Consider the following 406,633-nt stretch of genomic DNA (forward strand, 5'->3'; position numbering starts at 1 on the left):
CGTCGAAGTTCTGCAGGACCTCGTTGGTGGCGATCAACTGGGCGACCCGCCGCCGCTCCGACGGGTCGATGCTGCCGTCGGCGGCGGCGACGAGCGCGCACATCGCCATGGCGGCGTCACGGAAGGCACCGCTCTTGAGGTCGTTCTTCTTCGCCACGAGCTGCGTCTGCATGGTGGCGGCGGATTCCTTGATGCGGTCCCACAGGGGCATGAACGCTCCAGGTCTCGGCGGAGCCCGGACCGCATCCCGGACCGGGCTCCCGCGTTTTCTACAGCGCTGTAGAAACGAGGGGTGCCGCCCGAAGGTTCCCCGCGCCGCGGTCTCAGCCGGGCGCACCGGCCACGGCGTCCGGCATCTCCCGGGCCGGGTTGCCGCCCCAGCGGGCCCGCTCCGGCACCTCCTCGCCCTTCATCAGGAAGGAGTCGGCCGCGAGGACCGCTTCGTCGCCCATCGTCACGCCGTAGTGGACGAGAGCGCCGACGCCGACGGTGCAGCGGTTTCCCAGCGTGGTGCGGTCCGACTTGAAGGTGCCGTCCTCCTGCGAGTGGCACTGGATGCGGGTGCCCTCGTTGAGGACGCACTCGTCGCCGATGCTGACGAGGGACCGTTCCGGCACGTAGCAGCCGTCGTCGAAGACCCGGCTGCCGATCCTCACGCCGAGCAGTCGCCAGACCACGGTCTTGAAGGGCGTGCCGTTGAACACCGCGATCGCCTCGGTCGGGTTGGTGATCTTCCAGTAGCGCTCGTGCCGCCAGAAGGGGCGTTCGTAGATCGAGCAGTACAGCGGCCGCAGGCCGTGCGGGCCCGCGGTGGCGCGTTCGGTCAGCACCATGTCGGCGACGGCGAACAGCACGGTGAGGACGTTGGCGAGCACGATCACCGCCGGCCCGAACGTGCCGTAGAGGTCCGCCGCGGCCGACACGACCAGGGCGACCGAGAAGAAGAACAGCCACCGCGACCCCAGGTGCAGGGCCATGGTGGCGGCGTTGTGCCGGTTCTTGGCCGCCAGGCGGCGCCGGAAGGTCGCGCGGTCCTCGACGAGGTGGTCGAACCTGCTGTCCCGCAGGACGGACCGGGGGATCTCGAAGCTGGGCGAGCCGAGGAGGCCGACGCCCTCGCGGACCTCCCCGTCGAGCGGGACCATCACCTTGGTGGCCAGGAGGCAGTTGTCGCCGGTCCTGCCCCCGGCGGGGAAGGCGATGTAGTTGCCGAGGAAGTTGCGGGGGCCGATCGTCACCTCGGAGGTCCGGAAGGACGTGCCGGTGTAGTCGGTGTTGATGACCGACAGCCCGTCGGCGATCATCGTGCCCCGGCCCACGTTGGTCAGGCAGGGGGTGTCCTGCCGCACCGTGAGGCCGAAGTTGGAGCCGGTCTGCTCGACGTCGCCCAGGTCGTACCCGAGGCGGCTCAGGAACGGGACGATCGCCGAGCTGTCACCGAACAGGACCTTGTGGAAGCGCCGGTTGGTGAGGAAGCCGACGGCGCGGTGCACCCCGTAGCGGAAGCCGAACAGGGGGTAGTCGCGGTCCGGCCGGACGACGAGGTTCAGCACGCGCGGGACCGTCACGGAGAGCAGGGCTCCCAGGACGACGGCGCCGAAGAAGAAGACCGCGGACGCGGCCAGCGCGTCGGCGTAGAACGTCCAGCTCGTCAGCGCCGTGGGTCCGGGCTGCAGCAGCGAGCGGAACTGCGGGACCGCGGCGACCAGCAGGACGCCGCCGCCGACGGCCAGGGGCACGTACACGATCAGGGCCGTCAGCACCTGCGTCGCCGCGTAGGCGGCCCTGCGGAGGGTGCCGCACCGGGCGGGGCCGGCCGCGCGGCGGTAGTCGACCGCGGTCGGCTGCGCCGGGGACCCGTGCCAGTGCTCCCCGTCGGGCACGGACTGGCCGGCGTGCAGCGAGGAGGAGTGGCCGAGCTGGGTGCCGTCGCCCATGGAGGTCCCGATGTCGAGCACCGTCGCCTCGCCGATCAGCACGTCCCTGCCGAGTGTGACCGGCCCGGTCCTGATCACCCCGGACTGCGCCCGGTAGCAGTTGAGGTAGGCGTCCTTGCGGATCACCGTGCCGTCGCCGACGGTGAGCAGGTCGGCGCAGACCGGTACGTGACGGGTGAGGACCGTGACGCCCCGGCCGATCCTGGCACCGAGCGCCCGCAGATAGAGGGAGTAGACCGGGGACCCGGCGAACAGCGCCAGCGGATTGGCCCGGATCAGCGTCTTGGCGCACCAGAAGCGGACGTACGCCAGGCTCCACAGGCGGATCTCCCGTGGGCGCCACCGGCCGACCAGCACCCACTTGCCCAGGACGGGCAGCACGCACACCCCGAGGAAGACGGCGGCCCCGAACACGACCGCCCGCAGATAGGTGCCGAGCAGCCCCGAGCCGCCCGCGATCCACTCCACGCCGCCCGCGAGGACGAGGGCCGCCGCGAAGGAGTAGGCGAGGAAGAACAGCAGTTGCAGCGTCGCGCACAGCGCGTAGCGCGGCGTACCCCTCGGGCCACCCGGCGCGCCCGGTCCGTACGGAGCCTCCGCCGGGGACGCGGCAGCCGGGGCGGCAGCCGGAGGCGGGGCGTCCGCGAGGGCCGCCGCCAGGCTCCTGACGGTCGGGTGGCGGTAGACGTCCTTGATCGAGACGGGAGGCACGTCCTGGCGCTTCCTGAGCCGGGCGCAGAAGCGCGCCATCACCATCGAGTCCGCGCCGAGGTCGGTGAAGAAGTTGCTGTCGAGCGGGACCCGCTCGGTCTGCACGACCGGGGCCAGTACCTCGGCCAGGATCCGTTCCCGGCCGGTGGCCGCGGACCGGCCGGGGCCGGGAACGGGATCGGGGCCGGGGTCAGGGTCGGGGTCGGGGTCGGGTGTCAGGACGTCGACCGGGATGTCCGCCATGGCGGCTCCATGAAGGGTGCGGACCACGTGCGAGCGAGCCGGGCGCCGAGGCGGCACGGCCTCGGCCGACGTCCGAGCGCGCGATCCGGAAACGGTGGGTGGGTCCTTTGTCCGGTATCGGAGAATGTGTGTGTCGTACTCGCAGTCTCGGCCCCGGGCGTGGCGGATGCCAGTCGGCCGGTCGGTCACCTTGGGCAACTCCCCGTCGACGTAACGTGATACCGCCCGGTGAGGGGGTGTTGTGCGCAGCCTCGGCGGGTCAGTGAGCGGGGGCGCCGAACCAGCGCGGGAGTGCGGCGCGCAGCTCGCGCCGGTCCGCTCCGGCCCAGGCCACGTGGCCGTCGGGGCGGAGCAGCACCGCGGGGACGTCGAGTTCCCCGCTGACGTCGACGACATGGTCGACCCGGCCCTCCCAGCCCGCCACCGAGAACGCCCCGCCCTGGTCGAGGAGCAGGCCGCGGCCGCCGTGCATCAGCCCGTACAGCCGCCCCCGCGTCAGCCCGACGTCACGCAGCCGCCGGCCGAGCAGTTCGTGGCCCGTGCCGAAGTCGTAGCGGATCCCGATCCCGGTGATCTTCTCGATCAGGTGCCGGTTCACCTCCTCGAAGCCGGCCAGTTCCGACAGGAGTCGGCGCACCGCCCGCGGACCCGGCTCGGTGGACAGCAGATGCATCTGCGCGCGGGTGTTGTCCAGCACGTCGGCGGCCACCGGGTGCCGCTCGGCGTGGTAGCTGTCGAGCAGCCCCTTAGGCGCCCAGCCGTTCACCTCGGCGGCGAGCTTCCAGCCGAGGTTGAACGCGTCCTGGATGCCCAGGTTGAGACCCTGCCCGCCGGTCGGCGGGTGGATGTGCGCCGCGTCACCGGCGAGCAGCACCCGGTCCACCCGGTACCGCTCGGCCTGCCGGGTGGCATCACCGAAGCGGGAGAGCCAGCGCGGCGAGTGCACGCCGAAGTCGGTGCCCGCGACCGCCCGCAGCCGCTCCCTGAACTCCTCCTGGGTCGGCGCCGCGCGGTCTTCGGCCACCCCGTCGGCCGGAACGACGAGGCAGTGCCGCCCGCCGGGTTCGGGGATGACGCCGAACCGCTCCTGCGTCCTGCGGACCTCGGCCACCACGGCGGCCACCGCCTCCGGCGGCGCGGCCACCTCCATCTCGCCCAGCAGCGTCTCGACGGTGGAGGGCTCGCCGGGGAAGCCGACGCCGAGCAGCCTGCGCACGGTGCTGCGTCCGCCGTCGCAGCCGACGAGGTAGTGCGAGCGCAAGCGCGTCCCGTCGGCCAGTTCGGCGGTCACCCCGTCGTCGTCCTGGCTCAGCGCGGTCAGTTCGCAGCCGCGCCGGATCTCGACGCCGAGTCCGGTGACGTGCTCGGTCAGCAGGCGCTCGGTGTCGGTCTGCCGGATGGCCAGGACGTACGAATGGGCGGTGTCCAGCCCTTCCGGCCACCGCGTGGCGAGGCCGGCGAAGAACCCGCCGGACGTGACCTTCCTGCCGACCGCGAGGAACCGGTCCAGCAGACCGCGCTGGTCCATCACCTCGATGCTGCGCACGTGCAGGCCGCGCGAGCGGGTCTGCACGCTCGGCTCCGCCTCCTTCTCCAGCACGAGCGCCCGTACACCCTGCAGCCGCAGCTCGCCGGCCAGCATCAGTCCGGTCGGCCCGCCGCCGACGACGATGACGTCGATCATCAACACACCCATCCCCGTGACTTCCGGCTCAAGGCGGTGATTCTGCGGCACGACGGGGGCCTTGCCGCAAGGCCCCCCGTGCGCTATAGCTTGGAAGCGGCAAGGAGCGGGCGCTCCTTGCCTTTTGTCGTCGGCGGCCTTTCGTCATCGTGCCGTCGAAGCAACGGCCGGGATCAACGCCTAGTCGTCCGCGGAGTCGTGCTTCTCGCTGCCGGGTTCGAAGTAGACGTCGAGGATCGCGTCGAACTCATCGCTCCAGGACCGCAGTTGGCGTCGGCTGGGCGCGTCGGCCCACGTCTCGAACCAGCGGCGCTCGGACAGGTAGACCGTGACGCCGAAGCGACGCCCCCACTTGGGGACGTCGATCTCGACCGCACGGATCTCCTTCCAACGGAACTCGGCCTCGGTGTCGTCCAGCCGGAAGGCGAGGCCGTGCCGGTCCGCCCGGATCGACCCCCTGCGGTCCGCCGCCTCGAACACCCGGCCCTCGCCGGAGCCTTCGGTGGCTTCGTCGTCGTCGACTTCGTCGTCATCGGTGTCGGTGTCGGTGTCGGTGTCGGTAGCGGTGGCGGACTCCTCCGCGGCCGTGGCGGGCGACGGCACGGTGCCGGTCGGCGCGTCTGCCGGGGCGTCGGACGCACCGCCGGTCCCGGAGGCCGCGGCCTCGGTTCTGTCGTCGCCATCGGGTTCCGGCACGAGGATGCCGGGGACGTATGCCGGATCCATGCCGGCGGCCTGTACGAGCGGGATGTTCGGACCTCTGGTCTGCTCCACGGCGGGCAGTATGGCTGATCCGCCTGCGCGGGTGACACTCGCCCCGGTGTTCGGGTTCGGCCGAGATGATGTCCGGGATCACTGCCGACCGTTGGCTGGCCGTGCGCGACAGCGCGGGTACCGGCCCGATTCGGTGCCCGCGAGGTGAACGGTGCCCCTGGCGTCGAGCACGCGGTGGGCGCGCGCGGAACCCTGTGCGGGAAGTCGGCGCGGTACACCACTCGCTGCGAGGCCGCTCCCTCGGAGCCATGCGCACAGGAACGCCTGCAACTGTTGAGGCTGCGAGGGGCGGGGCGACGGTGGCTACACCTGTGCGGGCAAACGGTGATGAGGCCTCGCGTACCCTAGCTGGGCCCTGACCTGCAGTGACTGCTACGCGGCGGGGGCTGGTGTCATCGGCGCGGCATGCACGTCTCATGCTGCAGGCAAGATCCATACCTTCTTGATCGGCCTCGCGGCCTCACTCGAACCGCGAGGTGTCTCCCGCGCCCCGCCGTACGATCTCTGCCACGCCGCCGGAGAAGTCGACCACCGTCGTCGGCTCGGTGCCGCAGTCCCCGGAGTCGACCACGGCATCCACCACGTGATCGAGCCGATCCTTGATCTCCCAGCCCTGAGTCATCGGCTCCTCCTCGTCAGGCAGCAGCAGTGTGCTGGACAGCAGCGGCTCGCCCATTTCGGCCAGCAGCGCCTGGGTGACCACATGGTCCGGGATGCGCACACCCACGGTCTTCTTCTTCGGGTGCAGCAGCTTGCGCGGCACCTCACGGGTGGCCGGGAGGATGAAGGTGTAGCTGCCGGGCGTGGACGCCTTCACGGCCCGGAACACGTCATTGTCCACCTGCACGAACTGGCCCAGCTGCGCGAAGTCCCGGCACATCAGCGTGAAGTGGTGCCGGTCGTCGAGGTGGCGGATCGAACGGATCCGGTCCATGCCGTCCCTGCTGCCCAGCCGGCAGCCCAGCGCGTAACAGGAGTCGGTGGGGTATGCGATGAGTCCTCCCGACCGCACCGCGTCGGCGACCTGGGCGATGCTGCGCGGCTGGGGGTTCTCGGGGTGCACGTCGAAGTACTTCGCCATCTGCCGAGCTTATGCCGTACCCGGGTGCCGCACTCGCGGGGCCGCGCCCTGTCGTCGCAACTACCGCTTCGGGCACGGACAAGACCTGCCACCCACGTTGTCGTCAATCTTCGGTGAGACCGGTGCATCTTCGCTGGGACAGACGACAGCTCCGCAGGTCGAAGGGCCTTGCTCTGCGACTGTTGCCGATATATCGTTGAGGTATCGCGACCGTACGACGATGGAAGGAGCGTCATCATGCGTTCCCATGGACACGGACACTTCGGACCCGGCCATCACGGCCGCGGCGACCATGAGCAGGAGGGGCGGCGCGCGGCGTTCGGCCCGTTCGGACCGCCGTTCGGCGGGGGGCCCTGGGGGCCCGGGCCGTGGCACGGCGGGCGGGGCGGCAGGGGAGGCCCGCGGGGTCGGGCGAGGCGCGGCGATGTGCGCGCCTCCATCCTGGCGCTGCTCGCCGACCGGCCCATGCACGGCTACGAGATGATCCAGGAGATCGCCGAGCGCAGCGGCGGCGCGTGGAAGCCGAGCCCCGGCTCGGTCTACCCGACACTGCAACTGCTCGAGGACGAGGGCCTGATCACCAGCGCGTCGGAAGGCGGCAAGAAGCTCTTCACGCTCACCGAGGCCGGACGCACCGAGGCCGAGGCGGGCGCCGACGCCCCCTGGGAGGAGGCCGGGCGCGGCATCGACTGGGAGGCCATGAACGAGATCCGCAAGGCGGGCGCCGGCCTGGTCGACGCCTTCCGGCAGGTCTGGGCGACCGGTACGCCCGAGCAGCGCGACAAGGCCCTGACCGTGGTCAACGAGGCCCGCAAGAAGCTCTACCTGATCCTCGCCGACGAGGACTGACCCCTTTGTACGTCGGTGGCCCGGGACGCACGTCGTGGTGCCGTGGGCGGGTGGGCGGCCGGGGTTCAGGCTCCGGAGCGGGGGCGTTTCCGGTGGCGGGGGTCTCGTTGCCGTCCGCGGGTGCGGACGGCCGCTTCCACGCCTAGTGCCGGTGGTGGGCGCGCCCGCCGTGACCCGCGTCTGCTGGTGACTCGAGGTGCTGCCGGGCGGCCCGACATCGCGGAAGCATCTGCGGACGCCGGTCACGGCGGGCGTGCCACCCGTGACCACCGGCCGTCTGCACCCGCGGACGGCGACGAGCCCGGAACCGTACGAACACCAGCCCCGCTCCTGCGCCCGAAGGGCGCGAGACGGCGGGACAGCCGCCTCTCCAGGGCCCGCCCCGCAACACGGGCGGCGACCGCCTCCAGGAGCCTCCACGCGCCGCGACGGACATGCGCCCGTCGGCATCCGATGTCTAGGGGCAGGCCTCGCCGAACTTCACGGCCTTGAAGACGACCGGCTGCCCCGTGAGTCGGCCGCCGGCGGCGGGTGACTGCGAGCACACCTTCCAGTTGCTCTCCACGAGGACGAAGCGGTCCTGCCCGGAGGCGTCCTCCGCGGTGACGCCGGTCGAAGTGGTGAGCGTCGTACGGGCCACCTTCACGGAGGTGCCCGTCAGGTCGGGCATCGTCGCTCCCGCCGAGGCGGGCGGGGAGGCGTCCCGGGCGGGGCAGGACTCCTCGCGCTTGACGGCGCCGAAGTCGACGGTGCCGGTGGCGGGCCGGCTGCCCGGGGCCGGGCGCTGGAAGCAGATCTTCCAGTCGCGGTCCCAGATCTGGTCGCGGCCGCGGCCCAGCGCGTCGTGCGAGTCCAGGCGGTAGAAGCCCAGCGACTGGGCCTTGTCCTGGGCGGCCTGCAGGCCCATGCCGGCGAACGAGGGCAGGTCGGCCGACGCGGTCGTGGCGGGGGTGCTCGCGGGGGCCCGGCCGTCGCCGGTCGTACCGCCGCCGACGGGGTCGCAGGCCGTGGCGGCGGTGGCGAGCAAGGCGAGCGCAAGGGCGGCGGCGGTGCGGGCGATCTGCATGGGCGGGGCTCCCCTGTCGGTCCGTCGGCCCGGCACGGCCGGCGCAAGCGACACCGTACCCGGGCAGAACGGATCAATGCCGCATCGTCCACCTATGGGTGACGACCGGTCAGGACGAAGGGCCCGCCCCGGGTGCCAGGGGGAGCACGTCGATCCGGCCGCCCGCGCAGACCGCTCCCGCGGTCCACGGCGCGGTCGCGGCGTCGTGGCGGTCGGGCGGGATGACGCGGACGGTCCGCGCCGTCGGTTCGCAGGGGCCGGTGACGGGTTCGGAGCCCGAGGGGACGGCGCCCCAGTGCAGCCGCGCCCAGCCGCCCGCCCGGGGCCACCGTGAGGTCCGCGGCCGCCTGCGAGGTGTCGCGCACGACGCGGGTCGGGACCTTCGCCCCGTCGGGCCCGGTGAGTTGGAGACCGACGTAGCCGCGGGTGGTGCAGGCGGTGCGTGAGGTGTTGGTGAGGACGAGCGCGGCGTAGCGGTTGCCCGCGCCCGCGTCGATTGCCCGTACGGAGGCCGCGAGGTCCTTCGCGGCGCACCGGGCGACCGGGGTGCCTGGTGTCGCGGCCGCGGATGGGCCCGCGCCGCAGGCGAGGGCCAGGGCCGCGAGGCCCGCCGCGGAGGCGGCTCGGTGGTGCCCCATCGGATCCTCCCTGTTCGGTCCGGGAGCCGAGTGACGCGTGCGCCGGGCGCACACTGGATGTGACTCCGCTACGGCCCGTCCGGTTTCACCGCTTCCGCATCCTTTGCGCAACCTTGGTTCCCGGCGGCCTCCCGCCGCGCCCCGCACGTCCCGCGGACGACCAGCCGCGTCGGCAGCACCCGCGGCGGCAGCGGGTGTACGGCTTCCGGCCCGAGCAGCTCGCACAGCGCCGCGACGGCCGCGGTGCCGAGGGCGCGGTCGTCCTGGGCGACGGTGGTGAGCGCGGGGCGCACGAGGGTGGCCGCGTCGATGTCGTCGAAGCCGACGACCGCCAGGTCCCCGGGAACGGACAGGCCCGCGTCGGCGACGGCGTGCAGGGCGCCGATCGCCATCATGTCGCCGGCGGCGAAAAGCGCCGTCGGCGGCTCGGGCAGGGCGAGCAGCCGACGGACGGCGTGCCGCCCGCTGTCCAGGAAGAAGTCCCCGGCGGCGACGTACTCCTGCGGCACCGCGAGCCCGAGGCGCGCGCAGGCCGCGCGGAAGCCGGCCAACCGCTCGGCGGCGGGCGTGAGTTCCGGTGGGCCGGTGACGGTGGCGATCCGGCGGTGGCCGAGGGAGTGCAGGTGGGCGACGGCCGCCTCCGCCCCGCCGGTGTTGTCGGAGGCGACGCCGACGGTACGCGGGCCGTCCAGGGCGACGTCGAGCCCGGCGCAGGGGATGCCCGAGGCCGCCAGCGCACGCAGGGCGCGGTCGTCGGCGGGCCGGCCCATCGCGATCACGCCCTCCAGGCTGTGCCGCCGCACGGCCTGGACGTACGTCGACTCCGGTTCCTGCGGCCCGGCCGTCGTGAGCAGCATGAGGTGGTAGCCCGCCTCGGACAGGGCGGTGCGCACCGAGGCCAGCAGGCCCTGCAGGAAGGGGTGGTGGAGTCCGCGGGACTCGTGGCCGGTGTCCCACAGCAGTCCGATGGTGTCGGAGCGGCGCCGTACCAGGGTGCGGGCGGGCTCGTTGGGCGCGTAGCCCAGTTCGCCGGCCAGCCGCCGGATGCGCTCGCGGGTGGACTGGCTGACCTCGGCCCGGCCGTTGAGTGCGCGGGAGACGGTCGCGGTGGACACCCCGCTGCGCCGCGCGAGTTCGCGCAGGGTGATCGGGGGGCCGGCCCCGGGCGGGGGTGCGGACGAGGGGTCCTCTTGGGATCGCAGCACGGTCACACACTTGACGATATGTCATGTCAGCGTCAGTCTGTCGGGTGCGACAGCAGCCGGAAACGTTTACGGCCAGTGCCCGGAAGGGCCCGGATCAGGAACGGGATGCCTGCCATGCCAGCGAACGAACCGCGCGCACGCCTCATCCGCAACCGGTTGAGAAGCCTCCTCGTCCTCTCGACCGCGGCCGCCTGCGCCGCCGCGGTCGCCTCCGTACCCGCCCGTGCCGACGGGCCCGTCTACACCCGGGCCGGCGCGCCCGTGGAACTGCGCGTCAAGGACCTGCTGGGGCGGATGACCCTGCAGGAGAAGATCGGTCAGATGGACCAGATCGCGGTCGCCCGCATGCAGGGCGACTGCGAGTGGAGCGGCGGGGAGCTCAACGAGAGCTGCATGAAGACCGTCCTGGCCGACTACCCCGTCGGCTCGGTGATCTCCGGCGGCGGGATGACCCCGGCCAGGAACACCCCCCAGGACTGGGCGAAGATGGTCAACGCCGTGCAGAAGTACGCCGTCACCAAGACGCGCCTGCACATCCCCGTCCTGTACGGGGTGGACGCGGTGCACGGGCACAACAACGTGCTCGGCGCCACCGTCTTCCCGCACCAGATCGGCCTCGGCGCCACCTGGGACCCGCGCACGGTCGGGGAATCCGCCGCGGCCACCGCCCGCGCCGTGGCCGCCACCGGCATCGACTGGAACTTCGCCCCCGTGGCCGACCTCGCCCGCGACCAGCGGTGGGGCCGCTACTACGAGACGTACGGCGAGGACCCGCTCCTCGCCGGCACCCTGGCGGCCTCCGCCGTCCGCGGCATCGAGCACGCCGGCGGGTCCAAGCGCGTCGCCGCCAGCGTCAAGCACTACGGCGGCTACTCCGAGCCCGCCAACGGCCACGACCGCGTCCCCGCCGACGTCTCCGTCCGCTACCTCCAGGACACCCTCCTGCCCTCCTACCGCCAGGCCGTCCAGGCCGGCGCCAAGACCGTGATGGTCAACTCCGGCGCCGTCAACGGCGTACCGGCCACCGCCTCGACGTACCTGCTGACGAAGGTGCTGCGCCAGCAGTGGGGCTTCAAGGGCGTCACCGTCAGCGACTGGGAGGACGTGCGCGCCCTCCAGACCCGGTACCGGATCGCCGCGGACTACCCGGAGGCGATCGCCCTCGCCGTCAACGCGGGCCTCGACATGGCGATGGAGCCGTACTTCGCCAAGGAGTGGAGCACCGGCCTGAAGACGGCCGTCGACCGCCGGCTCGTGTCCACGCGGCGCATCGACGAGGCCGTCGGGCGCATTCTGCGGCTGAAGTTCGAGCTCGGTCTCTTCGAGCACCCGTACGTGGACCCCGCCAAGGCCGACAAGGCGGTGCTCGGCGCCGACGCCGCCCTCGCGCGGCGGGCCGCGGCCGAGTCGCAGGTGCTGCTCCGCAACGAGGGCGGCGTGCTGCCGGTGCGCGCGGACGCGAAGCGGATCGTGGTGGCGGGCTCGTACGCGGAGGACATCAACGACCAGGCCGGCGGCTGGACGATCGGCTGGCAGGGCGTGCCCGAGGGCGTCGAACTGCCCGGCACGACCATCCTGGAGGGCATCCGCGCGGCGGCCCCCGCCGGCACCGAGGTCGTACGGGCCGCCACCGCGGACGACGCGGTGGCGCAGGCGAAGAACGCGGATCTGACCGTCGTCGTGGTCGGCGAGAAGGCCGCCGCCGAAGGCGCCGCCGACAGCCCGCGGCCCGAGCTGTCCGCAGACCAGCAGGCGCTGGTCAAGGCGCTGAAGGCGAGCGGCAGGCCCGTCGTCGCCGTGGTCGTCGCGGGCCGTCCGCTGGTCCTGGGCGACGCGGCGGGCACCGACGGCCTGCTGATGTCCTGGCTGCCCGGCACCGAGGGCGGCGGCCCCGTCGCCGACGTGCTGTTCGGCAAGGCCGACCCGAGCGGGCGGCTGCCCGTCTCCTGGCCGAAGGCGATCGGCAACGAGCCCATGTACTACCAGCAGCTGCCGGGCACGAACGGCGGCCCGGAGTCGACCTACGACGCGCTCTACCCCTTCGGGTCGGGCCTGTCCTACACGACGTACTCCTACGACGCCCTCACCGCCGACGCCAAGGGCGTCAAGGTGACCGTGGCCAACACCGGCGCACGGGACGGCGACCTGGTGGTCCCGGTCTACGCCTCGCGGGCGGTCAGCCAGGTGCTGTGGCCGGCGCGCAAGCTGGTCGCCTTCACCAAGGTCCACCTGAAGGCGGGCGAGAAGCGGACCGTCCGGCTCGACTTCGCGCGCGGCGCGCTCGCCGTGACGCCGGGCGACATCGACGGCGCGGGAACGCCGCGGGTCGAGCGCGGGACGTACACCTTCACGGTGGGGGACAAGAGCGCCGACGCGGTGCTGCGTTAGGCGGCGGATGCCGGATGCCGGGGCCGCGGGGGTCACGCCACCCGCGGTTCCCGGCATCCGGGTCGTCCCGGCCGGTCCCGGGCTATTCGACGAGACCGGCGAGCTTGCGCAGCGACTCGTTGAGGGCCGCGGTGGCGGTGTCCTTGAGCTTGCCCGCCATGAGGGCGACGGCCGCGCCGTTGAAGGAGCCGTCGATGCGGACGTCGGTCCGGTCGCCGTCCGGTGTCAGGCTGTAGCGGGTGAGCAGGTCCACGGCCATCGGGCCCTTGCCGGTGATCTCGAACCCGCGGCCGGGGTCCACCGACGTGACCTCCCAGTTCACCTCGGCGGGGAACCCCATCAGCTTCATGTTCTCCCGGTAGGTCGCGCCCGTCTCCAGCGGCTCCGGACCGCCGTCGGGGAAGCCGGTGTGGGTGGTGCTCCACTGCGTGTGCGAGCTGAAGTCGGTGAGGGTGCGCCAGACCTTCTCGGCCGGAGCCGCGATGCGGGCCTGTGCGGAGACCTCGGCCATACGACCACACTCCCTTGCGTCGGCGGGTGAGCGGAACGTAACCGCCGCGACCGGAAGTTTCAATACTGATGAACCGTCAGAGATGCTGGGAGCGGGTGCGCGGAGCCGGACGCGGAGGTGCCGCCCCGGCCCTCGTGGGGGCGGGGCGGCACCGGGATCCCGTCGCCCGGGTCAGGGACGGACGACGAGCTGGAAGGACTGCGCGGCCGAGCCGTCGCAGGTGCGCTGGACCAGCTGGGTGCCGCTCGGGTCGCCGGTGGGGGCGGTGAGGCACTTGCCGCTGTGGCGGGCGGTGAAGTGATAGCGGCCGCCGGACTCGGCGACGGGCTTCCACTGCTGGTTGGCGCCGCCGCCGTACGTCCAGAGCTGGAGTGCGGCGTTGTCGGCGGTGGAGACGTCCGTGACGTCCACGGCCTTCGTGGTGTCGTTGCGGGCGGCCAGGCGCGTGTAGCCGCTGTCGGTGGACAGCACGCGGAAGTCCTGCGCGGTGGTGGAGTTGCAGGTGTACTGCTGGACCGCGGTGCCGTTGGCCGTGCCGGCGGCACGGGCGTCCACGCAGCGGCCGCTGCCGGCGTTGACCAGGGAGTACCAGGAGGTCTCGGAGATCGGGTCGGTGGGGGCGGGGTCACCCGTGGAGCCGGTGCCGAGCCACTTGAGTCCGTCGAGGAGGAAGGTGTTCTGGGTGGCGCTGGCGAAGGTCGACGACAGCCCGGTGTTCGTGTCGTAGTTCATCGCGTTGTGGCCGAAGTTGGCGTACAGCATGCGGTACTTGGTGTTGGTCCACAGGATCGGGTAGTAGCCGCTGTACCACGTCTGGTTGGGGTCGGTGCCCAGGGGGAAGCTGACCGGGTCGACGGACGCCAGGACGTCGATGTCCGGGTTGTTGCGCAGGTCGTTGCTCCAGCTGTACCACTCGCTCACCGACGAGGTGAACGTCGCCGGCAGGTGCGAGGTGGAGGGGTGGGTGCGGTCCTCGACGCGCAGGGTGGCGGTCGTCGGGCCCCAGGTGTTGGAGCGGAAGTTCCCGCTGCCGAGGAACTGGTTGTAGTACCAGGGCCAGCTCTGCGCGTTGTCCGTCCAGGCCGAGACGTGGAAGCCCATCCAGCCGCCGCCACCGCGCATGTACGTCTCGAAGCCGGAGCGCTGGGCGGCGCTCTGCGGGGCGTCGTCCAGGAACAGGACGACCTGGTACTGCTTCAGCGCGTTGGCGTCGGTCAGCAGGTTCCAGTTGGTCGTCGAGGTGTACGTGAAGCCGTTGGCGGCCCCGGCCTGCGGGAACCACTGGTTGGCTTCCTTGACGAAGTTGATGTGGGCCGCGTCCCAGGTGCCGTTGTAGAAGGCGAGCACCTTGAAGGGGGCCGCGGCGGGGGCGGACGTGGCGGGAGCGGCGACGGCCCCGATGAGGACGGCGAGCAGCAGTAGCAGGCGGGCGGCGACGCGCCTGGCGGCGGTCGTGGCACGGGTCATGGGGGGAGGTCCTTCCCGGTCGGCGGGCGCGTGTGGGGGGCGCCGGTGGGGGAGCGGAGAGGGGGAGACGCGGTGGGGAGGTGGTGGGGGGAGGCGGTGGGGAGGCCTTCTTCAACTCGTGATTTAAGGAGTGAAGGAAGGGTGCAGTCAAGACTTTGGTACAGACCAGTAATGTCCGTGCAGGTGGCTTCCGTTGATCGGCGGCTCCGGACGAGGGGTCCGGGGGCGCGGACCCGGCGAGGCGGTTCCGTGGGCGGGGCGCGTTCAAGTGTTGTCCGGCCCGGGTCCCCTCGAACCTGCCGGCCGCGCGGTGCCGTACCGGTCGCCAACTGCGCGGACATCCCTGCCCGCCGATGAGTTCGCGCCCTGCCACGCGTCCGGCGGCGTTCGGAATCCGTAGCGCGACCTCTTGACGTGTCCGCTGCAGAAGCCTAACTTCACGCCGTGAAGAAAGGTCGTTCCGACCTTTGAGCTGCTGTCGCATGGCCGGGCGCGTGCGCCCGGCCACCCCCCACCTCCGCCCTGCCCTGCCCCGCCATGCCGTCGCACGCTTCGGCATGCCCGCTCCCACCCCCCACGGCGCCGCGCCCCGCGCGGCAACAGGAGTCATCCATGAGAACCCTCGGAGCCCCGCCCCGCGGCGTGACCGGACGCGGCCGGGTCCGGCGCCGCGTCGTACCGCTCGCGCTCGCCGGGCTTTTCGCCTCGGGGCTGTCCGCCGTCGTGCTGACCGCCCCGCAGGCCCAGGCCGCAGCCCTCCCCACCGGCTGGGTGACCGTCGCCGCCAAGCACAGCGGCAAGTGCGTCGACGCCGCCGCCGCGGGCACCGCCGACGGCACCGCGGTCCAGCAGTACGCGTGCAACGGCACCACCGCGCAGCAGTGGCAGTTCCAGCCGACCAGCGACGGCTACGTCCGCGTCAACAACCGCAACGACGCGAGCAAGGCCTGGGACGTCACCGACGTCTCCACTGCGGACGCCGCACCGGTCCAGCTCTGGTCGTACTCGGGCGGCGCTAACCAGCAGTGGCTGCCGGTCGAGGAGGCCGGCGGGACCTACCACTTCGTGAACCGCAACAGCGGCAAGTGCCTCGACGTCCCCTCCGCGTCGGTCGCCGACGCCGCCCGTATCCAGCAGTACACCTGCAACGGCACGAGCGCGCAGTCCTTCAGCCTGGGTTCCACCGACTCCCCGCAGAACCCGCCGGGCACCCCCGACTTCGGCCCGAACGTCTCGGTGTTCGACCCGTCGATGTCCTCGGCTTCGATCCAGGGCCGGCTCAACCAGGTCTTCGGGCAGCAGGAGTCCAACCAGTTCGGTGCCCAGCGCTACGCCCTGCTCTTCAAGCCCGGCAGCTACAGCGTCGACGCCAACGTAGGCTTCTACACGCAGGTCGCGGGCCTGGGCCTGTCGCCGGACGACGTGACGATCAACGGCGCGGTGCACGCCGAGGCCGACTGGTTCCAGGGCAACGCGACCCAGAACTTCTGGCGCTCGGCGGAGAACCTCTCCGTCAACCCCTCCGGCGGCACCGACCGCTGGGCGGTCTCGCAGGCGGCCCCGTACCGCCGGATGCACGTCCGCGGCAACCTGCAGCTGGACGACGGCGGCTGGTCCAGCGGCGGTCTGATCGCCGACTCCAAGATCGACGGCCAGGTGCGCTCCGGCTCGCAGCAGCAGTGGCTGTCGCGGAACAGCCAGTGGGGCAGCTGGACCGGCTCGAACTGGAACATGGTCTTCGTCGGTGACGTCAACGCGCCCTCGAACAGCTTCCCGAACCCGCCCTACACCACCGTGGCGCAGTCCCCGGTGACCCGTGAGAAGCCGTTCCTGTACGTGGACTCGGCCGGCGCCTACAAGGTCTTCGTCCCCTCGCTGCGCACCAACACCCAGGGCACGACCTGGGCGGGCGGCAACCCGGCGGGCAGCTCGCTGCCGCTGGACCAGTTCTTCATCGTCAAGCCCGGTGCCACCGCCACCGACATCAACGGCGCGCTCGCCCAGGGCAAGAACCTGCTGTTCACGCCCGGCGTCTACCACCTCAACCAGGCGCTGAACGTCAACCGCGCCGGCACCGTCGTGCTCGGTCTGGGACTCGCGACCGTGATCCCGGACAACGGCATCACCGCGGTGAACGTCGCGGACGTCGACGGAGTCAAGATCGCCGGACTGCTCATCGACGCGGGCACCACCAACTCGCAGACGCTGATGCAGGTCGGTCCCGCCGGGTCGTCCGCGCGGCACACCGCGGACCCGACCTCGCTGCACGACGTCTTCTTCCGCATCGGCGGCGCGGCCGTCGGCAAGGCCACCCAGAGCCTGGTGGTCAACAGCTCGGACGTCATCGGCGACCACATGTGGCTGTGGCGCGCCGACCACGGCAGCGGGGTGGGCTGGAACAGCAACACCGCGGCCAACGGCCTGATCGTCAACGGCACGAACGTGACGATGTACGGGCTGTTCGTGGAGCACTACCAACAGCACCAGGTGATCTGGAACGGCAACGGCGGCCGTACGTACTTCTTCCAGAACGAGATGCCGTACGACCCGCCCAACCAGGCCGCCTGGATGAACGGTTCCACGAGGGGCTACGACGCCTACAAGGTCAGCCCGTCGGTGACCGGTCACGAGGCCTGGGGCCTGGGCAGCTATTGCTACTTCAACGTCAACCCGTCCGTCGTCGCCGAGCGGGCCTTCGAGGTCCCGGCGGTGTCCGGGGTCCGCTTCCACAACATGGTGACGGTCTCCCTCGGTGGCACGGGCACGATCAGCCACGTCATCAACAACAGCGGAGGCCCGTCCAACTCCGCGAACAACGTGGCCAACCTCGTCTCCGGTCCCTGACCCCGGCCGGACGACGCCAGGCGGGGCCGCCGCCGTCCGCACGGCGGGCGGCGGCGACCCCGCCACCAGGCATGCCCGCAGGCCCACCCGCGGTCGTCATGGTGCCCAACGAACCGGCTACGCAAGGGTCTTGACGCGGGGGTGGTCTAGTCCATAACGTCTGCGGCCATCAGCTGTTCATGTAGTGAGGCGATGTTCACCTACATGAACGGCTGTCCAGATCCCCCCACCCGGTACCACCCCCCGATCACCCCGGTACCGCACCCTCAACGGCTTGCCCCCCACGACGCGCACCCCGGGTGCGCACACGAAGGAGCCGTCCCGTGCTGAAATCCGCCGTCAGAGCCCTCACCGCGGCCCCCGCCGTCCTCGCCATGGCCGCCACCGCCGTCGTCGCCACCGGCGGCTCCGCGAGCGCCGCCGCCAACCCGGGCCCCGGCTTCCCCGCCCACTACGCCGCGCCCTACGTCGAGACCTGGAACTCGCCCTCCGCGATGACCAACGCCCGCAACGCGACGGGCCTGAAGTTCTTCACGCTCGCCTTCGTCATCGACGGCGGCGGCTGCAACGCCATGTTCAACGGCGACACGCCCGTCACCGACGCCGGCTGGACCTCCGCGGTCAACTCGCTGCGGGCCGCGGGCGGCGACGTCATCGTCTCCTTCGGCGGCGCCTCCGGCACCGAGATCGGCCTGTCCTGTACGACGGTGTCCGCCCTCAAGGCCCAGTACAAGAAGGTCGTCGATGCCCTCAACCTCACCCGCATCGACCTGGACGTCGAGGGCAGCGCGATCGCCAACACCGCCGCCAACGACCGCCGCAACAAGGCACTCGCCCAGCTCCAGCAGGAGTACGCGGCCGCCGGGCGCAAGCTCGACGTCCAGTACACCCTGCCGTCCATGCCCAACGGCCTGGACGACAACGGGACGAAGCTGCTCTCCAACGCCAAGAGCAACGGGCTGAACGTCAACCTCGTCAACATCATGACGATGGACTACTACGACGGGACCCGCGACATGGGCAAGGCGGCCACCGACGCCGCCACCGCCCTGCGCGGCCAGCTCGGCGCCATCTGGCCGGAGAAGTCCGACGCCCAGCTGTGGGCGATGGAGGGCAACACCCCGATGATCGGGGTCAACGACGACACCAGCGAGATCTTCACCACCGGCAACGCCACCACGCTCGCCAACTTCGCCAAGTCCAAAGGCATCCAGGAACTCGCCTTCTGGGCGCTCGGCCGCGACAAGGCGTGCGCCACCAACGGGCAGCTCTCCGACAGCTGCAGCGGCACCCCGCAGAGCGCCTGGCAGTTCTCCTCCGTCTTCAACACCGTGACCGGCGGCGGCACCACCCCGCCGCCCACCGGCTCCACCGGCCAGGTCACCGGCCTCGGCGGCAAGTGCGTCGACGTCGCCGCCGCGAGCAGCGCCAACGGCACCGCCGTCCAGATGTACGACTGCAACGGCACCACCGCGCAGCAGTGGACGGTGGGCACCGACGGCACCCTGCGCGCCCTCGGCAAGTGCATGGACCTCACCGCCGCCGGCACCGCCAACGGCACCAAGGTCCAGCTCTACGACTGCAACGGCACCGGCGCCCAGGTCTGGCAGCGCGGCAGCGGGGACACCCTGGTGAACCCCGTCTCCGGCAAGTGCCTGGACGTCACCGACAAGTCCACCGCCAACGGCGCCCGGCTGCAGATCTGGACCTGCGCCGGCGGCACCAACCAGCAGTTCCACCTCCCGGCCTGACGGCCCCACCGCCGCCGCCCGGCGCACCGCGGAACCGCGGTGCGCCGGGCGGCCGCATGCCAGGATCGGTGCGTGACCGACGACCAGGCCCCCGTGACCGCCGACGCCCTCCGGGAGCGCATGCGCTCCGCGCCCGTACTCGCCGGGCCCCTCCCGTCCTTCGACCCCGCGACCGCCGGGCCCGAGCCCGGGCCGCTGTTCGCCCGCTGGCTGGCGTACGCCCTGGACGACGGAGTCCCGGAGCCGCACGTCATGACCCTCAGCACGGCGGACGCCGGCGGCCGGCCCTCCGCGCGGGTGCTCATGCTGCGCGGCGTCGACCTCGACCGCCCCGCCTTCGACTTCGCCTCGGACGCGGCCAGCCGCAAGGGCCGCGACCTGGCGGACCGCCCCCGCGCCGCCCTCACCTGGTACTGGCCGCGGCACGGCCGGCAGATCCGGGTGAACGGACCGGTGGAGACCCTGGACCGCGCCGCCGCCCGCCGCGACTTCCTCGGCCGCCGCGAGGCCTCCCGGGTGGCCGGCTTCACAGGCGTGATGAGCGCCCCGCTGGAGGGCCGGACCGCGTACGAGGAGGCGCGCCGCCGGGCCGCCGGGCACGTCGCCGCCCACCCCGACGACGTGCCCGAGGGCCACACCGTCTACCGCCTCGTCGCCGACGACGCCGAGTTCTGGCAGGCCGCACCCGCCCAGGGCCACGTCCGCCTCCGCTACACCCGCGACCCCGCCGCCCCCGGCGGCTGGACGCGCACGCTGCTCTGGCCCTGAGGCCTCACGGCAGGTGCCGCGGGCCCGCGGGGGCGGAGGCGGCGCGCACGCGGGCGGCGTCCTGCCCGGGCGGGGCGCCGAACAGGCGGCGGTACTCGCGGTTGAACTGGGTGGGGCTGGCGTAGCCGACGACGTGGCCGACGCCGGCGACGTCGTCGGGCCGGGCCACGAGGAGCGAGCGGGCCTCCTGGAGGCGGATGCGCTTCTGGAACTGCAGCGGGCTCATGGTCGTCACGGCGCGGAAGTGCCGGTGGAAGGCGGAGGGGCTCATGCCCGCGAGGCGCGCGAGAGCGTCGATCCGCAGCGGCTCCGCGTAGTTGTCGCGGATCCAGTGGATGGCCCGGCTCACGTGGGACAGACCGCTGTCGGCCAGGCCGATCTGGCGGACCATGGCGCCGTGGGGGCCGGTCAGCAGCCGCCACAGGATCTCCCGCTCGATCATCGGGGCGAGCACGGGGACGTCCGCCGGGCGGTCGAGCAGCCGCAGCAGTCGCACCACGGCGTCGAGGAGGTCGGGTCCGGCCTCGCCGGTGGCGATCGAGGGCGGGGCGGACGCGCCCCGGGCCCGGCGGCCGGGCGGTGCCTCCAGCAGCAGCGGGGCGATGGCGGCCGCGCGCAGGACCAGCCCCATACCCAGTGCGGGGTCCTGGGGGCTGACGTCCAGGTAGTGGCCGGTGACCGGCAGGACCGCGGTGACCAGCAGATACTGCCCCGCCCGGTAGTCGTGCACCTCCTCGCCGAGCAGCAGGCGCTTGCCGCCCCTGGCCATGACGACCAGCAGCGGTTCGGTCAGCGAGTAGTCCGGCGGGGCGGTCGTGACCCGCGACAGCAGCAGCCCGTCGATCGGGGTCCGCAAGGAGGGCCGGGCGTGGGACGCGACGAGGTCGCGGAGCTCGTCCAGGAGGACGCCGGGTGGGGTGCGCACACCTCACGGAACCATCCGCACCGGGAACCCGGCAAGCCCGATCCGTGCGAAGTCGGCAGGATCAGGCAAGAGCCCGCGCGGATCGGTCTACCCCGCGGCGGCCGCCTCCCGTTGCATGGAGGGGACAGAATCCGACGCACAAAGGAGCACGTCCGTGCCGCTCGACCACTACGTCACCCTCGGCCGATCCGGCCTGCGCGTCAGCCCGTTCGCCCTCGGCGCGATGACCTTCGGCGAGGACCCCGGCGGCGCCGGGTGCAGCGTCGAGGAGTCCGAGAAGATCCTCGCGGCCTACCTGGACCGCGGCGGGAACTTCGTCGACACCGCGAACTTCTACACCAACGGCCACTCGGAGCGGATCCTCGGCGACTGGTTCGCCGCCCACCCCGGGCGACGCGAGCACGTGGTGCTGGCGTCGAAGTTCTTCGCCAACCTCTTCCCCGGCGACCCCAACGGCGGCGGCGCGGGCCGCGGTTCGATCGTCGCCCAGCTCGACGAGACCCTGCGCCGCCTGCGGACCGATTACCTGGACCTGTACTGGCTGCACAACTGGGACCGACACACCCCCATCGAGGAGACGATGCGCACCCTGGACGACCTGGTGCGCGCCGGCAAGATCCGCTACATCGGGTTCTCCAACACCCCCGCCTGGCTGACCGCGCAGGCCCAGACCACCGCGCTGCTCAAGGGCTGGACGCCGCTCATCGCGCTGCAGGTCGAGTACTCGCTGCTGGCCCGCACCGTGGAGGGGGAACTCGCCCCGCTCGCCCGCGACCAGGGCATGGCGCTCGTGCCGTGGAGCCCGCTGAAGAACGGCTTCCTGTCCGGCAAGTACCGGCGCGGCGGCCCGGTCGCCGACTCCGCCCGTACGGCGTTCGTCGGCGGTCCCGGCGAGGACGAGTACCCCGTCATCGAGGCGGTCGCCGCCGTCGCCGACGAACTCGGCACCACCTCGGCCGCCGTGTCCCTGGCGTGGCTGCGCGCCCGCGAGGGCACCGTCGTCCCGATCGTCGGCGCCCGCCGCCTGGAACACCTCGAGGACAACCTCGCGGGTCTCGACACCGTCCTCGCGCCCGAGCACCTGCGGCGGCTGGACGAGGTGTCCGCTCCGGACCTGGGCTACCCGGCGCCCCTGCACGGCGCGATGCGGGCGATGCTGCAGTTCGCGGGCACCACGGTCGACGGCGAGACGTCCGGGGTGTACCCGCCGCTGCTGCAGAGCGACGTCCGCTACTGAGCCGCCCGCGGCGCCGTGCCCCGAACCGGCTCCGGGGCCGCCGTCATCCCTGAGGAGGACACGGCGTACGGGCGCCCCCGTCCGGCGCAGGACGGCGGAATGGGACCGTGTGCCGATGCCGCGGGGCGGCGCGGCCTGATGGGGTGGAGGGCGTGCACTGGAACGACTCGCGGCTCGGTGCCGAGCTGCGCACGGTGACCGCCGCGGCCCGGCGGCGCGCCACGAGGGGCGGGGACCGGCAGGTCGACACCGCCCATCTCCTGCACTCCCTGCTGGAGGCCGACCCGCCGGCGCGGGAGGCCGTCGACGGGGCGGCGGGCACGGGGGGCGCGGTCGGCGGCGGGCGGGTGGCACGCGTGCTCGGCTACCTCGCGCAGCGCACCATCGGCTACGGCATCGCCTGGCGGGACGTGGTGGAGGAGGCCGGTGCCGGGTCGGTGCTCACCTCCGTCGAAGCGCCCGGCTGGAGCCCGGCCGCCGCGGGCCGGCGGCACCGACCTGCTGGCCGCGCTCGTCGCCGACCGGGGGAGCCGGGCGGCGCAGGTGCTGAGGTCGGCGGGGATCGAACCGCAGGTCCTGGCCGCGCGGCCGCACCTGCAGCGTGGAGAGAACGACAGCCGCTACCGGGATGACGGTCCTGTCGCGAGCTGACATCATGGCCCGATGCATGTGTCTCAGGGGAGGAACGCCGGGCTCTGGCTCGCGCTGGTTTCCGCGTTCGCGTTCGGCGGTTCGGGGGTGGCGGCCAAGCCGCTGATCGAGGCGGGGCTCGACCCGCTGCATGTGGTGTGGCTGCGCGTGACCGGCGCCACGCTCATCATGCTCCCCGTGGTGCTGCGGCACCGGGCGCTCCTGCTGCGCCGCCCCGGCCTGCTGCTCGGCTTCGGGCTGCTCGGTGTGGCCGGTGTCCAGACGCTCTACTTCGCGGCGATATCCCGCATCCCGGTCGGCGTCGCGATCCTCGTGGAGTTCCTCGGCCCGGCGCTGCTGCTCGGCTGGGTGCGCTTCGTCCAGCGCAAGGCGGTCAGCAAGGCCGCCGCGATCGGTGTCGTGCTCGCCGTCGGCGGTATGGCCGCGGTGGTCGAGGTGTGGTCCGGGCTCGCCTTCGACCCGCTGGGCCTGGCGCTCGCCTTCGGCGCCGCCTGCTGCCAGGTCAGCTACTTCGTGCTGGCCGACCACGGCAGCGACGGCGACGACGCCCCGGACCCGGTCGCCGTCATCGCGTACGGCCTCACCATCGGCGCCGTCGTCCTGACCGCGGTCTCCCGCCCCTGGGCGATGGACTGGTCGGTGCTCACGCGGCAGGCGGCCCTCGGCGAGACCGACGTGCCCGCGGTCCTGCTCGTGGGCTGGGTCGTGCTGGTGGCCACCGTGCTCGCCTACCTGACCGGTGTGGTCGCCGTACGCCGGCTGTCGCCGCAGGTGGCCGGGGTCGTCGCGTGCCTGGAGGCGGTGGTCGGCACCGTCTTCGCATGGGTGCTGCTCGGCGAACACCTCGGCACGCCGCAGATCATCGGCGGCACGCTCGTACTGGCCGGCGCGTTCGTCGCCCAGACCGCCAAGAAGCAGGGCCCGACCACGGTGGTGGCCTCGGGAAGCCCGGTCGACACCGTCGCGCCCGAGAGTCGGGCGCCCGTCCTGGAGCGGTAGCGCCGGTCGTTCGGCCGTCTCGCGCCCTGTGGGCGCAAAGCGGCGGGCTGCGGACGGGGAGGGCGGGCGCGCCCTTCTCGCCGGTGTGCGGCTGGGTTCGTGGCGGGGGTTCGGGCTCCGGAGCGGGGCCGGTTGCTCGTGCGGTCTCGGTCTCGTCGCCGTCCGCGGGCGCAGACGGCCGGTGGCCACGCCCACTGTTCGTGGGAGGCGCGCCCGCCGTAACCCGCGTCTGCGGGTGCTTTCCCGACATCGGGCTCTGTTCCGCCGAACATGTCGGCGAAAGCGAGCCCGATGTCCCGCCGACTCTTCGGCGGCACCCCGAATCACCCGCAGACGCCGGTCACGGCGGGCGCGCCCACCACCCACAGAAGGCGTGGAAGCGGCCGTCTGCACCCGCGGACGGCAACGAGACCCCCGCCAACCGAAACCCCACCCGCTCCGGAGCCCGAACCCCCACCACGAACCGACCCGCACAACGCCACGAAGGCCCGGCCGCCCACCTCCCCAGCCGCAGCCTGCCGCTCCGCGCCCGAAGGGCGCGAGACGAACCCGCACCCACCCACGGCGCCGGCGGCCGCCCGTGCCGCCCCGTGCCGGGTTCGCTTTCTCGTACAACCCTTTCTTCCCACGGCGTGTCAAAGACCGTGCCGGAGAAGGAAACGGGCTCTTTCCGGACACCCCCGCACCGCCCGGTCGTTCTTGAGCGAAGGAGCCGCTCATGCGCAAGAACCGCTCGGCTGCGGTCACCGCGGCGTCATTTCTCCTGATCACGGGTGCGGCCATCGCCACCGCGCCCGCCTCCGTCGCCGGGACCCCCGGCGGCACCCACGCGAGCGATCGCAACCGGGACTTCAACGGCGACGGCTACGAGGACGTGCTGACCGGCGCGCCCGGCGCCACTGTGGGCGGCCGTTCCGGCGCCGGTGCCGTCACCGTGCAGTACGGCGGCCCCAAGGGGGTCACCACCAGCGCCAGGGTCTTCAGCCAGAACACCTCCGGCGTGCCCGGCGCCGCCGAGACCGGCGACGCCTTCGGACAGGCAGTGGCGAGCGGAGACCTCGACGGGGACGGTTACGACGACGCCGTCGTCGGCATCCCCGGCGAGGACCTGGACGGCGTCGGTGCCGACGCGGGCGGCATCGTGGTCCTGTGGGGCTCGGCGAAGGGACTGTCCGGCGCCGCGAGCGACTGGCTGCAGTCCGTCAGCCCCATGAAGGGCGACCGGTTCGGCAGCGCCCTGGCCGCCGGGCACTTCACCACCTACGTCCCGGGTGACCTGCTCGCCGTGATCGACAAGGTGGGGCTGTCGATCTTCCAGTACGAGTCCGTGCCGCAGGCCGCCGCCCGCAAGGGCGGGGAGGCGGGGACCTTCACGCCCTTCAAGGACCGGCGGCGCACGCCGCTCGCCCGGCAGGCGGAAGGGCCCGGCATCGCGCCCACCTCGCTGACGACCGGCGACTACGACGACAACGGCCTGGCCGACCTCGTGGTCTCCGGCCTCAGCCTGGGCGACGAGCCGGGCTACGGCTGGTCGTACGTCCTCCTCAGCGACGACATCGATCCGCTGCCCGTCACCGCCCTGCGCGGCGGTCCCGTCGTCGCCTCCGGCGACGTCAACGGCGACGGCTTCGACGACCTGGTCACCGGGGAGCCGCACAGCCCCGACGACGGCGGCGAGTCGATGACCGGCGGCATGGTCGGCGTCTACTACGGCAGTCCGGACGGGCCGGTCGGGCAGGAGGGGCCGGGGAGCCCGCCCGTGTGGTGGACCCAGGACAACGCCGGAGTGCCGGGTGTCTCGGAGCGCGGCGACGGCTTCGGCTCCGACCTCTCCGTCGGGGACGTCAACCGTGACGGGTACGCGGACGTCGCGATCGGCGCCTCCGGCGAGGACATCGGCAGCGTCGCCGACGCGGGGGCCGTGTGGGTGCTGCGCGGTTCGGCGCGGGGCCTGACCACGGCCGGTGTCCTGGACGTCAACCAGAACACCGCGGGCGTCCCGGGTGCCGCCGAGAAGTCGGACAAGTTCGGCGCCCAGGTCTCCTTCACCGACCCCAACCGCGACGGCTACTCCGGTCTGCTCGTCGCGGCCCCGGGCGAGAACACCAACGACGGTGTGGTGTGGGTGTTCTCGGCCGGTGCCGGCGGCCTGAAGCTGCCGGGGAGCTGGACGTACGGCGGCGGCTCGATCGGCGCGCCGTCCCAGAACGCCCGGTTCGGCGCGGCGATCGACGACTGACCGAACCGCGCCAGGCGGCGCGACTGCCGGGTCCGGGCGGCCTCGTCGCCCGGACCACGCCGCCCGGCCTCGTCGACGGCGGCGTCCCAGGCGTGGACGAGCCTGCTCGGGGCTCCCCTCAGCGCGCGGCGAGGTAGTCCGGCACGGTGACCGACGGGTCGAGGTCGTCCGCGGGTTCGGGCGTCCCGTAGGCGCGGGTGACGGGCAGCACGCCCGTCCAGTGGGGGAGGGTCAGGTCCTCGGGGTCGTCGCCGGGGCCGCCGGTGCGCACCTTGGCGGAGACCTCGTGGAGGTCGAGGGCGATGACGGCGGTGGCGGCCAGTTCCTTCGCGTTGGCGGGGCGGGAGTCGGCGACCCGGCCGGGCACGATGTGGTCGACGAGGGCGTCCAGGGCGGTTGAGCGCTCGGCGGGGTCGGTGACCTGGCGGGCCACCCCGTGCACCACCACGGAGCGGTAGTTGATGGTGTGGTTGAAGGCGGACCGGGCCAGCACGAGCCCGTCGAGGTGCGTCACGGTCAGGCAGACCGGGAGCCCGGTGTCCTCGCCGGCGCCGCGCAGCGGACGGGAGCCGGTGGAGCCGTGCACGTAGAGCCGCTCGCCGACGCGGGCGTAGAGGGTCGGCAGCACGACCGGCGCCCCGTCGCGGACGAAGCCGAGGTGGCAGAGGTAGTCCGCGTCGAGGATCGCGTGCACCAGGTCGCGGTCGTACGAGGCGCGCTCGCGGCTGCGGGTGGGGACGGTGCGGTCGGTGGGAGCGTACGCGTCGGCAGCGGAGGGCGTGGCGGACATGGCACGATCCTTTGCACTAGTGCATAATGCTGTTTGTGCTAGGAGAGTACACGTTCACCGGCCGGGGCGCAGCGGACATCGCGGCGAGCGTCGAACGGGCCATCGGGGAGGGCGCGCTCGCCCCCGGCGCCGCGCTGCCGCCGCTGCGGGAGCTCGCCGCGGGACTCGGCGTCAACCCCAACACCGTCGCCGCCGCCTACCGCCTGCTGCGCGACCGCGGCGTCATCGAGACCGCGGGCCGCCGCGGCAGCCGGGTGCGGCGGCGTCCGGCGACCACCGCGCGGGACGAGATCCGCCTGGAGGTGCCGCCCGGGGTGCGGGACCTGTCCACCGGCAATCCGGACACCGCGCTGCTGCCACCGCTCGCGGAGGCGCTGGCCGAGGCTGCGGCCCGCAACGCGCGGCAGCCCATGCTGTACGGGCAGGCCCCGGTCGAGGAGGAGCTCGCCACGCTGGCGCGGGCCGCCTTCGACGCCGACGGGGTGCCGGCCGGCCCGGTCGGGCTCACCTCCGGTTCGCTCGACGCCATGGAGCGCGCGCTCGTCGCCCACCTGCGGCCGGGGGACGCGGTGGCGGTGGAGGACCCGGGCTGGGGCAGCGTCTTCGACCTCGTCCCGGCCCTCGGGCTGCGCGCCGTCCCGGTCGGCGTGGACGACGACGGCCCGCTGCCGCACGACGTGGACACCGCACTCCGGCAGGGCGCGCGGGCGCTGATCGTCACCGACCGCGGCCAGAACCCGACCGGCGCCACGCTCTCCGCGGCGCGCGCCGGCGAACTGCGCGCCGTCCTCGGCGGCCACCCGCAGGTGCTCGTCATCGACGACGACCATGTGAACGGCCTGACCGAGCTGCCCCTGCATCCGCTCGCCGGCAGCACCGCGCACTGGATGCTGGTCCGCTCCACCGCCAAGGCCTACGGCCCCGACCTGCGGCTGGCCGTGCTCACCGGCGACCCGGTCACGGTCGACCGGGTCCGCGGCCGCTACCGGCTCGGGCCCGGCTGGGTCAGCCATCTGCTGCAGCACACCGTCGCGCACCTCTGGCGCACGGGCGCGGTCGACGTCCCGGCCGTCTCCGCCGCCTACGCCGCGCGCCGCGACGCCCTGGTGCGGGCGCTGGCCGACCGGGGCGTCGCGGCGTACGGCCGCAGCGGCATGAACGTCTGGGTCCCGGTGCCGGACGAGACCGCGGCCGTCGCGCGGCTCCTGCAGGCGGGCTGGGCCGTGGCACCCGGCGCGCGCTTCCGCCTGGACTCCCCGCCCGGCATCCGCATCACCGTCTCGCCGGTCACGGTGGACGAGGTCCCGGCCTTGGCCGAGGCGGTCGCCGGCGCGGTCCGCCCGCACCGCGCCGGGCGCTTCGGCTGACGGGGCGCGGCCTGACGGGTCAGCGCGCCGGGCGGCGCTGGGTCAGCGCCGCGCCGGCGAGCACCACGAGGGCGCCGACCGGCTCGTTCCACGTCAGGCGCTCGTTCAGCAGGGCGACACCGGCCGCGGTCGCGATGACCGGGATCAGGTAGGTGACCATCGTGGCGATCGTCGGGCCCTTCTCCGCGACGATCCCGTACTGCAGCAGGAAGGCGATCCCGGTGCCCAGCGCGCCCAGCGCCACCACCGACAGCGTCGGCCAGAGCGGGAACGAGGCGGGAACGGAGGTGAACAGCGGGGTCAGCACAGCCAGTTGGGCGGTACCGAGGAGCAGCTGCGCGGAGGACATCGACAGTGCCGAGTTGCCGCTGCCGCTCAGGGTGCGGCGCACGTAGATCCAGCCCACCGCGTAGCTCGCGGAGGCACCCAGCGCCATCGCGGTGCCCGCCGGGTCCGTCCCGGAGAAGCCCTGCCACGCGCCGAGCACGGTCAGCACGCCGACGAAGCCGATGCCGACCCCCGCGACCCGCTGTCGGGTCGGCTTGTCGTCCGAGAGCGCCACCACCGACAGCACCATGCTCCACAGCGGGGTCGTGGCGTTGCATATACCCGCGAGCGTCGACGGGATCGTCAGCTCCGCGTACGCGAAGAGCGTGAACGGCAGGGTGTTCAGCAGCAGCGCGGCGACCGCCATGTGCCCCCAGGCGCGCGCGCCGCGCGGCAGCCGCTCCCGCTTCAGGGCGAAGGCGGCGGCCAGCACCGCGGTGCCGAACGCCATGCGGCCGAGCGCGACCTGCAGCGGGGCGTAGGCCTCGGTGCCGACCTTGATGAACAGGAAGCTGAAGCCCCAGATGAGCGCGAGCACCGCCCAGTTGACGCGCCAGTCGACGACGGGGCGGCGGCGCGCGGTGGCGGAGGGGGCGTCGGTGACGGCGGCGGGCGGGCTGCCGGCGGGGGAGGGGGCGGCCACGGCGTCCGGGCGGCGGGTGCTGGGTGCGCTCATGGCCATCACGATGACGGATTGAACCTCTTAGGACAAGCGAGAAAACCTGCCGATGATCACGTAGTGTTGCTTACATGTTGAACCTCGAGCGCCTGCGCATCCTGCACGCGATCTCCACCTACGGCTCGGTGAGCGCCGCGGCGGACGTCCTGCACGTGACGACCTCGGCCGTCTCCCAGCAGATGGGCAAGCTCGAACGCGAGACCGGCCAGACCCTGCTCGCCAAGAACGGCCGCGGGGTCCGCCTCACCGACGCCGGCCGGCTGCTGTCCGGGCACGCCGGCCGCATCCTCTCCCTCGTCGAGCTCGCCCACTCCGACCTGGAGGCGCACCGCGGCGCGGCGGTGGGCGAACTGCGCATGGGGGCCTTCCCCACGTCGGTGCGCGGGTTGTTCCCGCAGGCGCTCGCCGCGACGCGGCGCGACCACCCCAAGCTGCGCGCCATGGTCCACGAGATGGAGCCCCAGGACGCGCTGGCCCGGCTCGTCCGCGGCGACATCGACCTCGCGGTCGTCCTCGACTGGTACAACAAGCCGCTGTCGCTGCCCGGGGGCCTGGCCAAGGAGCCGCTGCTCGACGACATCGCCGACGTGGTCGTCCCCGAGGGCCACCCGCTGGCCGGCCGCGCCGAGGCCGACCTCGGCGAACTCGCCGACGACGACTGGATCGCCTGGCCGGACGGCGGCTTCTGCCACGAGTGGCTGCTGTTCACCCTGCGCGGCAAGGGCGTGGAGCCGCGCATCGCCCACCACGCCGAGGAGCACCCCACGGTGCTGGCCCTCGTCGCCGCCGGCCTGGGCGTCGCCGTCGTCCCGCGCCTGGGCCGCGGCCCCCTCCCGGCCGGGGTCCGCGCCATCCGCGTACGGCACACCATGAAGCGCCACATCTACGCCGTCTGGCGCTCCGACGCCGACCGCCGCCCCGCCATCCGCGCCGCCGTCGAGGCCCTGCGCCGGGCAGGGGAGGACGTGGCGACCGCGGACGTCTGAGACCATCCCCGCATGGCTGACTGGGCGACGTACGTCATCGTGCGGGAGGACGGCGGGCACGAGGTGTACGAGGCCCGCTTCGGCGCGATCGGTCTCGACCTCGACCTGCTCGCCGGTCCCGACGTCCTGGTGCCGGTCCTCCGGGAGCGCCCACGGGCCGGAGGCTGGCGCGACGAGGTGTGGTGCCAGGCGGCGGCGCTGATCGATCTGCGGCGCAGGATGCTGCTGTTCTTCGCCTGGGAGGGGCCGGCCGCCGAGCTGCGCCACCGGCGCGTCCTGTGGGAGGCGCTGCGACGGGCTTGGCCCGGGTGGGAATTGCGCTGGACGTACGAGGGCCCCGCCGAACTGCGCGCCCACCTGGGCCTGGATCCCGAGGCGGTACGGAGGGGCGGCGACGTGGCCTGGCCCGACGACGTGCTCGCGGTCGACGACGGGGAACTGTCCGAGCGGGATCCGATGGTCCGGGTCGTCACCATCGGCGCCGACCGCTGCCATCTGCTGTCCTCCGCCAACCACCACCCGGTGACCGAGGGCCCGGCGCTGCTCGACCGGCTCGCGCGGGCACCCGACCACGGACGCTGCGTCCTCGCTGCGGACTCCGGCATCCACCTCGACCCGGAGCGCCGGCGGGTGGGCTGGTGGCTGCTCGGTGCCCGGGCCGGGGCGCCGCGGATGGCCTCGCGGTGGCGGGGGTGGACGGTCGAGTTCTGGGCGGACCGCTGGGAGGAGCACGTCCGTGCCTCCGGCGGCCGTTTCACGCCCCCGGTCGTCGACCGTGAACAGGCACTCGCCGAACTCCGCGACGCCGCACGAGGACGGCGCTCCGCCCTTGGGGACGCGGTCGTGCGCGTGCCCTAGGCGAGGCCGGGCATCTTGCGGAAGTCCCAGGAGACCACGGACTCCGGGGTCAGGCGGAGCCAGGCGTGGCGGCCGTCGTGGGGCATGGACTCCAGGCCGAAATTCTTGGCCGCGAACAGCCGCTCGACGACCTCCAGGCCGGGGTGGGGCTCGCCGGTGCGGGGCGCCTCGCCCACGAACTCGACGGTGCCGGAGAGCTCGACGCCGCGCAGGTCCCCGTACTCCGTGCCGTCGTCGACGACGACCGCGACGCGCGGGTCGCTTCGAAGGTCGGCCCAGCGGCGGCTGCGGACGATCGAGTACAGCCACAGGGAGGTGCCGTCCCAGACGAACCACAGGGCGCCCACGTGCGGGCGGCCGTCGGGCGAGACCGTGGCGACGCGGCAGGTGCGCTGCGCGCCGAGGAAGGCGTCGACCTCCTCGGCGGTCATCATGATCCGGCGTCCGCGGCGCTGTGCGACGGCCATGCGCACCCCCACTTCCCAGTCTGACGCTCCGTCAGATACGGTCGCTCGGGACGACGGTAGGGCACCCGCACGCGAGGGGGCAAGCATGGCGGACGGCAATCGGCACCGGCGTCTCGACGCGCTCCTGACCCCCCGGTCCGCCGCCGTGCTCACCGTCGAGTGCCAGCGCGGGGTGGTCGGGCCCGGCGGCGCGCTGCCGGAACTCGCGGCCGCCGTACGCGCCTCCGGGGCGCTGGACGCCACCGCGCGGCTCGTCGCCGCCGCCCACGCGGCGGGCGCCACCGTGGTGCACGCCGTCGCCGAACGGCGCGCCGACGGCCTCGGGTCCAGCCGCAACGCACGGATCTTCCGCGCCGCCGAGCGGCTGCCCGTCCTGCAGGTCGCCGGCACGCCCGCCGTCGAGGTCGCCGAGGAGATACCGGTCGGTGCCGGCGACTTCGTGGTGCGACGGCTGCACGGGCTGTCGCCGGTCGCCGGCACCGGCCTCGACGCCGTGCTGCGCAACCTCGGCGTGCGCACGGTCGTCGTCACCGGGGTGTCGGCCAACGTGGCCGTCCCCAACGCCGTCTTCGACGTGGTCAACCTCGGCTACGAGGCGGTCGTGCCCGCCGACGCCATCGCCGGGGTGCCGCAGTCGTACACCGCCGACATGCTCCGGCACACCCTCGCGCTGGTCGCCACGGTCACCACCGCCGACGAGGTGATCGGCAGCTGGGAACGGTCCGGGCCGGGTCCGGGGGACTCAGGCCAGGGCCACTGAGTCCCCCTCCACCTTGATGTTCGCCGCCGGGAGCGGCTGGGTCGCCGGGCCGTTGGCCACGCTGCCGTCCTTGATGCTGAACTTGCTGCCGTGGCACGGGCAGTTGATCGTGCCGCCCGCGATCTCGTTGACGGCGCAGCCCTGGTGGGTGCAGATCGCGGAGAACGCCTTGAACGAGCCCTCCTCGGGCTGGCAGACGACGACCTTCTTGTCCGCGAAGATCTTGCCGCCGCCGACCGGGATGTCCGAGGTCTTGGCCAGCGCCGCCTCGGCCCCGCCGCCGGCGGGCGCCGACCCCCCGGTCCCCTGGTCGCCGCCCTGCGGGGGCGCCGCGGGGCTGTAGGCGCCCGCGGAGTCGTTGGAGTCGCCGCAGGCGGCCAGCGCGGCCGCGAGCCCCGCCGCACCCACTCCGGCGACCACGGCGCGGCGGGTCGGAGCTCCTGCGATGCCAGTCGTCTCGGCCATGCGTCACACATCCTGTTGCGTCGTCCGTTCCGGACCGCCGACCGGGGCCCGGGGGCGTGGGTCACGCCCTGCCCTGTCGTACGGGCCGGATGGGTGAGCCGTTCAACCATTCCCCGGGAATCTCACGAGGAGGCCAGTGCCGGGGCCGGAGTCCCCTCGACGCCCTTCACCCGGGGCGGGGGCATCGGATGGTCCGAGCACCGCTCGCGCAAGATGTCCGAGCGCGTGGAGGCCACGCGTTCGGCCTCCGGATCAAGAGGGCCGCCGATACGCTGGCCGCCCCCATCAAGCCTGTGGGACCTGGAGGTCTTCATGGCTGACGAGCCGCTCAAGGCGCACTTCGTGGCAGATCCCATCGAGCTTCCCGACGGCCGGAGGGTCCAGGTGAGTGCGTACTCCGACGGGAGTATCCGCTTCCGGGTGGACGGACTTCCCTATGTCCTGACCGAGGCCTGTCTGAGTGGCAACCCGGAGAGGGACAAGGCGATCCTGAAGATTTCGCCGGGTAAGCAGGGCAGCGCCGCCGCGTACAACTACGTGGACGAGCTGAAGAGGAAACAGGGTTAGAAGCATGAAAGAGCCCCGGATCTCCGCCACAGAGATCGGGGCTCTGGTGCGTCCGCCTGGGACGCAGAGGGGGTGTCCCCAGGGTACGGCGGATCGGCTCTCCGGGACCCGGAGCAGCGAGGTGCCGAGGCGATGCCGGTCCGCCGCCTGCCGTGCGGACAGCGCCCGGCCCACACCGCTCACGCTCGGGTTGCCCGAGACGTTGGGCGAGCCGGCCGTGGGAATGCTCCACCTCGGCCGACCACAAGGAGGTAACTCCGTGTTGTCCACGGTCACCACAATCGCAGGGTTGATCAGCTTGGTCGCGACCTTGGTCTTCGTAGGCATACAGACGCGGGCCGTGTCGCGACAGGTTCATATCGCGAACAACCTGAATGGCACGAATGGGCTCGACCTGTGCCTGAACAACGTGCGTGAGATCTACTTCAAAATGCTGGAGTACCCCGGGATGCGTGAGCACTTCTATGAGGACGTGCCGTGCCCGGCTGACAGGGTGGAACGAGAGCGGGTGTTGCTGATCGCCGAGGCGCTGGCGGACGTGATCGAGACCGGTCTGGTGGCGACTCGCCGCATCCCCGAGACGGAGTCCTTCGAGGATTGGCGCGACTACTCCCGCTTCATTCGCGATCACAGTCCAGCCATCCGCGATCTGCTCGGCGAGCACCCCCTGTGGTGGCCCGAGCTGCGGACGCTGGACTAGCTGCGGGAGGTTCAGGGCTGCCTCCCGGGCCTCCTCCTCGTCCCCGCAAGCGCTCCGCGCGCGACGCCGGAACCACGGCGGTCCGCGGCGGCGGGAGGCCGATCATTAAGATGCGCCCATGGAGGAAGTGACAGGGATCCGCTACGTCACGCCGTTGCGTGAGGGCGGATCGGTGCCCGGTGTCGTCGAGGCCGACGACCTGGGGACGTACGTGGTGAAGTTCGTGGGTGCCGCACAGGGCCGCAAGGCGCTGGTGGCGGAGGTGATCGCGGGGGAGCTGGCCCGACGGCTGGGGCTGCGGGTGCCGCTGCTGGTGCGGTTCCAGTTCGACCCGGTGATCGGGCTGGGCGAGCCGGACCAGGAGATCCAGGACCTGCTGAAGGCCAGCGGCGGCCTCAACCTCGGCATGGACTTCCTCCCCGGCGCCCTCGGCTTCGACCCGCTCGTCTTCGAGGTGGAGTCCGCCGAGGCGGGGCGGATCGTGTGGTTCGACGCGCTCGTGGGCAACGTCGACCGCTCGTGGCGCAACCCGAACATGCTGGTCTGGCACCAGGACCTCTGGCTGATCGACCACGGCGCCTCGCTGATCTTCCACCACAACTGGAAGGGCGCCGACCAGGCCGCCGACAAGCCGTACGACGCCGCCGACCACGCGCTCGCCCGGTTCGCCCCGGACATCGAGTCCGCCGCCCGCGACCTCGCCCCGCGCGTGGACGAGGCGCTGCTGCGCGAGGTCACCGCCCAGATCCCCGACGAGTGGCTGGTGGACGAGCCCGGCTTCGCGGGCCCCGACGAGGTGCGACGCGCCTACGAGCGGGTGCTGCTGGCGCGCGCCGGCACCGTGGGGGAGCGGATCGTCCTCGCCCCGAAGCAGCAGGAGAAGCAGGCGCCGCCGGAGTGGCTGCGCACCTGGGTCGAGGGGAAGGCCGCCAAGTGAGCACGGCGAGCGGGCGCGATGTGTTCGAGTACGCGCTGGTGCGTGTGATGCCGCGGATCGAGCGCGGTGAGCTGATCAACGCGGGCGTGCTGGTCTACTGCCGGGCCAAGTCCTTCGTGGGCGCCCGGGTCCACCTGGACGAGACGCGGCTGCGCTGCCTCGACCCCGACGTGGACGTCGCCGGAGTGCGCGCCGCGCTGCGCGGGTACGAGGGCATCTGCGCGGGCGGCGAGCGGGCCGGGCAGGCGGCGGAGGACGATCCCGGGCGGCGGTTCCGGTGGCTGACGGCGCCCCGCAGCACCATCGTGCAGCCGGGCCCCATCCACACCGGGCTGACCGAGGACCCGGAGGCCGAGGTGGACCGTCTGCTGGATCTTCTGGTGCGGTGAGCCACATCGGCGCGGTGGGCGTTGACACAGGGTCACTGCGCTCCTACGGTTTCGGCTACGGGACGTACTAAGCGGTCGCTCACCTGCGCGACCGCTCCCCACAGGGCTGAGGAGAGCAGATGTCGACCACCGAGCAGCGCGTAGCGATCGTGACAGGGGCGGCGCGCGGCATCGGCGCCGCCACCGCCGTGCGCCTGGCCGCGGAGGGCCGCGCCGTGGCCGTGCTGGACCTCGACGAGACCGCGTGCAAGGACACCGTCGAGCAGATCACCAAGGCGGGCGGCCGGGCCGTCGCCGTCGGTGCCGACGTCTCCGACGAGGAGCAGGTCGCGGCAGCGGTCGCGCGCGTCGCCGAGGAGCTCGGGGCGCCGACGATCCTCGTCAACAACGCCGGCGTGCTCCGCGACAACCTGCTGTTCAAGATGAGCGCGGCCGACTGGGACACGGTCATGAACGTGCACCTGCGCGGCGCCTTCCTGATGACCCGCGCCGTCCAGAAGCACATGGTGGACGCGAAGTTCGGCCGCGTGGTCAACCTGTCCTCCTCCTCCGCCCTCGGCAACCGGGGCCAGGCCAACTACTCCGCCGCCAAGGCGGGCCTGCAGGGCTTCACCAAGACCCTCGCGCACGAACTCGGCAAGTTCGGCGTCACCGCCAACGCCGTCGCCCCCGGCTTCATCGTCACCGACATGACGGCCGCCACCGCCGCCCGCATCGGCATGGGCTTCGAGGAGTTCCAGGCCGCGGCCGCCACCCAGATCCCGGTGCAGCGCGTCGGCAACCCGGACGACGTCGCCAACGCCATCGCCTTCTTCACCGGCGACGCCGCGGGATTTGTCTCCGGACAGGTGCTGTACGTGGCCGGCGGCCCGCTCGACTGACCCGCGACAGGAGACCCGCATCATGAGCACCCAGCCCGAGAACGGCCGCGTCGCGATCGTCACCGGAGCCAGCCGCGGCATCGGCTACGGCATCGCCGAGGCCCTGGTCGCCCGCGGCGACCGCGTCGTCATCACCGGCCGCAACGAGGAGGCGCTGAAGGAGGCCGTCGAACGCCTCGGCGCCGACCGGGCCCTCGGCGTGGCCGGCAAGGCCCACGACGAGGCGCACCAGGCCGAGGTCGTCGAGCGCACGATGGAGGCCTTCGGCCGCGTCGACTACCTCGCCAACAACGCGGGCACGAACCCGGTCTTCGGCCCGCTCGCCGAACTCGACCTCGGCGTCGCCCGCAAGGTCTTCGAGACCAACGTCGTCTCCGCGCTCGGCTTCGCCCAGCAGACCTACAAGGCGTGGATGAAGGAGAACGGCGGCGCGATCGTCAACATCGCCTCCATCGCGGGCATCAGCGCCTCCCCGTTCATCGGCGCGTACGGCATGAGCAAGGCCGCGATGGTCAACCTCACGCTGCAGCTCGCCTCCGAGATGGCGCCCGGCGTCCGCGCCAACGCCATCGCCCCCGCGGTCGTCAAGACCAGGTTCGCCTCCGCCCTCTACGAGGGCCGCGAGGAGCAGGCCGCGTCCGCGTACCCGCTGGGCCGGCTCGGCGTGCCCGAGGACATCGGCGGCGCCGCCGCCTTCCTGCTCTCGGACGCGGCGGCCTGGATCACCGGCCAGACCCTGGTCGTGGACGGCGGCATCTTCCTCAACGCCGGCGTCGGCGCCTGAGGTTCGTGCCCGCCGGGACCCCGGTGCGCACCCTCCCCGGTGCCGGCCGCCGAAGCGGCGGCCGGCACCGGGGATGAGCGCGTCGCCCGGTCCGGCGGACCCCCGGCCGGGCGGATTGTCAGTGCGGAACGGTACGTTCGTCCCCAGTAACGGATCGCGTACCGGAGGTTCCCGACGTGCCCATCACGCTGCCCGAGTCCTGGCAGGCCGTCCTCGGTGAGGAGCTGGAGAAGCCCTACTTCACCCAGCTGACCGAGTTCGTGGAGGAGGAGCGCGGGAAGCACAAGGTGTTCCCGCCGCGCGAGCAGGTCTTCGCGGCCCTGGAGGCCACTCCCTACGACAAGGTGAAGGTGCTGGTCCTCGGCCAGGACCCGTACCACGGCGAGGGCCAGGGGCACGGCCTCTGCTTCTCCGTGCAGCCCGGCGTCAGGACGCCGCCCTCGCTGCGGAACATCTTCAAGGAGATGAAGGAGGAGTACGGCTACCCGGTCCCCGACAACGGCTACCTGATGCCGTGGGCCGAACAGGGCGTGCTGCTGCTCAACGCGGTGCTGACGGTGCGCGAGGCGGAGGCCAACTCGCACAAGGGCAAGGGCTGGGAGAAGTTCACCGACGCGGTCATCAAGGCCGTCGCGTCCCGGCCCGATCCGGCGGTCTTCGTGCTGTGGGGCAACTACGCCAAGAAGAAGCTGCCGCTGATCGACACCGAGCGGCACGCGGTCGTCCAGGGCGCCCACCCGTCGCCGCTGTCGGCCAAGCTCTTCCTCGGCAGCCGCCCCTTCACCCAGATCGACGAGGCGCTCAAGGCCCAGGGCCACGACCCGGTGGACTGGCGCATCCCGGACCTGGGCAAGTGAGGCCCGGCCCGGGCCGGGCGGCGCACGGGGGTCGTCGCCCGGCCCGGGCCGAGGGGGGTGCTCGAGGCGTCAGTCGCCGGTGACCCCGTCGATGCGCTCGCGGATCAGGTCGGCGTGGCCGTTGTGGCGGGCGTACTCCTCGATCATGTGGACGTAGATCCAGCGCAGGGAGACCTCGTCCTTGCCGCGCCGCAGCCCGAGGTCGTCGAGCGACCGGCCGCGGGTCACCTCGCGGGCGTGCGCGATCTCGGCGCGCCAGGTGGCGAACGCCTCGGCGGTGTCGGCCCTGTCGAGGTCGTGGAACTCGCCGTCGGGGTCCTCCTCGGTGAGGTAGAGGGGCGGCGCGTCCTCCCCCGCGAACACGGTGCGGAACCAGCCCTGTTCGACGCCCGCCATGTGGCGGACCAGGCCCAGCAGGGTGAGGTCGGACGGGGGCGCGGCGGCCGTACGCAGTTGTTCCTCGTCCAGGCCGGCGCACTTCATCGCGAGGGTGTCGCGATGGAAGTCCAGCCAGCTCTCCAGCATGGTGCGCTCGTCGGCGATGTAGGGCGGGTCGGTGCGCTCCGGTGACGTCGTCATGGCCGCCATGATGGCGGGGGCCTGTGACAGCGTCGACGCATTAACCGCCGGAGCCGGCGCCGAGCATCCCCCGCAGCAGGTCGGCCGCCCCCGCCCGCAACTCGGCCTCGGGCGGCGGCGACGCGGAGCCCGCGCCGGCGACGGAGTGGAACAGGACGCCGTCGCACCACGCGATGAGGGACCGGGCGTGGCGCTCCGGCTCGGCGGAGCCCGCGGCGCGCAGCATCGTCTCCAGCTGTTCGCGGAAGACGCGGCCCGCGGTGTCGTAGACCACGCGCAACTCGGGGCGCCGGGTGGCCTCCAGGGCGAGCTCCAGCCGGGCGCGGGTGAGGTCGCGGGCCTCGGTGACCGAGCGGTGCAGGAAGAACGCGAGCAGCGCCGCGAGGCCCTCGGGTCCCGGCGCGGGCTCGGGGGTCCCGGAGGCGTAGGCGGTCTGCGACTCGCGGAGGGCCAGCCTGTGGACCGCCGCCTCCAGCAGGGCCGCCCGGGTCCGGGCGTGGTTGGACGTCGAGCCCTGCGGCAGACCGGCCGCCTCGTCGACCGCACGGTGGGTCAGCCCCCGCATCCCGCGCTCCGCGAGCAGCGCGAGTGCGGTGTCGGCGATCAGCTCGGCCCGGGACGTCTGCGCGGTGCTCATGACGGCAACCTACCGGCCGCCCCGGCCCCGCCTCGTCCGGCCCGCGGACCGGGGAGCGGCATCGCCGTCGACCGGGCGGCGGCACCCGGATTCGGCGTGGGCGAGTGCCGCTTCGCGCGCTCGTCGGCGATGGGGGCCGGTGTGACGGGGGTCCTTCGCGGGACGGGGTGGCCCGGTGGGCCGTCACCCGGCTCGGAGCCGCGGGGTGTCCTGCCAAGGGCCGTGGCGATGCTCGCCCCGCCTGTGCCCGCGCCGGTCGGCGGAGCGTGCGGGCAGGGCTTCCGGAACCCGGTCGAGGTTTCGGACGGCGGCGTCACCGGGCTCTGGGCCGCCGGACACCCCCCACCCACTACAGGTGTAGTACCGTGCCACTACACCTGTAGTGGCCGGAAGGGGAGCGGGCACCATGAGCCGTACATCGCAGCAGCCGCACGCCGTCGTCGTCGGGGCAGGCATCGGGGGTCTGGGCGCCGCCGTGGCGTTGCGCCGGCGCGGCTGGCGGGTGACGGTCCTGGAGCGGGCGGCGGCGCTCGAGCCGGTCGGCGCCGGGATCGGCATCGCGCCCAATGCCCTGCGCGCGCTGGACGTGCTCGGGGTGGGCGACGCCGTGCGTGCCATGGCCGCCTTCCAGGGCGAGGGCGGGCTGCGCCGGCCCGACGGGCGCTGGCTGTCCCGGACCAGCGGTGAGGCCGCCGCCGAGCGCTTCGGCGGGCCCGTGGTCATCGCGCACCGCGCGGAGCTGGTCGCCGTGCTCGCGGGTCTGCTGCCCGAGGGCGCGCTGCGCACCGGAACCCGGGTCGTGTCGGCGTCCCCCGAGGGCAGGGTCACCACCGGGGACGGGACGATCGACGCCGATCTGGTGGTCGCCGCCGACGGGATCAACTCCGCCGTGCGCGGCGCGCTCTTCCCCGCGCACCCGGGGCCGGTCTACAGCGGGTTCACCAGCTGGCGCACGGTCGTGCCCGCACCCGCCGCGTACCTGCCGCACGAGACCTGGGGGCGCGGCCGGCTGTGGGGCACCGTCCCGCTCACCGGCGGCCGCGTCTACTGCTACGCCACCGCCGTGACCCCGCCCGGCGGCCGCGCCCCCGCCGGGGACGAACGCACCGAGCTGCGGCGGCTGTTCGGCGACTGGCACGACCCCGTGCCCGGGCTGATCGACTCCGCCGCCCCCGGGACCGTGCTGCGCAACGACGTCCACCATCTCGCCCGCCCGCTGCCCGCCTTCCACCGGGGGCGCGTCGCCCTGCTCGGCGACGCCGCGCACGCCATGACGCCCAACCTCGGGCAGGGCGGCTGCCAGGCACTGGAGGACGCCGTCGTCCTCGCCCACCTCGCCGCCCCCGACGCGGCGGAGCACGCCGTCGCGCGCGCCCTCGCCGCGTACACCGTGCAGCGGCTGCCCCGCACGACCCGCGTCGTACGCCGCTCCTGGAGCGTCGGGAGGCTCACCACCTGGTCGTCCCGGCCCGCCGTCGCCCTGCGCGACGCCTTGTTCGCCGGCGTCAACCGGGTCGGCCCGCGCCTCGCGCTGCGCAGCCTCGACGGGATCGCCGACTGGCGCCCGCCGGCCGGCCCGTATGCTGCCGACGGCACAGGTCAGGCACGGCAGGCGTAGGCGGGAGCGGCACATGGAACCCCTCAGGATCGGGGTCATCGGACTCGGCGACATCGCCCGCAAGGCGTACCTGCCGGTGCTCACGGCCCAGCCGGGGGTGGAGCTGCACCTGCAGACCCGCACCCGCGCGACCCTGGACACCGTCGGCGACACCCACCGCGTCCCGGTCGCGCACCGCCACGAGACCCTCGACGCCCTGCTCGACCAGGGCCTCGACGGGGCGTTCGTGCACGCCCCCACCGAGACGCACGTCGAGATCACCGAACGCCTCATCGCCGCGGGCGTCCCCGTCTACGTCGACAAGCCGCTCGCCTACGACCTGGCCGGGGCCGAGCACCTGGTGCGCCTGGCCGAGGAGCGCGGCGTCGGGCTCACGGTCGGCTTCAACCGCCGCCACGCGCCGGGCTATGTGCAGTGCGCCGACCACCCGCGCGACCTGATCCTCATGCAGAAGAACCGCATCGGCCATCCGGAGACCGCGCGCACCGTCGTCTTCGACGACTTCATCCACGTCGTCGACACCCTGCGCTTCCTCCTCCCCGGCCCCGTCGAGCACACCGACGTCCGGGCACGGGTCCGCGGCGGGCTGCTCCACCACGTCACGCTGCAGCTGTCCGGCGACGGCTTCACCGCGATCGGCGTGATGAACCGCATGAGCGGCTCCAGCGAGGAGGTCCTGGAGGTCATGGGCCAGGACAGCAAGCGCCAGGTGTTCAACCTGGCCGAGGTCGTCGACCACAAGGGCCAGCCGACCGTCCGCCGGCGCGGCGACTGGGTTCCCGTCGCCCGTCAGCGCGGCATAGAGGGGATCGCCCTCGCGTTCCTCGACGCCGTACGGCACGGCAAGCCCCTCGACTCCCGCGACGCGCTGCTCACCCACGAGCTGTGCGAGCGCGTCGTCACCGCCGTGACCGAGCAGACCTCCTGAGAGCCGCCTCGTAGGCGCCCGCCCCGGCCAGCAGCAGCACCGCCAGCCGGGGCACCCAGTCCCCGAGCCGGTCGTACGGGCTGCGCCCGGAGTCCAGTGGCACGTCGTAGACCTGCGCCGCGCTGCGCGACGTTCCCAGCACCGGGCCGATCCGCTCGCCGCGGGCGTCGTGGACCGCGCTGATCCCGGTCAGCGTCGCGTGGACCATCGGCCGCCAGGACTCCGCGGAGCGCAGCGCCGCCAGCGAGGCGTGCTGCGCGGGCGCCCAGCTGCCCTGGAACGAGGACGTGGAGGACTGCGCCACCAGCAGCTGCGCCCCGTCGTTCGCGAGGTGCCGGCTCATGTCGGGGAACGCCGACTCGAAGCACACCAGGGGGCCGAGCCGCACCGGGCCCGCGTCCATGACCACCTGGTGCTCGCCCCGGATCCGGTCCTCACCGGCCGCCCTGCCCACCGACGTGGCCCAGCCCAGCACGGTGCGGGCCGGGACGTACTCGCCGAAGGGCACCAGCCGCATCTTGTCGTAGCTCGGGCCGACCGGACCGTCCGGGCCCATCAGCACCGAGGTCTTGGATATCCCGAGGCCGTCCGCCCGCCGGGCGTCGACGTTGACCAGGATGTCGGCGCCGACGTCCCGGGACAGCGCGGCCAGCCGTTCGGCCAGGTCCGGGCGCGCCGACAGGTCGAAGCCGACGCTGCTCTCCCCCCACACCACCAGGTCCACGCCCTTGCCCGCGAGCGCACGGGTCAGCCGCTCCCCCCGGTCGAAGCGCGGCTGCGGCCCGTCGATCACCCCCGGCTGCACCACCGCCACCCGCACGGACTCCCCGCTGCGGGTCGGGACCGGCGCCCAGGCCCACACCGCCGTCGTGCCCACCGCCGCGGCCGCCAGCACCGACCCCGCGGCCGCCCGGCACGAGGGCACCGCGAGGAGCGCGGCCAGCGCCGTGTTCACCGCCACCACCAGGAAGCTGACCAGCCACACACCCCCGATCGACGCCAGCCGCAGCGCCGGCGTGACCTGCCACTGGCTCGCCCCCAGCAGGCCCCACGGCCCGCCCAGGTACTCCCACGACCGCACCAGCTCGACCAGCAGCCAGGAGCACGGCACCAGCACCGTCGCCGCCATCACCGAGCGGCGGCCGGGCGTGCCCCCGAGCAGCCGCCGCACCAGCCACCCCCACGGCGCCCACAAAGCCCCCAGCAGCAGCGCTATCAGCACGATGAAGACGTGCAGGCTCGGTATCAGCCAGTGGTGCACGGCCACCATGAACCCGGCGCCCCCCAGCCATCCGTCCAGGGCGGCCCGCCGCCCGGTCGGCGCGGCGCGCGCCAGCAGCATCCACGGCACCAGGGCGACGTACGCCAGCCACCACAGCGACGGCGCGGGGAAGGCCAGCGCGGGCAGCGCCCCCGTCGCCGCGGCCGCCGCGCCGCGCGTCCAGGGCGAGGTGGGCCGGGGGGAGGCCGTCAGCGGCCTGTCGACCTTCAACGTCACCTGCGCCACTCCTCACACTCGCCTGGCCTCAGTCTCGTTCGTTCGGACGGCGTTGCCCAGAGGGCGACAGCGCGTGAGCCGGCGGTCCCGTGCCGTGCGCGCCGCACCGCCGCGGCGCACGCCGGTTGAGAGTGCCCCCGCGGGGGACCATGCTGAGGGGGAACGGCCATGAGGACGAGGACGTACCCATGGGAAGGCGCACCGGCCACGGGGAGCACGGGGAAGGGGAGGAGCGCCACGGGCCTTCGCCGCCCGCGGCCGCTGCCGTCGCTGCCGGTGACACGGGGATGCTGACCGCCTGGGGCGAGGACGCCCGCCGGCTGCTCGGCTGGTCGTCCGACGAGGTCCTCGGCCGGCCCGCCGTCGGCCTCCTCGCCGAACCGCTGCCTTTCGCCGCGCTGCGCCGGATCGCCTCCGGCCGCTCCTGGGCGGGCCCGGTCGTCCTGCGCCACCGCGACGGCCGCCGGCTGCCGGTCCGGCTCGGTCTGCGGCTCCTCGGCGACGCCTCGGGCACCGCGCACTGGGCCGTCACAGCGACCACGACCGCCCCCGGACGGCCGGAGCTGGACGCCCGGGTACTGGCCCAACTCCCGGTCGCCGTCGCCGTCTACGACCGCGAGGTACGGCTGTGCACCGCCAACTCCGCGATGGAGCGCCTGGTCGGCAGGAGGGTGGCGGAGGTGCGCGGGCTGCGACTGCGCGAGTTCATGCCCGGAGCGGCCTTCGAGGAGTTCGACCGCGTCCAGGAGGAGGTGATGAAGAACGGCGAGACCGCGCGTCTGGAGAGCCTGGGCCGCCCGCCCGGCGACGACCGCGACCACGCGTACGCGATGCTGGTCTTCCCGCTGCGGGACGGCTCGGGGCGGGTCACCGGGGTGTCCGCCGCCGTCTACGAGACGACCGAGCAGTTCCACGCCCGGCGCCGACTGGACATCGTCAACGAGGCGAGCACCTGCATCGGCACCACCCTGGACATCACGCGCACCGCGCAGGAGCTCGCCGACGTCGCCGTACGACGCTTCGCCGACATGGTCAGCGTCGACCTGCTGGACTCCGTCGTACGCGGCGAGGAGCCCGGCCCGCTGCCCGCCGCCGGGGTGCTCGCCCTCCGCCGCGTCGCCCAGCAGTCCGTACTGCCCGGCTGCCCCGAGGCCGCCGCCCAGGTCGGTGAGCTGGACGCGGTTCCCGCGTACTCACCGGCCGCCCGCGCACTGGTCACCGGGCAGGGATCGCTGCACCGCACCCATGAGCCGGACATCCGGCGCTGGACCGCGTACGACCTGGCCCGCGGCAGGAGCGTCGTCGACTACGGCGTGCACTCGCTGATGTTCGTCCCGCTGTGCGCCCGGGGCACCACCCTGGGTCTGGCGATCTTCATCCGGCACCGCACCCTCGACCCCTTCCACGCCGACGACCTGATGCTCGCCGAGGAGATCACCGCCCGGGCCGCCGTCTGCGTCGACAACGCCCGACGCTACTCCAGGGAGCGCTCCACCGCCCTGACCCTGCAGCGCAGCATGCTCCCGCGGCGCTCCCCGCGGCAGGCCGCCGTCCAGGTCGCCTCCCGCTACCTGCCGGCCGGCTCGCGGGCGGGCGTGGGCGGCGACTGGTTCGACGTGATCCCGCTGAGCGGCGCCCGGGTGGCGCTCGTCGTGGGCGACGTCGTCGGCCACGGAGTGCACGCCTCGGCGACGATGGGACGGCTGCGCACGGCCGTGCGGACCCTCGCCGACGTCGACCTGGCGCCCGACGAACTCCTCACCCAGCTCGACGACCTGGTGGTACGTCTCGACATGGAGGAGGGGCAGGGCGTCGCGGGCGTCTCCGAGCAGTTCTCCGGGGAGGTCGGCGCCACCTGCCTGTACGCGGTGTACGACCCCGTCTCCCGGCGCTGCACCATGGCCCGCGCCGGCCACCCGCCGCCCGCCGTGGTGCTGCCCGGCGGCCGGGCCGAGTTCCCCGACCTGCCCGCGGGACCGCCGCTGGGGCTGGGCGGGCTGCCCTTCGAGTCGGCGGAGCTGGAACTGCCCGAGGGCAGCCTGCTGGCCCTCTACACCGACGGCCTGATCGAATCGGCCGGGCACGACGTCGACGCGGGGCTCGCCCTGCTCGCCCGGACGCTCACCCGGCCCGCCGGGAGCCTGGAGGAACTCTGCGACAACGTGCTGTACGGGCTGCTGCCGGACCGGCCCGGCGACGACATCGCCCTGCTGATCGCCCGTACCAGGGCGCTCGGCGCCCATCAGGTCGTCACCTGGGAACTGCCCGACGACCCCGTCGTCGTCGCCGACGCGCGCGGCGCGGCCGCGGAGCAACTTCGGGAGTGGGGGCTCGGGGAGGCCGCGTGCATCACCGAACTGGTCGTCAGCGAACTGGTCACCAACGCGATCCGCTACGCCGGCGGCGGCCCGATCCAGCTCCGGCTGATCCGCGACGCCACCTTGATCTGCGAGGTCTCCGACACCAGCAGCACCGCCCCGCACCTGCGCCGTGCCCGGATCTTCGACGAGGGCGGCCGAGGGCTGCTGCTCGTCGCCCAGCTCACCCAGCGCTGGGGATCCCGGCAGACGCCCACCGGCAAGACGATCTGGGCCGAGCAGGCGCTGCCCTGACGCCCCGGAGCGCGCCCGGCCCCGGTACGGCGACCGCCTCGACGCGGCGCCGCCGCACTGAGGCCGTGTCAGCCCGTAAGCGGCTCAGTCGCCCCGGGACCAGTCCCCCTGCCGGTCGCCGCCCCACCGGTCACCGCCGGAACCGCCGTTCCAGCCGGAGCCGCCGCCGGAGCGGTGCCGGCCGCCGAGGTGCCCCTGCTCGCCCGAGCGGTGCGCGGCGACGGCACGGGCCACGGCCTCCTGCCAGTCCTCGCTGTCCCAGTTGCCGCTGACGCGGGCGTGGCGGCCCGGGGCGGGGGGCCCGTCCGGGGTGTCCGTGCGCGCGGTGTCGCGGGTGCCGGATCCCGTACCGGTGTTCGTGGGGGTGCCGGTGCCCGTGCCCTTGGAGGCGGACTTCGTGACCGCCGCGACGCCGGACTCCGGGGTCTCGGCGGCGACGGCGGCACCCGCCGCGGTCGGCACCATGGTGTCCTCGACGACGCCGTCCGGCACGGCACTGACCGGCTCCTGGGCCGCCTCCGCGACGTTGCCGGAGCCGCCGTGCGGCATCAGCATGGACAGCCCCGCGACGGCGCCGGTCGCCGTCAGTACGGCCGTGCCCACCGAGCTGCGGCCGGGCCCGCGGCGCTGCCCGCGGTGGCGGCCGCCGACGACCTCTCCGCTGATCACCCTGACCTCCGAGGCCTCACCGGCCTCCACCGGCTGCGGCCGGGGTATCACCTCGGTGGGGTCCAGCGCACCCGGGTCCGGGTGGCTCGGTGCCTCGGCGGGAAGGGGGAGAGAATCGGCCATGGCTGCGATCATTCACATCCGGCGGCCCGATGTCCAGTTCTACCGAAGATCCAACTGTCTGTTCATGGTGCGGTATTGACGCCGATGCCGGGTGGAACCGCCCGGTCGCCGCTCGCACCCCGCCGTCCCGGGGCGCACACTGGTCGCATGCCGGAGCTGCCCGAGGTCGAGGCCCTGGCCGGGTTCCTCACCGGCCGCATGGCCGGGCACGCCATCGCCCGGATCCTGCCCGTGGCGGTGAGCGTCCTCAAGACCTACGATCCGCCGCTGGACGCGCTGCACGGGCGCACCGTGACCTCCGTGGGGCGGCGCGGCAAGTTCCTCGTGTTCACCACCGACGACGGCGCGGGCCCGTACCTCGGCGTCCACCTGGCCCGGGGCGGCTGGCTGCGCTGGAAGGACGACCTGCCCGCGACGGCGCCCCGCCCCGGCAAGGGCCCGCTCGCGCTGCGGCTGCTGATGGCGGAACCGGAGGGAGCCGGCTTCGACCTGACGGAGGCGGGGACGCAGAAACGGCTGGCCGTCCACTGCGTCCGGGACCTCCAGGACGTCCCCGGCATCGCCCGTCTCGGCCCCGAACCGCTCGGTCCCGCCTTCACCCGCGACGTCCTCGCGGGCCTCCTCTCCGGCGAACGCCGCCGCATCAAGGGCGTCCTGCGCGACCAGGGCGTCATCGCCGGTGTCGGCAACGCCTATTCGGACGAGGTGCTGCACGCCGCCCGGATGTCGCCGTACGCGCTCGCCGCGAACCTCTCCGAGGAGGAGGTCAGCCGGTTGTACGAAGCGCTGCGCACCACCCTCCAGGACGCCGTCGAACGCTCCCGCGGGCTGGCCGCGGGCGACCTGAAGGGCGAGAAGAAGACCGGGCTGCGGGTGCACGGGCGCACCGGCGAACCGTGCCCCGTCTGCGGCGACACGATCCGCGAGGTCTCCTTCAGCGACTCCTCCCTGCAGTACTGCCCCACCTGCCAGACCGGCGGGAAGCCGCTCGCCGACCGCAGGATGTCGCGGCTGCTGAAGTAGCCGCCCGGCGGGCGGTGGACGAGGATGGCCGGTGACCGTTCCCCGACCCGGAGCCACGCCGACATGCGCATCGCGATCTTCGGAGCCACCGGCCATGTGGGACGCGAACTCGTCGCGCAGGCGCTCGCCTCGGGCCACGAGGTCTCCGCCCTGGCCCGCGACCCCGCCGCACTGCCCCCGCACGAGCGGCTGACGGTGGTGCCCGGCGACGTCCGGGACCCCGAGGCCGTCGGCCGCGTCGTCGCGGGCGCCGACGGGGTGCTCAGCGCCCTCGGCACGCGTTCCCCGCGCGGCGGGACCGTCTGCGCCGACGCGATGCGGCGCATCCTGCCCGCCATGCGGTCGCTCGGCGTGCGGCGGCTGGTGGTTGTCGGCGCGTACGGGTCGGGACCCGGCAGGCGCGGCGCGTACCGGGTCGCGACCTCGCTGGTCATCCCGGCCATCATGCGGGACAAGGACCGGCAGGAGGAGGTGATCCGCGCCGAGGGCGACCTGTGGACGATCGTGCGGCCCGCGGTCATCACCGGCGGCCGCTACTCCGGCGTCTACCGCACCGGCCCCGATCTGCGGCTCGGCCTCGCCTCCCGGGTCAGCCGGGCCGACCTCGCCGACTTCATGCTCCGCGCCCTCGGCTCCGAGGACTGCGTACGGCAGGCCGTGGCCATCGCCTCCTGACCGCCCGGACGGCCCATCGCGGGCGGCGTGCCCCGCGGCGGGCGCCGAGACTGGCCGTACGCGCCCGCACCGCCCCGGAAGGACCCCGTCATGCTCAACAGCCGCCGCAAGGACCTCGGACTGCTCGCGCTGCGTCTCGGCGCCGGCGCGGTGCTCTTCGCGCACGGCTCCCAGAAGCTCTTCGGCTGGTTCGGCGGTCACGGCCTCGAGGGCACGGGCGAGGCGATGGAGTCCATGGGCTTCCGGCCCGGCCGGCGCAGCGCGCTCGCCTCGGGCCTCGCCGAGGCGGGCGGCGGCACCCTGCTGGCGCTCGGACTGGCCACCCCGGCCGCGGGCGCGGCGGCCGCCGGGGGGATGGCCGGCGCCGTCTCCGTGCACCTGCCCGCCGGCTTCTTCTCCGCCTCGGGCGGCTTCGAGTTCCCGGCCTTCCTCGGCTACACCGCCGCCGCCGTGGGACTTGCAGGACCGGGCCGCTACTCCCTGGACCGGGTCACCGGCCATGTGCTGGACAACGCCTGGACGGTCGCGGCCTGCTTCACCGTCAGCGCCGTGGCGGCCGCGGCCGTCGTGGGCCGGCGCAACGCCGCCGTACGCGCCGACATGGCGGCCGAGCTGCCGGAAGGGGCCTGACCGGACGGTGGACGCGGCGGCCCGGCCCTGACACAGTCCTGCTCTCGGCACCGAGAGACGGGACAGGGACAGGGATGGGCGACCGGGCGGACCACCAGTACGAGATCTACCTCAACGGGCTCGCGGGCGTGCTGCCCGCGCTCCCCACCGACCTGACGCGGCTGGAGGCGCTGGCCGCCGAGCGCCTGGCCCCCGGCCCCTTCGGGTACGTCGCCGGCAGCGCGGGCAGCGGCCGTACGGAACGCGCCAACCGGGAGGCCCTGGACCGGCTGCGGATCGTGCCGCGCATGCTGCGCGACGTGTCGGCGCGCGACCTGTCGGTGGAGGTCCTCGGCCGCACGCTGAGCGCCCCGCTCGCGCTGGGCCCGGTCGGCGTCCTGTCGATCGTGCACCCCGACGCCGAGCGCGCGGCCGCCCGTGCCGCCGCGGCGCAGGGGGTGCCGTTCGTGCTCTCCTCGGCGTCCAGCACGCCCATGGAGGACGTCGCGGAGGCCATGGGCGACGCCGAACGCTGGTTCCAGCTGTACTGGGCCAAGGACCGCGAGGTGACGCGCAGCTTCCTGGTCCGCGCCAAGGCCGCGGGGTACACCGCGCTGTTCGTCACCCTCGACACCCCGCTGCTCGCCTGGCGGCCCCGCGACCTGGACCAGGCGTACCTGCCCTTCCTCAAGGGCGTCGGCACCGCCAACTACTTCACCGACCCCGCCTTCCTCGCCGGACTCGCCAAGCCCGTCGAGGAGGACCTGAACGCCGCCGTCCTGCACTTCGTCGGCATGTTCGCCGACCCCGGCAAGACCTGGCCCGACCTCGCCTTCCTGCGCGAGAACTGGGACGGCCCCATCGTCCTCAAGGGCGTCCAGCACCCCGACGACGCCCGCCTGGCCGCCGACGCGGGCATGGACGGCGTCGTCGTGTCCAACCACGGCGGCCGCCAGGTCAACGGCGCGATCGGCGCCGCCGACGCCCTTCCCGCGGTGGCCCGCGCCGTCGGCGACCGCCTCGCCGTCCTCTTCGACAGCGGCATCCGCACCGGTGACGACGTCCTCAAGGCCCTCGCCCTCGGCGCCTCCGCCGTCCTCCTCGGCCGCCCCTACGCCTACGGCCTCGGCCTCGACGGCCAGGCGGGCGTCGAGCACGTCATACGCTGCCTGCTCGCCGAGTTCGACCTCACCCTCGCCCTGTCGGGCCACTCCCGCCCGGGGGAACTGGGTCCGCAGTCGCTGCAGCACGTGCCGTAGGGGGCGAGCAGCGCCTGCGCTCGCCGACGCGGCGGCCCGGGGAGCGAGCGGACCCGTCATGGCGAGCCGCCAACTCCATGTCGGCAAGGCGGTCCCGGCTCGTGGAGCCGTGCGCGGTCCGCGTACGTGAGCCGCTCGGGGGCCGGGCACGGTGCAGGTTCTGAAGGGTCCTGGGGTCGGGTCCGCACGCCTTCCGAACACCGTGTGAGGGTCCTGTGCGGCCGGGGCCGGGGCGTCGCGGGTGGGGGCCGCGGTGCCTAACCTGACGTGGACATGATGGGGCGTCAGGTCGGGGAGGCGTGCATGACGGTGGACGGGCGGACGCGCAGGCGGTTCCTCGCCGGGGCCGGCGGGGTGGCGGCCGGGGCGGTGGCGGTCAGGGCCGGGGTGTCCGGGGTGGCGCGGGCGGCGACCGGGGCGAAGCGGGTGGCCGTCCTCGGCGGAGGGGTGTCGGGGCTGAGCGCCGCCCACGAGCTGGCCGAGCGCGGCTACGCCGTGACCGTGTACGAGTACCACACCGCGCTGGGCGGCAAGGCGCGCAGCATGGACGTCCCCGGCACGGGCGGCGGAGGGCGCAGGGCGCTGCCGGGGGAGCACGGCTTCCGGTTCTTTCCCGGGTTCTACCGCAACCTGCCGGACACGCTCCGCCGCATCCCCGTCCCCGGCAACCCCGGTGGTGTCCACGACAACCTGCGCTCCGGCACGGAGGCGCTGTTCGCCCGGGCGGGCGGCCGGGCCGATCTGCACTTCCCGCTCCGCCGGGTGACCACGCCGCCGCGCCCGGGGGACCTCACGCCCGCCTGGATCCGCGACCAGGTGCTGTCCGCGCTCGGCCTGGTGGCGCGGCTGCCGGCGCACGAGGCCGCGTACTTCGCCGACCGCGTGCTGGTCCACCTCACCAGCTGCGACGCTCGGCGCGAGGGCCAGTGGGAGAAGGTGCCCTGGTGGGACTTCATCCGCGCGGGGGAGATGAGCGAGGAGTACCGGCTCTTCTTCGGCATCGGACAGACCCGCAACCTCGTGGCCACCCGCGCCGAGGAGGCCTCCACCCGGACCGTGGGCCGGGTCATCATCGAGGCCCTGCTGCTGTGGGGCCTGCTCGGCCGCGGCCAGGACGGCGACGTGGACCGCGTGCTCAACGCGCCCACCAGCGAGGCGTGGATCGACCCGTGGGAGGCGCACCTGCGCGCGCTCGGCGTCGAGTTCGTGCTCGGCACCGAGGTGCGCGAGGTGCTGTACGGGGACGGCCGGATCACCGGCGTACGCGTCGGCGCACCGGACGGCACGGCCAACCGGACCGTCACCGCCGACCACTACGTGAGCGCGCTGCCCGTCGAGCACGCCCGGCCGACCTGGGGGCAGGCCCTGCGCGCGGCGGATCCGCAGCTCGGGCGCTGCGACCGGCTGCGCACGGACTGGATGGTGGGCGTGCAGTTCTACCTCGCCAGGCCGACCCCGCTGGTCAACGGTCACGTCAACTGCCTCGACTCCCCGTGGTCGGTCACCGCGGTCGGGCAGGCGCAGTTCTGGGACGGGCGCGACTTCGCGGCCGACTACGGCGACGGCCGCGCGGCGGACTGCGTGTCCGCCATCGTCTCGGAATGGGACAAGCCCGGGATCCTCTACGGCAAGCCGGCCCGCCGGTGCACCCGCGAGGAGATCGTCGCCGAGACGTGGGCGCAGCTGAAGGACGCGGTCGGCACGACCGGGCAAGGGGTCCTCGACGACTCCGACCTGCTGTCGTGGTTCATGGACCCGGCCGTCACCGGTCTCGGCGGACCCCACCCGAGCAACCGGGAGCAGCTCCTGATCCACCCCGCCGGAACGCTCTACCACCGCCCCTCGGCGGCCACGGCCGTCCCCAACTTCTTCCTCGCCGGGGACTACGTCCGTACCGACGTCGACCTCGCCACCATGGAGGGCGCCAACGAGTCCGCGCGCCGCGCCGTGAACGCCCTCCTGGACGCGGACGGTTCGGACGCCGACCGCTGCCGCGTCGTCCCCCTCTACCGGCCGCCGGAGATGGAGGCCCTCAAGAAGGTGGACGAACTGCGCTACCGCCTCGGCCTGCCCAACACCTTCGACCTGGGCTGACCACCCCTAATTCGCGGGCTTGCGGACGCGGAAGGCGAACTGCCCGCAGTAGGTGAGCTTGCGGAGGTTCGCCAGGGCGGCGCCGCGCTTCGTCCGCTGCGCCCAGGTGTCGATCTCTTCGTTCAGGGGAGAGGCCTCGTCCCAGTAACGGCCGTACTCCGCCGGCCGCCCGTGGTACGAGCGCATGATGAGGGTCACCCCGTCCAGCGAGGGCCGGATCTCCTCCAGGGTGAGCCCGGCCTCCTCGACCAGCACCCGGAAGCCGTACGGCGTGTAGTTCCAGAGGCTGAAGGAGTGGTAGGGCTCGAACTGCGAGGTGCTGCCGATGAAGACCGCGCCCGGCCGCAGCACCCGGCCGATCTCGGCCAGCAGTTCCCGCGGGCGGGAGACGTGCTCGAAGACCTGGTGCGAGTAGACCAGCGGGAGGGCGCCGGTGCGGAAGGGGAGACGGACGCCGTCGTAGTGCAGGACGGGGTCGTCGCCGGGGGTGCGCTGCCGTGCCTCGGGGGAGTCGCGGATGTCGACGCCCACCCACCGCACCCGCGGGTTGTGCCGGCGGAAGTGCGCGGCGGAGGTGCCGCGGCCGCAGCCGAGGTCCACCACCCGGTCCGGTGCCCGGGCGGAGGTCATGGCCTCGTCGAGGTAGAAGCGCGACGTGACCTGGCGGGCGTGGTCGTCGGGGATGCAGTCGCGCATGAGCTCCCACAGGGTTGCCATGGACCCGATGCTACGGACGGACCCCGGACCGGGACCGGCGGCGCGCGGCCCCGGTCACGCCCGCACCGCCGTCCGGGCGCCGGGACTCGCGCAATGCGGACCGGAACCGACCGCAAGGCGCGCGAGCATGACGGTATGACGACGACATTCCGCGGTCTGGCCACCATCCGCTACCACGCGGAGGACCTCGCGGCCGCGAAGGCCTGGTACACCGAACTGCTCGGCGTCGAGCCCTACTTCGACACCCCGCACTACATCGAGTTCCGCCTCGGCGACCACAGCCAGGAGCTGGGCGTCTCCCGTACGCCCTCCGCGTCCGCCGGCGTGGTCGCCTACTGGCACGTCGACGACGTCGAGGCGGTCTGGGAGCGCCTGCTCTCCCTGGGGGCCCGCTCGCACGAGGCCCCGCGCGACCACGGCCACGGCTTCGTCGCGGGCGCGGCCGTCGACCCCTTCGGGAATCTGCTCGGCGTGATGTACAACCCGCACTTCGTGGAGGCGGCCGAGGTGACCGGAGCGCCCGGCGGCGCCGCCCCCGGCGTCACCCGTGCGCCAGCCGGAGGGTGAACCACACCGTCTTGCCCTCGCTGGACGGCCGGGTGCCCCAGCCCGTGGCCAGGGCCTCCACCAGCAGCAGGCCGCGCCCCGACTCGTCGCCGAGCTCGGCCGGACGGCGCTGCGGGATGTGGGTGCTGTGGTCGGTGACCTCGACCGTGATCTCCCGGTCCGTACGGTGCAGCCGCAGCCGCAGCGGCCCCTGGGCGTGCCGGACGGCGTTGGTGAGCACCTCCGAGGCCAGCAGGCAGGCGGCGTCCGAGACCTCCTCGCAGCCCCACTGCGCCAGGGCCTCGCGGACGAAGCCGCGCCCGTCGGCGACCGCAGAGGGGACGGCCGTCACCTCCATGGCGGTCGAGGCGAGCGGTGCCTCGGGCAGCCGGGCCAGCAGCAGGGTGACGTCGTCGGCATGGCCGTCCGCGTCGGGGCGGAGCGAGGCCAGCACCATGTCGGCGGCCTCCTCCAGCCCGGGGGAGCGGGCGAAGGCGGTGCGCAGCTCCGCGCCCAGGCGGCGCAGCTGTTCGTCGATGTCGGAGCGGGGCGTCTCGACCAGCCCGTCGGTGTAGAGCACGAGTGTCGACCCCGCCGCCACGGGCAGGCACACCTGCTGGTGCGGCACGTCGCCGACGCCGAGCGGCACGCTGATCGGCGCGGGCAGCTCCCGCACGGCGGCGTCGGGACCGGGGTCCACCAGCAGCACCGGCAGATGGCCCGCGGAGCAGACCGTCACCTCGCCCGCGTCCGGGTCCACGATCAGGTAGCAGCAGGTGACGAGCTGGTCGGGCAGATCGGCGACGAAGGCGTCGAGGGCCTGTATCAACTGCCGCGGGGGTATCCCGGTCTTGGCCAGCGCGCGGGCCGCCGACCGCAGTTGCCCCATCACCGCGGCGGCCTCCAGGCCGCGCCCCATCACGTCGCCGATGAGCACGCCCACCTGGCCCCCGCCCAGCGGGACGAGGTCGAACCAGTCGCCGCCGACGCCCGCGCCCTGTGTGGCGGGGAAGTAGCGGCTCGCGGTGCGCATGCCGGGGGGCTCGGGCGGCGACCCCATGAGGCTGCGCTGCAGGGTCAGCGCGATGTGCCGCTGCTGCCGGTACAGCTCCGTCAGCTCCTCCTCGGCACGCTTGAGGTCGGCGATGTCGCGCACGATGGAGCAGGCGCCCACGATGGCCCCGTCCCGGCCGCGGATCGGCCACAGGGTCACGTCGACGTCCAGCAGCCGTCCGGCGCTCGTCACCCGCAGCATCTCGAAGTGCTCCACCCGCTCACCGCGGGCGAGCCGGTCCAGCAGGGCCGCGATCTCCTCCTTCAGGTGCTCCGGGGCCAGCATGGACACGTGCCGGCCGATCGCCTCCTCCGCCGAGTAGCCGTACAGCCGCTGCGCCGCGGCGTTCCAGTAGGTGATGCGGCCGTCGAGGGTCTTGGCGAGGATCGCGTCCTGGGACGACTCCACGAGCACCGCCAGCTCGTTGATGCGCTCCTCGGCGGCCTTGCGCTCGCTGACGTCGCGCACCGCCGCGGAGACCAGCAGGCCGTCGGCGGTCTGCAGCGGGCTGAGGCTGATCTCGACGGGGAACTCCCGGCCGTCCTTGCGCAGTCCGTACAGCTCCAGTCCGGCGCCCATCGGGCGCACCTGCTGGTTGTGCGCGTAGCCGTGCCGGTAGGCGGGGTGGTGGCCGCGGAAGCGATCGGGCACCAGCACCTCGACGGGGCGGCCCAGCAGCTCCTGCCGGGTGTGGCCGAACAGGGACTCCGTCTGTGCGTTGACCAGTCTGATGACACCGGTGCCGTCCACGATGACCATCGCGTCCGGGGCCGCCTCGAGCAGCGCGCGGAACATCTCCCCGGCGGCCGGGTCGCCGACCGCCGGCGCCGCCGTGTCGGTCCTGGTCTCGTGCATCGTGGTCCCCCTGTCGATTTTGGCGTCCTTACGGGGCCGGTTCCGGGACCGTAGGGCCTGGGGACGGGCCGTGCCGGGGATGCACCGAAAGCGGTCCGGTTCGCCCGAAACCGCTCAACGGGCGATCTTCCCTGCGTCCTCCTCCGGCACGGGCACTCCAGATCACGGCCCGTGTCGGACATCCCCTCGGCGTCCGGACCGCCGCAAGAGGCCCCATCCGGCCCTAGCGGACCGTCGTCGCACCTGCCGAGTCTGGGAAGGAGAGGTCTCCTGTACCCGACGTTTCGGAGGAAGCCATGCACGACGAGGAGCTCCGTGCCCTCGACGCCCATTGGCGCGCCGCGAACTACCTGGCGGTCGGCCAGATCTACCTGATGGGCAATCCGCTCCTGGCCGAACCGCTCCGCCCCGAACACGTGAAACCACGGCTGCTGGGCCACTGGGGCACCTCGCCCGGCCTGAACCTCGTCCACACGCACCTCAACCGGGTCATCGGGGCCCGCGGGCAGCGGGGACTCGCCGTTTGGGGACCGGGGCACGGCGGCCCGGCCGTCCTGGCGAACGCGTGGCTGGAGGGCTCGTACTCGCAGACCTACCCGGACGTCTCCCGTGACGCCGCGGGCATGGGCCGGCTGTTCCGGCAGTTCTCCTTCCCCGGGGGCGTGCCGAGCCATGTCGCGCCGGAGACTCCCGGCTCCATCCACGAGGGCGGTGAGCTGGGCTACTCCCTCTCGCACGCCTACGGCGCCGCCTTCGACCACCCCGAACTGCTGGTCACCTGCGTGATCGGCGACGGCGAGGCCGAGACCGGGCCGCTCGCCGCGTCCTGGCACTCCAACAAGTTCCTCGACCCCGTCCACGACGGGGCCGTCCTGCCGGTCCTGCACCTGAACGGCTACAAGATCGCCAACCCCACCGTGCTCGCCCGGATCCCGGAGGGCGAGCTCGACGCACTGCTGCGCGGTTACGGCCACGAACCGCTGCACGTCACCGGTGACGACCCGTTCGCGGTGCACTCCGCGATGGCCGAGGCGATGGACACCGCACTCGACCGGATCGCCGGGATCCAGGCCGCCGCCCGCGAGGGCGGGGAGCGCGGGCGTCCGCGCTGGCCGATGATCGTGCTGCGCACGCCCAAGGGGTGGACCGGCCCGGCCGAGGTCGACGGCCTGCCCGTGGAGGGCACCTGGCGCGCCCACCAGGTGCCGCTGGCCGCGGTGCGCGACAACCCCCAGCACCTGCGGCAGCTCGAGGCGTGGATGCGCTCGTACCGGCCCCAGGAGCTGTTCGACGAGGACGGCGCGCCCACCGCCCAGGTGCTCGCCTGCGTCCCCGAGGGCGACCTGCGGCTCGGCGCCACCCCGTACGCCAACGGCGGGCTGCTGCTGCGCGACCTGCCCGTGCCGCCGCTGGAGCGGTTCGCCGTCGAGGTCGACAAACCGGGCGTCACGCTGCACGAGCCCACCCGGATCCTCGGCGGCCTGCTGGAACGCGTGATGGCCGACACCGCCGGGCGCCGCGACTTTCGGCTCGTCGGGCCCGACGAGACCGCCTCCAACCGGCTCGACGCCGTCTACGAGGCCAGCGGCAAGGCCTGGCAGGCCGAGGTCCTTCCCGTTGACGAGAACCTCGACCGGCACGGCCGCGTCATGGAGATCCTCTCCGAGCACACCTGCCAGGGCTGGCTGGAGGGCTATCTCCTCACCGGCAGGCACGGGCTGTTCTCCTGCTACGAGGCCTTCGTCCACATCGTCGACTCGATGGTCAACCAGCACGTCAAGTGGCTGCGTACCACCCGGAAACTGGCCTGGCGCCGTCCCATCGCCTCCCTGAACTACCTGCTGACCTCGCACGTGTGGCGCCAGGACCACAACGGCTTCTCCCACCAGGACCCCGGCTTCATCGACCACATCCTCAACAAGGCGCCCGAGGTCGTGCGGGTCTACCTGCCGCCGGACGCCAACACCCTGCTGTCGACCGCAGAGCACGTGCTGCACAGCCGCGACCACGTCAACGTCGTCGTCGCCGGCAAGCAGCCCTGCTTCGACTGGCTCGACCTCGACGCCGCCCGCGCCCACTGCGCCCGCGGCGCCGGCGTCTGGCAGTGGGCCGGCACCGAGGACGGCACCCGGGAACCGGACGTCGTCCTCGCCTGCGCCGGTGACGTCCCCACCCAGGAGGTGCTGGCCGCCGCCTCGCTGATCCGCCGTCACCTGCCGGAGCTGGCCGTACGGGTGGTCAACGTGGTCGACCTCGCGCGGCTGCTGCCCAAGGACGAGCACCCGCACGGCATGGCCGACCCGGCGTACGACGCGCTCTTCACCCGCGACAAGCCGGTGATCTTCGCGTACCACGGCTATCCGTGGCTCATCCACCGGCTCGCCTACCGCCGTACCGGCCACGCCCATCTGCATGTGCGCGGCTACAAGGAGATCGGCACCACGACCACGCCCTTCGACATGGTCGTCCGCAACGACCTGGACCGCTTCCGGCTGGTCATGGACGTCATCGACCGCGTGCCGGGGCTCGCGGTGCGGGCCGCGCCGGTACGGCAGCTGATGGAGGACGCCCGGCTGCGGCACCACGCGTGGATCCGCGAGCACGGCACGGACCTGCCCGAGGTCGCCGAATGGACGTGGCCGGGGCGGTGACCGGCTGACCGACCGGCAGACGACCGGCAGGCGCCTCTCACGGCGCGCCGCCCGCGGCCGACGCGGGCGGCGCGTCCTGCTCCGCCTCCCCGAACCGAGCCAGTGCCAGCGCCCCCGCGATCGACAGCACGAAGCCGAGCGCGGCCAGCGGGGCCCGGTCGTGCCGTGTGGAGTCCCCCAGCCACACCACCCCGAAGAGCGCGGGCCACAGGGACTCGGTGATGACCATCGCCGCCGTCGCGGCGGTCACCGAGCCCGTCTGGAGGGCGTCGACGAGGAAGACGAAACCGGTGACCCCCGAGATGACGACGGCGTACGTCGCCGGGTCCGCGAGCAGCTCGGCCGGAGCGAACCCGATCAGCATCCGCACCGCGACCGCCACGACGCCGAAGGCGAGCCCCGCCACGGCGCCGAGCACCGCGGCCTGGCTGCGCGTCGCACGGCGCTCCACGACCCGCCCGGCGACCGCCAGCACGACCGCCGTGACGAGGATCGCCAGCCGCAGCCGCAGGTCACCCTCGCCTCCGCCGTCCCGGCCGCCGGAGACGGCGAGCACCGCGAGCCCGAGGCAGACCGCCCCGACCGCCGTCCACTCCACCGCCCGCAGCCGCACCTTCAGCAGCACCGCCGCCACGACCGCGGTGACCGCGAGGGAGGACGCCAGCGCCGCCTCGACCACGAACAGCGCGACGGACCGCAGCGCGACCAACTCCGCCGCGAAGCCCAGCGCGTCCATCCCGACACCCACGACGAACGGCCAGCAGCGCAGTGCCGCCACCAGCGTCCGCGCGCCCGCGCACGGCGCCCCCGGCGTGGCCGCGGCGGCCCGGCGCGCGCCCATGGCCTGGAGCACCGTCGCCGTCCCCATCAGCACGGCGGCACACAGAGCGAAGGCGATACCCGGTCCCATGCACGGACCGTAACCGCCCGGGGCGGGCGTCCGGTGCGACCGCCACGCGTCATGCCCCGCCCGCCTGCGCGCCGGCAGCGACCTCCAGCGGCGTCAGCGGTCCGATCGCCACCACGTACAGGCGAGCAGCACGAGCAGCCAACGTCACCTCGCCGCACCGCGGTCGAAGCGCGTGTACCCGCGCATCGGCGGGCCAGTCACCCCATCGGGGGATCGGGATTGCCCCCTTTGCGGCTATATGCTCCATGTGGGGCGATGGTTGACGACGTGCAAGGAGATGGCAGTGGTGAAGAGTTGGCGCGCGGTGGCGGTCGTCCTGGCACTCGCGGCGGCGGGGTTCCTGGCGTCCTGCGACGCGGGCGGCGACGGGGCTCCAGGTGCCGACGTCACCGGCTCCGCCGTCCCCTCGGGGAAGGGGTCGCCCGGCGGCGCGACCGACGGGTCCTCCCCGCGCTCCTACGAGATCTCCGGCGCGAAGGCGCTCGACGTGCGCAACGAGAACGGTTCCGTGCGGATCACCGTGGGCAGCGGGCCGATGTCGGTGACCGAGACCCTGGAGTACGGCGCCGTGAAACCGGCCACCCGCCATCGGGTCGAGGGCGGCACCTTGCAGTTGACCGGCTCCGGGTGCGGGAACAGCCGGCCGTGCAAGGTCGACTACGTCGTCAGGGTGCCCGCCTCGACCCCCGTCACCGTCAGGGTGCGCAACGGGCAGGTCGAGGCGGACGGCGTCACCGGCGCGGTCGACCTCGGCACCGGCAACGGCGGCGTCACCGGCATCGCCCTCGGCGCCCGCCGGGCCTCCCTGACGAGCGAGAACGGCACGGTGGAGGCGACCTTCGAGGCCGCGCCGGAGGAGGTCACCACCACGACCGGGAACGGCATGGTCACCGTCACCGTGCCCCCCGGAACCGCCTACGACGTGCGCGCCCGGACCGGCGTCGGGATGAGCGAGGTGAGCGTGCCGACCGATGCGTCGTCGGCGCGCAGGATCACCGCCACCACCGGGAACGGCATGGTCACGGTGCGGACGGGCTGACCGCCCGACCGGGGCACCGCGGCGAACGGCGGTGCCCCGGGAGCCGTGCGGTCAGCCGCGGACGGCCCCCTCGGTCGCGCCCGCGATGAAGCCCCGGGCGAAGAGCGCGAAGACCAGCACCAGGGGCGCGGAGGCGATGAGCACGGCGGCCATCACGACGCTGTAGTCGGTGGAGCGGCCGACGTTGAGCTGGGCCAGGGCGACCTGGAGGGTGATGTGCTCGGGGTTGACCAGGGCGATCAGCGGCCAGACGTAGTCGTTCCAGGCGTTGACGAAGGCGTAGATGCCGAGGAACGCCAGCGCCGGGCGGGTCATGGGCAGCACCACGTGCCAGTACTGGCGCAGGAACCCGCAGCCGTCCATGCGGGCGGCGTCGAGGAGTTCGTCGGGGACGCCCCCGCTGACGTACTGGCGCAGCCAGAAGATGCCGAAGGCATTGGCCAGCGCGGGCGGGATGAGCGCCTTGAGGGTGCCGAGCCAGCCCAGGTGCATCATGATCAGGTACTGCGGGATGATCGCCAGCTGCAGCGGCAGCATCATGAAGACGAGCAGCACCCCGAAGAGCCATCTGCGTCCGGGGAAGTCGAACTTGGCGAAGGCGAAGGCCGCGATCGAGTCGACGAGGAGCACGAGCACGGTCGAGACGCTCGCGACCGCCAGCGTGTTGAGCATCGAGCCGAAGAAGTCGATGCTGTCGAGCACCGTGCGGACGTTGTCCAGCAGGTGCGGGCCGAAGGAGACCTTGGGCGGCGTGCGGTAGATGTCGCGGGTGGTGTTGGTCGCCATGACGATCGTCCAGTAGAACGGGAAGACCGAGACGAGGACCGCGACGATCAGCACGAGGTGCGCGGTGAGCCCCTTGGGGCGCAGCGACCGTGCGGTGCGCGTCATGACTTCCTCCCGCGCTGGACGAGGCGCCAGTTGACGACGACGAGCACGAGGATGAGCACGAAGAACGCCCAGACGATGGCGGCCCCGTAGCCGAAGTCGTTGTTGGAGAACGCCGATTGGTAGAAGTAGAGCAAGGTGGTCAGACCCGCCTGGCCGGGGCCGCCGAGATTGGCGTTGGCCGCGTTGCTCCCGAAGAGGACCTGCGGTTCGGTGAAGCTCTGCAGGCCGTTGACGGTCGAGATGACGACCGTGAACAGGATGATCGGGCGCAGGATCGGGATGGTGATGCGCAGGAAGGTCCGCACCGGCCCGGCCCCGTCGATCCGTGCCGCCTCGTAGACCTCGCCGGGGATGGCCTGCATCCCCGCCAGGTAGATGATCATGTTGTACCCGGTCCACTGCCAGGTCATCAGCAGCGCGATGACCAGCTTGATGGTCCACGGATTGCTCATCCACTGGACCTCGGGCAGGCCGGCCATGTGCAGGATCGCGTTGACCAGGCCGAAGTTGTTGCTGAAGACCGCCCCGAAGAAGATCGCGATGGCGACGATCGAGGTGACGTTCGGCAGGAAGAGCGCGATCCGGTAGAAGGACTTGAAGCGCCGCACGGAGTTGAGCAGCGTGGCCAGCACCAGCGCCCCCAGCAGCGTCGGCACCGTCGACAGCACCCAGATGGCCAGGGTGTTGCGGATCGACAGCCAGAAGACCGGGTCGTCCATCAGGAAGTGGAACTGCTGCAGCCCGACGAACTGCATCTCGCCGATGCCGTCCCAGCGGTGGAAGGCCAGGTAGAGCGAGTAGAACACCGGCCAGAGCATGAAGACGCCGAAGACCAGGTAGAACGGGGAGATCGCCAGGTACTGCGGCCAGAAGGACAGCACCCCGCGCCGGGCGGCCCGCGCCGCCGGCCTGGGCAGGTGGTGCGCGGGCGCGGAGCGGCGCGGACGGAAGCGCGGCCGCCCCGGGCCGCCGCCGGTGGCGTCCACCGCGACGGAACCGGGGCCGGTGGTCGGAGGCGCCGCCATGTCAGCGCACGCCCTGCCGCTGCGCGATCTGCTTGGCCTGGGCCACGGCGTCCTTCCAGGCGTCGTCCGGCTTCTTGCCCTTGGTCTCGACGTTGGTCAGCTCGGTCTTGTACCTCGCCATCAGGGCCGCGTCCGCCGGTGCCTCGTACGCCGCCGGGATCGCCTTGGCCGCCGGCCCGAAGACGTCGATGGTCTTCTGGCCGCCGAAGTACGGATCACCGGCCGTCATCTGCGGCATCGCGTACGCCGCGGGGGCGGCCGGGAAGATCGCGGCGTCGGCGAAGCCGCGGGCGTCGTTGGCGGGGCTCAGCAGCCAGCTCACGACCTTGAAGGCCTGCTCGGGGTTGCGGCACTGGCGGGGCAGCGCCAGGAACGAGCCGCCGAGGTTGGACGGGCCGCCCGGCATCGGGGCCACGCGCCACTTGCCCTTGGAGTCGGGGGCGGCGGAGGAGATGTCCAGGGCGTGCCAGGCGGCGCCGAGTTCGGTCGCCAGCGTGCCCTTGGCGATGGCCGCGTTCCAGCTGTTGTCGTTGATCTTGGCGTCGAGCCCGAGCTCGTACGGCCGCACGGCCAGGTCCCAGGCGGTGCGGATGTGGTCCTGGTCGCCGACGAAGTGGTTGCCGGTGTCGATGAAGCGCTGCGTGCCCTGGCCGACGGCGATGTCGAAGACCGCGCTCGCGCTGTTGATCAGCGACGCCGACGGCACCGCCTTGTGCAGCTCCCGGCCCGCGGCCAGCCAGTCGTCCCAGGTCTTGATCTGCGCCGCGACCTCCTCCGGCTCGGAGGGCAGCCCGGCCTGCTCGAAGAAGTCCGCGCGATAGAACATCGCGGTGGGGCCGATGTCGATCGGGAAGCCGATCTGCCGGCCGTCCTCGCTGCGCGCCAGCTTGGTCTTCCACTCCAGGTACTGCGGGGCGACGTCCTTGAAGCCCAGGTCGTTGAGGTCCAGGAAGCGGTTGGCGTTGGGCAGGAAGGAGGCCATGTCCTCGCCCTTGATGCCGGTGATGTCGGGCACGGACTGGCCGCCGGTCAGTGTCGTGAGCAGCTTCTGCTTGAAGTCGCCGCCTATCTGCGCGGACTTCAGGGTCACTTCGGTGAAGTGCGCCTCGGCGTCCTTGACAACCTTGTCACTCAGCCCGCCGCCCCAGTACCAGAGCGTGAGGTTCTTGCCGTTCCTGGTGCCGCCCGCTCCACCGCCACCGCACGCGGCGGTGAGACCGGCGGCCGCGGCGGTGAGCACGGTCGCCTGCAGGAATCGTCTGCGGGAAAGGTCCACGGGGTTCTCCTACTGCTCGGGCTGATCGGCGTGGTGCGGGCCGGCGGTTGTCGCGGCGGCCGGCACGGTGTGGTCGAGGAAGGCGTACGCGGAGCGCAGTCCGTCGTTGCCGGGGGAGTCGCGCACGGACCGCCACCAGCGGTCGACGGCGGCCAGGTCCGGTGCGGCGGCCGCGCCCCCGATCCGCCGCACGGACAGCGCGGCGACGAGGTTGGCGAAGCGCAGCCGGTCGGCGAGCGGCCGGCCGGCCAGGGTGGCGGCGACCAGCCCGGCCCCGAAGACGTCGCCGGCGCCGGTGGTGTCGACGGCGTCCACCGGCAGACCGGCCACCGACGCGCTCTCGCCCGTCGTGGAGTCCACCGCCAGCGCGCCCCCCGCGCCGTCGGTGACCACGGCGAGCGGTACCAGGTCGGCCAGCCGGGACAGCGCCGCCCGCGGGGTGCCGGTGCGGGTGTAGGCCATCGCCTCCTCGGCGTTGGGCATGAAGGCGTGGCACAGGGCGAGCTGCTCCAGCACCGCCGGGCTCCAGCGCTCCGAGGGGTCCCAGCCGACGTCGGCGAAGACCAGGGTGCCCGCGGCGTGCGCGCTCCCGACCCACTCCAGCGGCTCGGCGCCGATGTGGGCGATCGCGGCCCGGCTGGGCGGCGGTTCGCCGATCATGGCGTCCGGGCCGAGCGGCGGCTCCTGGCCGTGGGTGACCAGCGCCCGGTCGCCGTCGTACGCGAGCGAGACGGTCACCGGGGTCGGCCACCCGGCGAAGCGGCGCGAGCGGGAGAGGTCGACGCCCTCGGTGACGGACAGCTCGTGCCACAGATGCGTGCCGAGCAGGTCCTCGCCGAAGGCCGCGGACAGCGACGTGCGCAGCCCCAGCCTGCTCAGCGCGACCGCGAAGTTGGCGATCCCGCCGGGGGACGTGCCCATGCCCTTGGTCCACACCTCGGCGCCCGGGGTGGGAGCCGAGGGGAGCCCGGTGAAACCCAGGTCGAAGAAGAGCAGCCCTGACAGGAAGACATCGGCTGCCTCCTCCCGGGTGCTGCCGGCGTGTGTCGACCGCGGCATTGCGACCTACCTCTCCAGGGGCACCGGCGCGGGGCGCCCGGTGCTTCGTGTCCCCCCGGTCCAGGCCCGGACGGGGGGACGCCCCGGCCTGAAGTAGGCAAGAGCTTGCATGCTGTGCAGTGGTTTGACAAGGGTCAATCACAAACCTGCTCGACTTTGATTGACTTTGCAGAGAGCCCGGGTAGGGTTCGTGCCATGCTCCCCGACCGACGACATGAGCTGATCCTCCGCGCACTGCGGTCGGACGGCCCCACCTCGGTGACCGTGCTGGCCGAGCGGATCGGCGCCAGCCAGGCCACGATCCGCCGCGACCTCATCCAGCTCGAGGACGAAGGCCTGCTGAAGCGGGTCTACGGCGGCGCGGTCCCGCTGACCGGCGAGGACGACCCGTTCCCGGACGTCGCCGCCGTCCGCGTCGAGGCCAAGGACGCCATCGCCGTGCGCTGCGCCGAGATCATCAAGGACGGCGAGACCGTGCTGCTGGACATCGGGACCACCGCACTGCGGGTCGCCCGGCACCTGCGCGGCCGCTCGCTCACGGTGATCACCAGCAACCTCGCGGTCTACGAGGAGCTGCAGGACGAGAAGGACGTCCAGCTGGTGCTGCTCGGCGGGGTCGTGCGCCGCGAGTACCGCTCCCTGGTCGGCTTCCTCACCGAGGACAACCTGCGCCAGGTCCGGGCCGACCGGCTGGTCCTGGGCACCAGCGGCATCCGCCCCAACGGGCAGATACTGGACACGACCGCCGTGGAGGTGCCCGTCAAACGGGCCATGATCGCGGCGAGCGACCAGGTGGTGCTCGCCGCGGACGCCGGGAAGTTCCCCGGCACCGGCATGGCCCGCGTGTGCGGGCCCGAGGACATCGACGTCGTGGTGACCAACGCCCCGGCGGACGCGACGACCCGGACCTCGCTGCGCGAGGCGGGGGTGGAGGTGGTCGAGGTTTGACTTGTCCGCCCACCTACAGGCAGTGGATTCCAGCGGTCGCCCGTTGGGTTTCCTGCTTCGTCGCCGACCGCCCCGTCCGGGAGGGCTCCCGTTGAGGTCTTACATCCGCTCCACAGGCAGCTACCGCCAGTCCGGCGGCCAGGGTGTTCCTTGCAGCGTTCACGTCGCGGTCATGCGTCGCGCCGCATCTGCACGTCCAGGTCCGGACGTGGAGCGGAATCTTCGCCGTCAGAGCTCCGCATACGGAACACATCTTGCTGCTGGGGAACCAGCGGTCGACGACGATGAGGTCACGCCCGTACCAGGCGCACTTGTACTCCAGCATGGAGCGCAGTTCCGCCCACGAAGCATCGGAGATGGCGCGCGCGAGCGTGCCGTTCTTCAGCAGATTGCGGACGGCCAGGTCCTCGATCACGACCGTTTGGTTCTCGCGGACGAGTCGAGTGGTGAGCTTGTGGAGAAAGTCGCGCCTGCGATCGGTGATCCGCGCATGGATCCTGGCCACTTTGTGCCGGCACTTGTCGCGATTACGGGAACCTTTGGCCTTGCGGGCGAGCTCTCGTTGGGCCCTCGCCAGGCGGGCTCGGTCCCGGCGTTCGTGTCGGGGATTGGGGATCTTCTCCCCCGTGGAGAGGGCGACGAGGGAGGTGATTCCCATGTCGACGCCAACCGAGAGATCCGTGTCCGTTCCCGAGGCGATCGCGTCATCGCACAGCATGGACACGAACCATCGTCCCGCACGGTCGCGGGACACCGTCACCGTAGTCGGCCCTGCCCCCACAGGCAGGGGGCGGGACCAGCGAATGTCCAGTGGTGTCGTCATCTTGGCCAGAGTCAGATGACCGTTGCGCCACGTGAATGCGCTGCGGGTGTACTCCGCTGTGGCGCGCGACCGCTTCCGCGTTTTGAGGCGCGGGTACCGTGCCCGGCCGGCGAAGAAGTTCGTGAACGCGGTCTGCAGATGACGCAGCGTCTGTTGCAGCGGGACGGAGGAGACTTCGCACAGGAAGGCGAATTCCGCGGTCTTCTTCCACTCCGTCAGTCGGGCCGAGGACTGGCCGTACGACATGCGGAGGCGCTCGCTGTTCCAGGCGGCGGTGCGCTCCTCCAGCGCTTTGTTGTACACGAGGCGGACGCAGCCGAACGTGCGGGACAGCTCTGCCGCCTGCTCGTCCGTGGGGTAGAAGCGGTACTTGAAGGCCCGTTTGATCTGCGTCACGCGACGTACTCTATCAATTCAGTTGTAACGCATGTGATTTGTAGTGCGATCGCGGTTGTGCGTCCCGCCATTTCGCGACTCCGATTCATGGATGCGTTGCCAAACCCGGTTACAGCCGGAGGCTCCCACACATGGAGTTTGCGATGAAGCTCACGATTCTCGGCGGTGGCGGTTTCCGAGTGCCGCTGGTCTACCGCGCCCTTCTGGAGGACCGCGCCGCGGGCCGCGTCACCCACGTGACCCTGCACGACCTGGACCCCGGACGCCTGGACGCCATCGTCCGGGTGCTGCGGCAGCAGGCGCAGGGATACCCCGACGCGCCGGGGGTCAGCGTCACCACCGACCTCGACGAGGCCGTCACCGGCGCCGACTTCGTCTTCTCCGCGATCCGCGTCGGCGGCCTCGCCGGTCGCGTCGTCGACGAGCGCGTCGCCCTCGACGAAGGTGTCCTCGGGCAGGAGACGGTCGGCCCCGGCGGCATCGCGTACGGGCTGCGCACCATCCCCGTCGCCGTCGACATCGCCCGCCGCATCGCGCGGCTCGCGCCCGACGCCTGGGTCATCAACTTCACCAACCCCGCCGGCATGGTCACCGAGGCCATGTCCCACCACCTCGGCGACCGCGTCATCGGCATCTGCGACTCGCCCGTCGGCCTCGGCAGGAGGGTGGCGCGCGCCCTGGGCGTCGACCCGGACCGCGCCTGGTTCGACTACGCGGGCCTGAACCACCTCGGCTGGCTGCGCGCGGTGCGTGTGGACGGCGTCGACCTGCTCCCGCGCCTGCTGGCCGACGAGGCGGCGCTCACCTCCTTCGAGGAGGGCAAGCTCTTCGGCGCCGACTGGCTGCGCACCCTCGGCTCGGTCCCCAACGAGTACCTCAACTACTACTACTCCAACCGCGAGACCGTGGCCGCCGCGCGCGACGCCGAGCACACCCGCGGCGCCTTCCTCCTGGAGCAGCAGCAGCGCTTCTACGAGACGATGCGCGCTCCGGGCACCGAGCCCTTCGCGGCCTGGGACGCCACCCGCCTGGAGCGCGAGACGACGTACGGCGCCGACGTACGGGAGGCCGCGGGAGCGGGCGAACGCGACTCGTGCGACCTGGAGTCCGGCGGCTACGAGAAGGTCGCCCTCGCCCTGATGCGGGCCATCGCCCTCGACGAGCGCACCACGCTCATCCTCAACGTCCGCAACCGCCGCGCCCTGGAGCCGCTCGACGCCGAGGCCGTCGTCGAGGTGCCCTGCCACGTGGACGCCAACGGCGCCCGCCCGATCGTCGGCGACCCGCTGCCCGGCCACGCCGTCGGCCTGGTCACCTCCGTCAAGGCCGTCGAGCGCGACGTCATCCTGGCGGCCACCACCGGCGAGCGCGCCGCCGCGCTGCGCGCGTTCGCGCTGCACCCGCTCGTCGACTCCGTCGCCGTCGCCCAGCGTCTGCTCGACGGCTACCGCAAGCACGTACCCGACCTCGCCTACCTCCGGGACTGAGGGGACCAGCACCCATGCACGACGACCGCAAGCAGGTCGAGGCGCGCCTCGACCGCGTCCTCGAACAGCGCATCCGCCCGGCGGTGTACGCCGCGTCGGTGCCGCTGACGCTCACCGCGTGGCACGTGGACGGCGAACCGGTACCGGTGGGCGAGGCATTGACCGCCGGGTACGAGCCCTTCGCGGTCGGCGACCGCTGGGGCACCCCCTGGTCCACCAGCTGGATACGCGCCCTGGGCACCGTTCCCGCGGAATGGGCCGGCCGCCGCGTGGAGGCCGTCTTCGACCTCGGCTTCATCGGCGACTGGCCCGGCGGCCAGGCCGAGGCCCTGGTCCACGACGCCTCCGGCACCCCGGTCAAGGGCATCGAGCCGCGCAACCAGTACGTGCCCGTCGCGAACCCCGCGGCCGGCGGCGAGCCGGTGGAGCTGCTGCTGGAGGCCGCCGCCAACCCCGACATCCTGGCCAAGGGCTTCCTGCCGACCCCGCTCGGCGACCGGATCACCGCGCCCGCGGAACCGCTGTACACGATGGCCCGCGCGGACCTCGCCGTGCTCGACGAGGACGTGTGGCACCTCGTCCTCGACATCGAGGTCGCGGGCGAGCTGATGCGCGAGCTGTCCACGAACGAGCCGCGCCGCCACGAACTGCTGCGCGCCCTGGAGCGGATGCTCGACACCCTCGACATCGCGGACGTCGCCGGCACCGCCGCCGCGGCCCGCGCGGAACTCGCCGGGTCGCTGTCCCGGCCCGCCCACGCCAGCGCCCACACGCTGTCCGCGGTCGGCCACGCCCACATCGACAGCGCGTGGCTGTGGCCGCTGCGTGAGACCAAGCGCAAGACCGCCCGCACCTTCTCCAACGTCACCGCGCTCGCCGCCGACTACCCGGAGCTGGTCTTCGCCTGCTCCCAGGCCCAGCAGTACGCGTGGGTCAAGGAGCGCAATCCCGAGGTGTACCGCCGTATGCAGGAGGCGGCGAAGGCCGGCAACTGGGTGCCGGTCGGCGGCATGTGGGTGGAGGCCGACGGCAACCTGCCGGGCGGCGAGGCGATGGCCCGCCAGCTGATCCACGGCAAGCGCTTCTTCGCCGAGGAGTTCGGCGTCGAGTGCCGGGGGGTGTGGCTGCCCGACTCCTTCGGCTACACCGGCGCCTACCCGCAGATCGCCCGGCTGGCCGGGATGGAGTGGTTCCTCACCCAGAAGATCTCGTGGAACCAGACGAACAAGATGCCGCACCACACCTTCTGGTGGGAGGGCATCGACGGCACCCGCATCTTCACGCACTTCCCGCCCGTCGACACCTACAACGCGGTGTTCTCCGGCGAGGAGATGGCCCACGCCGTGCGCAACTACGCCGACAAGGGCGGCGGCACGCGTTCCCTGGTGCCCTTCGGCCACGGCGACGGCGGGGGCGGCCCCACCCGCGAGATGCTGGAGAAGGCCCGGCGCCTGCGCGACCTGGAGGGCTCGGCGAAGGTCGTCGTCCAGGACCCGGACACCTTCTTCCGCGAGGCCCGCGCGGAGTACGAGGACGCCCCGGTGTGGTCCGGAGAGCTCTATCTGGAGCTGCACCGCGCCACGTACACCAGCCAGGCCCGCACCAAGTCCGGCAACCGGCGGGGCGAGCACCTGCTGCGCGAGGCCGAGCTGTGGGCCGCCACGGCCGCGCTGCGCGACCCCTCGTACGCGTACCCGTACGAGGACCTCGACCGGCTGTGGAAGACGGTCCTGCTCCACCAGTTCCACGACATCCTGCCCGGCTCCTCCATCGCCTGGGTGCACCGGGAGGCCGAGGCGACCTACGCGGGCCTGAAGGAGGAACTGGAGGCGATCACGGCCGGCGCCGCCGCGGTGGTGGCCGGCGACCCCGGTACCGGGCCGTCGGCGCCGTGGGTGTTCAACACCTCACCGCGGCCCCGGGCGGAGGTCGTCGCCGTGCCGGCGGCGCCGGACGGAGCCGAGGGCCAGCCGCTCGCCGACGGCCGGGTGGCGGTCTTCGCCGAGCTGCCCGCCTCCGGGGCGGGGCCGGTCGTGGCGGCCGAGCCGGGCGGGAGGGTGACCGTCACCGACCGCGTCCTGGACAACGGGCTGGTCCGGGTCGAACTCGACGACGACGGCCTGCTCACCTCGGTGTTCGACCTGACCGCGGGCCGCGAGGTGCTGGCCCCCGGCGAGCGGGGCAACCTGCTGCGGCTCCACACCGACCTGCCCAACCAGTGGGACGCCTGGGACATCGACCGGCACTACCGGCGGCAGTACACCGATCTGACGGCCGCAGACGCGATCACCGTCGTGGAGGAGGGCCCGCTCCTGGGCGCCATCCGCGTCGAGCGGTCCTTCGGAGGCTCCCGCCTCGCGCAGACCGTACGGCTGCGCGCGGGCAGCCCGCGGATCGACTTCGAGACGGAGATCGACTGGCACGAGAGCGAGAAGATCCTCAAGGCGGCCTTCCCGCTGGACGTGCACGCCGACCGGAGCGCCGCCGAGATCCAGTTCGGCCACGTCTTCCGGCCCACGCACACCAACACCAGCTGGGACGCGGCCCGTTTCGAGGTGTTCTGCCACCGCTGGGTGCACGTGGCGGAGCCCGGGTACGGCGTGGCCGTGCTCAACGACTCGACCTACGGCCACGACGTCACCCGCGCCTCCCGCGAGGACGGCGGCACCACCACGACGCTGCGGCTCAGCCTCGTCCGGGCGCCCCGTGTGCCCGACCCGCACGCCGACCAGGGCACGCACCGCATGACGTACGCGCTGCTGCCCGGTGCGGCCGTGGAGGACGCCGTGGCGGGCGGCTACGAGCTCAACCTGCCGCTGCGCGTCGCCGCCGGGGCCGCGGGCGCCGGGCCGGCCGCGCCCCTGGTGACCCTCGACGGCACGCGGGCCGCGATCGAGGCGGTCAAGCTCGCCGACGACCGCTCCGGCGACGTGGTCGTCCGGATGTACGAGTCGCTCGGCGGGCGCGCCGCGACCACCCTGCGCGCCTCGTTCCCGGTGGAGCGGGTGCAGGTGACCGACCTGCTGGAACGCCCGCTGGAGGGGGAGAGCGCGCAGCTCGGGCCCGACGGGGGGATCCGGGTGTCCCTGCGGCCGTTCCAGATCCTCACCCTGCGTCTCACGCCGCGCGCGTAGCCGCCCCACCGCCCGGAGCGGTCCGGCCACCGGCCACCGGCCGCCCCACCGTTCCGGGCCGTCGGGGGCGGGCGCACCACGCCCGCCCCCGACGACGCGCCGCCCGGCCGCCACCCTGTGCCGTCGCAGCGGACCCTCGTCCTCCCCGGCGCCGATCGCGCCGCACCGCGGGCCCCGACCCGCGGCCGCCGGGCCATCCCCGGCGACGCCGCCCCGGTCCTCGTCGCCACGGGCCCGCCGTCACCGCGCCCCCACCGCGAACCGACCGCTCCCGGGAGGGAACCCCCATGCAGGACCGCCGCCCCGCAAGCGCCGAGCCCGCCGTTCCGATCGACCCGTGGGACGCCCCCGAGCTGACCGGATGGCGCCGGCTGCCCATGCACGCCGTCGTCCGCCCCGACGCGCCGCGCGTGCCGCTGGACGGGCGCTGGCGCTTCCAGCTGCTGCCCACCCCGCGCACCCCGCTCGCGGGCCGCTGGGCGGAGACGGACGTGCCCGGCTGCTGGACCGTCCAGGACTTCGATGACCTCCACGGCGTGCGCGACCTGCCGCACTACACCAACGTGACGATGCCCTTCCCCGACCTGCCGCCCTCACCGCCGGCGGGGCGCAACCCGACCGGTGTGTACGAGCGGGAGGCCGACGTACCCGCCGACTGGGCGGGGCGGCGGGTCGTGCTCCACGTCGGGGCCGCCGAGAGCGTGCTGATCGCGCACGTCAACGGCACCGCCGTCGGGGTGGGCAAGGACTCCCGCCTCGCCTCGGAGTTCGACGTCACGCACGCACTCCGCCCGGGGGAGCGCAACACCGTGCGCCTGACGGTCGTCAAGTGGTCCGACGCGACGTTCCTCGAGGACCAGGACCAGTGGTGGCACGGCGGCATCACCCGCTCCGTCCACCTCTACGCCACCGACCCGCTCCACCTGGCGGACGTGGGGATCACGGCCGTGCCCGGCGGCACCCTCGACGTCGCCGTCCGGGTGCGCGGCGGGGAGGGCGTCCTTCCGGCGGGATGGAGCGTGTCCGGACTGCTGTGCACCCCGGACGGCATCCTGCGGCTCCCCGCCGACGAGGCCTTCGCGCGGGCCAACGTCGCGAGCGAGCGCGTCTCGGACTTCCTGGGCGAGGCCCGCATCCGGGCCGTGGTGCCCGGTGTACGGCCGTGGACCGCCGAGACGCCGCGTCTGTACGACCTGACCGTGCGGTTGCACCGGGCGGACGGCAGTGTGGCCGACGAGTCGCGCCACCGCGTCGGCTTCCGCAGCGTGGAGATCTCCGGGGCCGACCTGCTGGTCAACGGCGTCCGGGTCTACTTCCGCGGCGTCAACCGGCACGACTTCCACCCCCTGACCGGACGGGTGGTCGACGCCGAGGAGATGCGGGCCGACCTGTGCCTGCTGAAGCGGCACGGCTTCAACGCGGTACGGACCGCGCACTACCCGCCCGACCCGGCCCTGCTCTCCCTCGCCGACGAACTCGGCCTGTACGTCGTGGACGAGGCCGACATCGAGACCCACGACCACGCCCACGAACTGGCCGACGACCCCCGCTACCTGGGGGCGTTCACCGACCGGGTGGCCCGGATGGTGCTGCGCGACCGCAACCACCCCAGTGTCGTCGTCTGGTCGCTGGGCAACGAGAGCGACTACGGCGCCAACCACGACGCCGCCGCGGGCTGGCTGCGGCGCACCGACCCGACCCGGCCCGTGCAGTACGAGGGCGCGATCAAGGACGCCTGGGAGCAGGCGCAGTCCGCGAGCGACATCATCTGCCCGATGTACGCCTCCATCGAGGAGATCACGGCCGGTCCGCACTCCAAGCCGCTGATCCTGTGCGAGTACTCGCACGCCATGGGCAACAGCAACGGCTCCCTGGCCGACTACTGGCGGGCCATCGAGTCCACCCCCGGTCTGCAGGGCGGCTTCGTCTGGGAGTTCCGGGACCACGGCATCCTCCAGCGGCTCACCGGCGAGCGGGCCGGACGCCCGGCCGGGCCCGACGCCGCCGCCGACGCCTACGCCGACGGGGTGACCGCCCCCGGCTACCGCTGGGCGTACGGCGGCGACTTCGGCGACACACCGCACGACGGCGCCTTCTGCGCCGACGGCCTGGTCCTGCCCGACCGGACGCCCAAGCCCGCGATGGCCGAGCACCGCGAGATCGCCGCCCCGCTGCGGCTGGAACTCACCCCCGACCGCCGCGAGGCGCGGATCACCAACCGGCAGCACTTCGCCGGCCTGGGGTGGCTGAGCGCGCGGTGGCACATCGGCGACTCCGGCACCGCCCCCGCCCGGCTGCCGGACCTCGCGCCGGGGGAGAGCGCGGTGGTGCCGCTGCCCACCAGTCTGCTGCCGCACGGCGACTCGCACCTGACGCTGCGCGTCACGACGGCGGAGGACCTGCCGTGGGCGCCGCGCGGCACGCTGGTGTGCGCCCCGCAGGTGGTGCTCGCCGAGGACCACCGGGACCTGCTCACCCGGGCGGGCGCCGTGCTCGCCGCGGACGGGGCCGGGGCCGTGGAACTCGACGACGCCGGACTGCTCCGGCATCCGCTGCTCACCGCCCCGCCCGTGCTGACGCTGTGGCGGGCCCCCACCGACAACGACGAGTGGGGCGGCATCGCCGATCGCTGGCGCGCCTGGGGTCTGCACGCGCTGGAACGCACCCTGGTGTCGGTCGGCAGGGAGGGCGCGAGCATGGTGGTGCGCTCGGTGTACGCGACGGACGGCGCGGGCACCGTCGGCCACGAGCAGGTCCTCACGCCGCTGGCGAACGGGGGGCTGCTCGTCGACGAGACCGCGGTGCTGCCGGACGCGCTGACCGACCTGCCGCGGGTCGGCACCGTCTTCGAGACCGTGGCGGGGCTCGACACCCTGGAATGGTTCGGGCGGGGCCCCGGCGAGACGTACCCCGACCGGTGCGCGGGTGCGACCGCGGGGCTCCACCGGGCGGACGTTGACGCGCTGTTCACGCCGTACCTCCGGCCGCAGGAGAGCGGCGGACGGCACGACGTGCGGCGCTTCACCCTCACCGGGGCCGCGGCCGCGCCGGGGATCGCCGTCCACCTGGATCTGCCGCGCCAGGTGAGCGTCACCCGCCACCGCGCCGCGGACCTCACGGCCGCCGCCCACCACGACGAACTCGTGCCGCGTGCCACGTGCGTGGTCCACCTGGACGCCGCCCACCGCGGGGTCGGCACCGCCTCCTGCGGCCCCGACACCCTGCCGGCGTACCGGGTGGGTCCGGGCACCCACCGCTGGTCCTGGACGCTGCAGCCGCTCTGACGGGCGGTCAGTGCGGCACGAGGAACGGGGACTTCCGCATTGGTGCAGACCATTGACCTCATTGGTCTAGTCCTTCTAGGGTGTCCCCGCACCCCCGCACCCCGCGCGCTCACGACCGCTTCCTCACCAGAGGTGACTCCATGCCCAGACAGCAGGGATCACGGTTCCGCAGAGCCATGGTCGGCCTCGTCGCCGCCGGCACCGCGCTGCTCACCGCGAGCCTGGTCACCGGCCCCGCCGCGGCCCAGCCGGCCCCCGCGGCGGCGTCCCACGGCCACCACGCCCCGCACACCGCGGGCGGCTCGAAAGTCGTCGGCTACTTCATCGACTGGGGCGTCTACGCCCGCGACTACCACGTCAAGAACATCGTCACCTCGGGCGCCGCCTCCCGGCTCACCCACATCAACTACGCCTTCGGCAACGTGACGGACGGAAAGTGCGCCGTCGGCGACCCCTGGGCGGACTACCAGAAGCCCTACGACGCGGCCGGCAGCGTCGACGGCGTCGCCGACGGCACCGAGGAAGGCGCGCTGCACGGCAACTTCAACCAGCTGCGCAAGCTGAAGAAGAAGTACCCGCACATCAAGATCCTCTGGAGCTTCGGCGGCTGGACCTGGTCGCCGGGCTTCACCCAGGCCGCGGCCGACCCGAAGGCCTTCGCCGACTCCTGCTACGACGTGGTCGAGGACCCGCGCTGGGCCGACGTCTTCGACGGCATCGACATCGACTGGGAGTACCCCAACGCCTGCGGCATGTCCTGCGACACCAGCGGCCCGAGCGCGTACAAGGACCTGATGGCCGCCGTCCGCCACCGCTTCGGCAAGAAGAACCTGGTCACCGCCGCCATCACCGCCGACGCCTCGGACGGCGGCAAGATCGACGCCGCCGACTACGCGGGCGCCGCGAAGTACGTCGACTGGTACAACCCCATGACCTACGACTACTTCGGCACCTGGTCCGCCACCGGCCCGACCGCCCCGCACTCGCCGCTCACGTCCTACCGCGGCATCCCGGCGAAGGGCGCCAACGCGGCGGCGACCGTCCACAAGCTGCGCAGCCTCGGCATCCCGGCCCGCAAGCTCCTGCTCGGCCTCGGCTTCTACGGCCGCGGCTGGACCGGGGTGACGCAGACGGCGCCCGGCGGCGACGCCACCGGCCCCGCTCCCGGCACCTGGGAGGCGGGCAGCGAGGACTACAAGGTGCTCAAGACCCGCTGCCCGGCCACACGGGTGGTCGCCGGCACCGCGTACGGCCGCTGCGGCGACGAGTGGTGGAGCTACGACACCCCGCTCACCCTCCGCGGCAAGGCTGCCTGGGTGAAGTCGCAGGGACTCGGCGGCGCCTTCTTCTGGGAGCTGAGCGGCGACACCGCCGACGGTGAGCTGATCAACGCACTCGGCCGCGGCCTGCGCTGATCCCACCGCACGCACGCCGTGAGGTCCGGCCGCCACGGGGGCGGCCGGGCCTCACGGCGTTCTGCTTCAGCGCGCGGCGCCGAAGTCCTGCGTCCAGTAGTTGCCGGGCTGCGCCAGCGCGATCCCTATTTCCTTGAAGGAGCAGTCCAGTATGTTCCGCTTGTGGCCGGGGCTGGCCATCCAGGCGCTCATCACGCTGGAGGCGGAGGAGTAGCCGTAGGCCACGTTCTCGCCGTAGCTGCTCCAGTTGTAGCCCACCGAGGAGATGCGGTCGGCGGGTGACGAACCGTCGGAGCCGGTGTGCGACATGTTCTTGTGCGAGGCCATGTCCTTGCTGTGGTCCTGCGCGGCCTCGTTCAGCTTGGCGTTGACCTTCAGGGCCGTGCAGCCGGCCTTGGCCCGCTCCTGGTTCACCATGTCGAGCACGGTGGCCGAGGCTCCCGTGAGCGTGGCGCCCGAACCCGCGGCCGGGGAGGCCGGTGCGGCGGACGGCGCCGAAGAGGGTGCCGAAGAGGGTGCCGACGACGGCGCGGAGGCGGGGGCCGAGGGTGCGGCGGGGGGAGCCCAGGACGGCTTGCCGCCCCACTGGCCGCCCTTCGTCCACGTGCCGTTGGAGGAGCCGTTCGCGGACGCGTTCGCGGACCCGTTCCACGACCCGCCCCACGAGCCGTGGTTCCAGCGGCCCTGGCCCTGGCCCTCGCCCTGGCCCTGTGCCTGGGACCCGTCGTACCGCGGGCCCTGCTGGCCGCCGACACAGGCCATGGCCACCGAGGGCACACCCACGGCGGCGACGGCGAGGGCTGCGACCGTTGTCTTCCGGAAGCGCATCGTCCGGCGGTGCTTCGTCATTGCGTGACCTCACTCGAGGGTTCGGTGTGCGTGTTCACGACCCGCCTGAGCTGCCATGACGGCTGGCGGGCCCGGCCATTGTGTGGACCGTCCCGAACATCGGGCAATGAAAGATCGGTACTACGCGGACTCGTAGCCACGACGGCTCTTGCGCCCGGCGGGTGAGCGTGCCGCGCCGTCGTGTCCCTGTCCCGGATGAGACCTGATGGGCCCTCAGATCGCCTTCCCCGCCCCGGGAGCGGCCCATGACGCCGTACGGATCGGATACCGTCGCCCCCCTGTGCGAATAATGTCCCATTCCGTTGCGGATAGAGCTTATATGCCGCGTGGGCGTCGGCTACTAAGTCGCACCGTAACCACCCAATCCAGCGTGAGTGACCTCACAGGGCCTCCCGGGAACAGTTGCCGCGATGGCCGTCACGGACGCACCGCAGGGCACAATCACCGCATGCGACACATCCTCGTCATCGGCATCGGCGCGGGCGATCCCGAACACCTCACCCTTCAGGCGGTCAAGGCGATCGGCCGTACGGACGTCTTCCTCGTCCTCGGCAAACCCGAGGAGCGCCAGGACCTGATCCGCCTGCGCCGCCGGATGCTCGACGAGCACGCCCGCCCCGGCCACCGCCTCGTCGAGGTCCCCGACGCCGAGCGCGACCGCGGCGCACCCGGCTACGCGGACGCCGTCGAGGATTGGCGCCGCCGGCGCGCCGACCTGGTGGCGGGCCTCCTCGACGCCCACCTCGGCCCCGGCGAGACCGGCGCCTTCCTGGTCTGGGGCGACCCCTCCCTCTACGACAGCGTGATCGCCGTCGTGGAGGAGGTGCTCGCCCGCCGGCCCGGCTCCTTCACCCACGAGGTCGTCCCCGGCATCAGCAGCGTCGCCGCCCTCGCCGCCCGCCACCGCCTCACCCTCACCCGGGTCGGCCGCCCGCTGCAGATCACCACGGGCCGGCGCCTCGCCGAGGGCTTCCCCGAGGACGCCGACGACGTGGTCGTCATGCTCGACGGCCGCGCCGCCTTCGCCGGGATCGACCCCGAGGGCCTCGACATCCACTACGGCGCCTACCTCGGTACCGAGGACGAGATCCTTGTCTCCGGCCCGCTCGCCGAGACCTCGGAGCGCATCCTCCGCGCCCGTACCGAGGCCCGGGAGCGCAAGGGCTGGATCATGGACACCTACCTGCTGCGCCGCCGCACCGACGAGCCGGGCTGAGCCACGCGCCGCACGCGCCGCCCGCATCGCCCGGTCCTGTGATACGGACTTACCAGCCCTTACTGTGACATCCGGTACTGAGCCCCTGTGTACGGGATGAGGTCGAGGACGTGCCGTTCGCGGAGGCGGCCGGCGGTGGCGGGCCCGCGCCCGCCGCCGCGCCGGGCCCCGGCGCCGGGCCGTGGTCGCGGGCGCCGCTGCTCGCGGTGTGCGCCGGCTACTTCATGGTCATCCTGGACGTGACCGTCATCAACGTCGCGGTGCCCGTGGTGGGCCGGGAGCTGTCGGCCTCCCTCACCGGGATCCAGTGGATCACCGACGGGTACACGATGGTGTTCGCCGGGCTGCTGCTCACCGGCGGGGCGCTCGGCGACCGGCTCGGCAACCGCCGGATCTTCTGCACCGGCGTGGCCGTGTTCACCGTGTCCTCCGCGGCGTGCGCGCTCGCGCGGGACGCCCCGGCCCTGGTCGCCGCGCGGCTGGCCGAAGGGCTCGGCGCCGCACTGATCGTGCCCGGCTCCCTGGCGCTGCTCCAGCAGGCCTACCCGCTCCCCGCCGCCCGGTCGCGGGCCGTCGGGCTGTGGGGCGCGATGGCCGGCATCGCGGCGTCCGCGGGGCCGCTGCTCGGCGGGCTGCTGGTGTCCACGGTGGGCTGGCGGTGGGTCTTCCTGGTCAACCTCCCCGTCGGCGTCGCCTGCCTGGTGCTGACGCTGCGGCACGTGGCGCCCTCGCCCCGGCGTGCCGACCGGGCCCTGGACTGGCCCGCGCAGTGCGCGGTCGTGGCCGCCGTCGCCCTGCTGACCGCCGTGCTCAACGAGGCCGGGCGGCGCGGGTGGACCGATCCGGCGGTCCTCGCCGGCGCCGGCCTGGCCCTCCTCGCCGCGGCGGCGTTCGCGGTGCGCGAGCGGCTGGCCCGCTCACCGGCGATCCCGCCGCGCATGCTGCGCTCCCGGGCGGTCGGCGGCGGCTCACTGATCGGGCTGCTGTTCAACTTCGCCTTCTACGGCATGGTGTTCACCGCCAGCCTCTCCTTCCAGCACCAGCGCGGCTACAGCGCGCTGGGCACCGGCCTCGCCCTCTTCCCGGCCGTGGCGACGACGATGTTCGCCTCCGTCCTGTCCGGGCGGCTGGCCCGCAGGACCGGGGACCGCCCGCTCGTGGTCAGCGGCATGCTGCTGGGCGCACTCGGACTCGCCGGCTGGGCCGCGGCGGGCCCCGACCCGGCCTACCCGCTGCTCGTCGCCCCCATGATGGCCGCGGGCTTCGGCACGTCCTTCGCCCTCACCGGCACGACCACCACCGTGATGGCGGCCGCACCCCCCGGCCGCTCCGGCACCGCCTCCGCCCTGTTCAACACCGCCCGCCAGATCGGCAGCACCGCCGGCGTGGCCCTCGGCGGCACCCTCCTGGCCACCGGCGCCGACCACGGCACGGGCCTGCGCCTGTCCATGGCCGCCGGCGCCCTCGCCTACCTGACCGCCGCCGCCCTGGCCCTGCGGTGCGTCCCCCGGAAGCCCTAGGCTCTCCCCGTGCACTTGATCGACGGCGGCGGGACCGCCCCCGACGCGCCCGTCCTCCGTACCGGCGGCGTCCCGCTCGTGCCGGAGGGCTTCGTCTGGCCGCACTGCCGTACCTGCGAAGGAGCGCTGCAGTTCCTCGCGCACCTGCCCGCCGGGGACGGCGCCGTGGCGGTCTTCCTCTGCCAGAACGATCCCGGCATGTGCGAGGACTGGGACCCCGCGGCCGGCGGGAACCGGGCCTACCTGTTCACCGGAGCGCTCACCCCGGCCGCCGTCCCCGCCGAGGGCGAGACGCTCCTGGGCGCGGTCACCGAGCTGCGCCCGGTCCCGGGCGGCGCCGCCGCCGCGCAGCGGACGCTCGGGCGGCTGGGCGGCGAGCCCGACTGGCTCCAGTCCGACGAGACCCCGCACTGCCCCTCCTGCGCCGCGCCGATGGCGTTCGCGGCGCAGCTCGAGGAGGGCGCCGACCACGCGACCTCGGCGAACTTCGGCGGCGGGGGCCGCGGTTACGTCTTCGCCTGCCGGCCCTGCGGCGAGTCCGCCTTCCTCTGGCAGTGCTGAGCGCGGCGGCGCCGGCCCCGCTTCCGTCACCGTGCGTTCCGGCGGCAGCCGCAAGGGTGACCTCCGCGGCTTGCCGTGCCCGCTTCGGGCGGGCATGGAAGCGGTAATAGGCGACATTTCCGGCATCTCCCTTCGGAACTGGTGATTCCATGACCGGAGCGCCGTCCTGCCGTCAACTCGGTGCGTCGTCCCGGAAAGCCTTTGTTCGCCTCCGATTCAGAGTCGGTCCATAGGTTCGCCAGATGTTTGAGAATCCCCATGTGTGCGCTGCGCACGGTGCGGAGGACCGACGGTGACAACACAGACCGCTGAATCCGCGATCGCCGTCGCCCGGCAGCCGGCGCCGGAACCCGGTGGAACGGCACTGATCTCGTACGTCCTCCCCGTCTACAACGAGCAGGACGGCATCCGGCATTTCCACGAGGAGCTGGCCAAGGCCCTCGCCGGACGGCCGGAGTTCCGCTACGAGATCGTGTACGTCAACGACGGCTCCGCCGACGACTCCCTGAGCATCCTCAGGGAACTGGCGAAGAGCGACCCCCGGGTGCGCGTGGTCGACTTCGCCCGGAACTTCGGCCACCAGATCGCCATCACCGCCGGCCTGGACGAGGCCAAGGGCGACGCGGTCATCATCATGGACACCGACCTCCAGGACCCGCCGAGGATCAGCCTGGAACTGGTCGACGCCTGGCGCGCCGGGGCCGAGATCGTCCACGCGCGTCGCCGCACCCGCCGGGACACGATCTTCAAGCGCACCACCGCGCACGCCTTCTACCGCATCCTGCGCAGCTGGGCCGAGGTGGACATCCCGCTGGACACCGGCGACTTCCGGCTCCTGGACCGGCGGGCGGCCGACGAGCTGCGCCGCTTCCGCGAGCGCAGCCGCTTCGTGCGCGGCATGGTCGCCTCGATGGGCTTCCGGCAGACGGAGGTCCGGTTCGACCGCGACGAGCGCTTCGCGGGGGAGACCAAGTACCCGCTGCGGAAGATGGCCCGCCTCGCCATCGACGGTGTCACGAGCTTCTCCACCGTCCCGCTGCGGCTGATCAGCCGGCTGGGCTTCCTCGTGCTCGCCCTCTCCCTCGCCGGCATCGTGTACGCGCTGGCCATGAAGATCTTCCGGCCCGACATCACGGTGTCCGGCTGGACCATGCTCATGGTCGTCACCCTCTTCCTCGGCGGCACCCAGATGCTCGCCATCGGCGTGCTCGGCAGCTACATAGGGCGCATCTACAGCGAGGCGCAGAACCGGCCGCTGTACATCGTCCGCGAGGTCCTCGGGCATGACGGCGACTGAGGCCGCCGGGGGCGCGGACACCGCGGCCGAGGATCCGGTACGTCCCGGCCGGCGCGAGGACCTGCGGCAGCTGATCCGCTACGCGCTGGTCGGCGGCAGCGGTGTCGCCCTCGACCTCGTGTCCTTCCTGCTGCTCTTCAACGTGCTCGGCCTCGACGAGCAGGTCGCCAACGTCATCAGCACGAGCCTCGGCATCACCAACAACTTCGTGCTCAACGCGATCTTCACATTCGACAAGCGGGACCGGCTGTTCGTGCGCTTCCTGCGCTTCTACGCGGTCGGCCTCACCGGCATCGTCCTGACCTACGTGCTGTTCCACATCTTCACCGGCGGGCTCGGCATCGACGCCAACATCGTCAAGGCGGGCTCGCTGCCCCTGGTGCTCGCCACCCAGTTCGTGCTCAACAGAAAGTGGAGTTTCGGATGAATCTCGGCATCATCGGTGCCGGCGCCACCGGCCTGACCGCCGCCTACGACGCGGTCAAGGCCGGACACCAGGTGACGGTGCTCGAGGCGGCGGACGAACTGGGCGGCCTCGCGGCGTCGATCCCCATCGGCGGTGTCCCGCTGGAGCGGTACTACCACCACATCTTCCGCAGCGACCGGGACATCATCGAGCTCATCGAGGAACTCGGCCTCGGCGGCGACCTGCGCTTCCACAAGCCCACCACCGGCGTCTTCCGGGACGGCACGCTGCACCCCTTCAGCACCCCGCTGGAGATGCTGCGCTTCCCGTCCTTCTCGCTGGTCGACGGCGTGCGCTTCGGGGCGTCCTCCGCGCTGCTCAAGGCCGTGCGCAGCGGTGAGCGCTACAACGACCTCACCGCCCTGGACTGGCTGCGCCGCCGGGCCGGCCGCAAGGCCACCGAGACCATCTGGGAGCCGCTGCTGCGCGGCAAGTTCGGCGACCGCGCCGACGAGGTCTCGATGGCGTGGCTGTGGGCCCGCGTGCACTGCCGCACCTTCGAACTCGGCTATGTGCACGGCGGCTTCGAGCGTGTGTACGCCGCGTTGCGGGACGCCGTGGCCGCCCGCGGAGGCAAGGTCGAGTTCGGCAAGAAGGTGGAGACCATCCGCCAGCCCGAGGGAGCCGAGCAGGTCACGGTGACCACCGGCGACGGCGCGTCCTACGCCTTCGACCAGCTCGTCGTCACCGTCCCGCAGCCCGTCTTCGCCAAGGCCGCGGACGTCCCCTCCGACGACGCCGTGTGGCGCAACCAGTACCTCGGCGCCACCTGCTTCGTGCTCGAGCTCGACCGCAGTGCGATCCCGTACTACTGGCTCAACATCAACGACCCGGACTTCCCCTTCCTGGCCGTGGTGGAGCACACGCGGATGGTCGACCGCGAGGAGTACGGCGGCCGCCACCTCCTCTACGTCGGCAACTACGTGCCGCGGGACGACTGGCGGTTCACCACCGACCCCGCGGAGCTGCTGGACCGGTACATCCCGTACCTGCGGCGGCTCAACCCGGAGTTCGAGCGCTCGTGGATCCAGGAGTGGCACTTCTCCCGCGCCCCGTTCGCCCAGCCGGTCGTGACCCCCGAGTACCGCTCGCTGATCCCGGGGCACCGGACCCACATGAGCCGGGTCACCCTCGCCACGATGGCGCAGATCTACCCGCAGGACCGCGGGCAGAGCTACTCCATCGCGCTGGCGCACCGCGTCACGAAGCTCATCGGCGCGAGCTGAGGCGACGGCGGCAGGGGCCCGGCCGGGCACGGCCCGGGCCCCAGCCGTGACCAGCTGCGGTCGTCGCCCCACACCGAGAGCGGGTCCACGTAGGGACGCAGCAGACCGGTGAGCACCAGGTCGCCGCGGCCCGCCAGCTCGTCCGAGGCCACCTTCCGCGCCACCCCTGCGAGGAAGTCGGCGAGCTGGATCCGCGGGTCGTGGCGCGACTCGGCCAGCCGCAGCCCCGCCGGCCGCCGGTCCGGTGCCAGGCAGGCCCCGAGCCGCGCGATCCGCTCCTCGGTGAGCGAGTTCTGCCGGTCGTGCACGACGTGCACCCGCGCACCGCCCTCGCTCCAGCGCGCTATCGTCCGTTCCAGCGCGGGGAAGAGCGGGTCGAGGGGGTCGATCGCCGCAGGATCCGCGGCGAGGCGGGCCCTGAACGCCTCCGCCCGCGGTCTGCCCCGCCGCAGCGCCTCGACGACCTCGGCGAGGGCGCCGTCGTCGCCGCTGCCGCCGTTGCCGCCGTTCACGGGGCGGAACGCCTCCAGCGCCCGGTAGAACGGGCCGACCGGCGCCGCACCGGCCTCGTGGTTCCTGGTCCGCACCAGCTCGTTGGCGGCCCGCAGGAACGCCTGCCAGCGCGCGGCGTCCGCGGTCCCGCGTCCCTCGCGGTACAGCACGGCCGCGCGCGCCCCGGCGGCCGGCCCCCCGGCCAGCACGTCGACGACCGTCGCGACCACGAACCACGCCTTGTCGACCAGGTGTACGGAGGCGTCGCCGGTCAGCGGCCCCGAGGGCCCCAGGAACCACTCCAGCACCGCCCGGTGCTTCTCGCGCAGCAGATGGTTCGCCTTGTACTCCTCGGCGGGGGAGCGGATCCGCTCGCGCACCTCCCGCAGCGCCTGTGCCGCCGCCTCGTCCGCGACGCACACGCCCGCGTGCGCGAAGACGTCGGTGTTCCCGCCGATCAGGTTCTCGCCGTCCGAGCCCGACTCGTCGCAGGCGACCTCCAGGAACGTCACCCGCCCATCATTCCGCCCCACCCCACGCCCCCACCACGCATTTTGCGGACCCCGCACCGCACCGCCCCGGCCGCGGCGCGTGCGCCAGGATGCGTCGCATGGCGGCAACGACTCCCGGCGGGGCCTTCCTGAGGCTCCGGCATCCGGTCACGCGAGCGGAGACCGGGGTGGCGGTGGGGTACGACGACGAAGTGGCCTGGTGGGCGGAGCGCGTGCCGGAACTCCACCGCCAGGCGGCGGCCCCCTGCCGGGGATCGCGCCGCGGAGGGCGAGCGAGCAGCCGGGCGATTCCCCGGGCGCGACGGCTGCCGGGGCCCGGCGTGGGCGGTGTGGTTCGACGGCGTCCTGGAGATCCCGCACGCCTGCTTCATCGACCGGGAGCGGGCGATGCGGGGCGTGGCCCACTGGACGGCGACCCGGGCCCTGCTCGACGAGGCGGGCTTCCCGGACGACCTCACCGGCGGCTGAGAGCGCGGGGCTTCGCGGCCCAGGCCGGGCACGCGGCGAAGCCTCGCGGTCGCCGCAGCCGCCCTGGCACGGCCGCCCACCGGGGCGAGGACGTCCCCGTCCCGGCCTAGCGGAGCCGGCAGACGACCGGGGTGCGGGAGTTGCCGGTCAGGGGCGGGCAGTCGTAGGCGGCCTCGATCGTGGCCGCCAGGGTCTTGTCGACGTTGCCGAGCTGGAACCAGGAGCGCTGCAGGACGGCGTAGGGGGCCGGGTCCTCGGTGACGCAGCGCAGGTTCTCCTTGTAGGACGGCAGCTTGTTGACGTCCGGCAGGAACTTGGTGCGCTGCAGGAACGTCGGGACGGGGTAGCGGCACGGCGTCGGGTGGCCGACGAAGTACGCCACGTCGCCGAAGGCGAGGTAGAGGACGGGTGCCCCGCGCGGGATCTGCCGGTCGAGCTCGGCGGACTCCCGCGCGGTCTGGTCGGACCGCGCGTCGAAGTCGCTGTTGCCGTAGACGACGTGGCCGGCGTTCATCAGCTGCGGCGAGCCGGGCCAGATCGCGGCGGCGAGGCAGAAGACCCCGACGACCGCCGAGAGCGCGACGGCGGCGGCAGCGAACCGGCCGGGCCTGGCCGGTTCGACGGTGGCGCTCCCGCGGGCCGACACGAGGTCGGCCGTCGCGGCGAGGAATGCGACGAGGACGGCCGCCCAGCCCGCGGCGACGCCCTGCACGGCATGCGGGGCCTGCGCGGCGAACGGCACGAAGGCCGCGTACACCGCCGTGACCGCGGTGAAGAAGAGCGGCGGCCTGCCGTGCGCGCGGTACCAGGCGGCGACCGCCAGGCCCCACAGCGCGGCCGCGCCCACCGGGAGCGAGGCGGCGTGGTAGCCGAACCAGTTGCCCTGCACCGCGACCGCGGCGACGCAGACGAGGACGATCAGGACGGCCAGCGCGGCCAGTTCGGCGCGCCTGCGGCGGTCCTGCTGGCGCGAGAGCAGCAACAGCAGCGCCGCCGGCAGCAGTGCGACGACGGGGCTGAGGTAGGCCCGGTCCACGAGGAACGACGCGGACTTGTCGAGCAGGAAGGAGGGGTCGAGCCCCTTGCGGGTGAGGGCGCCCTGGTTGATCTTCGGCATGTCCTTGGCCCACTGCAGCTCCCGGGAGCCGGCCAGGAGGCTGATCCCGAAGAGCACGACCGAGGAGACGCCGGTGACCAGGCCGAGTCGCACCGCGCGCATCCGGTCGACGGCGAAGAGCAGCAGCAGCGCCATCAGGGCGGTGGCGGCGGTGGAGTACTTCATCATGACCGCCAGGCCCAGCGGCACCGCCGCCACGGCGGCCGCCGGCCACGGCCGTTCGATGCCGAGGGCCGCGGCGACCGCGAGGACCGACAGCAGGGTCGCGGCCCATTCGGGCTGCAGGAAGTCGATCTTCGGCGCGAAGGCCAGCGCCAGGGTCACCACGGCCGCCGTGAGCGTCGCGTCGCGCGGCGGGAGCCGCCGGGCCAGCGCCGCGCGCAGGGCCAGGCCGGTCGCCACGCAGAGCAGGACGGCCGCGATGCGGATGATCATCTCGCGGGTCGTGGTCGATCCGAAGGTGAGCGAGTCGAGACCGGCGACGAACCAGCGGTAGAAGAACGGCCGGTGCACGAAGGTGTCCGAAGCCGAGAATCCCCCGCCCTTCGCGCTGCGCAGGCAGGCGAGGACGTACCGCAGGTCGCCGTTCATGCCCGACGTGACGACCGAATAGCAGAGCAGCGCGAGGGCCGCGACCGCCCCGCCCCACAGTGCCGGCCGGAGGACGCGGCCACGCGTCGGCAGGGGCGGCAGGCCTTTGAGTGCGAGGAAGCCGGAATCGTTCACGGGCAGAACTTAGCACTCGATAAAATTACTTATGTGTACGGAGAATTGGATTCCCGCACATTAACCGTTCGTTTTCCCGGAATTCATTCCCGGCGGGTGGTGCGCCTCGGTTAATCGGTGGCCTGCGGGCTCCCGCGCTCCTAAGGTGAGCGCGCACCAGAACGTCACGGGGGATTCCGGCACCATGCGCACGCACTATCCACGGACACCGCATCTGCCCTGGTCGCCCGGGGCCACGCCCGACGACGTACGCGCCGGGGACCCCGGCGCGCTGCGGGGCCGCGAGGTCGTCGTCACCGAGAAGCTCGACGGCGAGAACACCACCCTCTACCGGGACGCGATGCACGCCCGGTCGCTCGACTCGGCCCACCACCCTTCCCGGGCGTGGGTCAAGGCGCTCCAAGGGCGGATCGGCCCGTACCTCCCGCCCGGCCTGCGGGTGTGCGGGGAGAATCTGCACGCCCGCCACTCCCTCGCCTACGACGAACTGGACAGCTGGTTCTACGGCTTCTCCGTGTGGGACGGCGACCGGTGCCTGGACTGGGACAGCACCGTCGGTTTCCTGCGGGGGCTCGGGATCCCGGTGCCGCCCGTGCTGTGGCGCGGCACGTACGACGAACGCGCGCTGCGCGCCCTGCGCCTGGACACCGCACGCCGGGAGGGCTACGTCGTGCGCACCGTCGACGGCTTCCCCTACGAGGAGTTCGGCCGCCACGTCGCCAAGTGGGTACGGACCGGCCATGTGACGACCGGCACCCACTGGATGCACGCCCCCGTCGTCGAGAACGCGCTGGGCCCCGCCGCCCCGCTGTGGGCGGTGCGCTCCGGCGCGGCTCCCGACGCCCGAGCGCTCGCCGCCGCGGTGGGCCTGGACGTCACCGGCTCCGGGGCGGCCGACCGCGCCGCCGACGTCTCCGCCCGGCTGGACGTCCTGCGCCGCACCGGGGACGCCCGCCTCGCCGGGGTCCTCGCCGCCCTCCTGGCCGGCATCCCCCGCGCCCGCATCGCCGCCCGCCTCGCCGGGCCGCTCGGCATGCCGCAGGCCCGGCGCGTGGCCGACCTGGCCGGACTCCACGCGGCGCTGCACCGCCCGTACCCCGACGAGGACCGGGCGGCCGGTCTCGCCCGTATGGCGCTCGCCGCGGACCTCGGCGTCCTGCACGCCGTGGCGGCCGCGGCGGCGCCCGACGGCGAGGCCCGGGAGCAGACCGAGTGGTCGGCGCTGCACGCCGAGGAGGCGGGCCTGCTCGGCCCCGACCCGCTCGGCCCGCTGCGCCACGGACTGCGCGCGGCCCTTGCCGGGCTCGGCCCCGAGGCCGCCGACCGCTGCTGGGCCGAGGCACGAGCGGCGTACGCCGCCGGGCGGATCGGCGGCGCGGAGGAGGCCGTGGCCGCGACCTGGCGGTGGCGCACCGGGGCGTTCCCCCGCCTGATCCACCTGACGGGACCCGCGGGCAGCGGCAAGAGCACCTTCGCCGGCACCCTGCCCGGCGGCGCCGTCCGCATCGCCCTCGACGACCTGCGCCTCGCCCGCGGTTCCCGCGCCGACCAGCGCGCCAACGCCGACGTCCTGCGCGAGGGACTGCGCCGGCTCGACACCGCCCTGACCGGGCGTGCGACGGTGGTGTGGGACGCGACGTCCCTCACCCCGCACCAGCGTTCCCTGGTGCACGCGGTGGCCCGCCGCCGCGACGCCCTGATCACGCACGTGGTGGCCCTGGCCGACGAGGAGGAGCTGGCCCGGCGCAACGCCGGCCGCGCCCACCCGGTGCCGCCGGCCGTACTGACCGCGCAGGCCCGGCGGTTCGTCCCGCCGTACCCCGGCGAGGCCCACCGCACCTGGTACGTCGGCGCGGACGGCGCCGTCGGCGACACCGACGGCTCGCTCGGCGCCGCCGCGACCGGACAGGAGGCGTGACATGCGCACCAGCGAGGAGATCTACCACCGGGTCCGCTGGGACGCCCGGTTCGACCCGGCGCGCTTCGTGATCGGCGTGCACCAGCGCGGCGCCGCGCCCGAGCGGATCCCGCTGCCCGCCTTCGTGCCGGGCGGTGACATCCCCTGGCACCGCGTGCTGTTCGTCGAGGCCGACGGAGAACTCGTCTGGGACCGGGCCACCGGCACCGACCGCATCGACGCCACCGGCGCGGGCCGGGTCCGCGACCCCCGCCTGCTGCGCCCGCCGTTCTTCACCGCCCGCGTCCCGCACGTGTGGGACGACGACGGGCACGCCTGGCGGCCCGCCGGGCGGGCGACGACCGGCCGCGCGGGGACGGCCGACGGCGGCCGGCTGCGCGTCCTGACCTGGAACACCCTGTGGGACCGGTACGACAGCCACCGGATCGGCACCGACCGCCGCCGCCCCCTGCTGCTGAGCGCACTGCGGGAGGCGGACGCCGACGTCATCGCCCTCCAGGAGGTCGAGCCCGCGCTGCTCGACATGCTGCTGCGGGCCGACTGGGTGCGCTCCCGCTACACCCTCGGCACCGACCCGGCCGGACGCGACACCGACGACACCGGGGTCCTGCTGCTGAGCCGGCTGCCCGTCCGGGAGGCCGCTCAGCACGCCCTCGGCCCGCACAAGGCCGTCGCCGCGATCACCGTCGAAACGTCCGCCGGACCGCTGGTGGTCGCCGCCACCCACCTCAGCAGCGACCACTCCGACGACGGCCCGGCCCGCAGGCGGGCCGAACTCGCCCGGCTGGCCGAGGGACTGGCCGGCGTCGAGGGCGCTCTGCTGCTGCTCGGCGACTTCAACGACGGGGGCGACGGGCCGGCGCTCGCCCTCGGCCTGCGCGACGCGTGGACCGAGGCGCACGGCCCGCACGACGTCACCCCCACCTTCGACCCGGCGGTCAATCCGCTGGCGGCGGTCTCCTCGCTCAGCGGCCGCGCCTCCCGGCTCGACCGCGTCCTGCTGCGCGACGGCGGACCCCGCGTCACGGGTGCCCGGCTGCTCGGCGACACCCCGGCGCAGGACGGCCTGTACATCTCCGACCACTACGCCGTGGAGGTCACCCTCGCCCTCACGGCGGGCCCGGAGGACGAGGCCGAAGACGTCCTGAACCTGCCGACCACCGCCCGCACCGCCGTGGCCTGGCTGCCACCGGACGAGCTGTGGCCCGCCGTCCAGGCGGTCCGCCGCGACCACGATCCGCAGATCCACCGCTGGCCGCCGCACGTCAACCTGCTCTTCGGCTTCGTGCCGGAGTCCGCCTTCGAGCGCGCCGCGCCCCTGCTGTCCGGGGCCGCGGCCGGCGTCCCGCCCTTCACCGCCCGCCTCGACGGGGTGCACACCTTCGGGCACCGCGAGGACGCCACCGTCTGGCTCGACCCGGCGGCCGACGGCGGCACCTCCTGGGCGGTCCTCCGGCACGCCCTCGCCCGCCGCTTCCCCCGCTGCCGGGGCCGCGCCGAGGGCTTCACCCCGCATCTGTCGCTCGGCCGCACCCGGGACCCGCTGCGGGTGGCCGCCGACTGCGCGGCCCGGCTGCGCGGGAGCACGGCACAGGTCGGCGAACTCGTCCTGCTCTCCCGGCGCGGGGACGAACCGATGCGGGTCCGGGCCACGGTCGCACTCGGCACGGGGGAGGTGCGCTGGGTACCGGAGACGGCCGACGGCCCCGGCACCCCCGACGGCCCTGGCACCCCCGACGACCTGCCGCACGCCGAGGAGACCGCGCGGCGCGTCGCCGGCGCCCTGGGCGACGGCGTGGTCCACCTCGCCGGCTCCCGCCGTATGGGCTGCGCGCTGCCCGGCGCCGACCTCGACCTCGTCGCGGCGCTCCCCGGCACCGCCGACATGGCCGCGGTCACGGCCAGAGTGACGGCCGCGCTGCCGGAGGCCACCCGCGTACGGGAGGTGGCCGGAGCCCGCGTGCCGGGACTGCGCTTCCGCGTCGGCGCGCTCGACGTCGACCTGGTGGCCGTCGCCACCGGCGGCCTCGACCCCGCCGAGGCCGTGGCCCGCCGCGCCGAACTCGGCGAGGCCGCCGCCGTCGCGCTGAGCGCCGTCAGCGACGCCGACGCGGTTCTCGAACTCGCCGGTGACCACGCACGCTTCGCGGGCCTCGCGCGCGAGGTCAAGGCCTGGGCCCGGGCACGCGGCCTGGACTCCGCCCCCTTCGGCGGCCTGCCCGGACTGGCCTGGTCGCTGCTCGCCGCCCGCACCGTCCACGACGCCCCCGGCCTGGCCGGCGCCGAACTGCTCCGGCACTTCTTCGCCACCTGGGCCGCCTGGGACTGGCGTCAACCGGTCGGTGCCGCCGGGCAGTCGGGCGCGGCGGTCTCCATCGCCACCCCCACCGAGCCCGTCCGCCCGTGCACCGCGCAGGTCGGCCCGGACGGACGTGACCTGCTCGCCCAGGAGCTCTACCGCGCTTGGGAACTGCTGGAGTCCGAGGTCGGCAAGGGCGCCGATCCCCGGCCCGCCCTCGCCGCGCCGCCCCCGCTCCACCGCCGCCACGCGGCCTGGGCGGTACTGGACGTCCACGGGGCGACGGAGGCGGAGTTCGAGGCCACCCTCGGCCGGGTCCGGGGCCGCGTCCGCGCGCTCCTCACCGCCCTGGAGGACGCCGGCACCGGCGGGGTCCATGCGTGGCCCCGTCCCTTCCGTGCCACCGCCCGTTCCGCCCACTACGCCATCGGTCTCGGTCCCACCCCGCCCGACGCGGCCGCCCTCGCCGGGATCACCGGTCCGTGGAGCCGCGGTCTTGCCGGGGTCGAGGTGACCTGGGCGGAGGGCGGCGCCGTACCGACGCTGCGGTGAGGGCCCACGCGCCTTCCACGGTCCGCATCCGGGGCCCGCAAGCGGATTTACCCCGGTCAGGTTGCGCCGCGGGCACGAATCGGTTGCGGCCGCCGCCAATCGCGGCGCCACGCGCCGGGGTCGGGCAGCATGACCCGGCATGGAGCGAGACCGGTACGTCGACTTCCTGCGCGCCCTGGCGATCTGCATGGTCGTGCTCGGCCACTGGCTGATCACCGCCCTCGTCCGAGAGCCGGGCGGCGGGATCGTGGCGCCCGAGCTCCTGGCGGAGATCCCCTGGACGCAGTGGCTGACCCTGGGCTTCCAGATCATGCCGCTGTTCTTCCTCGCCGGCGGCCATGCCGCGGGCGGCTCGTGGGCCCGTACGCGGGCGGCCGGTGGCACGGCGGCGCCCTGGCTGGCGCGACGGGCCCTGCGCCTGCTGCTGCCCGCGGGCGCCTACTGCGCGCTGGTGCTGATCGCCGTCGGGATCTGCTCGGCGGCCGGCGTGGACCGCAGCACGCTCCGGCTCGCGGGATGGGCGATGGCCATGCAGTTCTGGTTCCTCCCGGTCTATCTGCTGCTCAGCGCCCTGACCCCGGTGCTGCACGCGGCACACCGGCGCTGGGGGCTGTGGGTCCCGGCGGCGATGGGCGCGGTCGCGGTGGCGGCGGGCACGCTGGTGACGGCGGGCGTCCCCGCCGCCGTCGGGCCGGTCAACTACGTGCTGGTCTGGGGTGTGGCCTACCAGCTCGGGTTCTGCTGGCGCGACGGGCAGTTGACGCGCCCGCTCACCGCCGGGATGGCGGTGGGCGGCGCGCTGGCCTTCGCGGCGCTGATCACCCTCGGGCCGTACCCGGTGAGCCTGATCAGGGTCACCGGGGAGACCGTCGGCAACACCGACCCCCCGTCGCCGGCCATGCTGGCCTGGGTGGTGGCCCAGGCCGGCGTCTGCCTGCTCGCCGCGCCCGCGGCCCGGCGTGCCCTGCGGGGCGTACGCGTGGGGCGGGCCGTCGGCTTCCTGGGCGGGGCGAGCATGACCCTGTACCTGTGGCACATGCTGCCCGTGCTGCTCGCCGCCGTGTTCTACCTGGCCGGCCTCGCCCCCGGCGCCCCCCTCGGCAGCGCCGCGTGGTGGGCGCTGCGGGTGCCCTGGCTGCTGGTGCTCGCGGTGCTCCTGGCGGGCGTGCTGGCCGTACTGCGTCCGCTCGAACGCGCGCTGGGCCGACTGTCCGAGGCCGTGGCCCCGCCGCCCGGCGCCCGGCACGACCGCCCCGCCCTCCTGTGGGCGGGCCTCGCCTGCTGCGTCACGGCCCTCGCCTACTGGTCGGTGTACGGCCTCGCCCCCGACGGCCGTTTCCCGACGCCGCCGGCACTGGCCTTCGCCGCCGGCACGGCACTTCTGACGCTGCCCCACCGCTCCGCAGCGCGCTCGCCCCGCGACGGCGAGACCGCGGCGCCCGCGCGTGAGGCCGCCTGACGCGACCCTCCCCGGCCCGGCCCGCGGCCGAGCCCGCCCGGTCACGACTACGCCCCGCGCTCGGCGAGTTCCGCCAGCGCGTCGAAGGTGGCGACGAGGACCTTCCGCCGCTCCGCGCGGTACTCCGGCGAGGGCTCCAGGTCGTCGATCGCCCCGTCCCACGCGGCGAGGAGGGCCGCCTTCCACTCCCGGACCCTCGCCGCGGCGGGGAGCACCGCGCCCGCCCAGCCCCGGGAGGCGAGCAGGTGCAGCAGCTCCACGTTGCAGGGCACGGCCACGCCCCAGTACTCGTCGGGCTCCAGCGTCCCCGGGGCGCCGGCCACGGCGTCCTCGACCTCGCGGACCAGCCGCCCGGTGATCAGCGACAGATGGTCCGCCGCCGTGTCCTCGTCGAAGTTGCCGCTGCCCCAGCCGCCCATCGTTCCTCCGCTCACGGTTCGATCAGCCCGGCCCGGATCGCGTACCGGGTGAGTTCCAGCCGGTCGCGCAGGCCCAGCTTCTGGAGGATGTTGGCACGGTGGCGCTCGACCGTCTTGGCGCTGATGAAGAGGATGTCGCCGATCTCCTTGGAGGTGTGGCCCTCGGCGACCAGTTTGAGGATCTCCTCCTCCCGGTCGGTGACGGCCCGCGCGGGCAGCGGCTCGCCCTGCCGGGCGCGTTCCAGGAGGTTGCGCACCAGCGCGGTGACCGCACCCGGGTAGATGAACGGCTCGTCGCGCACCGCCGCCCGGCAGGCCTCCACCAGGTCGCGGTCGGCGACGGACTTAGGAACGTAGCCGCTGGCCCCGGCGCGCAGGGCCTCGAAGAAGAACTGCTCGTTGTCGTGCATCGTCAGCATGAGGATGCGCAGACCGGGCCGCAGCCGGGACAGTTCGCGGGCCGCCTGCAGCCCGGTGAGGCGGGGCATGGCGATGTCGAGGACGGCCAGGTCGAGTTCGTGGGCGCGGGCCTGCTCGATCGCCTCGGCGCCGTCCCCGGCCTCCGCGACGACGGTCAGGTCCGGTTCGTCGTCGAGGATCATCCGCACGCCGCGGCGCACCAGCGCGTGGTCGTCGGCGAGCAGGATACGGGTCTTCGCCGCCTCGGGCACGGTCAGCGGTCCTCCTCGCGTACGGGTACGTCGAGCCGCACCTCGGTGCCGCCGCCGGGTCCGGGACCGAGCGTGAGCCGCGCCGAGACCAGCAGGGCGCGTTCACGCATCCCCCGGATCCCCGCGCCCTCCGGGGCGGCGCCCAGGCCCTTGCCGTCGTCGCGGACGGTCAGGCGCGCACCGCCGGCGGTGCGTTCCAGCCGGAGGTCCACCCGGCCCGCGCCCGCGTGGCGCGCGGTGTTGGTCAGGCCCTCCTGCGCGACCCGGTACAGGACCAGCTCGGTCTGCTCGTCCAGGGCGGGCAGACCGGGATCGAGGCGGAGCCCCACCGCCAGTGCCGGGGAGGTGAACTCCGCGGTCAGCGCACGCAGTGCGCTGTGCAGCCCGAGTTCCTCCAGGACCCCGGGCCGCAGCCGGCGCGCGATGCGGCGGATCTCCTCCAGGCTCCCGCGGGTGGTCTCCCGGACCTGGTGCAGTTCCTCGCGCAGCGGGCCGGGCGCCAGTTCGCTGACGTGCTTGAGCTGGAGCAGCACGGCGGTGAGCGTCTGCCCGACCTCGTCGTGGAGTTCCTGGGCGATGCGCTGGCGCTCGGCCTCCTGACCGGACAGCACACGGGCGCTGCCGGCGGCCTGCTCGCTCTCCAGCCGGTCGAGCATGGTGTTGAACGTCGTGATGAGCTCGGTGATCTCGCCGTGCCCGGTGGCCGCCGGCCGGCTCCCCGGCCGCAGCAGGTCCGCCGCGGCCATGGCCCGGGTCAGCCGGCGCAGCGGCGCCAGCCCGACCCGGAGCAGCACGGCGTTGGCGACCAGCATCGCGACCAGGCCCGCCACGACCACCGCGGCCTCGGCGGGCAGGACCGGGGAGGAGACCGTGACCGGCCCCAGCAGCAGCATCGTCGCCACCATCAGCACGACGGCGTTGAGCAGGAAGATCCGCCAGAACAGCGACACGGCCCAGGGCCTCCTCTCCGGGTGACGATCGGCAGCGGGTGCCCGCCGCGGGGCCGGGTCAGTCCCCGGCGACGGGGGACGGGGTCCGCTCCAGCTCGGCCCCGCTCTTGCGCGCCGGGGCGCGGCGCCGGGTCAGGGCGCGGGCCAGCGGCTCGGTGTAGCGGGCCGTCAGCGGGCCGAAGACCACGAGCAGCAGCACGTACGCCGTGGCCAGCGGGCCCAGCGCGGGCTCGATGCCCGCCGTGACCCCCAGTCCCGCGATGACGATGGAGAACTCGCCGCGTGCGACGAGTGCCCCGCCCGCCCGCCACCTGCCGCGCACCGCGACCCCGGCACGCCGGGCCGCCCAGTAACCGGTGGCGATCTTCGTCAGGGCGGTGACGACCGCCAGCGCCAGTGCCGGCAGCAGGACCGGCGGGATGCTGGCCGGGTCGGTGTGCAGACCGAAGAAGACGAAGAACACGGCCGCGAACAGGTCCCGCAGCGGACTCAGCAGCGAGTGCGCGCCCTCGGCGACCTCCCCGGACAGCGCGATGCCGACCAGGAACGCGCCCACCGCCGCCGACACCTGCAACTGCTGGGCGATGCCCGCCACCAGCAGCGTCAGGCCCAGCACGACGAGCAGCAGCTTCTCCGGGTCGTCGCTGGAGACGAACCGGGAGATCACGCGCCCGAAGCGGACCGCGAGCAGCAGCACCAGGCCGGCGGCGCCCAGCGCCACCGCCAGCGTCACACTGCCCGCCGCCCAGCCGACCCCGGCCAGCAGGGCGGTGAGGATCGGCAGGTACACCGCCATCGCCAGGTCCTCCAGGACCAGGATGCTCAGGATGACCGGCGTCTCGCGGTTGCCGAGCCGTCCGAGGTCGCCCAGTACCTTGGCGATGACCCCGGACGAGGAGATCCACGTCACACCCGCCAGTACGACCGCGGCCACCGGGCCCCAGCCGAGCAGCAGCGCCGCGACCGCGCCGGGCAGGGCGTTGAGCGCGAGGTCGACCAGGCCAGACGGGTACTGCGTCTTCAGGTTCCCGATCAGGTCGCTGGCGGTGTACTCCAGGCCGAGCATCAACAGCAGCAGGATGACGCCGATCTCGGCGCCGATCGCCACGAACTCCTCGCTGGTGCCCAGCGGGAGGATCCCGCCCTCGCCGAAGGCGAGACCGGCCAGCAGGTAGAGAGGGATGGGGGAGAAGCGCAACCGTCCGGCGAATCTGCCGAGCAGGCCCAGACCGAGGATGATGGCGCCGAATTCGATGAGGAAGACCGCGGAGTGCAAGGGTTCACTCCCGCCCGAGTATCGCGGCGGCGGCCTCGACACCCTCACGGGTGCCGATCACGATCAGCGTGTCGCCGCCCGACAGGCGGAAGTCCGGTGCGGGGGAGGGGATCGCGTCGGCCCTGCGCAGCACCGCGACGATGGAGGCGCCGGTGTCCGTGCGCATCCGCGTCTCGCCGAGCAGGCGGCCGTTCCAGTGCGAGGTGACGGGCAGTTCGATCCGCTCGGCGACCAGGCCGAGGTCGGTGGTGTGCAGCAGGTTCGGGCTGTGGTGCGTCGGCATCAGCGCGTCGATCAGCGACGTCGCCTCGGGCCCGGTCAGCCGCAGCGACTGCGCGCACGCGTCCGGGTCGTCGGCGCGGTACACGTTCACCGTCCGCGATCCGTCGCGGTGGGCGACCACCGACAGATGGCGCCGGTCCCGCGTGGTGAGGTCGTACCGGACACCGATGCCCGGCAATGGTGTCGTGCTCATCCGCGGAGCAGGCACAGCTCGATTCCCTTCACGGACGGCACGCCGCCGCCCGGTTCCTTGTCCGATTCGCCCCCTGTGGATCCTCATCCTTTCATCCGGGCGAACCGGGCCGGTATGGGTGCTGACACCCATCGCGGGCCTGTGTGACGGTGCCCACACCCCGGCGGAAAAGGCCCGTGGAACCGCGGTCGTACCTGAGCGCAGCCTTATGTGTTCTTGAAGATCCGCTCCCGACCGGGGAGTTCTCCGCCCGGGGCGCCTAGGGTCACAGTGCCCGGCACGTCACGTTCGGACGTGCCCGGTGGAGTTCCCGTCGTCCGGAGGTACCCCGCGCATGAGTTCCCACAGGAAACGACCCCGCGCCCGCCGCGCCCCCTCGGCGCGGTCCTGGCCGCTGGCCGCCGCGGTGGCGACGGTCGCCGCGGGCGCCCTGGTCGGGGCCGGTGCGCAGTTCGGGAACAACGCCGGCAAGGACAAGGCGTCGCTGGCGGCCGGCGACCGGGAGAGCGACGAGCCCGTCGCGTCCGACGCGCGCCCGGAGACCGCGAGCGCGAGCCCGACGAGCGCGAGCCCCAGCGCTTCCGCCACCCCGGAGCGGCGCAAGCCGACCTCGCGGCCCACCCGCACACCCCGGCCCTCCGCCACGCCCACGCGCACGGTGACCCCTTCACCGGCCAAGACGACGATCGCCGCGCAGCCCCCGCGGTCCGACGACGGCGAGGACTCGGTGGTCGAGCAGATCGTCCGGCTGGTCAACGAGGAACGGGCCTCGGCCGGATGCCGTCCGGTGACGCTCGAGGAGCGGCTCACCGAGGCCGCCCAGGACTACACGGACGTGATGGCTCGCTCGGGCGTGCTCTCCCACACCGGGCCCGACGGGTCCACCATGGCCGGGCGCGTCGAGGCGGCCGGATACCAGTGGTCGACGCTCGGCGAGAACATAGCCGTGGGCCAGCGGACCGCCGCCGACGTGATGGACGCCTGGATGAACAGCGAGGGACACCGGGCGAACATCCTCAACTGCAGCTTCGAGCAGATCGGAGTCGGCGTGAACACGTCGTCCAACGGTCCCTGGTGGACCCAGGACTTCGGCACGCCCCGCTGAACAGCCGACCGGCCGGTCAGCTGGGGCGGCCGGTCGGCCTCAGGCCGGGTGCGGGTGACGCCTCGCGCGTCGGGCCGCTTTCCTTCCCCCCACAGGCGGCCCGCCGGCGAGCCCGAGCGTCACCCGCACCCTCGCGCCGCCCATCGGGCCCCCGGTGATCTCCATGCCGCCGCCGGCGGCGGACGCAGCCCGCTGCACGATGTCCAGACCGAGGCCCGTGGAGCCGCCGACGCTCACTCCGCGGGCCCGGGCGGTGTCCGGATCGCCGATCCCCGGCCCCGCGTCGTCCACCGTGAGCAGCACCGCCCGGTCGGCCCGCTCCACCGTCACCGCCAGCGCCGTGCCCTGCGGGGTGTGCCGGAACACGTTGCCGATCAACGCGTCGACGACCACGGCGAGGTCGTCCTCGCCGAGCGGGACCGCGGTCGCCTCGCCGGCGGCCTCGAGGCGGCACTCCCGCCCCTGCTGCGCCGCCAGGACGGACCAGAACTCGACCCTGGCGCGCACCACGGCCGACGCGTCGCACTCCTGCGGGCGGCCCGGGCGTTCGGGCGATGCCGACAGCGGTGTGCGGGCCGCGTCGATGATCGAGTCCAGCTCGCTCTCCAGGTGCGCGATCGCGGCCTCCAGGTCCTCACCCCGGTATCCGGGGACCTCGGCGGCGATCCGCTCGGCCTCCAGCTGCAGACGGGTCAGCGGGGTCCGCAGGCGGTGCGAGAGGTCCGCGACCAGCTCCCGTTCCATGGCGAGCAGTTCGACCACCCGGTCCGCCATCGTGTTGAACGCCGCGCCGGCCTCCTGCAGTTCCGGCGGCCCGGCGGGCTCGACCCGGATGCCGAGTTCCCCGGCGCCCAGCGAGCGCGACGCGCGGGACAGGCCCTGGGAGGCGCGCACCACACGCGCGCCCAGCCGGTCCGCGACCAGCACCGACCCCGCCACCAGGCCCAGCGCCAGCAGCGCCATCATCGCCCAGGACGCCTTCACCCCGCGGTCCAGGTCGGCACGGGGGACGAACGCCTCCACCACCGCCACCCGGTCCCGGGCCAGGATCACCGGCTGGAGGTAGACCCAGCCGGCGGAGGTGTCCGAGGCCATGGTCCGGCGCCCGTCGGCCGCCCGGTCCAGGGCCTCCTGGGAGGCGTGCACCGTCCCCACCAGCTGACCGTCGGGCAGCCGCACGCTCAGGTGGTCCCCCGAGTCCAGCCCGGCCACCGCCTGCTGGACGTCCGCGGGACGGGTGGTGAGGGCGAGCACCGGCGCCAGCGCCGCGGCCCGCTGCTCGGCGACCGTGGTCGCCCGGGTACGGGCCTCGGACTGCACCAGCAGCGCCAGCGGGATCAGGAAGGACAGCGCCACCATCGACGTCACCGCCAGCGCAACCCCCGCCAGGGCGCGTCTCATCGCGGCGTCACCAGCTTGATGCCGACGCCCCGGACGGTGTGCAGGTAGCGCGGCTGCGAGGCCCGCTCGCCCAGCTTGCGGCGCAGCGCCGACAGATGGACGTCGATCGTCTGGTCCTCCACATAGGCCTGCTGCCACACGTCCGCGAGGATGCGGCTGCGCGCCACCACGCGGTCCACGTGCTCCGCCAGATAGACGAGCAGGTCGAACTCGCGGCGCGTCAGCCGCAGTTCCCGCCCGTCGTGGTACGCCGCCCGGGCCGGTACGTCGATCAGCAGACCGCCCACCCGGAGCGCGCCGGCGGTGCCCTCCGGGGCCGCCGGGCCCTGGGGCTGCGCGGGCGCCATCGCCGAACGGCGCAGCACCGCCGTCAGCCGGGCCACCAACTGGCCCCCGGAGAACGGCTTCACCAGATAGTCGTCGGCACCCGCGTTCAGCAGCCGGATCACCTCGCTGTCGTCGTCCCGCGCGGTGGTGACGAGGACCGGGACCCGTGAGATGCCGCGCAGCATCCGCAGCACGTCCACCCCGTCCAGGTCCGGCAGCCCGAGGTCGAGCACCACGGCGTCCGGTGGACGCTGCGCGGCCTGCCGCAACGCCTCGAAGCCGTAGGCCGAGCTGTGCACCATGTGGCCGTGCGCGGTCAGCACCTCGACCAGCCTCGCGCGTATCGCGGGGTCGTCCTCGACCAGGAGTACGGATGCCATGTGGAGGGACAGTAGCCGGTCGGGAAAGATGGCGGGGTGCCCCGGTACCTGCGCTACGTCGTCATATGGCTCTCGTGCACCGCGGTCAGCGTGACCGCGGTCATGCTCACCGTGGGCTTCGTGGTGGGCTCGACGCGCCCGACGCCGCCCGTCGCGCGGGACGTCCCCGAGAGCGCGCTCGCCACCGCCGCCCCGTCCGCCGCGAAGCCCTCCCCCTCGCGCTCGGCGCCGGCGTCCCCCGCCGCGAGGCGCACCCCCACTCCGGCCGCCACCCCCACCACCGTCCGCCGGCCCACCCGGACCCCGGTCCGGCCGGCCACCACCGCGCCCCCCACCCGCGCTCCCCGTCCGTCCGCCACGCCCGTCGACTGCGGGACCGGCGGCGCCGGGGTCCACACCCTGCAGTCCCAGGGCGGCCAGGCCGCGGTGCGCTTCGGGGCGGACGCCGTCTGCCTCGTCTCCGCCGTGCCCGCCAGCGGGTTCACCGTCTCCACCCGGCGCGACGGGGCGCAGCAGCTGACGGTGACCTTCTCCGGCGACCGGCACCGCTCCGAGATCGTCGCCACCACCACCCCGCAGAGCAAGGCGACCATCCGCGAGGTGTCCTGGTGACCGGGCGCCGGCGGCGACCGGGATACTGGGCGCCATGCGTATCGACTTCGATCCCGAGGCCATGGGCCGGACCCCGTTCTACAAGCTCCTGACCTCGGTGGTCGTCCCGCGCCCCATCGCCTGGGTCTCGACGCTCAGCGAGGCGGGGACGGCCAACCTCGCACCGCACTCCTTCTTCACCGTGGCGTGCGTCAGCCCGCCGGTCGTGCAGTTCACCTCGGTGGGGCGGAAGGACTCGCTGCGCAACATCGAGGAGACCCGGCAGTTCGTGGTCAACCTCGCCCCCGAGCACCTCTTCGAGCAGATCAACGCCACCGGCACCGACTTCCCGCGCGGCGTCAGCGAGTTCGACGCGGTCGGCATCGCCCGCGAGCCCAGCCGCGCGGTCAAGCCGCCCCGGGTCGCCGCCTCGCCGGTCGCCCTGGAGTGCGAACTCCACAGCACGGTGACCCTCGGCGACTCGACCGTGGTCTTCGGCCGCGTCGTCCACGCCGCCGTCTCCGAGGCCGCGATGGTCGAGGGCCACCCCGACGTCCGCAGGCTCCGCCCGCTGGCCCGCCTCGGCAAGGACGAGTGGGGCACGACCGGCGAGGTCCTGGAGATCTCCCGCATCCGCTACGCCGACTGGCCCGGCGTCACCCAGGGCTGACCGGCGCACCGGACCGGCCGTCCGGACCGGCCGCCCGCTCGGCCGGTCCGGGCCGGGGCGCGTCAGGCGCGGTGCCGGCGGCGCAGGGACGGGTCGAGCAGGGCCGGCGGGGTGTCGAACTTCTCGTGCGGGGCGAGGTCGAGGCCGGGTGCGACGATCGCGTCGATCGCGTCCAGCACGTCCGCGGTGAGCACGGTGTCCGCCGCGGCGAGGTGTGCCCGCAGGTGCTCCGGCGTGCGGGGGCCGATGATCGCGGCGGTCACGGCGGGGTGCGCCGTCACGAAGCCGAGGGCGAGCTGGACCATGGTCAGGCCGGCCTCGTCGGCGAGCGCGGCGAGCCGTTCCACGGCGTCGAGCCTGGCCCGGTTGGCGGGGAGCGCGGTGTCGAAGCGTTCCGGCATGAACGCGGAGCGGCTGGTGGTGATCTCCCGGCCCTCGCGGATCGCGCCGGACAGCCAGCCCGAGGCGAGCGGGCTCCATGCCAGCACGCCGAGGCCGTACTCCTCGGTCACCGGCAGCACATGGGTCTCGGCGCCGCGCTGCAGGATGGAGTAGCCGGGCTGTTCGGTGACGTACCGGCCCAGGTGGTGCTCGCGGGCGGCCCACTGGGCCTGCACGATCCGGTACGCGGGGAAGGTGGAGGAGCCGAAGTAGCGGATCTTGCCGGCGCGTTGCAGGTCGGTCAGCGCCGACAGGGTCTCCTCGTCGCCGGTCGCCGGGTCCCACCGGTGGATCTGGTAGAGGTCGACGTGGTCGACGCCGAGCCGGCGCAGGCTGTTCTCCAGGGCCGTGACCAGCCAGCGGCGCGAACCGCCGCGTTGGTTGAGCCCGTCGCCCATCGGCATGGCGGCCTTCGTGGCCAGCACGACGTCGTCGCGGCGGCCGGCGAGGGCCTTGCCGACCATCTCCTCCGACTCGCCGGCGCCGTACATGTCCGCGGTGTCGATGACGTTGATCCCGGCCTCGAGGGCGGCGTCGACGAGGGCGGTCGCCTCGTCCTGGGTGGTGCGCCCGATGCTGCCGAAGTTCATCGCGCCGAGCGCGAGGGAACCGACCTGCACGCCGGTGCGGCCGAGGGTGCGGTACTGCATGACGGAGTTCTCCCTTGCGGGTGGGGTGTGGTGGCACTGCGCGGCACAAGCGCGCACGACTTGGTCCCGGGGCGTGCGCCCTGGCATCATGAGGAAGCGGAACCTTGTTCCGTTAACGATACGGAACGCGGTTCCGTTTCGCAAGGACGGATCGTGGAAGGAGCGGCACGGTGGTGGAGCGGCCCAGGCGGGCGGACGCCCGGCGCAACGAGGAGAGCCTGCTGGAGGCCGCCGCGGCGGCCTTCGTCGCGTCGGGCGTGGAGGCCCCGGTGCGCGACATCGCGGCCCGCGCCGGCGTCGGGACGGGCACGATCTACCGCCACTTCCCGACCCGGGCCGATCTGATCATCGCCGTCTACCGGCACCAGGTCGACGCCTGCGCCGAGGCCGGCCCCGCGCTGCTGGCGGGCGGCGCGACCCCGCACACCGCGCTGGCGCGGTGGATCGACCTCTTCGTCGACTTCCTGGTCACCAAGCACGGGCTCGCCGCAGTGCTGCAGTCCGACAACGCCGGCTTCGAGGCGCTGCACGCCTACTTCCTCGACCGCCTCCTGCCCGTGTGCGCCGAACTGCTGGACGCAGCCGCCGCTTCCGGGGAGATCCGCTCCGACGTGGAGGCGTACGCGCTGATGCGCGGCGTCGGGAACCTCTGCATCGGCGCGGACAGCGACCCCCGCTACGACGCGCGCCGCCTGGTCGGCCTCCTCGTCGCGGGCCTGCGACAGGCGGACTGATCCGCCGTCGGACCCGCCGTCAGACCAGGCCCGCCCGGTACACCACCAGGGCGATCTGGACCCGGTTGTTCAGGTCGAGCTTGGTGAGGATGTGCGAGACGTGCGACTTCACCGTGGGAACGCTCATGTAGAGCGACGCCGAGATCTCGGCGTTGGTCCTGCCCAGCGCCACCGCGAGCGCCACCTCCCGCTCCCGGCCCCCCAGGAGGCCGAGCAGCCGCTCCGCCCCGCCCCGGTCGTCGGGGCGCGCGCCCGCGGCTTCCTCGCCGCCGTCGGTCACGGCGCCGATGAGCTGCTTGACGGCGGCCGGTGACAGGACCGGTTCGCCCGCCACGACGTTCCGCACCGCGGCGACGATCTGGGCCGGGGGCGTGTGCTTGAGGACGTAGCCCGCGGCCCCGGCCCGCAACGCCTCCAGGACGTAGCCGTCCGTGGTGAACGTGGTCAGGATCAGCACCTCGGGCGGCCGCGGCCCGCGCCGCAGTTCGGCGGTGGCCCTCAGACCGTCCATCCGCGGCATCCGGATGTCCATCAGCACGAGGTCGGGCCGGTGCGCGTCGACCAGCGGCAGGACCTCCGTACCGTCCGCCGCCTCGGCGACCACCTCGATGTCCTCCGCGCCGGACAGCATCATGCGCAGGCCCGAGCGCACCAGGGGGTCGTCGTCCACGATCAGGACACGGGTCACCTGCTCCATGGCAGCCAGATCTCCAGGGCGAAGTCGGTGGGTGTGAGGGTACGGCGCATGCTGCCCCCGGCCAGGGCCGCCCTCTCGTTCATCCCGACCAGCCCCTGGCCGGTGCCTTCGGGACGCTCGGGGCGGTCCTGCCGCACCGGGTTGCCCGCCGTGATGGTCAGCCCGTCCCGTGCCCCGCCGGTCAGCGACAGCCGCAGCGGGCCCTCCGGCGCGTGCTTGCGGTGGTTGGTGAGGGCCTCCTGCAGGATGCGGTACGCGGCCCGGCTCGTGGCGGGGTCCATGGTCGCCAGGTCCTCCGTGTCCCGGTGCACCTCCACGGTCGCGCCGGCCGCGCGGGACTCCTCGACCAGCCGGTCCAGGTCGGCGACGGCGGGCTGCGGCGGCTCGGCGTGCGGGTTGACCGTGGGGGTGCGCAGGACGCGCAGCACGTCCTGGAGGTCCTCCAGGGCCTGGCCGGCGCTCTGCCGGATCACCCCGGCGGCCTCGGCGATCTGGGCGGGCGACGCGGTGGGATGGAACTCCAGGGCCCCCGCGTGCACGCTGAGCAGCGTCAGCCGGTGGGCCAGCACGTCGTGCATCTCCCGGGCGATCTCCTCCCGGGCGTGCTGGCGGGCCTGCTCGGCCTTCAGATCCGCCTCCCGCTCCGCCCGCGCCGCCCGCTCCCGCACCCCGGCCAGGTACAGGCCCCAGCCGACGGCGCCGCCCACGGACGCCACGGCGGACACGGTCTCCGCGGAGGTGAGGGGTCCCGAGTACGGGGCGAGCACGAGCTGCGCCGGTACCGGCAGCAGCGCCACGCAACTGACCCTGAGCGTGGTCCGCAGGGGGCAGGCGGCGGCAACGGTGAACAGCGCCACCAGCAGCGGTACGACCACGGGCCAGACGACCGCCGACGCCACGAGGGCCAGCGCCAGGGCCACCGGCTGCCGTCTGCGCCAGAACAGGGACACGCAGGCCAGCAGGGGGACCACCGCTCCACGGACCGCCCACAGGGTCGGCATCAGCGGACTGAGGAACGCGCCGCTGGACAGTCGCGGGTACACGTGCGCGCCCCATAGTTCGGCCCGCATGACGACGACCGTCAGTGCGGCGGCACCGACCACCACGCCCGCGTCCGCGAGCACCGGGTGCCCGTGCAGGGCCCGTCTCACATCGATCACGCAGGCAACCGTAAGCGCCCTTCCCGGCTCGCAACAAAAATTCGGGCCGAATCGGCAGACTTCTATACCAAAGTATAGGGGCGCCCGGGAGCGCATCGTTCTTTCGGAACGGGAAATCCCGCCGCCCGCCGCCGAGTTCCCGGGTGCCCGTCCGTCTTTCGTGGTCATGAGCCTCGAGAAATTCACCGGCCATTTCATCCGTTCCCGAATTCCGGCGGCCCGGTCACCGGCGGCCTTGGCCCAACGCTCGAGCGCGTTCGGGAGCGTCGGGAGCCACGGCCCCGCCCCGGACCTTCGTGTGCGGAAATGTCGTGCTCGCCCTCCACGGCACGCCCACGCCGGAACACCTGGAAAAAGGCGCGGAAAAGAAGGTCCACGCCACGTTCTTCGTCCGGGGAAAGGCCACGCGGCCACATATTCGCGGACGCCGCGGCGCATGGCGCGCGAAGGCTGTGAAACAGGCCACCACACCAGGTCGCCGACGGCGAACTCCCGCCGGTCGTGCGCGGGCCGGGCCGGCACGGTTCACCGGCCGTGGGCCCCCGGCGCCCGCATCTGCTCCGCGATCCGGTTCGATGCTGGTGGAACGCAGCAGCGGAGCGGGCTCTGGGGGCGGAGTGAACGAGCGCGAGGTCATCCTCAACGAACTGGCCCAGGGGTTGCGCCCCTTGCCCCTTGGCGTGGCATGGTTCGCGGGCTTGAGCGCGGACGAGCAGTTCGAGGTCCTCCGGGACCTGGCCGGGTACTGCCTCCAGGCACGCGCCACCCGAGAGGACGGTGAGGAGAGCGTCGACCGGGCCGGCATCCGGCCGACCCACACACCGGCCGTGCTTCTGACCCGGGGCCGACTCCCCGAGCAGCTGACGAAAATCGTCAACCTGCCCCAGGACGAGCGGGTCAAGGCCTTCCGTCTGCTGATCGCGCTGCTCGCGGTTGCCGACGAGCGCAGGCGGGCGCGTTACTGCACCGAAGGATGCAGCCACGCCTGGCACGCTCTGGGTGCCGCGGCGAACCCGGACCCCGGCGGGGCGTGATCAACGCCGCCCCGGGGTGCCGGGCGGCGGATCACCGGGTCACGGGTTCGCGGGGAAGTCGGTGGACGCCGTCACCTCGGTCCACGCGGCGAGGTCGCCGGCCAGGCGCCGCTGCCCCTGCTCGACCAGGCGCAGGGCGTCGGTACCGAGAACGAGGTGCACGGGCGGGTCGTCGGACTCCAGGACCCGGAGCAGGGCCCGGGCGGCGCGGGCCGGGTCGCCGGTCTGCTTGCCGCTCTTGGCCCGGCGGGCGGCGCGGATCGGTTCGAAGAGGGCGTCGTAGTCGGGGACGGCGCGCGGACCATCGAGCGGCCGGCCCAGTCGGTACGGAACGAGCCGAGCGCCAGGGAGGTGACGCGGATGCCGAAGCCCGCGACCTCCTGGGCCAGGGACGCGGTGACGCCCTCCATGGCGAACTTGCTCGCCCCGTAGAAGGCGACGCCCGGCAGTGCGGTCAGGCCCGCCATGGACGACACCGAGAAGATGTGGCCGCCGCGGCGCCGGCGCATGTGGGGCAGCACGGCCTTGATGACCGCGACGCTGCCGAAGACGTTGACGTCGAACTGGCGCCGCAGATCGCCCATGGAGGACTCCTCGACGGTCCCCTCCAGGCCGTAGCCGGCATTGCTGATCAGCACCTCGATGGGGCCGACGTTCCGCTCGGCCTCGTCGACCACCGCGACGACGGCGTCCTCGTCGGTGACGTCCAGGACCCTGCCGGTGGCGCGGCCGGGGGCGAGGGCCTCGAATTCGGCGACCTGGTCCGGCCTGCGGACGGTGCCGATCACCCGGTGCCCGGCGGCCAGCGCCTCCTGGGCGAAGGCACGGCCCAGGCCGCTGCCGACGGCGGTGATGAAGAACGTCCGGTGCACAGCGCAACTCCTCGGCGACGACGGATGTGCGGGACCCGTCCGGCCGGGTGCCGGCCCGTGCCGGATGACCCGGCGCCGGAGTGCCCCGCGCCGGAGTCCGCGTGCCGATCATGGGCCGGGAGGCGGCACCGGTGCCACGACCGGCTCCCTCCCTGCTGGGAGGCGGAGCCTCCCAGCCCGGGTCACCGCTTGCGGCGGGTGCGGGCCGCGACGACGACGGCGGCGAGGCCGGTGACCGCGATGAAACCCATCGCGACGAGGAAGACCGGTGACGTCGGCGTCGTGGCGCGGCTGCCGGCGATGACGTAGGCCCCCGTGTTCGGCACACTGCCCAGCGCCGTGGCCAGCAGGAAGGGCGCGAGGCGCATCCGCGAGAGCGCCGCGCTGTAGTTGGCCGCCGCGAAGGGCACGCCGGGGAAGAGCCGCATCGCCAGCATCGTGCGGAAGCCGTGCTCGCTGAGCTGGCGGTCCGCGGCGAGCAGCACCCGTCCGCGCAGCAGCGGACGCAGCGCGTCCCGCCCGAGGATGCGGCCCAGCACGAAGGCGAGACCGGCGCCGAGCACCGTGCCGGCGAGGGCCGCGGGCAGTCCGGCCTGGGCGCCGAAGAGCGCCCCGGCGCCGACGTTGAGCAGCGGGCGCGGCACGAAGGCGAGGGCGCACAGCCCGTAGCCCGCGGCGAAGAGCACCACGGCGGCGGCGCCCGTGAGTTGGGCGGGCCAGCCGTGCGCGAGCAGCCGCTGCGGCTCCCAGACCAGCACCGAGGCGGCGGCCCCGGACAGGAGGACGACCAGCAGCGCCAGCCGGGCCCACGACGCCGGGCGCGGGCGGGAGAGGGCGGTGACCTCGGACATCCCGCGAGCCTAGCGGAGGAGGATGACGCTCCGGTGCCGCCGCGTACCGTGGGGCCATGCCCCCTCCCGCCCCGGTCGTTCCGGACAGCGCCCTCGCGGACCTCGTGCTGCCGCGCCTGACCTCGGCGTACGGGGCCGCCGCCGACCCCGTGCGGGCCGCCTCGGCGGCGGCGTACATGCGGGATGCGTTCCCGTTCCTCGGCATCGCCACGCCCGCCCGTCGTACCCTGTCCCGCGCCGTGCTCACCGGCACACCGCGCCCGGACGAGGCCGACTGCACGGCCGTCGGCCTGCGTTGCTGGGCGCTCCCCGAACGGGAGTACCGCTACTTCGCCGTGGACTACCTCCGCCGCCACGTGGGGCGCTGCTCCTCGGACTTCCTCGCCACGGCCCGGCACCTGATCACGACCGAGCCGTGGTGGGACACCGTCGACCTGCTCGCCGCGCACGTCGTCGGACGGCTCGTCGCCGCCGACCCCGCCCTGGTGGGCGCGATGGACGAGTGGATCGAGGACGAGGACCTCTGGCTCGCCCGCACCGCGCTGCTGCACCAGCTGACGTACAAGGCGGACACCGATCCCGGGCGGCTGTTCCGCTACTGCCTGCGGCAGGCGGACCACCGGGACTTCTTCATCCGCAAGGCGATCGGCTGGGCGCTGCGCGAGTACGCCCGCACCGATCCGGGCGCCGTCCGGGAGTTCCTCGCGGAGGCGGGGGAGCGGCTGTCGCCGCTGTCGGTACGAGAGGCGGGCAAGCACCTGTGAACGGGACCGACGGGCGGAGCCGTGCGCGCCGCAGCTACGACACCGTGGCCGAGGAGTACCGGGAGCGCATCGGCGACGAGCTGGCCCACAAGCCCCTGGACCGGGCCCTGCTGGCCGCCCTGGCCGAACAGGCCGCGGACGGGCCCGTGGCGGACCTGGGCTGCGGCCCCGGCCACGTCACGGCGTGGCTCGCGGCGCGGGGGGTGCGGGCCGTGGGGATCGACCTGTCGCCGGGGATGGTCGCGCTCGCCCGCCGCGAGCACCCCGCGGCGGACTTCCGCGAGGGCGACCTGCTCCGTCTCCCGGCGGCGGACGGCGAGTTCGCGGCGGTCGTCGCCCTGTACTCGGTGATCCACCTGACGCCGGATGAACTGGGCGCCGCCTTCGGCGAGATGCGGCGTGTGCTGCGGCCCTCCGGCCGGGCGCTCGTGGCCTTCCACACCGGTCAGGAGACCCGGCGGGTGACGCGGTGGTGGGGGCGCGAGGTCGACGTCGACTTCCACTTCCACGAGGCCGCGACGGTCTCCGCGGCGCTGGCCGGGGCCGGGTTCGTGACCGAGGCGAGGATGGAGCGGGCCCCGTACCCGCAGGAGGCGGAGACCCGGCGCGTCTATGTCCTCGCCCGCGTCAGCGGGGCATGAAGCGGGCCGGCTTTCCGCGTCGTCTCCCGCAGCGGGATGTCCCATGTGTCGTCCCGCGGCCAGGGCACCGGGACGTCCCGCAGCGCGCCGTCCGGCGCCGGGGCCGGCCAGTCGGCGTCCACGCCGGCCCGCCCGGCGGGCACCAGCGCCGTCGCCGTGAACCCCTCGCCCAGCGCCCGCATGACGCCGTGCCGGGTGTTCCGGTGCCGGGCGAGCAGGGCGTCGGCGTACTGGCCGAAGACCACCGGGTCGCTTGCGGTGCCGGCTCACGGGGCCGCGGCGCAGCCGCCGGAAAATCGTTCGACCAACGGCCGGAGTGTGCCCGATCATCGACGGCATGTACCGGTACGCCCTCAGCGCAGATACGTCCGCAGTCGCGGACGCGCTGATGGCTGCCCCGGCACCGGCTTTCTCGGCCAACGCGTTCGGCGGCGCCCGAATCTGACCGTTCCCGGACAGTCCGGCGGACCCCGCAGGGGGAGGGTCGGCGCGGTCCAGGGGTCCCGCACGCAAGGCGATGAATCGACTTACCGAGGAAGCAGCATGCCCAAGCAGGCGTACGTGCGCACCAAGCCGCACCTCAACATCGGGACCATGGGTCACGTCGACCACGGCAAGACCACGCTGACCGCCGCCATCACCAAGGTGCTCAGCGCCCGCGGCTCTGCCGCGTTCGTGCCGTTCGACCGGATCGACAAGGCCCCGGAGGAGGCCGCGCGGGGGATCACGATCACCATCGCGCACGTCGAGTACGAGACGGACACCCGGCACTACGCGCACGTCGACATGCCCGGTCACGCCGACTACGTGAAGAACATGATCACCGGTGCGGCCCAGCTCGACGGCGCGATCCTCGTCGTCTCCGCCCTCGACGGCGTCATGCCGCAGACCGCCGAGCACGTGCTGCTCGCCCGCCAGGTCGGGGTCGAGCACATCGTGGTGGCGCTCAACAAGGCCGACGCCGGCGACCCCGAGCTCACCGACCTGGTCGAGCTGGAGGTGCGCGAGCTGCTGTCCGCCCAGGGCTACCCGGGCGAGACGCTGCCCGTCGTACGGGTGTCGGGGCTGCGGGCGCTGGAGGGCGACCCGCGCTGGACGGCGGCGATCGAGGCGCTGCTCGACGCGGTCGACACCCATGTGCCGATGCCGCACCGCTACACCGACGCCCCGTTCCTGCTGCCCGTGGAGAACGTGCTGACCATCACGGGGCGCGGCACGGTCGTCACCGGCGCCGTGGAGCGGGGCACGATCCGGGTCGGCGACCGCGTGGAGGTGCTCGGCGCGGACACGGCGAGCGTGGTGACCGGTCTGGAGACCTTCGGCAAGCCGATGGAGGAGGCCCAGGCCGGTGACAACGTGGCGCTGCTGCTGCGCGGCGTGGCCCGGGACACCGTCCGCCGGGGCCACGTGGTGGCCGCGCCGGGCAGCGTCACGCCGAGCCGCCGGTTCCGGGCGCGGGTCTACCTGCTGCCGGCCGCCGAGGGCGGGCGGCGCACCGGGATCGCCAGCGGCTACCGGCCGCAGTTCTACGTCCGCACCGCCGACGTCGTCGGCGACGTGGACCTGGGCGGGGCGGGGGCGGCCCTTCCCGGGGCGACCGTCGAGATGACGGTCGAGCTGGGCCGGGCGGTGCCGCTGGAGCCGGGGCTCGGCTTCGCGATCCGCGAGGGCGGCCGCACCGTCGGCGCGGGCACGGTGACGGAGCTCGCCGAGTGAGCGGGGCCTGCTGAGCCGGGCCCGCTGAGCCGGCCCCGCCGAGCCTGGCCGCCCGAGCGCGGGGGTCCGGGGGTTCCGCCCCCGGGCCCCGCGTGGGCTGGGAGAATCACCATGTGGAGGACGACGGACGCATACCCGTGACCCAGGACGTGGACTTCGGCGCGGCCAGGCTGCTGCCCGACGTGGACCGGCCCGCGGGCTGGCTGCTCACGGTCGACGGGGCCCCGCAGTCGTACGTGGACCTCGGCGACCCCACCCACCTGGAGTTCGAGTACGTACGGCGGCTCGCCCACGTGCTGGACGAGGCCGCGCCCGAGGGCGCGCCGCTGGACGTCGTCCACTTGGGCGGCGGTGCCCTGACGCTGCCCCGCTACACCGCCGCGACCCGGCCCGGTTCCCGGCAGCGGGTCGTCGAGGCCGACCGGGCGCTCGCGGCGCTGGTGGCCACCCGGCTCCCGCTCGGACGCGGCGGGGACGGCGTGGCGATCACGACGGACGACGCCCGAGCCTGGCTGGAGGGCGCCCCGGACGCGTCGGCGGACGCCGTCGTGGCGGACGTGTTCGGCGGTTCGCGGGTGCCGGCGCACCTGACCTCGTACGAGTTCGTCACCGAGGCGGCCCGTGTGCTGCGCCCCGGCGGGGTGTACCTGGCGAACCTCGCGGACTCTGCGCCCTTCGACTTCCTGCGGCCGCAGATCGCGGGCCTGCGCGAGCTGTTCGGCGAGGTGTGCCTGATCGCCGAGCCCGGTGTGCTGCGGGGCCGCCGCTTCGGCAACGCCGTGCTGGCCGCGAGCCGCGCCCCGCTGCCCGTGGACCGGATCGCCCGGCGCACCGCGTCGGACGTCTTCCCCGCACGGGTGGTGGACGGCGACGCCCTGGAGGTGTTCGGACGGTGCGCGCGGCCGGTCTACGACAAGGACGCCGTGCCCTCGCCGATCCCGCCCGACGGCTCCTTCGGCGTCGGCTGACCGCCCTGGGCGACCGTCCGGCCGCCCGCGGGGTCGTCCACGCGCCGCAGCCGCCGCACCTCGGGCACGGTGAGCACCGCGCCGGTCAGCAGCACCGTCAGCCCCGCGCAGCCCCACAGCGCCCCGTACAGGCCGAAGGCGTCCGCGGCAGGGCCGGCCAGGGCCGTGCCGATCGGCATCATGGAGACCGAGCCGAACCAGTCGTACGCCGCGACGCGGGAGAGCTTGTCCTCGGGGATCTCCTGGTGCAGCGCCATCATCCAGGCCACGCCGAACACCTCGATCGACATGCCCGCCACCAGCATCGCGCAGGCCAGCAGCGGCACCGGGACCGCCAGCGCCAGCGCGGCGGCGGGCAGCGAGAACGGGAAGACGCAGAGCACCCCGGCGAGCAGGATGCGGCGCGGCCGCCAGCGGAGCATCAGCAGCCCGCCCAGCAGGTTCCCGGCGCCGAAGGCGGCCAGGGCGGCGCCCCACGGCCCGGCCCCGCCGAGATGCTCGCGGGCGACGAGCGGCCCGTACACCGCGTCGGCGGCCGTGATCACGGCGTTGACCACGGAGAACTGCACCACGATGCCCCACAGCCAGCGTCGCGAGGCGAACTCCCGCCAGCCGTCGCGCAGATCGCCCAGCAGACCGCCGCCGCGGCGTTCCGCCCGGTCGCGCAGCGCCGCCGGGGACACCCGCAGCAGCGAGCGGAGTCCCGCCGCCACCGCGAAGCACATCGCGTCCACGGCCAGCACCCAGCCGGGTCCGGCGAGGGCGACCAGGGCCCCGGCGAGCGCGGCACCGCCGACGTTCGCCCCGTTGACGCCGAGCCGGAACACCGCGAAGGCGCGGGCCGCGTGCGTGGAGTCGACGGTCGACAGCAGCATGCCCTCGTTGGCGGGGGCGAAGAAGGCCTGCCCGGTGCCGCCCAGCGCGGAGAGCACCGCCATGTGCCAGATCTCGGCCCGGCCGGTCAGCACCAGGACCGCGAACAGGCCCTGCGAGACGGTGTTGAGGCAGTTGGCCGCGACCATGACCCGGTGCCGCGGCAGACGGTCCGCGACCGCGCCGCCGATGAGCAGGAAGACGACCAGCGGGACCGTCCGCGCGGCGGCGACCAGTCCGATCTCCGTGCCGCCGCCGCCCACCTGCAGTACGGCGAACGCCGACGCGACGACGGCGCCCGAGGCGCCGAGCCCGGTCACGAAGGCGGAGGCGGCGAGGAGCCGGAAGTTGCGGCCGGCCCAGTCCGGGAAGTGCGGCCGGTGCGAGACGTCGCGTGTCACCCGGGGACTATCGTCGCTCGCCCGGTCTTTGGCAAACCGATTTCCGGGCGGACGGCGGGGCCGGGCTGCGGCCTCAGCCGACCAGCCGGACGCTGTCGCGGACCTTCGCCACCGTCCCTGCGTCGGTCGCGCCCGCGTAGCCGCTGTCCACGATCAGCAGCCAGGAACGGACCTCCTTGTCCTTCCCGAGGAAGGTGAAGCTGTACGAGGTGCCGTCGGCCGCGCACTTCCCCTTCATCCCGGTCGCGCGCGTGGAGGCGATCCAGCCGTGCACGCCCTGGGCGTTGGTGTAGGCGCGGGGCGCGGCCTCGGTGAGCTTGGTGGCGCCCTCGCGGTTGTACTTGCCGTACGCCCAGTTGTAGGCCTCGTTGACGGCCTGGGTCTTCAGGCTCTTGGCGCCCTTGCCGCCCTTCACGCCGGCCAGTCCGCGTTCGTCGGTGCCGCACCACTTCTCGTCCAGGACGGCCGCGCCACCGGTGACGACCCGGTTCTTGTCCCACTCGTAGCCGATGAGCAGGCCTTCCGGCTTGACCGTCCAGGCCTTCGGGAGGTCGTAGGCGACGCCCATGTCGCTGCGCACGACGGTCTGCCAGCCGGGCACCACGGGCTTGATCGTGTCCTCACCCGGGTTGCCGCGGGCGTCGTCGGGGCCGGGGCCCTCCTCGCTCGTGGTCGCGGTGGGCGTGGGGGAGGGCGATTCCGGCGCGCTCGACGAGGCGGCCGGCGAGCCGCCGGTGGAGGGGCCGGCCTGCGGGTCCCTGTCGTCCTCGGTGAGTTTCACGGCGACCAGCACGCCGGCGGCGATCACCGCGACCGCGGCCACCACCGACACCGCGATCACCGCGCCCCGCCCGCCCCCGGGCGGCTTCGGCGGCCCACCAGGCCCGGGCGGCGGCCCCCACATCTGCGGAGGCTGCTGGTAGGCGGGGTGCTGCTGCGGCTGGTACGGGGAGGGCTGCTGCTGGTGCCCCCACGGGGGCTGGTTCTGCGGGGGCTGCTGCGGGTACTGCGGTCCCCCCGGTTCCTGCTGTCCTGGCCACATGGCTCGAAACACTAGGGGTTGGGCCGCCGCGGTTCCACGGAAGCGTTGATTACTTGCCGGCAACGTCCGGCCCGTGCCCGGGAATCAGCCGCGGACAGGCGAACTCAGAGCGGCCACCGTGCCGATGGCCGCCACCCTCGGCATCGAGTTCCTGGAGACCACCGCCGAGCACGCCGTGGTCCGCCTCCCCGACCGGCCCGCCCACCACAACCACGTCGGCGGTCCCCACGCCGGCGCGGTGTTCACCCTCACCGAGACCGCCGCCGGCGGCGCCGTCGTCCTCGCGGCCTGCGCCGACCGGCTCTCCCAGGCCGTACCCCTCGCCGTCCGCGCCGAGACCGGCTACCGGAAGCCCGCCATGGGCCCGGTCACCACCACCGCCCGGCTCGGCCGCCCGCGGCGGAGGTCGTCGCCGAACTCGGCGGGGGCGAGCGCCCGGAGTTCCCCGTCACCGTCGCCATCCGGCGCGAGGTCGGCGCCGTGACGGGCGAGACGAGCCTCGTGTGGACGCTCCGCCCCAACAGCTGACGCGCCGACCCGTTCCGCGCCGCCGGAGCGCATGGCGAATCCTTCGTGAACCCTTCACGACTTCCGCCTCTCCCATTACGTTTACGCACGTAGCAGCAGCACAGGGGGACACATGAGCAACCGGTACCTCGGCAGTCACGGGTCGCGCGCGCCCCTTTACGGCGGCGATCGCAGGGGTTGCGAGTGAGGCCGGAGCCGCCAAGTCGCCCCGCAGGCAAGGGAACCGAGCTTGCAGCGGCGCTGAACGCCGAGCTCGGTGCGGACGCACCACAGCTGTTCACGTTCCGCGAAGGGGAGCCCGAGGCGGCCATCGCGATCATGCGTGGTGGCCGCTCGTCGGTGTCCGTGCTCCCCGGCGTGGACACCTACATCCTCAATTTCCGCCGGGACGCCTGGGGATGGGCACACGGTGACACACCGGACAGGCATCGGATCGCCCAGGCGGCGGTGGCCTGGGTCACGGGGACCGGGCTGGAGGAGATGGCCGCGAGGTGGCCGTTCGTGAGGTTCTCCGAGCTGCAACTGGCCTACGAACGGGGTGACCCGCTGGAGACGCAGTGGCGGATCGTCAGCCGTGACGCCTCGGAGCAGTACCGGGAAGTCGTGGAACCGGCCGCGCGGCATCCGGTGGTCAGCGGATTCTTCCCGGGCCTGGGACACAACTTCCTCTTCATGCCGCACGCCTTCAGTTCCGAGGTCCTGGCCTCGGTGATCTTCGAAACGGTCGGCCGGTTCAGGCTCCACGTGCCCGGACACCAAGGGCCTGTCCACGTGGGGTCCGCCCCCCGCGTGGTCGCGGTACTCGCGGAACACCTCGACGGTCTGGAGCGCCGCGCATGTCATACGTGATCGTCGGATTCCGCGGTGTGTTCGCCGGCATCCGGGCCCTGGCGCTCCGGCGCCGGCAGATGAGCCTGGGGGCGGAAAGGTCCTCGCGGATGATCCTGCGGCCGCGGGTGCCGGCCGTGCTCACGGGGCTCGCCCTCACCGGCGGGGTGTTCCCGCTCGCGGCCGGGGGGCTCGTACCGGCACACGCCTGAGCGGCCGGCCCGGGCCCCGGCCCGGGCCCCGGCCCGGGCCCCGGCCCGGGCCCCGGCCCGGGGGACGGCGACAGGCCGGGCCGCACGTCGGCTACGCTGCAACGACGCGCGCGTGTGCGCGCGGCCTCACATCCGACCGCCCCAAGGGGAGGAAGCGGCCTTGCACGTCCAGGAGTGGCTCGGCACGATCCCGCCGGTCAGCGTCTACCTGCTGGTGGGCCTCGTGATCGGCCTGGAGAGCCTGGGCATCCCGCTGCCGGGCGAGATCATCCTCGTCAGCTCGGCCCTGCTCGCCTCCCAGGGGCACGTGGACCCCTGGGTGGTCGGCGTCTGCGCTTCCGCCGGCGCGATCGTGGGCGACTCGATCGGCTACGCCATCGGCCGCCGCGGCGGCCGGCCCCTGCTGGACCGGCTGGGACGGCGCTTCCCCAAGCACTTCTCGGCGGCGCACATCGCGACCGCCGAGGCGTCGTTCACGCGCTGGGGCATGTGGGCGGTGTTCTTCGGGCGCTTCGTGGCGCTGCTGCGGATCTTCGCCGGCCCGCTGTCGGGCGTGCTGAAGATGCCGTACTGGAAGTTCCTCACCGCCAACGTCCTCGGCGGCATCGTGTGGGCGGGCGGCACCACGGCCGTCATCTACTACGTGGGCATCGTCGCCGAGCCGTGGCTCAAGCGCTTCTCCTGGCTCGGCCTGGTGGCCGCCGTGCTGATCGGCCTCGGCTCGTTCCTCGTCGTACGCCGCCGGGCCGCGGCCGCGGCGAAGGCCCACGAGGCGGCCGCGCCCGAGGCGGACGCCGTGGCGGCCACCGCCGACTGAGCGTCCGGTCCCGGGGCGGCCGGCCCCGGGACGGGGTCAGTCCCGGGCGAAGGCCGCCCGGTGCGCGTCGGCCAGCCGGACGTAGTGCTCGGCGTTGATCCGCACCATCTCGCGCTCCTCCTCGGTGAGCTCGCGGCGCACCTTCGCCGGTACGCCCGCCACAAGGGACCCCGGGGGCACCCGCATGCCCTGGGGGACGAGCGCGCCCGCCGCGACGAGCGAGCCGGTGCCGATGTGCGCGCCGTTGAGGACGGTGGCGCCCATGCCGACCAGCACGTCGTCCTCGACGACGCAGCCGTGCAGCACCGCGTTGTGGCCCACCGTGACGCCCGCCCCGATCACCGCAGGGAACCCGGGGTCGGCGTGCACCGTGGAGTTGTCCTGGATGTTGCTGCCCTCGCCGACGCTGATCGACTCGCAGTCGCCGCGCAGCACCGCGTGGTACCAGGCGCTCGCGCCGGCCGCCATCGTCACGTCGCCCAGCACCACCGAGGTCGGCGCGGTGAAGGCGCCGGGGTCCAGCCGGGGCGTGCGTCCGGCGACGTCCGCGATCAAGGCTCTCTCCGTCATGGGGATCACCGTAGTCCGGTGATTGCGCCGATCGCGTGGCGGGTAGCGCGTAGATCGTGCTGAAGTTCTCCGATGACGTGATCATCGCGCTGGAAACGGGAGCCCCGATCGTCGCCCTGGAGTCGACGATCATCTCCCACGGCCTGCCCCGCCCCCGCAACCACGCGGTGGCGCTGGAGCTGGAGGCGGCCGTGCGCGAGGCCGGCGCCGTCCCCGCGACCATCGCGGTGCTGGACGGCGTGCCGTGCATCGGGCTCGACCGCAAGGGCCTGGAGCGCATCGCGGGCGACGAGGGGATGCGCAAGCTCGGCCACCGCGACCTGCCCGTCGCGGTCGCCACCGGCGCCAGCGGTGCCACCACCGTCTCGGCCACCGCCTACCTCGCCGCCCGTGCCGGGCTGCGGGTCTTCGCCACCGGCGGACTGGGCGGCGTGCACCGCGGCTGGACCGACGAGCAGGACGAATCCGCCGACCTGCGGCTGCTCGCCGGGACGCGGATCACCGTCGTCTGCGCCGGGGTGAAGTCGATCCTCGACGTGCCCGCCACCCTGCAGCGCCTGGAGACCCTCGGCGTCACCGTCGTGGGCTACGGGACGACGGAGTTCCCGGGCTTCTACCTCAGCGGCTCCGGGCAGCCCGTGGACTGGACGGTCCGCACGCCCGACGAGGCCGCCTGCGTCATGGCCGCCCAGGACGACCTCGACGGCCCGCCGTCCGCGGTGATCCTCGCCAACCCCGTGCCGGAGCACGAGCAGCTCGACCCGGCCCTGCACGACCGGGTCCTCGCGGAGGCGCTGGCCGCGGCCGAACGCGAGGGCGTCACCGGGCAGGCCGTCACGCCGTTCCTCCTCGGGCACCTCGTGGAGCACACCGGCGGCGCCAGCCTGGAGGCGAACCTCGCCGCCGTCCGCGGCAACGTCCGGCTGGCCGCACAGGTCGCCGTCGCGTGGACGGAACGCGGCGCACATCACATCTGATCGCCCGGCCGCGCCCCCGCCCCCTCGGTACGGTGAGCGGGTGCCGAAAAACGAGAACCTGTTCTCCTCCGCGGCGGCCTGGCGCCGCCGCGCCGTCTCGCGACTGGTGCACCGCGGCTGGCGGTGGGTCCAGAACGCGGGTTCCGTCTCCGCGGACCGCCCCGGCCCGCTGCGCTTCGGCCGGATCGGCGCGGGCACCCGGCTGGCGTTCCCGCAGGGCACGATCTTCGGCGAGCGGTGGATCCACCTTGGCGAGTGCTGCATCATCGGCGAACAGGTGACCCTGACCGCCGGGATGATGCCCGGCCTCGACCTCGGCCCCGACCCCGTCGTCCGGCTCGGCAACGGCGTCGTCCTCGGCCGCGGCAGCCACGTCATCGCCTCCCGGCCGGTCGTCTTCGGCGACGACGTCTACTGCGGGCCGTACGTGTACGTCACCAGCGACAACCACTCCTACGACGACCCGCACGAGCCCATCGGCCGCCAGTGGCCGCGCTCGGCGCCCGTCGAGATCGGCTCGGGGAGCTGGCTCGGCGCGGGCGCGGTGATCCTGCCGGGGGCCCGGATCGGACGGAACGTCGTCGTCGCGGCCGGTGCCATCGTGCGGGGCGAGGTCCCCGACCACTCGGTGGTGGCGGGCGCGCCGGCCCGGGTCGTCCGGCGCTGGACGCCCGAGCGGGGATGGGAGCCGCCGCTGCGGACGCCCGCGCCGCGTCCCGTTCCCGCCGGGGCGACCCACCAGCAGCTGGCCGCGCTCGCGGGGCTGGAGCCCGAACTCCTCGCGGGGCTGGAGGAGAAGCTCGCCTCCGAGGCCTGACCGTCCGGGTGCGCGGCGCCTCTTGCCGAAACGGCAAGGAACATTGCCCCCCGCCGGCGGCCGGAGTGATCGTGCCGCCATGGACGAGAACACGAGCGACATCGGCGGGAACGGCATCGAGGCACCGGGCGGCGTGTGGGACGTGGTGGTCGTCGGCGGTGGCGCCGCCGGACTGTCCGGCGCGCTGACCCTGGCACGGGTACGGCGGCCGGTGCTGGTGATCGACGCGGGCGAGCCCCGCAACGCCCCCGCCGCCGCGGCGCACGGACTGCTGGGACGCGACGGCATCGCCCCCCTGGAACTGCTGCGGAAGGGGCGGGAGGAGGTCGCCTCCTACGGCGGCCGCGTCGTCGCCGGACGCGTCACGGCGATCCACCGCGACGGCGGCCGCTTCGTGGTCGAGTGCGCGGACGGACGCCGCACGGCGGCCCGGCGCGTCCTGGTGGCCTCGGGCCTGGCCGACGAACTGCCGGACGTGCCGGGCCTGGTGGAGCGATGGGGCAGGGACGTGGTGCACTGCGTGTTCTGCCACGGCTGGGAGGTCCGGGACACCGCGGTCGGGGTGCTGGGCAGCTTCCACCAGGCCCTGCTGTTCCGGCAGTTGTCCGAGGACGTGACGCTGTTCCTGCGCCCAGGCACGGATCTGACGCCCGATCAGTGGGAACAGCTCGCCGGGCTGGGCGTCGGCGTCGTGGAGGGCGCCGTGAGCGGCCTGGAGACCGACGGCGCCGACCGGCTGGCGGGGGTGCGCCTCACCTCCGGGCACACGGTGCCCGTCCGCGTGCTCGCGGTCGCCCCGCGCTTCACCGCCCGGGCGTCCTTCCTCGGCGGCCTCGGCCTTGCCGTGCGGGAGCACCCGGCGGGCTTCGGGGAGCAGCTCACGGTGGACGCCTCCGGCTTCACCGGCGTCGACGGCGTGTGGGCCGCGGGCAACGTCGGCGACCTGATGGCGGGCGTCCCGGCGGCCGCGGCGTCCGGCACGACCGCGGCGGCGGCCATCGTCATGGACCTGCTGACGGACGACGCCCGCGCGGCGGCCCGGACCCGCCGGGCCGAAGACGCCGAGGTGTTCGGCGGGCGGATGGAGGCCGAGGTGACGCGGCGCGTGCTCGGGACGCGGGCGCACGGGGTGGACCCGCTGCCGGGGACATGACCCGCTCTCGCGCCGGTCTCAGGCGGTGCGGGCTCGCAGATGGGCCCGCTCGCCCTGCCGCCCGAACAGGACGAGCAGTTCGACGGGATGCTCGCCGTCGGGCCCGAGCCAGTGCGGGACGTGGGTGTCGAACTCGGCGGCCTCGCCCGGCTTCAGGACCACGCGCCGGTCGCCGAGGAGCAACAGCAGCCGGCCGGCGAGGACGTAGACCCATTCGAAGCCCTCGTGGGTCTTCAACTCGGGCTCCGTGCCCGGGTGCGGCGGGATCAGCAGCTTGTGCGCCTGGATCCCGCCGGGTCTGCTCAGCGGCACGTACGTCAGCCCGTCGCGGGTCACCGGCCGCAGGTGGATACGGGGATCGCCGGTGCGGGGCGCGCCGACGAGCTCGTCGAGCGGCACCGCGTGGACCTCCGCCAGGGTCAGCAGCAGCTCCAGGGTCGGCTTGCGCCCGCCGCCCTCGAGACGGGACAGGGTGCTCTCGTTGATCCCCGTCCGCTCGGCCAGCTCCGCCAGGGTCATGCCGCGCCGGCGGCGCAGCTCGCGCAGCCGCGGCCCGACCGCGTCCAGCACGTCTTTCCTCGTGGCTCCCACATCCCCAGGTTGCCGAAACGGCACGCCTTGATGCAAACGCGGCGTCGCCGCCGCGAGCGCGATGCGTCGCACCCCGGACCGGACCGCACATGATGAACGGCGGCGCGGGCCAACGACGCAGGGCAGCGGGGGCCGGCCGAGCCCACCGGCCGCGCGACGACGAACCGCGGACGCGGCGAGGCCCCGCCCCGGCTGTCCGTGCCGACGACGACCGGGTGGCGGGGGAGGGCCCGCTTCCCGTCGCCCCGCGGAACGCGGCCGGGACCGTACGCCCTCGGGGCGCGGCAGCCCACCGGCACCGCGCGGGGGCGGCGCGGCCCCCGTCCCGCCGTTCGGGACGACGCGCCGCCGGCTCCCGGGATTTGTTAGCGTGCCGGGCATGCGCGCACCCATCGGCACCTTCACCGACGTCCACCCCGCCGTGGAACGGCTCGACCTGCTGCCGGCCCCCGTCGCCGCAGCGCTGACGGCGTGGAGCGGGCAGGTGCCGGTCGGGGAACTGCTGCTGGTCGACACCGACCCGGAGAAGGCCGACACCGCGGTCTTCGCCGAGGCGTACGGGGTCGCCCTGGAGCAGTCCGCGAACTGCGTGGTCGTCGCGGGCAAGCGCGGCGGGGAGGTCACGCTCGCCGCGTGCGTCGTCCTCGCCACCACGCGGGCCGACGTGAACGGCCTCGTGCGGCGCCATCTCGGGGTCCGCAAGGCCTCGTTCGCGCCGATGGACACCGCCGTGGGCGAGAGCGGCATGGAGTACGGCGGCATCACCCCGATCGGGCTGCCCGCCGCCTGGCCGCTGCTGGTGGACGCGTCGGTCGCCGACACCCCTTACGTGATCATCGGCAGCGGCCGGCGGCGCGGCAAGCTGCTCGTGCCCGGCAAGGCGCTGGCCTCGCTGCCCGGTGTGGAACTGCTGGAAGGGCTGGGACTCCCCGCGTGACGGAACTGCTGGACCGCCTGGAGCGCTACTACGACGCCGTGCCCCGGGCGGGCGCGCGCGCCGAGGAGCACGGCCCGCTCACCCTCTTCGTGCGCGAGGGCGTCGGCTGGCCCTTCTACGCCCGCCCGGCGCCGGCCGCGGCCGGCGGCCCCGTCGGCCGGGCCGACGTGGACCGGGTCCGGGCCCGGCAGCGGGAACTGGGCGTGCCCGAGTGCTTCGAGTGGATCGCGGAGACCAGCCCCGGGCTGCGGGAGGCGGCGCGGGCGTCCGGCCTCGCCGTGCACGAGCACCCCCTGATGGTGCTCGATCCGCTCGCCCCGCCGCCGCTGCCGCCGGAACTCCCCGCGGGCGTCGGCGTGCGGCTGCTGGGGCCCGGCGACCCGGCGCTGCCCACCGCGCTCACCGTGCCGCACCTGGCCTTCGCGCAGCCCGGCACCGCCATCGGCACCGCCGGGCGGGCGGAACTCGCCGCCGCGCTCGCGCTGCACGCCGCCCCGGGGCTCGTGGCGACCGCGGAGGCACGCGTGCGGGCCGGGCTCACCGTCCACGCCGCCGCCGTCGAGGGCGGCACCGCGCTGTGCGCGGGCCAGTACAACCCCGTGGGCGAGGTCTGCGAGATCGTCGGCGTCGGCACCCTGCCCAGCGCCCGCCGACGCGGTCTGGCCCTCGCGGTCACCGGCGCGCTCGTCGCCGACGCCCGCGAACGCGGGCTGACCACGGTGTTCCTCTCGGCCGGCGACGAGGACGTCGCCCGGATCTACGCCCGGCTCGGCTTCCGCCGGGTCGGCACGGCCCTCATCGCGGAGCCGCCCGCCCAGTGACGGGGCCGCCGTCCGGCCGACGCGACAGGTCCAGCGACAGAGGGATCGAGTGCTCGACGAAGCCCAGGCTGCGGTACAGCGGTTCGGCCTCGGCGGTCGCGTGCAGATCGACGCGGGTCACGCCCTCTTCCGCGAACCACGCGAGCAGGGCCTCCGTCGTCGCCCGGGCGTACCCCAGGCCGCGGTAGCGGGTGTCGGTGCAGACGTTGAAGACGAAGCCGAACCGGCCCGCCGGGTGCCCCGGAGCGGGCAGCCGCTCCTCGATCCGGCCCACCGCGCACGCCGCCAGGTGCGGGCCGTCCGCGACCGCCGGATCGCCGTCCACCACGAACGCCCCCAGCCACCGCGCACCGCCTCCGGCGAGCTGCTCGCGCGCCCGCTCCTCGGCGGCGGCCTCCCAGGGACCGGGCTCGTCCCGGCCGCTCATGGCCAGGAACATCAGCCGCCGCAGCCGCACCAGCTCGGCGGCGTCATCGGGTCGGGCGGGGCGTACGGGACCGGACATGTGCGCACGCTACAACAGGGGTTCCGCCCGCACGCAGCCGATTTCGGGCCCGAAGGCCGGGATGCCTAGCCGAGCCGGGGGATCTCGATCGCGGGGCAGCGGTCCATGACCATCAGCAGCCCCGCGTCCCTGGTGCGCCGGTACGCGTCCTCGTCGATCACTCCGAGCTGGTACCAGACCGCCTTCGCGCCGATCGCGACGGCCTCGTCCGCGACGGGGCCGGCCAGGTCGGAGTTGACGAAGACGTCCACCACGTCGACCGGGAACGGGATGTCGGCGAGCGAGGCGTAGCCCTGCTCGCCGTGCACGGTCTCGGCCTTCGGGTGCACCGGCACCACGCGCTTGCCGTAGCGCTGCAGTACGGCGGCGACACCGTACGCCGCCCGTGAGGCGTTGTTGGACAGCCCCACCACGGCCCAGGTGTCCCCGAGGCCGGTCAGGATCTCCCGAACCGCCGCGTCGTCTGCGTGCACGTCGTCCTCCCTCGTTCCCATCCGCAGCAGTCAACCAGAGGACGCACCTGGCTGTTCCCGTAGGGTGGCGGGGTGGTGGAGCGGTATCTGACGATCGGGCGCGAGCACGTCCACGAGAGCGAGATCAAGCGCTCGCGGTTCCTGTGCGCGCTGGCGCCGGTGTCCAGTGAGGAGGCGGCGCAGGAGTTCCTCGCCCGCGTCCGCAAGGAGCACGCCGGGGCGACGCACAACTGCTACGCCTACGTGCTCGGCGCCGAGGGCCGGATCCACAGGGCGAGCGACGACGGGGAACCGGGCGGCACCGCGGGCACCCCCATGCTGCAGGTGCTGCTGCGCCGCGAGGTCCGGGACGTCATCGCCGTCGTCACCCGCTACTACGGCGGCGTCCAGCTCGGCGCGGGGGGCCTGGTCCGCGCCTACGGGGGCGCCGTCTCGGCGGCCCTCGACGAGCTCGGCACGGTGGAGCGCCAGAAGCTCGCGCTGGTCACCGTCGTCGCCGACCACCAGCGGGCCGGGCGCATCGAGAACGACCTGCGCGCCGCCGGCCGCGCCGTGCGAGGCGTCGCCTACGGCGCGGCGGAGGTGCGCATCGAACTGGGCGTGCCGCAGGAGGAACTGGCCGCCTTCCGGGCCTGGCTCGCCGACGCGTCCGCGGGGACCGCGGGCGTGGAGGTCTCGGGCACCGCCTTCGTGGACGTCTGACCGGGGCCGGGGGCCGGGGCCCAGTGGGGGCCGGTCAGCGGTGCGCGCCGCGGTTCGCCCGGCCGGGAGGTCAGTCCCCGGCCATGACGTCGGTGACCTTTCCCTTGACGGTGGCCTCGATGAAGCAGGTGCGGTACTCGTCGGTCCGGTAGTAGTACATGGACGGCTTCTTGCTGATGATGTCGGGCTTCACGATCGCGTACGTGGCCTGCGGATGCTTGACCTTGCACTCCTTGTCCGCACGGCTCATCAGGGCCGGCAGCGCGTCCCAGTCGACGGTCGTGAGGTCGACGACCGTGTCGTCGGCGTCGATGGTGCCCTTGATGATCCCTTCATCGAGCCCGCCGTCGCGGTACGAGTAGCTGTCGAAGACGGTCTTGTCCGTCTTCTTCGGCGCGCTGAAGCTCGCGAAGTCCTCGTAGAGGGTCAGCTCGACCACCTTGGTGCCGCCCGAGACCGACTTGACGACGTCCGTCATCGAGCGGCCCCCGGCCGGCGAGAGCAGGTTCTTCGGCGCCGCCGTGCTCGGGGCACCGGAGGATCGCGTGCCCTTCCGTGTGCCTGTGCCGCCCTTCCCGGCGGCGCCGGCGTCCCCGTCGCCGTGGAGCTGCGGGACGAGGGTCCACAGCAGGACGCCCGCGACACCGACCGCCGCGACCGCGGTGGCGGCGGCCAGCACCCGGCCGGCCCGCCCCGCGCGGGGGGTCGCGGGGAGCGGGGTCGGCCGGGTCGCGGGCTGCGGCGGGTAGTACGGGTGGGGCGCGCTGTGCGCCATGGGCCGGTACGACGCCGGGGCGGGCCCGAAACCGGGGGGCACCGCGTCCACGGGCCCGGGCGCGGGCGCGGGGAGCACTGGCGCGGGCGCCGCGCCGCGCTCCACGTCGGCGAGCATCCGGTCGAGCGCGTCGGCGCCGGGCCGCGCGGCGGCGTCCCGTACGAGCAGCGCGGTGAGCACCGGGGTCAGCGGCCCCGACCGCACCGGGGGCGGCAACGGCTCGTCGAGGACGGCGACGAGCGTCGCGATGCTGGTCTCGCGCCGCAGCGGATGGACGCCCTCCACCGCGACGTACAGCAGCATGCCGAGCGACCACAGGTCGGAGGCGGGATTGCCCTCCTCGCCGCGGATGCGCTCGGGGGCGATGTACTCGGGCGAGCCGATCAGGCCGCCGGTGGTCGTCAGCCGCGTCGAGTCGCGGAGCGTGGCGATGCCGAAGTCGGTGAGCACCGGAGTCATGTCGGGCCGCAGCAGCACGTTCGCGGGCTTCACGTCGCGGTGGTGGACGCCGACCGCGTGCGCGGCGCGCAGCCCCGCCAGGACGCCGCGGCCGACCGTGGCCGCCTCCGGAGGGGTCAGCGGGCCGCGGCCCAGCCGGTCCTGGAGCGAGCCGCCGGTCACCAGCTCCATCACGAGCCAGGGGTGGGGGAGTTCCGTTCTGTCCACGATGTGGTGGATCGTCGCGACATTGGGGTGGTGCACCCGGGCCAGCGCGCGGGCCTCGCGCAGCACACGCTCGCGCAGTTTGGCCGCCGCCTCGGGGTCGGAATCCGCCAAGTCCGGGTCGGGCGGGCGTACTTCCTTCAGGGCGACCTCGCGGTGCAGAGCGGTGTCGCGAGCCCGCCACACCAGGCCCATGCCGCCGCCGCCCAGTCGTTCCAGCAGCTCGAAGCGGCCGTCGATCAGTCGTCTGCCGGAGTCGCTCGCCGTCATGGCGGTCATCGTACGGGTGGGCGGGGACACGGCTTGACCGACCTTGCCCGAGTTCGGACTCCCGCGACGCGCTGACAGTGGTGGCCGATAGCCTGCTCTCGGAGCGCACGGGACCGGTGGGGACACCGGGGCCCGCGCGGAGCATGCGGAACGTGAGGCGGAGGACGGACCATGGGGGCGGGAGAGCCGCGGTGAGGTTGCTGCACACCTCCGACTGGCATCTGGGGCGGTCCTTCCACCGGGTCGGACTCCTCGACGCCCAGGCGGCGTTCATCGACCACCTCGTGGCGACGGCACGGGCGGAGCGCGTCGACGCCGTCCTCGTCGCCGGTGACGTCTACGACCGCGCGCTGCCCTCGCTGCCCGCCGTCGAGCTCTTCGACGACGCGCTGCACCGGCTCGCCGCCCTCGGCGTGCCCACGGTGATGATCTCCGGAAACCACGACTCCGCCCGCCGGCTGGGGGTGGCCTCAGGCCTGATCGACCGCGCCGGGATCCACCTGCGGACCGACCCGGCCGGCTGTGCGACGCCGGTCGTCCTGGCCGACGAGCACGGGCCCGTCGCCCTCTACGGGCTGCCCTATCTCGAACCCGCCCTGGTGCGCGAGGAGTTCACCCTCGACCGGGCCGGGCACACCGAGGTGCTGAGCGCCGCGATGACACGGGTCCGCGCCGACCTGGCCGCCCGCCCCGCGGGCACCCGCTCCGTCGTGCTGGCGCACGCGTTCGTCGCGGGCGGCGCGCCCAGCGACAGCGAGCGGGACATCACGGTCGGCGGCGTCGCGGCCGTGCCCGCGGACGTCTTCGAGGGCATCGACTACGTGGCCCTCGGCCACCTCCACGGCTGCCAGACGATCTCCGACCGCGTGCGCTACTCCGGCTCCCCGCTCGCGTACTCCTTCTCCGAGGCCGACCACCGCAAGAGCATGTGGCTGGTCGACCTCGGCGCCGACGGATCCGTGGCCGCCGAGCGGGTCGACTGCCCCGTGCCGCGGCCGCTCGCCCGGATCCGCGGCCGCCTCGGGGAACTGCTGGAGGACCCGGAGCACGCACGGCACGAGGACTCCTGGGTCGAGGCCACCCTCACCGACCCGCACCGCCCGCACGAGCCCATGGCCCGTCTGCGCAAGCGGTTCCCGCACGCCCTCGCGCTGGCCTTCGAGCCGGAGCGGACGGACGCCGATCCCCACGCCTCGTACGCGCAGCGCCTGCGCGGCCGCTCCGACCGGCAGATCGCCGAGGACTTCGTGACCCACGTGCGCGGCACGGGACCCGACACCGCGGAGCGGGGCGTCCTGCGGGACGCGTTCGACGCGGTCCGCAGCGATGCCGCACGGGCGGAGACCGACTGATGCGCCTGCACCGTCTGACCCTGACCGCCTTCGGGCCGTTCGCCGGCAGCCACACCGTGGACTTCGACGAACTGTCCGCGGCCGGGCTGTTCCTGCTGCACGGCGCGACCGGCGCCGGCAAGACCTCCGTCCTCGACGGGGTGTGCTTCGCCCTGTACGGCGGCGTTCCCGGCAGCCGGCAGGGCAACCGGCTGCGCAGCGACCACGCCGGACAGGACACGCTCACCGAGGTCGTGCTCGACCTGACCGTGGGCGGCCGGCGGCTGGAGATCACCCGCAGGCCCGAGCAGCCGCGCCCCAAGAAGCGCGGCAGCGGCTGGACGATGGAGAAGGCCGTCACCCTGCTGCGCGAGCACACCGCGGGGCAGTGGCGGGCGCTCAGCAAGTCCCACCAGGAGGCGGGCGAGGAGCTGAGGCAGCTCATCGGCATGAGCCGGGAGCAGTTCTGCCAGGTCGTGCTGCTGCCCCAGGGCGAGTTCGCGACGTTCCTGCGGGCCACCGCCACCGAGCGGGCCGCCCTGCTCGGCAAGCTCTTCGACACCCGCCGCTTCAAGGCCGTCGAGGAGTGGCTGCGGGCCGAGCGGCGGGCCGCCGAGCAGCGGGTCGCCGCCGGGGACGGCGAACTGCTGCGGCTCGCCGAGCGCATGGGCCAGGCCGCCGGGGACGACCCCGAGGCCCTCGCCGGGCCGTTGCCCGAGGGCGCCGCCGCCGGCGACCCGGAACTGGCCGCGCACATCCTGCGCTGGGCGGCCGTCCTGGCCACCACCGCCCGCGAACGCGCCGGTATCGCCGACCTCGCCGTCACCGCCGCGGAGGGCGCGCACGAGCAGGCCCAGCGCGAGGCCGAGGCGGTACGCGAACTCGCCGTACGGCAGCGCCGCCACGCCGCCGCCGCGCGCCGGGCCCACGACATGGCCGGCGAGCGCGAGGCCCGCGCCCGCGAACAGGACCTGCTGGGGACGGCGGAGCGGGCCGCCACCGTGGCGCCCGCCCTGGAGCTGCGCGAGCGCGCCGCCGGCCGGCAGGCGCGTACGGCCGCCGAGGAGCGCTCCGCCCGCGCGGGCCTGCCCGCCGGGCAGTACGAGGCGGGCGCAGAACAGCTCGCCGAGTACGAGAACCGGCTCCGCGAGGAGCTGGGCGGCCTCGCCGACGCCGACCGCGACGAGCAGCGTGCCGCGGAACTGGCCCACGACCGCGCCCGCGTGGAGCGCGAGGCCGCCGAGGACGAACGGCTGACCGCCGACACCGCCGCCTGGCTCGACGGATGGGAGACCGAACGCCTCGGCCGCGAACGCGCCGTGGACGCCGCCCAGTCCGCCGCCACCCGCGCCGCCGAGCTCTCCGGCGCCCTCGACCGGGCCCGCCGCCGCCTCGACGCCGCCCGCGAACGCGACAGCCACGCCACCGCGCTGCTCGCCGCGCAGGACCGGCTGCGCACGGCACGCGACGCGGCCGCCGACGCCCGCGACCACTGGCAGGACGTGCGCGAGGCCCGCATCAACGGCATGGCCGCCGAACTGGCCGCACAGCTCAGCCCCGGCGAGGGCTGCCTGGTCTGCGGCGCCACCGAGCACCCCCGCCCGGCCCGCCCCGCCGCCCGCCAGGTGGGCCGCGCCGACGAGGAGGCCGCGCAGGAGGCCCAGCAGCGGACCGCCGGCGCACGGGACGCCGCACAGGAGCAGGTCGTACACCTCGCCGCCGCCCGTGACGCGGCCCTCGCCGCCGCGGGACCGGAGCCGGCGGCCGAACTCGCCGCCGCGCACGCCGCGCTGGAGGAGGAGTACCGGGCCGCCGTGCGCTCCGCCGCGGGAGCGCCCGAGGCGCGCCAGGCACTCGACCGGGCCCTCGCGGAGCACGCCCGGCGCACCGCCGACCGCGGCGACGCCGAGAGCCGGCTCGCCTCCCTCACCACCCGCCGGGAACTCCTCGACCGGGAGGCCGCCGAACTCACCGCCCGGCTGGCCCGGGCCCGCGGCGCCCACGCCACCGTCGCCGAGCGCCGCGCCCGGCTCACGGCGGACGCCCGGCTCGCGGCGGCCGCGGCCGGGGCGGCCCGCGCCGCCCAGGAGTCCGCCCGCGCGCTGAAGGAGGCCGACTCCGACCTGGCCGACGCCGCCTACAAGGCCGGCTTCCCCACACCCGAGGCGGCGGCCGAAGCCCTGCTGCCCGAGACGGAACTGCGGCGGCTGCGGCAGCGGGCGGAGGAGTGGCGCCGCGAGGAGGCCGCGGTCACCGCCGAACTCACCGCCCTGGAACTGGCCGAGGCCGCCGCGCTGCCCCCGGCCGACCCCGACGGGGCCCGCCGGGCCGTCGAGACCGCGACCGTACGGCTGCGCGGGGTAACCGCCCGGCAGTCCGCCGCGCACACCGCCCGCGAGGCCCTCGACCGGCTGCGGGCGGAGGCACTGCGCGGCACCAGGGCGCTCGCCCCGGCCCGCGAGGAGTACGCCCGGCTGCGGCGCCTCGCCGACCTCGCGACCGGCGCCGGGGAGAACACGCTGCGCATGGAGCTGGAGACCTATGTCCTCGCCGCCCGGCTGGAACAGGTCGCGGCCGCGGCCAGCGTCCGGCTGCACCGCATGTCCTCCGGGCGCTACACCCTCGTCCACACCGACGCCCGCGCCTCACGCAACGTCAAGTCGGGCCTGGGACTGATGGTCGTGGACTCCTGGACGGGCACCGAGCGCGACACCGCCACGCTCTCCGGCGGCGAGACCTTCTTCGCCTCCCTGGCCCTCGCCCTCGGTCTCGCCGACGTCGTCACGGACGAGGCGGGCGGCGCCCGCCTCGACACGCTCTTCGTCGACGAGGGCTTCGGCAGCCTCGACGAGCAGACTCTCGACGAGGTGCTGGACGTCCTCGACGGGCTGCGCGAACGCGACCGCGCCGTCGGCATCGTCAGCCACGTCGCCGAGCTCCGGCAGCGCGTCCCCGCCCAGTTGCAGGTCGTCAAGGGGCAGCGCGGGTCAGCCCTCCGCCACCGCACGGCGGGGGAGCGGTGAGGAGTAGACGACGCTCGTCGTCACCGAACCCAGGCCGGAGACGCGGCCGGTGACCTCCTCCAGGTGACGCATCGAACGGGCGGTGACCTTCAGGACGAAGCAGTCGTCGCCCGTCACATGGTGGGCCTCCAGGATCTCCGGGGTCGACTCCAGCAGATCGTGGAACGGCTTGTAGTTGCCGTGCGGGTAGCGCAGCCGGACGAACGCCAGGATCGGTCGGCCGGTCCGCTCCAGGTCCACCACGGCCGTGTACGCCGTGATCACCCCCGCCTCCTCCAGTCGCCGGACCCGCTCGGTCACGGCACTCGGGGACATCGACACGGCACGCGCCAGCTCGGCGTAGCTGGCCCGGCCGTCGCGCTGCAGGGCGTCCAGGATGCGCCAGTCGGTGGCGTCGAGGGATTCCACGGTCATGCCCCCTGGGTACCAGTGATTTCCCCGGCCGGGCAAGGCGGACGCCGGGGAACGGCCCTTCAGGCGGGCGGCCGGCGCGCATAGATTCGCCGCCATGACGACACAGACCGCCGCCTTTGCCCCCGCCCCGGCCGGCAACCCCGTCCTGCGGGTCCCGCCCGCCGCTCCGGCCGACGCCGCCGCGTACTTCGCCGCGAGCCTCGCCTTCCACGCCGACGTGTCCGACGTCGCGGCCGCCCTCGCCACGGCGGCGGAGACCGGCGCCGGGCCCGGCTTCGTCCTCGTCGACTCCCGCTCCACCCAGGCCTGGGAGCAGGGCCACGTCCCCGGTGCAGTCCACCTGCCCACCGCGGACGTCCCGCGGCTCGCCCCCGCCCTCCTCGACCGCGACGTGCCCGTCGTCGTGTACTGCTGGGGCCCCGGCTGCAACGGCGCGACCCGTGCCGCACACGCCCTGGCGAGCGCCGGCTACCGGGTCAAGGAGATGCTCGGCGGCATGGAGTACTGGATCCGCGAGGGTTTCGCCCACGAGACGGCCGACGGCACCGAGCGGCGCCCCGCCGACCCGCTGACCGCGCCCGTGGGCGCGGACGACTGCGGCTGCTGAGGCCGCCGCGGGCCCGCCTCAGCGGACGACGGAGACTTCCGGCCGCAGGAACCGGCGGTCCCGCGACCCGAAGCCGGTGAGCGGCGCCGCCGCCCGCAGGACGACGTCCAGCGCGGCATCGGCGTCGCAGGCGTAATGGCCGCTCGCCCAGGCCGCGTTGGCCTCGACCACCGCCCAGCCGTCCCCGGTCCGGCCGACGTCGACCACGATCGCGCCGGGCAGCTCAGGCACCCCGGGTGCGAAGAGCCGCCCGGCGAAGTCCCGCACCTCGCCGGCCAGCGGGTCGCCGTCCAGCGGCGCCACGTCCAGGCCGCCGCCGGTCGCGTAGCGGCTGCCCGTCACCACCTGGCCGTCCAGCAGGAACAGCCGGTACTCGGCGGCGAACGCCACGATGTCGCTGACCAGCACGGGAGCGTCGTCGTCCACCGCGTCAGGACCGGGCAGGCCGCTGCCGTCGGGATACACCCTGGCCGGGAAGCTCTTGTCGTTCGGCGGCTTCACGAAGGCGGGCCGGCGCAGCGCGCGGGCCTCCGCCACGGTCGTGAACCGGACGTCCCGCCCGACCAGTTCGAGCGGCAGCCGGGCCAGCCAGTCCTCGTCGGCCTCCAGCAGCCCCAGGCCCAGGTCCGCCGCCACGGCGTCGGCGAACAGCGGCCCCGCGTACAGCGACGGGCCCACCGCGTCCGCCGAGTCCTGCGGCACCCGCCACGTGGGCAGGGTGCGCGTCGCCATGCCGCGCCGGTGCGCGGCGGCGGCCAGCGCGTGGCCGGTGGCGGTGACGCGGGGTGAGAGGAAGAGGGTCCGGGACGTGGGCATGGTGTTCACGTCCCCGATCGTGGCGGAACCGGCGGGCGCCGCGACAGCGAATTACGCCGTCACACCCCGGCCGACCGGCCCCAACTCGTACGCCCACTGGGCGTCCCGGTCCGCGATGCGCCCGAAGCCGGCCCGCTCCAGCACCCGTTGCGAGGCGCGGTTGCCGGGGTCGGTGGTCGCCAGCACCGTGCGCACCTCGGCGCGGCTCAACGCCCACCGGGACAGCACCAGCACCGCGTCCGTCGCCCAGCCGACGCCGCGGGCGGACTCCGACAGGTCGTAGCCGATCTCCACCTGGCCGTCGACGGCGGAGGGCGGCCCGTGGAAGCCGATACCGCCGAGCGCGAGGCCGTCCTGCGACCGCTGGATCACGAACAGCCCCCATCCCGGGGCGTACACCCCGGCGGTCGCCGCGATCGTCATCATCCCGGCCGCGATGATCGTGCCCTCGCCCGGCCCGCCGTCGATCCACGCCAGCCCGGCCTGCTTGCCGTCGGCCAGCCGCGCCGCCTCCTCCGGGAGTTGCTCCCGCAGGGTCAGCCGGCCGTGCGCCAGCACGAGCCGTCCGTCTTCCCGTGAAGCGTTCGGGATCATCCGCGCAACACCCCCATGCACCTCACCCTATCCACCCCGCCCGGCCCGCACCCGCGGGTCCCCGCGGCCGTGGACCCGCACGGCGGGTGGACCGATCTCCCGTGAGGTGGGCCAGGGCCGGCGGGGTGTGCTGCCCGCTCACACCGAGACCGGCGTCCACCGGATGGACTGGCGGAACGGCCGCCCGACCCGGAGCGTCAGACGGCGGCGCGCACGGCGTCCTCCCCCGGACCCCGGGCAGGGCCCGGGGGAGGACGGGTGACCGCTGGAGCTAGAGCTTCGAGAGCTCGTCGACGAGGTCGTCCAGGCCCAGGGAGCCCTGCGACAGCGCGGCCATGTGCCAGGCCTTCGGGTCGAAGGAGTCGCCGTGCGCCTTGCGGGCGGCCTCGCGCCCGGCGAGCCAGGCGCGCTCGCCCAGCTTGTAGCCGATGGCCTGGCCCGGCATGCCGAGGTAGCGGATGATCTCGCTGTCGAGCATGGCGTCGCTGAGGCCGTTGAAGCGCCCGAAGAACTCGCGTCCCAGCTCCGGCGTCCAGGTCTCGCCCGGGCGGTACGGGCTGTCCTGCGGGATCTCCAGCTCCAGGTGCATGCCGATGTCCAGGATGACGCGGGTGGCCCGGAGCATCTGCGCGTTGAGGTAGCCGAGCCGGCGGCCCGCGTCCGTCAGGAAGCCGAGCTCGTCCATGAGGCGCTCGGCGTACAGGGCCCAGCCCTCCGCATTGGCGCTGACCTGGCCGAGCGTCGCCTGGTAGCGGCTGAGCCGGTCCGCGACGTACGCCCACTGCGCGAGCTGCAGGTGGTGGCCGGGGACGCCCTCGTGGTACCAGGTGCTGACCAGGTCCCACACGGGGAACCGCTCACGGCCCAGGGTGGGCAGCCAGGTGCGGCCCGGGCGGGAGAAGTCCAGGGAGGGCGAGGTGTAGTACGGCGCGGCGGCGCTGCCGGCCGGGGCGATGCGGGACTCGACGCGCTTGACGGGCTCGGCCAGGTCGAAGTGGGTGCCGTCGAGCGCCGCCATGGCCTCGTCCATCACGCCCTGCAGCCACTCGCGGACCGCGTCGACGCCCTCGATGGCCTCGCCGGCCTCGTCCAGGTGCGCCAGGGCCTCCATCGGGGTGGCACCGGGCAGCACCTTCTCCGCCTCGACGCGCATCTCGGCCTCGATGCGCCGGAACTCCTCCCAGCCCCAGGCGTACGCCTCGTCCAGGTCGAGGTCGGAGCCCGTCCAGTAGCGGGCCCAGCGGGCGTACCGCTCGCGGCCGACGGCGTCGGAAGTGCCCTCGACGGCCGGGGCGTAGGTGTCGCGCAGCCAGTCCCGCAGGCCCGCGACGGCCGCGGTGGCCTCGGCGGCGGCGCCGTCGAGCTCGGACCGCAGGGCCTTTGGGCCCTCCTTCACGAACTGCGCGAACCAGCTCGCTCCTGCGTCCTCGCCCAGCCACTCGCCGAGCTGCTCGACGACCGTGGCGACCTGGCGCGGCCCGGCCGGCAGCTTGCGGGCGACGCCCTCCTCCAGGGAGGCCCGGTAGCCGGCCAGGGCCTGCGGGACGGCGCGCAGCCGGGCGGCGACGGCGGCCCAGTCCTCGTCGGTCCCGGTCGGCATCAGCATGAACACACCGCGCACCGAGTGGACGGGGGAGTGCAGATTGCTCACGGCCCGCAGGCCCTCACCGGCCTCGTGCACGGCCAGCTCGGCGGTGAGCCGCTCGCGCAGCAGCCGCGCGCAGCGGCGCTCGTCGTCGTCCGGCACCTCGGCCGCGTCGATGCCGGCCAGGGTGCGGCGGGCGAGCTCGGCCTGGGCCTCCAGGCCGGCGGGGCTGAAGTCGGGGAGCCGGTCCTGGCCGGTCCGTACCCCCAGGTACGTGGCGGTGATGGGATCGAGTTCGGTGACCGCGTCGACGTACGCGTCGGCGATCCGGCGGGGCAGCGGGCTGCCGGTGGTGTCGGGCATGGTCACATCCTGGTACGGAGCGGCCCGCTCCGTCATCACCATTGACGATCATATTCCTGACGTGGGCGGGAGCAGCGGGCCGCAGTCCCAGTGCTGGAAGATCAACCGGGTTTCCACGCGGGCGACTTCGGGCCGCGAGGTGAACTCGTCGACGACCAGCCGCTGGAGGTCGCCGGTGCTCGCGACGGCCACGTGGACGAGATAGTCGTCGGGCCCGGTGAGGTGGAACAGCGCCCGCGACTCCGGCAGCGCCCGCACCCGTTCCACGAAGGGGCCGATCAGCTCGCGGCGGTGCGGCCGCACCTGGACCGCCAGCAGTGCCTCCAGCGGCCGCCCGAGCCGGGCCGGGTCGACCCGCAGCTCGTGGCCGAGGATCACCCCCGTGCGGCGCAGCCGGCCGACCCGGTCCAGACACGTGGACGGGGCCACGCCGACGGCGGCGGCGAGGTCCTTGTAGGTCGTCCGTGCGTCGTTCTGCAGGAGACGCAGAATCTCGAGGTCGACCGGATCCAGAAGCACAGAATCGGACATCGGCCGAAGTTAACACGGGCCTTTCACACTACGGACCGGTAGCTGTTCAGCATCGGGCCATGGACACGACAGCATCGGCGCCCACCCGCGCCCTCGCCACCGAGGCTGTGCACGCCGGCCGCGAAGACCTCGCGGACCTCGGCCTGCACGCCGTTCCCCTGGACCTGTCCACCACCTACCCCTCGCGGGACAGCCGCGCCGAGGCCGCCCGACTCGACGACTTCGCCGTGACGGGCGCCGCGCTGACCGGCCCGCCGGTTTACTCCCGGCTGGACAATCCCACCGTCGCCCGCTTCGAGACCGCGCTGGCCCGGCTGGAGGGCGCCGAGTCCGCGGTGGCCTTCGCCAGCGGCATGGCCGCCCTCACCGCCGCCCTGCTGGCCCGCGCCTCCATGGGGCTGCGCCACGTGGTGGCCGTCCGCCCGCTGTACGGCTGCAGCGACCACCTCCTGACCGGCGGCCTCATCGGCACCGAGGTGACCTGGACCGACCCGGCCGGGATCTCCGACGCCATCCGCCCCGACACCGGCCTGGTGATCGTGGAGACCCCCGCCAACCCGACGCTGGCCGAGGTCGACCTGCGGGCCGTCGCGCACTCCTGCGGCGAGGTGCCGCTGGTCGTCGACAACACCTTCGCCACGCCCGTCCTGCAGCGCCCCCTGGAGAGCGGCGCCAGGATCGTGCTGCACAGCGCCACCAAGTACCTTGGCGGGCACGGCGACGTCCTCGGCGGAGTCATCGCCTGCGACGAGGAGTTCGCCCGCGTGCTGCGCAAGGTGCGCTTCGCCACCGGCGGGGTGCTGCACCCCCTCGCGGGCTACCTGCTGCTGCGCGGGCTGTCCACGCTGCCGGTCCGGGTGACGTCCGCCTCGGCGACGGCGGCGGCGCTGGCCGAGCGGCTGGCCGCCGACCCGCGGGTGGCGAAGGTGCACTACCCGCGGATCGGCGGCGCCATGGTCGCGTTCGAGGTCCAGGGCGATCCGCACGAGGTGATCGCCGGGGTCCGGCTGATCACCCCGGCGGTCAGCCTCGGGAGCGTCGACACCCTCATCCAGCACCCGGCCTCGATCAGCCACCGCATCGTCGACGAGGGCGACCGCCGCGACTCGGGCGTCAGCGACCGGCTGCTGCGGCTGTCGGTCGGACTGGAGGACGTCGAGGACCTGTGGGAGGACCTGGACATCGCGCTCAGCGCAGCCGAGCGCTCGCGTCGGCCGGTGACAGCGTCGCGGTGATGACCAGCGTGCCGTCCTCGACCTGGTAGTCCAGCGGCAGACCCAGGCGGCGCATCGTCGCGACCATCGCGGTGTTGGTCGCCCGGGTCACCGCGTACACGCTCCCGCACCCGGCGTCGACGGCCTGGGCGGCCAGCCGGCGCAGCAGCTCCAGGCCGATGCCGCGGTGCTGCCAGGCGTCCTCGACCAGCAGGGCGACCTCGGTCTCGTCGCCGTCCCACAGCAGGTGGCCGAGGGCGACGAGCCGGCCGGAGACCGTCTGCACGGCGAGCGTCCGCCCGAAGCGGGGGCTGAGCAGATGGGTCAGATAGCGGTCCACGTCCGCGACCGGACCGTGGTAACGGCGGGTCAGGGTCGCTTTGGAGCAGCGGTCGTGGAGTTCGCGGGCGGCCTCGAGGTCCTCGGGGCCCGCCCGGCGGACGGTGATCTCGTTCCCCTCGGGCAGGGTGAGGACGGCCCGGCCGTCCGGGACCCTTGCGCCGAGGTGCGCGTCGAGCTCGACGAGCGCGCGGGCCCGGGCGAACTCGGTCGGGGTGAACGGGAGACAGGCGCGTTCCACGGTGATGGTGCCTCCGGCCGGATCGCGCAGCCGCATGATCGTGCCCTCCAGGGTGTCCTCGGCCGGATCGGGGCCGGCCGTACCGGGCGGGGTGGACCGTATCGTGCAACGTCCGAACAACTGCCTTAAGGCCAGCGGCAGTTCGGCGGCGTCCATGGCGGTGCGGGTGGCGAGGCCCAGCATCCGGGTCGGGGTGTCGACGAGGTCGTGGGCGTCGGCCCGCTCGGTCCAGGTGTCCCGGCCGCCCCCGTCGGCCACGGTCCGCGCCAGGTCCTCCGGCGCGAGCGCGGCCGGGGCGCGGACCAGGAACTCGTCCACGGTGCCTTCCGTCAGCGGGTGCGTCTGGAGGGTGAGGATGTCCACGCCCCGTCCGGCCAGCGCCGCGCAGAGTGAGGCGAGGCTGCCCGGGGTGTCGCGCACGGTGGTGCGCACCCGCCACAACGCGGCACCGGCGTCGGGTCCGTGGGCGGCGGAGCTTTCCCCCGGCTCCGTCGCGCGGTTCCCCTCGTGGCCCCCGGCGGGAGGGGGCGCATGACCGTGATGGCGTGCCCGCCATGTGCGGAAGCCGGCGGTCGCGGCGAGCGCCGCGGCCGACAGGCACAGCAGGGCCGGGAGACCGGGGGTGTGCCCGGCGCTCTCGGCGACGAGGTCGGCGGTGGCGACGGCCACCAGGAGCGCGGCGAGTTCGACGACATCGCGGCGCCGGTGGTACCGCCGCCGCGCGGTGGCCGCGGAGGCGGTCGTGGCGGAAGTCAGTTCTCGCATGCGAACACCATGCCGAACGGGTGTTGCGTGATCACGAACGCGTTGTGACCGACGGGTAAAGCGTGTTCCATGTCGCTTAACTCCCCCTTTCAACAATTCCATCCTGCGACAACCGGCGCAGGCACCGGCCGTAGCGGCGCGCGATGCCACGCTGAGTGACGCGTCCCAGGGGGCCCAGTAGACCCACGTACCACGCCCCCGGTCCACTGAAGGCCGTGACATCAAGCCACACGGACCCGTCCGGCGCGAGGCTCACCACGAACGCCTCCTCGCCGCGCTCCGGGTGACCGGGGAGTGTCCCGTACGCGAACCCCACGCGCTCCGGGCCGTGTTCCGCCCACACCACCTCGCAGGGCGCGTGCAGCGGGCCGATCCGCAGCGGCACCCGCACCCCCGGCGCCGCGTCCGGGGTGCCGGCCGGCACCCGCAGTCCGGTCGCCCGGTGCATCCGCCACCCCGTCAGCGCCCGCCCGGCCGCGGCCAGCACCTCGGGGCCCTCGCCGATCCGGATCCGCTCGTGCAGGTGGTGGAACCCCGGCGGGGTGGGCCCGCCGGTCCGGGTCACCCCGACCGGCTCGTAGGTGAAGCCACCTGTCATGGCGCCGTCCTCCCGGTGAGCCGGGACGGTGCGGAGCACCCGCCCCGGCCGCCCCACGAGGTCTCGAATTCGCCGTATTGCCCGGCCGATTTGCACATGCTAAGCCCTCCGGGCCGGGTGCACCCGCTCGTCCGGGCCCGGTGCGACGCCGCATGCCACTCCGTGCGGCGTCAGGGCGAGCACCCCCGCACCGCGAACGGGTTTGCGGCGGGCCCGCTCGCAGGGCAGGGCCCGGCCCCCCGAGGGTCAGCTGCCCGGTCGCCGGGCGGCATCGCCTTCCCGACGCGACGCGACGGGACGCGCCGATCAGCCGACCGCCCGGCGGCGCGAGTGCGCCACCGGGCGATCGGCCCGAGAAATCCGTGCCCGCCGGCCGCCGCTACTGCCCGACCAGCCCCGCCCGCAGCACCTTCGTGAACAGCACCGTGCCGTCCTGCTCGCGCAGCCGCACCGTCATGTCGCCGGAGTGGCCGTCGATGTCGACCTGCCCGAAGAACTGGTAGCCCTCGGCGGGCGAGACGTTCGAGGCCGTCGGCGCCTTCACGAAGACCCGCTCCGGCCCGAAGGTGCCGTCCAGCGCGCTCGCCGGGAAGGCACCCGCGTTCAGCGGGCCGGACACGAACTCCCAGAAGGGCGCGAAGTCCGTGAACGCCGCGCGCGAGGGCTGGTAGTGCTGCGCCGAGGTGTGGTGGACGTCGGCGGTCAGCCACACCGTGCCCGTGATCCTGCGGTGCTTGACGAACCGCAGCAGCTCGGCGATCTGCAGCTCACGGCCGAGGGGCGCGCCCGGGTCGCCCTGCGCCACGGCCTCGATGTTCGGCTTCCCCTCCGTGGTGTCGGGCACCACCAGCCCGAGCGGCATGTCCGAGGCGATCACCTTCCACACCGCGCGCGAGCGCGACAGCTCCCGCTTCAGCCACTCCAGCTGCTCCCGGCCGAGGATGCCCTGCGCGTCGTGGGCCTGGTCGTCGGGGGAGTTGGCGTTGCGGTACGTACGCATGTCGAGGACGAAGACGTCCAGCAGGGGGCCCTGGCGCAGCACCCGGTACACCCGGCCGGCGCCGTCCGGGCGCAGCGAGGAGAGGGGGAAGTACTCGGCGAACGCCCGCCGCGCCCGGGTCGCGAGGACGTCCACGCTCTTCTCGGTGTAGCGCGGGTCCGAGGCGGCGATCACCTCGCCCGGGTACCAGTTGTTGCGGACCTCGTGGTCGTCCCACTGGATGACCGACGGCACCCGGGCGTTGAAGCGTCTCAGGTTCTCGTCGATCAGGTTGTAGCGGAAGTTGCCGCGGAACTCGGCCAGGGTCTCGGCGACCTTGGACTTCTCCGCCGTGGTGATGTTGCGGTAGGTGCTGCCGTCGGGGAGCGCCTGGGTCGACGCGATCGGGCCGTCGGCGTAGATGTTGTCGCCGCTGCACAGGAAGAAGTCCGGGTCCACCGCGCCCATGGCGTCGAAGATGCGGTAGCCGCCGATGTCGGGGTTGATGCCCCAGCCCTGCCCGGCCAGGTCGCCCGACCACACGAAGCGCACCCCGCCGCGCCGCCCGTCCGGCGCTGTACGGAAGGTGCCCGTGACCGGCGCGCCGGCGCGGCGCGGGTCGTCGGGGTCGGCCAGCAGCACCCGGTAGTGGACCTGCTCGCCCGCCGGGAGGCCGTGCAGCCGGGTGACCCCGGTGAAGTCGGTGCCGGGGCCGACCACCGGGCCGTGGAAGCGCCGGGTGTGGCGGAACGACTCGGTCGCCGAGGTCTCCACCACCATCCGCGCCGGCCGGTCCGCCCGCACCCACACCAGACCGCCCGACGCCGTCACGTCGCCGGTCTGCACACCCGACGTCGCCGCCGGCCTCCCCGAAAGGGCGAGCGCGGGCGCGGCCACCGCCGGCACCAGCAGCGCCCCGGAGGCCGCGAGCCCGCCCCTCAGCACCGAGCGCCGCCCGACCGTGCTCCCGGATCCGTCCGCCATCCTGGCCTCCCAAGTTCCGAATCGCGTACGCCGAATGCGTCCGCCCCCGTTCCTACTCGCGCCGTGTGCCGTCGATCCGAACGCCCAGTGAACAACCGCACCGCGCCGTACGGCGGCGCCCGCCCGCCGCCGCACTCCCCACCGGCCGCCCCGCACGACGAAACCCCCTGGTCACCGCGGGCTCCGCCGCCATACGATGTCCCGAATCCGGCGGCCGCGATCACCCGATCGCCCTACCCGCGCCCCGTTCCCCCTCCCCGGAACGCACCGGCGCCCCCACCATGACTGCAGATCAGACACCGCACGCCTTCCAGGTCGACCTGCGTGGCCTGGTGGACCTCCTCTCCCACCACCTCTACTCCAGCCCCAAGGTCTACCTGCGGGAGCTGCTGCAGAACGGCGTCGACGCGATCACCGCCCGCCGTGCCGAACAGCCCGACGCGCCCGCCCGGGTGCGGCTGCACGCCGAGGGCGGCCGGCTGCGCGTCGAGGACACCGGCGTCGGCCTCACCGAGTCCGATGTGCACGACCTGCTGGCCACCATCGGCCGCAGCTCCAAGCGCGACGGGCTGGAGAGCGCTCGCTCGGAGTTCCTCGGCCAGTTCGGCATCGGCCTGCTCGCCTGCTTCGTCGTCGCCGAGCAGATCCGCGTCGTCAGCAGGTCCGCCCGTACCCCGGACGCCCCGCCCGTCGAGTGGACCGCCCGGGACGACGGCTCGTACACCGTCCGCACGCTGCCCGTGCGGGACCACCCCGAGCCCGGTACGACCGTGCACCTGACCGCCCGGCCGGGCGCCGCCGAGTGGCTCGCCGAGGACCGCGTGCTCGCCCTCGCCAGGGACTTCGGCTCCCTGCTGCCGTACGACGTGCGGGTCGGCGACACGCCCGTCACCGATCGCCCGCCGGTCTGGGAGCGCCCGCACCCCGGGCCGGCCGCCCGCCGGGTCGCGCTCGCCCGGCACTGCCACGAGCAGTTCGGCTTCACCCCGCTCGACGTCATCGACCTCGACGTCCCCCTCGCGGGCGTGCGCGGCGTCGGCTACGTCCTGCCCGCCGCGGTCAGCCCCGCCCAGCGCGCCGGGCACCGCGTCCACCTCAAGGGCATGCTGCTGACCGACCGGGCCGACGAACTCCTCCCGGAGTGGGCCTTCTTCGTCCGCTGCGTGATCGACACCGACAGCCTGCGCCCCACCGCGTCACGGGAGAGCCTGTACGCCGACGAGACGCTCGCCGCCGTCCGCGAGGCGCTCGGCGAACGCATCCGCGGCTGGCTGACCGAACTCGCCGCGGGCGACCGGGAACGGCTCGCCCAGTTCCTCGCCGTCCACCACCTCGGCGTCAAGTCGCTCGCCCGGCACGACGCCGGGATGCTCCGCACGATGCTGCCGTGGCTGCCGTTCGAGACCACCGACGGGCAGCTGTCGCTGGAGGAGTTCGCCCGCCGCCACCGGGTCGTCCACTTCACCCGCACCGTCGAGGAGTACCGCCAGGTCGCGGCCATCGCCTCCGCGCAGGGCATCGGGGTCGTCAACGGCGGCTACACCTACGACGCCGACCTGGTCGAGATGCTGCCCACCGTGCGCCCCGGCACCGCCGTCGCCGAACTCGACGCGGACACCGTCACCGCGCACCTCGACGCCGTCGACCCCGCCGAGGAACTCGCCCTGTCCGGCTTCCTCGCCGCGGCCCGCGCCAGGCTCGACCCGCTCGGCTGCGACGTGTCGCTGCGCACCTTCCACCCGGTCACCGTCCCCGCGCTCCACCTGGACGACCGGGCCGCCCGCCACGAACGCGCCCGCGCCGAGGAGGAGGAGCAGGCCGACGAGCTGTGGGCGGGCATCCTCGGCTCGCTGCGCGGCGGAACCCCGCGCGCCCGACTCGTGCTGAACCACCTCAACCCGCTGGTCCGGCGGATCAGCGGCTTCACCGACCCCGAACTCGCCGGCACCGCCGCCGAGGCGCTGTACGGCCAGGCCCTGCTGATGGCCCAGCGCCCGCTGCGCCCCGCCGACTCCGCGCTCCTCAACCGCGCCTTCCTCGGTCTGCTGCAGTGGGCGGCGCAGACCACGGACGGCCCCCCGGGCAAGGCCGGCGACGCCGAACAGGAGGACGGCCGATGAGCACCCAGGATCCGGCGGTCGAGACCATACGCCGCGCCCTCCACCACAACCGCGAGGAGCCCGAGGGCCGCGCCCGCAACGCCGGCGCGGAGCGGCTCGTCGCCGAGGCCGAGGCCACCGGGGACACCCCGCTGCTCGTCGACGCCCTGTTCAACCTCGCCGGCGCCTACGCGTACAGCAGCGAGAAGGACAAGTTCTTCGTGCCCTTCGCCCGCCTGCTGCGCATGTGGGACGAGCGGCCCGGCGAGTTCGACGGCGCGAACACCCACCAGCTGCACTGGATCTTCAAGTGGGTGGCCAGCGGCATGCTCGACCAGCCCGAGGTCCCGCTCGCCTCCATCGAGAAGTGGCAGCGCGAGATGGAGCACCGCTACCGCCTCGCCGGGCACTCCGAACGCGCCGTCCGCCAGGGCGAGTTCCGCATCGCGCGGCACCTCGGCGACACCGCCCGCGCCGAGACCGCGCACGCCGCGTGGCTGGCCGCCGACCGCGACGCCATGGCCGACTGCCACGCCTGCGAACTCCACGGCCAGGGCAGCTGGCAGGTCGACCGCGGCCGCGACGAGGAGGCGCTGCGCACCTGGGAGCCCGTCCTCGCCGGGCAGTACACCTGCGCCCACGAACCGCACAACGTGCTGGCGTCCTCGCTGCTGCCGCTGGTCCGGCTCGGCCGGCTCGACGAGGCACGCGCCCACCACCTGCGCGGCTACCGCCTCGTGCGGCCGATGGAGAGCATGCGCGGCGCGGTCTCCTGCCACGTCGAGTTCTGCGCCCTGACCGGCAACGAGGCACGCGCCCTGGAGATCCTCGCCGAGCACCCCGCGTACTTCACCGACACCGGCGACCCCGACACGCTCATGGACCACCTCGCCGTCAGCGGTCTGCTGATGCGCCGCCTCGTCGCCCTCGGCCATGGCGACCGGAGCGTCCCCGGACCCGCCGGCACCGACTGGACGGCCCGCGCACTGCTCGCCCACGCCGAACGCGAGGCCGCGGCCGTCTCCGCGCGCTTCGACGCCCGCAACGGCAACGACGCCGTCAGCCGCCGCCTGCGCGAGCGCCTCGCCGCGGGCCCCCTGGTGGAGCGGCTCCCGCTGGGCGTCCGGGCCCGGCAGCGCCTGACCGCGCCCGCCGCCCCTGCGCAGCCCGCGCCCGCGGCGGCCGCCGTGCCCGCGGACTCCGGGGACGTCGGCGCGCTGCTGGCCGAGGCCCGCGCGCTGAGCGAGGCCCAGCACCCCGACGCGGGCGCCGCCTGGGCCGCCGCGGGCCGCGCCGCGGAACACACCGGCACCGCCCTGGGCGACCTGGACCGCGCCGAGATCGCCGACCACGCCGGCATCGCCGCCTTCACCGACCCCGGCACCGCCGTACCGCTCTTCGGCACCGCGGCCGGGCTGTTCGATGCGGCCGGGAAGCCGGGCGAGGCCGCCGCCTGCCGCGTCCGCGCCGGCTACGCGGCGGCCCTCGCGGAGCGGACCGGCGAGGCCCTCGCCGCGCTCGACGCCGCCATCGACGCGCTGCGGGAACTGCACGGCGCCGGCCGGGCCACCGCCCGCCAGCTGACGGGCGCCTGGCTGGCCAGGCTCGACGTCACGCCGCCCGGCGCCGGGGACGAGGCGGAACTGCTGCGGATCATCGCCTTCGCCGAGGAGCACCGCGACGAGGAGCGGATGGCGGGCCGGCTCGCCGACGCGATCACGCTGCACGCCCGCCACACCGCCGCACGCGGCGACGTCGAGGCCTCCGCCGGGCTCTTCGCGCGGGCCGCCCGCCTCCACCACGAGGCCGCGACCCCCTGGTACGCCGCCGAACCCGAGGCGCTGCTCGCCGACCTCTCCCTCCAGCGGGACGACCACACGACCGCGGAGGAGTCCGCCCGCGCCGCGCTGGAGCACGGCGCCGCCGCCCTGGGCCCGGTGCACCGCGCCCACCTGCACACCGTGCTGGCCGCCGCACTCGCCGCCCGCGGCGCCGACGCCGAGGCCGCCGACCACGCCCTGGAGGGCGCCCACTGGGCCGACGAGGGCGAGATGTCGGAGGAGCTCGGCGCCTGGGCGCGACTCGTCCTCGGCGGGGCGCTGCTGCGCGAGGGCAGGGCCGCGGAGTCCGCCACCGTCCTGGAGACCGCCCTGCCCGACCTGGTGCGCGCCCACCACGACGGGCGGGTCGTCCAGGCCCGCTGGTGGCTGGGCGAGGCACTGCGCGACCTGGACGAGCCGCGCGCCGCTGCCGAGCAGTTCCTGCTCGCCGCGGAGATCGCGCAGCACTGGGAGGAGCAGCAGGACCACGCCGTCCTGGCGAACCTCGCCGCCGACTCCCTGGAACGGGCCGGCCTGGCCGGCGAGGCCGCACAGGCGTACGGCCGCGCCGGTGAGCTCTGGCGCGCCATGGAGCGTCCCGTCCCGCTCGTGCGCACCCTGCGCGCCCGGGCCTGGCTCTCCCTCCACGACGGCCAGGGCGGCCTCGCCGAGGGCCGCGCCGCGATGGCCGAGGCCGCCGCGGTCGCCGAGGAGGCACTGGCCGCGGCGACGGCGGCCGGGGACGGGGCGGCCGCGGCCCACCTGCGCGCCGAACTGGCGGGGACCCACCGGCAGACCGGCGAACTGATCGTCCGCTCCTGCCCGGGCGAGCCCGGCGAGGAGGACACGGACGGCTCGGCCCGCGCCGCGTACGAGGAGGGTCTGGCCTGCGCCGAACGCGCGATCACGGTCTTCGGCCCGGGTCCCGCGCGCAGCGCGGCCCAGCTCATGGCCGCCTGGCTCGAGGCCGACCTGGGACGGCACGCCGCGGCCGCAAAGCGGGCCCGGGCCGTGATCGCCCAGTACGCGGGACAGGACGAGAGCGGGGCCGAAGACGAGAGCGGGGGAGAAGACGGGGACGCCGGGGTCGCGGCGCAGCGGCTTGCCGAGGCCCGTTCCGTCCTCGAATACATCGGTGAGCGGCCCGCCGGACCGGAGAAGGCGGAGGCCGGGGAGGCGTAGGCCCGGCGGGCGGCACGGTCCTGACCGAGAAGAAGGAGGACATGGGGGGTTAGTCTGAATGGTGGCTTTTGCCGTTTCCCGGCACGTGAGGAGGCCACCGTGACAGCCGAAGCCCTCCGGTCCGATTTCGCACCGGCCGACGGCCGGTACCTGCCGATCGCCGCCCACGGGCTCATCGGCGACCTGCGCAGCGCGGCGCTGGTCGGCACGAACGGCACCATCGACTGGTACTGCTCCGGGCGCTTCGACGCCCCCAGCATCTTCGCCTCCATCCTCGACGCCGAGCGGGGAGGCAGCTTCGAGCTGGCCGCGGACGTGCCCGCGCGCACCAAGCAGTTCTACTTCCCCGACACCAATGTGCTGATCACCCGCTTCTTCGCCGAGGACGGCATGGGCGAGGTGCAGGACTTCATGCCGGTCGTCGACGAGTCCCACGAGGCCGACCGGCACCGGCTGATCCGCCGCGTGGTCTGCGTGCGGGGCGTGCTGCCGTTCCGGATGCGGGTGGCCCCGCGGTTCGACTACGGCACCGTGCCGCACACCGTGCACATGAACGGGATGCAGGCGCTCTTCGCCACCCCGGCCCAGACCATCGCCCTGACCTGCTCGGTGCCGCTGGAGAACGACGGCCGGGACGTGTGGGCGCAGTTCAAGCTCTCCGAGGGCGAGGCCGCCGTCTTCGCCCTGGACCAGGTCGGCGACGGTGTCGGCCCGCGCGGCTGCCCGCTGACCGAGGCGGAGGACCAGTTCGAGAAGACCGTGCGCTACTGGCGGCACTGGCTGTCCCAGTCGAAGTACCGGGGCCGCTGGCGCGAGATGGTGCACCGGTCCGCGCTGACCCTCAAGCTCCTCACCTACGCGCCGACCGGCGCCATCATCGCCGCGCCCACCACCAGCCTCCCCGAGCGCATCGGCGGCGAGCGCAACTGGGACTACCGCTACGTATGGATCCGCGACGCCGCCTTCTGCGTCTACGCGCTGCTCAGGCTGGGCTTCACCGACGAGGCCGAGTCCTTCATGAACTTCCTGTCGGACCGCGTCTGCATGGGCGGACCGCGCTGCTCCGCAGGCCCCCTGCAGATCATGTACGGCATCGACGGCCGGTCCGAACTGCCCGAACGGGAGCTGGAACACCTGGAGGGCTACTCGGGCTCCGCGCCGGTCCGCGTGGGCAACAACGCCGTCCACCAGCTCCAGCTGGACATCTACGGCGAGCTCATCGACTCCCTCTACCTGTACGACAAATGGGGCAAGCCGATCTCCAGTGCCCACTGGGACACCGTCTGCGAACTCGTGGACTGGGTCTGCGACAACTGGGACCAGCCCGACGAGGGCATCTGGGAGACCCGCGGCGGCCGCAAGAACTTCCTCTACTCCCGCGTGATGTGCTGGGTGGCGATCGAGCGCGGCATCCGCATGGCGAACCACCGCGGCCTGCCCGCCAACCGCGAGCGCTGGTACGGGGCCCGCGACGACCTCTACCGGCGGATCATGAGGAACGGCTGGTCCGAGGCGCGGGGCGCGTTCACCCAGAGCGAGGGCGAGGACGTGCTGGACGCGTCGGTGCTGATGATGCCGCTGTCCAAGTTCATCTCGCCGACCGACCCCAAGTGGCTCTCGACGCTCGACGCCCTCGGCAAGGACCTGGTCTCGGACTCCCTGGTCTACCGCTACGACCCGCTGGCGAGCCCTGACGGCGTCCCCGGCGACGAGGGCACCTTCTCCATCTGCTCCTTCTGGTACGTCGAGGCCCTCACCCGCGCCGGGCGCAAGGACGAGGCGCGCCTGGCCTTCGAGAAGATGATCACCTACGGCAACCACCTGGGCCTGTACGCCGAGGAGATCGACCGCGCCGGGGAGCAGCGCGGCAACTTCCCGCAGGCCTTCACGCACCTGGCTCTGATCAGCGCCGCCTTCAACCTGGACCGGGCGCTCGGCTAGCGGTCCCGCGTGGCGTGGCGGACCCAGACGTTGGGCTCGACGTACACGGCGTGGTCGTGCGCGATGTCGCAGTGCACCGGAACCAGCGCCCCGGGTACCTCGACGGCGCCGTCCCGGTCGAAGGGGAGCCCCGTCCAGCGCCGCCACTGGGCCGGCGTCCCGCTGACCGTCATCGAGGCCGGCGCGACCCGCACGACGACACCTCCCGCCCTGACGTGCACCCGCAGCCACGGATCCTCGGGAAGTCCGTCCTCGCGCAGCAGGCCGACGTAGTCGGCCATGGGGAGCCGCGGCCGCAGGTGCTTGGCCGTGGGACGGACCGGGGCGAGCAGCGCGCCGTGGCCCAGGTCCCGCGCGGTGTCGCGCAGCGCGGCGACCATGCGGTGCGACAGGCCCCGACCCAGGTGGCCGGTGTCGATGGTGATCTCCAGCGCGCCGGCGGCCGTCGCCGGACGCCCGTCGCGCAGGTCCGAGTGCGCCCACACCAGTATCCGGTCCCAGCCCTGGTCCGGGGTCTCCTCGCGCCCCTCACCGGTGGCGTCGAACGGGACGGCGAAGCCGCGCGCCACGACCCGGTCGCCGTCGGTCGCGACGACGCAGTACTGCGGGAAGTCCTCGGGGACCCGGTCCAACAGGGCGCCGGCGACCGGGTCCTGGGGGACGAAGGCCGGCCAGTTCCCGGAGATCTCCCAGAGCCGGGGGATCAGCTCGGGACGCTCGGAGAGCGGGGTGATGCGGACGGTTCCGGTGTCGTTCACGAGGCGGCACCCTGCCAGACGCGCCCCGCCGCGGCATCCCGATTTCCGCTCAGGCCGCCCGGCCGACGTCCGTACGGGCCACGACCGCGGCGGCGCGGCGGCCGACCGCCACGGCGCCCCGGCCCCAGCCGCCGGAACCCGCGCCGCGCGCCACCGCGGTGAGCGGTACGGCGGCGAGCAGGAGCAGGCAGGCCAGGACCCCTCCCATCGCGGGGAAGCCCAGCCGGGCGCAGAGCAGCGCGCCGGTCAGCGGTCCGCAGGCCACCCCCAGCGAGGACGCGGAACCGGCGTACACCGCCCAGCGGCCCCGCGGGTCGAGGGCGGCGGCCAGCCCGATCAGGTACGAGAGCGCCACCGGGTAGACGGTGTTCCACAGCACCTCGCCCACCGCGAACGCGACCGGGCCGCGGGCGGAGGCGGCGACCGCCACGCACACGGCGATCACCACCGTGCCCGCCCCGATCGGCACCGCACGCCCGAGGCGCGCACCGAGGGCGCCCGCGGCCACGACGCCGAGCAGCCCGCCCCCGAGGGCGACCGCGAACACCATGCCGACCGCGGCCTCCGACAGGCCGACCCGGTCCAGCCCGATGCGGCCGCTCACGCCCCACAGCGCGTTCTGCGCCAGCGACCAGCACAGCATCGACACGGCGAGCACGGCCCCGGCGCCCAGGTGCGGCAGCGGAAGCCCGGCCGGCCGCGCGGCGGCCGTGGAGTGCGGGCAGGGCCGCGCCGGCAGCCGCCGGGTCAGCGGGAGCACGAGCAGGGCCGTCGCGGCGATGGCCGCCAACGGCAGGGCGTGGCCCCCGCCGAGCCGCGGCAGTACGAGGTAGAGCGCCCCCGCCGTCGCCGAGGTGGCCAGCAGCGCGAGCACCGTGACCCGGTGGGGCTCCCGTTCACCGGAGATCCCGACGGCGGCCACGGCCGTCGAGGTGCCGGAGCCGAATCCCCCCGCCACGCAGCCGAGGACGACCAGGGGCACATGGCCGGTGGCCGCGGCCGCCGTGAAGCCGCCCGCGGTCATCAGCAGCCCGAACCGGGCCAGCCGCGCCCGGCCGATCCGGTCGACCCGCGAGGCCAGCGTGAACCCGGCGCAGGCCGAGCCGAGCAGCAGCGCGCTGCCCACCGCCCCGGCCTGGGAACCGCTCAGGCCGAGACCGGTGGTGAGGCGGCCGACGACGGTCGGCATCAGGTACGGCGCGAGGTAGCCGGCGCAGAAGAGCGCGACGAGCGGCAGCAGGGCGCGCGAGGGCGCGGTCCGCGAAGACATGGGCGTTCCTGGGTGCGGGACGGCCGAAGGCACGGCGAGCAGGTGGGGGAGTCGTGCGACCGTCGACGGACAGGAACGCGCGGACCATATGTATCAAGCAACCAGGCGTGCCGATAAGGGGGTGCCCCCGCCTTAAACCCGCTGTTGCCGAATCGAGATCAAACGCTCGCGCGAGGCACACGCCCGGGTTTCGGCCTCGGCGGCCGTCGGGCACCCGCAGGTGGGCCGCCGCCGACACGGCCCGGGGGAGCGACGACCGGTCCGGCACCCCGGGACGGAAGTCCGGCGGCCTGCCGGAGCGGCGCCCGGCGCGGGCGTGCGCCACATCACACCGGGGGGTCCGGAACGGGCGGGAACTCCCTCCCCGCGCCGGTAGTTCGACAGGTACGGGCCGGGGGCGGAACGCCGGCTCGGCCAGCGGCCCCGACCGGGGGCCCCCGTCCCGGTCGGGGTCTTCATCGTGGGGCCGCGGGAGGCCGTATCGGCCCCCGCGGCCCGCCGATGCCTACTTGACCCCGAGCAGCTGCTCGATCGGGTCGATCGCGAAGTAGACGACGAAGAGCGCCGACACCGCCCACAGCAGCCAGTGCACCTGCCGGGCCTTGCCCAGTACGGCCTTGAGCAGCACGAAGGCGATGAAGCCGGCACCGATGCCGTTGGTGATCGAGTACGTGAAGGGCATCACGGCGATCGTCAGGAACGCGGGGACGGCGATCTCGAAGTCGTCCCAGCCGATGTTCTTGACCTGGGTCATCATCAGGAAGCCGACCGCGACCAGAGCCGGGGCCGCCGCCTGCAGCGGCACGATCGTCAGCAGCGGGCTCAGGAAGAGGGCCACCGCGAACAGGCCGCCGGTGACCAGGTTGGCGAAGCCCGTACGGGCCCCCTCGCCGACGCCGGCCGCCGACTCGATGTAGGCGGTGTTGGACGACGAGGAGGCGGCGCCGCCCGCGACCGCCGCGGCACCGTCGATCAGCAGCACCCGGCCCAGGTTCGGGACCTTGCCCTCCTCGTCCAGCAGACCCGCCTCGGCCGTGATGCCGACGACCGTGCCCATGGTGTCGAAGAAGTCCGACAGGATCAGGGTGAAGACCAGCAGTACGACCGTGATGAAGCTGACCTCGGCGAAGGCGCCGAAGAGGCTGAAGTGCCCCAGCAGCCCGAAGTCCGGTGCGGCGAACACGTCGTCGGGCACCTTGGGCGTGGTCAGGCCCCAGCTCTTCACGTCCGCGACGGCGTCGACCACGATCGCCAGCACGGTCATGGCGACGATGCTGATCAGGATCGCGCCCTTCACCTTCCGGGCCAGCAGGGCGATCGTCAGCAGCACGCCCAGGCAGAAGACCAGCACCGGCCAGCCCGACAACGCCCCGCTCCCGCCGAGTTGAACGGGCACCGTGGTGTTCGCGGCGTCCGGGATGCGGCTGACGAAGCCGGCGTCCACGAAGCCGATGAAGGCGATGAACAGGCCGATGCCCACGCTGATCGCCTGTTTCAGCGGCTGGGGTATCGCGTGCATCACCGCCTCGCGGAGCCCGGTGACCACCAGGACGCAGATGACCAGGCCCTCGATGACGATGAGGCCCATCGCGTCGTCCCAGCTCATCAGGGGCGCGATCTGGAAGGCGACGACCGCGTTGAGGCCGAGGCCCGCCGCGATGGCCAGCGGCAGGTTGCCGCCGACGCCCATGACGATCGTCATGACGGCCGCCACCAGCGCGGTGGCGGTGACCAGTTGACCGGTCGACAGGACGTGTCCGAACTTGTCCTTCGCGCTTCCCAGGATGATCGGGTTCAGCACGAGGATGTACGCCATCGTAAAGAAGGTGGCGAAACCGCCGCGGACTTCGCGGCCGAAGGTCGATCCGCGCTCCCCTATGCGGAAGTAGCGGTCCAGTGCGTTCTGCGGTGGTGGTGGCGGAGAGCCTTTCGCCACGTCGGTGGCCTGAGCGGACATGGTGCTCCTCGGGGTTGGTGCAACAACCGGGCGACCTGCTGGAGGCTGGGGGGATTGTGTACGCCGGAACGCCCGCTCGGGTTTTGAATCCGTTTCCTTGTGTTAACGAATCGGCATTGTCCGGCGGGTGGGGCCGGCCCGCGGATGTGCCGGTGCCGCTGCCGGTGTTCGGCTGTCCCGCCGTCTCGCGCCCTGCGGGCGCAAAGCGCCGGCTGCGGAGGGGAGGGTGGGGGGCCTGCCTTGTTCGCAGTGTGCGGGGCGGGTGGGTGGCGGGCGTTCAGGCGCCGGAGCGGGGTGGGTTGTTCGTCTGGTCGCGGTCTCGCTACCGTCCGCGGGTATAGATGGCCGGTGACCACGCCCACTGTTCGTGGGTGGCGCGCCCGCCGTAACCGGCGTCTGCGGGTGCTTCCCCGACATCGGGCCCTGTTTCGACGTCTATGACGCTGAAAGCGGGCCCGATCTCGCCCGGCTCAAAGATCGGGCTCTGTTTCGACGTCCAAACCGTCGAAAGCGGGCCCGATCTCCCGCCGACCGCCCGGGCAGCACCCCGAAGCACCCGCAGTCGCGGGTTACGGCGGGCGCGCCCACCGCCCACGGATGGCGTGGAAGCGGCCATCTGCACCCGCGGACGGCAACGAGACCCGAGGCCAACGGAAAGGCGGCCCGCTCCGGCGCCTGAACCCGCACCCCCCACCCGCACACTGCCGACAAGCCCCGGACCGCCACCCTCCCCTCCGCAGCCCGCCGCTGTGCGCCCGAAGGGCGCGAGACGAACCCGCACCCACTCACCGGCCCCACCCACCCACTCCCGGCACGAAAGTAATGCGAGGGTCGAGATGTCCGGCCGGCCGGACACCGCCCGGCGCGCGGCCTCGGATTCAACGGCGTCGGTTAGGGTGCCCCGGGGGCGGGAGCGCCGGGAGCGGTTCGAGGTGGGGAGCGGCTGTGCACGATCATCCGGAGGGTCGCGAGAGCGGGGCGCGCCTGGAGGCGGAGGGCGACGTGGCCACCGCGCGCATCGCGCTGGCCGGGGGCGATCTCGGGCACGCCGCCCGGCACCTGGAGGACGCCCTGGCGCGCGACCCCGGACTCCCCGAGATCCACGAGGCGCTGGCCGAGTTCGCCGCGCGTGTCGGGGGCGCGGAAGCGGCGCTGACGTACTTCGCCCCCGAGGAGCGGGCGTTCATCGGAACCGTGGCGGCGCGCGGCCACCTCTGCGCGGTCGCGGGCCACTGGGACGAGGCCGTCGGCCTGCTCGCCCAGTGCGCCGGGCACGAACCGCAGCGGGCTTGGCTGGACGTGGCGTGGCTGTGCCGCCCCGGCATCGCGGAGCTCGTCGCGCCGGACACCGTGGCCCGCGCGGCGGCGCGCGTCGCGCCGCAACTGCCCGACCCGGTCGACGAGGAGCGGCGCGGTCCGCTGCTGCCGCTGCTCGACCTGGTCCGCGCGAGCGCCGCGCGCCATCCCGACCACACGATGCTGCTGTGGTGCGGTTCCACCCTCGCCCGCCGCATGGGCGGCACCGAGGAGGCGGTGGGCTGGGCGCGGCGCTCGTACGAGCTCGAACCCTCCCACCCCGCCGCGGTGATGCTCGGCTACGCGCTGCGCAGCGCCGGCCGTTCGGAGGAGGCGCTGGAGGTCTGGCGGCGCGAGGTCGCCCGCGACCCCTCCGACCTCGACCTGTACGTCGACATCGCCGAACTGCTGGACGGCCTCGGCCGTCCCGCCGAGGGTGTGGCGTGGGCCGAGCGGGCGCTGGCGGCCGACCCCTCGCACCCCAAGGCGGCCCCCGCGGTGCACGCGCTGCGCCACGCCGTCGAGCCGGACCTGCGGCATCTGGTCGCCCTCGCCGACCACCTGCGGGCCGAGCCCGGGCACGGCTACGCCGCGGACCTCCTGGCCCGGCTGAGCCAGGGCACGCCCTGGCTCAACTGGATACCCGGCGGCAACGAGGCCGTCGTCAGCCTCCTGCACCAGGCGCTCGGGCAGTCCGTGCCGGGCGACGCCGGGCTGACGCTGACCATCTCCGCGCTGGAGCCGCCGAGCGCGCTGCTCGCGCTCCGCGCCGCCTATCCGAACGCGGTGACCGAGATCCAGTCCGTGCCCGAACCGGACCTGCGGATCCCCCCGCGCCCCGTGGAGGTCGCGCTCTGGGCCTACGAGGGCACGACCGCGCGGCCCGCCGTGCGCCCGCCGTCCCCGGAGGCGGCCGAAGCGGTGCGCCGTCTGGCGTGGCACGGCTGGCCGCATCTGGTCGCCGCCTACGACGACGCGGTGGCGCTCTCCGCGCTCGACCCCGAGGACCTGCTGGGTGTGCTCGTCCACCCGCCGGCCCCGCGTGAGGACGAGATGGGCCGCGCGCTCGCCGCCCAGGCCCCCGACCTGTGGATCCGCTGCGTGCAGGTGTGGGCGTGCCTGGGCCTGGCGCACCACCGCACGGACGAGCCCTGGGCCGTCTCGCGGCGCCGCGCGCTGCTCGTGGACGTGCTGAACAACGCCGAGGACTGGGTGTGCGAGGCGGCCGCGCTCGCGATCGTCGCGACCGCCTGGACCGACCCCGCCGTGCGCAAGGACGCCGCCGAGCTGGTCGGGCGCCGGCTTCTGGACGCCCTTAAGGCGCGGCGGACCCGGGTCGTCACCCTGACCTGGTCGCTGTGCCATCTGGCCCTGGCCACCCCGGAGCTGATCCCGCAGGTCGCCGCGCTCGCCACCGACATCCTGCGCATGATCGACACGGAGGACGAGGAGGTTGCCGCTGGGGAGTAGCCGGCGGCGACGCTACAGACCGCCGGAGACGCGCAGCACGGCGCCCGTGGTGTACGACGCGTCCGGCGACATCAGCCACGCCACCGCGCCGGCGACCTCGTCCGGCTCCCCGGGCCGCCGCATGGGCACGCGGTCCGGGTTGCGCCAGGGGCGTTCGGGGTCGCCCATGGCGGCGTGGATGTCGGTCACGATCATGCCGGGCTGCACGGAGTTGACGCGTACGCCGTCCGGCGCCAGCTCCTTGGCGAGGCCCACGGTCAGGGCGTCGACCGCGGCCTTGCTGGCGGCGTAGTGCACGTACTCCCCGGGACCGCCGAGCGTCGCGGCGCCGGAGGAGATGTTGACGATGGCGCCGCCCCGGCCGCCGTGCCGGGTGGACATCTCCAGCGCCGCGCGCCGGGCGCACAGGATCGCGCCCATGACGTTGACGTCGATCACCCTGCGCATGACGTCGACCGGGGTCTCGGTGAACCGCCCCAGCGGCCCGGTGACGCCGGCGTTGTTGACCAGGCCCGTCACCGCGCCGAGCTGCTCGCCCACCGTGTCGAAGAGCGCGTCCACCTGCGCGGCGTCGCTGGTGTCGACGCGCACCACGACGCAGCGGGCGCCCGTGTCCCGGACCTTGCGGGCGGTGTCCTCGGCGGCGTCGGCGTCCTTCTCGTAACCGATGCCTACGGCGTGCCCCTCGCGGGCCAGCCGCAGGGCGACCGCCGCGCCGATGCCGCGGCCGCCTCCGGTGACCACCGTGACCGGACCCATGGCAGCTCCCTCGCTCGACGTGATCACGAACGCTACCAGCGGACGAACGGCGCATGACGGGCGCGAACACCTCGTGAACGGTGCGCGGTCCCGCCGTCCGGGCACGGCCGGGCCCCTGAGCATTGGTCTTGACCAACTCGGAGGGCAGCTCTATCGTCGCCTAGTAGTGCAAGAACCTTTAATAAAGAGCCGTTCGGAAACAAGGCTGAACAAACCCCGGACGGCGTCAGGCGGATTGCGGAGGACAGGGTGGGGACCACGCAGCTCGAGAACGTGCCGGAGCCCAAGTACTGGCACCTCAAGACCGTCCTCGTCGACGCGCTCGACTCCGAGTTCGAGGTCGGTGAGATCCTCCCCAACGAGCGTGATCTCGCCGCCCGTTTCGGTGTCGCCCGGGCCACCCTGCGCCAGGCGCTGGAGCAGCTGGAGCTCGAGGGCCGCCTGCAGCGCCGCCGCGGCGTGGGCACCACGGTCGCCCCGCCCCGCATGGGCGTCTCCGTCGGCCCGTCGAGCGGCAGCTGGCCCGGGGCCACCGGTGACGCCTGGCGCACCGTGGGCTGCGTCGAGGCCGCCGCCCCGGCCGCCGTCGCGGACGTGCTCGGCACCGACGCCGACGAGGCGGTGCACACCGTCCGCCGGGTCCGCTCGATGGGCGGCCAGTCCGTCGCCACGGAGCTGCTCTACGTCCCCCGGGCCTCCGTTCCCGGCCTTCCCGGCGACCTGACTCCGGCCGACCACGCCCCCGCCGTCCTGCGGGAGTTGCACGCCGTCGAACTCGACGGCGACGACCGGGCCGTGGAGCTGGGGTCGGCCCGCGCCGAGGACGCCAAGCAGCTCGACCGGCTGCCCGGCGCCGCCGTGCTGGTCGTCACCACCCGCTACTTCAGCGGCGGACGCGTGGCGGCGGTGGCCGTCGCCACCTACCGCGCCGACACCTGCCGGCTGACGTTCGGCGACAGCGGCGCGATGGAGATCACCCACCACGGCCAGGAGCGGCACGCGGCCGCGTCGTGACCCCGGCGCCGCCCGTCCCGTCCGCTCAGTAGAAGCGGCCCGTGTTGGCGTCCTTGGCGCCGCCGCTGCCGGACGGCACGGGCAGCGGGTGCCCGGAGCAGCTGACGTCCCGGTCGCCCGCGGCGCCGGACACCAGGTAGCGGTCGACGCGTGCGGTGACGCACTCGTTCCAGAAGCTGATCAGGCCGTGCGAGCCCCGCCCCGCCTCGGTGATCATCCGTGAGCCCGGCAGCCTGCGGTGCAGCTCCAGCGCGCCCTCGTACGGCGTCGCCGCGTCCCGTTCCGACTGGACGATCAGCACCGGCGGCAGCCCCGACCCGGGGCGGGCCCCGACGTCCACCGCCCGCCCGCCCTCGACCGGCCACGAGGCGCAGGGCAGGTTGAGCCAGGCGTTCGCCCAGGTCTCGAAGGGGTGCTGCCGGGCGACCCGTGAGTTGTCGCGGTCCCACACGTTCCAGTCGCGCGGCCACCCCGCGTCCGAGCACTCCACCGCCAGGTAGACCGCCTCGCTGTTCTCCTCGTCCTTCGCCGCCCCGGGGTCGGGGGCGGCCGCGGCGATCAGCGGGTCGTCGTCCCCGCGCAGGTAGCGCGAGAGCAGATGGGCGAAGGAGACCCAGCGCTGGTCGTAGTACGCGGCCTGGACCGCCGCCGAGTGCAGTTCCCCGGCCCCCACCTTGCCGGCCGGGCGCTTGCCGAGCATGCGCATCGCCCGGTCGAAGTTCGCCTGCACACGGCCCGGCGTCCGGCCGAGGCCGTACACGGCGTCGTGCCCGGCCACCCAGGCGCGCCAGTCCGCCCAGCGGCGCTCGAAGGCCACGTCCTGGGCGAGGTTGGCGCCGTACCAGACGCCGCGCGGGTCGGGGTTGACGACGCTGTCCACGACCATGCGGCGCACGTGCGAGGGGAAGAGGGTGGCGTACACCGCGCCCAGGTAGGTGCCGTAGGAGACGCCGTAGTAGTTGAGGCGCGGCTCGCCGAGGGCGGCGCGGATGACGTCGAGGTCCCGCGCCAGGTCCGCGGTGCGCATGTTCCGCATGAGTGCGCCGCCCCGCGCTCCGCAGCGCTCGGCCTTGCGGCGGGCCTCCGCGCGCTTGGCGGCCTTCACCGCGGCGGTGGCCTGGCGCGGGTCGGCCCCGGGGGCGTGCGGGGTGGCCGCCGGGTCCTGGCAGGACAGGGGCGCGGAGTGGCCCACCCCGCGCGGGTCGAAGCCCACCAGGTCGTACGTCCTGGCCGCGGTCTCCCAGACCTTGCGGGTGACCGCCCCCACCCCGGGCCGGCCCACCGAGGGGAACCAGAGCCCCGACGCGCCGGGGCCGCCCGGGTTGAACACCAGGGATCCCTGCCGGACGGAGGCGGGGCCGGCGGCGCGCAGTCGGCTCACGAGCAGGCCGATCTTCGCGCCGCCCGGTTCCGTGTAGTCCACGGGGACCCGGACCGTGCCGCACTGCACCGGCGCCTTGAGTCCGCTGTCCGCCGGGCACGCCCCGAAGTCGATCCCGGTGGCCCCGGCCGCCCGGGCGGCCACCGAGGCCCCCGCCATCCGCAACTGCTCGGTGACCACGGGCTCCGGGAAGTGCGCGGCGGCCGGGGCGGTCGCCGCGCCGGCCGTCAGCACCACGGACACTGCCAGGACCACTGCTCGCCGCACGCGGACGCCCTTTCGCCGGCCGCGCCCGCCGGCGCGGCACGCTCGCCGATGCGACGGATCGTCGGCTGGTCGGACAACCCGGCAAAGCAGGCAGGCCGATGAGCCGTGGAATTTCGCCCGTATTGCCCTGGCCGGGTCCCGTGGCCCTGCCGCCTCGGGGACCGCCGCCTCCGTCCGCTGTCCCCGTCCGCGCCTCCGTTCGCGCTTCCGCCGCGCGCGGTTCAGCGGCCGAGCAGCGAGGTCCGGGCCACCGCGAACAACTGCTCCTCGACGTGGTCGAGCGCGAGCCGCAGTGCCCCCGTGGCGACCGCCTCGTGCCCCAGCGCCGAGAGCGCCACCTCCGGGGGCCGCAGGCAGTAGCGCGCCAACTCGGTGCGCAGCGGCTCCAGTACGCCGTCCAGCCCGGCCGCCCAGCCGCCGATCACGACCAGCTCCGGGTCGATGGCCTGCACCAGCGCCGCCACGTCGTGCACCAGGCGCTGCAGGAACCGGTCGAAGGCCTCCCGCGCCTGGACGTCCCCCGACCTGGCGAGCGCGAAGACCTCGGCCACCGCGGACTCGTCCAGCGGGTGCAGCGGCGTCCCCGTCGTGGACAGCAGCCGTTCCGGCCTCGCCTCGCGGCCCAGCAGGTGAAGCGCCCCGATCTCGCCCGCGGCCCCGCCGAAGCCGCGGTGCAGCCGGCCCCCGATCAGCGACCCTGCCCCGGGGCTGAGGCCCGCCAGCACGAACACCACGTCGTCGGTGCCGACGGCCGCGCCCTTCCAGTGCTCGGCGACGGCCGCGGCGTTCGCGTCGTTCTCCACCAGCACCGGGCAGCGGAACGACCGGCGCAACCGCTCGCCCAGCGGCAGCCCCGTCCAGCCGGGCAGCGCCGTGCTCAGCCGCACCGCGCCGTCGGTCTCCACGATCCCCGGGCTGCCCACACCGACCGCCCACAGAGTGCTGCGCGCCACACCGGCCTTGCGCAGCAGCTCGGCGACGGTGCCGCGGACCCGCTCCAGGCGCTCCTCGGCCGGCAGCGCGTCGGCGACGTCGTGCGTCAGCGAGCCGAGGACACGGCCGCTCAGGTCCGAGAGCAGCGCCCGGATCTGCCGGGCCCCGATCTCGACGCCCAGCAGGTGCCCCGCCTCCGCGTGGAAGCGGAACCTGCGGGCCGGGCGGCCCTGTTTGCGGGCGTCAGCGGGCTCCTGCGGCGCCTCCACCACCAGGCCCGACTCCGCCAGGCCCTCGATCACGCCCTCGACCGTGGGCCGCGAGAGCCCCGTCGTCTGCACCAGTTCGGTCAGGCTCACGGCGGGCTCGCCGCGCAGCGCGTGGAGCACCACCGCGGAATTGATCCGCCGGAGCAGGGACGGGTCCCCGCCGCTGAGCCGCCCCAACGTACGTCCTCCCTGCTCGTGCGCGTGTTGGCCGGATCGTACCCGTCCCGGCGGCCCGCGGCGAGTGGCACCGGCACAGGGTTACTGACTCGATGTCAAGTGTCACAGGCGCGGGGTTTACTGGAGCCATGGACCTGCCCGGCCATGTGGCCACCGTCGACGCGCTGCGCGCCCGCCCCTTCCCGGCGCGCGAAGAGCGCTCCGGCGCGGTCGAAAGCGGCCCCGGTTACCACATAGCGGACCTCCGGATCGCCGAGGAGTTCTGGGACGCCGACGGGGACCCGGCGGACAGGCGGCAGGCCGAGGACGACATGGAAGCCGAGTGCCAGGCGCTGGTCGAGGTGTTCACGGAGCGCTGGGGCGCGCCGGAGACGGTCGACCTCGCCGCCCACCTCGAACGCCTCGTCGAGGGCGAGCCGGTGCCGAGCCCGCTCCGCACCCTGTGCAACTACGCCCACGAGGCGTGGGCCTGGCGCGTCGACGGCCGCTGGATCGGGGTGTGCGTCGGGCAGTGGGACCGGGAGCTGCCCCTCCAACTCGTCGCCGCCGTCGGCGACGCCGCGTCCGTACCCTGACCGCGTCGAACCCCTCGACGCCCCGCCGCGCGCCCACTACCCTTTGCCCGGAACAGCCTGATGTGTCATCAAGCGCGACGACTCCCGCCCCGCGGGCCCGGCACACACGGCGCGCACCGCTGGCACGGCTGACACAGCGATCCCGGCGCCATGGCGCCGTGCCGTACCGGGGGCCGTCATGCCGAACCCGAACCTCCTGCGCCGTGCCGCGAGAAGACTCCTCGCCGCCTCCTCCGCCCTCGTCCTGGGCGGCGCCACCGCACTCGTCCTCGCCCCCGCCGCCTCAGCCGAGCCCGCCACCCCGGCGGGCTACCCCGCGGGGGCGAGCGCCACCCGGTACGCGGGGCTCGCCTTCGACACGTGCACCGCGCCGGCCCTGTCCACGATCCAGGCCTGGAACGCCTCCCCGTACCGCGCACTCGGCGTGTACATATCGGGCGTCAACCGCACTTGCGCCCAGCCGCAGCTCACGGCCGCCTGGGTCACCTCCGTGACCAGGCTCAAGTGGCGCCTGCTGCCGATACACAAGGGCCTGCAGCCGCCCTGCGGCGCCCGGCCCGGCGACGCCAAGATCAGCACCACCGCCGGCTCGGCGCGGACCCAGGGCACCAGGGCCGCCGCCGAGGCCGTCGCCGCGGCCAAGGCGCTGGGCATGCGGCCCGGCAGCGCCCTCTACAACGACATCGAGCACTACACCCAGACCGACGCCGCCTGCCGCACCGGCGTGCTCACCTATCTGTCGGCCTGGACGAAGGAACTCCACCGGCTGGGCTACGTGTCCGGCGTCTACATGAACCTCAACCTGGGCGCCAAGCAGCTCGCCGACGTCTACACCTCGGCCTCCTACGCCCGCCCCGACGCCCTGTGGATCGCCCGCTACGACGGCGCCGACACCCTCAAGGGCTGGAGCGGCGTCGCCGACGCCAAGTGGCCCGTCCACCAGCGCGCGAAGCAGTACCGCGGCAGCCACGACGAGACCTACGGCGGCGTCACCGTCAACATCGACAACGACCGGCTCGACGCGCCCGTCGCCACCGTCGCCCTCACCTACAGCGTGACGAGTTCCACCGCCCTCAAGGCCCGCAGCGGTCCCTCGACGGCCCATCCCGTCGTCACCACCCACCCGCCCGGTTCCTCCCTGAGCGTGGTCTGCCAGACCCCGGGGCTGAAGGTCAGCACCACGTCCGTGTGGGACAAGCTCACCGACGGCACCTATGTCAGCGACCACTACGTCAGCACCCCGTCGGCCACGGGCTACAGCGCCCCCCTGCCGCGCTGCGTCCTCCCGTACCAGGTCACGGCGACCGGCGGCCTCACCGAACGCAGCGGCCCGGGCACCTCCCACGCCGCCAAGGGCACCTCGCCGAACGGCGCCCTCGCCTGGGTCGTCTGCCAGAAGTCCGGCTCCAAGGTCGGCACGACCAAGATCTGGGACCGTTTCGACAACGGCCGCTACGTCTCCGACCACTACGTGGCCACACCCTCCGCCACGACCTGGAGCAAGCCCCTCCCGCGCTGCTGAACCCCGCACGGCGTCAAGGGGAAAGCCCGTTCGGCGTACGGGTTTCTCAAGTTCCCTCGTTCGGTCACCGATGCATCCCGCGGGGGGTGGATCCGACGAAGGGACGATTCCTGTGACGTCAGCATCGACGCCACGCCCGGCCACCGGCCTGGACACCGTGTCCGTCGCCGTCGACGACCTGAGGGCCGGACGGCCCGTCATCGTCGTCGACGACGAGGACCGCGAGAACGAGGGCGACCTGGTCATGGCGGCCGAGTTCGCCACCGCGGAGACCCTGGGGTTCTTCGTCCGCTGGACCAGCGGCCTGATCTGCGCGCCCATGGCGCCGGAGATCGCCGACCGCCTGGAACTGCCGCTGATGGTCCCGCCCCGTCCCGGCTTCGACACGGCGGCCTACACCGTCTCCGTCGACGCGGTCGGGGCCGGCTCCGGGATCTCCGCCGAGGACCGCGCGCTCACGGCGCGCACACTCGCCGGCGCCGCCACCCGGCCCGACCAACTGCACCGCCCCGGGCACGTCTTCCCGCTGCGGGCCCGCGCCGGCGGCGTCGCCGAGCGACGCGGCCACACCGAGGCCACCGTCGACCTGCTGCGGCTCGCCGGGCTGCCGCCGGTCGGAGTGATCAGCGAGGTCTGCGAGGACGACGGTTCGGTCGCCCGCTTCGACCGGCTGCGCGCCTTCGCCGACCGGCACGGCCTGGCGCTCATCTCGATCGAGCAGTTGTCGAACGGACCGCGCCTCGCGGACCCCGCGACGGTGTGACCGGATGACCCGAGCGACGATCTTCGACCTGGACGACACCCTGGTCGACAGCGCGGGCACCTGGGTCCGCGTCTGCGCCGCCTTCGCCGCCCGCCACGGTCACCCGTGGCGGGCCGAGGACACCGCCGCCCTGCACGGCAACGGCCGCTGGGCGGCGTACGTCGCGGGCCTGTGCGACGGCGCGGCCGAACCCTCCGAGGTGGTCGAGGCCTGCACCGACGCGGCGACGGGCGAGGTCGCCGCGGGGCGGGTCCCGGCGCTGCCCGGGGCCGTGGACCTGGTGCTCGAAGCCGGGCGCCACGGCCCCGTCGGCCTGGCCACGGCGAGCCCGCGCCGCTTCGTCCTGGCGGTGCTCGACGGGCTGGGCCTGTCGGGACGGCTGAGCGCCGTCGTGTGCGGGGAGGACGTGGCCCGCGCCAAGCCCGCGCCCGACCCGTACCTGCGCGCGGCCGCCGCGATCGGCGTCCCGCCGTCCCGCTGCCTGGCCGTCGAGGACTCCCCGAACGGCATCCGCTCGGCGACCGCCGCCGGCATGCGCGTCCTCGCCGTCCCCCGGGGCGGCATGACGCTGCCGCCCGACGTAGCCCACCTGCCCGCGGCCCAGGCCCCCACGACGGCTGCCGCCCTGCCGCTGCTGACCCGCCTGCTCGCGCCCCACCCCGGCCCGCTGGTGCACGAGGGCACGGTGTGAGGCGCCGCGGGACCGCGGCCAGGACATGGCGCGGCGCCGCCAGGTGCCGGGTGCCCGGGGGGAGTTCGAGCCCGGACGGGAGGGCGTACGCGGCCACCGCGCGCAGGTGGCCGAGGACCTCGGCGAAAGCTCGCGGGTCACCCGGTGGTCGTCGAGGAGGTCCAGCAGCGCGTCATTCCTGCGACGCGTCGCGGAGGCGTCCGAACTCCTCCGTCATGGCCTGCGTCGACCAACCGGCGTTCAGGCCGCTGGGGTTGGGCAGGACCCAGATCCGGGTGCCGCCGATCGTGCGGTCCTGGGGGCCGATGCGGGCACGCGGCTCGGTGAAGGCGACGCGGTAGGCGGTGACGCCCACCACGGCAAGCCAGCGCGGCTCGTAGCGCAGGACCCGCTCCGCCAGCAGCCGCCCGCCCTCAAGGAGTTCGTCGCGGGTCAGTTCGTCGGCGCGGGCCGAGGCGCGGGCGACGACGTTGGTGATCCCGAGCCCGGAGGCGAGGAGTTCGTCCTGTTCCGCCGGGTCGAGCCGGCGCGGGGTGAACCCGGAGGCGTGCAGCACCGGCCAGAAGCGGTTGCCGGGGCGGGCGAAGTGGTGACCGGTCGCGGCCGACATCAGCCCGGGGTTGATGCCGCAGAACAGCACCCGCAGGCCGTCCGCGATCACGTCGGGGATGACGCGGTCGCGGGCGGCCTCCAGCTCGTCCTGGGTGGGGCGGGTCCGCCTGACCGTGGTCAGAGGATGGCCCCGGGGGTGTAGGCGGCCGCCTGCGGGTACCGGCCGGCGACCTCGGCGATCCGGCGTACGACCTCGGCGACCTGGTCCGCGGCCGCACCCGTGAAGGAGAGGCGGTCGGCCATGAGGGCGTCCAGCCCGCCGCGGTCGAGCGGGATGCGCTCGTCCTCGGCGAGCCGGTCCAGCAGTTCGTTGCGCTCGGCGCCCTTCTCGCGCATCGCGAGCGCGGAGGCGACCGCGTGCTCCTTGATGACCTCGTGCGCCAGCTCGCGGCCGACGCCGGCCCGCACCGCGCCCATGAGCACCTTCGTGGTGGCGAGGAACGGCAGGTAGCGGTCGAGTTCGCGGGCGATGACGGCCGGGAAGGCGCCGAACTCGTCGAGCACCGTCAGGAAGGTCTCCAGCAGGCCGTCGAAGGCGAAGAACGCGTCCGGCAGGGCCACCCGGCGCACCACGGAGCAGGAGACGTCGCCCTCGTTCCACTGGTCGCCGGCCAGCTCGCCCACCATGGAGGCGTAGCCGCGCAGGATGACCGCCAGGCCGTTGACGCGCTCGCAGGAGCGGGTGTTCATCTTGTGCGGCATGGCGGAGGAGCCGACCTGGCCGGGCTTGAAGCCCTCGGTGACCAGCTCGTGCCCGGCCATCAGGCGGATCGTCTTGGCGAGCGACGACGGCGCGGCCGCCAGCTGCACCAGCGCGGTGACGGCGTCGTAGTCCAGCGAGCGCGGGTAGACCTGGCCGACGGAGGTGAAGACCTCGGAGAAGCCGAGGTGCGCCGCGATACGGCGCTCCAGCTCGGCGAGCTTGCCGGTGTCGCCGCCGAGCAGGTCGAGCATGTCCTGGGCGGTGCCGACCGGGCCCTTGATGCCGCGCAGCGGGTAGCGGCCGAGGAGGTCCTCGACGCGGGCGAAGGCGACGAGCAGCTCGTCGGCCGTGGTCGCGAAGCGCTTGCCGAGGGTCGTGGTCTGGGCGGCCACGTTGTGCGAACGGCCGGCCATGACCAGCTCCGCGTACTCGGCGGCGAGTGTGCCGAGCCGGGACAGGACGGCGACGGTGCGGTCGCGCACGTGCTCCAGGGAGAGCCGGATCTGCAGCTGCTCGACGTTCTCGGTGAGGTCGCGCGAGGTCATGCCCTTGTGGACGTGCTCGTGCCCCGCGAGGGCGTTGAACTCCTCGATGCGCGCCTTGACGTCGTGCCGGGTGACCTTCTCCCGCTCCGCGATGGAGGCCAGGTCCACCTGCTCCAGCACCCGCTCGTAGTCCGCGAGTGCCTGGTCCGGAACCTCGATCCCCAGGTCCTTCTGGGCCCGCAGCACGGCCAGCCACAGACGGCGCTCCAGCACCACCTTCTGCTCGGGGGACCACAGGGTGGCGAGCTCCGCGGAGGCGTAGCGGCCGGCCAGGACGTTGGGGATGCGGGGCTTGGAAGTCACGTAGCGAGATTCTACTGCGCGTCGGCGCAGGTCAGCGCGCCGCACCGGTCTATGCGCGTAGCGTACTGGGGCGCCAGGGAGAGCGCGGTCGGGTCCAACGGTTGGCGGGCCGACCCCTGGGCGCCGCCCGGAAAGGCGACGACGCAGATCGTCGGGCTCTGCCTTTCCGCCGTGAGAACCCTGCGCTGGACGGCGACGGCCGTCGTCTTCTGCCTCATCGCCATCGGCGCCCGTTCGGCGACCCGTCACGCCTGGCGCAAGGCCCGGGGCCCGGGCGAACCGCGGACCGCCCGCCTTCCCGGCGGCAACCTCCGCCCCGGGAGGTCCTGGCGCCGCCGACGTCGGCGTTCGCTCAGAGCTCGAACGGTACGAGCTCCGCGCGCTTGGGCGGCAGGCCGTCGCCGGAGGAGCGGCCGGTGAGGCGGCGGCCGATCCACGGGACGAGGTGCTGGCGCGTGAAGCGCAGGTCGGCCGCGCGGCGGGCGGGCCACGAGACGGGGAGGGAGTCCGGCAGGGCCTCGGTCCAGTCGAACTGCGCGGTGTGCCCGAGGGTCTGCCAGACCGCCTCGGTGACCCGGCGGTGGCCCTCGCCGTCCAGGTGCAGCCGGTCCTCGGCCCACAGGCGCGGGTCGCCCAGCACATGGGCGCCGTACAGGTCCACCACGAGCGCGCCGTGCCGGGCGGCCAGGTCGTCGACGAAGCCGAACAGCTCCTCCATGCGCGGCAGGAAGCGCACCGCCACCGGGCCCCGGCGGGCCGGGCTGCGCATCAGCACCAGTTGCCGGCAGGCCGGCGCCAGCCGTTCCACGGCCTCCTCCAGCAGCGCGCACACCTTCGGCACGTCGCACTTGGGCCGCAGCACGTCGTTGAGCCCGCCCACCAGGGTGATCAGGTCGGCCTCCATGGAGGCGGCGGTCTCGACCTGCTCGTCGACGATCTGCTGGATGAGCTTCCCGCGCACCGCCAGGTTGGCGTAGCGGAAGCCCGGCGCGTGGGCGGCGAGCCGCCCGGCGAGGAGGTCGGCCCAGCCCCGGTAGGAGCCGTCGGGGAGCGCGTCGGACATGCCTTCGGTGAAGGAGTCGCCGAGCGCGACGAAGCTGGTGTGGGTGGCGTTCATCTGCATGGCGGGCGAGATCCTACCGGCCCCGCGGAGCGCCGCTTCAGGCGGCCGGTGCGTGGCCCACGAGCTCCTTCAGCACGTCCTCCATGGTCACCAGACCGAGGCCGCGGCCCTGGTCGTCGACGACCGCCGCCAGGTGCGCCCCGCTGGCCCGCATCGCCGCCAGGACGTCGTCCAGCGGGGTGGCCGCGCCGACCCGGGTGATCCGGCGCAGCGCGCCGCGTGGGAAGGGCTGGTCGTGGCGGCTGGGGCCGAGCGCCAGGGCGTCCTTCACATGGAGGTAGCCGAGGATGCGGCAGGTCTCGTCGGTGACGGGGAAGCGCGAGAAGCCGGACCGGGCGGCCAGGCGCTCCAGCCCCGCCGGGGTCGTACCGAAGCGCGCGGAGACCACGCGCTCCCACGGGACGACGACCGCGCGGACCGGACGGCGCCCCAGCTCCAGGGCGTCCTGCAGGCGGATGGCGGCCCGCTCGTCCAGCAGCCCGGCCTGACCGGCGTCGGTCACCATCCGGGCCAGCTCGTCGTCCGAGAACACCGCCGCGACCTCGTCCTTCGGCTCGACCCGCAGCAGCTTCAGCAGCCCGTTCGCGAAGGCGTTCACCGTGAAGATCACCGGGCGCAGCGCCCGCGCCAGGGTCACCAGCGGGGGGCCGAGGACCAGCGCGGTGCGCTCCGGGGCGGCGAGCGCGATGTTCTTGGGGACCATCTCGCCGAACAGCATGTGCGCGTACGTGGCCAGGGTCAGCGCGATGGCGAAGGACAGGGCGTGGATCGCGCCCTGCGGTACGTGCAGCAGGTGGAAGAGCGGCCCCAGCAGGTGCTCGATGGCCGGTTCCGCCACGATGCCCAGCACCAGCGTGCACAGCGTGATGCCCAGCTGGGCGGCGGCCATCAGCGGCGACAGGTGCTGCAGCCCCCACAGGACGTGGCGCGCGCCGCGCTCCCCGGCCTCCGCGCGGGGCTCGATCTGGCTGCGCCGGACGGAGATCATCGCGAACTCGGCGCCGACGAAGAAGGCGTTCACGACCAGGGTCAGCGCCCCGATGAACAGCTGCAGGAAGATCATCGCGCGTCCGCCGTCCCGTCGTCCGCGCCCCGCGCCCGCGTCGCGAGACCGTTCTGCGCGCGGGGCGCCGGGGAGATCAGCCGTACGTGCGCCGCGCGGTGGTGCGAGTCGTCGGTGACCTCGACCATCCAGCCGTTGACGTCGACGGTGTCGCCGGTCGCCGGGATCCGTCCGAGCCGCTCGGCGACCAGGCCGGCCAGCGTCTCGTAGGGGCCGTCCGCGATCCTCAGGCCGATGTGCGCGAGCTGGTCGGTCCGTATGGCCCCGTCGGCGTCGTAGACGCGGCGGCCGGTGCGGTCCTGGTGGATGAAGGCCAGGTCGGGGGTCTCCATCGGGTCGTGCTCGTCGCGGACCTCGCCGACGACCTCCTCCACGATGTCCTCCAGGGTGACGACCCCCGCCGTGCCGCCGTACTCGTCGATGACGACGGCCATGCTCATCGAGCCGGACAGCCGGTCCAGCAGCCGGTCCACGGTGAGCGACTCGGGGACCGGCACCGGCTCCCGCAGCAGCGGGGTGATCGGGTGGCCCTCCCGGCGTTCGTAGGGCACGGACAGGACGTCCTTGATGTGGACGATGCCGATCACGTTGTCCAGGCCGCCCCGGTGGACGGGGAAGCGGGACAGCCCCGTGGCGCGGGTGATGTCGGCGACGTCCCGGCAGGTGGCGCCCTCCTCCAGGGCGACGACCTGGACGCGGGGGGTCATCACGTTCTCGGCTGTCAGCCGGGCCAGGCTCAGCGTCCGCACGAACAGCTCGGCGGTGTCGGCCTCCAGCGCGCCGGCGCGGGCGGAGTGCCGGGCGAGGGCCACCAGCTCCTCGGGGCTGCGCGCCGAGGCCAGTTCCTCGGCGGGTTCCATGCCCAGGCGGTGCAGGACCCGGTTGGCGGTGTTGTTCAGGTGGCGGATCAGCGGGCCGAAGGCGGCGGTGAAGGCGGTCTGCGGCGGGGCGACGGCCTTGGCCACCGGCAGCGGGCGGGAGATCGCCCAGTTCTTGGGGACGAGCTCGCCCACGACCATCAGCACCACCGTCGAGATGCCGGTGCCGAGCACCAGGCCCAGCGACGCGGCCCCGGCGGCCGACATCCCCAGCGCGCGCAGCGGTCCCGCCAGCAACTCGGCGATGGAGGCCTGCGCCAGCATGCCGATGACCAGTCCCGTGACGGTGATGCCGAGCTGGGCGCCGGACAGCTGCACCGTCAGGCTGCGCACGGCCCGCAGCGCCGCCGGGGCGCCGCGCTCGCCCGCCTTCTCGGCCCGTTCCAGGTCGGTGCGCTCGACCGTGGTCAAGGAGAACTCCGCGGCGACGAAGACGGCGCAGGCCAGCGTCAGCAGCAGGGCGACGGCCAGGAGCAGCACTTCGGTCATCGGGACACCTCGGTCCCATGATCGGTCAGGCCGGGGTGGGGCGCGCGCCGCGGGCGTGGGCCAGGGGACCCGGGACGCGGCGGACTCGCAGGGTCGTCCATACGCCCATCGTAGGAAGCGCGGGCACAACGGACAGCCCGGGAACACCGCGGCCGGGGGAGCGCCCCGGACCTCGGTGGCGCGCTACGGGGTCCGCTCGAACGGCTTGGTCCAGCGGCGCCAGTGGTGCTCGGGCGCGTAGCCCGCCGAGCGCCAGGCGTGGTGGGCGCGCTCGTTGCGCTCCAGCACCATCGCGTCGCCGCGCCGGCCGCCCAGCGCGGTGAAGCGCTCCTCGGCCGCCGCCAGCAGGGCCCGGGCGACGCCCTGCCGCCGCCGCTCGGGGTGGACCGCCAGCCGGTACAGGTGGCAGCGCCAGCCGTCGAAGCCCGCGATGACCGTGCCGACGAGCACGCCGCCGGCCTCGGCGAGCAGCAGGGCGCCGGGGTCGCGTGCGATCAGCCGCGCGACGCCGTCCGGGTCGTCGCTGATGCTGGTGCCCTCGGCGGCCGTCCGCCAGAAGTCCAGCACCCGTCCGGCGTCGGCCGGTGCGGCGCCGCGTATCGCGAGATCGTCCATGCGGGTCAGCCAAGCAGCCCGCGGGCCCGGGCGGCGAGCGAATTACGAAGCGCCGTGCCCTTCGCCCGGCTCGCCGCGCCGCAGCTCCGCGATGACCCCGCCGCCGGGCCGCTCACTCGTGGGCGATCGCGGCCAGGACGTTCATCCGCGAGGCGCGCAGGGCCGGCAGCAGCGCCGCGACCAGCCCCACCACCACGGAACCGGCCATGACAGCCCCGACCGTGGTCCACGGCACGGCGAACGCCCGCATGCCCTCCAGGGCCAGCACCTCGTGCGTCACGACACCCCAGACCAGTCCCAGGGCGAGCCCCAGCACCGCGCCGAAGACCGCGATCACCACGGACTCCAGCCGGATCATCCGGCGCAGTTGCAGCCGCGACAGACCGATCGCCCGCAGCAGCCCGATCTCCCGGGTGCGCTCGATGACGGACAGGGCGAGGGTGTTGACGACGCCCAGCACGGCGATGATGATCGCCAGCCCGAGCAGCGCGTACACCAGGTTCAGCAGTACGGAGATCTGGGTGCGCACCAGCTCCTTGTAGTCGGCCTGGTCGCGGACCTCGACCTGCGGATAGGGCCCCAGCGCCCGCTCCAGGTTCGCCCTCAGCGTCGGCTTGTCCGTGCCGGGCGCGGCGTTCACGTACAGCGCCGCGTCCTGGCCGCCGGGGAGGAACCGCTCGGCGGTGGCGAGGCCCATGGTGAGGGTCGCGTCGTCGCCCAGCAGGGTGCTCTGGCTGGTGGTCAGCGCGCGCAGGGTGAACGTCGCCGAGCGGCCGTCGACGAAGCGCACGGGGATGCGGCTGCCCACGCGCAGACCGTGGTGGGCGGCGTACGTCGCGGAGAGCGAGAGGCTGTCGCGGGACAGGGCGCGCGCCGTGTCGCCCGCGGCGTAGTCCAGGTTGAGCGCCCGGTCCGCCCCGGGGCCGATGGCCGTCCCGGTCAGCTCGGCCGTGCGGTGGCCGGGCAGCGTCATCAGGACGGAGACGTACCGCACGGGCACCACCTCCCCGGCGCCGCGCACCTTCCGCACCCGCTCGGTGATCTCCTGGGTGAACGGCGCGAAGTGGGTGCCCTGCACGACGTAGTCCGCGCCCAGCGCCCGGTCGATCTCCTGGTCGAAGGAGCTCGCCATCGACGAGCCGGCGATGGACATGCCGGTGACCAGGGCCAGCCCGATCATCAGCGCGCCGGCCGTCGCGCCCGTACGGCGCGGGTTGCGCAGCGCGTTGCGCTGGCTCATCCGGCCCACCGGCCCGAAGACGTGGGGGAACGCCCCGCCCAGCACCCGGATCACCGGGCGCACCAGCAGCGGCCCCACGACCACCGCCGCGATCAGCGACAGTCCGATGCCGGCCCCCAGGAACGTCGCGGCGTCACCGGTGCTCCCGGCCACCGCCGCCCCGGTCAGCGCCCCCGCGGCCACCAGCGTGGCGACCGCGCCGCCCACCGCCCGCGACCGCAGGTTCCGCCCGGCCCCGGCGACCTCGGCGTCGGACAGCGCGGCCATGGGGGAGACCCGCGAGGCCCGCCGCGCCGGCAGGTAGGCCGCCACCAGCGTCACCAGCAGGCCGACGGCGAACGCCGCCACCGGCACGCGCGCGCGGATGACCATCTCGGCGGCGTCGATGTTCATCCCGAACACCCCGAGCAGCCGGATCAGCCCGGCGGCCGTGCCGATCCCGCACAGCAGGCCCAGGGCGGAGCCCACCAGCCCGAGCAGCAGCGCCTCCACCAGCACCGACCGCCGCACCTGCCCGCGGTCCGCCCCGAGCGCGCGCAGCAGGCCGAGCTCCCGGGTGCGCTGGGCGATCAGCATCGAGTAGGTGTTGACGATCAGGAAGACCCCGACCAGGACGGCGACCCCGGCGAAGCCCAGCATCACGTACTTGATCACGTCCAGGAAGGTGGCCAGGCTCTCCACCGCCGACTTCGCCTGCTCGGCCTGGGTCGTGTACGTGTAGCGCGGACCGAGCGCGGCGGCGATCCGCTTCTTCAGCACGTCGTCCGAAACCCCGGCAGCGGCGTCGGCCTGCACCGACGTCGCCACGCCGGTCTGCCCCAGCAGCCGCGACTGGGAGGTGGGGGTGTCGACGAACAGCAGGGCGGCGCCGGGATTGGTGGTGGTGAAGGTGGCGATGCCGACGAGCCGCACCGGGAACGCGCCGGGCTGCGCCAGCACCCGCAGCCGGTCGCCGATCCTCAGGTGCCGCTTCGCGGCGGTGTCGGCGTCGATCAGCGCCTCGTCGGGGCCGCGCGGCGCGTGACCGCTGGTCAGCCGGACGGGACTGCGCGGGTTCCCCGACCAGTTGGTGGCCAGGGTGGGGGCGCCCGTGGTCGGGCCGACCGGCTGGTCCTTCGCGTCCACGACGGTGGTGTTGCGGACGGTGACGTCGATCCGCGCGTCCGCGACGCCCGGTACCGCCTTCACCCGCTCCAGCAGGGACGCCGGCAGGGTGCGCACCTGTCCGGAGGCGAACTGCTGGTCCTCGGCGAAGGACTCCGGGGGTCCCACCGTCACGTCGGCGGACGTGGAGGCGAACAGGCGGTCGAAGGTGCGGTTGACGGTGTCGGAGAAGATCATGCTGCCGGTGACGAACGCGACCGACAGCAGGACGGCGAGCGCGCTGAGCAGCAGCCGGCCCTTGTGGGCCAGGAAGCTGCGCAGCGTCGCCCGGAGCATCCGGCGGTGCCTAGCCCTGCTTCCGCAGCGCGTCGAAGCGCTTGAGCCGTTCCAGGACGCCCTCCGCGGTCGGCTCGTGCATCTCGTCGACGATCCGTCCGTCGCCCAGGAAGAGCACCAGGTCCGACCAGGCCGCCGCGCCGGGGTCGTGGGTCACCATCACCACGGTCTGGCCGAGGGCGTCCACGGCCTCGCGCAGGAAACCCAGCACCTCGGCGCCCGCCTGCGAGTCGAGGTTGCCGGTCGGCTCGTCCGCGAAGATCAGCTGCGGGCGGGAGGCGAGGGCGCGGGCGCACGCCACACGCTGCTGCTGCCCGCCCGACAACTGCGCCGGACGGTGCCCCAGCCGGTCGCGCAGGCCCAGCGTGTCGATCACCCGGTCCACCCACTCCGCGTCGGGCCTGCGGCCGGCGATGTCCATCGGCAGCGTGATGTTCTCGGCGGCCGTGAGCGTCGGCAGCAGGTTGAACGCCTGGAAGACGAAGCCGACCTGGTCACGGCGGAGCCGGGTCAGTTCGCGTTCCGCCAGACGGGTGATCTCGGTCTCGCCGATCCAGACCTGCCCGGAGGTGACGGAGTCCAGCCCCGCCAGGCAGTGCATGAGTGTGGACTTCCCCGAGCCGGAGGGCCCCATCACGGCCGTGAAGCGGCCGCGGGCGATCTCCACGTCCACCGCGTCCAGCGCCACCACCCGGGTCTCGCCCGTCCCGTACGACTTCGTCAGCGCCGTCGCCCGCGCGGCGGGTTCCGCTCCCGCCTCGATGCCCTCTGTGTCCGCTGCCGTCCATGTCGACACGCTTGCCCCCCAGGATGAGGAAGTGCGCACTTGTCCGTATGCGACCCGAGCGTAGGTCGTCGGGTGCGGCGCCGCATCGTCCCCGAGGGTGAGCGCCGGGGCGCGCGGGCGGCCGCCGCGCGACCGCGAGTTCGTCCGGCCGAAACCGGCCGGCCGTCCCGGTACGTCTTCAGGTGCACCCGCGCCGGGCACCGTGTGACCGGGACGGGGACGAGGACACGTACCGAGGGGGGACCGAATCGATGGTGCACACACGAAGCCGGACCGGGTCCGGCGACCGCAGGCGCACGCGGGCCTTGGCGGGGGTGCCCGTGGCGGCGCTGCTGGTCCTGGCGCTCCAGGGGTGCCAGGACCCGGCGGCCGACGACGCCGGCGGCAAGCCGTCCGCGACCGCGCCGGGAGGCGCGGGCGCCGAGGGCTCGCCCGCGGCGCCGTCGGGGCAGCCGTCCGCGTCGCCGCCGGGCGGTACGGCCGACGGCGACCCGTGCGCGCTGGTGACGCAGCAGGAGGCCGAACGGCTCGCCGGTACGGCCCTCAAGCCCGGTCAGGACCTGGAGGGGACCTGCACCTACCCCGCGCCCGAGTCCGGCCCGACGGCCCAGGTCGAGGTCTTCGCGGGGGAGTCGGGGAAGAACTACTACGACGCCGAGCGCGGGCTCGGCCACGAGCTGAAGCCGCTCGACGGCATCGGCGACGAGGCCTGGCTGGAGGACGGATCGGTCTTCCTGCGGGTGTCCGGGCAGTGGGTCGCGATCCGGCTGGTCCGCAACGAGGAGCCGTCCCGGTTCGACAAGCCGCTCGAGGAACTGGCGCGCACGGTGGCGGGCCGCCTCTGAGCACGCGCTCCGCGTGCGCCCGGCGTGCCCCGTACGCCCCGGAGCCCGCACGGCTCCGGGGCGCACGGGCGCCGGGGCGGATGCGCCCCCGGCGGCCGCTTGTCTCTGCTAGTGCGGTGGCGCTAGCTTGACGGTATGGCCAAGACGCAGTTGAACGTGCGGGTGGACGAGACCACCGCCGCGGCCGCCCGGGAGCGGGCCGCGCAGCGGGGCGTCAGCGTCAACCGGTACATCGAGGAACTCGTCCGGAAGGACGCCGGGGAGCGGGGCCGCAGCTTCGTCGAGGCCGCCGCCGACTTCATGGAGCGCTACGAGTCGGTCTTCGCCGAGGAGTTCGGCGCGGAGCGCGAAGGCCGCCGTTGACCCTGCGGATCGACCTCGCATGGCTGCTCATGGTCGCCGAGCACAACACCCCCGGTGACCCGCAGGTGACCGACTGGGGAGCCCTCGTCGCCGCGGTCAGCCGCCACCAGGCGGAGATATTCGGCACGCCCGTCTACGCCGACCCCCACGAGCGGGCCGCGAGCCTGCTGCAGCTGCTGGTCCACGTTCCGGCCCTGGAACGCTCCAACGCGCTCTTCGCCTCCGCGGTCGCCTACGCCTACCTGGTGGCCGGCGGCCTGAAGGTCGCCACCTCCCCCGAGCGGGTGCGCGACCTGGCCCGGCTGGTCAAGAGCGGCACCGCCGACGTGCGCGAGATCGCCGACGAGCTGCGCTCCTGGTGCGTCTGAGCGCTACGGCCACTGGCGGCCGACCGGCACCTCGTGCAGGTGCGGGGCCGACAGGTGCAGCACCTCGTAGCGGTCGGGATCGGCGACGCCGGCGGGCGGCGTCCGGTCCCAGAGCGTGAAGAGGACGGTCTCCCAGTGGCGCGGGTCCACGGCCAGCACGGTCGTGTGGACGCCGGCCGTGGCGGCGCGCTCCTCCCAGGTCTCCAGCGCCCGGGCCACCGGCCCGCGCGGGTCGGCCCCGGCGGGCATCCGCTGCCGCAGCCGGCTCGCGGCGCCCGGCGCGGTGCCGAAGGCGGGCCCCGGACGGTGGGCGACGCCGGTCCAGTGGCTGACGTCCGGGCGCCCGAAGTCGTCGACGATGCCGCCGAAGCCGCCCCCGCCCCACAGGAAGCGGTTCATGCCGCCGGTGTCGTCCCAGAGGTAGAACGGGGCGTACTCGTTGACCGGGGAGCCCTCCGTGCCGCGTTCACGGATCAGGTAGGCCTTGAAGCCCAGGCCCTCGTAGTCGTCCGTGAGCCGGCCGCGGCCGGCGACCCGGTCCCGGATGATCTTCATGTCGTAGTCGGCGGGCAGCGTGATCCCGTACTGCATCGCGTACATGTGTCCCCCTGGGGTGCGGTGGCCGTGGGCCGGGCCCGCTCAGGCCCGCTGCGCCAGCAGCGCCAGCGCGCCGCTGACGGCCTGGTCGAAGGGCGCCGCGGTGCCGGCCGCCCGGGCGAGCACATAGCCGCCCTGGAGCACGGCCACGAGCGTGGCCGCGATGTCGCCGGTGTCGAGGCCGGGCGCGATCTCGCCGCGCGCCTGACCCTCGGCGAGCACGTCCGCCAGCCGCCCGCGCAGCCACTCGAAGGTCTCGTCGAGCGGCGCCCGCAGCTGGGGGCTCGTCACGACCTCCGGGTCCTGGGTGAGCCGTCCGATCGGGCAGCCCCGCAGCACGTCGCGCTCCCGGCGCAGGTAGCGGGAGACCCGCTCGACCGCCGTGCCCGGGAGGGCGAGTTCGCGCTCGGCGGTCTCCCGCATCTGCTCGGCGGTACGGCGGACGGCGGCGAGCGCGAGTTCCGGCTTGCCGGAGAAGTGGTGGTACATGCTGCCCTGGCCGACGCCCGAGCGCTGCTGGATGGCCTTCGGGCTGGTGCCGACGTAGCCGCGCTCCCAGAGCAGTTCGCGGGTGCTCTCGATCAGGCGGTCCGGCGTCGTCTCCATGGCAGCAGTGTACATACCAGTAGGTACAGAGCCGTGCTCGGTTGTGGTGCTCGGCCGTGGTGCTCAGCCCGGGCGCCGGACGGTGGCCAGGATGTGCGGGGAGCTCGGCAGGGGCAGCGTGAGGCCCTTGGCGCGCTCCGGGACGTGGAAGCGGCGCAGCTCCAGCACGTCGAAACCGGCCGCCTCGACCGCGGCGAGCGTGTCCCGCCCCGTCCGGCAGCCGCCGAACAGCAGCGGCCACAGGGTGCGGTCCGCCACCCACTGCAGCGCCGCGTGCCCTCGGCCCTCGGCCCGGCAGTGCTCCAGCAGCCGCAGCTCCCCGCCCGGGCGCAGCACCCGGTGGAGCTCGGCCAGGGCGCGTCTCTGGTCGCGTACGGAGCACAGCACCAGCGAGGCGACCGCCGCGTCGAAGGCCTCGCTCTTGACCGGCAGCGCCTCGGCGACACCGGGCACGACGTCCACCGGCACCTCGGCGTGCTGCGCGGCGTCCACGGCCAGCCGGCGCAGATGCCGCTCCGGCTCGATCGCCACCACCTCGGCGACGGTGCGCGGATAGTGGCGGAAGTTCAGTCCCGAGCCCGCGCCGATCTCGATGACCCGGCCGGTGAGTCCCGCGAGCACGGTCTCCCGGTGCGCGCCGAAGCCCGCGCGGGCGTCCATCACCGGACCGCAGCGGGCGTAGAAGCGGGCGAACAGCGGGTGATGGACCGCTTCGCGCGTCACGCCGGTACGGCTCCTCATGGCCGGACCTCCTTCGCCTGGGCACCCCTCCCTCCGATTCTGCCGCTCCGGAGCCCGTCCCAAGCCTCCCCGTACCGGGGCGAATTCGGCGTGTCGCCCGCCGTCCGCGCGCGGCCGCCCCCGGGCGCGTCCGTACGGGGACGCGCCCGGGGGCGGCCGGGGCGGGTCGAGCGCGGGTGCCGACGAGGCTCAGGCCAGGGCGGCGGGTGCCCAGTAGGAGGTGAAGGCTTCGGCGTCCCACATGCCGCCGATGCGGGGGGAGAGCCAGCCGGGTGCCGCCTCACGGAAGGCGGCGGGGTCGAGGGCGGCCGCGCCGGCGGGCAGGGCGCCCAGGAGCGGGGCGACGGTGACATCGGGGAGGTCGGTGAGGTTGCAGCGGGCGGCCAGGTCCGGGTCCTCCGGCCAGCTGCCGATGACGAAGCCCGCGCACTTCAGCTCCCGCGCCTTGAGGGACTCCGCGGTCAGCGCGGCGCCGTTGAGGGCGCCGAGCCCCGCCGGGGTGACCACGAGCACCGGGGCCGTCAGCATCCGCGCCGCGTCCGCCAGCGTCGAACCCACCTCGTCGAGGCGGACGAGCAGCCCGCCCGCGCCCTCGACGAGGACGATGTCGTGCACCGCCGCCAGCTTCGCCGCCGCCTCCGCGATGTCGGCCGGGCCCACCGGGGCGGCCCCGGAGCGCCGGGCGGCCGTGGCGGGCGCCAGCGGCTCGGGGTACCGGGCCAGTTCGACGCTGGTGACCTCGGGCCCGGCGAGCCGGGTGACCTCGGCGGCGTCGCCCGGCTCGCCGGGGCCCACCCCGGTCTGCGCGGGCTTGAGGTACGCGACGCTGTACCCGCTGAGCAGCGTGGTCGCCGCGATCGCCGCCGTGGTCACCGTCTTGCCGATCTCCGTGCCCGTACCGGTCACGAACAACACCGTCATGCCGCCTCCGCCGCCGCGCGCACCGCCGCGCAGATGCGCGCGATGTCCTCGTCCCCCGTGACGTACGGGGGCATCGTGTAGATCAAGTCCCGGAACGGGCGCAACCATACCCCCCTGCGGACGGCGGCCCGCGTGGCGGCGGCGAGGTCGACCTGGTGGTCGAGCTGGACGACGCCGATCGCGCCCAGCACCCGCACGTCCCGCACCCCCGGGATGCCGGCGGCGGGCGCGAGGCCGTCGCGCAGCCCGGCCTCGATCCGCTTGACCTCCTGCGCCCAGTCCTGGCCGAGCAGCAGGTCGAGGGAGGCGCAGGCGACGGCCGCGGCCAGCGGGTTGCCCATGAAGGTCGGGCCGTGGGCGAGCACCGGTACCTCGCCCCGGGAGATCCCGTCGGCGACGCGCGAGGTGCACAAGGTGGCGGCCATCGTCAGGTAGCCGCCGGTCAGGGCCTTGCCGACGCACATCACGTCCGGTGAGACCCCGGCCTGGTCGGCGGCGAACAGCGTCCCGGTGCGCCCGAAGCCGGTGGCGATCTCGTCGAACACCAGCAGCACGTCGTGCTCGTCGCACGCCTCGCGCAGCACCCGCAGATAGGCGGGGGAGTGGAAGGCCATGCCGCCAGCGCCCTGTACGACGGGCTCCACTATGACCGCGGCGAGCTCGTGCGCGTGATCGGCGATCGTCTCCCGCAGGTGGCCCGCGTACGCCTCCTCGTAGGCGGCCGGCGGGGCGTCCGCGAAGACCTGCCGGGGCAGGACGCCGGACCACAGCCCGTGCATGCCGCCCTCTGGGTCGCAGACGGACATCGGCTGCCAGGTGTCGCCGTGGTAGCCGCCGCGCCAGGTCATCAGCCGCTGCTTCTCCGGCCGGCCGAGCGAACGCCAGTACTGCAGGCACATCTTGACCGCGACCTCGACCGATACCGAGCCGGAGTCGGCGAGGAAGACGTGCCGCAGCGGCTCGGGAGTGATCTCCACCAGGCGGGCGGCGAGCCGCACGGCCGGCTCATGGGTGAGCCCGCCGAACATGACGTGGCTCATCCGGTCCAGCTGGCCGCGGGCCGCCTCGTTGAGCACGGGGTGGTTGTAGCCGTGGATCGCCGACCACCACGACGACATGCCGTCGACGAGCTCGGTCATCCCGTCGACGGGCTCGGCGAGCCGCAGCCGGACCCCGGCCGCGGACTCGACGACGAGCGGTTCCTGACGGCCCGGCATGGGCCCGTACGGATGCCAGACGTGCTCCCGGTCCAGCGCCAGCAGCTCGCCCGGGGCGAGCGGCTCAGGCATTGGGGGGCAGATCCGTGCCGGTGCCGCGGCGGCGCACGGCCACCAGGTCGGTGCGGGCGGCACCCGCGGCCGCCGGCTGCGCGGTCTCGCCCGCGCCGTGGGCGTGGCCGCCGCAGGGGCCGCAGCCGCCGCCCTCGGCCTCGCCGTGCGAGCCGCAGCCCGCGGAGGCGTGGGCACCGCAGCCCCCGGCCGCGGCCGCCGCGTCCGCGCGGTGCACGGGCAGGGTCACCTCGCCGGCGCCCTCCACCTCGAAACCGGCGTCCGCGATCATGTCGAGGTCGGCCCTGCCGGCCTGGCCCTCGCTGGTGAGGTAGTCGCCCAGGAAGATGGAGTTCGCCAGGTGCAGCGCGAGCGGCTGCATGGTCCGCAGGTGCACCTCGCGGCCGCCCGCGATGCGGACCTCCACATCGGGACAGACGAACCGCACCATCGACAGGATCCGCAGGCAGCGCTGCGGGGTGAGGTTCCACTCCTTCGCCAGCGGAGTGCCCTCGAAGGGGATGAGGAAGTTCACCGGGACGGAGTCGGGGTCCAGCTCGCGCAGCGCGAAGACCACGTCGACCAGGTCCTCGTCGCTCTCGCCCATGCCCGCGATCAGCCCCGAGCAGGCCGACAGGCCCGCCGCCTGGGCCTGTTGCACCGTTTCGACCCGGTCCGCGTAGGTGTGGGTGGTGGTGATGTCCCCGTAGGTGGCCTCGGAGGTGTTGAGGTTGTGGTTGTACGCGTCGGCGCCCGCGCCGCGCAGGCGATCGGCCTGCCCGTCGGAGAGGAGGCCCAGGCAGGCGCAGACCTCGACGCCCTCGTTCTGCTCCTTGATGGCCTCGATGGTCCTGGAGACCCGGTCCACGTCGCGGTCGGTCGGGCCGCGCCCGCTCGCCACCAGGCAGACCCGCTTGGCGCCGCCGGCGACCCCCGCCGCCGCGGCGGCCGCCGCCTCGTCGGGCTTCAGCCAGGTGTACTTGAGGATCCCGGCCTCCGAGCCGAGCCGCTGCGAACAGTACGAGCAGTCCTCCGGGCACAGCCCCGACTTCAGGTTGACCAGGTAGTTCAGCTTCACCCGGCGGCCGAACCACGCGCGGCGCACCTTGCCGGCCGCGGCCACCACGTCGAGGAGTTCCTCGTCGGAGGTCGCCAGCACGGCGAGCGCCTCCTCGCGGGTGGGCAGCTCGCGGCGCAGGCCCTTCTCCACCAAAGCATTGAGCAGTTCCATGCCGCGATCCTGACGCACGGCACGGGCCGCGGCCAATGGGACATCCCACAAGACCGCTCGCTCAGGGTGTGTGCATCACCACACCGTGCGAGACGGTCCGGCACACTACGGTGCTGCCGAACCCTCCGAGCCGACCCCAGGGAACGACCATGACCCGCGACCCGTTCGACTGGATCGACGCGCACGCCGAACGGCGCCGCGCCGCCGGACTGGTGCGCACCCTGCGGCCCCGGCCCGCGCACTCGCCCCTGCTGGACCTCGCCTCCAACGACTACCTGGGGCTCGCCCACCACCCCGAGGTGACCCGGGCCGGTGCGGATGCCTGCCTGCACTGGGGCGCCGGCTCGACCGGATCCCGGCTGGTCACCGGCAGCACACAGCTGCACGCCGAACTGGAGGCCGAACTCGCCGCCTTCTGCGGCTTCGAGGCGGCGCTGGTCCTCGCCTCCGGTTACGCCGCCAACCTCGCCGCCGTCACCGCACTCACCACCGAGCCGGGCACGCTCATCGTCTCCGACAGCGGCAACCACGCCTCGCTCATCGACGGCTGCCGGCTCTCCCGTGCCGGCACCGAGGTCGTGCCGCACGCCGACACCGACGCCCTGCGCAAGGCGCTCGGCGGCCACGACGGGCCCGCCGTGGCCGTCACCGACTCGGTCTTCTCGGTGGACGGCGACGCCGCCCCGCTCCGCGCGATGGCCGCCGCCTGCGCCGAGCACGGGGCCGCGCTGCTGGTGGACGACGCCCACGGACTCGGGGTGCTCGGCCCCGGGGGCCGGGGGGCGGCCGCGGAGGCGGGTCTGGCGGGCGCGCCCGGACTGGTGTGCACCGCCACCCTCTCCAAGTCCCTGGGCAGCCAGGGCGGCGTGGTGCTCGGCCCGGCCCGGGTCATCGAGCACCTGGTCAACGCCGCGCGGACGTTCATCTTCGACACGGGCCTCGCCCCGGCCGCGACGGGCGCGGCACTCGGCGCGCTGCGCCTGCTGAGGCGGGAGCCGGAGCGTGCCGTACGGGCCCGGGCGGTCGCCCGCGAGCTGTACGAGCGGCTGGCGGGGGCGGGGCTGGACGCCACCGCGCCGGACGCGTGCGTGGTGTCGGTGCGGGCGCCGTCGCCCGAGGCGGCGGTCGAGTGGGCCGCGGCGTGCCGTTCGGCGGGTCTGGCGGTGGGCTGCTTCCGGCCACCGTCCGTGCCCGACGGGATCTCGCGGCTGCGGCTCACGGCGCGGGCGGATCTGACGGACCGGGAGATCGGCGACGCCGTGGGGACGATCGTCCGTACGGCGCCGCCGCGCCCCTGAGGTCAGGGGCGTTCGGTCAGGCTCCCCGTCGTTACGGCGGCGAGGAACTCCGCCCAGGCCGCCGGGGGGAAGAGCAGGGCGGGGCCGCGCACATCCTTGGAGTCGCGTACGGCGAGCTGTCCCGAGAGCGGCCCGTCCCCGATGAGGGCCGTCTCGACGCAGTTGTTCGCCGCCGTGCTGTAGCTGCTGCGTCGCCAATTCACGCCGAAGAGGGACGCACTGGAGGTGACGTACTGAGGCAGAGCGTCGGACATGGGGGGTGTGCCTCCTTACGCGCCTTTGCGGATGCCGGAGATGAAGGACAGCGACTGCTCACTCGACAGGGCATGGGAGCGCAACCGATTGAAGGCAGCACCGTACGCCCTGACGTCCTCGTGCTGATCCAGATAGAGACTACTCGTCAAATGGTCGAGAACAACCACGTCGAGATCAGCAATGCGCGGAAATGAGAAGATTACGAAAGGGCCTGTGACGCCTATATGCCCACCGGCCGAGAAAGGCAGCACCTGCAGATGCACATGAGGCAGTGAACCCAGCTCCACAAGATGGCTCAATTGCGCCGCCATCACTCCGGGACCCCCGACGCTGCGGCGCAGCACCGCCTCGTCCAGCACCGCCCACAGCTCCAGCGGCGGTTCGGCGCGCAGCACCGCCTGGCGGGCCATCCGCACCTGCACCAGGGTCGCGATCTGCCGCGGACCGAATTGCGGGAGGACGGAACGGGTGAGCTCGCGGGCGTAGTCCGGGGTCTGCAGCAGCCCCGGCACGACCGTCGTCTCCAGGGTCCGCGCCCGGCAGGCGTCGGTCTCCAGGGAGATGAAGTCCCGGTAGGCGGAGGGGAGTTCCTCCCGGAACTCATGCCACCAGCCGCGCCGGTCGCCCTCGCCCGCGAGGGCGGCGAGCATCTCCCGCAGCCGCTGGTCGCGCACTTCGTACACGTCCAGCAGCGCCGTCACGTCCTCGGGGCGCACTCCGCTGCGGCCGGTCTCGATCCGGCTCACCTTGGACTGGTGCCATCCCAGGCGCTGGGCGGCCTCACCGCTCGTGAGCCCCGCCGTGTCGCGCAGACGGCGCAATTCCGAGCCGATCTTTCGGCGGCGTACCGCCGGCACCTGCTGCATGGTGTGTGCACCTCCCGGTTCCCGGCACCCTCGCCGGTCCCCGAGCGAAGTCTGCCGCGCAAATACGTTCTCTCGTAGCAGAGTTCACCGCTTTGGGCGACAGATATATGCATATAGCTGTGGTGGCACCGGATTAAGGGCACGATGGGTGACACTCTGGCGCGTGAGTGCCGTACGGGGACGTGCCGCGCGGAAGGCGGGGCACGGCGCCTTCGGCCGTCGCGCGCGCGGCCACGGGCGCGGCGGGCGCCGGCGTCCTGGTCACGGCGGGAAAGGGACAGCGTCGCCATGGCAGACCACCAGGAAGCATCCGTCACCCTGCCGAGCGACCCTGCCTCGGTCCCCGCGGTACGCCGCTACGTGAGCGACCTGCTGGTGGAGTGGGGCATGCCCGAGGACTCGGACCCCGCCGACTCCGTGCGTCTCATCGTCTCCGAGCTCGCGACCAACGCGGTGCTGCACACCTTCGGCCAGTCGCCCACCTTCACCCTCGACGTGCAATTGGACCGGGACGAGCAACTGCGCATCGGGGTCACCGACAGTCACCCCCGGTGGCCCCAGCGGCTGCCCGCCGCCGTCCAGCAGGACAACGGCCGGGGCATGGTGATCATCCGTCACCTCACGGCGGAGGCGGGTGGCACGCTCCTGGTCACTCCCACCGAGGAGGGCGGCAAGACGGTGTGGATCAGCCTGCCCTGGGCCACCGCCACCGTCGAGTGACACCGGTGGCCCTCAGTCCTCCCGGGTGAGCAGCAGCGCCTCGGCGCCCATTGGCACGCATCCCGGCGCATCGTCCACGGTGCCGCGTCCACGGTGCCGGTCGCGTCGCCCGGGAGCCCCGGCTCCCGGGCGACGCGACCGGGGTCACTTCACCCGGCCGTACCAGACACTGCGGCTCCAGATCTTCTCCAGCCGCACCCGCCCGCCGGGCTTGGGGGAGTGCCAGATCTTCCCGTGCCCCGCGTACATCCCCACGTGGTACACGTTGCTCCCGTAGTGGAAGAAGACCAGGTCACCGCGGGTCCGTGCGGACTTCCGGATGTGCCGGACGCTGTTGTACTGCGCCCCCGCGGTGCGGGGGAGTTTCTTGCCCGCCTTCTTGAAGGAGTAGAAGGTGAGTCCGGAGCAGTCGAACCTGCCGGGACCCGCGGCCCCGTACTGGTACAGCGCGCCCTTCTTGGACGCCGCGATCTTCAGGGCCTTGGCGGAGACCGTCGCCGCCTCGGCCTGCTGGGCGAGTTCGGGCAGTACCGCGGGACCGGCCACGGCGGCCGCCGTGAGGGCGGATACCGCCCCCAGCCGGCACAGGACCCCGGACATGGCTGTCGGCGCACTCATGCGCAACCCTTCGTCGTCCGCCTGCGAAGGATGACCTGTCGGGTTCGGGCAGGCGAAGATGCCCGGCCGCGGATGCGGCTTCACCCCAAGGGTCCGGCGACCGGCGCCGGACCCGTCGTGCTCGGGTCCTCCGCTCCTGCCGATGCGTCGTCGTCGACCTGGCATCCGCGCGGCGGCAGGATTCGGCGTCCGCGCGGACCGCCCCGCCGGGATGACGGGGGCTTGTCGTCGAAGGGATGATCACCCACCGAAGCGTCCGATTCCCAGCGCAACCGGTCGAATGTGAGTCTGTTCACGACTCACCTATTCGGGTGGACTTCACGACACATGGCCCGGACTGACGACTCGAAAGCAGTCGAACACCAGGGACGGAGCGTCAGATTCCGGATGGGTGCGGCCATATCGCGCAACTCGGGTCCACTCTGCCGTCCACGGCAGATACAACGATCGGGCGAGTCCATTCGGTTCGAGTTCGCGCCGCCCGAACGGACCAGTGTGTCGTGACGCTCCGTCAGCGAGGCGTTGACGGCGGCAAGGTGACCTGACTCGTGCGCCGTTCGCCGTCGAGCACCCGCAGCGCCCGTTCCATCGTCGCCGTGTGCACCTCGTTCTCCCCGCGCGTGTGCATCAGCGTCAGCGCGTCACGCAGCTCCGTGGCCCGTCCCACCAGGGCCTGCGCGGCGCGCAGCGCCCCGTAGGTGTCCCTGGAGCGGGACGGGTTGATCCGGCCCAGCAGGTCCACGACGCCCAGGTAGGCGTCGACGAGCTCGCCCTCGGCCCGGGTCAGGGCCGGGAGCGGGGGCAGTTCGGGCACCACTGCCGGTCACCGCAGGGCGCGCGGTGCGCGGCCGGCGCCGTCCTTGCGGCTCACCGTCAGCCGGTCCACCAGGCCGTAGGCGAGCGCCGACGGGGCGTCAAAAATGGTGTCCCGCTCGATGTCGGCCCGGATCCGCTCCGGGTCCTGCCCGGTGTGCCTGACCAGGAGCTCCTCCAACTGGTCGCGCCGGCGGAGCAGTTCCCTGGCCTGGATCTCCAGGTCGGCCGTGGTGCCCTGGATCACCTCGGCGAACGAGGGCTGGTGGATCAGCACCCGCGAGCCCGGGGTCGCCAGCCGCTTGCCGGGCGTTCCGGCGGCGAGCAGGACGGCCGCCGCCGAGGCCGCCTGGCCGACGCACACCGTCGACACGGCGCAGCTGACGAACTGCATGGTGTCGTAGATCGCCGTCATCGCGGTGAAGGACCCGCCGGGGGAATTGATGTAGAGCGAGATGTCCTGCTCCGGGGCGGCGGCCTCCAGGTGGATCAGCTGGGCCATCACGTCGTTGGCCGAGGTGTCGTCGATGGGTGTCCCGAGCAGGACGATGCGCTCCTGGAGCAGCTTGGAGTACGGGTCCATCGAACGCACGCCCTCGCTGGTGCGCTCGGTGAACTCGGGCAGGACGTAGCGGGCGGTCGGTCGAAGCATCGCTGCACCTCCGTGGGCACCTGGGCAGGGGTGCCCGTCGCTGTAAAAAATGTACAGGACGTACATCTCGTTATGATGGGGAGCATGGCCCACGAAGTCCCGGTGACACAAGCGCGTGCGGAGCTGGCGGAGCTCATCAACCGCGTCGTCTACGGCGGTGAGCGGGTGGTCGTGACCCGTCACGGCAAGCCGCTGGTCGCTCTCGTCTCCGCCGCTGACCTGCAACGACTCCAAGAACTGGACGCCGCCCCCGAGGAGGCGGTGGTCAGTACGGTCTCCTCGGTGCGCGGGCCGGTGTCCGCCACGGGCGAACGCCGCCGCTTCGGCATCGCCGCGGAGCACCGCGGCTCGACGAACGCCCGCCACGACGGGACCTGAGCGGGGCTCGCCGCGGTCCGTGTGCGTGGCGGTGGGCGCGGCCGTCTCCCGCGCGGTGAGCGCCGCCACCGGCACGGGGCCCCGTGCATGGTGGCGGAGGCGTCACAGCGGATCGGGGAGCCCCCGGCGATTCGGGAAGTGCTCCGGTGCGCAGACCACTCCGGGGGAGGGGCCGCGCGCCCGCGTCCGGCCCGGCGCGACGCGCGCCCGTTCGGCCCGTTTCCGTTGGCGCGCACCCCTGCCCGGGACTCCCGCCGAGGCACAGGGCCGCGCGCTGTCGCCGCCCGGATCCGGCGCGGTCCGGCGAGGCCGGGAGAACCGCTGCGCGCATCCGGGATGAGCTCCTGAGGGATGGTGCGGTACGTCCTCAGGGCGGTGCGGCGCGGATCGGCCGTGGGGGGCCGCCATGTCCTTCGCCGCCGGGAGCCGGACCCCGCACGTGCCGCCCGCGGACGGTGGGCAGGGCCTGACCCCGGCCGTCGAGAATGCGCCCGGTGGGCCGGCCGAACCCGTGTCGCACGCCGGGCAGCTGACGCGCCGTGGCATGCTGCCGGGGGACGCCGACCCCGACGAGGCCGCCCGCGCCCTGATCGGCAGCGGCCGTCCTGGGGCTGACGCTTCACCCCGCAGGGCGGGAGTTAACGCGGACGAAACGCCGCCGAACTAGCCTGCGGCTTCCGGACAACGGCAGAGCGGATCCGCAGGCCGGGACGCCCCGCGGACCCGTTCACCCGGGACGACTGCGAGGTGTGGCCATGCAATTGACCCCCCACGAGCAGGAACGCCTGCTCGTCCACGTCGCCGCCGACGTGGCGGAGAAGCGGCGGGCCCGGGGCCTGCGGCTGAACCACCCGGAGGCCGTCGCCCTGATCACGTCGTACCTCCTGGAGGGCGCCCGGGACGGCCGCACCGTCGCCGAACTCATGGCCTCGGGCCGCAAGGTGCTCACCCGGGACGACGTCATGGAGGGCGTGCCGGAGATGATCCGCGACGTCCAGGTCGAGGCCACCTTCCCGGACGGCACGAAGCTCGTCACCGTCCACGAGCCGATCGTCTAGGGGCCGCCGCGTGATCCCCGGGGAGATCCTTCACGCCGCCGAACCCGTCGTGCTCAACGCGGGCAGGCCGGTCACCCGCCTGACCGTGCTGAACTCCGCCGACCGGCCGGTCCAGGTCGGTTCCCACTACCACTTCGCCGAGGCCAACCCCGGCCTCGTCTTCGACCGCGCCGCGGCCCGCGGCAAGCGCCTGGCCGTCGCCGCCGGCACCGCCGTGCGCTTCGAGCCCGGGATCCCCGTCGAGGTCGATCTCGTGCCGCTCGGCGGCGCGCGGATCGTGGTCGGACTGCGCGGTGAGACCGGAGGTGCCCTCGATGGCTGAGCTCTCGCGTGCCGTCTACGCCGACCTGTTCGGGCCGACCACCGGGGACCGTCTGCGGCTCGCCGACACCGACCTGCTGATCGAGGTCGAGAGGGACCTGTCGGGCGGCGCCGACGGCTCGGGCGACGAGGTCGTCTTCGGCGGCGGCAAGGTGATCCGCGAGTCCATGGGGCAGGCCCGCGCCACCCGGGCCGAGGGCACCCCCGACACGGTGATCACCGGCGCCGTCGTCCTGGACCACTGGGGCGTGGTCAAGGCGGACATCGGCATCCGCGACGGGCGGATCGCGGCCCTCGGCAAGGCCGGAAACCCCGACACCATGGACGGCGTCCACCCGGACCTCGTCATCGGGCCCGAGACCGAGGTCATCTCCGGCAACGGCAGGATCGTCACCGCCGGGGCCGTCGACGCCCACGTCCACTTCATCTCCCCGACGATCGTGGACGAGGCCCTGGCCTCCGGCATCACCACGCTCGTCGGCGGCGGCACGGGCCCCGCCGAGGGCACCAAGGCCACCACGATCACACCGGGGCCCTGGCATCTGGCCCGGATGTTCGCCGCGCTGGAGCACTACCCGGTCAACATCGGCCTGCTCGGCAAGGGCAACACCGTCTCCCACGAGGCGATGCTCTCCCAGTTGCGCGGCGGGGCCGTGGGCTTCAAGATCCACGAGGACTGGGGCGCCACCCCCGCCGCGATCGACGCCTGCCTGACGGTCTGCGAGGCGACCGGCGCCCAGCTCGCCGTCCACACCGACACCCTCAACGAGGCCGGGTTCGTCGAGGACACCCTCGCCGCCATCGCCGGGCGGGGCATCCACGCCTACCACACCGAGGGTGCGGGCGGCGGGCACGCACCGGACATCATGACCGTCGTCGCCCACCCCAACGTCCTGCCGTCCTCGACGAACCCCACCCGCCCGCACACCGTCAACACCGTCGAGGAGCACCTCGACATGCTGATGGTCTGCCACCACCTCAACCCCGCCGTGCCCGAGGACCTCGCCTTCGCCGAGTCGCGGATCAGGCCCGGCACGATCGCGGCCGAGGACGTCCTGCACGACCTGGGGGCGATCTCGATCATCTCCTCCGACTCCCAGGCCATGGGCCGGGTCGGCGAGGTCGTGCTGCGCACCTGGCAGACCGCGCACGTGATGAAGCGGCGGCGCGGCGCCCTGCCCGGCGACGGGCGGGCGGACAACCTGCGCGCACGTCGATATGTCGCCAAGTACACCATCAACCCCGCCGTCGCCCAGGGCCTCGACGGGGAGATCGGCTCGGTCGAGAGCGGCAAGCTCGCCGACCTGGTGCTGTGGGACCCGGCGTTCTTCGGCGTCAAACCGCAACTCGTCCTCAAGGGCGGCCAGATCGCCTACGCGCAGATGGGCGACGCCAACGCCTCTATCCCGACCCCCCAGCCGGTCCTGCCGCGCCCGATGTTCGGCGCGATCGGCGGCGCTCCCGCCGCCAACTCCTTCACCTTCGTGACGCACACCGCCCTCGAGGACGGCCTCGCCGAACGCCTCGCCCTCGGGAAGGAGTTCCTCCCGATCCGCGACACGCGGCGCGTCACCAAGGCGGACATGCGCGAGAACGACGCCATGCCGCGGGTCGAGGTGGACCCCGACACCTTCACCGTCCGCATCGACGGAGACGTCGTCGAACCCGCCCCGGCCGTGGAACTGCCCATGGCCCAGCGGTACTTCCTGTTCTGACCGAAGCAGGAGGACGATGAACCGCGCCGCGCTGCTGCTGCTCGCCGACGGCCGTTTCCCCGCCGGGGGCCACGCCCACTCCGGAGGGGCCGAGGCCGCCGTCACCGCGGGCCGGATCACCGGCCCCGGCACGCTCGAGGACTTCTGCCGGGGCAGGGTCCACACCACGGGCCTGGTGGCCGCGGCGCTCGCCGCCGCGGCCGCCGCGGGCGCCGACCCGCTCGCCCTGGACGAGGCCGCCGACGCCCGCACCCCCTCGCCCGCACTGCGGCAGACCGCCCGCCGCCTCGGCCGCCAGATGATGCGCGCCGCCCGCACCGCGTGGCCGTCACCAGGCCTCGACGCGCTCGCCACCGCCCGGCCGCGCGGCGCCCACCAGCCCGTCGTGCTCGGCGTCACTGCCCGGTCCGCCGGGCTCACCCCGCCGGACGCCGCCCACGCGGCGGCGTACGAGGCCGTGACCGGCCCGGCAACCGCCGCCGTACGCCTGCTGAGCCTCGACCCGTTCGCGGTGACGGCCGTCCTCGCCCGGCTCGCCCCGGACCTGGACGAGGTCGCCGCCCGGGCAGCCGACGCCGCCCATCGCTGCCTCACCGAGGGCACCGGCGCGCTGCCGGCCGCCTCGGCGCCCCTGCTCGACGTGTACGCCGAGGCCCACGCCGGCCGGCCCGTCCGCCTCTTCGCCTCCTAGGGGGAACCCTCATGCACCTGGACCACGAGCACACCGTCTTCCCGCAGCGGCACACGTGGGCCGGCCCCACCGCCCGCCCCGACGGCAGCCGCCGCGCCCTGCGCATCGGCCTCGGCGGCCCCGTCGGCTCGGGCAAGACCGCCACCGTCGCCGCGCTGTGCCGCGCGCTGCGCGACGAGTTGTCCATCGCCGTCGTCACCAACGACATCTACACGCGCGAGGACGCCGACTTCCTCCTGCGCAACGCCGTCCTGCCGCCCGAGCGCATCGCCGCCGTGGAGACCGGCGCCTGCCCGCACACCGCGATCCGCGACGACATCTCGGCCAACCTCGAGGCCGTAGAGGAACTGGAGGACACCGTCGGCCCGCTCGACCTCGTCCTGGTGGAGTCCGGCGGCGACAACCTCACCGCCACCTTCTCCAAGGGCCTGGCCGACGCCCAGGTGTTCGTCATCGACGTGGCCGGCGGCGACGACATCCCGCGCAAGGGCGGTCCCGGCGTCACCACCGCCGACCTGCTGGTCGTCAACAAGACCGACCTCGCCCCCTACGTCGGCTCCGACCTCGGCCGCATGGCGCGCGACGCGAGGCGGCAGCGCGGCGAACTGCCCGTGGTCTTCACCTCCCTCGTGGCCGAGAACGGCGTCGCCCCCGTCGCCGAGTGGGTCCGGGCGCGACTCGCGGCCTGGGCGGCGGTCCCCGCGTGAGCGGTGTCCACGCCACCGCGCGGATCACCGCCGTCCCGGACGGCCGCGGCGGCACCGCGCTGCCCGAACTCGCCGGTGAGGGGCCGATCGCGCTGCGCCGCACCCGGTCCGCGGACGAACGGGCGGCCCGGGTGACGGTCGTGGGTGCCATGACGGCCCCGCTCGGCGGCGACCGGCTGGCCGTGCACGTCACCGCCGCACCGGGCGCCGTGCTGCACGTGGACGCGGCGGCGGCCACCGTGGCGCTGCCCGGCCGCGGTGGCGAGCGGGCGCGCTACGAGGTACGGCTCACCGTCGGCGAGGACGCCGAACTGCACTGGCTGCCGGAGCCGCTGATCGCCGCGGAGGGCAGTGACCTCCTCATGACCACCACGGCCGAACTGGCCCCGGGTGCCCGCCTCGTGCTGCGCGAGGAGCAGATCCTCGGCCGGGCGGGGGAGCGGCCGGGCCGGCTCACCACCCGCCTCACGGTGCGGATCGGCGGCCGTCCGCTGCTGGACCAGGAGCTCTCCTTCGGGCCCGGCGCGGCGGGCTGGGCCGGCCCCGCCGTCCTGCACACGTACCGTGCCGCGGGCCAACTGCTCGTCGTGGATCCGGCGTTCGAGGAGAAGCCGGCGGAGGCGCGGGTGCCGGTGCGGGACGCGGAACAGGGCGAGTCCGTCCTGACCCCGCTGGCCGGTCCCGCCGCGCTGCTGACCGCCGTGGCCCCGGACGGGCTGTGCCTGCGCCGGTTGCTGTCGGCTAGCGTGGCCCCGTGACGTCCATAGACACCGAGAATCCCGGCCGCTACGGCCCCAGCGCGACCACCGAGGCAGAGCCGGAGCAGGTCGGTCCCGTCCGCACCGAGTACGCACCGGCCCACGACGGAGACCCCGACCCGGGCGAGATCGTCTGGACCTGGGTGCCCTACGAGGAGAACGACGGCCGCGGCAAGGACCGACCGGTCCTCGTCGTCGCGCGCGAGCGGGGCGACACCCTGCTCGCGGTGCAGCTCTCCAGCAAGGAGCACAACGACGACCGCGAGTGGGTCGCCATCGGTTCCGGCCCGTGGGACAAGTCCGGCCGCGCCTCCTGGGTGAACGTCGACCGGGTGCTGCGCGTCCACGCCGACGGCATGCGCCGCGAGGCCTGCGCGCTCGACCGGGGCCGCTTCAACATCGTCGTGAACCGGCTCAAGGAGCTGTACCGCTGGCGCTGACGCGCCCGCGGACCGGCCCCCGGGGCGAACGCCGCCCCGGGGGCCGTGGCCGGCGCCGGGTCAGGGCTTCACATCGGCGACGACCGCGTACTGCGTCGACTCGTGCTCCAGGATGCACTCGCGCAGCCCGACCCGCCGCGCCTTGAAGTCCTCGCTCGCCAGGTACGCGAGGTACTGGTCGAGCGACCGCCACTCGCTGGTGACGATCCAGCTGTCCGGGTCCACGAGGGACCGGCACAGCTGCGAACTGATGAAGCCGTCCGCCTTGACGACGCCGCGGTGCACGAGGTCGTATGCCTGCGCATACTGATCCCCCTTGCCCTCGTGAAGCCGAATCCGCAGAACGACGCGTGTCTTCGGTGTGCTGTCCATGGGACCTCGATCCTTTGGGGGCGCGAGGACCGTGCGCACGCCGCGGCCGCGCTGAGGACGGTGGCGTGGGGCCCGGGAGGGCCGCTCACTCGCACGGGGCGGTGCGGGATCGCGTGGCAGGGGCCGCCGAGCGCGGGTCCCGGGACGGTCGCCCGGGGGTGCGCCTCGTCCATCCCGGGGGGATGGCGCCCAGTCACCGCCGTCACTCGACTGTGCGGCCCTCACCAGGGCGGGGCAAAAGGCACTGGGCCGAACGGGTGAGGCCGGGTCGGTCGCCACGGGACCGAGGCACCCGTCGGCAGGCCGGTCAGCACCGCCGCCGCACCGCGGGACGCCGGCCCTCCCCTCGGCGGCGGAACGCGGCGGCAGCGCCGGGCCGAGCCCGGACCCGACGAGTTCCGGCACCGCCCGGACCCCGGGCCCCTCGTGCCGCCCCCGGAAGCCCTCCCCGGCCGCCGCGGATCGCTGGGCGCGGCCGCCCCGTCGACCAGCGTGACGTTGGGCTCTCCTGCGGCGACGCCGGCGACGGCCTCCGCGCGGTCCGGCATCCGCAGCGTCACCCGGGCGCGGTCACCGCTCCCGCGGCCGCGCCAGGGCTGCGGCCGTCCGGGCGCCGGCGGCCAGGGGTGAGACCCCGGCCGAGACCCCGAGGGCGAACCCCGGATCGTGGAACTCCCCGGCCTCGGCGAATTGTTGGGCGCGGCCGCCGCGTCGACCAGCGTGACGTTGGGCTTTCCTGCGGCGACGCCGGCGACGGGCTCCGCGCGGTCCGGCATCCGCAGCGTCACCCGGGCGCGGTTGCCGCTCCCGCAGCCGCGCCAGGGCTGCGGCCGTCCGGGCACCGTCGGCCAGGGGCGGGACTCCGGCCGAGACCCCGAGGGCGAACCCCGGATCGTGGAACTCCCCGGCCTCGGTGAATTGTTGGGCGCGGCCGCCGCGTCGACCAGCGTGACGTCGGGCTCTCCTGCGGCGACGCCGGCGACGGCCCCGGCGCGGTCCGACATCCGCAGCGTCACCCGGGTGCGGTCACCGCTCCCGCGGCCGCGCCAGGGCTGCGGCCGTCCGGGCGCCGGCGGCCAGGGGCGGGACTCCGGCCGCGGCCCCGTTGGCGAACCCCGGATCGTGGAACTCCCTGACCTCGGCGCATCGTTAGGCGCGGTCGTCCCGTCGACGAGCCCGACGTCGGGCTCTCCCGCGGCCGCCCGGGCGCCGGTGGCAAGGGGCGAGACCTCGGCCGCGGCCCCGGCGGCGAACCCCACCTGGCGACCCTCTTCCCGTCGGAGCCGGCCGGCGACGGTCCGGTGCCGAGGGCACGCCGCCAACCGCGGGTCCCGGCTCATGGATTGGTAAAGAAACACTCATAAGATCTTCTCCCGGAGGCCTCCGAGGCGAAAGGATCCCCCTGCAGTTGTGATCGGGCCGCCACGAGCGGCACCACCAGCAGGGGGAGTTCATGGTGAGACGCACGGCCGTGCTCGGGCTGACCGCGGCCCTGATAGCCGGCACCGTCGCCACGGCGGCACCGCAGACCGCGGTCGCCCGCAGCGCGCCGACGGCCCACGGACACAGCGGCGCCGCCGAGGCCCACGGCGTACGGATCGCCGCCGCGCACGCGGCCAGGAAGGGCATCGACTGGGCCGCCTGCCCGGCGGACTGGGGCATCGCGAGCCCCGTCGAGTGCGGCTGGGTGACCGTACCCGTCGACTACGCCAAGCCCTACGGCAAGACGGTCAAGATCGCGGTGGACCGCATCGGCAACACCGGCACCGCCGCCGAGCGCCAGGGCGCCCTGATCTACAACCCGGGCGGGCCCGGTGGCTCCGGTATGCGCTTCCCGCTCCGCGTGACGACCAAGAACCCGATCTGGGCGGCGACGGCCAAGGCCTACGACTTCGTCGGCTTCGACCCGCGCGGCGTCGGCCACTCGGCGCCCATCTCCTGCGCCGACCCGCAGGAGTTCGTGAAGGCCCCCAAGGCCGACCCGGTCCCCGACAGCGAGGCCGACAAGCGGGCGCAGCGCAAGCTTGCCGCCGAGTACGCGGAAGGCTGCAAGGAGCGCACCGGCGCCGCCATGCTGTCGCAGATGACGACGGCCAACACCGCCCGCGACCTCGACGTCGTCCGCGCCGCCCTCGGCGAGCGGAAGCTCAACTACCTCGGCGTCTCCTACGGCACCTACCTCGGCGCCGTCTACGCCACGCTCTTCCCGTCGCACGTGCGCCGCATGGTCGTCGACAGCGTCGTGAACCCGTCCCGCGACCAGATCTGGTACCAGAACAACCTCGACCAGGACGTCGCCTTCGAGGGCCGCTGGAACGACTGGAAGGCCTGGGTCGCCAAGTACGACTCCGTCTACCACATCGGCAACACCCCGGCGAAGGTCCAGGCGCAGTGGGAGAAGCTGCGGGCCTCCGCCAAGGCGCACCCCATCGGCGGGGTCGTGGGCCCGTCCGAGCTGCTCGGCCTCTTCCAGAGCGCCCCGTACTACGACTCGTCGTGGGCGGCCGTGGCCGGGATCTGGAGCGCCTACCTCGGGGGTGACACCCAGGCACTGGTCGACGCCGCGGCCCCCGACCTGTCGGACACCGCGGGCAACATCACCTCGGAGAACGGCAACGCCGTCTACACGGCGGTGGAGTGCACCGACGCCAAGTGGCCGCGCGACTGGCGCACCTGGGACCGTGACAACACCCGGCTGCACGCCAAGTACCCGTTCCTGACCTGGTCCAACGCCTGGATGAACCTGCCGTGCGCCACGTGGGGCGTCCCGCAGCAGACCCCGGTGGAGGTGCGGACCGGCCACGGCCTGCCGCGCGTCATGATCGTCCAGAGCACCCGTGACGCGGCGACCCCGTACACGGGCGCCGTGGAGCTGCACAAGCGGCTCAAGGGCTCGCTCATGATCACCGAGAAGGGCGCCGGGTCGCACGGTGTCACCGGCCTGGTCAACCCCTGCATCAACGACCGCGTCACCGGCTACTTCGTGACGGGCAGGCTCGACCGGTCCGACGTGACGTGCGCCCCGCACGCCGCGCCGGTACCGCCCACGAGCTGACACACCGCGGTACCAGAGCGGACGGCCCCGTCGCGCCCCCGAGGCGCGGCGGGGCCGTCCGGCGTTCCGGGCCCGGGAGGCTAGCCGAGCCGCACCCCGGTCGTGCCCGCGCCCTCGTTGCCGTCGCCGGTGTTGACCGTGCCACGCGGCTCGAACATCAGGATGCGGGTGCCCTCCTCGGCGCGCGGCCGGTGCGGGACGCCGCGGGGGACGGTGAACACCTCGTGCGGGCCGAGGGTCACCGTGCGGTCCGGCAGTTCCAGGTGCAGCCGGCCGGCGAGGACGAGGAAGAACTCGTCGGTGTCCGCGTGCGCGTGCTCGGGGAAGTCGCCCTCCACGTTGGCGACCTTGACGTCGTAGTCGTTGACCTCGGCGAGGACGTGCGGCATCCACTTCTGGTCCACGGCGTCCATCACGGTGTCGATGTTGCGCTTGTCGCTCATGGGACTCCTCTACCCGGGGAAGGCGGCGGCGAATGCGGCCCGGATGGGCGAGTCCGCGCGCCGGTCGAGTACGGCGAAGACGACCCGGCCGAAGTGGTCCGCGAACCGCCCGCCCGGGCCGAGGTGCTCGCGGAAGGCGGCGGCGACGGCCGCCGGGTCGTTGCGGAACACCCCGCAGCCCCAGGCGCCCAGCACCAGGGAGGGGTAGCCGTGCGCCGCGGCGACCTCGAGCACCCTGCCCGCCCGGGTCGACAGCGCGGCGGGCACGCGGTCCGCGGCGTCGGGCTCCTGACGGAGGATCACCCCCGCGTTGGGGGCGGCTGAGGTGAGGAAGCCGGCCTCGAAGGGCTCGTCCAGCAGGACGCCGTGCTCGTCGCGGAAGACCGGGACGCCGGGGGAGTGGATCACCCGGTCGCTGTAGAAGGGGCTGCGGTCCGCCCGGTGCCAGTCGTAGAACTCGCGCACCGTGAGCAGCGTCGTGTAGAGCGCCGAAGCGCGGCACAGCGCCTCCTCCTGAGCCTGCGCACCGTTGACGTAGCCGCCGCCGGGATTGCGGGCCGAGGCGAAGTTCAGCACGGCGACCGGGACCCCCGGGGCCCGCCCCGCCAGGCGGCGCGCCGCCTGCAGGCTGTCCTCGCCGGTCACCTCGAAGGCCGTGGGCCCGATGGGCTCCGTGCCGGGACCGGTGCCGGTGCGGGGACCGGGGTCGACGGGTTCCGGGCCGTACATCCGCGTCCCCCGCACGGCCCGTGCGACGGCCTCCCCGATGGCCACCTCCACGCCGCGCGCCGTCCGGTAGCGGCCGGTCGCGACGAGGCCTTCCGTCTCCTTGGCGAGGGCCCGCAGCCGCGCACTCATGTCCTGTCCCTTCCCACGGCTCCGAGGCTAGTTGGCCTCCCCGGGCCCGGCGAGCGGTTTTCCGGCGGCCAGCCAGCGGTCCTCGGCCTCGTAGTCGAACAGGTCGCCGAAGCGGTCGTACGTCGACGCCAGGACGGGGAAGGCCGCCCGCCAGTCCCGTCCGCCGAGCCGCTCCACCAGCCACGCCACGTTCTCCGGCAGGGACTCCGCGTATCCGGTCACGGCGCGGTAGCCCAGTTCCCGTTCCGCGGCCGACATGTCCAGCACGAAGGGGTGCGCCGTCGTCCACGGGGTGTCGCCGACGTTCTTCGCCGGGGGAGGGCCGTCCACGGCGTACGTCCGCGCCTCGTGGCCGAGCACCGCGGCGATCGCGTCCGCGATCTCCGCCACCGTCGGGGCGTACGGGTCGCCGGCGTTGAGCACCCGGGAGCCCGGGCGGCGGGCGGCCAGCCGCACCAGTTCGGCGAGGTTCGCGGCGTGCACCGGGTGGAAGCGGCTCTCCCCGCCGTACGCGAGCACCCGGAACGGCCGCCGGTCCACGGCCCGCTTGACGAAGTACAGCTCCCTCGGCCGCAGGCTGTGCGGGCCGTGGACCGCCCCGGCGCGCAGCAGCGTGACGGGCAACCGCCCCTCCGCCGCCAGCAGGTCGCGCTCCAGCGCCACCTTGCGCGCCGAGTAGCCGCCCTCGCCGGGGGCCAGCACCGGCTGCGTCTCCGCGACGGGCACCGGGAAGGCGGGCGCGCCGCCCGGCTCCCCGTCGGTGTCGAGGCTGCGGCCCCGGCCGTCCTCGTAGACGGAGCAGCTGGACACGACGACCGCGGAGCCGATCCGGTCCGCCAGCTCCGTCAGCTGCCGCGCGTGCTCCGGCCCGTAGGCGACGCAGTCCAGCAGCACGTCGCAGCCCTCGCCGAGCGCCGCCGCCAGCGCCGCGGTGTCCTCGCGGTCCACGGTCACCGGGCGGACCCCGTCGGGCCACTCCACCTCACCGCCGCCACCGCGGGAGGCGGCCCGCACCTCCCAGCCGTCCCCGGCGAGGGCGCGCACCGCCGCCCGGCCGATCTGTCCCGTCGCACCGATCACGAACGCAGTTCCCGTCATGACGGCGACGCTAGGCGGCCCGCGGGCGGCGGGACCAGGGTCGTTCGCCCTGCGCGGATCCGCGCAGGGCGCAACCGGTCAGGCGCCTCGGCGCAGCCGGGAGCCGATGCCGGACTGGCCCTGCTGCTCGGCCTTGACCTCGGCGGCGTACCGGTCGACGTACTCCTGGCCGGACAGGGCGAGGATGGCGTACATGATCTCGTCCGTGGCCGAGCGCACCACATAGCGCTCGTTGTCCATCCCCTCGAAGCGGGAGAACTCCATCGGCGCGCCGAAGCGGATCGTCACCGGCTTGATGCGCGGCAGCCGCCGCCCGGCGGGCTGGATCTCGTACGTGCCGATCATCGCGCACGGGACGACCGGGACCTTGGCGCGGATGGCCATGGCGGCCACGCCGACCTTGCCCTTGTAGAGGCGTCCGTCGTGGGAGCGGGTGCCTTCGGGGTAGATACCGAGGAGCTCGCCCTTGCCGAGCACCTTCATCCCCTCGCGGATCGCCGACTCTCCCGCCTTGCCGCCGGAGCGGTCGACCGGGATCTGCCCGATGCTGTGGAAGAACGCCGCGGTCAGCCGCCCCTTGAGGCCGGTGCCGGTGAAGTACTCGGCCTTCGCCAGGAAGGTGATCCGGCGCGGCAGGATCGCGGGCATCAGGAAGTGGTCGGAGAACGACAGGTGGTTGCCCGCGACGATCGCCGCGCCCTCCTCCGGGATGTTCTCCATGCCCTCGATCCTCGGGCGGAACAGCACCCGCAGCAACGGGCCGAGGACCACGTACTTGAGCACGTAGTAGAACACGGACTGACTCCCAACTGGCGCCGATCGGCTCCGGGCGGCGTTCTGCCAGGTCACAACGCGATTCGAGGATCGTCAGTCTAGGCGCGGCGGATGCCGCGCGTCACCGGGCCCGCACGCGTCCGCCAGGTGAATGGTCCGGACCTGACCTGTCGTCACGTCCGGTCCCGGGCCTGGGCCCGGACGCGAGCGCCGCCGCGCCCGTCCCGGCCGCGGCGGCCGGCTCCCGCACACCGGCCGTTCAGTGTCCGGCCGTGCCCTCGCGGGCGTGGCGGGGCAGCAGGAAGGCGGCCGCCAGCGCCGCGACGAACGCGGCCGCGGCCATGAGCGCCGTCCACTGGGTCGCGGGCACCGTCCCGCCGTCGGCGGCGTAGGAGAAGAACGCCGTGCCGAGCACCGCGACGCCGACCGAACCGCCGAGCTGCTGCACGGCGTTGAGGACACCGGAGGCCGAGCCGGTCTCGCGCTCCTCGACGTCGGCGAGGGCGATGTCGAAGAACGGCGCCATGACCAGGCCCATCGCGAAGCCGTTCAGCAGGAGGGCGGGCAGCAGCTGCCAGGTGGTGGCACCGTGGCCCGCCAGGTGCACGGTGAGCGCCAGCGCGGCGACCGCCACCGCCGACAGCGCGAAGCCGGCCTGGATGGTGCGCCGGCCGTACTTGGGGCCGAGGACGGCACCGGAGAGGACCGCGCCCACGACCGTGCCGGCGGACCAGGGGATCATCGACGCCCCGGCGTGCAGGGCGCTGTAGCCGAGCCCCACCTGCAGATGCAGGGTGAGCACCAGCATCAGGCCGCTGACCGCGGCGAAGAAGGCGACGCCCACCACGAGCGCGGCGGAGAAGCCGCGGTGGCGGAAGAGCCCGGGTTCGACGAGCGGGGAACCGCCCCGCGCCACCAGCCGCCGCTGGTACCAGGCGAAGACACCGAGCACCGGGACCGCGCCCGCCATCGACAGGTACGTCCACAGCGGCCAGCCGAGGTCGCGGCCCTGGACCAGCGGGTAGACGAGCATGAGCACCCCGAGGCTGACCAGTGCCGACCCCGGCAGGTCCAGCCGCGGCGCGTGCGGCGAGCGGCCCTCGGGCAGGATGCGCAGCGCGACGGCGAAGGCGACGACGCCGATCGGGACGTTGATCAGGAACACCGAGCGCCAGCCGGAGCCGAAGAGGTCCGCGTCGGTGAGGAAACCGCCGAGCACCGGCCCGGCGACCGCGGCGAGACCCATGACCGGCCCGAACGCGCCGAAGGCCGCCCCCTGCTCCTTCGGCGGGAACATCTGGCGCAGGATGCCGAGGCCCTGCGGCACCATCATCGCGGCGAACAGCCCCTGCGCGGCCCGCCCCCCGATCAGCGTCCCGGCGGAGCCCGCGGCCGCGCACAGCGCGGAGCACACCGTGAACCCGCCGAGCCCGACGAGGAACATCCTGCGGCGGCCGACGATGTCGCCGAGCCGCGCCCCGGTGATCATCAGTACGGAGAAGGCCAGCGTGTAGGCGGCGGTGATCCACTGGATCTGTGTGGAGCTGCCGCCGAAGTCCGCGCGGATCGAGGGCGAGGCGACGCCGACGATCGTGGCGTCGAGCAGGTCCATGATCTCGACGGCGAGGATCACGGCCAGCCCGAGCTTGCGCAGGGGATGGCCGGTGGCCGGGGGAGCGGGCGGGGAGAGCGCCTGGGTGCTCATGGGGTCCTCCATCGGGGTGGGTGGCGTCCTGTTGGACGAACGCCGTTCGTGTTAAACGAACAGTGTTCTAAACAACGAACGACGTTCGTGTCAAGTACGCTGTCCGTGTCCCGCTCCCGGAGGTACGCAGCACGTGACATCGGTCCCCGTCCCGCCCTGGCGCGCCGAGCGCAAGAAGGCCCCCCGTCGCAGCCTCAGCCGCGAGGCGATCGTCACGGCGGCCCTCCACGTCGTCGACGCCGAGGGCCTGGACGCGCTGAGCATGCGCCGGGTCGCCCAGGAGCTGGACACCGGCGCCGCCTCGCTCTACGCGCACGTCGCCAACAAGGAGGAGCTGCTCGAGCTGCTCCTCGACCGCATCCAGGCCGACGTGACCCGCCCCGAGCCGGACCCCGAGCGGTGGCAGGAGCAGATCAAGGAGCTGGCCCGGCAGGGCCGCGGCGCCCTCGTCGCCCATCGCGACCTGGCGCGCGCCGCCATCGGGCAGGGCATCCCCTTCGGCCCCAACGCCCTCCTCAACGCCGAGGCGATGCTCGCGATCCTCAAGGCCGGCGGCCTCTCCGACCAGGTCTGCGCCTACGGCGTGGACGCCCTCGCGCTCTTCATCACGGCCACCGCGGTCGAGGAGAGCCTGCGCAGCCAGGGTTTCGGCGAGAGCGGCGTCACCCTCGACGAGCAGATCGTGCGCATCCGCGAGTACTTCGGCTCGCTGCCCCCCGAGGGCTTCCCCCACATCACGGGCATGGTCGACGCTCTCATGCGCGACGAGGGCGACGAGCGCTTCGAGTTCGGCCTCGACCTCCTCGTCTCCGGCCTCGCCCGCCACGCTCCCGCCTGACACCGGGGGCTCCGTCCGCTCCGTCAGGTGTTCGGCACCCCGGTCCGGCCGGTGTCATGTACTCGGTGGGGGCTGAGTACATGCGCTCTGGTGGGCGAAGCGGCGGGAGGGGACGCTCGGGTCATGCCTCGAGAAACCGCGAATCCCCTGTCCCGGCTGCTGCCGGTCCTCCTGCAGGCCGTCGTCGCGTCGGCCGCCTGGGCTGCGTGGCTGGGCTGGGACCAGCAACGTGATGTGCGGCCCGACGGGTCGGAGACGGGCCCGTATGAGGCGTGGCAGGTCGTGGGGCTGGTGCTGACCCTGCTGCCGCTCGTGTGCTGGGCCGCGTCACGGGGCCGCGTCCCGGCCGCCGTGCTCGGCACCACGGCCGGCCTGACCGCCGCCGCCTTCTACGACTGGTCGGACGACTCGAGCGGCCTCTTCCTGGTCGGCGTCGGGATGGTCGCGGCCGGGAGCCTCGTGGTGACCGCCGTCGTCGCCGCGGTGACCGCCTCCGTGGTACGGCACGGGCGACGTACCGGAGCCTGACGTCCCTCGAGAGACCCCGCCCATGCCCATGCCCCCAGAATTCACTGGAACGACCTTGTAGGGAAAGTGGCGCCGTTCTACTCTCCTGCCAAGGCAGCCACGGGGAGGGTGACATGGGGACGGGTTCCACGGGTTCCGCGCCGGCGGACACGCGGATGATGGGGATCGTGCACGGCGCACTCCGCCGCGACCTGGAGCGCACGCGGACGGTGCTGACCTCCGAGCCGCATCCGCAGCCGCGACAGGGGAGCGCGGTCGGCCGCCACGTCGTGTGGCTGATGGAGTTCCTCCACACGCACCACACCGGTGAGGACGAGGGCCTGTGGCCGCTGGTGCGCGAACGCGACCCGGCCACCGGGCCGCTGCTGGATTCCCTGGACAGCGACCACCGCAGGATCACCCCGGCGGCCGTGACCGTGACGGACGCCGCCCGGCGGTACGCGGAGACGGCCTCCGACGAGGCGCGCATCAGGCTCCTCGCGGCGCTCGAGTCGCTGACGGCCGTTCTCGTGCCGCACCTGGAGCGCGAGGTCGCGGAGGCCATGCCCGTGGTGTCGGCGACCCTCACCCAGGCCGAATGGCACGCCTGGGACCAGGAGTACAACGTCAGGTCCAAGTCGTTGACGCAGCTCGGCATGGAGGGGCACTGGATGCTCGACGGCATCGACCCGGAGGGGCACCGGATCGTGGTCCGGCTGGTGCCCCCGGTCCCGCGCTTCGTCCTGCTGTACGGCTTCGCCCGCGCCTACCGGCGCCGCCGCGCGGAATGGTGGCCCGCGCGGGATCGCGCGCGGAACGGAACGGCGCGCTGATGGCGACGGAGGAACCGCCCCGGGCACGGCGCCCGTACCGCTCACCGCGACGCGAGCAACAGGCAGGGGAGACACGGGCCGTGGTGCTGGCCGCGGCCGTCCGGCTGTTCGGCGAGCACGGCTGGGCGGCGACCGGGATGCGTGACGTCGCCCGCGAGGCCGGGGTGTCGGTCGAGACGGTGTACGCGGGCTTCCGGTCCAAGGGCGAACTGCTGATGGCCGCGCTGGACGTCGCGGTGGTCGGCGACGCGCGGCCCGAAACGCTCGCCGAACGCACGGAGTTCGCCGGACTCGGGTCCGGCACCCGGCAGGAGCGGATCGCCGCCGCCGCACGCCTGGTCACCGTGATCCACCGGCGCACCGCCGGGGTGCACCTCGCGCTGCGCGAGGCGGCCGCCTCCAACGCGGACCTCGCGGAGAGGCTCCGGGACAACCAGCGGCGCCGCCGCGTCAGCGTCGGCCAGGGCATGACCCACGTCACGGGGCGTGCGGTCACCCAGGAAGAACTGGACGGGGTGTGGGCCGTCCTGGGCGTCGAGGTCTACCACCTGCTGACCGGGCTCTCCGGCTGGACGCCGCAGCAGTACGAACACTGGGCGGCCGGTGTCATCGACCGGCTGCTCGACGCATGACACCTGAGTACAGGGGATCGAGGGGGAGGAAGCGATGAGGGACAACGGCAACCGCGAGGGGAACGGCGACGGGACGGGGCGGGGCGTCGCCCGGACGTGCCGCACCGAGGTGGTCGTCGACGCGCCGGCCGAGGCCGTGTGGCGCGTCGTCGCGGACGTGACACGGACCAGCGAGTGGAGCCACGAGTGCCACCGCGTCGGCTGGCTGCGCGGGACGGTGTCGGCGGCGCCGGGCGCCCGCTTCCGCGGGTACAACCGATCGGGCCGGCTGCGCTGGAGCCGGGTCTGCGAGATCGTGGAGTTCGAGCCGCCGCACCGGATCACCTGGCGCACCGTGGCCACCCCGCTGTTCCCCGACAGCACCGACTGGACGATCGCACTGGAGCGGTCCGGTTCGCGGACCCGGGTGGTGCAGACCTACCGGATGCGGAACACACCCGCCTGGTTCCGGTGGCTCGTGGGCAGACTGGTCCCGGCCCACCTCGACCGCGGCGGTGACCTCACCGACGACCTGCGCCGCCTCGGGGTGATCGCCGCCCGCGAGGCGCACGCCGCCCCGACGCGGCCCTGACGGCGGGGCGCCGGGTCACCACGTCGACGAGCGCGTCGGCCCCACCGAGCGGGGACGCCGTACGCGCAGCCCTCAGCGCGGGCTGCGGATCGCGAACACCCCGATCGTGGCGAGCATGAGGACGACCCAGGCGAACCACACCCAGCCGTTGGGGCCGAGTGCGACCGTGTACGCGGTCACGGCGACCAGAGACACCACCGTGCACGTGATCATCGCCTTGGCAGGTGTGTGCATTCCTGGCCTCCTCCCCGGGGGCCGCGGGGCGGCGGCCCGGACTCCATGGTCCCGCCGCCGCCCGCCGTGCGCTACCAGTCGCCGTCGGTGACCTGGTTCCCGTCCCCCAACTGCTTCACCTGACCCGGGTGCGGTGCCACCCACGGCGACTCGTCCTCGCCGAGCCAGTCGCCGACCGGCTTCACCCGGCCGAGCGTGCCGGGGGCGGCCAGGTCCTCGGCGTCGGCGTCGTAGTAGTCGAACCAGGGCAGTCCGGCGGCGGTGTACGCCGCGCGGTTCACCGGGGAGGGAGGAGCCGGCTCACCGGTGATGCGCCGCCATTCCGGCACCGTCGTGAGGTGGACGAAGACCCGGCCCGAGGGCCTGTCGCGCCAGTCGGACGGCTTTCGGTCGTCGCGGTAGACCTCCTGCCGCATCCGGCCGCCCGCGCCCAGGCCCATGGAGACCGGGGACCGTGTCGCACCCCCCGCCGGGCGCGGGGCGCCCCCCGGGGCCGGCGGCGGTGCGGCCGCCGGGGCGGCCATCGGCATCGCCCCCGGAGCGCCCCCGTAGCCGCCGAAGGCCGCGCGACGGGTGCTCTCCCGGCGCCGCTGCTCGGCCCGCCAGGCGGCCAGTTGCTCCTCGCCGAGCTCGGACACCTGCAACTGCACCCCGCCCCAGACCTCCTCGCCGGTAACCTGGCCCTCGACGGTCGCGCCCAGGCCCAGCGGCACGGCCACGAACTGCCGGATCGTCCCGGAGCCGGAGTTGATGCCGTCCAACCAGGGCTGCCGCGGGAGGACGACGTAGTTCTGCGGGTCCTGCGACAGCCGGTCGCTCCACGGCCGTCCCGACACCGCGCAGACCTTGCCGACGCCCACCTGGAGCGCGGCCGGTGCGGAGGCCGAGAAGCTGAGCCACATGGCCTCGCGCTGGTAGACGGGGAGCATGACCCCGCCCCGCGCGAGCCACTCCTGGGGCGCGGTGTCGGGGTGGTCCGAGACCCGGCGCAGCGGGAAGGTGCCGATCCCGGGTGGGAGCGGATGCGTCCCCGTCTCCGGCAGCCGCAGCGTGCGCATGAAGCGCACCGTCACGCCGCCCGGCAACTGCAGCGCGTCGCCCGATATCCGTACCTGGTCGCCCATCGCGGGCCTCCCTTCGCGGCGGGCGGCCCCGTCAGCCGCGACCCCGTGCCTCCAAGGATGCCAAGTACGCGTTGTAGGCTGCCAGTTCCGCGTCGCCGTCACGGTCCGCGGCGCGGTCCTTGCGACGCGCCTGGCGCTGGTCCGAGGTGTACCACTGGATCAGCAGCGCCACGAGGACGATCACCGACGGGATCTCGCTGAACGCCCACGCGATGCCGCCGGCCGCGGTCTGGTCGTCCAGCGCGTCGATCCCCAGCGAGGCGGGCGGGTGCTGGAAGGCGCCGATCATCGGCTCGCTCGCCATCATCAGGGCGATGCCGAAGAAGGCGTGGAACGGCATCCCGGCGAACAGCTCCAGGATGCGCATCACATGGCTCGGCCGGTTCGGTCCAGGGTCCACGCCCATGATCGGCCAGAAGAACACCAGGCCCACGGCGAGGAAGTGGACCATCATCGCGATGTGCCCGGTCCGGCTGCCCATGAGGGTGTCGAACAGCGGGGTGAAGTAGAGCCCGTACAGGCTGGCGATGAACAGCGGGATGGTGAACGCCGGATGCGTGATCACCCGCATGTAGCGGCTGTGCAGCAGCGCCACCAGCAGCTCCCGCGGGCCCTTGCGGCCGCGTCCCGCCGCCGGCAGCGCCCGCAGCGTCAGGGTCACCGGGGCGCCCAGCAGCAGGAGGATGGGGGAGACCATGCTGACGACCATGTGCTGCACCATGTGGACGCTGAACATGACCATGCCGTACTCGTTCAGCGCGGTGCACATCACCAGGGCGATGGAGAGCACTCCGGCGACGAAGGCGACGATCCGGCCGGCGGGCCAGCGGTCGTCGCGCCGCAGCAGTCGTACGACCCCCCAGCCGTAGAGCACGAGCGCGAGCACACAGCCGGCCAGGAAGACCGGATCCCCGCTGAACTCGAGCCCCCGGCCGAGGGTGAACGGCGGGAGCTCCGTCGTCATCCCGTGTCCGCCGTGGTCCATCCGTCACTCTCCTGTCGCGCCTGCCGCACGCACCGCGCCGTCGGCAATGTGCCGGTTGGGGCGGGTGCGCCCGCACCAGACTAGAGCCGCCCCCGGCCGCGCTTGCGACCGGGGGCGGCGACAGGGCCTGGGGGCGCGATCAGCGCGTCACAGCACGCACTCGGCCTCGACGTACCGCTCGGCCGGGACGGTCTTGAGGTGCTCGACGGCCTCGGACAGTGGCACCAGCGTGATGTCGGTGCCGCGCAGCGCCGTCATCATGCCGAAGTCGCCGTTGTGCGCGGCCTCGACCGCGTGCCAGCCGAAGCGGGTGGCCAGCACCCGGTCGTAGGCGGTGGGGGTGCCGCCGCGCTGCACATGGCCGAGGATGACCGGGCGGGCCTCCTTGCCCAGCCGCTCCTCCAGCTCGATCGAGAGCCGGGTCGCGATGCCGGTGAAGCGCTCGTGGCCGTAGACGTCCTTGGCGCCCGACTCGAAGTCCATCGTGCCCTCGCGCGGCTTCGCGCCCTCCGAGACCACGACGATCGCGAACTTCTTGCCCGCGGAGAAACGCTCGCCGACCCGCTGGGTCAGCTCGTCGACGTCGAAGGGGCGCTCCGGCACGACGATCGCGTGCGCGCCGGCGGCCATGCCGGAGTGCAGGGCGATCCAGCCGGTGTGCCGGCCCATGACCTCGACGATCAGCACGCGCTGGTGCGACTCGGCGGTGGTCTTCAGACGGTCCAGCGCCTCGGTGGCCACCGTCACGGCGGTGTCGAAGCCGAAGGTGACGTCGGTGGAGGCGATGTCGTTGTCGATCGTCTTGGGCACGCCCACGATCGGCAGGCCGTTGTCGGACAGCAGCCGGGCCGCCTTGAGGGTGCCCTCGCCGCCGATCGGGATGATCGCGTCCAGGCCCAGGTCGGCGACGTGGCCCTTGGCCCGCTCGACACCGTCCCGCAGGTGCTCGGGGCGGACCCGGGAGGAGCCGAGGATCGTGCCGCCACGGGCCAGGATGCCGCCCACGGCGTCGAGGTCGAGCTTGCGGTAATCGCACTCGAGCAGGCCCTTCCACCCGTCGTGGAAGCCTATGACCTCGTCCCCGTGGTCGACGACCGCGCGGTGCACGACCGACCGGATGACGGCGTTGAGGCCGGGGCAGTCGCCGCCGCTCGTCAGCACACCAATACGCATTTGCTGGTTACTCCTGAAAGATCGATCCGGGCGCCGGACCTCGTCGTCCGGATGGACCCGCGGCGACGCGCACCGCTGTCGCCTAGGTTATCGAGCCGGGTCCGGGCGGCGGAAACGCCGCCCGCAGTGCGGACACCACCCGGCCCCGGCCCCGTTTCCCCCGGTCCGGCCCGCGACGGTGCGGGCCTCAGGCGGGCTGGCTCGCCGCCGCGATGCGCTCGGCGCGCAGCGCCTCGTACCACTCGTCGTCGACCGGCGGCAGCGCCCTGACGTCCATCGCCAGCTTGATCAGCAGGTCCGCGATCTGCGGGTTGCGGGCCATGACGGGGCCGTGCATGTAGGTGCCGAAGACGGTCTCGTTGTACGCGCCCTCGGTGCCGTCGCCGGTGCCGTTGCCGTTGCCGAAGCGCGTCCGCGCCAGGGGGCGGGCGTTCTTGCCGACGTGGGTGACGCCCTGGTGGTTCTCGAAGCCGGTCAGCGGCGGCAGGCCGAGCGCGGGGTCGATGTCGGCCAGCACGTCGCCGACGCAGCGCTCGCCCTCGCCGCGGACGCTCACCACGTCCAGCAGGCCGAGGCCCGGCTCGGGGCGGCCGAGGTCGTTGACGAACTCGTGGCCGATGATCTGGTAGCCGGCGCACACCGAGAAGACGATGGCGCCGTTGTCGACTGCGCGGTTCAGCCCGCCGTCGCGGCGCAGCCGCTCGGCGGCCAGCCGCTGCGGGCGGTCCTCGCCGCCGCCGATGAGGTAGATGTCACCGGAGGTGGGGATGGGCTGGTCGGACCGTACGTCGATCCGGGTGACCGGCACCCGCCGCTGGCGGGCCCGGCGCTCGGTGACCAGGACGTTGCCCTGGTCACCGTAGGTGCTCAGCAGGTCGGGGTAGACCCACACCAGACGCAGGCTGGAGTCGCTCACAGCGTGTTCTCCTGTCGAAACGGGTCTTCGGTCAGTTGCCGACGCGGCGGCGGAGGTCCTGGAAGGCGGTGTAGTTGGCGATGGCCTCGATCCGGCCGGCCGGCGAGGTGCGCACCGCCTCGTCGAAGTCCTGGCACACCTGGAACTCCAGGCCTGCGACCTCCAGGCGGACCGCGAGGTCCAGCTTCCGGTCGCCGATGACCCGGATCGGGTGCCCGGCCAGACGGGTGTAGTCCACGTCCCACAGCCAGGAGGTGTCCGTGCCGTCGGCCCCGCGGGCGTTCACCGAGAGGATCACCGGGGTCGGCGGGCCGTCGATCAGCGAGAAGGTCTCCAGCCAGCCGGCGGGGTTCTTCGCCAGCAGCAGCCGGACGTCGCGGTCGTGGAACTGCACCACGTCGTAGCGGCCGGCGACCGCCTGCACCTTGTACATCCGCTCCAGGGCGACCTTGGGGTCCACCCCGAAGGCGGCCGCGGCGGCGGCGGACACGGCGGCGTTGGACTTGTTGGCGCGGCCGGGCAGCTGGAGCTGGATCGGCCAGGCGGACCCGTACGGGTCGATCACGTGGTCGCCGGAGAGCGCCCAGGTCGTCGTCGGCCGGCGGAAACCGCACTCGCCGCAGAACCAGTCCTCGGCCGGCCGCTGCAGGACACCGCCGCACGAGGGGCAGGACCAGGCGTCGTCCTTCCACTCCTGGCCGGCGGCGACCCACACGACGGTCGGGCACGAGGAGGCGGCCCAGGTGATCAGCGGGTCGTCGGCGTTGGCGATGATGACGGCGTCCGAGCCCGCCAGGCCCTCGCGCCACTTCTCGGCCAGCATGCGGGTCTCGGCGGCCCGGTCCAGCTGGTCCCGGGAGAGGTTGAGCAGGGCGATGGCCTTGGGCTTGACGTCACGCGCCACGCCGGCCAGGTACTTCTCGTCGACCTCGATCACGCCGTAGCGCGCCTCGGAGCCGCCGGCGAGCGCCGAGGTGATGCCGGCCGGCATGTTGGCGCCCAGGGCGTTGGAGACGACCTCGCCGTTGGCGCGCAGCGCCTCGGCGAGGAGCCGCGTGGTCGTGGTCTTGCCGTTGGTGGCCGAAACGAGCACGACGTCGAGATGGGTCGCCAGCCGGGCCAGTAGATCAGGGTCGAGTTTCAGCGCCACCCGGCCGCCGATCACCGATCCGCTGCCCCGCCCCGCCGCCCGCGACACTGCCGCCGCGGCCTTGCCCGCCGTCACGGCCAGCTTCGCCCGCGGCGACAGTGGCTCCGCGTTGCCTGCCATCGTCTCCACATCCTCCTCGCGTCCGGCCCCGCTCACCTTTCCGGCGGCCGGCCGCGGTGTGCGCACCGGGCCGTTGCACCGGCCGGAAGGCATCGGTCGCCGATCAGCCTATCCACTTCCCCCACCGGCGCTGAAACGAGCCGCCCCCGTACGCTGACCGGCATGCGACACGCCCCCATCCCCGGCAGCTCCGGGACCGTCCGCCCGATGCGGCTGCTGGGTGATCCCGGGCTCCGGGAACCCTGCCGCGACGTGACCGTCTTCGACGCCGAACTCGCCTCTCTGGTAGAGGACTTGTTCGCCACGATGTACGCGCACGACGGGGTGGGGCTGGCCGCGAACCAGATCGGCGTGCCGCTGCGGGTGTTCGTCTTCGACTGCCCGGACGACGAGGACGTCCGGCATCTCGGACATGTGGTCAACCCCCGGCTCGTGCACAACGACGGGGTCGTGGTGACCGGCGAGGAGGGCTGCCTGTCGCTGCCGGGCGTGCACGCGGGCACCGCCCGGCACGACGAGACCGTCATCGAGGGTGTCGACAAGGACGGCGCACCGCTGCGCGTGGAGGGCACCGGCTTCTTCGCCCGCTGCCTCCAGCACGAGTGCGACCACCTGGAGGGCGGCCTGTTCGTCGACCGGCTCACGGGCCTGCGCCGCCACCGCGCGCTGCGCGCGGTCCGCCGGGCCCCCTGGGCACCGGGCGACGGCGCCTAGAGGCGCGCCGCGCCCGGCCGGTCGCCGACGGCGGCGAGGCGGCCCCACAGCAGGTCCGCGAGGTGGCGGACGAGGACGTCGCGGGCGACGGGGCGTTCGCCCAGCCACCAGTCCCCGGCCGCGTGCATCATGCCGACGATGCCGTGCCCCCACACCCGGGCCGCGACCTCGCCCTCCGGGCCGAGGTCCAGCCGTTCGGCGATGAAGCCGGCCAGTTCCTCGCCCATGCGGCGCAGTACGGGGGCGGAGTGGCGGCCGATGTCGAACCCGCGATCGGAGTCCGCGGCGTTCGCGTTCTCGGCGGGGTGCATCAGGAAGCGGTAGACCTGCGGACGGGCCTCGATGGCCGACAGATACGCGTCGAGGGTGGCCTCCACCCGGTCGCGGCGCTCGTTGGGCGCGTCGAGGGCGGCCCGCAGGTTGGCGAGCAGCGCGTCGGTGTGGCGCTTTGCCAGGGCTCGGTAAAGTCCGCTCTTGTCGCCGAAGTGGCGGTACAGAATGGGCTTGGTGATGCCCGCCTCGGCGGCGATGGCGTTCATGGACGCCTCGGGGCCGTCCCGCAGCACGACGCGGTCCGCGGCCTCGAGGAGCTCCCTGCGCCGCTCCTCCGCCGCGGATGCCGTTCGCTGCTCCCGCCGCTGGCTGGTGTCCACCCGAGCCTCCCCGCCCGTTCGAATTTCCTCGCGCCTGCGCAACGTAACACCCCAAGTCCGGTTGACATCCCTTACCAGCCGGTAACACACTGGGCGTTACCGCAAGTAACAAGCACGTGGAGGGGACGATGGGCGACTTCTCGCTCGAGCTCGGCGACGACCAGAAATCGGTGCGCGACTGGATCCACGGCTTCGCGGCCGACGTCATGCGCCCGGCTGCGGCGGAGTGGGACGAGCGCGAGGAGACCCCCTGGCCGGTGATCCAGGAGGCCGCGAAGATCGGACTCTACTCGCTCGACTTCTACGCCCAGCAGTACTTCGACCCCACTGGCCTCGGCATCCCGATCGCCATGGAGGAGCTCTTCTGGGGCGACGCGGGCATCGGCCTGTCCATCGTCGGCACCGGGCTGGCCGCCGTCGGCGTGCTGGCCAACGGCACCGAGGAGCAGATCGGCACCTGGATCCCCCAGATGTACGGCGACGTCAACGACGTGAAGGTCGCCGCCTTCTGCTCCTCCGAGCCCGACGCGGGCTCCGACGTCGGCTCGATGCGCACCACCGCCGTGTACGACGAGGCCAAGGACGAGTGGGTCCTGAACGGCACCAAGACCTGGGCCACCAACGGCGGCATAGCCAACGTCCACGTCGTCGTCGCCGTCGTCGACCCGGAACTCGGCTCCAAGGGCCACGCCTCCTTCATCGTGCCGCCGAACACCCCCGGGCTCTCCCAGGGGCAGAAGTTCAAGAAGCACGGCATCCGCGCCTCGCACACCGCCGAGGTGGTTCTCGACGGGGCCCGCGTCCCGGGAAGTTGCCTGCTCGGCGGCAAGGAGAAGCTGGACGAGCGGCTCGCGCGGGCCCGCGAGCGGGCCAGGGGCGGCGAGCGCGTGAAGAACGCCGCCATGGCCACCTTCGAGGCCTCCCGTCCGGCCGTCGGCGCCATGGCGGTGGGCACGGCCCGCGCCGCGTACGAGGTCGCCCTCGACTACGCCATGACCCGCACCCAGTTCGGCCGCCCCATCATCGACAACCAGGGCGTCGCCTTCCAACTGGCCGACATGCGCACCCAGATCGACGCGGCCCGCCTGCTGGTGTGGCGCGCCTCCTGGATGGCGGTCTCGGGCAAGCCCTTCACCTCGGCCGAGGGCTCGATGTCCAAGCTGTACGCGAGCGAGACGGCCAAGAAGGTCACCGCCCAGGCCATCCAGATCCTCGGCGGCAACGGCTTCACCCGTGAGTACCCGGTGGAGCGCATGCACCGGGATGCCGCCATCTACACCATCTTCGAGGGCACGAGCGAGATCCAGCGCCTGGTGATCGCCCGCACCCTGTCGGGCATGCCCATCCGCTGACCCCCGTCCTCCCGGAGGTCTCAGCGGCGGCGGGCGGGACGGGTGCGGGGCCGGGGGCGCAGGGAGGCCTCGAGGTCGTCGAGGGTCTCCATGAGGAGTTCGGCGCTGCGCCGGACGATGCGGTCGGCGTCCGAGCGGGGCCACGCCTCCAGGGTGGCGCGCACCGGGGCGAAGTCCGGGGGCCGTCGTTCGCGGACCGCGGTGGCGGCGTCCGCCGTGGCCGTGCGCAGGTGCCGGGCGAAGGGCGCGGCGTCCGGGACCGGGGCGGCATCGGGGGCCGGGAGGTGCGCCTCCATGAGCATGGGGACGCGGCCCATGGCCGACAGGGCCGCGTCGGCGCCGTCGGCGGCGCGGCGGGACAGGCCGCGGCCCCGGACGGGTTCGGCGTCGGCGCGGGCGACGGCCTGGTCCCAGGCGAGCGCGGCCGCGCGGGCGTCCAGCAGGGCCGCCCGCACGGCCTCGCGCCCTCCCCGCGCGGGGGCGGCGTGGGCCTCCATCGCGGCGGCGGCGTACCGCCCGGTGGCCTTGACCCGGTCGGCCAGGCGGTTCCGCAGCCGCGGGGTCTCCCACGCCGGGAAGAGCGCGTACGCGGCCATCGCCAGCACCCCGCCGAGCAGCGTGAGCAGCACGCGGTCGGGCACCGTCTGCGTCCAGCTGGAACCGGCCATGCCCAGCAGGAAGACCACGTACGCCGACGCCGCCACCTGGGAGACCAGATAGCCGGTGCGCATCAGCCCGTACATCAGGGCGACGGACACCACCGCCAGCACGGCGCAGGGGTACGGCCCCGGCGCGAAGGACTGCATCACCGCGGTCGCCACGGTGACGCCCGCGAGGGTCCCGACGAAGCGGGCCACGCTGCGGCCGTACGTCTGCGAGAAGTCGGGCCGCATCACCAGCACCGAGGTCAGCGGCGCCCAGTAGCCGTGGCCGAGTGGCAGGGCCGCGCCGAGGGCGTAGCCCGCGGGGGTGACGGCGGCCAGCCGCACGGCGTGCCGGAAGACGGGGGAGTCGAAACGGGCCTCGCGCCGCACGGTGCGCACGGCGAGCGGCAGGAGTTCGGGCACGCTGGGGCGGCGCAGGTGGGCGGTGTCGGTGCTCACCGAGCCGCCGGGGCCGGTGGCGGAGGAGACCGCCTCGCTGAGCAGCGCGACGAGCCGCAGGGCGGTGCGCCGGGCCGGCCCGGTCAACTGCTCCTCGGGGGCGGGTTCGACGAGCACCACGGACTCCGCCTCCGGCGGTACGCGCACCGGCTCGGCCTCGCGCACCGCGCGGGCCACCGCGTCCAGCACCGAGGCCGCCGCGGCCAGCAGTTCGCGGGCCCGGTCGCGCTCCGGCCCCTCGGCGGCGGCACCGACCGTCGGATCGGCGAGCGAGGTCAGGACGGGGCGGATGCGCTCGGCCAGCACCCGCTTCCCGCGCAGCGCGGCCGGGCGCCGCCGCGCCTGCCGGTCGGTGATGACGGCCGCGCTGCGCGCGGTCATCAGCGGCTCCGGGTCGAACGGCGCGAACGGGTCGTGCCGCAGCCGCCGCGCGTAGTCCGCCTCCGCCGCGAAGGCGTCGGCCAGCGCGTCGCGCTGCCGGCCCCAGCGGCGCACCGGGAACAGCACGATCAGCGCCGCCTGCACGACCCCGCCCGCCGCGATGACCAGGGCGTGGCCGAAGGCGCTCAGCGCGGACGTCGGCAGGGTGATCACGACCAGCATGACGGCGACGGTCAGCGACGAGACGATGCCCGCGGTGGGCCCCAGCGCCCAGGCCATGCCCGCCAGGAAGGCCCAGACCGCCAGCAGCGCCACGAACACCCACCAGTGCGCCCCCGCCAGGTAGCCCAGGAAGGTGCTGACGGCGAGCCCGCCACCGGCGACCAGCGCCAGCACCGGCCGGGGCCGCCAGCTGCGCTGGAAGGTGGCCATGCCGGAGGCGAAGGCGCCGAACGCGGACGAGGCGGCGACCAGGGGGCCGGCCAGCCACAGCGACAGGCCGATGACGATGGCGACGCCCGCGGCGGCGCGCAGCGCGACCAGCGGTTCGAGCCCGGCGCGCTCGATCCGCAGCCCCTCGCGGGCGCTGCGGCGCAGGGCGCGCAACCAGGTCATGAGGCTGAGGATAGGACGGGTAGGACGGGGAGGGCCGGGTAAGCGCAGCGCAAGATCCGTTCCGGCGAGTCCGAGGAGGCAGAACGTCATGACCGCCCCAGCACGCCGCGCCACGGTGCCGCCCGTGCCGCCCGCCCCGAGCCCGGTGCCGCCCTTCCCGCCCGACCCCGTGCCGCCCGCCCCGCACCCCGTTCCCGGCCCGACCCCCGACCCGGTGCCGGCGCCGCCCCCGCAGCCGGAGCCCGACCCCGAGCCACAGCCCGAGCCGCAACCGCTGTAATGCCCGGTCAGGGGGGTGAAGCGGGTTCTCCCTGTCCCGGTGGGCGCCACGTCTGGTTCAATGGTTGCCATGGCCAGCCTCATTGACACCGCGACAGGTCGCAGCGACCTCGAGCCGTTCTGGCCGTCTCGGCAGGAGTACCAGTTCGACCGGGAGTGTTGTCGCGCGGTCCCCGCGCGGACCCCGGTCCACAGCTGACGCCGTCCCTCCCGGTCGCCGCCTGCTGCCGGCCTCCCGGCGGTCCCGCGCAACACGTCGTCCGACGACCCTTCGCGCGAGAGCCGAGACCCGCATGTCCTCCAGCACCAGCACCCCGTCACCGCCCCTGCCCGCCGCCAACCGCCAGCACCTGCGCGCCGTCCGTACCGGGGACGCCCGCGCCGGCGACGTCCCGCCGGTTCCGGACTTCCTCCCGCCCGGCTCGACCTGGCTGCCCGCCCCCGGCCACCTGATGCCCCCGGGCGCGGGCGGGCCGCCGATGGTCGGCTACCTCGTCCTCGTCCCCGTCGAGGGCCAGGCGCCGCCCGAGCCCCCGGCCCCCGCCGGCCTGCCGGTCACCGTCGACGCCGAGCGCCGTGTCGCGCGGGTACCGGGGCGCGCGCTCGACCTCACCTACCTGGAGTTCGAGCTGCTCGCCCACCTGGTGGCGCACCCGCACCGCGTGCACACCCGCGACCAGCTCGTCACCACGGTCTGGGGGTACGGCCACGTGGGCGACGGGCGCACCGTCGACGTCCACATCGCCCGGCTGCGGCGCAAGCTCGGGCCCGAGCACCGCGCCAGCATCGTCACCGTGCGCCGGGTCGGCTACAAGTACGCGCCGCCGGCGGCCCGCTGAGCAGTCCGGCGGACGGAACGAGGGGGGCCGGGCGGCCGCCGGGGGGCGTCCCGGAACCGGCGGAAACCCGGCTCTCCCACACGTCACGCCTGTACCATGGCGCCCTACCGGAGTATGGGTACGCTTTCCCCGTTCCGGTGCGGCTCGGCGCAGCGGGGAGCGGGTCCGGAGGGCGTGATGGCTGAGTCTCGGGAGTGGGCGCCCCCTGCGCCCGCGACGGTGGCCTGGCCGGCTCCCGCCGCCGCCCAGATGTCGCTCAACGACGTCGGCGGCTTTGACTGGGACCTCGACCGCGACCGCCTGCACCTCGACGAGCGGGCCCTGCGGACGGTGGACCTGCGCCCGGAGGACTTCGACGGCGACCCGAAGGCGCTGTTCTCCCGGCTGTCGCCCGACGAGGCCACCGACGTCACCGCGGCGATCACCCAGGCACTCGGCGAGGGCCGCTCCTCCTTCCTCGCCTTCGGCCGGCTCACCCGGGGCGACGGCCGCCGCGGCTGGGTCCGCTTCCAGGGCCGCATCGTCCGCGACGAGACCGGCCGGGCGAACCGGGTCATCGGCCTCGTCAGCGACGCCACCGACGAACTCGCCCAGGCCGCGGAGTGCCTGCGCGCGGACGAGGACCGCCCGGCCGAGAGCAACCTGGTCATGGAGGTCACCGCGTCGCTGGCCCAGGCCGTGACCGTGCGCGACGTGACCGCGGCCCTCACCGGGAACCCCAGGTTGGACCGGCTCGGCATAGCCAGCCTCTTCCTCGGCCAGGTCGAGGCCGGCCGGGTCCACGTGGTGAGCGACGCCAAGGCCGACAGCTGGGTGCCGTCGCTGCAGTACACGCGGATCGAGGACGAGTTCCCGATGAGCGAGGTCGTACGGACCCTCGTCCCGCGCTTCATCACCTCCGGCGAGGAGTTCGCCCGGCGCTACCCCGAGTTGTGGCCGCACATCGAGCCGCTCGGCGCCTCCGCCGCCGCCTACCTCCCGCTGATCGCCCAGGGCAAGCCCATCGGCGCCCTGGGCCTGCTCTACCGGCACAAGCAGGGCTTCTCGCCGCAGGAGCGACATCTGCTGATCGCGCTCAGCGGCAGCATCGCGCAGAGCCTGCAGCGCGCCATCCTCTTCGACCAGGAGCACGACATCGCGCAGGGTCTGCAGACCGCGATGCTGCCCCGCACCATCCCGCGCATCCCCGGCACCGAGATCGCGGTGCGCTACCGCTCCGCCCGGCTGGCCAGGGACATCGGCGGCGACTGGTACGACGTCGTGGCGATGCCCGGCGGCCGGGTCGCCGTCATCATCGGCGACGTCCAGGGCCACGACACCCACGCCACGGCCGTCATGGGCCAGCTGCGGATCGCGCTGCGCGCCTACGCCGGCGAGGGCCACCCGCCCGCCAGCGTCATGGCGCGGGCCTCGGCCTTCCTGTACGAGCTGGACACCGACCGCTTCGCCACCTGCCTGTACGCCCAGGTCGACCCGGCCACCGGGTCCGCCCTGCTGGTGCGCGCCGGGCACATCGACCCGCTGGTGCGGCAGTCCGACGGCACCGTCCGCGTACTGCCCACCGCGGGCGGGCTGCCGCTCGGCCTGTCCGCCCAGTTCGGCAGGCCCGACTATCCCGTCACCCCCGCCGAACTCGGCCCCGGCGACACCCTCCTGATGTTCAGTGACGGACTCGTCGAGCGGCCCGGCGCCGACCTCGACGTCGGTGTGCGGCGGCTGTCCGGGGCGCTGTGCGAGGGCCCCCGCGAGGTCCCGGCCCTCGCCGACCACCTCACCGCCGTCATGGGCGAACAGGCCACCGACGACGACATGGCCCTGCTGCTGCTCCGGCGCGACAGCGACGCCTCCCCGCACCCGCCCCACCGGCTGCACCGGCACATCGCCCCCGGCGACCCCCAGGCGCTCTCCGAGGCCCGGGCCCTGGTCCGCGACGCCATGGCGGGCTGGGGCCTGCGCGACCGGGTCGACGAGGCCGAACTCGCCGCCGGAGAGCTGATCACCAACGCGCTGGTGCACACCGACGGCGGCGCCCTGCTCACCCTGCGCATGCTCCCCGACCCGTCCCTGGCCCACGCCACGCCGGACGTCACCCGGCGGCTGCGCATCGAGGTGCACGACCTGGCGGCGAACTGGCCGCGCCGCCGGCAGCCCGGCGAGCGCGAGGTGTCCGGACGCGGTCTGCTGCTGGTCGACCGGCTCGCGGACGCGTGGGGTGTGGAGCCGCACGGTTCGGGCAAGGCAGTGTGGTGCGAATTCCGCGACCGCAGGAGCGGTACGGAGCCCGTCAGGCACTGACCGCGAGGGTTCGCGCGCATACCGTTCGCGCCGGTCACACACCCCTGATTCACCCGGACGGCTCACCCGCCACGACACACCGCCCGATTGGACGCAGGCTGTCGGTGAGGAGCCAAGAAGCCACTCTGCTCACATGCTGGCCGCGCCGGCACCGGGGAGGTCTGCGATGCCGACGGTGTCTACGAGCGTGATCGTCACCCGTACCGTGGAAGAGGTCTTCGACTACCTTGCCGACGCCCGCAACCTCGCGTCGTGGAACTCCGGTGTCGCCGCCGTCGCGGCCGACGCCATCACCCCCGGCGAGCGGGCCGTCTACCGCTACCACTATCCGGGCCGCCACCGGGAGCACCGGCTGGTCTGCTCGGTCTTCCAGCCCTGCCGGCGGATCACCTACCGCGGCCGGCGGATGTGGAGCCCGCTGGGCACCCAGACCCCCGAGTTCGCGTTCCGGATGCTGCCGCACTCGCGGGGCGCGTTCGTCCAGTTGCAGGTCACCTGCCAGCTCGGCGGCGGCATGCTGCTGCTGGGCCCCTTCCTCGGCTGGGCCTGGCGCCGCGACCTCCCGGAGGACGCGCGCCGGCTGCGCGAGGCCCTGGGCGACCACGGCATCATGCCGCCGCCCCCGATGCCGCCCCCGCCACCACCGTCGGCGACGACCGGAGCGCTCCTCGCGGGCCAGGCCCGGGCACCGGCACCGGCGGGGGCCGTCCCCGCGCCTCCGGCCAGGGGGCTGCGCCGTGCGATGGCCCGTGTAGCAGGTCAGGGCCGGATCGGCACGGGCAGCTGACGGATCCGCCGGAATCCCGGCCACCAGGCCGGTTGGCTGACAGGCTGGACGCCGTACGTGCCCCCCGCACCACAGCAACAGGGAGGAACCGCAGATGGCGGAGCAGGCCCGCATCGGCGTCACCGGACTCGCGGTCATGGGCCGCAACCTGGCCCGGAACCTCGCGCGACACGGCCACCCCGTGGCCCTGTACAACCGCACCCCGGCCAGGACGCGCTCCCTCGTGGAGGAGTTCGGCAGCGAGGGCGAGTTCCATCCGGCGGAGTCCCTCAAGGAGTTCGTCGACTCGCTCGAACGGCCCCGGCGCATCATCATCATGGTCAAGGCCGGTGCCCCCACCGACGCCGTGATCGACGAGCTGGTGCCGCTGCTGGAGCCCGGCGACATGGTCGTCGACGGCGGCAACGCCGACTACCGCGACACCCGGCGCCGGGAGAAGGCGCTGCGCCAACAGGGTCTGCACTTCGTCGGCTCCGGGATCTCCGGCGGCGAGGAGGGCGCCCTCAACGGCCCCTCGATCATGCCGGGCGGCTCGGCGGAGTCGTACGAGTCCCTGGGCCCGATCCTCGAGGACATCGCCGCCAAGGTCGACGGAGTGCCCTGCTGCACCCACGTCGGCCCGGACGGTGCCGGACACTTCGTCAAGATGGTCCACAACGGCATCGAGTACTCCGACATGCAGCTCATCGCCGAGGCCTACGACCTGCTGCGGCACGCCGCGGGCAAGCGGCCGGGCGAGATCGCGGAGATCTTCCGCACCTGGAACTCCGGCCGCCTGGAGTCGTACCTCGTCGAGATCACCGCGGAGGTGCTGGCCCACACGGACGCCGAGACCGGCAAGCCGTTCGTCGACGTGGTGCTGGACCAGGCCGGCCAGAAGGGCACCGGCAGCTGGACGGTGCAGAACGCCCTGGAGTTCGGCGTCCCCGTCTCCGGCATCGCCGAGGCGGTCTTCGCACGCTCGCTGTCCGGCAGCGCGGAGCTGCGCGCCGCCTCGCGCGGACTGCCGGGGCCGGCCGAGACCTGGCTGGACAGCGCGGCGAGCGACCGCTTCGCCGACGACGTCGAGCAGGCGCTGTACGCCTCGAAGATCGTCGCGTACGCCCAGGGCTTCAACCTGATCCAGGCGGGCAGCAAGGAGTTCGGCTGGGACATCGACGCGGGCGCGATGGCGACGATCTGGCGCGGCGGCTGCATCATCCGGGCGAGCTTCCTCAACCGCATCAAGGAGGCCTTCGACTCCGAGCCGGGCCGTCCCACGCTGCTGACGGACGCGCACTTCGCCGAGGCCCTCGGCAACGCGCAGGCCGCCTGGCGCCGGGTCGTCTCCACCGCGGCCCAGCTCGGCGTCCCCGCTCCGGGCTTCTCCGCGGCGCTCGCGTACTACGACGCCCTGCGCGCGGAGCGGCTGCCGGCCGCGCTCATCCAGGGGCAGCGCGACTTCTTCGGCGCGCACACCTACAAGCGGGTGGACACGTCCGGCTCCTTCCACACGCTCTGGGGCGGCGACCGGTCGGAGATCCCCGCCGACTGACGCCCGCCGCCGCGTGGGCCCGGCGCGGCCGGGCCTACGCGGCGGCCGGCGGGGCGATGAGCTGCTCCGCCCACACCGTCTTGCCCGTCTCCGTGTAGCGGGTGCCCTGCGCGTCGGTGAGCTGCGCGACGATGGCCAGCCCCCGCCCGTCCTGGTCGCTGGGCGACGCGTGACGTGGGTGCGGGGCGGCGCTGCAGGAGTCCGAGACCTCGCAGACCAGGACCCGGTCGCGGATGAGGCGCAGCCGGATCGGCCCCGTGGAGTACCGGATGGCGTTGGTGACGAGTTCGCTGACGACCAGGGTGGTGGTGAAGGCCAGCTCCGGCAGTTTCCACTCGGTCAGCAGCCGGTCCGCCCAGTCCCGTGCGTCCGCCACCGCCGCGGGGTCGTTGGCCACCTCGCGGGTGGCGACGTCGTCGGCGTCCAGGCAGCGGGTGCGGGCGGCGAGGAGCACCGGGTCCGTGCCCGGCGCGGCCGCGCGCAGGAGGCCGTCGAGCACCGTCGCCGGGTCCGCGGCCGCCGCGTCCTCGGCGGGCAGCACACGCAACCCGGTCACCTGGCCGGCGTCCCGCGCCCCGGCGGGGATCCCGTCCGTTCCGCAGCTGAGCACCAGCACGCTGCCGGGCGGCACGTCGCACTCGGTGACCTCCGGCTCGCCGGGCGCGGGGCCGTACCCGTCCGCCGCGCCCGGGGTCGGCGCCGCGTCCGCGGCCGCGTAGCCGCCGCACGCCACCGTGCAGCGGCAGGCCACGGGGTCGTAGACGACGATCAGGCACTGGTCGGCCTCGTCGCCGACGGGGGTCGCGGCGGGCCGGTGGAGCCGGGAGATGACCTCGCCGGGGCTCATGTCCAGCAGCACCAGCGCCCGGACCGCGGCCTTGAGCTGGCTCATCGCGGTCGCCGCGGAGAGACCCTGCCCGCGTACCGAACCCGTCACCAGGGCCACCCGGGCACTGGGCAGCGGGATGACGTCCACCCAGGCGCCGGGGGCCGCGGACGCCGGCAGGTGCCCGCGCGGGTCCTCGATGGCGCTGACCCGCGCTCCCTGCGGTGCCAGCAGCGCCTCCTGCAGGATGCGCCCCGCGGCGTTCTGGACCAGGCGGCGGCGGGCGCCGTCCAGCAGCCGGGCGGCCCTGCGGGCCAGGGTGCCGGCCATCACCAGGTCGGCGCGCGAGAAGGCGGGGGAGCCCGTCGTGCGGTAGAAGGCCGCGACGCCCAGGACGACACCCCCGACGTCCAGGGGCATCACGAGCAGGGAGTGCGTCCCGGTGATCCGCAGCAGGGGGGCACGCACCGGGTCGCGGGTGAGCCATCCCGTCTGCGGGCGGAGGTTCATCACCAAATGCGGCCGCAGGTCGGTCAGCGACGCGTGGTACGGCGTTCTGGCCGGCAGGCTGCTGATCTCGCCGACCTCGTAGGCCCGCGGGATCGCGGCGCCCCGGGCCGCCCTGAAGGCACCCCGCCGGAAGGCGAGCCCGGTGGCGGGCAGGCCCGAGATGGCCGCCTGCTCCGAGACGGTGGCGTCCGACACCTCGACGGCGGCGAAGTCGGCCACGGTCGGCACGGCGGAATCCACGAGCTGCTGGGCTGCGTCGTAGGACCACGGCCGGTCCGCAGGGCCGGCCTGGGGCGGGAGGGTGGCACAGAGCATGACGTTCGCCTCGGGTGAGGTGTGGGGTCGGCGGGTGGTAGCCATTTCAAGCACTGACTCCGAGCCTGCCTCTCCGTCCGCGCGAACGCATCCCCGGCTGTCCGCAGACGTCATCGGGGATTTCCCGCAGACGTGACTGCGGGTTTCCCGCAACACCGGCGGCGCGGGCTGCCCGGCGCGCGCGCCCGATCTACCGTGTGTGCTATGGACGTCCTCAGCCGCCCCGACGGCAGGCAGCCGCACCCGGCCATCACGGTCGTACTCGCCGACGACCACCTGGTGGTCCGCGCGGGGATGCGGCTGCTCATGGCCGCCGACCCCGCCTTCGAGATCGTTGCCGAGACGTCCACCGTCCCCGAGACGCTGGAAGCCGTCCGGCGCCACCATCCGCGGGTGCTCGTCCTGGACCTGACGATGTCCGGCAGATCCAGCCTCCCGACGATCCCGGCACTGCTGACCGAGTCACCCAGGACGCGCATCCTGGTGCTGACCATGCAGGAGGACCCGGCGTTCGCCCGCGAGGCGCTGCGCACGGGCGCGGCGGGCTACCTGCTGAAGGAGGCCGCCGCCGAGGAGCTGATCGCCGCCGCCCACCAGGTCGCGGGCGGCGCCACCTACGTCCAGCCCTCGCTCGGGGCGCGGCTGGCCGTGGAGGACCTGGACCTGGCGGAGCGGCACCACGAGGAGCCGCTCACCGACCGGGAGGCGCAGGTCCTGACCCTGCTGGCGCTGGGGCACACCAACCAGGAGATCGCCCGGCGCCTGTTCGTCTCCGTACGGACCGTGGAGACCCACCGGTCGCGGCTGCGGGACAAGCTCGGCAAGGAGAGCCGGGCCGAGCTGATCGCCGCGGCCAGAGAGCGCGGGCTGGTGGCATGACGCCGTCCGGCCCTGGAAGGACCGGGACCCGCCTGGCCCTCGAGGGTCTGGGCACCTGCCTCCTGGCGGCGGCGACCGTCATGGAGGTCACCGACCGCTCGCAGGCCTGGGAACTCGCCCTCGCCCTCGCCGCCGCCGTCTCGTATTTGCTGCTCACGCCGCTGGTGGCGCCGCGGCAGCGGATGTGGCTCATCGTGGCCATCGCCTTCGCGCTGATGCTGACGGTGGCCGGGACGGTCCGTGTCGCCCAGCAGCCCTCGCTGAACGTCCTGCACGTGCTGCCGCTGCTGCTGGTCGCCTACGCCCTGCTCGCCGTCCGTTCCTCGGCGCGCCGGGAGAGCAGGCTGCGCAGGGAGCGCGTCAGGGCCCGGCACGACGGCGAGGAGCGCGAGCGCCGCCGCTGGGCGCGCGAGCTGCACGACGACACCCTGCAGGAACTCGGGGCGGTGCAGGTGGTGTTGTCCACCGCGGCCGCGGACGGGCGGCCCGAGGCCATGCGGGAGGCCATCGACCAGGCGCGCGGTCTGGTCGGCAACCAGATCGCCTCGCTGCGGCACCTGATCGTCGACCTGCGCCCCGTCGTCCTGGACGAACTGGGCCTGCAGCCGGCCCTGCAGGCGCTGTGCCGGCGCTCCTTCGAGACGTACGGCATCCGCACCGAGTTGCGCCTCGGCCCGCGCGCGGACACCGCCTGCGGCGGGCTCACCGCCGAGACCCAGGCGCAGATGTACCGGATCGTCCAGGAGGCGATCACCAACGCCGTGAAGCACGCCGAGCCGACCCGGGTGGTGGTCAGCCTGGAGAGCGACCAGCGTTCCGTGCACGTGGCGATCACCGACAACGGGCACGGCATGGCCGCGGCGACGGCAGCGGGCCGCGCCGCCCCCCGTGCCGCCGAGCCGCCCGCGCCGCAGACCCGGGGCATCGGCCTGTCGGCGATGCGCGAGCGTGCGGAGCTCATCGACGCCCGGCTCACCGTCCGCAGCGCCCCGGGCGAGGGCACGACCGTCGACCTGCGGGTGCCGTGGGGGCCGGGCGAGCCCCCCTGCGAGCTCCGCGGCGAGGTCCCCGGCGAGGGGTGAACACGGGCCGCCTGCGCGGGCGTGGACCTCGACCGGCAGTATGGGGGGCGTGCGACTGACGCCTGTGACCTGGGAACGGCTGACCGATGCCGTCGCCGACCGCGTGCTGGAGCTGAAACCGCAGGACGGCGGCGAACGCCCCCGGGTCGCCGTCGACGGGGCACCCGCCACGCGCCCGCACGCGCTGGGGGAGGCCCTGACGGAGGCACTGCGGCTGCGGGGACGGCCGGTCGTGCGGGTACGGGCGGACACCTACTGGCGGCCCGCCTCGCAGCGCTACGAGCTGGGGCGCCACGATCCCGACGCCTTCTACGAGCGCTGGCTGGACACCGGAGCGCTGTGGCGGGAGGCCTTCGGCCCGCTTGCGCCGGGCGGCACGGGGCGGGTGCTGCCCTCGCTGTGGGACCCGGTGACCGACCGTGCGACCCGGGCCTCGTACGAGGAACTCCCGCCCGGGGGCGTGCTGTTGCTGGAGGGCGCGCTGCTGCAGGGCTACGGCTTCCCCTTCGACCTCTGCGTCCACCTCAGGATGTCGGGGGCGGCCCTGGCCCGGCGCACGCCGGAGGACGAGCGCTGGACGCTCCCGGCGTACGCCCGTTACGAGCAGGAGGCCGCACCCGCCGCGACCGCGGACGTCGTGGTGCACACCGACGACCCGCGCCACCCGGCCTGGACCGGGTGACGCGACGGCCCTTGCCGCCGCCCCTCCGCGACCGTTAGCGTCGCGGTCCACCATGACTGTCGCCATCGCCCCGCTGACCACCGAGCACGTCCCCGAGGCAGCGGCCCTCCTCGGTCGCTGGTACGCCAGGACCCGCAAGGCGCTGCCCCACCAGTCGGGCCGGACCGGCGCGCCGCCGGGGGAGGAACTGCTCGGCAAGGTCCTCGCCGGGCCGGGCGTGGAGGCCGTCCTCGCCCGGGGCGGCGACGGGACGGTCACCGGCTACCTCGCCGCGACCCCGCTGGACCTCGGCGACGACGACCGGGCGGTGCTGCGCGCCCATCCGCGTTCCGCGCTGGTCTCCTACGGCGGGCACGCGCTGCGCGGCGGCCGGGACGGGGTGCCGGAGGACGTGCTGCGCGGACTGTACGCGGCGGTGGCGGCGCGCCTGGTCGCGGAGCGCCGGCACGTGCACTACGTGGACCTGCCGGCCGACGAGGCGGTGGCCGCCGCCTGGTTCCGCACCGGCTTCGGCCTGGAGCGGGTGCGGGGCCTGATGGCGGTGCGGCCGCGCGGGCGGCAGCCGCGCGGGGTGGACGCGCTGTCGGTGCGCCGCGCCGGGCCCGGAGACCTGGACCGGATCGGGCGGATGGCGGTGGAGGCGGCACGCGCGGACCGCGGCACGGCGGTGTTCCGGCCGCAACCCGAGGGGGCGTTGGCGACGTTGCGGACGCACTACGCGGACACCCTGGCCGACGCCCGCTGCGGGGCGTGGGTCGCTGCCCGAAGGGGCGAGGAGGTCGGCATGGTGGTGCTGACGCCGGCCGCCCCGGGCCCGGTCGTGCCCGACGGGTGCGTGGAACTGGTCGAGGCGTACGTGACCCAGGCCGCGCGGGGCGAGGGCATCAGCCGGGTGCTGCTCGCGACGGCGCTGGCGTGGGCGTACGACAGCGGTTACCGGTACATCACGGCAAGCTGGCCGGCGGGTTCGCCGGTCTCGGCGGGGCACTGGCCGGCGGTGGGCTTCCGGCCGGTGGCGTACCGACTGCAGCGGGTGCTGGACCCGCGCATGGGCGTCACACCACACCGTTGACAGGTTTGAGTGGTGCGAAGCACTCCTCCTTCACTGTTAAACTAATGTCAGATCGCCCGGCGGACCCAGGAGCGTCCGCGGCGAACTCCCCAGCTGCCCCGGCCAGATCCCCCCGTCCTGGCCGGGGCTTCCCCTTGTTATTGGTCTGGACATGACCAATTCTTGGGAGTACCTTCACTGTTGGTCTAGACCTACCGCCCGCGGGCTGCGCACTGCTCTCAGAACTCCCCCACGTTCTCCGAGGAGCGAAGCATGCACAGGAAACTCGGCCCCGCCGTCGTCGGTCTGGGCCTCGCGGCGCTGTCCGTGCTCGGCACCGGCAGCGCCTGGAGCCACGGCTACACCGACGCCCCCATCAGCCGTCAGAAGCTCTGCGCCAACGGCACCGTGACCAACTGCGGCGACATCCAGTGGGAGCCGCAGAGCGTCGAGGGCCCCAAGGGCTTCCCGACCCTCGGCCCCTCCGACGGCACCCTCTGCGCTGGTGGCAACAGCCGGTTCGCCCAGCTCGACAACCCGCGCGGCGGCACCGGCTGGCCCACCACGAAGGTGACGGCCAACCAGAACTACAGCTTCCGCTGGCAGTTCACCGCGTCGCACGCGACGAGCGACTTCAAGTACTACATCACCAAGCAGGGCTTCGACCCCAGCCGGCCGCTCACCCGCTCCGTGCTGACCCTGACACCGTTCCTGACCGTCAACTACAACGGTGCCAGGCCGCCCGCCACCGTCACCCACCAGGGCACCATGCCCAGCCGGACCGGGAAGCACATCATCCTGGCCGTCTGGTCCGTCGCGGACACCGGCAACGCCTTCTACGCCTGCTCCGACGTGCAGTTCTAGGCGTCCGGAGCGGGCCGGCGGCCGAGCAGCCGCTCCCGTACGGCGTCGGCTCCGGCGGGGGTGCCCCCGCCGGAGCCGGGGCCCGATCCGTCCGATTCGTCCGTGCCGTGAGTGCCTGCCGCGCCGCCGGTACGGGCGGCACGGACGCGGGTCCCGCCGTCCACCACCAGCTCGGTGCCCGTGATCCAGGCCGCCTCGTCCGAGACCAGCCAGCGTACGGCCCGGGCCACGTCGCCGGGTTCGCCGATGCGTCCCATCGGCAGCCCGGCGGCGATCGCGCCCTCGGCGTCCTGCCAGACGAAGCGCGCCATCTCCGTGCGCACCAGACCGGGGGAGACCGCGTTGACCCGTACGGCCGGGCCCAGTTCGCCCGCGAGCTGCATCGTCAGGTGCAGCAGCGCCGCCTTGCTGGTGCCGTAGGCCCCGACGTTCGGCCCGACGTGGCCGGCGCCCTCGGTGCAGACGTTGACCACCGCGCCGCCGTGCTCGCGCATCCACGCCCGCCACGCCAGCTGGGTCAGCCGCAGGGGCGCCTCGACGTTGACCGTGAACGCGGTCCGCCACAGATCCGGGTCGGCTTCCGCGAGCGGCCCGTACGGGAGGTTGGTGGCGGCGTTGTTGACCAGGACGTCCAGGCCGCCGAGCGCGCGCACCGCCAGCGCCGCGCACTGCGCGAGGTGACCGGGGTCGGCCACCGTCCCGGCCAGGGTGACCACGGTGTGTCCTGCGGTGCGCAGCCGCCCGGCCGCCGCCTCCAGCCGGACCGGGTCGCGGGCGGTGAGCAGGATGCGGGCGCCCGCGGCGGCCAGTTCCGCGGCGACGGCCAGACCGATCCCGCCGGACGCGCCGGTGACCAGCGCCGCGCGTCCGGCGAGGGGGAGGAGATCCGCCATGGGGCGACCATGCCATGACGGGGCGTCAGTTTCCAGGGCCCCCGCCCCGGGATCTGGGGGCGGGGGATCAGGCGGTCAAGTGTTCAGGGGATCAGAGGGTCAGGGGCTCAGGGGCTCAGGGGGTCAGTGTCCACTTCTGGTTGGCGCCTCCGGTGCAGGTCCACAGCTGGAGCCTGGTGCCGTTGGCGGAGTTGTTGCCGGCGACGTCCAGGCACTTGTTCGCCTGCGGATTGACGATGTCGCGCGCCCCGGACAGGACCCACTTCTGGTTGGTGCCGCCGGCGCAGTCCCACAGCTGCAGCTGGGATCCGTCGGCGGTGCCGAAGTCCTTGACGTCCAGGCACTTGCCCAGGGCGCGCAGGGTGCCGTCGGAGGCCGCGGTCCACCGCTGGGCGGCGGTGCCGTTGCAGTCGTAGAGCTGGACGGGCGTGCCGTTGGCCGGGTTGGCCCCGGCGATGTCGACGCACTTGCCGGCCAGGCCCGTGATGCGGCCGGTGGTACCGCCCCCGCCCCCGCCGTCGGAGGTGGTGACGCGGACGTAGTCGACGACCAGCTGCTGCGGGAAGGCGGTGCCGCCGTCGGGGTCGCCCGGCCAGTAGCCGCCCACGGCGAGGTTGAGGATGACGAAGAACGGCTTGTTGAACACCCACTGGCGGCCGCCGAGGTCGGCGGGGGTGCGCCGCTGGTAGACGGTGCCGTCGACGGACCAGCTGATGGAGTCCGGGTTCCAGTCGACGGCGAAGGTGTGGAACGCGTCGGCGAAGGCCTGTCCGCCCGGCAGGGTGTAGCCGGCGCCGATGCCGCCCGAGCCGAAGTAGTCGGGGCCGTGGATCGTGCCGTGCACGGTGCCGGGCTCGAAGCCGACGTTCTCCATGATGTCGATCTCGCCGCTCGCGGGCCAGCCGACGTCGCCGATGTCGTTGCCCAGCATCCAGAACGCGGGCCACATGCCCTGGCCGCGCGGGACCTTCATCCTGGTCTCGACGTGGCCGTAGGTGGTGGTGAAGCGGCCCGCGGTGTTGAGCCGGGCGGACGTGTACTGGCAACTGCCGTACCAGCACTGGTAGCCGGCGGGGTTCTCCTTGCGGGCGGTGATGACGAGATGGCCCTGGCCGTCGAGGGCCGCGTTGCGGTTGCCCGCCGTGTAGAACTGCCGCTCGTGGTTGTTGACGTTGTCGCCGGTCTCGATCTGCCACTTGCCGCCGTCCACGGCGTTGCCGGCCGGGCCGTCGAACTCGTCGGCGAAGGTGGTGACGGCGGCGGTGGCGGCGGGGGCCGCGGGGAGGGGGCGGTCACCGGGGCCGGTGGTGGTGAGGGCGGCGAGGGCGAGGAGGCCGGCGATGCCGGCGGCGAACAGGCCGCGGGTGCGCGGGAGTCGGCGCGGGCGGGGGCGTGGGGGGAGTGCCTTCACAGGGGCGCTGCCTTTCGGGGCGGTCGTGGGGGGTGGCGGACGAGGTGAGGGGCGTGAGAGACATGCACCTGACATTTCTTGGAACCTCGTGCGTGGGGGCACGGGATCCCCGTCCGTCTTTGTTCAAGGCTTAGTTCACGCCGTGATTGAACTGCCGCCCCCAGACCCCGTCAAGAGGTCTGGACCAAGAAGGGCGGGCGATCCCGAGCGGAGGCCCCCGCCCGGTCCCGCCCGCCCACCGGCGTCGCGCCCCGTCACGTACCGGGCTTGCGCCCGTACACGTACACGTCGTCACCGTTCTTCAGCAGACCCCAGTACTTCTTGGCGTCCGCCGTGCGCATGTTCACGCAGCCGTGCGACCCGGGCGGCGACCACACGCTCCCCGCGATCGAGTGGAACGCCTGCCCCCCGTCGAAGAACTGGCTGTACGGCATGGCGACGTTGTACAGCGTCGACCAGTGGTCGATGTTCCGCCAGTAGATCTTCTTGGCGCCGGTGCGGGTCTCGTAGCCGTTGCGGCCCGTGCGCACCGGGACCGGCCCGTACTTGAGCTTCTTGCCGTCCTGTATCCAGCTCAGCTGCCGCGTGAGGTCCACGCACGCGATCCGCCCCTTGTTCGTGGGACACTTGCCGGCCTTGTTGGGATTGCTGCCCGCCGCCTTCTGGGCGTTCATGATCTGCATGACGCCCCAGGTCACCGGCCCCGCGTAGCCGATGGTCGGCGATATCCCGTACTTCGTCTGGAAGGCGCGTATCGCCTTGCAGTCGGCCGCCGACTGCTTCCCGTCCACCGGCCGCCCCAGGAACTTCTCCACTTGCTTCTGGTACGGCCCCTTGCTCGTCGTGCACGATGCGGCCTGCGCCGTGCCGCCCCCCGCCACGACCGGTGTCACGGCCATCACCGCCACCGCGAGGGCGGCCCCCGCTCGTCGTCCCGCTGACGCTCCCGCTCTCATCGCTTCCCCTTCCCCGGTGAGGCCGTCGCGCGACGGCCTCACCCCCTAGGACAACCGGGAGCCACCGGAGGTTGCGGAACGACCGGTGCGGGAAACGGAACTGGCGGGTCGTCAGCCGCGCGGGGCGACGTCCAGGGCGTCGCGGACGATACGCACGGCCTCCTCCGTGTCGGCGCGCGAGACGTCCAGGTGGAAGACGAAGCGCAGCAGCCCGGGGTAGCCGGCGCAGCGCAGCCCGCGCCGTGCGAGACGCTCCTGCACCTCCTCGGCGGACAGCCCCGGCGCCGGCTCGGCGAAGACCATGTTGGTCTGGGCGTCGCCCACCACCAGACCCGGCACGCCCTTGATCCCCTCCGCGAACAGCGCCGCGTTCGCGTGGTCCTCGGCGAGGCGCGCCACCTGGTGCTCCAGCGCGTACAGCGCACCCGCCGCCAGGATGCCCGCCTGCCGCATCCCGCCGCCGAGCGCCTTGCGCCAGCGCAGCGCCCGGGCCACGAACTCCCGGCTGCCCAGCAGCGCGGAGCCGACCGGGGCGCCCAGGCCCTTGCTGAAGCAGACCGAGACGCTGTCGAAGTGGCCGGCGATCAGCCGGGCCTGCTCGTACGGGTCGCCGCCCGCGGCCACCGCCGCGTTGAACAGCCGGGCCCCGTCGAGGTGGGTGGCCAGCCCGTGCTCACGCGCCAGCCCGGTCGCGGCCCGCAGGTAGTCCACGGGGACGACCCGGCCGCCGATGGTGTCCTCCAGGCACAGCAGCCGGGTGCGCGGGAAGTGCGGATCGTCCGGCTTCACCGCGGCCGCGATGTCGGCCGGGTCCAGTGTCCCGTCCGCCCGGTGGGGCAGCGGCTGCGGCTGGATCCCGCCGAGGACGGCACCGCCGCCGCCCTCCCAGCGGTACACGTGCGCCGACTGCCCGGCGATGTACTCGTCACCGCGGCCGCAGTGCGTCAGCAGCGCGCACAGGTTGCTCTGCGTCCCGGAGGAGACGAACAGCGCCGCCTCGAAGCCGAGCCGCTCCGCGATCCGGTCCTGGAGGGCGTTGACCGTGGGGTCGTCGGCGAAGACGTCGTCACCCACCTCGGCCTCCGCCATGGCGCGGCGCATGTCCGCGCCGGGCCGCGTGACGGTGTCGCTGCGCAGGTCGACGACCCGCCCGGGCTGCTCATCGGTGACATCAGAGATCGGCATGCGTTCACCCTGCCATGCCCGCCCTTCGGTAGGATCGTCGGGTGAATTCCGTGATTTCCCACTGGCACGTCGTCCTTCCGCCGCTGTGCGCCTGACCGGGCGCACTCACTGACGGCTCAGACCCCCGCCCTCGGCAGGCCGCCCGGCCCGCCAGGGGCAGTCGAGGTGCGCCCGTTCCGGATCCGCTTCCACGATTCGTGACGAAAGGCCGCCTCTCGTGCCGGACAGCACTCCCTCCATCGCCCCCGCACGCCCGCTCGCACCCGGTGATGCCGCCGGCCGGCCGCGGTTCGTCCACGGCGCCCTGCCGATCCTCGCCGCCGCCCTGCTGTGGGGCACCACCGGTACCGCCGCTTCTTTCGCGCCCGCCGGCGCCCCGCCCGCGGCGGTCGGCGGCGCCGGACTCACCGTCGGCGGGCTCCTGCTCCTGGCCGGCGCGCGGGGAGCGCGGAACCTGCTGCGCGGCGCGGGCCGCCGAGGACTCGCGCTGCTCGCCGCCGGCGCGCTCGCCGTCGCCGGCTACCCGCTCGCGTTCTACCCGGCGGTCTCCCGTACCGGGGTCGCCGTGGCCACCGTCATCGCCCTGGGGAGCGCGCCGGTCTTCACCGGTCTGCTGGCCTGGGCGGCGGGCCTGCACCGCCCCAGCCGCCGGTGGGGCGCCGCGACGGCCGTGGCCGTGCTCGGCTGCGGGCTGCTGGTGCTCGGCGGCGCTGACGCGGGTCCCGCGGCGCGCACGGACGTCGCGGGGGTGGCACTGGCGGCGCTGGCCGGACTCTCGTACGCGGTGTACTCCTTGGTCGGCGGGCACTTCATCGGACGCGGGCAGGCGCCGGGCGCCGTGATGGGAGTGCTCTTCGGCACCGCCGGACTGCTCACCCTGCCGGTGGTGCTCGCCGCGGGCGTGCTCTGGCTCGCCACACCGCGTGGCGCCGCTGTGGCGCTGCACCTCGCCGTGCTGACGACCTTCCTGGCCTACCGGCTCTTCGGGCGCGGGCTGCGGTACACATCCGCCTCGGTCGCCACCACGCTCACCCTCGCCGAGCCCGCCGTGGCCGCCCTGCTCGGGGTCGCCGTGCTCGCGGAGCGGCCGACGCCGCTGTCCTGGGCGGGACTGGCCGTACTCCTCCTCGCCCTGGCGGTGCTCTCCCGCAGGGACCGCTGACGGATCACCGGCGGACGGCCGGACGGCCTGCCCGCCCGGTCCCGCCCCGGGTCACTGGGGCGGGATCTCGTCCAGGCGCTCGCCCTCCGCCTGGGAAGGCGTCGTCCGGGGCACGTCCGGGTGGATCTCCATCGTGCTGCGCTCGGCTTCGTCGTAGATCCGCTCCCCCTCCGCCTGGGACGGGGTCTCGGCGTAGAGATACGGATCCGCGTCCGAGGACGTGGACTTCATGGCGGACCTCCTACGGTCGCTGCCTCCATCCTGCTCCCTCAGGCCCTGCGGGGCGAGACCAGCAGGAACGCCCTCCGCCGGCGGTCGTGGTGGAGCGTGCACTGCCAGCCGTACGCCTCCAGGACGCCCTGGCACCGGGCCAGCTCGGCCTCGGCGGTCCCGGCGGCGGTCCCGGCGGCGGGGTCGTCGGCGGCGCTTTCGGCGGCGTTTTCGGCGGCGTTTTCGGGGAAGTGCCAGGACACCTCGACGACCCCGCTCTGGGCGGCGGGCGCGACGGCGTATCCGCTGGCCGAGGGCCGCCCGGCGGCGTCGCGCCCCGACGGGGGCCGGCCGGCCGCCTCCAGGGCCAGCGCCACGGCGTGGACGAGGCGTTCGCGCTCCCAGGGTGCGGGGCGCGTGGTGTCGCCGTCCTGCAGGACGCGGCGGATCTCCAGCAGCCCCGACCAGGCCGACGCGACCTCGGCGCCCCGGCGGGGTGCGGCCGTGCCCGTGCCGTGCCCGTCGTCGGCCGCGAAGCCGCGCTCGGGAACCGGCGCCGGTTCCGGGCCGGGGGCGGCGGCGGGCGCCGCCCCGGATGCCGGGGCGGGGAGCTCCACGCGGGCCAGCTCGGTGCGGACCCGGCGGCCCTCCTGGGTGAGGTAGTAGCCGCCGGTGCGCCCGTAGCGCACGGCCAGGCCCTGCCTGGCCAGCGCGGCGCAGGTCGGTTCGCGCGCGCTCAGCTGGCCGGTGTTGGCGTCGGACTCCAGCAGGGCTCGGCGCTGGACGGCGGTCAGGGTCATGCGACGCACCCTATGAGCCGGACGCGGGGGGCCGGAATGCCCTACACTCGAAATCGAGCAGTTGTTCGAAAGAGGTGGAGGCGGACACACCATGGTCGAAGCCGAGCCGCACCAGGACACCGGGCCCTGCGTGCTGTACATCCGCTGCGGCGGGACCGATCCGGCGACGCTCGCGGCGCTGGCCGGGCTCGTCGGCCGGTTCACCCCCGTCGTCCGCGCCGAACCGCCGGACGCGGTCGTGGCCGACGTGCGCTCCGCGGTGAGCTTCTACGGGCTGCTGCCCGAGCAGCTCGCCCTCATGATCAGCACCCGCGCCTCGGCCCTGTACGACGTGAGCCTCACGATCGGCGTCGCCGGAAGCCGGACGGTCGCCGCGATGGCCGCCTGCGACGTCCTCGTCGGCCGGATCCGGGCCGTCGACTCCGACCCGCGGGCCGTCGCCGACTTCCTGCGCGCCAAGCCGGTGGCCGCCCTCCCCGGGATCACCGCGGAGGCCGTCCGGACACTGGCCGCGGCCGGCCTGTACACCGTCGGGGAGGTCGCCGCCGCACCGCTACCGGAGATCCAGGCGGTGCTCGGCGCCGCCCCCGGGCGCGGTGTGTGGGAACGCGCGCACGGCCTCGACCCCGCCCCGATCACCCCCGAGCACCCGCCCGGCTCGCTCGCCGCCGACCGGCTCTTCACCGCCGACGCCGCCGACCCCACCGACCGCGGTGCGCTGAGCCGGGCCGTCCTCGAACTCGGGCTCGGACTCGGCGACCGGCTGCGCAGTACGGGCCGCACCGCGACCGGGCTCACCCTGACCGTCCGGCTCGCCGGCGGCTCGTCCGTCAGCCGCAGCCGCACCCTGCCGGAGCCCACCTCCGATCCCGGGGAGCTCGCCGAGGCCGCCTACGCCATGCACGAGGCCCTCGGCTCGCACGGCGCCCCCGTGCGAGCGGTGGCCCTGCGCGCCGAGGGGCTGTCCGCGGCGGATCTTCGCCAAGCCCGTTCCGTGCCGGTCGGCGCGGGCCGCGGACGGGCGGTGCTGCCGTCGACCTTCGCGGATCCGCCCGCGCCCGGCCCCGCTCAGGAGGAGCGCCGGCTGTCCTCGTGAAGCGCCTCCAGCACGGCGGCCATCACCTCCGCCCCGTCCAGCGGGCGGGGCAGCGGTGCACGCCGGGCCCGCGCCATGTCCCCGAAGCACCCGTCGCACACGGCGAGCGGGAGATGACGGATGCCGCAGTCGCGGACGGTGTCTTCCTCCCGCCCGCAGACGTCGCATCCCGATGATGCCGCCATGTGTTCGATACTGCCTGGTTCCGGTGCTTCGCGACAGGGCGCGACCGGTGCTCGACGATCCGTCAGGATCCCTTCGGTCCTGGGCACTTGGCCTGGCTGCGGGCTTCGTCCGGATCCCGGGCGCGGCGCCGGTTGCGAGGCGGCCGGGACGGGACAAGGGTGGTAAGGGGGAACGTCCGATCGAGCATCGAACGGAGCTTCTCATGCAAGAGACAATGGCCGACCTGTATGCGCGTGACCTGACGGAGGCGCGCTGGGTGAAGAGCAGCAAGAGCCCCTACCGGGAAACCTGTGTCGAGGTCGCGGAACTCGCCGGCGGAGCCGTCGCGATCCGCGACTCGAAGGACAAGGGCCTGCCGCCCCTGCGGTTCACCGCCGAGGAATGGACGGCGTTCCGGGAGGGTGTGCGCGACGGCGAGTTCGGTTAGGGCCGACCGCGCATCACCTCCGCTTGGCGGGCCGGTCCGCCGTACCGGTCGACCGCTACGGTGAGCGGGCCCGCCGAGCCCCGCCGTTCGCGGCGTCAGATCCGGGGATTGCCGACCACATGGTTGCCTCAGGCAATCTGACTGCCTGGGCGGTTGCACCGGGGGAGGGGTCGGAGTCAGGGTGGTTTGGGAACGCAAGTCCGAATATCGAACGGAGGTTCCCCATGCAGGAGGGAAAGGCCGGCCTCTACGCGCGGGACCTGACGGAAGCGCGCTGGGTCAAGAGCAGCAAGAGCGGTTACCTGCCGGAGTGCGTCGAAGTGGCGGACCTCGGCGGCGGAGCCGTCGCCATCCGTGATTCCGAGAACAAGGACCTGCCGCCCCTGCGGTTCACCGCGCAGGAGTGGACGGCGTTCAGGGAAGGTGTGCGCGAGGGCGAGTTCGGCTAGCACCCGCGACGTCCCCTCGCTCGGCGGGCCGGTGGGACCGGCCCGCCGAGCACGTCACGCGTCGCCCAGCACCCGGAGCGTCTGGGCCCGCAGCGCGCACGCCACCACGCCCTCGCGGGTGTGCCGCAGCTGCGGTTCCGTCGCCGGGTGCCGCCCGGAGATCAGGTCCACGATGCGGTACGCCGTCTCCTCGTCCTCCGCCGCGATGCACACCAGCACCGTGCCGCGGTCCGCCTCCTGCTCCGCCATGGGCGCCTCCTCCGTCGTTCGGCCATCCCCGTGGACGCGTCGGAAGACCCCGCCGCCCCCGCCGCGGTTCTGCGCCGGGGGCCGGTTCACCCGCACGAAGCACCACGGGGTGCGCGGGGCTTACGATGTGGCACCGGCAGCACGTACCCGGAGAGGAAGCCTTGGCCAAGCAACGGATTCCGGTCGTCGTCATCGCGGGATTCCTGGGCTCGGGAAAGACCACGCTCCTCAACCACCTCCTGCGCAACAGCGGCGGCACCCGCATCGGCGCGATCGTCAACGACTTCGGCAGCATCAACATCGACGCGCTCTCCGTCGCCGGCCAGGTGGACTCGATGGTCGCCCTCGACAACGGCTGCCTGTGCTGCGCCGTCGACGCCACCGAGATGGACGACATGCTCGCCAGGCTCTCCCGTCCGCAGGCCCGCATCGACGTCATCGTCGTCGAGGCCAGCGGTCTGGCCGAGCCCCAGGGCATGATCCGGCTGCTGCTCGCGAGCACCGAGACCGCCGTCACCTACGGCGGGCTGGTCGAGGTCGTCGACGCCGCCGAGTTCGAGGCGGTGCGCGCGCGGCACCCCGAACTCGACCGCCATGTGCGGGCCGCCGACCTCGTCGTCCTCAACAAGACCGACCGCGTCGACGCCGCCGGCCGAGCACGGGTCCGCGACGCGCTGGCGGCCGTGGCCCCCGGCACGCCGCTCGTCGAGGCCGCCCACGGCCGGGTGGACCCCGCCCTGCTCTTCGAGCCGCGGTCGCGCACGGCGGTCGACACGGCCGCCCGCCAGCTGTCGTTCGACGAATTGTCCGCCGACGACGGCCACGGGGACCACGCGGAGGGCGACCACACCGGCCATCTCCACGCGGCGTACGACAGCGTGGAGTTCACCTCCGAGGCGCCGCTGCACCCGCGCCGGCTGATGGAGTTCCTCGACGACCGGCCCGCCGGGCTCTACCGGATGAAGGGTTTCGTGCGCTTCGCCGCGCCCGCCCACCGCCGGAAGTACACCCTGCACGCCGTCGGCGGCTTCCTGCGCTTCGTGCCGTCCTCCTGGTCCCGGGGCGAGTCCCGCGCCACCCGCCTGGTGATGATCGGTTCGGGGCTCGACGCGGACGCCCTGCGCAAGGGCCTCGACGCCTGCGTGGCCGAGCCGGGCGGGGAACTCCCCGAGGACGCCATGCTCGGCGTCCTGCGCTACGTCCGTCCCTGACGCGCACCGCGCCCCGCGCACCCTGGAGCGTTCGGCGGCCGTCCCCGCGGCGTCAACGCCCGCGCAGGGCGCGGGCCGTCGCGCCGGTGCGCTCGCGCAGGAGGACGCGCAGGGTGCCGGCGTGCTCGTAACCCACCCGGCGGGCCACGACCTCGACGGGCAGGTCGGTGGTGCGCAGCAGATGCGTGGCCTGTTCGACGCGCAGGTCCTGGACGAAGCGGACCGGCGACACGCCCAGCACGCGTCGGACGGCCCGCTGCAGGGTCCGCTCGCCGACCCCCAGGGCGCGGGCGGCCTCCGCGATGCCGATCGGCTCGTGCAGGCGCAGCCGCACCCAGCGCTCGAACGCGGCCACCGTCGGGTCGGCATGGGCCAGGGCGCTGGGGATGGTGTACGCCGACTGCGACGGGCGCTCGTCGACGACCAGGTACCGCGCGATCAGATCGGCCAGTGCCGGACTGGACATGCGTACGACCGCCAGCGCGAGGTCGACGTGGCCGAAGGCGGCGCCCGCCGTCGTGACGCCGTCGCAGCTGGTCACCATGCGGGTCTCGTCGACCGTGACGGCCGGGTAGCGCCGCCGGAAGACCGGGGCCAGCCACCAACTCGTCGTCGCGCGCCGCCCGTCGAGCACTCCGGACTCGGCGAGCAGGAAGGTGCCCGTGCAGGCGGAGGCGACGGGCGTGCCGCGCTCGCGTGTGGCCGCCACCAGGCGGCGCACCGCGGCCGTCCCGGGGCCCGACACGCGCTCCACGAGGGCGTCCGGCCGCCGTTCCGCGAGCGCCGGGACGAGCAGCAGGCCGGCCCCCTCGGCCCCGCCCAAGGGCGCCGCGGACACCGTGTGCCCGGCGCCGGTGCGGACCCGGCGGCGCGGGCCGACCGTCGTCACCTTCCAGGCGGGCGGCGGCTGCGGAAGCTGCTCGCGCATCGCGTTGGCCGCATCGAGGACGTCGAGGACCGCGGAGAGCCCGGAGTCGAACACGCCGTCGTACGCCACCACTGCCACATCCATGACGGAAACGGTATCGAAGACGTCGTTTCCGACGCTGGGGGAGCCGTCCCGCACGACATAGGTTTCCGGTGTCCGGACCACCGCACCCCGGATCACGGGAAGGAACGGGTCATGAGCGAGGCAGAGCCCCCGACCACCGTCGTCAACCTCAAGGGCCACCGCGGCGACCCCGCGTACGCGGACGTCGTCTACGTGGGCCGCCCGATGCACCGCGGCGGATGGCACCTGCCCGGATCCCCGCTGGCCAGCCCCTACCGCCCCGGGCCTGACGGCACCCGCCAGGAGGTCCTGCACAAGTACCGGGAACACCTGCTGGGCCGCCCCGACCTGCTCGCGCTGCTGCCCGCGCTGCGCGGCCGCAGGCTGGGCTGCTGGTGCGTGCCCGAGCCGTGCCACGCGCAGGTCGTCGCGGAACTCGCCGACGCGTCCTGACCCCGCCCCCCGGAGCCCGCGGCCGGGCGCGTGTCCCGATCCGAGGGTCGCACGTCCCACCGGCATCCGGCGGGGCGGGCCGCCGCGTCCGACGATGGATCCACCGGCACCGGGCGCCCCGCCCGGCCGCCGGCGGAACCCGGAGACCTGTCAGGAGATGCGACGTGGCTGAAATCATCGCGGACATCGAGGTGCCCGATACCCGGCTCGTGACGGAGGCGACCGAACTGGTGCGGAAGGCCGCCGACCCGGTGGTCTACCACCACTCCCGCCGGGTGTACTTCTGGGCGTCGATGCGCGGCCGCAACCGGGGGTGGGACGTCGACCCCGAGCTGCTGTACGTCGGCGCCCTCTTCCACGACCTGGGGCTGACCGACACCTACGCCCGTACCGACCAGCGCTTCGAGATCGACGGCGCCGACGAGGCCCGCCGCTTCCTGCTGCAGCACGACGTCCCCGAGGACCGTGCGCGGCTGGTGTGGGAGGCGATCGCCCTGCACACCACCCCGGAGATCCCGTGGCACATGGCACCCGAGATCGCCCTGGTCACCTCGGGCGTCGAGGTCGACGTCCTCGGCATCGGGTACGACGAGATCACGGCGGAGGAGCGCGAGGCGGTCGTCGCCGCCCACCCGCGGCCCGACTTCAAGAACAACATCCTCAAGGAGTTCACCCACGGCATCGCACCGCGCCCCGGCACGACGTTCGGCAACGTCAAGGCCGACGTCCTGGAGCGCTTCGTGCCCGGCTTCGTCCGCGGGAACTTCGTGGACACCATCCTCCAGTCGCCCTGGGCGGAGTGACCGCGGCGCCCGGTCCCGGTCCCGGTCGCCCCGGTCAGTCCTCGCGGGTGCCGTGCGGCCGGGTGGTGCGGAAGCGGTCGCGGTAGATCCCGGGGCTGACGCCGAGCCGGCGACGGAAGGCCCGGCGCAGCGTCTCCTCGGACCCGAAGCCGCTGCGCCGGGCGACCGTGTCGAGGGCGTCGTCGCCCGCTTCGAGCAGGGCCTGGGCGGCCTCGACGCGGATGCGTTCGACGTACTGCGCGGCGGTGCCGCCGGTCTCGGTGCGGAACAGCCGGGTCAGATGCCGTGAGCTGACCCCGGCACGTGCCGCGAGCGCGGGCAGGCCGTGGTCCGCGGCAGGGTCGGCCGCCACCTGGTCGAGGACCTGGCGCAGCACCGAGTGCGCGGGGTGCCGGGGGCTCTGTCGGACGCTGAACTGCGACTGGCCGCCGGGCCGGGCCATGAAGACGACCAGGAACTTGGCCGCCTTGCGGGCGATGTCCGGGCCGAGGTCGGACTCGACCAGGGACAGGGTCAGGTCGATTCCCGCGCTGATGCCCGCCGAGGTGATGAAGCGGCCGTCCCGCACGAAGATCGCGTCGCTGTCGACCTCGACCTTGGGGTAGCGGGCGGCGAGGTCGTCGGCCAGCCGCCAGTGCGTGGCGGCCCGCCGTCCGTCCAGCAGTCCGGTAGCCGCCAGCGGGAACGCGCCCGCGCAGACCGAGGCGACGGTACGGGCGCGGTCCGCGAGGCGGGTGATGCCCGCCACCAGCGCGGTGTCGGCCACCGCCGCCCACCAGTCGGGGCGCCCGGGGATGACCAGCGTGTCGACGGGGAAGTCGACCTCGTCCAGCGACAGGTCGGGCACCAGCCGCAGCCCCGCGGTGGTCGTCACCGGGCCGCCGTCCGGCGAGACGGTGCTCGTCACATAGTGCGCGCCGTACTCGTTCGCCGCCGTGTACACATCGAGCGGACCCGTCACGTCCATCAACTGCAGTCCCTCGAACAACAGCACCACCACCCGGTGCGCCGGCACGACCGGCGCGGTCCCGGAGGGCTGCTGCGGGTTCACGCGGGACGTCACTGTCGTTCCTCCGGGTGCGGGCCGGTCCGGGGGACCGCCGCGCAAGCCCATGTGGCCCGCGTCCCGCGGGCGTTGGGTCCGCGGATCCCCGTCCGGTCCGCCATTCTCGCCCATGCCCGCCGGCGCCTACGACGCCGGGCTGGTGACCCCGGCGACGGACCGCTGGAGCGGGGCGAGGCGGCGCGTGGTCACCACGCGCCGGCCGCGCTCGTCGTCGTGGATGCAGGTGGACCCGGCCAGCCGGCGCACGATCTCCAGCCCGCGGCCGTGCTCGTCCGGCGGGGTGCTGTCGGGCGAGGCCCCGTCGTGGTGCCGCGCCTCGCCGCTGTCGGTGACGGTGATGACCAGGCCGTCGTCGTGCATGCACAGCCGGATCGACATCTGGGCCCGGCCGTGGCGCGCGGCGTTCGCGGCGAGCTCGTCGACGATCAGCTCGGCCGCGATGCGGTCCTCCGCGGCCAGTCCCCACAGCCCCAGCAGCTCGGACGTGAAGTGCCGCGCGGCGCCCACGTAGGCGGCCTCCGCGGGCTGCACGAGTTCCGCCGAACGAGTGGGAGTGGTGTCACCGCACATGACGTGTGGGCCCTTCATCGATGAGGCCCGCGGTCCCGGCGACCGCGGGGTCGCCCCACCGGCCACGCCGCCGCGCGGCACGCCGTGACGTCGGCCCGCCTTCCGGCCGCCGTGCCCGGCACCGCTCCCGTCCCCCCGCGCGGATAGCGTGGACGTGTGCGTCTTCTTGTGATGTCCGATACACACCTGCCCAAACGTGCCAAGGGGCTTCCGGCCGAACTGCTGGACCGGATTCCCGAGGCCGACGCCGTCATCCACGCCGGCGACTGGGTCGACGAGGCGACCCTCGACCTGCTGGAGGCGAGGTCCCGCCGGGTGATCGGCGTGTACGGCAACAACGACGGCCCCGGGCTGCGCGCGCGGCTGCCAGAGGTCGCCCTCGCCGAGCTGGGCGGGCTGCGCTTCGGCGTGGTGCACGACAGCGGCCCGGCGCAGGGACGCGAACGCCGCTGCGAGGAGCGCTTCCCGGACCTGGACGTCCTGGTCTTCGGACACAGCCACATCCCCTGGGACAGCACCGCGCCGGGCGGGCTGCGACTGCTCAACCCCGGTTCCCCGACGGACCGCAGGCGTCAGCCGTACGGCACCTACCTCACCGCCGTGGCGGCCGCAGGCGTGCTGAGCGAGGTGCGGCTGCACGAACTGCCGCGCCGCTGACCCGCACAGGCGAGCCGCCCTGCCGGGGGCGTCGCGGCTCAGTGCTCGAGCGCCGGGTCGCCGGCCGGCCGGACCGCGCCCGAGGGCTCGGAGACCATGACCGCGCCGGGGGCCTCGGCGGTCTCCGCCTCCCGCTCCCGGGGCTCCGCCCCGTGGGCGCCGTCCGCGGGCGGCAGCAGCGCCATGACGGCCTGGCGGTGCGCGTCGCCGGCGTCCTCGTCGAAGGGGTCCGGGGTCGCGGGCACCTGCATCCGGAGCACCGGCCCCGTGCCCAGACGCACATAGCCGCGGCCCGGCGGCACCTGCGCGGCGGACGTCGAGCACTGCGGCGCGCCGAGCACCGCCTGGGTCTGCTCCGCGGTGACCGCGCCCAGCAGCACCCGGGCCCTGGTCTGGGCGACGACCACGTGGGAGAGCGCCTCGGCGCCGTCGAGGTGGTCGGCGACGGCGACGGTCACCCCGGCCGCGCGGCCGTGCCGCAGCGGGATGTCCAGCAGTTCCTGCGGGTCGGGACGGCTCTCGGCGTGCGCGAGCTGGCTGAGCACCGTCGGCCGGTCGACGAGGATCCACAGCGGCCGGCGTACGTCGTCGGGCGCGGTGCGGCCCGCCTGCCGGGCGCGGTTGACGGCGATCAGGCGCCGCTCGGTCTCGTGCGCCGCCCACTCCAGGGTGGCCAGCGTCCCCGCGAGGCCGCTCTCGACGGCCATCACGCCGGGCCGGCCGGACAGGAACGCGTACTCGCCGGTCCCGCTGCCGTCGACGACCACGACGTCGCCCTCCGGGAGGGCCTGCAGCGCGATGGAGCGCAGCAGCGTGGTGGTGCCCGTGCCGGGGTGGCCGAGGGCGAGCAGGTGCGGCTCGGTGGAACGCGGGCCGGTGCGCCACACCACCGGGGGAGCGTCCCTGACCTCCTCGCCGTCCTGGACGGGGACGGTGCGCTGCACCGATCCGGGGTCGGTGAAGCCGAGCACCGTCTCTCCGGGGGAGGTGACGAAGCGCTGGGCGGCGATGCCCGTGGGCAGCGGGGGGAGCGCGGTGAGGGTGAGGTGGTTCTCCTCCTCGTTCCACTCGAAGCGGTACTCGCGGCCCCGGCCCACCTTGGCGTGCAGCACGTGCTCGACGCGGGCCCTGGCGGCGGGCTCGCCGTCGGTGAAGTAGGCGGGGTACTTCAGGTGCAGGCGGACCAGCCGCCCGTCCTCGAAGACGTGGTCGCCGAAGGCGTTCTCCCAGCTGCCGTCGTGGGCGTAGAGCGGGCTGGGGTCGTCGGCGACGGACAGATACGGCACCAGGGCCTCGTACAGCGCGGTCAGCCGGTCGTTCTCGGGGCCGCTCGGTCCGGTCGGGGCGGGGGTGCGGTCCCGTCCCATCCAGCCGGCGGAACCCATCCAGGCGGCGAACATCAGGTACGCGCCGTAGGGCAGCAGGACCAGCACGAGGAATCCGGCCCCGACGGAGGCCAGCAGCGCCGGTCCGCGCCGGTCCTTGGGCGTGCTGCCCCACCAGTCGCGCGCCCAGCCGGCCTGGCGGCGCAGCCCGCGCGCGATGACGAAGAGCGGGTGGAGGACGTCCGTGGTGCTGTCGACGGCGGCCCGCGCGAGCTCACGGCCGCGCGTGAGCGAGGGGCGGCTGCTCAGGAGGGCGGAGAGGGGGCGCCGGACCACGGGGAGCTCCAGAGGGTCGTTGCGGGGACGGTACGACGGGACGGGAAGAAGGCACCGGGACGGGACGGGACGAGGGGGCGGGACGGGAAGGGCCCGGTGCGGAGCGGCGCCGGGCCCGGTGGATCGGCCGTGCGGAACGGCCGCGCTAGAACTTGATCCCGCCCAGCAGGCTCGCCAGGCTCGCCCCGCCGGCCTTGATGCTCGGGGCGATGGCGGTGCCCGCGAGGTAGAAACCGAAGAGGGCGCAGACGAGCGCGTGGGACGCCTTGAGTCCGTCCTTGCGGAAGAACAGGAAGACGATGATGCCGAGCAGGACGACGCCTGAGATGGACAGGATCATGGGGGCTACTCCTGTGTGATGGGGACTGTCACCATGAGTTGTTCCAGAATTACAGATAGTAATATGTTCTGAAAAGAGGCGAATGGGTGATTTGTAGGGAAGTTCACCCTTTCAGCTCTGCTGAACTGTTTCTTCCGCCGCGATCCTCGCCGGTCGTCCGGCGTGTCATGTGGCAGGCCCCGCCGACGGAGCAGTGAAGTCGCCCATTCGAGTGATCAAAATCGTTAAGCTTCGGCCATGGCTTCTCGTTCGGTCCACACCCCCGCCGTGGCAGGCTCCGGGAGCCCGCCCGGCGAGGCCAGGGCGGTTGAGGCCGCTTAGGGTGGATCACGAGAGCGGTCCCTACCGCGCACGGCGACCAGCCACTTCCAGTGAGGAACGATGAGCGAGCCGACCCCGCAGAACGATCCGGTCCAGGACCCCGGCGTCCTGCGACTCGCCGCCCAGATGTTCGACCTCGCCCGCCGCGGCGGCACGGAGACCCTGGCGGCCTATGTGGACGCGGGCGTGCCGGCCGACCTCACCAACGACAAGGGCGACACCCTCGTCATGCTCGCCGCCTACCACGGCCACGCCGCCACCGTGGCCGCCCTCCTGCGGCACGGCGCCGACCCCGACCGTGCCAACGACCGCGGCCAGACGCCGCTGGCCGGTGCCGTCTTCAAGGGCGAGGACGAGGTGGTCCGCGTCCTCGTCGACGGCGGCGCCGACCCCGCCGCGGGCACCCCCTCGGCCATCGACACCGCCCGCATGTTCGGCAAGAACGCACTCCTGGAACTCTTCGGCGCCGCATGACCCCCGGACGCGCCATGACGCCGCACCCACCATGAAGAGAAGTGGACCCATGACGGAAACCGACAGCTGGAACAACCCGCTGCGCGATCCATCCGACCGGCGGCTGCCGCGCATCGCGGGCCCGTCCGGACTGGTGATCTTCGGGGTGACGGGCGACCTGTCCCGCAAGAAGCTGATGCCCGCCGTGTACGACCTCGCCAACCGCGGGCTGCTGCCGCCGGGCTTCTCGCTCGTCGGCTTCGCCCGCCGGGACTGGGCGGACGAGGACTTCGCGCAGGTCGTCCACGACTCCGTCAAGGAGCACGCGCGCACCCCCTTCCGCGAGGAGGTCTGGACGGAGCTGGCCGCCGGAATGCGCTTCGTGCCCGGCGACTTCGGAGACGACGACGCCTTCGAGAAGCTGCGCGCGACCGTGGAGGAGCTCGACAAGGCCCGGGGCACCAGCGGCAACTTCGCCTTCTACCTCTCGGTGCCGCCCAAGTTCTTCCCCCTGGTCGCACAGCAGTTGAAGAAGCACGGGCTGTCCGATCCTCCCGAGGGCTCCTGGCGCCGGGCCGTCATCGAGAAGCCCTTCGGGCACGACCTGGCCAGTGCCCAGGAGCTCAACCAGGTCGTCCACCAGGTCTTCCCCCCCCACGACGTCTTCCGGATCGACCACTACCTGGGCAAGGAGACGGTCCAGAACATCCTGGCGCTGCGCTTCGCCAACACGATGTTCGAGCCGCTGTGGAACCGCTCCTACGTCGACCACGTGCAGATCACGATGGCCGAGGACATCGGCATCGGCGGCCGCGCCGGCTACTACGACGGCATCGGCGCCGCACGCGACGTCATCCAGAACCACCTCCTCCAACTCCTCGCGCTGACCGCCATGGAGGAACCGTCGGGCTTCGACGCCACGTCCCTCGTCCAGGAGAAGCTCAAGGTCCTCCAGGCCGTCCGGCACCCCGGTGACCTGGGCGCGCACACCGTGCGCGGCCAGTACGCGCACGGCTGGCAGGGCGGGGAGGAGGTGCTCGGCTACCTGGAGGAGGAGGGCATCGACGCCAAGTCCAGGACCGACACCTACGCCGCGATCAAGCTGGGGATCGACAACCGCCGCTGGGCGGGGGTCCCCTTCTACCTGCGCACCGGCAAGCGCCTGGGCCGCCGCGTCACCGAGATCGCGGTCGTCTTCCAGCGCGCCCCGCACCTGCCCTTCAGCCACACCGACACCCAGGAGCTGGGGAAGAACGCCCTGGTCATCCGCGTCCAGCCGGACGAAGGTGTCACCGTGCGCTTCGGCTCGAAGGTGCCCGGGACGTCGATGGAGATACGCGACGTGACGATGGACTTCGCCTACGGCGAGTCCTTCACCGAGTCCAGCCCCGAGGCGTACGAGCGGCTCATCCTCGACGTGCTGCTCGGCGACGCCAACCTCTTCCCCCGACACCAGGAAGTCGAGGAGTCCTGGCGGATCCTCGACCCCATCGAGGAGTACTGGGACAGCCACGGCAAGCCCGAGCAGTACACCGCCGGCACATGGGGTCCGAAGGCGGCGGACGAGATGCTCGCACGAGACGGCAGGAGCTGGCGCCGGCCATGAACATCGATCTGACCGAGACCACCTCAAGCAAGATCAACTCGGCGCTGATCAAGGCCCGCAGGGCCATCGGCAGCCCGGCGGTCGGCATGGTGCTCACCCTGGTGATCGTCACCGACGAGGGCAACCACTACGACGCCCTCAAGGCCGCCTCCGACGCCTCGCGCGAGCACCCCTCGCGCATCCTGGTCGTCATCAAGCGGCCCGGCCGCTCCCCCCGCGACCGGCGCAGCGCCCGCCTCGACGCCGAGGTGCGCGTCGGCGGCGAGTCCGGCACCGGCGAGATCGTCCTGCTCCGCCTGCACGGCGAACTCGCCGACCACGCCCACAGCGTGGTCCTGCCGCTGCTGCTGCCCGACGCCCCCGTGGTGGTCTGGTGGCCCGTCGACGCCCCCGCGACCCCCGCCGCCGACCCCCTCGGCGCGCTGGCGCAGCGCCGGATCACCGACGCGTACGCCGTCGAGCGGCCCATGGAGGAACTGGAGGCCCGCGCCGCCGGCTACACCCCCGGCGACACCGACCTGTCCTGGACCCGGCTCACGCCCTGGCGGTCCATGCTCGCCGCCGCGCTCGACCAGGCCGGGGCCCGGGTGACCTCGGCGGTCGTGGAGAGCGAGGCCGACAACCCCAGCGCCGAACTCCTCGCCCGCTGGCTCGGCAACCGCCTCGGTGTCCCCGTCGACCGCGTCGTCACCGACGGCCCGGTCGTCACCGCAGTACGGCTGCGCACCCCGGACGGCGACATCAACATCGACCGCCCCGAGGGCCCGCTGGCCACCCTCACCATCCCCGGACAGCCCAGCCGGCACCTCGCGCTGAAGGTCCGGCCCACCGCCGACCTCATCGCCGAGGAACTGCGCCGGCTCGACCCCGACGAGATGTACGCGGCGTCGCTGGGCCACGCCGACGCGGAGGAGCCGCCCCGCCGGGCGAAGACCACCGCGCGGAGCACCAAGAAGCGGCCCAAGCCGGCCAGCGCGGAGGCCGCCAAGTAGACCGACTGCCGCAGCAGTACGCCGGGGGCGGCGCACACCGCCTGCAGGATCAGCATCGCGGCCGTGGTGAACAGGTAGCAGACCACGACCGTCAGCGCCGACTCCAGGTGCGCCCGCCACCCTGCGCGGCCCCCGCCGAAGGTGAAACGCGCGTGCAGTTCGGTGGCCAGCACCGTCGAGGCCACGGTCACGACCGCGTTCGCCGACGCGAACGGCACCGGCCCCGACAGCACCAACAGCACCGCGGAGGAGGCCAGTCCGACCCCGCCGCCGCACACGGCGAAGCGCACGAACGCGGCCGGCGCGGAACGCACGGAGTCCGAGGTGCGGGGCCGGCGGGCGGGAGCGGGCGGGGCGGATCCCTCCGCGGTGACGGTGTCCATGCCCGCACACTGCCCGCCCCCGCTGACAGGGCGCTGACCGCTCGCTGACACGCCCCCCACATCCGCCCGACCCGGTACTTCGTTCCCGTCGAGAGCGCAGGCGTTGCGTCGCGCCGACGCGGTGGTGCCGGGGCTGGACGCGACCCGTACCGGCGATCCATCAGGTTCCGTGCGGCGGTTCGGCCTACGACTCGGGGAGGCCGTACCGGGCCTGATGGCGGTGGTCGGCCACGCAGGCCCGAGGAGGAGGGGGGGGAGTACGGCAGTGATCTGATCCGTCCACAAGCAATTGTTGTTCGCCGGGACGGTGTTGCTCAGCGGGATGGTCCCGCTCGCAGTGGGCGTCGCGGTGAAGGGCGGCCTGAGGATGCCCGGGTGGGAGCTATCCGCCGGGTTCTTCGGATGGAACGTAGTGACGGGCTTCGTCGCCACGTCGAGGCTCAAGGGGCTCGGTGACATCCCCCTCCTCGAGGCTGCCGTCCCGATCGCGGATCCCGCCACCGTTCTGTCAGCGTCGGTACTGGCCCGGGCGAGGCGAAGCTTCGGGAGGCGTTACGGTGCGCTGCTCGTCGGCACCGGCGTCGTGTCTACGGCTATCGCGTTGTTCGAGCCCGCAGGCGCCGTTGTCGCCTGCTTCTTCGCGATAGAGCCGCTGATGCGAGCGGAGCGGGCGGCTCGCTGGGAACGGCGCCACGGGGTGCTGCTCTGGCAGGTCTGGGAACACCGTGTCGAGCAGGAGCAGCAACCGGTCGACATCGGTCCGGCACCGGTCTTCACCTCGGCCAGGCAAGGTGCCCCGCGCGTCGGCGTGAACCCGTAGCGTCGCGACGCCGTCCACTTCGATCAGCACGGCCACAGCGCGTCCTCGGCAGACCCCGCATGCCTCGTCGGCGACAACAACGTCAATGTGTCCACGCCGGCCCCCAGCGGACCGCCGCCGGATCTCCCCTCGGGCAGGAGTTCACCCGCCTCGGGGAGATCCCGCGAAGGACTTCGTCCGCCGCGCAAGATCGCCGATGTTCGCGAGCGGGGAGCCTGGGCTCCACGGTCAGGACAGGGCGAACGGGCCTTCCGTGGCCTTGCGGTGCTGCATCGCCGTCAGCTTGCGGACGAACAGGATGGCGAGGACCGCGGCCAGGATGTCCACGGCGTCCACGGCGATGGTGAAGCCGGCGGCGTCGCGGAGGTCGTCGGCGTACACGGAGTTCTCGTTGGTGACTCTCGTTGCGAGCGCGTCCAGGATCCAGGACGCCACCCACGCCGCCCACCAGTACGCGACGGGGCCCGAGTCGGCGGGACGCAGACGGCCGTCCTGCGTCGTCTGGGAGCTCGCGACCCAGGTCTCCCTGGCGATCCCGGAAGGGATCCAGAAGAAGGCGATCGGGATGAACCAGCCGCCGATCGCCCACCCGCGGCCCTTCTCGAATCCGTTGGGGGCGAACACCTCGCCGTTGGTGCGCACCCGGTGGAACCAGATGAGGAAGAGGACGGCCGACCCCACCAGCGTGAGGAGCTGCAGTCCCGCCGCGACTCCGACCCACAGGTCCGAGCGGTTCAGGGCGGACTGGTCGACGGTGGCGAGTACGTCCCCGACCGCCGTGTCCAACAGGGCGTAGCGACTGGCCTCCGCGACGATGTCGACGACGTCGGCCGCGATGACCAGCGACAGGAGCACCACCACGGCGGTCGCGAGGCCCAGCGGCGAACGGAGCACGGCGGTGGCCGCCGGCGGTCCGGCGGGTGCGGGGTACGGAGCGGGGTACTGGGCGCCGGGCGGCGGCCCGACGGGGCTGAACGACATGGAATCCCCCCAGGGACACAGCATGGAGACGTGCGCGCCGAACGGCGGGCAGGAGGACATTACGGCAGGAGATCTTGGCGAGTCCACATCATTGATCGGTGTTCGCCGCCTTCGGCCCGGTCACGTCGGCCGCACGGGGGAACGGGCTTCCCACCTGCCGGTTTCGAGCGGGCAGACGGCGGGTGCCGAGAGGCGGGCGGGCGGTAGCGCCCACCACGAGCAGGCCCACAGGGCCTCGCTGGCGCGCTCCCGCTCGACGCGGCCGTCTCGGGGCGCGGCGGACCTCGAGGCCCCACGGTGTCGGCGCAGCCCCGAGTCTGGAGTAATGCGAGGGTCGAGAACGCATCACGCGGGGTACCCGCCACGTCCGGGCCGACCTGGCGGCTCACCCCACCGTCACCAACGTCGACACTCCTGCCACTGTCCGGCCCGTCCCCTCCGCGCGTCTCGGATGCATCGCGTCGCACCGCTCTGAGCAGGGAGGATGTCATCAGAGGTGAAGGCGTTGAGCCGGAGCCGCGAGCACACTGTAATGACACGCTGTGGGTAGACATCGAGTGTATAGACAGCGTGTATATTCGCCGCATGTTCTTCGACCCGCTCTCGTTTCCGCTCCTCCTCGCGCCGCCCGGGGCCGCGTCCCGCTCCCGTTCGCGCCGGCCCGTGACGCACGCCGTCATACCGTGCCCGGGAGGTCCCGCATGAGCCGTCGAGGTGCCGGTGGTGCGCCGGGGCGGCTTCGCTCGGCGCTCGGAGATCTGGGGCTCGGCGTGCGGCTGGCGGGCTCCGGAGGCCGTGAGGGGTGGATCCGCACGGCGCTGACCGCGGTGGGCGTCGGACTCGGTGTGGCCCTGCTGTTCCTGGCCGCCGCGGTGCCGAACGTCCTCGACGCCCGCGAAGGGCGCGGTCACGCGCGCGAGACGCCGAACTTCGAGAGCGAGGTGTCGGTGCGGCGCGGGGACGCGACGTTCCTCTGGCTCGACGCCGCCACCGAGTTCCGCGGTGATGCCGTGGGCGGGCAGCTGCTGCGCCCGGACGGCCCCGGGGCTCCGCCGCCGCCGGGTGTCGCACGGATTCCCGGGCCGGGGGAGATGGTGGTCTCGCCCGCCCTGCGGGGGCTGCTGGACTCGCCGTCCGGCGCCCTGCTCAAGGAGCGGCTCGGTTACCGGATCATCGGGACCATCGCGGACCGGGGTCTGCTGGAGCCGGGTGAGCTGCGTTTTTACGCCGGCAGCGCCACGCTCTCCAGGAGCGGGGGTGCGATCAGGTCCGCGGGGTACGGCCATGATCCGGGCTCGGGGCGTTTCGATCCGAGGCTGGTGGTCCTGGTCGCCTTGATCTGTGTCGTGCTGCTGGTGCCGGTGGGTGTCTTCGTCGCCACGGCCGTCCGTTTCGGCGGGGACCGCAGGGACCGCAGGCTGGCCGCGTTGCGGCTGGTGGGTGCGGACGTCGCCATGACGCGTCGTATCGCGGCGGGTGAGGCGCTGTTCGGTGCGGGGCTGGGGCTGCTGGTCGGTGCCGGGTTGTTCCTGGGGGCGAGCCGGCTGGCGGGATCGGTGCGGTTGTGGGGTGTGAGCGCCTTTCCGGCGGACGTCGCCCCTGACGCGTTGCCGGCGGGTCTGATCGTGGTGGCGATCCTGGTGGGGGCGGTGCTGGTCACGCAGTCGGCGCTGCGGTCGGTGGTGATCGAGCCGTTGGGGGTCGTGCGGCATGCCGCGTTGCGTCCGCGCCGGTTGTGGTGGCGGCTGGTGGCTCCTGTGGTCGGGGTCGGTGTGCTGGCGTGGACGGGTTCGGCGGAGGAGGAGTTGGGGTCGGGGGGTGTGTATCCGATCGTGCTGGGCGCGGTGCTGGTCCTGGTGGGGTTGACCGGGCTGTTGCCGTGGCTGGTGGAGGCTGTGGTGCGCCGGCTGCGCGGGGGGCCGGTCGCGTGGCAGCTGGCGGTGCGCAGGCTGCAGTTGAGCAGTGGGACGGCGTCGCGGGCGGTCAGCGGTATCACCGTGGCGGTGGCCGGGGCGATCGCGCTGCAGATGGTGTTCGGCGGTATGCAGGAGGATTTCGCGTCGTCGTCCGCTCCGGCGGCGGCAGGTGCGTCGTCCGGTCGTGCCGATGTCGTGCGCGCGGACTTCAGTGTCGCGACCCCTTCGGGGAGTGCGGGTGTGCCGGCGCTGGCGGAGCGGATGGCCGGGGAGCTGGGGCGGGTCGGGGGTGTGCGGCGGGTGGTCGCCACGGTCCAGTCGTATGTGCACCGTGTGGACGCCGGTGCGGGGCCGGGTTCGGTCACCACGCTCACGGTGGCGGGTTGTGCGACGTTGCGGTCGCTGGCGTCGTTGCCCTCGTGCCGTGACGGTGACACCTTCGTGGCCCGTCTGCGGGGGTCGTCGGGCCGTGCCCGGGAGGCGAATCTCCTGACGGACGAGGTCGCCCGGCCGGGTGGGAAGTTCGATCTCGGCGGCATGTCCGGGGGTGCCGAGGAGGACGAGTCGTGGACGTTGCCGGAGTCGTCCCGTGCGGTGGTGGCGGTGCCGGACCCGGTGGGGGACGTCCATGACGGCATCCTGGCGACTCCGGGGGCGCTGGCCGGGTACGGGCTGCCGCAGGCGTCGACGTCCGCGTACGTGGCGGTCGGCCACGGTGTCGCGGACGCGGGGGAGCAGCTGCGCAATGCCGCGGCGCGGCTGGATCCGGCGTTGCGGGTGTACGGGCTGGTGAACGTGGAGCGTGACCGGCAGTACTCGAGTGTGCAGACCGGTCTGCGGATCGGCGGGACGCTGACGGTGGCGCTGATCGCGGCGGGGATGCTGGTGGCGCTGATCGAGCAGTTGAGGGAGCGCCGGCGGCTGTTGTCGGTGCTGGTGGCGTTCGGTACGCGGCGCAGGACGCTGGCGTGGTCGGTGCTGTGGCAGACGGCGGTGCCGGTGCTGGCGGGTACGGTCGTGGCGATCTTGGGTGGGCTGGTGCTGGGCAGGGTGATGCTGGGCATCGTGGTGAAGCCGGTGCGGGACTGGTGGGTGTTCCTGCCGTATGCGGGGATCGGTGCGGCGGCGGTGCTGGTGGTGACGTTGCTGAGTCTTCCGGCGTTGTGGCGGATGATGCGGGCGGACGGGCTGCGTACGGAGTGAGTGTCGGCTGCCGCCGGTCCTTTGCCGGGCCGGCGGCGGCCGACTCGCTGTGGGCAAAGGGCTGTTGACGTGCGGGAACGGTCTTGCGGGGTCGTGTCGGGGAGGAACCGCGTGAGGGCCCTTGACGTGTCGTGATGGCTGGTGTCACCATCGCGTCCATCAAATGTTTGCGTAAACGTGCGCCGACTCCGTTCGCTGATGTTTACGCAACCATCCCGATCCCGCCCTCTGCGGCGGGATCCCGCACGACGACGTGAAGGATGGGAACATGGCTGCCATACCGCCGCCACCGGGTACCGGCCGGGCCGCTCCTCCCCGAGGGCGCCGGGGCCGGCGCTGGCTGGGATGGGGCTTCGTGGCGCCGTTCATGATCGTCTTCGCGCTGGTCTTCCTGGCGCCGATCGGCTACTCGATCTACCTGAGCCTGTTCCGTGACCGACTGATCGGCGGGACCTCCTTCGTCGGTCTGGACAACTACGTCCAGGCCTTCCAGGACGGCCAGTTCTGGTCCGGCCTGGGGCGCGTCGCGCTGTTCCTCGCCGTGCAGGTCCCGATCATGCTGTGCATCGCGCTGCTGGTCGCGCTCGCGCTGGACAGCGGGCGGCTGCACGGCCGGAACTTCTTCCGGATCACGATCTTCCTGCCGTACGCGGTCCCGGCCGTCGTGGCGACGCTGATGTGGGGCTTCATGTACGGGGACCGCTTCGGTCTGGTCGCCGACATCAACGACGCCTTCGGCGTCTCGCTGCCGAACCTCCTCTCGCCCGGCCTGGTGCTGGCGAGCATCGGCAACATCGTGACCTGGGAGTTCGTCGGCTACAACATGCTGATCTTCTACTCGGCGCTGCACGTCGTGCCGCGCTCCCTGTACGAGGCGGCGGAGATCGACGGCGCGAGCCAGTTGCGGATCGTGACCTCCATCAAGATCCCGGCGATCCGCGGGGCGCTGGTCATCGCGACGATCTTCTCGATCATCGGCAGCTTCCAGCTGTTCAACGAGCCCAGCATCCTCAAGCCGCTGGCGCCCAACGCCATCACGACGTACTTCACGCCGAACCTCTACACCTACTCGCTGTCCTTCTCCGGGCAGCAGCACAACTACGCGGCGACCGTCGCGATCGTCATGGGGGTCGTCACGATGATCATCGCCTACGTCGTGCAGCTGCGCGGCATGCGCAAGGAGGCCTGACGATGGCCCAGGCGAGCACCCAGGCAGACACCGGGGCGGGCACCGGCGCGGACGGCCGTGCGGGCACCGCGGGCGCGTGGCGAGGGCGTCGCGGCGCACCGTCCGAGCGGCCCGCGGGCCGGCGGCACTCCTCCGACCGGCCCCGGCGCAGTGTCCTGCTCACCGTCCTGACCGCCCTGGTCGCGGTCTACACCCTGGTCCCGCTGGCCTGGCTGCTGATCAGCGCGACCAAGACCCAGAAGAGCCTGCTGGACTCCTTCGGGCTGTGGTTCAGCGGTGACTTCGCGCTGTGGGACAACATCCAGCAGACCCTGACCTACGACGACCACATCTTCGTGCGCTGGCTGCTCAACACCCTGCTGTACGTGGCGCTGGGCGCGGGCGGCGCGACCTTCCTGGCCGTGCTGGGCGGCTACGGCCTGGCGAAGTTCGACTTCCCGGGCAGGCGGGGGGTCTTCGCGGTGGTGATCGGCGCGGTCGCCGTTCCGGGTGCCGCGCTGGCCGTGCCGACGTTCCTGATGTTCAGCAAGATGGGCCTGACGAACACCCCGTGGGCGGTGATCGTGCCCTCGCTGATCTCGCCGTTCGGCCTCTACCTGATGTGGGTCTTCGCCTCCGAGGCGATCCCCGACGAGCTGCTGGAGGCCGCCCGGGTCGACGGCTCGGGGGAGATCCGCACCTTCTTCAGGATCGGCCTGCCGCTGTTGGGACCCGGCATCGTCACCGTGCTGCTCTTCACCGTGGTCGCGACGTGGAACAACTACTTCCTGCCGCTGATCATGATCAAGGACCCGGACTGGTACCCCCTCACCCTGGGCCTGAACGCCTGGAACGCCCAGGCCGCCACCGCGGGCGGGCAGCCGGTGTTCAACCTGGTGGTCACCGGCTCGCTGCTGACCATCGTGCCGCTCGTCGCGGCCTTCCTGCTCCTGCAGCGCTTCTGGCAGACCGGGCTCGCCGCGGGCAGCGTCAAGGAATGATCACCGGCGCCGCCGCGGCGCCGTACCCATCCTCCCCCTGCGGTCCGCCGCCCGGCACAGCAGTGCCGCGGCGACGGGCGGTGCCGCAGACCATCACCACAACGAAGTGAGATGCGATGACGAACAAGCCACTGCGCCGTTCGGCGCAGGCGATCGCGGTGCTCTGCGCGGCGGCGCTGTCCCTGACCGCCTGCGGTTCCTCCGACGACTCCGGCTCGGGAGCCAAGGCCGCCGACGCGGGCAGCGTCGAGGCGGCGCTGAAGAAGGGCGGCACGGTGACGGTGTGGGCGTGGGAGCCGACGCTGAAGCAGGTGGTGACCGACTTCCAGGCGAAGTACCCCAAGGTCAAGGTGAAGCTGGTCAACGCTGGCACGGGCAACGACCAGTACACGGCGCTGCAGAACGCGGTGCAGGCCGGTTCCGGGGCGCCGGACGTGGCGCAGATCGAGTACTACGCGCTGAGCCAGTTCGCGCTCGGCAAGTCCGTCACGGACCTGAGCGCGTACGGTGCCAAGGACCTGTCCAAGGCGTACTCGCCGGGCCCGTGGAACTCCGTCGCCGTCAACGGCGGGGTGTACGCGCTGCCGATGGACTCGGGGCCGATGGCGATGTTCTTCAACAAGAAGGTCCTCGACAAGTACAAGATCGCGGTCCCCACGACCTGGGACGAGTACCTGACCGCGGCCCGGGCGCTGCACAAGGCCGACCCGAAGGCGTACATCACCAACGACACCGGTGACGCCGGGTTCGTCACCAGCCTGATCTGGCAGGCCGGCGGCCACCCGTACACGGTGGACGGCACCAAGGTGAACGTCGACTTCGGCGACGCGGGCACCAAGAAGTTCACCGAGGTGTGGCAGAAGCTGATCTCCGAGAAGCTCCTGGCGCCGATCACGTCCTGGAGCGACCAGTGGTACAAGGGCCTGGCCGACGGCACCATCGCCACGCTGTCGACGGGTGCCTGGATGCCCGCCAACTTCGTCTCCGGCGTGCCCTCCGCGTCCGGTGACTGGCGTGCCGCGCCGCTTCCGCAGTGGCAGGCGGGGCAGACCGCCAGCGCCGAGAACGGCGGCAGCTCGCTGGCGGTGATGGAGGCGGCCAAGGACAAGCCGCTGGCCTACGCCTTCGTGAAGTACGCGAACAAGGACGCCGGTGTGCAGGCCCGTATCAAGGGCGGTGCCTTCCCGGCCACGACCGCGGACCTCAACTCCCAGGCGTTCCTGGACACCGAGTTCCCCTACTTCGGCGGCCAGAAGGCCAACGAGATCTTCGCGAAGTCGGCCGGGAACGTCGCCAAGGGCTGGTCGTACCTGCCGTACCAGGTGTACGCCAACTCGGTCTTCAACGACACCGTCGGCAAGGCCTATGTGTCCTCCACGCCGCTGTCCGACGCCCTCGGCACCTGGCAGGAGGCCTCGGTGAAGTACGGCAAGGACCAGGGCTTCAGCGTCGGCGGCTGACGCCCCGCCGCGACCTTCGGCCGGCGCCCGCGCGCTTCCCTCGGCAGGGGGCGGCGGCGCCGGCCCGGGGGCCCGCGGACCGCCGGTCCGCGGGGCTCGGCCCCCTAGACTTCTGACCACCAACGGCTGTGAAACGTATGAGGTGTACGACGCACGTGGACGGGACCGTACAGAGCTCGGCGGCGGGCGCGCGGCGGCGGCGGCGCGGTGCGTCGATGGCCGACGTGGCCAAGCTGGCGGGCGTCTCGGCGCAGACCGTCTCCCGGGTCTCCAACGGCTTCCCCGGGGTGCTGGAGGAGACCCGGCAGCAGGTGCTGGCCGCGATGAAGGAGCTCGGCTACCGGCCCAACAGCGCGGCCCGCGCGCTCAAGCGGGGCGAGTTCCGCACCATCGGCGTCATCCTGTTCAACCTCTCCAGCACCGGCAACATGCGCACCCTGGAGGCCGTGGCCTCCTCCGCGGCCCGCGAGGGCTACGCCACGACGCTGCTGCCGGTGACCGCGCCCACGCGGGACGGGGTGCAGGGGGCGTTCACCCGGCTCGGTGAGCTGGCCGTGGACGGCGTCGTCATGATCATGGAGGTCCATCTGCTGGACGCGATGACGGTGGCCCTGCCGCCGACCGCGCCCGTGGTCGTGGTGGACTCCGACGCCGGCGACCGGTACTGCGTGGTCGACACCGACCAGGCCAGCGGTGCCCGGGCGGCCGTGGAGCACCTGCTGGGCCTCGGCCACGGCACGGTGCGGCACATCGCTGGGCCGAAGGAGTCGTTCGCCGCCGAGCGCCGGGTGGGTGCGTGGCGGGCGGCGCTGGAGGCGGCCGGGCGCGAGGTGCCGCCGCTGCTGCGCGGTGACTGGTCCGCGGAGTCCGGCTACGCGGCCGGGCTGCGGATCGCCGCGGACCCCGGCTGCACGGCGGTGTTCGTCGCCAACGACCAGATGGCCCTCGGGCTGCTGCGCGCGCTGAGCGAGCACGGCCGGCGGGTGCCGGAGGACGTCAGCGTCGTGGGCTTCGACGACATCCCCGAGGCCGCCTCGTACATGCCGCCGCTGACGACGATCCACCAGGACTTCGCCGAGGTCGGCCGGCGCTGCGTCGACGGGGTGCTGCGGCAGATCCGCAACGACGAGGCGGAGCGGGGCACCACGCTGGTGCCCACCGGTCTGGTCGTGCGCGGCAGCACCGCGGCCCCTCCGCCGCGGAGCCGCTGACGGCACCCCCCGCCCGGCCGTCCGTCATCGCCCACCCCGTCATGGCAACGCAAACATCCCGTCACGGGATGGCCCGCCCCACATCCGGCGCGGACCCCGTGACCGCACCGCACGCACCAGAAACCAACTCCACTGGAGGAGCACGGCCCATGCCCGTACTGCGGATCGAAGGGAACGAATTCCGCCTCGGCGGCGAGCCGTTCCGCATCATCTCCGGTGGCCTGCACTACTTCCGCGTCCACCCCGGCCAGTGGCGCGACCGGCTGCGCAAGGCACGGCTGCTCGGACTCAACACCGTCGACACCTACGTGCCGTGGAACCTCCACCAGCCGCGGCCGCGGACCTTCCGCAGCGACGACGGCCTGGACCTGCCCGCCTTCCTGGAACTCGCCCAGCAGGAGGGTCTGCACGTACTGCTGCGCCCCGGCCCCTACATCTGCGCCGAGTGGGAGGGCGGCGGACTGCCGTCCTGGCTGCTCGCGACCCCCGGCATCGGGCTGCGCACCGCCGACCCCCGCTACCTGGAGGCGGTCGACGACTACCTGGACCGGCTGCTGCCGCTGGTCGTGCCCTACCTGGCCACCAACGGGGGACCCGTCCTGGCGGTGCAGGTCGAGAACGAGTACGGCGCCTACGGCGAGGACCCCGTCTATCTGACGCACCTTCAGGAACGGCTGCGGCAGGGCGGCGTGGACGTCCCCCTGTTCACCTGCGACCAGCCCGCCGACCTGGCCCGCGGCAGCATCCCCGGCGTCCTGTCCACCGTCAACTTCGGCAGCCGCCCCGCGCAGGGCCTGGCCGCGCTGCGCGCGCACCAGGGCGACGGGCCGCTGATGTGCACCGAGTTCTGGAACGGCTGGTTCGACCGGTGGGGCGGTGTGCACGTCCTCCGCGACGCCGGGTCGGCCGCCGCCGACCTCGACGAGATGCTGTCGGCCGGCGCGAGCGTGAACCTGTACATGTTCCACGGCGGGACCAACTTCGGCTTCACCAACGGCGCCAACGACAAGCACACCTACCGCCCCACCATCACCTCCTACGACTACGACGCGCCCCTGGACGAGGCCGGCGACATCACCCCCAAGTACCTCGCCTTCCGCGACGTCCTCGCCCGGCACACCACCGTCCCCGACGAGCCCCTGCCCGAGCCGTCCAAGAAGCTCAACCTGCTCGGCGTCCGGCTCACCGGGAACACCCCGCTGCTCGGCTCCGCCGGCCGTCTCGGCGAGGCCGTGACGGGGCCGCGCCCGCTGACCATGGAGGAGCTCGGCCAGGACTTCGGCTTTGTGCTGTACGAGACCGAGCTGCGCGAACCCGGCCCCACCCTGCTGCACTTCGCCGGGATCGCGGACCGGGCGCAGGTCTTCCTCGACGGCGCCGCCGCCGGAGTCCTCGAACGCGAACAGCACGAGGCCGCCCTGGCCGTCACGGTGCCCGACGGCGGGGCGACGCTGGCCGTCCTCGTCGAGAACCAGGGCCGCGTCAACTACGGGCAGGGCATCCACGACCGCAAGGGCCTCACCGGCGCCGTCACCGCGGGCGGCACCGAACTGACCGGCTGGAGCAGCACGCCGCTGCCCCTGGACGACCTGTCGGGCCTCACCTTCACCACCGGCGGCCCGCAGCCCGTGGGGCCCACGTTCCACCGCGGGGAGTTCGAGGTCGAGGGGCCCGCCGACACGTACCTGGACCTGACCGGCTGGACCAAGGGCAACGCCTGGATCAACGGCTTCGCTCTCGGCCGCCACTGGTCGCGCGGCCCGCAGCGCCGCCTGTACGTCCCGGGCCCGGTCCTGCGGCCGGGCACGAACGAACTCGTCGTCCTCGAACTCCACGCGACCGCCCGCGCGACGGTCGACCTGCGCGACACCCCCGACCTGGGGCCCACCGAGGAATGACCGGGGGGACGGCCAGGCAATGACCAGGGCCTGAGTGCAGGCACCGTACCGCCGCCCGGCACCCCGGGCGGCGGTGCGGTGCGCCGGTGTTCATCTGCCGCGGGGCAGACGCAGCATCAGCCACAGGTCGGCGGACTCGGCCCACGACCGGACACGGCCGGCGAAGCGGCGGACGGTGGAACGGCGCAGGGTGCACAGCCAGACGTAGGCGCCCAGGGACACACACAGGCTCGCCCAGGTCTGCCACCACAGGAACGGCGGCGCGATCCCGGAGCCGAAGCCGGCGAGCAGACCGAGCACCCAGGCGAGTGCTCCCGCGGCGGCGACGGCGACGACGCCCGCCCCGCGCGCACGGCCCCGGGCCGCCCGGCGCGAGGCCACCGCCCCGACCGGGATCTGCACGAGGACGTGGACGGCCACGATCCACAGCAGCAGCGCGAAGGTCTGCCCGTAGGAGAAGTCCGGACCGCTCGCGGAGAGCAGCGCGGCGAAGCCCACCACGAGGAGCACGCCGCTCAGATGCATCGCCGCGACGTTGAGGGGCCCGTGCCACCCCCACGCCCAGCGGCGGTCGTCGTCACTCACCGGTGGTGCTCCCCCCGGGTTCGGCCGCGGTGGCCCTCAGCAGATCGCGCAGCAGACCGAAGTCCATGCGGTCGGGCGTGCGGAACCGAAGACAGCTCTTGCCCATGTCCTGCCCGGCGAGGCGGTCCTCGAAGGCGGCGCGGACGTCGCCGCGCATGAGGTAGAAGGAGATGTACTGCTTCTGGCTCGCGAAGGCGATCTCCGCCGTGCCCGCGCGCTCGTAGGCGGGCATGCCGTACGCCATCACCTCGTCGAACCCCGTCAGCTCCGCCCGGCACAGTTCGCGCAGCGTGACCAGCGCCCGCCGGCGCTCCTCCGGGACCTCGGAGAGGTAGCCGTCGACGTCCGCCGCACCGCTGTGCACCATGTGGCAAGACTACCCGGCGGGCGCCGGGGACCGCAGGCCGGCAACCCGCGTGCACCGCACCCGAACCGCGGCAACCGAACGGCGCCCCACCTGGTTGGAACAGGGGTGAGGGATTCTCCCCGGCGCACAACCGCCGGGGAGAATCCCCAGGTGCACGTACGCAGGGCGCCGGCCGACGCGCAGACGTCCCGGCGGGTGGAGGGAAGTGAGGAACATGCGCGCCGCGCCTGACGAGCAGGGGCACGACACGGAGCAGGTGCTGCGCCGCCTCCTGCGCGACGGGGTGCCGCGGCCCGCCACCCCCACCGACCGCATGACGCAGATCCGGCGGCGTGTGCGGCGGAGCAGGCGGCGCCGCGCGACAGCCGCCGGCGCGGTGACGGCGGTCGCCGCGGCCGTCGCCTGCGTGGCCCTCGTGCCGGGACTGCGGCCACCGGGCGGCACGAGGCCACCGGCCGCCGCGCCGGAACGGCAGCACATCCTTCCCACCGCGACGCCCACGCCGCAGTCCACGCAGGCCCTCGTCACGGTCCGCCTCCTGGACGCGACCCCGCTGACGGTGCGCGTACCGCGGGGCTGGCACTCCCTGTCCGTCGGCGACGGAGCCAAGGCCACGGCCTTCGTCGCCTCGCAGCCCCTCAGCCGCCCGCCACGCGGTTCCTGCGCGGCCCTGGCCGACGAGGTGGTGCCCGACTGCGAACCGGTGGAGGAACTCGACCTGAACGGGGTGCTGATGGCGTTCCGGCCGGTCGTGACGGGCAAGGCCGGCCTGGCGGCCCCCCTCGCCATGGGCGAGGCGGCACCCGCGGGCAAGAGCTGCCGGATACTGCGGGGCGACACGGAGATCCTCGCCTGGGGCCAGGGCCGCTCGGCGGCCTACGGCAAGCCCTTCGAGGTGCGCGTCGACGTGTGCCTGCGCGCCCCGTCGGACGCCACCCTGAGCACGGTCACCGAGGTCCTGGGGACGGCGTTCCCCCGAACCGGCGGCTGACGCGCGGCCGTCAGGGCGCGGGCGGCGCGGCGGACACCGGAGTTGCGGACAACTGGTCGGGCCGCACGCCGAATGCGGTGCGGCCGTCGGCGGACGGCATCCGGACCTCCGGGCGGCCGGCGCGGCAAGTCCGGGCAGACGACCGCGTTCCGGGGCGCGCCGCACAACCAAATCCTTGACCGGCATGTCGTACATGGCAAGTAGGCGAGAGCCGCGATGCAAGGGGGAATCATGCGTGCGAAACGATATGGGCTGGTGCTGGCCGCCCTGGTGATGGCGTGTGCGGGGGTGGCCGTGGCGGCGCCCGCTGTGACCGCGGCGCCCACGGTGGCCGCGGCGCCCGCACCGGCGTGCCCGACGGGCTGGGGCAGCCTCCCGAAGTCAGGGACGGACGCCGACCTCGGGGCGCTGACCGGCGTCAGGACCGGCCGGCACGACTGCTACGACCGTGTGGTGTTCGACGTGCCCACCGCCGGCACGGACGCCATCGGCTACACCGTGCAGTACGTCGACGCCGTCCGCCAGGACGGCTCGGGCCGGGTCATACCGGTCTCCGGCGGGGCGATCATCGAGCTCCGGGTGGCAGCCCCCTCGTACGACCCGGAGACCGGCGCCACGACCTACCCGGGACGGGCGGGGCGGACGCTGCCGGGCGTCGACCTGACCGGCTACCGGACCTTCCGGGACGCGAAGTTCGCCTCGAGCTTCGAGGGTGACACGCAGGTGGGCCTGGGGGTCCGGGCCCGGCTGCCGTTCCGGGTGTTCCAGCTGCCCGACCGCGTGGTGGTCGACGTGGCCCACACCTGGTGAGGGGTTCGCGCCGGCCGGGCCCGGTGGCGTGGTGCCACCGGGCCCGGCCTGGGCGTCCGCGGTCCTGACCGGTAACTCCTGTGAATTTCCGGGGCGGTTGAACGCTCCTGGGGTGACGTCCGTATGTGTCGATGGCTTGTCGTGTTCAGGCCGCCAATCATCAGGCGCGCAGGAGGGTTTCCTTGGTACGCAATTCGCGCAGACGTGCTACCGGCACACGTAGCGGCAGCTTTGTAGCCGTCGCCCTGATGCTGGGAGGTGGAGTCCTGGTCACGGCGAACGTCTTCGCCTCGGCGACCGAGGGGGAGACGGCCCAGACGGCCCCCGTGGGTCAGGCGTACACCGTCGACTGCCCCGACGTCGGTACGGCGCTGACCTCCGTGCCCGAGCAGGCGAAGGGGGACGTCGACAAGGAACTCGCCCTGCTGGACCAGCAGATAGCCGAGGCCTACCAGAGGCTGAAGGAGACGTCGGCAGCCCAGCAGCAGGACCCCGGCTTCGTGGACAACGCGATCCTGGGCCCGCTGAAGGACAAGCGCGCCGCGACGATCGCGCGCATCCTGCAGGCCATCGACCGCGTCGGGGACCCCCCGCAGGAAATCGAGGGCCTCGCCGGGTGCACGGCGGTCCGCACCACCGGCGCCGAGGAGGGCCAGCAGGGCCAGGAAGGCCAGCAGGGTCAGGCCGGAGAGGAGGGCCAGCAGGGCAGCCCGCAGCCGTCCACGGGTGACGGCGGCCAGAACGGCCAGGCCGGACAGGGCGACCAGGGCGACCAGGGCGGCGGACAGGCCGGCGCGGGTCAGGGCGGAAACGGCCCCGTCGTGGGGGACTTCGCCGACATCATGAGCGTGAACCCGAACGCGCCGCGCGGCCCCCAGCCGTCGGACGCCTCTTCCGGCACGTTCTCGTCCGACTGCGGTGTCAACGCGGGCGGTCTGTTCAACTCCGACAACATCATCGCCGCCCCCGGAGTGACCAACGGCGCCCACCACTTCCACGACTACATCGGCAACCAGTCCAACAACGGACTCGCCACGATCGACGATCTCGCCAAGGCCGAGACGAGCTGCAAGGACCAGGGCGACAAGTCGTCGTACTACTGGCCCGTGCTGCGCGTGCAGGACGGCACCGTGGAGCGGGACGCCCAGGCGCCCGGCGGCGGCACCGAGGGCAACGCCGGCAAGATCGTGACCCCCGAGCAGGTCACGCTCACGTTCGTCGGCAACCCCGTCAGCAAGGTCACGGCCATGCCGCGGCTGCTGCGCATCATCACGGGCGACGCGAAGGCGTTCGTCAACGGGCCGGCCAACGCCAACGCCTCCTGGAGCTGCACGGGCCTCGAGGACCGGCAGCTGAAGGACAGGTACCCGCTCTGCCCCGACGGCAGTGACGTGGTCCGCACCTTCCGCTTCCAGAGCTGCTGGGACGGCCAGAACGTCGACAGCGCCAACCACCGCACCCACGTGGCGTTCGCCGACGCGGGCGGCAACTGCCCGCAGGGCTTCAAGGCCATCCCGCAGCTGGTCCAGCGCATCGTGTACGACGTCAAGGCGCCGAGCGTCCAGGACGGCGGCAAGACGGTGCCGTTGTTCGCGGTGGACTCCTTCCCCGAGAACCTGCACAAGCCGGTCACCGACCACGGCGACTTCATCAACATCTTCGACGAGGGCCTGATGCAGGAGGTGGTCGACTGCATCAACGAGGGCCGCACCTGCGGCCCCGGCGACGACGGCGCGGAGGAGCCCGGCGACGGCGGGAACGACAACCCCGGCGGGGAGGAGCCCGGCGACGGGGGCAACGACAACCCCGGTGACGGGGGCAACGACAACCCCGGCGGGGAAGAGCCCGGCGACGGCGGGAACGACAACCCCGGCAACGGCGGGAACGACAACCCCGGTACGGAGGAGCCCGGCAACGGGGGCAACGACAACCCCGGTGACGAGCAGCCCCCCGCCGACACCCCGGACGACGACCAGAACGGAGGCGGCGACACCCCCGACGCCCCCGTCACGGTGACGCCCAAGGCCGACTCCACGCCTCCGGCGGACCAGGACGACACCGCCACCCCGCCCGCCGGCGGTCACGAACACCACAGCGAGCAGGGCGGGCAGGGCGGCCAGCAGGAGCAGCAGTCGGCGGCGCCGACCCAGACCCCCGCCCCCGGTGCGTTCGCCCCGAGCCCCGCGGGACAGGCCGGCCAGCAGGCGATCAACGGCGGGCTGGCCGAAACCGGGACCAACCTGTGGCCGGCCGGCCTCGGAGCGGTCCTGGCGATCGCGGGATTCCTCCTGCTCCGTCAGGTGAAGCGCAGTTCGAACTAGCTCCGCCTTCCAGGCAGCCGCAGTGAAGTCCCCCTCGGCGACCGGGCGTACCGCCCGGTCGCCGAGGGCGTTGTGGGCCTAGGCCGGAACTCCCGCGCCGTCGAGGAGCCGGTGCATGTCCTCGGCGGGCAGGCTGGGGTTGCCGGCGGCGAGACGGGTCGTGTCGGGATCGTCGAGCAGCTCGCGGAGCAGTGGTACGGGGACCCGCGGGTGACGGGCCGCCGCCCCTCGCCGTTCCGGGTCGCGGGCGAACTCCGCCAGGGTCTCCGCGGGCAGTTCCGGGTCGGCCAGCGCGAGACGACGTTCCTCGGGGTCCGTCGAGTCCGCGAACCGCGCCGCGAGGCCCGCGGCGGGGAACCGCGGGTGGATGACGAACATCATGACCGCGCGGTGTGTGCCGTTGAGGTAGAGGTCCAGCAGGAGCTCCGGCGGCGGCTCCGGGTGGAACTCGCACAGCAGGAGCCGCACGGCGAAGTCCTCGTCCCGGGAGAGCAGTTCGACGAGATCGGGCTCCAGGCCGGGGCACACGGCCGCGCTGCGGCGCAGCCACGTGTGCGCCGAGGTCGCGCAACGCCGCAGGACGTCGGGGTCGTCCTGGGCCTCCCACACCCAGTCCAGCACGTCGAGGCGATCCTCGGGGCCCACGGTGTAGTCGACGGCCGCGCGTTGTCGCTCCGTCAGTTCCGGCCGGGCGGAGACGACCAGCCGCACGCGCGGATCCGGGTGGACGGCCAACCGCCGGACGAGGTCCGGCGGGAGGGAGGGGTTGGCGGCGACGGACCCCGGGTGGTCGTCGGCGACCAGGCGTTCGGCCAGCTCACGGCTCAGCAGCCCGCTGCGGAGTACCGTCTCCCGACCCCAGGAGCCCGCGAGGCTCTCCACGAGCCAGGCGGTGCGTTCGGCGTCCTGATGGCAGACTCGCAGCGCCGCGGCCCGCCGCACATCGAGGTCGTCGTCGTGGAGCAGTGCCTCTTTGGCGTTGTCGGTGAGGAGGTCCCACGCGCGGCACGCCGCTTGGCGCAGGGGGCCGTCCGGATGGTCCGCCAGTCCCGCCAGCAGGTGGCCGGGTACGGCGCGCGAGTTGACGGTCTCGTGGCGGATCCGTCGCTCCGGGTGGGCGAGGAGACGTTCGTACGCCCGGTCGGGCAGCGGGTCGACGCGTTTCCGGTACGGTATCGGGCCGATCGCCAGGGCCATGACGACCTTCGGCGACGGATCGTCGAGGAGGCGGGCCCGCAGCGCCGGGTCCGCGTTCGCGCTCAGGGCGAACTCCGACCGCAGTTCCGGGTCGGGGTCCGCCAGGATCGCGTCGATCACGTCCAGGGGCAGCCCTCCGCGTTGGACGACGTTCCGCCTGATCGCCTGGTCGTCGTGTTTGAGCAGCCGCAGCAGGACGTCCGCGGGTGCGGAGGGATTCCAGGACAGATGGGCCAGGGCGGCGAGGTGGTGGTCGGCCATGGTGTCAGGCACCCCCCGCCGTGCGGCGCACGACCGCTCCCGCGATCAAGTCCGTCGCCACGGTGGCCACCGGCGGTTCGACGGCCCCTCGTGGTCCGTACGTCAACGACATCGCACGCACTTCGTGCCTCCCCACACCCGAATTCCGGTTACGGCGGGCGATTCTGCGGCACCCGCGGGGCCTTGCCGCAAGCCCCCCGGTGCGCTATACGTTGGGAATGGATTGGAGTGGACGCCCTCCTTTCCTTTTCTTTTGCGCGCCCGCGCCGGAGCCCGCCGGAGGGGCGTCCCGGCAGCGTCGGAGCGCCGGGGCCCAGGCCCCGCCCCGAACACGAGAAATCCCCGTACCGCAATTGCGGTACGGGGATTTCCTCACGTATATTGAGTGTTTCTGTGCGCGCACAGAAACGGCCCCTCATCGGGGGCCACTGGAAACAGCATATCCGACAGGGAGCGAATGTGTCAACTCGCGAAAGAGTCGAACTGCAGAAGGAGCAGGAATTCATCGACCGGCTCTACGAGCGGGTCGACACGCTGCGCGGTGTCGCCGCCCGGCACGTCGACGACGCGCTGTCCCCGGTGGGCAGCGGCATGCAGGCCCGTCTGGAACGCGACGTCCTCGTCGCCGAACGGTCCGGGCTGCTGGCGGCCCTCAACGCGGTCGACGGCTCGCTGTGCTTCGGCCGGATCGACCTCACCGGCGGTGCCGCGCACCACATCGGCCGCATCGGGATCCGTGAGGACGACACCGACCACACCCCCCTCCTGATCGACTGGCGGGCACCGGTGGCCCGGCCGTTCTACCTCGCCACCGGGCACACCCCCATGGGGCTGCGCCGGCGCAGGCACATCACCACCGAGGGCCGCCGGGTCACCGAACTGCACGACGAGATCCTCGACCTCGAGGACGGCGACCGCAGCGGCTTCGAGGACCGCACCGGCGACGCCGTGCTGCTGGCCGCCCTCAACTCGGCGCGCACCGGCCGCATGGCCGACATCGTGCGGACCATCCAGGCCGACCAGGACCGCATCATCCGCGCCCCGCACCGCGGCGTCCTCGTCGTCGAGGGCGGCCCCGGCACCGGCAAGACCGCGGTGGCGCTGCACCGGGCGGCCTTCCTGCTGTACGAGCACCGCGAGCTGCTGGCCAAGCGGGCGGTCCTGATCGTGGGCCCCAACCCGGCCTTCCTGCGCTACATCGGCGAGGTGCTGCCCGCCCTCGGCGAGACCGGCGTCATGCTGGCCACGCAGGCCGAGCTCTTCCCCGGCGTCCACGCCCGCGGCACCGACACCCCGCACGCGGCGGCCGTCAAGGGCGCCGCGGGCATGGCCGAGGCGCTCGCGCTCGCCGTTCGCGACCGCCAGGCGCTGCCCGAGCCCGGCGCGCCGGTGGTCATCCGGCACGACGACGGCGAACTCGTCCTGGACTGGGAGATCGCCTACCAGGCCCGTGAGGCAGCCCGCGAGACGCGCCTGCCGCACAACCTGGCCCGGCCGTACTTCGCGTTCCACGTCATCGACGCCCTCACCGCGCAGCTCGCCGACCGCATCGGCGCGGACCCGTACGGCGGCCCCAACTTCCTCGGCCCGGACGACCTCGCGCAGCTCGGCAAGGGCGTCGCCGCCAGCCAGGAGGTGCGGGCGGCCGTCGCGGAGCTGTGGCCGATGCTCACCCCCCAGGAGTTCCTCGCCGGCTATCTGGCGGAGCCGGCGTACCTGCCGGAGGGGGACGCCGAGGCGATCCGCCGGGCCCCCGGAGAAGGCGAGTGGACCCCGGCCGACGTTCCGCTCCTGGACGAGGCGGCCGAACTGCTCGGCGTCGACGACAGCGCCGCACGGGCCGCCGCCGAGGCCGAGCGCCAGGAGCAGATCGCCTACGCGCAGGGCGTCCTGGAGGTGTCGCGCGGATCGGAGTCCTTCGAGTTCGAGGACGGGGAGTCCGAGGTCCTGGCGGCCCACGACATCATCGACGCCGAGCGGATGGCCGACCGGCAGGAGGAGGCCGACCACCGCAGCGCGGCCGAGCGGGCCGCCGCCGACCGGACCTGGGCGTTCGGGCACATCATCGTCGACGAGGCGCAGGAGCTGTCGCCGATGGCGTGGCGTCTGCTGATGCGCCGCTCCCCGACCCGCTCGCTGACCCTCGTCGGCGATCCGGCGCAGACCGCCGAGGAGGCGGGCGTCGGTTCCTGGGACAAGATCCTCGAGCCGTACGTCGGCGACCGCTTCGAGCACGTGCGGCTGGACGTCAACTACCGCACGCCCGCGGAGATCATGGACCTGGCCGCGCAGGTCGTACGCGCCGAGGACCCGGCCTTCGAGCCGCCCCGCTCGGTGCGCTCCACCGGCGAGAAGCCGTGGACGCGGCACGCCGGTACGGATCTGGCCGGCGCGGTGGCCCGGGCCGTCGCGGAACTGACCCCCGACGAGGGGCGCCTGGCGGTGATCGCGCCGCGTGCGCTGCACGAGGAGATCGCCGCCGCGCTCGACGGTGTCACGCCCGGTGCCGAGCCCGACCTCACCCGGCCCGTGGTGCTGCTCGGCCCCCGCGAGGCCAAGGGGCTCGAGTTCGACCACGTGCTGGTCGTGGAACCGGGGGAGTTCGGGACCAGCGACCTGTACGTGGCCCTGACCCGGGCCACCCAGCGCCTGGGCATCGTCCACCGCGAGGCTCTGCCCGAGTCGCTTCGCTGACCGCCGCGGCCCCTCACGATCCCGGCGCGCACGCGCCGGGATCGTGAGGGGCCGCCCCCTCCTTCCCCGCGCGGTGCGGCGGCCCCACACCGGGCGCGTGGCTCCCGACCTCCCGCCGGTCCCGGACCGGCCCTCGCCGCGAGCCCCGCGGACGACGACGGCTGACGAGGGCCGCGCCGCGCCGCTTCACCGGCTCGCCGCGCACCGGCAGCGATCGGGTTCGAGCGCCGTCGACCTGTCCGAACCCCCCACCCCGCCCGCGCTGCGGCGGCTCGCGCCCGAACTCGGGCTGCACACCGCGGACCTCTTCGTGATCGCCGGGGTCGACGTCCCCGGCGACCTCGCTCCCGTCGACCCGAGCGCCGGACGCCACAACCCGCGACTCGTCCGGGCCGTCCTCGTCCTGCCGCCGCGGCAGCGGACCGTCCTGCGCCGGTACGCGGCGGCGCTGCCGCAGCAGGAGCGCCCGGCACCCGCCCCCGGACCGCCGGCCCACGAGCGGTACCCGGACGGCCCAGGCGCCCTGCTCATGCGCCTGGTGAGGAACCGCAACCTCGGCTGGACGGCAACGGCCATGACCTTCCTGCTGCTCACGGGCCGCTACTGGTCGGCGGCCACCTACGGACGCGTGGCCCGCGGCACCGTCCCACTGACCGCGGAACTCCTCGCCGACTTCTGCGCCGTCCTCGACGTGCCCGCCGACGACCTGGCGGCCGTGACAGGCGTGGCGCTTCCCGGGCCCGATACGTCCCCGACCGCGAACGCGGGCACCGCCGGTGTCGCCGAACTCATCTGGGACGTGCGTCGCCTCACCGAGAGCCGACTGCGCGCGGTCACGGACCTCGCGGAAGCCATGCGGCGCTGACCGGCCGCCCGAAGGGCCGGCGCTAGTACCAGTTGTTGGCCTGCCAGAACGACCAGGCTCCGCAGGGACTGCCGTAGCGGCTGTCCATGTACTTCAGGCCCCACTTGATCTGGGTGCCGGGGTTGGTGCGCCAGTCGGCGCCTGCGGAGGCCATCTTGGAGCCGGGCAGGGCCTGGACGAGACCGTAGGCGCCCGAGGAGGAGTTCGTCGCCGTGTAGTTCCAGCCGCTCTCGTGGGTGACGATGTTGGAGAAGCACTGGTACTGCGACGCGTCGCCGATGAGCGCCTGCGCCATGGCCTGGACCTCGGCGACGGTGTACGAGGCCTTCACGACCAGCGCGGCGCGGGCGGCCGCCTCGGCCTTGCGGTCGGCCTCGGCCTTCGCCTCCGCGGCCATGCGGGCGGTGGCGTCCTTGCCGGCCTGCTTGCGGGCGGCCTGCTCGGCGGCCTTCCTGGTGCCGGTGTCGGCGGCGTCGGACTGCGCCTTCACCTGCTGGGTCAGGGACGCCTGCTGGACCTGCTGGCCGGCGGGTATGTCCGCGAGGACGGTGGTGGAGTCGGTGGCGGCGACGGGCTGCACGCTCGCCTGGCTGCTCGTGGCGACACCGACGACGGCGCCCACGGAGGTGACCGCCGTGGCCGAAGCCACCGCGATCCCCCGGACCGAGATCCGGCTCACACGGTTTCCTTCCAGCGTGGCCCGTTCGGTGACCTCCCGGACGCGATCGTGCCCCTGCCGCCAACTCCGTTGCCCCGCACGCGAGTACGTACGGTTGCGCCGAGGGCAGGGCCTGACTGGAGCGACAGCCTGCCGCAGGGAAAGGCCCAAGGCAATTCCCCCGGCGCATTTCCTTACCCGCGCATCATCGGCCCCGGCGGTCCCTCCCTGTATCAACCGAAACAGCCGGTGGCTTCAGTGGCCGGTGAGTTCGCCGGTGAGCCTGCCGTGGAGGGCGGCGCTGGGCCGGTTGAGGCCGACGATCTCGACGGTCTTGCCGCGCTGGGCGTACTTCGTCTCGACGGCGTCCAGCGCGGCGACGGAGGACGCGTCCCAGATGTGCGCGGCGGACAGGTCGATGACGACCCGGTCCGGGTCGGTGGCGTAACGGAAACGGCCGACCAGGTCGTTGGAGGAGGCGAAGAAGAGCTCTCCGGTCACGGAGTACACGACGGTCGTCCCGTCGGGGTCGACGACGGCGGTGACGTCCGCGAGGTGGGCGACCCTCCTGGCGAAGACGACCATCGCGGTCAGGGAGCCGACCACCACACCGATCGCCAGGTTGGAGGTGGCCACGACGACCACGACGGTGACGGCCATGACGGCGATCTCCCCGGCCGGCATCCGCCGCAGCGTCTTCGGCGCGATGGAGTGCCAGTCGAACGTGGCGAAGGAGACCATGACCATCACCGCGACCAGCGCGGCCATCGGGATGTCGGAGACGACCGGGCCGAAGACGATGCACAGCACCATCAGGAACGCGCCGGCGAGGAAGGTGGACAGCCGGGTACGGGCGCCGGAGACCTTCACGTTGATCATCGTCTGGCCGATCATGGCGCAGCCGCCCATGCCGCCGAAGAATCCCGTGACGATGTTGGCGATGCCCTGTCCGATGGACTCGCGGGTCTTGGAGGAGCGGGTGTCGGTGATGTCGTCGACGAGCTTGGCCGTCATCAGCGACTCCATCAGCCCGACCAGCGCCATCGCCAGCGCGTAGGGGGCGATGGTGGTGAGGGTGTCCATGGTGAACGGGACGTCGGGCAGGCCGGGCACCGGCAGCGAGGACGGCAGGGCGCCCTTGTCGCCCACGGTCGGCACCGCGATCCCGGCGGCGACCGTGAGGACGGTCAGGGTCACGATGGACACCAGCGGTGCCGGGACGACCTTGGTGACCTTCGGGAAGAACACCATGAGCGCCAGGCCCGCGGCGATGAGCGGGTAGACCGGCCACGGCACGTCGTGCATCTCCGGGACCTGCGCCACGAAGATCAGGACGGCGAGGGCGTTGACGAAGCCGACCATGACCGAGCGCGGCACGAAGCGCATGAGCTTGGCGACCCCGAGCGCTCCCAGGACGATCTGGAAGAGCCCGGCGAGGATGACGGCGGCGACGAGGTAGCCGAGTCCGTGCTCGCGGTTGAGGGGCCCGATGACCAGGGCCACGGCCCCGGTCGCGGCCGAGATCATGGCGCGGCGTCCGCCGACGACGGAGATGGTCACCGCCATGGTGAAGGAGGCGAACAGCCCGATCGCCGGGTCGACCCCGGCGATGATCGAGAACGAGATGGCCTCGGGGATCAGCGCGAGGGCGACCACCAGGCCGGCCAGCACCTCGGTGCGCCACACCTTCGGGTCGGCGAGCCAGTCGGGGCGCAGGGCGCGCAGTCGTGCGGCGGGGGAGGGCGCGGCGGCAGCGGCGGAAGAGGACAAGGGAACGGGGAACCTGTCGTGCTCGGGCACGCCCCCGTGGGTGGTGGGGGAGTACGGGAAGGGCGCGGGGGCCGGGACGGCACCCGCGGGCGGCCGGGACTACGGACGACCGGCGGCACGTACGCGTGACCGCGCTCGCCTCACCGGACCGTCAGGGCGGGCAGACGGCGGCGCCCGGCACCACGGACACGCCCACGTTCGTCTCCCGCACGGTTCGAGATCTCGCCGGGGGCGTCGTCGGCCCCGACACGGCAGTGTGCGGACCCACCGGGCCCGCACCGGCAACTCTACCCTGACGTTAGGGTAGGGATCGGTGAGGGCGCGGACGATGCTCCGCCGGCCGGCGGAGAAGGGGCAGGGCCACGGACGTGGACGGCAGGCACATGCAGATCGGCGAGGTCGCCGCGCGGACCGGGCTGTCCCTGCGCACCATCCGGCACTACGAGGAGACCGGCCTGGTCACGCCGTCCGCCCGCTCCCAGGGCGGATTCCGCCTCTACACCGAGACCGACGTCGCCCGGCTCATGGTGATCCGCCGGATGAAGCCGCTCGGCTTCAGCCTGGACCAGATGCGCGACCTGCTCGAGGCCATCGACCGCCTCGACGCCGCGGACCCGCCCGCGGGCGACGACCGGCAGGCGCTGCTGGACCGTGTGCGCGCCTACGAACAGGACGCCGCCCGCAAGATCGAGGAGCTGCGCGTGCAGCTGTCCCGCGCCGAGGACTTCGCCGCCACCCTCCGCACCCGCCTGACCGGCCCCGGCCGGTCCTGAACGGACCGCCCGCACCTACACCACCGGCCGTACGCCCGCTACGGCAGTCTCAAATCGGCCTCTGAACCCCGGCCCGGAAGGCTTCGACCACCCCAGGCGGTGGGCACGTACCCGGCAGAGGCACGGGGGGAGAGGCCATGGACGAGGCGACGGCGGTCCGGCTGGAACCGCACGAGATCGCGATGCTGCGCGGCGGCCCCAGAGCCGCCCTGACGGTGGCCGTGGTGGCGCTGCACCTGCGTGGCGCCGTGGAGTCCGGCCGGCCGGGCACCCTGCGCCGGGAGCCCTCCCCGGAGCAGGCGGACCCGCCGCCGCACCGCCATCCGCTGGAGAAGGCGGTTCGCGTCGGGCTGTACCGCCCGGCGGGGATCAGGGAACTGCTCGGCCGCGCGGTCGTGCGCAGGGCGCTGTCGCGGATGCGGGCGGAGCTGGCCGGGGCGGGGCTGCTGCGCCTGGTGCGCGCCAGCCCGACCCGGGGCGCCCGCCGGTACGTCGCCGACCTGCGGCGGAACACGCCGATGCCCGAGCACCGCGCGGGCCTCGCGGAGCAGGACATCCTGCTCGCCGTCGCCCTCTACGGCGACCCCGCGCTGACCGCGCTCGTGCCGGCGTTCACGGCCGAGGCCGGGCTGATCGGCCGGGGAGCGGTCGCGGACGAGGGCCTGTTCCCGTTCGGCCGGCACGAGTTCCTGCGCTGGCGCGCCGACTACCCCGAGGACGGCTCGGGTTACGGCACCGACGGCGGCGCGGGCCACGGCGGCCACTCCGCCGACCACTCCGGCGGCGGCTTCGGCTGCGGCGGAGGGGGCGGCGGTCCGGACTGACGACGACGCCGGCGCGGGCGCCGTCGCGCGGCAGCGGTCAGAAGCCGAGGGACTTCGTCGTGTAGGCGCACTCGGTGTAGATGTAGCCGGACTGGAGCCTGGCCGTGTCCGACGCCGGGCTCGACCCGTCGGACGACGTCGACTTGTGCACGAAGTACGTGGTGCCGACGGGCAGCCGGATGGTGCGCTGGGGGTAGTTCCTGCTGCTGTCCTGGCAGGGCTTGAAGCCCGCAAGCGAGGGCGTCAGGAGGGAGTACGAGGTGCAGCCGCGGCAGGCCTTGAGCGTGAGGCTGCCGGTCACCGGCCCGGTGTAGAGCACCGTGATCGGGTTGGGGCTGTCGTTCTTGATCGTGACCGAGATGCTGCCGCCGGAGGCCAGGGTGGGCAGCCGCTTGCCCGCCGAGGGGATCTCGTCCGCGACCTCCGCCGCGATGGCGAACTTCTTGGCCAGTGCCCGGTTCCCGGCGCTCTTGTTGTCGGCGACGTACTTGTTCATCGTCTCCCGCGCCTCGCCGAAGTCGCCCTCCTTGTACTGGTCGACCCCGCAGGCGTACACCCCGGAGTCGGCGCTCCTGCCGGCCCGGGCGGCGGAGGCGGCGACGGCCTCGGCGGCGTCCCCGGTCCCGGCGTTCAGGCCGCCGGCCTGGGTGCCGAGGGTGCGCAGCCGGTCGACGGCGGCGCAGGGATCGGAGCCGTGCACGCCCTTCGCGGCCTTGTCCACGGCCGAGTCGACGGCGGGTGCGACCTTCGCGGCCTGCTCCGAGTCGGCGAAGGTGCGCAGGAGTTCGCCGAAGTTGCCCGTCCAGTCGGCGTCCTCGCCGCCCAGCCGCTGCGCACCGCACTCGTAGAGGGAGGTGGCCAGGCGGTCGTCGGGCCATGCGGCGAGCGTGCCGAGCGCCTGCCTGCCCATGGTGGCGGGGACCGTGCGCAGGTACGTCAGCGCCGGGATCGCCGTGCAGTAGTCCTGCTGCTCGTAGGCGGCGCCGACGGTCGTGTAGTAGGTCTTCAGCCGGTCGGGCACCCGGGCGGCGGCCCGGGAGTCCGGGTGGCCGGATCTGATCTCCCGGTACTCGCGCAGGGCCTTGCGGTAGTCGGATTCGGCCACGCCGAAGGGTCTGCTCCCGCCCGCCCGCACCAGCCGGTCGGCCTGGTCGAGCCGGTCGAGGAGCGCCTGCTCGTTGGCCTCGGCGCGGGCCATGTCGTACAGCACGACGCCGCCGGCGGGCACCGCCAGCAGCACCAGGCCGAGGGCGATCGCCAGGGGAGAGCCGGTGGGCCACACCAGCCGGGTGCGCAGGCCGACCACGGCGCCGTGGACGCCCGCGGCCAGCAGGAGGACCAGGTAGACGACGACCAGGCCCATGGGCACGCCGTCCGGGTCCGCGGGCAGCGCCACCAGCAGCAGGACGCCGGTCGCCAACCAGCACGCCACCATGTACGTCCAGCGCCGGGTCAGGGCGTAACCGAGGCCGAGGCTGCTGAGGTTGAGCAGCCCGACCGCCGCCGCCCGCAGCCCGTCCGGCGGCGCGGGTGGCGGGGTGGAGGGCATGGGTGGAACGGCGAATCCGTAGCCGTATCCGTACGTGCCCCCGTGCGGTTGCTCGGACATGGCGGCTCCCCCCGTCAGCACTGCCCGCATGCCTGCAACATGTCAGTGTACGGACAGTAGTCGGATCTCGACAGTGAGTTCGAGGGGCGGAATCGGGCCACGGAGCCGCACGGCGGCGGTGCGTCCGGGGCCGGCGCGCGGGCGCCGGCCCCGGCGGGTCAGACGGCCTTGAAGGGCGCCCGGTAGGACTTGCGCAGGGATCCGGCGGCGACGGGGAGCAGCGTCGCGAGCACCTTGCCCTTGAGCGTGCCGGGCGTGCGGGTGAGTTCCACGTCGACCCGGGTGCCGTCCCCCTCCGGGGTCAGCTGGAAGACCCATCCGCCGCCGGGCCCGAAGACCTTCGAGTCGTGCGTGGCGATGACGACCCGCCCCTTCTCGGCGTCCCAGTCGTAGCGCGCCCGCTCCCATGCGGACGCGGTGCCCTCGGTCACCTCGGCCCAGGTGTCGCCGATGGCGTGGACCGTGAGGTGCTCGGCGTCGATGGTGGGCCAGTTCCTGGCCCGTGCGGGACCGAAGTCGGTGAGCACCGCCAGCGCCTCGGCCGGGCTGAGCGAGGAGGTCAGGTGAAAACGTACGACAGCCATTGCGGCGTCCCCCACATCAAAAGTAACCGTTCTGAACGGTGACGACTTTGGCACGGATGGAAATCACCTGTCAAGACAGTGACGTATCGCAGGTCACCGGTTAGGATGGTGATGTGAACCATGCCTTCCCCTGCGGGACGCTCGCCCTCGACTTCCTGGGCACGCTGCGCGCACGACGCAACGCGGTGCCCACGGAGAAGCTCGCCACGCCCGGGCTCCTGGACTCCTGGTTCGTCGAGTCCCGGATGCTCGACAGCGAGCCCGGCGCCGGCACGTCGGACCTCGAGGCGGCCCTGGAGCTGAGGGAGTCGATCTACACCCTGGTCGAGGCGCGGCTCGACGGCGCACCCCTGCCCGCCGAAGCGGTCGCCGCGGTCAACCGGCACGCGGCACAGGCCCCCGTCGTGACCCAGCTCGCCCCCGGCGGCACGAGCCGCTCCGGCTCCGCGGCACAGGGCCTGGCCGCCCTCGCCCGCGAGGCGGTCGAGATCATCGGCGGCGACGAGGGAACACTGCTGCGCGAGTGCGCCCGCCCCGAGTGCACCCAGGTCTACCTCGACCACTCCCGGGGCCGCCGCCGCGAGTGGTGCGCGATGCGCACCTGCGGCAACCGCGTCAAGGCCGCCGCCTTCCGCGCCCGCCACCGCACCACGGCGGAGTGAGGCGACCGGGGGGCCGGAGTGCGGTGGTCCTCAGGTGATCCGGCGGGGCGCCGGTGACCAGTCCGCCGGCAGCTCCACGTTCTCGTCGTGGTCGATCAGCAGCGGATAGCGGTCGCGCCACCACCGTTCCCGCTCCGGCCGCGGACCGGCCTGCGCGTCGAGCGGCTTCACCGGCCCCGTCGCGGCTCGGTACCGGGCGTCCAACGGCTCCAGCCGCTCCCGGCAGAACATCCGCATCGCCGGGGTGAGGATCGGCAAGGCCTCGTGCAACCAGTCGCGGCAGTCGATGTCGCTGAGGTACTCGAAGACCCACGTGGTGTCGTAGCCCTCCTCGACACCGACCACGAAGTACTTCCAGGACCTCATCTGGACGTAGAGGCTCGGAGCGCCATGGAACCGGCCGGCCAGAAGCTGCTGGGCCCGATCGGCGGACGCATGGTCCTCGGTGGTGAGTTGCGAGGCATCCACGCCCACAGCGTTCCAGACGCCGACCGGAGCGTCACCTCACCCACCGATCGGGCTCCCCGTGGACCCGGCCTCCTCTTGCCGCTCGCCGGTCGAGGCCTCAGAACCCGACGAGGAGGTGACGGGGACCGCGCAGCATCGCGTTGCGCCGGTAGGGCGGCGGGTCCTGCAGCAGGGTCGCCGTGCCGAGGCCGGGGAGGAGCGCGCCGAGCGCCGCCTGCGCCTCGATGCGCGCCAGCGGCGCGCCGTAGCAGAGGTGGATGCCGCTGCCGAAGCCGAAGTGCTCGTTGTCCTTGCGGGCGGGGTCGAACCGTTCGGGGTCCTGGAACCGCAGCGGGTCGCGGCTGCCCGAGGCGAGCGCCAGGATCACGGACGTCCCCTTCGGGATGACGGTCCCCGCGATCTCCACGTCCGCGAGCGGGATGCGCTCGCGCAGGTGCACCGGCGGCTCGTACCGCAGCAGTTCCTCCACCGTCTCCGGCAGCAGCTCCGGTTCACGGCGGAGCCGTTCCAGCTTGTCGGGGTGGCGCAGCAGCGTCAGCACGCCGTTGGTGATCAGGTTGACCGTGGTCTCGTGCCCCGCGATGAGGAGCAGGATCGCGGTCATCGCCAGTTCCTCCCCGGTGAGCCGCAGCTGCGGATCCGGTTCGTTGACGAAGTCCGAGAGCATGTCGCCGGTGGGCCGGCCGCGGCGCTGCTCCGCCAGACCGAGCAGGTACGCCCCCATCTGCATCCGGGCCTCGCGGCCCGCCTCGGCCCGCGCGGCGGTGTCCTCGCCCGGGCTGATGTCGGCGGAGGCGACCAGCAGGTCCGTCCACTCCCGGAACCGGGGCTCGTCCTCGCGCGGGACCCCCAGCAGCCGGCAGATGACCGTGACCGGCAGCGGGTAGGCGAGGTCGTCGACGATGTCGACGTGGTCGCGGCCCCGCAGCCCGTCCACCAGCTCCCCCGTGAACCGGGTGATCTCGCCCCGCATGGCGTCGACCCGCCCGGGGCTGTGCGGCGGGCCGAACGGGCGCATGGCCAGCGTGCGCAGCCGGTGGTGCTCGGGGTCGTCGAGCCGCAGGAACGGCAGGTGCTGGGTCTCCTCCGACGCCGCGGGGGCCGGGGTGGTGCGGTTGCGGGGGTCCGCGCTGAGCCTCGGGTCGTGGAGCAGGCCCACGATCTCGTGGTAGGTGCCGACCAGGTAGCTGCCGTCCGTCTGCCGCACCACGGGCCCGGCCTCGCGGAGCTCCGCGTAGAGGGGGTACGGGTCGGGGCGGCTGGCGTAGTCGGTGATCCGTTCCAGCAGGGTCTCGGCGGTCATGCGTGGTGGCTCCTCGTGGAAGGGCGGGGGCGGGTCACCCGGTGGGCTTCGCCAGGACCAGCCGCCGGTCCGGCAGGTACCCGGTGAGCGCGACGGTGGGACCGTGCGAGAGCCTGCTCGGGTCCGGCACGTCGGAGGGGAGCGGGACCTCGGCCGCCGCACGCCGGTCCGCCGCCCCCGGCGGGGGCGGGAACGGGGCCGCGGACTCGATGAGGCGCTCGTAGTAGTCCAGCGACTTGGCCATGTTGACCGTGACCGCCGCGGTCACCCGGCCGCGGTAGCCGTAGACCATCACCAGGCGGCGCGCCTCCAGCGAGCCCTGGGCGATGACCACCTCGTCGGAGAAGGTGGGGACGCCCACCGACTTGATGTTGTAGCCGAACTGGCTCGACCAGAACGTCGGGACCGAGAGGTGCGGACGCCGCAGCGGCCCCGGGCTGATCATGTTGTGCGCGGCCACCTCGGCCTGGTCCACCGCGTTGCGCCAGTGTTCGAGGGAGAGCAACTGGTACTCGTACAGCGGGTGCGGGAAGCGCGAGACGTCACCGGCCACGAAGACGTCGTCCGTGACGATCCCGTACATGTCGAACGCCCGGCACCCGGCGTCGCAGGCGATCCCGCGCGGATCCGCGGCCAGCCCCGAATCCGCCAGCCACTCCACGTTGCGGACCGCGCCCATGGCGACGACGCAGACGTCCGCGTCGACGCGGGTGCCGTCCGACAGGTCCGCGCCGGTGAACCTGCCGTTGCCGCGCAGCGAGGTGACGGTCACGCCGCAGCGCAGGTCCACGCCGTGTGCCCGCTGCATGGCCGCCGCGAGCTTCGACAGGGTCCCGCCGAGCGCGCCCACCAGCGGGGCGGGGCCGCGTTCGGTGACCGTGACCTCCAGACCGCGCTCGCGGCAGACCGAGGCGATCTCCGAACCGGTGAAGCCCGCGCCGATCACCAGTACCCGGCGCGGTCCCGCCGACAGCCGCTCGGCCAGGCGCGCGGCGTCGTCGCTGGTGCGCAGCGTGAACACTCCGTCGAGGGCCGCCTCCTCGGGAACGGGCCAGGGCCTCGCCCGGGTCCCGGTCGCGATCAGCAGCCGGTCGAACGGCAGCGACGAACCGTCGCCCAGCAGGACGCGCTTGCCGACCGGATCCAGTCCGGTGGCGCGCACCCCCAGCCGCCACTCCGCCTCCGGATCACGGCGCATCGGCAGCCCGGTGGAGTACGCCGACGCGTTGCCGAGCAGTACGTGCTTGGACAGCGGCGGCCGGTCGTACGGCGGGTGGGGCTCGTCCCCCACGACGGTGAGCGAACCGGTGAAGCCCTTCTCGCGCAGCGCCTCCGCGGCCCGCAGACCGGCCAGGGACGCGCCGACGACGACGATCCGGCCCTCCTTCAGGTCACCGGACACCGGCGCTCACCTCCTCGCCGACCAGGATCGCCTGCACCGGGCAGGCCGCGGCCGCCTGGCGCACGCGTTCGTACTGGTCCTCCGGCACCGCCGGGTCGTACAGCAGTGCTTCCTCGCCGTGCAGTTGGAACACGTCCGGCGCAAGGAACACGCACTGTGCATAGCCTTGGCAACGGGTGAGATCCACGACAACGCGCATGCCCAGCCACTCTCTCCGGCCCTCTGATGTCCCTTCATTGGTAAGCCCTGCGGGGGCGCGGCGCGCGTCCGGCTACTCCGCCAGGATGCGGCGCCGCCGTGGCGGGGCCAGGCTGGGCTGGTGCCATGCCGAGTGATCGTCTACCCGCCGTCGGGCAGTGGCGGCCGCCGCGTACGGTGCGACGGCAGGATCCTCGGCCTCGCCTACAGCCCCCGCGACGTCCTCGCGCTCGTCCGCCGCGCCGGGCTCCGCATGCGCCTGGGCGACCTGTACGACAGCGACCTCGTCGAGTGGCGCGGCGCCGGCCCGACGACCTGGTGACGGGGGTGCGTGCCGGGGGCGCCGGCGCGGTCACGCACGCGGCCAGAGCGGCTGCATCACGCCCAGGTCGATCACCGACACCCACTCGGCCGACGGGATCGCCCGCTCCAGCACGAACCACTCGTCCGGACGCCCGTCGAAGCCGGTGGCCGCCAGCGCCTCCGCGGACCCGGCGGGCAGCCTCGTACCCGCCCAGGCATGCCACCGCCGCGCCTCCGGCGCCGGAACCTCCACCGTGATCCGCACCGTGCGGTCGCGGAAGGGCCCGGGCAGCGACCCCGGGCTCGGATCGGTGGTCAGGTGCACGGCCCGTGCCAGTTCCGGTACGTCGTCCAGCCCCTCCGGCCAGGTCGCCCTGATCTCCGCGTCTGCCGAAATCAGCGGCCACAGCCCCGGCCGCGTGAAGTGGAAAAGCAGCATGCGGGGACCTTACTGGCGTATCACCGCCGCGTATGTTTCCGGCATGTGACGACGAGCGCCGCCGCGCGGCGGTCCGTTGCCCGTCGGTCCGCCTCAGCGCAGACGGTAGGGCGGTCCCTGGGCGCAGTTGCGCGGTGCGTTGTTGCCGCTGTCGCCGTGGCCCGCAGCACGGAGTGGAGTTCGGGCCGGCGTCGCCCGCCTGCCGCTCGCGGGGCAGCCGCCCAGCCGTGTCGGTGGGTCTTTGCCCGCGGCAAGCGTCCGCTGCTGGAAGCGCCCGTGTTCGACGGCATCGACCGGGAGCTGAAGGACGCCGTTCATACGTGGTGGCCGCGGGAAGGCGGTTGGCAGACCCTCCAGTTCAGCTCCGACATATGGGAGGACGACGATCTGCCCGCCCTCGTCGAATGGACCGGTGCACCGGCCTGCGTCGCGCAGGTGTCGGACAGCAGCCTCGCTCTGGTGACAGGGCTGGGCACCGACGGGCGGCGTTGGCAGGCATGGCTCAACCTGCACGTTGCCGCGGCACTCCTCACCGAGGAACCCGAGGACGTGGACGAGGTGATCTACTGGGTGGACACACCCGAGTTCCACGAGGCCGTGGGCCGCACACGCGCGGGACTCGACGCGCAGGTGCCTTCCGACGCCGCGGGTGCGCTCGCCTGGGCCGCGGCGGCGGGTGTCCCGGCCGCGGCGTCGCAGTCCCGGATCGAGGAGTTGCTGAGCTCGGAGGAGACCTTCGTGGAGGAGCTCTTCGGCGATCTGCTGGACACGTTGGGCTTTCCGGCGGCGACCGGGACCACACCGCAGCCGTAGGGGACGGCGTCGGGCCGCAGGGCCCGAGCTCCGGGCCGGAGCCGGTGGGCGAGCGGGTCGTGGCGATCTTCGGAGCGGCGGGGACGGCCTGTTACAGCTTGGTCATGAGTTGAGCCAGGACCCATGACGTGCGGGCGCCAGGGTGATCGCCGACGCGTCGCGATCCGCGCGCCGTCGGCTGGTCCCCGCACGCTCGAAAGGCACGACATTGATCGCTCTCGTCTTCGGAGGGCACGTGTTGTACCTCCTTCTCGTCGCCCTCGTCTCCGCCGCGGTGCTGGGGATCGTCGCGACCGCCCTGCGCGGCCGTTCCGACCGGCCGTGGACCTACGCGGCCTGGGCGGCCACGACGACGGCCACGCTGTTCCTGACCCTCTGGCTAAGACCCGTAGGCACAGGGGCGGTCAAGTGCATCGTGAGCAAGGACGTGTTGGAGTCGTTCGGGACGACCCAGGGCTGGATGAACGTCGCGCTGTTCGTGCCGATCGGATTCCTCGGAGTACGCGCGGCCCGGCGTCCCCTGCCGCCTGTGCTGCTGTCCGTCCTCCTGGCCGGCGGCATCGAGACCGTCCAGGCGTGCCTGCCGGTCATCGGCCGCTACTGCGACACCAGCGACTTCGTCACCAATGTCACGGGCGCCGTCGCGGGCGTGGGCGTCGGGGTCCTGTCCCTCCGCCTCGGCGCTTCGGGGCTCTCGCCCTGGCCGACGCGGCACCGCGGGCTGCTGGCCGCGACCGGGGCGGGATTCGTCGCCGTCGCCTGCGTGGTGTCGACCGTCGTCGACGTGCGCGTGGTCGACCACGCCGAGCCGAGCAGGCAGGCGTCCGCGGAGCAGCAGGCGGTGATCGGGCAGGCGATCCGCAAGGCGCTGGGCGACGACGTGACGATCGGCAGTGTCTCGGACAACAGGCCGTGCGGGGTCGACGGTGTGAACGAGGTGGTGTGGGCCGAACTGGAGCCGAACGGGGTCGCCTCCATGCGCTGGCCCGATCCGGACGGGTTCCAGGTCGACGTGTCGATGGGGCCTCGGACGGAGGCCGCCGCCCTCGGGAAGCCGATCCCTGGGTCCGCCGGGCCCGTCCGTGACGAGGCGGCCGCCGAACGGACCGCCGGCCGCTATGTGGCCGCGCACTATCCCACCGCCGACACGAAGCGGCCCGCGGTGGACCGCGCCGACGACGGCACGGGCGAGACCTGGACCGTCACGTACCCCTACCGCGACGACCGCATGACGGCGGTGACGTCGCTGGAGGTGAAGGTGAACTCCGCAAGCCGCCTCCTCGGCGTCCGCCTCACCGCACCCGCCCCCGACAGCCCGGCGAAGAACTTCGCGCCCTGCGCCTGACCCAGCGCCAGTGAAGGCTTCGCTCGCGCCCGGTCGGGCTCCGGGCCGAGCGTTGCCGCACCGCACCGCACCGCACGAACCGGACCGGAGCCCGGAGTCCGGAGTCCGGTCGCACCGCCACGAAGGACTAGCCGGCGCGTCACTGATCACCGGGGGATGCCTGCCGGGCGAGGAACTCCTCGAACGCCGCCTTCTGCTTCGGATCCATGAAGCCCTGGCGGACATTGCGGGCCGCTTCCCGGAGCCATCGCGCCTCGTCGGGGTCCAGCAGCTCGGCGACCACCACACCATCGCGAGCAACCGCCGTGCGTCCTCCCACGCGACGACGAAAGAGCGTGAACGCGCCGAATTCCGCCGGGTGGGCCAGTTCCGGCTCCTCCGCCGCGGTCGGGCTCTCTTCGCCTGCGCCATTCGTCGGGAAGGCGGTGGGGGCCCAGTGCTCCCAGAGTGCCAGCGTGGCCGCGGGTACCAGCACGGCGCGCTCCGCCCTTTCGCGCCCCTCCCACATGAACGTGACGGTGACGGGTTCGCCGACCGTCTCGGCCAACGCGAGCACCCTCTCCATCTCATCGTTGATCGGACAATCCACCACTGCATCGATCTGAATGCCCACGGCGCTTGAGACTAGTGACCCCGTCCGACACGCCGGTCCTCCGCCGTCCGGGCGGACGACCGCGGCGGCGCAACCCGCTGTTGGAGTCGGCCGGTGATCCGCGCGGGGCACCGAGGCGGGGCGGTCGGTGTCGGTGGTGGCGCCTAGCATCGGGCCGGTCATCACGTTCGCCGCGATCACCAGAGCCCCCGGAGGCCGCAGTTGCCCTCGATCCACGACTTCGAGACCTGGGAGCCCCTGCTGCGGGTCCTGCGGGCCGGCAACGCGGAGAGCCTTGCCGCACCCGGCGGCCACGTGGCGGGACGGATCGGCTTCGGCTCCTGGAGTGTGCCGATGCCGCAGAGGTTCCCGTCGCCGGGGCGGGCCCTGCAGGCCGAGGACATGCAGGACGAGTTCGACGCGGTGCGGCGGGTGCAGGGCGCTCTGTCGGGCATCGGTGCGGACGACATCGCGTTCACCGCCGAGATCGAACCGGACGGGAGGGCCGTCCTCCATCTGCACGGTCCCAGCGCCGCCGTGGAACCCGGGATCGGCAACGCGCACCCGGGTGCGCTCGTCCTGGTCGAGGGCGCGGTCCCGGAGCCCTGGCGCCGCCTTCCCGAACCGGCGCCGGGGGCGGTGCCGTCCCCGACGGCCGATCCGGCGTGGCTGGAACGGACGCTCCGCGAGCGGATCCCCGACGCCATCGGCGCCACCGAGGCGGAGATCGCCGCCGCCGAACGGCGCCTGGGCCTCGCCTTGCCCGACGAGCTCAAGGCGCTGTACCGGGTGACGCGCGCGCACTGGGCGGACTGGGGCGACGACTACGAGGCGGCGGAGCGGGTCTTCGGGGCGGTCGGCTGCGAATTGCTGTCCCTCGACGAGATCTACGTCGCCGACGCGGCCGCACGCCCGTGTCCTTGGGAGTTCGCGGCGACCGAGGCAGTGGTCACCCCGCCCGACGCCGCCGTGCAGGGAGTGGTCGGCTCGCCCGGCTGGATCGCCTTCGGCGACAACGGGGGCGGCGACCGGATCGCGGTCGACCTGACGCCCGGCCCGCGTGGACACATGGGACAGATCGTCATGCTCAGCCACGAGGAGAACATCGGCGCCGCGCTGCTCGCCGACTCCCTCACCGACATGGTCGCCCATCGGGGCCCGAGCCACGTCCGCAGACGCCGGGCCGACGAGTCCGCGGCCGTGGCCTGGGTCAACATCCGCAGCCTGGCGAGCGTCCAGGCCGCCGCGCACCCCGAACTCGAGGTCCTGCACATCGGCGTCTGGGAGGGCGAGCCGCTCAGCCTCGCCCCGGTCGTCGGACTGCCCCGCCTGCGGGCCCTCACGGCCTACCCCGGCACGCTCGCCGACCCTCTGGAGATCGCCAAGCTGACCGGACTGGAGTACCTGGAACTCGGCCCGGAGCAGTGGCGCGTCCTCCTGGACGCCGGGGCCGTCCCGCGCGGCCTGCTGGCCGCGGCCATCGAGGTGCACGGCACCCAGCACCCGCTCCGCATCGTGGACTTGGCCAACGAGATCCTCGCCCTCTGGGACCGCCCGCCGATCACGGTGACCGTTCTCGAGGGCCACCTCGGCCCCGTGGGGTAGCCGGCGGCGAGGCCGTCACTCCGGCGGCTGCTGGGCGTAGCTGTCCCAGCCGACCGCGACCGCCCAAGTGACGCCGGGGCTCGCGGTGACCTTGAGCCGGTTGGCGGCCTCGCGGGTCCGCATCGCGGCGCCGTTGAGGCTGCCGTCCGGCCGGTCGGAGCAGTGCTCCGTGTACGTGCCGTAGCGGCCCGCGTCGACCGTGAGCGTGCCCTCGCCCTGGCACCGCGTCGCCACGTAGACCGTCCCGCCCGCGGGCTTCGCGGGCAGGGCCCGCTCCAGTCCGCCGCGGCGGCGTCCCGTCGACAGCCACACCGTGGCGTCGTCCAGGTCTTCCGAGGGGTCCTGCCAGGCCTCGGTGGAGGGGGAGGCGGAGGGGGAGGGGGAGGACGCCGTGGCCGGCGCCGCCGTGCCCCGCCGTTCGAGCCCTCCGGAGTCCGCCGTGGAGCCTGCCGTGCAGCCGCTCAGTACGAGGACGGACGCGACACAGCCCGCCAGGGCATGCCGCCGTACGCGATGGAACACATCAACCCCCGTGTGTGGTTCCCGATCGTCCGGATCATGCTGGCATCTCCGGGCCCGGCCGTACAGGACGTCCGTTCGGGAAGATCGGATATATTCGCGCAACCGTTCGTCCGAAACCCTCTGAGGAGCACGTCTTCGTGGACTCGCCGTACCCCGCGCCGCCGCCCGCACCCCCGCGGCCGCCGCTGGACAAGATCGCGGTGGCGGCCCTGGTGGCCGGGCTGTTGTGCGGTCTGCCCGTGGTCGGCGTCGTACTGGGTGCCGTCGCGTTGTCCCGCATCAAGAGGACGGGCGACCGCGGCAAGGGCTTCGCCGTCACCGGTCTGGTGCTCTCCGCCCTGGGCACGCTCTACCTGGCCGTCATGGCGGCCGGCGGCGCGTTCCAGTCCGACAAGGGCGCCGAGGACACCCTCCCCGTGGGGTTGCGCGACGGCGACAGCGCCTTCTCCCTCCACAAGGGCGATTGCGTCGACACGCCCCATGACGATCTGGAGGACCGGATCGCCAATATGGCCACCGTGCCCTGCGCGCGGACGCACACCGCCGAGGTGTTCGGCGTCTTCGAGCTTCCCGACGACGGCTACCCGGGCGACGACTCGATCTCGCGGACGGCGGAGAGCCGTTGCTGGAAACTGACCAGTGCCTACGCCATGGACACCTGGGCGTTCCCGAAGGACGTCGAGGTGTACTACTTCGCGCCCAGCAGCGAGAGCTGGGTGTGGGGCGACCGCGAGGTGAGCTGCATGTTCGGCAAGGACGAGGGCCCCCTCAAGGGTTCGCTGCGGCAGGACGAGACCACGCTCGACGAGCACCAGGTCGCCTACCTGAAGGCGGTCAACACCTTCGACGACGCCAAGGCGGAGGCTCCGGAGGCGGAGTACGTCGAGGACGATCTGGACGCGTACAAGCAGTGGGCCGAGGACGTCACGGCCGCCCTCGACGAGGAGGCGCGCATCCTGCGTGCGCACGAGTGGCCGGCCGCCGTGAAGCAGCACGTGGCCGCCATCGACGCGGAGATCGCCGCGGCCCGCCCGCTCTGGGCCAAGGCCGCGAAGGCCGAGGACGCGGGCACGTACTACGACCACTACGAGGCCGCCGAGGACCTGTCGGGCGACGAGGCGGCCGTCAAGGCACGCGCGGCGCTGGACCTCGCCACGTCGGTCCCGGCGGCGGACGCGGAGGCGTGACCACCGGACGGGCAGCGGACGGCGACGGACGCACGCCCACGGAGTGATCCCACGGTGCCCCCCGGGGGCTCCCGCGTCAGTCCGCGCCGGGAGCCGGATCCGGATCCCAGTCGGCCACGATATCGGCGCAGGTCACCCGGATCGTCGCCGTGGTGAAACGGAGTTCGTGCGTGCAGCCCGCCGGGTGCGGCAGGATCTCGTCCAGGCGGAGGCTGTTGACGTCGCCGAGGTCGAAGGGGCCGCCGTCGTCCGTGGTCACGTCGACCTCGGACACGCCCGTGTAGCGCAGCGTGAGGCCGTGCTCCTGCTCGCCCCGGCAGCACAGGAGGCGGAGTTCGAACCCGGCCGACGCCGCGGGCAGGGCCGGGGGGAGTGCGGCGAGCTTCAGGTCCTTTACGCATCGCGGTGCCTGGAAATCGTAGTGGCCCGGGTCGCAGGCGAACGCCCGCGCGCCCGGAGGCAACGACTCCCGGAGGTCCGGCAGAACGGCCAGGTAGGCACTGGGGTCGTGCCGGTGGACTCCCCTGTCCTGCCGTTCGACGACGACGTGTTCCATGGCCCCCTCGACTCGGTGTGGGCCAAGGGTAGCCATCTCAGGTGTCCGGGATCCGGTCGGCCCCGGAGGCGTGTGTGACGGCGAGGAGCGCCGTGTCGTCGGTTCGCCGGCCGCCGGTGTGCCGGTGGTGGCCGGCGAGCACGGCGTCCACGAGGGCGTCCGGGCCGGGGTGGCGGCGGCCCGCGCATTCGGCGACGGGATCGTAGAAGGCGCCCGACGCGTCGCGGGCCTCGGTGAGGCCGTCCGTGTAGAGCAGCAGACTGGCCCCTTCGGGGAACGGCACCGTGTCGACGCCGTCCGGTACGTCGCCGAGGGCGGCAAGGCCCAGCGGCAGGCCCGGCCGCGCGGGCTCGACGTAGCGCACGGTGTCGCCCACGAGGAGCAGCGGCGGCGGGTGGCCGCGGTTGAGGAGCCGGACCTCGTTCCCCCGCCGGGGGAACTCCGCGAGCACACCCGTGACGAACCCCTCGAGTTCGGCCGGGCCTCCCGACTGCCGGGCCTCGAGGGTGACGGCCCGCTCAAGTCGCCGCACGAGGCCGGTCAGGCTGGGCTCCTGCAGTGCCGCCTCGCGGAAGGTCCCGATGCCCACGGAGACGGCCCTGACCGCCCCCATACCCTTGCCGCGTACGTCGCCGACGACGCAACGGACGCCGAACGGGGTGTCGACCACGGCGTAGAGGTCCCCGCCGATCCGCGCGTCCGTCTGCGCGGCCTCGTAGCGCGCGGCGAAGCGCAGCGGGCCGATCCGCTCCGGCGGCGTCGGCAGGACGGCGCGCTGGACGGCGGCGGCGATGTCGCGAACGGACTCGAACCGCTTCTTGCGGTGGTACAGGAGCCGGTTGAGGAGGGCCGCGACCGCGGTCACCGTAGCGACCATGAACAGCTCGCTGAGGGCGACCGCGCTCTCCCGGTAGCCGAAGTACCGGAACATGGCCCAGTCGAGGACGAACGCGCTCACCCCGGTGAGGATCGTGCCGCGCAGCGACAGCAGGGGAGCGGCCGCCAGGGGCGCGGCCGCGTAGAGGGCGGCGGCGCTGACGGTGCGTGGGGTGACCAGGTCGATCAGCACGGCGCAGAACAGCAGGACGACCGGCAGCAGGCGGCTCCGTCCTCCCGCCCACGTCCACGTTCCCAGCCTTGCCACGTGCTGCTCCCGACGCCGACCGGGCTTCTGGCCGGCTCAGGCTAACCGCCCGTCCGTCCGCCCCGCGCTCCACATCGCCCGATTCGCCCGCGTCGTACGCCGTGGCGGGCCGGCCGCCACCCGAACGGCGCAGGCGATGCGTGCCCGCGCACGGTCGGGCGGCGCCGTCGGTGCGGCACGGGCGTCCGTCACCCGAGCGACGGCCACCGGTCCTCGGCCCACTCCCGCCAGCCCGGCCACCCGCCGGGAGGGCCGCCCACGTCCCCTCCGGCGAGCTCGGCGGCGTCCGGCTCCTCGAACAACGCACGCCACCGCAGCAGGTCCGCCTCGCTCATCGGGAAGGTCCGCTCCGGAGTGGTGGCCTGGCGCCGGGCGACCCGGGCCGACTGGGTCGCGTGGTCCACCGGCACGTACACGAGCCGACAGGTCCCGCCCGCGGACTCGGCCAGACGGCGGATGGCCGACCTCTCGTCACGCGACCAGCACCCGAAGTCCAGGACGGCGTTCGTCCCGAGCGCCAGCGCCTCCAGCGCGAGCCGCAGCAGCAGCCCCTCTAGCGCGTCGCGCCTGCCGTCCGTCTCCGACGTGCCGAACAGCGGGATCATCCACTCGTCCGGCGTCAGGCGCAGAGCGGCGTGCTCCGCGGCGAGCCGCCGGGCCACGGTGGTCTTGCCGGCCGCGGGCAGGCCGACCATCAGGAACAGGGTGGTCACCCGGCGATCCTGCCAGGGCCGGGACGGGGCCATCGGTGGCACGGCATCCGACCCCCATGGACCTAACGTCCGGCGTGCCGCGCGCCGGACGGCCCCGCAGCGCGTCACGCTGCAGGCGTGATCGGCCGTGCGGTGAGCCGACCGTCGCGACGTCCGGCTCGCAGGCCGCACACGGCATCCCCACGAAGGGCCTCAGACATGTCCGCTTCCCCCCTCGGCACACTGTCCCGCTCCGGCTCCCACGCCATCGCCGAGCACGCCGTTCCCCCGTACGTCCACGACGCCGCGCTGCTGCTCCTGCGGCTGGTGCTCGGGCTGACGATGGCGGGCCACGGAGCGCAGAAGCTGTTCGGCTGGTTCTCCGGGGTGGGCCTCGACGGCGCCGGACGCGTCTTCACCTCCGCGGGCTACCCGGCGGGCAAGGCGATGGCCGTGATGGCCGGGCTCAGCGAGGTGCTCGGGGGCGTGGGCCTGGCCCTCGGGCTGCTGACCCCGCTGGCCGGGGCGGCGGTGGTCGGCGTCATGGTCAACGCCGTCGCCGTGAAGCGGGGCGGCGGGTTCTTCGCCCCGACAGGGGTGGAGTACGAACTCCTCATCGCCGCGCTGGCCGTCGTGCTGGCCGTCGTCGGGCCCGGCCGCTACGCGCTGGACCGCCACCTTCCGAGCGTGCGGGCCCACCGGGCCGGCAACGGCGTCGCCGCGGTCGTCCTCGGCGTGGTGCTGGGCGTGATCGTGCTGATGTTCCGCGGCTGATCGCCTCGCGGCGGTCCCACGGCGGTGTGAGGGCCCGTCCGCCGGACGGGCCCTCCGCGCTTCCGGTCAGGCCGCGACGGCGGCGACGAGGCGCCGGGCGACCTCCGCGGCCGACGGCATCGCGGCGATCTCGTCCCGAAGGCGCTGTGCCGCCGCGGTGAACCCGGGCTCGGCGAGCAGGCGGACGACCGCGGCCGTGACCGACTCCGGAGCCTGGTCGCCGATCGGCAGCGCCAGACCCGCTCCCGCGGCTTGCACCCGGAACGCCTGGCGCTGCTGCCCCGGCGCTCCCGGCACGACGACGGCCGGGATCCCGCGCGCCGCCGCCCCGAAGGTGGTGCCCGAACCGCCGTGGTGCACGATGACCGACACATCGTCGAGCAGTTCCGCCGCGGGGACGAAGGTGACCATTTCGACCCGGCCCGGTTCCAGCCCGAGGTCGCCGACCGGGATGCCTCCGGAGGTGGCCACCAGGTCGACGTCCAGGGCGCTGAGCGACCGCAGCAGCGGACCGAGCGTGGGCGCAGCGTCGCGGGTGGTGCTGAGGCTCACGAGCACGCGGGGCCGGCCGGTACCGGGGACCCTGGCCGCGCGGGGCGTGCCCTCCGCGGCCTGGTGGGGCTCGGGCCGCAGCGCGATGCGCTCGAGGGGCGGCAGCGCGCCGTCGCGCTGCAGGCCGGGCGGGCAGACGTCCAGCAGCCAGCGGCCGGACGGCGCGTGGGCCGGTGCCTGCAGACCGCGGTCGAGGTAGCGGGAGTGCGCCGTGGCGGCCAGGGCGTCCAGCACGTCGGGCTCCAGCGCGGGGTCGATGCCCATCACCGCGGACGGCACCTTGAGCACGGCGGCGACGAGCGGCCCCACGAAGTCGCAGTGCTCGGACACGACCAGGTCCGGCTCCCATGCGCGGGCCCCGGCGAGCGCCTCGTCCACGCCCAGGTCGACGCGCGCCCCGCCGAAGAACTCGGCGACCAGCGCCGGCGACGGACTGGTCATCATGTCGACGCCGCTGCGGCGGGTCACTTCGGCGATGGCCACGTCGACGGTCGGACCGGCGGGGATGAACTCAAAGCCCTCCGCGCCGACCGGGTCGGCCATGGCGGCGGCGGAGACGAAGGCGACGTCGTGGCCCTGCGTCCGCAGCGCGCGGGCGAGCGGCAGCAGGGGCAGGAAGTGGCCGGTCAGGGGGGTGTTGAACATGAGGATGCGCATGGGTATCGAGATCACCTGTGTGCTTGTGCCGCGAGTGCGACCGCTGAGGGGCGGACCGTCGTCGCGGCGCGGCTCCCCGGTCCTGTGCTGCCCTGGACCCGGAATTGATTGCGGGTACAAGTATATGTGGGCTATTTGCTGAAGCAAGGACCCCCCCCTGTGAGGGGCCTGACGGGGTTGTCGGTGCCCTCTGGCACGATCGCCACATGACCGGAGCCGACGACCTGATCGGGCGTGTGGCGGCCAGGGCCTCAGCCGCCGCCGGAACCCTGCCCGCGCCTGCCCGGGCCGCGCAGGTGGAGGAGGCCGAAGCACAACTGGGCTTCGCGATACCGCCGTTGCCCGCGCGCCTGTACACGGAGGTGGCCGACGGCGGCTTCGGGCCCCTCGGGAACGAGCTCTTCCCGCTGGCCGGGCAGGGTCGCACGGTGGTGAGCGCGTACCGGGCCGAGCGGGGGGCGCCGCAGGCGTCGGAGTCCCCGCACTGGCCCGAGGGCGTACTGCCGATCCTCGACTGGGGCTGCGGCATGTACGGCGCGGTGGACTGCCTCGGCACATCCGGCACCGTCCTCGTCTTCGAGCCGAACGCGGACACCGGCGACCCGGCCGACGGCTGGTTCGTCGACGAGCCGGGCCTGGCCGATTGGCTGGAGACCTGGCTCGCCGGAGGCGGCTGGTACCGGCCCGACGGGTACGACGACGCGGAACTCCCGGAACCCGCCGGCTGGGAGGAGGCCGTCTCGCGACTCACGGCCCCGGGGGCCGCCTAGGGTGTGGGCATGCCCTCTTCAGGTGTCGGTCCGGCCCGGCGGTCCCGTGATGCGGCGTCCGGCGGCCGGACGCCGTCCTGGGCGGACCGGGCCGTCACGGCGCTGTCGTGCTGGTGGCTGACCACTCTCCCCGTCCTGCTCACTCCCCTGATCGCCCACAAGATGGGGTTTCCCCAAGTGCGGGATGATCTCGGCAGGCTCTTCGGGGCGGCTGCCCTGGTCAGTGCCGTGCTCCCGCCCCTCCTGGGGTTCGTGGTGGCCCTCGTCTCGCGTCGGCGGGGGGCGCGCGGGCGGTTCATCGTGATGGGAGCGGTGTCCGGTGTGCCCGTGCTCTTCTTCTGGGTCTTCGGAGTGCTGCTCGCCGAGTGCCCCGACGGTTACCACTGCTGACAGCCGATGGGTTCCGCCCGGCACGCGAGTCCGCGGCGGCAGTGTCGCCGGCGAGGACGACGCGCGCCGGCCCTACGAAGCCCTGCGGGCCCCGCTGCGTCGGCCGGACATCCCGCGGTAGACCGGCCACAGGCTCGCCAGGAACACCAACGCCGCGGTGAGAGGCCATCCGACGGAACCGCCGTCGCGGTACTCGCGCAGGCCGACGAGAAGCAGGAGCCCGGCAGGGACCAACCCCGCCCAGTCGAGGGCCCGCTCCCATCTGTGGAACGCCGTCCGTTCGGTCATGCCCGGATCATAGGGCTACCCGGCGCGGCGGTGCTGCCGCCACCGGTGCGTCCTGTCCGCCGCGGCCACCGCCAGCATGAGCACGCCCACCGTCGCAGCGGAGCCGACGAGGTCCTCCGGGCCGCCGAGGACGTGGGCGAGGCCCCAACCGGCCAGTGACAGTGCCGGCCAGACGACCAGCGCGGAGACGGCGAGCCGGCGCCGGGACGGAGTCGTGCCGGTCATGGGGTGAGGATATCGGCTGATCCGCCGGGCTCTGGCGACAGTTCGTGCAGTTCATGGGTGCGATTGCTCGGGTTGCACCCGTGGCGCGATACGGACAGCATGTTGCGGGGGTGGAAAGTCCGGCTTGTCCGCCCTGTGGCATTGGCGGTGGCTGCTGCCCGTGACGCCCGGCGAGGGCCGGCACCGACCCCACCGGAGGCCGGCGCCCTGGGGCGGTGGTGCCGTCACCAGGAAAGGAACCTCCTCGTGTCGACCACCGTCATCCAGCATGTCCTGAACCGGCTGCGCGACATCGGCGTGCGCCATGTCTTCGGTGTTCCGGGCGACTACGCCTTCCCCGTCAACGACGCCATCGCCGAGCACCCGGACATCCAGTGGATCGGCAGCTGCAACGAGCTCAACGCGGGCTACAGCGCCGACGGCTACGCCCGCGTCCACGGCGTGGGCGCGGTGAGCACCACCTACGGGGTCGGTGAACTCAGCGCGATCAACGCCGTCGCCGGCGCGTACACCGACCACCTGCCGGTGTTCCACCTGGTCGGCATGCCCAAGATGCCTGTGCAGGCGCACCACTCGATCGTCCACCACACCCTGGGCAACGGAGAGTTCGACCTCTTCCGGAAGATGTCCGAGACCGTGGTGTGCGCGAGCGCCATCATGACGCCGCAGAACGTCGCCTCCGAGGTCGAGCGCCTCATCGCGGCGGCGTTCTACCACCGCCGCCCCGTCTACATGGCCTTCCCCGCAGACCTCGCGACGATGCCCGTGGTCGGATCGGCCCAGCCGATCCCCGCGCCCGCCAGCGACCCCGCGCAACTCGACGCCGCCGTGGAGGCCGTCGCCGACATGCTCGGCCGGGCGAAGAGCGCCTGCGCCCTGCCCGGCGTGCTCACCGCACGCTCCGGCCTCGCACCGGAGGTCCAGCGGTTCCTGGACGCCACGGGGATGCCGTTCGCCACGATGATGGCCGACAAGGGCGTCCTGAACGAGGAACAGCCCGCCTACTCCGGCATGTACGACGGCAAGCTCATGAACGAGGGCGTCCGCCGCTTCGTCGAGGGCAGCGACGTCGTCGTCCTGATCGGCGCGCTGATGCACGACTTCAACAGCGGGGCGTTCACCGCGAACCTCGACCCCGGTCGCACGATCGACATCCGCCACCACCACGTGAGCGTCGACGGCATGACCTACCAGAGCGTGGAGATGAAGGACCTCCTCGCCGCGCTGACCGGGAAGCTTCCGCGCAGGCAGTGGCCGCACATCTCGACCGAGGTGACCCGCATGGCCCCGGCGGGCGGCAGCGGCGGCGACTCCATCACCGCCGAGAACCTCTACCCCCGCTGGGAGGACTTCCTCGAACCCGACGACATCCTGGTCGCCGAGACCGGCACGGTCTCGATGGGTCTGGCCTTCGCCAAGCTGCCCAGCGGCGCGACGTTCCACAACCAGACGCTGTGGGGCTCGATCGGCTGGGCCACCCCCGCCGCGGTCGGCGCGGCCATCGCGGCGCGGGACGGCCGGCGCGTCGTCCTGATCACGGGCGAGGGTTCGCACCAGCTCACCGCGCAGGAGATCAGCCAGTTCGGGCGGTACGGGCTGCGGCCGGTGGTGTTCGTCCTGAACAACCACGGCTACCTGATCGAGCGCCTGCTCTGCAAGCACCCGGACATCGCGTACAACGACCTGGCCAACTGGCGGTACTCCGAACTGCCCAAGGCCCTGGGCTGCGAGGACTGGTTCACCGCCCGCGTCTCCACCCTCGCCGAGCTCGACCAGGCGATGGACGCCGCGGGCAAGGCCGGCACCGGCTGCTACATCGAGGTCATGACCGACACCTACACCGCGCCGCCGCTGGCCGGCCAGCTGCACGACAACATCGAGAGCCTGTACTCCACCTGACCGGCGCCCACGCCGCAACGACCGGTGGGCGGGCGGGCCGTGAGGCCCGCCGTCAGCCCGCCCCGGCCTCGTCCCACCACAGGCCGCCGTCGGACGTCGGGAAGGGGTGCATCCCGCGCACGCCGCCGCCGTGGTGCAGGGCTTCGGCCACTTCGTGGAGGTACCGGGTCAGGCTCGGCACCGCATCGGAGAAGTCGCCGCTTCCGCCGTGCCCCGCCCAGCCGAGGCGGCCGTGTCCGGGGCCTGGACGCAGATCGATGACCTGCGCGGTCCCGTCGGCGCCCACGGCCCAGGGCAGCCAGAGCGGGTGCCACCAGGGCTCGTCCTCCCATGGGGGCACCGTCAGGCCGTCGACGTCCGACGCCACCTGCATGCACATGCGCCAGTGGTCCACGATCGCCGCGACGGCGAGCGGGGACTGGCCTTCCGGCAGCAGGGCTGCCCAGTCCGCCACACCGTCGTGGCAGCACAGTGATTCGACCAGTTCGCCGGGGAACCGCACTCCCAACACGCCCTCGGCAACGGCGACTTCATCGCGAGTAGCCGGGGGATTCAGCAGTGCGGCAGTAGAGGCGGAGTGCGTGGCCAGCCATGCGTGGATGCGCCGCCAGGACGTCGACACGGAGGCTGTTTCCTGCTCGGTCACGGGTCGAGGCTACGCGTCGCGGTTCGGCGGGCGCTTGCGGCATACACTGCGGTCGTGGCCCCGCAACACGATCCCGCCGAGCCCCCTCCGGACATCGCGGGCCGAGGCGGCCTCGCCGCGGCGCTCCGGGCCGAGGCGGAGGAAGGGGGCTTCCTCCTCCCCGTCACCTCCCCGTCCGGCGACCCATTGACCGGCGCCGCCGTCGGGAGCAGGCTGCCGCACCGGAGCGCGCTGCGGGTCAACGCGGCGGAGTCCGGGCGGGAGTGGTGGATCCGCGGCGCGGACACCTCACAGGGGATGCCCCTCGTCGAGGGGCTCGCAAGGGAGTTGGGCCAGCTCGTGCGGGCCGCACGGGCGTGGCACGAGGGCGCGTCGCTGAGCGACATCCGTCGCGCCGCGCCGTTCGTGCGCCTGACCGACCGGTTCGAGGTGCCCGACGGGGACCCGGCGCTGCTCGCCGAGTCCGAGTGGCGAGGCCTGCGCAACGAGGCGAGGACAGTGGTCGTGCCCGGGTACCGGGCGCTGGTCGAGGAGGCGTACGCGGTGCCCGCGCTGCGGGCCCTCTACCCCTTCAGGATCGGTTGGGCGCTGTGCTTCTCGACCACCACCCGCCCGGACCTGACAGTGACCGGACCGCGCCTGAGGGCGTACGACACCGACGAGTTCACGGTCACCGAGGACCTCGTCGGAGGGGGCGTCCTCGCCGTGACCGCCACGGCACGGGAAGCGGTGGCGGTCGCGGTTCGCCGTCTGCCGGGTGGGCTCGGCCCTGTGAGGTCCGGCGCGTCCGGGTAGCCGTCGCACGGCACACCGGTCAGGACCGCAGCAGTTCGGCGGCTCTTTCGGCGATCGCGTAGACGGTCGCGTTGGTGTTCGCGGAGGGGATCGACGGGATGACCGAGGCGTCGGCGACGCGCAGGCCGTCCACGCCGTGCACGCGCAGGGCGGGGTCCACGACGGAGTCCGCGGCGTTTTGGCCCAAACGGCAGGTGCCGACGGGGTGCATGTACGAGCACAGGGACCTGAGCGCGTACTCCCGCAGCGCGGCGTCGTCCCCGGCCCGCGGACCCGGCTGGACCTCGTGCCCGTGCCATTCGCGGAGCGCGTCCGCCCGGCCGATCTCCCGTGCCAGGCACAGCCCTTCGACCACGGCGGCGAGGTCACGGCCGTCGGAGTAGTAGTCCGGGTCGACGAGCGGCAGGACGTCCGGGTCCGCGCCCGCCAGGCGGACGCTGCCGCGGCTGTGGGGCAGTATCGCGGAGACGGCGATGGTGTAGCCCTGCCCCGGGCCGGGTGCGCCGGGGGCGGGGATGTGGCCCGCGGCGTCGACGAAGAGCACCTGGAGGTCGGGGCCGTCGAGCGCGGAGCCGCTGCGCACCAGGCCGAGTGCCTCGCCGTGGTTGTTGACGCCGGCGGGCACCGGACGCGCCGACCGGTAGACGAGGTTGGCGATCGGGTGGTCCTGCAGGTGTGCCCCGACGCCCGGGAGGTCCGCCACGACGTCGATGCCGGTGCCGCGCAGGTGCTCCGCGGGCCCGATGCCGGAGAGCATCAGCAGTTGCGGTGATCCGATGGCGCCCGCCGTGAGGACGACCTCGCCCGAGCAGCCGACGACCGACGTGGTGCCGCGCCTGGTGGCGTACTCCACCGCGGTGCACCGCCCGCCGCTGATGTGCAGCCGGTGCACCTGGGTCCCGGTCACCACGGTCAGGTTGGGGCGGTGCAGGGCGGGGGCCAGGTAGGCGTCGGCGGCGCTCTGCCGTCTGCCGTCGACGATGTTGAGGTCGGACCAGCCGAAGCCCTCCTCCGCGCCGCCGCCGATGTCGGCCGCGCGCGGGTGACCGGTCTCGGCCGCCGCCTCGAGCATGGCCGCCACCACCGGGTTCGCGGGCTCGGGAGGCCCCACGGTCAGGGGGCCGCCGACGCCGCGCAGGGCCGGATCCCGTCCCGAGGTGTTCTCGCTGCGCTTGAAGTAGGGCAGCAGGCCGTCGAACCCCCAGTCCGTCAGCCCTGACTCCGCCCACGCGTCGTAGCTGGAGCGGTGGCCGCGCACGAAGTTCATCGCGTTGATGGCGGACCCGCCGCCGAGCGTGCGTCCGCGGGCGAGGAGCACACCGGTGCCGCCGGCCCGCTGCGGGACGGTGGTGTCACCCCAGTCCGCGGACGTCCGCAGCAGCGCCGGCCAGGCGGGCGGCGTGCTCATGTCGGTCGAGGTCTGCGACGTGCCCGCCTCGAGGAGCAGGACGCGGGGGCCGTCGGACTCGGACAGCCGGGCGGCGATCACACTGCCGGCCGTCCCGCCGCCGACCACGACGTAGTCGTAGGTGTCGGTCGTCGATTCCATGGTCGTCCCGGTCGGTCATTCGGAGATGGGGTAACGAGGCGGCTGGGAGCCTTCGATGGTGATCCACTGGAGTTCGGTGAACTCCTCCAGGCCCGCGCGCCCACCGGACTTGCCGTAGCCGCTGTTCTTGACGCCGCCGAAGGGCGTCTGGGGTTCGTCGTCGAGGGTGGTGCCGTTGATGTGGCACATGCCGGCGTTGATGCGCTTGGCGAGGTCGAGGGCGAGGGGGATGTCGCGGGTGAAGACGGCCGAGGTGAGGCCGTAGTCGTTGTCGTTGGCGACGCGGAGGGCCTCCTCGGGTCCGTCGACGGTGACGACGGTGACGATCGGGCCGAAGGACTCCTCGCGGTAGACGCGCATGGCGGGGGTGACGTCGGCGAGCACGGTCGGCGCGAAGCACGGGCCGTCGGACGTACCGCCGGTCAGGAGCCGGGCGCCGGCCGCGACCGCGTCCTGGACCAGGCCGGACAGGCGCGCGATGCTGTCCGGTCCGACGACGGGGCCGAGCGCCGTACGGGGGTCGCGCGGGTCCCCGTAGACGACGGAGGCCGCGGCGGCCGCCAGGCGCCGGGTGAACTCGCCGGCGACGGCGCGGTCGACGACGACGCGTTCGGCGGACAGGCACGCCTGGCCGGAGTTGGCGAACGCGCCGAAGGCGGTCGCGCTGACCGCCCGGCCGAGGTCCGCGTCGGCGAGGACCAGAACGGGGGCCTTGCCGCCGAGTTCGAGGATCGCCTGCTTCATGTGCGCGGCGGCCCGCTGCGCGATGAGGCGGCCCACCCGGCTCGAACCGGTGAAGTGCACCCGCCGTACGGCGGGATGCGCGATCAGCGCGTCCACCACCTCGGCGCCGTCCTCGGGCGCGTTGGTGACGAGGTTGTACACCCCGTGGGGCAGCCCTGCCTCGGTGAGGCATTCGGCGACCAGGCCGTGCGTGCGCGGGGTCTGCTCGGACGCTTTCATCACCACCGTGTTGCCGACGGCCAGCGCGTACGGGACGGAGTTGCCGACGAGCAGTGCCGGGGCGTTCCACGGGATGACGCAGGCGACCACGCCGACCGGTTTGCGGATCGCGATGGAGGTGCGTCCCGGTGCCTCGGAGGGGATGAGCTCGCCGGTGAGGCCGTCGTGGACGGCGCTCGCCGCGTAGCGGAACTTCTCCGCGAGGACGCTGGTGTTGTAGTGGCCCCATGCGGCGGGGCCGCCCATCTCGGTGGTGATCGCCTCGGAGATCTCCGGGGCTCGGTCCTCCAGTGTGTCGGCGGCCGCCCACAGGATGCGGCGGCGCTCGTTGGGCGGCAGCGCCGCCCAGGCGGGGAAGGCCCGTTCGGCGGCGTCGGCGGCCCGCAGGACGTCTGCCGAGAGGGCCGCCGCGGCTTGTGAGGCGATGTCGCCGGTGAACGGGTCGCGGGCGGCGAAGGTGTGTGCGCCGGCCGCTTGTTGCCAGGTGCCGTCGATCAGCAGTTGCTGGACGGCGTTCTCGCCGGTGAGGGTCACGGGTGGTTCTCCTGCTGTGCGGTGGCGTCGTGCTTCGTGGGCAGCACGGCACCCTGAAATGGCGCTGGGACCGCTGGTGCCAGAGCGAAGGGTGATGCCGATGGGACGCGGGTCCGCCGGCTGCGCCCCGGTCGGGGGCGCGGCGGGGTGGCGTCGTGCACGTCGGCGGTGTCGCCGGGGCTCTGCTGGGCGGCGCGCGCTCCGGATCGGGCTCCTGCTCGGAGAGCCGGAGTCGGCGACCGCTCGCCACTGGCCTCGGCGCGTGTGCGGAGGGCTTCGAGGACGCTTCCCGTGTGGGTGGGGGGTGTGGGGGAGGGCGATGGTCGTCGCGGCGTCCGGAAGTCCCCGGCCAGTGCTATTGGGGGATGTCCAGGAAGCGTAGCGCTGATAAGCCGCAAGGTGCAACAAGCGATAACATTTCTCCGCGAATCAGGCGTTGCCGGCTCGTCGCGCGGGGCCCGGTCATGGCGCGGGGCCGGGCCCCGGTGTCAGCTGCTGGTCGACCCACACGAGTTTGCCGTCCGGGACGTGGCGGGCTCCCCAGGCGCGGGACAACTGGGAGACGAGGAAGAGCCCGCGGCCGTGTTCGTCGGTGGCGGTGGGACGGTGGAGCAACGGGTGGCTGTGGCTGGTGTCGGAGACCTCGCAGGTCAGTACGGCGTGCCGGATCAGGCGCAGTCCGATCGTCCGGTCGCGGTCGCACTTCCCGTCGCCGTGGATGATGGCGTTGGTGACGAGTTCGCTGACGATCAGCTCCGTGGACTCGGCCAGGTGCTCCAGCCCCCACCGGGCCAGTTGCCGCGTGACGAGCGACCGGGCGCGGCCGACGACGGCCGCGTCGCCGGGGAACCGCCACGACGCGACGTGGCCCGGGCCGAGCGAGCGGGTCCGCGCGAGGAGCAGGGTGACGTCGTCGTTCGGTGCCCCGGCGGGCAGCGAGCCCACCGCGGACGAGCACAGCTCCTCGAGCGACAGGCCGGGTTGTGCCAGGGCCGCCCCCAGGCGGTCCATGCCGAAGTCGATGTCGTGGTCGCGGTCCTCGATCAGGCCGTCGGTGTACAGGGCGAGCACGCTGCCCTCGGGCAGCTCCAGGGTGACGGACTCGAAGGGGGCCATGCCGAGGCCGAGCGGGGCTCCGACGGGCAGATCGGGGAAGGTGACGCCGCCGTGCGCGTCGACGACCGCGGGCGGGGGGTGTCCGGCCCGGGCCATCGTGCAGAGGCGGGTGACCGGGTCGTACACGGCGTACAGGAACGTCGTCGTCATGGTCGTCCCGGCCGGGGCGCCGCCCGGGCCGGCGTCGGCCTCGGCGAGGTGGGTGACCTGCTTGTCGAGGGCGGCCAGCAACTCGTCCGGGGGCACGTCCAGGTCGGCGAGGGTGTGCACGGCGGTGCGGAGCTGGCCCATCGTCGCGGCGGCGTTGATGCCGTGTCCGACGACGTCGCCGACGACCAGGGCCACCCGGGCCCCGGACAGCGGGATGACGTCGAACCAGTCGCCCCCGACGCCGTGGTGGCTGTCGGCCGGCAGATAGCGCCAGGCCACGTCGGCCGCGGCCCCGCCCGTGGGGTGGCGGGGGAGCAGATGGCGCTGCAGCGCGAGCGCCGCGGAGTGCTCGCGCGCGTACTGGCGCGCCTGGTCCACGGAGGTCGCGGCCCTCCGTACGAGCTCCTCCGCCAGGAGCAGGTCGTCCTCGTCGAACGGCCGGGGGTCCCGGGTCCGGATGAACGTCGCCACCCCCAGTACGGCGCCCCGCGCGCTGATGGGGACGAGCATCAGCGAGTGCATCCGGTGTTCGCGGACCTTGGCGGCGCGTGCCGCGTCGTTGTGGTCCAGCCACGTACCGGGCGAGGCGTTCAGCACGGGCTCCAGGTAGGCCCTGCCGGAGCGCAGGACGCCGGTGAACGTCGATGCCTGCGGGGCGGAGACCGGATCCCCCCGGGCGAACAGCGACTCCGGCGCTCCGGGCCGGATCGAGGCGAGGCCGGCGCGGCGGACGGCGGGGGTCCGGTCCCCGCCCTCGGAGCCGGGGCGGGCGGGCGGTTCCCCGCCGAGCAGGACGGACTCCGCCAGATCGACGGTCGCGTAGTCCGCGAGGGTCGGCACGGCGAGGTCGGCCAGCTCCTGTCCGGTCCGCATGACGTCCAGGGTGGTGCCGATGCGCTTGCCCGCCTCGTCCAGGATCCTCAGGCGGTCCTGCGCGCGGCGGGCGTCGGCGTCGTCCGTGCTCACGGCGCACACGCCCAGTGCGCGGCCCTGCGCGTCGTCGAGGCGGAAGAGGGAGCCGGCGGCCGGGGAGTCCTGGCGTGCCCGGTCCGGCGAGAAGGCCGGGTACCCCCCGTTGATCACCAGGTCGCCGCTCTCGAGCATCCGGTGCATGACCGCCTCGAGCGACTCCGCCTCCGCACCGGCGACCGCGTGGGGCGGGCTTCCCGGCGACTGCGGGGGCGGGACGCCGCCGTTGTCGACGCTCTGGATGTCGTTGACCCAGATGCAGCGGACCTGGGTGCCGTGCATCGCGACGCCGATCGGCAGACGGCGGGGGATCTCCACGGCGACCGGCGGCGGTTCCGCGACCACGACCGCCGACGGCTCCGCCACCGCCGGGCCCTGCGCCGCCCAGGAGGGCGGGGAGGACGTCTCGGTCGCCGAGACGAGCCACTGGGAACGGCCGTTCCGACCGGCCAGTGACTGTGCGGTCAGGTGCACGTCGATGCCGCGGCCGTCGCGGTGACGGATCCGTGCGGGGCCCGACCAGCGGCCCCGGTGGCGGAGTTGCTCCGCCACCGGGGCCTCCCTGCGGACGTCACCGCCGAGCAGCAGCGTGCGGGCGGGCCGGCCGACCATTTCCGCGGCCGAGTAGCCGAGGAGCCGCTGGGCGGCCTGCGACCAGCCGGCCACGGTGCCCTCCGCGTCGAGGAGTGCGGTCGCCGCGCCGCCCGGTGCGGGGGCCTCGTGCGCCTCGGACGCCGCCGTTCCAGTGGTACTGCTCATCGGTCTTCCTCCCGTGTCCCCCCGCGGTGCCGGCCGCGCGATTCGCGGGTGCTCCCTACACGTCCCTGCCCGCAAGGCTACGCAGGCGAATACTCGGGACACTGGTCCAATTCGATGGAGAATTCGCAGGACAATTCCGCGGGCTCCGACGGATCCGCCGCCGGACACGGCGCCGGCCTTTGTCCGGGCCTGCGCGAGGCTTTCGCCGGCTGTGTCCCGGGGGACCCGCGCCGGACGCGCACTTCGCGGGCCGTGGCCCCGGCCGGGCCCCGACCTCACATCGAAGGCCCCTGTGCCGTCTTTCCTTACGAGCGCCGCACCGCCGCATGGCGGCCGCCGCGGTGCGAAGCCGGCAACGTTCATGATGCACGTTGTCCCGTTGTTCAGTTGTCCAGTGTCCAATTGTTCATGGACGCCGCTCGAAAGGCCGGGTGAACCGATGAATCGCCGGGATGTCGTCGCGCCCATTTCCGATCTGCTGGAAGAGCGGAGAAGACTGCTCGATCTCGCCCGCGGATTTCTTCCCTCCGCGACGGAGGCGGAGGAAGCGGTCGAGGAGACCTACCGGCGTTGGTATGCCGTGGGGGACCGCGATCCGGCGGACCCGCAGCGCTGGCTGGCCGAGACACTCGGGAACGTCTGCCGGTCCCGCCCGGGGCGGACACGCGGCACGGCGGTGGGCGGTGAGGGGACGCATGGTGATCAGGCGCGTGTTGGCGGGGCGCGGCCGGAGTCCGCCGCCGAGCCGGCCCGGCAGTCCCTGCGCCGTTTCCGGGCCGGACGCGTCGGGGCCGAACGGCACCGGGAAGTGGTGCGGGCGTTCCGGAACGCCTGCGCATCACACGACCTGCGGCTCCTGGCGGACCTCCTGGCCTCCGACGTCTCGGCCGTCTTCGACGGCGGCGGCAGGATCCGGACGCCGGGACTGCCGGTCGGCGGAGCCCGGAAGGTCACCCGCTGCATCGGTGCGCTGCTGGCCCCGGGCGCCGGCGCCGTCATCGCCGAGGACACCTTCAACGGCCGGGCCGGGCTGGTGGTCAGATGCAGCCGTCAGGTCGCGGCGGCGATCAGCCTCGACGTGCACGGCGACCGGGTGGTGAACGTCTGGCTCATCCTGAACCCCGACAAACTGCGCCGGTGGAACCAGGCGTGAGGGATGGGTCCCGGCCGCCGCCTCACAACCCGGCCGGCTGTGCCGTCATCATCGTGCGCGAGAAAAAACGACCTCATCCGGGAAATACCGGGCACTCCTTGTGCGGGAGCGCCACAGGATGTCCGGATTGCGACCATAGGCTGAGTCTATCGACGCCTTCCGATATGCGTCTTGGACGGCGCGGCGAGTACGTCCATAGCATTTGGCCATGGCACTCGCGGGAATTCGTCCGGCAAGGGCCAGCGCCACCGGGAAACGGCCGTGACCCACCTCAGAGGAGGCTTCCATGAATTGGCGCGACGCCGCCGCCTGCAGCGGGGAGGACCCGGAACTTTTCTTCCCCATCAGCGGCAGCGGCCTGGGAATGGTGCAGATCGGTGAGGCCAAGGCCGTGTGCGGGCGGTGCCCCGTCACGTCCCGGTGCCTGGAATGGGCGCTGGGAGCCGGCCCGATGGAAGGCGTCTGGGGCGGCACCACGGAGAGCGAACGGCGTGCGATGCGGGGACGCACCACCCGTGAGCGGCTGGGAGAGGCCGGCAGGACCGCCGCCTGAGCCGTCCCACGGCGACGGCTCGCCGGTTTCCGCCACTGCCCGCACGATGGAACCAAAGACACTCATGGAGGCCCTGCGCCGCCGCACAGGTGTCTCCTCGGCCATAGGAACGTGCTCATGCGGGGCAAGGACGCGGGGCAACTGAGCACCCGCTCGGATCCGACGCTGAAGGACCGGCCCATGCTGATGGCGCTGGCCTTCCGGATGCTCGGCTCGACGCACGACGCCGAGGACGTCGTCCAGGAGACCTACGCCCGCTGGTACGCGATGTCCCCGTCGGCGCGCGCCGGCATCAAGTCCCCCACGGCCTGGCTGGTCCGCGTGGCCGGCCGGATCTGCCTGGACCACCTCGGCTCCGCCCGCGTGCGCAGGGAGAAGTACACGGGCGAGTGGCTGCCCGAACCGCTGCCGGACAGCGCGGCGTGGAGCAGCGTACGGAGGTCCGGCCACCTGGACGACCCCGCGGACCGGGTCGCCCTCGACGACTCCGTCACGATGGGGATGCTCGTCCTGCTCGAGGCACTCACCCCGGCGCAGCGCGTGAGCTTCGTCCTGCACGACGTCTTCAAGGTCCCCTTCGCCGAGATCGCCGCCATCGTCAACCGCAGCGCCGAGAGCTGCCGCGCACTGGCCGTGGCGGCCCGCCGCGCCATCGCCTCCGCCCGCAGGAACGAGGCGGACCAGCAGGAGTACCGGCGGCTGGTCCGCGAGTTCAAGAGGGCCTGCCAGACCGGCGAACTCGACCGTCTGATCGCGCTGCTGGACCCGCAGGTCACCGCCAGGGCCGACGGCGGCGGACACGTCCGCGCCGCGCTCAGGCCCATCCGCGGAGCAGAGCGGACCGCGCGTTACCTCATCGGTGTGTCCCGCAGGGAGAGCCGTCTCACCGCGACCCTCATGACCCTGGAGAACGCCGCACACCGCCCCGCCCTGGTCTGCAGGGTGGACGGGGCGGTGGTGGCCGTCGTGACCCTGCACGTCGCGGGATCGCGGATCACCGACGTGTGGATCACACTCAACCCGGAGAAACTGGCCGCCTGGGCTTGAGGAGCGGCCGAGCCGCTGCCGCCGAAGGCCGAGCGCGGGACCGGCCGTCCCGGAAGGGGCCATCGGAGGTTCCGGGCCCGGTCATCGCGAGCCACGGTCAAGAGTTGTGGGCGCGGCCCCCTGTGGTGGATGCGGTGATCTCGGCTGCCGCGCGCCTGGCTTCCCCTCGTACCTCTGTATCGGGGTGATCGAGGAAGGGCTCGATGAGTGGGCCGGCCTGGGGGTCGTGCGTGGCGCCGAAGATGTGGAGCGCGTGGGCGAGGAGTTCGGGCTCCATCGTCGGCGTGACGGCGGCCGGCGGTTGGACGAGGCGCAGCGGCAGGGGGTGGTGGTTGAACGCCTCGCCGATCGAGTTGAGGGCGGACTCGCGGACCATGGCGACTGGTTCGTTGACCGTAAGGCCGACCAGACGCCCGACGACCAGGCGAGTCGCCTCTGCGTCGAGTGCGTTGCCGCGCAAGAGGTCTCCGAGGACCGAGGCGGCGACGTCCCGCCGGTTCGGATCGCGGTCGGTCAGCGCTTCGAGGGCAGCGAACATGTCCTTCACACGACCACCTCGTTCCGCTCCACCAGTATGCCGTTCTCGAAGCGCGCGCCGACGCGGACCAGGGGTACCGGGTGAGCACGTGTGACCGCGCCGGGGATTCGGCACCCCGCGCAGCGGTCATTGCCCGATGCCGCGCCGCATCTCCTCCTCGGTCGGCTTGGCCACCTGGGACGAGGGTCCGTACAGGGCGTGCGACAGGCGCAGCCTCAGGCGTTCGCGGCGGGTCCGCCTGCGCGGAAGGCCGTTCGCGTCCTCGTCGGGACCGGGGTCCAGGGGACGGTACTGCTCGTGGGAGCCCAGGACGTGGCGTTGGGCGGCGTCGAGGGGCCGGTGGACCTCGACGTACTCGCCGTGCGGCAGCCGGCGGATCAGCCCCGTCTCCGCGCCGTGCAGGAGCTTGTCCCGGTCGCGTCGCTGCAGACCCAGGCAGATGCGTTTGGCGACGGCGAAGGCGACCACCGGGACGACGAACACGGCGACGCGAACGGCCCAGGTGACCGTGTTGATCGAGAGGTGGAAGCGCGTCGCGAAGATGTCGTTGCCGCCGCCGGCCAGCAGGCAGAAGTACAGGCTCAGCCACGCGACGCCGAGCCCGGTGCGCACCGGGCGGTTGCGGGGCCGGTCCAGCAGGTGGTGCTCGCGCGCGTCCCCCGTGACCCAGGCCTCGACGAACGGGTACACACCGATGAGCACCAGGACGGTGGGGAAGGCCAGCAGGGGTATGAGCACGCCGAGCACCAGGGTGTGCCCCGCGAAGTCGACCTCCCATCCCGGCATGACGCGGATGAGGCCCTCGGCGAACCCCATGTACCAGTCAGGCTGGGCGCCGGTCGAGACCTGATCCGGCCGGTAGGGTCCGTAGTTCCACACGGGGTTGACGGCCGCGACGGCGGAGAGGCCGGCCAGCACGCCCGTGACGAGGAAGAGGAAGCCGCCCGCCTTCGCCACGTATACCGGCAGCAGCGGCATGCCCACGGCGTTGCCGTTCTCGCGCCCGGGGCCGGCCCATTGGGTGTGCTTGTGGTGGAAGAGCAGGATCAGATGGGCCGTGATCAGGGCGACGAAGATCCCGGGCAGCAGCAGGATGTGCACGGAGTAGAAGCGCGGGACGATCTCCCCGCCCGGGAACTCCCCGCCGAAGAGGAACATCGAGAGGTACGTCCCCACGACCGGGACCGACAGGACGGCGCCCTGCAGGAAGCGCAGCCCCGTGCCCGACAGCAGGTCGTCCGGGAGCGAGTAGCCGATGAACCCCTCGAACATGCCGAGGACGAGCATCAGCCAGCCGAACACCCAGTTCATCTCCCGCGGCCTGCGGTAGGAGCCCGTGAAGAAGTGGCGCATCATGTGGACGAACATGGCCGCCACGAAGACGATGGCCGCCCAGTGGTGCATCTGGCGCACGAGCAGACCGCCGCGCACGTCGAACGAGATGTCGAGCGTGGAGGAGTAGGCCTCCGACATGCTCACGCCGTTCAGCGGGGCGTAACTGCCGTCGTAGACGACCTCGTTCATCGAGGGATGGAAGAACAGGGTCAGGTAGACGCCCGTCAGGACCAGCACGACGAAGCTGTAGAGGCAGATCTCGCCCAGCATGAACGACCAGTGGTCGGGGAAGATCTTGCGCATGTGGGCCCTGGCGAGGGTGTACACGCCGAGCCGTCCGTCCGCCCAGTCGGCAAGCCGCTCCCCGCGGGGCGTGCGTCCTCGGTCTGTGGTGTTGCTGATCGTCACCTTGGCTTCCCTCGGGACTGTGTGAGCGCTTCACGCGCCGGATGGGTCGTAGGTCACGACGGCCCACGTGCCGCGGATGTCAGGTGACGTGGGACACAGCCCCGGGTCAGGCCGACTCCGGCGCCGGTGGCGCCTCACATTCCCGGGCGCGGCCTCGTCGTAGGGACATGCTGATCGGACAAGTGAGGGACACGCTCCACGAGGCGATCGCGAGCCGCCTCGCACGCCTCCACCGCCGGCTCGCGGTGACCGTCGCGCACGCCGGCGCCACGCCGGCGTCCGCGTGCACGCGCGGCCGCCGACTGCACGTCGTCGACGGTGACGGAGCGGGACGCGGCCGGACCCGGGGGCGTCGGCATGTCTGACGCGCCCCTGCCCGCGGCCGCCGACCACTCGCTGAGCGCCGTCTTCGGCGAGCGGCGGGTGCTGCTGAATCTGGCGTTCCGCATGCTCGGTTCCTCGTACGACGCCGAGGACGTCGTCCAGGAGACCTACATGCGCTGGTACGCCCTCTCGGAGGACGACCAGCGCGAGATCAGGTCGCCCATGGCGTGGCTGGTGCGCGTGGCCGGCCGGATCTGCCTGGACCACCTGTCCTCGGCCCGGGTGCGCCGGGAGCGGTACGTGGGGGAGTGGCTGCCCGAACCGCTCCCCGGGTCGGCCGGCGCCGGCGTGGACCCGGCGGCGACCGGCCCCGATCCCGCGGACCAGATCAGCCTGGACGAATCCGTCACCATGGGGGTGCTGGTCGTCCTGGACTCCGTCACCCCGGCCGAACGCGTCGCGTTCATCCTGCACGACATCTTCGGGGTCCCCTTCACGGAGATCGCGGAGACGGTGGGGCGTTCCCCCGCGGCCTGCCGGCAGCTCGCCACGTCCGCCCGTCGCCGTCTCCGGGCGGCCGAGCCCCCGGTGATCCGCAGTTCACGGCACCGGGACGTCGTGTCGGCGTTCAAGCACGCATGCGAGACCGGCGATCTGGACACGCTCGTGGGGCTCCTCGACGTGACCGCGACCGCGACCGCCGACGGCGGCGGAAGGGTCAGGACCGCCCTGCGGCCCGTCGTGGGAGCCGACAAGATCGCCCGCCTCTTCCTCGGCGTCCTGCGCAAGGCGCCCGGGGTCTCGTTCCGGGTGGAGGACGTCAGCGGCCGCCCCGGCCTCGTCGGGCGCGTGGACGGCGTGACGGCGGCGGTCATCGGGATCGACCTCACCCAGGAGTGCCGCATCGGCCGGCTGTGGCTCATGATGCACCCGGACAAGCTGCACGCGTGGCGCACCAGGGACGGCCGTTACTGACATTGAATGCGTGGTGTCGTATGGGGCTGACGGGTCATGATCCCTGCGGTATGCCGTGTGCATGAGGTACGCGCAGGGCGGCGGGCTGACCGCGGAACGCCAAGCGTTCCGGGAACGATTGCGGTTCGAGGCAGCCGGCCGGTTCGCTCAAGGGGACGAGAGCTCGGTCATCGCACATGACCTGCGGGTCAGCGTGCGTTCGGTGCAGCGGTGGCGGAAGGCTTGGTCGACGGACGGGGTCCAGGCCCTGGCGTCGAAGGGCCCGGCCTCGTTGCCGCTGCTGAGCGATGCGCTGTTCACGGTTCTGGAGACCGAGTTAGACAAGGGACCGGTCGCGCACGGCTGGCCGGACCAGACCTGGACCCTTTCACGGATCAAGACTCTGATCGGCCGCCGGTTCCACAAGACGTACACGATCCAGGGCGTCGCCGCGCTGCTCAAGAGGCACGGCTGGACCTGCCAAGTTCCCGCCCGCCGAGCCGTCGAGCGGAATGAGGCGGCGGTGGCTGGCTGGGTGAAGGAGACCTGGCCACAGGTGGAAGCACCGCGGCGGCGCTCGGGGCGTGGCTGGTCTTCGAGGACGAAGCCGGCTTCTCGATGACGCCGCCCACCACCCGCACCTGGGCCCGCCGCGGCCGCACTCCGACCGTGAGGGTCCGGGGCCGCTCACGCCGCCGCTTATCCATCGCGGCCCTGGCCTGCTACAAACCCGGCCAGCCCTCCCGGCTCATCTACCGGCCGAGCACCGACGCCCGACCCGACGGCCGTAAAAGCTTCGCCTGGACCGACTACCGAGACCTCATCCAAGACGCCCACCAGCAGCTCGGCGGGCCCATCGTCCTCGTCTGGGACAACCTCAACACCCACCTGGCCGCAGGCATGCGCCGCTACATCGCCGACCGGGACTGGCTCACCGTCTACCAGCTCCCGCCCTACGCGCCCGACCTCAATCCGGTCGAGGGCATCTGGTCGATCCTCCGACGCACCACCACCGCCAACCGAGCCTTCACCGATCCTGACCACCTCGTCACCGCAGTCCGTCAAGGCCTACGCCGACTCCAATACCGTCACCACGTCCTCGACGGCTGCCTCATCGGAACCGGACTCACCCCCGCACCACCATGACGACATCACGCATTGAGCGTCAGTAGCGGTAGTTCGTTAAATCCGGGGATGGTGTGGGTTGACGGCAGCTCCGGTTGGTCGTAGGCCGGGGGTAGGGGTCAACTGCCAGGCTGGGGGCTGAAGATGACCGCTCGCCGTCCGTGTCCGCCCGCGCCGGGGCCGCTGGAGGAGTACGCGGCCCGGTTCGACGACCTCTTCTTCAGCCTGGCCCAGCGGCGAGGGTTCCGCGAGTACCTGACCGGGCTGCTGGCGCCGCGGGAGCGGAACAAGACGATCACCTGCCTGGCCGGGGCGGAGCCGGTGGCTGGTGCGGGGATGCCGGGGGTGCAGCGGCTGCAGTTCTTCCTGTCCGAGTCACCCTGGGAGGCCGAGCAGGTCAACGACCGGCGGCTTGAGCTGCTGCGCGAGGAGCCGGCGACGGCTCCGCACGACAGCGGAGTCATCGTGATCGACGATTCCGGGGACCGCAAGGACGGCACCGCGACCGCGCACGTGGGCCGGCAATGGCTGGGCCGACTGGGCAAGACAGACAACGGCATCGTCACGGTGACCACGGTGTGGACCGACGGCCGCGTGTACTACCCACTGCATGCGACGCCCTATACCCCCGCCCATCACTTCACCAGCGGCCGCTCCGATCCGGCCTTCCGTACGAAACCGCAGCTGGCTGCTGCTCTCGCGGCCCGCGGGAAGAAGGCCGGCTTCGGCTGCCGGGCGGTGGTCGCCGACTGCGCCTACTCCGTCAGCGACGACTGGTACCTCGCGCTGCGCGAAGCGGGCCTGGCCTACGTGGTGGCGCTCAAGCCGCACCGCGGCACCTGGGCCCGGGCCGGCCAGCCGCACACCCCCATCGAAGCCGCCCACGCCCTGACCTGGAAGGATGCCAAGCATCCCGGGGACTGGACGGCCGTGGAGCGTCACTTCCGCAACGGGCACACCGAGACCTGGTGGGCCGCCGACGCCCGACTGGGCGGCTACGGACCCGACGCACCCTGCCGACTGGTCGTGGCCACCACCGACCCAGCCGGCCTGCCGGAGAAAGCCACCTGGTACCTGGCCACCAACCTGCCCCACCCCGACACACCCGACACCACGGCCGGCCCGCACCCGCCAGCCGACCTCGCCGAGATCGTCCGCCTCTACGGCCTGCGGCCCTGGATCGAGCAGAGCTACAAACAGATCAAGGACGAACTCGGCTGGGCCGACTTCCAGGTCCGCTCCGCCCGCGCCATCCGCCGCCACCAAACCCTAATCAACTGCGCCTTCTCCTTCTGCTGGGATCAATGGTTCGCCCCACCCGGACCGCTGGATGCCACCGCACCGGACCCCTGTCCCGAGGAGGGGCCAGAGAGGGGGACCAGACATACCCCACCAGGCCCAGCAGCCCTGCTGGCCCAAGGCCTTACGCGCTATCCGTTCCTGGCTCACCCCAGCCATCACCCTCACCCGATGGTGGCAAGCCTGGACCGACACGGACCCACCCCATGAGCTCCAGGCCCTTATCGACGCGGTCACCACCGGACACGGCATCGACCTCTATCGCCGGATTTAACGAACTACCGGTAGTCCTCCGTAGCCCTCCGGTGGTCCTCCGGCCGGAGGCTCACCGGGGCAGACGGTCCCAGAAGGCGCAGTGGTGTGCGGAATACGCGTCCACGGGGCGGATTCCCCCCGGTCCGGGAGCCAGCGACTGCACCGGCCGCACCGACCGCGCGAGAGGTGACGAAGGGCGCAGGAGCGGCCATCGCGGGGCGTCGGCGGTGTTCGGGTCGCCGGTGCGCGCGAAGGCCGTCCAGTAGTCGACCATCCGGTCCGACAGGGCGCGCTGGGCGTCGTTCAGCGGTCGCTCGGTGGGGACGGAGGAGAACAGGAAAGGCATCTCGAAGCCGTGCGCCGCGCCGTAGGGGAAGCCCGGGTTCGCCGGCAGACCGGCGAGGACGGGAGCGTCCGGATCGCCGAACTCGTAGCCGTAGAGGGGGAGTCCGGGGGCGTGGGCGGCGATGGCACGATCGGCTGCCAGCGTGGTGCAGGCGAGGGACCGATCGGTCAGCGCCGCGGCCCAGGCCAGTGCGGGCGTGGGGTGCCCCGCCGCCGGATAGCGCGCCTCGACGGCCGGGGCCGCGGGACCGAAGGCCTCCACCAGACGGGTGCGGTAGTCGTCCTCGGTGCGGATCGGGAACGCGGCGAGCGACAGGCCGACGAACATCCGCATCTCGTCGTGGTTGGTGCCCAGGATGACCGGCACGCGGTGGAAGCGCCCCGACGTCAGCGCCTCGTCCGGCGCCGTGGGCAGCAACGCGTTGCCGAAGGCGGGCCGGTTGAAGGACTGCATCAGTTGCGCGGTGGCGAGGCGATCCGTGCTCTGCCCGCGCAGGCACGCCAGCACCTCGTCCCGGCCGTCGGCCGTGCAGCCCAGTTGGCGGGCGGCCTCCGCACCGGCCGTCCGGACCTCGCGCTGTGAGGCGAAGGGCTCGTACGCCGGTGTCCCGGGTCCGAGAGCGCCGCGGGGGAAGGACATGAGGCAGGAACCGCTCTGCAGCACGGCCCGCTGGAAGAGCCCGGCGGCCGCCGGCGAGGTGAGGTGCGCACAGATGCTGAGGGCGCCCGCGGACTCGCCGAACAACGTGACACTGTCCGGATCGCCGCCGAAGCGCTCCGCGTTCGCCCGCACCCAGCGCAGGGCGGCCTGCTGGTCCGCCAGCCCGAACGGCGGGGCGGAGCCCAGCCCGGGGTGGCCGAAGTAACCGAAGATCCCCAGGCGGTAGTTGACCGTGACGACGACGGTGTCGCCCCGGACCGCGAGTTGTCCGGCGCTGTAGTCACTGCCGGAACCGCCGAGGAACGCACCGCCGTGCATCCACACCAGCACGGGCCGCTTCTGGCCGGACTGCTTCGGTGTGGGCGTCGGAGTCGGCGTCGGCATCGTGACGTTGAGGTAGAGGCAGTCCTCCGACCCGAGGGCCGCGGCCGCGCCCGGTGCCGGCATCTGCACGCAGGGCTGAGCCGGAGCCGTCGCGTCCCGGACGCCACGCCATGCCGCGGCCGGCACCGGGGCGCGCCAGCGCAGCCGTCCGGTCGGCGGGGCGGCGTAGGGGACGCCGTCGAAGGTGGTGTAAGCGCCGTGTGACACACCGCGGATCAGGCCGTGGTCGGTGCGTACGACGGCTCCGCTCTCCCTCGTGGAGGGCGGGGAACCGGGTTGTGCGCCGGTCGCCGGTACGGCGGTCGCGGCGAGCAGGGCCACCGCGCAGAGCAGGGGGAAGAGCACCGCACGGAGCCGGTCTTTTCGGCTCGGACGCCGTGTTGTCATGGTCGAGGACATGCGTACCCACCGTTCTCGGTCGGAAGGGATCGGGCGAGGCCGCGGGAGGCCGCACGAGGCCGGTCAGGCCGAACAACGAGGCCTGAACGGCGGGGAACTGTGCGGACCGACGCGGTCAGTGATCAGTACGCTAGGACCTCCCGTGCGCTGGAGGTTCAAGAGCCTGTGACGCAAGACACCTGGAGCATCGGCGAACTCGCTGCCGGAACGGGGGTTCCGGTGAAGACCCTCCGCTACTACTCCGACAGCGGCCTGCTGCCCGTGGCCGCCCGCAGCACCGGCGGTCATCGGCGCTACGGTCCCGAGGCGTGGGAGCGGATCCGTCTCATCAGGCGCCTGAGGGCGCTGGACACACCGATCTCGACCATCACGCAGGTGGTCACCGGTGAGCGCTCCTTCGGCGAACTGGTGGCGACCGAACTCGAGGTGGTGCAGGAGCGACTGACCGAGCTGCGGTGGCGTCAGGCCACGCTCAAGTCCCTCGACGACTGCCCGGACGACGAACGGCTCCGGCGTCTGGAGATCCTCTCCCGCGTGCAGCGGCTCCCGCAGGCGCATCGCACCCTCACCGACCACTGGCATCGCGAGCTGCCGGCGGCCATGCCCAAGCGCCGGCTCGACATCATGATCGCCATGCTGTCCCCCGACCCGCCGCAGGACCCCGACCCCACAACGGTCCTGGCCTACGCCGAGCTCCATCTGCTGATCTCCACACCCAGCTTCACCCGCTGGACCCAGGACCACGACGAGGAGATGAGGGACGCCCCGGCCTTCTACGGGCAGATCGACGAAGCCGCCGCTCTGACCGCCGCCGCCGTGGCCCGGGGCCTGCCGCCCGGCGCCGGGGACGCGGTGAACGCCTTCGTGTCCGCCCACGCACGAGCCCGGCGCGAGTCGGACACCCCCGCCTTCCGCGCTTTCCTGCACGGGCTGGTGTCGAGGTCATCCGGCTTCGACCCCCGCCTGGAACGCTATTGGGCCCTGGTCGGCACCGTCACCGGCGGGCGGGTGCTGAACATGACGGTGGCCCACCGATGGCTGACGGACGGACTGTCGATGTCGATGGCCGGCAGGCCGCCGTCGACGTCGAAGGGCCGCCCGACCTCAGGGAAAGTCCGGACCGGGCACGGAAACTGGGGGAATCGGTACTGAACGGCGCCGGTGGCGGCCACTCACAGGTCGGGGAGGAGAAGCCAGACCTCGGAGAAGGCGAGACCGTGCCCGTCGGTCACCACCCCGCACGGGCAGCCCAGCGACAGTCGGCTCCAGTCGCAGGTCACCGTCCACGGGCCGGTCCGGGCCCCGCAGGCCGGGCAGCCGACGGTCTCGGCGGTCCACACCCCGGCAGCGGGTCTGCCGTGACGGCGGAAGCGGCCTGCGTACCGCACCTGCCAGGGCTCGGCCGGGGGCGTGAGCGGGACCGTTCCGGGCGGGCTCGCCGAGGCCAGCGAGGCGAACAGCGGGACCAACTCGCGGAGCAGCGCCTCGCCCGCCTCGGTCGGCGGCACGGAGGGGACGCCGTATCTCGGGGCGGCGGCCGCACCCGGTGGGTTCGGAGTGGCGTGCCAGGGCAGGAAGGCGCGGGCGACGGCGGCCAGGAGGGCGGCGGCGCGCGGGCTGACGGCGCCTGCGTCGAGGTGGTGGAGCGTGGTGCGCAGAAGGCGTTGCAGCCGCCGGTCCCGGTCCCTGGCGAGGGTCCCGGCGCTCGCTCCCCGACGGGCCGGGAGCGGGGCGGTGAGGCGAGCGAGTACGGCTGCCGCCGCTTCGGAGTCCGCCGGGGCGGGCCGCCACTCGCCTGCGGCCAGGAGCCGGCGTGCCTGCGCCGCCTCACGGTCCAGGGCGCGCGTCAGCGGCGGCCCCGTCCGCGACTGCTGCCCGGGGGCGGCCTCGTGTGCCTCGTGCCCGCTCGCCATGGCCCCCCTTTCCCCGCTCCTGCGGCCGGCCGTGCCAACGTACCCGCCCTCTGTCCACGGCCCCACGTGCGCATGAGCCTGCGCCTGCGCCTGCGCCCGGGAACGGCCCTGTACGGCCGGTCCCGGGCGATCGCCCCGCTACAGGCCGGGGCCCGCGGCCGCCGCCTTGCCGGTGAGGTTCTCCAGGTCGCTCTTGCGGACCCGGATCAGCACCAGCGCGACCAGCAGTGCGACGGCCGCCATGGCCGCCGAGGTGACGAACGCCGAGGAGATGCCCTCGGCCAGCACCTGGTGCCCCCAGTGGCCGGGCAGTTGCCCCGTCCGGCTCAGCTCGGCCTTCTCGGCGGCGCCGGCCCGGGCCAGGAAGGACGGCAACTGCTGCTCCGCCTCGTTGCGGCTCGCCGTCCCGAACACCGTCACCATGATGGAGAGCCCCAGGGAACCGCCGACCTGCTGCGAGGCGTTGAGCACCCCGGAGGCGGCTCCGGCCTCGTGCTGGGCGACGCCCGAGACGCTGGTGAGGGTGAGCGTCACGAAGTTGAGGCCGACGCCGGCGCCGAAGACGAACAGCGGCCCCACCACGCCGCCCACGAACGTGGTGCCGGGACCGATGAACGTCAGCCAGCCCAGACCGACGACCGACAGGGCCGAGCCGATGACCACGAACGGCTTGGGGCCGAGGACCGGCAGCAGCCGCTGCGTGATCCCGACCGCGATGACCAGCCCCCCGGTGAAGGTCAGCGACGCCAGTCCCGAGCGGATCGGGCTGTAGCCGAGCACGATCTGGAAGAACTGCACGATGAAGAAGAACATCCCGTACATCGCGCCGGCCAGGCAGAGGATGATCACGTACGAGCCGACGCGGTTGCGGTCGCCGAACATGCGCAACGGGATGATGGGCTGCGCCGCACGGGACTCGACGAGCACGAACGCCGCCAGGAGCACCGCGGCCGCGACGAAGGCGGTGACGGTGAGCGGGTCGCTCCACCCGTCCTCGGAGGCCCGGATGAACCCGTAGACGAGTGACGCCATCCCGAGGGTCGACGTCGCGGCGCCGGCCACGTCGAAGTGGCCGGGGTGCCGCCGGGACTCGTTGATGTAGACGGGGGCGAGCACCGCCACGACGAGCCCGATGGGGAGGTTGACGAACAGCACCCAGCGCCAGTCGAGCCACTCGGTGAGCATGCCGCCGGCCAGCAGCCCGACGGCCGCGCCCGCGCCGGAGACACCCGCGAACACCCCCATCGCCCGGTTGCGTTCGGGCCCCTCGGCGAAGTTCGTGGTGATGAGCGCGAGCGACGTGGGGGAGGCGATGGCGCCGCCGACGCCCTGCAGGGCGCGCGCGGCCAGCAGCTGCCAGGGCTCCTGCGCGAGGCCGCCCAGCAGGGACGCCAGGGTGAAGACCACGATGCCGGTGGTGAACACGCGCCGCCGCCCGAGGATGTCGCCCGCCCTGCCGCCGAGCAGCAGCATGCCGCCGAAGGTCAGCGTGTAGGCGCTCAGGACCCAGGACAGGTCGGTCGTGGAGAAGCCGAGCGAACGCTGGATGTTCGGCAGCGCGACGTTCACGATGGTGCTGTCCAGCACGATCATCAGCTGGCACGCCGCGATGATGAACAGCGCGATCCCCGGGTGGCCACTTCGACGGGCGGCACCAGGTACGGGCATGGCCTGTTGCAGTTGGGTCGTCATCGGCCGGCTCCCCGCACTGCGGTCACGCCGATCCTGGCAGCCGCGGACCCCTGGCCCGCGTCAAGAGGGTCGGACATCTCTTTCCTTCCGTCGAAACGAAGTGGGACGGCACGCCCTGCGGCCGCGCCTCACCGGATTGACGAGGCGCTCCGGCCGGGCGTGAGGTGACAGCGGTCACAGGGCGTGGGCGTGTGAGCGGCGCGACATCACACCCTCCGGCGACGCGTCGTCGTGTTCTTGAACAGGTGCGATCCGGCCGGGAGGACGGGGTGTCGATGGAAGGGCCGTCACAACAGCGGGTCGTGGTGGGCGTCAGCGGCTCCCTGAACAGCCTGGTCGCGCTGCAGCGCGCGGGCGCCGAGGCCCGTCTGAGCGGACGCAGGCTGCTGGCCGTACTGGTGTGGACGCGGACCGAGGCCGGCTCGCCGCCCCGGAACCCCGGGCCGGTGCCGCAAACGGCCCGGAGCGCGGCGACGCGGCTGCTGACCGCTGTGCTGAACGACGTCTTCGCCGCCACCGCCGGCGATCTGCACGTCGACGGCCTGGCGATCTCGGGCCGCAGCGCGGGGGAGACCCTCGTCAGGATCGCCCAGCGGGACGGCGACTTGCTGGTCGTCGGCGCGGGACGGAGGCGGAGGCGCGGCCCGTGGCGCTCCCCGGTCGCCCGCTACTGCCTCGCGCACGCGTCGTGCCCGGTCCTCACCGTGCCGCCGTCGCCGCTCCAGCTCGACCTGGAGGCGATGACGCGCAGGCGGGGACTCCGGGCGGGCGGGCCGCGATGACGTACGGAGGGAGAGGTTCCGGGGCGCCGGCGGGTGATCGGCTCGCGCGCGGCGACTTCTGAGGCGCTTCAGACGCTCCGTGCGCTCCGGGAGGCCGTTGCCGCCGGGCACGCGTCACCCGCGCCGGACGGGTAAGACGGCAGCCATGAGGATCGATGGCGCCGCGGTCGCCTTACGGCCGCGGTGGTTGCTGACGCTGCCCCTGCTGTGGGCACTGCTGGTCGCGCTCGGCGCGCTGGTGACCGGCCCGTGGGCCGGCCGGTGGCCGGTGCCGGCGGAGGACGCCGTCGTCCGGTACCTGTCCGAGCACCGCACCGGCGCGGGCGACGCGGTCTCGCAGGGGCTGTCCCTGGTCGCGGGCACACAGGGTGTGATCGCCGTGACGCTGCTCTGCGTGGTGGCGCTGCTCGTGCTGCCGCGCACCCCGCGGCGGGCCGCGGCGTACTTCCTGGCCGGTGCGGTGGCGGCGCAGTCGGCGGTCTTCGTCCTCGTCACCATGTGCGTGGAACGGCTCCGCCCGGACGTGCCGCACCTGGAGCAGGCGCCGCCGGCCTCGAGCTTCCCCTCCGGGCACTCGGGGGCCGCGCTCGCCCTGTACGGGGGCCTGGCCGTGCTCGCGGCCCGCGGGACGCGCCACCCCTGGCGGCTGCCCGCGGTCGCGCTGCTGCTGTGCCTCCCGGCGGCGGTGGCGGTGTCGCGGCTGTACGCGGGGATGCACCACCCCAGTGACGTCGTCGGCGGTCTCCTCAACGGCGCCTGCAGCCTGTTCGTGCTGGCCCGCGCCCTGCCGCCGTCCGGGGGACCGCACGGAAGGCCGCCCGGCCCCCGCTCCCGCGCCGCCGCCGGGGGACGCGGGGCCGTCGTCGTCCGGCACCCGCATGCCTGCCCCGACGAACTGGCCGAGGCGATTCGCGCCGTCCTGGACCGCCACGGCTACACCGACCAGCGGTGGACCCTCACCACGGTGGAGCGCCCCAACGGCGAACTCGAGGCGCTGGCGGCGCGACACGGCACGGCGCTGGTCGTGGCCTGCGGCGGCGACGGCACCGTCCGCGCCTGCGCCGAGCCCCTGCTGGGCACGGACACCGCCCTGGCGATCGTGCCGTGCGGTACCGGCAACCTGCTCGCCCGCAACCTCCGCCTGCCCCTGGATCCGGCAGCGGCCCTGGAGCGAGCGCTCGCGGGGCGGACCACCCGCATCGACGTGGGGCGGGTGCACGGCGACGGGCTGCCCGCGACCTGCTTCACCGTCATGGCCGGCGCCGGCTTCGACGCCGCCATGGTGCGTGACGCCTCGGACCGGCTCAAGGCGCGCCTGGGCTGGAGCGCCTACGTCGTGTCCGGGGCCGGGCATCTCACCGACCCCCGCATGCATCTGGCGATGCGTCTGGACGGCGGCCCGGAGCTGCAGCGCCGGGCCCGGATGGTCCTCATCGGCAACGTCGGCGTCCTCCAGGGCGGCCTGCCGCTGCTGCCCGCGGCGCGCCCCGACAGCGGCCGGCTGGACCTCGTGCTGCTCAACCCCCGTGGCCTGACCGGATGGGCGGCCGCCGCGGGGCACCTGGCGGTACGCATGCTGCCGCGCCGCGCCGGGCGGTCCGGTGACACCGCCACCGGATCGCCCGTGGCCCGCGGGGCACTGGAGTACTTCCAGGCCCGGCGGATCGACATCGGCTTCGCCACGCCCCAGGCACGCGAACTCGACGGCGACGTCGTCGCCGACGGCACCCGGCTCACGATCGAGGTCCAGCCCGGGGCCCTCCCCGTCCGCCTGCCCGCCCCCACTCCCGTACCCGCCGCCGCCCGTGCTCCCCGGCACGACGACCACGCCGTCACCTCCGGCGGCTGAATCGCCGCCGCCGAACCAGTCAGGAGAACGATGGGCACCGCCACCCGCGTCCCGCAGCGACGCGACGTGCAGGGCGAAGAGCTGTCCGGCGACGAGGCATGGGCCGCGCTGCGCCGGTACGGCGGCTGGAGCCTGCTGCGCGATTCCTTCGTGCGGTTCCGCTACGCCGACGGCTTCAGCCACTCCCGTGCGCTGGCCCTGCAGACGGTCCTTGCCATCGTCCCCTTCGCCATCGCCGTGATCGGCCTGTCGAGCGTCCTGCACACCGACGACATCGGCCGCGTCGCCGAACTGACCGTGCGCCGGATCGCGAGCGGCCCCAGCCAGGAGGTGATCGACGACGCCCTGCGGCAGAGCCACCGGCAGGGCGACGGCGGTGGGCGGGCGGCCCTGTGGCTCGGGCTGCTGTTCTCGGTCGCCAACGTCACCACCGCCCTCTGCCAGGTCGAACGCGGCGCCAACCGCATCTACGGCGTCGAGCGCGACCGCCCGTTCCTCCAGAAGTACAGCCGCGGGCTCGTGATGGCCGTGCTGGCCGGCATACCGCTGGGGCTCAGCTTCGTCCTCACCGTCCTGGGCGCCCACCTGACCCGCGCCCTGGCGCAGGTCTACCACCTGGACACGGCGACCACGCACGCCTGGGACGCCCTGCGCCTGCCCCTCGGGACGCTCCTCGCGGTGCTCGCCACCAGCGCGATCTTCCGCCGCTCACCCCGCCGCGACCAACCCGGCTACACCTGGCTCGCCTTCGGCGCGACGGTGTACCTGGTGCTGTGGATCACGTCGACCTGGGCACTGAGCCTGTACGTCGGGGCGAGCGGCTCCTTCACCAGCATGTACGGGCCGCTCAGCGCGTTCGTCGCGCTGCTCCTGTGGTCCTACCTCACCTCGGTCGCGCTCTTCCTGGGCCTCGCGTTCGCCGCCCAACTGGAGGCGGTACGCGCCGGTGTGCGGCAACCGGCCACCGACGACCCCGGCGTGTGACCTCCGGTGTGCCTGCCAAGCTCGCCGGCCGGGTGCGGCCGCTGACCAGGCTCGTGCCCGCCGGCTTACCTCGCAGGCTGACGGCCGCCGTCCTGGACGGTCGCGATCCGAACCGCGTACCAGCCGGTCATGTACGCAAGCGCCATGTGCCCCAGAAAGAAGATCTGAATGGCTGCGTCCCCCGAGACGATGAATTCCGTGAAGCCTTCAACGGTGAAGACGTGCAGTGTCCAGGCATCTCCCGCAAACGAAACACATGCCAGGGCCAGGGGTGCGGCCTTCGATCGCATGACCCAACGTGCAGGCGGGAGCATCAGCAGCAGCCAGGAGATGAGCCCACCGACGACGCCCGCGATGCCACCGAACAAGCAGCCGAGGACAGGGAAGGCAGAGCTCGGATAGAAGGAGATCTCAGCGCTTCCCCCCAGTAGCAAGCCGGAGATCATCGCGATACCGGGCATACCGATGAGGAGGCGAAACCTCCAAGCGGCCACGCTCTGAGATGCCTGCGGCTCGGTCACCTGAAATCACCCGTCCATGGAATGGGATTCGTCGCTTCAGCCCCCGCGCGGTGCGGACCGTTCGTCGGGGCGCGGCTGCGGAGACCGGCGATCGTCACCCTGAACAGCCGCACCGGGGGACGACCTGAGGTCGGCCCCGACCCTGTCCAGCATCTGGCCGAGCAGGTGGAAGGCCCTTGCCCGGGTGGGTGCTTGGCGGAATGTCCCGGACCAGTAGACGTCGGTGTACCCCTCGACGGCGGTCAGGGTCTCCACGTCGTTCCGGGCGGCCAGCACGTGCAGGAACCGCACGTAGTCGCCGATGTCCGTGCCGGGCGGGTGCCGCGCCATGAAGGTCCGCAGGCGCGGGGCCAGCGCGGGCAGTGTTCGCTCCGTCGGGAAGACGACGGCCAGGCCGGCGAGGGCGAGTCGCACCGCCGGGCATTCGGCCTGCCATCGGGCCAGGAGTTCCGGCGTGCGGGACCCGACGGCCGCCCGGGCCCGGACTTCGCTGTCCGGGTCCGCGTGGGGTGGGGTGTCGGGCCGGCAGCCAGCCAGTTGACGTTCCGAGACCGTGGCGGCCCTGAACAGGGTGTGTGCCGCTCCGAATCGCTCCCGGGGGGGGGACCCGGTCGTCGGTGGCCAGCACCGCGAGCAACACCAACCCCTCGGCGGTCTCGGCCCGGCATGTGTCCTGGTGGAGGATCTCGCTGTAGAAGTCGCCGAGGAACCGGTGGTCGTCCTCCCAGCACGGACTTGCCTGAGGCACGAACAGCATGGGGGCCTGGCACGCCCGGTGCCGGTCGGGCAGACGGTCGGCGATGACGTCCCGGAAGATCCGCCGTATCGGCGGGCCGAAGACGCGGCCGGTCCGCCACGCCTCCTGGAGTGCCCCGGGTCGATCACTCGTCATCGGCGCAGCGTACTGGGCGAGCGCCGCATCACGCCCGCCGCAGGGAGGGAACCGTCAGGCCGCCGAGCCGGTGGCGTCGTGGTCGGTGGACAGCGCGAGGGCCCGCCAGGCGTCGGTCTCCTTGCGGAGCTCCGCGATCTTGCCGTCCATCGCGGCGGCGCAGTCGCTGCCGAGTTGGGCGCGCATCGGCGGGTGGTCGGAGTCGGCGAGCTCGATCATGGCCCTCGCGCCCTTGACCGGGTCGCCGGGCTGGCCGTGGTTGAGCCCGGGGACGGCGTCGCGCACCGCGCCCGCGGTGGCGGCGTAGTCGTCGATCACCCGGCCCTCGGTGTGGAGGCTGGACGCGTCGAGGAAGTCGGTGCGGAAGTAACCCGGTTCGACGATGACGACGTGGATGCCCAGCGGGGCCAGTTCGCCGTGGAGGGCCTCGGACAGCCCCTCCACAGCGAACTTGGTGGAGCAGTAGACACCGAAGCCAGGCGCGCCGCGGAAACCGCCGATGGAGCTGAGGTTGAGGATGCGGCCCGACCTCTGCCGGCGCATGACCGGCAGGACGGCGCGGGTGACGTTGGCCAGTCCGAAGACGTTTGTCTCGTAGACCGCCCGGAACGCCGCGTCGGAGGTCTCCTCCACCGCGCCCAGCACGCCGCGTCCGGCGTTGTTGACCAGGACGTCGATCCTGCCGAAGGCGTACACGGCCGCGTCGACCGCCGCACGGGCCTGCGCATCTTCGGTCACGTCCAGGGCGACCGCGAGCACGCGTTCGCCGTACGCGGAGAGCGCCTGTTCCACGTCCCGGGGGTTGCGTGCCGTCGCCACGACGCGGTCGCCGCGTTCCAGCGCCTGACGCGCGAGTTCCAGCCCGAATCCGCGGGCCGCGCCGGTGATGAACCAAGTGATCATGACAGCGGGCCTCCCGGATTCAGTGCGCGATGAGGTTCTGGCCGCCGTCGATGTCGTACGTCCCGCCGGTGAGCGCGTCGTTGCACATGATGTGGGTGGCGAGCGCGGCGACGTCGGCAGGGCCGACGACCCGCCGGATGGGCAGTTCGGCGCGCAGTTCCTCGCGCCGGGCCTCGAGTCGGTCGCCCAGGAGCGACGCCGACAGGGAGGTGTCGACGAATCCGGCGGCGATGAGGTTGACGCGGATCGGCGCCAGCTCGAGCGCCAGGTTCGCGGTGAGTGCGGGCAGGGCCGCGGTCAGGGTGGACGCGACGGCCAGGCCGACGCCGGGTCGCCGGCCGCCCGTGCCGCCGATGAACAGCAGTGTTCCGCCGGGACGGACCTTGTCGGCGCTGTAGAGCGCCACCCCCAAGGTCATGGCGAGGCGTTCGCCGAAGTGACGGCGGGCCTCTGCGAGGTCCATGTCGGCCAGCGGCATGTAGAAGGGGCTGCCGGCGGTGAGCAGCACGTGGTCGACCGTGCCGGGCAGGCCCTGGAAGAACTCCTCGAGGCGGTCGGTGTCCGTGGCGTCGAAGGCCGCGGTGCTCACGGGGTGCAGCTCGTCCGCGGCCTGCCGCAGCCGCTCGGGGTTGCGTCCGACGAGGACGACCTCGCCGCCGCCGGCCCGTACGCGGCGCGCGGTCTCCAGCCCGATGCCGGCACTGGCCCCGATCACCACGACGGTCTGGCCGCTCAGGTCAGGGGAGTCGTGGTGCGCCTCGCCGCCCGTCATGGGCACCTCCGGTTGCCGTCCCGTCGCGGGGTCGGACAGGGGACAGGGATCGGACAGGATTCAGACCAGCGCCTCGCCGCCGTGCAGCTGCGGGTACAGCGTTTCGGTGCCGCCCGACAGCGCCGCCCGGACCCGCTTGGTGATGTCGTCGGCGAGCACCTCGTCCGCCCCGGCCTCCACCCCGTCGAGGGTGGCACGCGCCACCGTGGCGGGGTCCTCCTTCGGACCGGTCACTGCCGCGGCCATCTCCGTCGCGAGATAGCTGACGTGGAGCGCGGTGACCTGCGTGCCCTGTTCGGCGAGCGCCACCCGCAGGGCATTGGTGATCGACCACTCGGCGGACTTGGCGGCGGCGTACCCGGCGGTGCGCGGGACGGCCACCCAGGACATCACGGAGAGCACGTTGACGATCGCGCCTCCTCCGTTTCGCCCGAGGACGGGTGCGAACGCCCTGCTCATGGCGAGGGTGCCGAGGACATGCGTCTCGAACTCCGAACGGAACGAATCCAGGTCGGCGGTCAGGACGTTCGCCCGGGTCGTGGAACCCGCGTTGTTGATCAGGAACGTCACGTCCCCGGCCTGCTCGGCCGCGGCACGTACCGACTCCTGGTCGGTGATGTCCACCGCGATCGGGACGGCATCGGGGACGGAGACCTTCGCGGGGTCGCGGGCTCCCGCGTAGACCTTGGCGGCCCCTGCCTCGAAGAGCGCCCGCACGAACTGCTCACCGAGCCCGCGGTTGGCTCCGGTGACGAGGGCGACGGACCCTTGGACCTTCATGGGGGCACCTTCCCGGAGTGCGCTCTCGAGGCTGCCCTCGCGGTCACGGCGTGCCACGGCAGCCCGTAGTCGTCCTCCCTCTTCGAACGTATATCGCCCGTGTTGCCGCCACCACCCGAGGCGCTCCCCCGGCCCCCACGGGTCCGTCCCCGCCCCGGACCCGAGAGCCGTGCGAGTGGCGGAGGCACTCCTTTGGCCGCGCTCACGATGCCGTGGCCGCCACGGTCCGGAAACTGGTGCTCGGCAACTCAATGTCGTCGAGGAGGTCGGCGTGACGGGCGAGTCCCCCGGCAGGGCGGATCAGCAGGAGTCGTCCGGGGAGACGACCGAGCCGAACGAGACGAACAGCGCGGTGGAGGCCCCCGCGCCCACGGGCGGGCGCCGGACGCTGCTGGACGAGCTGACGAACCCTCCTCCGCCTCCCCCGCCGCCGCCCCCGGAGACGGAGGAGGCGGCGGACCGCACCCCCGTGAACCCGCTGAAGACCTGGCTCCCGGTCGTCCTGCTGCTGGCGCTGGTCTTCTGCGTGGTCCAGGCGCTGCGCCCGCTGCCGGCACCCACGCTGAAGCTGACCGTGGCGTCCTCGTACACCTTCGGCGGCGAGCGCCCGTCACTGCCGTGGCCCGCCGAGGGCCAGGCGGTGCTGGAGGCCGAGGGCCTGGGCCGGATCGGCGCCTTCGGCGAGCAGCGGCCGGTGCCGATCGCGAGCGTCGCGAAGGTGATGACGGCGTACGTCATCCTGCGCGACCACCCCATCGAGCAGGGCGACACGGGCAAGACCGTCGAGGTCGACCGCAAGGCCGAGGACCAATTCGGCAGCGGGCAGACGGAGGGGGAGTCCGTCGTCAAGGTGACCGCGGGCCAGGAGCTGAGCGAGTACGAGGCGCTGGAGGCCGTCATGCTGCCCTCGGCCAACAACATCGCCCGGCTGCTGGCCCGTTGGGACGCGGGATCGGAGGCGGCGTTCGTGAGGAAGATGAACGCCGTCGCCAGGGAACTCGGGATGCACGACACGACCTACACCGACCCGAGCGGCCTGGAGGCGACCACCGTCAGCACCGCGAGCGACCAGGTCAAGCTCGGCCACGCGGCGATGAAGGACCCGGTCTTCGCCGAACTCGCCGGCAAGACCCGCTACACGGACCTCAACGGCGACGTGCAGCAGAACGTCAACCGGCTGCTCGGCTCAGGCGACGTCGTCGGCATCAAGACCGGCAGCAGCACCAGGGCTGGCGGCAACCTCCTCTTCGCGGCCGTCCGCGACTTCGACGGCACGGAGCAACTCGTCGTCGGCGCGATGCTCGGGCAGCACAAGGCCGACATCCTCGACACGGTGCTGGGCCGCAGCGACACCCTGCTCCAGGCCACGCTGCGGGCCCTCGCCTCGGACACGGTCGTCAGGAAGGGGGAGACCGTCGGCTACGTGGACGACGGCCTCGGCGGCCGGACCGAGGTCATGGCGACCGAGGACGTGCGGGCGATCGGCTGGGGCGGCCTGAAGGTCCGCCTTTCCCTGGACGCACCCCGGAACGGCGTCCCGCACGCGGCGCCGGCCGGGGCCCCGATCGGCACCCTCACCGTCGGAGACGCCGACAGCGCCGTCAAGATCCCGGTCGCCCTCGGCCGTCACCTGTCCTCGCCGTCGTTCGGCTCGAAGCTCACCCGCCTCGGCTGACCCGGCCGCCTTCGGCCACGGGCGGTGGCGGCTCGCCGATCCTCAGACGAGGTGGTCGGCGACCAGGTCCGCGAACTCCTGCTCGGTGAGCACCCTCGTGCCCAGTTCCTGTGCCTTGGCGAGCTTGGACCCGGCTCCGGTGCCCGCGACGAGGATGGTGGTCTTCTTCGACACGCTGCCGGAGGAGGTGCCGCCGGCGTTGCTGACGAGTTCGTTCATCTCGTTGCGGTTCCGGCCGGCGAGGAGCCCGTTCATGCCGCCCGTGATGACGACGACCTCACCGTCCAGGGGCTTCGCCACGCCGGGCGTCCCGGCGGGGGCCGCCGAGGGCTCGGTCATGGTGAGGCCCGAGGCGACGAGCTTGTCGACGACGGGACCCATGGCCGCGATGTGGGCCGCGATCTTGGGGGCGTTCGCCGCCGGAAGCTTGTGCACCGCGGCCAGGGCGTCGGCGTCGGCGGCGCGTATCGCGTCCATCGTGCCGAAGTGACGGGCGATCTCCCGGGACAGCGTGCGGCCGGTGCGGACTATGCCCAGCGCGCAGAAGACCCGGTTGAGGGGCTTGGTCTTGGCCGCCTCTATCTGCGCCACCACGGTGTCGGCCCGCTTCTCGCTGCGGGTCGCGTCGACCAGTTGCCCACGCGTGAGGCCGAACAGGTCGGCCACGTCGGAGACCGCGCCGCCCTCGACCAGCGCCTCGAGGTAGGTGACGCCGAGACCGTCGATGTCGAGCTGGTCGCGGCCCACGGCGTACCGCAGGGCCGCGAGCAGCCCGCATCCGCCGCCGGCGCCGCCCGCGCACTCCCAGCGTTCGCCGGAGGTGTCGATCTCGCCGCCGCACGTGGGGCACGACTCGGGGAAGACGACGGGCGTCTCGTCGCCCGTGCGCAGTTCCACGACGGGCGCCTCGATGCGGGGGATGATGTCGCCGGCCTTCCACACCATGACGGTGTCGCCGATCATCATGCCGCTGTCCCGGATGAACTTCGGGTTGTGCAGGGTCGCGTACCGCACGACGCTGCCGTCGACCTCGACCGGCTCCAGCACGGCGCGCGGCGCGATGACGCCGGTGCGCCCGACGTTCCACTCCACCGCGAGAAGCTTCGACTGACGTACGGCGGCCGCGAGTTTGTACGCCGTCGCCCAGTGCGGGTGGCGGGTGGCGAACCCGGCCCGCTCCTGCTCGGCGACCGCGTCGGCCTTGATGACGACGCCGTCGATCCCGAACGGCAACTCCGCGCGCAGCGCGGCGATCTCGTCGACGCGGCGCTGGACCTCCTCCACCGTGGCGCAGACGCGCGGACCCACCGGCGTGGCCGCCGTGGTCTGCACCCCCGCGGTGGCGACGGCGGCCATCATCTCCGTGTGGGTGTCTCCGGGCAGCCCCACGACGCCGTACGCGTAGAAGGTCGTCTCGATCACATAGGGGCGGTCCTTGGCGCGCAGCGTGCCGGCCGTGCCGTTGCGCGGGTTGGAGAAGACCTTCGCCCCGTGGGCCGTGCGTATGGCGTTGGCCGCCTCGAACTGCTCCCGGGTGAGGAGGACTTCGCCGCGGACCTCGAAGGTGGCCGCTGAGTCGAGCTCCAGGGGCAGGCCCACGATCGACCCGATCGCGTGGGAGACGTCCTCGCCGAAGCTGCCGTCGCCCCGCGTGACGAGCTGCGTCAGGCGCCCGTCCACGTACCGGGCGGCGATGGCGGCGCCGTCCAGCTTGGGCTCGGTGACGTAGCCGCCCTGCACCGGCTCCCCCAGGCGGCGGGCGACGGACGCGTCCCACTTGGCCAGTTCCTCGGGGCTGAACACGTTGTCGAGGGACAGCATGGGGACGGTGTGGGCGACGTCCCCCGTCGGAGCGGCACCGCCGCCGACCTTGCCCGTAGGGGAGTCCTCCCGGACGTCCTCGGGGTGCCCCGCCTCGTAGTCGCGGATGCGCGCGGCCAGCAGGTCGTAGGCGGCGTCGTCGATCGGGCTCGTCCCGTCGCCGTAGTAGGCGGCGCACGCCTGCAGGGCCGTGTCCACGGCGGAACGGTAGTCCTCACGGGACACCAGCGGGTCAGCGATCACTGTCGTCATGTCCGGCATCCTGGTGCAGGGGTCTGACAGTGGGGCCCGGAGCGGTCACCCTGCCTGTGGACAACCCTGGCGCACGGTCAGGCCGGCTCCTTGCCGATGCCTCCGGACGCCTTGCACAGCAGGCGGGCGGCCCCGTCGGCGAGTTCGCGGACGATGTCGAGCGCCGACTCGATCCGGGACACCGTGCCTACCGCCTCGCCCGCATAGAGGGCCATCGCGTCCAGGTGCCCGGTCGTCGTCCGGATCGGGCAGACCGGGCTGGAGGCGGGGACGGGCACGGGTACGCCGCCCAATACGGCCTCGCCCGCGATGTCGGTGTCCAGGGCCCGTGCGCGCTCGATGCAGCCGCTCAGGACGCGGTGCGGCGCGTCCGGCCATCCGGTCGAGAACTGCGTCGTCAGTTCGGTGTCGCCGGCGCCCGCCCTGACCAGGGCGTCCTTGTAATCCGGGTGGGCGTCGGACTCGTGCGTGGCGACGAACCGCGTGCCGATGCGGGCCGCCCCCGCCCCCGCGGCCAGGACCGCGGCGAGGGAGCGCGCGCTGCCGATGCCGCCGGCCGCGACGACGGGTACGTCCACCGCGTCGAGCACCTCGTCGAGGAGCGGCAGCAGCGGCCGTACCCCGCGGACGTGACCGCCGGCCTCCCTGCCCTGGACGACGACGAAGTCGCACCCCGCGTCCGCCGCGGCCCGCGCCTCCCCGACGGAACCCACCTGCCACGCGGCCAGCGCCCCGCCCCGCTTGGCCCGTGTGACGAGGCGCGGGACGGGATCCGCGTAGAAGAACTCGACGACCGGCATGCGCTCCGCGGCGACGTCGACGCACGCCTCGTCCTCGAGCAGCGGCAGGATGAAGTTGACCCCCACCGGGCGCGACGTACGCCGCCGCACCGCGTCGAGCAGCTCGCCGAGCACCTGCGGAGGCACCATCGGGTAGCCGACCATGCCGAGGGCGCCCGCGGCGGACACCGCGTCGGCGAGGTCGAGCCCGCTCACCCAGCCCATGCCGGCCAACTGGATCGGCACGTCGCAGCCGACGAGATCGGTGAACGGGGTGCGCAGGGGGATGGGTACGGTCGCCATGTGCTGATGCAAGCGCCCGCCTTCGCGCCGCCGCCACTGCGACGCGTCGCGCGGGGGGAGCGTCACCCTGACGGCCGACGCCGCCGCGAGGGCCGTCAGACCGCGTCGACCGGGTGGCGCCGTACGAAGTCGAGGACGGTCCACGCGACGAGGCCGGGGTCCTCCAGGGGCATCGCGTGGCTGACGCCCGGCAGCGTCACCTGCTCGGCGCGGGCGAGACGCGCGGCCAGCGCGCGGTTCCGGGCCCGGTAGGGGCTGTCCAGGCGTTCCCCTTCGCCGCCCGCCACGAGGAGCACCGGCTGGCGCAGCGCTTCGAGTCCGGCGGCGTCGGCGTCCCATGCGGCGAACGCGGCTCGCTCGTGCTCGAAGAAGTACCTGCCGCTGAGGACCGACTTCCGGAAGCCCTCCCTGCCGAGCACGTGCGTCATGACGTCCAGGTAACCGGGGGAGCACACGCTCCCGGGGAAGTGGCCGTAGGCCCGTGCCAGGTCCCCTTCCTCCGCAGCGGCGACGGCCCGGCGCATGGCGTCGCTCCGCGGTTCGTCGGCGGCGTACGGGAGTGCCGGTTCCAGCAGGACCATCGACCGTACGATCCCCGGGTGCGCGGCGGCCAGTTGCAGGGCGAGGGTGCCCCCGGTCGAGTGGCCGACCACGTGGGCCTGCCCGATCCCCCGCGCGCCGAGCACTTCCGCGAGGTGGCGGGTGTGGTCGGTGACGCTCAGGCGGCCGCTCAGGTCCCGGCTCCGGCCGTACCCGGCGCGGTGGGTGCGTACGACGCGGAGGCCGGGCAGCAGCCCGGCGAGCGGTGCGAACCAGTCGGCGCCGAAGGAGGCGTGGACGAGCAGTACCGCGTCGCCTCCCCCCTCGTCCCAGAAGGCGATGTCCGCGTCCGGTGTCAGGAGGTGGTGTTCCGCTGGCATGAGCATCGCCTCGAATGGAACGGCGTTTTGTCGTTCTTTGCGTAACTCCGCGAGAGGTCGCGCTGTTCCCTGCATAGGCGATTCTCCGGGCGTCGGAGGGTCAACAGTGTGTGTCCCGCCATGTGGCGGCCCTGTGGTGTCCGGCTCGCACCACGGCACAGGCCGCGCGTAACGGTGCCTGAACTGGCATTTCTCCCCGGGAGGGCTGGTCGGCGCCCGGCGATGACGACGAAAGGTGAATGTTGTGAACAGTAGGATTTTCGGGTGAACGTTGTGAAGCGGCGGGCGCGCCGCCTCTGGGTACTCCTGGCTTTGCTCCTTGCGACGGCCGCGGGGCTGATCGCCGTGCGGTCGTACGGCGTCGACACGATCGCCCCGCGCGACGTGCGCGGCCAGGCCGCGGCGAAGGGGAGCGCGGCACGTGCGGGAGCGGACTGCGAGACGGCGAAGTGCATCGCGCTCACGTTCGACGGCAACCCCGGTGAGCCGACCGACAGGCTGCTGGACCTCCTGGACCGGTACGACGCGCCGTCGACGTTCTTCCTCGAAGGCAGGCGCATCCACAAACACCCCGACGTGGTGCGGAGGATCGCGGACGACGGACACGAGATCGGCAACCACACCTGGACGCACCCGAGGCTGACCGACGTCTCCGACACGCAGATCCGCGACGAGCTGCGCCGTACCGCGAGGGCCATCGCGGACATCACCGGCACGACACCCACGCTGATGCGCCCGCCCCAGGGCCGCAGCAACGACCGGGTCTCCCGGATCTCGCGGGAGCTGGGGCTGGCACAGATCCTGTGGACGGTCACCGCCAAGGACTACCTGACGACCGACTCGGCCCTGATCACCAAGCGCGTCCTCGACGGCGCCGACCGCGACGGCATCATCCTGCTCCACCCCTTGCACAAGGGCACCGTGCCCGCCATGCCCGGCATCCTGAAGGAGCTCCGCGCACGGGGCTACACATTCGTCACCGTTTCCCAGCTCCTCTCCCCGGCCGTCCCCGAGCCCGGAAAGGCCTACCGGTGACGCCCCGGCCGACTCCGGCTCGCAGGCGGGACGGATCCACCGGGTCTGGCACGCGTCAGGAGTCGGCCGAGGCCCGCTCCGACTCGCTGCGAAGGACGCAGAACTCGTTGCCTTCGGGGTCGGCGAGGACCGCCCAGCCGGTGCCGTCGGGATTGCGGTGATCCGCGACGAAGGCGGCACCGATGCCCAGCAGCCGTTCCACTTCCTCATCACGTGAGGTCTCGGGGCGCAGGCACAGATGGAGCCGGTTCTTGACGGTCTTGGGCTCGGGCACCTGGTTGAAGTACAGCACCGGCCCCTCCGCCGCCATCACCTGGGTCTCCCGGTCGCCCGGCCGGTCCTCGGGATGCAGCGGACGGCCGGTCGCCCTGCTCCAGAAGCGGGCCAGCTCATAGGCATCCGCACAGTCGATCGCCACGTTCTGCACCACCGAAACCATGCTCGCGAGCATCCCCGACTTCGGCCCCGGACGCCACCGAGTTCACGGCCGACGGCGGCACGCTTGGCTCACGTCCTGGTCCCACAGCCGCCGGGAGCCGGCCGACTCCTCCGCCTCGTACGCGGTGAGGACGAGACGTCCGCCCTCGCCCGCCACGGCGACGTCGACAAGGAGCGAGCTGCGCGCGTCGAAGCGCAGGGTGAAGACCGGATCGAGGGCCATCAGGAAGTCGAAGACCTCCTTCCGCTCTCCGTGGAGGGGATCCGAGAGTCTCGCGCCGCAGGTCCAGACGGAGCCCGTGACGCCGACCTCGACCCGCACGTCGAACGAGTCGAGGCACGTCGACCGGTTGGCCCACCACTCGAGCGTCGCCGCCCCCACGTAGCCGTCCACGTTCCGAGTATCTAGGATCGGCCTGCCACACGGAACGCGGAAGGACGGGGTGGGAGATGGCAGGCCGGGTCACGGCGGTGAGCCGCAACGCGACGTACTCGTTCAGCAAGCCCCACCGCGAGTCCGTCACGCTGCTTGCGGGGCTCGGCGTCGAAGGCGACGTGCACGCCGGCGAGACCATCCGCCACCAGTTCCGGATGACCTACGAGCCCGACCTGCCGAACCTGCGCCAGGTCCATCTGATGCACGAGGAGCTCTTCGACGAGCTGGCCCGCAAGGGCTTCGACGTCTCGGCCGGCCAGCTCGGGGAGAACATCACCACCCGCGGCGTGGACCTCCTGGGCCTGCCCACCGGCACCCTGCTGCACCTCGGCGAGGAGGCCGTGGTGGAGGTGACGGGGCTGCGCAACCCGTGCGCGAAGATCAACGACTTCCGCAAGGGCCTGCTCGGCGAGATGTTCGCCATGGACCCGGTGTCGGGGGAGTTCACCTTCAAGTCCGGCGTGATGGGCGTGGTGCGGCAGGGCGGCGTCGTCCGCCCCCAGGACCCCGTCGAGGTCGAGCTCCCGCCCGCCCCGCACCGCCCCCTCGAACGCGTTTAGCGCCGCTGCAGGGCGGCGCCGGGCGGCGCGTCCGGCGCCGCGCAGCTGACGGCCAGGCCCAGCAGGCCCATGCGCAGCCTGTGCGCGCCGAGTTCGGGGAGCAGGGCGCCGACGTGCTCCGCGGACAGGGCGGCGAGAAGGGTGTGGGCGGTGGTGTGCGGGTCGGGGGCGGTGCCGAGCAGGGACGTCAGGTGGTCGTGCCAGAAGCGGTAGGCGGCGGTGCGGTAGCGCGCCCCGGGGTGGGACGTCTCGGAGGCGCGCAGGAGATCCAGGTGCCCGGCCACGTGGTCGAGATAGGCGCTGACGAACGCGGCGAGGCGGTCTGCGGCGGGGGCTCCGGGGCCGAGCGGTGGCGGTCCGCCGACGACGGCCTCCCGCAGTTCGTGCTCGCGGGCGGCCAGGAGCGCGGCGGCCAGTCCCGACCGGTCGCCGAAGCGGCGGTAGACGGTGCCCTTGCCGACGCCCGCCGCGGCGGCGACCCGGTCCATGGAGACGCCTTCCGCGCCGTGTTCGGCGAAGAGGAGCGCGGCGGCCTTGAGGATCGCGGCGCGGTTGCGAGCTGCGTCGACCCGCTCCCTGTGCGGCGGGTCGTGGTCGTGCCTCACGTACGGACTCCTGGCCGAAGCATGTCGTTCTGGTGACGTCGTGGGGGGTGCCCCCGGAGCACGATGGTGGCAGCGCGGCATCGCCCCGGGCATCGGGAGGATTACCGAATCCCCGAAGCGCCGGATCCCCGAATGCCCCGGATCCCCGAAGCGCCGGATCCCCGAATGCCCCGGATCCCCGAAGCGCCGGATCCCCGAATGCCCCGGAACCCCCGGATCCGTCAGGGGGAGGGCGGGAGCCCGTGGCGGTGCGCCATCGCCGCGGCCTCGGTGCGGCTGGAGGCACCGAGCTTGGCCAGGATGTTGGAGACGTGGGTACTCGTCGTCTTCTGCGAGATGTAGAGCTCTTCGGAGATCCGGCGGTTGCTGTACCCCTTCGCGACCAGCCCCAGCACCTCCGATTCACGCGGGGTGAGTCCGAACGGAGCCGGTTCGCCGCCGGTGGCGGTCGAGGCGGCAGCCGCGGCGGTCGCGGGCGGCGTCGGGTCCTGTTCCTCCGCCGGGTCCGTGCCGGCCCGGCGCATCGCCGCTTCGACGTCGGCGAGCAGCAGGCCCGCCCCGAGGCCGGTGGCGATCCGCCGTGCCCGGCCCAGCCGGTCGAGGGCCGCCGCGCGGCGCTGGTTCCCGGCGAGCAGGGCGCGTCCCTCGCCGTGGAGTGCCGCGGCCGACTCGTAGGGACGGTCGACGGTCGCGAAGGCGGCCACGGCCCGGGACCACAGGGCCGGGTCGTCGTCCCCTTCGGCGCGCCCCAACTCGGCCTGCAGCAGCCGTTCGTACCCCGCCCACACGGGGAAGACGGCGTCGAGCCGCCCGGCGGCGCGGCGTATCGCGGCGAGGACGTCGGGCGAGGGCCCGTCGAGCGAGGCGGAACCGCGGGCCTCTGCCTCGACAGCCGCCGCGGTGCGCAGCAACGGCAGCGACCAGCGGACGGGGCCGGTGGTCAGGCCCGCGGCGTCGGCCCGCAGGAACTCGGCCCGGGCGTCCGCGAGACGGCCCTGGCCTGCCGCGATCTCCATCGTGCAGTGGCTGAGGGCGACTTGGAGCTGGGTCCGGAGCCGCTCGGTGCCGCGCAGTTCGTCGGCGAGCGCCAACTGCCGGGCGGCGCCGTCGGCGTCCCCGCGGTGGAGCAGGTGGTAGGCGCGGCGGGCCGCGAACGTCCAGCGCGGCAGGTGCGACCGCGCGACCGCGGCGGCCTCGTCGAGGGCCGCCTCGGACTCCGCCCAGCGGCCCAGCGAGAAGAGGCTGATCGCCTTGTTGGAGTGCACCCAGGCCTCGTGGTCCCCCAGCCCTAGGGAGCGGCACAGCGCGATGCCGTGGTCGGCCGCCGCGACGGCCTCCTCGGAATGGCCCATGCCCTCCAGGATCGAGGGCAGGTTCTGGTTCGCCCGACCGGCGATGCCGAGCTCTCCCAGTTCCTCGGCCCGGCGCCTGACCTCGTACAACTCGGAGATCCCGGTGCCGTCGGCATCGGTCTCGGCGTCCAGCAGGCACCTGGTCATCCGGGCGTGCAGTTCCAGCGCCTCGGCGCCGACGGCGGCCGCGTACCGTACGGCCTGGTCGGCGGCGGCCCGGTTCGCCGGCCCGGGGCGGTGGACGGCGCTCCAGTTGGCGATGTGCACCAGGACGTCGGCGTGCACGGGCGTCGGGGTCAGGCCGTCGGTCAGTTTGCGTGCCGTCTCGAGTTCATGCCATCCGTCGCCGCGGTTCAGCCCCTGGACCACCCGCGACCGCTGGGTCCAGAACCAGGCGGCGTGGAGCCGGAACGGCCAGTTCTCCGGGGGAAGGGCCTCGAGTGCGCTGTCGGTCAGGGCCAGGGCTCTGTCGAGGTTGCCGCCGTGCAGAGCGGCGACGGTGGCGGTCGCGAGCAGGTCGAGGCGGGTCGGCCCGCTGCTGTCCGGCCCGCTCTCGTCCTGACCGGGTCCCTGGTGAGCGAGGTTCCTGCTCGGGTACGTCTGCGGGCAGCGCGGCGCGGGCAGGGCCGCCCGGGCCTCGTCCGGGACCCGGTCCCACAGCTGGAGCGCCCGCTCCAGGTGCCACAACTGCTCGGTGTAGGCGTAGCAGTGGCGTGCCTCCTCCGCGGCCGTGACGCTCATGCGCAAGGCCTTCACGGAGTCCTGCGCGGCGTGCCAGTGCCGGGCCAGGCGGCAGGACAGCTCCACGGCGGGCACGAGCGTGGGGTCCGCCTCCAGCGCCTTCGCGTACCGGCGGTTGATCAGCGCGCGTTCGCCCGGCAGCAGGGTCTCGCTGACGGTCTCGCGTACCAGCGAGTGCCGGAACCGGTAGTCCGAGCCGCCCGGTTCGGGGACGAGGACCTGGGCGAGCACGGCCGCGCGCAGTCCCTCGATCAGTTCGTCCTCGGGCAGCCCCGTCACCTCCCGCAGCAGCGCGTACCCGGTCGCCGCTCCTCCCTCGGCGGCCGTGCGCAGGATGTGCTGGCTGGTCTCGGGCAGCGACTCCAGGCGGGGCAGCAGCACGTCGCGGAGGTCGTGCAGGTCCTGCAGTCCCGTGCCGGGGTGGTCCCGGCCGCCGGCCGCGAGCTCCTCGACGAAGAAGGCGTTGCCGTCGGAGCGGGCGAAGACCTCGTCGAGGACGGCCGGGTCCGGTGGTGTGCCGAGGATGCCGGCGAGCTGGCCGCCGACCTCGCCCCGGGTGAACCGGGGGAGCGCGACACGGCGTACGGACCGGAGCCGGCCCAGCTCCGCGAGCAGCGGCCGCAGCGGGTGCCGGTGGTCGATGTCGTCGGACCGGTAGGTCCCGAGGAGCAGCAGCCTGCCGCGTCGCCTGGTGCGGAACAGGTAGCTCAGCAGGTTGCGGGTCGAGGCGTCGGCCCAGTGCAGGTCCTCGACGACGAGCACGACGAGCCGGTCCGCGGCAAGGCGTTCCAGGACGCGGGTGGTCAGCTCGAACAGCCGCGTCACATCGTCGTCGCGCTGGTCGGCGGACGCAGCGCCCTCCGGGTCGGGGAGGATCCGGGCGAGGAGGTCCTCGTGGCCGGCGCTCGCCGTCCGCACCTCGTCGGGCAGCCGCTGCCACAGGACGCGCAGGGCCTCGGAGAACGGCGCGAAGGGCAGGCCGTCGCCGCCGAGTTCGACGCAGCCGCCGACGGCCGCGACGGCCGCCCTCGCCTCCAGCGACCGCAGCAGCTCCCCGACCAGCCGCGTCTTGCCGACCCCGGCCTCGCCCCGGACGAGGACGGCCTGGGGGTCCCCGTCATCCGCGGCCTCGGCGGCTCGCAGCAGCTCGGCGAGCTCGGCCTGCCGGCCCACGAAGACGGGGCTGACGCGTGGGCCTGCCGGGGTGGGGGCGCTCATCTGAGGGGACCTGTGGGGACCTCTGGGGGGTGACCACCGGGTGCCGGGGGCAACGCCCCCTTCGTCGTGGTCATGCGGACAATTCTCACCGAAGGGTAACAACCTGTGGATCCTGTCCCGCCCGCGGGGAGGGGAGGCGACCCCCGTGGCCGAGCCCCCCGACTGGCTCGGCCACGGGGCGCTGCGTTCGCGGGCGGGGGTTCCCGCGACTTGGCGGCTCCGACGGACGGCCGGGGCGGAGCGCCTCCGATACTGGCGGAGCGGGGCCGTTCCGGCCATCGGGAGAACTCTTGATCGTCATCCGGCGCCGGCGGGGGTGGCGCCGTGCGGACGCCGCGGCAAGATGGGTAATTCTCCCGATGCCCTCGTGTCCCTGCCCCGGGGATCATGCGTAGCGCTCTTCCGCGATCTCCAGACACCAATCGAGGCTTCAGCAGTGGTACGGACAGTCAACGAGCCCATGGCCGACGTGCGCGACATGTTTATGGCGCACACGATGATTCGCCGGGAGTTCCGCCTTCTCCCGCAGCTCGTCCGGGAGGTGGAGGCGGGTGACGTCGGGCGCGCCGGGGTCGTGGCCGACCACGCCGACAAGGTGTGCCTGGTGCTGCACCTGCACCACGAGGGCGAGGACGAGGTGCTGTGGCCGCGCCTTCTGGAGCGCGGTGGTGAGCGGACCGCGGCCATCGTCCCCACGATGGAGGAGCAGCACCACGGCATCGACGCCGCGCTCACCGAGGTGACCGGCCTCCTCGCGGGGTGGCGCACCACCGCCCGGGACGGCGAGGCCCTCGCCGCGGCCTTGGAGGTGCTGCTCGACCGGCTCCTGGAGCACATGGCCCTGGAGGAGAAGGAGATCCTCCCGCTGGCCGAGGAGTACATCACCGCGGCCGAGTGGGCCGGGCTCGGCGAGCACGGCATGGCCAACAGCCCGAAGAAGGACCTGCCGCTGGCCTTCGGCATGGTGATGTACGAGGGCGATCCCGCGACGATCAAGGCCGTCCTCTCGCACGCCCCGCTGGTGCCCCGCCTGATCATGCCGCTCCTGGCCCCGCGTCTGTACGCCTCCCATGCCAAGCGTGTGTACGGGACGCCGACCCCGCCCCGCGTCGGCGCCTGACCCGGTCCCCGTGCGGTGACGCGCGTACGCGGTACGCCCCGCTGGGCCCGTTTTCGGCGGGCCCAGCGGGGTTCCCGGCGTGGCGGCCGCGGTCCGCCCCAGGCTCACGCGGGGAAGGCGTGCTTCCTGCCGCCGGTCACGGCCGCCGCGGCGGCGACCAGCAGGGCCAGCGCGGCCCAGGTGATGGACGCCGTCCCCAGGTCCGCGACCAGGAGGCCGCCGACGAGGCCGCCCAGGGCGATGGACGAGGAGAAGACCGTGATGGTGACCGACTGCGCGACGTCGGCGGCCGCCCCCGTCGCGTTGATGGCGGCCCCGATGAACAGGCTGGGGGAACTGCCGAAGGCGAAGCCCCAGGCCGCGACGGCGACGTAGACCAGCACGGGCACACCGGAGGACACGGCGAGCACGAGCACGGTCAGCGCGAACAGCGCCGTGCTGCCCACGACGAGCCTGCGCAGGTGCCGGTCGATGTGGGTGCCGACGACCAGGACGCTCAGGATCGACGTGACGCCGAAGGCGAACAGCACCCAGCCCGTCTGCGCTCCCATGCCCAGGTGCCCGAGCAGGTCGGTGACGTAGGTGTACAGGATGTTGTGGGCGACCATGTACGTCGCGAGCGCGAACAGGATGGTGCGCAGCCCCGGTACGCGCAGGACCTGCGGCACGGTGAAGCGCTCGTCAGCCGACCGGCCCGGCAGGTTCGGCAGCGTCGCCGCGATCCACACCATGGTCAGCGCGGTCAGGGCGGCGGAGGCGTGGAAGGCGAGCTGCCAACCGCCGAGCGCGCCCAGCCAGGTGCCCAGCGGGACGCCCAGCGCCAGGGAGACCGGGGTTCCGGCCAGGGCGATGGCGATGGCCCGGCCCTGGCGTCCCTCGGGGGCGAGCCGGGCGGCGTAACCGCCGAGCAGGGGCCAGATGAGCCCGGTGCCCAGGCCGGCGACGAACCGGATCACGAGGGTCGGCGCGTAGTCGGCGGACAGCGCCGTGAGCGCGTTGGTGACGGCGACGGTGCCGAGCGCGAGCTGCAGCACGTTCTTGCGGGGCCACCTCGCCGTGGCCCGGGTCAGGGGGATCGCACCGATCGCGGTGGCGAGGGCGTAGATCGTCACGGTCTGGCCGGTGAGTGACACGCTCGTGCCGAGCGTGCGGCTGATCTCCGGGAGCAGGCCGGCGGGCAGGCACTCGGTGAGGATGCCGACGAACCCGCTGAGGAAGAGGCCGAAGAGGGCCTTCCCGGGAAGGTGGTTCCGTCCGCGCGCTGCGGTGGACGGAGCTGTGGTGGTCGTTTCCGTCATTCTTCCTGGTCCATGAGCTGTGGGTGACCCGACGACGCACGGGTGGACGGGTCGGGGCGGCACGCGGTCGGCCGCGGCGGATCGCGTGGCCCCGGGCGGTCGTCCCCGGGGGCTCGTTCAGGCTGCTCCGGCCGCACGGTGTTACCCAGAGCCCTGCTCCGCCTACGTCCCGTGTGCCTACCACCGGCAGGGACAGGCTCCGCCCGGGGTCCGGCGCGATACTGGGGCCCATGGCCGACCACCCCGAGCTCCGCACCGAACCGGAAGCCGGTCCGGGACCCGGACCGGAGCGCCGCCTCGACCCGCGCTCGGAGCTCACCGAGTTCCTGCGCACCCGCAGGGCCCGGCTCAAGCCGGCCGACGTGGGGCTCGCCGAGTACGGGCGGCGCCGGGTGCCGGGCCTGAGGCGGGAGGAACTGGCGCAGCTGGCCGGGGTGTCCGTGGCGTACTACACGCGCCTGGAGCAGGGCAACGGCCACAACGTGTCCGTGGAGGTGCTGGACGCGGTCTCCCGGGCGCTACGGCTCTCCGAGGCGGAGCACGCCCACCTGCTGCACCTGGCCAGGCCCGCGCGGCACGGGCGCCGGCCCGCGCCCGCCCGGCGGGGGCAGGTGCGGCCCGCGGTGCGGGAACTGCTGTCGGCGCTGGAGGGCGTGCCCGCGTACGTGTGGGGCCGCCGCAGCGACGTACTGGCCTGGAACAGCACCGCGTCCGCGCTCTTCGGCGACTGGGCCGAGCGCGCCCCGGAGGAACGCAACTGGGCCCGGATCACCTTCCTCGACCCGGCGGCGCGGCGGCTGTTCGCCGACTGGCAGGCCAAGGCCGCCGACGTGGTGGGCCAGTTGAGGATGGACGCGGGTCGGCACGTCGACGATCCGCTGCTCGCGGCGCTGATCGGGGAGCTCTCCATGAAGAGCGAGGACTTCCGGACGCTGTGGGCGGCCCACGACGTCAGGCGGAAGTCGCACGGCGACATACGGCTGCTGCACCCGCTGGCGGGCGCCCTCACCCTCCGCTACGAGACCCTCGCGCTCCCCGGCGACCCGGAGCAGTCCCTCTCGACGTACCACGCCGAGCCCGGTTCGCCGTCGGAGGAGGCGCTGCGCCTGCTGGCGAGCTGGGGCGCGGACGCCTCCCGGGACCGGTCCGCGGTGACACGGGACCGATCGGGCTGATCCCTTCAGCGCCGGGCACGTGCGTCAGGACAGGCGAGGTGTGGGCCAGTCCGGCGCCCATCGCCATTCCGACCACGCGGCGGCATCGGCGAACGGCCCGGAACGCTCCTGGACCATCGCCAGCGCCTGCCCGCGGGCGGCGTCGACGGCCCGGTGCTCGGCGTCGGTGACGACGCCGAGCCCGCGGACGTGGGTGTACTCGTCCTCGTCCTTCCACTCCCAGCTGGTCAGGTCGGGGGCGACGAGCAGGTCCACGACGAGGTCGAAGGTGTCGAACCCGTCGGCGGTCCGGATCCCGGGGCGCTCGAAGTTCACGTACCAGTTCCGCAGTCCGGCCGCGGTGTAGAAGGCGTTGACGCTGAACCAGGCGGTGGGAGGCTTCCACATCCGCAGCTCGGTGTCCTGCCACCGCCCGGGTGTCAGCTCCCACCGTCCCGTCGCCAGGGCGTCCATGGCATCGGTGCGCCCCGCGAGGTCGCCGGCGGCGCGGGCCCGGGCGTACGGGACGGGCCAGCGGGTCTGCGCGCCGGGAGCGCAGGCCGTCACCAGGGCCGTGCCGGTGTCGTCGAGGACGCGGAGTGCGTGCTCGCTCCACACACGGCCGCCGCGGTCCACGTCGCGGCGCACCGCCGTCTGTCCGGCCTGCAGCAGGGTGCTCATCGCCCGGCTCCTCCCATGTGCGCAAGTGGCAAGTATCCAGGCCACCGTTCGAGTGGCGGCCCCGCACCGTACGACGCGGCACGCGGGTCCGCGCCCGGAGATCGGTTTGACTCGGTGGTGCCCACCCACTCCCGGACCAGGATCGAACGGTGTGCCAGTGAGGACGACCGGTATCAGCCCACGCGGCGGCGTGGCCGAGAACCCGCTGCAAGGGCGCGTGGCCGTCGTCACCGGCGCCGCCAGGGGAGTGGGCGAGGCACTCGCCCGTCGCCTGTCCGCGCTCGGCATGCGGGTGGCGCTCCTGGGCCGCGAGGAGGCGACCCTGCGTGAGGCGGCCTCCTCCCTGCGCCACCCGAACATCTTCGTCGAGGCGGACGTCACCGACCGCGCCGCACTCGACGCCGCCGCCCGGCGGGTGGACGCCGAACTCGGGCCCGCGAGCGTGGTGGTGGCCAACGCGGGGATCGCCGCGGGCGGGCCCTTCGCCCGGACCGACGCCGACCTCTGGAAACGCGTCATCGACGTCAACCTGGTGGGAGCCGCCAACACGGCCAGGGCCTTCCTCCCCCAGCTGACGCGGACCCGCGGCTACTTCCTGCAGATCGCGTCGACCGCGGCCTTCTCCTCCGCCCCGCTGATGAGCGCCTACTGCGCCTCCAAAGCCGGCGCCGAGTCCTTCGCCGAGGCGCTGCGCGGCGAAGTCGAGCCCGACGGTGTGACCGTCGGCATCGCCTACCTCCACTGGACCGGCACCGACATGATCACGGACCTCGACGACCACCCCGTGCTGCGTGCCCTGCGGCGGAGCCAGCCGTCCTTCGCCCGCCGCGTCCACCCGCCCGGCGAGGTCGCCGACCGGCTCGCCACCGGCATCACCCGCCGCGCCCACCATGTGTACGCCCCGCCCTGGCTGCGCTGGTGCCAGCCGCTGCGGCCGCTCTTCCCACCGGTGGTCTCCTGGATGGCCCGACGTGAACTGCTCGCTCTGGGAGACACTGAACTGGGCTCCGCCACCGGCGTCATGGGGGCCGGCGGCCGCGCCGACTGGGACGCCTTCACGTCGCCCGGCGAGCCGGAGCGGCCGAACCGCCCGCCGCGCGGGCGTCCAGGCTGACCGGTAGCCGGCGCGGGCACCGCTCGCATCCACCGACCTCATGAAGGCGGTCCGCGCCCCCCGACGTGCCGCTCCGTACTCCGGAGGCCTCCGTCAGCGGGGAGGGCGTCGCCCGGTGAGCCCGTGCCACCGGTCCCGGGCGGCTTCGAGGCCCGCGAGTGCCTCGGCGAGTGCCGGGTCGCGGCGCTGGCGGGCGATCACCGTGCCCAGGTGCCTGCGGGCGCCCTCGGCGGGGCCCGTGTCCGCGTGCGCCGCCTTCAGGTCGTCCTCCGCCTTCTTGACCGACCTGGCGCGCTCGGTGAGGAAGGCCCTCTCCTTGGCGACCGCGTTCTCGATGCGGACGCTGAAGCGGCGGACGGCGTCCTCGTCGTGCTCGGCGTGCTCACCGGGCGCGAAGGACTCCAGGTGCACCCCGTCCGGTCGCCTGAGGTAGAGATGGTTGCCGACCTGGCTGTGCTCGAACCGCACCTCCAGGCCGTCCAGGGGCAGCACCTTGGTCTGCGGCCCGGCTATGACCATCACGTGCTCGTGCAGGGAGACTTTGCCGATCTTCGCGACGAACGCGCCCCTGCCCGGTCGGCGCAGACGGTCGAGGTGGCGCTCGGCGTCGTCGACGCGACGCCGGTGGGAGCGGTCGGCCCGGGCCACCTGCGCCCGTACCCCGGCCAGTTCCCGCCGCGCCCCGCGCCGCAGCTTCCGGACGGCCCGCCGGGCGCGGTCCAGGGCGGCCCTGTCGGTGTCATGACGGCCGGAGAGCGCGAATCTCCAGCCGCCGGGGTATCGGTGGAGCCGCCGCGCCGCTCCAGCGAGCACGAGGATCACGACGGTCAGGGTCATCCCCGCTATGCCCACGTGCCCACCTCACCCAGTGACAGCCGCCGAGGTGCTCAGGCGCACGGGGCGGAGGAACCAGTCGAAGGTGCTTAATCCGGTGCATATCGGAAGATATGCCCAGTCAAGTCGTCCTGGATGCGCGCGCTCTGGCGGCAATTCCGGACGCCCCGACGAACCCGGCTGTGGGGGCTGACGTGGTGTCGGCTCGCATCCGGGGCGCGTCGTCACGCGCTGTGGAGCCTCTGGGCTGCGCCCCGGACGTCGGCGACCTGTCCGCCGGGGCGAACGGGGCTCACGCCGCGTGGTGGGCCAGTCCGGCGTGCGGGTCGGCCATGCCCGGTGCAGGCGCAGGGTCGGCGTGGACCAGGGCGGCGGTCAGGCGGGGTACGGCGTGCAGCAGGGCGTGTTCGGCCGCGACCGCGACGTGGTGGGCCTGACGCACGGTGAGATCGCCGTCGACGACCACGGCCACCTCGGCGCGCAGCCGGTGCCCGATCCAGCGCAGCCGCAGCTCCGCCACCTCGCGCACCCCCGGCACGTCGAGCAGGGCGCGCTCGGCACCGTCGACCAGCGCCGGGTCGACGGCGTCCATGACGCGACGGAAGACCTCCCGCGCGGCGTCGCGAAGCACCAGCAGGATGGCCGCGGTGATGGCGAGGCCGACGATCGGGTCCGCCAGGCGCCAGCCCATCGCCGCGCCCGCCGCGCCGAGCAGCACGGCCAGCGAGGTGAAGCCGTCGGTGCGGGCGTGGAGCCCGTCCGCGACGAGCGCGGCCGAGCCGATCTTCCGTCCGACGCGGATGCGGTAGCGGGCCACCCACTCGTTGCCGATGCAGCCGATCACCGCCGCGACGGCCACTGCGGGCAGGTAGGCGACGTCCCGCGGGTGCAGGAGCCGGTCCACGGCGGTCCAGGCGGCGAAACCGGCCGACGCGGTGATGGTGACGACGATGACGATCCCGGCGAGGTCCTCGGCCCGGCCGTAGCCGTAGGTGAAGCGCCGCGTGGCGGCCCGCCGCCCGAGGACGAAGGCGACGCCGAGCGGCAGCGCGGTGAGGGCGTCGGCCGCGTTGTGCACGGTGTCGCCGAGGAGGGCGACCGAACCGGACAGGACCACGACCACGGCCTGGGCGATCGCGGTGACGCCGAGGACGGCGAGCGAGATCCACAGGGCCCGCATGCCTTCGGCGGAGGACTCCAGGGCCCGGTCCACCTTGTCGGCCGACTCGTGCGAGTGCGGGCGCAGAAGGTGTCCCAGCCGGTGGCGCAGACCTGCCGTGCGCCGACGGCCCTCGTGGCCGTGCGCATGCCCGTGCTCCCGCCCCCGGCCGTGGTCGTGCTGCGGGTGCGGGTGTGAGTGCCGGCTGTTCATGGGTCCGCCTTCCGGGGGTCGCGGGTGGACACGGGCTGAGCCTTCCCCCCATTATGTGCATATGAACGCACGCATGCACCTATCACCTGCGCATGGTGCGCATCCGCGAGAACCGGGCACCGAGCACTACGTCCGCGGGGCGGAGATCCTGAGCCTGCTCGCGGACCGCACCCGCCTCGCCGTCCTGCACACGCTGACCGAGGGGGAGGCGGACGTCTCCACGCTGACCGCACGGGTGGGCGCCGCGCGCCCCGCCGTCAGCCAGCACCTGGCGAAACTCCGGATCGCGGGTCTGGTCACCTCCCGCAAGGAGGGCCGCAGGGTCGTCTACGAACTCTCCGACGGCCATCTGCGCAGGCTCGTCGACGAGGTGCTCAACCTCGCCGATCACCATCTGGGCGGCGAACCACCGCACGCCTGAGACCGTTCCGGGATGCTTCATGGCGTAATGTGCGCCCTGTGCGAGGCCGCCACCGCGGAACGTGCCCGACGTTCCTCGTCGCGCTGCTGGCCGCATTCTGCTTCACCGTGGCCGGCTCGCCCGCGCACGCCCACGACGGCCTCCACACGCACGTCCATCCGGCGAACGCGGAGGAGCGGCCCCACCCCGTCGCTCCCCACCACCCCGGCGAGGACTGCTCCCCCGACACCTCCGAACTGCCGGGGTCGCGCACCGGACCGCGTGAGCACGGACCCGGCCCCACGCAGACCGGCGCCGCCGAGACGGCGACCGGACAGGTGCCCGCCTCGCGCAACACATCGGGGAGCGACCCGGCCCCCGACGCCCGCATAGCGACCGCGGAGTCCTCCGTCCTCTGCCTCTGGCGCATCTAGAAGACGCACCCCAGGACCGGCTGACGGTCCCTCACCCCCGCCCGTGAGCGCACGGGAGGCGGGTGAGCCGTGCACGGCACTCTTCCCGATACCAGAAGGCGGACACCATGAACGAGCCCACCACCGGCCGCGACCTCGCCTCCGCGGTCGGCAACACGCCCCTGCTGTGGATCTCCCACCCCCTCACCACGCCCGGACGCGGCTTCTGGGCGAAACTCGAAGGCGCCAACCCCGGCGGCATCGAGGACCGCTCCGCCGTCCACATGGTCGGCCGGGCCCGCGAGCGCGGCGACCTCCTCCCCGGCGCGACCGTCGTCGCGTCCACCAGCGGCGCCTTCGGGCTCGGACTGGTGCTCGCCGGACGGGTCTTCGGCCACCCCGTCACGCTGGTGACCGACCCGGACCTGGAGCCGGACATGAAGCGCCTGCTGCGCTCACGCGGCGCCCGCCTCGACATCGTCCGCGACGCCCACCCCTACCGGGGATGGCAGGAGGCCTGCCGCAGGCGCGTCGGCGAACTGCTCGCGGCCGAGCCGGGGTCGTGGTGCGCCGACCCGTACGACAACCCCGACAACGCCGACGCCTACACACCCCTGGCCAGGGAGCTGACCGAGCAACTGGGCCGGGTCGACGTCCTGGTCACCAGCGTCGGCACCGGCGGCCACTCGGCGGGCGTCAGCCGCACACTGCGCGCCCTCAACCCCGACCTGCACGTCATCGGGGTGGACACCGTCGGCTCCATCACCTTCGGCCAGCCCGTCAGGCCCCGCCTCGTACGGGGCATCGGCAGCAGCATCCACTCCCGCAACGTGGCGTACGAGCAGTTCACGGAGGTGCACTGGGTCACCCCGGCGGAAGCCGTCCACACCTGCCGGGCGCTGGCGCGCTCCCACTACGCGTCCGGGGGCTGGAGCGTCGGTGCCGTCGCCCTCGTCGCCGGATGGGCGGCCCGCACCTGCTCCTCCGGGACACGCGTCGTGGCGGTCTTCCCCGACGGCCCGCACCGCTACCTGTCCACGGTCTACGACGACGAGTACTGCCGGGACCGCGGGCTGCTCGGCACCGCCCCGGCCGCGGAACCCATGGAGATCGCCTCGCCCCACGACGGCGAGCCCACCCGCTGGACCCGCTGCCGCACGGTGACGAACCCCGTGGCGTCCCTCATCGCCCCGCCGGCGCATCCCGCGGAGGCGCCCGAGGCCGTGTGACGCGGCGCCGCCGCACAGGCGGTCGTGTCCGCCGGGCCGGGCCCGGCGGACACGACCGCCCCGCACGCGAACCGAGGCGACGGGACCCGCCGCGCTTCTGGCGGGGACCTGGTGCGCAGGGGGTGGCCGGCCCCTGTCGCACGGCGGTGACATTCGGTTGCCCCCCTGTGACAGGAGTCCGCAACTCGCCACGCGTGAGGCGACGTCTTCCGGGTCCGAGACAAGAGGCCGGAGTGCCGCTCCGCCCTTCGCACCACCATCGGAGGACCCAACAGTGATGCGTTCACCTCTGGCAATCGTCGCCCTGGTGCTCCTCGCCGCGACAGCGACCGCCTGCGGCTCGTCGGGCACCGGCTCGAAGGCGTCCCCCGCGAAGTCGGCCCCCGCTTCCGCCGCCAAGGGAAAGGGAGCGGTCTCGGACAAAGGCTCGTCGGAGGACGGCGAGAAGATCGACGCCTGCACCCTGCTCAAGCCCGAGGAGATCACGCCGATCATCGGTGAGAACGACGGCGGGCACCCTGACGCCGGTGTGGGGGAGAGCGTCTGCAGCTGGGAGAACCAGGACACCTACCACTCCGTCACGCTGAGCATCGGCTCCCCGAAGACGGCCGGCTCGGAGGCCGACGGTGCCGAATCGATGATGACCGTGTTCACCGTCGACGACCGCCTGTGCACCCTGCAGGTCGTCACCCTCAAGCGGGACGCCGACAAGAAGTCCGAGGCCGAGCTCATAGACCTGGTCCGCACGAGAGTGTGATCCCGGGCCCCGTGGGCCGGGAGGCCGCTCCCGGCCCACGGGACGCGCCGCACCCCGGCCGGACGCGGCCGGGTTGCCGCTCGTCCGCCGGACATTAGCGTCGGACCATGGACTCACCGACGCGGTTCACGCTGACCGAGCACTCGTCCACCTACTGGCGCGTGACGTTCGACAACCCTCCCGTCAACCTCGTCGACTCGACGATGACGGGCGAGCTGGACGCCGTCTTCACACGTGCCGAGCAGAGCGGCGTCGCGGTCATCGTCTTCGACAGCGCGGACCCCGAGTTCTTCATCGCCCACTACGACCTCTCCGCCAAGGAGGAGCTGGACCACGTCCTGGCCCATCCGGAGGAGGTCCACCCCTACACGGCGCTCCTCACCCGCCTGAGCAAGCTGCCCATGGCGACCATCGCCTCCATCAGGGGCATCGCACGCGGCGCGGGCAGCGAGTTCCTGCTCGCCACCGACATGCGCTTCGGCAGCCGTGAGAAGGCCGTCATCGGCCAGTTCGAGATCGGCATGAGCGCCATCCCCGGCGGTGGACCCGCCACGCGCCTGCCCGCCCTGGTCGGACGGGGCCGGACCTTCGAGATCCTCCTCGGCGGGCTCGACATGGACGGGGACCTCGCCGAGCGGTACGGGTACCTGAACCGTGCCTTCCCCGACGCCGAGCTCGACGGCTTCGTCGACGAGCTGGCCTCCCGCATCGCCTCCTTCGACCTGCAGACGATCAAGGACATCAAGCACTTCGTCAACGTCGCGACCCTGCGCCCGGACGGAGAGTTCAAGGACCAGATGGACGCCTTCTGGGCCGCGGTGAACCGTCCGGCACAGCAGCACGTCGCACGGCACCTGTTCGAGGCAGGGCTCCAGCAGCGCGGCGAACTGGAACGCGACCTCCCGCACTGGGTCACGCGGTACCAGTACCGCACCGGCGCCGACGCCTAGCATCCGCCGCGCCCGCAGGGCATCGGCGCGCGGGCGGCCGTCCCCGCGTGCCCCGTCTCCTGGAGAGGCCTGATGGCTGTTGAGATCCCGCCCCTGGTGAGCCCCTCGCGCTTCCGCCGTCGCGGGGGACTGCTCGGGGAGTGCCTCGCGGAGTTCCTGGGGATGTTCGTGCTCGTCTCCTTCGGATGCGGCGTGGCCGCCATGGCGGTCGCGGCACTGCCCGGTTCCGGCCGCACCTCGGGCGTCACCACGAGCTTCGTCGGCGCCGGTGACTGGGTCATGCCCGTGCTCGGCTGGGGGCTGGCCGTGACCTTCGGCATCTACGTCGCCGGCGGCGTCAGCGGCGCGCACCTCAATCCGGCCGTCACGCTCGCCTTCGCGGTGCGCCGCCGGTTCCCGTGGGTCAAGGTCGTGCCGTACGTGTTCGCCCAGCTGGTGGGCGCCTTCGCCGGGGCCGTGCTGGTGTACGCGGTGTACCACGACGCGATCAGCGCCCTCGACCAGGCGATGAAGGGGCCGAAGACGGACGGGCACACGCTCGCCAGTTTCTCGATCTTCGGCACCGTCCCGGCCTCGTACTTCCACGGGAGCCTGTGGGGCCCACTGGTGGACCAGATCGTCGGCGCGGCGTTCATGCTGATCTTCATCATGGCCGTCATCGACCTGCGCAACCCCGCCGTGCGGGTCTATCTGGGGCCGGTCGTGATCGGTCTGGCGGTCGCCGCGATCGGACTGTCGTACGGCGCGAACGCCGGGTACGCCATCAACCCCGCCCGCGATTTCGGTCCGCGACTGTTCGCCTGGGCCATGGGCTGGGGCGAACTCGCCCTGCCGGGCTCGCAGCCGGGCGCCTTCAGCGACTACTTCTGGGTCCCCATCGTGGGGCCCCTCATCGGCGGCGTGATCGGGGTCCTGGTCTACGACCTCTTCATCGGCGACGTCCTGCACATCCGCACCCGCATGGCCAAGGGCCCGGAGGTCGGCTGCACGCGTCCGGTGACGACCACGCCGGACGCGAGCGCCCTCGCACGACGCGGATGACGGCGGCGCCCCGCCCCCGGAGGCGGGGTGGGGCGCCGGCGGCGGGCCCGGGCTACGGAAGCATGATCGTCTTGGACTGCCGGATGACCTGCTCGGCGCGGGCGCCCATGTCGTCGTCGATGGGGGGCGGTGCCTCGCCGGGGCGGGCGGGTGTGCTGTGGTCGAGCATCAGCTGCTCGAGGCCGGGCGGTGTGTAGATGAAGAGCAGGCGCGCGGCGTGGATGCGCTTGTTCCTGAAGCCGTGCCGGATTCCCTTGGGCACATGGATGAAGTCACCGGTCACGGCGGTGAACTCGTGGTCGCCGTCCACGAACTCCAGCTCGCCGTCGAGGACGTAGAACGTCTCGTCCTCCTCCGTGTGCGCATGGGGGACCGGGCCGCCGCCGGCCGGAACGGTGGCCTCGACGAAGCCGATGTTCCCGTTGGTCTGCGCGCCCGTCGCCTTGATCGTGTAGACGTCGTCCGCGGCCCATACGGTCGGACCCTGGCCGGAGGGCACGTAGAGCGCGCCGCGCCGGTTCCACATCGGGTCGTCGGGATCGGTCTCGGTCAGCAGAAAACTCATCGTGTCTCCGTGGCAGTGGCCGGACGACCGGCCTTCGTGCCCCGAGCCTAGCAAAGTGCTTGACTAGTCAAGAATATGTTCCGTTCGTGGGGTTGGTGTCCCCGCTCACCCTGCCCCAGTATCAGGAGGTATGCGTGGTGCCACCGACTCCCGACCGAATGCGCCGACCCTGCTCCTCGTGCACGGGGCGTGGCACGGCTCCTGGTGCTGGGACCGGGTGCGGTCCCTGCTCGCCGCCGACGGCTGGGCGACGCGGGTGGCCGACCTCCCCAGTGCCGGGCAGGAGAACGCCGGGGTCCAGGAGGACGCGCGCGAAGTGCTGCGGGGGCTGCAGGGGATCGAGGGCCCGGTGGTCGTGGTCGCGCACTCCTACGCCGGGGTGCCCGTCGCCCAGGTCGTCGCGGAGGCGCCCGCGATCGCCCATGTCGTCTATCTGACCGCCTACCGGCTGGAGGTCGGCGAGACCGTCCTGGGCTATCACGGGGCTGCCGTGGTCCCGGAGCCGCGGGGGTTCCGGCCGGTGCCGGACGATCCGGTCGCCGCGTTCTACGGTGACGTGCCGCCGCGGGAGGCCGAGGCGGCGGTCGCGCGGCTGGTTCCGCAGAGCACGAAGTCGTTCGTCGAGCCGCTCACCAGTGCGAGCCGGCGCGCGGTCCCGTCCACGTATGTCGTGTGCGAGCGGGACCGGGCGCTGCGGCCGGCCCTCCAGGAGGACATGGCCGCCCGCACCGCCGGGCCGGTGTACCGGCTGCCCAGTCACCACTCGCCGTTCCTGTCCATGCCCGGGGCGTGCGCATCCCTCTTCGCGCGGATCGCCCTCGAGGCGACCGCCTGAGACGGTGCGGTGCGGTCGGGTGGCGTCGCGGGAGGGCGAAACGGACGACGCTCGCCCTGTTGTGCCAGCCGGGGAACGCGAGCGGCCTCCGGCCGGCGTTGGCGCCGGCCGGAGGCCCCTTGTGTGCGGTACGTGCGGGCCGCGTGCCTCAGCCGTCGTTCTCCGCCGACGGGATGTAGGCGCCCGGCACGTCGTCCGGCGCGAAGATCTCGTGCTCGCCGGGGTACGGCTTCGTCCAGGCGTGCGTCCGGTACCAGGTGAGGTGGTTCAGCTGCGCCGGGTTGGCGAAGTCCGGCCTCGCGTCGGGGCCGGTCAGCCGCTGCTTGGACTGCCAGTCCTGCCACTGCGCCGCGAGGGCCTTCTTGCCCGCCGGCACCTTCGTCGACGGGACGGCCGCGGCGTTCGGGTCCTGCGGGGCCGGGGTGTCCAGGCCGCAGGCGGGCGCGGTCTTCACGCCGTCGGTCAGCGGGATCCGGTTGGGCAGCGCGGTGAACGGCGTGTAGTCCGCCTTCTTGGTGAACGCGCCGAACATCGGGGTGGCCGCGCTGTCCTTCTGGTTCATCGGGTGGATCCCGAGGATCTGCTCGATGGTGCGGATCATCGTGATCTGCGAGTAGTAGCGGCTGTCGACGGTGCCGTGCCGGGCCCAGGGGCTGATGATCTGGATCGGGGCACGGTGGCCGTCGATGTGGTCGAGGCCGGCCTGGGAGTCGTCCTCGACCACGAAGATCGCGGAGTCCTTCCAGTACTCGCTGTGCGAGATCTCGTCGACGATCCGTCCGACCGCGAGGTCGTTGTCCGCGACCTGGGCGGCGGGGCCCGCGGTTCCGCCGGTGTGGTCGCTGGAGAGCCAGAACATGTTCAGGTTCGCCGGACCGTTCTTCTCGAAGTCCCGCTTCCATATCTCGGCGCGGTAGACGTCCGGGACGCTGGTGTCGAACTTCGGGAAGCCGGGCACCGAGACGCTGTTGAGCGAGGGGATGGGGGAGGACGACACCAGGTTGTAGGCGGTGTCCTGCCCGGTGGCCCGCATGTTCTTGGTGTCGCAGTACAGGTTCTGCCAGGTCGCGCCGGCCGGCTTGGTGAGGAACTGGTGGAACTCGCCGAAGTCCCGCACGCTCTTGCCCACCGCCTGCGCGCCGCTCCAGATGAAGCCGGTGCGCTGGTGGCCGAGGGCGTCGTCCTCGGTGTCGTAGCTGCGCGCGTACTCGCCGGCCGAGGACTCGGTGTACTCCGGGTTGTCGGCCTGCATCAGCCAGTTGTGGCCCTCGGCGGAGTTCGTACCGATGTCGTACGTGTTGTCGTACAGACCGAACTGCCGGGTCAGCGCGTGCTGGTTCGGCGTCACGTTCTCGCCGAACTCCGCGAGGGACGGGTCGCCGTTGCCCTGCGGGATGTCACCGAAGACCTGGTCGTAGGTCCGGTTCTCCTTGACGATCAGGAAGACGTGCTTGATCGTCGACGGGTCGCCGAGCCGCTGCGGGACGGCCACCGCCTTCGCGTGGCCCTTGCCCTTGCCCTTGTCCTTCGCGAGCTTGACCGAGCCGTTGGTCCAGCCGTTCTGCTGGAAGACCTTGGCCGTCTGCGACTTGATGACCTTCTCGCTCGGCAGCGTGAACCGCTGGACGCTCGAGGTGGTGTCGTGGGTGCCGTGCCCGGCGCTGTTCGTGGGCCGGCGGGCGTCGATGCCGCGGGTGTTGGAGACCACGACCTGGTCGCCGACGGTGGCGATCTCCGAGGGGAAGTAGTCCGTCGGGAGGAGGCCGACGTAGCTGACGGGCTCCTGAGGGGAGTTGTAGCGGTAGACGGCGACCGCGTTGGCGCGGCCCAGCGTCACCAGCAGGTGGCCGTCGTCGGTGAGCGTGACGGCGTTGGGCTCGTAGCCCACCGGCGACTCCGGCCACGGCTGGGTGGCGATGGTCTGGACGACCTTGTTCTTGCGGGTGTCGATGACCGAGACGTCGTTGGTGGCGGTGTTCGTGACGAACAGCGCGCCCTTCTTGGCGTACAGGGCGGTCGGGTGCAGACCCACGTCGATGCTCGCGACGGCGGCCGCCGGGTCGGCGAGGTCGATGACGCTGACCGTGCCGGTGGTGGTCGCGCCGGTCTTGGGGTCGGCCGGCACCTGGGTGCCGTACGAGTTGATCGTGGTCTCGCCGGGCTTCGCCGGCCGGCCGCCCTCGTTGCTGACGTACAGCTTGGAGCCGACCACGACCATGTCGCGCGGGGCGTTGCCCACGGCCCAGCTCTGCTTGACGGTCCCGGTGGCCGCGTCGATGGCGACCACGCGGTTCTGGCCGTTGACCGCCGCGTACACGGTGGAGCCGTCGGAGGAGAACACCGGCTCGCCCACCAGGGCGTGCTTGGAGCCGTCAGCGGGGATGGTGACGGACGTCGGGTTGGCGAGGCTGCCGTCCGGGTTCACGGTGAACCGCGTGTAGCCGTCGGTCTGGCCCAGCCACAGCTGCGTGCCGTCGGGCGAGTAGGTGGGGCCCTCCTGCCCCACGCTGTTGCTTGCGATGCGCAGGTTCGCGGACGCGGAGTTGCCGACGAGCTGCTGGACCTTCCAGCTCTTCAGGTCCACGACGGCCAGCGCCACGCCGCCGTCGGTGACCGAGGCCGCGAGGTGGGTGCCGTCCGGGCTGACCGAGGACGACATGATCTTGCCGTTGTCGATGACGAGGCGCTCACCGTACGGGGCGATGTACTGGTCGCCGGAGACGACCTGCCCCCGGTCGGTGACCTGGCCGACCTGGTCGTGGCCGAACTGGGTGGTCTGGGCGAACCCGATCCCGGTGCCGGTGGCGAGGACGACGGCGGTCGCGGCAGCCAGCGTGAGGCTTCTGCGGTTGCCGAACCGGCGGCCGAGGAGGGCGCGGGTGTCCCTCTCGGCGTCCACGCGGCGGCGACGAGTGACCTGCATCGTGAGTTATCCCTTCGGGGAGGTGGCGAGCAGTTCGACGTTGCCGTCGAACTGCCAGAGCGGGTTCGGCGCGTCCCCCACGGGGGTCCGCACCAGGAAGTAGCCGTTGACTTCCTTCGGCCCGTCGCCGTCCGCGACGTACCGCCCGTCCGGAGTGACGTCGAGCTGGTAGATGGCCTGGCCCGTGGTCGCGACGCCGGGGAGGTGCCAGGAGACGACGCAGCGCCAGTCGTTGCCGGCGCCCTCGGCGCCGTCCGCGACGCTGCCCTTGGTGCACGCCGCCGTGGCCTTGAGCTGGTTCTCGGTGACGGCGGGGCGGTTGAGCTGGTCGGTCTGCATGCGGTAGAGGTGCGCGAAGGCCGTGGCGACCGAGCGCTGCACCTTGTCCTGCTCGATCCCGGAACCCGTGGCCGGGGTCGTGACGGCGACGACGGCGACCGTCGCCGCGAGCAGCCCGGCCAGCGGGAGGGCTCCGGCGAGAAGCGCGCGGCGCGCCGAGCCGTCGTCGGTCAGGTTGGTGAAGTCGCGCCGCAGGAAGAGCAGATAGGCCAGGACCGTCGCGGTCACGGCCCACACCAGGCTGACCGCGATGCCGATGAGCAGCGGTGCGAGCTGCCGGGGGCCGGTGAACAGGCCGTTCCAGGAGATGAAGGCGTATCCGGGCAGGGCCAGGCGTACGGCGACGGGGAGCGGCATCATCTGCGCGAGCTGCATCGCGAGGGCGACGAGCGCGGGCAGCAGCAGCCCCATCGGGGACCGCCCGAGGGCGATGGAACCGAGGAGGCCGATCCCGGCCAGGGCCAGGGTCGGGGCGAGGGCGCAGGCCCAGGCGAGGAAGACCTGCCCGGCGGCGTCGGACGGCGTCAGCAGGTGGCCGTCGAGACCCACCAGGGGCTGGTTGCCGACGGCCAGGACGCCGCCGACCGCGCTGGAGCAGGCCATCCCGGTCACGAGCAGCAGCAGGACGGTGAGGCTGGCCAGCGCCTTCGCCGCGAAGATCCGCCCCGGCGAGCGGACCGCCACCAGCAGGTGGCGCCAGGTGCCGAGCCGGTCCTCGGAGGCGAACACGTCGCCGGCGACCACCGAGGTCAGCAGCGGGAGCGCCCAGGTGCCCGCGAAGCCGAGCATCACCAGCGGCCCGGCCCATGCCGTCGCGTGCATCCAGCGGCCGAAGAGGGTGTCGACGGGGAGCGTGCTCTGCCGGCTCACCGCGGCGACGAAGAGCGCCGGCGCGATCCAGCAGGCCAGGACCAGCAGGCGGATCCGCCACTGCGAGACCAGTTTGACCAGCTCGAAGCGGTAGCCGCGCGACACCGGGACGCGGCGGGTGGGGACAACGTTGTCGGCGACGACGTTCGCGGCGGTCATCGACCGGCCTCCTGCTGCTGGGTGAGGGCGAGGAAAGCCGCCTCGAGCGGGGAGACGACGGGCGCGAGTTCGCGCAGTGCGATGCCCGCCCGCACGAGGCCCACCACGAGTTCGTCGAGGGCGGGCACCAGCGCGCGCACGACGAGCACGTCGGCGTCGTTCCGCAGGCCGGCGTCGTCGACGACGCGGACGCCGTCCGTGCCGAGGGCCAGTTCGCGGGCGGCGTGCGTGTCGGAGGTGAGCAGCCGGTAGTCGAGTTCACGGTTCTCGGCGGCCAGTTTGCCCAGCGGGCCCGAGAAGGCGATCCGCCCGGTGGCGAGGATGGTGACCTCGGAGCACAGCGCCTCCAGGTCGTCCATGCGGTGGCTCGACAGCACGACGGCGGTCCCCTCGTCCGCGAGCCGGGTGAGGACTCCGTGGACGTGCTTCTTGCCCGCCGGGTCAAGGCCGTTGGACGGTTCGTCGAGCACGAGCAGCCGGGGCCTGGTGAGCAGGGCGGCGGCGAGTCCGAGCCGCTGGCGCATACCGAGCGAGAACCCGCGGGCCCGGTCGTCGGCGACGTCCGTGAGGCCGACCTGGGCCAGTACGTCGTCGATCCCGGCCGTCCGCGCGTCCTGCCCGCGGAGCGCGGCCAGCGCGGCCAGGTTCTGCCGGGCGGTGAGCGACGGGTAGAGGCCGGGCCCGTCCACGAAGCCGGCGACACCGTCGGGCGCGGCGAGCGCCCGTCCGACCGGCGTGCCCAGGATCTCGAGGCCGCCGCCGTCGGCGACCGCAAGGCCCAGCAGCAGGCCGAGCAACGTGGTCTTGCCTGCGCCGTTCGGTCCGACCAGGCCGTGTATCTGTCCCTGCGTCACGTCGAGGTCGACGCCGTCGAGCGCGACGACGTCCCCGAAGCATTTCGTGATTCCGCGAGCACGGACCGCGAGGAGTGTGTCCATGAGTCCCTTCTTCCGCAACGCCCATGGACCTTAGGAAGGGTGGCGGCCCCCGCCAGGGACGGTCGGTTGAATGGCCATTGAACGTATCGTCAAGACATCGGCAAGTCCGGGTGCGCGAAATGGGCCTCATCGAGGCGGACTTGGACAGAACCGGGCGGGCGTAGGCCGCGGGCTGCGGGCGGATGGGTGGGCGCCTCGGGGAATTTGGTAGCCATGTACTGTATTCGCATGAGTTCAGCAACGGAGAGCGCCACGCCGGGGTTCCTGGTCTGGCGCCTGTCGATGAAGTGGCGGGTGGCCGTCGACCGGGCGGTCGCGCCGCTGGGCCTGACCCACGCCCAGTACTCGGTGTTGGCGTCGCTGTACGGCATGTCGCGCTCCGGGCTGCGGCCCAGCCAGCGCCGGCTCGCCGACCACACGGGACTCGAACCGCTCTACGTCTCCAAGCTCGCCCGGGCCCTGGAGACCGCCGGACTCGTCGCTCGCACCCGGGACCCCGGCGACCCGCGCGCCATGCAGCTGTCGCTCACGGAGCAGGGGCGTGAGGTCACGCGACGCGCGATCGACGTGGTCCAGGGTCTGCTGGACCAGTTGCTCGTGCCGCTCGGGGGGCAGGACAGTTCGCGTACCCGGCAGTTGGTCCGCGAGCTGGCGACCCTGATCGACGCACCTCTTGACCCGTACGCCGAGAACGACGAGGAGCAGTCATGAGCACTGGCACGCCCACGGCCGACGGCCGGATGATCGCCCTCGCGCACCACGCGGCGCGCGCCCTTCTGGAGGGTGTGCTGACGCGCCACGGCGTCACGTTCCACCAGAGCGTGACACTGCGGGCCGTCGTGGCCGCGGGCGGGTCCGTCGGCCGGGGCGATCTCGTCCGCGACGTCGTCGGCTCGCTGAAGACCGACGAGTCGGTCGTGCGCGGAGTGACCGAGGAGCTGACGCACGCGAAGCTGCTGGAGGAGGATCCAGCGGATGCCTCGCGGGTGCGGCTGACGGACGCCGGGCGGGAGCTTTACGAGACCACCACCCAGGAGACCGCCGGGATCTCCGCCCGGCTGTACGCCGGTATCCCGGCCGAGGACCTCGCCGTGGCCGGTCGCGTGCTGACGCTGGTCACGGAGCGTGCGAACGCGGAGCTGGCCGGGGTCTGAGGCGCCCACGCCCTGGCCGCCGTTCCGCTACGTCCGCGGCCTCGTGAACGGCGGGCGCCCGGCGCGTCATGCGGCGCGCCGGGCCTCCCGCGGATGGGCCTCGGTCACCACCAGACGACCACGTATCCGGGCCCACCCGGCTTGCCGGCAGGGCTCGTCGCGGTGCCGCCGTCGCCGCCCGTCCCCGGGTCCCCGAAGAGCGGCGGCCCGATGATCTGCGTCACCACGGGCGGCGGGACGATGCCGTTCACCGCGGGGGCGCCCTGACCGGTGTCCAGGCCGCGCTCGCCCTGGCGGCCGACGCTCGTGTCCAGCAAGGGCGGGCCGCAGAAACCGAAGCCCCCCGGACCTCCGGAGGCGAAGGCAGCGGATCCGCCCGTGCCGCCCGTGGCGAGCGGGACCGCGAGGGTGTTGGGGGCGACGGCCATCGATGTGATCCCGCCCTGGCTGCCGGCGGTGTTCGCGGCGGCGCCGCCGGCTCCGCCCTCGCCGATGGTGACCTGGTGAGGCTGCCCCGGCTGTACCTCGACGGTGCACCAGACGAAGCCTCCGGCGCCCCCACCGGCGCCGGTACCGGGGTTGATGCCGCTTGTCCGCACTCCGGCGCCGCCACCGCCGGCGCCCCACAGCTGGACGAAGACGGTGGTGACCCCGTCGGGTGGGACGAAGGTTCCGCTGACGCTGAACTGCCGCAGACCGTGAACGCCGCCGGGCCCGGGCGGCCCGACCGGCCCCTGCGGCCCGGCGGGACCGATGGAGCCCGGGTCTCCCGCCAGGCCTTGTGGTCCCTGCGGCCCGGCGGGTCCCACGGGTCCGGGGTCACCCGCCGGGCCGGCCGGCCCCACGGAGCCCGGGTCTCCCGCCGGGCCGGCAGGCCCGGTGGTGCCGGGAGGGCCTGACGGCCCGGCAGGTCCCGAGGGCCCGAGCGGTCCCGCAGGTCCCGCAGGACCCGCCGGGCCTGGGGCTCCGGGTGGTCCCGGGGGGCCGGGTGGCCCGGGGCGGCCCGCTCGTGGCGGGCAGTAGCCGGGTACGGCCGGGACGAAGAAGCAGGGGGAGGCGGAACTCCGCGGGGCGACGGCCCGCTCCGCCACATGGGGCGTCGCGGCGCGTTCCCAAGTGCCCGCGTGCGCCATGCCCGTCACCGCACCGGACGTCAGAGCTACGCTCGCGGCCACCGTCCACACGCGCGCGCAGCTCGGACGCCGTCCGGCCGACACCGCTTCGCCGACTCGGCGGATCACAGCACCACCTCCAGGTTGGGGCTTCGGGGGCGGACCGCGCCGCCTGTCCCGCCGCAAGAATCACCCCGGCTGGCATCTGACGCACCCTCAGCAGCCGACCGGGTGAGTGGCTCCCGGCTATCGGTGGAGCGAGAGGGCGGCGGGCCGGGCCCGGACGGCGCCATTCCGTGGTATCCAGGCCTGAGTCGGGGCGATCGACTGGCGGGGGAGAGCCGTGAGAGCACTGGGCAGGGCAATGCCGGCCGTGCTGGTGCTCGCCGCCGTGGTGCTGGGCGCCGCGGGCTGCACCCTCACCATCGGCGAGACGGACGGGGAGCCGGCCGATGTCTCGGTGGCCACCGCGACCGCCTCCACCGCGACCGCCTCCACCACCACCCCGTCGTCCGGCCCGCCGTCCGCGTCGACCGGCGCCTCCGCCTCGCCCTCGCCGTCTGCAACGCCGAGCCGTGCCGCGACGCCGGTGCCCGTCCGCGGACCGGATCAGAAACTGGTGGTCATGACCGTGAGCGGCGGCTTCGCGGGCGTCCACCGGGAGGTGACGCTGCGGGGTGACGGCACCGTCCTCACCAGGGAGAGGGGCGGACCCGTGGTGCACCGTGCCGGCGCCGCCCGGTTCAAGGAATTGCGGCTCCTACTCGGCGACCCGGCGCTGGAGGACGTCCCGGACCTCACGATGAACATGTCGGCGCACGACATGTTCCAGTACACCCTGCAATTCAACGGCCGCACGATCATGACGGACCGCTCCAGCAAGCTGCCCGCACTGGAACGGCTCATCAACGCCCTGAGCCGCTGGCTGCCGGCGAACTGACCCGCACCGCACCGCCCTGAACGACGGGAACAGGAAATCCGTACGTCAGGAATACGGAAGATGAATTCCCCCGCCGTCCTGAGGCACAACTCACCATTTCCCGCCCGGGCGGGCCGTCGGTGCCGTGTGAGAATGCTTGGGTCCACGCCCAGAAGCAGAGAGCCAGAAAGATCCGATGCAATCCTCGGTGTACACGGCCGACGTCGGCGCCGGCACGCCCCAGGGGCTGGTCGGTCGCGCGGGCGACGTGGAGCGTGTCGAGGGGTTGCTCGGCTCGGTCGATTCCGGCGGCGCGGTGCTGCTCACCGGCGACCCCGGGGTGGGCAAGACGGCGCTGCTCGGCCACCTCGCCCTGAGGGCACTGGCAGCCGGGGCCAGGGTGCTGCGGGCGGCGGGCACGGAGTCCGAGAGCGGCGTGGAGTACGCCGCGCTCAACCAGCTCCTCTTCCCGCTGTGGGAGGAGGACCCGCAGGCCGTGGACGGGGCCCACAGCGCGGCCCTGCGGGTGGCCCTGGGCTTCGGCGAGGGAGCGCCGCCCGAGCGGTTCCTCGTCTCGAACGCGGCCCTGGTGCTGCTCCGCCGTGCGGCCGCCGCGACGCCGATTCTGCTGGTCGTCGACGACCTCCAGGCCGTCGACCCGGCCAGCGCGGCCGTGCTGGGCTTCGTGGCCCGCCGGCTCGCGGGCAGCCGTGTCAGGTTCCTCGCCGCCCGCAGGGGACGTCGAGGCGGCGCCGAGGCCGGCGTACGCGCCGAGTACGAGGTCCTGCCGCTGGACGAGGGCGCGTCGCGGCTCCTGGCGAGCGCGTCCCATCCGGACCTCTCCGCACCCGTCGTGGAGTGCGTCGTCGCCGCCGCGCAGGGCAATCCGCTGGCCCTGGTCGAACTGCCGGCGGCCCTGACCGGGCCGCAGCGCGCCGGGCTGGAGCGCCGGCCGGCCGCGCTGCCGCTCACCCGGCGGCTGCGCGAGGTCTTCGGCTCGTGCGTGGCGGGACTGCCCGCGGCGACACGTCGCCTGCTGCTGATGCCCGCGCTGGAGGGAACGGGGGACCTGGCCGTCCTGCAGTGCGCCGCGCAACGGCTCGGTGCCGGGGCCGATCTGGCGGATCTGGAGGCCGCCGAGCGCGACGGCCTCGTACGGATCGAGGAGTTCGACCACCGGCTGACCTTCCGGCACCCGCTGTACCGTGCCGCGGTCGTCGACGCGTCGACCTCCGCGGAGCGCCGTCGCGCGCACCGTGAACTCGCCGAGGTGCTGCACGACCGTCCCGACCAGCGTGCGTGGCACCTGGGGGAGGCGTGCGTCGAACAGGACGAGGACGTCGCGGCGTTGCTGGAGGGCACCGCCCACCGGGTCCTGCGGCGCGGCGACGCCATGGCCGCGATCCGCTCCCTCACCAAGGCCGCGCACCTGAGCCCCGGCGCGGCCGACCGGGGCCGCCGGCTGGCCGCGGCCGCCTACATACGCGCGGACGCCTCCGGTGAACTGACCATGGCTTCCCGCCTCCTGGACGACGCCCGGCGCTTTGGATCCGACGACCGCGCGTCCCTCTATTCGGCCGCGGTCGCCGTCCACCGGCTGCTCGACGGCGAGGGGGACATCGACACGGCCCATCAGATACTCCTCGGCGCGATCGAGAACGGCGACCATCCCTACGGGGCCTGCGACCCGGCCTTTGAGGAGGCCCTGTACCTCCTGCTGCTGCTGTGCTGCCTGGGCGGCCGGGCGGAGTTGTGGGCGCCCCTCCACAAGATCCTGGAGCGGCTCGGGCCCGACGCCCCCCGCCTGCTGGCGGTGAACGTCGCCACCCAGGGCGATCCCGCGCGCACCGCCCTGCCGGCGCTGGGCGACCTGGAGGAGCTCATCTCGGGCCTGCCGCAGGAGACCGCCCCGTCGAGGATCACGCGGATCGGCACCGCCAGCATCGCCGCCGACCGGCTCACCGGAGTGCGCGACGCCGTCTCGCGCGTCCCGTCCCAGGGGCGCCGGCAGATCGTCACCCTCCCCCTGTTGTGCACGGACGCGTTCCTCGCGGGCCGGTGGGACGACACGACCCAACTGGCCGACGAAGGACTGCGCTTGTGCAAGGAGCATGCCTTCGAGGCCGTCTCCTGGTACTTCCTGTACTACAAGGCCGTCGTCGCGGCGGCGCGGGGCGAGGCCGGCGTCGCCGAGGAGACGGCCGACGCGATGGGCGCCTGGGGGACCTCCCGCGGCGCGCACCATCTGGTGACCCTGGCGGAGCACATTCGGGTGCTCGTCGCGCAGGCGGAGGGCGACTTCGAACGCGCCTACCGGCACGCGGCCGCCATCAGCCCGCCCGGGGAGCTGGCCCCCTACACCCCCGTGGCGCTGCTGGTGGTCGGGGACGTGGTGGAGGCGGCCGTGCGCACCCAGCGGCCGGCGGAGGCCGCCGCCCACGTGGCCGCCGCCCGGCACGCCGGGATCGCCGGGCTCTCCCCCCGCAGGGCCATGCTCGTCGACGCGTCCTCCGCGATGGCCGCCGAGGCGGACGAGGAGGCGATCGGGCTGTTCGAGCGGGCCCTGGCGCATCCCGGTATCCATCAGTGGCCCTTCGACCTGGCCCGCGTGACCCTCGCCTACGGTGAACGGCTCCGCAAGGCGCGATCGACCACCGACGCCAGGGCGTTGCTGAGCGCGGCACTGGCGACCTTCGAGCAACTCGGCGCGCGGCCATGGGCGGACCGGGCGAAGCGGACCCTGCAGGCGACCGGATGGATGGTCGTCAAGCGGGCCGACGGGCCCGAGTCGGTCAGCCTCACCCCGCAGGAACTGGAGATCGCCCATCTCGCCGCCTCCGGACTGACCAACAAGCAGATCGCCGAGCGGCTCTACCTCTCCCCCCGCACCGTGGGCGGCCATCTGGGCCGGGTCTTCCCCAAGCTCGGCATCACCTCCAGGGCGGCGCTCCGCGACGCCCTGACGGGCCTGGCCAAGCGTTAGCCGCGGTGCGTGCGGTCCGCCCCGACCCAGGCGGGCGGCCACTGCACGGGCGGGCAAGAGGCCGTGCACAACGGGGCAAGGTGCCTGACGCGAAGTCCTTCTACGGTCGAGGTGTTCCACCACGAATGGGACACCACTGCGCGGGTCCGGGGCCGCTCGTGGATCCGTCGGATCCCGGCCCCGCGCACGGACCTTGAGGAAGTGAGGCCGATGCCCGACATCGAACAGTACGAGGAGGAAGCGGACGACGGACAGCCGTTGCGGCACCTGGCCGTCGCGGGTGGTGCGGCATGGGTCCTCGCCGTGTGCGCGGTCTGCGTGATCCTGCCCCTGTACATCCACCCGAGCCTCGCGTGCGGGCTCGCGTCGCTGGTCACCGCGGTGGTGGTGGCGGTGATGACGGGCCGTAGGAAGGACCGGTACCGCCGCGGGGCGGCGCGGGCGCGTGTCGTGGCGGACACCGTACGGGAGACCCTGCTGCGGCCGCTCCCCGAGCGCATCGGCGCGCTGGGGCTCGCCTCCGTCTACCGGGCCTGCGGGGGACGGGGACAGGTGGGCGGCGACCTCTACGCCGTCGCGCGAAAGGGCGGGACGACCCGCCTCATCATCGGCGACGTGTGCGGCAAGGGACTGCCCACCTTCGAGGACGTCGCGGCCGTGCTCGGGGCGTTCCGCGAATGGGCGCCGCGCGCCGCTTCCCTGGCGGAGCTGTCCGCGCGCCTGGAGGAGAGCTTCCTGCGCCACCTGGCCGAAGGCGCCGACCCGGCCCGCGACACCGCCGAACGCTTCGTGACCGCACTGCTGCTGGAGGTGCGGGACGGCGAACGGCTCGCCCATATGGTCAACCACGGCCATCCGCCGCCGGTACGGGCCCGGCGGGGGAGCGTCGCCCTGGTGGCGGGCTGCCCCTCGCCCCCGCTGGGACTGCGTGCCCTGCGGGAGTGCGGCGCCGTCGAGGAACGCTTCGAACTGGACCCGGGCGACACACTGTTGCTCTACACCGACGGACTCGTCGAGGCCCGTGACGCCGCCGGGCACTGCTACCCGCTGCTGGACCGCGCGATGGCGTGGCGGTGGGTGCGGCAGGGCCCGGCCGACTACGAGTGCCTGCCGGACGCGCTCGGGGAGATCCTCCGGGACCTCGTCGACCACGCCGGTGCGCTTCCGAAGGACGATCTCGCGATGGTCGCGCTGACCCGGATGGAGGAGCCGGCCGCCGCGCTGCCCCGGCCCGCCGGTGAGTCCCGTCGCGAGGACACGGGGCAACTGCGACAGGACTGATCAGCTGTCGGGTCGCCCGGGGAGAGGGCCGGTTGCCTGCAGGGGTGCAGCCTGCAGGACGCCGGCCTGCCGCCACTGCGCGGGGGAGAGGCCGTAGACCGCACGGAAGGTGCGGCTGAAGTGGGCGTGGCTGGCGAAGCCCCACCGGTGCGCTATCGCCGCCACCGTCAGCCCCACGAGCTCCGGCCGTACGAGGTCCCTGCGGCAGGCCTCCAGCCTGAGGCGCTGGATCCAGCGGCCGACGGTCATCGGCTCGTTCTGGAAGAGCTGGTACAGGTAGCGGACGGAGATGTGGTGCACGGCCGCGACCGACGCCGGGGAGAGCGCGGGATCGTCGAGGTGGGCGCGGATGTACCCGCGGACACGCTGCAGCAGGGCCTGCTCCACGGCGGCCTGTTCGCCGGTGGTTCCCTCCAGGGCGACCAGCGCGGTCAGCACGTCGACGATGCCCTGGCGCAGGAACCTTTTCGAGTCCTGAGCGCAGACGCAGTGCTCCGTCGTCGCCACGAGCCCGTCGACGTATGACGCGAGGATCCCGCCGATGCCGTGGCCGGGCGAGTAGGTCCGCCCGGTGGCCAGGCTCAGGAGCGAGTCGGGCAGGTCGAGCATCTGGCGGGGGACCGTGGCCACGTGCTGCCGCACCGGGTCGGTGAAGTCCAGGACGTAGGGCCTTCGGCTGTCGAGGATGACGAGTTCACCGGCGGTCACCAGCGTCTCCCGCCCGTCCTGGACCGTGACGCTGTCGCCCGTGCGCTGCAGGCTCACGATGAGCGAGCCGTCGCGGTCGGCGGCGATGAGCGGTGCGGTACGCGCCATCCGCTGCGGGCTCGCCTCGAGGAATCCGGCCTGGACGCCGGCCATGTACGTCCGGCGTATCGCCCCGTGGAGCTCCTCCGCCCCCTGGGCGTGGATCTCCAGCCGGGTGAACGCCCTGCGGACGGCGTCCCTCCAGTACTCGGCCCGCTCGGCGGGCGGTTGCAGGTCTGTGCAGAATGCTTCGATCACGATGTCCTCGCGAGCTGTGCGGAGTTGCCCGGTTCCCCGGGGTCCGGCGGAGCTTCCGCTTCAGGCGCGGTCCGCACGGGGAACCCCATCGCGGCCACCGTAGGTTCCGGCCGCGGCCGTCGTGGCCTCCCCGACCGGGAATACGGGACACCCGCAGACATTGCGGGGAACACCCGCAAACAGGAATTCCGAGAATTGGGATATTGCTCACATTCGGAAAAGCGAACAGAAAGCGGATAGCCGGACGTCAGGCCCGGCCGGCGGCCAGGGAAAGAGAGCGCATCCGGTCGCCCGGAGCGTAGACGGGGGTCGGCAGCATGAGTTCGTCCGCCGCGGCCTTCTCCGGTGACAGCAGCGACGCCTCGGCGCCGCGGCCCTCGATGGCCGCGGCCATGGCCGGTATCGCGGGGGCGGCCGAGACGGTCGACCGCGGCGGCGGTCTCCGCGCAGACCGTTTCCACGCTCACCAGCACGCGGGGGCGCCCGCACCACCGTGAGGCCCGGAACCGCTCCCGGTAACGACCCAGCGCCTCCGGCGTGTTGCCCGGCCGGATGTGGTGGGCGACGGCGAGCGGCAGGCTCAGCCCCGCTGCCAGTTCGGCGCCCGCGACGCTCGACGCCGGAAGCCACGGTTCGGGAAACGCGCCGGCTCCCGGCAGCACGCGCCGGCCGTCGGTGTCGCCCAGCTTCGCGGCGCAGCGCGCGAAGGGTGTGCCCGGACCGCGGCCGATGCCCAGGTCGACGCGGCCCGGGTCGAGCGCCGCGAGCGTGGTGAACCGCTCGGCCACGGCGCGCGAGGCGCGGTTCGTCAGCGGGACCCCGCCCGAGCCGAGCCTGATCCGCGGCGTCGACGCCGCGAGACGGGCCGACAGGACGGGAGGGGCGGCGCTGCCGACGGAACGGTGTCCGTGGCGCTCGGCCACCCGCACCCGGCGGAAGCCGAGCCCGGCGGCCAGGTCGAGGACGGACAGCGGAGGCAGCGGTCCTGACGTCGGCGGTGCCCGCCGCCTGCCCGCCACGAAAGTCCTCTCCCCCGGGCGAGGACGGGACGGTGCCTCGACCTGACGCGTTCGCCGGATGCCTCAGGAGCCGATGCGCGGAGGCCTGACCGTTCCGTGGACCTGCCGGGCGTGCGCGGCGTACCGGCGGCGCCCCAGGACGGGGACGATCATCCGGACCGGCAGCGGCGCGGTGGCGAGGACCGCCTTGACGACCTCCGGGTCGCCCTCGTACATCGCCATTCCGAAGACGAGCGGCAGGTCCTTCTTCGGGGTGTTCTCCATGCCGTGCTCGCCCAGCTGGTGCCACTCCGCCGCGGTGACGTGCTTCGCGGCCAGCGGCAGGATCTCCTTCTCCTCCAGCGCCATGTGCTGGATGAGCACGGTCAGCAGCCGCTCGAGCGCCTCGGCGAGCGCCTCACCGTCCTCTCCGGTCGAGCGCCAGGCCACGAGCCGTCCGGTCACCTCGTTGTGCAGTTCGTCGATGGCGTGGTGCTGCTGCTCCATCGTCGGCACGATGGCCTCCGCGTCCACGCCGGCCCGCTCGACCAGCTTCGGCCAGAGAAGCTTGTCCTCGCCCTCGTGGTGCGTGTGCAGGACCCGGCAGACCAGCGCCGCGTGGGAACCGACGACGTCGGCGCGCCGGGTGTCGCCCGGCGCCACGGACCGGATGAGCTCGGGAAGCAGTCTGAACTCCCGGCGCAGCGCGGTGTGGGCCATGTACATGTCGCGCGTATCGGCCATGGGTTCATCGACGAGTGGAGCCATTGTCTCTTCCTTGTACGGCCGCCTGGCATCCCGAGGGATGCCAGGCGGCCCGTGTCGGGCATGGCCCTGCGCGCTCCCCCCCGACGTCACGGCCTTCGCGGAACCGTTGTCGAGGCACCGGCGGCCGCCGGTGCCACCGAGCGCGCAGGGTGATCAAGGCAGGGGAAAAGCGCAGATCAGAGGCCTTTCCCGCTGTCCCGGTCACTGTGCCAGCAGCTCCCCGGCCGCCGCATGCGTCAAATGCCCCTGGGTCGCGGCCCCCGTATGGGTCGTCTGACGCTGCCGCCCGTCCACCGCTTCCCCTCCCCGCCCCGGGCGCGCCGCGAGGACGGGGAAGGAAACGGCTCCCGGCCGCGTTGAACAGGTCTGTCCAGCAAAAATGGACAGACCTGTCTACTCAATCTGGGGACGGCGGCATGCCCGGGCAGCACACCGTGCGGGATCGCGACACAGCATCGAGGGCCATGGCCGTTGCAGGCCCCGACGGCGGGGGTGCGGCCTTCGCCGCGCCCGCGCCGAGGAGCCGCAGCACCGGGGTGCTGCCTCCACGGGCGGCCTTCTACCTGCTCGCGTCGATCGTGGTGTCCTTCCTGGCGGCCTCCAGCGCGCCCACGCCCCTCTACGCCGTGTACCAGGCGGAGTGGGGGTTCGGCCCGGTGACGACGACCCTGGTGTTCGGGGTGTACGCGATCGCCGTCCTGGCCTCGCTGCTCACCCTGGGCCGGTTGTCGGACCATCTGGGGCGGCGGCCCGTGCTGCTGGCCTCCCTCGCCGCGCAGGCGGCGGCGATGGTGGTGTTCGCGACCGCCCACGGGGTGCCGGAACTGATGATCGGCCGGGTGATCCAGGGGCTGTCCACCGGGGCCGCGCTGGGTGCCGTCGGCGCCGGGATGATGGACATCGACCGGCGGCGCGGGACCGTCGCCAACTCCTTCGCTCCGGGGCTCGGCACTGCCACCGGCTCGCTGGTGTCGGCCTTCCTCGTCCAGTACCTGCCCGCCCCGACGCACCTCGTCTACCTCGCCCTGGTCGGCGTCCTCGCGCTCCAGGCGCTGGGTGTGGCGCTGATGAGCGAGACCCTGACACGTACTCCGGGTGCGCTGGCCACGCTCGTCCCGGACGTCAGACTGCCGAGGACGGTGCGGCGCGCGGTCCTGAACACGGCACCGGTCATGGTCGCCGTCTGGGCGCTCGCGGGCTTCTACGGCTCCCTGGGCCCGGCCCTCGTGCGGAGCCTCACCCACTCCGCGTCGGCCGTCTACGGCGGCCTGGCCCTGTTCGTACTGGCCGGCGTGGCCGCCGCCGCGACCCTCGTCCTGCGCTCCGCACCCGCTCGCGGGGTCATGCTCACCGGCATCGGCACCCTCATCGCGGGCGTCGCCCTGACCCTGGTCGCCGTGGAGGACGGTTCACCCGTGCTGTTCTTCCTCGGCTCCGCCATAGCGGGCATCGGCTTCGGCAGCGGGTTCCAGGGCGGCATCCGCACCGTCATGCCGCTGACCGCCGCCCACGAGCGCGCCGGCGTCCTGTCGCTGCTGTACGTGATGTCCTACCTGGGCCTGGGAGTGCCGTCGGTGATCGCCGGCTATCTCGTCGTCCATGCCGGAGGGCTGCTCGCCACCGCCCGCGAATACGGCGCGGCCGTCATGGTGCTGGCCCTGCTGGCCCTGATCGGACTGCTCACCGAACGGCGCGGCAGCCGTTCACGAACCGGCATTGCCTAAGGTGATCCCGAGACCTGACCGAAGAGGAGGCGGCCATGGCTGCCGACAGCGCCGGCAGACGCGAAGCGCCCACCGGGGCGAAGCCCTCGGCGCGTGAGCGTCTGCTGTCCGCCGCCGACGAACTGTTCTACGCGGAGGGCGTGCAGACGGTCGGCATCGACCGCATCATCGAGCGGGCCGGGGTGGCCAAGGCCTCCCTCTACAACACCTTCGGCAGCAAGGACGAACTCGTCCATGCCTACCTCCGGGCGCGGCACGCCGGTACCTCCGCCCGCATCCTCGCCTTCCTCGAGCGCTACGAGACCCCCCGCGCCAGGCTCCTCGGCGTCTTCGACGCGCAGTCGGAGGCGTTCAAGGGCCCCGGCCACCGCGGCTGCGCCTTCATCGCGGCGAGTGCGGAGGCCGAGGCCGGCAGCAGTACGGAGCAGGCCTCCAACGACTACCGGGTATGGGTGCGCACCCTGTTCACCGACCTCGCCCGCCAGGCCGGCGTCCCGGATCCGCAGACCCTGGGACGCCGCCTGCACCTCCTCTACGACGGCTGCGCCGTCTCGGTGCGCATGGACGCCGACCCCGAAGCGGCGGCCGCGGCCAGGGCGACCGCCGAGGTCCTCCTGGACGCCGCCCTGTCCGCGCCGCCCGAACGCGCCACTGCCGATTGAGGGTCACGTCCCCGGCGGAAAATCCGGGCGGGAGCCGCGCGCAGTGCGGGAGGGTGTGTGTATGGAGTTCCTCTGCTACCACCGCGATCGGGCCGACTCGCTGACGCTCCGTCAAGAACTGCTCGAAGACCACTGGTCCTACATGGACCGGTACGAGAAGGAGATGATCGCCCGCGGCCCGACCCTCACCGCCGTGGACGGCGAGCCCACCGGCAGCGTGCACATCCTCGACCTGCCGGACCCCGCGGCGGCCCGCGCGTTCGCCTTCGACGAGCCCGGCCACCAGGCAGGCGTGTACCGGGACGTGCTGCTGCGCCGGTGGCGCAACCTGCTGGGGCGCACCATGTGGGACTTCCCCGGCGGCCGTACCGGCGGCAACCGGTACCTGGTGCTCGGCCTCGGCGCGGGCCGGGGCGCCGACCTCGCCCTGCCGTCGTCCGGGCGGGACGAACTGATCGCGTACGGGCCCCTGCTGTCCGACGACGGCGGCACCTGGCTGGGCACGGCCGCACTCCTCCGGGCCGCGGACCGGGACACCGCACGTGCCGTTCTGACGGCCGGTGCGTACGCCGCGATCGAGGTCCACGACTGGCAGTTCGGTGGCCGGTCCTGAGGTGAACCGCGGATCGCGCCGCCGGCCGCGGGTCAGCTCCCGTCCTCGAGTCCTCGGGTCAACTGCTCCGCGTGTGCGGCGGCCTGGCCTGCCTGACGGCGGGCGTCGCGGGCGGCCCTGTCGGCGTCGCGGTGCCGGCGCCGCGCCCGGGCCTGGTCGTCACGGGCCGCGCGGAGGGCCTCTTCGGCGTCCGTGACCTGTTCGCGGAGTGCGGCGAGGCGGCGCTGGGCCTCGTCGCGGTGGCGGTCCGCCGCGTCGAGGTCCTCCTGGGCGGCCTCGGCGTCGCCTTCGCGGGCCCGGGCTTCCTGTTCGGCCTCGCGGGCCTGCTGTCCGGCCCGCCCGGCCTCCTCGCGCCGGCGCTGCCGCTGTGCCTCGCGGCGGGCCCGCTGCTCGTCCTCGGCGGCCTCCGCCGGCTTCTTCTTCGGCGGGCGGCGGGGCAGGTCGCTCACGGGGCCGGTGGTGGGCCGCCCGGTGATGTCGACGGTCGCCGACAGCGGCTTGGTGAGGCGGCCCTCCGCGAAGGCCGCCCCGGCGTCGGGGTCGGCGAGCGCGGCGTGCAGGGTCTGCTCGACCTCCTGTACGGCCTGCTCGGAGAGCGGGTGGCCGGCATCGGCGGCGAGTCGTCCGGCCTGCCGGGACAGGGCCTGTACGAGTTCCCGCTGCCGGCGGCTGAGCAGGCGCAGCTGTTCGCCGTCGAGTGCCCGGTGGGCTTGGCGCAGTGCTTCGCCGAGCTGGAGGAACGGGCCGATCTCGTCCTGGCGTTCGCGGGCGAGCAGGTTGGCGGCCCAGGCCGCGGCGGTGGGTCTGCGCAGGGCCGTGATGCGGTCGGCGAGGGGCCGGTCGCCGGCCTTCCTGGCGGCCTGGGCGTGCGTGTTGCGGACAGCGGTGAACCGTGCGGGCGGCAGCCCGTACAGCTCGTCGGCGACCGTGCCGAGTTCGGTGGGAGCGTCCTCGCCTGCCACGGTGTACCACCTGCCCGGCCGTCGGCCCCGTACGAACCGCCCGGCCGGTGCCCGGGCCGGGGACTGCTGCCGCCCATCCGACAACCGCCCCGGCCGCCCCGCAGCCCCACCGCACCCGATCGGGTCGCCAGGCGTGGGCCTACCGGGTGCCGAGGGCGTCGCGGAGGTGCTCGCCGAATTCGGCCGGATGGGTGGTCAGGCCGATGTGGCCGCCGGGGAAGTGGCGGAGTCCGGTACCGAGGCGCTCGGCCAGGGCGGCGACGGCGCGGTGGGGGAGTTCCCCGCGGGAGTCCCGGCCGGCGGCGAGCACGAGCCGGTCCGACAGCGCCTTGAGGCGGTCGGTGTCGGGGACGTACGCCATGAAGGCGGGGACGACGCGTCCGACGAACAGGGGGAGGTTGGCCCTGGTCCGCTCGACCCGCGCCGCCGCGTGCGGGGGGAGCGTGATCTCGGGGTTCGGGCCGCTGCCGTCGTCGTCCTTCTTCATGCCTTCGGCGAACGCGGCCATCGCGGGCATGAGGCCCTGGTCGCGGTAGGTGTCCCGCACGCGGGCGACCAGCGCGCGGTGTTCGTGGGCGTCGGGGAGGAGCTCCACGACCGGCGGTTCGTGCGCCACGAGGCGGGCGACGCGTCCGGGGTGGGTGGAGAGCAGGTGGAGGGCGGTGATCGCGCCGGAGCTGGCGCCGAAGACGCGGGCGGGCTCGTGGGGCGAGAGCAGGCCGATGAGGCGGAACGCGTCGTCGGCGTGGTCGGCCACGTACTGTTCGGCGTCCGGGTCGTCGAGGGTGCTGCGGGACATGCCGCGGGGATCGTAGGTGGCCACGGTGTGTCCGATGGCCAGGTCGTCGGCGATGTCGTCGAAGGACGCCGCGCCGCCGGTCCCTCCCGGGATCAGGAGCAGGAGGGGGCCTTGGCCGCGTATCTCGTAGTGCAGGGTGGCGCCCTTCACGCGCAGGGAGCCGGGGGTGGGGTCGGTCGTCGTCATGGGGCTGCTTCTCCTTCTCGGGCCTGGGGCCAGTGCTCCAGGAGGGTGTGCAGTGCGTCGAGGGCGCGGAGCCAGGACTGCTGCGGCGAGCGCCGGTGGGCGAAACCGCCCGCGGCCTCCAGGGCGACGAAGCCGTGGAAGGTGCTGCGCAGGAGCCGTACGGCGTCGGTGAGGTCGGGTTCGGCGAGTCCGTAGGCGTGGAGCATGCCGTAGGTCAGCTCGACGGCGCGTCGCGGTCCGGGTGCCGCGGCCGCCAGCTCGGGGTCGATCCGGAGGGGGGTCTGCGTCGCGGTGTAGCGGCCGGGGTGCCGGTGGGCGTACTCGCGCCAGGCGTTCGCGTACGCGACGAGGGCGTCCTTGCCGGCGCGGCCGGCGGTGGCCTCGGCGATGAGGATGGTCTTCTCGTCGGCGGCCAGGAGGGCGATGCGTCCGCGCAGGTCCTCGAGATTGCGGACGTGGGTGTAGAGGCTGGCGTCCTTGACGCCGAGCCGCCGGGCGACCTGGGACATGGTCACGTTGTCGAGCCCGACCTCGTCCGCCAGTTCGGCGCCCGCCGTCGTCACCCGTTCCGTCGTCAGTCCGGCTCGTGCCACGCGTCCTCCCGTTTCCTAGGGGTCCTAACTTTAACCTAGGGATCCTAGGGAACGGGAACGACTATGGGCGCGGGGGTGGGGGACGGCTGCTGACGCCGTGTCGGCGGCGGGCTCGTCACCCGCATTGGCTACTGAATGTGCACACCTCGTTACACAGGGCGATTCTTGCCTTTGGGTTCGCTGCTGTCCCTGACGGCTCCCTCTCCCGGTGGCGGTGTCTGCCGCGCGCCCGCGAGCCCCTTCCTGGAGGTGACGTGTTGTCCCGAATAGCCGTGCCTGAGGCGCCTGTTCAGCGGCGCCGAGTTGGTCTTCGGATGTGGACGATGGCCGCGAGCGTGGCTCTGGCGTCCAGTGCTGTGACAGGTGCCGCCTACGCGGAGGGCGCCGACGGTGTTCAGGCCGACGCTGTGAAACCCGGCGCCCGGACCAGCCTCGCCGACCCGTGCTTCCTCTTCCCCTACTTCCCCGGGTACTGCCCGAGCCGGCCCGGCTACCACGGCTATCCCGGCCACCACGGGTACCCCGGCTACCCCGGTCGTCCCGGCATTCCGGGTCCGCCCGGACCTCCCGGACCGCAGGGCCCGGCCGGTCCCCCCGGAACCACCGGGCCGGCAGGCCCGGCAGGTCCGGCAGGCCCCGCCGGTCCGGCAGGTCCGGACGGGCCGCAGGGCGACCCCGGCGAAACCGGGCCCGCAGGTCCGGCAGGCCCCGCAGGTCCGGCGGGTCCGGCAGGTCCCGGGGCCGCGCCGCACGATCTGGTGGACTTCGAGGACAACGGGACGTTCACTCCGCCCGCCGATGTCACCAGGGTCTTCGTCCAGGTATGGGGCGCCGGCGGTGGCGGTGGCGGGATCAGCGTGCTTCCTCCCGGCATCCTCGGCGGAGGCGGCGGTGCCGGCGGCTTCGCCTGGTGCGCAGTGCCGGTGATGCCCGGCACGGCCTACACCGTGACCGTCGGCCAAGGTGGGCCCGGTTCCGCGAATGCGGACGGCGCCGGCGGGACCGCCACCACCCTGTCCGGCCCCGGCGGCACCCTCGCGGAGGCCACCGGCGGCACCGGCGGACATGTCGGCTCACTCGCTCCGACTCCCAGCGCTGGTGGAACGGGCGACTGTCACGGGAACAGCGGTACGACCCGTACGGGCGCCGCGGGTCAGCCTCCCCTGAGCGTCAGCGTGGCGGGCTTGGGAGGTCGGCCTCCGGTGAACGGCATCGTCGAGCCCGAGCCGCAGGGGGCGGGCACGGGCGGCGACGGCGCCTTGGTCTTGCTGCAGCCGGCGCAGAACGGCGGCAACGGATACGCCGTCATCTGGTGGTAGCAGCGTAAGGAACAGGCACACAGCAGGCCCGGCGCGCCACGTGGCGCGCCGGGCCTGCCGTCTGCCCGCGCACTCCGGGGCGAAGAGCAGGTCCTGATCGCCTGTGCGTAGGTTCGGGCCATGACGGGTGACTGGCGAATGGACCGGATCGGTGCTGCTCTGCGGGGCGAGAACCCGACCGTGCTGCGGCGGCTCGAGTCGGGATTCGCGGTGATCGGTGATGTGCAGTTCCTGCCGGGCTACTCGGTTCTCCTCGTGGACGAACCGAACGTCCAGCGGCTGTCCGACCTGCCGAGGGCCAAGCGGTTGTCGTTTCTGTCCGACATGGACCGGCTCGGGGAGGCGGTTGAGCGGGCCTGCCGGCAGATGGACCCCGGCTTCCGCCGGGTCAACCTGGAGATCCTGGGGAACACCGATCCCTTCTTGCATGCCCATGTCTGGCCGCGTTTCGCGTGGGAGCCGGCCGAGTTGGCGGGCAAGCCTGTGTGGCTCTATCCGCGTGAGCGGTGGGGTGACGAGCGGTTCGGACTCGGTCCGCGGCATGATGCGCTGCGGGATGCGATCGGCGGCGAACTGGACCGGTTGCCTTCGCTGGACTGAGTAGCGGCGGCGCGGACGGCGGCAGCCGCCGAGCAAGGACATCGTGCGCCGACCGGCTCGACTCGGGCCTCGCGGGCGATGCGGTGCGCAGCAGTTGCCGGCACTCGCGTCCGGCCTCGCCCGGCCCCTCGTACCGATGCCGCCGCAGCGATCGCGGGTTGAGCTTTGCGCGGCCATCCGGCGTGACGTCCCGCACCGGGACGTCGAACCGTCGCGGAGACCCTGTGCCGACGAGATGGCGCACGGGCTCGCGGCGTCGACTTCGTCACGATTGACGGGAGCGCGCCCGAACACCCCAACCGCCGGGAATGGCAGTCCGTTGCGGTGACCGCCATCTGTCGTTCATGCCTGTCTCACCGCGCTGGTCGACCGTGCTTCCTAGCGTCCGTGAGTGCGCGCACCGCTGACCTGCCGCAGCCCGCTGTCAGGTTCGGAGCGCTGCTGTTCGGTCGGTGTGCGACTGCACCCGACGACGCGAAAGGCCCCTGGAATGTCGGAAGAACCCAAGCAAACGAGAATCTCCCGTCGCAACGCGCTCGGCTTGTTCGGCGCGACAGTGTCCGGCGCCGCCGCCGGGCCACTGGTCCTCGGCGCCGGAACCGCCGAGGCTGTCCCGGCGAAGTCGGAGGTCACCGGTCTCACCACCGGCTCGCCCACCACCCCCGTCCAGGGCCTGCACCTGACCTTCGGCGCCGACCCGCGCAGCCAGATGGTCGTCTCGTGGGTCACCGACGCGGCCGTCAAGAACCCCCGGGTCGTCTACGGCACGCTGAGTGGCGGCTTCGGTTCCACCGCGCGCGCGACGACGAAGACCTACGTGGACGGCACCTCCGGGCGGACCGTCTGGGTCCATCACGCGCTGATCAGCAAGCTCAAGGCCGACACCGACTACCTGTACGCGGCCCAGCACGACGGCGCCACCCCCGACGCCGGCACCTTCCACACGGCGCCGTCCGGCCGAGCTCCGTTCACCTTCACCAGCTTCGGCGACCAGGGTGCGCCCAGTGTGACGTGGAAGACCGGAGCGAACCCGGCCGACGCCTCGGGCCGCGACTTCGAGCCCAACGCCACGCCCGCCGCTGCCGACATCGTCACCGGCGTCGAGAAGGTCGGCCCGCTGTTCCACCTCCTCAACGGTGACCTCTGCTACGCCAACACCGGGCCCGACCGCGTTCGCGTATGGCGCGACTTCCTCACCAACAACAGCCGCTCGGCGCGATTCCGTCCGTGGATGCCGTGCGCGGGCAACCATGAGATCGAGCTGGCCAACGGCAAGCTCGGTCTCGACGCGTACCAGACCTACTTCGAGCTGCCCTCGACCGAGACCCAGCCCGAGCTCGACAACCTCTGGTACTCCTTCACGGTCGGCGGGGTGAAGGTGATCGCCCTGCAGAACGACGACATCGCCCTGCAGGAGGGCGGTGACATCTACATCAAGGGCTACTCCGGCGGCCGGCAGCTCGCCTGGCTGGAGAAGGAGCTCAAGTCGGCACGGGCCTCGAAGGACATCGACTGGATCGTCGTCTGCATGCACCAGGTGATGATCAGCTCGGCGACCGCCGCGAACGGCCCTGATGTCGCGCTGCGCGCGGCGTACGGCCCGCTGTTCGACAAGTACGGCGTCGACCTGGTGGTCTGTGGCCACGAGCACGACTACGAGCGCTCGTTGGCGGTGCGTGGCGTCGTCCCCGGCAGCGTCACCCTCACACCCAACCCGAGCCAGACCGCGCTCGATGTGATCGACAGTGCGCACGGCACGACGCACATGGTCCTCGGCGGTGGCGGCGTGTCCGGCATCACCAACAACAGCTTCACCACCGACGACGCCGACGGCCACGGGCATCACTCGGCGTACGTCCAGATGGAGCACGTCGGCAAGTACAACTCGGTCAAGGAGAAGGAGACGGCGGTCTGGATCGGGGTCCGTGACGCGGAGCATCCGTACGGGTTCGCCGAGTTCTCCGTGGACCCGGGCCGTCACCCCGGTGACATGACCCGCATCCACGTCACCTACTACAACATCATCACGCCCACAGGTGAGCTGTCGGTCTTCGAGAAGTTCACGCTGCAACGCCGTCGCAGTGACGGCGGCCACGGCCGGCACTGACCCACCGCGGCCGGCAGCAGTAGTCGGCAACGCCCGGGGCCGGGACGTCGTCCCGGCCCCGGGCTTCCCGTCGGACAGCCGGGGACGCCGGGGAGCGGCCCCCCTCGCACGGAGGCACAGCTACCCTTTCGCCGGAGTGGTGGGCTGCGGAGCGGGCCTGGAAATGGCCTTGAAGGGGCGGGCGTTCGGTGGGCGGCGCAGGTGAATCCAGGACCTCGCGCTCCGTTGCCCTGCCAATGGGCATCGTCATGTCCCTCGGCACGTGCTGGCTGATCGCGAACATCTGGTCTTCGTGCGATGTCGGGGTGAACGACTCCGCCAATTCGGGTTTTCTGGTGATCGTCTATCTTCCGCTCGCCTTTGTTGTCTTCTCGGTCGCGGCCGGCGTCACCCATTCGGTCATGGCGAAGTGGACCAACGCGACGCTCGCCCTTGGAAGCGCCGTCGCTGTGGAGATCGCCATCGGCTGGACAGTAATTGCCTGGATCGGAATCGCGGACGACTACCCGGCACCGTTCTGTCCCGGAAACATCCCGGCGTGGTGGCCGCACTTCATTCCGATCTGACGCGCGCGTGGACGACGAGGCGGCGTTCACTCAGCCCGCGGAGCCGGAGGGCTCCGCGTCGCTGCGCACCCGACGCCGCCCTTCCTGCCGGAGCTCCACGGCGGCGAAGGCCATCAGGCCCAGGCCCAGGGCGGCCATCCCGGACGAGACGAACAGCCGCGTCCCGCCGATGTCACGCTCCGCGGTGACCGTGTCGGGACGGTCGGGCCTATAGACGACGGCCAGGCGGTCGCCGTCGTCCAGCAACCTGCGGTCGGTGGTCGACGGCAGCCGGTAGGTGACCTCCGCGTTAGCCACCGTGAAGGTCACCCAGAGCCGATCGTCATCGGCCCCCTGGAGTTGCGTCCGGACGGTCCCCGTCGTGTGCACGCCGTCGCGCAGTTCCACGGTGCTCATCACCGCCGGGGTCAGCAGACACGCGCCGACGACGAGGAACAGCGCTCCGAGCACGAGGTTGACCCGGGGGGTCCCATCCGGGCACTCCACGACCTCGTCGCATCGCGTCGCCGCCCCCTGTGAAGCGCAGTCCACGGGGCACATCATGGCGTTTCCGGTGCGGCCTGTCACGGTTGCGTCGTGCTGTCGGTCATCCCTTGAGAGACGAGGAACGAGTGGACCGAGGGGTCATTCACCATGGTGAACGAGAGTGTTCTGCACCCGAGCCTGATCGCCCCGGTCGGGCATGTCGAGCCGGTACCGCGCAGGGTCAGGGGGCTGATCGGCGGGCGCGTCGTCTTCGACACCCGCCGTGCGCTGTACGTGTGGGAGTGGCAGGCCTACCCGCAGTTCAGCATTCCGGTCGAGGACCTGGTCGACGGTGAGCTCGTCGACGAGCACCACACCGAGCACCACGGTGCGGGCTCCGCGCGCCGGCACTCACTGCGGATCGGCCCGGAGGTCCGCGAGGGTGCGGCGTGGGTGTGGGACGAGGACAGCCCGAAGCCCCTGCACGGGACCGTGCGCTTCGAGTGGGAGGCGGTGGACTTCTGGTTCGAGGAGGACGAACCGGTCTTCGTGCACCCCAGGAGCCCCTACTCGCGGGTGGACGCCCTGCGTTCGTCGAGCGGCGTCCGGGTGGAACTGGAGGGCGTCGTGCTCGCGGAGGCGCCCAACTGCGTGAAGTTGTTCGAGACCGGCCTTCCGACCCGCTACTACATCGAGCGGATGTACGTCGACTGGACGCGACTGCGGCACTCGGACACCGTGACGCGGTGCCCGTACAAGGGGACGACGAGCAGCTACTGGTCGTTCGACGGCGACACCGCGTCCCACGAGGACATCGCGTGGGGGTACGACTTCCCGACCATCCACGCCAACCGCATCGCGGGCCTGGTCGCCTTCTACAACGAGCACGTCGACCTGTACATCGACGGCCATCTGCTCCCGAAGCCCACCGACTCCGTCCTCGGGGCGGCGAAGCCCGAGTAGCCTCCGGGGCCGTCCCGCTTCCGCAGGGCGGCCCGGTGTGTCCGGGTGCCCTGCGGAAGCGGGACGAGGAACCCGCGGCGGTGGCCGAAAAGCCCCCGATGACAGGCCGGGGGATCAGGACGGGCGGGTGGTGGAGATCCCGCCGTCGACGGAGAGCGTGATGCCGTGGACCATGGCCGCGTCGTCGCTGACGAGGTACAGGACGCCCTTGGCGATGTCCTCGGGACGGACGACCACGCCTGCCGGGGTGGCGGCGGTCATCTCGTCGAGCGCCGCTCGGGCCGCCTCGTTGCCCGGCGTGAGGGTCGCCCCGGGGGCGACGGCGTTCACGCGCACGCCGCGCGGCCCGTACTCCGCGGCCCAGCTGCGGGTGAGCTGTTCGTCCGCCGCCTTGGTCGCGGTGTACATCGCCGCGTAGGGGCTGCCGACGCGGGCCATCCAGGAGCCGATGGTGACGATGGCGCCGCTGCCGTGCTCGGCCATGGCCGGCGCCAGCGCGGCGACCAGGACGTGGGGGGCGCGGACGTTGACCGCGAGCATGGCGTCCAGCTCCGCGTCCGGCAGGTCCTCGGTGCGCGTCGCGGGGTAGATGCCCGCGTTGTTGACCAGGATGTCGACGCGTCCGCCGAGCGTGTCGGTGGCCTGTGCGGCGAAGGCCCGCAAGCGCTCGTAGCCGCCGGTCAGGTCCGCCGCGACGAAGTCGGCCCGGCCGCCGGCCTGCCGGATGTCGTCGACGAGTCGCGGCCCGCGGGGCCCCTGCCGGCCGCTGACGACGACGTGTGCGCCCTCGCCGGCCAGTGTGCGGGCTATCGCCTCGCCGATCCCGCTGGTCGAGCCGGTGATCACGGCGGTGCGGCCGGCCAGCCGCGAGCCGGGGGTGGGGGGTGCGCTGTCCATGGTGTGATGCGAAGTGGTCATGGGTCCCTGTCTAAGCCGGACCGTCGGCATCGGGCCAGGTCAGGACGTACCTGGGCATGGCATGACCACCCAGGGCGCCGGCGGTCCGCCTACCCTGGAGCCATGCCACGCGACCGCGCCGCGCTCGGGGCGTTTCTCCGCTCCCGCCGGGACCGCCTCACCCCCTCCCAGGCGGGCATCGAGGCCTTCCCCGGCGCCCGGCGGGTGCCGGGGCTGCGACGCGAGGAGCTGGCCGTGCTCGCCGGCCTGAGCCCGGACTACTACAGCCGGCTCGAACAGGGACGCCAGGCCAACATCTCCGACGAGGTGCTCGACGCGCTGGCCCGGGCGCTGCGCCTGAACGAGGTCGAACGCGCCCACCTCCGCGACCTCGCCGCACCCACCGCGCGGCGCCGCGCCGCGACCCCGCACGCGGCCGCCGTCCAGCGTCCGGATCCCGGGCTGCTGCGGGTGATGCGCACGCTGGACCACGTCCCGGTGCTGCTGCTCGGCCATCGCGGCGAGGTGCTGGCCCGCAACGGGCTGCTGATGGAGGTGCTGGGCCGTCCGCTGGAGCCGGGGACGTCGTTCGTCCGCTTCATGTTCCAGGACCCGGTCGCCCGCGAGCGGATCGTGAACTGGCAGGACTTCGCGTCGGCCGCGGTCGCCACGATGCGCCGGGAGACCGCCCGACGTCCGCACGACACGCGCCTCGCGCTGCTCGTGGACGAGCTCCGCACCACCGACGCCGATGTCGCCCGCTGGTGGGACGACCACGCCGTCCGTGACTACGCGTCGGTCGCCAAGCGCGTCCAGCACCCCACCGCGGGCCCGCTGACCTTCGACATCGAGATCGTCTGCGCACCCAACGAGCCTGACCAGCGCCTTGTCGTCTACACCGCCGACCCCGACTCCACGACCGCCCGCGTCCTGCCGATGCTGGCGAGCTGGAACACCGCGCCCCGTCTCTGACCGCGCCCTCCCTCGGCAGGCGGCGGTTCGGCTTTCCCCTGTTACGATCATGAATGATCCTGTTCGGGTGAGTGGAAACCCCGGTTGCCGGTGGGCAGCCCCTCCTGCGCGTCGAGCCCCGTGATCCCGGGGGAACGCGGGCGCGGCATGCCGCCGTCAACGGACCGGGAGGCCAGGTGAATCTCCGGCATCCGCCGTCCGCGGTGCTCGACGGCGTATTGGTCCTCGTCGCGCTCTTCGACGTCTGGGTCCACGTCCACGCCGACGAACCCCTGCAACTGGCGTGCGCGCTGGGCGGGGCCTTCGTGCTTCTGCTGCGGCACGGACGGCCGCTGCTGACGTTCCTGGTGACCTTGCCGGCCGTGTTCTTCTCCGACGCGATCTTCGCCTCGCTGGCGGCGCTCTACACCCTCGCGTCGGTGTCGCGGAGGCGTGTCATCCTGGCCGTCGGCGTGGTGGCCTTCACGCTCTGCGATCTCGCGCCGGACGTCAACGTCTCCACGGAGGACCTGGTCACGTTGAGCTACACGGCGGCGACCGCGGCGGCCGCGGTCTTCCTCGGGCAACTGGTGCAGGCCCGCCGGGACCTCTCGCAGCGCATCGTTGAGATCTCCGAGGCCCGCGAGCACGAACGGCTGCTGATCGCCCAGACGATCCTGGCCTCCGAGCGGTCCCAGCTCGCGCGGGAGATGCACGACGTGGTCTCCCACCAGGTCAGTCTGATCGCGGTGCGGGCCGGAGCCCTGCAGGTCGGTACGCGTGACGCGCACGCCAAGGACGCCGCCAGTACGATCCGCAGGCTGAGCGTGCAGACCCTGGACGAGCTGAGGTACATGGTCAGCGTCCTGCGCGCCGCCGGTGACCGCCCCACCGATCTCACCCCGCAGCCCTCCCTGGCGGATCTGGAGCGCCTCGTCGACGGCAGCGGCATCGAGGCCCGGCTGACCGCCGACCTCCCCGGTGATCTGGCCCCTTCGGTTCAGCGCGCCCTGTACCGCACCGTGCAGGAAGGACTGACCAACGTACGCAAGCACGCCCCGGGTGCCGCCACGGCCATCCGGCTCTGGCAGAGCGACGATTCCGTCCATGTCACGGTCACCAACGGCCCCCCGACCCGGCCGACCATCCCCCTGCCGAGCGCCCATTACGGCCTGACGGGACTGCGTCAGCGCGCGGCACTGCTCGGCGGAACACTCGCCTGCGGTCCGGTGTCCGACGGCGGATACCAACTCCGGCTCGATCTTCCGGTCAAGACGACCATGCCTGCGCCGGGCGACGTCGGCCCGTGACGAGTGGCGGGGCCTGTTCGAGGTGCCGACCGCGACTGGTGGGTGTATTGACTCCACGCCATCGCGGACAGAGCATGGTTTCAACGGGAATGTGGCGATAGAAGCCGATTCTGGCGTCGCCGCTTCACCTGCGGGGTCCGATCACCCGCAGCGAGGCCCGGGGCCGCTCGGGCGCACACCCGCACGTGGCCTCCCGCCTCGACCAGGCCCAGGAACCAACCTGGCAAGGGAGAGTTGTCATGCGTATTCCCAGGTGGCCCCTCGCCGCGATGGCCGGCCTCGCACTCGCCCTGGGCGGTGCGGCCACATCGGCCGTCGCCACACCGACGAGTGCGCCCGTGTCCTCCGTGAGCCACGGTGGCTGGGGCGACGGAAATTGGGGTTACGGCTACGGCTACGGTCACGGCGGCCATGGTCACGGCCACGGCGGTCACGGCGGCCACGGTCACGGCGGTTATGGAGGTTACGGCGGCCATGGCGGCCATGGTGACGGCGGCTACGGCGGTCACGGTGGCGGCGGCTATGGCGGTGGTGGCCACGGCGGCGGCGGTTACGGCGGTGGCGGTCACGGTGGTGGCGGCTACGGCGGCGGTGGGGGCGGCGGCCACGGTGGCGGCGGTGGAGGCGGCGGCCACGGCGGTGGGGGCGGTGGCGGCGGAAGGTGACAGAGCGGATGGGGCCGACGAGTCGGCCCCATCTCGCGTGTGAGCAGCGGGTCAAAGGAGGTCACGGTGTCGGACAGGGAATCAGGAGGCCGGGCGGACGGGCGGTCGCGCTCGGAGGTGTGGAAGACGCAGTTGAGGACGCTCCAGGACGTCAGGCCGCCGTTCGTCCCGGAAGGCGCCTCGGCGATGACCATCGTCGTCTGGCGGGACCCCGGCGACCCGGGGGCGCCCCCGCACCGGCACTCGGGGCCGGCCTTCGGGTACGTGACCGAGGGCGCGGTCCTCTTCGAGCTCGAGGGCGAGCCGGAACGGGTGATCAAGGCGGGTGAGACCTTCTGGGAACCGGGCGGGGACGTCATCCACTACCAGGACGGCAACGCCCTTTCGGACGGGCGGACCGAGTTCATCGTGACCATGCTGTGCGCGCCCGGGCAGCCGATGCTCACCGTGGTCGACGAGGAGGAACTGGCCCAGCGGGCGGGTCTGCGCGCCCCGCGCCCCGCGTCCGGCTGACATGCGCCGCAACGCCGTTTCGGCGCATCCCGGCGGCACCCCTCGCGCAGGGAACTCCCATAGTACGCATATCGCCATAAATGGTTAAAGGAGTTGCAAAGCCGGGAAGGCGGGCGGTATGGACATACCGATCACCGCCTGGATCGTCCTCATCGCCTTCCTGGCGGTGGTGCTCGTCCTGGACCTGTTCGTCATCCACCGCCGGGCGAGCGTGATCTCCATCCGGGAAGCCGCCGGGTGGAGCGTCGTCTGGCTGGTGATGGGCCTCGGCTTCTGCGGTCTGCTGCTGATCTGGAAGGGCCCGGTCCTGGCGGAGGAGTACCTGGCCGGCTACCTCATCGAGAAGAGCCTGTCGGTCGACAACATCTTCGTCTTCGCCCTGATCTTCGGGTACTTCGGCATCCCCGACCGCTACCAGCACCGGGTGCTGATGTGGGGCATCATCGGCGCGCTCGCCATGCGCGCGGTGTTCATCCTGGTCGGCGCGGCGCTGCTGGACACCTTCCACGCGACCATCTACGTCTTCGGCGCGCTCTTGCTGCTGACCGCGGTCAAGGTGCTGCGCCACGGGGCGGCCCAGGTCCACCCCGACCGCAACGTCGTCCTGCGCGCGCTGCGCCGCGTGGCCCCCGTGACGGACCGACTGCACGGCCAGCGTCTGCTGGTCCGGGTGAACGGGGCCTGGGCGGTCACCCCCTTGCTCGCCGCCCTGATCGTCATCGAGACCACGGACGTCGTCTTCGCCGTCGACAGCATTCCGGCGATCTTCGCGGTCACCCAGAACACCTTCATCGTCTTCGCCGCCAACGCCTTCTCCCTGCTGGGCATGCGAGCGGCCTACTTCCTCATCAGCGGCGCCGCCCGCCGGTTCCGCCACCTGCAGACCGGCCTGGGCGTCATCCTCGCGGGAGTCGGCGTGAAGCTGCTGCTCACCGACGTCTACAAGGTGCCCATCTGGGCCTCGCTCGGCTTCATCATCGCCGTACTCGCCGTCACCTTCGCCGTCTCCTGGTACGACACCCGCTCCACCGCGGGCACCCCTCGTCAGGGCGCCGGCCCCCCGAACGCCGGGGAGGACGACACACCCGGCGACACCAGGCGTTCCTCGTACGACGGTTCGGAGGTGTGAACCACCGGGACAGGCGCGGAGTCCGGTGGTTACGTCTGCCCGCTGGAGCGCTTCGGGGGCTCGCGTTCTCCGGCGCTGACCAACCCCGTCTCGTAGGCGACGATGACGGCCTGGACACGGTCACGCAGTCCCAGCTTGGCGAGGATGCGGGCAACGTGGGTCTTGACCGTCGCCTCGGCCAGCCGGAGGCGGGCGGCGAGTTCGGCGTTGCTCAGTCCCCGGGCCAGCAGGCCGAGGACCTCCAGTTCGCGCGGGGTGAGCGAGGCGAGGTCGCGGTGGAGGGCGGCGGTGTCGCTGCCGTGCCGGGCGAACCTCTGCACGAGGCGGCGGGTGATCGCGGGCGCGAGGAGGGCGTCGCCGCTACGGACCGTGCGGACGGCCGAGGCCAGGTGCTCGGGGGTGACGTCCTTGAGCAGGAAGCCGCTGGCCCCGGCGGACAGGGCCGCGTAGACGTACCGGTCGAGGTCGAAGGTGGTCAGGATGATGACGCGGGGTTCCCCGGGGGCGCCCGTCAGGATGCGGCGGGTGGCCTCCAGGCCGTCCATTTCGGGCATCCGGATGTCCATCAGGACCACGTCGGGACGCGTCCGGCGGGCCGCTTCGACCGCTTCGGCCCCGTTGGTCGCCTCGGCGACGACGTCGATGCCGTCGGCACCGAGGATCATCCGGAATCCGGTGCGGACCAGGGTCTGGTCGTCGGCCAGGAGCACACGCGGCGCCTGCTCGGTCACGGTGCCTCCAGGGGGATGAGCGCTTCCACACGGTAGCCGCCGGTCAGGCGCCGGCCGGTGCTCAGGGTTCCGTCGTAGACGGCGAGGCGCTCGCGCAGGCCGATCAGGCCCCGGCCGTTCCCGGTGGCGGCGCCCGGATCCGGGCGTCCACCGGTGTCGGTGACCTCCACCCGCAGCCGTTGCGGTCCGTACTCGACGGTCACGGAGGCGGTGGCACCGGACGCGTGCTTCACGGTGTTCGTCAGGGCCTCCTGGACCACGCGGTAGACGGCGAGCCCGACGCCGGACGGGATCTCGTGGGGTGGGCCGGTAACGGTCAGGTCGACCGGCAGCCCGGCGTCCCGTACCCGCCCGACGAGCGCGGCCAGCTGGTCGAGGCCGGGCTGCGGTGCCAGCTCCACACCGGCGCCGGCCGGGTCGTCGGCCCCGCCCGCCGGCTCGCCCTCACCCGGCATCGTGAGCAGGCCCATGACGTGCCGCAGTTCGGTCATGGCCGCCCGGCCGCCCGCCTCGACGGCGAGCAGGGCCTCACCGGCCTGCTCGGGCGAGGTTTTCATGATCTTGCGGGCGGCGCCCGCCTGAATGACCATCACACTGACGTTGTGCGTGACGACGTCGTGCAGTTCGCGGGCGATCCTCGCGCGCTCGTGCTCGACCGCCCGGCGCAGAGCCTCGGCCTGTTCGCTCTCCAGAGCGGACAGCCGCGTCCGGCCCTCGTCGGTCCGGAGTTTCCAGGTGCGCAGCCCGAGGGCGGCTCCCGCCATCGGGACCAGGATCAGCAGGGCGATGTACTCGTTGGGGACGATCGGCGTCACCGAGTTCCCCGAGGTGCCGACCAGGACGACCGCCAACGGCAGCGCCCCCAGGGTCGCCGCCCGGTAAGGGCTGTACACGGCGGCGCTGTAGACGGCGATGACGAACGCGTAGAAGGTCAGCCGCAGCACACTGTGCGGTGTCGCCAGGGTCGCGGCCGTCACGACGCACAGCACGGCGAGCGGGTAGCGGCGGCGCAGTGCCAGGGCGCCCGAGGCGACGATCGCGAGGGTCACCATGAAGGCCATGCCGCCGGGGCCGGACGGGCGCGGCACGATGTACTCCACGCCGGGTGCGATCTCGCGCACCACGATGTTGTTCGTGTTGTCGATGCCGTAATAGACGGTGGTGACGCCGAGCGCCAGCGCCAGCAGCACGTCGAACCGCCGGGCGCGACGGCTGGGCCGCAGCGGCGGACCGGCCGGCGACCTGGCGTCGCGGACCGCCTCGCGGGCCAGGACCCGCAACCGCCCCGGCGTCGTGCGTACGTTCGTCACCGGTTCATTGTCGCCGTCGCCCGGCTCCTCGGAATCCGCCTCGGCGGCCGGTTCCGGGGCCTCGCGTACATCGGGCGCCTACATCGCAGGGATGACGTTCCGGCAGTTCATCCCGACGCGGTACGGCAAGGGGTCCGGGCGGGCGACGCGCACGGGCCGGGCGCGCTCCTAACGTCCAGGGCGTCCGATGCCCCCACCGAAGGAGCCCTGCCATGACCGTGCCGCTGATCGAACTGCGCGGGGTGAGCCGCCGATACGACGACGGCCCGCCCGCCCTGCACGAGGCGTCGCTGACCGTGCGGCCCGGCGAGGCCGTCGCGATCCTCGGCCCCTCCGGCAGCGGCAAGTCCACGCTGCTCAATCTGATCGCGGGCCTGGACCGGCCCGACACGGGGACCGTCACCGTGGACGGGGTGCGCGTGGACCGGCTGGGCGAGGCCGGGTCGGCGCTGTTCCGGCGATCGAAGATCGGCATGGTCTTCCAGTTCTTCAACCTGCTCGACGACCTGACCGTCGCCGACAACGTCGCCCTGCCCGCGCGGCTCGCGGGCACGGCACGCGCCGACGCCGACCGCCGGGCGGCCGAACTCCTGGAGAGCCTCGGCATCGACCGGCACGCCCGCGCCCACCCGGGACGCCTATCCGGCGGCGAGCGGCAACGCGTCGCGGTGGCACGGGCGTTGATGAACCGGCCGGCCCTGCTCCTGGCCGACGAGCCGACCGGAGCCCTGGACACGGCCGCCGGACAGGACGTCAGCAGACTGCTTGCCGGACTCAACGCCGAGGGCCAGACGATCGTCGTGGTCACCCACGACCTGGCGCTGGCCCGGTCCTGCACGAACCGTACGGTCCGCATCGCCGACGGCAGGATCACCGAGGACGTCGGCTCGCAGGCCGCCGCCCCGGAAACCGCCGCCCCGCAGGCCGCCTCGGAGGCCGTCCGATGAGCGCGCTCGGCACGGTGGTGCGCTCGGGGGTGGGACGGCGCCGGGTGCAGACGCTGGTGATCGGACTCGCCACCATGATGGCGGTGGCCGCCTCCGTCCTCGGCGGATCGCTGCTGGTGGTCTCCGGCGCACCCTTCGACGACGCCTTCGCCAGGCAGCACGGGGCGCATCTGTCCGTCCAGTTCGACGCGGGCAGGGTGAGCGCCGAGCAGCTGTCGAGGTCCGAGGACGCCGAAGGGGTGAACGGTGCGGCCGGGCCGTTCCGTACGGCGACGGTCACCCCGCGGTCGGACGGGGCGGGCCCCGGGTGGCCGATGACGGTGGCCGGCCGGGGCGATCCCGGCCGGGAGGTGGACGAGGTCACGCTGCTCGACGGGCGATGGCCCACGCACTCCGGGGAGATCGCGCTGTCCGCCGACTCCACGCTCATCCCCACCATGGGCATGGACGTCGCCTTCCCCGATCTGCCCGGCCGGCCGACGCTGACGGTGGTGGGCGTGGCCCGCTCGGTCACACAGACCGCAGACGCCTGGGTGGTTCCGTCCCAGATGCCGGCGCTCACCGAACCCGGCAGCGGCGGCTACCAGATGCTCTACCGCCTCGCCGACGCGGGCACCGCAGCGCGGATCACCGCGGGGGCCAGGGCCGTGACGCGATCCCTGCCGCAGGGAGCGGCCGTGGGGCGGCAGTCATGGCTGACCGTCAGGCAGACCGCCGAGCGCGACACCGCCCTGTACGTCCCCTTCCTCATGGCGTTCGGCGTCCTGGGCCTGGTCATGTCGGTGCTCATCGTCGGCAACGTCGTCGCGTCGGCCGTCGGCACGGGAACGCGCCGCATCGGCATCCTCAAGGCCGTCGGCTTCACGCCGTCCCAGGTCGTGCGGGCGTACGTGGCCCAGGCGTTGATCCCGGCCGCGGTCGGCACGGGGCTCGGTGTGCTCGCCGGCCACCTGCTCGCCGTGCCCGTGCTGGCCGAGACCGAGGAGGTCTACGGCACCGCGTCCCTGGTCATCGCGCCCTGGGTCGACCTGGCGGTGATCGCCGGGGTGCTCGGCCTGGTGGCGGTGACCGCGTGGGCCGCTGCCTTTCGGGCCGGGCGGTTGCGTACGGTCGATGCGCTCGCCGTCGGGCGCAACGCTTCCGCGGGACGCGGCCGCCCGGCGGCCCGGCTGGCCGGACGCCTGCCGCTGCCGCAGCCGGTCGCCCTGGGCCTGGCCCGGCCCTTCGCGCGGCCCGCCCGCGCGCTGGCCATGGGCGCGGCGGTGCTGTTCGGCGCCGTCGCCGTCACGTTCACCGTGGGGATGGGCGCCTCGCTCGGCCAGGTGACGAAGGCCAGGGCCCATGATGCCGCCGATGTCACCGTGCCCGCGCCCCCGCCGGACTTCGGCCCCCAAGGCCCCGGAACCGCCCCCGGTCCCGGTCCGCAGAGGCAGCCCAAGGCCGATCCCGCCGCGGTGACCGCGGTCATCGGGGCCAGCACCGGAACCGGGAAGCACTACAGCGCCGCGAAGGTACGGGCGACCGTGTCCGGCCTGACCGGCACCGTCGATGTGATCGCCTTCTCCGGCGACGCCTCCTGGGGCGGCTACACGATGGTCTCGGGGCGCTGGATCGGCGGGCCCGGCGAGGCCGTCGTCCCGACCCCCTTCCTGACCGCGACCGGCACCCGCATCGGCGACACCGTCACCCTGAACGGCCTGGCCGCGCCGGTCACGGTCCGGATCGTCGGCGAGGTTCTCGACCCCCGCAACGACGGCATGCAGGTCTTCACCGACGCCTCGACCCTCCAGGCCGCCCACCCCGATCTGACGGAGACGAGCCATCACATCGCGGTCAGGCCGGGCACCGATGTCTCCGGCTACGTCGACGCGCTGAACAGGGACCTGAAACCGCTGGGCGTCACCGCCCGCACCGGCGGGCTCGGCAACGGCGGCGACATGGTCGTCACGCTCAACGCGCTGTCCGTGACGCTCACGCTGATGCTCGTCGCCGTCGCCGCGCTCGGCGTGCTCAACGGCGTGCTGCTCGACACCCGGGAGCGCGTCCGGGAGCTCGGGGTCCACAAGGCGCTCGGCATGACGCCCCGTCAGACCATCGCGATGGTCGTCACCTCGGTCGTCGTGACCGGACTGGTCGCGGGCGCGCTGGGCGTGCCGCTCGGCGTCGCCCTGCACGGTCGGGTCATTCCCGCGATGGGCGACAGCGTGGGACTCCGCCTCCCCGATTCCGTCATCGCCGTCTACCACGCGGCCGAATTGCTCCCGCTCACGCTCGGCGGCCTGCTCATCGCCGCCCTGGGCGCGCTCCTGCCCGCCGGCTGGGCGGCGAGGACCCGCACCGCCACGGCCCTGCGCACCGAATAGCAGGTCAGGCCCGGGACCCGTCCCTCAGGCCGGGCCGGGTCCCGAAGCGAACGAAGGGTGACAGGGCAGGTGATGACCTGCATGGTCGAACACAGGGCTCCCCGGTTCCCGCCAGGTCACCTCCACGAACAGCTGATGGCCCTCGCGCACGGCGCGTCGTGACGGAAGGAGCCCCGGCGGGAAATCCGCCGGGGCCCCTTGCCGAGGTCAGCTTCTTCGGGTGAGGCGGAGATCCCCGGCCCGGCTCTCGCAACGGAACGAGAGCGCGAGGGCGACGCGCCCGGTCACCGGTTCGAAGTCCTCCCGTGCCGTCAGGACGCTCTCCCCGATGTGCTCCGCGAACGGTGTCGTTGCATCGAGCGCTCCCACGGTGACGAGCCCCGAGTCGCCCATGTCGTACCCGGCGTGCGGCTCCGAGGTCTCGACGACCAGGCACCAATCCGACCCGGTCGTGATGTGAACCGCGTGATCACTCTCATCGATCAGCCACACATCGAGCGGGCCGGCGGGGTCATCGGTGCCGTACACATGCCACGACGCGACGACCTTCGCGAGCCAGCGCCCCACCAGGCTGCGCGCGCTCACTTCAGCGCCATGAAGTGGGCACTGGCTCGGTGCTTCGGACTCCATCGGGCGACCGTACCGCCCGGCCGTCCGGGGAGAGCGATGGAACTCAGGCGCGTACCACCTCGCCCCCAACCCCCGGCACAGCGGGAGCCGTTCGCCGGTGCCGAGCACGTCGTGCTCCGATCAACCGGCACACGGCGTAGAAGAGGAACGAGATCGTCGTCACGTAGGGGCTGATGGGAACGCTGCTGCCGAGGGCGAGGAGAATGCCGCCCTCTGTGGCGAGTACGGCGAACAGCACGCTCAGCAGGGGCAGGAGCACCGGGGAACCCGTCACCCGGGAGGCCGCCGCGGCGGGGGTGACCACCAGGCTGAGCACCAGGAGCGCCCCGACGACCTGTACCGACAGGGCGATCGCGAGTCCGAGGACGAGCATGAAGGCCACGGACAGGCCCCGGACGGGCAGACCGCGTGCTTCGGCGACCTGCGGGTCGGCGCTGGCGAAGGTCAGCGGACGCCAGATGGCGGCGAGGACGACCAGCACCAGCGCGGACACCGCGAGCATCCATCCGGTCCGTGGGTCGTCGATGGCCACGATCTGCCCTGTCAGCAGGCCGAACTTGTTGGCCGAACGTCCCTTGTAGAGGGCGAGGAACAGGACGCCGAGCCCGAGCCCGAACGGCATCAGGACGCCGATGGCCGAGTTGCGGTCCCGGGCGCGGGCGCCGAGCGCGCCGATCGCCAGCGCGGCGACGAGCGAGCCGGCGATCGAGCCCGCCACCACGTTCACCCCGAGCAGCAGAGCCGCCGAGGCGCCCGCGAAGGACAGTTCGCTGATCCCGTGGACGGCGAAGGGCAGGTCCCGGAGCACCACGAAGACTCCGGTCAGTCCGCCGACGAGCCCCAGCACACCACCCACGATGAGGGAGTTGCGCACCAGACCCAGCAGCGCGCCGTAGTCCTGGAAGTCGAAGATCTGCTGCCATGTCCCGGCCGCCGTCATCATGGGCGCGCTCCGTCGGTCTCGCGTGCGTGCTCGGCGTCCGGTCCCGGGTGGTGCACCGGTTGCTGGTCGTGCGCTCCGACGACGACGATCCTGCCCCGCACGCGCAGCACGTCGACCCGCGAGCCGTACAGGGCCGACAGCGATCGCGAGGTCAGCACCTCCTCCGGCGGGCCGATGCGGTGTCCGTGCGGGGCGAGGTAGAGCACCTGGTCCACGAGGTCGAGGACGGGGTTGATCTCATGGGTCACGAACACCACGGCGGTCCCGTGGTCCCGGCGCCTGCGGTCGATGAGTTCCGTCACCGCCCGCTGGTGGTGGAGGTCCAGGGAGAGCGTGGGCTCGTCGCACAGCAGCACGCGGGGATCGGTGGCCAGGGCCTGGCCGATGCGTACGCGCTGCCGTTCGCCGCCAGAGAGGGTGCCGAGGGGTGCGTTCGCGTACGCCGACGCGCCGACGGCCTCCAGGACGGCGTCGATGCGGTGCCGGGTGGCGGCGCCGCGTCCGCGGAGCCCGAGCCGAAGCCCGAACCGGTGCCCGTCCAGGCCGTAGCCCACCAACTCGCGTGCCCGGACCACGTCGTGCGCCGGAGCGGTCCCCTGCTGCGGCACGTAGCCGATGTGGCGCGCGGCCCGCCGCGGATCGGCGCCGAGCACGCGCAGGGAGCCGAAGGTCAGTGGCCGGCGCCCCAGAAGGGCCTGGACCAGACTGGACTTGCCGGAGCCGTTCGGCCCGAGGACCGCCCAGAACTCCCCGGGCCGCACATCCAGGTCGAGTCCCTTCCAGAGGATGCGGTCCCCGTACCGGAGGCCGCCGTTCGTCATCCGGATCAGCGGCGCCTGCCTGCCCGGGACGTCGGCGTCGCCCGCGCGGGGCCCGGGTACGGACGGCGGGGTCTCCCCGGTCACTTGTTCAGGGCGTCGGCGAGTGCGTCGACGTTGTCGTTCATCCACGTCAGGTAGTCCTTGCCCGCGGGCAGCGTCTCGGTGACGGGCACCACGGGCACACCGGCCGCGTCGGCCGCCGACTTGACCTTCTCCGTCTGGGCGCCGGAGGTCTGCTCGTTGTAGACCAGGGCCTTGACCTTCCGGTCGGAGAAGAGGTCCAGGGTGGCCTGGAGGACCTTGGCGGACACGTCGTCGCCCTCCTCGACGGCCTCGCTGAACTCCTCGGGTGTGCGGTTGGCCAGGCCGGACGCTTCGAGCAGGTACAGCGGCACCGGCTCGGTGATCGCCACGCCCTCGCCCGCGTGCGCGGACTTGAGGGAAGCCTCCTTGTCCTGCAGCGCGGTGAGGCTCTTCTTGAAGGCCGCCGCGTTTCCGGCGAAGGTGCCGGCGTTGTCCGGGTCCGCCTTGCCCAGGGCATCGGCGATACGGTCGGCGACCTTGCCCATCGAGGGGAAGTCGTACCAGACGTGCTCGTTGAGTTCCCCGCCGGCCGGGGCGGTCCGGCCCGAGACCTCGACGGCGTTGACGACCTCCGGGGAGGCGTTGCCGCTCCCCAGCATCCGGTCGACGAAGTCGTCGTACCCGCCGCCGTTCTCCACCACGACCTTCGCCTTGGAGAGGGCGAGCTGGTTGCGGGTGCCGGCCTCGTATGAGTGCGGGTCCTGGGCGGGGTCGCTGATGATCGAGGTGACGTCGACCCGGTCGCCGCCTATGCGCTCGACGATGTCGCCGTAGACGTTCGTGGAGGCGACGACGGTGACCTTGGAAGCGGAAGCGGAAGCGGTGCTCCCGGCGCTCGCGGCCTCGTCGGATGAACCGCCGCAGCCGGCCAGCAGGCCGAGCGATGCGGCGCCGGCGAGCAGTCCGGCGAGACGGGAAGGGGTGCGGGACATGGGGGAGCCTCCAAGGCCGTAAGGGGTGCACGGACGACGCGTGCGGCCGGGGGCCGTACGCACCCGCGCAGCTTAGATGAAAATGAATACCAGTTTCGACATGGGGTGGGCAAGGGACCCCCGCGGGACCGTTCACCGCATGCGCCCGGATACTGCTGGGGTGCTGTTGACGCTGATCGACGAGGTGGCGGACGAGCCCCTGGGGTGGTTGAGCGCGGCCGAGGAGGACCGGGGTGCGCTGTCCGTCGCCGAGGTGGTGGCGGCCTTCGAGCGGACTGCTGCCGCCATCCGGCAGCGCATTCGCGAACGGGCCTTTTCCGGGGTCGCGACGTTCTATGTGTGGCACGACGAACAAGCCGGGCAGCTTCGGTGCTCGACCGGTTCCGTTTCCCCGGACGCGTTGCCGTTCGGTGCTGCCTACGCGGCTTCCGGCCGCCTCGCCCCGATCGTCGAGAGATTTCTGGCCGACGGCGAGCCGGGCCGCGTCGCCTGGTCGGACCTGGACGACGTGCGGAGCCTCTCGGGGCAGGCCGAGCCGGAGGTCGCGCCCCTCGATGTCTGGGTCAGCGGTGTCGGAGCCTCAAGCCGGCCGCTCCCGCCCGGGGCCGACGGCGGTCGGCGAGCCCGTGGCTCCGGGTGACTGGCTTCGATGCGAAAACGGGTATATGTCGGTAAGTGTCATGCTCACCGGGTGGTGACCTCTTCGCTGGCAACCGGCACCCGGCGGCTCGTGCACCTGCGAGGCGCCACGGAAGGAGCCCAGATGACGAGCGCAAGCCCGCACAGCCCGCACGACCAGCACACGCACACCCACGGCGAAGGCTGCGGCCACGTGTCCGTGCCGCACGGGGACCACACCGACTACGCCCACGACGGGCACATCCACCGCACCCACGACGGCCACGTCGACGAGTGCGTCGCGCCGGCCCACGCGGTTCACGAGGACCACGCGCACCGGCACGCGGAGGGTTGCGGCCACGTCTCCGTGCCGCACGGCGATCACAACGACTACATCCACGACGGGCACCGTCACGCGGCCCACCAGGGGCACTGGGACGACCATTGACGGCCGTGGTGCCGCGGGAGCGGCTCCGGGCCGGCGCCAGGCCGGAAGTCAGGCCTGACGCCGGCCCGGGCTCCGCAGCGCCTCGTCGATGTTGGCCCGGTACGTGCGCAGTGCGCGCAGGCCGGCGGCGTAGTGGCCGCGGTGGCGTGAGATGTCCGCGGCCTGCTTCTCCGCCTGTACGGCGTGCCAGAGTTCGGCCGTGTGATGGCGGCGCTTGCAGGCGACGTCAGCGACGGCCGTGCCCCGTTCCCGCTCTGTGTGGCGGGTGTTGCCGTCGCTGCCACGGTGCCAGGCGCTGTCCACGTACGCCGCGACGGGGTCCGGATAGCGGGTGAATCCCTCCGCGCCCATACAGCGGGACCATGCGTCCCAGGCTGCCCGCAGGCGCGGGTCGCGCCTGACCGCCTTGTCCACCTCGACCGTTCGCCGGGCCGCGTAGAGCCAGTCCGAACTGAAGTCGATGCCGCGCCCCAGTCGCCGGCCCGCCTCGGAGTTGCAGTCGGGCCAGTCCGCGTATTCGGCGTCGGTCATGCGGCGGCCCTTGGACCGGGCGGCCGCTGCCGGGTCCCAGCCGTAGCCCCAGCGGCGGGCGTCGTCCGGATCGAGGACGCCGTAGTCGGTGGTGACGGCTACCCCCACGACAGGGTCGTGGGGGTAGCGCGGATCGAGAGGGAAGTCCGGGTGGCCGCGGTCCGCCATGCACTGCCGCACGAGCAATGCCGATGCCCGCTGGGATCGCTGGTAGTCCCGCGGTGTGAAGCTGTAGCGGTCGAAGGGAAGGGGGCCGAGGTCCGACGCCGTACGGACGACCTCCAAAGGCTCCGGGCCGGAGGCGCAGATCGCCGCCAGCACCGCCACCCCGGCCGTGACGCCCAGCCGCCACCCCCACCTCACCATGACCCGGGATGCTAGCGGGTGGCATGTACGCGGTCGGCCGCGGGCTGCCCCGGTGGCCGAAGTGCCGCTGACGTGGCCGACCTTGGGGGCTGGGCGGGCCGCTGCGCCGGAGACCCCCGTTCGCCCCGGCTACCGTGCGGCGGGCGGGGGCGGCGGCGGGGGTGCCCAGGTCCGCAGGTGGTCGACGGTCACCGTGAGTGCGGTCCGCAGTGGGGCCGTGGAGCCGGTGATCCGGCCCATCATGGCTCCGCCCTGGACGGCGGCGAGGACCGCTGTGGCGAGTTCGTCCACGTCGGCGTCCTCGCGGAGCAGCCCGTCGGCCCGCATCGCCGTCAGCCCCTTGGTGAGGGCGGCGTGCCAGCGTTCGAGGTGGTCGGCGAGCAGTTCCCGGACACCGGGAACGGTCTGCGGCGACTGCCCGCTGAGGGCTGTCAGCGTGCAGTAGCCGTCGCCGTCGCCGGGGGCGTTGAGCCGGAGGATGAGCTCCTGCCACTGCTCCCAGGCCTCCCAGCTGTCGAGCCCGTCGAGGAGTGGGCGCTGCTGCTCCAGGACGCGCTGTGAGCAGTCCTCGGCGACGGCGAGCAGGAGCTGGGTCTTGCCCTCGGGGAAGTAGTGGAACAGCTGGCTCTTGCTCGTGCCGGTGGCGGCGCGGATGCCGTCGAGACAGGTCTCGGCCGCGCCTTTGACCGCGACGAGCTGTGCGGCGCCCGCGATGATGCGCGCCTTGGTCGCCGCACCCTTCTTCGTCAGCATGGCGCCACTATAAGTGACTGGACTTCCCGGTCCAGAGGGTGCTCCCCAGTTCTGGACTTGCGGGTCCAATTTCCCCCGTCCATGCTGGCGGCTGTCAGGAGATGGACCCAACGGTCCAGTCTGCTCCCCTGCCCTCATGGCCGCGCCCGCCCCGGCGCGCGAGGCCGGAAAGCGAGTGAATCCATGCCGGTCGACAACGACGCTCTGGTCCGCGCATTCGTCGAGGCGTTCAACGCCAAGGACACCGACCGTCTGCTGCCCTTCCTCCACGCCGACGTCGTCTTCCGCAACTACGGCGACGACGAGATCCGCGGCCGGGACGCCCTGCTGGAGATGTGGCGGAACGTCTTCCGCACCTTCGAGCGGGTCGAGTTCGAGACGGTCCACCAGGCCGTCAACGGTGACGTCGTCATAGCCGAGCAGGTCCACGGCCTCGCCCTCCCGGGCGGTCCACTGGCCCCGGTGATGAACATGGCGGTCTACGAGATCCACGACGGCCGGATTGCCGCGTGGCGCGACTACACCAACCCCGTCCACGCCCGCACGCTCCTGAGCTGAACCGGGCGCCCGTGCCCCGCCGGTCCCCGAGTCCGTCCGGCCCCGTCGCCGGTGGCCGGGCGTCCATCCCGCCCCGTAAGGAGAACCACGATGAACGACGTCGAGCGCCTGACCGCGATCGAGGAACTGCGCCGCCTGATGGCGCGGTACGTCCGCTACGCCGACCAGAAGCGGTGGCAGGACCTGGCGGGCCTGTTCACCCCCGACGGCAGTTTCACCCCTCACAAGCCCGACGGTTCGGTGTGGCTGCGGATGAACGGCCGTGCGGACATCGCCGCCACGGTCGGTGCGAGCAGCGGCCCCGACGACGTCCTGGTCCACCACCTCTTCTCCGACGAGATCGACGTCGAGTCGGCGACCGGCGCCCGCGGCACCTGGTCGATGGAGGACATCATCACCCGGCCCGAGGACGCCGAGGTCAACCCGGACTTCCCGTTCAGGGGCATGCACGGCTACGGCCACTACCACGCCCGTTTCGTCAGGACCGGCGGCGCCTGGTACATCGCCGAGCTCGAACAGACCCGGCTGCGGCTGGACTTCGCCTACTGACGGTGCCCCCGTCGCACGGTACCCCCCACCTTCCCCCCTCGCGAGAAAGCAGTGCACCCATGGCCGACAAGCACACGTCTCCGTCGCCGGAACGCTTCACCATCGACGTCGCGCAGGACGTCCTGGACGACCTCACGGACCGCCTGAGGAAGACGCGCTTCTTCGACGACCTGGACAACGAGGAGGAGTACTACGGTGTGAGCACCGCCTACCTCAAGCCGCTGGTCGAGTACTGGGCCGACGGCTTCGACTGGCGCGCGGCCGAGAAGCGGCTCAACGTCCACGAGCAGTTCACGGTGGAGATCGACGGTACGCCCGTCCACTTCGTCCGCAAGCCCGGCAAGGGCCCGAACCCCACCCCGCTGCTGGTCCTGCACGGCTGGCCGTGGCCCGGTGAGTTCAGCCACCCGCTCCTCGACCCCCTGGCGGACCCCGCCGCCCACGGCGGCGACCCGGCCGACGCCTTCGACGTGATCATGCCGACCCTGCCGGGCTTCGCGTGGTCCACCCCCCTCACGCGGGGCGACCTCAACTACTGGAAGATCGCCGACATCCTCCACACCCTCATGACCGAGGTGCTCGGCTACGAGAAGTACGGCTCCCTGGGCTCCGACTACGGCGCCCTGGTCACCAGCGCCCTCGGCCACAAGTACGCCGACAGCCTCATCGCCCTGCACTTCGGCCACGACCTGCCGCCGGGCCTCTTCCAGCACGACCGCTACTGGGACCTGACCATGGGGCAGCCCGTCCCCGCGGACGCCTCACCGCAACTGCGCGACGACATCATGAAGTTCCACTCCACCTACGCCTCCCACGTCGCCGTGCACATGCTGGACGCCTCGACGCTGACGCACGGTCTGAACGACTCCCCGATCGGCATGCTCGCCTGGCTGCTGCAGCGGTGGAAGAAGTGGAGCGACAAGAACGCCGACTTCGACGCCGTCTTCTCCCGCGACTTCGTCCTGACCCAGGCCACCGTCTTCTGGGTGACGCAGTCCATCGGCACCTCGATCCGCATGTACCGCAACACGGTCCGCCACCCCTGGACGCCGTCGCACGACCGGCGGCCGGTGGTCGAGCCCCCGGCCGGCTTCACCTTCCTGCTCGGTGACGTCTACCCGCCCGGGGTCCGCACGGTCGAGGAGCGCATCGCCGCCTTCGTGCACGGCCCGTCGTACGACTCGTTCAACGTGGTCAACGTCAATGCCCACCTGAAGGGCGGCCACTTCGGCCACTTCGAGAACCCCGAGGCCTTCGTCGGCGACGTCCGCGAGACCTTCCGCAAGGTGCGCTGACCCCCGTCGCCCGACGCCGACGCCGACGGGCAGGCGCCCCGGCCGGCCTCCGGCCCGGTCAGGCGGCGGCCGGGGCGGCGGGCCCGGCGATCTCCAGCGCCTGACGGCGCGCCCGCGCGTGCGCCTCCTCCAGCGAGGCGCGGTGCTGGGGGAGCAGGTGCCCGAGCGAGGGGACCGTGGGCGCGTAGGTCAGTTCGGGAGTGATGGGACGGACGTCCAGGCCCATCAGCCGCGGATCGCCGAGGATGGTCTCCAGCGCCGGCATCAGGAAGTCCTTGCCGTGCTGGGGCGCCCCGGGGCCGTAGCCGCCGCCCCGGGCGGAGACGACGACGGCGGGGCGGCCCGCGCTCGGCGCCGGGCCGGGCAGCCCGATCGTCCTGCCGACGATCATGACGTGGTCCAGCCACGCCTTGAAGACCGAGGGCATCGCGTAGTTGTAGAGCGGCACGGCGAAGAGGTAGGCGCCGGCGCCGAGGAACTCCTCCACCAGCTCGTCCTGGAGCCGGGCCGCGGCCTTCTGCTCAGGGGTGTGCTCGTGGGCGGGGGTCGTACGGGACAGGATGCCGGCCGCGTCCAGGTGGCCGACGGGGTCGAGTGCGAGGTCGCGGCGGACGACGTCGCCGGACCAGGCGGCGGTGAAGGAGTCGGCGACCTTGCGGGAGACGGACGCGTCGCCGGAGGCGGAGGCGTCGATGCGCAGCAGGTAGGACATGGTGGTGGCTCTTTCGCTTGCGTACGTGTGGTGACCGGGTGCCGGGCCCGGTGGGCCCGGGTCGGTCAGGGCGCGGGATGCGGGGGGACCACGCAGCCGTCCGGTCCGCAGGCGGCCGCGGCCGTCCCGCCGAGGACCGGAAGGGGCCGGGGCTCCGGGTGGGCCGCTTCCCAGGCCCTGGTGATCGCGGCCAGCAGCTCCTCGGTGCCGACGGCGCCCGGTACGGCGTATGCGCCGTCCAGGGTGATGAAGGGCATCCCGCGCGCCCCGAGGCGCTCGGCCTCGCGCTGGTCGGCGGCCACCCGGGCCAGGTAACGCCGGTCGCGCAGCGCCTCCGCGGCCTCCTCGCCGTCGAGGCCGGCCTCGACGGCGAAGTCGAGGACCTGCTCGATGGTCCACAGCTCGCGCCCCTGCCCGAAGTGGGCCCGGAACATCGCCGTCCACACCTCGCCGCCGCGCCCCTGGTCGGCGGCGAGGGCGAGCAACTCGTGGGCGTGGTCGGTCGGCCCCAGGGTCCGTTCCAGCGCGTGGAAGGGCTCCAGCCCCTCGGCCCGGGCGGCGCGCTCGATCGGCGTGAAGATCTGCTCGCCCCGTGCCTCGGAGATCCCGTGGCTGTCCAGCAGACGGCGCTGCGTGATGCCCGCGCGGGGCAGGTCGGGGTGGAGCTGGAAGGAACGGTGGACGATCCGAACCTCGTCTGCGTGCTCGAACCGCTCCAGCGCCAGCCGCAGCCGGTTGTCGGTCAACGCGCAGTACGGACAGACGATGTCGGACCAGAAGTCGATCTGCATGGTGGGCCTCTCCCGAAACTCACTTTCTGTTCGTAGCCTCACTCTGCATTAGTGTGAGAAGCGATACAAAAGGCACATTGATGTGCGTGGGTCACGGCAGGGAGGCGGCGGACGTGGGCGGCGGCAGCGGGATGCGGCAGGGACGCACGAACGTGAGGGCGAGCGTGCGGCGCGTACCCGGTCCGTGCGCGCGGTGGGGCGACGGCGACGCGGACTTCATCCGCGAGATCCTCGACCTGGTCGGCGACAAGTGGAGCGTGCTGATCATCGGCACCCTCTCCGACGGGCCCGTGCGCTACTCCGACCTCGCGCAGGCCATCCCCGGCATCTCCCAGCGGATGCTCACCCTCACCCTCAAGCAGCTCCAGCGCAGCGGCCTGATCGACCGCACCGCCCACGCCGAGGTCCCGCCGCGCGTCGAGTACTCCCTGACCGCGCTTGGCGGCTCCCTGCTGTCCACCGTGCTGGAACTGGCCTCGTGGTCGGCGGAGCGGCACGCGGAGATCCGCCGCCACCAGGAGACCTACGACGCGGGCACCGTCTAGGAGTTGGCGGAGCGGAGCTTCGCCGTGTTCCGCACGCGGGCCGTCGGCAACCGTCTCGACCGGGGGCCACGTCGCAGGGGGTTGCCGACGCTGATCGCCAGGACTTTTTGAGCGCGTTCAAATATGCTGTCCCCGGGGTGCGAGGGCCGAGGTGGCGGATCGCGTGGGGAGGGCCGGCATGGGTCGGAGTGTTCGGGGCCGGGGTGTTCGGGGCCGGGGTGCCGGCGTGGTGGTCGCGTGCATGCTCACGACGTCATGCACGGGCGGGCTCGCCGCAGCGGTGTGGGCCGCGGAGATACCGGCGGATCAGCTCACAGGACGGTGGACCAGCGGGTCGGGCACATCGCTGACGTTCCGCGAGGATCACACGTTCAGCAGCGTCAGACCTGCCGGCATGCCGTCGGCGACCCATTGTGTTGATCCGTCGGTGCTGGCATCGGGCCGATGGGCGTTCGAAGTCTTCCCCGAGGAGGGCGGGTTCGGCACTTACGACGAGACCGCCATGCGCGGAAGCGTGGTCTCACTGCGGTTCGCCGACGGCGGCTGCGAGGTGACGGCCTATCTGTTCGGCGACGAGGACGACCCTGTGCTCTGCCCGACCGATGACACCGATATCGGCTGCCCTGAAGAGGACTATCTGAAGAGGACTACCTGAAGCGTGAGCAGGCAGCACCGGAAAGCCCCTGAGTGTGCCGGGGGAGCGGTGGTGGAGGACGACCCGAGACAAGAGCGCAGTAGTTGTCGTCAGGGAGAGTCCGTGCGGATCCGGAGGTATTCCACGTTTGCCGGCGTCGTCGAACACAAGCCGTCCGGTTCCTCCGCGGCGCCCATCGCGCTGAGTCGTACACAGGTCGTGGCCACATCCCACACGTCCCGCCTCCCGGCCCGTTCTGTGTCCTGGGAAGGCGTGCATGTTCGGGTTCACCCGAATTCGGCGGGCGCAGGCATCAGTTCCCGGCTCGGCTACGAACGAAGCGGCTGCCAAGGCCCGCGAGGGCGACGGCAAGCAGGACTGTGCCGATCGAACCGTCGGATTGGGCGGTTCCGAAGCCGTGGATCACCGTGATGACCGCGGCGAGGAGAAGACCGCCTCCCAGCAGGCGACTCCACGTGAGGCTCGCGTTCATTGCTTCCCCCTGATCGTCGTGATTGCCATCCGCCTGTCCTGGCCGGCCTCGTGGACGGCCGGCAGCAGTGCGAGACGTCCGGGATCGGCGAGGAGGGGAACCGGCTTGCCCCGGGCGGCCACGGACTCGCGGACACGGTGGCCGGCGCGCTCGGCGGGAACGAGGTGCATGGGCCTCATCTGCACAGGCCGGGGACGTGATCTCCGATACCTGTCCGGCTGCGCAGCCTTGCAGGCGTCCCACCAGGCCTTCTAGGGTGAGGGCGCCGTGGTGCTCGGGAAGACCGGTGACAGCTGACACAAGCTCACTCCGGAGCGGCCCTCGCCACTGTGATCGGGTAGTTCCCGCCTCTTCCGCCGTCGGCGGTGCCACTGGCCTTTCAAGGGCCGGGAAGGCAGAGGCGGGCGCGCTTCGCCCGTAAGCCAGGAGACCGGCCGCGGCATCTCACGAAGTGATCCACGAGGTGCTGGAGCGTGACCGCATGACCCTGCCCACGTCCGACCTGCCCGCGGCCTTCCGCTGGCGGCGCGAGGACACCGTCCGTACCGTCGGCCTGATGGCGGTGATCGTGGCGCTCCACGTCGTCGCCTTCGGGATCCTCTTCCTCCTGGTGGTACCGAACCACTACGAGGTCGGCTCCAAGGCCTTCGGTCTCGGCCTCGGCGTCACCGCCTACACGCTGGGCATGCGGCACGCCTTCGACGCCGACCACATCGCCGCCATCGACAACACCACGCGCAAGCTCATGGCCGATGGCAAGCGCCCCGTCTCGGTGGGCTTCTGGTTCGCCCTGGGGCACTCCAGCGTCGTCGTGCTCCTGGCGGCCCTCGTGGCCGCGGGCACGCAGCTCGCCGGCACTCTGGCCGACGAGGACTCCAGTGCCCACCAGACGCTCGGGGTGGTCGGCACCACCGTCTCGGGCACCTTTCTGTACGCCATCGCAGCGCTCAACCTCGTCGCGCTGACGGGCATCCTCCGGGTCTTCAAGAGCATGCGCCAGGGGTCCTTCGACGAGTCAGAACTCGAGGCGCACCTGGACTCGCGCGGCTTCATGAACAGGATCCTGGGCCGGCTGACGAAGGCGATCACGCGCCCGGGCCAGATGTACCCCCTGGGCTTCCTGTTCGGGCTGGGCTTCGACACGGCCACCGAGGTGGCCCTCATGGTCATGGCCGGCAGCGGGGCCGCGGCAGGGCTTCCGTGGTACGCGATCCTCTGCCTGCCACTGCTGTTCGCCGCCGGCATGAGCCTGTTCGACACGCTCGACGGCACCTTCATGAACTTCGCCTACCAGTGGGCGTTCTCCAACCCGGTCCGCAAGGTCTACTACAACCTCACGATCACCGGCCTGTCGATCGCGGTCGCCTTCCTCATCGGCACCATCGAGCTCGTCGGGGTCCTCCACGACAAGCTCCACCTGACGGACGCCTTCACCAGTTGGATGGCCGCACTCGACCTCGACAACGTCGGCTACGTGATCGTCGGCCTGTTCGTGGCCGTATGGGCCGTCGCGATCGCCTACTGGCGTTTCGCCAAGGTGGAGGATCGCTGGGCCGCGCGAACCGCCGGCAGCGGCTGACGCCCGCCCGGTCGTCAGACGCCTCCGGTCCGGCACGGTGAATGTGCCGGACCGGAGGCAGTGCCTGTCCCGTTTTCCGCTGTGACGTCAGGCGCGACGAGGCCTCAGGCAGAGACCGATCACGACGTCCACGACGAGGAAGGCGAGCAGGGTGATGCCAAGGAGGGGCAGTGCCCAGCCCAGCGCGGCGACCAGCGGGACGCCGACGATCAGCACCGGCAGGGGCACCTGCCGCCACGTCCCCCGTGCCGGGGCCTTGCCGACCGCCGCCGTGCGGTCGTCACGGGTGGGCCGGCGCTGCCACCACATGCGGTAGCCCCACACGATGACGCAGATCAGCCCGAGCGCGATCAGCGCCAGCAGGATCTGGTTGACGATGCCGAAGAGCAGCCCCATGTGGGCCTGGACGCCGAGCTTGCTGAGCTTGGCCAGGACCGGGTAGTCCGCCCACCGGCTCTCCGAGGTCACCTCGCCCTTGGCGGCGTCGACGGCGACCTGGTCGTAGTGGACCGGCCAGAGGGCGTCGTCCTGGGCCACCGTCCAGGCGCTCTCCGCGTCCGCGGGCGGCGTCAGCTCCACCCGGCCGCCCAGCCCGGCGTCGCGGGCCACCGCGAGGACCGCGTCGAAGTCGGCCGGGTCCGTCGACGCGGCGCCCTGGCCGGCGCCGTGGCCGGCGTGCCCCGCGTGCTCGCCCTCGGCCGGGGCGGTTCCGCCGGGCAGTGCCGTCTCCAGTTCGGGCGCGTGCCCCTTGGCCGCGTCCAGCAGCTGACCGAACCGGTCCCCCGCGTAGTGGGACCACGTCAGGCCGGTGGCGCTGAGGGCCAGCAGGCCGACGGCGATCCACACGCCGGTGGCCGCGTGCCAGCCGCGGGTGCGCCGTACGCCGCGGGCGGAGCGGTCCGGCAGGAGAACGCCGCGCGCCGACCTGGCGCGCTGTCCGCGGGCGCGGCCCAGCCACAGGACGAGACCTCCCGCCACGATCACCCACAGCCAACTGGCGGCGAGCTCCGAGTACATGCGGCCGGTCTCGCCGAGGTGCAGATTGCGGTGCAGGTCGTCCAGCCACGTGGTCAGCGGCGTCGAGCCGAACCACGTGATGAGGTCGCCCTTGACCTCGGCGGTGTACGGGTCGACGAACACCGTGCGCTGCTTCTCGTCCAACTCCGGCAGGGACAGCACCACTCGCGTGGTGTCCTCCGGGCCGGGAGGGGTGATCACCGAGGCGAGCGTGCCCTCCGGGTGTGCCTTCCGGGCCGCCGCGATCTGCTCCGCGAGCGGCCGCGGTTCGCCCCCGGCCTTCGCCACGGTGAGCTGGTCGCCGTAGACGAGCCGGTCGAGCTGCGGCGTCAGGGTATAGGCCAGCCCCGTGAGCGCGGCCACGAGGAGGAAGGGGGCGACGAACACCCCCGCGTAGAAGTGCAGCCGCACGAGCAGCGCTCGTACGGCGCTCCATGAACGGCCCGGCCGGGAGGGGCCGGTCCCTTGAGGAGTCGGGACCACGGCGGGGCGGGCGGCCTCCGCCACGGCCTCCTCGCGGTCGTCTCTGGGCGCGTGTTCCTGTGTCGAAGACATGTGTGCATCCCCATTCGGCACCCGGCGCGCAGGGCGCGGGCGCTCGCGAAGTCGACGATTCGGTCCGCCTCGACGGCGGTACGGCGTGACACGCCCGCCGCACCCGGGAGCGCGTGGAGGCGCCGGGCAGGCAGTGCGCGCGGGCACGCCGGACTGCGTCCGTCATCGCGCCGGGGCGAGACGGACGGTCAGAAGGACATCGCGGGCTTCGGCGGGCCGCGGCGCGTGACGCCGTGCCACAGAGCCACCTGCCGCGGCAGGCGGGGAGGGGCGAGGAAGGAAGCGGGCCTCGCGGGGTCCGGCGGGTTGACGGCGGCCGGGACGCGTACGACCAGGCGCAAGGGAGCGAAGAGGGAGACGGCCAGGGAGCGGCCGAGCTGGAAGGCCGCGGCCTCGCCCCGCCACAGCCACAGCCCGCACAGCACCGCGGCCAGGGCGTGGGCGGAGACCATGCCGATGGACCCGTCGTCCATGGCGGCGGTGGCCATGGGCATGGCGTCCGCGGCCGGGACCGGATGGCCCGCGGTCATCTCGCCGGTGCCCGCGGGGGCGGTGGCGAAAGCCTGGGCGAGATTGAACCAGCCGTGCAGGGCGAACTGGGTGGCGACGGTCGCCCCGGTGACCGCCGGAGCACCGCGCTCACGGCGACCGGCCAGCCACCACGCGCCGGCGGTGGTGGCGGCGAACGCGTACCCCACCGCCCAACCCGGAACGGCCCGCGACATCAGGGCGTGACCGAGACCCGTCACCGCCACGCACACGGCCGCGAACACCGCGGCGCGCGCGAGACGGAAGCCAGGCCCGGACGTCATGACGAGCAATGATGCCAGTCGCCACCCGAATGAGGGATGGGGCGCGCGGAAGCACCCGTGGCGCACGGACAGTTGTGCTAAACGCCCGGGATTCCGGACGCGCCGGTCGACGGCAAGTGAACGCGGCGCCCCGACCGGCGACCCGGCGCAGGTTCCGTCGTCAGGTCACGCGTTCCCGGGAGCCTCCAGGACCAGGCGGATCTCCGTCACCTTGTAGCCGGCGCGGTCGAAGGCGGCGGCCATCGGGGCGTTCGTGGTGTCCGTCGTCGCCGTGATGCGCTCGGCGCCTTCGGCGGCGTGGAAGCGGGTGATCTCGGCGAGGATCTCGTCGATCAGGCCCCGGCCGCGCTGCTCGGGTACGACGCCGAGGTAGCCGACGTTGCGGTTGTACGGTGTGGCGGAGGGGACGGCCAGACCGGCGAGGGTGCCGTCGGGGAGTTCCGCCAGCCGCCACCAGGAGCGCTCTCCCGGGCAGTCCAGGTAGAACCGCAGGTCCTCCTCGGCCAGTTGCCCCGCGTCCTTCGTGCGCAGTTCGTCCAGGGTCGCCTGGTCGAGGCTCCCGGCCGACACCCGGACGAAGGCCCCAAGGAACTCCTCGTCGCCGCCCTCGCGGAACGTCAGCCGGCCGCCGGCCCCCGGCAGTCCCGCCGCCGGCGTCCACTCGTAGCGCAGCCGCTGGATCTCCCGGTTCAGCCCCGTGCGCCGGCCCGCTTCGCGCCGCCAGGCGACGGCCTCGGTCAGTGCTGGGTGGCTCCGCCAGTCCGCGGGGAGCGACATGTTGTACAGGGGGCGCGTGCCGAAGGCGGCGTGCCCGGCGTCGAGCAGCGCGGTGGCGACGGCGGCCGGATCGGCGACCGTGGAGCGTACCTGGAGGCAGTCGAGGGCGATGGGCCGCGCGCTGTCGGCGCGGCCCCACCACAGGGCGCGGGCGAGGACCCGTCCGTCCTCGTCCTCGGCGAGCCAGGTCCATTCCGGGCGGAACCGGTCGGCGGCCAGCTCCTCCTGTACGCGTTCGGCGGTCAGGGCGGCGACGGGACCGTCGGCGGGGTACGCGGCGGCACGGTCGAGGGCGGTGGGGTCCGCGGTGGCGGGCAGGAATCGCATCCGGCCCATGATCGGGAAGGGGCGGCACCGGAGCAAAGCATTAACCACCGCCTGCGCCGCGGGGACCCGGGATAGGGTGCACGCTCGTGGAGCGGATCTTGGTGGTGGGTGTCACGGGCTCGGGCAAGTCCACGCTCGCGCGGGCCCTGGGCGTTCGACTGGGCTTGCCCTACCACGAGATGGACGGCCTGTACTTCAACGGCCCCGGCTGGGCGGTGAACGGCGCGTTCTCCGAGGATGTGGCGCGGCTCGCCGCCGGTCCCCGCTGGGTCGTCGACTCCCTCGGCTATCCCGACGTCCGCGATCTGCTGTGGGGGCAGGCCGACACCGTGGTGTGGCTGGACTACCCCCGGCGCGTCGTCATGCCCCGCGTCCTGCGCCGGTCCGTGCGGCGCACCGTCACGCGCGAGGCGCTCTTCGGGGGCAACCGGGAATCCTGGACCGGCTGGCTCAGCCGGGAGCATCCGGCATGGTGGGCCTGGTCCCAGCACAGGGGCCGTCGTCTCGAGATCGAACGCCGCGCCGGCGATCCCCGCTTCGCGCCCCTCGACACGCACCGCTTCGGCCGTCCCGGGGAGACCGCGGCCTGGCTGGCCTCCCTCTGACCCCGGTCACCGCGTGCGCGTACCGCTAGGGAAGCTCGATCGCCGCAGGTCAGGGGCGTTCCTGTCACTCCCGTCCGCTTACTTTATTGAACAATCCACAATCGTGTTACGCTTCCGACATGGGACGGAACGGGGATTTCGACGTCGACCGCGCGGTCGACAGGGCGATGGACCTGTTCTGGCGGCGCGGCTGCACCGGGACCTCCCTGCAGGACCTCCTCGACGTGCTGTCGATCGGAAGCCTCGGCTTCTACGCGGCCTTCGGTTCGAAGGAGCAGTTCTACCGCCGCGCCCTCGAACGGTGCTCCGCTCTCCAGGCGGAGGACCTGGTGAAGATCCTCGAGCACGCGACCGAGATCCGGCCCGCGGTGCGACAGGTCCTCGCCGCCATGACCGAGGGGGATCGAGCGGACCCCTCGCCGGGTTCCCCTGGGGCCGGCGAGGTCACCGGCAACGACGCCGGGCTCTCACCGGCCGAGCGCGCCGTCGCGGCGTTGCGCAAGGTCGAGTCGGCGCTCGCGGGCGCCCTGGACCGGGCCAAGGCGCGGGGTGATCTTCCGCCGGGCAAGGACCCGGTCGAGCTCGCCCGCTTTCTGACCACCTTCGTCCAGGGTCTTCGGATCCTGGGCAGAGCCCGGCTCGGGCGCTCCTTCGTCGAGGACGCCCTCGCCGTGGCGATGCGCGCCCTGGACTGATCGCGAGCGGGCCGCTCCCCGGGCGCGACGAGCGGGTCCCGTTTCCGCATGCCTTCATTCTGTATCGATTACTCCACAAAGGATTGTCATGGAACTCCACCTCAAGGACAAGGTCGCCGTCGTCACCGGAGCCAGCAAGGGCATCGGCCTGGCCGTCGTCGAGGCGATGGCCCGCGAAGGCGTCCACGTCGTCGCCGGCAGCCGCGCCTCCACGCCCGAACTCGACGCGCTGGCGGCCGACTACGACGTCGCGGTCGTGCCCGTCGACCTGGCGACCCCGGACGGGGCCGAGACGCTGGTCCGCCACGCCGCGGAGCGGCACCACCGGATCGACATCCTCGTCAACAACGTCGGGGCCGCGGAACCGCGCAACGGCTTCCTCGAGATCGGCGACGCCGACTGGCAGCGGATCTTCGACCTGACCTTCTTCAGCGCCGTCCGCGCCAGCCGCGCCGCACTTCCCCACCTGGTCGGGGCCGAGGGCGCGGCGATCGTCAACATCGGCTCGATCAACGCCCGGTTGCCCTTCCCGATGGTCGTGGACTACTCGGCGGCCAAGGCCGCGCTGCACAACTTCGGCAAGTCGCTGTCCGAGGAGTTCGGGCCGAAGGGCGTCCGCGTCAACACGATCTCTCCCGGCCCGGTCCGCACCCCGTTCTGGACGGCCCCGGGCGCCTTCGCGGACGCCACCGCCGCTGCTGCCGGAACCACGGCCCAGGAGGCCCTGGACGTCGTCGTGCCCCAGAGCATGGGCATCACCTCGGGCCGGATCACCGAGCCGCAGGAGGTCGCCGACCTCGCCCTCTTCCTGGCCTCGCCGGTGGCGGGGAACATCACCGGCGCCGAGGTGGTCATCGACGGCGGCCAGATCAAGACCCTCTGAGCGCGCCCCCTCCGCGGCCGAGCCCCTCCCCTCGGCGGGAGTCCGGGCTTCCGGCCCGGCGTCGCGGAGCGGCGTTCCCCGCGGCCGCCGCACCTGACCATCCCGAGAATCCGTTGCTGAGCGAATGGAGACACCCATGACCGTCGACGAACCGATCACGCCGGAGCCGATCCTCCAACTGGGCCTGGGGTTCATGGCGTCGAAGACCCTATTGAGCGCAGTGGAGTTGCAGGTCTTCACCGTCCTGGCGGCCGGCGGCCGGGACCGCGATTCCCTCGCCGGCGCGGTGGGCCTCCACCCGAGGTCCTCGGCGGACTTCCTCGACGCCCTGGTGTCGCTGGGCCTGCTCAACCGCGACGACGACGGCGTCTATCACAACAGCCCCTCCGCCGACGTCTTCCTGGACCGGGCCAAGCCCTCCTACGTCGGCGGAATCCTGGAGATGGCCGACACCCGCCTCTTCGGCTTCTGGGACCACCTCACCGACGCCCTGCGCACCGGCGTCCAGCAGAACGAGGTCACCCACACCGGGGCGCCCTTCTTCGCGACGCTGAGCCAGGACCCCGTCGCGTGGCGCAACTTCCTCAACGGCATGAACGGCGTCAGCACCCCCCTCGCCGGCGCGCTCGCCGCCGACTTCGACTGGACCGGCCGCCGGCACGTGGCCGACCTCGGCGGCGCACTGGGAGCCGTGCCCGCCGCAGTGCTGCGATCCCACCCCGAGATGACCGGCACAGTCTTCGAACTTCCCCCGGTGCGGCAAGTGTTCGACGAGTACGTCGCCGCGCACGGCCTCTCCGACCGGCTCTCCTTCCACGGCGGCGACTTCTTCTCCGACCCCCTGCCTGCGGCCGACGTCTACGTCATGGGCCAGATCCTCCACGACTGGAACCTCGAGCAGCGGCGGTTCCTGCTCCGCAAGGCCTACGACGCCCTGCCCGACGGCGGCACCCTGATCGTCTACGACGCCATGATCGACGACGACCGGCGCCGCAACACCTACGGCTTCATGCTCTCGCTGAACATGCTCATCGACACCGAGGGCGGCTCCGAGTACACCGTCGCGGACGCGACCCGGTGGCTGACGGAGGCCGGCTTCGCCAAGACCAGCGCCCGCCCCCTCATCGGCGGTTACACGGCTGTCTACGCCACGAAGTGACCGGCGCGCCGCCGGTCAGCGCACCGGCGCGCTCCCGCCGTCGCGGGTGACGACGTGCATGGCCCCCTCGTGCAGGTCGAGGCAGGCGGTACCGGCCGGCTGCCCCGACCGTACGAGGGGGCCCGGGCCCCGGAAGGCGGCGGTGCGCAGCCGGAAGGCCTCGGGGCCGGTGCATTCGACGGTGCGCAGCCGCCACGCCGCGGCCGGAACCTCCTCCGTGCCGGGCGGCAGGGCGAGTTGGAGCCGTGCGCCGGCCGGGCGGTCCGTGCCGTACTTGGTGTGGGCCGCCGTCCAGGAGGCCATGACGAGCACCGCCTGCGAGGGCTCCCCGGTGAGGCGGCGGGGAGTGCGTGCGGTGGGCCGGGGCGCGTCGACGAGGGCGGGCCCGCCCCGGTCGGTCCAGGTCCGGATCAGGTCTCGGAAGGCCGCCTCGCGGCGGCGGCCGCCGAGCCGGGACCCCGCGGCCAGGACCGCCCGGCCCGCACCGGAGTAGGCCCGGCACAGGTCGAGCACGGGGACGTGGTCCGCGCGGGTGGCGTAGCGCACCGAACGGAGTTCCAGCATGGCGCGGTGCATCAGGGCCGCGGCAGCGTAGCCGTCGGTGCCCAGGCGGCCCTTGACCGGCGGTGCGGACCGGCGGCCCGATCCCTCGGTACGGGGCGGGGAGACCGCGTCAGCACGCCGGCCGGCGGCGGACAGGTGCCATGAGCGGTCGTCGAGGCTGAACTCGCCGGCCGCGGCGCGGAGCCGGCCGGCCGTGCCGAGAGCAAGCTCTATCCCGTCCGGTCCGGGGTCGAGTGCCGCTCCCTGGGTGTCGGAGAGGTCGAAGACGCTCTCGGTGACGTCGTCCAGCCACATGTCCAACAGGGCGGGTTCCGGCGAGGTGTTCCGCTCGACGGCGTACACACGGGGGACGACCAGTTCGAGGTAGGCGCTCAAGCGCGTTCCCACCCGCTCCACTTGGATGTGGCGCACCGACGCTTCCGCCAGATCGTAGTCCGGTAGCAGCGGGTCGAGGTCCCGCCGGGTGATGCCGCCCATCGGGGCCATGACGTGACCGAGGGAGTCGCGGCCCGGGACCCACGGCCGGGTCGGCGGCAGGACGGCGTCGAGTTCGTAGCCGGCCGGCGCGGCCTGCTCGCTCATCCACGTACGCCGCCGTGCGCTGAAAGAGGCCATCCACCGCAGCGCGGCCAGCGCCCGGCGTTCGCGTTCCCGGGCACGCGAGGTGCTCACGGCGAGGAAGAGCGGGTACAGGTTGTTGTCCCACACGTCCGCCGCCGCGCGGATCGCCTCCCGGTCGAACCGGCGGACGTCCTGCGCCGCCTCCGCCATCTGCTCGATCGAGCGGTCCAGCAGCGCCGACAGCACCTGTGCGGCCGGCACTTGGGGTGAGGTCATCCGGTGATCGTCGCACACCGCGCGGCCCGCCCCCGCTGCGATGGGCGGGGCGTCTCATCCGTCCGAGGGCGGCCCCGGCTCCGGTTCCTGCGCCAGCGCGATCCGGCGCGCGCGCACGTGGTCCCGCACGGTGGAGTACGAGGCGGCGGTGAAGTCCTCCTCCGTGCGCAGGCGTTCGATGACGCGGCTGATGGTGTGCCGGGAGCCGGGCGGGGTGCCGAGGTCCTGCAGCAGCATGCGGTCTATGGCGTCCTTGACGGGTTCCAGCAGCAGGGTCCGCGGGGGCCGTCGGCGTGCGGGGGAGGGGAGGGACAGCGCCTCCGCGACGATCGCCAGGGAGACCCGGTGGCGCATCGCCAGTTGCTGCGGCGGGGTGTCCGGCCGGAGCCGGTGGTCCTCCCGGATCCGGTCGAGGATCCAGTCTCGTTCTCTGTACACCGGCGTCTCCATGTGCGGTGCTCGGTGGTGCGTGCGACTGCCTGCCGGGCCGCCCCCGCCGGGTCTGTCGGCGGGGGCGGCGTCACGCTCGTGGTTCAGCTGAGTGCGGTGAGGGTGAGGGTGGTGGTGTAGGTGCCGGGGTCGGTTGTGGTGGGGAGGCGGAGGTCGAGGGTGGCGCCGAGGGTGCCGGTGCCTTTGGTGTGGCCCGCGGTGGCGGAGCCGAGGGTTGCGGAGGTGGTGAGGCCGTTTCCGCCGTCGATGCCGGGTGTGATGGTGGTGCCGGGCTGGGCTCCGGCGCCGTGGGTGAGGACGGTGGGGGTCCAGCCGAGGTACTTGCCGGGCAGTGCGCCGGTGAAGTCGCCGACCTGGCCGGAGACGGACCAGGCGGGGGCGCCGGTGCGGGTGTCGGTGACCTTGACGGGCCCCAGGTCACCGGTGGACTGCAGGTAGGCGCCCTTGTTGACGGCGTCGGTCAGGGTGACGGCACGGTCGCCGGCGTCGATGGTCCAGGTGAACTCACCGGCCTGCTCCGGCACCGTCGCCGTGATCGTCTGCTCGCCCTCCGACGACGGCGGATCCG

384 protein-coding genes, 6 pseudogenes and 2 riboswitches (1 of these 392 only partly in view) are annotated in these 406,633 nt (G+C 73.3%); of the genes and pseudogenes, 201 read left to right on the forward strand and 189 right to left on the reverse strand.

Annotated elements, in window-relative coordinates; genetic code table 11:
• The 5 genes from CHF15_RS16235 to CHF15_RS16255 all read right to left on the reverse strand — a co-directional run.
• Positions 1-211, reverse strand: the 5' end (the start) of a protein-coding gene (locus CHF15_RS16235) for a tellurite resistance TerB family protein (RefSeq protein WP_089224521.1). It extends 245 nt beyond the left edge of the window; 211 of the gene's 456 nt are visible here — the first part of the coding sequence; it begins with the start codon at positions 209-211; its stop codon lies beyond the left edge, outside the window.
• Positions 212-323: 112 nt separating this feature from the next.
• A complete protein-coding gene (locus tag CHF15_RS16240) occupies positions 324-2,891 on the reverse strand; it encodes a Pls/PosA family non-ribosomal peptide synthetase (protein WP_089224522.1) in 2,568 nt (855 codons plus the stop codon).
• A 259-nt stretch (positions 2,892-3,150) separates the two neighbouring features.
• Positions 3,151-4,575 (reverse strand): rifampin monooxygenase, encoded by a 1,425-nt coding sequence (rox, locus tag CHF15_RS16245; RefSeq protein WP_089224854.1) that lies wholly within the window; start codon positions 4,573-4,575, stop codon positions 3,151-3,153.
• A 180-nt stretch (positions 4,576-4,755) separates the two neighbouring features.
• Complete coding sequence (locus CHF15_RS16250) at positions 4,756-5,349, reverse strand: hypothetical protein (RefSeq protein ID WP_089224523.1); 594 nt, start codon at positions 5,347-5,349, stop codon at positions 4,756-4,758.
• 460 nt (positions 5,350-5,809) lie between these two features.
• Positions 5,810-6,430, reverse strand: a complete 621-nt coding sequence (locus CHF15_RS16255; protein WP_179279822.1) for an L-threonylcarbamoyladenylate synthase — start codon at positions 6,428-6,430, stop codon at positions 5,810-5,812.
• A gap of 237 nt (positions 6,431-6,667) precedes the next feature.
• Between CHF15_RS16255 and CHF15_RS16260 the strand changes: the two genes are divergently transcribed.
• Positions 6,668-7,279, forward strand: a complete 612-nt coding sequence (locus CHF15_RS16260) for a PadR family transcriptional regulator (protein ID WP_089224524.1) — start codon at positions 6,668-6,670, stop codon at positions 7,277-7,279.
• 457 nt (positions 7,280-7,736) lie between these two features.
• Here the strand turns inward: CHF15_RS16260 and CHF15_RS16265 are convergent, their stop codons facing one another.
• From CHF15_RS16265 to CHF15_RS16275, 3 genes are all read right to left on the reverse strand, one after another.
• Entirely contained in the window at positions 7,737-8,345 is a 609-nt protein-coding gene (locus CHF15_RS16265; RefSeq protein ID WP_089224525.1) for a PASTA domain-containing protein, read from the reverse strand.
• A gap of 92 nt (positions 8,346-8,437) precedes the next feature.
• Entirely contained in the window at positions 8,438-8,983 is a 546-nt protein-coding gene (locus tag CHF15_RS16270) for a DUF4232 domain-containing protein (RefSeq protein ID WP_089224526.1), read from the reverse strand.
• Positions 8,984-9,051: 68 nt separating this feature from the next.
• Positions 9,052-10,194, reverse strand: a complete 1,143-nt coding sequence (locus CHF15_RS16275; RefSeq protein ID WP_220093297.1) for a LacI family DNA-binding transcriptional regulator — start codon at positions 10,192-10,194, stop codon at positions 9,052-9,054.
• 108 nt (positions 10,195-10,302) lie between these two features.
• Here CHF15_RS16275 and CHF15_RS16280 point away from each other — a divergent pair, with 108 nt between their 5' ends.
• Positions 10,303-12,576, forward strand: coding sequence for a glycoside hydrolase family 3 N-terminal domain-containing protein (locus CHF15_RS16280; protein WP_089224527.1), 2,274 nt, complete (start codon positions 10,303-10,305; stop codon positions 12,574-12,576).
• An 82-nt stretch (positions 12,577-12,658) separates the two neighbouring features.
• On the opposite strand, the gene CHF15_RS16285 is transcribed toward CHF15_RS16280, so the two are convergent.
• Together CHF15_RS16285 and CHF15_RS16290 are read right to left on the reverse strand one after the other, a co-directional pair.
• Positions 12,659-13,087 carry a type II toxin-antitoxin system Rv0910 family toxin gene (locus CHF15_RS16285; RefSeq protein ID WP_089224528.1) on the reverse strand — a complete coding sequence of 143 codons (429 nt, stop codon included), beginning with the start codon at positions 13,085-13,087 and terminating at the stop codon, positions 12,659-12,661.
• 171 nt (positions 13,088-13,258) lie between these two features.
• Complete coding sequence (locus tag CHF15_RS16290; protein ID WP_089224529.1) at positions 13,259-14,554, reverse strand: ThuA domain-containing protein; 1,296 nt, start codon at positions 14,552-14,554, stop codon at positions 13,259-13,261.
• Positions 14,555-15,166: 612 nt separating this feature from the next.
• Here CHF15_RS16290 and CHF15_RS16295 point away from each other — a divergent pair.
• The 3 genes from CHF15_RS16295 (at position 15,167) to CHF15_RS16305 (ending at position 19,917) form a co-directional block, all read left to right on the forward strand.
• Complete coding sequence (locus CHF15_RS16295; RefSeq protein ID WP_089224530.1) at positions 15,167-17,398, forward strand: RICIN domain-containing protein; 2,232 nt, start codon at positions 15,167-15,169, stop codon at positions 17,396-17,398.
• 323 nt (positions 17,399-17,721) lie between these two features.
• Positions 17,722-19,149, forward strand: a complete 1,428-nt coding sequence (locus CHF15_RS16300) for a chitinase (RefSeq protein WP_089224531.1) — start codon at positions 17,722-17,724, stop codon at positions 19,147-19,149.
• Positions 19,150-19,221: 72 nt separating this feature from the next.
• Positions 19,222-19,917, forward strand: a complete 696-nt coding sequence (locus tag CHF15_RS16305; RefSeq protein ID WP_179279823.1) for a pyridoxine/pyridoxamine 5'-phosphate oxidase — start codon at positions 19,222-19,224, stop codon at positions 19,915-19,917.
• A gap of 4 nt (positions 19,918-19,921) precedes the next feature.
• Here CHF15_RS16305 and CHF15_RS16310 read toward each other — a convergent pair whose 3' ends face one another.
• On the reverse strand, positions 19,922-20,842 hold the full coding sequence (locus CHF15_RS16310) for an AraC family transcriptional regulator (RefSeq protein ID WP_089224532.1): 921 nt from the start codon (positions 20,840-20,842) through the stop codon (positions 19,922-19,924).
• Between the two features lie 154 nt (positions 20,843-20,996).
• Here CHF15_RS16310 and CHF15_RS16315 point away from each other — a divergent pair, with 154 nt between their 5' ends.
• From CHF15_RS16315 to CHF15_RS16330, 4 genes and pseudogenes are all read left to right on the forward strand, one after another.
• Positions 20,997-22,079: an aldo/keto reductase gene (locus tag CHF15_RS16315; protein WP_089224533.1), complete on the forward strand. Its 1,083-nt coding sequence runs from the start codon at positions 20,997-20,999 to the stop codon at positions 22,077-22,079.
• A 194-nt stretch (positions 22,080-22,273) separates the two neighbouring features.
• Positions 22,274-22,730: pseudogene (locus CHF15_RS16320) on the forward strand (Clp protease N-terminal domain-containing protein).
• Positions 22,731-22,742: 12 nt separating this feature from the next.
• A complete protein-coding gene (locus CHF15_RS16325) occupies positions 22,743-23,729 on the forward strand; it encodes an EamA family transporter (RefSeq protein ID WP_089224534.1) in 987 nt (328 codons plus the stop codon).
• Between the two features lie 718 nt (positions 23,730-24,447).
• A complete protein-coding gene (locus tag CHF15_RS16330) occupies positions 24,448-25,968 on the forward strand; it encodes an FG-GAP repeat protein (RefSeq protein ID WP_089224535.1) in 1,521 nt (506 codons plus the stop codon).
• A gap of 118 nt (positions 25,969-26,086) precedes the next feature.
• Here CHF15_RS16330 and CHF15_RS16335 read toward each other — a convergent pair whose 3' ends face one another.
• A complete protein-coding gene (locus tag CHF15_RS16335) occupies positions 26,087-26,758 on the reverse strand; it encodes a pyridoxamine 5'-phosphate oxidase family protein (protein WP_089224536.1) in 672 nt (223 codons plus the stop codon).
• 26 nt (positions 26,759-26,784) lie between these two features.
• On the opposite strand from CHF15_RS16335, the gene CHF15_RS16340 reads away from it, so the two are divergent.
• Entirely contained in the window at positions 26,785-28,125 is a 1,341-nt protein-coding gene (locus CHF15_RS16340) for an aminotransferase class I/II-fold pyridoxal phosphate-dependent enzyme (protein WP_089224537.1), read from the forward strand.
• Positions 28,126-28,144: 19 nt separating this feature from the next.
• Here the strand turns inward: CHF15_RS16340 and CHF15_RS16345 are convergent, their stop codons facing one another.
• Positions 28,145-29,134 (reverse strand): DMT family transporter, encoded by a 990-nt coding sequence (locus tag CHF15_RS16345; protein WP_089224538.1) that lies wholly within the window; start codon positions 29,132-29,134, stop codon positions 28,145-28,147.
• Positions 29,135-29,202: 68 nt separating this feature from the next.
• On the opposite strand from CHF15_RS16345, the gene CHF15_RS16350 reads away from it, so the two are divergent.
• Together CHF15_RS16350 and CHF15_RS16355 are read left to right on the forward strand one after the other, a co-directional pair.
• Entirely contained in the window at positions 29,203-30,117 is a 915-nt protein-coding gene (locus CHF15_RS16350) for a LysR family transcriptional regulator (protein ID WP_089224539.1), read from the forward strand.
• 12 nt (positions 30,118-30,129) lie between these two features.
• Positions 30,130-30,975 carry a hypothetical protein gene (locus CHF15_RS16355; protein WP_089224540.1) on the forward strand — a complete coding sequence of 282 codons (846 nt, stop codon included), beginning with the start codon at positions 30,130-30,132 and terminating at the stop codon, positions 30,973-30,975.
• On the opposite strand, the gene CHF15_RS16360 is transcribed toward CHF15_RS16355, so the two are convergent.
• Positions 30,972-31,442 carry a pyridoxamine 5'-phosphate oxidase family protein gene (locus CHF15_RS16360; RefSeq protein ID WP_089224541.1) on the reverse strand — a complete coding sequence of 157 codons (471 nt, stop codon included), beginning with the start codon at positions 31,440-31,442 and terminating at the stop codon, positions 30,972-30,974. The two genes, CHF15_RS16355 and CHF15_RS16360, sit on opposite strands and share 4 nt — an antisense overlap.
• An 85-nt stretch (positions 31,443-31,527) precedes the next feature.
• Here CHF15_RS16360 and CHF15_RS16365 point away from each other — a divergent pair, with 85 nt between their 5' ends.
• Positions 31,528-32,202, forward strand: a complete 675-nt coding sequence (locus tag CHF15_RS16365; RefSeq protein ID WP_089224542.1) for an isochorismatase family protein — start codon at positions 31,528-31,530, stop codon at positions 32,200-32,202.
• Here CHF15_RS16365 and CHF15_RS16370 read toward each other — a convergent pair.
• On the reverse strand, positions 32,185-32,667 hold the full coding sequence (locus tag CHF15_RS16370; protein WP_089224543.1) for a Rieske (2Fe-2S) protein: 483 nt from the start codon (positions 32,665-32,667) through the stop codon (positions 32,185-32,187). The two genes, CHF15_RS16365 and CHF15_RS16370, sit on opposite strands and share 18 nt — an antisense overlap.
• Before the next feature lie 312 nt (positions 32,668-32,979).
• On the opposite strand from CHF15_RS16370, the gene CHF15_RS16375 reads away from it, so the two are divergent.
• The 7 genes from CHF15_RS16375 to CHF15_RS16405 all read left to right on the forward strand — a co-directional run bounded on the left by CHF15_RS16375 (position 32,980) and on the right by CHF15_RS16405 (position 37,782).
• Complete coding sequence (locus CHF15_RS16375; RefSeq protein ID WP_089224544.1) at positions 32,980-33,234, forward strand: hypothetical protein; 255 nt, start codon at positions 32,980-32,982, stop codon at positions 33,232-33,234.
• A gap of 259 nt (positions 33,235-33,493) precedes the next feature.
• Positions 33,494-33,934 (forward strand): hypothetical protein, encoded by a 441-nt coding sequence (locus CHF15_RS16380; RefSeq protein ID WP_089224545.1) that lies wholly within the window; start codon positions 33,494-33,496, stop codon positions 33,932-33,934.
• A 118-nt stretch (positions 33,935-34,052) separates the two neighbouring features.
• Positions 34,053-34,871: a HipA family kinase gene (locus CHF15_RS44880; protein ID WP_089224546.1), complete on the forward strand. Its 819-nt coding sequence runs from the start codon at positions 34,053-34,055 to the stop codon at positions 34,869-34,871.
• Positions 34,868-35,260, forward strand: coding sequence for a DUF3037 domain-containing protein (locus CHF15_RS16390; RefSeq protein ID WP_089224547.1), 393 nt, complete (start codon positions 34,868-34,870; stop codon positions 35,258-35,260). Before CHF15_RS44880 ends, CHF15_RS16390 begins: the two co-directional genes overlap by 4 nt.
• Before the next feature lie 119 nt (positions 35,261-35,379).
• A complete protein-coding gene (gene fabG / locus CHF15_RS16395; RefSeq protein ID WP_089224548.1) occupies positions 35,380-36,141 on the forward strand; it encodes a 3-oxoacyl-ACP reductase FabG in 762 nt (253 codons plus the stop codon).
• A gap of 22 nt (positions 36,142-36,163) precedes the next feature.
• The gene (locus tag CHF15_RS16400) at positions 36,164-36,925 is read left to right on the forward strand and encodes an SDR family oxidoreductase (RefSeq protein ID WP_089224549.1); all 762 of its coding nucleotides are present in this window, start codon (positions 36,164-36,166) and stop codon (positions 36,923-36,925) included.
• 176 nt (positions 36,926-37,101) lie between these two features.
• Positions 37,102-37,782 carry a uracil-DNA glycosylase gene (locus tag CHF15_RS16405; protein WP_089224550.1) on the forward strand — a complete coding sequence of 227 codons (681 nt, stop codon included), beginning with the start codon at positions 37,102-37,104 and terminating at the stop codon, positions 37,780-37,782.
• Between the two features lie 69 nt (positions 37,783-37,851).
• Here CHF15_RS16405 and CHF15_RS16410 read toward each other — a convergent pair whose 3' ends face one another.
• The gene (locus CHF15_RS16410) at positions 37,852-38,361 is read right to left on the reverse strand and encodes a DinB family protein (RefSeq protein WP_089224858.1); all 510 of its coding nucleotides are present in this window, start codon (positions 38,359-38,361) and stop codon (positions 37,852-37,854) included.
• A 40-nt stretch (positions 38,362-38,401) separates the two neighbouring features.
• Entirely contained in the window at positions 38,402-38,998 is a 597-nt protein-coding gene (locus tag CHF15_RS16415; RefSeq protein WP_089224551.1) for a TetR/AcrR family transcriptional regulator, read from the reverse strand.
• A 406-nt stretch (positions 38,999-39,404) separates the two neighbouring features.
• On the opposite strand from CHF15_RS16415, the gene CHF15_RS16420 reads away from it, so the two are divergent.
• Together CHF15_RS16420 and CHF15_RS16425 are read left to right on the forward strand one after the other, a co-directional pair.
• The gene (locus tag CHF15_RS16420; RefSeq protein ID WP_089224552.1) at positions 39,405-40,616 is read left to right on the forward strand and encodes an FAD-dependent monooxygenase; all 1,212 of its coding nucleotides are present in this window, start codon (positions 39,405-39,407) and stop codon (positions 40,614-40,616) included.
• A gap of 13 nt (positions 40,617-40,629) precedes the next feature.
• Positions 40,630-41,544, forward strand: coding sequence for a Gfo/Idh/MocA family protein (locus CHF15_RS16425; RefSeq protein ID WP_089224553.1), 915 nt, complete (start codon positions 40,630-40,632; stop codon positions 41,542-41,544).
• Here the strand turns inward: CHF15_RS16425 and lnt are convergent.
• Positions 41,516-43,051 carry an apolipoprotein N-acyltransferase gene (lnt, locus tag CHF15_RS16430; protein ID WP_179279825.1) on the reverse strand — a complete coding sequence of 512 codons (1,536 nt, stop codon included), beginning with the start codon at positions 43,049-43,051 and terminating at the stop codon, positions 41,516-41,518. The genes CHF15_RS16425 and lnt overlap by 29 nt on opposite strands.
• A 179-nt stretch (positions 43,052-43,230) precedes the next feature.
• Here lnt and CHF15_RS16435 point away from each other — a divergent pair, with 179 nt between their 5' ends.
• Positions 43,231-45,654, forward strand: a complete 2,424-nt coding sequence (locus tag CHF15_RS16435) for an ATP-binding SpoIIE family protein phosphatase (protein ID WP_089224554.1) — start codon at positions 43,231-43,233, stop codon at positions 45,652-45,654.
• A gap of 84 nt (positions 45,655-45,738) precedes the next feature.
• On the opposite strand, the gene CHF15_RS16440 is transcribed toward CHF15_RS16435, so the two are convergent.
• Positions 45,739-46,446, reverse strand: a complete 708-nt coding sequence (locus tag CHF15_RS16440) for a hypothetical protein (RefSeq protein ID WP_089224555.1) — start codon at positions 46,444-46,446, stop codon at positions 45,739-45,741.
• 147 nt (positions 46,447-46,593) lie between these two features.
• Between CHF15_RS16440 and CHF15_RS16445 the strand changes: the two genes are divergently transcribed.
• The 5 genes from CHF15_RS16445 (at position 46,594) to CHF15_RS16465 (ending at position 52,106) form a co-directional block, all read left to right on the forward strand.
• The gene (locus CHF15_RS16445; protein WP_089224556.1) at positions 46,594-47,469 is read left to right on the forward strand and encodes an Fpg/Nei family DNA glycosylase; all 876 of its coding nucleotides are present in this window, start codon (positions 46,594-46,596) and stop codon (positions 47,467-47,469) included.
• A gap of 63 nt (positions 47,470-47,532) precedes the next feature.
• A complete protein-coding gene (locus tag CHF15_RS16450; RefSeq protein WP_245938866.1) occupies positions 47,533-48,144 on the forward strand; it encodes an NAD(P)-dependent oxidoreductase in 612 nt (203 codons plus the stop codon).
• Between the two features lie 90 nt (positions 48,145-48,234).
• Positions 48,235-48,774 (forward strand): DoxX family protein, encoded by a 540-nt coding sequence (locus tag CHF15_RS16455; protein ID WP_089224558.1) that lies wholly within the window; start codon positions 48,235-48,237, stop codon positions 48,772-48,774.
• A gap of 74 nt (positions 48,775-48,848) precedes the next feature.
• On the forward strand, positions 48,849-50,012 hold the full coding sequence (locus tag CHF15_RS16460; RefSeq protein ID WP_089224559.1) for a lactate 2-monooxygenase: 1,164 nt from the start codon (positions 48,849-48,851) through the stop codon (positions 50,010-50,012).
• 303 nt (positions 50,013-50,315) lie between these two features.
• Positions 50,316-52,106, forward strand: a complete 1,791-nt coding sequence (locus CHF15_RS16465) for a hydroxysqualene dehydroxylase (protein WP_089224560.1) — start codon at positions 50,316-50,318, stop codon at positions 52,104-52,106.
• Between the two features lie 6 nt (positions 52,107-52,112).
• On the opposite strand, the gene CHF15_RS16470 is transcribed toward CHF15_RS16465, so the two are convergent.
• Positions 52,113-52,823, reverse strand: a complete 711-nt coding sequence (locus CHF15_RS16470) for a class I SAM-dependent methyltransferase (RefSeq protein ID WP_089224561.1) — start codon at positions 52,821-52,823, stop codon at positions 52,113-52,115.
• A gap of 135 nt (positions 52,824-52,958) precedes the next feature.
• Here CHF15_RS16470 and CHF15_RS16475 point away from each other — a divergent pair, with 135 nt between their 5' ends.
• A complete protein-coding gene (locus CHF15_RS16475; RefSeq protein WP_245938867.1) occupies positions 52,959-53,390 on the forward strand; it encodes a VOC family protein in 432 nt (143 codons plus the stop codon).
• Here CHF15_RS16475 and CHF15_RS16480 read toward each other — a convergent pair.
• Entirely contained in the window at positions 53,365-55,278 is a 1,914-nt protein-coding gene (locus CHF15_RS16480) for a PAS domain S-box protein (protein WP_089224563.1), read from the reverse strand. The genes CHF15_RS16475 and CHF15_RS16480 overlap by 26 nt on opposite strands.
• A gap of 287 nt (positions 55,279-55,565) precedes the next feature.
• On the opposite strand from CHF15_RS16480, the pseudogene CHF15_RS16485 reads away from it, so the two are divergent.
• Positions 55,566-57,929 (forward strand): annotated as a pseudogene (locus tag CHF15_RS16485) (phosphoketolase family protein); the annotation flags it as partial.
• A gap of 37 nt (positions 57,930-57,966) precedes the next feature.
• Here CHF15_RS16485 and CHF15_RS16490 read toward each other — a convergent pair.
• On the reverse strand, positions 57,967-58,839 hold the full coding sequence (locus CHF15_RS16490; RefSeq protein ID WP_089224565.1) for a DMT family protein: 873 nt from the start codon (positions 58,837-58,839) through the stop codon (positions 57,967-57,969).
• A gap of 283 nt (positions 58,840-59,122) precedes the next feature.
• On the opposite strand from CHF15_RS16490, the gene CHF15_RS16495 reads away from it, so the two are divergent.
• Positions 59,123-59,878, forward strand: a complete 756-nt coding sequence (locus CHF15_RS16495) for a DUF4097 family beta strand repeat-containing protein (RefSeq protein ID WP_089224566.1) — start codon at positions 59,123-59,125, stop codon at positions 59,876-59,878.
• Between the two features lie 51 nt (positions 59,879-59,929).
• On the opposite strand, the gene CHF15_RS16500 is transcribed toward CHF15_RS16495, so the two are convergent.
• From CHF15_RS16500 to CHF15_RS16515, 4 genes are all read right to left on the reverse strand, one after another.
• Positions 59,930-60,769 carry a carbohydrate ABC transporter permease gene (locus CHF15_RS16500; protein WP_089224567.1) on the reverse strand — a complete coding sequence of 280 codons (840 nt, stop codon included), beginning with the start codon at positions 60,767-60,769 and terminating at the stop codon, positions 59,930-59,932.
• Positions 60,766-61,650, reverse strand: coding sequence for a carbohydrate ABC transporter permease (locus CHF15_RS16505; RefSeq protein ID WP_089224860.1), 885 nt, complete (start codon positions 61,648-61,650; stop codon positions 60,766-60,768). The genes CHF15_RS16500 and CHF15_RS16505 overlap by 4 nt, the downstream gene beginning before the upstream one ends.
• 145 nt (positions 61,651-61,795) lie before the next feature.
• On the reverse strand, positions 61,796-63,070 hold the full coding sequence (locus CHF15_RS16510; protein WP_089224568.1) for an ABC transporter substrate-binding protein: 1,275 nt from the start codon (positions 63,068-63,070) through the stop codon (positions 61,796-61,798).
• A gap of 9 nt (positions 63,071-63,079) precedes the next feature.
• Positions 63,080-64,129, reverse strand: coding sequence for a carbohydrate kinase family protein (locus CHF15_RS16515; protein ID WP_089224569.1), 1,050 nt, complete (start codon positions 64,127-64,129; stop codon positions 63,080-63,082).
• A gap of 159 nt (positions 64,130-64,288) precedes the next feature.
• Between CHF15_RS16515 and CHF15_RS16520 the strand changes: the two genes are divergently transcribed.
• A complete protein-coding gene (locus tag CHF15_RS16520; RefSeq protein WP_446323504.1) occupies positions 64,289-65,077 on the forward strand; it encodes a DeoR/GlpR family DNA-binding transcription regulator in 789 nt (262 codons plus the stop codon).
• Positions 65,078-65,090: 13 nt separating this feature from the next.
• Here the strand turns inward: CHF15_RS16520 and CHF15_RS16525 are convergent, their stop codons facing one another.
• Complete coding sequence (locus CHF15_RS16525; protein ID WP_089224571.1) at positions 65,091-66,296, reverse strand: RNA-guided endonuclease InsQ/TnpB family protein; 1,206 nt, start codon at positions 66,294-66,296, stop codon at positions 65,091-65,093.
• Positions 66,297-66,439: 143 nt separating this feature from the next.
• On the opposite strand from CHF15_RS16525, the gene CHF15_RS16530 reads away from it, so the two are divergent.
• The 4 genes from CHF15_RS16530 to CHF15_RS16545 all read left to right on the forward strand — a co-directional run bounded on the left by CHF15_RS16530 (position 66,440) and on the right by CHF15_RS16545 (position 75,616).
• Complete coding sequence (locus CHF15_RS16530) at positions 66,440-67,783, forward strand: 6-phospho-beta-glucosidase (RefSeq protein ID WP_089224572.1); 1,344 nt, start codon at positions 66,440-66,442, stop codon at positions 67,781-67,783.
• A gap of 14 nt (positions 67,784-67,797) precedes the next feature.
• Positions 67,798-70,917, forward strand: a complete 3,120-nt coding sequence (locus CHF15_RS16535) for an alpha-mannosidase (protein ID WP_089224573.1) — start codon at positions 67,798-67,800, stop codon at positions 70,915-70,917.
• A 287-nt stretch (positions 70,918-71,204) separates the two neighbouring features.
• A complete protein-coding gene (locus CHF15_RS16540) occupies positions 71,205-74,201 on the forward strand; it encodes a glycoside hydrolase family 2 TIM barrel-domain containing protein (protein WP_245938868.1) in 2,997 nt (998 codons plus the stop codon).
• 140 nt (positions 74,202-74,341) lie between these two features.
• Positions 74,342-75,616, forward strand: a complete 1,275-nt coding sequence (locus CHF15_RS16545; RefSeq protein WP_245938869.1) for a glycoside hydrolase family 18 protein — start codon at positions 74,342-74,344, stop codon at positions 75,614-75,616.
• Between the two features lie 66 nt (positions 75,617-75,682).
• Here the strand turns inward: CHF15_RS16545 and CHF15_RS44885 are convergent, their stop codons facing one another.
• The gene (locus CHF15_RS44885; protein WP_179279827.1) at positions 75,683-76,465 is read right to left on the reverse strand and encodes a CAP domain-containing protein; all 783 of its coding nucleotides are present in this window, start codon (positions 76,463-76,465) and stop codon (positions 75,683-75,685) included.
• A 448-nt stretch (positions 76,466-76,913) separates the two neighbouring features.
• Here CHF15_RS44885 and cobF point away from each other — a divergent pair, with 448 nt between their 5' ends.
• The 6 genes from cobF to CHF15_RS16585 all read left to right on the forward strand — a co-directional run bounded on the left by cobF (position 76,914) and on the right by CHF15_RS16585 (position 82,751).
• Positions 76,914-77,681 (forward strand): precorrin-6A synthase (deacetylating), encoded by a 768-nt coding sequence (gene cobF / locus CHF15_RS16560; protein ID WP_089224577.1) that lies wholly within the window; start codon positions 76,914-76,916, stop codon positions 77,679-77,681.
• A 110-nt stretch (positions 77,682-77,791) separates the two neighbouring features.
• Positions 77,792-79,201 (forward strand): MFS transporter, encoded by a 1,410-nt coding sequence (locus CHF15_RS16565; RefSeq protein WP_089224578.1) that lies wholly within the window; start codon positions 77,792-77,794, stop codon positions 79,199-79,201.
• Between the two features lie 9 nt (positions 79,202-79,210).
• On the forward strand, positions 79,211-79,762 hold the full coding sequence (locus CHF15_RS16570) for a hypothetical protein (RefSeq protein ID WP_089224579.1): 552 nt from the start codon (positions 79,211-79,213) through the stop codon (positions 79,760-79,762).
• Between the two features lie 292 nt (positions 79,763-80,054).
• Positions 80,055-81,059, forward strand: coding sequence for a glycosyltransferase family 2 protein (locus CHF15_RS16575; RefSeq protein WP_179279828.1), 1,005 nt, complete (start codon positions 80,055-80,057; stop codon positions 81,057-81,059).
• Entirely contained in the window at positions 81,046-81,486 is a 441-nt protein-coding gene (locus CHF15_RS16580) for a GtrA family protein (protein WP_089224580.1), read from the forward strand. The genes CHF15_RS16575 and CHF15_RS16580 overlap by 14 nt, the downstream gene beginning before the upstream one ends.
• The gene (locus CHF15_RS16585; RefSeq protein ID WP_089224581.1) at positions 81,483-82,751 is read left to right on the forward strand and encodes an NAD(P)/FAD-dependent oxidoreductase; all 1,269 of its coding nucleotides are present in this window, start codon (positions 81,483-81,485) and stop codon (positions 82,749-82,751) included. Before CHF15_RS16580 ends, CHF15_RS16585 begins: the two co-directional genes overlap by 4 nt.
• Here the strand turns inward: CHF15_RS16585 and CHF15_RS16590 are convergent.
• Complete coding sequence (locus tag CHF15_RS16590; RefSeq protein WP_179279829.1) at positions 82,700-83,755, reverse strand: DUF3800 domain-containing protein; 1,056 nt, start codon at positions 83,753-83,755, stop codon at positions 82,700-82,702. The genes CHF15_RS16585 and CHF15_RS16590 overlap by 52 nt on opposite strands.
• Positions 83,756-84,082: 327 nt before the next feature.
• Here CHF15_RS16590 and CHF15_RS44890 point away from each other — a divergent pair, with 327 nt between their 5' ends.
• Positions 84,083-84,223 (forward strand): hypothetical protein, encoded by a 141-nt coding sequence (locus CHF15_RS44890; RefSeq protein ID WP_179279830.1) that lies wholly within the window; start codon positions 84,083-84,085, stop codon positions 84,221-84,223.
• A 106-nt stretch (positions 84,224-84,329) separates the two neighbouring features.
• On the opposite strand, the gene CHF15_RS16595 is transcribed toward CHF15_RS44890, so the two are convergent.
• Positions 84,330-86,066: a hypothetical protein gene (locus tag CHF15_RS16595; protein WP_245938870.1), complete on the reverse strand. Its 1,737-nt coding sequence runs from the start codon at positions 86,064-86,066 to the stop codon at positions 84,330-84,332.
• A gap of 184 nt (positions 86,067-86,250) precedes the next feature.
• On the opposite strand from CHF15_RS16595, the gene CHF15_RS16600 reads away from it, so the two are divergent.
• From CHF15_RS16600 to CHF15_RS16610, 3 genes are all read left to right on the forward strand, one after another.
• Positions 86,251-87,984 (forward strand): RNA ligase family protein, encoded by a 1,734-nt coding sequence (locus tag CHF15_RS16600; RefSeq protein WP_089224582.1) that lies wholly within the window; start codon positions 86,251-86,253, stop codon positions 87,982-87,984.
• 1 nt (position 87,985) lies between these two features.
• Positions 87,986-90,835 carry a poly(A) polymerase gene (locus CHF15_RS16605; RefSeq protein ID WP_089224583.1) on the forward strand — a complete coding sequence of 950 codons (2,850 nt, stop codon included), beginning with the start codon at positions 87,986-87,988 and terminating at the stop codon, positions 90,833-90,835.
• Between the two features lie 139 nt (positions 90,836-90,974).
• Complete coding sequence (locus CHF15_RS16610) at positions 90,975-92,294, forward strand: acyltransferase family protein (protein WP_089224584.1); 1,320 nt, start codon at positions 90,975-90,977, stop codon at positions 92,292-92,294.
• A gap of 47 nt (positions 92,295-92,341) precedes the next feature.
• On the opposite strand, the gene CHF15_RS16615 is transcribed toward CHF15_RS16610, so the two are convergent.
• From CHF15_RS16615 to CHF15_RS16635, 5 genes are read right to left on the reverse strand one after another with little or no spacing between them, the layout of a single operon-like run.
• A complete protein-coding gene (locus CHF15_RS16615; RefSeq protein ID WP_322975684.1) occupies positions 92,342-92,728 on the reverse strand; it encodes a DUF4259 domain-containing protein in 387 nt (128 codons plus the stop codon).
• Complete coding sequence (locus CHF15_RS16620; RefSeq protein ID WP_089224586.1) at positions 92,725-93,384, reverse strand: response regulator; 660 nt, start codon at positions 93,382-93,384, stop codon at positions 92,725-92,727. Before CHF15_RS16620 ends, CHF15_RS16615 begins: the two co-directional genes overlap by 4 nt.
• Before the next feature lie 2 nt (positions 93,385-93,386).
• On the reverse strand, positions 93,387-94,334 hold the full coding sequence (locus tag CHF15_RS16625) for a sensor histidine kinase (RefSeq protein WP_089224587.1): 948 nt from the start codon (positions 94,332-94,334) through the stop codon (positions 93,387-93,389).
• Positions 94,335-94,392: 58 nt separating this feature from the next.
• Entirely contained in the window at positions 94,393-95,610 is a 1,218-nt protein-coding gene (locus CHF15_RS16630) for a cation:proton antiporter (RefSeq protein WP_089224588.1), read from the reverse strand.
• A 4-nt stretch (positions 95,611-95,614) separates the two neighbouring features.
• Positions 95,615-96,085, reverse strand: coding sequence for a cation:proton antiporter regulatory subunit (locus tag CHF15_RS16635; protein ID WP_179279831.1), 471 nt, complete (start codon positions 96,083-96,085; stop codon positions 95,615-95,617).
• Between the two features lie 334 nt (positions 96,086-96,419).
• On the opposite strand from CHF15_RS16635, the gene CHF15_RS16640 reads away from it, so the two are divergent.
• A complete protein-coding gene (locus CHF15_RS16640; protein WP_089224590.1) occupies positions 96,420-97,190 on the forward strand; it encodes a CAP domain-containing protein in 771 nt (256 codons plus the stop codon).
• Positions 97,191-97,229: 39 nt separating this feature from the next.
• Here CHF15_RS16640 and CHF15_RS16645 read toward each other — a convergent pair whose 3' ends face one another.
• Both CHF15_RS16645 and CHF15_RS16650 read right to left on the reverse strand, forming a co-directional pair.
• Positions 97,230-98,591: a sensor histidine kinase gene (locus CHF15_RS16645; protein WP_089224591.1), complete on the reverse strand. Its 1,362-nt coding sequence runs from the start codon at positions 98,589-98,591 to the stop codon at positions 97,230-97,232.
• Positions 98,588-99,298: a response regulator transcription factor gene (locus CHF15_RS16650; protein WP_089224592.1), complete on the reverse strand. Its 711-nt coding sequence runs from the start codon at positions 99,296-99,298 to the stop codon at positions 98,588-98,590. The genes CHF15_RS16645 and CHF15_RS16650 overlap by 4 nt, the downstream gene beginning before the upstream one ends.
• 36 nt (positions 99,299-99,334) lie before the next feature.
• On the opposite strand from CHF15_RS16650, the gene CHF15_RS45730 reads away from it, so the two are divergent.
• Both CHF15_RS45730 and CHF15_RS16665 read left to right on the forward strand, forming a co-directional pair.
• Complete coding sequence (locus CHF15_RS45730; RefSeq protein WP_245938871.1) at positions 99,335-99,910, forward strand: hypothetical protein; 576 nt, start codon at positions 99,335-99,337, stop codon at positions 99,908-99,910.
• 34 nt (positions 99,911-99,944) lie between these two features.
• The gene (locus CHF15_RS16665; protein WP_089224593.1) at positions 99,945-100,559 is read left to right on the forward strand and encodes a flavin reductase family protein; all 615 of its coding nucleotides are present in this window, start codon (positions 99,945-99,947) and stop codon (positions 100,557-100,559) included.
• A 62-nt stretch (positions 100,560-100,621) separates the two neighbouring features.
• Here CHF15_RS16665 and CHF15_RS16670 read toward each other — a convergent pair whose 3' ends face one another.
• Positions 100,622-101,650, reverse strand: a complete 1,029-nt coding sequence (locus tag CHF15_RS16670) for an aldo/keto reductase (protein WP_089224594.1) — start codon at positions 101,648-101,650, stop codon at positions 100,622-100,624.
• A gap of 170 nt (positions 101,651-101,820) precedes the next feature.
• Here CHF15_RS16670 and CHF15_RS16675 point away from each other — a divergent pair, with 170 nt between their 5' ends.
• Positions 101,821-102,384: a TetR/AcrR family transcriptional regulator gene (locus CHF15_RS16675; protein WP_089224595.1), complete on the forward strand. Its 564-nt coding sequence runs from the start codon at positions 101,821-101,823 to the stop codon at positions 102,382-102,384.
• 19 nt (positions 102,385-102,403) lie between these two features.
• Here CHF15_RS16675 and CHF15_RS16680 read toward each other — a convergent pair whose 3' ends face one another.
• Both CHF15_RS16680 and CHF15_RS16685 read right to left on the reverse strand, forming a co-directional pair.
• The gene (locus CHF15_RS16680; protein WP_089224596.1) at positions 102,404-103,081 is read right to left on the reverse strand and encodes a response regulator transcription factor; all 678 of its coding nucleotides are present in this window, start codon (positions 103,079-103,081) and stop codon (positions 102,404-102,406) included.
• Positions 103,069-104,241, reverse strand: coding sequence for a sensor histidine kinase (locus tag CHF15_RS16685; protein ID WP_089224597.1), 1,173 nt, complete (start codon positions 104,239-104,241; stop codon positions 103,069-103,071). The genes CHF15_RS16680 and CHF15_RS16685 overlap by 13 nt, the downstream gene beginning before the upstream one ends.
• Positions 104,242-104,858: 617 nt before the next feature.
• Between CHF15_RS16685 and CHF15_RS16690 the strand changes: the two genes are divergently transcribed.
• On the forward strand, positions 104,859-105,275 hold the full coding sequence (locus CHF15_RS16690) for a DUF5958 family protein (protein ID WP_089224598.1): 417 nt from the start codon (positions 104,859-104,861) through the stop codon (positions 105,273-105,275).
• A gap of 39 nt (positions 105,276-105,314) precedes the next feature.
• Here the strand turns inward: CHF15_RS16690 and CHF15_RS16695 are convergent.
• Together CHF15_RS16695 and CHF15_RS16700 are read right to left on the reverse strand one after the other, a co-directional pair.
• A pseudogene (locus tag CHF15_RS16695) lies at positions 105,315-106,147 on the reverse strand (oxidoreductase).
• Positions 106,148-106,329: 182 nt separating this feature from the next.
• Entirely contained in the window at positions 106,330-106,998 is a 669-nt protein-coding gene (locus CHF15_RS16700; protein WP_089224599.1) for a TVP38/TMEM64 family protein, read from the reverse strand.
• Positions 106,999-107,054: 56 nt separating this feature from the next.
• Here CHF15_RS16700 and CHF15_RS16705 point away from each other — a divergent pair, with 56 nt between their 5' ends.
• Together CHF15_RS16705 and CHF15_RS16710 are read left to right on the forward strand one after the other, a co-directional pair.
• Positions 107,055-107,762: a DNA alkylation repair protein gene (locus CHF15_RS16705; RefSeq protein ID WP_089224600.1), complete on the forward strand. Its 708-nt coding sequence runs from the start codon at positions 107,055-107,057 to the stop codon at positions 107,760-107,762.
• Complete coding sequence (locus tag CHF15_RS16710) at positions 107,759-108,403, forward strand: class I SAM-dependent methyltransferase (RefSeq protein WP_089224601.1); 645 nt, start codon at positions 107,759-107,761, stop codon at positions 108,401-108,403. Before CHF15_RS16705 ends, CHF15_RS16710 begins: the two co-directional genes overlap by 4 nt.
• On the opposite strand, the gene CHF15_RS16715 is transcribed toward CHF15_RS16710, so the two are convergent.
• Positions 108,373-108,648 (reverse strand): DUF6086 family protein, encoded by a 276-nt coding sequence (locus tag CHF15_RS16715; RefSeq protein ID WP_089224602.1) that lies wholly within the window; start codon positions 108,646-108,648, stop codon positions 108,373-108,375. The two genes, CHF15_RS16710 and CHF15_RS16715, sit on opposite strands and share 31 nt — an antisense overlap.
• A 298-nt stretch (positions 108,649-108,946) precedes the next feature.
• Here CHF15_RS16715 and tuf point away from each other — a divergent pair, with 298 nt between their 5' ends.
• Together tuf and CHF15_RS16725 are read left to right on the forward strand one after the other, a co-directional pair.
• Positions 108,947-110,119 (forward strand): elongation factor Tu, encoded by a 1,173-nt coding sequence (tuf, locus tag CHF15_RS16720; RefSeq protein WP_089224603.1) that lies wholly within the window; start codon positions 108,947-108,949, stop codon positions 110,117-110,119.
• 113 nt (positions 110,120-110,232) lie between these two features.
• A complete protein-coding gene (locus CHF15_RS16725; protein ID WP_245938872.1) occupies positions 110,233-111,087 on the forward strand; it encodes a spermidine synthase in 855 nt (284 codons plus the stop codon).
• On the opposite strand, the gene CHF15_RS16730 is transcribed toward CHF15_RS16725, so the two are convergent.
• Positions 111,027-112,361, reverse strand: a complete 1,335-nt coding sequence (locus CHF15_RS16730; RefSeq protein WP_089224605.1) for an MFS transporter — start codon at positions 112,359-112,361, stop codon at positions 111,027-111,029. The two genes, CHF15_RS16725 and CHF15_RS16730, sit on opposite strands and share 61 nt — an antisense overlap.
• A 73-nt stretch (positions 112,362-112,434) precedes the next feature.
• Positions 112,435-113,403 carry a hypothetical protein gene (locus CHF15_RS44895; protein WP_179279832.1) on the reverse strand — a complete coding sequence of 323 codons (969 nt, stop codon included), beginning with the start codon at positions 113,401-113,403 and terminating at the stop codon, positions 112,435-112,437.
• A gap of 124 nt (positions 113,404-113,527) precedes the next feature.
• Between CHF15_RS44895 and CHF15_RS16745 the strand changes: the two are divergent.
• The 4 genes and pseudogenes from CHF15_RS16745 to CHF15_RS16755 all read left to right on the forward strand — a co-directional run bounded on the left by CHF15_RS16745 (position 113,528) and on the right by CHF15_RS16755 (position 115,788).
• A pseudogene (locus CHF15_RS16745) lies at positions 113,528-113,931 on the forward strand (DUF4442 domain-containing protein).
• A 318-nt stretch (positions 113,932-114,249) separates the two neighbouring features.
• A complete protein-coding gene (locus tag CHF15_RS44900) occupies positions 114,250-114,780 on the forward strand; it encodes a hypothetical protein (RefSeq protein WP_179279833.1) in 531 nt (176 codons plus the stop codon).
• A complete protein-coding gene (locus tag CHF15_RS44905; protein ID WP_179279834.1) occupies positions 114,768-114,971 on the forward strand; it encodes a hypothetical protein in 204 nt (67 codons plus the stop codon). Before CHF15_RS44900 ends, CHF15_RS44905 begins: the two co-directional genes overlap by 13 nt.
• Positions 114,972-115,131: 160 nt before the next feature.
• Positions 115,132-115,788, forward strand: coding sequence for a DedA family protein (locus CHF15_RS16755; protein WP_089224609.1), 657 nt, complete (start codon positions 115,132-115,134; stop codon positions 115,786-115,788).
• Positions 115,789-115,824: 36 nt separating this feature from the next.
• Here the strand turns inward: CHF15_RS16755 and CHF15_RS16760 are convergent, their stop codons facing one another.
• Positions 115,825-116,358 (reverse strand): gamma carbonic anhydrase family protein, encoded by a 534-nt coding sequence (locus tag CHF15_RS16760; RefSeq protein ID WP_089224610.1) that lies wholly within the window; start codon positions 116,356-116,358, stop codon positions 115,825-115,827.
• 56 nt (positions 116,359-116,414) lie between these two features.
• Here CHF15_RS16760 and CHF15_RS16765 point away from each other — a divergent pair, with 56 nt between their 5' ends.
• From CHF15_RS16765 to CHF15_RS16775, 3 genes are all read left to right on the forward strand, one after another.
• Positions 116,415-117,335, forward strand: coding sequence for a pseudouridine-5'-phosphate glycosidase (locus tag CHF15_RS16765; RefSeq protein ID WP_375816604.1), 921 nt, complete (start codon positions 116,415-116,417; stop codon positions 117,333-117,335).
• Between the two features lie 40 nt (positions 117,336-117,375).
• Positions 117,376-118,152, forward strand: coding sequence for an acyltransferase (locus tag CHF15_RS16770; RefSeq protein ID WP_089224612.1), 777 nt, complete (start codon positions 117,376-117,378; stop codon positions 118,150-118,152).
• A gap of 79 nt (positions 118,153-118,231) precedes the next feature.
• A complete protein-coding gene (locus CHF15_RS16775) occupies positions 118,232-119,305 on the forward strand; it encodes an NAD(P)/FAD-dependent oxidoreductase (RefSeq protein ID WP_089224613.1) in 1,074 nt (357 codons plus the stop codon).
• 18 nt (positions 119,306-119,323) lie between these two features.
• On the opposite strand, the gene CHF15_RS16780 is transcribed toward CHF15_RS16775, so the two are convergent.
• Positions 119,324-119,896: an XRE family transcriptional regulator gene (locus CHF15_RS16780; protein ID WP_245938873.1), complete on the reverse strand. Its 573-nt coding sequence runs from the start codon at positions 119,894-119,896 to the stop codon at positions 119,324-119,326.
• Positions 119,897-120,275: 379 nt separating this feature from the next.
• Between CHF15_RS16780 and CHF15_RS16785 the strand changes: the two genes are divergently transcribed.
• Positions 120,276-120,833, forward strand: a complete 558-nt coding sequence (locus tag CHF15_RS16785) for a YbaK/EbsC family protein (protein ID WP_089224615.1) — start codon at positions 120,276-120,278, stop codon at positions 120,831-120,833.
• Complete coding sequence (locus CHF15_RS16790) at positions 120,830-121,654, forward strand: GNAT family N-acetyltransferase (RefSeq protein ID WP_089224616.1); 825 nt, start codon at positions 120,830-120,832, stop codon at positions 121,652-121,654. Before CHF15_RS16785 ends, CHF15_RS16790 begins: the two co-directional genes overlap by 4 nt.
• Here CHF15_RS16790 and CHF15_RS16795 read toward each other — a convergent pair.
• Positions 121,629-122,159: a GNAT family N-acetyltransferase gene (locus CHF15_RS16795; RefSeq protein ID WP_089224617.1), complete on the reverse strand. Its 531-nt coding sequence runs from the start codon at positions 122,157-122,159 to the stop codon at positions 121,629-121,631. The genes CHF15_RS16790 and CHF15_RS16795 overlap by 26 nt on opposite strands.
• Before the next feature lie 65 nt (positions 122,160-122,224).
• The gene (locus CHF15_RS16800; protein ID WP_089224866.1) at positions 122,225-122,632 is read right to left on the reverse strand and encodes a CoA-binding protein; all 408 of its coding nucleotides are present in this window, start codon (positions 122,630-122,632) and stop codon (positions 122,225-122,227) included.
• A 72-nt stretch (positions 122,633-122,704) separates the two neighbouring features.
• On the opposite strand from CHF15_RS16800, the gene CHF15_RS16805 reads away from it, so the two are divergent.
• Positions 122,705-123,334: a YigZ family protein gene (locus CHF15_RS16805; RefSeq protein ID WP_089224618.1), complete on the forward strand. Its 630-nt coding sequence runs from the start codon at positions 122,705-122,707 to the stop codon at positions 123,332-123,334.
• A 70-nt stretch (positions 123,335-123,404) separates the two neighbouring features.
• On the opposite strand, the gene CHF15_RS16810 is transcribed toward CHF15_RS16805, so the two are convergent.
• Positions 123,405-125,042 carry a serine/threonine-protein kinase gene (locus tag CHF15_RS16810; RefSeq protein ID WP_245938874.1) on the reverse strand — a complete coding sequence of 546 codons (1,638 nt, stop codon included), beginning with the start codon at positions 125,040-125,042 and terminating at the stop codon, positions 123,405-123,407.
• A 191-nt stretch (positions 125,043-125,233) separates the two neighbouring features.
• On the opposite strand from CHF15_RS16810, the gene CHF15_RS16815 reads away from it, so the two are divergent.
• Both CHF15_RS16815 and CHF15_RS16820 read left to right on the forward strand, forming a co-directional pair.
• Positions 125,234-126,394: an exonuclease SbcCD subunit D gene (locus CHF15_RS16815; RefSeq protein WP_089224620.1), complete on the forward strand. Its 1,161-nt coding sequence runs from the start codon at positions 125,234-125,236 to the stop codon at positions 126,392-126,394.
• Entirely contained in the window at positions 126,394-129,396 is a 3,003-nt protein-coding gene (locus CHF15_RS16820) for an AAA family ATPase (protein WP_089224621.1), read from the forward strand. Before CHF15_RS16815 ends, CHF15_RS16820 begins: the two co-directional genes overlap by 1 nt.
• Here CHF15_RS16820 and CHF15_RS16825 read toward each other — a convergent pair.
• On the reverse strand, positions 129,361-129,810 hold the full coding sequence (locus CHF15_RS16825; protein WP_089224622.1) for an Lrp/AsnC family transcriptional regulator: 450 nt from the start codon (positions 129,808-129,810) through the stop codon (positions 129,361-129,363). The genes CHF15_RS16820 and CHF15_RS16825 overlap by 36 nt on opposite strands.
• 94 nt (positions 129,811-129,904) lie before the next feature.
• On the opposite strand from CHF15_RS16825, the gene CHF15_RS16830 reads away from it, so the two are divergent.
• Positions 129,905-130,417, forward strand: coding sequence for a rhodanese-like domain-containing protein (locus CHF15_RS16830; protein WP_089224623.1), 513 nt, complete (start codon positions 129,905-129,907; stop codon positions 130,415-130,417).
• Between the two features lie 18 nt (positions 130,418-130,435).
• Here the strand turns inward: CHF15_RS16830 and CHF15_RS16835 are convergent, their stop codons facing one another.
• From CHF15_RS16835 to CHF15_RS16850, 4 genes are all read right to left on the reverse strand, one after another.
• Positions 130,436-131,233, reverse strand: coding sequence for an ATP-grasp domain-containing protein (locus CHF15_RS16835; protein ID WP_179279855.1), 798 nt, complete (start codon positions 131,231-131,233; stop codon positions 130,436-130,438).
• Between the two features lie 51 nt (positions 131,234-131,284).
• Complete coding sequence (locus CHF15_RS16840) at positions 131,285-131,827, reverse strand: GNAT family N-acetyltransferase (protein ID WP_089224625.1); 543 nt, start codon at positions 131,825-131,827, stop codon at positions 131,285-131,287.
• 271 nt (positions 131,828-132,098) lie between these two features.
• Positions 132,099-133,775 carry a DUF885 domain-containing protein gene (locus tag CHF15_RS16845; RefSeq protein WP_089224867.1) on the reverse strand — a complete coding sequence of 559 codons (1,677 nt, stop codon included), beginning with the start codon at positions 133,773-133,775 and terminating at the stop codon, positions 132,099-132,101.
• Between the two features lie 48 nt (positions 133,776-133,823).
• A complete protein-coding gene (locus CHF15_RS16850; RefSeq protein WP_089224626.1) occupies positions 133,824-134,306 on the reverse strand; it encodes an Lrp/AsnC family transcriptional regulator in 483 nt (160 codons plus the stop codon).
• 59 nt (positions 134,307-134,365) lie between these two features.
• Between CHF15_RS16850 and CHF15_RS16855 the strand changes: the two genes are divergently transcribed.
• The gene (locus CHF15_RS16855; RefSeq protein ID WP_089224627.1) at positions 134,366-135,541 is read left to right on the forward strand and encodes a trans-sulfuration enzyme family protein; all 1,176 of its coding nucleotides are present in this window, start codon (positions 134,366-134,368) and stop codon (positions 135,539-135,541) included.
• On the opposite strand, the gene CHF15_RS16860 is transcribed toward CHF15_RS16855, so the two are convergent.
• From CHF15_RS16860 to CHF15_RS16870, 3 genes are all read right to left on the reverse strand, one after another.
• A complete protein-coding gene (locus CHF15_RS16860) occupies positions 135,495-136,865 on the reverse strand; it encodes a GNAT family N-acetyltransferase (RefSeq protein ID WP_089224628.1) in 1,371 nt (456 codons plus the stop codon). The two genes, CHF15_RS16855 and CHF15_RS16860, sit on opposite strands and share 47 nt — an antisense overlap.
• A 76-nt stretch (positions 136,866-136,941) precedes the next feature.
• Positions 136,942-137,463: a DUF1990 family protein gene (locus CHF15_RS16865; RefSeq protein ID WP_089224629.1), complete on the reverse strand. Its 522-nt coding sequence runs from the start codon at positions 137,461-137,463 to the stop codon at positions 136,942-136,944.
• 379 nt (positions 137,464-137,842) lie between these two features.
• Entirely contained in the window at positions 137,843-139,426 is a 1,584-nt protein-coding gene (locus tag CHF15_RS16870) for an alkaline phosphatase D family protein (protein WP_089224630.1), read from the reverse strand.
• 281 nt (positions 139,427-139,707) lie between these two features.
• Here CHF15_RS16870 and CHF15_RS16875 point away from each other — a divergent pair, with 281 nt between their 5' ends.
• The 3 genes from CHF15_RS16875 (at position 139,708) to CHF15_RS16885 (ending at position 146,468) form a co-directional block, all read left to right on the forward strand.
• The gene (locus CHF15_RS16875; RefSeq protein WP_089224631.1) at positions 139,708-141,546 is read left to right on the forward strand and encodes an HSP90 family protein; all 1,839 of its coding nucleotides are present in this window, start codon (positions 139,708-139,710) and stop codon (positions 141,544-141,546) included.
• The gene (locus tag CHF15_RS16880) at positions 141,543-144,527 is read left to right on the forward strand and encodes a hypothetical protein (protein ID WP_089224632.1); all 2,985 of its coding nucleotides are present in this window, start codon (positions 141,543-141,545) and stop codon (positions 144,525-144,527) included. The genes CHF15_RS16875 and CHF15_RS16880 overlap by 4 nt, the downstream gene beginning before the upstream one ends.
• Before the next feature lie 99 nt (positions 144,528-144,626).
• Positions 144,627-146,468, forward strand: a complete 1,842-nt coding sequence (locus CHF15_RS16885; protein ID WP_089224633.1) for a glycoside hydrolase family 15 protein — start codon at positions 144,627-144,629, stop codon at positions 146,466-146,468.
• Here CHF15_RS16885 and CHF15_RS16890 read toward each other — a convergent pair.
• From CHF15_RS16890 to CHF15_RS16900, 3 genes are all read right to left on the reverse strand, one after another.
• Positions 146,465-147,226, reverse strand: a complete 762-nt coding sequence (locus tag CHF15_RS16890) for an N-acetyltransferase (protein ID WP_089224634.1) — start codon at positions 147,224-147,226, stop codon at positions 146,465-146,467. The two genes, CHF15_RS16885 and CHF15_RS16890, sit on opposite strands and share 4 nt — an antisense overlap.
• 49 nt (positions 147,227-147,275) lie before the next feature.
• A complete protein-coding gene (locus CHF15_RS16895) occupies positions 147,276-148,496 on the reverse strand; it encodes an MFS transporter (RefSeq protein ID WP_089224635.1) in 1,221 nt (406 codons plus the stop codon).
• A 505-nt stretch (positions 148,497-149,001) separates the two neighbouring features.
• Positions 149,002-150,453 carry an NCS2 family permease gene (locus CHF15_RS16900; protein WP_089224636.1) on the reverse strand — a complete coding sequence of 484 codons (1,452 nt, stop codon included), beginning with the start codon at positions 150,451-150,453 and terminating at the stop codon, positions 149,002-149,004.
• Between the two features lie 945 nt (positions 150,454-151,398).
• Here CHF15_RS16900 and CHF15_RS16905 point away from each other — a divergent pair.
• A complete protein-coding gene (locus CHF15_RS16905) occupies positions 151,399-153,219 on the forward strand; it encodes a tetratricopeptide repeat protein (protein WP_089224637.1) in 1,821 nt (606 codons plus the stop codon).
• 12 nt (positions 153,220-153,231) lie between these two features.
• Here the strand turns inward: CHF15_RS16905 and CHF15_RS16910 are convergent, their stop codons facing one another.
• Positions 153,232-153,978, reverse strand: a complete 747-nt coding sequence (locus CHF15_RS16910) for an SDR family oxidoreductase (protein WP_089224638.1) — start codon at positions 153,976-153,978, stop codon at positions 153,232-153,234.
• 249 nt (positions 153,979-154,227) lie between these two features.
• Between CHF15_RS16910 and CHF15_RS16915 the strand changes: the two genes are divergently transcribed.
• Entirely contained in the window at positions 154,228-154,992 is a 765-nt protein-coding gene (locus tag CHF15_RS16915) for a GntR family transcriptional regulator (RefSeq protein ID WP_089224639.1), read from the forward strand.
• A gap of 25 nt (positions 154,993-155,017) precedes the next feature.
• On the opposite strand, the gene CHF15_RS16920 is transcribed toward CHF15_RS16915, so the two are convergent.
• Together CHF15_RS16920 and CHF15_RS16925 are read right to left on the reverse strand one after the other, a co-directional pair.
• Positions 155,018-156,640 carry an alpha/beta hydrolase gene (locus CHF15_RS16920; RefSeq protein ID WP_245938875.1) on the reverse strand — a complete coding sequence of 541 codons (1,623 nt, stop codon included), beginning with the start codon at positions 156,638-156,640 and terminating at the stop codon, positions 155,018-155,020.
• A 221-nt stretch (positions 156,641-156,861) separates the two neighbouring features.
• Complete coding sequence (locus tag CHF15_RS16925) at positions 156,862-158,019, reverse strand: ROK family transcriptional regulator (RefSeq protein ID WP_089224640.1); 1,158 nt, start codon at positions 158,017-158,019, stop codon at positions 156,862-156,864.
• Between the two features lie 128 nt (positions 158,020-158,147).
• On the opposite strand from CHF15_RS16925, the gene CHF15_RS16930 reads away from it, so the two are divergent.
• From CHF15_RS16930 to CHF15_RS16945, 4 genes are all read left to right on the forward strand, one after another.
• Positions 158,148-158,594: a hypothetical protein gene (locus tag CHF15_RS16930; protein ID WP_089224641.1), complete on the forward strand. Its 447-nt coding sequence runs from the start codon at positions 158,148-158,150 to the stop codon at positions 158,592-158,594.
• 178 nt (positions 158,595-158,772) lie between these two features.
• Positions 158,773-160,116: a glycoside hydrolase domain-containing protein gene (locus CHF15_RS16935; protein ID WP_089224642.1), complete on the forward strand. Its 1,344-nt coding sequence runs from the start codon at positions 158,773-158,775 to the stop codon at positions 160,114-160,116.
• A 112-nt stretch (positions 160,117-160,228) separates the two neighbouring features.
• A complete protein-coding gene (ribB, locus tag CHF15_RS16940; RefSeq protein WP_220093298.1) occupies positions 160,229-160,879 on the forward strand; it encodes a 3,4-dihydroxy-2-butanone-4-phosphate synthase in 651 nt (216 codons plus the stop codon).
• A 4-nt stretch (positions 160,880-160,883) separates the two neighbouring features.
• Positions 160,884-161,570 (forward strand): HAD family hydrolase, encoded by a 687-nt coding sequence (locus CHF15_RS16945; protein ID WP_089224644.1) that lies wholly within the window; start codon positions 160,884-160,886, stop codon positions 161,568-161,570.
• A gap of 172 nt (positions 161,571-161,742) precedes the next feature.
• Here the strand turns inward: CHF15_RS16945 and mug are convergent, their stop codons facing one another.
• From mug to CHF15_RS16990, 8 genes are all read right to left on the reverse strand, one after another.
• On the reverse strand, positions 161,743-162,231 hold the full coding sequence (gene mug, locus CHF15_RS16950) for a G/U mismatch-specific DNA glycosylase (RefSeq protein WP_245938876.1): 489 nt from the start codon (positions 162,229-162,231) through the stop codon (positions 161,743-161,745).
• A 68-nt stretch (positions 162,232-162,299) separates the two neighbouring features.
• Positions 162,300-163,733, reverse strand: coding sequence for an adenylosuccinate lyase (gene purB, locus CHF15_RS16955; RefSeq protein WP_089224645.1), 1,434 nt, complete (start codon positions 163,731-163,733; stop codon positions 162,300-162,302).
• Positions 163,734-164,085: 352 nt separating this feature from the next.
• Positions 164,086-164,856, reverse strand: coding sequence for an SGNH/GDSL hydrolase family protein (locus tag CHF15_RS16965; protein ID WP_089224647.1), 771 nt, complete (start codon positions 164,854-164,856; stop codon positions 164,086-164,088).
• 37 nt (positions 164,857-164,893) lie between these two features.
• Positions 164,894-165,919, reverse strand: coding sequence for a hemolysin family protein (locus tag CHF15_RS16970; RefSeq protein ID WP_089224648.1), 1,026 nt, complete (start codon positions 165,917-165,919; stop codon positions 164,894-164,896).
• Positions 165,916-167,286 (reverse strand): hemolysin family protein, encoded by a 1,371-nt coding sequence (locus CHF15_RS16975; RefSeq protein WP_089224649.1) that lies wholly within the window; start codon positions 167,284-167,286, stop codon positions 165,916-165,918. The genes CHF15_RS16970 and CHF15_RS16975 overlap by 4 nt, the downstream gene beginning before the upstream one ends.
• Positions 167,287-167,469: 183 nt before the next feature.
• Positions 167,470-167,901 carry a GNAT family N-acetyltransferase gene (locus CHF15_RS16980; RefSeq protein ID WP_089224650.1) on the reverse strand — a complete coding sequence of 144 codons (432 nt, stop codon included), beginning with the start codon at positions 167,899-167,901 and terminating at the stop codon, positions 167,470-167,472.
• Positions 167,902-168,013: 112 nt separating this feature from the next.
• Positions 168,014-170,581: an ABC transporter permease gene (locus CHF15_RS16985; RefSeq protein ID WP_089224651.1), complete on the reverse strand. Its 2,568-nt coding sequence runs from the start codon at positions 170,579-170,581 to the stop codon at positions 168,014-168,016.
• 10 nt (positions 170,582-170,591) lie between these two features.
• Entirely contained in the window at positions 170,592-171,377 is a 786-nt protein-coding gene (locus CHF15_RS16990) for an ABC transporter ATP-binding protein (protein WP_089224652.1), read from the reverse strand.
• A 242-nt stretch (positions 171,378-171,619) separates the two neighbouring features.
• On the opposite strand from CHF15_RS16990, the gene CHF15_RS16995 reads away from it, so the two are divergent.
• The 3 genes from CHF15_RS16995 (at position 171,620) to CHF15_RS17005 (ending at position 172,944) form a co-directional block, all read left to right on the forward strand.
• Positions 171,620-172,213, forward strand: a complete 594-nt coding sequence (locus tag CHF15_RS16995) for a hypothetical protein (RefSeq protein ID WP_089224653.1) — start codon at positions 171,620-171,622, stop codon at positions 172,211-172,213.
• 135 nt (positions 172,214-172,348) lie between these two features.
• Entirely contained in the window at positions 172,349-172,576 is a 228-nt protein-coding gene (locus CHF15_RS17000; RefSeq protein ID WP_089224654.1) for a toxin-antitoxin system HicB family antitoxin, read from the forward strand.
• On the forward strand, positions 172,573-172,944 hold the full coding sequence (locus CHF15_RS17005) for a fic family toxin-antitoxin system, toxin component (RefSeq protein WP_089224655.1): 372 nt from the start codon (positions 172,573-172,575) through the stop codon (positions 172,942-172,944). Before CHF15_RS17000 ends, CHF15_RS17005 begins: the two co-directional genes overlap by 4 nt.
• A 3-nt stretch (positions 172,945-172,947) precedes the next feature.
• On the opposite strand, the gene CHF15_RS17010 is transcribed toward CHF15_RS17005, so the two are convergent.
• From CHF15_RS17010 to bioB, 6 genes are all read right to left on the reverse strand, one after another.
• Complete coding sequence (locus tag CHF15_RS17010) at positions 172,948-173,544, reverse strand: DUF4865 family protein (protein ID WP_089224656.1); 597 nt, start codon at positions 173,542-173,544, stop codon at positions 172,948-172,950.
• A gap of 39 nt (positions 173,545-173,583) precedes the next feature.
• Complete coding sequence (locus tag CHF15_RS17015) at positions 173,584-174,147, reverse strand: TetR/AcrR family transcriptional regulator (protein WP_245938877.1); 564 nt, start codon at positions 174,145-174,147, stop codon at positions 173,584-173,586.
• Positions 174,148-174,210: 63 nt separating this feature from the next.
• Positions 174,211-174,888: a class I SAM-dependent methyltransferase gene (locus CHF15_RS17020; RefSeq protein ID WP_089224658.1), complete on the reverse strand. Its 678-nt coding sequence runs from the start codon at positions 174,886-174,888 to the stop codon at positions 174,211-174,213.
• A gap of 189 nt (positions 174,889-175,077) precedes the next feature.
• Positions 175,078-175,809 carry a dethiobiotin synthase gene (gene bioD, locus CHF15_RS17025; protein WP_089224659.1) on the reverse strand — a complete coding sequence of 244 codons (732 nt, stop codon included), beginning with the start codon at positions 175,807-175,809 and terminating at the stop codon, positions 175,078-175,080.
• Positions 175,806-177,098, reverse strand: a complete 1,293-nt coding sequence (locus tag CHF15_RS17030; RefSeq protein ID WP_089224660.1) for an adenosylmethionine--8-amino-7-oxononanoate transaminase — start codon at positions 177,096-177,098, stop codon at positions 175,806-175,808. Before CHF15_RS17030 ends, bioD begins: the two co-directional genes overlap by 4 nt.
• On the reverse strand, positions 177,091-178,308 hold the full coding sequence (gene bioB / locus CHF15_RS17035) for a biotin synthase BioB (protein WP_089224661.1): 1,218 nt from the start codon (positions 178,306-178,308) through the stop codon (positions 177,091-177,093). Before bioB ends, CHF15_RS17030 begins: the two co-directional genes overlap by 8 nt.
• 149 nt (positions 178,309-178,457) lie before the next feature.
• Between bioB and CHF15_RS17040 the strand changes: the two genes are divergently transcribed.
• Positions 178,458-179,606, forward strand: coding sequence for an 8-amino-7-oxononanoate synthase (locus tag CHF15_RS17040; RefSeq protein WP_089224662.1), 1,149 nt, complete (start codon positions 178,458-178,460; stop codon positions 179,604-179,606).
• Positions 179,607-179,608: 2 nt separating this feature from the next.
• Here CHF15_RS17040 and CHF15_RS17045 read toward each other — a convergent pair whose 3' ends face one another.
• Entirely contained in the window at positions 179,609-179,860 is a 252-nt protein-coding gene (locus CHF15_RS17045; RefSeq protein WP_089224663.1) for a DUF397 domain-containing protein, read from the reverse strand.
• 15 nt (positions 179,861-179,875) lie between these two features.
• The gene (locus CHF15_RS17050) at positions 179,876-180,727 is read right to left on the reverse strand and encodes a helix-turn-helix domain-containing protein (protein WP_089224664.1); all 852 of its coding nucleotides are present in this window, start codon (positions 180,725-180,727) and stop codon (positions 179,876-179,878) included.
• A gap of 288 nt (positions 180,728-181,015) precedes the next feature.
• On the opposite strand from CHF15_RS17050, the gene CHF15_RS17055 reads away from it, so the two are divergent.
• Complete coding sequence (locus CHF15_RS17055; protein WP_089224665.1) at positions 181,016-181,447, forward strand: ATP-binding protein; 432 nt, start codon at positions 181,016-181,018, stop codon at positions 181,445-181,447.
• Between the two features lie 144 nt (positions 181,448-181,591).
• Here the strand turns inward: CHF15_RS17055 and CHF15_RS17060 are convergent, their stop codons facing one another.
• The 3 genes from CHF15_RS17060 to CHF15_RS17070 form a co-directional block, all read right to left on the reverse strand.
• On the reverse strand, positions 181,592-182,065 hold the full coding sequence (locus tag CHF15_RS17060) for a C40 family peptidase (RefSeq protein WP_089224666.1): 474 nt from the start codon (positions 182,063-182,065) through the stop codon (positions 181,592-181,594).
• Between the two features lie 3 nt (positions 182,066-182,068).
• Positions 182,069-182,225: riboswitch (cyclic di-AMP (ydaO/yuaA leader) on the reverse strand.
• A gap of 351 nt (positions 182,226-182,576) precedes the next feature.
• A complete protein-coding gene (locus tag CHF15_RS17065) occupies positions 182,577-182,882 on the reverse strand; it encodes a hypothetical protein (RefSeq protein WP_089224667.1) in 306 nt (101 codons plus the stop codon).
• 6 nt (positions 182,883-182,888) lie between these two features.
• Positions 182,889-183,530 (reverse strand): ATP-dependent Clp protease proteolytic subunit, encoded by a 642-nt coding sequence (locus CHF15_RS17070; RefSeq protein ID WP_089224668.1) that lies wholly within the window; start codon positions 183,528-183,530, stop codon positions 182,889-182,891.
• An 84-nt stretch (positions 183,531-183,614) separates the two neighbouring features.
• On the opposite strand from CHF15_RS17070, the gene CHF15_RS17075 reads away from it, so the two are divergent.
• From CHF15_RS17075 to CHF15_RS17110, 8 genes are all read left to right on the forward strand, one after another.
• Positions 183,615-183,908, forward strand: coding sequence for a type II toxin-antitoxin system Phd/YefM family antitoxin (locus tag CHF15_RS17075; protein WP_089224870.1), 294 nt, complete (start codon positions 183,615-183,617; stop codon positions 183,906-183,908).
• A 755-nt stretch (positions 183,909-184,663) separates the two neighbouring features.
• Entirely contained in the window at positions 184,664-184,966 is a 303-nt protein-coding gene (locus CHF15_RS17080) for an urease subunit gamma (protein WP_089224669.1), read from the forward strand.
• Positions 184,967-184,976: 10 nt separating this feature from the next.
• Entirely contained in the window at positions 184,977-185,288 is a 312-nt protein-coding gene (locus tag CHF15_RS17085) for an urease subunit beta (protein ID WP_089224670.1), read from the forward strand.
• Positions 185,281-187,002 carry an urease subunit alpha gene (locus CHF15_RS17090; RefSeq protein WP_089224671.1) on the forward strand — a complete coding sequence of 574 codons (1,722 nt, stop codon included), beginning with the start codon at positions 185,281-185,283 and terminating at the stop codon, positions 187,000-187,002. The genes CHF15_RS17085 and CHF15_RS17090 overlap by 8 nt, the downstream gene beginning before the upstream one ends.
• Before the next feature lie 16 nt (positions 187,003-187,018).
• Entirely contained in the window at positions 187,019-187,693 is a 675-nt protein-coding gene (locus tag CHF15_RS17095; RefSeq protein WP_089224672.1) for an urease accessory protein UreF, read from the forward strand.
• A gap of 11 nt (positions 187,694-187,704) precedes the next feature.
• Positions 187,705-188,400: an urease accessory protein UreG gene (gene ureG, locus CHF15_RS17100; protein ID WP_089224673.1), complete on the forward strand. Its 696-nt coding sequence runs from the start codon at positions 187,705-187,707 to the stop codon at positions 188,398-188,400.
• Entirely contained in the window at positions 188,355-189,158 is an 804-nt protein-coding gene (locus CHF15_RS17105; RefSeq protein ID WP_089224674.1) for an urease accessory protein UreD, read from the forward strand. Before ureG ends, CHF15_RS17105 begins: the two co-directional genes overlap by 46 nt.
• Positions 189,155-189,598 (forward strand): type II toxin-antitoxin system PemK/MazF family toxin, encoded by a 444-nt coding sequence (locus tag CHF15_RS17110; protein ID WP_089224675.1) that lies wholly within the window; start codon positions 189,155-189,157, stop codon positions 189,596-189,598. Before CHF15_RS17105 ends, CHF15_RS17110 begins: the two co-directional genes overlap by 4 nt.
• A gap of 60 nt (positions 189,599-189,658) precedes the next feature.
• Here CHF15_RS17110 and CHF15_RS17115 read toward each other — a convergent pair whose 3' ends face one another.
• A complete protein-coding gene (locus CHF15_RS17115) occupies positions 189,659-189,970 on the reverse strand; it encodes an antibiotic biosynthesis monooxygenase family protein (protein ID WP_089224676.1) in 312 nt (103 codons plus the stop codon).
• A gap of 1,453 nt (positions 189,971-191,423) precedes the next feature.
• Between CHF15_RS17115 and CHF15_RS17120 the strand changes: the two genes are divergently transcribed.
• A complete protein-coding gene (locus tag CHF15_RS17120; RefSeq protein ID WP_089224677.1) occupies positions 191,424-193,025 on the forward strand; it encodes an alpha/beta hydrolase in 1,602 nt (533 codons plus the stop codon).
• An 80-nt stretch (positions 193,026-193,105) separates the two neighbouring features.
• On the opposite strand, the gene CHF15_RS17125 is transcribed toward CHF15_RS17120, so the two are convergent.
• From CHF15_RS17125 to CHF15_RS17145, 5 genes are all read right to left on the reverse strand, one after another.
• Positions 193,106-193,468 carry a cupin domain-containing protein gene (locus tag CHF15_RS17125; protein ID WP_018561618.1) on the reverse strand — a complete coding sequence of 121 codons (363 nt, stop codon included), beginning with the start codon at positions 193,466-193,468 and terminating at the stop codon, positions 193,106-193,108.
• Between the two features lie 9 nt (positions 193,469-193,477).
• The gene (locus CHF15_RS17130; RefSeq protein WP_089224678.1) at positions 193,478-194,326 is read right to left on the reverse strand and encodes a TIGR02452 family protein; all 849 of its coding nucleotides are present in this window, start codon (positions 194,324-194,326) and stop codon (positions 193,478-193,480) included.
• A gap of 27 nt (positions 194,327-194,353) precedes the next feature.
• Positions 194,354-195,424 carry an NAD-dependent epimerase/dehydratase family protein gene (locus CHF15_RS17135; RefSeq protein ID WP_089224679.1) on the reverse strand — a complete coding sequence of 357 codons (1,071 nt, stop codon included), beginning with the start codon at positions 195,422-195,424 and terminating at the stop codon, positions 194,354-194,356.
• A gap of 78 nt (positions 195,425-195,502) precedes the next feature.
• Positions 195,503-196,219 carry a lysophospholipid acyltransferase family protein gene (locus CHF15_RS17140; protein ID WP_089224680.1) on the reverse strand — a complete coding sequence of 239 codons (717 nt, stop codon included), beginning with the start codon at positions 196,217-196,219 and terminating at the stop codon, positions 195,503-195,505.
• 238 nt (positions 196,220-196,457) lie between these two features.
• Positions 196,458-197,903: an MFS transporter gene (locus CHF15_RS17145; RefSeq protein WP_089224871.1), complete on the reverse strand. Its 1,446-nt coding sequence runs from the start codon at positions 197,901-197,903 to the stop codon at positions 196,458-196,460.
• Between the two features lie 133 nt (positions 197,904-198,036).
• Here CHF15_RS17145 and CHF15_RS17150 point away from each other — a divergent pair, with 133 nt between their 5' ends.
• From CHF15_RS17150 to CHF15_RS17170, 5 genes are all read left to right on the forward strand, one after another.
• Complete coding sequence (locus CHF15_RS17150) at positions 198,037-198,741, forward strand: TetR/AcrR family transcriptional regulator (RefSeq protein ID WP_089224681.1); 705 nt, start codon at positions 198,037-198,039, stop codon at positions 198,739-198,741.
• Positions 198,742-198,864: 123 nt separating this feature from the next.
• Entirely contained in the window at positions 198,865-199,269 is a 405-nt protein-coding gene (locus tag CHF15_RS17155; protein ID WP_089224682.1) for a hypothetical protein, read from the forward strand.
• 158 nt (positions 199,270-199,427) lie between these two features.
• Positions 199,428-200,081, forward strand: a complete 654-nt coding sequence (locus CHF15_RS17160; protein ID WP_245938897.1) for a hemerythrin domain-containing protein — start codon at positions 199,428-199,430, stop codon at positions 200,079-200,081.
• Positions 200,081-200,713: a TetR/AcrR family transcriptional regulator gene (locus CHF15_RS17165; protein WP_089224873.1), complete on the forward strand. Its 633-nt coding sequence runs from the start codon at positions 200,081-200,083 to the stop codon at positions 200,711-200,713. Before CHF15_RS17160 ends, CHF15_RS17165 begins: the two co-directional genes overlap by 1 nt.
• 34 nt (positions 200,714-200,747) lie before the next feature.
• A complete protein-coding gene (locus tag CHF15_RS17170; protein ID WP_089224683.1) occupies positions 200,748-201,284 on the forward strand; it encodes an SRPBCC family protein in 537 nt (178 codons plus the stop codon).
• A 72-nt stretch (positions 201,285-201,356) separates the two neighbouring features.
• Here CHF15_RS17170 and CHF15_RS44910 read toward each other — a convergent pair whose 3' ends face one another.
• From CHF15_RS44910 to CHF15_RS17195, 6 genes are all read right to left on the reverse strand, one after another.
• Positions 201,357-201,518, reverse strand: a complete 162-nt coding sequence (locus tag CHF15_RS44910) for a hypothetical protein (protein ID WP_179279835.1) — start codon at positions 201,516-201,518, stop codon at positions 201,357-201,359.
• 71 nt (positions 201,519-201,589) lie between these two features.
• Positions 201,590-202,642: a hypothetical protein gene (locus tag CHF15_RS17175; protein ID WP_089224684.1), complete on the reverse strand. Its 1,053-nt coding sequence runs from the start codon at positions 202,640-202,642 to the stop codon at positions 201,590-201,592.
• A gap of 31 nt (positions 202,643-202,673) precedes the next feature.
• Positions 202,674-203,627, reverse strand: a complete 954-nt coding sequence (locus tag CHF15_RS17180) for a cytochrome c oxidase assembly protein (protein ID WP_089224685.1) — start codon at positions 203,625-203,627, stop codon at positions 202,674-202,676.
• Positions 203,628-203,774: 147 nt separating this feature from the next.
• Positions 203,775-204,800, reverse strand: coding sequence for a 6-phosphofructokinase (locus CHF15_RS17185; RefSeq protein WP_089224686.1), 1,026 nt, complete (start codon positions 204,798-204,800; stop codon positions 203,775-203,777).
• Positions 204,801-204,987: 187 nt separating this feature from the next.
• The gene (locus tag CHF15_RS17190) at positions 204,988-205,716 is read right to left on the reverse strand and encodes a type 1 glutamine amidotransferase (RefSeq protein WP_089224687.1); all 729 of its coding nucleotides are present in this window, start codon (positions 205,714-205,716) and stop codon (positions 204,988-204,990) included.
• A gap of 31 nt (positions 205,717-205,747) precedes the next feature.
• Positions 205,748-206,986: a MurT ligase domain-containing protein gene (locus CHF15_RS17195; protein WP_089224874.1), complete on the reverse strand. Its 1,239-nt coding sequence runs from the start codon at positions 206,984-206,986 to the stop codon at positions 205,748-205,750.
• Between the two features lie 162 nt (positions 206,987-207,148).
• On the opposite strand from CHF15_RS17195, the gene def reads away from it, so the two are divergent.
• A complete protein-coding gene (gene def / locus CHF15_RS17200; RefSeq protein WP_089224688.1) occupies positions 207,149-207,700 on the forward strand; it encodes a peptide deformylase in 552 nt (183 codons plus the stop codon).
• Here def and CHF15_RS17205 read toward each other — a convergent pair.
• Positions 207,697-208,353, reverse strand: coding sequence for a TetR family transcriptional regulator (locus tag CHF15_RS17205; protein WP_089224689.1), 657 nt, complete (start codon positions 208,351-208,353; stop codon positions 207,697-207,699). The two genes, def and CHF15_RS17205, sit on opposite strands and share 4 nt — an antisense overlap.
• 128 nt (positions 208,354-208,481) lie before the next feature.
• Between CHF15_RS17205 and CHF15_RS17210 the strand changes: the two genes are divergently transcribed.
• Positions 208,482-209,705 (forward strand): acyl-CoA dehydrogenase family protein, encoded by a 1,224-nt coding sequence (locus CHF15_RS17210; protein WP_089224690.1) that lies wholly within the window; start codon positions 208,482-208,484, stop codon positions 209,703-209,705.
• Positions 209,706-209,725: 20 nt separating this feature from the next.
• Here CHF15_RS17210 and CHF15_RS17215 read toward each other — a convergent pair whose 3' ends face one another.
• Complete coding sequence (locus tag CHF15_RS17215) at positions 209,726-211,804, reverse strand: FUSC family protein (protein ID WP_089224691.1); 2,079 nt, start codon at positions 211,802-211,804, stop codon at positions 209,726-209,728.
• Positions 211,805-211,892: 88 nt separating this feature from the next.
• On the opposite strand from CHF15_RS17215, the gene CHF15_RS44410 reads away from it, so the two are divergent.
• The 5 genes from CHF15_RS44410 (at position 211,893) to gndA (ending at position 217,538) form a co-directional block, all read left to right on the forward strand.
• Positions 211,893-212,084 carry a hypothetical protein gene (locus tag CHF15_RS44410; RefSeq protein ID WP_086020737.1) on the forward strand — a complete coding sequence of 64 codons (192 nt, stop codon included), beginning with the start codon at positions 211,893-211,895 and terminating at the stop codon, positions 212,082-212,084.
• A gap of 292 nt (positions 212,085-212,376) precedes the next feature.
• The gene (locus tag CHF15_RS17220; protein WP_089224692.1) at positions 212,377-212,922 is read left to right on the forward strand and encodes a winged helix-turn-helix domain-containing protein; all 546 of its coding nucleotides are present in this window, start codon (positions 212,377-212,379) and stop codon (positions 212,920-212,922) included.
• 177 nt (positions 212,923-213,099) lie between these two features.
• The gene (locus tag CHF15_RS17225) at positions 213,100-215,217 is read left to right on the forward strand and encodes a SpoIIE family protein phosphatase (protein ID WP_245938878.1); all 2,118 of its coding nucleotides are present in this window, start codon (positions 213,100-213,102) and stop codon (positions 215,215-215,217) included.
• A 166-nt stretch (positions 215,218-215,383) separates the two neighbouring features.
• Positions 215,384-216,004, forward strand: a complete 621-nt coding sequence (locus CHF15_RS17230) for an SRPBCC family protein (protein WP_179279836.1) — start codon at positions 215,384-215,386, stop codon at positions 216,002-216,004.
• A gap of 94 nt (positions 216,005-216,098) precedes the next feature.
• A complete protein-coding gene (gene gndA, locus CHF15_RS17235) occupies positions 216,099-217,538 on the forward strand; it encodes an NADP-dependent phosphogluconate dehydrogenase (RefSeq protein ID WP_089224695.1) in 1,440 nt (479 codons plus the stop codon).
• Between the two features lie 34 nt (positions 217,539-217,572).
• On the opposite strand, the gene CHF15_RS17240 is transcribed toward gndA, so the two are convergent.
• Positions 217,573-219,234, reverse strand: coding sequence for an ATP-binding SpoIIE family protein phosphatase (locus CHF15_RS17240; protein ID WP_179279837.1), 1,662 nt, complete (start codon positions 219,232-219,234; stop codon positions 217,573-217,575).
• A 159-nt stretch (positions 219,235-219,393) separates the two neighbouring features.
• Here CHF15_RS17240 and CHF15_RS17245 point away from each other — a divergent pair, with 159 nt between their 5' ends.
• The 5 genes from CHF15_RS17245 to CHF15_RS17265 all read left to right on the forward strand — a co-directional run bounded on the left by CHF15_RS17245 (position 219,394) and on the right by CHF15_RS17265 (position 223,747).
• Positions 219,394-220,068 carry a response regulator gene (locus CHF15_RS17245; RefSeq protein WP_089224697.1) on the forward strand — a complete coding sequence of 225 codons (675 nt, stop codon included), beginning with the start codon at positions 219,394-219,396 and terminating at the stop codon, positions 220,066-220,068.
• The gene (locus CHF15_RS17250; RefSeq protein WP_089224698.1) at positions 220,065-221,150 is read left to right on the forward strand and encodes a sensor histidine kinase; all 1,086 of its coding nucleotides are present in this window, start codon (positions 220,065-220,067) and stop codon (positions 221,148-221,150) included. The genes CHF15_RS17245 and CHF15_RS17250 overlap by 4 nt, the downstream gene beginning before the upstream one ends.
• Positions 221,151-221,190: 40 nt before the next feature.
• Positions 221,191-221,832, forward strand: a complete 642-nt coding sequence (locus CHF15_RS17255; protein ID WP_410169642.1) for a nucleoside/nucleotide kinase family protein — start codon at positions 221,191-221,193, stop codon at positions 221,830-221,832.
• A gap of 52 nt (positions 221,833-221,884) precedes the next feature.
• Positions 221,885-222,904: a GNAT family N-acetyltransferase gene (locus tag CHF15_RS17260; protein ID WP_089224699.1), complete on the forward strand. Its 1,020-nt coding sequence runs from the start codon at positions 221,885-221,887 to the stop codon at positions 222,902-222,904.
• Positions 222,905-223,156: 252 nt separating this feature from the next.
• Positions 223,157-223,747: a lytic polysaccharide monooxygenase auxiliary activity family 9 protein gene (locus CHF15_RS17265; protein ID WP_089224700.1), complete on the forward strand. Its 591-nt coding sequence runs from the start codon at positions 223,157-223,159 to the stop codon at positions 223,745-223,747.
• On the opposite strand, the gene CHF15_RS17270 is transcribed toward CHF15_RS17265, so the two are convergent.
• The 4 genes from CHF15_RS17270 to ltaE all read right to left on the reverse strand — a co-directional run bounded on the left by CHF15_RS17270 (position 223,744) and on the right by ltaE (position 228,192).
• Positions 223,744-224,640, reverse strand: a complete 897-nt coding sequence (locus CHF15_RS17270; RefSeq protein ID WP_089224701.1) for an SDR family oxidoreductase — start codon at positions 224,638-224,640, stop codon at positions 223,744-223,746. The genes CHF15_RS17265 and CHF15_RS17270 overlap by 4 nt on opposite strands.
• Positions 224,641-224,755: 115 nt before the next feature.
• Complete coding sequence (locus tag CHF15_RS17275; RefSeq protein WP_245938879.1) at positions 224,756-226,051, reverse strand: RICIN domain-containing protein; 1,296 nt, start codon at positions 226,049-226,051, stop codon at positions 224,756-224,758.
• A 254-nt stretch (positions 226,052-226,305) separates the two neighbouring features.
• The gene (locus tag CHF15_RS17280) at positions 226,306-226,950 is read right to left on the reverse strand and encodes a L,D-transpeptidase family protein (RefSeq protein ID WP_245938880.1); all 645 of its coding nucleotides are present in this window, start codon (positions 226,948-226,950) and stop codon (positions 226,306-226,308) included.
• 168 nt (positions 226,951-227,118) lie between these two features.
• Positions 227,119-228,192 (reverse strand): low-specificity L-threonine aldolase, encoded by a 1,074-nt coding sequence (gene ltaE / locus CHF15_RS17285; protein ID WP_089224703.1) that lies wholly within the window; start codon positions 228,190-228,192, stop codon positions 227,119-227,121.
• A gap of 217 nt (positions 228,193-228,409) precedes the next feature.
• Between ltaE and CHF15_RS17290 the strand changes: the two genes are divergently transcribed.
• On the forward strand, positions 228,410-229,354 hold the full coding sequence (locus CHF15_RS17290; protein ID WP_220093299.1) for a DMT family transporter: 945 nt from the start codon (positions 228,410-228,412) through the stop codon (positions 229,352-229,354).
• Positions 229,355-229,405: 51 nt separating this feature from the next.
• Here CHF15_RS17290 and CHF15_RS17295 read toward each other — a convergent pair whose 3' ends face one another.
• Entirely contained in the window at positions 229,406-229,585 is a 180-nt protein-coding gene (locus CHF15_RS17295; RefSeq protein ID WP_089224704.1) for a hypothetical protein, read from the reverse strand.
• Between the two features lie 38 nt (positions 229,586-229,623).
• The gene (locus tag CHF15_RS17300; RefSeq protein WP_089224705.1) at positions 229,624-230,364 is read right to left on the reverse strand and encodes a hypothetical protein; all 741 of its coding nucleotides are present in this window, start codon (positions 230,362-230,364) and stop codon (positions 229,624-229,626) included.
• A gap of 91 nt (positions 230,365-230,455) precedes the next feature.
• Here CHF15_RS17300 and CHF15_RS17305 point away from each other — a divergent pair, with 91 nt between their 5' ends.
• A complete protein-coding gene (locus CHF15_RS17305; RefSeq protein WP_089224706.1) occupies positions 230,456-231,460 on the forward strand; it encodes a DNA polymerase Y family protein in 1,005 nt (334 codons plus the stop codon).
• On the opposite strand, the gene CHF15_RS17310 is transcribed toward CHF15_RS17305, so the two are convergent.
• Positions 231,433-231,645, reverse strand: a complete 213-nt coding sequence (locus CHF15_RS17310) for a hypothetical protein (protein WP_089224707.1) — start codon at positions 231,643-231,645, stop codon at positions 231,433-231,435. The genes CHF15_RS17305 and CHF15_RS17310 overlap by 28 nt on opposite strands.
• A gap of 203 nt (positions 231,646-231,848) precedes the next feature.
• Between CHF15_RS17310 and CHF15_RS17315 the strand changes: the two genes are divergently transcribed.
• Together CHF15_RS17315 and CHF15_RS17320 are read left to right on the forward strand one after the other, a co-directional pair.
• Complete coding sequence (locus CHF15_RS17315; RefSeq protein WP_089224708.1) at positions 231,849-232,073, forward strand: DUF397 domain-containing protein; 225 nt, start codon at positions 231,849-231,851, stop codon at positions 232,071-232,073.
• A 224-nt stretch (positions 232,074-232,297) separates the two neighbouring features.
• Entirely contained in the window at positions 232,298-232,522 is a 225-nt protein-coding gene (locus tag CHF15_RS17320; protein ID WP_089224709.1) for a DUF397 domain-containing protein, read from the forward strand.
• A 54-nt stretch (positions 232,523-232,576) separates the two neighbouring features.
• Here CHF15_RS17320 and CHF15_RS17325 read toward each other — a convergent pair whose 3' ends face one another.
• A complete protein-coding gene (locus CHF15_RS17325) occupies positions 232,577-232,771 on the reverse strand; it encodes a hypothetical protein (RefSeq protein WP_018561578.1) in 195 nt (64 codons plus the stop codon).
• A 161-nt stretch (positions 232,772-232,932) separates the two neighbouring features.
• Between CHF15_RS17325 and CHF15_RS17330 the strand changes: the two genes are divergently transcribed.
• Positions 232,933-233,982: a CobW family GTP-binding protein gene (locus CHF15_RS17330; protein ID WP_089224710.1), complete on the forward strand. Its 1,050-nt coding sequence runs from the start codon at positions 232,933-232,935 to the stop codon at positions 233,980-233,982.
• A 52-nt stretch (positions 233,983-234,034) separates the two neighbouring features.
• Here CHF15_RS17330 and CHF15_RS17335 read toward each other — a convergent pair whose 3' ends face one another.
• The gene (locus CHF15_RS17335; protein WP_089224878.1) at positions 234,035-234,994 is read right to left on the reverse strand and encodes a GlxA family transcriptional regulator; all 960 of its coding nucleotides are present in this window, start codon (positions 234,992-234,994) and stop codon (positions 234,035-234,037) included.
• 111 nt (positions 234,995-235,105) lie between these two features.
• On the opposite strand from CHF15_RS17335, the gene CHF15_RS17340 reads away from it, so the two are divergent.
• Complete coding sequence (locus CHF15_RS17340; RefSeq protein WP_089224711.1) at positions 235,106-235,426, forward strand: DUF4326 domain-containing protein; 321 nt, start codon at positions 235,106-235,108, stop codon at positions 235,424-235,426.
• A gap of 164 nt (positions 235,427-235,590) precedes the next feature.
• The gene (locus tag CHF15_RS17345) at positions 235,591-236,229 is read left to right on the forward strand and encodes an HD domain-containing protein (RefSeq protein ID WP_089224712.1); all 639 of its coding nucleotides are present in this window, start codon (positions 235,591-235,593) and stop codon (positions 236,227-236,229) included.
• A gap of 34 nt (positions 236,230-236,263) precedes the next feature.
• On the opposite strand, the gene CHF15_RS17350 is transcribed toward CHF15_RS17345, so the two are convergent.
• Entirely contained in the window at positions 236,264-237,292 is a 1,029-nt protein-coding gene (locus CHF15_RS17350) for a GlxA family transcriptional regulator (RefSeq protein ID WP_179279838.1), read from the reverse strand.
• 126 nt (positions 237,293-237,418) lie between these two features.
• On the reverse strand, positions 237,419-237,865 hold the full coding sequence (locus CHF15_RS17355) for an ATP-binding protein (RefSeq protein ID WP_018561573.1): 447 nt from the start codon (positions 237,863-237,865) through the stop codon (positions 237,419-237,421).
• Positions 237,866-238,021: 156 nt separating this feature from the next.
• Between CHF15_RS17355 and CHF15_RS17360 the strand changes: the two genes are divergently transcribed.
• Complete coding sequence (locus CHF15_RS17360) at positions 238,022-238,522, forward strand: metallophosphoesterase family protein (protein ID WP_089224713.1); 501 nt, start codon at positions 238,022-238,024, stop codon at positions 238,520-238,522.
• A gap of 38 nt (positions 238,523-238,560) precedes the next feature.
• On the opposite strand, the gene CHF15_RS17365 is transcribed toward CHF15_RS17360, so the two are convergent.
• Both CHF15_RS17365 and CHF15_RS17370 read right to left on the reverse strand, forming a co-directional pair.
• Positions 238,561-240,183 (reverse strand): hypothetical protein, encoded by a 1,623-nt coding sequence (locus CHF15_RS17365; protein ID WP_089224714.1) that lies wholly within the window; start codon positions 240,181-240,183, stop codon positions 238,561-238,563.
• A 145-nt stretch (positions 240,184-240,328) separates the two neighbouring features.
• The gene (locus CHF15_RS17370) at positions 240,329-240,523 is read right to left on the reverse strand and encodes a hypothetical protein (protein WP_018534760.1); all 195 of its coding nucleotides are present in this window, start codon (positions 240,521-240,523) and stop codon (positions 240,329-240,331) included.
• A 381-nt stretch (positions 240,524-240,904) separates the two neighbouring features.
• Between CHF15_RS17370 and CHF15_RS17375 the strand changes: the two genes are divergently transcribed.
• From CHF15_RS17375 to CHF15_RS17395, 5 genes are all read left to right on the forward strand, one after another.
• The gene (locus tag CHF15_RS17375; RefSeq protein ID WP_089224715.1) at positions 240,905-241,318 is read left to right on the forward strand and encodes an ankyrin repeat domain-containing protein; all 414 of its coding nucleotides are present in this window, start codon (positions 240,905-240,907) and stop codon (positions 241,316-241,318) included.
• 49 nt (positions 241,319-241,367) lie between these two features.
• Positions 241,368-242,903, forward strand: a complete 1,536-nt coding sequence (gene zwf, locus CHF15_RS17380) for a glucose-6-phosphate dehydrogenase (RefSeq protein ID WP_089224716.1) — start codon at positions 241,368-241,370, stop codon at positions 242,901-242,903.
• Positions 242,900-243,895: a glucose-6-phosphate dehydrogenase assembly protein OpcA gene (opcA, locus tag CHF15_RS17385; protein WP_089224717.1), complete on the forward strand. Its 996-nt coding sequence runs from the start codon at positions 242,900-242,902 to the stop codon at positions 243,893-243,895. Before zwf ends, opcA begins: the two co-directional genes overlap by 4 nt.
• A 162-nt stretch (positions 243,896-244,057) precedes the next feature.
• Positions 244,058-244,315, forward strand: coding sequence for a hypothetical protein (locus tag CHF15_RS44915; protein ID WP_179279839.1), 258 nt, complete (start codon positions 244,058-244,060; stop codon positions 244,313-244,315).
• Between the two features lie 255 nt (positions 244,316-244,570).
• Positions 244,571-245,098, forward strand: coding sequence for a hypothetical protein (locus CHF15_RS17395; RefSeq protein WP_143681578.1), 528 nt, complete (start codon positions 244,571-244,573; stop codon positions 245,096-245,098).
• 228 nt (positions 245,099-245,326) lie between these two features.
• On the opposite strand, the gene CHF15_RS17400 is transcribed toward CHF15_RS17395, so the two are convergent.
• Positions 245,327-246,079 carry a DUF4328 domain-containing protein gene (locus CHF15_RS17400; protein ID WP_089224880.1) on the reverse strand — a complete coding sequence of 251 codons (753 nt, stop codon included), beginning with the start codon at positions 246,077-246,079 and terminating at the stop codon, positions 245,327-245,329.
• 701 nt (positions 246,080-246,780) lie between these two features.
• Here CHF15_RS17400 and CHF15_RS17405 point away from each other — a divergent pair.
• From CHF15_RS17405 to CHF15_RS17430, 6 genes are all read left to right on the forward strand, one after another.
• Positions 246,781-249,198: an FtsX-like permease family protein gene (locus CHF15_RS17405; protein ID WP_089224719.1), complete on the forward strand. Its 2,418-nt coding sequence runs from the start codon at positions 246,781-246,783 to the stop codon at positions 249,196-249,198.
• A 268-nt stretch (positions 249,199-249,466) separates the two neighbouring features.
• Positions 249,467-250,387, forward strand: a complete 921-nt coding sequence (locus tag CHF15_RS17410; protein ID WP_089224720.1) for a carbohydrate ABC transporter permease — start codon at positions 249,467-249,469, stop codon at positions 250,385-250,387.
• A gap of 2 nt (positions 250,388-250,389) precedes the next feature.
• Complete coding sequence (locus CHF15_RS17415) at positions 250,390-251,367, forward strand: carbohydrate ABC transporter permease (protein ID WP_089224721.1); 978 nt, start codon at positions 250,390-250,392, stop codon at positions 251,365-251,367.
• Between the two features lie 116 nt (positions 251,368-251,483).
• Positions 251,484-252,827, forward strand: a complete 1,344-nt coding sequence (locus tag CHF15_RS17420) for an ABC transporter substrate-binding protein (protein ID WP_089224722.1) — start codon at positions 251,484-251,486, stop codon at positions 252,825-252,827.
• A gap of 137 nt (positions 252,828-252,964) precedes the next feature.
• Positions 252,965-254,038 (forward strand): LacI family DNA-binding transcriptional regulator, encoded by a 1,074-nt coding sequence (locus tag CHF15_RS17425; RefSeq protein ID WP_410169643.1) that lies wholly within the window; start codon positions 252,965-252,967, stop codon positions 254,036-254,038.
• Between the two features lie 149 nt (positions 254,039-254,187).
• A complete protein-coding gene (locus tag CHF15_RS17430) occupies positions 254,188-255,936 on the forward strand; it encodes a glycoside hydrolase family 35 protein (RefSeq protein ID WP_089224724.1) in 1,749 nt (582 codons plus the stop codon).
• A 90-nt stretch (positions 255,937-256,026) separates the two neighbouring features.
• Here the strand turns inward: CHF15_RS17430 and CHF15_RS17435 are convergent, their stop codons facing one another.
• Both CHF15_RS17435 and CHF15_RS17440 read right to left on the reverse strand, forming a co-directional pair.
• Positions 256,027-256,521, reverse strand: coding sequence for a hypothetical protein (locus CHF15_RS17435; RefSeq protein ID WP_089224725.1), 495 nt, complete (start codon positions 256,519-256,521; stop codon positions 256,027-256,029).
• On the reverse strand, positions 256,514-256,888 hold the full coding sequence (locus CHF15_RS17440; protein WP_089224726.1) for an iron chaperone: 375 nt from the start codon (positions 256,886-256,888) through the stop codon (positions 256,514-256,516). Before CHF15_RS17440 ends, CHF15_RS17435 begins: the two co-directional genes overlap by 8 nt.
• Before the next feature lie 214 nt (positions 256,889-257,102).
• On the opposite strand from CHF15_RS17440, the gene CHF15_RS17445 reads away from it, so the two are divergent.
• The 3 genes from CHF15_RS17445 (at position 257,103) to CHF15_RS17455 (ending at position 261,010) form a co-directional block, all read left to right on the forward strand.
• Positions 257,103-257,879 (forward strand): hypothetical protein, encoded by a 777-nt coding sequence (locus CHF15_RS17445; protein ID WP_089224727.1) that lies wholly within the window; start codon positions 257,103-257,105, stop codon positions 257,877-257,879.
• A gap of 231 nt (positions 257,880-258,110) precedes the next feature.
• Entirely contained in the window at positions 258,111-258,689 is a 579-nt protein-coding gene (locus CHF15_RS17450) for an AMIN-like domain-containing (lipo)protein (protein WP_245938881.1), read from the forward strand.
• A 248-nt stretch (positions 258,690-258,937) separates the two neighbouring features.
• Positions 258,938-261,010, forward strand: a complete 2,073-nt coding sequence (locus tag CHF15_RS17455) for a DUF1996 domain-containing protein (RefSeq protein WP_089224728.1) — start codon at positions 258,938-258,940, stop codon at positions 261,008-261,010.
• Between the two features lie 78 nt (positions 261,011-261,088).
• Here CHF15_RS17455 and CHF15_RS17460 read toward each other — a convergent pair whose 3' ends face one another.
• Positions 261,089-262,468 carry a hypothetical protein gene (locus tag CHF15_RS17460; protein WP_089224729.1) on the reverse strand — a complete coding sequence of 460 codons (1,380 nt, stop codon included), beginning with the start codon at positions 262,466-262,468 and terminating at the stop codon, positions 261,089-261,091.
• Between the two features lie 483 nt (positions 262,469-262,951).
• Between CHF15_RS17460 and CHF15_RS17465 the strand changes: the two genes are divergently transcribed.
• Together CHF15_RS17465 and CHF15_RS17470 are read left to right on the forward strand one after the other, a co-directional pair.
• Positions 262,952-265,162: a HelD family protein gene (locus CHF15_RS17465; protein ID WP_089224882.1), complete on the forward strand. Its 2,211-nt coding sequence runs from the start codon at positions 262,952-262,954 to the stop codon at positions 265,160-265,162.
• A 97-nt stretch (positions 265,163-265,259) separates the two neighbouring features.
• Complete coding sequence (locus tag CHF15_RS17470; RefSeq protein WP_245938882.1) at positions 265,260-266,027, forward strand: hypothetical protein; 768 nt, start codon at positions 265,260-265,262, stop codon at positions 266,025-266,027.
• A 22-nt stretch (positions 266,028-266,049) separates the two neighbouring features.
• On the opposite strand, the gene CHF15_RS17475 is transcribed toward CHF15_RS17470, so the two are convergent.
• Positions 266,050-266,706: an aggregation-promoting factor C-terminal-like domain-containing protein gene (locus CHF15_RS17475; RefSeq protein WP_089224730.1), complete on the reverse strand. Its 657-nt coding sequence runs from the start codon at positions 266,704-266,706 to the stop codon at positions 266,050-266,052.
• 234 nt (positions 266,707-266,940) lie between these two features.
• A complete protein-coding gene (locus tag CHF15_RS17480) occupies positions 266,941-268,455 on the reverse strand; it encodes a SulP family inorganic anion transporter (protein ID WP_089224731.1) in 1,515 nt (504 codons plus the stop codon).
• A gap of 368 nt (positions 268,456-268,823) precedes the next feature.
• On the opposite strand from CHF15_RS17480, the gene CHF15_RS17485 reads away from it, so the two are divergent.
• Positions 268,824-269,228, forward strand: coding sequence for a MerR family transcriptional regulator (locus tag CHF15_RS17485; RefSeq protein ID WP_089224732.1), 405 nt, complete (start codon positions 268,824-268,826; stop codon positions 269,226-269,228).
• A gap of 137 nt (positions 269,229-269,365) precedes the next feature.
• The gene (locus tag CHF15_RS17490) at positions 269,366-270,052 is read left to right on the forward strand and encodes a TIGR04222 domain-containing membrane protein (RefSeq protein ID WP_089224733.1); all 687 of its coding nucleotides are present in this window, start codon (positions 269,366-269,368) and stop codon (positions 270,050-270,052) included.
• 37 nt (positions 270,053-270,089) lie between these two features.
• Here the strand turns inward: CHF15_RS17490 and CHF15_RS17495 are convergent, their stop codons facing one another.
• Entirely contained in the window at positions 270,090-271,661 is a 1,572-nt protein-coding gene (locus tag CHF15_RS17495) for a hypothetical protein (RefSeq protein WP_089224734.1), read from the reverse strand.
• Positions 271,662-271,819: 158 nt separating this feature from the next.
• Positions 271,820-272,245, reverse strand: coding sequence for an SRPBCC family protein (locus CHF15_RS17500; RefSeq protein ID WP_089224735.1), 426 nt, complete (start codon positions 272,243-272,245; stop codon positions 271,820-271,822).
• Between the two features lie 113 nt (positions 272,246-272,358).
• Here CHF15_RS17500 and CHF15_RS17505 point away from each other — a divergent pair, with 113 nt between their 5' ends.
• Complete coding sequence (locus tag CHF15_RS17505; protein ID WP_089224736.1) at positions 272,359-272,907, forward strand: CGNR zinc finger domain-containing protein; 549 nt, start codon at positions 272,359-272,361, stop codon at positions 272,905-272,907.
• A 30-nt stretch (positions 272,908-272,937) separates the two neighbouring features.
• Here the strand turns inward: CHF15_RS17505 and CHF15_RS44920 are convergent, their stop codons facing one another.
• The 4 genes from CHF15_RS44920 to CHF15_RS17525 all read right to left on the reverse strand — a co-directional run bounded on the left by CHF15_RS44920 (position 272,938) and on the right by CHF15_RS17525 (position 276,279).
• The gene (locus CHF15_RS44920) at positions 272,938-273,375 is read right to left on the reverse strand and encodes a hypothetical protein (RefSeq protein ID WP_179279840.1); all 438 of its coding nucleotides are present in this window, start codon (positions 273,373-273,375) and stop codon (positions 272,938-272,940) included.
• Between the two features lie 97 nt (positions 273,376-273,472).
• On the reverse strand, positions 273,473-274,678 hold the full coding sequence (locus tag CHF15_RS17515; RefSeq protein ID WP_089224738.1) for a cytochrome P450: 1,206 nt from the start codon (positions 274,676-274,678) through the stop codon (positions 273,473-273,475).
• 34 nt (positions 274,679-274,712) lie between these two features.
• Positions 274,713-276,080, reverse strand: a complete 1,368-nt coding sequence (locus tag CHF15_RS17520) for an NAD(P)/FAD-dependent oxidoreductase (protein WP_089224739.1) — start codon at positions 276,078-276,080, stop codon at positions 274,713-274,715.
• Positions 276,070-276,279, reverse strand: coding sequence for a ferredoxin (locus tag CHF15_RS17525; protein WP_089224740.1), 210 nt, complete (start codon positions 276,277-276,279; stop codon positions 276,070-276,072). Before CHF15_RS17525 ends, CHF15_RS17520 begins: the two co-directional genes overlap by 11 nt.
• A 120-nt stretch (positions 276,280-276,399) precedes the next feature.
• On the opposite strand from CHF15_RS17525, the gene CHF15_RS17530 reads away from it, so the two are divergent.
• Positions 276,400-276,600, forward strand: coding sequence for a hypothetical protein (locus CHF15_RS17530; RefSeq protein ID WP_106435009.1), 201 nt, complete (start codon positions 276,400-276,402; stop codon positions 276,598-276,600).
• 30 nt (positions 276,601-276,630) lie between these two features.
• On the opposite strand, the gene CHF15_RS17535 is transcribed toward CHF15_RS17530, so the two are convergent.
• On the reverse strand, positions 276,631-277,020 hold the full coding sequence (locus CHF15_RS17535; RefSeq protein ID WP_089224741.1) for a hypothetical protein: 390 nt from the start codon (positions 277,018-277,020) through the stop codon (positions 276,631-276,633).
• 276 nt (positions 277,021-277,296) lie between these two features.
• Between CHF15_RS17535 and CHF15_RS17540 the strand changes: the two genes are divergently transcribed.
• Both CHF15_RS17540 and CHF15_RS17545 read left to right on the forward strand, forming a co-directional pair.
• Positions 277,297-277,833, forward strand: coding sequence for a hypothetical protein (locus CHF15_RS17540; RefSeq protein WP_089224742.1), 537 nt, complete (start codon positions 277,297-277,299; stop codon positions 277,831-277,833).
• Between the two features lie 235 nt (positions 277,834-278,068).
• Entirely contained in the window at positions 278,069-279,178 is a 1,110-nt protein-coding gene (locus CHF15_RS17545; protein WP_143681579.1) for a VanZ family protein, read from the forward strand.
• A 139-nt stretch (positions 279,179-279,317) separates the two neighbouring features.
• Here the strand turns inward: CHF15_RS17545 and CHF15_RS17550 are convergent, their stop codons facing one another.
• Positions 279,318-279,791, reverse strand: coding sequence for a hypothetical protein (locus CHF15_RS17550; RefSeq protein ID WP_089224744.1), 474 nt, complete (start codon positions 279,789-279,791; stop codon positions 279,318-279,320).
• Between the two features lie 201 nt (positions 279,792-279,992).
• On the opposite strand from CHF15_RS17550, the gene CHF15_RS17555 reads away from it, so the two are divergent.
• Positions 279,993-281,375: an SMI1/KNR4 family protein gene (locus CHF15_RS17555; protein WP_089224745.1), complete on the forward strand. Its 1,383-nt coding sequence runs from the start codon at positions 279,993-279,995 to the stop codon at positions 281,373-281,375.
• A 15-nt stretch (positions 281,376-281,390) separates the two neighbouring features.
• Here the strand turns inward: CHF15_RS17555 and CHF15_RS17560 are convergent, their stop codons facing one another.
• Positions 281,391-281,897 carry a hypothetical protein gene (locus CHF15_RS17560; protein ID WP_089224746.1) on the reverse strand — a complete coding sequence of 169 codons (507 nt, stop codon included), beginning with the start codon at positions 281,895-281,897 and terminating at the stop codon, positions 281,391-281,393.
• 137 nt (positions 281,898-282,034) lie between these two features.
• Between CHF15_RS17560 and CHF15_RS17565 the strand changes: the two genes are divergently transcribed.
• Positions 282,035-283,084 (forward strand): DUF4190 domain-containing protein, encoded by a 1,050-nt coding sequence (locus tag CHF15_RS17565; protein WP_089224747.1) that lies wholly within the window; start codon positions 282,035-282,037, stop codon positions 283,082-283,084.
• A gap of 76 nt (positions 283,085-283,160) precedes the next feature.
• Here CHF15_RS17565 and CHF15_RS17570 read toward each other — a convergent pair whose 3' ends face one another.
• From CHF15_RS17570 to CHF15_RS17580, 3 genes are all read right to left on the reverse strand, one after another.
• On the reverse strand, positions 283,161-283,640 hold the full coding sequence (locus tag CHF15_RS17570; protein WP_089224748.1) for a hypothetical protein: 480 nt from the start codon (positions 283,638-283,640) through the stop codon (positions 283,161-283,163).
• Between the two features lie 37 nt (positions 283,641-283,677).
• On the reverse strand, positions 283,678-284,784 hold the full coding sequence (locus tag CHF15_RS17575) for a PP2C family protein-serine/threonine phosphatase (protein WP_089224749.1): 1,107 nt from the start codon (positions 284,782-284,784) through the stop codon (positions 283,678-283,680).
• Between the two features lie 188 nt (positions 284,785-284,972).
• Positions 284,973-285,497 carry an AAA family ATPase gene (locus tag CHF15_RS17580; protein WP_089224750.1) on the reverse strand — a complete coding sequence of 175 codons (525 nt, stop codon included), beginning with the start codon at positions 285,495-285,497 and terminating at the stop codon, positions 284,973-284,975.
• A gap of 198 nt (positions 285,498-285,695) precedes the next feature.
• Between CHF15_RS17580 and CHF15_RS17585 the strand changes: the two genes are divergently transcribed.
• Positions 285,696-286,250 carry a DoxX family protein gene (locus tag CHF15_RS17585; protein ID WP_179279841.1) on the forward strand — a complete coding sequence of 185 codons (555 nt, stop codon included), beginning with the start codon at positions 285,696-285,698 and terminating at the stop codon, positions 286,248-286,250.
• Between the two features lie 66 nt (positions 286,251-286,316).
• On the opposite strand, the gene CHF15_RS17590 is transcribed toward CHF15_RS17585, so the two are convergent.
• Positions 286,317-287,474 (reverse strand): glycosyltransferase, encoded by a 1,158-nt coding sequence (locus tag CHF15_RS17590; RefSeq protein WP_179279842.1) that lies wholly within the window; start codon positions 287,472-287,474, stop codon positions 286,317-286,319.
• Between the two features lie 191 nt (positions 287,475-287,665).
• Between CHF15_RS17590 and CHF15_RS17595 the strand changes: the two genes are divergently transcribed.
• Both CHF15_RS17595 and CHF15_RS17600 read left to right on the forward strand, forming a co-directional pair.
• Positions 287,666-288,229, forward strand: a complete 564-nt coding sequence (locus CHF15_RS17595; RefSeq protein WP_089224752.1) for an SMI1/KNR4 family protein — start codon at positions 287,666-287,668, stop codon at positions 288,227-288,229.
• A 9-nt stretch (positions 288,230-288,238) separates the two neighbouring features.
• Positions 288,239-288,619, forward strand: coding sequence for a hypothetical protein (locus CHF15_RS17600; protein WP_245938883.1), 381 nt, complete (start codon positions 288,239-288,241; stop codon positions 288,617-288,619).
• Between the two features lie 72 nt (positions 288,620-288,691).
• Here CHF15_RS17600 and CHF15_RS17605 read toward each other — a convergent pair whose 3' ends face one another.
• Both CHF15_RS17605 and CHF15_RS17610 read right to left on the reverse strand, forming a co-directional pair.
• Positions 288,692-288,907, reverse strand: a complete 216-nt coding sequence (locus tag CHF15_RS17605) for a hypothetical protein (protein WP_089224753.1) — start codon at positions 288,905-288,907, stop codon at positions 288,692-288,694.
• 15 nt (positions 288,908-288,922) lie between these two features.
• Entirely contained in the window at positions 288,923-289,132 is a 210-nt protein-coding gene (locus CHF15_RS17610; RefSeq protein ID WP_089224754.1) for a hypothetical protein, read from the reverse strand.
• A 246-nt stretch (positions 289,133-289,378) separates the two neighbouring features.
• Between CHF15_RS17610 and CHF15_RS17615 the strand changes: the two genes are divergently transcribed.
• The gene (locus CHF15_RS17615; RefSeq protein ID WP_089224755.1) at positions 289,379-291,031 is read left to right on the forward strand and encodes an alpha-keto acid decarboxylase family protein; all 1,653 of its coding nucleotides are present in this window, start codon (positions 289,379-289,381) and stop codon (positions 291,029-291,031) included.
• Between the two features lie 52 nt (positions 291,032-291,083).
• Here the strand turns inward: CHF15_RS17615 and CHF15_RS17620 are convergent, their stop codons facing one another.
• Entirely contained in the window at positions 291,084-291,677 is a 594-nt protein-coding gene (locus CHF15_RS17620) for an SMI1/KNR4 family protein (protein ID WP_245938884.1), read from the reverse strand.
• Positions 291,678-291,731: 54 nt separating this feature from the next.
• On the opposite strand from CHF15_RS17620, the gene CHF15_RS17625 reads away from it, so the two are divergent.
• Complete coding sequence (locus tag CHF15_RS17625) at positions 291,732-292,472, forward strand: DUF6193 family natural product biosynthesis protein (RefSeq protein ID WP_089224757.1); 741 nt, start codon at positions 291,732-291,734, stop codon at positions 292,470-292,472.
• 19 nt (positions 292,473-292,491) lie between these two features.
• Here the strand turns inward: CHF15_RS17625 and CHF15_RS17630 are convergent, their stop codons facing one another.
• The 3 genes from CHF15_RS17630 to CHF15_RS17640 all read right to left on the reverse strand — a co-directional run bounded on the left by CHF15_RS17630 (position 292,492) and on the right by CHF15_RS17640 (position 298,512).
• Entirely contained in the window at positions 292,492-294,021 is a 1,530-nt protein-coding gene (locus CHF15_RS17630) for a GMC family oxidoreductase (protein ID WP_089224758.1), read from the reverse strand.
• A 15-nt stretch (positions 294,022-294,036) separates the two neighbouring features.
• Positions 294,037-295,518: an aldehyde dehydrogenase gene (locus CHF15_RS17635; RefSeq protein ID WP_089224759.1), complete on the reverse strand. Its 1,482-nt coding sequence runs from the start codon at positions 295,516-295,518 to the stop codon at positions 294,037-294,039.
• A 462-nt stretch (positions 295,519-295,980) separates the two neighbouring features.
• A complete protein-coding gene (locus tag CHF15_RS17640; protein WP_089224760.1) occupies positions 295,981-298,512 on the reverse strand; it encodes an ATP-binding SpoIIE family protein phosphatase in 2,532 nt (843 codons plus the stop codon).
• A gap of 361 nt (positions 298,513-298,873) precedes the next feature.
• Here CHF15_RS17640 and CHF15_RS17645 point away from each other — a divergent pair, with 361 nt between their 5' ends.
• The 3 genes from CHF15_RS17645 (at position 298,874) to sigJ (CHF15_RS17655) (ending at position 301,265) form a co-directional block, all read left to right on the forward strand.
• A complete protein-coding gene (locus CHF15_RS17645; RefSeq protein WP_143681580.1) occupies positions 298,874-299,665 on the forward strand; it encodes a sigma-70 family RNA polymerase sigma factor family protein in 792 nt (263 codons plus the stop codon).
• Between the two features lie 286 nt (positions 299,666-299,951).
• Positions 299,952-300,218: a WhiB family transcriptional regulator gene (locus CHF15_RS17650; protein ID WP_089224762.1), complete on the forward strand. Its 267-nt coding sequence runs from the start codon at positions 299,952-299,954 to the stop codon at positions 300,216-300,218.
• A 117-nt stretch (positions 300,219-300,335) separates the two neighbouring features.
• Positions 300,336-301,265, forward strand: coding sequence for an RNA polymerase sigma factor SigJ (sigJ, locus tag CHF15_RS17655; RefSeq protein ID WP_179279843.1), 930 nt, complete (start codon positions 300,336-300,338; stop codon positions 301,263-301,265).
• Between the two features lie 97 nt (positions 301,266-301,362).
• On the opposite strand, the gene CHF15_RS17660 is transcribed toward sigJ (CHF15_RS17655), so the two are convergent.
• A complete protein-coding gene (locus tag CHF15_RS17660) occupies positions 301,363-301,803 on the reverse strand; it encodes a HEAT repeat domain-containing protein (RefSeq protein ID WP_245938899.1) in 441 nt (146 codons plus the stop codon).
• A gap of 126 nt (positions 301,804-301,929) precedes the next feature.
• Positions 301,930-303,546, reverse strand: a complete 1,617-nt coding sequence (qcrB, locus tag CHF15_RS17665) for a cytochrome bc1 complex cytochrome b subunit (protein ID WP_245938885.1) — start codon at positions 303,544-303,546, stop codon at positions 301,930-301,932.
• A gap of 357 nt (positions 303,547-303,903) precedes the next feature.
• Between qcrB and sigJ (CHF15_RS17675) the strand changes: the two genes are divergently transcribed.
• The 3 genes from sigJ (CHF15_RS17675) (at position 303,904) to CHF15_RS17690 (ending at position 307,458) form a co-directional block, all read left to right on the forward strand.
• Positions 303,904-304,845: an RNA polymerase sigma factor SigJ gene (sigJ, locus tag CHF15_RS17675; RefSeq protein ID WP_089224765.1), complete on the forward strand. Its 942-nt coding sequence runs from the start codon at positions 303,904-303,906 to the stop codon at positions 304,843-304,845.
• Positions 304,846-304,906: 61 nt separating this feature from the next.
• A protein-coding gene (locus tag CHF15_RS46895; RefSeq protein WP_458363509.1) for an IS630 family transposase occupies positions 304,907-305,970 on the forward strand; the annotation gives its coding sequence in 2 pieces (ribosomal slippage) (positions 304,907-305,353 and positions 305,356-305,970; 1,062 coding nt in all).
• Between the two features lie 123 nt (positions 305,971-306,093).
• Positions 306,094-307,458: an IS701 family transposase gene (locus CHF15_RS17690; RefSeq protein WP_089224767.1), complete on the forward strand. Its 1,365-nt coding sequence runs from the start codon at positions 306,094-306,096 to the stop codon at positions 307,456-307,458.
• 115 nt (positions 307,459-307,573) lie between these two features.
• Here CHF15_RS17690 and CHF15_RS17695 read toward each other — a convergent pair whose 3' ends face one another.
• On the reverse strand, positions 307,574-309,292 hold the full coding sequence (locus CHF15_RS17695) for a carboxylesterase/lipase family protein (protein WP_245938887.1): 1,719 nt from the start codon (positions 309,290-309,292) through the stop codon (positions 307,574-307,576).
• A gap of 165 nt (positions 309,293-309,457) precedes the next feature.
• Between CHF15_RS17695 and CHF15_RS17700 the strand changes: the two genes are divergently transcribed.
• Positions 309,458-310,444, forward strand: coding sequence for a MerR family transcriptional regulator (locus CHF15_RS17700; protein ID WP_179279844.1), 987 nt, complete (start codon positions 309,458-309,460; stop codon positions 310,442-310,444).
• A 20-nt stretch (positions 310,445-310,464) separates the two neighbouring features.
• On the opposite strand, the gene CHF15_RS17705 is transcribed toward CHF15_RS17700, so the two are convergent.
• Positions 310,465-311,205, reverse strand: a complete 741-nt coding sequence (locus tag CHF15_RS17705) for a hypothetical protein (RefSeq protein WP_089224770.1) — start codon at positions 311,203-311,205, stop codon at positions 310,465-310,467.
• Positions 311,206-311,343: 138 nt separating this feature from the next.
• Positions 311,344-312,897: an MFS transporter gene (locus CHF15_RS17710; protein WP_089224771.1), complete on the reverse strand. Its 1,554-nt coding sequence runs from the start codon at positions 312,895-312,897 to the stop codon at positions 311,344-311,346.
• A 275-nt stretch (positions 312,898-313,172) separates the two neighbouring features.
• Here CHF15_RS17710 and CHF15_RS17715 point away from each other — a divergent pair, with 275 nt between their 5' ends.
• From CHF15_RS17715 to CHF15_RS17725, 3 genes are all read left to right on the forward strand, one after another.
• On the forward strand, positions 313,173-313,679 hold the full coding sequence (locus CHF15_RS17715) for a universal stress protein (protein ID WP_089224889.1): 507 nt from the start codon (positions 313,173-313,175) through the stop codon (positions 313,677-313,679).
• A 145-nt stretch (positions 313,680-313,824) separates the two neighbouring features.
• Positions 313,825-315,528, forward strand: a complete 1,704-nt coding sequence (locus CHF15_RS17720) for a diacylglycerol kinase family protein (RefSeq protein ID WP_089224772.1) — start codon at positions 313,825-313,827, stop codon at positions 315,526-315,528.
• A 30-nt stretch (positions 315,529-315,558) separates the two neighbouring features.
• On the forward strand, positions 315,559-316,512 hold the full coding sequence (locus tag CHF15_RS17725; protein WP_089224773.1) for a YihY/virulence factor BrkB family protein: 954 nt from the start codon (positions 315,559-315,561) through the stop codon (positions 316,510-316,512).
• A gap of 65 nt (positions 316,513-316,577) precedes the next feature.
• Here the strand turns inward: CHF15_RS17725 and CHF15_RS17730 are convergent, their stop codons facing one another.
• From CHF15_RS17730 to CHF15_RS17750, 5 genes are all read right to left on the reverse strand, one after another.
• Entirely contained in the window at positions 316,578-317,033 is a 456-nt protein-coding gene (locus CHF15_RS17730) for a hypothetical protein (RefSeq protein ID WP_089224774.1), read from the reverse strand.
• A 36-nt stretch (positions 317,034-317,069) separates the two neighbouring features.
• Positions 317,070-317,447: a hypothetical protein gene (locus CHF15_RS17735; RefSeq protein ID WP_089224775.1), complete on the reverse strand. Its 378-nt coding sequence runs from the start codon at positions 317,445-317,447 to the stop codon at positions 317,070-317,072.
• A 532-nt stretch (positions 317,448-317,979) separates the two neighbouring features.
• A complete protein-coding gene (locus tag CHF15_RS17740; protein WP_089224776.1) occupies positions 317,980-318,828 on the reverse strand; it encodes an oxidoreductase in 849 nt (282 codons plus the stop codon).
• A 19-nt stretch (positions 318,829-318,847) separates the two neighbouring features.
• Entirely contained in the window at positions 318,848-319,600 is a 753-nt protein-coding gene (locus CHF15_RS17745; RefSeq protein ID WP_089224777.1) for an SDR family oxidoreductase, read from the reverse strand.
• 60 nt (positions 319,601-319,660) lie between these two features.
• Positions 319,661-320,380 carry an SDR family oxidoreductase gene (locus CHF15_RS17750; RefSeq protein WP_089224778.1) on the reverse strand — a complete coding sequence of 240 codons (720 nt, stop codon included), beginning with the start codon at positions 320,378-320,380 and terminating at the stop codon, positions 319,661-319,663.
• A gap of 271 nt (positions 320,381-320,651) precedes the next feature.
• Here CHF15_RS17750 and CHF15_RS17755 point away from each other — a divergent pair, with 271 nt between their 5' ends.
• Positions 320,652-322,055: a D-alanyl-D-alanine carboxypeptidase family protein gene (locus tag CHF15_RS17755; RefSeq protein ID WP_089224779.1), complete on the forward strand. Its 1,404-nt coding sequence runs from the start codon at positions 320,652-320,654 to the stop codon at positions 322,053-322,055.
• A 42-nt stretch (positions 322,056-322,097) separates the two neighbouring features.
• Here CHF15_RS17755 and ligA read toward each other — a convergent pair whose 3' ends face one another.
• From ligA to CHF15_RS17770, 3 genes are all read right to left on the reverse strand, one after another.
• Positions 322,098-324,128, reverse strand: a complete 2,031-nt coding sequence (gene ligA / locus CHF15_RS17760) for an NAD-dependent DNA ligase LigA (protein WP_089224780.1) — start codon at positions 324,126-324,128, stop codon at positions 322,098-322,100.
• A gap of 77 nt (positions 324,129-324,205) precedes the next feature.
• A complete protein-coding gene (locus tag CHF15_RS17765) occupies positions 324,206-325,210 on the reverse strand; it encodes an NAD(P)H-dependent flavin oxidoreductase (RefSeq protein WP_220093300.1) in 1,005 nt (334 codons plus the stop codon).
• Positions 325,211-325,305: 95 nt separating this feature from the next.
• On the reverse strand, positions 325,306-326,130 hold the full coding sequence (locus tag CHF15_RS17770; protein ID WP_179279845.1) for an alpha/beta fold hydrolase: 825 nt from the start codon (positions 326,128-326,130) through the stop codon (positions 325,306-325,308).
• Positions 326,131-326,394: 264 nt separating this feature from the next.
• Here CHF15_RS17770 and CHF15_RS17775 point away from each other — a divergent pair, with 264 nt between their 5' ends.
• The gene (locus CHF15_RS17775) at positions 326,395-327,165 is read left to right on the forward strand and encodes a polysaccharide deacetylase family protein (RefSeq protein WP_089224782.1); all 771 of its coding nucleotides are present in this window, start codon (positions 326,395-326,397) and stop codon (positions 327,163-327,165) included.
• A 55-nt stretch (positions 327,166-327,220) separates the two neighbouring features.
• Here CHF15_RS17775 and CHF15_RS17780 read toward each other — a convergent pair whose 3' ends face one another.
• Both CHF15_RS17780 and CHF15_RS17785 read right to left on the reverse strand, forming a co-directional pair.
• Positions 327,221-327,604, reverse strand: coding sequence for a VOC family protein (locus CHF15_RS17780; protein ID WP_089224891.1), 384 nt, complete (start codon positions 327,602-327,604; stop codon positions 327,221-327,223).
• A gap of 42 nt (positions 327,605-327,646) precedes the next feature.
• A complete protein-coding gene (locus CHF15_RS17785) occupies positions 327,647-327,997 on the reverse strand; it encodes a hypothetical protein (protein ID WP_089224783.1) in 351 nt (116 codons plus the stop codon).
• A 56-nt stretch (positions 327,998-328,053) separates the two neighbouring features.
• On the opposite strand from CHF15_RS17785, the gene CHF15_RS17790 reads away from it, so the two are divergent.
• Positions 328,054-328,599 (forward strand): MOSC domain-containing protein, encoded by a 546-nt coding sequence (locus CHF15_RS17790; RefSeq protein WP_089224784.1) that lies wholly within the window; start codon positions 328,054-328,056, stop codon positions 328,597-328,599.
• Here the strand turns inward: CHF15_RS17790 and CHF15_RS17795 are convergent.
• Positions 328,596-329,204, reverse strand: coding sequence for a TetR/AcrR family transcriptional regulator (locus CHF15_RS17795; RefSeq protein ID WP_245938888.1), 609 nt, complete (start codon positions 329,202-329,204; stop codon positions 328,596-328,598). The two genes, CHF15_RS17790 and CHF15_RS17795, sit on opposite strands and share 4 nt — an antisense overlap.
• Positions 329,205-329,425: 221 nt before the next feature.
• Complete coding sequence (locus CHF15_RS17800; RefSeq protein WP_089224785.1) at positions 329,426-332,515, reverse strand: helix-turn-helix transcriptional regulator; 3,090 nt, start codon at positions 332,513-332,515, stop codon at positions 329,426-329,428.
• Between the two features lie 478 nt (positions 332,516-332,993).
• Between CHF15_RS17800 and CHF15_RS17805 the strand changes: the two genes are divergently transcribed.
• Positions 332,994-333,635, forward strand: a complete 642-nt coding sequence (locus CHF15_RS17805) for a hemerythrin domain-containing protein (protein ID WP_245938900.1) — start codon at positions 332,994-332,996, stop codon at positions 333,633-333,635.
• A 104-nt stretch (positions 333,636-333,739) separates the two neighbouring features.
• On the opposite strand, the gene CHF15_RS17810 is transcribed toward CHF15_RS17805, so the two are convergent.
• A complete protein-coding gene (locus CHF15_RS17810) occupies positions 333,740-334,933 on the reverse strand; it encodes an MFS transporter (RefSeq protein WP_089224787.1) in 1,194 nt (397 codons plus the stop codon).
• A gap of 230 nt (positions 334,934-335,163) precedes the next feature.
• On the opposite strand from CHF15_RS17810, the gene CHF15_RS17815 reads away from it, so the two are divergent.
• Positions 335,164-336,108 (forward strand): helix-turn-helix domain-containing protein, encoded by a 945-nt coding sequence (locus CHF15_RS17815; RefSeq protein WP_089224788.1) that lies wholly within the window; start codon positions 335,164-335,166, stop codon positions 336,106-336,108.
• A gap of 24 nt (positions 336,109-336,132) precedes the next feature.
• On the opposite strand, the gene CHF15_RS17820 is transcribed toward CHF15_RS17815, so the two are convergent.
• On the reverse strand, positions 336,133-336,768 hold the full coding sequence (locus tag CHF15_RS17820; RefSeq protein ID WP_089224789.1) for a DUF402 domain-containing protein: 636 nt from the start codon (positions 336,766-336,768) through the stop codon (positions 336,133-336,135).
• A 157-nt stretch (positions 336,769-336,925) separates the two neighbouring features.
• On the opposite strand from CHF15_RS17820, the gene CHF15_RS17825 reads away from it, so the two are divergent.
• Positions 336,926-337,882, forward strand: coding sequence for an SDR family oxidoreductase (locus tag CHF15_RS17825; protein WP_089224790.1), 957 nt, complete (start codon positions 336,926-336,928; stop codon positions 337,880-337,882).
• Between the two features lie 93 nt (positions 337,883-337,975).
• Here CHF15_RS17825 and CHF15_RS17830 read toward each other — a convergent pair whose 3' ends face one another.
• Positions 337,976-338,734, reverse strand: coding sequence for a hypothetical protein (locus CHF15_RS17830; protein ID WP_143681582.1), 759 nt, complete (start codon positions 338,732-338,734; stop codon positions 337,976-337,978).
• Positions 338,735-339,008: 274 nt separating this feature from the next.
• Positions 339,009-340,088 carry a cation diffusion facilitator family transporter gene (locus tag CHF15_RS17835; RefSeq protein WP_089224792.1) on the reverse strand — a complete coding sequence of 360 codons (1,080 nt, stop codon included), beginning with the start codon at positions 340,086-340,088 and terminating at the stop codon, positions 339,009-339,011.
• Positions 340,089-340,161: 73 nt separating this feature from the next.
• Here CHF15_RS17835 and CHF15_RS17840 point away from each other — a divergent pair, with 73 nt between their 5' ends.
• From CHF15_RS17840 to CHF15_RS17865, 6 genes are all read left to right on the forward strand, one after another.
• Positions 340,162-340,509: an ArsR/SmtB family transcription factor gene (locus CHF15_RS17840; protein ID WP_089224793.1), complete on the forward strand. Its 348-nt coding sequence runs from the start codon at positions 340,162-340,164 to the stop codon at positions 340,507-340,509.
• Between the two features lie 38 nt (positions 340,510-340,547).
• Positions 340,548-340,922: a hypothetical protein gene (locus CHF15_RS17845; protein WP_089224794.1), complete on the forward strand. Its 375-nt coding sequence runs from the start codon at positions 340,548-340,550 to the stop codon at positions 340,920-340,922.
• 107 nt (positions 340,923-341,029) lie between these two features.
• The gene (locus tag CHF15_RS17850) at positions 341,030-342,130 is read left to right on the forward strand and encodes a PLP-dependent cysteine synthase family protein (protein ID WP_089224795.1); all 1,101 of its coding nucleotides are present in this window, start codon (positions 341,030-341,032) and stop codon (positions 342,128-342,130) included.
• Positions 342,131-342,407: 277 nt separating this feature from the next.
• On the forward strand, positions 342,408-342,887 hold the full coding sequence (locus tag CHF15_RS17855; protein ID WP_089224796.1) for a DUF3558 family protein: 480 nt from the start codon (positions 342,408-342,410) through the stop codon (positions 342,885-342,887).
• Positions 342,888-342,994: 107 nt separating this feature from the next.
• Positions 342,995-343,837: an enoyl-CoA hydratase/isomerase family protein gene (locus CHF15_RS17860; RefSeq protein WP_089224797.1), complete on the forward strand. Its 843-nt coding sequence runs from the start codon at positions 342,995-342,997 to the stop codon at positions 343,835-343,837.
• Positions 343,838-343,909: 72 nt separating this feature from the next.
• Positions 343,910-344,878 (forward strand): MIP/aquaporin family protein, encoded by a 969-nt coding sequence (locus CHF15_RS17865; RefSeq protein ID WP_089224798.1) that lies wholly within the window; start codon positions 343,910-343,912, stop codon positions 344,876-344,878.
• Between the two features lie 52 nt (positions 344,879-344,930).
• On the opposite strand, the gene CHF15_RS17870 is transcribed toward CHF15_RS17865, so the two are convergent.
• The gene (locus CHF15_RS17870) at positions 344,931-345,443 is read right to left on the reverse strand and encodes a cupin domain-containing protein (RefSeq protein ID WP_089224799.1); all 513 of its coding nucleotides are present in this window, start codon (positions 345,441-345,443) and stop codon (positions 344,931-344,933) included.
• Between the two features lie 130 nt (positions 345,444-345,573).
• Between CHF15_RS17870 and CHF15_RS17875 the strand changes: the two genes are divergently transcribed.
• The gene (locus CHF15_RS17875; RefSeq protein WP_089224800.1) at positions 345,574-346,278 is read left to right on the forward strand and encodes an alpha/beta fold hydrolase; all 705 of its coding nucleotides are present in this window, start codon (positions 345,574-345,576) and stop codon (positions 346,276-346,278) included.
• 148 nt (positions 346,279-346,426) lie between these two features.
• Here the strand turns inward: CHF15_RS17875 and CHF15_RS17880 are convergent, their stop codons facing one another.
• From CHF15_RS17880 to CHF15_RS17890, 3 genes are read right to left on the reverse strand one after another with little or no spacing between them, the layout of a single operon-like run.
• Positions 346,427-349,201: a bifunctional YncE family protein/alkaline phosphatase family protein gene (locus tag CHF15_RS17880; protein ID WP_089224801.1), complete on the reverse strand. Its 2,775-nt coding sequence runs from the start codon at positions 349,199-349,201 to the stop codon at positions 346,427-346,429.
• A 6-nt stretch (positions 349,202-349,207) separates the two neighbouring features.
• Positions 349,208-350,569 (reverse strand): ABC transporter permease, encoded by a 1,362-nt coding sequence (locus CHF15_RS17885; RefSeq protein WP_089224802.1) that lies wholly within the window; start codon positions 350,567-350,569, stop codon positions 349,208-349,210.
• Positions 350,566-351,507: an ABC transporter ATP-binding protein gene (locus CHF15_RS17890; protein ID WP_089224803.1), complete on the reverse strand. Its 942-nt coding sequence runs from the start codon at positions 351,505-351,507 to the stop codon at positions 350,566-350,568. The genes CHF15_RS17885 and CHF15_RS17890 overlap by 4 nt, the downstream gene beginning before the upstream one ends.
• A gap of 228 nt (positions 351,508-351,735) precedes the next feature.
• Here CHF15_RS17890 and CHF15_RS17895 point away from each other — a divergent pair, with 228 nt between their 5' ends.
• A complete protein-coding gene (locus tag CHF15_RS17895; protein ID WP_089224893.1) occupies positions 351,736-352,218 on the forward strand; it encodes a MarR family winged helix-turn-helix transcriptional regulator in 483 nt (160 codons plus the stop codon).
• Positions 352,215-352,661 (forward strand): MarR family transcriptional regulator, encoded by a 447-nt coding sequence (locus CHF15_RS17900; RefSeq protein ID WP_089224804.1) that lies wholly within the window; start codon positions 352,215-352,217, stop codon positions 352,659-352,661. The genes CHF15_RS17895 and CHF15_RS17900 overlap by 4 nt, the downstream gene beginning before the upstream one ends.
• A 104-nt stretch (positions 352,662-352,765) precedes the next feature.
• On the opposite strand, the gene CHF15_RS44925 is transcribed toward CHF15_RS17900, so the two are convergent.
• A complete protein-coding gene (locus CHF15_RS44925) occupies positions 352,766-353,470 on the reverse strand; it encodes a glycine-rich domain-containing protein (RefSeq protein WP_245938901.1) in 705 nt (234 codons plus the stop codon).
• A gap of 646 nt (positions 353,471-354,116) precedes the next feature.
• Between CHF15_RS44925 and CHF15_RS44935 the strand changes: the two genes are divergently transcribed.
• The 3 genes from CHF15_RS44935 (at position 354,117) to CHF15_RS17920 (ending at position 358,956) form a co-directional block, all read left to right on the forward strand.
• The gene (locus tag CHF15_RS44935) at positions 354,117-354,713 is read left to right on the forward strand and encodes a hypothetical protein (protein WP_220093301.1); all 597 of its coding nucleotides are present in this window, start codon (positions 354,117-354,119) and stop codon (positions 354,711-354,713) included.
• Positions 354,714-354,888: 175 nt separating this feature from the next.
• Positions 354,889-357,675: an AAA family ATPase gene (locus CHF15_RS17915; protein WP_089224807.1), complete on the forward strand. Its 2,787-nt coding sequence runs from the start codon at positions 354,889-354,891 to the stop codon at positions 357,673-357,675.
• A gap of 210 nt (positions 357,676-357,885) precedes the next feature.
• Entirely contained in the window at positions 357,886-358,956 is a 1,071-nt protein-coding gene (locus tag CHF15_RS17920; protein WP_089224808.1) for a PP2C family protein-serine/threonine phosphatase, read from the forward strand.
• Here the strand turns inward: CHF15_RS17920 and CHF15_RS17925 are convergent, their stop codons facing one another.
• From CHF15_RS17925 to CHF15_RS17935, 4 genes and pseudogenes are all read right to left on the reverse strand, one after another.
• Positions 358,957-359,961, reverse strand: a complete 1,005-nt coding sequence (locus CHF15_RS17925; RefSeq protein WP_089224809.1) for a helix-turn-helix domain-containing protein — start codon at positions 359,959-359,961, stop codon at positions 358,957-358,959.
• Positions 359,962-360,208: 247 nt separating this feature from the next.
• On the reverse strand, positions 360,209-360,355 hold the full coding sequence (locus tag CHF15_RS45735) for a hypothetical protein (protein ID WP_245938906.1): 147 nt from the start codon (positions 360,353-360,355) through the stop codon (positions 360,209-360,211).
• A 322-nt stretch (positions 360,356-360,677) separates the two neighbouring features.
• Positions 360,678-360,980, reverse strand: a pseudogene (locus CHF15_RS46405) (LLM class flavin-dependent oxidoreductase); the annotation flags it as partial.
• 63 nt (positions 360,981-361,043) lie between these two features.
• On the reverse strand, positions 361,044-361,727 hold the full coding sequence (locus CHF15_RS17935; RefSeq protein ID WP_245938889.1) for a hemerythrin domain-containing protein: 684 nt from the start codon (positions 361,725-361,727) through the stop codon (positions 361,044-361,046).
• Between the two features lie 464 nt (positions 361,728-362,191).
• Between CHF15_RS17935 and CHF15_RS17940 the strand changes: the two genes are divergently transcribed.
• From CHF15_RS17940 to CHF15_RS17950, 3 genes are all read left to right on the forward strand, one after another.
• Positions 362,192-363,451, forward strand: a complete 1,260-nt coding sequence (locus CHF15_RS17940) for an MFS transporter (RefSeq protein WP_245938890.1) — start codon at positions 362,192-362,194, stop codon at positions 363,449-363,451.
• Positions 363,452-363,486: 35 nt separating this feature from the next.
• Positions 363,487-364,113 (forward strand): TetR/AcrR family transcriptional regulator, encoded by a 627-nt coding sequence (locus CHF15_RS17945; RefSeq protein ID WP_089224813.1) that lies wholly within the window; start codon positions 363,487-363,489, stop codon positions 364,111-364,113.
• A gap of 61 nt (positions 364,114-364,174) precedes the next feature.
• The gene (locus CHF15_RS17950; RefSeq protein ID WP_089224814.1) at positions 364,175-364,726 is read left to right on the forward strand and encodes a YciI family protein; all 552 of its coding nucleotides are present in this window, start codon (positions 364,175-364,177) and stop codon (positions 364,724-364,726) included.
• Positions 364,727-364,758: 32 nt separating this feature from the next.
• On the opposite strand, the gene CHF15_RS17955 is transcribed toward CHF15_RS17950, so the two are convergent.
• From CHF15_RS17955 to CHF15_RS17965, 3 genes are all read right to left on the reverse strand, one after another.
• Positions 364,759-365,688 carry a hypothetical protein gene (locus CHF15_RS17955; protein WP_089224815.1) on the reverse strand — a complete coding sequence of 310 codons (930 nt, stop codon included), beginning with the start codon at positions 365,686-365,688 and terminating at the stop codon, positions 364,759-364,761.
• A 139-nt stretch (positions 365,689-365,827) separates the two neighbouring features.
• Positions 365,828-366,673, reverse strand: coding sequence for an alpha/beta fold hydrolase (locus tag CHF15_RS17960; protein WP_089224816.1), 846 nt, complete (start codon positions 366,671-366,673; stop codon positions 365,828-365,830).
• Positions 366,670-367,266 (reverse strand): TetR/AcrR family transcriptional regulator, encoded by a 597-nt coding sequence (locus CHF15_RS17965; protein ID WP_089224817.1) that lies wholly within the window; start codon positions 367,264-367,266, stop codon positions 366,670-366,672. Before CHF15_RS17965 ends, CHF15_RS17960 begins: the two co-directional genes overlap by 4 nt.
• Positions 367,267-368,024: 758 nt before the next feature.
• Between CHF15_RS17965 and CHF15_RS45470 the strand changes: the two genes are divergently transcribed.
• The 4 genes from CHF15_RS45470 to CHF15_RS17990 all read left to right on the forward strand — a co-directional run bounded on the left by CHF15_RS45470 (position 368,025) and on the right by CHF15_RS17990 (position 371,858).
• Positions 368,025-368,585 (forward strand): glycine-rich domain-containing protein, encoded by a 561-nt coding sequence (locus tag CHF15_RS45470; RefSeq protein WP_089224894.1) that lies wholly within the window; start codon positions 368,025-368,027, stop codon positions 368,583-368,585.
• A gap of 120 nt (positions 368,586-368,705) precedes the next feature.
• A complete protein-coding gene (locus CHF15_RS17980; RefSeq protein ID WP_089224818.1) occupies positions 368,706-369,185 on the forward strand; it encodes an HIT family protein in 480 nt (159 codons plus the stop codon).
• A 541-nt stretch (positions 369,186-369,726) separates the two neighbouring features.
• Positions 369,727-371,292 (forward strand): metallophosphoesterase family protein, encoded by a 1,566-nt coding sequence (locus tag CHF15_RS17985; RefSeq protein WP_322975686.1) that lies wholly within the window; start codon positions 369,727-369,729, stop codon positions 371,290-371,292.
• Between the two features lie 188 nt (positions 371,293-371,480).
• Positions 371,481-371,858, forward strand: a complete 378-nt coding sequence (locus CHF15_RS17990) for a hypothetical protein (RefSeq protein ID WP_220093305.1) — start codon at positions 371,481-371,483, stop codon at positions 371,856-371,858.
• A 30-nt stretch (positions 371,859-371,888) separates the two neighbouring features.
• Here the strand turns inward: CHF15_RS17990 and CHF15_RS17995 are convergent, their stop codons facing one another.
• The gene (locus CHF15_RS17995; protein ID WP_143681584.1) at positions 371,889-372,389 is read right to left on the reverse strand and encodes a DUF3592 domain-containing protein; all 501 of its coding nucleotides are present in this window, start codon (positions 372,387-372,389) and stop codon (positions 371,889-371,891) included.
• A 102-nt stretch (positions 372,390-372,491) separates the two neighbouring features.
• Between CHF15_RS17995 and CHF15_RS18000 the strand changes: the two genes are divergently transcribed.
• A complete protein-coding gene (locus CHF15_RS18000; RefSeq protein WP_089224821.1) occupies positions 372,492-373,286 on the forward strand; it encodes a DUF427 domain-containing protein in 795 nt (264 codons plus the stop codon).
• Between the two features lie 114 nt (positions 373,287-373,400).
• On the opposite strand, the gene CHF15_RS18005 is transcribed toward CHF15_RS18000, so the two are convergent.
• The gene (locus CHF15_RS18005) at positions 373,401-374,204 is read right to left on the reverse strand and encodes an SDR family NAD(P)-dependent oxidoreductase (protein WP_089224822.1); all 804 of its coding nucleotides are present in this window, start codon (positions 374,202-374,204) and stop codon (positions 373,401-373,403) included.
• Positions 374,205-374,306: 102 nt separating this feature from the next.
• Here CHF15_RS18005 and CHF15_RS18010 point away from each other — a divergent pair, with 102 nt between their 5' ends.
• From CHF15_RS18010 to CHF15_RS18025, 5 genes are all read left to right on the forward strand, one after another.
• Positions 374,307-375,155 carry a helix-turn-helix transcriptional regulator gene (locus CHF15_RS18010; protein WP_089224823.1) on the forward strand — a complete coding sequence of 283 codons (849 nt, stop codon included), beginning with the start codon at positions 374,307-374,309 and terminating at the stop codon, positions 375,153-375,155.
• Positions 375,156-375,331: 176 nt separating this feature from the next.
• A complete protein-coding gene (locus CHF15_RS18015) occupies positions 375,332-376,444 on the forward strand; it encodes a sensor histidine kinase (protein ID WP_089224824.1) in 1,113 nt (370 codons plus the stop codon).
• A gap of 239 nt (positions 376,445-376,683) precedes the next feature.
• Positions 376,684-377,109 (forward strand): hypothetical protein, encoded by a 426-nt coding sequence (locus CHF15_RS44945; RefSeq protein ID WP_179279848.1) that lies wholly within the window; start codon positions 376,684-376,686, stop codon positions 377,107-377,109.
• 117 nt (positions 377,110-377,226) lie between these two features.
• Positions 377,227-377,622, forward strand: a complete 396-nt coding sequence (locus CHF15_RS18020; protein WP_245938902.1) for a cupin domain-containing protein — start codon at positions 377,227-377,229, stop codon at positions 377,620-377,622.
• A gap of 118 nt (positions 377,623-377,740) precedes the next feature.
• Positions 377,741-378,751: a TerC family protein gene (locus CHF15_RS18025; RefSeq protein ID WP_089224825.1), complete on the forward strand. Its 1,011-nt coding sequence runs from the start codon at positions 377,741-377,743 to the stop codon at positions 378,749-378,751.
• Positions 378,752-378,780: 29 nt separating this feature from the next.
• Here the strand turns inward: CHF15_RS18025 and CHF15_RS18030 are convergent, their stop codons facing one another.
• Together CHF15_RS18030 and CHF15_RS18035 are read right to left on the reverse strand one after the other, a co-directional pair.
• Entirely contained in the window at positions 378,781-379,482 is a 702-nt protein-coding gene (locus tag CHF15_RS18030; protein ID WP_089224826.1) for a response regulator, read from the reverse strand.
• Positions 379,479-380,792 (reverse strand): sensor histidine kinase, encoded by a 1,314-nt coding sequence (locus tag CHF15_RS18035; RefSeq protein ID WP_089224827.1) that lies wholly within the window; start codon positions 380,790-380,792, stop codon positions 379,479-379,481. Before CHF15_RS18035 ends, CHF15_RS18030 begins: the two co-directional genes overlap by 4 nt.
• A gap of 212 nt (positions 380,793-381,004) precedes the next feature.
• On the opposite strand from CHF15_RS18035, the gene CHF15_RS18040 reads away from it, so the two are divergent.
• Both CHF15_RS18040 and CHF15_RS18045 read left to right on the forward strand, forming a co-directional pair.
• Complete coding sequence (locus tag CHF15_RS18040) at positions 381,005-381,739, forward strand: ABC transporter ATP-binding protein (RefSeq protein ID WP_089224828.1); 735 nt, start codon at positions 381,005-381,007, stop codon at positions 381,737-381,739.
• On the forward strand, positions 381,736-384,102 hold the full coding sequence (locus CHF15_RS18045; RefSeq protein ID WP_179279849.1) for an ABC transporter permease: 2,367 nt from the start codon (positions 381,736-381,738) through the stop codon (positions 384,100-384,102). The genes CHF15_RS18040 and CHF15_RS18045 overlap by 4 nt, the downstream gene beginning before the upstream one ends.
• Positions 384,103-384,309: 207 nt before the next feature.
• Here CHF15_RS18045 and CHF15_RS18050 read toward each other — a convergent pair whose 3' ends face one another.
• Genes CHF15_RS18050 through CHF15_RS18065 form a run of 4 tightly spaced genes read right to left on the reverse strand, consistent with a single transcriptional unit; the run spans position 384,310 to position 387,512 of the window.
• Positions 384,310-384,732 (reverse strand): hypothetical protein, encoded by a 423-nt coding sequence (locus CHF15_RS18050; protein ID WP_089224898.1) that lies wholly within the window; start codon positions 384,730-384,732, stop codon positions 384,310-384,312.
• A 43-nt stretch (positions 384,733-384,775) separates the two neighbouring features.
• On the reverse strand, positions 384,776-385,675 hold the full coding sequence (locus CHF15_RS18055) for a metal ABC transporter permease (protein ID WP_089224829.1): 900 nt from the start codon (positions 385,673-385,675) through the stop codon (positions 384,776-384,778).
• Positions 385,672-386,580, reverse strand: a complete 909-nt coding sequence (locus CHF15_RS18060; protein WP_089224830.1) for a metal ABC transporter ATP-binding protein — start codon at positions 386,578-386,580, stop codon at positions 385,672-385,674. Before CHF15_RS18060 ends, CHF15_RS18055 begins: the two co-directional genes overlap by 4 nt.
• Positions 386,577-387,512 carry a metal ABC transporter solute-binding protein, Zn/Mn family gene (locus CHF15_RS18065; RefSeq protein ID WP_089224831.1) on the reverse strand — a complete coding sequence of 312 codons (936 nt, stop codon included), beginning with the start codon at positions 387,510-387,512 and terminating at the stop codon, positions 386,577-386,579. The genes CHF15_RS18060 and CHF15_RS18065 overlap by 4 nt, the downstream gene beginning before the upstream one ends.
• A 160-nt stretch (positions 387,513-387,672) precedes the next feature.
• Here CHF15_RS18065 and CHF15_RS18070 point away from each other — a divergent pair, with 160 nt between their 5' ends.
• Positions 387,673-388,152 (forward strand): hypothetical protein, encoded by a 480-nt coding sequence (locus CHF15_RS18070; protein WP_089224899.1) that lies wholly within the window; start codon positions 387,673-387,675, stop codon positions 388,150-388,152.
• 123 nt (positions 388,153-388,275) lie between these two features.
• On the forward strand, positions 388,276-388,578 hold the full coding sequence (locus tag CHF15_RS18075; RefSeq protein ID WP_089224832.1) for a hypothetical protein: 303 nt from the start codon (positions 388,276-388,278) through the stop codon (positions 388,576-388,578).
• A gap of 48 nt (positions 388,579-388,626) precedes the next feature.
• On the opposite strand, the gene CHF15_RS18080 is transcribed toward CHF15_RS18075, so the two are convergent.
• On the reverse strand, positions 388,627-389,475 hold the full coding sequence (locus tag CHF15_RS18080; protein WP_245938891.1) for a hypothetical protein: 849 nt from the start codon (positions 389,473-389,475) through the stop codon (positions 388,627-388,629).
• A 129-nt stretch (positions 389,476-389,604) separates the two neighbouring features.
• On the reverse strand, positions 389,605-390,228 hold the full coding sequence (locus tag CHF15_RS18085; protein WP_179279850.1) for a TetR/AcrR family transcriptional regulator: 624 nt from the start codon (positions 390,226-390,228) through the stop codon (positions 389,605-389,607).
• 183 nt (positions 390,229-390,411) lie between these two features.
• Here CHF15_RS18085 and CHF15_RS18090 point away from each other — a divergent pair, with 183 nt between their 5' ends.
• The 3 genes from CHF15_RS18090 (at position 390,412) to CHF15_RS18100 (ending at position 392,630) form a co-directional block, all read left to right on the forward strand.
• The gene (locus tag CHF15_RS18090; protein ID WP_089224834.1) at positions 390,412-390,786 is read left to right on the forward strand and encodes a nuclear transport factor 2 family protein; all 375 of its coding nucleotides are present in this window, start codon (positions 390,412-390,414) and stop codon (positions 390,784-390,786) included.
• Between the two features lie 90 nt (positions 390,787-390,876).
• Entirely contained in the window at positions 390,877-391,335 is a 459-nt protein-coding gene (locus CHF15_RS18095) for a nuclear transport factor 2 family protein (protein ID WP_089224835.1), read from the forward strand.
• A gap of 59 nt (positions 391,336-391,394) precedes the next feature.
• A complete protein-coding gene (locus CHF15_RS18100) occupies positions 391,395-392,630 on the forward strand; it encodes an epoxide hydrolase family protein (RefSeq protein ID WP_089224836.1) in 1,236 nt (411 codons plus the stop codon).
• Positions 392,631-392,688: 58 nt separating this feature from the next.
• On the opposite strand, the gene CHF15_RS18105 is transcribed toward CHF15_RS18100, so the two are convergent.
• The gene (locus CHF15_RS18105; protein ID WP_089224837.1) at positions 392,689-393,342 is read right to left on the reverse strand and encodes an FMN-dependent NADH-azoreductase; all 654 of its coding nucleotides are present in this window, start codon (positions 393,340-393,342) and stop codon (positions 392,689-392,691) included.
• A gap of 65 nt (positions 393,343-393,407) precedes the next feature.
• Positions 393,408-394,133 (reverse strand): DsbA family oxidoreductase, encoded by a 726-nt coding sequence (locus CHF15_RS18110; RefSeq protein WP_089224838.1) that lies wholly within the window; start codon positions 394,131-394,133, stop codon positions 393,408-393,410.
• A gap of 86 nt (positions 394,134-394,219) precedes the next feature.
• On the opposite strand from CHF15_RS18110, the gene CHF15_RS18115 reads away from it, so the two are divergent.
• Together CHF15_RS18115 and CHF15_RS18120 are read left to right on the forward strand one after the other, a co-directional pair.
• Complete coding sequence (locus CHF15_RS18115; protein ID WP_245938892.1) at positions 394,220-394,678, forward strand: winged helix-turn-helix transcriptional regulator; 459 nt, start codon at positions 394,220-394,222, stop codon at positions 394,676-394,678.
• A 241-nt stretch (positions 394,679-394,919) separates the two neighbouring features.
• Positions 394,920-395,333 (forward strand): hypothetical protein, encoded by a 414-nt coding sequence (locus tag CHF15_RS18120; RefSeq protein ID WP_143681585.1) that lies wholly within the window; start codon positions 394,920-394,922, stop codon positions 395,331-395,333.
• Between the two features lie 292 nt (positions 395,334-395,625).
• Here the strand turns inward: CHF15_RS18120 and CHF15_RS18125 are convergent, their stop codons facing one another.
• Both CHF15_RS18125 and CHF15_RS43940 read right to left on the reverse strand, forming a co-directional pair.
• Complete coding sequence (locus CHF15_RS18125) at positions 395,626-395,805, reverse strand: hypothetical protein (protein WP_089224840.1); 180 nt, start codon at positions 395,803-395,805, stop codon at positions 395,626-395,628.
• Positions 395,802-395,975 carry a hypothetical protein gene (locus CHF15_RS43940; RefSeq protein ID WP_179279851.1) on the reverse strand — a complete coding sequence of 58 codons (174 nt, stop codon included), beginning with the start codon at positions 395,973-395,975 and terminating at the stop codon, positions 395,802-395,804. Before CHF15_RS43940 ends, CHF15_RS18125 begins: the two co-directional genes overlap by 4 nt.
• Before the next feature lie 81 nt (positions 395,976-396,056).
• A riboswitch (cobalamin riboswitch) is annotated at positions 396,057-396,258 on the forward strand.
• Positions 396,259-396,286: 28 nt separating this feature from the next.
• Here CHF15_RS43940 and nicT point away from each other — a divergent pair.
• On the forward strand, positions 396,287-397,384 hold the full coding sequence (nicT, locus tag CHF15_RS18130) for a Nickel transporter NicT (RefSeq protein WP_179279852.1): 1,098 nt from the start codon (positions 396,287-396,289) through the stop codon (positions 397,382-397,384).
• Between the two features lie 87 nt (positions 397,385-397,471).
• Here nicT and CHF15_RS18135 read toward each other — a convergent pair whose 3' ends face one another.
• The 3 genes from CHF15_RS18135 to CHF15_RS18145 all read right to left on the reverse strand — a co-directional run bounded on the left by CHF15_RS18135 (position 397,472) and on the right by CHF15_RS18145 (position 400,872).
• Positions 397,472-398,956: a PepSY-associated TM helix domain-containing protein gene (locus CHF15_RS18135; RefSeq protein WP_089224842.1), complete on the reverse strand. Its 1,485-nt coding sequence runs from the start codon at positions 398,954-398,956 to the stop codon at positions 397,472-397,474.
• Positions 398,957-399,144: 188 nt separating this feature from the next.
• Positions 399,145-399,768: a hypothetical protein gene (locus tag CHF15_RS18140; protein WP_089224843.1), complete on the reverse strand. Its 624-nt coding sequence runs from the start codon at positions 399,766-399,768 to the stop codon at positions 399,145-399,147.
• Between the two features lie 165 nt (positions 399,769-399,933).
• The gene (locus CHF15_RS18145) at positions 399,934-400,872 is read right to left on the reverse strand and encodes a GNAT family N-acetyltransferase (protein ID WP_089224902.1); all 939 of its coding nucleotides are present in this window, start codon (positions 400,870-400,872) and stop codon (positions 399,934-399,936) included.
• Between the two features lie 86 nt (positions 400,873-400,958).
• On the opposite strand from CHF15_RS18145, the gene CHF15_RS18150 reads away from it, so the two are divergent.
• From CHF15_RS18150 to CHF15_RS18165, 4 genes are all read left to right on the forward strand, one after another.
• The gene (locus CHF15_RS18150) at positions 400,959-401,477 is read left to right on the forward strand and encodes a P-loop NTPase family protein (RefSeq protein ID WP_089224844.1); all 519 of its coding nucleotides are present in this window, start codon (positions 400,959-400,961) and stop codon (positions 401,475-401,477) included.
• A gap of 119 nt (positions 401,478-401,596) precedes the next feature.
• Complete coding sequence (locus CHF15_RS18155) at positions 401,597-402,172, forward strand: TetR/AcrR family transcriptional regulator (protein WP_089224845.1); 576 nt, start codon at positions 401,597-401,599, stop codon at positions 402,170-402,172.
• A gap of 88 nt (positions 402,173-402,260) precedes the next feature.
• On the forward strand, positions 402,261-403,055 hold the full coding sequence (locus CHF15_RS18160; RefSeq protein ID WP_089224846.1) for an SDR family NAD(P)-dependent oxidoreductase: 795 nt from the start codon (positions 402,261-402,263) through the stop codon (positions 403,053-403,055).
• Between the two features lie 136 nt (positions 403,056-403,191).
• Positions 403,192-404,214: a methyltransferase gene (locus tag CHF15_RS18165; RefSeq protein WP_089224847.1), complete on the forward strand. Its 1,023-nt coding sequence runs from the start codon at positions 403,192-403,194 to the stop codon at positions 404,212-404,214.
• Positions 404,215-404,229: 15 nt separating this feature from the next.
• Here CHF15_RS18165 and CHF15_RS18170 read toward each other — a convergent pair whose 3' ends face one another.
• The 3 genes and pseudogenes from CHF15_RS18170 to CHF15_RS44950 form a co-directional block, all read right to left on the reverse strand.
• Positions 404,230-405,615 (reverse strand): hypothetical protein, encoded by a 1,386-nt coding sequence (locus tag CHF15_RS18170; RefSeq protein ID WP_143681586.1) that lies wholly within the window; start codon positions 405,613-405,615, stop codon positions 404,230-404,232.
• 54 nt (positions 405,616-405,669) lie between these two features.
• On the reverse strand, positions 405,670-406,053 hold the full coding sequence (locus tag CHF15_RS18175) for a hypothetical protein (RefSeq protein ID WP_143681587.1): 384 nt from the start codon (positions 406,051-406,053) through the stop codon (positions 405,670-405,672).
• 95 nt (positions 406,054-406,148) lie between these two features.
• Positions 406,149-406,633: pseudogene (locus CHF15_RS44950) on the reverse strand (metallophosphoesterase); the annotation flags it as partial.

It is taken from the genome of Actinacidiphila glaucinigra (assembly GCF_900188405.1).
Classification (GTDB): domain Bacteria; phylum Actinomycetota; class Actinomycetes; order Streptomycetales; family Streptomycetaceae; genus Actinacidiphila; species Actinacidiphila glaucinigra.

What these genes read in the sequence shown, in the direction of transcription:
- CHF15_RS16240 (WP_089224522.1), bottom strand. Translation starts at nt 2,891, where the DNA reads ATGGCGGACATCCCGGTCGACGTCCTGACACCCGACCCCGACCCCGAC.
- rox (WP_089224854.1), bottom strand. Translation starts at nt 4,575, where the DNA reads ATGATCGACGTCATCGTCGTCGGCGGCGGGCCGACCGGACTGATGCTG.
- CHF15_RS16255 (WP_179279822.1), bottom strand. Translation starts at nt 6,430, where the DNA reads ATGGCGAAGTACTTCGACGTGCACCCCGAGAACCCCCAGCCGCGCAGC.
- CHF15_RS16260 (WP_089224524.1), top strand. Translation starts at nt 6,668, where the DNA reads ATGCGTTCCCATGGACACGGACACTTCGGACCCGGCCATCACGGCCGC.
- CHF15_RS16265 (WP_089224525.1), bottom strand. Translation starts at nt 8,345, where the DNA reads ATGCAGATCGCCCGCACCGCCGCCGCCCTTGCGCTCGCCTTGCTCGCC.
- CHF15_RS16270 (WP_089224526.1), bottom strand. Translation starts at nt 8,983, where the DNA reads ATGGGGCACCACCGAGCCGCCTCCGCGGCGGGCCTCGCGGCCCTGGCC.
- CHF15_RS16280 (WP_089224527.1), top strand. Translation starts at nt 10,303, where the DNA reads ATGCCAGCGAACGAACCGCGCGCACGCCTCATCCGCAACCGGTTGAGA.
- CHF15_RS16285 (WP_089224528.1), bottom strand. Translation starts at nt 13,087, where the DNA reads ATGGCCGAGGTCTCCGCACAGGCCCGCATCGCGGCTCCGGCCGAGAAG.
- CHF15_RS16290 (WP_089224529.1), bottom strand. Translation starts at nt 14,554, where the DNA reads ATGACCCGTGCCACGACCGCCGCCAGGCGCGTCGCCGCCCGCCTGCTA.
- CHF15_RS16295 (WP_089224530.1), top strand. Translation starts at nt 15,167, where the DNA reads ATGAGAACCCTCGGAGCCCCGCCCCGCGGCGTGACCGGACGCGGCCGG.
- CHF15_RS16325 (WP_089224534.1), top strand. Translation starts at nt 22,743, where the DNA reads ATGCATGTGTCTCAGGGGAGGAACGCCGGGCTCTGGCTCGCGCTGGTT.
- CHF15_RS16330 (WP_089224535.1), top strand. Translation starts at nt 24,448, where the DNA reads ATGCGCAAGAACCGCTCGGCTGCGGTCACCGCGGCGTCATTTCTCCTG.
- CHF15_RS16335 (WP_089224536.1), bottom strand. Translation starts at nt 26,758, where the DNA reads ATGTCCGCCACGCCCTCCGCTGCCGACGCGTACGCTCCCACCGACCGC.
- CHF15_RS16340 (WP_089224537.1), top strand. Translation starts at nt 26,785, where the DNA reads ATGCTGTTTGTGCTAGGAGAGTACACGTTCACCGGCCGGGGCGCAGCG.
- CHF15_RS16345 (WP_089224538.1), bottom strand. Translation starts at nt 29,134, where the DNA reads ATGGCCATGAGCGCACCCAGCACCCGCCGCCCGGACGCCGTGGCCGCC.
- CHF15_RS16350 (WP_089224539.1), top strand. Translation starts at nt 29,203, where the DNA reads ATGTTGAACCTCGAGCGCCTGCGCATCCTGCACGCGATCTCCACCTAC.
- CHF15_RS16355 (WP_089224540.1), top strand. Translation starts at nt 30,130, where the DNA reads ATGGCTGACTGGGCGACGTACGTCATCGTGCGGGAGGACGGCGGGCAC.
- CHF15_RS16360 (WP_089224541.1), bottom strand. Translation starts at nt 31,442, where the DNA reads ATGGCCGTCGCACAGCGCCGCGGACGCCGGATCATGATGACCGCCGAG.
- CHF15_RS16365 (WP_089224542.1), top strand. Translation starts at nt 31,528, where the DNA reads ATGGCGGACGGCAATCGGCACCGGCGTCTCGACGCGCTCCTGACCCCC.
- CHF15_RS16370 (WP_089224543.1), bottom strand. Translation starts at nt 32,667, where the DNA reads ATGGCCGAGACGACTGGCATCGCAGGAGCTCCGACCCGCCGCGCCGTG.
- CHF15_RS16375 (WP_089224544.1), top strand. Translation starts at nt 32,980, where the DNA reads ATGGCTGACGAGCCGCTCAAGGCGCACTTCGTGGCAGATCCCATCGAG.
- CHF15_RS44880 (WP_089224546.1), top strand. Translation starts at nt 34,053, where the DNA reads ATGGAGGAAGTGACAGGGATCCGCTACGTCACGCCGTTGCGTGAGGGC.
- fabG (WP_089224548.1), top strand. Translation starts at nt 35,380, where the DNA reads ATGTCGACCACCGAGCAGCGCGTAGCGATCGTGACAGGGGCGGCGCGC.
- CHF15_RS16400 (WP_089224549.1), top strand. Translation starts at nt 36,164, where the DNA reads ATGAGCACCCAGCCCGAGAACGGCCGCGTCGCGATCGTCACCGGAGCC.
- CHF15_RS16410 (WP_089224858.1), bottom strand. Translation starts at nt 38,361, where the DNA reads ATGACGACGTCACCGGAGCGCACCGACCCGCCCTACATCGCCGACGAG.
- CHF15_RS16415 (WP_089224551.1), bottom strand. Translation starts at nt 38,998, where the DNA reads ATGAGCACCGCGCAGACGTCCCGGGCCGAGCTGATCGCCGACACCGCA.
- CHF15_RS16420 (WP_089224552.1), top strand. Translation starts at nt 39,405, where the DNA reads ATGAGCCGTACATCGCAGCAGCCGCACGCCGTCGTCGTCGGGGCAGGC.
- CHF15_RS16425 (WP_089224553.1), top strand. Translation starts at nt 40,630, where the DNA reads ATGGAACCCCTCAGGATCGGGGTCATCGGACTCGGCGACATCGCCCGC.
- CHF15_RS16435 (WP_089224554.1), top strand. Translation starts at nt 43,231, where the DNA reads ATGGGAAGGCGCACCGGCCACGGGGAGCACGGGGAAGGGGAGGAGCGC.
- CHF15_RS16440 (WP_089224555.1), bottom strand. Translation starts at nt 46,446, where the DNA reads ATGGCCGATTCTCTCCCCCTTCCCGCCGAGGCACCGAGCCACCCGGAC.
- CHF15_RS16445 (WP_089224556.1), top strand. Translation starts at nt 46,594, where the DNA reads ATGCCGGAGCTGCCCGAGGTCGAGGCCCTGGCCGGGTTCCTCACCGGC.
- CHF15_RS16450 (WP_245938866.1), top strand. Translation starts at nt 47,533, where the DNA reads ATGCGCATCGCGATCTTCGGAGCCACCGGCCATGTGGGACGCGAACTC.
- CHF15_RS16455 (WP_089224558.1), top strand. Translation starts at nt 48,235, where the DNA reads ATGCTCAACAGCCGCCGCAAGGACCTCGGACTGCTCGCGCTGCGTCTC.
- CHF15_RS16460 (WP_089224559.1), top strand. Translation starts at nt 48,849, where the DNA reads ATGGGCGACCGGGCGGACCACCAGTACGAGATCTACCTCAACGGGCTC.
- CHF15_RS16465 (WP_089224560.1), top strand. Translation starts at nt 50,316, where the DNA reads ATGACGGTGGACGGGCGGACGCGCAGGCGGTTCCTCGCCGGGGCCGGC.
- CHF15_RS16470 (WP_089224561.1), bottom strand. Translation starts at nt 52,823, where the DNA reads ATGGCAACCCTGTGGGAGCTCATGCGCGACTGCATCCCCGACGACCAC.
- CHF15_RS16475 (WP_245938867.1), top strand. Translation starts at nt 52,959, where the DNA reads ATGACGACGACATTCCGCGGTCTGGCCACCATCCGCTACCACGCGGAG.
- CHF15_RS16480 (WP_089224563.1), bottom strand. Translation starts at nt 55,278, where the DNA reads ATGCACGAGACCAGGACCGACACGGCGGCGCCGGCGGTCGGCGACCCG.
- CHF15_RS16490 (WP_089224565.1), bottom strand. Translation starts at nt 58,839, where the DNA reads ATGGGACCGGGTATCGCCTTCGCTCTGTGTGCCGCCGTGCTGATGGGG.
- CHF15_RS16500 (WP_089224567.1), bottom strand. Translation starts at nt 60,769, where the DNA reads ATGACGCGCACCGCACGGTCGCTGCGCCCCAAGGGGCTCACCGCGCAC.
- CHF15_RS16515 (WP_089224569.1), bottom strand. Translation starts at nt 64,129, where the DNA reads ATGCCGCGGTCGACACACGCCGGCAGCACCCGGGAGGAGGCAGCCGAT.
- CHF15_RS16530 (WP_089224572.1), top strand. Translation starts at nt 66,440, where the DNA reads ATGAAGCTCACGATTCTCGGCGGTGGCGGTTTCCGAGTGCCGCTGGTC.
- CHF15_RS16535 (WP_089224573.1), top strand. Translation starts at nt 67,798, where the DNA reads ATGCACGACGACCGCAAGCAGGTCGAGGCGCGCCTCGACCGCGTCCTC.
- CHF15_RS16540 (WP_245938868.1), top strand. Translation starts at nt 71,205, where the DNA reads ATGCAGGACCGCCGCCCCGCAAGCGCCGAGCCCGCCGTTCCGATCGAC.
- CHF15_RS16545 (WP_245938869.1), top strand. Translation starts at nt 74,342, where the DNA reads ATGCCCAGACAGCAGGGATCACGGTTCCGCAGAGCCATGGTCGGCCTC.
- CHF15_RS44885 (WP_179279827.1), bottom strand. Translation starts at nt 76,465, where the DNA reads ATGACGAAGCACCGCCGGACGATGCGCTTCCGGAAGACAACGGTCGCA.
- cobF (WP_089224577.1), top strand. Translation starts at nt 76,914, where the DNA reads ATGCGACACATCCTCGTCATCGGCATCGGCGCGGGCGATCCCGAACAC.
- CHF15_RS16580 (WP_089224580.1), top strand. Translation starts at nt 81,046, where the DNA reads ATGACGGCGACTGAGGCCGCCGGGGGCGCGGACACCGCGGCCGAGGAT.
- CHF15_RS16585 (WP_089224581.1), top strand. Translation starts at nt 81,483, where the DNA reads ATGAATCTCGGCATCATCGGTGCCGGCGCCACCGGCCTGACCGCCGCC.
- CHF15_RS16600 (WP_089224582.1), top strand. Translation starts at nt 86,251, where the DNA reads ATGCGCACGCACTATCCACGGACACCGCATCTGCCCTGGTCGCCCGGG.
- CHF15_RS16605 (WP_089224583.1), top strand. Translation starts at nt 87,986, where the DNA reads ATGCGCACCAGCGAGGAGATCTACCACCGGGTCCGCTGGGACGCCCGG.
- CHF15_RS16610 (WP_089224584.1), top strand. Translation starts at nt 90,975, where the DNA reads ATGGAGCGAGACCGGTACGTCGACTTCCTGCGCGCCCTGGCGATCTGC.
- CHF15_RS16635 (WP_179279831.1), bottom strand. Translation starts at nt 96,085, where the DNA reads ATGAGCACGACACCATTGCCGGGCATCGGTGTCCGGTACGACCTCACC.
- CHF15_RS16640 (WP_089224590.1), top strand. Translation starts at nt 96,420, where the DNA reads ATGAGTTCCCACAGGAAACGACCCCGCGCCCGCCGCGCCCCCTCGGCG.
- CHF15_RS16645 (WP_089224591.1), bottom strand. Translation starts at nt 98,591, where the DNA reads ATGAGACGCGCCCTGGCGGGGGTTGCGCTGGCGGTGACGTCGATGGTG.
- CHF15_RS16650 (WP_089224592.1), bottom strand. Translation starts at nt 99,298, where the DNA reads ATGGCATCCGTACTCCTGGTCGAGGACGACCCCGCGATACGCGCGAGG.
- CHF15_RS16665 (WP_089224593.1), top strand. Translation starts at nt 99,945, where the DNA reads ATGCGTATCGACTTCGATCCCGAGGCCATGGGCCGGACCCCGTTCTAC.
- CHF15_RS16670 (WP_089224594.1), bottom strand. Translation starts at nt 101,650, where the DNA reads ATGCAGTACCGCACCCTCGGCCGCACCGGCGTGCAGGTCGGTTCCCTC.
- CHF15_RS16680 (WP_089224596.1), bottom strand. Translation starts at nt 103,081, where the DNA reads ATGGAGCAGGTGACCCGTGTCCTGATCGTGGACGACGACCCCCTGGTG.
- CHF15_RS16700 (WP_089224599.1), bottom strand. Translation starts at nt 106,998, where the DNA reads ATGTCCGAGGTCACCGCCCTCTCCCGCCCGCGCCCGGCGTCGTGGGCC.
- CHF15_RS16705 (WP_089224600.1), top strand. Translation starts at nt 107,055, where the DNA reads ATGCCCCCTCCCGCCCCGGTCGTTCCGGACAGCGCCCTCGCGGACCTC.
- tuf (WP_089224603.1), top strand. Translation starts at nt 108,947, where the DNA reads ATGCCCAAGCAGGCGTACGTGCGCACCAAGCCGCACCTCAACATCGGG.
- CHF15_RS44895 (WP_179279832.1), bottom strand. Translation starts at nt 113,403, where the DNA reads ATGTGGCCAGGACAGCAGGAACCGGGGGGACCGCAGTACCCGCAGCAG.
- CHF15_RS44900 (WP_179279833.1), top strand. Translation starts at nt 114,250, where the DNA reads ATGCGTGGTGGCCGCTCGTCGGTGTCCGTGCTCCCCGGCGTGGACACC.
- CHF15_RS44905 (WP_179279834.1), top strand. Translation starts at nt 114,768, where the DNA reads ATGTCATACGTGATCGTCGGATTCCGCGGTGTGTTCGCCGGCATCCGG.
- CHF15_RS16760 (WP_089224610.1), bottom strand. Translation starts at nt 116,358, where the DNA reads ATGACGGAGAGAGCCTTGATCGCGGACGTCGCCGGACGCACGCCCCGG.
- CHF15_RS16775 (WP_089224613.1), top strand. Translation starts at nt 118,232, where the DNA reads ATGGACGAGAACACGAGCGACATCGGCGGGAACGGCATCGAGGCACCG.
- CHF15_RS16785 (WP_089224615.1), top strand. Translation starts at nt 120,276, where the DNA reads ATGCGCGCACCCATCGGCACCTTCACCGACGTCCACCCCGCCGTGGAA.
- CHF15_RS16795 (WP_089224617.1), bottom strand. Translation starts at nt 122,159, where the DNA reads ATGTCCGGTCCCGTACGCCCCGCCCGACCCGATGACGCCGCCGAGCTG.
- CHF15_RS16810 (WP_245938874.1), bottom strand. Translation starts at nt 125,042, where the DNA reads ATGACGGCGAGCGACTCCGGCAGACGACTGATCGACGGCCGCTTCGAG.
- CHF15_RS16820 (WP_089224621.1), top strand. Translation starts at nt 126,394, where the DNA reads ATGCGCCTGCACCGTCTGACCCTGACCGCCTTCGGGCCGTTCGCCGGC.
- CHF15_RS16825 (WP_089224622.1), bottom strand. Translation starts at nt 129,810, where the DNA reads ATGACCGTGGAATCCCTCGACGCCACCGACTGGCGCATCCTGGACGCC.
- CHF15_RS16830 (WP_089224623.1), top strand. Translation starts at nt 129,905, where the DNA reads ATGACGACACAGACCGCCGCCTTTGCCCCCGCCCCGGCCGGCAACCCC.
- CHF15_RS16835 (WP_179279855.1), bottom strand. Translation starts at nt 131,233, where the DNA reads ATGCCCACGTCCCGGACCCTCTTCCTCTCACCCCGCGTCACCGCCACC.
- CHF15_RS16840 (WP_089224625.1), bottom strand. Translation starts at nt 131,827, where the DNA reads ATGATCCCGAACGCTTCACGGGAAGACGGACGGCTCGTGCTGGCGCAC.
- CHF15_RS16845 (WP_089224867.1), bottom strand. Translation starts at nt 133,775, where the DNA reads ATGCCCGACACCACCGGCAGCCCGCTGCCCCGCCGGATCGCCGACGCG.
- CHF15_RS16850 (WP_089224626.1), bottom strand. Translation starts at nt 134,306, where the DNA reads ATGTCCGATTCTGTGCTTCTGGATCCGGTCGACCTCGAGATTCTGCGT.
- CHF15_RS16855 (WP_089224627.1), top strand. Translation starts at nt 134,366, where the DNA reads ATGGACACGACAGCATCGGCGCCCACCCGCGCCCTCGCCACCGAGGCT.
- CHF15_RS16860 (WP_089224628.1), bottom strand. Translation starts at nt 136,865, where the DNA reads ATGCGAGAACTGACTTCCGCCACGACCGCCTCCGCGGCCACCGCGCGG.
- CHF15_RS16865 (WP_089224629.1), bottom strand. Translation starts at nt 137,463, where the DNA reads ATGACAGGTGGCTTCACCTACGAGCCGGTCGGGGTGACCCGGACCGGC.
- CHF15_RS16870 (WP_089224630.1), bottom strand. Translation starts at nt 139,426, where the DNA reads ATGGCGGACGGATCCGGGAGCACGGTCGGGCGGCGCTCGGTGCTGAGG.
- CHF15_RS16875 (WP_089224631.1), top strand. Translation starts at nt 139,708, where the DNA reads ATGACTGCAGATCAGACACCGCACGCCTTCCAGGTCGACCTGCGTGGC.
- CHF15_RS16880 (WP_089224632.1), top strand. Translation starts at nt 141,543, where the DNA reads ATGAGCACCCAGGATCCGGCGGTCGAGACCATACGCCGCGCCCTCCAC.
- CHF15_RS16895 (WP_089224635.1), bottom strand. Translation starts at nt 148,496, where the DNA reads ATGTCTTCGCGGACCGCGCCCTCGCGCGCCCTGCTGCCGCTCGTCGCG.
- CHF15_RS16900 (WP_089224636.1), bottom strand. Translation starts at nt 150,453, where the DNA reads ATGTCCGCTCAGGCCACCGACGTGGCGAAAGGCTCTCCGCCACCACCA.
- CHF15_RS16910 (WP_089224638.1), bottom strand. Translation starts at nt 153,978, where the DNA reads ATGGGTCCGGTCACGGTGGTCACCGGAGGCGGCCGCGGCATCGGCGCG.
- CHF15_RS16930 (WP_089224641.1), top strand. Translation starts at nt 158,148, where the DNA reads ATGGACCTGCCCGGCCATGTGGCCACCGTCGACGCGCTGCGCGCCCGC.
- CHF15_RS16935 (WP_089224642.1), top strand. Translation starts at nt 158,773, where the DNA reads ATGCCGAACCCGAACCTCCTGCGCCGTGCCGCGAGAAGACTCCTCGCC.
- CHF15_RS16945 (WP_089224644.1), top strand. Translation starts at nt 160,884, where the DNA reads ATGACCCGAGCGACGATCTTCGACCTGGACGACACCCTGGTCGACAGC.
- CHF15_RS16965 (WP_089224647.1), bottom strand. Translation starts at nt 164,856, where the DNA reads ATGCAGATGAACGCCACCCACACCAGCTTCGTCGCGCTCGGCGACTCC.
- CHF15_RS16970 (WP_089224648.1), bottom strand. Translation starts at nt 165,919, where the DNA reads ATGATCTTCCTGCAGCTGTTCATCGGGGCGCTGACCCTGGTCGTGAAC.
- CHF15_RS16975 (WP_089224649.1), bottom strand. Translation starts at nt 167,286, where the DNA reads ATGACCGAAGTGCTGCTCCTGGCCGTCGCCCTGCTGCTGACGCTGGCC.
- CHF15_RS16980 (WP_089224650.1), bottom strand. Translation starts at nt 167,901, where the DNA reads ATGGACGATCTCGCGATACGCGGCGCCGCACCGGCCGACGCCGGACGG.
- CHF15_RS16985 (WP_089224651.1), bottom strand. Translation starts at nt 170,581, where the DNA reads ATGCTCCGGGCGACGCTGCGCAGCTTCCTGGCCCACAAGGGCCGGCTG.
- CHF15_RS16995 (WP_089224653.1), top strand. Translation starts at nt 171,620, where the DNA reads ATGGTGCACACACGAAGCCGGACCGGGTCCGGCGACCGCAGGCGCACG.
- CHF15_RS17000 (WP_089224654.1), top strand. Translation starts at nt 172,349, where the DNA reads ATGGCCAAGACGCAGTTGAACGTGCGGGTGGACGAGACCACCGCCGCG.
- CHF15_RS17010 (WP_089224656.1), bottom strand. Translation starts at nt 173,544, where the DNA reads ATGTACGCGATGCAGTACGGGATCACGCTGCCCGCCGACTACGACATG.
- CHF15_RS17015 (WP_245938877.1), bottom strand. Translation starts at nt 174,147, where the DNA reads ATGGAGACGACGCCGGACCGCCTGATCGAGAGCACCCGCGAACTGCTC.
- CHF15_RS17020 (WP_089224658.1), bottom strand. Translation starts at nt 174,888, where the DNA reads ATGAGGAGCCGTACCGGCGTGACGCGCGAAGCGGTCCATCACCCGCTG.
- bioD (WP_089224659.1), bottom strand. Translation starts at nt 175,809, where the DNA reads ATGACGGTGTTGTTCGTGACCGGTACGGGCACGGAGATCGGCAAGACG.
- CHF15_RS17030 (WP_089224660.1), bottom strand. Translation starts at nt 177,098, where the DNA reads ATGCCTGAGCCGCTCGCCCCGGGCGAGCTGCTGGCGCTGGACCGGGAG.
- bioB (WP_089224661.1), bottom strand. Translation starts at nt 178,308, where the DNA reads ATGGAACTGCTCAATGCTTTGGTGGAGAAGGGCCTGCGCCGCGAGCTG.
- CHF15_RS17040 (WP_089224662.1), top strand. Translation starts at nt 178,458, where the DNA reads ATGACCCGCGACCCGTTCGACTGGATCGACGCGCACGCCGAACGGCGC.
- CHF15_RS17045 (WP_089224663.1), bottom strand. Translation starts at nt 179,860, where the DNA reads ATGTCCGACGCTCTGCCTCAGTACGTCACCTCCAGTGCGTCCCTCTTC.
- CHF15_RS17050 (WP_089224664.1), bottom strand. Translation starts at nt 180,727, where the DNA reads ATGCAGCAGGTGCCGGCGGTACGCCGCCGAAAGATCGGCTCGGAATTG.
- CHF15_RS17055 (WP_089224665.1), top strand. Translation starts at nt 181,016, where the DNA reads ATGGCAGACCACCAGGAAGCATCCGTCACCCTGCCGAGCGACCCTGCC.
- CHF15_RS17060 (WP_089224666.1), bottom strand. Translation starts at nt 182,065, where the DNA reads ATGAGTGCGCCGACAGCCATGTCCGGGGTCCTGTGCCGGCTGGGGGCG.
- CHF15_RS17070 (WP_089224668.1), bottom strand. Translation starts at nt 183,530, where the DNA reads ATGCTTCGACCGACCGCCCGCTACGTCCTGCCCGAGTTCACCGAGCGC.
- CHF15_RS17075 (WP_089224870.1), top strand. Translation starts at nt 183,615, where the DNA reads ATGGCCCACGAAGTCCCGGTGACACAAGCGCGTGCGGAGCTGGCGGAG.
- CHF15_RS17080 (WP_089224669.1), top strand. Translation starts at nt 184,664, where the DNA reads ATGCAATTGACCCCCCACGAGCAGGAACGCCTGCTCGTCCACGTCGCC.
- CHF15_RS17090 (WP_089224671.1), top strand. Translation starts at nt 185,281, where the DNA reads ATGGCTGAGCTCTCGCGTGCCGTCTACGCCGACCTGTTCGGGCCGACC.
- CHF15_RS17095 (WP_089224672.1), top strand. Translation starts at nt 187,019, where the DNA reads ATGAACCGCGCCGCGCTGCTGCTGCTCGCCGACGGCCGTTTCCCCGCC.
- ureG (WP_089224673.1), top strand. Translation starts at nt 187,705, where the DNA reads ATGCACCTGGACCACGAGCACACCGTCTTCCCGCAGCGGCACACGTGG.
- CHF15_RS17115 (WP_089224676.1), bottom strand. Translation starts at nt 189,970, where the DNA reads ATGGACAGCACACCGAAGACACGCGTCGTTCTGCGGATTCGGCTTCAC.
- CHF15_RS17120 (WP_089224677.1), top strand. Translation starts at nt 191,424, where the DNA reads ATGGTGAGACGCACGGCCGTGCTCGGGCTGACCGCGGCCCTGATAGCC.
- CHF15_RS17125 (WP_018561618.1), bottom strand. Translation starts at nt 193,468, where the DNA reads ATGAGCGACAAGCGCAACATCGACACCGTGATGGACGCCGTGGACCAG.
- CHF15_RS17130 (WP_089224678.1), bottom strand. Translation starts at nt 194,326, where the DNA reads ATGAGTGCGCGGCTGCGGGCCCTCGCCAAGGAGACGGAAGGCCTCGTC.
- CHF15_RS17135 (WP_089224679.1), bottom strand. Translation starts at nt 195,424, where the DNA reads ATGACGGGAACTGCGTTCGTGATCGGTGCGACGGGACAGATCGGCCGG.
- CHF15_RS17145 (WP_089224871.1), bottom strand. Translation starts at nt 197,903, where the DNA reads ATGAGCACCCAGGCGCTCTCCCCGCCCGCTCCCCCGGCCACCGGCCAT.
- CHF15_RS17155 (WP_089224682.1), top strand. Translation starts at nt 198,865, where the DNA reads ATGCCTCGAGAAACCGCGAATCCCCTGTCCCGGCTGCTGCCGGTCCTC.
- CHF15_RS17160 (WP_245938897.1), top strand. Translation starts at nt 199,428, where the DNA reads ATGGGGATCGTGCACGGCGCACTCCGCCGCGACCTGGAGCGCACGCGG.
- CHF15_RS17165 (WP_089224873.1), top strand. Translation starts at nt 200,081, where the DNA reads ATGGCGACGGAGGAACCGCCCCGGGCACGGCGCCCGTACCGCTCACCG.
- CHF15_RS17170 (WP_089224683.1), top strand. Translation starts at nt 200,748, where the DNA reads ATGAGGGACAACGGCAACCGCGAGGGGAACGGCGACGGGACGGGGCGG.
- CHF15_RS44910 (WP_179279835.1), bottom strand. Translation starts at nt 201,518, where the DNA reads ATGCACACACCTGCCAAGGCGATGATCACGTGCACGGTGGTGTCTCTG.
- CHF15_RS17175 (WP_089224684.1), bottom strand. Translation starts at nt 202,642, where the DNA reads ATGGGCGACCAGGTACGGATATCGGGCGACGCGCTGCAGTTGCCGGGC.
- CHF15_RS17180 (WP_089224685.1), bottom strand. Translation starts at nt 203,627, where the DNA reads ATGGACCACGGCGGACACGGGATGACGACGGAGCTCCCGCCGTTCACC.
- CHF15_RS17185 (WP_089224686.1), bottom strand. Translation starts at nt 204,800, where the DNA reads ATGCGTATTGGTGTGCTGACGAGCGGCGGCGACTGCCCCGGCCTCAAC.
- CHF15_RS17195 (WP_089224874.1), bottom strand. Translation starts at nt 206,986, where the DNA reads ATGGCAGGCAACGCGGAGCCACTGTCGCCGCGGGCGAAGCTGGCCGTG.
- def (WP_089224688.1), top strand. Translation starts at nt 207,149, where the DNA reads ATGCGACACGCCCCCATCCCCGGCAGCTCCGGGACCGTCCGCCCGATG.
- CHF15_RS17210 (WP_089224690.1), top strand. Translation starts at nt 208,482, where the DNA reads ATGGGCGACTTCTCGCTCGAGCTCGGCGACGACCAGAAATCGGTGCGC.
- CHF15_RS17215 (WP_089224691.1), bottom strand. Translation starts at nt 211,804, where the DNA reads ATGACCTGGTTGCGCGCCCTGCGCCGCAGCGCCCGCGAGGGGCTGCGG.
- CHF15_RS44410 (WP_086020737.1), top strand. Translation starts at nt 211,893, where the DNA reads ATGACCGCCCCAGCACGCCGCGCCACGGTGCCGCCCGTGCCGCCCGCC.
- CHF15_RS17220 (WP_089224692.1), top strand. Translation starts at nt 212,377, where the DNA reads ATGTCCTCCAGCACCAGCACCCCGTCACCGCCCCTGCCCGCCGCCAAC.
- CHF15_RS17225 (WP_245938878.1), top strand. Translation starts at nt 213,100, where the DNA reads ATGGCTGAGTCTCGGGAGTGGGCGCCCCCTGCGCCCGCGACGGTGGCC.
- CHF15_RS17230 (WP_179279836.1), top strand. Translation starts at nt 215,384, where the DNA reads ATGCCGACGGTGTCTACGAGCGTGATCGTCACCCGTACCGTGGAAGAG.
- gndA (WP_089224695.1), top strand. Translation starts at nt 216,099, where the DNA reads ATGGCGGAGCAGGCCCGCATCGGCGTCACCGGACTCGCGGTCATGGGC.
- CHF15_RS17240 (WP_179279837.1), bottom strand. Translation starts at nt 219,234, where the DNA reads ATGGCTACCACCCGCCGACCCCACACCTCACCCGAGGCGAACGTCATG.
- CHF15_RS17245 (WP_089224697.1), top strand. Translation starts at nt 219,394, where the DNA reads ATGGACGTCCTCAGCCGCCCCGACGGCAGGCAGCCGCACCCGGCCATC.
- CHF15_RS17250 (WP_089224698.1), top strand. Translation starts at nt 220,065, where the DNA reads ATGACGCCGTCCGGCCCTGGAAGGACCGGGACCCGCCTGGCCCTCGAG.
- CHF15_RS17255 (WP_410169642.1), top strand. Translation starts at nt 221,191, where the DNA reads ATGGGGGGCGTGCGACTGACGCCTGTGACCTGGGAACGGCTGACCGAT.
- CHF15_RS17260 (WP_089224699.1), top strand. Translation starts at nt 221,885, where the DNA reads ATGACTGTCGCCATCGCCCCGCTGACCACCGAGCACGTCCCCGAGGCA.
- CHF15_RS17265 (WP_089224700.1), top strand. Translation starts at nt 223,157, where the DNA reads ATGCACAGGAAACTCGGCCCCGCCGTCGTCGGTCTGGGCCTCGCGGCG.
- CHF15_RS17270 (WP_089224701.1), bottom strand. Translation starts at nt 224,640, where the DNA reads ATGGCGGATCTCCTCCCCCTCGCCGGACGCGCGGCGCTGGTCACCGGC.
- CHF15_RS17280 (WP_245938880.1), bottom strand. Translation starts at nt 226,950, where the DNA reads ATGGCCGTGACACCGGTCGTGGCGGGGGGCGGCACGGCGCAGGCCGCA.
- ltaE (WP_089224703.1), bottom strand. Translation starts at nt 228,192, where the DNA reads ATGCCGATCTCTGATGTCACCGATGAGCAGCCCGGGCGGGTCGTCGAC.
- CHF15_RS17295 (WP_089224704.1), bottom strand. Translation starts at nt 229,585, where the DNA reads ATGAAGTCCACGTCCTCGGACGCGGATCCGTATCTCTACGCCGAGACC.
- CHF15_RS17300 (WP_089224705.1), bottom strand. Translation starts at nt 230,364, where the DNA reads ATGACCCTGACCGCCGTCCAGCGCCGAGCCCTGCTGGAGTCCGACGCC.
- CHF15_RS17305 (WP_089224706.1), top strand. Translation starts at nt 230,456, where the DNA reads ATGGTCGAAGCCGAGCCGCACCAGGACACCGGGCCCTGCGTGCTGTAC.
- CHF15_RS17310 (WP_089224707.1), bottom strand. Translation starts at nt 231,645, where the DNA reads ATGGCGGCATCATCGGGATGCGACGTCTGCGGGCGGGAGGAAGACACC.
- CHF15_RS17315 (WP_089224708.1), top strand. Translation starts at nt 231,849, where the DNA reads ATGCAAGAGACAATGGCCGACCTGTATGCGCGTGACCTGACGGAGGCG.
- CHF15_RS17320 (WP_089224709.1), top strand. Translation starts at nt 232,298, where the DNA reads ATGCAGGAGGGAAAGGCCGGCCTCTACGCGCGGGACCTGACGGAAGCG.
- CHF15_RS17325 (WP_018561578.1), bottom strand. Translation starts at nt 232,771, where the DNA reads ATGGCGGAGCAGGAGGCGGACCGCGGCACGGTGCTGGTGTGCATCGCG.
- CHF15_RS17335 (WP_089224878.1), bottom strand. Translation starts at nt 234,994, where the DNA reads ATGGATGTGGCAGTGGTGGCGTACGACGGCGTGTTCGACTCCGGGCTC.
- CHF15_RS17340 (WP_089224711.1), top strand. Translation starts at nt 235,106, where the DNA reads ATGAGCGAGGCAGAGCCCCCGACCACCGTCGTCAACCTCAAGGGCCAC.
- CHF15_RS17355 (WP_018561573.1), bottom strand. Translation starts at nt 237,865, where the DNA reads ATGTGCGGTGACACCACTCCCACTCGTTCGGCGGAACTCGTGCAGCCC.
- CHF15_RS17370 (WP_018534760.1), bottom strand. Translation starts at nt 240,523, where the DNA reads ATGATCCTGTCCATCTCAGGCGTCGTCCTGCTCGGCATCATCGTCTTC.
- CHF15_RS17375 (WP_089224715.1), top strand. Translation starts at nt 240,905, where the DNA reads ATGAGCGAGCCGACCCCGCAGAACGATCCGGTCCAGGACCCCGGCGTC.
- zwf (WP_089224716.1), top strand. Translation starts at nt 241,368, where the DNA reads ATGACGGAAACCGACAGCTGGAACAACCCGCTGCGCGATCCATCCGAC.
- opcA (WP_089224717.1), top strand. Translation starts at nt 242,900, where the DNA reads ATGAACATCGATCTGACCGAGACCACCTCAAGCAAGATCAACTCGGCG.
- CHF15_RS17400 (WP_089224880.1), bottom strand. Translation starts at nt 246,079, where the DNA reads ATGTCGTTCAGCCCCGTCGGGCCGCCGCCCGGCGCCCAGTACCCCGCT.
- CHF15_RS17405 (WP_089224719.1), top strand. Translation starts at nt 246,781, where the DNA reads ATGAGCCGTCGAGGTGCCGGTGGTGCGCCGGGGCGGCTTCGCTCGGCG.
- CHF15_RS17410 (WP_089224720.1), top strand. Translation starts at nt 249,467, where the DNA reads ATGGCTGCCATACCGCCGCCACCGGGTACCGGCCGGGCCGCTCCTCCC.
- CHF15_RS17415 (WP_089224721.1), top strand. Translation starts at nt 250,390, where the DNA reads ATGGCCCAGGCGAGCACCCAGGCAGACACCGGGGCGGGCACCGGCGCG.
- CHF15_RS17420 (WP_089224722.1), top strand. Translation starts at nt 251,484, where the DNA reads ATGACGAACAAGCCACTGCGCCGTTCGGCGCAGGCGATCGCGGTGCTC.
- CHF15_RS17425 (WP_410169643.1), top strand. Translation starts at nt 252,965, where the DNA reads ATGAGGTGTACGACGCACGTGGACGGGACCGTACAGAGCTCGGCGGCG.
- CHF15_RS17430 (WP_089224724.1), top strand. Translation starts at nt 254,188, where the DNA reads ATGCCCGTACTGCGGATCGAAGGGAACGAATTCCGCCTCGGCGGCGAG.
- CHF15_RS17440 (WP_089224726.1), bottom strand. Translation starts at nt 256,888, where the DNA reads ATGGTGCACAGCGGTGCGGCGGACGTCGACGGCTACCTCTCCGAGGTC.
- CHF15_RS17445 (WP_089224727.1), top strand. Translation starts at nt 257,103, where the DNA reads ATGCGCGCCGCGCCTGACGAGCAGGGGCACGACACGGAGCAGGTGCTG.
- CHF15_RS17450 (WP_245938881.1), top strand. Translation starts at nt 258,111, where the DNA reads ATGCGTGCGAAACGATATGGGCTGGTGCTGGCCGCCCTGGTGATGGCG.
- CHF15_RS17455 (WP_089224728.1), top strand. Translation starts at nt 258,938, where the DNA reads ATGCTGGGAGGTGGAGTCCTGGTCACGGCGAACGTCTTCGCCTCGGCG.
- CHF15_RS17460 (WP_089224729.1), bottom strand. Translation starts at nt 262,468, where the DNA reads ATGGCCGACCACCACCTCGCCGCCCTGGCCCATCTGTCCTGGAATCCC.
- CHF15_RS17490 (WP_089224733.1), top strand. Translation starts at nt 269,366, where the DNA reads ATGGACGAGGCGACGGCGGTCCGGCTGGAACCGCACGAGATCGCGATG.
- CHF15_RS17495 (WP_089224734.1), bottom strand. Translation starts at nt 271,661, where the DNA reads ATGTCCGAGCAACCGCACGGGGGCACGTACGGATACGGCTACGGATTC.
- CHF15_RS17500 (WP_089224735.1), bottom strand. Translation starts at nt 272,245, where the DNA reads ATGGCTGTCGTACGTTTTCACCTGACCTCCTCGCTCAGCCCGGCCGAG.
- CHF15_RS17515 (WP_089224738.1), bottom strand. Translation starts at nt 274,678, where the DNA reads ATGACCGCCGAGACCCTGCTGGAACGGATCACCGACTACGCCAGCCGC.
- CHF15_RS17525 (WP_089224740.1), bottom strand. Translation starts at nt 276,279, where the DNA reads ATGCGCGTTGTCGTGGATCTCACCCGTTGCCAAGGCTATGCACAGTGC.
- CHF15_RS17535 (WP_089224741.1), bottom strand. Translation starts at nt 277,020, where the DNA reads ATGCTGCTTTTCCACTTCACGCGGCCGGGGCTGTGGCCGCTGATTTCG.
- CHF15_RS17570 (WP_089224748.1), bottom strand. Translation starts at nt 283,640, where the DNA reads ATGGAACACGTCGTCGTCGAACGGCAGGACAGGGGAGTCCACCGGCAC.
- CHF15_RS17585 (WP_179279841.1), top strand. Translation starts at nt 285,696, where the DNA reads ATGTCCGCTTCCCCCCTCGGCACACTGTCCCGCTCCGGCTCCCACGCC.
- CHF15_RS17595 (WP_089224752.1), top strand. Translation starts at nt 287,666, where the DNA reads ATGACCGGAGCCGACGACCTGATCGGGCGTGTGGCGGCCAGGGCCTCA.
- CHF15_RS17600 (WP_245938883.1), top strand. Translation starts at nt 288,239, where the DNA reads ATGCCCTCTTCAGGTGTCGGTCCGGCCCGGCGGTCCCGTGATGCGGCG.
- CHF15_RS17605 (WP_089224753.1), bottom strand. Translation starts at nt 288,907, where the DNA reads ATGACCGAACGGACGGCGTTCCACAGATGGGAGCGGGCCCTCGACTGG.
- CHF15_RS17610 (WP_089224754.1), bottom strand. Translation starts at nt 289,132, where the DNA reads ATGACCGGCACGACTCCGTCCCGGCGCCGGCTCGCCGTCTCCGCGCTG.
- CHF15_RS17630 (WP_089224758.1), bottom strand. Translation starts at nt 294,021, where the DNA reads ATGGAATCGACGACCGACACCTACGACTACGTCGTGGTCGGCGGCGGG.
- CHF15_RS17640 (WP_089224760.1), bottom strand. Translation starts at nt 298,512, where the DNA reads ATGAGCAGTACCACTGGAACGGCGGCGTCCGAGGCGCACGAGGCCCCC.
- CHF15_RS17645 (WP_143681580.1), top strand. Translation starts at nt 298,874, where the DNA reads ATGATGCACGTTGTCCCGTTGTTCAGTTGTCCAGTGTCCAATTGTTCA.
- CHF15_RS17650 (WP_089224762.1), top strand. Translation starts at nt 299,952, where the DNA reads ATGAATTGGCGCGACGCCGCCGCCTGCAGCGGGGAGGACCCGGAACTT.
- sigJ (WP_179279843.1), top strand. Translation starts at nt 300,336, where the DNA reads ATGCGGGGCAAGGACGCGGGGCAACTGAGCACCCGCTCGGATCCGACG.
- CHF15_RS17660 (WP_245938899.1), bottom strand. Translation starts at nt 301,803, where the DNA reads ATGTTCGCTGCCCTCGAAGCGCTGACCGACCGCGATCCGAACCGGCGG.
- sigJ (WP_089224765.1), top strand. Translation starts at nt 303,904, where the DNA reads ATGTCTGACGCGCCCCTGCCCGCGGCCGCCGACCACTCGCTGAGCGCC.
- CHF15_RS17690 (WP_089224767.1), top strand. Translation starts at nt 306,094, where the DNA reads ATGACCGCTCGCCGTCCGTGTCCGCCCGCGCCGGGGCCGCTGGAGGAG.
- CHF15_RS17695 (WP_245938887.1), bottom strand. Translation starts at nt 309,292, where the DNA reads ATGTCCTCGACCATGACAACACGGCGTCCGAGCCGAAAAGACCGGCTC.
- CHF15_RS17705 (WP_089224770.1), bottom strand. Translation starts at nt 311,205, where the DNA reads ATGGCGAGCGGGCACGAGGCACACGAGGCCGCCCCCGGGCAGCAGTCG.
- CHF15_RS17710 (WP_089224771.1), bottom strand. Translation starts at nt 312,897, where the DNA reads ATGACGACCCAACTGCAACAGGCCATGCCCGTACCTGGTGCCGCCCGT.
- CHF15_RS17715 (WP_089224889.1), top strand. Translation starts at nt 313,173, where the DNA reads ATGGAAGGGCCGTCACAACAGCGGGTCGTGGTGGGCGTCAGCGGCTCC.
- CHF15_RS17720 (WP_089224772.1), top strand. Translation starts at nt 313,825, where the DNA reads ATGAGGATCGATGGCGCCGCGGTCGCCTTACGGCCGCGGTGGTTGCTG.
- CHF15_RS17725 (WP_089224773.1), top strand. Translation starts at nt 315,559, where the DNA reads ATGGGCACCGCCACCCGCGTCCCGCAGCGACGCGACGTGCAGGGCGAA.
- CHF15_RS17740 (WP_089224776.1), bottom strand. Translation starts at nt 318,828, where the DNA reads ATGATCACTTGGTTCATCACCGGCGCGGCCCGCGGATTCGGGCTGGAA.
- CHF15_RS17745 (WP_089224777.1), bottom strand. Translation starts at nt 319,600, where the DNA reads ATGACGGGCGGCGAGGCGCACCACGACTCCCCTGACCTGAGCGGCCAG.
- CHF15_RS17750 (WP_089224778.1), bottom strand. Translation starts at nt 320,380, where the DNA reads ATGAAGGTCCAAGGGTCCGTCGCCCTCGTCACCGGAGCCAACCGCGGG.
- ligA (WP_089224780.1), bottom strand. Translation starts at nt 324,128, where the DNA reads ATGACGACAGTGATCGCTGACCCGCTGGTGTCCCGTGAGGACTACCGT.
- CHF15_RS17765 (WP_220093300.1), bottom strand. Translation starts at nt 325,210, where the DNA reads ATGGCGACCGTACCCATCCCCCTGCGCACCCCGTTCACCGATCTCGTC.
- CHF15_RS17770 (WP_179279845.1), bottom strand. Translation starts at nt 326,130, where the DNA reads ATGCCAGCGGAACACCACCTCCTGACACCGGACGCGGACATCGCCTTC.
- CHF15_RS17780 (WP_089224891.1), bottom strand. Translation starts at nt 327,604, where the DNA reads ATGGTTTCGGTGGTGCAGAACGTGGCGATCGACTGTGCGGATGCCTAT.
- CHF15_RS17790 (WP_089224784.1), top strand. Translation starts at nt 328,054, where the DNA reads ATGGCAGGCCGGGTCACGGCGGTGAGCCGCAACGCGACGTACTCGTTC.
- CHF15_RS17800 (WP_089224785.1), bottom strand. Translation starts at nt 332,515, where the DNA reads ATGAGCGCCCCCACCCCGGCAGGCCCACGCGTCAGCCCCGTCTTCGTG.
- CHF15_RS17805 (WP_245938900.1), top strand. Translation starts at nt 332,994, where the DNA reads ATGTTTATGGCGCACACGATGATTCGCCGGGAGTTCCGCCTTCTCCCG.
- CHF15_RS17810 (WP_089224787.1), bottom strand. Translation starts at nt 334,933, where the DNA reads ATGACGGAAACGACCACCACAGCTCCGTCCACCGCAGCGCGCGGACGG.
- CHF15_RS17815 (WP_089224788.1), top strand. Translation starts at nt 335,164, where the DNA reads ATGGCCGACCACCCCGAGCTCCGCACCGAACCGGAAGCCGGTCCGGGA.
- CHF15_RS17820 (WP_089224789.1), bottom strand. Translation starts at nt 336,768, where the DNA reads ATGAGCACCCTGCTGCAGGCCGGACAGACGGCGGTGCGCCGCGACGTG.
- CHF15_RS17835 (WP_089224792.1), bottom strand. Translation starts at nt 340,088, where the DNA reads ATGAACAGCCGGCACTCACACCCGCACCCGCAGCACGACCACGGCCGG.
- CHF15_RS17840 (WP_089224793.1), top strand. Translation starts at nt 340,162, where the DNA reads ATGCACCTATCACCTGCGCATGGTGCGCATCCGCGAGAACCGGGCACC.
- CHF15_RS17850 (WP_089224795.1), top strand. Translation starts at nt 341,030, where the DNA reads ATGAACGAGCCCACCACCGGCCGCGACCTCGCCTCCGCGGTCGGCAAC.
- CHF15_RS17855 (WP_089224796.1), top strand. Translation starts at nt 342,408, where the DNA reads ATGCGTTCACCTCTGGCAATCGTCGCCCTGGTGCTCCTCGCCGCGACA.
- CHF15_RS17860 (WP_089224797.1), top strand. Translation starts at nt 342,995, where the DNA reads ATGGACTCACCGACGCGGTTCACGCTGACCGAGCACTCGTCCACCTAC.
- CHF15_RS17865 (WP_089224798.1), top strand. Translation starts at nt 343,910, where the DNA reads ATGGCTGTTGAGATCCCGCCCCTGGTGAGCCCCTCGCGCTTCCGCCGT.
- CHF15_RS17870 (WP_089224799.1), bottom strand. Translation starts at nt 345,443, where the DNA reads ATGAGTTTTCTGCTGACCGAGACCGATCCCGACGACCCGATGTGGAAC.
- CHF15_RS17875 (WP_089224800.1), top strand. Translation starts at nt 345,574, where the DNA reads ATGCGTGGTGCCACCGACTCCCGACCGAATGCGCCGACCCTGCTCCTC.
- CHF15_RS17880 (WP_089224801.1), bottom strand. Translation starts at nt 349,201, where the DNA reads ATGCAGGTCACTCGTCGCCGCCGCGTGGACGCCGAGAGGGACACCCGC.
- CHF15_RS17885 (WP_089224802.1), bottom strand. Translation starts at nt 350,569, where the DNA reads ATGACCGCCGCGAACGTCGTCGCCGACAACGTTGTCCCCACCCGCCGC.
- CHF15_RS17890 (WP_089224803.1), bottom strand. Translation starts at nt 351,507, where the DNA reads ATGGACACACTCCTCGCGGTCCGTGCTCGCGGAATCACGAAATGCTTC.
- CHF15_RS17895 (WP_089224893.1), top strand. Translation starts at nt 351,736, where the DNA reads ATGAGTTCAGCAACGGAGAGCGCCACGCCGGGGTTCCTGGTCTGGCGC.
- CHF15_RS17900 (WP_089224804.1), top strand. Translation starts at nt 352,215, where the DNA reads ATGAGCACTGGCACGCCCACGGCCGACGGCCGGATGATCGCCCTCGCG.
- CHF15_RS17915 (WP_089224807.1), top strand. Translation starts at nt 354,889, where the DNA reads ATGCAATCCTCGGTGTACACGGCCGACGTCGGCGCCGGCACGCCCCAG.
- CHF15_RS17920 (WP_089224808.1), top strand. Translation starts at nt 357,886, where the DNA reads ATGCCCGACATCGAACAGTACGAGGAGGAAGCGGACGACGGACAGCCG.
- CHF15_RS45735 (WP_245938906.1), bottom strand. Translation starts at nt 360,355, where the DNA reads ATGGCCGCGGCCATCGAGGGCCGCGGCGCCGAGGCGTCGCTGCTGTCA.
- CHF15_RS17935 (WP_245938889.1), bottom strand. Translation starts at nt 361,727, where the DNA reads ATGGCTCCACTCGTCGATGAACCCATGGCCGATACGCGCGACATGTAC.
- CHF15_RS17940 (WP_245938890.1), top strand. Translation starts at nt 362,192, where the DNA reads ATGGCCGTTGCAGGCCCCGACGGCGGGGGTGCGGCCTTCGCCGCGCCC.
- CHF15_RS17945 (WP_089224813.1), top strand. Translation starts at nt 363,487, where the DNA reads ATGGCTGCCGACAGCGCCGGCAGACGCGAAGCGCCCACCGGGGCGAAG.
- CHF15_RS17950 (WP_089224814.1), top strand. Translation starts at nt 364,175, where the DNA reads ATGGAGTTCCTCTGCTACCACCGCGATCGGGCCGACTCGCTGACGCTC.
- CHF15_RS17960 (WP_089224816.1), bottom strand. Translation starts at nt 366,673, where the DNA reads ATGACGACGACCGACCCCACCCCCGGCTCCCTGCGCGTGAAGGGCGCC.
- CHF15_RS17980 (WP_089224818.1), top strand. Translation starts at nt 368,706, where the DNA reads ATGACGGGTGACTGGCGAATGGACCGGATCGGTGCTGCTCTGCGGGGC.
- CHF15_RS18000 (WP_089224821.1), top strand. Translation starts at nt 372,492, where the DNA reads ATGGTGAACGAGAGTGTTCTGCACCCGAGCCTGATCGCCCCGGTCGGG.
- CHF15_RS18005 (WP_089224822.1), bottom strand. Translation starts at nt 374,204, where the DNA reads ATGACCACTTCGCATCACACCATGGACAGCGCACCCCCCACCCCCGGC.
- CHF15_RS18010 (WP_089224823.1), top strand. Translation starts at nt 374,307, where the DNA reads ATGCCACGCGACCGCGCCGCGCTCGGGGCGTTTCTCCGCTCCCGCCGG.
- CHF15_RS44945 (WP_179279848.1), top strand. Translation starts at nt 376,684, where the DNA reads ATGCGTATTCCCAGGTGGCCCCTCGCCGCGATGGCCGGCCTCGCACTC.
- CHF15_RS18025 (WP_089224825.1), top strand. Translation starts at nt 377,741, where the DNA reads ATGGACATACCGATCACCGCCTGGATCGTCCTCATCGCCTTCCTGGCG.
- CHF15_RS18040 (WP_089224828.1), top strand. Translation starts at nt 381,005, where the DNA reads ATGACCGTGCCGCTGATCGAACTGCGCGGGGTGAGCCGCCGATACGAC.
- CHF15_RS18045 (WP_179279849.1), top strand. Translation starts at nt 381,736, where the DNA reads ATGAGCGCGCTCGGCACGGTGGTGCGCTCGGGGGTGGGACGGCGCCGG.
- CHF15_RS18050 (WP_089224898.1), bottom strand. Translation starts at nt 384,732, where the DNA reads ATGGAGTCCGAAGCACCGAGCCAGTGCCCACTTCATGGCGCTGAAGTG.
- CHF15_RS18055 (WP_089224829.1), bottom strand. Translation starts at nt 385,675, where the DNA reads ATGATGACGGCGGCCGGGACATGGCAGCAGATCTTCGACTTCCAGGAC.
- CHF15_RS18065 (WP_089224831.1), bottom strand. Translation starts at nt 387,512, where the DNA reads ATGTCCCGCACCCCTTCCCGTCTCGCCGGACTGCTCGCCGGCGCCGCA.
- CHF15_RS18075 (WP_089224832.1), top strand. Translation starts at nt 388,276, where the DNA reads ATGACGAGCGCAAGCCCGCACAGCCCGCACGACCAGCACACGCACACC.
- CHF15_RS18080 (WP_245938891.1), bottom strand. Translation starts at nt 389,475, where the DNA reads ATGGTGAGGTGGGGGTGGCGGCTGGGCGTCACGGCCGGGGTGGCGGTG.
- CHF15_RS18085 (WP_179279850.1), bottom strand. Translation starts at nt 390,228, where the DNA reads ATGCTGACGAAGAAGGGTGCGGCGACCAAGGCGCGCATCATCGCGGGC.
- CHF15_RS18090 (WP_089224834.1), top strand. Translation starts at nt 390,412, where the DNA reads ATGCCGGTCGACAACGACGCTCTGGTCCGCGCATTCGTCGAGGCGTTC.
- CHF15_RS18095 (WP_089224835.1), top strand. Translation starts at nt 390,877, where the DNA reads ATGAACGACGTCGAGCGCCTGACCGCGATCGAGGAACTGCGCCGCCTG.
- CHF15_RS18100 (WP_089224836.1), top strand. Translation starts at nt 391,395, where the DNA reads ATGGCCGACAAGCACACGTCTCCGTCGCCGGAACGCTTCACCATCGAC.
- CHF15_RS18105 (WP_089224837.1), bottom strand. Translation starts at nt 393,342, where the DNA reads ATGTCCTACCTGCTGCGCATCGACGCCTCCGCCTCCGGCGACGCGTCC.
- CHF15_RS18110 (WP_089224838.1), bottom strand. Translation starts at nt 394,133, where the DNA reads ATGCAGATCGACTTCTGGTCCGACATCGTCTGTCCGTACTGCGCGTTG.
- CHF15_RS18120 (WP_143681585.1), top strand. Translation starts at nt 394,920, where the DNA reads ATGCTCACGACGTCATGCACGGGCGGGCTCGCCGCAGCGGTGTGGGCC.
- CHF15_RS18125 (WP_089224840.1), bottom strand. Translation starts at nt 395,805, where the DNA reads ATGAACGCGAGCCTCACGTGGAGTCGCCTGCTGGGAGGCGGTCTTCTC.
- CHF15_RS43940 (WP_179279851.1), bottom strand. Translation starts at nt 395,975, where the DNA reads ATGCACCTCGTTCCCGCCGAGCGCGCCGGCCACCGTGTCCGCGAGTCC.
- nicT (WP_179279852.1), top strand. Translation starts at nt 396,287, where the DNA reads ATGACCCTGCCCACGTCCGACCTGCCCGCGGCCTTCCGCTGGCGGCGC.
- CHF15_RS18135 (WP_089224842.1), bottom strand. Translation starts at nt 398,956, where the DNA reads ATGTCTTCGACACAGGAACACGCGCCCAGAGACGACCGCGAGGAGGCC.
- CHF15_RS18140 (WP_089224843.1), bottom strand. Translation starts at nt 399,768, where the DNA reads ATGACGTCCGGGCCTGGCTTCCGTCTCGCGCGCGCCGCGGTGTTCGCG.
- CHF15_RS18145 (WP_089224902.1), bottom strand. Translation starts at nt 400,872, where the DNA reads ATGCGATTCCTGCCCGCCACCGCGGACCCCACCGCCCTCGACCGTGCC.
- CHF15_RS18155 (WP_089224845.1), top strand. Translation starts at nt 401,597, where the DNA reads ATGGGACGGAACGGGGATTTCGACGTCGACCGCGCGGTCGACAGGGCG.
- CHF15_RS18160 (WP_089224846.1), top strand. Translation starts at nt 402,261, where the DNA reads ATGGAACTCCACCTCAAGGACAAGGTCGCCGTCGTCACCGGAGCCAGC.
- CHF15_RS18165 (WP_089224847.1), top strand. Translation starts at nt 403,192, where the DNA reads ATGACCGTCGACGAACCGATCACGCCGGAGCCGATCCTCCAACTGGGC.
- CHF15_RS18170 (WP_143681586.1), bottom strand. Translation starts at nt 405,615, where the DNA reads ATGACCTCACCCCAAGTGCCGGCCGCACAGGTGCTGTCGGCGCTGCTG.